This window comes from Pseudomonas sp. 7SR1 (assembly GCF_900156465.1).
Classification (GTDB): Bacteria; Pseudomonadota; Gammaproteobacteria; order Pseudomonadales; family Pseudomonadaceae; genus Aquipseudomonas.
Map to the genome: position 1 here is coordinate 5,372,362 of NZ_LT707064.1, position 461,373 is coordinate 5,833,734.

General features: G+C 61.7%; 404 protein-coding genes, 3 tRNA genes, 1 other RNA gene and 3 pseudogenes (1 of these 411 only partly in view). 190 read left to right on the top strand and 221 right to left on the bottom strand.

Going from position 1 to position 461,373, the window contains the following annotated elements; all coding sequences use genetic code 11:
• Positions 1–887, top strand: partial view of a SphA family protein gene (locus BW992_RS23570; protein ID WP_072394320.1) — the 3' portion only. Its footprint begins 58 nt before the window's first position; the window shows 887 of its 945 coding nt (coding positions 59–945); its start codon lies off the left edge, out of view; it ends in the stop codon at positions 885–887.
• Positions 888–1,003: 116 nt separating this feature from the next.
• Here BW992_RS23570 and BW992_RS23575 read toward each other — a convergent pair whose 3' ends face one another.
• The 5 genes from BW992_RS23575 to BW992_RS23590 all read right to left on the bottom strand — a co-directional run bounded on the left by BW992_RS23575 (position 1,004) and on the right by BW992_RS23590 (position 5,229).
• Positions 1,004–2,260: a DSD1 family PLP-dependent enzyme gene (locus BW992_RS23575; protein WP_231991148.1), complete on the bottom strand. Its 1,257-nt coding sequence runs from the start codon at positions 2,258–2,260 to the stop codon at positions 1,004–1,006.
• A 26-nt stretch (positions 2,261–2,286) separates the two neighbouring features.
• Positions 2,287–3,681: a D-arabinono-1,4-lactone oxidase gene (locus BW992_RS23580; protein WP_072430439.1), complete on the bottom strand. Its 1,395-nt coding sequence runs from the start codon at positions 3,679–3,681 to the stop codon at positions 2,287–2,289.
• A gap of 19 nt (positions 3,682–3,700) precedes the next feature.
• The gene (locus BW992_RS23585; RefSeq protein WP_072430438.1) at positions 3,701–4,072 is read right to left on the bottom strand and encodes a c-type cytochrome; all 372 of its coding nucleotides are present in this window, start codon (positions 4,070–4,072) and stop codon (positions 3,701–3,703) included.
• 156 nt (positions 4,073–4,228) lie between these two features.
• A complete protein-coding gene (locus BW992_RS27655) occupies positions 4,229–4,288 on the bottom strand; it encodes a hypothetical protein (protein WP_442961967.1) in 60 nt (19 codons plus the stop codon).
• 56 nt (positions 4,289–4,344) lie between these two features.
• Complete coding sequence (locus BW992_RS23590) at positions 4,345–5,229, bottom strand: LysR family transcriptional regulator (protein ID WP_072430437.1); 885 nt, start codon at positions 5,227–5,229, stop codon at positions 4,345–4,347.
• A 130-nt stretch (positions 5,230–5,359) separates the two neighbouring features.
• On the opposite strand from BW992_RS23590, the gene BW992_RS23595 reads away from it, so the two are divergent.
• Both BW992_RS23595 and BW992_RS23600 read left to right on the top strand, forming a co-directional pair.
• Complete coding sequence (locus BW992_RS23595; protein ID WP_072394306.1) at positions 5,360–7,003, top strand: GMC family oxidoreductase; 1,644 nt, start codon at positions 5,360–5,362, stop codon at positions 7,001–7,003.
• 120 nt (positions 7,004–7,123) lie between these two features.
• Positions 7,124–8,746 (top strand): MFS transporter, encoded by a 1,623-nt coding sequence (locus BW992_RS23600; RefSeq protein WP_072394304.1) that lies wholly within the window; start codon positions 7,124–7,126, stop codon positions 8,744–8,746.
• A gap of 42 nt (positions 8,747–8,788) precedes the next feature.
• Here BW992_RS23600 and BW992_RS23605 read toward each other — a convergent pair whose 3' ends face one another.
• A complete protein-coding gene (locus tag BW992_RS23605; protein ID WP_072430436.1) occupies positions 8,789–9,196 on the bottom strand; it encodes a response regulator in 408 nt (135 codons plus the stop codon).
• A gap of 237 nt (positions 9,197–9,433) precedes the next feature.
• Here BW992_RS23605 and BW992_RS23610 point away from each other — a divergent pair, with 237 nt between their 5' ends.
• Positions 9,434–11,380, top strand: coding sequence for a DNA topoisomerase III (locus tag BW992_RS23610; RefSeq protein ID WP_072458494.1), 1,947 nt, complete (start codon positions 9,434–9,436; stop codon positions 11,378–11,380).
• Between the two features lie 684 nt (positions 11,381–12,064).
• Positions 12,065–12,394, top strand: a complete 330-nt coding sequence (locus tag BW992_RS23615; RefSeq protein WP_072394295.1) for a hypothetical protein — start codon at positions 12,065–12,067, stop codon at positions 12,392–12,394.
• A 60-nt stretch (positions 12,395–12,454) separates the two neighbouring features.
• Here the strand turns inward: BW992_RS23615 and glsB are convergent, their stop codons facing one another.
• On the bottom strand, positions 12,455–13,363 hold the full coding sequence (gene glsB / locus BW992_RS23620) for a glutaminase B (protein ID WP_072394292.1): 909 nt from the start codon (positions 13,361–13,363) through the stop codon (positions 12,455–12,457).
• Between the two features lie 143 nt (positions 13,364–13,506).
• Here glsB and BW992_RS23625 point away from each other — a divergent pair, with 143 nt between their 5' ends.
• Positions 13,507–13,701 (top strand): hypothetical protein, encoded by a 195-nt coding sequence (locus BW992_RS23625; RefSeq protein ID WP_072430434.1) that lies wholly within the window; start codon positions 13,507–13,509, stop codon positions 13,699–13,701.
• A 9-nt stretch (positions 13,702–13,710) separates the two neighbouring features.
• On the opposite strand, the gene BW992_RS23630 is transcribed toward BW992_RS23625, so the two are convergent.
• Complete coding sequence (locus BW992_RS23630) at positions 13,711–14,730, bottom strand: hypothetical protein (protein WP_076407383.1); 1,020 nt, start codon at positions 14,728–14,730, stop codon at positions 13,711–13,713.
• A gap of 167 nt (positions 14,731–14,897) precedes the next feature.
• On the opposite strand from BW992_RS23630, the gene BW992_RS23635 reads away from it, so the two are divergent.
• Positions 14,898–15,302: a YkvA family protein gene (locus BW992_RS23635; protein WP_076407197.1), complete on the top strand. Its 405-nt coding sequence runs from the start codon at positions 14,898–14,900 to the stop codon at positions 15,300–15,302.
• Here the strand turns inward: BW992_RS23635 and BW992_RS23640 are convergent.
• The 11 genes from BW992_RS23640 to BW992_RS23690 all read right to left on the bottom strand — a co-directional run bounded on the left by BW992_RS23640 (position 15,289) and on the right by BW992_RS23690 (position 24,213).
• Positions 15,289–16,695 (bottom strand): saccharopine dehydrogenase C-terminal domain-containing protein, encoded by a 1,407-nt coding sequence (locus BW992_RS23640; protein ID WP_076407198.1) that lies wholly within the window; start codon positions 16,693–16,695, stop codon positions 15,289–15,291. The two genes, BW992_RS23635 and BW992_RS23640, sit on opposite strands and share 14 nt — an antisense overlap.
• A gap of 125 nt (positions 16,696–16,820) precedes the next feature.
• Positions 16,821–17,609 (bottom strand): DUF3618 domain-containing protein, encoded by a 789-nt coding sequence (locus BW992_RS23645; RefSeq protein WP_072458496.1) that lies wholly within the window; start codon positions 17,607–17,609, stop codon positions 16,821–16,823.
• Positions 17,606–18,037 (bottom strand): phage holin family protein, encoded by a 432-nt coding sequence (locus BW992_RS23650; protein WP_072394275.1) that lies wholly within the window; start codon positions 18,035–18,037, stop codon positions 17,606–17,608. Before BW992_RS23650 ends, BW992_RS23645 begins: the two co-directional genes overlap by 4 nt.
• Complete coding sequence (locus BW992_RS23655; RefSeq protein WP_072458497.1) at positions 18,034–18,606, bottom strand: hypothetical protein; 573 nt, start codon at positions 18,604–18,606, stop codon at positions 18,034–18,036. The genes BW992_RS23650 and BW992_RS23655 overlap by 4 nt, the downstream gene beginning before the upstream one ends.
• A gap of 249 nt (positions 18,607–18,855) precedes the next feature.
• Positions 18,856–19,785, bottom strand: coding sequence for a ZIP family metal transporter (locus BW992_RS23660; protein ID WP_072394272.1), 930 nt, complete (start codon positions 19,783–19,785; stop codon positions 18,856–18,858).
• A 110-nt stretch (positions 19,786–19,895) separates the two neighbouring features.
• Positions 19,896–20,777 carry a manganese catalase family protein gene (locus BW992_RS23665; RefSeq protein ID WP_072394268.1) on the bottom strand — a complete coding sequence of 294 codons (882 nt, stop codon included), beginning with the start codon at positions 20,775–20,777 and terminating at the stop codon, positions 19,896–19,898.
• Between the two features lie 254 nt (positions 20,778–21,031).
• Positions 21,032–21,409, bottom strand: coding sequence for a general stress protein (locus tag BW992_RS23670; RefSeq protein WP_072394265.1), 378 nt, complete (start codon positions 21,407–21,409; stop codon positions 21,032–21,034).
• 610 nt (positions 21,410–22,019) lie between these two features.
• The gene (locus BW992_RS23675) at positions 22,020–22,280 is read right to left on the bottom strand and encodes a metallothionein (protein WP_371128574.1); all 261 of its coding nucleotides are present in this window, start codon (positions 22,278–22,280) and stop codon (positions 22,020–22,022) included.
• A gap of 38 nt (positions 22,281–22,318) precedes the next feature.
• A complete protein-coding gene (locus BW992_RS23680; RefSeq protein ID WP_072394262.1) occupies positions 22,319–22,588 on the bottom strand; it encodes a hypothetical protein in 270 nt (89 codons plus the stop codon).
• A gap of 59 nt (positions 22,589–22,647) precedes the next feature.
• Positions 22,648–23,157, bottom strand: coding sequence for a ferritin-like domain-containing protein (locus tag BW992_RS23685; RefSeq protein ID WP_072394257.1), 510 nt, complete (start codon positions 23,155–23,157; stop codon positions 22,648–22,650).
• 150 nt (positions 23,158–23,307) lie between these two features.
• The gene (locus BW992_RS23690) at positions 23,308–24,213 is read right to left on the bottom strand and encodes a LysR family transcriptional regulator (protein WP_072394254.1); all 906 of its coding nucleotides are present in this window, start codon (positions 24,211–24,213) and stop codon (positions 23,308–23,310) included.
• Positions 24,214–24,370: 157 nt separating this feature from the next.
• Between BW992_RS23690 and BW992_RS23695 the strand changes: the two genes are divergently transcribed.
• From BW992_RS23695 to BW992_RS23705, 3 genes are read left to right on the top strand one after another with little or no spacing between them, the layout of a single operon-like run.
• On the top strand, positions 24,371–25,069 hold the full coding sequence (locus tag BW992_RS23695; protein ID WP_076407199.1) for a CoA transferase subunit A: 699 nt from the start codon (positions 24,371–24,373) through the stop codon (positions 25,067–25,069).
• A gap of 35 nt (positions 25,070–25,104) precedes the next feature.
• On the top strand, positions 25,105–25,770 hold the full coding sequence (locus BW992_RS23700; RefSeq protein ID WP_072394248.1) for a CoA transferase subunit B: 666 nt from the start codon (positions 25,105–25,107) through the stop codon (positions 25,768–25,770).
• Positions 25,771–25,781: 11 nt separating this feature from the next.
• Positions 25,782–26,963, top strand: coding sequence for an acetyl-CoA C-acetyltransferase (locus BW992_RS23705; RefSeq protein WP_072394245.1), 1,182 nt, complete (start codon positions 25,782–25,784; stop codon positions 26,961–26,963).
• 243 nt (positions 26,964–27,206) lie between these two features.
• Here the strand turns inward: BW992_RS23705 and BW992_RS23710 are convergent, their stop codons facing one another.
• On the bottom strand, positions 27,207–27,917 hold the full coding sequence (locus BW992_RS23710) for a FadR/GntR family transcriptional regulator (RefSeq protein ID WP_072458500.1): 711 nt from the start codon (positions 27,915–27,917) through the stop codon (positions 27,207–27,209).
• 326 nt (positions 27,918–28,243) lie between these two features.
• Here BW992_RS23710 and BW992_RS23715 point away from each other — a divergent pair, with 326 nt between their 5' ends.
• The gene (locus BW992_RS23715) at positions 28,244–29,590 is read left to right on the top strand and encodes an MFS transporter (RefSeq protein WP_072394239.1); all 1,347 of its coding nucleotides are present in this window, start codon (positions 28,244–28,246) and stop codon (positions 29,588–29,590) included.
• 28 nt (positions 29,591–29,618) lie between these two features.
• The gene (gudD, locus tag BW992_RS23720; RefSeq protein ID WP_072394236.1) at positions 29,619–30,962 is read left to right on the top strand and encodes a glucarate dehydratase; all 1,344 of its coding nucleotides are present in this window, start codon (positions 29,619–29,621) and stop codon (positions 30,960–30,962) included.
• A 136-nt stretch (positions 30,963–31,098) separates the two neighbouring features.
• Here the strand turns inward: gudD and glgB are convergent, their stop codons facing one another.
• From glgB to BW992_RS23735, 3 genes are all read right to left on the bottom strand, one after another.
• Positions 31,099–33,339 (bottom strand): 1,4-alpha-glucan branching protein GlgB, encoded by a 2,241-nt coding sequence (gene glgB, locus BW992_RS23725; RefSeq protein ID WP_076407200.1) that lies wholly within the window; start codon positions 33,337–33,339, stop codon positions 31,099–31,101.
• An 11-nt stretch (positions 33,340–33,350) separates the two neighbouring features.
• Positions 33,351–36,695 carry a maltose alpha-D-glucosyltransferase gene (gene treS, locus BW992_RS23730; protein WP_076407201.1) on the bottom strand — a complete coding sequence of 1,115 codons (3,345 nt, stop codon included), beginning with the start codon at positions 36,693–36,695 and terminating at the stop codon, positions 33,351–33,353.
• A 113-nt stretch (positions 36,696–36,808) separates the two neighbouring features.
• On the bottom strand, positions 36,809–38,806 hold the full coding sequence (locus tag BW992_RS23735; protein ID WP_076407202.1) for an alpha-1,4-glucan--maltose-1-phosphate maltosyltransferase: 1,998 nt from the start codon (positions 38,804–38,806) through the stop codon (positions 36,809–36,811).
• A 191-nt stretch (positions 38,807–38,997) separates the two neighbouring features.
• Here BW992_RS23735 and BW992_RS27115 point away from each other — a divergent pair, with 191 nt between their 5' ends.
• Complete coding sequence (locus BW992_RS27115) at positions 38,998–39,162, top strand: hypothetical protein (RefSeq protein WP_165887612.1); 165 nt, start codon at positions 38,998–39,000, stop codon at positions 39,160–39,162.
• 110 nt (positions 39,163–39,272) lie between these two features.
• Here the strand turns inward: BW992_RS27115 and BW992_RS23740 are convergent, their stop codons facing one another.
• On the bottom strand, positions 39,273–39,779 hold the full coding sequence (locus BW992_RS23740; RefSeq protein ID WP_053154456.1) for an MgtC/SapB family protein: 507 nt from the start codon (positions 39,777–39,779) through the stop codon (positions 39,273–39,275).
• A gap of 133 nt (positions 39,780–39,912) precedes the next feature.
• Here BW992_RS23740 and BW992_RS23745 point away from each other — a divergent pair, with 133 nt between their 5' ends.
• The 3 genes from BW992_RS23745 to mapR all read left to right on the top strand — a co-directional run bounded on the left by BW992_RS23745 (position 39,913) and on the right by mapR (position 43,269).
• The gene (locus BW992_RS23745; protein WP_053154459.1) at positions 39,913–40,146 is read left to right on the top strand and encodes a DUF3203 family protein; all 234 of its coding nucleotides are present in this window, start codon (positions 39,913–39,915) and stop codon (positions 40,144–40,146) included.
• A gap of 216 nt (positions 40,147–40,362) precedes the next feature.
• Positions 40,363–41,775 (top strand): cytochrome c oxidase accessory protein CcoG, encoded by a 1,413-nt coding sequence (gene ccoG, locus BW992_RS23750; RefSeq protein ID WP_072394225.1) that lies wholly within the window; start codon positions 40,363–40,365, stop codon positions 41,773–41,775.
• Between the two features lie 84 nt (positions 41,776–41,859).
• A complete protein-coding gene (mapR, locus tag BW992_RS23755) occupies positions 41,860–43,269 on the top strand; it encodes a GntR family transcriptional regulator MpaR (protein ID WP_076407203.1) in 1,410 nt (469 codons plus the stop codon).
• Positions 43,270–43,332: 63 nt separating this feature from the next.
• Here the strand turns inward: mapR and BW992_RS23760 are convergent, their stop codons facing one another.
• Entirely contained in the window at positions 43,333–44,079 is a 747-nt protein-coding gene (locus BW992_RS23760; protein WP_072394219.1) for an SDR family oxidoreductase, read from the bottom strand.
• Positions 44,080–44,155: 76 nt separating this feature from the next.
• Positions 44,156–45,034 (bottom strand): Dyp-type peroxidase, encoded by an 879-nt coding sequence (locus BW992_RS23765; RefSeq protein WP_072394216.1) that lies wholly within the window; start codon positions 45,032–45,034, stop codon positions 44,156–44,158.
• Between the two features lie 271 nt (positions 45,035–45,305).
• Here BW992_RS23765 and ampC point away from each other — a divergent pair, with 271 nt between their 5' ends.
• The gene (gene ampC / locus BW992_RS23770) at positions 45,306–46,454 is read left to right on the top strand and encodes a class C beta-lactamase (RefSeq protein ID WP_076407204.1); all 1,149 of its coding nucleotides are present in this window, start codon (positions 45,306–45,308) and stop codon (positions 46,452–46,454) included.
• 176 nt (positions 46,455–46,630) lie between these two features.
• Here the strand turns inward: ampC and BW992_RS23775 are convergent, their stop codons facing one another.
• The 3 genes from BW992_RS23775 to BW992_RS23785 all read right to left on the bottom strand — a co-directional run bounded on the left by BW992_RS23775 (position 46,631) and on the right by BW992_RS23785 (position 49,038).
• Entirely contained in the window at positions 46,631–47,170 is a 540-nt protein-coding gene (locus BW992_RS23775; protein ID WP_072458507.1) for a DUF4174 domain-containing protein, read from the bottom strand.
• 254 nt (positions 47,171–47,424) lie between these two features.
• Positions 47,425–48,210, bottom strand: a complete 786-nt coding sequence (locus BW992_RS23780; protein WP_072430421.1) for a sulfite exporter TauE/SafE family protein — start codon at positions 48,208–48,210, stop codon at positions 47,425–47,427.
• 102 nt (positions 48,211–48,312) lie between these two features.
• Positions 48,313–49,038 carry a hypothetical protein gene (locus BW992_RS23785; protein ID WP_231991149.1) on the bottom strand — a complete coding sequence of 242 codons (726 nt, stop codon included), beginning with the start codon at positions 49,036–49,038 and terminating at the stop codon, positions 48,313–48,315.
• Between the two features lie 315 nt (positions 49,039–49,353).
• On the opposite strand from BW992_RS23785, the gene BW992_RS23790 reads away from it, so the two are divergent.
• The 6 genes from BW992_RS23790 to BW992_RS23815 all read left to right on the top strand — a co-directional run bounded on the left by BW992_RS23790 (position 49,354) and on the right by BW992_RS23815 (position 55,602).
• The gene (locus tag BW992_RS23790) at positions 49,354–50,505 is read left to right on the top strand and encodes an aldose epimerase family protein (RefSeq protein WP_072430419.1); all 1,152 of its coding nucleotides are present in this window, start codon (positions 49,354–49,356) and stop codon (positions 50,503–50,505) included.
• Positions 50,506–50,657: 152 nt separating this feature from the next.
• Positions 50,658–51,479, top strand: a complete 822-nt coding sequence (locus BW992_RS23795) for an aldo/keto reductase (RefSeq protein WP_076407205.1) — start codon at positions 50,658–50,660, stop codon at positions 51,477–51,479.
• 90 nt (positions 51,480–51,569) lie between these two features.
• The gene (locus tag BW992_RS23800; RefSeq protein ID WP_076407206.1) at positions 51,570–52,508 is read left to right on the top strand and encodes an AEC family transporter; all 939 of its coding nucleotides are present in this window, start codon (positions 51,570–51,572) and stop codon (positions 52,506–52,508) included.
• 97 nt (positions 52,509–52,605) lie between these two features.
• Entirely contained in the window at positions 52,606–53,577 is a 972-nt protein-coding gene (locus tag BW992_RS23805; RefSeq protein WP_072394194.1) for a Bug family tripartite tricarboxylate transporter substrate binding protein, read from the top strand.
• A gap of 1 nt (position 53,578) precedes the next feature.
• Positions 53,579–54,070: a tripartite tricarboxylate transporter TctB family protein gene (locus tag BW992_RS23810; RefSeq protein ID WP_072394190.1), complete on the top strand. Its 492-nt coding sequence runs from the start codon at positions 53,579–53,581 to the stop codon at positions 54,068–54,070.
• Positions 54,071–54,093: 23 nt separating this feature from the next.
• Entirely contained in the window at positions 54,094–55,602 is a 1,509-nt protein-coding gene (locus tag BW992_RS23815; RefSeq protein ID WP_076407207.1) for a tripartite tricarboxylate transporter permease, read from the top strand.
• Between the two features lie 44 nt (positions 55,603–55,646).
• On the opposite strand, the gene BW992_RS23820 is transcribed toward BW992_RS23815, so the two are convergent.
• Positions 55,647–58,010 (bottom strand): DNA polymerase II, encoded by a 2,364-nt coding sequence (locus tag BW992_RS23820; RefSeq protein ID WP_072394184.1) that lies wholly within the window; start codon positions 58,008–58,010, stop codon positions 55,647–55,649.
• A 242-nt stretch (positions 58,011–58,252) separates the two neighbouring features.
• Between BW992_RS23820 and BW992_RS23825 the strand changes: the two genes are divergently transcribed.
• The 5 genes from BW992_RS23825 to BW992_RS23845 all read left to right on the top strand — a co-directional run bounded on the left by BW992_RS23825 (position 58,253) and on the right by BW992_RS23845 (position 62,208).
• On the top strand, positions 58,253–58,693 hold the full coding sequence (locus BW992_RS23825; RefSeq protein WP_053154498.1) for a CBS domain-containing protein: 441 nt from the start codon (positions 58,253–58,255) through the stop codon (positions 58,691–58,693).
• Between the two features lie 69 nt (positions 58,694–58,762).
• Positions 58,763–59,359, top strand: a complete 597-nt coding sequence (locus BW992_RS23830) for a paraquat-inducible protein A (protein ID WP_072394182.1) — start codon at positions 58,763–58,765, stop codon at positions 59,357–59,359.
• 26 nt (positions 59,360–59,385) lie between these two features.
• Positions 59,386–60,015, top strand: a complete 630-nt coding sequence (locus tag BW992_RS23835; RefSeq protein ID WP_072394169.1) for a paraquat-inducible protein A — start codon at positions 59,386–59,388, stop codon at positions 60,013–60,015.
• Positions 59,996–61,654, top strand: a complete 1,659-nt coding sequence (locus tag BW992_RS23840) for a PqiB family protein (protein ID WP_072394166.1) — start codon at positions 59,996–59,998, stop codon at positions 61,652–61,654. Before BW992_RS23835 ends, BW992_RS23840 begins: the two co-directional genes overlap by 20 nt.
• Before the next feature lie 17 nt (positions 61,655–61,671).
• The gene (locus BW992_RS23845) at positions 61,672–62,208 is read left to right on the top strand and encodes a PqiC family protein (protein WP_072394163.1); all 537 of its coding nucleotides are present in this window, start codon (positions 61,672–61,674) and stop codon (positions 62,206–62,208) included.
• Between the two features lie 41 nt (positions 62,209–62,249).
• On the opposite strand, the gene BW992_RS23850 is transcribed toward BW992_RS23845, so the two are convergent.
• Entirely contained in the window at positions 62,250–62,876 is a 627-nt protein-coding gene (locus tag BW992_RS23850; RefSeq protein ID WP_072394160.1) for a glutathione S-transferase family protein, read from the bottom strand.
• Positions 62,877–63,074: 198 nt separating this feature from the next.
• On the opposite strand from BW992_RS23850, the gene BW992_RS23855 reads away from it, so the two are divergent.
• Positions 63,075–63,665 (top strand): phage infection protein, encoded by a 591-nt coding sequence (locus tag BW992_RS23855; RefSeq protein ID WP_076407208.1) that lies wholly within the window; start codon positions 63,075–63,077, stop codon positions 63,663–63,665.
• Positions 63,666–63,743: 78 nt separating this feature from the next.
• Here BW992_RS23855 and BW992_RS23860 read toward each other — a convergent pair whose 3' ends face one another.
• The 3 genes from BW992_RS23860 to BW992_RS23870 form a co-directional block, all read right to left on the bottom strand.
• Entirely contained in the window at positions 63,744–64,826 is a 1,083-nt protein-coding gene (locus tag BW992_RS23860; RefSeq protein ID WP_072388768.1) for a DUF1615 domain-containing protein, read from the bottom strand.
• Between the two features lie 160 nt (positions 64,827–64,986).
• Positions 64,987–65,832 (bottom strand): PhzF family phenazine biosynthesis protein, encoded by an 846-nt coding sequence (locus BW992_RS23865; RefSeq protein ID WP_072388770.1) that lies wholly within the window; start codon positions 65,830–65,832, stop codon positions 64,987–64,989.
• Between the two features lie 8 nt (positions 65,833–65,840).
• Positions 65,841–66,539: a glutathione binding-like protein gene (locus BW992_RS23870; protein WP_072430567.1), complete on the bottom strand. Its 699-nt coding sequence runs from the start codon at positions 66,537–66,539 to the stop codon at positions 65,841–65,843.
• Positions 66,540–66,896: 357 nt separating this feature from the next.
• On the opposite strand from BW992_RS23870, the gene BW992_RS23875 reads away from it, so the two are divergent.
• Both BW992_RS23875 and BW992_RS23880 read left to right on the top strand, forming a co-directional pair.
• Positions 66,897–67,571, top strand: a complete 675-nt coding sequence (locus BW992_RS23875) for a histidine phosphatase family protein (protein ID WP_072388773.1) — start codon at positions 66,897–66,899, stop codon at positions 67,569–67,571.
• A 90-nt stretch (positions 67,572–67,661) separates the two neighbouring features.
• On the top strand, positions 67,662–68,714 hold the full coding sequence (locus tag BW992_RS23880) for a permease (protein WP_072388775.1): 1,053 nt from the start codon (positions 67,662–67,664) through the stop codon (positions 68,712–68,714).
• 116 nt (positions 68,715–68,830) lie between these two features.
• On the opposite strand, the gene mnmH is transcribed toward BW992_RS23880, so the two are convergent.
• Together mnmH and selD are read right to left on the bottom strand one after the other, a co-directional pair.
• On the bottom strand, positions 68,831–69,934 hold the full coding sequence (mnmH, locus tag BW992_RS23885) for a tRNA 2-selenouridine(34) synthase MnmH (protein WP_072388777.1): 1,104 nt from the start codon (positions 69,932–69,934) through the stop codon (positions 68,831–68,833).
• Positions 69,934–70,968: a selenide, water dikinase SelD gene (gene selD, locus BW992_RS23890; RefSeq protein WP_072388779.1), complete on the bottom strand. Its 1,035-nt coding sequence runs from the start codon at positions 70,966–70,968 to the stop codon at positions 69,934–69,936. Before selD ends, mnmH begins: the two co-directional genes overlap by 1 nt.
• A 157-nt stretch (positions 70,969–71,125) precedes the next feature.
• Here selD and BW992_RS23895 point away from each other — a divergent pair, with 157 nt between their 5' ends.
• Positions 71,126–71,410 carry a hypothetical protein gene (locus BW992_RS23895; RefSeq protein ID WP_072389594.1) on the top strand — a complete coding sequence of 95 codons (285 nt, stop codon included), beginning with the start codon at positions 71,126–71,128 and terminating at the stop codon, positions 71,408–71,410.
• A gap of 101 nt (positions 71,411–71,511) precedes the next feature.
• Positions 71,512–72,099: a hypothetical protein gene (locus BW992_RS23900; protein WP_072388781.1), complete on the top strand. Its 588-nt coding sequence runs from the start codon at positions 71,512–71,514 to the stop codon at positions 72,097–72,099.
• Positions 72,100–72,206: 107 nt separating this feature from the next.
• Here BW992_RS23900 and BW992_RS23905 read toward each other — a convergent pair whose 3' ends face one another.
• The 4 genes from BW992_RS23905 to BW992_RS23920 form a co-directional block, all read right to left on the bottom strand.
• Positions 72,207–72,920, bottom strand: a complete 714-nt coding sequence (locus BW992_RS23905; RefSeq protein WP_072388783.1) for an alpha/beta hydrolase — start codon at positions 72,918–72,920, stop codon at positions 72,207–72,209.
• Positions 72,921–72,985: 65 nt separating this feature from the next.
• Entirely contained in the window at positions 72,986–74,098 is a 1,113-nt protein-coding gene (locus BW992_RS23910) for a succinylglutamate desuccinylase/aspartoacylase family protein (protein WP_076407209.1), read from the bottom strand.
• A 57-nt stretch (positions 74,099–74,155) separates the two neighbouring features.
• A complete protein-coding gene (locus BW992_RS23915; protein WP_072388787.1) occupies positions 74,156–74,935 on the bottom strand; it encodes an ABC transporter substrate-binding protein in 780 nt (259 codons plus the stop codon).
• Between the two features lie 248 nt (positions 74,936–75,183).
• Entirely contained in the window at positions 75,184–75,618 is a 435-nt protein-coding gene (locus BW992_RS23920; protein ID WP_072430409.1) for a rhodanese-like domain-containing protein, read from the bottom strand.
• A 96-nt stretch (positions 75,619–75,714) separates the two neighbouring features.
• Here BW992_RS23920 and ftrA point away from each other — a divergent pair, with 96 nt between their 5' ends.
• Positions 75,715–76,674 (top strand): transcriptional regulator FtrA, encoded by a 960-nt coding sequence (gene ftrA / locus BW992_RS23925; protein ID WP_072388791.1) that lies wholly within the window; start codon positions 75,715–75,717, stop codon positions 76,672–76,674.
• 131 nt (positions 76,675–76,805) lie between these two features.
• On the opposite strand, the gene BW992_RS27140 is transcribed toward ftrA, so the two are convergent.
• The 3 genes from BW992_RS27140 to BW992_RS23945 all read right to left on the bottom strand — a co-directional run bounded on the left by BW992_RS27140 (position 76,806) and on the right by BW992_RS23945 (position 78,759).
• The gene (locus tag BW992_RS27140; RefSeq protein ID WP_076407210.1) at positions 76,806–77,060 is read right to left on the bottom strand and encodes a hypothetical protein; all 255 of its coding nucleotides are present in this window, start codon (positions 77,058–77,060) and stop codon (positions 76,806–76,808) included.
• Positions 77,061–77,428: 368 nt separating this feature from the next.
• The gene (gene cobF, locus BW992_RS23940) at positions 77,429–78,184 is read right to left on the bottom strand and encodes a precorrin-6A synthase (deacetylating) (protein ID WP_072388795.1); all 756 of its coding nucleotides are present in this window, start codon (positions 78,182–78,184) and stop codon (positions 77,429–77,431) included.
• A 2-nt stretch (positions 78,185–78,186) separates the two neighbouring features.
• Complete coding sequence (locus tag BW992_RS23945) at positions 78,187–78,759, bottom strand: histidine phosphatase family protein (protein WP_072388797.1); 573 nt, start codon at positions 78,757–78,759, stop codon at positions 78,187–78,189.
• Positions 78,760–79,057: 298 nt separating this feature from the next.
• On the opposite strand from BW992_RS23945, the gene BW992_RS23950 reads away from it, so the two are divergent.
• From BW992_RS23950 to BW992_RS23985, 8 genes are all read left to right on the top strand, one after another.
• Positions 79,058–79,915, top strand: coding sequence for a MurR/RpiR family transcriptional regulator (locus BW992_RS23950; RefSeq protein ID WP_072388799.1), 858 nt, complete (start codon positions 79,058–79,060; stop codon positions 79,913–79,915).
• 2 nt (positions 79,916–79,917) lie between these two features.
• Positions 79,918–80,562, top strand: coding sequence for an isochorismatase family cysteine hydrolase (locus BW992_RS23955; RefSeq protein WP_072388801.1), 645 nt, complete (start codon positions 79,918–79,920; stop codon positions 80,560–80,562).
• Entirely contained in the window at positions 80,559–81,911 is a 1,353-nt protein-coding gene (locus BW992_RS23960; protein WP_076407211.1) for a glutamine synthetase family protein, read from the top strand. Before BW992_RS23955 ends, BW992_RS23960 begins: the two co-directional genes overlap by 4 nt.
• On the top strand, positions 81,895–82,647 hold the full coding sequence (locus BW992_RS23965; protein WP_072388805.1) for an N-formylglutamate amidohydrolase: 753 nt from the start codon (positions 81,895–81,897) through the stop codon (positions 82,645–82,647). The genes BW992_RS23960 and BW992_RS23965 overlap by 17 nt, the downstream gene beginning before the upstream one ends.
• A 56-nt stretch (positions 82,648–82,703) precedes the next feature.
• Positions 82,704–84,053, top strand: coding sequence for an APC family permease (locus BW992_RS23970; RefSeq protein WP_072458024.1), 1,350 nt, complete (start codon positions 82,704–82,706; stop codon positions 84,051–84,053).
• A 130-nt stretch (positions 84,054–84,183) separates the two neighbouring features.
• The gene (locus BW992_RS23975) at positions 84,184–85,200 is read left to right on the top strand and encodes an arginine N-succinyltransferase (protein ID WP_072388809.1); all 1,017 of its coding nucleotides are present in this window, start codon (positions 84,184–84,186) and stop codon (positions 85,198–85,200) included.
• A gap of 61 nt (positions 85,201–85,261) precedes the next feature.
• Complete coding sequence (gene astA, locus BW992_RS23980) at positions 85,262–86,296, top strand: arginine N-succinyltransferase (protein WP_072388811.1); 1,035 nt, start codon at positions 85,262–85,264, stop codon at positions 86,294–86,296.
• Between the two features lie 223 nt (positions 86,297–86,519).
• Complete coding sequence (locus BW992_RS23985) at positions 86,520–87,389, top strand: isocitrate lyase/PEP mutase family protein (protein ID WP_072388815.1); 870 nt, start codon at positions 86,520–86,522, stop codon at positions 87,387–87,389.
• Positions 87,390–87,614: 225 nt separating this feature from the next.
• On the opposite strand, the gene BW992_RS23990 is transcribed toward BW992_RS23985, so the two are convergent.
• Positions 87,615–88,844 (bottom strand): acyl-CoA dehydrogenase, encoded by a 1,230-nt coding sequence (locus tag BW992_RS23990; RefSeq protein ID WP_072430405.1) that lies wholly within the window; start codon positions 88,842–88,844, stop codon positions 87,615–87,617.
• 175 nt (positions 88,845–89,019) lie between these two features.
• Between BW992_RS23990 and BW992_RS23995 the strand changes: the two genes are divergently transcribed.
• The 3 genes from BW992_RS23995 (at position 89,020) to BW992_RS24005 (ending at position 91,446) form a co-directional block, all read left to right on the top strand.
• Positions 89,020–89,949 carry a LysR family transcriptional regulator gene (locus BW992_RS23995; RefSeq protein ID WP_072388821.1) on the top strand — a complete coding sequence of 310 codons (930 nt, stop codon included), beginning with the start codon at positions 89,020–89,022 and terminating at the stop codon, positions 89,947–89,949.
• A 132-nt stretch (positions 89,950–90,081) separates the two neighbouring features.
• A complete protein-coding gene (locus BW992_RS24000; protein WP_072388823.1) occupies positions 90,082–90,483 on the top strand; it encodes a MerR family transcriptional regulator in 402 nt (133 codons plus the stop codon).
• Between the two features lie 63 nt (positions 90,484–90,546).
• Complete coding sequence (locus BW992_RS24005) at positions 90,547–91,446, top strand: hydroxymethylglutaryl-CoA lyase (RefSeq protein WP_076407212.1); 900 nt, start codon at positions 90,547–90,549, stop codon at positions 91,444–91,446.
• A 722-nt stretch (positions 91,447–92,168) separates the two neighbouring features.
• Here BW992_RS24005 and BW992_RS24010 read toward each other — a convergent pair.
• Positions 92,169–93,866 carry an AMP-binding protein gene (locus BW992_RS24010; protein ID WP_072388827.1) on the bottom strand — a complete coding sequence of 566 codons (1,698 nt, stop codon included), beginning with the start codon at positions 93,864–93,866 and terminating at the stop codon, positions 92,169–92,171.
• Between the two features lie 186 nt (positions 93,867–94,052).
• Between BW992_RS24010 and BW992_RS24015 the strand changes: the two genes are divergently transcribed.
• The 4 genes from BW992_RS24015 (at position 94,053) to BW992_RS24030 (ending at position 99,705) form a co-directional block, all read left to right on the top strand.
• A complete protein-coding gene (locus BW992_RS24015) occupies positions 94,053–95,216 on the top strand; it encodes an isovaleryl-CoA dehydrogenase (RefSeq protein WP_072388829.1) in 1,164 nt (387 codons plus the stop codon).
• Between the two features lie 90 nt (positions 95,217–95,306).
• Positions 95,307–96,911 (top strand): carboxyl transferase domain-containing protein, encoded by a 1,605-nt coding sequence (locus BW992_RS24020; protein ID WP_072430401.1) that lies wholly within the window; start codon positions 95,307–95,309, stop codon positions 96,909–96,911.
• 14 nt (positions 96,912–96,925) lie between these two features.
• Positions 96,926–97,759 (top strand): gamma-carboxygeranoyl-CoA hydratase, encoded by an 834-nt coding sequence (locus BW992_RS24025; RefSeq protein WP_072458030.1) that lies wholly within the window; start codon positions 96,926–96,928, stop codon positions 97,757–97,759.
• Positions 97,756–99,705, top strand: a complete 1,950-nt coding sequence (locus tag BW992_RS24030; protein WP_076407213.1) for an acetyl/propionyl/methylcrotonyl-CoA carboxylase subunit alpha — start codon at positions 97,756–97,758, stop codon at positions 99,703–99,705. Before BW992_RS24025 ends, BW992_RS24030 begins: the two co-directional genes overlap by 4 nt.
• 28 nt (positions 99,706–99,733) lie before the next feature.
• Here BW992_RS24030 and BW992_RS24035 read toward each other — a convergent pair whose 3' ends face one another.
• Complete coding sequence (locus BW992_RS24035; RefSeq protein WP_072430398.1) at positions 99,734–100,381, bottom strand: LexA family protein; 648 nt, start codon at positions 100,379–100,381, stop codon at positions 99,734–99,736.
• A gap of 128 nt (positions 100,382–100,509) precedes the next feature.
• On the opposite strand from BW992_RS24035, the gene BW992_RS24040 reads away from it, so the two are divergent.
• Positions 100,510–100,857, top strand: coding sequence for a DUF6124 family protein (locus BW992_RS24040; protein WP_072388839.1), 348 nt, complete (start codon positions 100,510–100,512; stop codon positions 100,855–100,857).
• 477 nt (positions 100,858–101,334) lie between these two features.
• Positions 101,335–102,486 carry a M14 family metallopeptidase gene (locus tag BW992_RS24045; protein ID WP_076407214.1) on the top strand — a complete coding sequence of 384 codons (1,152 nt, stop codon included), beginning with the start codon at positions 101,335–101,337 and terminating at the stop codon, positions 102,484–102,486.
• 67 nt (positions 102,487–102,553) lie between these two features.
• Here the strand turns inward: BW992_RS24045 and BW992_RS24050 are convergent, their stop codons facing one another.
• Together BW992_RS24050 and BW992_RS24055 are read right to left on the bottom strand one after the other, a co-directional pair.
• On the bottom strand, positions 102,554–103,096 hold the full coding sequence (locus tag BW992_RS24050) for a cytochrome b (protein ID WP_072388845.1): 543 nt from the start codon (positions 103,094–103,096) through the stop codon (positions 102,554–102,556).
• Positions 103,093–104,181, bottom strand: a complete 1,089-nt coding sequence (locus tag BW992_RS24055) for a catalase family peroxidase (RefSeq protein ID WP_072458033.1) — start codon at positions 104,179–104,181, stop codon at positions 103,093–103,095. The genes BW992_RS24050 and BW992_RS24055 overlap by 4 nt, the downstream gene beginning before the upstream one ends.
• A gap of 166 nt (positions 104,182–104,347) precedes the next feature.
• On the opposite strand from BW992_RS24055, the gene BW992_RS24060 reads away from it, so the two are divergent.
• The gene (locus BW992_RS24060; RefSeq protein WP_072388849.1) at positions 104,348–104,854 is read left to right on the top strand and encodes a sigma-70 family RNA polymerase sigma factor; all 507 of its coding nucleotides are present in this window, start codon (positions 104,348–104,350) and stop codon (positions 104,852–104,854) included.
• A complete protein-coding gene (locus BW992_RS24065) occupies positions 104,851–105,603 on the top strand; it encodes an anti-sigma factor family protein (protein ID WP_072430394.1) in 753 nt (250 codons plus the stop codon). Before BW992_RS24060 ends, BW992_RS24065 begins: the two co-directional genes overlap by 4 nt.
• Positions 105,604–105,654: 51 nt before the next feature.
• On the opposite strand, the gene BW992_RS24070 is transcribed toward BW992_RS24065, so the two are convergent.
• Positions 105,655–106,491 carry an IclR family transcriptional regulator gene (locus tag BW992_RS24070; protein ID WP_072430393.1) on the bottom strand — a complete coding sequence of 279 codons (837 nt, stop codon included), beginning with the start codon at positions 106,489–106,491 and terminating at the stop codon, positions 105,655–105,657.
• A 243-nt stretch (positions 106,492–106,734) separates the two neighbouring features.
• Between BW992_RS24070 and BW992_RS24075 the strand changes: the two genes are divergently transcribed.
• The 8 genes from BW992_RS24075 (at position 106,735) to BW992_RS24110 (ending at position 114,859) form a co-directional block, all read left to right on the top strand.
• Entirely contained in the window at positions 106,735–107,760 is a 1,026-nt protein-coding gene (locus BW992_RS24075; RefSeq protein ID WP_072430392.1) for an ABC transporter ATP-binding protein, read from the top strand.
• Positions 107,757–108,626: an ABC transporter permease gene (locus BW992_RS24080; protein ID WP_072388858.1), complete on the top strand. Its 870-nt coding sequence runs from the start codon at positions 107,757–107,759 to the stop codon at positions 108,624–108,626. Before BW992_RS24075 ends, BW992_RS24080 begins: the two co-directional genes overlap by 4 nt.
• Before the next feature lie 6 nt (positions 108,627–108,632).
• The gene (locus tag BW992_RS24085) at positions 108,633–109,427 is read left to right on the top strand and encodes an ABC transporter permease (protein ID WP_072388860.1); all 795 of its coding nucleotides are present in this window, start codon (positions 108,633–108,635) and stop codon (positions 109,425–109,427) included.
• A 7-nt stretch (positions 109,428–109,434) separates the two neighbouring features.
• Entirely contained in the window at positions 109,435–109,725 is a 291-nt protein-coding gene (locus BW992_RS24090; RefSeq protein ID WP_072388861.1) for a (2Fe-2S)-binding protein, read from the top strand.
• A 43-nt stretch (positions 109,726–109,768) separates the two neighbouring features.
• Positions 109,769–111,124, top strand: a complete 1,356-nt coding sequence (locus BW992_RS24095) for an FAD/NAD(P)-dependent oxidoreductase (RefSeq protein ID WP_072388863.1) — start codon at positions 109,769–109,771, stop codon at positions 111,122–111,124.
• Positions 111,121–112,236 carry an NAD(P)/FAD-dependent oxidoreductase gene (locus tag BW992_RS24100; RefSeq protein ID WP_072430389.1) on the top strand — a complete coding sequence of 372 codons (1,116 nt, stop codon included), beginning with the start codon at positions 111,121–111,123 and terminating at the stop codon, positions 112,234–112,236. Before BW992_RS24095 ends, BW992_RS24100 begins: the two co-directional genes overlap by 4 nt.
• An 18-nt stretch (positions 112,237–112,254) precedes the next feature.
• Positions 112,255–113,301 (top strand): ABC transporter substrate-binding protein, encoded by a 1,047-nt coding sequence (locus tag BW992_RS24105; protein WP_072388867.1) that lies wholly within the window; start codon positions 112,255–112,257, stop codon positions 113,299–113,301.
• A 223-nt stretch (positions 113,302–113,524) separates the two neighbouring features.
• A complete protein-coding gene (locus BW992_RS24110; protein ID WP_076407384.1) occupies positions 113,525–114,859 on the top strand; it encodes a leucine-rich repeat-containing protein kinase family protein in 1,335 nt (444 codons plus the stop codon).
• A gap of 175 nt (positions 114,860–115,034) precedes the next feature.
• Here BW992_RS24110 and BW992_RS24115 read toward each other — a convergent pair whose 3' ends face one another.
• Positions 115,035–115,739, bottom strand: coding sequence for a YebC/PmpR family DNA-binding transcriptional regulator (locus BW992_RS24115; RefSeq protein ID WP_072388869.1), 705 nt, complete (start codon positions 115,737–115,739; stop codon positions 115,035–115,037).
• Between the two features lie 218 nt (positions 115,740–115,957).
• On the opposite strand from BW992_RS24115, the gene BW992_RS24120 reads away from it, so the two are divergent.
• Together BW992_RS24120 and BW992_RS24125 are read left to right on the top strand one after the other, a co-directional pair.
• Positions 115,958–117,361 carry a type VI secretion system Vgr family protein gene (locus tag BW992_RS24120; RefSeq protein WP_076407215.1) on the top strand — a complete coding sequence of 468 codons (1,404 nt, stop codon included), beginning with the start codon at positions 115,958–115,960 and terminating at the stop codon, positions 117,359–117,361.
• Between the two features lie 118 nt (positions 117,362–117,479).
• Positions 117,480–118,028, top strand: coding sequence for a cytochrome b (locus BW992_RS24125; protein WP_072388873.1), 549 nt, complete (start codon positions 117,480–117,482; stop codon positions 118,026–118,028).
• A gap of 7 nt (positions 118,029–118,035) precedes the next feature.
• On the opposite strand, the gene BW992_RS24130 is transcribed toward BW992_RS24125, so the two are convergent.
• Together BW992_RS24130 and BW992_RS24135 are read right to left on the bottom strand one after the other, a co-directional pair.
• Positions 118,036–118,944, bottom strand: a complete 909-nt coding sequence (locus tag BW992_RS24130) for a 1-aminocyclopropane-1-carboxylate deaminase/D-cysteine desulfhydrase (protein WP_072388875.1) — start codon at positions 118,942–118,944, stop codon at positions 118,036–118,038.
• A gap of 181 nt (positions 118,945–119,125) precedes the next feature.
• The gene (locus BW992_RS24135; protein WP_072430384.1) at positions 119,126–121,165 is read right to left on the bottom strand and encodes an oxidoreductase; all 2,040 of its coding nucleotides are present in this window, start codon (positions 121,163–121,165) and stop codon (positions 119,126–119,128) included.
• Positions 121,166–121,556: 391 nt separating this feature from the next.
• Here BW992_RS24135 and BW992_RS24140 point away from each other — a divergent pair, with 391 nt between their 5' ends.
• Positions 121,557–122,687, top strand: a complete 1,131-nt coding sequence (locus BW992_RS24140; RefSeq protein ID WP_072388879.1) for a carbon-nitrogen hydrolase family protein — start codon at positions 121,557–121,559, stop codon at positions 122,685–122,687.
• Position 122,688: 1 nt separating this feature from the next.
• Complete coding sequence (locus BW992_RS24145) at positions 122,689–123,726, top strand: AraC family transcriptional regulator (protein WP_072430383.1); 1,038 nt, start codon at positions 122,689–122,691, stop codon at positions 123,724–123,726.
• 27 nt (positions 123,727–123,753) lie between these two features.
• Here BW992_RS24145 and BW992_RS27000 read toward each other — a convergent pair whose 3' ends face one another.
• The 11 genes from BW992_RS27000 to BW992_RS24195 all read right to left on the bottom strand — a co-directional run bounded on the left by BW992_RS27000 (position 123,754) and on the right by BW992_RS24195 (position 134,428).
• Entirely contained in the window at positions 123,754–123,936 is a 183-nt protein-coding gene (locus BW992_RS27000; protein WP_143007925.1) for a hypothetical protein, read from the bottom strand.
• A gap of 74 nt (positions 123,937–124,010) precedes the next feature.
• Positions 124,011–124,892: a DUF2242 domain-containing protein gene (locus tag BW992_RS24150; RefSeq protein ID WP_072430382.1), complete on the bottom strand. Its 882-nt coding sequence runs from the start codon at positions 124,890–124,892 to the stop codon at positions 124,011–124,013.
• Positions 124,893–125,114: 222 nt separating this feature from the next.
• Positions 125,115–126,986, bottom strand: a complete 1,872-nt coding sequence (locus BW992_RS24155) for a SurA N-terminal domain-containing protein (RefSeq protein WP_072430381.1) — start codon at positions 126,984–126,986, stop codon at positions 125,115–125,117.
• A 226-nt stretch (positions 126,987–127,212) separates the two neighbouring features.
• On the bottom strand, positions 127,213–127,485 hold the full coding sequence (locus tag BW992_RS24160) for an HU family DNA-binding protein (RefSeq protein WP_072388887.1): 273 nt from the start codon (positions 127,483–127,485) through the stop codon (positions 127,213–127,215).
• A gap of 148 nt (positions 127,486–127,633) precedes the next feature.
• Positions 127,634–130,030 carry an endopeptidase La gene (gene lon, locus BW992_RS24165; protein WP_072388888.1) on the bottom strand — a complete coding sequence of 799 codons (2,397 nt, stop codon included), beginning with the start codon at positions 130,028–130,030 and terminating at the stop codon, positions 127,634–127,636.
• Positions 130,031–130,191: 161 nt separating this feature from the next.
• The gene (clpX, locus tag BW992_RS24170) at positions 130,192–131,475 is read right to left on the bottom strand and encodes an ATP-dependent Clp protease ATP-binding subunit ClpX (RefSeq protein WP_030140022.1); all 1,284 of its coding nucleotides are present in this window, start codon (positions 131,473–131,475) and stop codon (positions 130,192–130,194) included.
• Positions 131,476–131,582: 107 nt separating this feature from the next.
• A complete protein-coding gene (gene clpP, locus BW992_RS24175; RefSeq protein ID WP_003183177.1) occupies positions 131,583–132,224 on the bottom strand; it encodes an ATP-dependent Clp endopeptidase proteolytic subunit ClpP in 642 nt (213 codons plus the stop codon).
• Positions 132,225–132,316: 92 nt separating this feature from the next.
• Entirely contained in the window at positions 132,317–133,627 is a 1,311-nt protein-coding gene (gene tig / locus BW992_RS24180) for a trigger factor (protein ID WP_076407216.1), read from the bottom strand.
• A 418-nt stretch (positions 133,628–134,045) separates the two neighbouring features.
• Positions 134,046–134,130, bottom strand: a tRNA-Leu gene (locus tag BW992_RS24185).
• 105 nt (positions 134,131–134,235) lie between these two features.
• Positions 134,236–134,311, bottom strand: a tRNA-His gene (locus BW992_RS24190).
• 40 nt (positions 134,312–134,351) lie between these two features.
• Positions 134,352–134,428: transfer RNA gene (locus tag BW992_RS24195), tRNA-Arg, on the bottom strand.
• Between the two features lie 281 nt (positions 134,429–134,709).
• Between BW992_RS24195 and folD the strand changes: the two genes are divergently transcribed.
• Together folD and pbpG are read left to right on the top strand one after the other, a co-directional pair.
• A complete protein-coding gene (gene folD, locus BW992_RS24200) occupies positions 134,710–135,564 on the top strand; it encodes a bifunctional methylenetetrahydrofolate dehydrogenase/methenyltetrahydrofolate cyclohydrolase FolD (RefSeq protein ID WP_039589132.1) in 855 nt (284 codons plus the stop codon).
• A 276-nt stretch (positions 135,565–135,840) separates the two neighbouring features.
• The gene (gene pbpG / locus BW992_RS24205) at positions 135,841–136,779 is read left to right on the top strand and encodes a D-alanyl-D-alanine endopeptidase (RefSeq protein WP_072388895.1); all 939 of its coding nucleotides are present in this window, start codon (positions 135,841–135,843) and stop codon (positions 136,777–136,779) included.
• Between the two features lie 48 nt (positions 136,780–136,827).
• Here the strand turns inward: pbpG and BW992_RS24210 are convergent, their stop codons facing one another.
• A complete protein-coding gene (locus BW992_RS24210; RefSeq protein ID WP_076407217.1) occupies positions 136,828–137,034 on the bottom strand; it encodes a DUF6021 family protein in 207 nt (68 codons plus the stop codon).
• A 99-nt stretch (positions 137,035–137,133) separates the two neighbouring features.
• On the bottom strand, positions 137,134–137,811 hold the full coding sequence (locus tag BW992_RS24215) for a hypothetical protein (protein ID WP_072388899.1): 678 nt from the start codon (positions 137,809–137,811) through the stop codon (positions 137,134–137,136).
• A gap of 222 nt (positions 137,812–138,033) precedes the next feature.
• On the opposite strand from BW992_RS24215, the gene BW992_RS27120 reads away from it, so the two are divergent.
• Positions 138,034–138,195, top strand: a complete 162-nt coding sequence (locus tag BW992_RS27120; protein ID WP_165887621.1) for a hypothetical protein — start codon at positions 138,034–138,036, stop codon at positions 138,193–138,195.
• Positions 138,196–138,266: 71 nt separating this feature from the next.
• Here the strand turns inward: BW992_RS27120 and BW992_RS24220 are convergent, their stop codons facing one another.
• Together BW992_RS24220 and BW992_RS24225 are read right to left on the bottom strand one after the other, a co-directional pair.
• Positions 138,267–139,022, bottom strand: a complete 756-nt coding sequence (locus tag BW992_RS24220; protein WP_072388901.1) for a TerC family protein — start codon at positions 139,020–139,022, stop codon at positions 138,267–138,269.
• A gap of 27 nt (positions 139,023–139,049) precedes the next feature.
• Positions 139,050–139,325, bottom strand: a complete 276-nt coding sequence (locus BW992_RS24225) for a hypothetical protein (protein WP_072388903.1) — start codon at positions 139,323–139,325, stop codon at positions 139,050–139,052.
• 135 nt (positions 139,326–139,460) lie between these two features.
• Here BW992_RS24225 and nhaR point away from each other — a divergent pair, with 135 nt between their 5' ends.
• Positions 139,461–140,360, top strand: a complete 900-nt coding sequence (nhaR, locus tag BW992_RS24230) for a transcriptional activator NhaR (RefSeq protein WP_072388905.1) — start codon at positions 139,461–139,463, stop codon at positions 140,358–140,360.
• Here nhaR and BW992_RS24235 read toward each other — a convergent pair.
• Entirely contained in the window at positions 140,296–141,489 is a 1,194-nt protein-coding gene (locus BW992_RS24235) for an MFS transporter (RefSeq protein ID WP_231991092.1), read from the bottom strand. The two genes, nhaR and BW992_RS24235, sit on opposite strands and share 65 nt — an antisense overlap.
• 280 nt (positions 141,490–141,769) lie before the next feature.
• Between BW992_RS24235 and sstT the strand changes: the two genes are divergently transcribed.
• Entirely contained in the window at positions 141,770–143,002 is a 1,233-nt protein-coding gene (gene sstT, locus BW992_RS24240) for a serine/threonine transporter SstT (protein ID WP_072388907.1), read from the top strand.
• Between the two features lie 168 nt (positions 143,003–143,170).
• Here sstT and BW992_RS24245 read toward each other — a convergent pair whose 3' ends face one another.
• The gene (locus tag BW992_RS24245; RefSeq protein WP_072388909.1) at positions 143,171–143,680 is read right to left on the bottom strand and encodes a DUF1993 domain-containing protein; all 510 of its coding nucleotides are present in this window, start codon (positions 143,678–143,680) and stop codon (positions 143,171–143,173) included.
• Positions 143,681–143,810: 130 nt separating this feature from the next.
• On the opposite strand from BW992_RS24245, the gene BW992_RS24250 reads away from it, so the two are divergent.
• Positions 143,811–144,458: a YceH family protein gene (locus BW992_RS24250; RefSeq protein ID WP_072388911.1), complete on the top strand. Its 648-nt coding sequence runs from the start codon at positions 143,811–143,813 to the stop codon at positions 144,456–144,458.
• Positions 144,459–144,475: 17 nt separating this feature from the next.
• On the opposite strand, the gene BW992_RS24255 is transcribed toward BW992_RS24250, so the two are convergent.
• A complete protein-coding gene (locus tag BW992_RS24255; protein ID WP_072388913.1) occupies positions 144,476–145,297 on the bottom strand; it encodes a shikimate 5-dehydrogenase in 822 nt (273 codons plus the stop codon).
• Between the two features lie 176 nt (positions 145,298–145,473).
• On the opposite strand from BW992_RS24255, the gene BW992_RS24260 reads away from it, so the two are divergent.
• Positions 145,474–145,824, top strand: a complete 351-nt coding sequence (locus tag BW992_RS24260; RefSeq protein ID WP_072388915.1) for a hypothetical protein — start codon at positions 145,474–145,476, stop codon at positions 145,822–145,824.
• A 76-nt stretch (positions 145,825–145,900) separates the two neighbouring features.
• Here the strand turns inward: BW992_RS24260 and BW992_RS24265 are convergent, their stop codons facing one another.
• From BW992_RS24265 to BW992_RS24290, 6 genes are all read right to left on the bottom strand, one after another.
• Positions 145,901–147,421: a nucleobase:cation symporter-2 family protein gene (locus BW992_RS24265; RefSeq protein ID WP_072388917.1), complete on the bottom strand. Its 1,521-nt coding sequence runs from the start codon at positions 147,419–147,421 to the stop codon at positions 145,901–145,903.
• 306 nt (positions 147,422–147,727) lie between these two features.
• Complete coding sequence (locus BW992_RS24270) at positions 147,728–148,546, bottom strand: arylamine N-acetyltransferase family protein (RefSeq protein WP_072388919.1); 819 nt, start codon at positions 148,544–148,546, stop codon at positions 147,728–147,730.
• A gap of 115 nt (positions 148,547–148,661) precedes the next feature.
• The gene (gene xth, locus BW992_RS24275) at positions 148,662–149,456 is read right to left on the bottom strand and encodes an exodeoxyribonuclease III (RefSeq protein WP_072430375.1); all 795 of its coding nucleotides are present in this window, start codon (positions 149,454–149,456) and stop codon (positions 148,662–148,664) included.
• A 68-nt stretch (positions 149,457–149,524) separates the two neighbouring features.
• A complete protein-coding gene (locus BW992_RS24280; RefSeq protein WP_072430374.1) occupies positions 149,525–152,101 on the bottom strand; it encodes a bifunctional diguanylate cyclase/phosphodiesterase in 2,577 nt (858 codons plus the stop codon).
• 76 nt (positions 152,102–152,177) lie between these two features.
• Positions 152,178–153,749 carry a sensor domain-containing diguanylate cyclase gene (locus BW992_RS24285; protein WP_072388925.1) on the bottom strand — a complete coding sequence of 524 codons (1,572 nt, stop codon included), beginning with the start codon at positions 153,747–153,749 and terminating at the stop codon, positions 152,178–152,180.
• A gap of 276 nt (positions 153,750–154,025) precedes the next feature.
• Positions 154,026–154,685 (bottom strand): ribonuclease T2 family protein, encoded by a 660-nt coding sequence (locus tag BW992_RS24290; protein WP_072458045.1) that lies wholly within the window; start codon positions 154,683–154,685, stop codon positions 154,026–154,028.
• Between the two features lie 183 nt (positions 154,686–154,868).
• Between BW992_RS24290 and chrA the strand changes: the two genes are divergently transcribed.
• From chrA to BW992_RS24305, 3 genes are all read left to right on the top strand, one after another.
• Positions 154,869–156,215, top strand: coding sequence for a chromate efflux transporter (chrA, locus tag BW992_RS24295; protein ID WP_072458046.1), 1,347 nt, complete (start codon positions 154,869–154,871; stop codon positions 156,213–156,215).
• 174 nt (positions 156,216–156,389) lie between these two features.
• Positions 156,390–157,538, top strand: coding sequence for a mechanosensitive ion channel family protein (locus BW992_RS24300; protein ID WP_072458047.1), 1,149 nt, complete (start codon positions 156,390–156,392; stop codon positions 157,536–157,538).
• 86 nt (positions 157,539–157,624) lie between these two features.
• The gene (locus tag BW992_RS24305; RefSeq protein WP_072388933.1) at positions 157,625–158,113 is read left to right on the top strand and encodes a hypothetical protein; all 489 of its coding nucleotides are present in this window, start codon (positions 157,625–157,627) and stop codon (positions 158,111–158,113) included.
• Positions 158,114–158,233: 120 nt separating this feature from the next.
• On the opposite strand, the gene BW992_RS24310 is transcribed toward BW992_RS24305, so the two are convergent.
• Positions 158,234–159,457, bottom strand: coding sequence for an MFS transporter (locus BW992_RS24310; protein WP_072458048.1), 1,224 nt, complete (start codon positions 159,455–159,457; stop codon positions 158,234–158,236).
• Between the two features lie 203 nt (positions 159,458–159,660).
• Between BW992_RS24310 and BW992_RS24315 the strand changes: the two genes are divergently transcribed.
• Positions 159,661–160,578 (top strand): AraC family transcriptional regulator, encoded by a 918-nt coding sequence (locus tag BW992_RS24315; protein WP_072388937.1) that lies wholly within the window; start codon positions 159,661–159,663, stop codon positions 160,576–160,578.
• Positions 160,579–160,599: 21 nt separating this feature from the next.
• Here the strand turns inward: BW992_RS24315 and BW992_RS24320 are convergent, their stop codons facing one another.
• The 4 genes from BW992_RS24320 to BW992_RS24335 all read right to left on the bottom strand — a co-directional run bounded on the left by BW992_RS24320 (position 160,600) and on the right by BW992_RS24335 (position 164,373).
• Positions 160,600–161,487, bottom strand: a complete 888-nt coding sequence (locus BW992_RS24320; protein WP_072388939.1) for a LysR family transcriptional regulator — start codon at positions 161,485–161,487, stop codon at positions 160,600–160,602.
• Between the two features lie 4 nt (positions 161,488–161,491).
• Complete coding sequence (locus BW992_RS24325) at positions 161,492–162,178, bottom strand: cysteine hydrolase family protein (protein ID WP_072388941.1); 687 nt, start codon at positions 162,176–162,178, stop codon at positions 161,492–161,494.
• 123 nt (positions 162,179–162,301) lie between these two features.
• Entirely contained in the window at positions 162,302–163,156 is an 855-nt protein-coding gene (locus tag BW992_RS24330; protein WP_172834643.1) for a TIGR03915 family putative DNA repair protein, read from the bottom strand.
• Positions 163,153–164,373, bottom strand: a complete 1,221-nt coding sequence (locus BW992_RS24335; protein ID WP_072458050.1) for a putative DNA modification/repair radical SAM protein — start codon at positions 164,371–164,373, stop codon at positions 163,153–163,155. The genes BW992_RS24330 and BW992_RS24335 overlap by 4 nt, the downstream gene beginning before the upstream one ends.
• A 151-nt stretch (positions 164,374–164,524) precedes the next feature.
• Here BW992_RS24335 and BW992_RS27005 point away from each other — a divergent pair, with 151 nt between their 5' ends.
• The 4 genes from BW992_RS27005 (at position 164,525) to tal (ending at position 167,495) form a co-directional block, all read left to right on the top strand.
• Positions 164,525–164,695: a YhfG family protein gene (locus tag BW992_RS27005; RefSeq protein ID WP_092179576.1), complete on the top strand. Its 171-nt coding sequence runs from the start codon at positions 164,525–164,527 to the stop codon at positions 164,693–164,695.
• Positions 164,695–165,294 carry a putative adenosine monophosphate-protein transferase Fic gene (locus BW992_RS24340; protein WP_072458051.1) on the top strand — a complete coding sequence of 200 codons (600 nt, stop codon included), beginning with the start codon at positions 164,695–164,697 and terminating at the stop codon, positions 165,292–165,294. Before BW992_RS27005 ends, BW992_RS24340 begins: the two co-directional genes overlap by 1 nt.
• A gap of 109 nt (positions 165,295–165,403) precedes the next feature.
• Entirely contained in the window at positions 165,404–166,390 is a 987-nt protein-coding gene (gene dusA, locus BW992_RS24345; RefSeq protein WP_072430364.1) for a tRNA dihydrouridine(20/20a) synthase DusA, read from the top strand.
• A gap of 178 nt (positions 166,391–166,568) precedes the next feature.
• Entirely contained in the window at positions 166,569–167,495 is a 927-nt protein-coding gene (tal, locus tag BW992_RS24350) for a transaldolase (protein ID WP_072388951.1), read from the top strand.
• A gap of 97 nt (positions 167,496–167,592) precedes the next feature.
• On the opposite strand, the gene rssC is transcribed toward tal, so the two are convergent.
• The 3 genes from rssC to BW992_RS24365 form a co-directional block, all read right to left on the bottom strand.
• The gene (rssC, locus tag BW992_RS24355) at positions 167,593–168,081 is read right to left on the bottom strand and encodes an anti-sigma factor antagonist RssC (RefSeq protein WP_072388953.1); all 489 of its coding nucleotides are present in this window, start codon (positions 168,079–168,081) and stop codon (positions 167,593–167,595) included.
• Positions 168,081–169,262: a two-component system response regulator RssB gene (rssB, locus tag BW992_RS24360; RefSeq protein WP_072388955.1), complete on the bottom strand. Its 1,182-nt coding sequence runs from the start codon at positions 169,260–169,262 to the stop codon at positions 168,081–168,083. Before rssB ends, rssC begins: the two co-directional genes overlap by 1 nt.
• A 344-nt stretch (positions 169,263–169,606) precedes the next feature.
• A complete protein-coding gene (locus tag BW992_RS24365; RefSeq protein ID WP_076407219.1) occupies positions 169,607–170,296 on the bottom strand; it encodes an MlaA family lipoprotein in 690 nt (229 codons plus the stop codon).
• A gap of 201 nt (positions 170,297–170,497) precedes the next feature.
• Between BW992_RS24365 and BW992_RS24370 the strand changes: the two genes are divergently transcribed.
• Both BW992_RS24370 and BW992_RS24375 read left to right on the top strand, forming a co-directional pair.
• Positions 170,498–171,118, top strand: a complete 621-nt coding sequence (locus tag BW992_RS24370; protein ID WP_072388960.1) for a phosphatase — start codon at positions 170,498–170,500, stop codon at positions 171,116–171,118.
• Positions 171,119–171,224: 106 nt separating this feature from the next.
• Positions 171,225–171,491: a DUF4404 family protein gene (locus tag BW992_RS24375; protein ID WP_072388962.1), complete on the top strand. Its 267-nt coding sequence runs from the start codon at positions 171,225–171,227 to the stop codon at positions 171,489–171,491.
• Between the two features lie 166 nt (positions 171,492–171,657).
• Here the strand turns inward: BW992_RS24375 and queF are convergent, their stop codons facing one another.
• Positions 171,658–172,488 carry an NADPH-dependent 7-cyano-7-deazaguanine reductase QueF gene (gene queF, locus BW992_RS24380; protein WP_072388964.1) on the bottom strand — a complete coding sequence of 277 codons (831 nt, stop codon included), beginning with the start codon at positions 172,486–172,488 and terminating at the stop codon, positions 171,658–171,660.
• Between the two features lie 61 nt (positions 172,489–172,549).
• Positions 172,550–173,071 carry a copper-resistant cuproprotein CopI gene (gene copI / locus BW992_RS24385; protein ID WP_072458053.1) on the bottom strand — a complete coding sequence of 174 codons (522 nt, stop codon included), beginning with the start codon at positions 173,069–173,071 and terminating at the stop codon, positions 172,550–172,552.
• Between the two features lie 159 nt (positions 173,072–173,230).
• On the opposite strand from copI, the gene BW992_RS24390 reads away from it, so the two are divergent.
• On the top strand, positions 173,231–173,911 hold the full coding sequence (locus BW992_RS24390) for a heavy metal response regulator transcription factor (protein ID WP_072458054.1): 681 nt from the start codon (positions 173,231–173,233) through the stop codon (positions 173,909–173,911).
• The gene (locus tag BW992_RS24395; RefSeq protein ID WP_076407220.1) at positions 173,908–175,266 is read left to right on the top strand and encodes a heavy metal sensor histidine kinase; all 1,359 of its coding nucleotides are present in this window, start codon (positions 173,908–173,910) and stop codon (positions 175,264–175,266) included. Before BW992_RS24390 ends, BW992_RS24395 begins: the two co-directional genes overlap by 4 nt.
• A gap of 168 nt (positions 175,267–175,434) precedes the next feature.
• Here the strand turns inward: BW992_RS24395 and BW992_RS24400 are convergent, their stop codons facing one another.
• The 3 genes from BW992_RS24400 to BW992_RS24410 all read right to left on the bottom strand — a co-directional run bounded on the left by BW992_RS24400 (position 175,435) and on the right by BW992_RS24410 (position 178,682).
• Positions 175,435–176,679, bottom strand: a complete 1,245-nt coding sequence (locus BW992_RS24400) for a lipoprotein-releasing ABC transporter permease subunit (RefSeq protein WP_072388972.1) — start codon at positions 176,677–176,679, stop codon at positions 175,435–175,437.
• A gap of 61 nt (positions 176,680–176,740) precedes the next feature.
• Positions 176,741–177,424: a lipoprotein-releasing ABC transporter ATP-binding protein LolD gene (gene lolD / locus BW992_RS24405; protein ID WP_165887691.1), complete on the bottom strand. Its 684-nt coding sequence runs from the start codon at positions 177,422–177,424 to the stop codon at positions 176,741–176,743.
• 7 nt (positions 177,425–177,431) lie between these two features.
• Positions 177,432–178,682, bottom strand: a complete 1,251-nt coding sequence (locus BW992_RS24410; RefSeq protein WP_072388976.1) for a lipoprotein-releasing ABC transporter permease subunit — start codon at positions 178,680–178,682, stop codon at positions 177,432–177,434.
• Positions 178,683–178,776: 94 nt separating this feature from the next.
• Between BW992_RS24410 and BW992_RS24415 the strand changes: the two genes are divergently transcribed.
• Positions 178,777–179,373 carry a PilZ domain-containing protein gene (locus BW992_RS24415; RefSeq protein ID WP_072388978.1) on the top strand — a complete coding sequence of 199 codons (597 nt, stop codon included), beginning with the start codon at positions 178,777–178,779 and terminating at the stop codon, positions 179,371–179,373.
• Positions 179,370–180,092, top strand: a complete 723-nt coding sequence (locus BW992_RS24420) for a glycerophosphodiester phosphodiesterase (protein ID WP_072388980.1) — start codon at positions 179,370–179,372, stop codon at positions 180,090–180,092. The genes BW992_RS24415 and BW992_RS24420 overlap by 4 nt, the downstream gene beginning before the upstream one ends.
• Before the next feature lie 42 nt (positions 180,093–180,134).
• On the opposite strand, the gene sthA is transcribed toward BW992_RS24420, so the two are convergent.
• Together sthA and BW992_RS24430 are read right to left on the bottom strand one after the other, a co-directional pair.
• Entirely contained in the window at positions 180,135–181,529 is a 1,395-nt protein-coding gene (gene sthA, locus BW992_RS24425) for a Si-specific NAD(P)(+) transhydrogenase (protein WP_053158653.1), read from the bottom strand.
• A gap of 218 nt (positions 181,530–181,747) precedes the next feature.
• Entirely contained in the window at positions 181,748–182,746 is a 999-nt protein-coding gene (locus BW992_RS24430) for an FAD:protein FMN transferase (protein WP_072388982.1), read from the bottom strand.
• Positions 182,747–182,961: 215 nt separating this feature from the next.
• Here BW992_RS24430 and BW992_RS24435 point away from each other — a divergent pair, with 215 nt between their 5' ends.
• Complete coding sequence (locus BW992_RS24435; RefSeq protein WP_076407221.1) at positions 182,962–184,263, top strand: MFS transporter; 1,302 nt, start codon at positions 182,962–182,964, stop codon at positions 184,261–184,263.
• A gap of 90 nt (positions 184,264–184,353) precedes the next feature.
• Here BW992_RS24435 and BW992_RS24440 read toward each other — a convergent pair whose 3' ends face one another.
• Positions 184,354–185,817 (bottom strand): glyceraldehyde-3-phosphate dehydrogenase, encoded by a 1,464-nt coding sequence (locus tag BW992_RS24440; protein WP_072388986.1) that lies wholly within the window; start codon positions 185,815–185,817, stop codon positions 184,354–184,356.
• A 169-nt stretch (positions 185,818–185,986) separates the two neighbouring features.
• On the opposite strand from BW992_RS24440, the gene mfd reads away from it, so the two are divergent.
• From mfd to BW992_RS24455, 3 genes are read left to right on the top strand one after another with little or no spacing between them, the layout of a single operon-like run.
• Entirely contained in the window at positions 185,987–189,436 is a 3,450-nt protein-coding gene (gene mfd, locus BW992_RS24445) for a transcription-repair coupling factor (RefSeq protein ID WP_076407222.1), read from the top strand.
• Between the two features lie 10 nt (positions 189,437–189,446).
• Entirely contained in the window at positions 189,447–190,013 is a 567-nt protein-coding gene (locus BW992_RS24450; protein ID WP_072388990.1) for a CsiV family protein, read from the top strand.
• A gap of 11 nt (positions 190,014–190,024) precedes the next feature.
• The gene (locus BW992_RS24455; protein ID WP_072430357.1) at positions 190,025–192,718 is read left to right on the top strand and encodes a DEAD/DEAH box helicase; all 2,694 of its coding nucleotides are present in this window, start codon (positions 190,025–190,027) and stop codon (positions 192,716–192,718) included.
• A 62-nt stretch (positions 192,719–192,780) separates the two neighbouring features.
• Here BW992_RS24455 and BW992_RS24460 read toward each other — a convergent pair whose 3' ends face one another.
• The 3 genes from BW992_RS24460 to BW992_RS24470 form a co-directional block, all read right to left on the bottom strand.
• Complete coding sequence (locus BW992_RS24460; protein WP_076407223.1) at positions 192,781–193,521, bottom strand: S-methyl-5'-thioinosine phosphorylase; 741 nt, start codon at positions 193,519–193,521, stop codon at positions 192,781–192,783.
• A gap of 10 nt (positions 193,522–193,531) precedes the next feature.
• On the bottom strand, positions 193,532–194,530 hold the full coding sequence (gene nagZ / locus BW992_RS24465) for a beta-N-acetylhexosaminidase (protein ID WP_172834666.1): 999 nt from the start codon (positions 194,528–194,530) through the stop codon (positions 193,532–193,534).
• Positions 194,531–194,720: 190 nt separating this feature from the next.
• Positions 194,721–195,428, bottom strand: a complete 708-nt coding sequence (locus BW992_RS24470; RefSeq protein WP_072388997.1) for a TetR/AcrR family transcriptional regulator — start codon at positions 195,426–195,428, stop codon at positions 194,721–194,723.
• Positions 195,429–195,668: 240 nt separating this feature from the next.
• Between BW992_RS24470 and lexA the strand changes: the two genes are divergently transcribed.
• Together lexA and sulA are read left to right on the top strand one after the other, a co-directional pair.
• Positions 195,669–196,277 (top strand): transcriptional repressor LexA, encoded by a 609-nt coding sequence (gene lexA, locus BW992_RS24475; RefSeq protein WP_072388999.1) that lies wholly within the window; start codon positions 195,669–195,671, stop codon positions 196,275–196,277.
• A gap of 10 nt (positions 196,278–196,287) precedes the next feature.
• Positions 196,288–196,761, top strand: coding sequence for an SOS-induced cell division inhibitor SulA (gene sulA, locus BW992_RS24480; protein ID WP_072389001.1), 474 nt, complete (start codon positions 196,288–196,290; stop codon positions 196,759–196,761).
• A 72-nt stretch (positions 196,762–196,833) separates the two neighbouring features.
• Here the strand turns inward: sulA and BW992_RS24485 are convergent, their stop codons facing one another.
• The 7 genes from BW992_RS24485 to BW992_RS24515 form a co-directional block, all read right to left on the bottom strand.
• Entirely contained in the window at positions 196,834–197,067 is a 234-nt protein-coding gene (locus BW992_RS24485) for a hypothetical protein (protein ID WP_072389598.1), read from the bottom strand.
• A gap of 106 nt (positions 197,068–197,173) precedes the next feature.
• Positions 197,174–197,698 carry a DUF6586 family protein gene (locus BW992_RS24490; protein ID WP_072389003.1) on the bottom strand — a complete coding sequence of 175 codons (525 nt, stop codon included), beginning with the start codon at positions 197,696–197,698 and terminating at the stop codon, positions 197,174–197,176.
• Positions 197,699–197,888: 190 nt separating this feature from the next.
• Positions 197,889–200,501: a type I DNA topoisomerase gene (gene topA, locus BW992_RS24495; protein ID WP_072389005.1), complete on the bottom strand. Its 2,613-nt coding sequence runs from the start codon at positions 200,499–200,501 to the stop codon at positions 197,889–197,891.
• 115 nt (positions 200,502–200,616) lie between these two features.
• Positions 200,617–200,853, bottom strand: a complete 237-nt coding sequence (locus tag BW992_RS24500; RefSeq protein WP_072389007.1) for a DUF1653 domain-containing protein — start codon at positions 200,851–200,853, stop codon at positions 200,617–200,619.
• 98 nt (positions 200,854–200,951) lie between these two features.
• On the bottom strand, positions 200,952–202,127 hold the full coding sequence (gene fadA, locus BW992_RS24505; protein WP_053158700.1) for an acetyl-CoA C-acyltransferase FadA: 1,176 nt from the start codon (positions 202,125–202,127) through the stop codon (positions 200,952–200,954).
• A 30-nt stretch (positions 202,128–202,157) separates the two neighbouring features.
• Positions 202,158–204,305, bottom strand: a complete 2,148-nt coding sequence (gene fadB / locus BW992_RS24510) for a fatty acid oxidation complex subunit alpha FadB (RefSeq protein WP_072389009.1) — start codon at positions 204,303–204,305, stop codon at positions 202,158–202,160.
• A gap of 526 nt (positions 204,306–204,831) precedes the next feature.
• Positions 204,832–205,269, bottom strand: a complete 438-nt coding sequence (locus tag BW992_RS24515; protein WP_072458062.1) for a hypothetical protein — start codon at positions 205,267–205,269, stop codon at positions 204,832–204,834.
• Positions 205,270–205,371: 102 nt separating this feature from the next.
• Here BW992_RS24515 and BW992_RS24520 point away from each other — a divergent pair, with 102 nt between their 5' ends.
• Positions 205,372–205,812, top strand: a complete 441-nt coding sequence (locus BW992_RS24520) for a universal stress protein (RefSeq protein ID WP_072389013.1) — start codon at positions 205,372–205,374, stop codon at positions 205,810–205,812.
• Between the two features lie 99 nt (positions 205,813–205,911).
• Here the strand turns inward: BW992_RS24520 and BW992_RS24525 are convergent, their stop codons facing one another.
• Positions 205,912–207,831 carry an ATP-binding cassette domain-containing protein gene (locus BW992_RS24525; protein WP_072389015.1) on the bottom strand — a complete coding sequence of 640 codons (1,920 nt, stop codon included), beginning with the start codon at positions 207,829–207,831 and terminating at the stop codon, positions 205,912–205,914.
• Between the two features lie 224 nt (positions 207,832–208,055).
• On the opposite strand from BW992_RS24525, the gene BW992_RS24530 reads away from it, so the two are divergent.
• Entirely contained in the window at positions 208,056–209,984 is a 1,929-nt protein-coding gene (locus BW992_RS24530) for a transglycosylase SLT domain-containing protein (protein ID WP_072389017.1), read from the top strand.
• A gap of 112 nt (positions 209,985–210,096) precedes the next feature.
• Here BW992_RS24530 and BW992_RS24535 read toward each other — a convergent pair whose 3' ends face one another.
• Complete coding sequence (locus BW992_RS24535; protein WP_076407225.1) at positions 210,097–211,869, bottom strand: ABC transporter transmembrane domain-containing protein; 1,773 nt, start codon at positions 211,867–211,869, stop codon at positions 210,097–210,099.
• Between the two features lie 259 nt (positions 211,870–212,128).
• On the opposite strand from BW992_RS24535, the gene BW992_RS24540 reads away from it, so the two are divergent.
• A complete protein-coding gene (locus BW992_RS24540; protein ID WP_003199629.1) occupies positions 212,129–212,308 on the top strand; it encodes a PA1571 family protein in 180 nt (59 codons plus the stop codon).
• Positions 212,309–212,414: 106 nt separating this feature from the next.
• Here the strand turns inward: BW992_RS24540 and pdxB are convergent, their stop codons facing one another.
• On the bottom strand, positions 212,415–213,557 hold the full coding sequence (gene pdxB, locus BW992_RS24545) for a 4-phosphoerythronate dehydrogenase PdxB (RefSeq protein ID WP_072430351.1): 1,143 nt from the start codon (positions 213,555–213,557) through the stop codon (positions 212,415–212,417).
• A 162-nt stretch (positions 213,558–213,719) separates the two neighbouring features.
• On the opposite strand from pdxB, the gene BW992_RS24550 reads away from it, so the two are divergent.
• Positions 213,720–215,123 carry an MATE family efflux transporter gene (locus tag BW992_RS24550; RefSeq protein ID WP_072430350.1) on the top strand — a complete coding sequence of 468 codons (1,404 nt, stop codon included), beginning with the start codon at positions 213,720–213,722 and terminating at the stop codon, positions 215,121–215,123.
• On the opposite strand, the gene tusA is transcribed toward BW992_RS24550, so the two are convergent.
• Both tusA and rlmM read right to left on the bottom strand, forming a co-directional pair.
• Positions 215,120–215,371 (bottom strand): sulfurtransferase TusA, encoded by a 252-nt coding sequence (gene tusA / locus BW992_RS24555; RefSeq protein ID WP_072389025.1) that lies wholly within the window; start codon positions 215,369–215,371, stop codon positions 215,120–215,122. The genes BW992_RS24550 and tusA overlap by 4 nt on opposite strands.
• A 182-nt stretch (positions 215,372–215,553) precedes the next feature.
• Positions 215,554–216,627: a 23S rRNA (cytidine(2498)-2'-O)-methyltransferase RlmM gene (gene rlmM / locus BW992_RS24560; RefSeq protein WP_076407226.1), complete on the bottom strand. Its 1,074-nt coding sequence runs from the start codon at positions 216,625–216,627 to the stop codon at positions 215,554–215,556.
• Between the two features lie 171 nt (positions 216,628–216,798).
• On the opposite strand from rlmM, the gene acnA reads away from it, so the two are divergent.
• From acnA to BW992_RS24575, 3 genes are all read left to right on the top strand, one after another.
• Positions 216,799–219,540, top strand: a complete 2,742-nt coding sequence (acnA, locus tag BW992_RS24565; protein ID WP_072389029.1) for an aconitate hydratase AcnA — start codon at positions 216,799–216,801, stop codon at positions 219,538–219,540.
• A gap of 107 nt (positions 219,541–219,647) precedes the next feature.
• Positions 219,648–220,436 (top strand): CPBP family intramembrane glutamic endopeptidase, encoded by a 789-nt coding sequence (locus tag BW992_RS24570; protein WP_072389031.1) that lies wholly within the window; start codon positions 219,648–219,650, stop codon positions 220,434–220,436.
• Positions 220,437–220,512: 76 nt separating this feature from the next.
• Complete coding sequence (locus tag BW992_RS24575) at positions 220,513–222,078, top strand: methyl-accepting chemotaxis protein (RefSeq protein ID WP_072389033.1); 1,566 nt, start codon at positions 220,513–220,515, stop codon at positions 222,076–222,078.
• 144 nt (positions 222,079–222,222) lie between these two features.
• Here the strand turns inward: BW992_RS24575 and BW992_RS24580 are convergent, their stop codons facing one another.
• Positions 222,223–222,921: an alpha/beta family hydrolase gene (locus BW992_RS24580; protein WP_076407227.1), complete on the bottom strand. Its 699-nt coding sequence runs from the start codon at positions 222,919–222,921 to the stop codon at positions 222,223–222,225.
• A 95-nt stretch (positions 222,922–223,016) separates the two neighbouring features.
• Here BW992_RS24580 and ccoN (BW992_RS24585) point away from each other — a divergent pair, with 95 nt between their 5' ends.
• The 18 genes from ccoN (BW992_RS24585) (at position 223,017) to BW992_RS24670 (ending at position 239,430) form a co-directional block, all read left to right on the top strand.
• On the top strand, positions 223,017–224,441 hold the full coding sequence (ccoN, locus tag BW992_RS24585) for a cytochrome-c oxidase, cbb3-type subunit I (protein ID WP_076407228.1): 1,425 nt from the start codon (positions 223,017–223,019) through the stop codon (positions 224,439–224,441).
• Positions 224,442–224,451: 10 nt separating this feature from the next.
• Entirely contained in the window at positions 224,452–225,060 is a 609-nt protein-coding gene (ccoO, locus tag BW992_RS24590) for a cytochrome-c oxidase, cbb3-type subunit II (RefSeq protein WP_072389040.1), read from the top strand.
• A gap of 5 nt (positions 225,061–225,065) precedes the next feature.
• Positions 225,066–225,269: a cbb3-type cytochrome oxidase subunit 3 gene (locus BW992_RS24595; RefSeq protein ID WP_072389042.1), complete on the top strand. Its 204-nt coding sequence runs from the start codon at positions 225,066–225,068 to the stop codon at positions 225,267–225,269.
• Positions 225,266–226,219: a cytochrome-c oxidase, cbb3-type subunit III gene (gene ccoP / locus BW992_RS24600; protein WP_072389044.1), complete on the top strand. Its 954-nt coding sequence runs from the start codon at positions 225,266–225,268 to the stop codon at positions 226,217–226,219. Before BW992_RS24595 ends, ccoP (BW992_RS24600) begins: the two co-directional genes overlap by 4 nt.
• 479 nt (positions 226,220–226,698) lie before the next feature.
• Positions 226,699–228,141, top strand: a complete 1,443-nt coding sequence (ccoN, locus tag BW992_RS24605; protein WP_053158760.1) for a cytochrome-c oxidase, cbb3-type subunit I — start codon at positions 226,699–226,701, stop codon at positions 228,139–228,141.
• Entirely contained in the window at positions 228,141–228,749 is a 609-nt protein-coding gene (gene ccoO / locus BW992_RS24610) for a cytochrome-c oxidase, cbb3-type subunit II (RefSeq protein ID WP_053158763.1), read from the top strand. Before ccoN (BW992_RS24605) ends, ccoO (BW992_RS24610) begins: the two co-directional genes overlap by 1 nt.
• Positions 228,750–228,754: 5 nt before the next feature.
• On the top strand, positions 228,755–228,940 hold the full coding sequence (locus BW992_RS24615) for a CcoQ/FixQ family Cbb3-type cytochrome c oxidase assembly chaperone (protein WP_003183474.1): 186 nt from the start codon (positions 228,755–228,757) through the stop codon (positions 228,938–228,940).
• On the top strand, positions 228,937–229,920 hold the full coding sequence (gene ccoP / locus BW992_RS24620; protein WP_053158766.1) for a cytochrome-c oxidase, cbb3-type subunit III: 984 nt from the start codon (positions 228,937–228,939) through the stop codon (positions 229,918–229,920). The genes BW992_RS24615 and ccoP (BW992_RS24620) overlap by 4 nt, the downstream gene beginning before the upstream one ends.
• A gap of 149 nt (positions 229,921–230,069) precedes the next feature.
• Entirely contained in the window at positions 230,070–230,324 is a 255-nt protein-coding gene (locus tag BW992_RS24625; RefSeq protein WP_072389046.1) for a type II toxin-antitoxin system Phd/YefM family antitoxin, read from the top strand.
• The gene (locus BW992_RS24630) at positions 230,324–230,746 is read left to right on the top strand and encodes a type II toxin-antitoxin system VapC family toxin (RefSeq protein ID WP_072430348.1); all 423 of its coding nucleotides are present in this window, start codon (positions 230,324–230,326) and stop codon (positions 230,744–230,746) included. Before BW992_RS24625 ends, BW992_RS24630 begins: the two co-directional genes overlap by 1 nt.
• A 205-nt stretch (positions 230,747–230,951) precedes the next feature.
• Entirely contained in the window at positions 230,952–232,367 is a 1,416-nt protein-coding gene (gene ccoG, locus BW992_RS24635; RefSeq protein ID WP_072389050.1) for a cytochrome c oxidase accessory protein CcoG, read from the top strand.
• Between the two features lie 10 nt (positions 232,368–232,377).
• Positions 232,378–232,917, top strand: a complete 540-nt coding sequence (locus BW992_RS24640; protein ID WP_072389052.1) for a FixH family protein — start codon at positions 232,378–232,380, stop codon at positions 232,915–232,917.
• A gap of 161 nt (positions 232,918–233,078) precedes the next feature.
• Positions 233,079–235,529, top strand: a complete 2,451-nt coding sequence (locus BW992_RS24645) for a heavy metal translocating P-type ATPase (RefSeq protein WP_076407229.1) — start codon at positions 233,079–233,081, stop codon at positions 235,527–235,529.
• A 25-nt stretch (positions 235,530–235,554) separates the two neighbouring features.
• Entirely contained in the window at positions 235,555–235,773 is a 219-nt protein-coding gene (gene ccoS / locus BW992_RS24650) for a cbb3-type cytochrome oxidase assembly protein CcoS (RefSeq protein WP_053158784.1), read from the top strand.
• Entirely contained in the window at positions 235,766–236,449 is a 684-nt protein-coding gene (locus BW992_RS24655; RefSeq protein WP_076407230.1) for a sulfite exporter TauE/SafE family protein, read from the top strand. The genes ccoS and BW992_RS24655 overlap by 8 nt, the downstream gene beginning before the upstream one ends.
• A gap of 143 nt (positions 236,450–236,592) precedes the next feature.
• A complete protein-coding gene (gene hemN / locus BW992_RS24660; RefSeq protein ID WP_076407231.1) occupies positions 236,593–237,975 on the top strand; it encodes an oxygen-independent coproporphyrinogen III oxidase in 1,383 nt (460 codons plus the stop codon).
• A 95-nt stretch (positions 237,976–238,070) separates the two neighbouring features.
• The gene (gene fnr, locus BW992_RS24665) at positions 238,071–238,805 is read left to right on the top strand and encodes a fumarate/nitrate reduction transcriptional regulator Fnr (protein ID WP_072389061.1); all 735 of its coding nucleotides are present in this window, start codon (positions 238,071–238,073) and stop codon (positions 238,803–238,805) included.
• A gap of 76 nt (positions 238,806–238,881) precedes the next feature.
• Positions 238,882–239,430, top strand: a complete 549-nt coding sequence (locus tag BW992_RS24670) for an adenine phosphoribosyltransferase (protein ID WP_072389063.1) — start codon at positions 238,882–238,884, stop codon at positions 239,428–239,430.
• Between the two features lie 125 nt (positions 239,431–239,555).
• Here BW992_RS24670 and recR read toward each other — a convergent pair whose 3' ends face one another.
• The 4 genes from recR to dnaX all read right to left on the bottom strand — a co-directional run bounded on the left by recR (position 239,556) and on the right by dnaX (position 243,907).
• Positions 239,556–240,158: a recombination mediator RecR gene (gene recR / locus BW992_RS24675; RefSeq protein ID WP_072389065.1), complete on the bottom strand. Its 603-nt coding sequence runs from the start codon at positions 240,156–240,158 to the stop codon at positions 239,556–239,558.
• A 66-nt stretch (positions 240,159–240,224) separates the two neighbouring features.
• On the bottom strand, positions 240,225–241,259 hold the full coding sequence (locus tag BW992_RS24680; RefSeq protein ID WP_072389067.1) for an NADP-dependent oxidoreductase: 1,035 nt from the start codon (positions 241,257–241,259) through the stop codon (positions 240,225–240,227).
• 175 nt (positions 241,260–241,434) lie between these two features.
• Positions 241,435–241,773 (bottom strand): YbaB/EbfC family nucleoid-associated protein, encoded by a 339-nt coding sequence (locus BW992_RS24685; RefSeq protein WP_053153324.1) that lies wholly within the window; start codon positions 241,771–241,773, stop codon positions 241,435–241,437.
• A gap of 64 nt (positions 241,774–241,837) precedes the next feature.
• Complete coding sequence (dnaX, locus tag BW992_RS24690; RefSeq protein WP_076407232.1) at positions 241,838–243,907, bottom strand: DNA polymerase III subunit gamma/tau; 2,070 nt, start codon at positions 243,905–243,907, stop codon at positions 241,838–241,840.
• Positions 243,908–244,049: 142 nt separating this feature from the next.
• Between dnaX and BW992_RS24695 the strand changes: the two genes are divergently transcribed.
• Positions 244,050–244,814 (top strand): substrate-binding periplasmic protein, encoded by a 765-nt coding sequence (locus BW992_RS24695; protein WP_076407233.1) that lies wholly within the window; start codon positions 244,050–244,052, stop codon positions 244,812–244,814.
• On the opposite strand, the gene BW992_RS24700 is transcribed toward BW992_RS24695, so the two are convergent.
• Positions 244,766–246,508, bottom strand: coding sequence for a putative bifunctional diguanylate cyclase/phosphodiesterase (locus BW992_RS24700; protein ID WP_076407234.1), 1,743 nt, complete (start codon positions 246,506–246,508; stop codon positions 244,766–244,768). The two genes, BW992_RS24695 and BW992_RS24700, sit on opposite strands and share 49 nt — an antisense overlap.
• A gap of 306 nt (positions 246,509–246,814) precedes the next feature.
• Between BW992_RS24700 and BW992_RS24705 the strand changes: the two genes are divergently transcribed.
• Positions 246,815–247,129, top strand: coding sequence for a helix-turn-helix domain-containing protein (locus tag BW992_RS24705; RefSeq protein WP_072389072.1), 315 nt, complete (start codon positions 246,815–246,817; stop codon positions 247,127–247,129).
• 41 nt (positions 247,130–247,170) lie between these two features.
• Here BW992_RS24705 and BW992_RS24710 read toward each other — a convergent pair whose 3' ends face one another.
• The 7 genes from BW992_RS24710 to BW992_RS24740 all read right to left on the bottom strand — a co-directional run bounded on the left by BW992_RS24710 (position 247,171) and on the right by BW992_RS24740 (position 257,440).
• Complete coding sequence (locus BW992_RS24710) at positions 247,171–247,821, bottom strand: Pr6Pr family membrane protein (RefSeq protein ID WP_072389073.1); 651 nt, start codon at positions 247,819–247,821, stop codon at positions 247,171–247,173.
• 255 nt (positions 247,822–248,076) lie between these two features.
• An RNA gene (ffs, locus tag BW992_RS24715) (signal recognition particle sRNA small type) lies at positions 248,077–248,173 on the bottom strand.
• Positions 248,174–248,306: 133 nt separating this feature from the next.
• Positions 248,307–249,467: a zinc-binding metallopeptidase family protein gene (locus BW992_RS24720; protein ID WP_072430341.1), complete on the bottom strand. Its 1,161-nt coding sequence runs from the start codon at positions 249,465–249,467 to the stop codon at positions 248,307–248,309.
• Between the two features lie 184 nt (positions 249,468–249,651).
• Positions 249,652–252,015: an NAD-dependent DNA ligase LigA gene (gene ligA / locus BW992_RS24725; protein ID WP_072430340.1), complete on the bottom strand. Its 2,364-nt coding sequence runs from the start codon at positions 252,013–252,015 to the stop codon at positions 249,652–249,654.
• A gap of 177 nt (positions 252,016–252,192) precedes the next feature.
• Positions 252,193–253,035 carry a cell division protein ZipA gene (zipA, locus tag BW992_RS24730; RefSeq protein ID WP_072389076.1) on the bottom strand — a complete coding sequence of 281 codons (843 nt, stop codon included), beginning with the start codon at positions 253,033–253,035 and terminating at the stop codon, positions 252,193–252,195.
• Between the two features lie 255 nt (positions 253,036–253,290).
• Positions 253,291–256,779, bottom strand: coding sequence for a chromosome segregation protein SMC (smc, locus tag BW992_RS24735; RefSeq protein WP_076407235.1), 3,489 nt, complete (start codon positions 256,777–256,779; stop codon positions 253,291–253,293).
• 1 nt (position 256,780) lies between these two features.
• Positions 256,781–257,440: a GntR family transcriptional regulator gene (locus tag BW992_RS24740; RefSeq protein ID WP_072389078.1), complete on the bottom strand. Its 660-nt coding sequence runs from the start codon at positions 257,438–257,440 to the stop codon at positions 256,781–256,783.
• Between the two features lie 389 nt (positions 257,441–257,829).
• Between BW992_RS24740 and xdhA the strand changes: the two genes are divergently transcribed.
• The 4 genes from xdhA (at position 257,830) to guaD (ending at position 263,951) form a co-directional block, all read left to right on the top strand.
• Complete coding sequence (gene xdhA, locus BW992_RS24745; RefSeq protein WP_072389080.1) at positions 257,830–259,284, top strand: xanthine dehydrogenase small subunit; 1,455 nt, start codon at positions 257,830–257,832, stop codon at positions 259,282–259,284.
• Entirely contained in the window at positions 259,277–261,676 is a 2,400-nt protein-coding gene (xdhB, locus tag BW992_RS24750; RefSeq protein ID WP_076407236.1) for a xanthine dehydrogenase molybdopterin binding subunit, read from the top strand. The genes xdhA and xdhB overlap by 8 nt, the downstream gene beginning before the upstream one ends.
• Positions 261,677–261,797: 121 nt before the next feature.
• On the top strand, positions 261,798–262,628 hold the full coding sequence (xdhC, locus tag BW992_RS24755) for a xanthine dehydrogenase accessory protein XdhC (protein ID WP_072458069.1): 831 nt from the start codon (positions 261,798–261,800) through the stop codon (positions 262,626–262,628).
• A gap of 18 nt (positions 262,629–262,646) precedes the next feature.
• On the top strand, positions 262,647–263,951 hold the full coding sequence (gene guaD, locus BW992_RS24760) for a guanine deaminase (protein ID WP_072389086.1): 1,305 nt from the start codon (positions 262,647–262,649) through the stop codon (positions 263,949–263,951).
• 130 nt (positions 263,952–264,081) lie between these two features.
• Here the strand turns inward: guaD and BW992_RS24765 are convergent, their stop codons facing one another.
• Positions 264,082–264,846, bottom strand: a complete 765-nt coding sequence (locus BW992_RS24765; RefSeq protein WP_003183531.1) for a GntR family transcriptional regulator — start codon at positions 264,844–264,846, stop codon at positions 264,082–264,084.
• 362 nt (positions 264,847–265,208) lie between these two features.
• Here BW992_RS24765 and BW992_RS24770 point away from each other — a divergent pair, with 362 nt between their 5' ends.
• On the top strand, positions 265,209–266,399 hold the full coding sequence (locus tag BW992_RS24770) for a benzoate/H(+) symporter BenE family transporter (RefSeq protein WP_076407237.1): 1,191 nt from the start codon (positions 265,209–265,211) through the stop codon (positions 266,397–266,399).
• 87 nt (positions 266,400–266,486) lie between these two features.
• Here BW992_RS24770 and BW992_RS24775 read toward each other — a convergent pair whose 3' ends face one another.
• On the bottom strand, positions 266,487–266,831 hold the full coding sequence (locus BW992_RS24775; protein ID WP_072389090.1) for a YggL family protein: 345 nt from the start codon (positions 266,829–266,831) through the stop codon (positions 266,487–266,489).
• A gap of 232 nt (positions 266,832–267,063) precedes the next feature.
• On the opposite strand from BW992_RS24775, the gene dacB reads away from it, so the two are divergent.
• A complete protein-coding gene (gene dacB, locus BW992_RS24780; protein WP_072389093.1) occupies positions 267,064–268,530 on the top strand; it encodes a D-alanyl-D-alanine carboxypeptidase/D-alanyl-D-alanine endopeptidase in 1,467 nt (488 codons plus the stop codon).
• A gap of 64 nt (positions 268,531–268,594) precedes the next feature.
• Here the strand turns inward: dacB and BW992_RS24785 are convergent, their stop codons facing one another.
• Together BW992_RS24785 and rlmKL are read right to left on the bottom strand one after the other, a co-directional pair.
• Positions 268,595–270,979: a sensor domain-containing diguanylate cyclase gene (locus tag BW992_RS24785; protein ID WP_076407238.1), complete on the bottom strand. Its 2,385-nt coding sequence runs from the start codon at positions 270,977–270,979 to the stop codon at positions 268,595–268,597.
• Between the two features lie 143 nt (positions 270,980–271,122).
• Positions 271,123–273,393 (bottom strand): bifunctional 23S rRNA (guanine(2069)-N(7))-methyltransferase RlmK/23S rRNA (guanine(2445)-N(2))-methyltransferase RlmL, encoded by a 2,271-nt coding sequence (gene rlmKL, locus BW992_RS24790; protein ID WP_072389097.1) that lies wholly within the window; start codon positions 273,391–273,393, stop codon positions 271,123–271,125.
• Between the two features lie 560 nt (positions 273,394–273,953).
• Between rlmKL and rmf the strand changes: the two genes are divergently transcribed.
• Entirely contained in the window at positions 273,954–274,169 is a 216-nt protein-coding gene (gene rmf / locus BW992_RS24795) for a ribosome modulation factor (protein WP_003223300.1), read from the top strand.
• A 228-nt stretch (positions 274,170–274,397) separates the two neighbouring features.
• Here the strand turns inward: rmf and BW992_RS24800 are convergent, their stop codons facing one another.
• The gene (locus BW992_RS24800) at positions 274,398–275,417 is read right to left on the bottom strand and encodes a quinone-dependent dihydroorotate dehydrogenase (protein WP_072389099.1); all 1,020 of its coding nucleotides are present in this window, start codon (positions 275,415–275,417) and stop codon (positions 274,398–274,400) included.
• A 242-nt stretch (positions 275,418–275,659) separates the two neighbouring features.
• Between BW992_RS24800 and BW992_RS24805 the strand changes: the two genes are divergently transcribed.
• The 8 genes from BW992_RS24805 to cobA all read left to right on the top strand — a co-directional run bounded on the left by BW992_RS24805 (position 275,660) and on the right by cobA (position 287,394).
• Positions 275,660–276,871 carry a CmpA/NrtA family ABC transporter substrate-binding protein gene (locus BW992_RS24805; protein ID WP_072389101.1) on the top strand — a complete coding sequence of 404 codons (1,212 nt, stop codon included), beginning with the start codon at positions 275,660–275,662 and terminating at the stop codon, positions 276,869–276,871.
• A gap of 14 nt (positions 276,872–276,885) precedes the next feature.
• The gene (locus tag BW992_RS24810) at positions 276,886–277,461 is read left to right on the top strand and encodes an ANTAR domain-containing response regulator (protein WP_053153356.1); all 576 of its coding nucleotides are present in this window, start codon (positions 276,886–276,888) and stop codon (positions 277,459–277,461) included.
• A gap of 360 nt (positions 277,462–277,821) precedes the next feature.
• Positions 277,822–279,033 carry a nitrate/nitrite transporter gene (locus BW992_RS24815; protein ID WP_072389103.1) on the top strand — a complete coding sequence of 404 codons (1,212 nt, stop codon included), beginning with the start codon at positions 277,822–277,824 and terminating at the stop codon, positions 279,031–279,033.
• A gap of 9 nt (positions 279,034–279,042) precedes the next feature.
• Complete coding sequence (locus BW992_RS24820) at positions 279,043–280,713, top strand: bifunctional protein-serine/threonine kinase/phosphatase (RefSeq protein ID WP_072389105.1); 1,671 nt, start codon at positions 279,043–279,045, stop codon at positions 280,711–280,713.
• Positions 280,714–281,143: 430 nt separating this feature from the next.
• On the top strand, positions 281,144–283,597 hold the full coding sequence (gene nirB, locus BW992_RS24825) for a nitrite reductase large subunit NirB (RefSeq protein WP_072389107.1): 2,454 nt from the start codon (positions 281,144–281,146) through the stop codon (positions 283,595–283,597).
• Positions 283,594–283,911: a nitrite reductase small subunit NirD gene (gene nirD / locus BW992_RS24830; RefSeq protein WP_072389109.1), complete on the top strand. Its 318-nt coding sequence runs from the start codon at positions 283,594–283,596 to the stop codon at positions 283,909–283,911. Before nirB ends, nirD begins: the two co-directional genes overlap by 4 nt.
• A complete protein-coding gene (locus BW992_RS24835) occupies positions 283,911–286,628 on the top strand; it encodes a nitrate reductase (protein WP_076407239.1) in 2,718 nt (905 codons plus the stop codon). Before nirD ends, BW992_RS24835 begins: the two co-directional genes overlap by 1 nt.
• A 10-nt stretch (positions 286,629–286,638) precedes the next feature.
• Positions 286,639–287,394 (top strand): uroporphyrinogen-III C-methyltransferase, encoded by a 756-nt coding sequence (gene cobA / locus BW992_RS24840; RefSeq protein ID WP_076407240.1) that lies wholly within the window; start codon positions 286,639–286,641, stop codon positions 287,392–287,394.
• A 223-nt stretch (positions 287,395–287,617) separates the two neighbouring features.
• Here cobA and BW992_RS24845 read toward each other — a convergent pair whose 3' ends face one another.
• The 8 genes from BW992_RS24845 to ppsA all read right to left on the bottom strand — a co-directional run bounded on the left by BW992_RS24845 (position 287,618) and on the right by ppsA (position 295,753).
• Entirely contained in the window at positions 287,618–288,652 is a 1,035-nt protein-coding gene (locus BW992_RS24845) for an OmpA family protein (RefSeq protein ID WP_072389115.1), read from the bottom strand.
• Positions 288,653–288,760: 108 nt separating this feature from the next.
• Positions 288,761–289,351 carry an RNA polymerase sigma factor SigX gene (gene sigX / locus BW992_RS24850; RefSeq protein ID WP_053155315.1) on the bottom strand — a complete coding sequence of 197 codons (591 nt, stop codon included), beginning with the start codon at positions 289,349–289,351 and terminating at the stop codon, positions 288,761–288,763.
• A 91-nt stretch (positions 289,352–289,442) separates the two neighbouring features.
• Positions 289,443–290,267 carry a mechanosensitive ion channel family protein gene (locus BW992_RS24855; protein ID WP_072389117.1) on the bottom strand — a complete coding sequence of 275 codons (825 nt, stop codon included), beginning with the start codon at positions 290,265–290,267 and terminating at the stop codon, positions 289,443–289,445.
• Between the two features lie 2 nt (positions 290,268–290,269).
• Positions 290,270–290,521: a CrfX protein gene (locus BW992_RS24860; protein WP_371128572.1), complete on the bottom strand. Its 252-nt coding sequence runs from the start codon at positions 290,519–290,521 to the stop codon at positions 290,270–290,272.
• Positions 290,522–290,577: 56 nt separating this feature from the next.
• On the bottom strand, positions 290,578–291,573 hold the full coding sequence (locus BW992_RS24865; protein WP_072430333.1) for a zinc transporter ZntB: 996 nt from the start codon (positions 291,571–291,573) through the stop codon (positions 290,578–290,580).
• A gap of 25 nt (positions 291,574–291,598) precedes the next feature.
• Positions 291,599–292,090 carry a ribonuclease E activity regulator RraA gene (rraA, locus tag BW992_RS24870; RefSeq protein WP_072389121.1) on the bottom strand — a complete coding sequence of 164 codons (492 nt, stop codon included), beginning with the start codon at positions 292,088–292,090 and terminating at the stop codon, positions 291,599–291,601.
• 137 nt (positions 292,091–292,227) lie between these two features.
• Entirely contained in the window at positions 292,228–293,220 is a 993-nt protein-coding gene (locus tag BW992_RS24875) for an alpha/beta fold hydrolase (protein ID WP_072389123.1), read from the bottom strand.
• 157 nt (positions 293,221–293,377) lie between these two features.
• On the bottom strand, positions 293,378–295,753 hold the full coding sequence (gene ppsA, locus BW992_RS24880; RefSeq protein ID WP_072389125.1) for a phosphoenolpyruvate synthase: 2,376 nt from the start codon (positions 295,751–295,753) through the stop codon (positions 293,378–293,380).
• A 176-nt stretch (positions 295,754–295,929) separates the two neighbouring features.
• On the opposite strand from ppsA, the gene ppsR reads away from it, so the two are divergent.
• The gene (gene ppsR, locus BW992_RS24885; protein ID WP_042732259.1) at positions 295,930–296,748 is read left to right on the top strand and encodes a posphoenolpyruvate synthetase regulatory kinase/phosphorylase PpsR; all 819 of its coding nucleotides are present in this window, start codon (positions 295,930–295,932) and stop codon (positions 296,746–296,748) included.
• A 68-nt stretch (positions 296,749–296,816) separates the two neighbouring features.
• On the opposite strand, the gene BW992_RS24890 is transcribed toward ppsR, so the two are convergent.
• Positions 296,817–297,659, bottom strand: a complete 843-nt coding sequence (locus BW992_RS24890) for a type 1 glutamine amidotransferase domain-containing protein (RefSeq protein ID WP_072389127.1) — start codon at positions 297,657–297,659, stop codon at positions 296,817–296,819.
• Positions 297,660–297,760: 101 nt separating this feature from the next.
• Between BW992_RS24890 and BW992_RS24895 the strand changes: the two genes are divergently transcribed.
• Positions 297,761–298,657, top strand: a complete 897-nt coding sequence (locus BW992_RS24895) for a LysR family transcriptional regulator (protein WP_072389129.1) — start codon at positions 297,761–297,763, stop codon at positions 298,655–298,657.
• 189 nt (positions 298,658–298,846) lie between these two features.
• On the opposite strand, the gene BW992_RS24900 is transcribed toward BW992_RS24895, so the two are convergent.
• The 5 genes from BW992_RS24900 to BW992_RS24920 form a co-directional block, all read right to left on the bottom strand.
• On the bottom strand, positions 298,847–299,074 hold the full coding sequence (locus BW992_RS24900; RefSeq protein ID WP_072430330.1) for an MbtH family protein: 228 nt from the start codon (positions 299,072–299,074) through the stop codon (positions 298,847–298,849).
• A gap of 84 nt (positions 299,075–299,158) precedes the next feature.
• On the bottom strand, positions 299,159–300,571 hold the full coding sequence (locus BW992_RS24905) for an aspartate aminotransferase family protein (protein WP_072389133.1): 1,413 nt from the start codon (positions 300,569–300,571) through the stop codon (positions 299,159–299,161).
• Between the two features lie 119 nt (positions 300,572–300,690).
• The gene (locus BW992_RS24910) at positions 300,691–301,197 is read right to left on the bottom strand and encodes a GNAT family N-acetyltransferase (protein ID WP_072389135.1); all 507 of its coding nucleotides are present in this window, start codon (positions 301,195–301,197) and stop codon (positions 300,691–300,693) included.
• A 127-nt stretch (positions 301,198–301,324) separates the two neighbouring features.
• Positions 301,325–302,656 (bottom strand): sensor histidine kinase, encoded by a 1,332-nt coding sequence (locus tag BW992_RS24915; RefSeq protein WP_076407241.1) that lies wholly within the window; start codon positions 302,654–302,656, stop codon positions 301,325–301,327.
• A complete protein-coding gene (locus BW992_RS24920) occupies positions 302,653–303,333 on the bottom strand; it encodes a response regulator (protein WP_072389140.1) in 681 nt (226 codons plus the stop codon). The genes BW992_RS24915 and BW992_RS24920 overlap by 4 nt, the downstream gene beginning before the upstream one ends.
• Positions 303,334–303,507: 174 nt before the next feature.
• Here BW992_RS24920 and dsbD point away from each other — a divergent pair, with 174 nt between their 5' ends.
• The 3 genes from dsbD to dsbG are packed head-to-tail and all read left to right on the top strand — an operon-like array spanning position 303,508 to position 306,847.
• Positions 303,508–305,235: a protein-disulfide reductase DsbD gene (gene dsbD / locus BW992_RS24925; protein ID WP_076407242.1), complete on the top strand. Its 1,728-nt coding sequence runs from the start codon at positions 303,508–303,510 to the stop codon at positions 305,233–305,235.
• Positions 305,235–306,104, top strand: a complete 870-nt coding sequence (locus BW992_RS24930) for a TlpA family protein disulfide reductase (RefSeq protein ID WP_072389144.1) — start codon at positions 305,235–305,237, stop codon at positions 306,102–306,104. Before dsbD ends, BW992_RS24930 begins: the two co-directional genes overlap by 1 nt.
• Positions 306,080–306,847 carry a thiol:disulfide interchange protein DsbG gene (dsbG, locus tag BW992_RS24935; RefSeq protein WP_072389146.1) on the top strand — a complete coding sequence of 256 codons (768 nt, stop codon included), beginning with the start codon at positions 306,080–306,082 and terminating at the stop codon, positions 306,845–306,847. Before BW992_RS24930 ends, dsbG begins: the two co-directional genes overlap by 25 nt.
• 106 nt (positions 306,848–306,953) lie before the next feature.
• Here the strand turns inward: dsbG and BW992_RS24940 are convergent, their stop codons facing one another.
• Positions 306,954–307,760: an alpha/beta fold hydrolase gene (locus BW992_RS24940; RefSeq protein ID WP_072430328.1), complete on the bottom strand. Its 807-nt coding sequence runs from the start codon at positions 307,758–307,760 to the stop codon at positions 306,954–306,956.
• A 191-nt stretch (positions 307,761–307,951) separates the two neighbouring features.
• Between BW992_RS24940 and BW992_RS24945 the strand changes: the two genes are divergently transcribed.
• Positions 307,952–308,218 carry a hypothetical protein gene (locus BW992_RS24945; RefSeq protein ID WP_072389150.1) on the top strand — a complete coding sequence of 89 codons (267 nt, stop codon included), beginning with the start codon at positions 307,952–307,954 and terminating at the stop codon, positions 308,216–308,218.
• A 90-nt stretch (positions 308,219–308,308) separates the two neighbouring features.
• Here the strand turns inward: BW992_RS24945 and BW992_RS24950 are convergent, their stop codons facing one another.
• Positions 308,309–321,289, bottom strand: a complete 12,981-nt coding sequence (locus BW992_RS24950; protein ID WP_076407243.1) for a non-ribosomal peptide synthetase — start codon at positions 321,287–321,289, stop codon at positions 308,309–308,311.
• A gap of 383 nt (positions 321,290–321,672) precedes the next feature.
• On the opposite strand from BW992_RS24950, the gene BW992_RS24955 reads away from it, so the two are divergent.
• Positions 321,673–322,221: an RNA polymerase factor sigma-70 gene (locus tag BW992_RS24955; RefSeq protein WP_072389154.1), complete on the top strand. Its 549-nt coding sequence runs from the start codon at positions 321,673–321,675 to the stop codon at positions 322,219–322,221.
• 122 nt (positions 322,222–322,343) lie between these two features.
• On the opposite strand, the gene BW992_RS24960 is transcribed toward BW992_RS24955, so the two are convergent.
• From BW992_RS24960 to BW992_RS24970, 3 genes are all read right to left on the bottom strand, one after another.
• On the bottom strand, positions 322,344–323,357 hold the full coding sequence (locus tag BW992_RS24960; RefSeq protein WP_076407244.1) for a GNAT family N-acetyltransferase: 1,014 nt from the start codon (positions 323,355–323,357) through the stop codon (positions 322,344–322,346).
• Positions 323,358–323,426: 69 nt separating this feature from the next.
• A complete protein-coding gene (locus tag BW992_RS24965) occupies positions 323,427–324,203 on the bottom strand; it encodes a substrate-binding periplasmic protein (protein ID WP_072458151.1) in 777 nt (258 codons plus the stop codon).
• A gap of 112 nt (positions 324,204–324,315) precedes the next feature.
• A complete protein-coding gene (locus BW992_RS24970; RefSeq protein ID WP_076407245.1) occupies positions 324,316–324,942 on the bottom strand; it encodes a TetR/AcrR family transcriptional regulator in 627 nt (208 codons plus the stop codon).
• Positions 324,943–325,091: 149 nt separating this feature from the next.
• Between BW992_RS24970 and BW992_RS24975 the strand changes: the two genes are divergently transcribed.
• From BW992_RS24975 to ppnP, 6 genes are all read left to right on the top strand, one after another.
• On the top strand, positions 325,092–326,882 hold the full coding sequence (locus tag BW992_RS24975; RefSeq protein WP_072430325.1) for an acyclic terpene utilization AtuA family protein: 1,791 nt from the start codon (positions 325,092–325,094) through the stop codon (positions 326,880–326,882).
• A 29-nt stretch (positions 326,883–326,911) separates the two neighbouring features.
• The gene (locus BW992_RS24980; RefSeq protein ID WP_076407246.1) at positions 326,912–328,528 is read left to right on the top strand and encodes an acyl-CoA carboxylase subunit beta; all 1,617 of its coding nucleotides are present in this window, start codon (positions 326,912–326,914) and stop codon (positions 328,526–328,528) included.
• Between the two features lie 43 nt (positions 328,529–328,571).
• Positions 328,572–329,729 carry a citronellyl-CoA dehydrogenase gene (gene atuD / locus BW992_RS24985; RefSeq protein ID WP_072389165.1) on the top strand — a complete coding sequence of 386 codons (1,158 nt, stop codon included), beginning with the start codon at positions 328,572–328,574 and terminating at the stop codon, positions 329,727–329,729.
• A 17-nt stretch (positions 329,730–329,746) separates the two neighbouring features.
• Entirely contained in the window at positions 329,747–331,735 is a 1,989-nt protein-coding gene (locus BW992_RS24990; RefSeq protein WP_076407385.1) for an acetyl/propionyl/methylcrotonyl-CoA carboxylase subunit alpha, read from the top strand.
• Between the two features lie 183 nt (positions 331,736–331,918).
• A complete protein-coding gene (locus BW992_RS24995; RefSeq protein ID WP_072389167.1) occupies positions 331,919–332,461 on the top strand; it encodes an exonuclease domain-containing protein in 543 nt (180 codons plus the stop codon).
• A gap of 88 nt (positions 332,462–332,549) precedes the next feature.
• A complete protein-coding gene (ppnP, locus tag BW992_RS25000) occupies positions 332,550–332,834 on the top strand; it encodes a pyrimidine/purine nucleoside phosphorylase (protein ID WP_072389169.1) in 285 nt (94 codons plus the stop codon).
• Positions 332,835–332,900: 66 nt separating this feature from the next.
• Here ppnP and BW992_RS25005 read toward each other — a convergent pair whose 3' ends face one another.
• Positions 332,901–333,710 carry an MOSC domain-containing protein gene (locus BW992_RS25005; RefSeq protein ID WP_076407247.1) on the bottom strand — a complete coding sequence of 270 codons (810 nt, stop codon included), beginning with the start codon at positions 333,708–333,710 and terminating at the stop codon, positions 332,901–332,903.
• Between the two features lie 70 nt (positions 333,711–333,780).
• Positions 333,781–334,704: a chemotaxis protein CheV gene (locus tag BW992_RS25010; protein ID WP_072389173.1), complete on the bottom strand. Its 924-nt coding sequence runs from the start codon at positions 334,702–334,704 to the stop codon at positions 333,781–333,783.
• Positions 334,705–335,187: 483 nt separating this feature from the next.
• Here BW992_RS25010 and BW992_RS25015 point away from each other — a divergent pair, with 483 nt between their 5' ends.
• The 3 genes from BW992_RS25015 to BW992_RS25025 all read left to right on the top strand — a co-directional run bounded on the left by BW992_RS25015 (position 335,188) and on the right by BW992_RS25025 (position 337,429).
• Complete coding sequence (locus tag BW992_RS25015; RefSeq protein WP_072389175.1) at positions 335,188–335,658, top strand: hypothetical protein; 471 nt, start codon at positions 335,188–335,190, stop codon at positions 335,656–335,658.
• Between the two features lie 221 nt (positions 335,659–335,879).
• Complete coding sequence (locus BW992_RS25020) at positions 335,880–336,773, top strand: sensor histidine kinase (RefSeq protein WP_072389177.1); 894 nt, start codon at positions 335,880–335,882, stop codon at positions 336,771–336,773.
• Complete coding sequence (locus BW992_RS25025) at positions 336,770–337,429, top strand: response regulator (protein WP_072389179.1); 660 nt, start codon at positions 336,770–336,772, stop codon at positions 337,427–337,429. Before BW992_RS25020 ends, BW992_RS25025 begins: the two co-directional genes overlap by 4 nt.
• Here the strand turns inward: BW992_RS25025 and yegS are convergent.
• Positions 337,413–338,330 carry a lipid kinase YegS gene (gene yegS, locus BW992_RS25030; RefSeq protein ID WP_072389181.1) on the bottom strand — a complete coding sequence of 306 codons (918 nt, stop codon included), beginning with the start codon at positions 338,328–338,330 and terminating at the stop codon, positions 337,413–337,415. The genes BW992_RS25025 and yegS overlap by 17 nt on opposite strands.
• A 344-nt stretch (positions 338,331–338,674) precedes the next feature.
• Between yegS and BW992_RS27320 the strand changes: the two genes are divergently transcribed.
• Positions 338,675–338,983 carry a hypothetical protein gene (locus BW992_RS27320; protein ID WP_231991093.1) on the top strand — a complete coding sequence of 103 codons (309 nt, stop codon included), beginning with the start codon at positions 338,675–338,677 and terminating at the stop codon, positions 338,981–338,983.
• A 65-nt stretch (positions 338,984–339,048) separates the two neighbouring features.
• Here BW992_RS27320 and BW992_RS25040 read toward each other — a convergent pair whose 3' ends face one another.
• Together BW992_RS25040 and moaB are read right to left on the bottom strand one after the other, a co-directional pair.
• Entirely contained in the window at positions 339,049–340,275 is a 1,227-nt protein-coding gene (locus tag BW992_RS25040) for a molybdopterin molybdotransferase MoeA (protein WP_076407248.1), read from the bottom strand.
• A complete protein-coding gene (gene moaB / locus BW992_RS25045; RefSeq protein WP_072389187.1) occupies positions 340,259–340,798 on the bottom strand; it encodes a molybdenum cofactor biosynthesis protein B in 540 nt (179 codons plus the stop codon). Before moaB ends, BW992_RS25040 begins: the two co-directional genes overlap by 17 nt.
• A gap of 78 nt (positions 340,799–340,876) precedes the next feature.
• On the opposite strand from moaB, the gene mobA reads away from it, so the two are divergent.
• Positions 340,877–341,473: a molybdenum cofactor guanylyltransferase MobA gene (gene mobA, locus BW992_RS25050; protein WP_072389189.1), complete on the top strand. Its 597-nt coding sequence runs from the start codon at positions 340,877–340,879 to the stop codon at positions 341,471–341,473.
• 105 nt (positions 341,474–341,578) lie between these two features.
• Positions 341,579–341,800, top strand: coding sequence for a YgdI/YgdR family lipoprotein (locus BW992_RS25055; protein ID WP_072389191.1), 222 nt, complete (start codon positions 341,579–341,581; stop codon positions 341,798–341,800).
• 76 nt (positions 341,801–341,876) lie between these two features.
• On the opposite strand, the gene BW992_RS25060 is transcribed toward BW992_RS25055, so the two are convergent.
• From BW992_RS25060 to BW992_RS25070, 3 genes are all read right to left on the bottom strand, one after another.
• A complete protein-coding gene (locus tag BW992_RS25060; protein ID WP_076407249.1) occupies positions 341,877–342,767 on the bottom strand; it encodes a pseudouridine synthase in 891 nt (296 codons plus the stop codon).
• 73 nt (positions 342,768–342,840) lie between these two features.
• On the bottom strand, positions 342,841–343,161 hold the full coding sequence (locus tag BW992_RS25065; protein ID WP_072389195.1) for a transcriptional regulator: 321 nt from the start codon (positions 343,159–343,161) through the stop codon (positions 342,841–342,843).
• 95 nt (positions 343,162–343,256) lie between these two features.
• Positions 343,257–343,511, bottom strand: coding sequence for a glutaredoxin family protein (locus BW992_RS25070; protein ID WP_072389197.1), 255 nt, complete (start codon positions 343,509–343,511; stop codon positions 343,257–343,259).
• 179 nt (positions 343,512–343,690) lie between these two features.
• Between BW992_RS25070 and BW992_RS25075 the strand changes: the two genes are divergently transcribed.
• Positions 343,691–345,403 (top strand): cation:proton antiporter, encoded by a 1,713-nt coding sequence (locus BW992_RS25075; protein ID WP_072389199.1) that lies wholly within the window; start codon positions 343,691–343,693, stop codon positions 345,401–345,403.
• An 8-nt stretch (positions 345,404–345,411) separates the two neighbouring features.
• Here the strand turns inward: BW992_RS25075 and BW992_RS25080 are convergent, their stop codons facing one another.
• Positions 345,412–346,620: an ammonium transporter gene (locus tag BW992_RS25080; RefSeq protein ID WP_076407250.1), complete on the bottom strand. Its 1,209-nt coding sequence runs from the start codon at positions 346,618–346,620 to the stop codon at positions 345,412–345,414.
• Positions 346,621–346,956: 336 nt separating this feature from the next.
• On the opposite strand from BW992_RS25080, the gene BW992_RS25085 reads away from it, so the two are divergent.
• The 7 genes from BW992_RS25085 (at position 346,957) to BW992_RS25115 (ending at position 356,959) form a co-directional block, all read left to right on the top strand.
• Positions 346,957–347,271: a DUF883 family protein gene (locus BW992_RS25085; protein WP_072389203.1), complete on the top strand. Its 315-nt coding sequence runs from the start codon at positions 346,957–346,959 to the stop codon at positions 347,269–347,271.
• Positions 347,272–347,273: 2 nt separating this feature from the next.
• Positions 347,274–347,663, top strand: a complete 390-nt coding sequence (locus BW992_RS25090; protein ID WP_072389205.1) for a phage holin family protein — start codon at positions 347,274–347,276, stop codon at positions 347,661–347,663.
• Positions 347,660–347,995: a hypothetical protein gene (locus BW992_RS25095; RefSeq protein ID WP_072389207.1), complete on the top strand. Its 336-nt coding sequence runs from the start codon at positions 347,660–347,662 to the stop codon at positions 347,993–347,995. The genes BW992_RS25090 and BW992_RS25095 overlap by 4 nt, the downstream gene beginning before the upstream one ends.
• 64 nt (positions 347,996–348,059) lie before the next feature.
• Positions 348,060–349,388: a deoxyguanosinetriphosphate triphosphohydrolase gene (locus tag BW992_RS25100; RefSeq protein WP_072389209.1), complete on the top strand. Its 1,329-nt coding sequence runs from the start codon at positions 348,060–348,062 to the stop codon at positions 349,386–349,388.
• Positions 349,389–349,701: 313 nt separating this feature from the next.
• Complete coding sequence (locus tag BW992_RS25105; protein WP_072389211.1) at positions 349,702–350,328, top strand: response regulator transcription factor; 627 nt, start codon at positions 349,702–349,704, stop codon at positions 350,326–350,328.
• A 9-nt stretch (positions 350,329–350,337) separates the two neighbouring features.
• Positions 350,338–353,958, top strand: a complete 3,621-nt coding sequence (locus BW992_RS25110; RefSeq protein WP_076407251.1) for a transporter substrate-binding domain-containing protein — start codon at positions 350,338–350,340, stop codon at positions 353,956–353,958.
• 58 nt (positions 353,959–354,016) lie between these two features.
• Positions 354,017–356,959 (top strand): HD domain-containing phosphohydrolase, encoded by a 2,943-nt coding sequence (locus BW992_RS25115; protein ID WP_076407252.1) that lies wholly within the window; start codon positions 354,017–354,019, stop codon positions 356,957–356,959.
• A gap of 95 nt (positions 356,960–357,054) precedes the next feature.
• On the opposite strand, the gene BW992_RS25120 is transcribed toward BW992_RS25115, so the two are convergent.
• Both BW992_RS25120 and BW992_RS25125 read right to left on the bottom strand, forming a co-directional pair.
• The gene (locus BW992_RS25120; protein WP_076407253.1) at positions 357,055–357,537 is read right to left on the bottom strand and encodes a GAF domain-containing protein; all 483 of its coding nucleotides are present in this window, start codon (positions 357,535–357,537) and stop codon (positions 357,055–357,057) included.
• A complete protein-coding gene (locus tag BW992_RS25125) occupies positions 357,534–358,424 on the bottom strand; it encodes an ATP-binding protein (RefSeq protein WP_072389220.1) in 891 nt (296 codons plus the stop codon). The genes BW992_RS25120 and BW992_RS25125 overlap by 4 nt, the downstream gene beginning before the upstream one ends.
• Before the next feature lie 163 nt (positions 358,425–358,587).
• Here BW992_RS25125 and BW992_RS25130 point away from each other — a divergent pair, with 163 nt between their 5' ends.
• On the top strand, positions 358,588–360,909 hold the full coding sequence (locus tag BW992_RS25130) for a hybrid sensor histidine kinase/response regulator (RefSeq protein ID WP_076407254.1): 2,322 nt from the start codon (positions 358,588–358,590) through the stop codon (positions 360,907–360,909).
• On the opposite strand, the gene BW992_RS25135 is transcribed toward BW992_RS25130, so the two are convergent.
• The 3 genes from BW992_RS25135 to msrB form a co-directional block, all read right to left on the bottom strand.
• The gene (locus tag BW992_RS25135) at positions 360,890–361,354 is read right to left on the bottom strand and encodes a MarR family winged helix-turn-helix transcriptional regulator (RefSeq protein WP_072389225.1); all 465 of its coding nucleotides are present in this window, start codon (positions 361,352–361,354) and stop codon (positions 360,890–360,892) included. The two genes, BW992_RS25130 and BW992_RS25135, sit on opposite strands and share 20 nt — an antisense overlap.
• Positions 361,351–361,836, bottom strand: coding sequence for a glutathione peroxidase (locus BW992_RS25140; RefSeq protein WP_072389227.1), 486 nt, complete (start codon positions 361,834–361,836; stop codon positions 361,351–361,353). Before BW992_RS25140 ends, BW992_RS25135 begins: the two co-directional genes overlap by 4 nt.
• A 115-nt stretch (positions 361,837–361,951) precedes the next feature.
• Complete coding sequence (gene msrB, locus BW992_RS25145; protein ID WP_072389229.1) at positions 361,952–362,347, bottom strand: peptide-methionine (R)-S-oxide reductase MsrB; 396 nt, start codon at positions 362,345–362,347, stop codon at positions 361,952–361,954.
• A gap of 222 nt (positions 362,348–362,569) precedes the next feature.
• Between msrB and BW992_RS25150 the strand changes: the two genes are divergently transcribed.
• Positions 362,570–363,781 (top strand): pyridoxal phosphate-dependent aminotransferase, encoded by a 1,212-nt coding sequence (locus tag BW992_RS25150; protein ID WP_053155200.1) that lies wholly within the window; start codon positions 362,570–362,572, stop codon positions 363,779–363,781.
• A 300-nt stretch (positions 363,782–364,081) separates the two neighbouring features.
• On the top strand, positions 364,082–364,969 hold the full coding sequence (htpX, locus tag BW992_RS25155; RefSeq protein ID WP_072389231.1) for a protease HtpX: 888 nt from the start codon (positions 364,082–364,084) through the stop codon (positions 364,967–364,969).
• A 73-nt stretch (positions 364,970–365,042) separates the two neighbouring features.
• Here htpX and BW992_RS25160 read toward each other — a convergent pair whose 3' ends face one another.
• A complete protein-coding gene (locus BW992_RS25160) occupies positions 365,043–365,696 on the bottom strand; it encodes a thiopurine S-methyltransferase (protein ID WP_076407255.1) in 654 nt (217 codons plus the stop codon).
• Positions 365,697–365,799: 103 nt separating this feature from the next.
• Here BW992_RS25160 and BW992_RS25165 point away from each other — a divergent pair, with 103 nt between their 5' ends.
• Positions 365,800–366,567: a DODA-type extradiol aromatic ring-opening family dioxygenase gene (locus tag BW992_RS25165; protein WP_072389235.1), complete on the top strand. Its 768-nt coding sequence runs from the start codon at positions 365,800–365,802 to the stop codon at positions 366,565–366,567.
• Positions 366,568–366,696: 129 nt separating this feature from the next.
• Here BW992_RS25165 and BW992_RS25170 read toward each other — a convergent pair.
• A pseudogene (locus BW992_RS25170) lies at positions 366,697–368,404 on the bottom strand (DEAD/DEAH box helicase).
• Between the two features lie 401 nt (positions 368,405–368,805).
• The gene (locus tag BW992_RS25180; RefSeq protein ID WP_072389239.1) at positions 368,806–369,561 is read right to left on the bottom strand and encodes a spermidine synthase; all 756 of its coding nucleotides are present in this window, start codon (positions 369,559–369,561) and stop codon (positions 368,806–368,808) included.
• A gap of 147 nt (positions 369,562–369,708) precedes the next feature.
• Here BW992_RS25180 and BW992_RS25185 point away from each other — a divergent pair, with 147 nt between their 5' ends.
• Positions 369,709–371,055, top strand: a complete 1,347-nt coding sequence (locus BW992_RS25185; RefSeq protein ID WP_072389241.1) for a class II 3-deoxy-7-phosphoheptulonate synthase — start codon at positions 369,709–369,711, stop codon at positions 371,053–371,055.
• 132 nt (positions 371,056–371,187) lie between these two features.
• On the opposite strand, the gene BW992_RS25190 is transcribed toward BW992_RS25185, so the two are convergent.
• Together BW992_RS25190 and BW992_RS25195 are read right to left on the bottom strand one after the other, a co-directional pair.
• Entirely contained in the window at positions 371,188–372,417 is a 1,230-nt protein-coding gene (locus BW992_RS25190; RefSeq protein WP_076407256.1) for a winged helix-turn-helix domain-containing protein, read from the bottom strand.
• Positions 372,418–372,481: 64 nt separating this feature from the next.
• A complete protein-coding gene (locus BW992_RS25195) occupies positions 372,482–372,703 on the bottom strand; it encodes a DUF1127 domain-containing protein (RefSeq protein WP_072389245.1) in 222 nt (73 codons plus the stop codon).
• 97 nt (positions 372,704–372,800) lie between these two features.
• On the opposite strand from BW992_RS25195, the gene BW992_RS25200 reads away from it, so the two are divergent.
• Positions 372,801–373,655: a LysR substrate-binding domain-containing protein gene (locus BW992_RS25200; RefSeq protein WP_172834667.1), complete on the top strand. Its 855-nt coding sequence runs from the start codon at positions 372,801–372,803 to the stop codon at positions 373,653–373,655.
• Here the strand turns inward: BW992_RS25200 and BW992_RS25205 are convergent.
• On the bottom strand, positions 373,645–374,412 hold the full coding sequence (locus tag BW992_RS25205) for a sulfite exporter TauE/SafE family protein (protein ID WP_207956594.1): 768 nt from the start codon (positions 374,410–374,412) through the stop codon (positions 373,645–373,647). The two genes, BW992_RS25200 and BW992_RS25205, sit on opposite strands and share 11 nt — an antisense overlap.
• 129 nt (positions 374,413–374,541) lie before the next feature.
• Here BW992_RS25205 and BW992_RS25210 point away from each other — a divergent pair, with 129 nt between their 5' ends.
• The 3 genes from BW992_RS25210 to BW992_RS25220 all read left to right on the top strand — a co-directional run bounded on the left by BW992_RS25210 (position 374,542) and on the right by BW992_RS25220 (position 376,871).
• Positions 374,542–375,003, top strand: coding sequence for a MarR family winged helix-turn-helix transcriptional regulator (locus BW992_RS25210; protein WP_072389251.1), 462 nt, complete (start codon positions 374,542–374,544; stop codon positions 375,001–375,003).
• Positions 375,004–375,405: 402 nt separating this feature from the next.
• Positions 375,406–375,825: an organic hydroperoxide resistance protein gene (locus BW992_RS25215; protein ID WP_072389253.1), complete on the top strand. Its 420-nt coding sequence runs from the start codon at positions 375,406–375,408 to the stop codon at positions 375,823–375,825.
• A gap of 32 nt (positions 375,826–375,857) precedes the next feature.
• Complete coding sequence (locus BW992_RS25220; protein WP_072389255.1) at positions 375,858–376,871, top strand: alpha/beta hydrolase; 1,014 nt, start codon at positions 375,858–375,860, stop codon at positions 376,869–376,871.
• 118 nt (positions 376,872–376,989) lie between these two features.
• On the opposite strand, the gene BW992_RS25225 is transcribed toward BW992_RS25220, so the two are convergent.
• Entirely contained in the window at positions 376,990–377,559 is a 570-nt protein-coding gene (locus BW992_RS25225; protein WP_053155174.1) for an elongation factor P, read from the bottom strand.
• A 48-nt stretch (positions 377,560–377,607) separates the two neighbouring features.
• Entirely contained in the window at positions 377,608–378,741 is a 1,134-nt protein-coding gene (gene earP / locus BW992_RS25230) for an elongation factor P maturation arginine rhamnosyltransferase EarP (protein ID WP_072389257.1), read from the bottom strand.
• Positions 378,742–378,860: 119 nt separating this feature from the next.
• Here earP and BW992_RS25235 point away from each other — a divergent pair, with 119 nt between their 5' ends.
• Positions 378,861–379,247, top strand: a complete 387-nt coding sequence (locus tag BW992_RS25235; RefSeq protein WP_072430308.1) for a hypothetical protein — start codon at positions 378,861–378,863, stop codon at positions 379,245–379,247.
• A gap of 2 nt (positions 379,248–379,249) precedes the next feature.
• Complete coding sequence (locus BW992_RS25240; RefSeq protein WP_072389261.1) at positions 379,250–379,732, top strand: GreA/GreB family elongation factor; 483 nt, start codon at positions 379,250–379,252, stop codon at positions 379,730–379,732.
• Between the two features lie 46 nt (positions 379,733–379,778).
• On the opposite strand, the gene cysB is transcribed toward BW992_RS25240, so the two are convergent.
• The 4 genes from cysB to BW992_RS25260 all read right to left on the bottom strand — a co-directional run bounded on the left by cysB (position 379,779) and on the right by BW992_RS25260 (position 383,339).
• Entirely contained in the window at positions 379,779–380,753 is a 975-nt protein-coding gene (cysB, locus tag BW992_RS25245; protein WP_072389263.1) for an HTH-type transcriptional regulator CysB, read from the bottom strand.
• Between the two features lie 110 nt (positions 380,754–380,863).
• On the bottom strand, positions 380,864–381,364 hold the full coding sequence (locus BW992_RS25250) for a universal stress protein (RefSeq protein WP_014337270.1): 501 nt from the start codon (positions 381,362–381,364) through the stop codon (positions 380,864–380,866).
• Between the two features lie 96 nt (positions 381,365–381,460).
• Positions 381,461–382,366 (bottom strand): 5'-nucleotidase, encoded by a 906-nt coding sequence (locus BW992_RS25255; RefSeq protein ID WP_072389265.1) that lies wholly within the window; start codon positions 382,364–382,366, stop codon positions 381,461–381,463.
• Between the two features lie 19 nt (positions 382,367–382,385).
• Positions 382,386–383,339, bottom strand: coding sequence for a putative 2-dehydropantoate 2-reductase (locus BW992_RS25260; RefSeq protein WP_076407386.1), 954 nt, complete (start codon positions 383,337–383,339; stop codon positions 382,386–382,388).
• A gap of 292 nt (positions 383,340–383,631) precedes the next feature.
• Between BW992_RS25260 and BW992_RS25265 the strand changes: the two genes are divergently transcribed.
• Positions 383,632–384,708, top strand: a complete 1,077-nt coding sequence (locus BW992_RS25265) for a 3-deoxy-7-phosphoheptulonate synthase (RefSeq protein ID WP_072389267.1) — start codon at positions 383,632–383,634, stop codon at positions 384,706–384,708.
• A gap of 72 nt (positions 384,709–384,780) precedes the next feature.
• Here the strand turns inward: BW992_RS25265 and BW992_RS25270 are convergent, their stop codons facing one another.
• Both BW992_RS25270 and BW992_RS27010 read right to left on the bottom strand, forming a co-directional pair.
• Complete coding sequence (locus BW992_RS25270) at positions 384,781–385,062, bottom strand: GNAT family N-acetyltransferase (RefSeq protein ID WP_042728324.1); 282 nt, start codon at positions 385,060–385,062, stop codon at positions 384,781–384,783.
• A 131-nt stretch (positions 385,063–385,193) separates the two neighbouring features.
• Entirely contained in the window at positions 385,194–385,367 is a 174-nt protein-coding gene (locus tag BW992_RS27010; protein WP_156682188.1) for a hypothetical protein, read from the bottom strand.
• 329 nt (positions 385,368–385,696) lie between these two features.
• Between BW992_RS27010 and oprI the strand changes: the two genes are divergently transcribed.
• Positions 385,697–385,948 carry an outer membrane lipoprotei OprI gene (oprI, locus tag BW992_RS25275; RefSeq protein WP_011335311.1) on the top strand — a complete coding sequence of 84 codons (252 nt, stop codon included), beginning with the start codon at positions 385,697–385,699 and terminating at the stop codon, positions 385,946–385,948.
• A gap of 125 nt (positions 385,949–386,073) precedes the next feature.
• Here the strand turns inward: oprI and BW992_RS25280 are convergent, their stop codons facing one another.
• The 3 genes from BW992_RS25280 to BW992_RS25290 all read right to left on the bottom strand — a co-directional run bounded on the left by BW992_RS25280 (position 386,074) and on the right by BW992_RS25290 (position 388,086).
• Positions 386,074–387,045: a L,D-transpeptidase family protein gene (locus BW992_RS25280; protein WP_072389269.1), complete on the bottom strand. Its 972-nt coding sequence runs from the start codon at positions 387,043–387,045 to the stop codon at positions 386,074–386,076.
• Between the two features lie 85 nt (positions 387,046–387,130).
• Positions 387,131–387,424: a hypothetical protein gene (locus tag BW992_RS25285; RefSeq protein WP_003199347.1), complete on the bottom strand. Its 294-nt coding sequence runs from the start codon at positions 387,422–387,424 to the stop codon at positions 387,131–387,133.
• A gap of 56 nt (positions 387,425–387,480) precedes the next feature.
• Positions 387,481–388,086, bottom strand: coding sequence for an arylesterase (locus BW992_RS25290; RefSeq protein WP_072389271.1), 606 nt, complete (start codon positions 388,084–388,086; stop codon positions 387,481–387,483).
• Positions 388,087–388,096: 10 nt separating this feature from the next.
• On the opposite strand from BW992_RS25290, the gene BW992_RS25295 reads away from it, so the two are divergent.
• The 4 genes from BW992_RS25295 (at position 388,097) to BW992_RS25310 (ending at position 392,850) form a co-directional block, all read left to right on the top strand.
• Positions 388,097–388,780, top strand: a complete 684-nt coding sequence (locus BW992_RS25295; protein WP_072389273.1) for an ABC transporter ATP-binding protein — start codon at positions 388,097–388,099, stop codon at positions 388,778–388,780.
• Positions 388,780–391,284 (top strand): ABC transporter permease, encoded by a 2,505-nt coding sequence (locus BW992_RS25300; protein ID WP_076407257.1) that lies wholly within the window; start codon positions 388,780–388,782, stop codon positions 391,282–391,284. The genes BW992_RS25295 and BW992_RS25300 overlap by 1 nt, the downstream gene beginning before the upstream one ends.
• A gap of 33 nt (positions 391,285–391,317) precedes the next feature.
• Complete coding sequence (greB, locus tag BW992_RS25305) at positions 391,318–391,815, top strand: transcription elongation factor GreB (RefSeq protein ID WP_072389278.1); 498 nt, start codon at positions 391,318–391,320, stop codon at positions 391,813–391,815.
• A gap of 147 nt (positions 391,816–391,962) precedes the next feature.
• Positions 391,963–392,850, top strand: coding sequence for a hypothetical protein (locus BW992_RS25310; protein ID WP_072389280.1), 888 nt, complete (start codon positions 391,963–391,965; stop codon positions 392,848–392,850).
• On the opposite strand, the gene BW992_RS25315 is transcribed toward BW992_RS25310, so the two are convergent.
• The 3 genes from BW992_RS25315 to BW992_RS25325 all read right to left on the bottom strand — a co-directional run bounded on the left by BW992_RS25315 (position 392,837) and on the right by BW992_RS25325 (position 395,353).
• Positions 392,837–393,145 carry a hypothetical protein gene (locus BW992_RS25315; RefSeq protein WP_072389282.1) on the bottom strand — a complete coding sequence of 103 codons (309 nt, stop codon included), beginning with the start codon at positions 393,143–393,145 and terminating at the stop codon, positions 392,837–392,839. The two genes, BW992_RS25310 and BW992_RS25315, sit on opposite strands and share 14 nt — an antisense overlap.
• A gap of 250 nt (positions 393,146–393,395) precedes the next feature.
• Positions 393,396–393,830, bottom strand: a complete 435-nt coding sequence (locus tag BW992_RS25320) for a DoxX family protein (RefSeq protein ID WP_072389285.1) — start codon at positions 393,828–393,830, stop codon at positions 393,396–393,398.
• Positions 393,831–393,931: 101 nt separating this feature from the next.
• On the bottom strand, positions 393,932–395,353 hold the full coding sequence (locus tag BW992_RS25325) for a transglycosylase SLT domain-containing protein (protein ID WP_076407258.1): 1,422 nt from the start codon (positions 395,351–395,353) through the stop codon (positions 393,932–393,934).
• Between the two features lie 234 nt (positions 395,354–395,587).
• On the opposite strand from BW992_RS25325, the gene BW992_RS25330 reads away from it, so the two are divergent.
• The 3 genes from BW992_RS25330 to BW992_RS25340 all read left to right on the top strand — a co-directional run bounded on the left by BW992_RS25330 (position 395,588) and on the right by BW992_RS25340 (position 398,595).
• Complete coding sequence (locus BW992_RS25330; RefSeq protein WP_072389289.1) at positions 395,588–396,397, top strand: TatD family hydrolase; 810 nt, start codon at positions 395,588–395,590, stop codon at positions 396,395–396,397.
• A gap of 114 nt (positions 396,398–396,511) precedes the next feature.
• Positions 396,512–397,993 carry a methyl-accepting chemotaxis protein gene (locus BW992_RS25335; protein ID WP_072389291.1) on the top strand — a complete coding sequence of 494 codons (1,482 nt, stop codon included), beginning with the start codon at positions 396,512–396,514 and terminating at the stop codon, positions 397,991–397,993.
• Between the two features lie 239 nt (positions 397,994–398,232).
• Positions 398,233–398,595, top strand: coding sequence for an Mpo1-like protein (locus BW992_RS25340; protein ID WP_072389293.1), 363 nt, complete (start codon positions 398,233–398,235; stop codon positions 398,593–398,595).
• A gap of 14 nt (positions 398,596–398,609) precedes the next feature.
• Here the strand turns inward: BW992_RS25340 and BW992_RS25345 are convergent, their stop codons facing one another.
• The 3 genes from BW992_RS25345 to BW992_RS25355 all read right to left on the bottom strand — a co-directional run bounded on the left by BW992_RS25345 (position 398,610) and on the right by BW992_RS25355 (position 400,765).
• A complete protein-coding gene (locus tag BW992_RS25345; protein ID WP_072389295.1) occupies positions 398,610–399,407 on the bottom strand; it encodes an acyl-CoA thioesterase in 798 nt (265 codons plus the stop codon).
• Between the two features lie 217 nt (positions 399,408–399,624).
• Positions 399,625–400,386 (bottom strand): CHAD domain-containing protein, encoded by a 762-nt coding sequence (locus BW992_RS25350; RefSeq protein WP_076407259.1) that lies wholly within the window; start codon positions 400,384–400,386, stop codon positions 399,625–399,627.
• 88 nt (positions 400,387–400,474) lie between these two features.
• The gene (locus tag BW992_RS25355; RefSeq protein WP_039588883.1) at positions 400,475–400,765 is read right to left on the bottom strand and encodes a hypothetical protein; all 291 of its coding nucleotides are present in this window, start codon (positions 400,763–400,765) and stop codon (positions 400,475–400,477) included.
• A gap of 204 nt (positions 400,766–400,969) precedes the next feature.
• On the opposite strand from BW992_RS25355, the gene BW992_RS25360 reads away from it, so the two are divergent.
• The gene (locus BW992_RS25360; protein ID WP_072389299.1) at positions 400,970–402,007 is read left to right on the top strand and encodes a patatin-like phospholipase family protein; all 1,038 of its coding nucleotides are present in this window, start codon (positions 400,970–400,972) and stop codon (positions 402,005–402,007) included.
• Between the two features lie 39 nt (positions 402,008–402,046).
• On the opposite strand, the gene BW992_RS25365 is transcribed toward BW992_RS25360, so the two are convergent.
• The 6 genes from BW992_RS25365 to kdpF all read right to left on the bottom strand — a co-directional run bounded on the left by BW992_RS25365 (position 402,047) and on the right by kdpF (position 410,046).
• Positions 402,047–402,745, bottom strand: a complete 699-nt coding sequence (locus BW992_RS25365) for a response regulator (protein ID WP_076407260.1) — start codon at positions 402,743–402,745, stop codon at positions 402,047–402,049.
• 48 nt (positions 402,746–402,793) lie between these two features.
• The gene (locus BW992_RS25370; RefSeq protein ID WP_076407261.1) at positions 402,794–405,445 is read right to left on the bottom strand and encodes a sensor histidine kinase; all 2,652 of its coding nucleotides are present in this window, start codon (positions 405,443–405,445) and stop codon (positions 402,794–402,796) included.
• Positions 405,446–405,577: 132 nt separating this feature from the next.
• Positions 405,578–406,123 (bottom strand): potassium-transporting ATPase subunit KdpC, encoded by a 546-nt coding sequence (kdpC, locus tag BW992_RS25375; protein WP_072389305.1) that lies wholly within the window; start codon positions 406,121–406,123, stop codon positions 405,578–405,580.
• A 65-nt stretch (positions 406,124–406,188) separates the two neighbouring features.
• Positions 406,189–408,243 carry a potassium-transporting ATPase subunit KdpB gene (gene kdpB / locus BW992_RS25380; RefSeq protein WP_072389307.1) on the bottom strand — a complete coding sequence of 685 codons (2,055 nt, stop codon included), beginning with the start codon at positions 408,241–408,243 and terminating at the stop codon, positions 406,189–406,191.
• 10 nt (positions 408,244–408,253) lie between these two features.
• Positions 408,254–409,948, bottom strand: a complete 1,695-nt coding sequence (gene kdpA, locus BW992_RS25385) for a potassium-transporting ATPase subunit KdpA (protein ID WP_072430300.1) — start codon at positions 409,946–409,948, stop codon at positions 408,254–408,256.
• Positions 409,949–409,956: 8 nt separating this feature from the next.
• A complete protein-coding gene (gene kdpF / locus BW992_RS25390) occupies positions 409,957–410,046 on the bottom strand; it encodes a K(+)-transporting ATPase subunit F (protein WP_053155116.1) in 90 nt (29 codons plus the stop codon).
• Between the two features lie 359 nt (positions 410,047–410,405).
• On the opposite strand from kdpF, the gene eat reads away from it, so the two are divergent.
• On the top strand, positions 410,406–411,770 hold the full coding sequence (gene eat, locus BW992_RS25395; RefSeq protein WP_072389311.1) for an ethanolamine permease: 1,365 nt from the start codon (positions 410,406–410,408) through the stop codon (positions 411,768–411,770).
• 117 nt (positions 411,771–411,887) lie between these two features.
• Positions 411,888–412,055, top strand: coding sequence for a DUF2897 family protein (locus BW992_RS25400; RefSeq protein WP_072389313.1), 168 nt, complete (start codon positions 411,888–411,890; stop codon positions 412,053–412,055).
• 78 nt (positions 412,056–412,133) lie between these two features.
• Here the strand turns inward: BW992_RS25400 and BW992_RS25405 are convergent, their stop codons facing one another.
• From BW992_RS25405 to mtnA, 32 genes and pseudogenes are all read right to left on the bottom strand, one after another.
• A complete protein-coding gene (locus BW992_RS25405; RefSeq protein ID WP_072430299.1) occupies positions 412,134–412,985 on the bottom strand; it encodes an urea carboxylase-associated family protein in 852 nt (283 codons plus the stop codon).
• 15 nt (positions 412,986–413,000) lie between these two features.
• Positions 413,001–413,583, bottom strand: a pseudogene (locus BW992_RS25410) (GntR family transcriptional regulator).
• Positions 413,584–413,745: 162 nt separating this feature from the next.
• Entirely contained in the window at positions 413,746–414,081 is a 336-nt protein-coding gene (locus BW992_RS25415) for a ComEA family DNA-binding protein (RefSeq protein ID WP_072389319.1), read from the bottom strand.
• 114 nt (positions 414,082–414,195) lie between these two features.
• Positions 414,196–416,190, bottom strand: coding sequence for a polysaccharide biosynthesis protein (locus BW992_RS25420; protein ID WP_072458106.1), 1,995 nt, complete (start codon positions 416,188–416,190; stop codon positions 414,196–414,198).
• Between the two features lie 114 nt (positions 416,191–416,304).
• The gene (locus BW992_RS25425) at positions 416,305–417,324 is read right to left on the bottom strand and encodes an MraY family glycosyltransferase (RefSeq protein ID WP_072458107.1); all 1,020 of its coding nucleotides are present in this window, start codon (positions 417,322–417,324) and stop codon (positions 416,305–416,307) included.
• A 50-nt stretch (positions 417,325–417,374) separates the two neighbouring features.
• Positions 417,375–418,352, bottom strand: a complete 978-nt coding sequence (locus BW992_RS25430) for an NAD-dependent epimerase/dehydratase family protein (protein ID WP_231991094.1) — start codon at positions 418,350–418,352, stop codon at positions 417,375–417,377.
• A complete protein-coding gene (locus BW992_RS25435; protein WP_072458108.1) occupies positions 418,339–419,682 on the bottom strand; it encodes a UDP-glucose dehydrogenase family protein in 1,344 nt (447 codons plus the stop codon). The genes BW992_RS25430 and BW992_RS25435 overlap by 14 nt, the downstream gene beginning before the upstream one ends.
• 16 nt (positions 419,683–419,698) lie before the next feature.
• Complete coding sequence (locus BW992_RS25440) at positions 419,699–420,640, bottom strand: UDP-glucuronic acid decarboxylase family protein (RefSeq protein ID WP_072458109.1); 942 nt, start codon at positions 420,638–420,640, stop codon at positions 419,699–419,701.
• Positions 420,637–421,431: a glycosyltransferase family 2 protein gene (locus BW992_RS25445; RefSeq protein WP_172834644.1), complete on the bottom strand. Its 795-nt coding sequence runs from the start codon at positions 421,429–421,431 to the stop codon at positions 420,637–420,639. Before BW992_RS25445 ends, BW992_RS25440 begins: the two co-directional genes overlap by 4 nt.
• Positions 421,428–422,981 (bottom strand): capsule biosynthesis protein, encoded by a 1,554-nt coding sequence (locus BW992_RS25450; protein ID WP_072458110.1) that lies wholly within the window; start codon positions 422,979–422,981, stop codon positions 421,428–421,430. The genes BW992_RS25445 and BW992_RS25450 overlap by 4 nt, the downstream gene beginning before the upstream one ends.
• Entirely contained in the window at positions 422,981–424,294 is a 1,314-nt protein-coding gene (locus BW992_RS27015) for a hypothetical protein (protein WP_143007924.1), read from the bottom strand. Before BW992_RS27015 ends, BW992_RS25450 begins: the two co-directional genes overlap by 1 nt.
• A 30-nt stretch (positions 424,295–424,324) precedes the next feature.
• Positions 424,325–425,374: a pseudaminic acid synthase gene (gene pseI / locus BW992_RS25455; protein ID WP_072458111.1), complete on the bottom strand. Its 1,050-nt coding sequence runs from the start codon at positions 425,372–425,374 to the stop codon at positions 424,325–424,327.
• A 2-nt stretch (positions 425,375–425,376) separates the two neighbouring features.
• The gene (pseH, locus tag BW992_RS25460; RefSeq protein ID WP_072458112.1) at positions 425,377–425,940 is read right to left on the bottom strand and encodes a UDP-4-amino-4,6-dideoxy-N-acetyl-beta-L-altrosamine N-acetyltransferase; all 564 of its coding nucleotides are present in this window, start codon (positions 425,938–425,940) and stop codon (positions 425,377–425,379) included.
• A complete protein-coding gene (gene pseG, locus BW992_RS25465) occupies positions 425,912–427,048 on the bottom strand; it encodes a UDP-2,4-diacetamido-2,4,6-trideoxy-beta-L-altropyranose hydrolase (protein WP_305955639.1) in 1,137 nt (378 codons plus the stop codon). Before pseG ends, pseH begins: the two co-directional genes overlap by 29 nt.
• On the bottom strand, positions 427,045–427,746 hold the full coding sequence (gene pseF, locus BW992_RS25470; RefSeq protein ID WP_072458113.1) for a pseudaminic acid cytidylyltransferase: 702 nt from the start codon (positions 427,744–427,746) through the stop codon (positions 427,045–427,047). Before pseF ends, pseG begins: the two co-directional genes overlap by 4 nt.
• Complete coding sequence (pseC, locus tag BW992_RS25475; protein ID WP_076407262.1) at positions 427,743–428,903, bottom strand: UDP-4-amino-4,6-dideoxy-N-acetyl-beta-L-altrosamine transaminase; 1,161 nt, start codon at positions 428,901–428,903, stop codon at positions 427,743–427,745. The genes pseF and pseC overlap by 4 nt, the downstream gene beginning before the upstream one ends.
• 3 nt (positions 428,904–428,906) lie before the next feature.
• Positions 428,907–429,905, bottom strand: coding sequence for a UDP-N-acetylglucosamine 4,6-dehydratase (inverting) (gene pseB / locus BW992_RS25480; protein ID WP_072458115.1), 999 nt, complete (start codon positions 429,903–429,905; stop codon positions 428,907–428,909).
• 18 nt (positions 429,906–429,923) lie between these two features.
• Positions 429,924–430,082, bottom strand: a pseudogene (locus tag BW992_RS27660) (DapH/DapD/GlmU-related protein); the annotation flags it as partial.
• A gap of 427 nt (positions 430,083–430,509) precedes the next feature.
• Entirely contained in the window at positions 430,510–431,664 is a 1,155-nt protein-coding gene (locus BW992_RS25490) for a hypothetical protein (RefSeq protein WP_072458117.1), read from the bottom strand.
• 43 nt (positions 431,665–431,707) lie between these two features.
• Positions 431,708–432,604 carry a hypothetical protein gene (locus tag BW992_RS25495; protein WP_072458118.1) on the bottom strand — a complete coding sequence of 299 codons (897 nt, stop codon included), beginning with the start codon at positions 432,602–432,604 and terminating at the stop codon, positions 431,708–431,710.
• Between the two features lie 411 nt (positions 432,605–433,015).
• A complete protein-coding gene (locus BW992_RS25500) occupies positions 433,016–434,071 on the bottom strand; it encodes an LPS O-antigen chain length determinant protein WzzB (RefSeq protein WP_072458119.1) in 1,056 nt (351 codons plus the stop codon).
• A 193-nt stretch (positions 434,072–434,264) separates the two neighbouring features.
• Positions 434,265–434,486 (bottom strand): lipopolysaccharide assembly protein LapA domain-containing protein, encoded by a 222-nt coding sequence (locus BW992_RS25505; protein ID WP_072458120.1) that lies wholly within the window; start codon positions 434,484–434,486, stop codon positions 434,265–434,267.
• Positions 434,487–434,512: 26 nt separating this feature from the next.
• Positions 434,513–434,809 carry an integration host factor subunit beta gene (gene ihfB / locus BW992_RS25510; protein WP_072458121.1) on the bottom strand — a complete coding sequence of 99 codons (297 nt, stop codon included), beginning with the start codon at positions 434,807–434,809 and terminating at the stop codon, positions 434,513–434,515.
• Positions 434,810–434,953: 144 nt separating this feature from the next.
• Positions 434,954–435,232 (bottom strand): hypothetical protein, encoded by a 279-nt coding sequence (locus BW992_RS25515; protein ID WP_072389362.1) that lies wholly within the window; start codon positions 435,230–435,232, stop codon positions 434,954–434,956.
• 221 nt (positions 435,233–435,453) lie between these two features.
• Positions 435,454–437,145 carry a 30S ribosomal protein S1 gene (rpsA, locus tag BW992_RS25520; protein ID WP_072458122.1) on the bottom strand — a complete coding sequence of 564 codons (1,692 nt, stop codon included), beginning with the start codon at positions 437,143–437,145 and terminating at the stop codon, positions 435,454–435,456.
• Positions 437,146–437,264: 119 nt separating this feature from the next.
• Entirely contained in the window at positions 437,265–437,954 is a 690-nt protein-coding gene (gene cmk, locus BW992_RS25525; RefSeq protein ID WP_072389366.1) for a (d)CMP kinase, read from the bottom strand.
• Positions 437,951–440,158: a bifunctional prephenate dehydrogenase/3-phosphoshikimate 1-carboxyvinyltransferase gene (locus BW992_RS25530; RefSeq protein ID WP_072458123.1), complete on the bottom strand. Its 2,208-nt coding sequence runs from the start codon at positions 440,156–440,158 to the stop codon at positions 437,951–437,953. Before BW992_RS25530 ends, cmk begins: the two co-directional genes overlap by 4 nt.
• 28 nt (positions 440,159–440,186) lie before the next feature.
• Positions 440,187–441,299, bottom strand: a complete 1,113-nt coding sequence (gene hisC / locus BW992_RS25535) for a histidinol-phosphate transaminase (RefSeq protein ID WP_072389370.1) — start codon at positions 441,297–441,299, stop codon at positions 440,187–440,189.
• Positions 441,300–441,312: 13 nt separating this feature from the next.
• The gene (gene pheA, locus BW992_RS25540; protein WP_072389372.1) at positions 441,313–442,407 is read right to left on the bottom strand and encodes a prephenate dehydratase; all 1,095 of its coding nucleotides are present in this window, start codon (positions 442,405–442,407) and stop codon (positions 441,313–441,315) included.
• Positions 442,407–443,492, bottom strand: coding sequence for a 3-phosphoserine/phosphohydroxythreonine transaminase (gene serC, locus BW992_RS25545; protein ID WP_072430276.1), 1,086 nt, complete (start codon positions 443,490–443,492; stop codon positions 442,407–442,409). The genes pheA and serC overlap by 1 nt, the downstream gene beginning before the upstream one ends.
• Before the next feature lie 184 nt (positions 443,493–443,676).
• A complete protein-coding gene (gene gyrA / locus BW992_RS25550; protein WP_072389374.1) occupies positions 443,677–446,340 on the bottom strand; it encodes a DNA gyrase subunit A in 2,664 nt (887 codons plus the stop codon).
• A 444-nt stretch (positions 446,341–446,784) separates the two neighbouring features.
• Complete coding sequence (gene mtnA / locus BW992_RS25555; RefSeq protein ID WP_072389376.1) at positions 446,785–447,861, bottom strand: S-methyl-5-thioribose-1-phosphate isomerase; 1,077 nt, start codon at positions 447,859–447,861, stop codon at positions 446,785–446,787.
• Between the two features lie 106 nt (positions 447,862–447,967).
• Between mtnA and BW992_RS25560 the strand changes: the two genes are divergently transcribed.
• The 5 genes from BW992_RS25560 to BW992_RS25580 all read left to right on the top strand — a co-directional run bounded on the left by BW992_RS25560 (position 447,968) and on the right by BW992_RS25580 (position 452,951).
• On the top strand, positions 447,968–449,299 hold the full coding sequence (locus BW992_RS25560; protein ID WP_072458124.1) for a TRZ/ATZ family hydrolase: 1,332 nt from the start codon (positions 447,968–447,970) through the stop codon (positions 449,297–449,299).
• 63 nt (positions 449,300–449,362) lie between these two features.
• Positions 449,363–450,061 (top strand): bifunctional 2-polyprenyl-6-hydroxyphenol methylase/3-demethylubiquinol 3-O-methyltransferase UbiG, encoded by a 699-nt coding sequence (gene ubiG, locus BW992_RS25565; RefSeq protein ID WP_076407263.1) that lies wholly within the window; start codon positions 449,363–449,365, stop codon positions 450,059–450,061.
• 4 nt (positions 450,062–450,065) lie between these two features.
• Positions 450,066–450,737, top strand: a complete 672-nt coding sequence (gene mupP, locus BW992_RS25570) for an N-acetylmuramic acid 6-phosphate phosphatase MupP (RefSeq protein WP_072389382.1) — start codon at positions 450,066–450,068, stop codon at positions 450,735–450,737.
• Between the two features lie 185 nt (positions 450,738–450,922).
• A complete protein-coding gene (locus tag BW992_RS25575; RefSeq protein ID WP_072389384.1) occupies positions 450,923–451,663 on the top strand; it encodes a YciK family oxidoreductase in 741 nt (246 codons plus the stop codon).
• A gap of 361 nt (positions 451,664–452,024) precedes the next feature.
• A complete protein-coding gene (locus tag BW992_RS25580) occupies positions 452,025–452,951 on the top strand; it encodes a GGDEF domain-containing protein (RefSeq protein WP_076407264.1) in 927 nt (308 codons plus the stop codon).
• 79 nt (positions 452,952–453,030) lie between these two features.
• Here the strand turns inward: BW992_RS25580 and BW992_RS25585 are convergent, their stop codons facing one another.
• Together BW992_RS25585 and BW992_RS25590 are read right to left on the bottom strand one after the other, a co-directional pair.
• A complete protein-coding gene (locus BW992_RS25585) occupies positions 453,031–453,789 on the bottom strand; it encodes a TenA family transcriptional regulator (protein ID WP_207956596.1) in 759 nt (252 codons plus the stop codon).
• Positions 453,790–453,868: 79 nt separating this feature from the next.
• Complete coding sequence (locus BW992_RS25590) at positions 453,869–456,328, bottom strand: EAL domain-containing protein (RefSeq protein ID WP_072430273.1); 2,460 nt, start codon at positions 456,326–456,328, stop codon at positions 453,869–453,871.
• Positions 456,329–456,650: 322 nt separating this feature from the next.
• On the opposite strand from BW992_RS25590, the gene BW992_RS25595 reads away from it, so the two are divergent.
• A complete protein-coding gene (locus tag BW992_RS25595) occupies positions 456,651–461,327 on the top strand; it encodes a deaminase domain-containing protein (RefSeq protein ID WP_168199560.1) in 4,677 nt (1,558 codons plus the stop codon).
• The last annotated feature ends 46 nt before the right edge of the window (positions 461,328–461,373 follow it).

Here is a 461,373-nt window from a genome sequence, read left to right on the forward strand (position 1 = left end):
GCGCCCTCCCGGCCCAGGCCACTGAGACCGGCGTCGATAACATCGGCACCGGCACCGATGGTTTTTTCGTGTTGCCGCTGGACGTCGACAACCTTCCCGACCACATGTTCGCGTTCAACCTGTACTACAACCACTACAAGGCCCGGAAATTCAACATCAGCTCATTGGGCGGCGAAGTCCCCGATGTGGAGATCGAATCCACGGCGGTGGTGCCGCGTATCGACTACCTGAGCCCGCTACGGGTGGCAGGCGGACGGTTCGGGATCTACGTCGCCCAGCCCTGGCTCAAGCAGGAAGTCTCGGTGTTCGGCCTGCAGGACACCCGGGAAAGCATGGGCGATACCACCATTTCCCCCATCGTGCTGTGGGACATGGGCAAGAACCTGACCTTGGCCGCCGCGGTGGAAATCACTGTACCGACCGGCGAATACAGCCCGGATCGCCTGGCCAACACCAGCACCAACTTCTACACCTACAAGCCGCTGTTCTCCTTCACCTGGCTGCCCACGGAGAGAACCGAGGTGTCGATGAAGACCACCTACAGCTTCAACCGTGAGAACAAGGACACCGACTACCGCTCGGGGCAGATCTTCCACTTCGATTATTCCGTCAGTTACCTTTTGACCGATAACCTGCGGTTAGGGCTCAACGGCTATTACCTCAAGCAGACCACCGACGACAAACAGTACGGGCGCACCGTGCAGTTCGCCGGCCAGGACGTGGACGATGGGGTGCGCGGTCAGGTATTCGCCATCGGCCCGGCGCTGCACCTGACCTTTCTCAAGTACGCCAGCGCCGAGATCCGCTGGGCCAAGGAGTTCGACGTGCAAAACCGACCCGAAGGCGAGATGCTCTGGGCCAAGATCAGCATTCCGTTCGAGCTTTGATTGTCGTCGGTCACCGCCGCTGGGATTTGCCCGCTCGCCACAGCGAGTCGACCAGTGCGTGAACACAAGAATGTTCCGGGCTGGTCGCCAGCCGGCTCGCTTCACAAGCTGCGCTGTCAGGCATAGACCGGCCAGCTTTCGACGATCCGTCCCCCGCGCACCGCCAGCAGGTCGCCGAATTGCAGCAGCACCGACTCGGTCTGGGTCGGCCTGAGGAACACCTGGTCTTCCAGCCCCAACCCAACCGTTTCGGAACCGTTGACCATTTCCTGGTTGGAGCTGCGGCCATAGAGGCTGTTGCTCTTCAAGCCAGGTGGCGATTCGAGGTCGGCCATCCAGTTACCGCCGTAGATGAAAAACGTGGCGCGCTGGTTCACGTCCCACCAGGCAAGAATCCGCGACTTGTCATCCAGCGCCGGGATGTTCACCGCACCGGTGCGCTTGAGTACCGGCGTGGCGATATAGGCTGCCGGCACGTGATCGGTCAGTGACGGCAAATCGTAATGACTGGGCTTGAGCATGGCCGTGCCCACCGACACTTCGGTGCTGAGGTTCTCCCGTTCATGCAAGCGGTAGCTGGGGCTGCCGGCGGTGTTGAGTGTCAGGCGTGGATGCCAGAGGTCGGGATAGCGCAAACGAACGAAATCCACCCGTGCCTGGTAGATCGCCATGACCCGGGCCAACAGCGTCTGCGGGCTGGCCACCCACTCGGGCACGCCCATGCCCACGAACGGGTCGTAGCCCATGAACCCGGCGAACTCCAGCTGTTGCGGGTGGGCACGGATCAGCTTGAGCATCGCGTCCAGGGAGGCTTCATCCCTCACCCCGCCCCGATGCAGGCCCACGTCCAATTCAATATTGATGCGCATGCGCGTACCAAGCCCCTGGGCCAGGCCCCGGTATTGCTCGAGACGTTCGGGAGTGTCCAGCAACCATTGCAACTGGCGCGAAGGATCGAACGCGCCCTTGTGAAGCTGGTAGAACAACTCGACGGAACGCACCGGCAGGGGTTTGCCCAGAAGAATATCGGCCTCGGGGAACTGCTGCGCGTCGTGGTTGAGAAACGGCTGATGGAACGACATCAATCGTCGGGTTTCGGCGCGCCGACCGATGTATTCCAGCAACCCGGGGGCCGGCAGGGATTTCTCCACCAGTCGCAACTGCTTGCCGGCACGCCGGACCGACGCCTTGACCACATCGATGTTGTGATCGAGTCGATCCAGGTCGATCAGCATGACCGGCCGCATCGGGCCGCGGTCCTTGAGCTCGCGGTTCAACTGGCGGAAATAATCGCTGTAGGCGCCGCCCCGATCCGTCGGCCGTAGCCAGGCCCCGACACCGGCCAGCAACACCCCGGTGCCCAGCGTACCCATGAGGAAACCACGGCGATTGAAGCTCATCAGCTCACCCCCAGAATCGATGAAAGATGCCCGTTGAGAAACTTCCCATCGGGGTCCAGGGCCTGGCGCACCTGAGCGAATTCATTCCAGCGCGGGTATAGCGCCTGGAGCGTCCTGGCGTTGAGAGAATGCAATTTTCCCCAGTGCGGACGCCCCTGGTATTTCCAGAAGATCGGCTCGATGGCGGCGAAGAAATTGTGGTGATCCATCTGGTAATGCTGATGCACCGAGATCGAACAACTGTCGCGGCCTTCGAACATGCTTAAGGCAATGTCGTCGGCCTTCACGTAACGGTATTCGATGGGAAACCAGGTGCGCAGGTCCTTGTCGCGAATCAGCGCGAGGATCTCCCGCAGACACGCCGGGCCGTGTTCGGCCGGCACCGAATATTCCATTTCGTTGAAGCGCACGGTACGGGCATTGGCATAGATGTCATAGGAATCGCCCACCCGGTCGTCGAAGTCGGCCACCAGCCGCAGGCTGTTGAGCAGGGTCCGGCGGGTGGCCGGAAAGTCGCTGCCATACTTGTCGAGCTTCTCGATCAGGGTAACGAACTCATTGCCGCCCTCCTCTTCGGGGCTGACGGGCGGCGTGGCCGGGTCGGTGGTTTCGTTCAGGGCAATCGACAGCGCATAGTCGGAATGAGTCACCACCTGCATTTCCCAGTGCTGGTTGTCGCGGGTATTGGTAGGCACGTCTTCCAGCAACTCTTCGGTCCTGGCCACCCATTGGCGCTCGCGCAGCCGATACGCGGCACGATTCTGCAGGCGCACCCGGGTGACCAGCCCCAGTGCGCCAAGGGATACCCGGGCCGCCTGGAACACGTCGGGATGGCGCCTGGCATCGCAATCGAGCACCTCGCCACGGGCCGTCACCAGTTGCAGGCCCACCACCTGGGACGCATACGAGCCAAAGGCCTTGCCGGTGCCGTGGGTCGAGGTGGCAATCGCCCCTGCCAGGGTCTGGTAGTCCACGTCCGCCATGTTCAACAGCGCCTGGCCGACGGCCTTGAGTGCCGGCCCCATGCGGGACATGGGCGTGCCGCCGCCGAACTCGGCCTGCAGGCTGGCGGCGTCATGATCCAGCAGGCCGCTGAAATGGCTCAGCGACAGCAGGGTCCCATCGGTGGGCACCAGCGCGCTGAAGGAGTGGCCGGAGCCCACCGGACGAATCCGCCCTTCGGCCCGTTTCACCAGCTGCACCAGCTCATCGAGGTCCTTGGGCGCCAGGCGCGCCGCCGGCAGGCAGCTCTGTGCCCCGGACCAGTTGCGCCAGGGGATCAGGCGCGGGGCCCGTATCAGGTCCGCCAGTGCGCCCTGGCTGCCCAGGGCCGTGAAGGCTGCGACGACGCCGGCCTGCTGCAGCAAGCGACGCCGTGAAAAATCCATCGTCATGCCGTGGCACCCGTTCTGGTCATTGGAATTGTTGGCCGGACATGAAGGCGATCAGGGCCAGGAACTGCTCTTCGGAACAGTGCATGCACAGCCCCATCGGCGGCATGCCGTTGTAGCCGTTGATCGCGTGATCCAGCAGGGTATCGGCGCCCTGGGCCACACGAGGGGCCCAGGCCTGGGTGTCACCGGTCAGGGGAGCTCCGGCGCCGGGATTGGCATGGCAGACCTTGCAACTGCTGTCGTAGATCTGCGCCAGCGTCGCGTCGGCGGGCATGGCCGAGAAGGTCGTGGGCGCGGGTGGCCGGGCTTCTTCGCCGCACCCGGCGAGCAGAGCGCCGAACAGCGCGATGGAGGCGACGTTGAGCAGCGATAAAGATGTTCTTGCCGACATAAGGCCCTCTTGCGGCGCAAGGATCGCGCCTTTCTTGTTGTGGGTCTGGCGGCTCCCACACTAAGGCAGGTCGGCGTGTCGGCTTGAGGTCATTGGGGGCCACAAAAGGGACTTGGGCGGCCAGCGCTGGAGACTCGATTACTGTGGCAAGGGGATTCATCTTCGTTGGGGCGCGTAGCGTCCCCGATGTGTCGCCTTGGCGTTGCAGGTAGACATTTTGAACTGCTGCGCAGCCCAGCGGGATCAATCCACTCGCCACAGGTACTGCCTGGTCAGGGCAGCAGCAGCCCTTGCTCGCGCTCGCACAGCTGCACCACGTAATCCCACAGCACCCGCAGGCGCACGGACTTGTGCAGTTCGCGACGGGTGCTGATCCAGTAGCTGCGGCGGATGGTTTCGTCGGGCAGCAAGGGCACCAGCATCGGATCGTCGCTGGCCATGTAGCACGGCAGCACCGCGATACCGAGCCCCGAACGCGCGGCCTGTTGCTGGGCGATGACGCTGGTGCTGTGGAACACCACCCGAGGGTTGCGGCAGAAGCTGTTGAGGAACATCAGCTCCTGGCTGAACAGCAGGTCGTCGACATAACCGATCCAGGCATGACGCCCCAGGTCTTCGCGACTGCGCAGCGGCGGCGAGCGATCCAGGTAGGCCTGACTGGCGTACAGCGCCAGGCTGTAGTCGGTGAGCTTGCGGGTCACCAGCAGATCGGCCGCCGGCCGTTCGAGGTGGATGCTGATTTCCGCTTCGCGGTTGAGAATGCTGACGAACCGCGGCACCGCCACCAGCTCCACCTCCAGCCCCGGGTACCGCTGGAACAGGCTGTCCATGCGACTGGCCAGGAACATGATGCCCAGCCCTTCGGTCACCCCCAGGCGGATCTTGCCCAGGGGCGCGCTGGACTGGGTGATGTCCTCCTGGGCCAGTAATGCCACGTTCTCCATGGCCTCGGCGTGCTTGAGCAACGTCTCGCCGGCCGGGGTCAGTTCATACCCCTGGGCGTGCTGGACGAACAGCGCGGTGCCCAGGCTCTTCTCGATGGCCTCGATATGCCGGGCCACCGTCGCGTGGGTGGTATTCAGGCGTCGCGCCGCCGTCAGCAGGCGGCCGCTGCGTTGCAGCTCCAGGAAATAGCGCAGGTCATTCCAGTCGAACATGAACGCTCCAGGTCTCGATTGTGCGCAGCTGCTGTCTATAAACGCACAGCCACTGCTTAAAAACTAACATTCTTTTAACGAAAACTAACAACTAGGATGGGACCTACAAGAACAAAAAATGAGGTCGCGGATGCAACCTGTCGTCGATGAATACGATTACGTGATCGTGGGCGCCGGCCCCGCCGGATGCCTGCTGGCCAACCGACTCTCGGCCAACCCGCAACACCGTGTGCTGCTGCTCGAAGCCGGCGCGCGCGACAACTACCCCTGGATCCACATCCCCGTGGGTTATCTGTTCTGCATTGGCAACCCGCGCACCGACTGGTGCTTCAAGACCGAAGCCCAACCCGGCCTGCAAGGACGCGCCCTGAGCTATCCAAGAGGCAAGGTGCTGGGGGGCTGCTCCTCCATCAACGGCATGATCTACATGCGTGGCCAGGCGGCGGACTACGATGGCTGGGCCGCCGAAGGCAATAGCGGCTGGGCCTGGAAAGATGTGCTGCCGCTGTTTCGGCAGAGCGAAAACCACTTCGCCGGCGACTCCGAACTGCACGGCGCCGCCGGTGAGTGGCGGGTCGAACGCCAGCGCCTGTCCTGGCCGATCCTCGACGCCTTCCGCACCGCCGCCGAACAGAGCGGCATCCCCAACCTCGACGACTTCAATGGCGGCGACAATGAGGGCTGCGGTTATTTCCAGGTCAACCAGAAGGCCGGGGTCCGCTGGAACGCCGCCAAGGCCTTTCTCAAGCCAGTGCGTCAGCGCTCCAACCTCACGGTACTGACCGAAGTGGAAGTCGACCGCGTACTGCTTCGCGACGGGCGGGCCCATGCCGTCAGCGCCCGCTGGCAGGGCAAGGGCATGAATTACAAGGCGCGCCGGGAAATCGTGCTGTGCGCTGGCGCCGTGGGCTCTCCGGCGATTCTGCAACGCTCGGGGATCGGCCCGCGCAACCTGTTGCAGCGGCTGGGCATCGGCGTGGTCCATGAACTGCCCGGCGTGGGTGGCAACCTGCAGGATCACCTGCAACTGCGGTTGATCTATCAGCTGGAAAACGCCCGCACCCTGAACCAGATCGCCGGCACGTTGTGGGGCAAGATGGGCATGGGCCTGCGCTATCTCTATGACCGCAGCGGCCCCTTGTCCATGGCTCCCAGCCAATTGGGCGCGTTTGCCCGTTCAGGGCCGGAACAGACCTCGGCCAACCTTGAATATCACGTTCAACCGTTGTCCCTGGAGCGTTTCGGGGAGCCGCTGCACACGTTCCCGGCCTTCACCGCTTCGGTCTGCGACCTGCGCCCGCAAAGCCGTGGTCGGGTGGATATCCGTTCGGCCGACCCGCGCGAAGCCCCGGTGATCCAACCCAACTACCTGAGCCACCCGCAAGACCTGCGGGTCGCCGCCGACGCCATTCGCCTGACCCGCCGTATCGTCGCCGCCCCTGCCCTGCAAGGTTTCAAACCCAAGGAATATCTGCCGGGGCCCAACCTGCAGACGGAAGAAGAACTGCACCAGGCCGCCGCCCGTATCGGCACGACGATCTTCCATCCGGTGGGTACCTGCCGCATGGGCCATGACCAGGACGCGGTGGTGGATGCACAGTTGCAGGTTCATGGCATCGCCGGACTGCGCGTCGCCGACGCCTCGATCATGCCGCGCATCACCTCGGGCAATACCTGCTCGCCGACCCTGATGATCGCCGAGAAGGCGGCGCAGATGATGCTCAACCCGGCCACGAGGAACATCAGCACCCAAGAAGAACCTGTCACGGCCTGAAGAACAGGTCACTCTCCAACCAGCGGGGTGAGTCGATCCAAGAAGGTGTGTCAAACCAGGAGACGCCAACCCGGCGTCGACAGTGGAACAACAAAAACAATCACTGTGAGGGATACCGATATGTCTGAGCATGTTCAGCCCCTGGAAGCCACGCGCAGCGTCGGCACCAGCCAGGAAACCCAGAAGGTCATCTTCGCCTCGTCCCTGGGGACGGTGTTCGAGTGGTACGACTTTTTCCTCTACGGCGCCCTCGCGGCGGTGATCAGCAAGCAGTTCTTCGCCGGCGTCAACGACACCACGGCATTCATCTTCGCCCTGATGGCATTCGCCGCCGGTTTCATCGTGCGGCCGTTCGGTGCCTTGGTGTTCGGGCGGCTGGGGGACATGATCGGACGCAAGTACACCTTCCTGGCCACCATCGTCCTCATGGGCGTGGCGACCTTCTGTGTCGGCCTGTTGCCCAACTACGCCAGCATCGGCATCGCCGCGCCGATCATCCTGGTGGTGTTGCGCATGCTGCAGGGCCTGGCCCTGGGCGGTGAATATGGCGGAGCGGCCACGTATGTCGCCGAGCACGCCCCCATAGGCAAGCGCGGCTTCCACACCAGCTGGATCCAGTCCACGGCCACCCTCGGTCTGTTGCTTTCCTTGCTGGTGGTGCTGGGCTGCCGTTATTTCACTGGCGACCAGTTCGAGGTCTGGGGCTGGCGCATTCCGTTCCTGCTGTCGATCGTGCTGCTGGGCATTTCCACCTGGATCCGCCTGAGCCTGCATGAGTCGCCGGCATTCCTGAAAATGAAAGAGGAAGGCAAGTGCTGCAAGGCCCCCATCCGTGAGTCCTTCGGCAAATGGGAAAACCTCAAGGTGGTGCTGATCGCCCTGTTCAGCATCAACGCCGGGCAAGCAGTCACCTTCTACGCGGCGCAGTTCTACGTGCTGTTCTTCCTGACCCAGTTCCTGAAGATGGACCCGGCCCTGGCCAACAGCCTGCTGATCGTCAGCGTGGTGATCGGCGCACCATTCTTCATCTTCTTCGGCTGGCTGTCGGACAAGGTCGGGCGCAAGCCCGTGCTGATGGTCGGCCTGCTCCTGGCCACGGCACTGTATTTCCCGATTTTCAAGACCCTGGCCCACTACGCCAACCCGGCCATCGACCTGGCGAGCCGCCAGGCGCCGATCACGGTGGTGGCCGACCCGGCGACCTGTACCTTTCAATTCGACCCGGTGGGCAAGGCGCGCTTCGACAGCCCCTGCGACAAGGTCAAGACGTTCCTGGTCAAGCAGGGGCTGCCCTACAGCAGCGTGTCGGCGCCGGCCGGCAGCAACGTGCAGGTCAGCGTCGGCGACGTGAAACTCGAAGGCTTCGACGAGTCCGCGCTGCGGGCAGCGGTGACCCTGGCAGGCTACCCACAACAAGCCGATGCCCAGCAGATCAACCGGACCATGATCGTGGTGCTGATCGTGGCGCTGATCATCATTTCAGCGATGTGCTACGGCCCGTTGGCGGCGCTGATGGTCGAACTGTTTCCCACCCGTATCCGCTACACCTCCATGTCGCTGCCCTACCACATCGGCAACGGCTGGTTCGGCGGCTTCCTGCCCACCGTGTCGTTCGCCCTGGTGGTCTATACCGGCGATATCTTCTATGGGCTGTGGTACCCGGTGGTGATCACCGGGGTCAGCCTGGTGGTGGGCATGCTCTGCCTGCGGGAAACCAGAAACGTGGACCTGGATAAAAACTGAAGACAGCGTCCCGTGGCGGGGGGCCAGGCCCCTCGCCGTCCATCAGTGGACCTGGCGATTCTTCACCGTGCTTTCCACCAGGTCCAGCATCTGCCCCAGGGCCCAGGGCTTGGCGATGAAGGAGGCGTGGTGCTTGATCCCGGCACTTTCCGGCGTTTCGTAGCCCGACATGATCAGCAGCGGAATCTGCGGCCAGCGGTCCCCGGTCATGTTGGCCAGGTCCGCGCCGTCGATCGTGCCGGGCATGGTGATATCGGTGAGCAGCAGGTCCACGTAGTCGGCACTCTGCTCAAGAAACGTCAACGCCGAATCGGCGCTTTCCCGAGGCTCCACCACAAACCCTTCGTCCTCCAGTATTTCGCACAGGAACTCCAGGATCGTCGGATCATCTTCAACAACAAGAATCAAACGTGTGGTCGCCTGTCCGTTGCCGTTTGGCATCGAATTCATGTGATTGACTCTCCCTGCCGTCGGTTTTTTTGCGGTTTTGACCGCTCTGCAAGTTATGAACTGCACCTTTCACATAAATTCATTCTGCTTGCGAATGGGCCGCTGAACGTCGTGCCAGACGCTCTTTTGCAACGCAGCGCAACGTTTTATCTGTATATGCATACAGATAAAACTTGCCCCCGGAGCAATCCCTGACCATGCTACAGCTCCCAGCAGAACTGTTCGGAAAAGGGCGACATGCAGCTGTACCTCTGTGAGAAACCATCCCAGGCCAAGGACATCGCCGCCGTGCTCGGCGCCAGGCGACGCGGCGATGGCTGCTGGCTGGGCACGGGCATCACCGTGACCTGGTGCATCGGCCACCTGCTGGAGACCGCCCCGCCCGATGCCTACGATGCCCGCTACAAGCGCTGGGTGCTGGCCGACCTGCCCATCGTGCCGGGGCAATGGAAAATGACCGTCAAGCCGAAGACCGCGAGCCAGTTCAAGGCGGTCAAGCGCTTACTGGGTGAAGCCAGTGAACTGGTGATCGCCACCGACGCCGACCGGGAAGGCGAAATGATCGCCCGGGAACTGGTGGAGCATTGCCGCTATCGCGGGCCGATCAAGCGCCTGTGGCTATCGGCCCTGGACGAAGCCTCGATCCGCAAGGCCCTGGCTGCCCTCAAGCCGGGGGCCGAAACCTTCAACCTGTATCATTCGGCGCTGGGCCGCTCCCGGGCCGACTGGCTGATCGGCATGAACATGAGTCGCCTGTTCACCTTGCTGGGACGCCAGTCCGGCTATCAGGGCGTGTTGCCGGTGGGGCGCGTGCAGACGCCCACCCTGCGACTGGTGGTGGATCGCGACCGCAGCATCGCCGATTTCGTACCGGTGGCCTATTGGGCCATCGACGTTCAACTGCGTCATGCCGGCACCGTGTTCACCGCTCAGTGGCGCGCCGATGCGGCTGCCTGCGACGACCAGGAGCGATGCCTGAACCAGGCCATCGCCCGTGATGCCGCCCAGGCCATGGACAATGCCGACACCGCCCTGGTGACCCAGGTGCGCACCGAACGCCTGCGCGAAGCGGCACCGCTGCCATTCGACCTGGGCACCCTCCAGGAAGTCTGTTCGAAGAAGCTCGGCCTCGGCGCCCAGGAAACCCTGGACATCGCCCAGGCCCTCTACGAAACCTACAAGGTCATCACCTATCCTCGCAGCGATTGCGGCTACCTGCCCTTGAGCCAGCACAGCGAAGCACCGGCCATCCTGGCCGCCCTCGCCCAGGCCGACCCGGGTCTCGCGCCACTGCGCGAGCACCTGCAACCGCAACGCAGGTCCCGGGCCTGGAACGATGCCAAGGTCAGCGCCCACCACGGCATCATTCCCACCGCTGCCGCGAAGAACCTCGACAAGCTCGCTGGCAAGCAGCGAGCCGTCTATACGCTGATTCGCGCGCGCTACCTGGCGCAGTTCCTGCCCAACCATGAATACGACCGCACCCAGGCCGATTTCGATTGCGCCGGCCAGGCATTGCGCGCCGTGGGCAAGCAGATCGTCGAGCCCGGCTGGAAACGTGCCCTGCCCGAGACCCTGGCTCCTGCACGAGGCCGGGAGGCCCCGGCACCGCAAACCCTGCCGGCCTTGATCGAAGGCCATGATTGCGCCGTGGAGCAAGTGACGCTCAAGGACCTGTGGACCCAGCCGCCCAAGCCGTTCACCGAGGGCGACCTGATCAAGGCCATGAAAAACGTCGCCAGGCTGGTGGACGATCCGCTGCTCAAGCAGAAACTCAAGGACACCACCGGCATCGGTACCGAAGCGACCCGGGCCTCGATCATCCAGGGCCTGCTCGACCGTGGCTACCTGGTCAAGAACGGCAAGGCATTGTCCGCCACCCCGGCGGCCTTCAGCCTGATCGACGCCGTGCCCCGCGCCATTGCCGACCCAGGCACCACCGCCATCTGGGAACAGGCACTGGACATGGTGCAGAGCGGGGAAATGAGCCTGGAAGAATTCGTCACCCGCCAGGCCGCCTGGATGAGCAAGCACATCGCTCGCTGCCAGGGCATGAGCCTGGCCATCAGCGGTCCGGCCAGCCCCGCCGGTCGTGGCGCAGCGCCATGGAAAAACAAACGCAAGACGGCCAAGCGCAAGGCCGCCGGCGCGCCGCGCAAAGCGACAAAAGCCAAGGCGACCTGAGCCTGTCGGAGTCAATCGGGTGCCCTGCCAGACACCGAACCTGCCACGAGGGGATCTATTCCCCGCCGGGTTGCAAAGCAACCCCAATCCAGCTGCCTGCGTGTATCAGATAACCTCACCCACCATTCGGGCCGCTTCGCGCCCCAGCGGGATGAATGCCCGCGCCACAGAAAACACAGCCGTGCTGCCAGTCATTTTTCATAGCCAAACCGTTTTGTCCGACAATATGTAGTGACCAAAAATAATCACTACAAAACCGTTGACGACGTCGATTTGCCCTTGCATGATGCAGACGTCTCCCCGATCGGGAGTACAGGTAACCGTTTGAGCAAGCTCGTCTGACCGCCGAGCTGTTTTTTGGATAAGGGACTGCCCACAAGGCAGATTGAAGGTGCTGACCTGGCATGACCGTCCGGAAACAAGGACGAGAAACGCTGGCGAAGATCCTCATGACGCGCGGGTCGACCCTCGAAAGTTGACGATGCCTGACAGGTTCTTCGCTGTTTCTCTTCGTTGTAGCGCATTTGCGTAGCAGCCCTTCGATAGCACTACACAGCCGTTCCGCGCCGCCGCCGAAGTTCGACGCAAGGACGCTGACGGCCTGGTTTCGGTACCTGAGTTACCGAATAGCGAAGTTTTTGCGAACCACCAGACAGATCAACCAAATGGTCAAGGGGCTTACACATGAATCTGAACAATCAACCATCTATTGATGAACTGGCTCGCATGTTCGCTGCACACAAGGACACCCTCGACAGCCATATCCTGTGGATCAGCAAGACTGGCCAGGTGCATATGGATTGCCTGTCGCCGTACACCCAGGAAGACGAGTTCGAAAAGAACACGCAAGACCTGTGTGCCCGGTTGAAGATGTACCGCCGCGGACAAGGCTACGTCGGCAAGAAGGCCGCAGCCGACAAGGACTACATCGGTCGCGTGCTGCAAACGCTGACCCAGGCCTGGCAGGCGGTGCAGAATACTTCGCAGGTCCAGGTCATCGACCGCCTCTACTGATCGCAGCTGAATAAAAAAGGGCCCGTTTCTATCCGAAACGGGCCCTTTTTCGTACAAACCCTAGAACACCGACCAGCCGATCCGCTGGCTGAGCAGCTCCAGCGCCGCCATGCCGGCCAGGGAGTTGCCGGCGACATTGAGTTCGGGGGACCAGACGCACACGGTGAAACGCCCTGGCACCACCGCCACGATCCCACCGCCCACCCCGCTCTTGCCCGGCAGACCGACGCGGTAGGCAAAATTCCCGGCTTCGTCGTACAGCCCGCTGGTGGCCATGATGGAGTTGACCTGCTGGGTCTGGCGGGCGCTGAGGATCTGCTCGCCGCTGTGCTTGCAGAAGCCGTCATTGGCCAGGAAACAGAACGCCCGGGCCAGGTCGATGCAGTTCATCCGCAACGCACAATGACTGAAATAGCTGCGCAGCACTGCCTCCACGTCGTTATGGAAATTGCCGAACGATTGCATCAGGTAGGCCATCGCCGCGTTGCGGGCGCGATGCTGGTATTCCGATTCGGCGACCTTGCCATCCACCATCACATTGGGATTGCCCGACAGGCGCCGTACGAAGTCGCGCATCGACAAGGCCGGGGCGGCAAACCGCGACTGGTTGATGTCGCAGATCACCAGGGCACCGGCGTTGATGAACGGGTTGCGTGGGCGGCCCCGTTCGAACTCCAGCTGCACCAGGGAATTGAACGGCTGGCCGGACGGCTCATGACCCAGGCGTTCCCAGATCGCTTCACCGGAGTGCTGGATGGCCTGCACCAGGCTGAAAACCTTGGAAATACTCTGCACCGAAAACGGCGTTTCGGCGTCGCCTGCGCAATACATCTCGCCATCGTTGCCATACACGGCAATGCCCAATTGATTGGCAGGCACAGTGCCCAGGGCCGGAATGTAGTCGGCCACCTTGCCCTGACCGATCAGGGGGCGAACCGCATCGAGGATCTCGTTCAACAATGCTTGCATGGGTGCGGGGGTCCAGTCATTCCCCGTTCGAGTGCGGGGATACAGACCCTAGACGTCGACAAGCGGGATCAGAGCACACCGGCCTTGAATCGGCCGCTCGATCGGGCGGTCTATAGTGAAGGATCAACCTGCAGGAGTACACGATGCGTCAGATCATGCAGAAAGAACCCTGGTGGGCGTCGCCACCCAAGCCCGGCCAGGACGAAAGCGAGCTGGAATGGGGCTGGCTGGTGATCTATAGCGAAGGCGAACCGCGCTTCGAATTCATCAAGGAGCGGCCCACGGACGAACAGATACGCCACCGCAAGGGTTGCCGCGTCACCCTCGGGACGGACTGACCCCGCCGGTCATGGCTCGAGTTGCGGCAGCACCACCGGCCGGTTCGCCAGCTCCGCCTCCATCAGGCTGCCCCTGATTTCCTCATCCAGGTAATACACCGGCGCCAGCACCCCGCTGAGGGGATGCTTGAGTGATTTGAACCAGGCTTCGTCGAACGCGGCGCTCAGGCTCTTGCGGATATGCGCTTGCATTTCCGGCCGCTCGCCTTCGTGGATGATCGCGCGAATGCCGGCCACCCCTACGGAAATCAATGCCCCCGCCGCCTTTCCGGCCACGGCCGCGGCCGCACCGGTCGCCCCTCGAGTGGCGAACTGCGCTTCGATCTTTTCACTGGTGCGTTGTGCCACCGTAGCGATCACCGCGTCCGAGGGACCGTTTCCCGTGGCGGCGGCCTTATTGACGTAATCGATCAGGGCCGTGTAGGCCGGCAGGGTATTGAGCGGGTTGGTATGGACCATCTGGTACAGCGAAGCATTGCGCGCCGCCGGGGGGCCCAGGTTGACCGCGGGAATACCGTGCAGGCGCCGGTTCATCAGTTCCAGCGGGATCCGATGGCTCTGAGCGATCATCTGGACCTGCTGGTTGAGCAGGCTCACGTAATAACTCGTCGCGTTGGCCCGGATCGCTTCGGGATCGATCTCCACGGCGACGGGTTCCAGCACCCGTTCGCGATACTGCGTCTGCAGATAGACCGCCAGGCGCCTGGACGCGGAATCCTTTTCGCCTTGGGCGCTGGCGGCATACCAGCTGACCTTCACCGCCAACCATTCCTGGGTCCAGTAGCTGCTGAACCAGGGGATGAACTCGGCCTCGGTCCGCTCGTAGACCAGCATCCGCCAATGTTCCATCGATCCACGGGCATAGCGTTCGGCCTGTTCGATCGCGGTCCCGGAGGCGGCGACGATCTGTCGGTCCACCTGGCGCCAGGTGTCCTGGGCCACCGCCACCGAGTCCACCTGTTGACCGCGCTGCGGCGTGGCGCACCCCGCCAGAATGATCAACACGGCCAGCATCAGCGAATGCAGCACGATCGGCACCCCGGATTCAGGTCACCCTGGCATTGAGTATAGGAAAGCCCTGGATGCCTGGGGCAACGCGTCATCAGGGCCAGCTCCCCGATCCCGTCGCGGCTACAGGCACCCTGCCCGGTTTGCGATTACCCTTGTCGGATCGACTCGCACCACGACCGGCCGCCATGACATCGCCTTCAGCACGACTTCGCCAATGGGCCAGGGCCCTGAAGCGCCAGACCCTGACACTGTGGTTCTGCTATCGCCATGGACAGACGCCGTGGCTCCCCAGGACCATCGCAGTCATCGTGGTGGCCTACGCCCTGAGCCCCATCGACCTGATTCCGGACTTCATCCCTATCCTGGGTTATCTGGACGACGTGATCCTGCTGCCGCTGGGTATCTGGCTGGCCCTTCGCCTGATGCCGCCGGCTGTGCTGGCCGAATGTGCAGCCAGGGCCCGCCAATGGGAGAAAAACCAGGGCCAGCGCCCGGTGAACCGGATCGCCGCCGTGGTGATCGTGCTGTGCTGGATCGCCGCACTGGCAGGCGGCTGGTGGCTGGTGCGCGGTTCCCTCACAGGCGAGTGAAATGCTCGAACTGCCAAGCCTCCGCCGCCCCTTCTCCTGAAGCCTGGCAGGGAGTGCCGCTGGGCGTCCAGTCGGTGCGCTTGCCGACCAGGGTGCCCAGGTAGGGCCTGGCCACTTCCAGCACCCGTTCGTAATCCATCTGTTCCGGCTCGACGATGCCCCGCGCCGGATGCTCCACCGCCCAGACGACGCCCGCCAGGACCCCGGCGGCCACCTGCAGGGTGGTGGCGTTGTTGAAGGGCACCAGCGCCCTGGCTTCGTCGACGCTCAGCATCGAGCCGAACCAGTAGGCATTCAGCTCATGCCCCATGAGCAGCACGCCCAACGCATCGACGCCACCGCTCTCGATTTCACCGTTGAGAATGCGCTCCGAACCCTGTGTCTGCCACCCCCGCCCAATGAGCTCATGAATGGACAACAACGCATCGTTGCAGGGGTGGTAGGCGTAATGCAGGGTGGGCCGATAGACGAGGGTCTGGCGCTCTTTCACCGTCAGCAGGTCGGCGGTGGACGCGGTTTCGTGATGGGTGATCATCAGTCCCAGGCACGCTCCGCCCAAGGGGGTCCAGGTCTTGACCGGCACGCTGGCGCTGGGACGTTCAAGGTAAATGGCATTGCGCGCGCCGAAGCGATGACGCCTGGCGGACGCCGGCCAGGTTCGCTCGTGGGTGCCCCACCCCAGCTCCGCCGGTTGGCTGCCCTCACTGATGAACCCTTCCACCGACCAGGTGTTGACGAACTCATCGTCCTGCTTGATCCGGTGCGAACACTGGGTGTCGCGCTCGGCGAAATGGATGACCTTGATGCCCGTTTTCATGCACAACCGTGCCCAATCCACGCCGTCGCGGTTCTGCGGCAGCGGGTGGTTCAATTGCAGCGCCAGTTCCACCAGCCCGGCCTTGAGCAGGTGCGTGATCAAGCCAGGATTGGCCCCATGGGCCACCACCGCCGTCGGACCCCGGCCCAGCTTCTTGCGCAACGTCAGCACCTCGTGCCGCAACGCGTAGTTGGTACGACGCGAAAGATCCAGGCGCGGATCGTTATAGCCGCCTGCCCAAGGTTCGACACAGGTATCGAGGTACATCGCACGCTTGTCGAAGGCATACGCGATCAGCGCCAGGGAGCTGACTTCCACGGACAGGTTGACGATGAAATCACCGGGCCTGACGACACGGTCAAGGACCTGGGCAAAAGTGTGCTCGGTCAGTGCCTTGCGGACAAAGCGAATCCCCCGCTCCTTGAACCAGATGTTGTGGTCGATCACTGGCGCGACCACGGTGAAGCGCTTGATCGCAATGAGCTCCTGCCCCAACAACAATGGCAGGGTGGCCCGGGCTATCGTGCCGAAGCCGATGACAATCAGATGTCCGCTGAACGGGACCTGATGTTCCATGCGCTGCCCCCCGAAGATACGGATACAGAGGCCATGAAATACCGGTCATGGCGTCCTGGCTACTGTCAGTCTCGACAGTGGCCGGCGCAGGCACCGCAGAACCTGCGCCGTCCCGGCGTGCTGGGCTATGAAGTGCCCAACCCGCCGGACAAGTCCGTCGCGGAAGGTGCCTGAGTCCTGGGAGGTGTTTCCTGGTGATGCTCGGTGGTCTTGCTCACCGTATCGCGCACCGTCTCATAGCCCTGCCGCGCGGTCTGCCTGGCCTTGTCGGCGAGGTTGGCGCTGGTCTTGCCCATCACTCGCTGCTCCGTGGAGGTGGCGGGCAACGCGGCACCGAGCATGGCACCCAGGGCGACTCCCGCCGCAGCCATCATCAGGGGCTGTTCCTTGAGCAGCCGGTTGAACTGTTCCCCCAGGTCCTGCGTGCCATGGGCCAGGCGTTCTCCGGTCGCATGGACGCTGCGCCGCGCCTGGCGGGCATTGGCCCCGAGATCGTCGGCCAGGTGCGAGGCCTTGTCCTTGAGATGATGGAATCCCTCGCGCAGGGAATCGGTGGTGTCGTGCAGATGCTCCCGCGCACCGACGAGCCCTTCACTCCGGCCCGCGCAGTCCTGGTCCGGCCCGACCCGGTAACCCACCCGAGGCGGATGGTTCTGGCCAAGCATCAGCCAGCACAATCCGAGCGTGGTCAGTACGGTGGGCACCGGATTGTTACGTACCGTGGTGCCGAGGTTGCCGAAGAACTCCGAGCCATTGCCCTTCACCAGGGTCAAGGCCTGGTCGAGCATTTGCCCCGGAGTGAACTTGCTGCCCAGCGCGTCGACGATCTGGCTGATATGGGCCCGTTGCTCGTCGATCTCGCGCTCGAGGGCTTGCGGACTCTTCTCGGATTCGGTTTTGAATTCATCCTTCATGAGACTTTCCTCCGCAGGGCGTCCTGGTCTTTATTCAATGCCTCGAGGGTACGGTCCGGCTTGAAGTGGGACGGTTCGAATTGCTTCTTGCCCGATTGCACCATCACGAAACCGACGACCATGACCACGACGCCCACGATCAGTGCCGCCAGCCACGGCGCCATGACCGTGCTCAGGCCATAGACCACCGCCATCAGCAGGACGATGAAACCGGCCAGCAGCACAATAGCCCCGCCGGCCACAGCGGCAATGCCGGCCTTGAGGGTATTGAGGCTGGCCTGGAACTCAGCCTTGGCCAAGGCCAGCTCCTTGGTGAACAGCGACGGGACCTCGTGGGTCAGTTGCTTGAGCAACCCCATGACCGACGCATCGGTATCGGTGGCAGGGGCGCCTGCGGAACGTTGAAAATCCGGGTCAGGTCGATTCATTGCAGTTCTCCTCGGGTGCTGGCCGAATCCGAAAGCGGGCCGGTGCCGGCGCCTGGGCCGATGGGATCGACGCCAGGCTCGAAGGGCTCGTGTGCGGTGAAGCCGCCGGATGGTGGGGTGGAATGGCCGGCGGCCGGGTCGTCGATGTCCGCGGCGACCGGTGAGCTGCCAGCCTTGAGGAACCGCGACAGCCCGAAGCCCACCGCCACGCTGCCGGCCAGGAACAGGCCCGGGTTGTCCCGCGCCAGACGGGATCCTTCGTGCAGCAATTGTTCGGCGCTCATGTGGCGCAGTCTGCCGGCCAGGCCGGTCATCGAATCCGCCATGTCCGCCAGGTAGTGAGACAGGCCTAAGGCGTCGTTGGCTTCCAGCTCGGACATCGCCGACTTGGCGCCCCGCGCCAATGCATCGATCTGGTCCGCCGCCGTATCGCGGTAATGGCCGAAATGCGCATCGGCCTGTTCACGGGCGCTGCCAATGGTTTCGTTCAACTCATCCTTGATGGGGTTGGGTCGTGCCTGGCCCGAAGGGCCCTGTTGTCGCTCGGAGTGGTTGTCCGCATTAGTCATGTCTGTCCATCGCCTCCGTGATGAAAACAATTACGGGCAGCCACCGCGGTGATCGCCCGGCCATGGGTCTCTCAGAACAGATGACGAAGTGTCGCGGGGGGTAGTTCCAACGAGTTTCGATGTCGCGCGCCATGCGGTATCCCCCGTGGATCCAGGCAGAGCGCAGGCAAAAAAAAAAGGGCGCTGGCGCATCCGCCAGGCCCGATTCGTTCCCGTCATTTTCCAGCGATCAGGTGTTTTCCGAGCCGTTCAACCCAACGCCGTATCGAGGAACATCATCACCGCGAACCCCATCATCAAGCCCAGGGTCGCCGGGGTTTCATGGCCGTTGCGGTGGGTTTCGGGAATCACTTCGTGGGACACCACGAAAATCATCGCCCCGGCCGCCAGGCCCAGGCTGATGGGATAGGCCACGGCCACGCCCGAGGACATGCCCAGGCCGATCACCGCACCCAATGGCTCCATCAACCCCGAGCCCACCGCGATCAACGCCGCTCGCAGGGTGCTGATGCCGGTGACCCGCAGGGCCATGGCAATGGCAAGTCCCTCGGGGATGTCCTGGATGGCAATGGCAGTGGTGAGCGGCAGGCCTACCTTGAAATCCCCATCGGCAAAGCTGACGCCGATGGCCATGCCCTCCGGCAAGTTGTGCAAGGTAATCGCAAGCACGAACAACCAGACGCGATTGATGCGTTCGGCTTGCGGTCCGCGCCGACCGCTCAATTCATGCTCATGGGGCACGAAACGGTCGAGCCCGATCATCAGGGCAACGCCCAGGCCCAGGCCGAGCACGACGACAAACGCAGCGAGCAGTTGATTACCGCAAATGACCTCTGCGGCCTCGATGCCGGGCAAAATCAGCGAGAACGAACTGGCGGCCAGCATCATGCCTGCCGCGAACCCCAGCATGATGTCCTGGGTGCGCGAGGAGATATCGCGCAGCACCACCGCCATCATCGCACCCAGTGCCGTGGCGACGAATCCGGAGGTCCCCCCCAGCACCGCGTAGCCCAGGTGATGACGGTCGGCCCCCACCAGCGCGTTATAGCCGCTGTACAGCAACAACGCGGCGACCACGATCAAACCGAGCCAGAAGCTCGCGCCCAGCAGCGGGTTGTTTTGCAGCGGGTCCAGCCAGGTGCGCCAGGGCGATCGGATCCGGGAGGTGGACTGGTCCATCGAAAATATCCTTACAGGCTTAGCCAGCCCGATCGTTCGTGCCATAGGCGGCAGGAACGTTGCAATGGAAGGTTCGGGCGGGCAAGCCAGGCTTCCCCGCCCCGTCAGGCCTACAGTTTGTCACCTTGCATCCCTGAACCCAAGTCCGCGCCTGTGGTGGGGTCGCTTTCAGGGTTGGACATCGTCCGTGCCTTCATGTCCATCAACCGCGCCTCGTCTTCTTCGCTCAACTGGACACTGGCCATGCCATCGCCGCCATCCACCGCTGGCGTCGGGCTTTCGACGAACTCCCAGTCATCGCCCTGGTTCCATGGGCCACGTACGGTCGGCTCGCCCTGGGACATATTGAAGTAGACGTTGGCGAACTCCGGCATGCCCGGCAACTTGCCTTGCGGGAAGTTGGGCTGGATGGCGTGCAGTGCCTTCTCGAACGACAACTGATGGGCGATTTCCCGTGTCATCAGGAACCCCAGGGCTTCTTTAACCCCCGGATCGTCAGTGATGTTCATCAGCCGTTCATAGACGATTTTCGCCCGGGCCTCGGCGGCGATATTGGAGCGCATGTCCGCGGTGGGCTCGCCGATGGTGTCGACGTAGGCAGCGGTCCAGGGCACGCCGGCGGAGTTGATCAACGGCGCACCGGCACCGTAGAGCAGGCTGGTGACATGGGAATCGTTGCCAGCGCCGTTGATGTCGCGATAGAGCTGGCCCGCCTCGTCCACGCCTTCGGCCATCTTGCCTTTGGCGCCCTTGTTCAGCATCACGATGATCGAACCGATCACCTCCAGGTGGCTGAGCTCTTCAGTGGCGATATCCATCAGCAGGTCCTTGCGCCCCGGGTCATCCTCGGCCAAGGCCTGAGTGAAGTAACGCGACGCTGCCGCCAGTTCACCCTGGGGTCCCCCAAACTGTTCGAGCAACAGATTGGCGAGACCTGGATTGGGCTCGGCGACACGCACGGTGTACTGCAGTCGTTTGTTATGCATAAACATGATTGAACTCCTCGATCAGAACACAGGGCCGTGAGCACACCGCAATCGCCGGCGCGCCAATGCCAAAAGTAATCAAGAACTGGTGCTGTGCTTTTTATTCAACAAACAAAACGAACGGCAACTTATGGAGAACTGCACAAGTCGCCGCCCCTCAGAACCGATGAAACATTACCCAACCGGTACTATATGGATGTTCTTATATCGAAACCGGCACGGACCCCAACCAGGCGGCTGGGGCCTGAAGTCTGGCGGTCTCAGGAATCACGACCGCCGCCATGGCTGTTTTCGCCACCTTTCCTGCCGGCCTCGGAGGCTTTCTCCCGGTCATTGGCAAAGTTGCCACCCGAAGCCTGGCCACCTTTGCGGCCGGCTTGCGAAGCGCGCTCGGGATCGTTGGCAAAATTGCCACCCGATGCCTGGCCGCCTTTACGGCCGGCCTCTGCGGCGCGCTCGGGGTCATTGGCGAAATTGCCGCCCGATGCCTGGCCACCTTTGCGTCCGGCCTCGGCTGCACGTTCCGGATCGTTGGCGAAGTTGCCACCCGACGCCTGTCCGCCTTTTTTCCCGGCTTGCGATGCCTTCTCACGATCGTTAGCGAAATTGCCAGGGTTGTTATTACCTGTATTAGCCATTTCATTCACCTCGTTAGTTGCTGTTAGCGAACCAGTTGGCTCGTCCTATTCGGAAAATCTGCCGGCGCCAAGGTTTAAATGAAGTTCATCAGACGACGACGAACGGTAAATAGTCATGAGTTCATTTAATTTGGCTCCGCAGCACTTGAAAAAACGCTATCGAACCCTCCTCTAACGATTAATCAAATTAAAACAAGCGTCATACCATTCACGAAGAAGCGCACCCATGCGAAACGTTAGTCACATGTACATATGCAACAGAACAAGTTCGGTACGAGTTCGCCTTGTCTTCGCAGCTAAAAAACAGTGCGTGTCTTTCCACGCTGTCTGCCAAAGGTCGGGCGACGCCGGCACCCTACTGCACCGGTCTCGTCGTCCCGGCCACGCGCCGTTCCAGGAAGCCAAAACTCGCGGGCTGCCGGTGTTATTCTGCACCACCGCACTGACCGGCTTGCGGTGTCCGGGCACCCTGTCGCCGGTGCCCGGATTAGGCTCTTTACCAAAAGCCTTGATACTGATGAGGTACTCCAGTAACTGCACTTGCTCGGCTGTTTCGCCTTGCCTGGGGGTCATCTCAAGACTTTTCGTACAGAGCCTGAAAACTCGGTGCTCAGGGAGAAATCGGGTCGCTGGCCGGAAAGGTTTCCTCCAGGGCGTCGTCCAATTGTCGGTTGGTGATGTCCCGCTCCTCCACCTTGCCGCTACGCTCGCAGTGACAATCGGGGGCCGGACACGGCTCGCCGTTGGGGTGCTGCTCTGCGCAAGCCTGGCTGCAATAGGCCTCGCCGTCGTGGTTGAACATCCGTTGCGGATCCACCTCGCACTGGCAATCAGGACAGCCGCATTTCATCTTCGATTCGCTCATGCTCATTCTCCTGGCTACGTTGCGGGTCGTTGTTCGACGACGTTTCAGGATCCCACCAGCAACTGAACCTCAAGGTTGGCGGCCGCGACACCGTGCTTGACCACGTACACCTCGGCGCTCCAGCCCTTGGTGCGATTGCGGTAGGACTGAGTGCCCAGGGCCTCGCCGCTGTCCCACTCGATAACGTCGCCGATGTCGATGTCATTGGCCGAACGCAGTTCCAGCACGGTGTGACCGTCCTCCTGTGGCACGTAGACACCGGCCATTGCGCTCTGGCGATTGATGGCTCGAACTTCACCCGTGGTCTGCTTCATACGCCTCCTCTTGCCGGCATCCGGAAGCGGCCGGACAGGCCGGCCGCTTTCCTTGACGCTCAGCGCTTGGCTTCGGTATTGGGGTTCGCCGAACGTTCGAGGAACGCCTGGGTGATCTCCGGCAGGTGATCGCGCAGCCAATCGGCCATGGCAATTTCCTGGGGCAGGATCTGTTCGCAGGCGCGCTGGGTTTCGACATCGCCGGCCGCTTTCGCCGCCTCGATCAGCACGGTGTAGGAGGCGATCTCCAGGTTTTCGAAGACATAGCCGCTCATGGCGCCCTTGACCACCTCATCGCTCATCGTCATGCCGCCCACCGCCTGGCCGAAAGCCATGAGCTTGCCGGCCATGTCCTTGAGCATCGACGTGCTGCCGCCCAGGCGCTGGATGCACTGTTCGACCAGTTTCTGCTGGCCGAGGGTTTCCTGCAGGTGTTCTTCGATCCGGGCCTTGAGGACGGGGTAATGCTCCAGGCGCTCGGCCTGGGCCTTGAGCATTTTTTCCGCTTGCTGCTCCATGGCATGAGCGTCGTTGAGCCAATCCAGCAGGTTGTCTTTGGGCGTTGCCATTTTTTTCTCCTTACCCGTGGTCGCTGCTGCATGGCAGCGCGACAGTTCTGAAATACCCTTCATGAAAATGGAGGTTCCAGACACGTCGAAAGTTTGAAGAAACCAGGATCCGGGGCGACGAAAGGCAATGGCAGCGGCAAAGGCCCGCGTTCAGTCTGGGCGCAGGCCTCGTTCCCAGAGGTGCTGATCCTTGAGGGTGTCGAACAGCGCCTGAGCCGCAGCCGACAATTCATGCCCCGGCTTGGTCAACACACCGATGGCCCGCTCCACCACGGGATCGCGAAGCGTGATGCACCGAGCCCCCAGCTCATGCATCTGCCTGACGCACAGCGCCGGCACCGCGCTGACCCCCAGGCCGCTGGCGACCATTCGACCCACCGTCGCCAACTGATGACTTTCGAATTCCACCGGCAACTTCATGCCCCGGGCCTGCAGGTGCTCCTCCAGCATCACCCGCACGGTGGAGGGCCGCTGCAAGGTGATGAACGGTTGCTCCAGCAAGGTTCGCCACTGGATTTCCCGGCAATCGGCCAGGGGCGAATCCAGCGGCACCACCGCGACGAACCGGTCCAGGTACAGCGGCGTGAACGCCAGGGAGGAACCCTGCGCCGGCTCGAAGGCGACGCCCAGCTCCACATGGCGATCACGCACCATTTCCAGCACTTGTTCGTTGATCACATCGTTGACCGTAACGTTGACATTCGGATAGCGGACGCGGAAGGTCTTGAGGATCGGTGGCAACAGGTTCCCGGCGAACGAGGGCATCGCAGCCAACGTCACGCGCCCCCGCTGCAAGGTGAAGCGCTGGCGCATTTCATCTTCGGCGTTATCCCAGTCGGCAACCAGCCTGCGGGCCAGCGGCAAGAGGGATTCGCCCTCGGGGGTCAGCGCCACATTACGGGTGTTGCGGCTGAACAGGCGTCCACCCAGGCCGTCCTCCAGTGCCTTGATGGTCAGGCTCAGGGCCGACTGGGACAGGTGCAGCCGTTCGCAGGCCACGGCAAAGCTCAGGCTCTGGGCGACGGCGAGGAAGGCACGGATCTGCTTGAGGGTCATGGTCGTGATGCTCCCAGCGGCAAGCAACTGGTTTCAAGCCGCAAGACGATTATTGAGTTTTACCAATCAATCTAACTCAAAAATCAACTTAACAAATATATGACTTGGCGCAACACTGCATTCCATTGCGACCCCATCAAGAATAAAAGAGGTGTCTATGGCTGGTTTCGACAAACGCGTGAGCTCCTATGAGGAAGCGCTGGAAGGCTTGAAGGACGGCATGACCGTGATCGCCGGCGGCTTCGGTTTGTGCGGCATTCCGGAAAACCTGATCGCCGAGATCAAGCGCAAGGGCATTCGCGATCTCACCTTGGTGTCCAACAACTGCGGCGTCGACGGTTTCGGCCTCGGCGTGCTGCTGGAAGACCGGCAGATTCGCAAGGTGATCGCGTCCTACGTGGGTGAAAACGCCCTCTTCGAACAGCAGTTGCTCAGTGGTGAAATCGAAGTCCAGCTCACTCCCCAAGGCACCCTCGCCGAAAAGATGCGCGCCGGTGGCGCGGGCATCCCGGCGTTCTTCACCGCCACCGGTGTCGGCACTCCGGTGGCCGAAGGCAAGGAAACCCGTGAATTCCACGGCCGGCAATACTTGATGGAAGAATCCATCACGGGGGACTTCGCCATCGTCAAAGGCTGGAAAGCCGACCATTTCGGCAACGTGGTCTACCGTCACACCGCCCAGAACTTCAATCCGCTGGCCGCCACGGCGGGCAGAATCACCGTGGTGGAAGTCGAGGAAATCGTCGAACCCGGCGAGCTGGACCCGACGCAGATCCATACCCCTGGCATCTACGTCGACCGGCTCATTTGCGGCACGTTCGAAAAGCGCATCGAACAGCGCACCGTACGCAAGTGATCCCCTGCCCCCGGCCCGAATGAAGGAATAACACCATGGCACTTTCCCGCGAACAAATGGCTCAACGCGTCGCCCGCGAAATGCAGGACGGCTACTACGTGAACCTGGGTATCGGCATTCCCACCCTGGTCGCCAACTACATTCCCGAAGGCATGGAAGTCATGCTGCAGTCCGAGAACGGCTTGCTCGGCATGGGGGCCTTCCCCACCGAAGACGAAGTCGATGCCGACATGATCAACGCCGGCAAGCAGACCGTCACCGCGCGCATCGGCGCGTCGATCTTCTCTTCGGCCGAATCGTTCGCCATGATCCGCGGCGGACACATCGACCTGACCGTGCTCGGCGCATTCGAAGTAGACGTCGAGGGCAATATCGCGTCCTGGATGATTCCCGGCAAGCTGGTCAAGGGCATGGGCGGTGCGATGGACCTGGTAGCCGGCGCCGAGAACATCATCGTGACCATGACCCATGCGTCCAAGGACGGCGAATCGAAACTGCTGCCCCGTTGCAGCCTGCCGCTCACCGGTGCCGGTTGCATCAAGCGAGTGCTGACGGACCTGGCCTACCTGGAAATCCAGGACGGTGCCTTCATCCTGAAAGAACGTGCCCCGGGCGTCAGCGTCGAGGAAATCGTCGCCAAGACTGCCGGCAAGCTGATCGTGCCGGACCACGTCCCTGAAATGCAGTTCGCTGCCCCGTGAGGAGAGATTTTATGCAAGAAGTCGTGATCGTCGCCGCCACCCGTACCGCCATCGGCAGTTTCCAGGGTTCGCTGGCCTCCATTCCCGCGCCGGAGCTCGGTGCAGCGGTGATTCGTCGCCTGCTGGAACAGACCGGCTTGTCCGGCGAACAGGTCGATGAAGTGATTCTCGGCCAGGTACTGACCGCAGGCTCCGGGCAGAACCCGGCCCGCCAGGCGTCGATCCTCGCCGGCTTGCCCCATGCGGTGCCGGCGCTGACCCTGAACAAGGTCTGCGGCTCGGGCCTCAAGGCGTTGCACCTGGGCGCCCAGGCGATCCGCTGCGGCGACGCCGAGGTCATCATCGCCGGCGGCATGGAGAACATGAGCCTGGCCCCCTACGTCCTGCCGGCCGCTCGCACCGGCCTGCGCATGGGCCACGCGCAGATGATCGACAGCATGATCACCGATGGCCTGTGGGATGCGTTCAACGACTACCACATGGGCATCACCGCCGAGAACCTGGTGGACAAGTACGGCATCAGCCGCGAGGAACAGGATGCCTTTGCCGCCTCGTCCCAGCAGAAGGCCGTTGCCGCCATCGAAGGCGGTCGCTTCGCCGATGAGATCACGCCAATCCTGATTCCCCAGCGCAAGGGCGATCCCGTGGCGTTCGCCACGGATGAACAACCGCGCGCCGGTACCACCGCCGAGTCTTTGGCCAAGCTCAAGCCGGCCTTCAAGAAGGACGGCAGCGTAACCGCCGGCAATGCGTCGTCCCTCAATGACGGCGCGGCGGCCGTCGTGCTGATGAGCGCGCAAAAGGCCAAGGCGCTGGGCTTGCCAGTGCTGGCGAAAATCAGCGCCTACGCCAACGCCGGCGTCGACCCGGCCATCATGGGCATCGGTCCGGTGTCGGCGACCCGTCGCTGCCTGGAGAAGGCCGGTTGGTCGCTGGACCAACTGGACCTGATCGAAGCCAACGAAGCCTTCGCTGCCCAATCGCTGGCCGTGGCCAGGGAGCTGAAGTGGGACATGGACAAGGTCAATGTCAACGGCGGCGCCATTGCCCTGGGTCACCCCATCGGCGCTTCGGGCTGCCGGGTGCTGGTGTCGCTGCTGCACGAGATGATCAAGCGCGATGCCAGCAAAGGCCTTGCAACCCTGTGCATCGGCGGCGGCCAGGGCGTGGCCCTGGCGCTGGAACGAGGCTGACCGACGACGCGTTCAACAGTGGCTGCGCGGACCCACGAACATCCGCCTGGTCACTGGCTCCACCACCGGCGCGACCTCGGTTGCGCCGTTTTTTTACCTGGCGCTTTTGCCACGACCGCCTGGATCGGACTCTGCTGGCCCTTCATGTCGTAAATATCGCTGTACCTGACAGACCGGTCTGTTGTGGCGAGAGCTCGCCTGACCGGGGGAGATTGCCGAACTGCTTTTGCAGAAAACCCTTTGTCAGGAGCCCGCGCCAAAGCGGTCGCGGCTGTTGGTCAGGTGCAGCCACATGGCGGCGCGGGCGGCATCGGAGTCCTGGCGCTTGATGGCGTTGAAGATCGCTTCATGCTCCAGATTGGCCACTTGCGCCAGTTTTCCCAGGTCGGCCTGGCCCCGTTCGGCCACATTCACCCGGGTCCTGGGGATCATCGCGCTGCCCAGGTGCTGCATGACTTCGACGAAACAGGTGTTTTGCGTGGCTTCGGCAATGAGCAGATGAAAACGCCGGTCGGCTTCCACGCAACTGTCGTTGTTGCTCAGCAGCCGCTGGTAGTCATCCAGGGCCTGGCGCATCTGTTGCAACTGCCGCTCATCACGACGCTGGGCCGCCAGTGCCGCCGCCTGGGTCTCCAGGCCCAGGCGCAGTTCGAGGATTCCCCTCACGCCCGCCGCGGTATCGACATTGAGCCGCAAACCCGGTTCTGCGCTCTGCTCCAGCACGAAGGTACCGATGCCATGACGGGTCTCCACCAGTCCCGAGGCCTGCAGCTTGGAAATCGCTTCGCGCACCACCGTACGACTGACGCCATGCTCCTGCACGATGGCGCCTTCCGATGGCAGCTTCTGGCCCGGTTTCAACTGGCCCAGCAGGATGCTCTGGCTGAGTTTCGCCACCAGGTCATGGGCCAGGTTGTGGGTACGCTTGCGCAGCGGGACTTCGGTGTCTTGCATCGCCAGGGATCCTCGAAAACAGGCTAGGCGATCCTATCATCAGCGGGCCAGAGCGTGAGCACTTTGATTGCTCAACTTGTATGACAACATTCAATTCTTGCCTGAAAACCCTGAGAACCTTTAAACGATATTCCGCTGCTCATCCGCCGACAAAAACCGAAACAGCCTCCTATCAACCAATAAATACGGCATAAGGCAGCCCTTCACCCCGCGCATTCGTGATTAAAAAGCGCTTGTCACTCAAAAAAATCAAGTTGTATGATGTCTATCAACATCGACACGTGCTCGATGCCCCGCATAAAAATAATCAGTGGGAGAAAAAACCAGTGAACACCTCCAGCCCCAAGGCGAATGCCGGCGCGGACCCTGTGCTGCTCTCGGCCATATCCAAGGTCAAGCGTCACATCCTGCCGCTGTTCGTCCTCATGTTTATCGTCAACTACATCGACCGCGTGAACATCGGCTTCGTGCGTGCCCACATGGAACACGACCTGGGCATCGGCGCGGCCGCCTACGGCTTCGGTGCCGGTCTGTTCTTCATCGGCTATGCGCTGTTCGAAGTCCCCTCCAACATCCTGCTGCAACGAATCGGCGCCCGGATCTGGCTGACTCGCATCATGCTCACCTGGGGCCTGGTGGCATCGGCCATGGCGTTCATCCAGAACGAAACCCACTTCTACATCCTGCGCTTTCTGCTGGGCGTGGCCGAAGCCGGCTTCTTTCCCGGGGTGATCTATTACTTCACTCGCTGGTTGCCAGGTGTCGAACGCGGCAAGGCCATCGCCATTTTCCTCAGCGGCTCGGCCATTGCCTCGCTGATCTCCGGCCCGCTGTCGGGGCTGTTGCTGCAGATCAACGGCCTGGGCATGCACGGCTGGCAGTGGATGTACTTCATCGAAGGGATGTTCTCCGTCTGCCTGTGCGTCTTCGTCTGGTTCTGGCTGGACTCCAAGCCCCACGATGCCAAGTGGCTGCAACGCGATGAACAGGACGCGCTGGTAAAAGTCATTGATGACGAACAACGGGCCCGTGAAGCCGCTACGCCGGTCAAGCTGTCCATCGGCCAGTTGCTCAAGGATCGCCAGATCATCCTGTTCTGCCTGATCTATTTCTTCATCCAGTTGACGATCTATGCCGCGACGTTCTGGTTGCCGAGCATCATCAAGAAGATGGGTGAGCTCAGCGACCTGCAGGTCGGCATGTTCAACTCGATCCCATGGCTGCTGTCGATCGTCGGCATGTACGCCTTCGCCTCGCTGTCGGCCAAGTGGAAATTCCAGCAGGCCTGGGTCGCGGCGGCGCTGTTGATCGCGGCGGCCGGGATGTTCATGTCCACCACGGGCGGACCGATCTTCGCCTTCGTCGCCATCTGCTTCGCGGCCCTGGGCTTCAAATCCGCGTCCTCGCTGTTCTGGCCGATTCCCCAGGCCTACCTGGACGCCCGGATCGCCGCCGGGGTCATCGCCCTGATCAACTCGGTGGGCAACCTTGGCGGGTTCGTCGCACCGACCACCTTCGGCCTGCTGGAGCAGCACACCGGCTCCATCCAGGGTGGCCTCTATGGCTTGGCGGCCACGTCCATCATCGCCGCGATCATCGTGTTCGCCGCGCGCAACACGCCCAAGCCGAAATCCGCCACGACGCCGGCCAATCCCGCCGCCAGCCACGTTTGATATCCGATTCGTTCAAGGACAAATGCACATGACTCCACAAGAAGCCAACAAAGCGCCGATCATCACCAGCATGCAGGTCGTGCCCGTCGCCGGCCATGACGGCATGCTGCTGAACCTCAGCGGCGCCCACGGGCCGTTCTTCACGCGCAACATCGTCATCCTCAAGGACAACGCCGGCCACACCGGCGTAGGCGAAGTACCTGGCGGCGAGCGCATCCGTCAGACGCTGGAAGACGCCCGGGCCCTGGTGGTGGGCAATCCCATCGGGACCTACCAGAAGATTCTGAACAATGTCCGCCAGGCATTCGCCGACCGCGATGCCGCAGGCCGGGGTCTGCAGACGTTCGACCTGCGCATCACCATCCATGCGGTCACCGGCCTGGAAGCGGCATTGCTGGACCTGCTGGGCCAGCACCTGGACGTGCCGGTGGCGGCCTTGCTGGGCCAGGGCCAGCAACGCGATGAAGTGAAGATGCTCGGTTATCTGTTCTATGTTGGCGATCGCCAGCAGACCGACCTGCCCTACCGCAGCGAACCGGACGCCGACAACGACTGGTTCCGGGTACGCCATGAAAAAGCCCTGGATGCCGCCGCCGTGGTGCGCCTGGCCGAAGCAGCCCATGCGCGCTACGGCTTCCAGGACTTCAAGCTCAAGGGCGGCGTGCTCCGGGGCGACGAGGAAATCGAAGCAGTGACGGCCTTGGCCGAGCGTTTCCCCCAGGCCCGCATCACCCTGGACCCGAACGGCGCCTGGTCACTCAAGGAAGCCATCCGCCTGTGCCGTGACCAGCATCGGGTGCTGGCCTACGCGGAGGACCCTTGCGGGGCCGAGAATGGCTATTCGGGCCGCGAGGTCATGGCTGAGTTCCGCCGCGCCACGGGCCTGAAAACCGCCACCAACATGATCGCCACCGACTGGCGGGAAATGGGCCACGCCATCAGCCTGCAATCGGTGGACATTCCATTGGCCGACCCGCACTTCTGGACCATGCAGGGCTCCGTGCGAGTGGCACAGATGTGCAATGAGTGGGGGCTGACTTGGGGTTCCCATTCCAACAACCACTTCGACATCTCTCTGGCGATGTTCACCCACGTGGCCGCCGCCGCACCGGGGGACATCACCGCCATCGACACGCACTGGATCTGGCAGGACGGCCAGCGGCTGACCAAGGCGCCGCTGCAGATCAAGGGGGGCTGCGTGCAGGTTCCACAAAAACCGGGGTTGGGGATCGAGCTGGACACCGACCAACTGGCCAAGGCCCATGAGCTGTACAAAGGCATGGGCCTGGGCGCACGTGACGACTCGGTGGCGATGCAGTTCCTGATTCCGGGCTGGTCGTTCAACAACAAGCAGCCGTGCCTGGTGCGCTGAAAAGGCCCCCGTCACCACTGCATCTGTAGGAGCGAGCCTGCTCGCGATGACGCCAGATCAGCCAGCATGAGTGTTGACTGAACTACCGCATCGCGAGCAGGCTCGCTCCCCCATTGAATTGACAGTGGCCGTAGGATTACACCAAACCTTCCGGCCGCAGGATCAACACCGCCAGGGGCGGCAGGTTGAGTTCCAGCGACAAGGCCTGGCCGTGGCTGGGTACTTCCTCGGCGCAGGCTCCGCCCCCGTTGCCATAGTTGGAGCCGGCATAGGTGTCGGCGTCGCTGTTGAGCAGTTCCACCCAGCGCCCGCCGAACGGTACACCGACCCGATAGCTCGCACGCGGCACCGGCGTGAAGTTGGCGACCACCAGCACCGGCCTCCCCTCCTTGCTCCAGCGCAGCCACGCATAGACGCTGTTCAGCGCATCGTCGCCGATCAACCACTGGAACCCTTGGGGCGCGTCATCCTGGTCATGCAGCGCAGGTTCTTCGCGGTAAAGGCGGTTCAGGTCGCTCACCAGCTTCTGCACCCCACGGTGCTCGGCGTATTGCGTCAGGTACCAGTCCAGTTGCTGGTCGTGGTTCCACTCGCGCCACTGGCCGAATTCGCACCCCATGAACAGCAGCTTCTTGCCCGGATGGCCCCACATGAAGCTGAGGTAGGCCCGCAGGTTGGCGAATTTCTGCCAGCGGTCGCCGGGCATCTTGTCGATCAGCGACCGTTTGCCGTGGACCACTTCGTCATGAGAGATCGGCAGCACGAAGCGTTCGGACCAGGCGTACACCAGGCCGAAGCTCAATTCGTTGTGGTGATGGGCGCGGTACACCGGATCCTGCTGGATGTAGTGCAGCGAATCGTGCATCCAGCCCATGTTCCACTTGTAGGCGAAGCCCAGGCCACCCTGTTGCGTGCTCTGGCTGACACCGGGCCACGCGGTGGACTCTTCGGCGATGACCAAGGCGCCGGGCGTTTCCAGCGCCACTACATCGTTGAGGTGCCGCAGGAAATCGATGGCTTCGAGGTTTTCCCGGCCGCCGTGACGGTTGGGCACCCATTCGCCGGCCTTGCGCGAGTAGTCGCGATACAGCATCGAGGCCACCGCATCCACCCGCAGGCCATCGATATGGAAATGCTTGAGCCAGTGCAGGGCCGAGGCCAGCATGAACCCGTGCACCTCGGTACGCCCCAGGTTGTAGATCAGGGTGTCCCAGTCCTGGTGGAAGCCCTCCAGGGGGTTGCCGTATTCGTACAGCGCAGTGCCATCGAACTGGGCCAGCCCATGGGTATCGGTGGGGAAATGCGCCGGTACCCAGTCGAGGATCACCCCGATGCCGGCCTGGTGACAGGCGTTGACGAACGCGGCGAAATCGTCCGGCGACCCATAGCGCGCCGTCGGGGCGAACTGCGACAAGGGTTGATAACCCCAGGAGCCACCGAACGGGTGCTCCATGATCGGCATCAACTCGATGTGGGTGAAGCCCATCTCCTTGACGTAGGGGATCAGCCGCTCGGCCAGTTCATGCCAGTTGTACTGGCGAGACACCTCCCCTGCCTCGTCGATCTCGCATTGCCAGGAGCCGGCGTGCAACTCGTAGATCGACAATGGTGCGGCCGGTAGCTGCCGCTCGCGACGCTGCTGCATCCATTCGTCGTCCTGCCATTGGATCTTCAACGGCGCGGCGACCTTCGAGGCAGTGTCGGGCGGCATCTGGCTGGCCAGGGCCACCGGATCGGCCTTGAGGGGCAGGATGCCGTGGGCGCCGAGAATTTCGTATTTGTAGGCCTCACCGGCCCCCAAGCGGGGTATGAAAAGCTCCCATACGCCCGACGGGTAGCGGATGCGCATCGGATGGCGGCGACCGTCCCAGACGTTGAAATCCCCCACTACCGACACCCGGCGGGCATTGGGCGCCCACACGGCGAAGCGCACGCCATCGACGCCATCGACGGTGGTCAATTGCGCCCCGAGGCAGGAACTGAGGTCGCGATGATTGCCTTCGGCGAACAGGTAGAGGTCCATCTCCCCCAGTAGTGGCCCGAAACTGTAGGGGTCTTCGGCCAGCTGTTCGCCCCCGGCCCAGCGGGTACGCAGCAGGTACGCCTGGGCGCGGTCGAAATGGCCGACGAACAGCCCCGGCGTTTCGGTCTGTTGCAACTCACCCAGTTCTTCGCCGCCATCGCGGGCGACCACCTGGACGCTCAGCGCACCAGGCAGGTAGGCCCGGATGAACTGTCCGCCCGCGCCGTCGCCGTGGGGGCCGAGGATGGAAAACGGGTCGTGGTGTTCGGCGCGCACCAGCGCGTCGATGTCACGGAGGGGCGGCAGCAGCGACTCTTTCGCCTGCCCCTGTGGATCCTTGTTCGAGACACTCATGATTCTCTCCACTAAATCGGTCCGGCTAAGTCGGAAAAGGGTTCCAGCCCCCTCAAGAGCCCGTACAGACCGTGCAACGGCACGGGCAGCCAGGCGGGGCGATTCTCGGCTTCATAGGCCACTTCATAGGCCGCCTTCTCCAGGCCAAACAACGCCAGCGCAGCGTCTTCGCCTTCAGCATCCTTCCACTCATGGGCAAGACTAGCTGCCGCCAGTCGATATGCCTGGACAAATGCCTGGCGGGCCTCACGCAGATAACGATCGGCGACCCGTTGCCGTGCGGCGTCGGCATCGGCCGTGCTGTCGACAGTGTTCAAATGAATCGCCATGGCCGCCGCATAATCGAAGGAACGCAATACACCGCTGACATCCTTGTACGGGCTGTGCTTGCCGCGGCGCTCAGGCAGCGGACGGGCAGGCTCGCCTTCGAAGTCGATCAGGTAGGCATCGCCCTTGATCACCAGCACCTGCCCCAGGTGCAAGTCGCCGTGTACACGGATACGCAGGCCACCGGCAGCCTTGCCGGCCAGGTCCTGCACATGGGCCAGCACGGTTTTGCGGTGTTCCAGCAAACGTGCGACCATGGCCTGGTCCGCCGGGTTCAATTGGTCCTGGTTCTGCTTGAGCAGGCGCAGAGCGTTTTCCACCTGGGCGGCCACGTCCTTGCCGATGGCCTGGGCGTCCTTGGCGCTGGTTTTCACCGCAGCGAAATCGGGGTTGTCGGTGGCCTGGGCGAGCACCTTGTGCATTTCCCCCAGGCGCTGGCCGAGCATGCCGGCGAAATCCTTCAGCTCACCCAGGGCGTTGTAATGCTGCTCCTGCTCGGAAACCGCATCGGCCAACTCGTCGCGCAGGGCACGTTCGAGGTTGTTCTGGGTCCACTCCCAGGCGTCGCCCTGATTGCTCAGGTAACCCTGGGCAATCATCAGCAGCGCATCCTCGCCCTGGGCATCACGACGAATCACCGAACCCAGCAACGGAGAAATGTTGCTGAATCCGGCGGCGGTCAGGTAGCCGCTCATCTCCAGTTCCGGATGGATACCCGAAGCGACCTTGCGGATCAGCTTGAGCACCAGGCTGCCGCCCACCACCACTGAACTGTTGGATTGCTCGGCGGACAGATACCGCACTTGCGGTTCGCTCCCCAGATTCAATGCCGCCAGGCCCTCGGTGGGCTCGAAGCGCAACTCGCCCTCGCCGCACGGCAGCACCGTGCCGACCTGCATGCCGTGCAGCACGGCGCGCACGAAGCTTTCCAGGGTAAACGCATCGGTGATCAACCCCACCTGACGGCCTCGACGAACCCGGGACAGCGCCAGTTGCTGCGGCAAGGCCGCGCCGACCTGATCCTCGGCCAGCAGGCCGAACGGCAGTTGATAGCGCAGGGTCTGCCCGGCGCTGGTGACATCGATTTCACTGAGCAGCACCGGATGCTGGGGATCGCCGAAGCGCACCCCGTAGACGAGGTCGACCTTCTCGATGGCGCTGTCCTTGCCCGCGAACCAGCGGCGGTTCTGCAGCCAGCTCGGCAGGATGGTTTGCTCCAGCGTGGTGCGCGAGGGGGCTTCGAGCAACTCTTCCAGGCGTTTTTTCAGCACCAGGGTGGTGAAATCCGGCAGGCTCTGGGCCGGTTCGACATGCCAGCTCGGCATCTGGTTTTCCGCCGCCAGGGCAAACCAGTAGAAGCCGTACGGCGCCAGGGTCAGCAGGAAATTCAGCTGGCCGATGGGCGGGAAGGCGTTGCCCCCCAGCATCTCCACCGGAACCATGCCGGCATAGGCCGAAAGATCCAGCTCGGCGGCCTGGGCGCTGCGGGACACGTTGGCCACGCACAGGATGATTTCATGCTTGCCGTCCGGGCCAGTGTATTCGCGGGTATAGGCCAGGATCCGGCGATTGCTCGGCGACAGCATCTTCAAGGTGCCACGGCCAAACGCCTTGGACTGCTTGCGCACCGCCAGCATCCGCCGGGTCCAGTTGAGCAGCGAGTGCGGGTCGCCGGCCTGGGTCTCGACGTTGACCGACTGATAGCCGTACAGCGGATCCATGATGGGCGGCAGTACCAGGCTGGCGGGGTCGGCCCGGGAGAAACCGCCATTGCGGTCGATGGACCACTGCATCGGCGTGCGCACGCCATCGCGGTCCCCCAGATAGATGTTATCGCCCATGCCGATCTCGTCGCCGTAGTACAGGGTCGGCGTGCCCGGCATGGACAGCAACAGGCTGTTGAGCAGCTCCACGCGGCGGCGATCGCGCTCCATCAACGGCGCCAGGCGTCGGCGGATCCCCAGGTTGATACGCGCCCGACGGTCGGCCGCGTAGTAATTCCACAGGTAGTCGCGTTCCTTGTCGGTGACCATCTCCAGGGTCAGCTCATCGTGGTTGCGCAGGAAGATCGCCCATTGGCAATTGGTGGGGATTTCCGGGGTCTGGCGCAGGATGTCGGTGATGGGAAAACGGTCTTCCTGGGCCAGCGCCATGTACATGCGCGGCATCAGCGGGAAGTGGAATGCCATGTGGCATTCGTCGCCGTTGAGGCCCTGGGCGTCGACATCGCCGAAATACAGCTGGGTGTCTTCCGGCCACTGGTTGGCTTCGGCAAGCAACATGCGGTCCGGATAGTTGGCGTCGATTTCGGCGCGGATCAACTTGAGGACGTCGTGGGTCTCGGGCAGGTTCTCGTTATTGGTGCCGTCGCGCTCGATCAGATAGGGGATCGCGTCCAGGCGCAGGCCGTCGATGCCCATGTCCAGCCAGTAGCGCATCACCGACAGCACGGCCTTGATGACCTGCGGGTTGTCGAAATTGAGGTCCGGCTGGTGGGAATAGAAGCGGTGCCAGAAGTATTGGCCCGCCACCGGATCCCAGGTCCAGTTGGATTTTTCGGTGTCGAGGAAAATGATCCGCGTGCCGTCATACTTGTGGTCGTCATCGGACCAGACGTAGAAGTCCCGTGCCTTCGAACCTTTCTTGGCCTTGCGGGCGCGCTGGAACCAGGGATGCTGGTCCGAGGTGTGGTTGATGACCAGCTCGGTGATGACCCTCAGGTTGCGCTTGTGGGCTTCGGCAATGAAGCGCCGCGCGTCGCCCATGGTGCCGTAGTCAGGGCTGACGCCCCGGTACTCGGCGATGTCATAGCCGTCGTCGCGCCGGGGCGAGGGATAGAATGGCAGCAACCAGATGGTATTGACGCCCAGGTCGGCAATGTAGTCGAGCTTCTCGATCAACCCGGGGAAGTCGCCGATGCCGTCGTTGTTGGAATCGAAATACGATTTGACGTGGACCTGGTAGATCACCGCATCCTTGTACCAGAGCGGATCCTTGATGAACGTGGCGGACCGCGGTTTTTTCGCCATTTGCAACTCCTGATGAATTCAATAAGGCCGTTGGGGCACAAGGGCTCGTGTGTGGCGAGGGGATAAATCCCCTCCCCACAAAGGCCCCCGCTGGCATCTCTCGTTGCACAGCCTTACGCCGCGCTGATCCGCCAGATCCCGAACGGCTGGTAGGCCGGGTCGATGCGCATGAACTGGTATTTGCCGTACCAAATCCAGCGATGTCCATTCATCAAATCCTCGCCCTGGGTCTGGGCGTCGTCCGGCAACCCCATCTCCCAGAGCGGCAGTTCGAAGCTGGCTTCCTGGGGGTTATGGGGATCCAGGCTCACCGCCACCAGGATGAAATTGCTGCCATCGGGTGTGCGCTTGCCGAAATACAGGATGTTGTCGTTCCAGGCGTTGTAGATCGTCAGGCCCAGGTGCGTATGCAGCGCCGGGTTCTGGCGACGGATACGGTTGAGCTGGGCGATCTCGGCGATGATGTTGCCGGGGGCGGTGAAATCCCGAGGGCGGATTTCGTACTTCTCCGAATCGAGGTATTCCTCCTTGCCCGGTACCGGCGCCGACTCGCACAGCTCAAAGCCGGAGTACATGCCCCACAGGCCCGATCCCATGGTGGCCAGGGCAGCGCGGATCAGGAACCCCGCACGGCCCGACTCATGGAGAAACGCCGGATTGATGTCCGGGGTGTTGACGAAGAAGTTCGGTCGGTAGCACTCGCGCCACGGCGACTGATTGAGCTCCGTGAAATAGGTCGCCAGCTCGGCCTTGGTATTGCGCCAGGTGAAGTACGTATAGCTCTGGGAATAACCGACCTTGCCCAGCCGCGCCATCATCGCCGGCGTGGTGAAGGCTTCGGCGAGGAAAATCACTTCAGGGTACTGCGCCCGCACATCGGCGATCAGCCACTGCCAGAACGGCAACGGCTTGGTGTGGGGGTTGTCGACACGGAACATCTTCACGCCTTCCTTGACCCAGCCCACCACGATGTCCCGCAGCTCCAGCCACAGGCTGGGAATGGCGTCCGCCGCGTAGAAGTCGACGTTGACAATGTCCTGGTATTTTTTCGGCGGGTTTTCCGCGTATTTGATCGTGCCGTCCGGCCGCCAGCTGAACCAGCCCGGATGCTGCTTGAGCCAGGGATGGTCCTGGGAGCACTGGATGGCGAAATCCAGGGCGATTTCCAGGCCATGGTTGGCGGCGGCTTCCACCAGGCGGCGGAAGTCTTCCCGGGTACCCAGTTGTGGATGGATCGCCTCGTGCCCGCCGTCCTCGCTGCCGATGGCATACGGGCTGCCCGGGTCATCGGGGCCGGCAGTCAGGGAGTTGTTGGGGCCTTTGCGGAAACTGCGGCCAATGGGATGGATCGGCGGGAAATACAGCACATCGAAGCCCATGTCCCGGATCATCGGCAGGAGTGAATGCACGTCATTGAAGGTGCCGTGGCGGCTGGGATCGTCTGTTATCGAGCGGGGAAACAGCTCATACCAGCTGGCGAACTCGGCTTCTTTGCGTTCTACGTCCAGCGGGTACTCGGGACTGATGCTCAGGTAGGGTCGATGATCGGCCAAGGACATGAGATCGGCACTGCGTGGTGCGAGAAACAGCGCCACCTGCTCCTCGGGCAACAGGCCCGAAAGCTCATGGTGCAACGCTGCCAACTCCTCGCTCAATTCGCCGTCGCTACGCTCGGCGGCCAGTTGCACCTGGTTGCGCCCTTCCTGCAATTCGAGGCTGATGGGCACACCAGCGCCGTACTTCTTCTCCAGTTCATAACGGAAGCTGGCGAACTGATCGAACCAGGCCTCGATACAGAACACGTAACGGCCCTGTTCGGGTACGTTGAACTGGCCTCGCCAGCTGTTGTTGCCAAGGTCGGTCATGACCTCGCTGTTCCAGACCTCATCCTCCAGCGCCCGCCAGCGGATCCGCACGGCCAGCTTGTCATGACCGTCGGCGAAGACCTTGCTGGTCACGGTCACATCCCGCCCGGCGACGACCTTGGCGGCGAATTGCCCACCGTCGATCACCGGCATGGTGTCCTCAATGGCGATACGTGGCAGCAACAAGGCGTGGGACAGTGGCAAGTGCGGGTTGTACGCCAAGTCAGTCGAGTGTTCAGCAGTCATCGAGCATCGCTCCTTTTACGCCCCATGGACGTGCTTGTGACGATAAAAAACTCACTTAACCTCCGAACCGGGCCGGCGACCAAAAGTTCAGCGAGATTTACCCGGGACACCTGGGGGGATCGAACCTGGTCCCGGATGGTCAACAAGGATAAGCACGACTCAAGCCATGTGCCTCACGGAGACCCGTCCCGATGAATATTCCCATCCCGGCCGAAACACCTGATCCGAACATCGACGACCCCACTTTGCCACCGCCTGGCCCCGACCCGGAGCCCATACCGGAAAAGGACCCGCCCCTCGACCCGCAGCCGCCCGTGGGCGACCCGCCGAACGAGAATTCGCCGGAGCGGGTTTGAGGCGTCATTCATAAGCATCATGGGGCGTTAGCGGCAACGGACTGTCAGCCACCGTCAATGTCGGCTGGCAGGCCACGTCGCCAGCAGTTGTGTGCAAGATGGCGATGAAATCAGGGTTTGTCGTCCCGCTCCTTTTCCAGGGCCCGGACAATCACTGGCATCACGCTGAAGATCGCCAGTGCCAGCACCGTGCTCAATACCGCCGTTCCTTCCTTGCCCAGGCCCGCCGCCACGCCGATGGCCGCAGTCATCCATAAGCCGGCGGCCGTGGTCAGGCCCTTTACCTGGCCTTCGTCGCCTTCATTGTTTTTCAGGATAGTGCCGGCGCCGAGAAAACCGATGCCCGCCACCACGCCCTGTATCACCCGGCTCATCGCATCGGCCTGGGAACCGGACATCTGCGGTACCAGCACGAACAGCGCAGCCCCCAGGGCAACGAGCATATGGGTGCGCACGCCTGCGGCCTTGCCCTTGTGTTCTCGCTCGAACCCCAGGATGCCGCCCAGCAGCGCGGCCATCACCAGGCGCACGGTGACCCGGGTCATCTGTTGTGTGTCGCCGATATCGGCGAATTCCGACTGCATAGTGATCCAGACCTGATGCCACCAGGTTTCCATAGGTGCCTCCTCTTTCAGTCCATGAACGATGGACCGCAAACGACGCCAGAGGTGCGCCCGACCGCTGATCCGACGCAACGAACCCTGCCTTGCCGGCGACGCCTAACGCTTATCAACGTGAAGGAGTGACACCATGACTATGAACATCACTGACGGCATCTGCGAATTCCAGACAGCCGACGGCACGCTGGAGTGTTCCGCCAGCGAGCTGACGATCATTACCGACGCCGATAAAGCCATGTCCGCCGTGGACCTCAACGGCAAACGGATCTACCTCACCGAGGCCGAAGTCGACGCATTGACTGTAGCCGGAGCGAACGATGGGCGCCGCAACCTCAAGGCCACCGACAGCGGTTCGGCCATTTGAGACTCCCTGTGGGGCTGCCCTTCTTCCCTGGCACCCGGGTGGCAGGCGCAAACAGGATGGCAGCCTCGAGCAGATCAATCAGGGTGCATCAAAGTGTCGCAGGGCCTGGGCTACAGGCCATCTGATCCGGTTTTAATCGAAATACCTGAGCCTGTTATGCAAACAGTTTCGTGGTCATAGTGCCCCGGCCAGATAACGGCTGATGAGCGACCGACCATGAGCGACCGAATCCCCGTCCAGTTGATACAGACCTTCGACCCCACTCCAGGCAAGATAAAGGCCCGGAGCACCGATAACCTGATCCACACCCGCAGCTTCACCGGTTTGTTCCGCACCTTGCGCATGAGCGGCGCCGGGTTTCTGTTCCTGCTGTTCTTCGGCACCGTATGGTTGAACTGGGGCGGCCGCCAGGCGGTGCTCTGGGACCTGTCGGAAAGCAAATTCCACATATTCGGCGCGACGTTCTGGCCGCAGGATTTCATCCTGCTGTCGGCGCTGTTGATCATCGCCGCCTTCGGCCTGTTCGCGATCACCGTATTCGCCGGGCGGGTGTGGTGCGGCTACACCTGTCCGCAAAGTTCCTGGACCTGGATCTTCATGTGGTGCGAGAAGATCACCGAAGGTGATCGCAACCAGCGCATCAAACTGCAGGCGGCGCCCTGGAGCCTGAACAAACTGCTGCGTCGCTCGGCCAAGCACACACTGTGGCTGGGCATCAGCCTGCTCACCGGCCTGACCTTCGTCGGCTACTTCACACCGATCCGGCCGCTGGCCGAAGAGTTGCTCACCCTGCAGATAGCCGGCGTCAGCCTGTTCTGGGTGCTCTTCTTCACCGGGGCCACCTACCTCAACGCGGGCTGGTTGCGCGAAGCCGTGTGCATGCACATGTGTCCTTATGCACGGTTCCAGAGCGTGATGTTCGACAAGGACACGCTGACCATTTCCTACGACTCGGCCCGTGGCGAGATCCGCGGCCCGCGCAAGCGCGACGTGAAGCCGGCCAATATCGGCCTGGGGGATTGCATCGATTGCCAGATGTGCGTGCAGGTCTGCCCCACCGGCATCGACATCCGCGATGGCCTGCAAATGGAATGCATCGGTTGCGCGGCGTGCATCGACGCCTGCGACTCGATCATGGACAGGATGGGATACGCCCGCGGCCTGATCAAATACACCTCCGAGCATCAGTTGCAAGGGGGCAAGACGCATCTGCTGCGGCCTCGGCTGGTCGGCTATACCGCCGTGCTGCTGGTGATGATCGCGGCGCTGACGATCGCGCTGGTGCAGCGGCCCATGGTCTCCCTGGATGTGAGCAAGGACCGTGGCCTGTTCCGGGAAAACAGCCAGGGCCTGATCGAAAACATCTATAGCCTGAAGATCATCAACAAGACCCAGCAGCGCCAGGATTACCACCTGTCCCTGGTGGACGGCGACGGCTTCGTCCTGCAGGGCAAGACGCAACTGAGCCTGGCGCCGGGGGAGATCGTCGACGTACCGGTGTCGGTGGCGATGCTCAGCGAAAGGCCCCGCAGCGGCTCCCAGGACATGACCTTCAAGGTGACCGATAGCGACGACCCCGGCATCCACAGCGTGGCCAAGAGCCGTTTTGTCGCGCCGATGAACCGCTGAAGCATTAAGATGCCGCACGCGTGTGGACACGAGACTGAAACGCCGATCATCCATGGCCCCGAATCGTTCATGACTGGACCGAAAATGAAACGCTACGAGAAATTCGCCGACGACATCGCCGAACTGATCCGCTCCGGCATGCTCGGGCCAGGGCAGCGCGTGCCGTCGGTACGGTATGCCAGCCAGACCTATGGGGTCAGTCCGTCCACGGTGTTCCAGGCCTATTACCTGCTGGAGCGACGCGGCATGATCCGGGCCCGGCCGCGCTCCGGCTACTTCGTCAACAACCTTGCGCCGAGCCCGTTTTCAGAGCCCGTGATCAGCAGCCAGGTCCATGAGTCGACCGAAGTCGACGTCAGCGAGCTGGTATTCTCGGTCCTGGATTCGATCAAGGACCCGGCCACCATCGCCTTCGGCTCGGCGTTTCCCAGCCCGACGCTATTCCCGCTGCAACGCCTGTCCCGCTCGCTGTCCAGCGCCACGCGGGACATGGACCCGCGGGTGGTGGTCACGGACATGTCGCCTGGCAATCCGCAACTGCGCCGGCAGATCGCCCTGCGCTACATGGTCGGCGGGCTGATGCTGCCCATGGAGGAATTGCTGGTCACCAACGGCGCCCTGGAAGCCTTGAACCTGTGCCTGCAAGCCGTGACCGAACCCGGCGACCTGGTGGCCATCGAGGCGCCGGCGTTCTACGCCAGCCTGCAGGTGCTGGAGCGACTCAAGCTCAAGGCCGTGGAAATCCCGGTACACCCACGCGACGGTATCGATCTGGAAGTCCTTGAACAGACTCTGGAGCGTCATCCGGTCAAGGCCTGCTGGTGCATGACCAGTTTCCAGAACCCCATGGGCGCGACGATGCCCGAGGAGCGGAAAAAGGCGCTGGTAGCGTTGCTCAGTCGCCATCAGGTGCCCTTGATCGAGGACGACGTCTACGCCGAACTCTATTACGGCCAGCAGGCTCCAAAACCGGCCAAGGCCTTCGACACCGAAGGGTTGGTGATGCATTGCGGTTCGTTTGCCAAGAGCCTGGCGCCAGGCTATCGCATCGGCTGGGTCGCCGCCGGACGCTACGCGCAGAAAATCGAGCGGTTGAAACTCATGACGTCACTGTGCGCCTCGATGCCGGCCCAGGCCGCTATCGCCGACTACCTGCAACACGGCGGCTACGACCGGCACCTGCGCAAACTGCGCTACGCCCTGGAAGAACAGCAACGCGCGATGCTCGCCGCCATCGCCCGCTACTTCCCCCCACAGACCCGCGTCAGCCAGCCAACGGGAGGCTACTTCCTCTGGCTTGAACTGCCGGAGCTGACAGACTCGCTGAAACTGTTCCAGATGGCCCTGGCCCAGGGCATCAGCATCGCACCGGGCCCGATCTTTTCACCGACCCAGCGGTTCAGGAACTGTATTCGGTTGAACTATGGCAGCCCCTGGAACGAGGCGTCGGAGAAGGCCATGGAGACGCTGGGGCGGATCATCCGTTCGTTCTGAGACGGGTGGTCCGTACCAGCCTCACCGCGAGCGTGATTGCGATGGAGTCGGTACTGACGACACTCAGCGCCCGCCTCCCAGCTCCACGAACGTCCCGGTCGCATACGAAGCCTTGTCCGACAGCAACCAGATGATCGCTTCCGCCACTTCGTCCGGACGACCGCCCCGGGCCATGGGAATGGCCGATTCCAGCTTGCTGACCCGGTCCGGGTCGCCGCTCAGGGCGTGGAAATCGGTATAGATATAACCGGGGCGAACCGCATTGACGCGGATCCCCTCGCCGGCCACTTCCTTGGACAGACCGATGGTGAACGTGTCCAGGGCGCCCTTGGAGGCGGCGTAGTCGACATATTCGTTGGGCGAACCCAGGCGGGCCGCCACCGAGGAGACATTCACGATACTCCCGCCCTGCCCGCCGTGCCGGGGCGACATGCGCAGCACCGCGTGCTTGGCGCAGAGAATCGGCCCCAGCACATTGGTCTTCATGATCTTGAGAAGGCGGAACTCGGACATTTCATCGAGCCGGGACTTGTGGGCCACCGTGCCGGCATTGTTCACCAGGGCCGTCACCCGCCCCAGTTCGGCGTCGACCCGGTTGAACAGGCCGACCACCTCGTCCTCGATACTGACATCGGCCCGCACGGCGATCGCCTGGGCGCCCTTGGCGCGGACCTGTTCGAGCACGTCCTGTGCGGCGTTCTCATCGGCCTGGTAGTTGATGCAGATCCGATACCCCTGCTCGGCAGCCAGCAGCGCCGTGGCCGCGCCGATACCGCGGCCACCACCGGTGATGACGATGACTTTATCCACTTTGCTCTCCCGTTCCCCGGATAGACGTCCGGCCCAAGAATAACGTTCAGGCACGCTTTTGCACAAAGCGCTCCGCTTAGCGGGCCAGCGCCCGCAGATCCAGGTGTCCGTCCAGCAGCGGCGGGCACCAGTAGTAGCCGCCGGTGATCGGCCGGCTCATGCGATACAGCCCATCGGTGATGCCGTCTTCCAGGCCGCTCATGCGGCGCAATTGCGCCTCGAAAGCGTCGAGGGAAAAGCCGAAGGCCAGGAACATCAGGCCGGCACGATCGCCTTCGATCCACGGCATGGAGCGACGCACGACGAACGCCTGCGGGGTGAAGCTTTCCTGGGCGGTGCGTTTGACGTGGGCCGACTCCGGCGCGTCATCGAGTTCCTCGTTGTCGCTCAGGCGGCGTCCCATGATGTTGTCACGCTCATGGGGCTGCATCGCGGCAAAACCGTCCAGATCATGCTGCCATTGCTGGATCGCGGCGAAACTGCCGCCGCGCACGCCATCGACGCCCTGGACCAGGGCCGCGGCGACGGCGGCTTCGTCATGGGGGTTCTCGGTGCCGTCTTCGTAGCCGGTCAGGTCATGGCCGCTCATGTGGCGGAAGGTTTCGTTCATCTGCACAAGGCGCAACGCCGGGGCCAGCGCCGCTTCGATGGCGCGACTGCGATGCAGCAATTCGCCGCGGTCTTCGCCGTGCAGCCAGCACCACAGGGCATGCTGGGTCGATGGGTTGTCCACGCCCACGCCGGCCAGGGCAGGAAACGCCCGCAAGCCTTCGACCTGCGCACCCAGCGCCTGGACCAGCGACTCGCCGAAGCCGATGACCGCGCGGCCATCCAGTTGCAGCGACAACCGATCGATCGCAGCCGGCAGCGCCTCGACCGATTCCAGGGCGAAGAACAAATGACGGGCCTGAGGCGGGACAGGGGTGGCGAGAATGCCGGGCTGGTAGTAGCTCATGTGGACTCCTTTAGAAAGACTGCGAGTTTACCCGGCGGCCGTGGGTTTGTGGTGGTTGCGTGGGCTCGCGGACGCGCCCTGGCGACACAGGTTTGCTGTAGGACCACTCTTGCAACTTCGTCGGATGGCTCGGATCTTCGCCTGGCAAGCAAGTCTCCGGTTGCCCGGCAGCCAAAAACTTCCTAGATTGACCGCCCCCCAAGTGCGTCACGCACCGGGCTGCCGTACGCAGAGCGGCTGAACCCTCGCCCCCATGGAGAAACGGTCGAACATGCAAATGGCCAAATCGATACTCGCCGGCACTTTCCTGCTGATCGGCGCAGTCCCCCAGGGCTTTGCCCAGGAACGCCTCGAAGACACGGTCAATGCGGTTATCCAGCCCTTGATGAAACAGCAGGACATCGCCGGCATGGCGGTGGCGATCACCCAGGATGGCAAACGTCATTTCTTCAATTACGGGGTCGCCTCGAAGGACACGAAAGCGACGGTCACCGACCAGACCCTCTTCGAAATCGGCTCGGTCAGCAAGACCTTCACCGCGACCCTTGGCGCCTATGCCCAGGCCCGGGGCAAGCTGTCCCTGGCGGACCCGGCCGGGCGCCATGCCCCGGAGCTGCAAGGCAGCGCCCTGGAACATGCCAGCCTGCTCAACCTCGCGACCTACACACCCGGTGGGTTGCCATTGCAGTTTCCCGACGATGCAGACCGCCCGGACCGGATGTTCGGGTATTTCAAGACCTGGAAACAACTCTACCCGGCCGGTACCCAGCGGCTCTATTCGAACCCGAGCATCGGCCTGTTCGGCTATCTGGCGGCCCGCAGCCTGGGTCAGCCGTTCGATGAGGCGATGGAGAAGGTGCTGATGCCGGCGCTGGGCCTCAAGCATGGTTATCTGCATGTACCCGCGCAACAGTCGGGCCGATACGCCCAGGGATATTCGAAGGATGGCAAGCCTGTCCGGGTCGGGCCCGGCGCGCTGGATTCCGAAGCGTATGGCGTGAAGATCAGTTCGTCGGACCTGATTCGTTTCGTCGAGGCCAACCTGCACCCGGAAAAACTCGGCGCCGATCTGCAGCAGGCCATCGGCACCACCCATACTGGTTTCTACCAGGTTGGTGGAATGACCCAGGGCCTGGGCTGGGAGTTCTACCCTTACCCGGTCAGCCTGGAGCAACTGCTGGCCGGCAACTCTCCCCAGATGGCCCTCACCCCGCAGAAGGCGACGTTGCTCCAACCGCCTCGCCCCGCACCGGACAATGCCTGGATCAACAAGACCGGTTCCACGGGAGGCTTTGGCGCCTACGTGGCGTTCGTACCGGGCAGGGACATGGGCATCGTGCTGCTGGCGAACAAGAATTATCCCATCGAGGAACGGGTGAAAGTCGCCCATAGGATCCTGACGGCACTGGACAGCCAATAACGAGGGCCACGAGTTACCCTGTGGCGAGGGGATTTACCCCGCTGGCGCGCGCAGCGGCCCTGGAATTCTGGCAACCTGATGTATCAAGCAGATCGGGGTGGCCGCTCGGCAGGGCTGCTGTGCAGCCCAGCGGGGATAAATCCCTTCGCCACAAGGGCTGTCGGCCTAGCGGAAAATCAGTCCTCCAGCGGCTTCGGCGCCTTCGTTGCCTTGGCCGGCTTGGTGCCTTTGGCATCCTTGGCCGGGGCGGCTTCGGTGACGGGAGGTGGAGCGGGAGGCGTGGCTTGCTTTTCGGTCGCGGGCAGCTTGTCGACGGTGTCGAAGATGTCTTTCAGCTCGATCGCCCCGGAATGTTCAAGCTTCTTTTCCCCATCCTTGCCCACCAGGATGACCTTGGTCTGGGCGCCGGCCCCCAACTTCAGAGAACGGATCAAGGCCATGGTGCTCTGCGGGTCCAGGTCCTTGCCGTCCCGCTGCCCTATTGTGTTGAGCACGGTGTAAAGCACCATGTTGCGCTCGGAAAAGCCTTGCTTGCCTGCCGGTTCCTCCAGGGCCTTTTTCAAGCTGACCCAGGTCGGGTCGACGGTGCTGGGAGCGATGACGATCAGCGGGCGGGTTTTGCCTGTCTCCGCCACCAGGGGCGAGTCGCCATCGGCGGCGAACAAAGGGCCGGCGAAGGCCAGCAAGGTAGCGAAGGTCAACGACCGAATGAGCATGCGCCTCTCCTTTTGATATTCACGCTGTACTGATTGCACAGGGCGGCGAATGTTCCGCGAGAGAGTCGCCCGATACTGCGCCTGTCTGCCTTGAAGCTTAGGCCAGCGGGTCCATTGCGCAACCGGGATACCAGAGCGATCTTGCCCACTGAAGTCGTGGGCCAGTCGGCGAAGATGCTGGATGTGCAGCGGCTTTCACGGTCGAGGCGCGCCCACCGAAAAGGGTCGAGGGTGCGCCTGGGTCAGGTGGCGGATCAGAACGCCAGTTTGAACCCGATCATTGCCAGCATCACCGCCAGGCACGGGCGCAGCAGCTCGTCGGAAATGCGTCCCGACAGATGACTGCCAAGGTAGATGCCGGGCAACGAGCCAACCAGCAGGAAGCCCAGTATGTGCCAGTCCATGTTGCCCATGCTCGCATGGCCGAGGCCGGCGACGAGGGTCAGTGGCACGGCGTGGGCGATTTCGGTGCCCACCAGGCGCCTGGTCACCAGGAACGGGTAAAGCACGAACAAGGCAACGGTACCCAGGGCGCCGGCACCGATGGAGGTCAACGCGACCATCGTGCCCAGCACCACGCCGGTGACGACTGTCAGCAGGTTGAGTCGCGAGCCGGTGGGATTGTAATGGCCGCCCGCGCGGTCATGGGCGAATTGCAGCAGGCGCTTCTTGAACAGAATCGCCAGGGCCGTGGCGAACAGTACGAACCCAAGGGCCTGCTTGATGATCGCGTTCATCGCATCGGGAGAACTGTGCAGGGTGCTGAGAAACCACAGGGTCAGGCCCACCGCTGGCACGCTGCCCAACGTCAGCCAGCCCGTGATGGCCCAATCGATGTTGCGGTTCCTGGCGTGAACCAGGACGCCGCCAGACTTGGTGATGGCCGCATAAAGCAGATCCGTCCCCACCGCAGTCGCAGGGTTGATACCAAACCACAGCAGGATGGGGGTCATCAGCGAACCGCCACCCACGCCGGTCATTCCGACGATGAAGCCGACCACCAGGCCCGCTACGACTAAACCGACATTACCGAAATCCATCAACCCGTCTCAGCGCAACCGCGTGAAAAATCTGGCCGCGAGCATAGCGATTTTTCTTATAACCCCCTATATCGATGTGATCTATCTTTATGCCTTTTCTACCTATTGAACCGGTAGGAAATTGAGGAACAGCAGGCTCTGGGCATAGTTGAGGCCGATACGCCGGTACCGCTCGTCCAGCATTTGGGTCAGCAAATCCAGGCGCGCGACGATTTTCCCGAACTCCACAGCGAAACTCAGGTTGCTGCCCTCCTCCGAGATCTCGTTGGAAAACAGCAACAATTTGCCATCTTTATCCTGCCGCTGGCTCAACAGCCAGGTGGCTTTTTCGATGTTGCGCGCCGCGTTGCTGACAAAGCGCGGGTCAATGGTGTCGGTCATGTAGAACTCGAGCCGATTGCCATGGGCCGTCACCAGCATGCTGCCGATGGCGTAGATGAAGGCGCCGACCCGGTCGCCGAGAAACTCGGGGCTCATGGCATAGCTCAAGGCCGCCAGGTCCTTCTTTCCACCCAGGGTCGGCAATGGCTGCTGTTGCTCGATGGCCATGCGCACCTGCTTTTCCGCGCTGCGTGCGTCAAGGAAGCCGGACTTGCGCAATTCTTCAGGGTTGCGCAGGTACAGCTTGTTCATCAGCAGATACAGACTTTGCAGGTTGTCATGCATTGCCAGCGTCGCCATGCGATCGACGCTGGTCTGCAGAAACTCCTGGGGCTTGGTGTTGCTGAACTGCGTGACCATGTCCTGCCCCTGCTGATGACTGCAACCGACATTGGACAACGCCAGCGCACCGACCAGAAGCGCCGGGCAGCAACGTCGCAAGACCATCAGTGGGCAAAAAACACCGGCCATCGAATCTCGATCTGGGCATGGGGAGGCGGTGGGGCTCGCCGCTTCCTGGCCATGGATAGAGCGGCAAAAATCATAAAAGTGCGGTGCCCGGCGAAATCAGCTCAGTACGAGGAAAGCTGCGCGCACCTAATTAGTCTTACTTTTTAATTGAAAAATCCTGGTTAATGGCTATAAATCCTCTCGCAACACGCAAATAGAAAGACTACTGAACAGAAAAACCTTCAGCGCTGTCCGACCAGTAACGGACTCGACGCGTTCAAAACAACAACAAAACCACAGGAAGGTCTCACCATGCTTGAATCCAGACATTTGCTCACGGCCCTCGGAGTCGCTCTGATGATCGCCACCCCTGCTTCCCAGGCCGCAGGCCTGACCAATGAACACGGCCCGTTCGGCAAGACCGATGATGGCTCTCCGGTCGAGAAGTATGTGCTGCGCAACAGCCATGGCATGCAAGCCACCGTGATCACCTACGGCGCAATACTCCAGTCGCTGGTCGTGCCGGACAAAAACGGCAAGGCCGCCGACGTAGTACTCGGTTTCGACGACGTCCAGGGCTATCAGAAAAACGGCAGCGTGTATTTCGGCGCCACCATCGGCCGCTTCGGCAACCGCCTGGCCGATGGCGCCTTCGAGCTGGACGGCAAGCGTTACCAGGTACCGCAGAACGACCATGGCAATTCCCTGCACGGCGGGCCGCAAGGCTTCGACAAACGAGTGTGGAAGGCCGTGCCCCATGACGGCAAGGATTCGGTGGGGGTGACCCTCACGTACCTGTCGGCCGATGGCGAGATGGGCTTCCCCGGCGCGCTGAAGACCGACGTCACCTACAGCCTCAACGAACAGAACGAACTGCGTATCGACTACCAGGCCACCACCGACAAGCCCACGGTGCTGAACCTGACCAACCACAGCTACTTCAACCTCGCCGGGGCCGGAAACGGCGACATCCTCAAACAGGTGGCGACACTCCACGCCAGCCATTACACGCCCGTGACCGGCAAGCTCATCCCTACCGGTGAAATGGCCCCCGTGGCAGGCACCCCGATGGACTTCACCAAGCCCATCGCCATCGGCACCCATATCAAGGCTGACCATCCACAGCTCAAGTTCGCCGAACCGAAACAGGGTGGCTTCGACTTCAACTGGGTCTTGGACGCCAAGGGTGACGTGAGCAAACCGGCCGCCGATGTCTACGACCCGCAATCGGGACGGCGCCTGCAGCTCTATACCACCGAGCCTGGCGTACAGTTCTACACCAGCAACTTCCTCGACGGCACGGTCAAGGGCAAGCAAGGCAAGACCTACCCGCATTGGGGCGCGTTTACCCTGGAAACCCAGCACTTCCCCGACTCGCCCAACCAGCCGAATTTCCCTTCGACACGGCTCGATCCGGGCCAGACCTACACCCAGACCATGGTGCTGAAGTTCTCCGCCAAGTAAGCCGCCCCCCGATCGCTCCCACATCCGCCGCCTGGCGTGTGGGGGCGAGTCTCGCTGCGAAAGGGAATGGCGCAGGCCTCCCGTCGATCCACCAGAACACTTGGTCTATCCTGCTGCCACACGTCTGATGTTCAAGCACATAGGAGACAGGCATGAAGACTCTGGAGTTGGCTGGCGTGTCGGTACCCGTCATCGGCCAAGGCACCTGGCGCATGGGAGAGGAGCCGTCCCAGCACAAGAAGGAGGTCGCGGCCCTGCGCCTGGGCATCGAGCTGGGCATGACCCTGATCGACACGGCGGAAATGTATGCCGAGGGTGGCGCCGAGACGGTGGTGGGCGAAGCGATCATCGGCCTGCGGGACCAAGTGTTCCTGGTGAGCAAGGTCTACCCACACAACGCCAGCCGCAAGGGGATCCCCCTCGCCTGCGAACGCAGCCTGCGGCGGCTCGACACCGACTACATCGACCTCTACCTGCTGCACTGGCGCGGCCAGTATCCACTGGAAGAGACCGTCGAGGCCTTCGAACGCCTGCGCGAGGAAGGCAAGATCGGCCGCTGGGGCGTATCGAACTTCGACGTCGCGGACCTTGAGGAACTGGCCTCCCCTGCCTGCGCCACCAATCAAGTGCTGTACAACCTGCAAGAACGCGGCATCGAATACGACCTGCTGCCCTGGTGCCAGCGATCATCCATGCCGATCATGGCGTACTGCCCGGTCGGCCAGGGCGGACGTCTGCTCAAGGACCACACCCTGGCGCAGATCGCCGAGCGTCATGGGGCAACCCCGGCCCAGGTTGCCCTGGCCTGGTTACTGCGCCAGGACAACGTCATCGCCATCCCCAAGGCCGTGCAATCGGAACACGTGCGCCTGAACGCCGAAGCGGCGAACCTGAGGCTCGAACCCCAGGACTTCGCCGCCCTCGACCTGATCTTTGCGCAACCCCGAGGCAAGCAACGGCTGGCGATGGTTTGAAGCCAGGCTCTGGACGCAATTTTCATTGATCCTCTTTCGAAGGAACATCACCGCACCTGTTCCTTTTCCTGACTGACCGGTGGATGCAAGATGACGTTAGCGTTGCTGCTCGCCCTGTTTCCCATCGCACTGTTGATAGCCCTGGGGGCCTGGCTCAGGCAATCGGGCTTCCTGGCCGACAGTTTCTGGCCGCAGGCCGAACGCCTGGGTTACTACGTCTTGTTGCCATCGCTGTTCGTCCATGGCCTTGCCACCGCTCAACTGAGCGAGGTGCCGGTACGCGAGATGTTCGTGGCGCTGGTGGTGTCGACTGTCACGGTAGCGATGCTGCTGGCGGGTTCGAGGCGCCTGTTCCAAGGCACTGACGCGGCCTTTACCTCGGTGTTCCAGGGTGGCGTGCGCTTCAACAACTATGTCGGGGTCTCTGCGGCGGCAGGTTTGTTCGGCACCTCGGGCATTGCCTTGGCGGCGGTGGCGAATGCGGCGATCGTACCGACGGTGAATATCCTCTGCGTACTGATCTTCGCCCGTTTTGGCCCAGGCGGACGGCTACCGCTGAAGCGGGTGGCCAGGCAGTTGGCGACGAACCCGCTGATACTGGCGTGCGCGGCGGGCATCCTTCTGCAAGGCACCGGTACGGGGCTCCCGCCGGGAGCGGACGCCGTGCTCAAGGCGCTCGGCCAGGCCTCGCTGCCGCTGGGCCTGCTGTGTGTCGGGGCCGCCCTGGAACTGAAAACGGCCCGGGCCTGGCTCAAGCCCATCGGCATGTCCTCGTTCACCAAATTCATCATCATGCCGGCCGTGACCCTGATCGCGTGCCGCCTGGTTGGCCTGCAGGGCGACGCAGCGATTGCCGTGTTGCTGTTCCAGTCGCTGCCGACCGCCTCCTCGTCCTACATCATGGCCCGGCAAATGGGCGGTGATGCCCCATTGATGGCCGGCATCATCGCCGGCCAGACACTGATCGCCGCCCTTGCCCTGCCGGTCGCGGTGCTCACCCTTTCGCCCTGGGTGACAGGCAACGGCTGACTTCGCAACAGGTTTCATGACTCCCCTCCGAAATCCGGCGGCGCTGCTAGGCTGGATTTACCGGTACTCACAAAAACAATAGTCTGGGGAGAAATTCATGTTCACGACAGTCCGTCGATTCAGCCGTTGCATCTGCATTGCCGCAGCCCTTGGCGTCACCACGCTCGCCACACCGGCCCTTGCGCTGGACACCGTCAAGTTCATGGCCCCTGGCTCCGTGGGCGGGGGCTACGACCAGACCGCACGGATTCTCGGCAAGGCCCTGGTCGAGGCCAAAAGCGCCAAATCCGTCACCTTCGAAAACAAGGGGGGCGCCGGTGGCACCCTGGGCCTGGCGCAGTTCGCCAACGGCAGCAAGGGTGACCCCAACGCCCTGCTGGTGGTGGGCGCGATCATGGTCACGGCCGTGGAGCAGAACAAGCCCCAGATCACCCTCAAGGATGTGACCCCCATCGCCCGGCTGTTCACGGAGTACAACGTGCTTGCCGTCCGCCAGGACTCGCCCTACAAAAACCTCGCAGACCTGCTCAAGGACTTCAAGGCCAACCCTTCCAGCATCAAGTGGGGCGGCGGCTCCAAGGGCTCCATCGACCACATCGGCATCGCGGAACTGGCCGGCAAGATGGACGTCCCGGTCAACCAGGTGAACTACGTCGCCTACGCCGGTGGCGGCGAAGTGGTTGCCGCCACCCTGGGCGGACATATCACGGTGATCACCGGCGGGTACGCCGAGCTGGCCAAGTACGTGCAGTCCAAGCAGTTCCGCTTGCTGGCCATTGGCGCCCCCAACCGCGTAGAAGGCATCGATGCCCCCACCCTCAAGGAGAACGGCTATGACGTGGTCATCGGTAACTGGCGCGGTGTCTACGGCGCGGCAAACCTGACGCCGGCACAGCGCCAGGAAGTGACCGACGCGGTCATGGCCGCCACCCACAGCAATATCTGGCAGGAGAACATCAAGGCCAACGCCTGGACCCAGAGCATTCTGACCGGCGACGAATTCGGCAAATTCGTCGATGAGGAGCATGCCCGCCTGCGCGCCATGCTGGTCAAGGTCGGGCTGCTCTGACATGGCTCGTCCGAACGGGATTGTGCCTGCTCAACTGGCAATCGGCCTCGGCGTGATTGCCATTGGCTCGGTCCTGGCCATCGGCGCCTTGCGATTTCCCCCCGAAATGGGCTTCGTCATCCTCGGGGCCCACGTCTATCCCTGCGCCGTCGCCGCCTTCCTGGGCGGCGTGGGGGTGCTGCTGAGCTACCAGGCGATCACCGGGGGCTTTCGTGACCTGTCGACAGACAGCAAGGCCAGCGGTGCGCGGGTCGGCGCAAAGCCGGGAGCGGCCTGGGTGACCGCCGGCATCCTGGCCATCGCACTGCTCATCGATGTCATCGGCTTCGTACTGGCCGCCGCCCTGCTGTTCGCCTGCGCCGCCCGTGGGTTCGGCAGCCGGCATCCCTTGCGCGACCTGGCCATCGGCATCGCCCTGACCTTGCCGATCTACTGGCTGTTCAACACCGGGCTGGGGGTCGCGCTGCCTCCCCTCGTCAATGCCTGGATCTGACCTGAGTCGAAGGAGATAACGCCGTGGATATTCTCTTGAGCCTGGCCTCAGGTTTCGCTTCGGCGCTGGACCCGGTCAACCTGGCATGGGGTTTCGTCGGCTGCCTGCTGGGCACGGCCATCGGCGTGCTGCCAGGTATCGGACCGGCGCTGACGGTGGCCCTGCTGTTGCCGATTACCGCCAAGGTCGACCCTACCGGGGCCTTGATCATGTTCGCCGGGATCTACTACGGCGCCCAGTTCGGCGGCTCGACCACCTCCATCCTGCTCAATACCCCGGGGGAGTCGTCCTCCATGATCACCGCCCTGGAGGGCAACCTCATGGCCCGCAACGGGCGCGCGGGGCCCGCCCTGGCCACGGCCGCCATCGGCTCGTTCTTCGCCGGGACCGTCGCCACCGTGTTGCTGACCCTGTTCGCCCCCGTCGTGGCAACCCTGGCGCTGAGATTCGGGCCGGCGGAGTATTTCGCCATCCTGGTGCTGTCGTTCACCACGGTATCGGCGGTCCTGGGTGCGTCGATGCTGCGAGGTTTCGCGTCGCTGGGCATCGGCCTGACCATCGGCCTGATCGGCCTGGACTCGACCTCGGGCATCGCCCGCTACACCCTGGGTGTGCCCGAACTGGTCGATGGCATCGAAGTGGTCCTGGTGGCGGTTGGCCTGTTCGCCGTGGCCGAAGCCTTGTACAGCCTGCTCTATCAACAGGAAGAGTCCGCAGGGCGGCACCGCATGACATCGTTGTGGATGACCCGGGCCGACTGGAAACGCTCCGTCCCCGCCTGGATCAGGGGAACCCTGATCGGCTTTCCCTTTGGTTCCATCCCGGCCGGGGGCGCGGAAATCCCTACCTTCCTGTCCTATTCGGCGGAACGCAAGTTGAGCAAGCATCCGCAGGATTTCGCCGCCAGCAAGGGCCAGGGCGCCATCGAGGGCGTGGCCGGCCCCGAAGCGGCCAACAACGCCAGCGCCACGGGTTCGCTGGTTCCCCTGCTGACGCTGGGCATCCCCACCTCGGCCACCGCGGCGATATTGCTGGCAGCGTTCCAGAACTACAACCTGCAGCCGGGCCCGATGCTGTTCCAGACGTCCGGTGAGCTGGTCTGGACGCTGGTGGCGTCGCTGTACATCGGCAACCTGATCCTGCTGGTGCTCAACCTTCCCCTGGTGGGGCTGTGGGTCAAGCTGTTGCAGATTCCCCGGCCTTATCTCAACGCGGGCATCCTGGTATTCGCCTCCATCGGCGTGTACGGCATGCGTCATTCCTCGTTCGACCTGCTGCTGATGCTGGCGATCGGTTGGGGCGGGGTGCTGATGCGGCGTTTCGATTTTCCCGTGGCGCCGGTCATCGTCGGCATGCTGCTGGGGCCGATGGCCGAGAAACAACTGCGCAACGCGCTGTCCATCAGCCAGGGCGACTGGACGGTGTTCCTGACTCAACCCATTTCGGCCACCTTCCTTGCCCTGACCCTGTTGGTACTGGCGGTACCTCACCTGCTGCACATGCGCGGCATCCGCTTGCATGAGGACGACTGAGATGTCGTGTCGATTCGCGAATCCGCATCGTCCGGGCAGTCTGCTCAGAACAGCCCCATCTGCCCGCCCACCAGGGTCATGAAGTCATCCCCCACGAACGGCAGGATCGCATCCGCCACCGGTTGCAGTTGCTTGGTCACGTAGTGGTCGTAATCGATGGGCGCGCTACGGGTCTCCAGGGGCTCGGGACCGGCAACGGTGATGACATAGCTGATCCAGCCGCCGCTCTGGTATTGCCGCGGACGGCCCTGGCGCTCGTTATACTCGTCGGCGATGCGGGCGGCCCGAACGTGGGGCGGGACATTGCGCTCGTAGTCGTCCAGGGGGCGGCGCAGGCGCTTGCGGTAGACCAGCCGGTCATCGAACGCCCCGGCCAGCGTGCGCTGGACATAATCGCGCACGTAGTCCTGATACGGCTTGCGGTGGAAAATCCGCTCGTACAACTCTTGCTGGAATTGCCGGGCCAGGGGCGACCAGTCGGTGCGCACGGCCTCCAGCCCCTTGTAGACGATCTCGTCGCTGCCGTCGGCGCGGGTCACCAGACCGGCGTAGCGTTTCTTGCTGCCCTCCTCGGCCCCGCGGATCGTGGGCATGAGGAAACGCTTGAAATGGGTTTCGAACTGCAGCTCCAGCGCACTCTCCAGGCCGAACGTCTCACGCACATGCGCTTGCCACCACTGGTTGACGTAGGCCACCAGTTCCCGGCCGATGCTGGTCGCCTCCTCCTGATCGTGGGCACGGCGCAGCCAGACGAAGGTGGAATCGGTATCACCGTAGATCACCACATGCCCTCGGGCTTCGATCAACTGCCGGGTCTGCTGCATGATCTGGTGGCCGCGCAAGGTAATGGACGAGGCCAGCCGCGGATCGAAGAAGCGACAGCCACTGGAACCGAGCACCCCGTAGAAAGCGTTCATGATGATCTTCAAGGCCTGGGACAACGGCGCGTTGTGTTCGCGCTTGGCGGTTTCCCGGCCTTCGGCGACCCGCGCCACGATGGACGGCAGGCAATGGCGGGTGCGCGAGAACCGGGCGCCGCGAAAGCCCGGGACCGACTCGCTATCGTCGGGGTGGCGCAGGCCTTCGATCAAGCCCACCGGGTCGATGAGGAAGGTGCGGATGATCGACGGATACAGGCTCTTGTAGTCCAGCACCAGGACCGACTCATAGAGTCCCGGCTGGGAATCCATCACGAAGCCGCCCGGACTGGCCTCGGGCGGACGCTGGCCAAGATTCGGCGCAACGAACCCCTGGCGGTGCATCAGCGGCATGTACAAGTGCGTGAAGGCCGCCACCGAACCGCCGCTGCGATCCGCCGGCAGGCCGGTGACGCTGGCGCGCTCCAGCAGGAACTTGAGCAGTTCGGTCCTGGCGAAAATCCGCGTCACCAGCTCGCAGTCCTTGAGGTTGTAGCGGGCCAGGGCCGGTTTGTCCTCGGCGAACATGCGATTGATCTCGTCCATGCGCTGATAGGGGTTATCGATGGACTTGCCCTCCCCCAACAGCGTCTGGGCGACATTTTCCAGGCTGAACGAGGGGAAACTCCAGGTCGCCGAACGCAGGGACTCGATGCCGTCGATGATCAGTCGTCCGGCCGCCGAGGCAAAGAAGTGATTGTTGCGCGCACCGTGTTCGCGCCATTGCATCTCTTCCCCGCCTCGCCCCAGGCGCAACGGCACGGCCAGCCGCCGGGCATGCTCATGCAACACACGAAGATCGAACTGCACCAGGTTCCAGCCGATGATCGCGTCGGGGTCGAAGCGAGCGAACCAGTCATTGAGCCTCTTGAGCAGCAGCGTGCGGGACTCGCAGTATTCAAGCTGGAAGTCCACGCCACTGTCATCGCCATTGGGCGGGCCGAGCATGTACACCTGTCGTTCGCCGCAGCCTTGCAGCGCGATGGAATAGAGCTCGCCCTGGGCGGTGGTTTCGATGTCCAGGGACACCAGGCGCAAGGTGGGACGGTATTGCGCGGCCGGCTTCATCTGCGCATCGAGCAGCAGGCCGTCGGCACTCGGCGTGCCGCCGAACCAGACCGGCGCGGTGATGAAGCGCTCCATCAGGTAGCGCTCCGGCGGCCGGATGTCGGCCTCGAACACCTCCACGCCGGCACGACGCAGGGTGGTATCGAGCCGCATCAACTGGGCGTGTTGCCGGCAATACAGGCCCAGCACCGGGCGATGCTCGAAATCCAGCAGATCGAGGGGGCGCAATTCGACGTCCTTCTCTCCCTGCAGCAGCGCTTGCGCCTGCCCCCCCTGGACCTGCGGCACGAACGCCACCGACGGCTGCATCGCCAGGCGCACGCGTCGGGGGCCGGCGTCGGTCGCCAGCCAGAACTCGACTTCGGTGCCGGCCGGGGTATCGCGCCAATGCCGGGTCAGGACGAAGCCCTGCTGTAAATCCACCGCTGCAACCTCGAATCATGCGTGTAGCCGGATTCTACCTGTGGCGAGGGGATTTATCCCCTCGCCACAATGGTGGAAGGACAGGCGAATTCACCGGCCATGACGCTTTTGGACGATTGGCCGCCGCTTTATCGCTTGCTCTGCGTCGTTGGGTCTACGATTCTTTAAGCACTGAACGAAAAGTGCCCGCGCAACTTTTCCGACCCCCACTACCCGCACAAGAACAACACCCGAGGCCCGCCATGAAAACCGTCGCACAGTTGCTCCGGATGAAAGACGAGAAGAACCAGCAAGTACACACCGTCTCCCCGGACGACATGGTGTTGCAGGCCCTGATGCGCATGGCCGAAAAGAATGTCGGCGCCTTGCTGGTGGTGAAGAACGACGAAGTGCTGGGCATCATCAGCGAGCGCGACTATGCGCGCAAAATGGTCCTGCATGGCCGCTCATCGGTGGGCACCCGGGTGAGCGAGATCATGGTGTCGCCCGTGATCACCATCGACCCGCACCAGAACGTCGAGACCTGCCTGAGCATCATGACCGAGAAGCACCTGCGGCACTTGCCGGTGGTGGAGGATGGCAAGCTCGTCGGCCTGCTCTCCATCGGCGACCTGGTCAAGGAAGCCATTGCCGAACAGGCCGATCTGATTCGCCAGCTGGAACAGTACATTCGCGGCGAATGACTTCGGCCTTGCGGGTTGCTCGTGCTCGATGACCATCTATAGTCTAGAGAATTTCTGCCGAGCATCCCGATGGCCGATACCCAGCGATTGATCATCTGCGAACATTGCGATGCGGTATACGAGCCGGTGGTGCTCGTCGCGCACCAGAAAGCCTCGTGCGTGCGATGTGGCGCGGTGATCCAGCGCTACAACAGCCTGACCGTCGAAAAACGCCTGGCCTTGAGCATCACGGCGGCGGTGCTGTGGGCGTTCGCCAACATCTATCCGGTGATGAGCATCCGTCTCCAGGGCCTGAGCAACAGCGCCACCCTGTGGGACTCCATCGTAGCCCTGAGCCAGGGACCGATTGCCTTCATCGCCCTGGTGACGGCGGTGGCGATCATCGTCGCCCCGGCCTTCCAGTTGGCGCTTTTGCTCTGGGTACTGGGCTACGCCCATGCCAATCGACGGGCGCCCGGTTTCAACCTGTGCATGCGCGGCCTGGAAACCTTGCGGCCATGGAGCATGCTCGAGGTCTGCCTGCTGGGTGCGCTGGTGGCGGTGATCAAGCTCGCCGGGATACTGGATGTGTTACCCGGCATCGGCCTGTTCGCCCTGGCGGCCCTGAGCCTGTTGATCATCCGGATCGCCGGTCGCGATGTCCGCGACCTGTGGGACAGCCTGTGAACGGCGCACCACGTCAGACACCGCCCATGGCGGCCGACCTGAACCTGTGCCTGTGCCACGGCTGCGGCCTGGCCTGCGACATGAGCGACGAGCCCGAGCGCTGCCCGCGTTGCGATGCCGTCCTGCATCGACGCAAACCCGACGCCCTCACCCGCACCTGGGCCTATATGCTGGCAGCGATGGTGTTCTATATTCCGGCCAACATGCTGCCGGTGATGAATACCCGGATGCTCGGGGACGGTGCCGACAGCACGATCATCAGCGGTGTCATCGAGTTCTGGCACAGCGGTGCCTGGGACATTGCCCTGATCATCTTCATTGCCAGCATCGCCGTGCCGGGTATCAAGTTCGTGGTGCTCACGCTGCTGCTGGTCACCGTGCAACGACGCAGCGACTGGGCCCAGGTGCAGCGGGCCAAGCTGTACCGCCTGGTGGAAGTCATCGGCTACTGGTCCATGCTCGATGTGCTGGTGGTGGCGTTGGTGGCCGCGCTGGTGAAGTTCCAGGCCTTGAGCGATATCGAACCGCGACCGGGGATCCTGTTCTTCGGCCTCGTGGTGCTGTTTACCATGCTGTCGGCCATGAGTTTCGACCCGCGGCTGATCTGGGATACCCCATCGAACGAGGAGGCCATGGATGAAGTCGCAAGTCACTGACGGACAGACGCCGGCACCGGGCCGCGGCCATGTCACCACCCGACGCTGGTCGGTGTCGCTGGTCTGGATCGTGCCGATCATCGCAGTGCTGGTGGGGGTATCGCTGGTGGTCCATAACTGGCTGCAGGAAGGCCCGACCATCACCATCACCTTCAAGACCGGCGAAGGCCTGACCGCCAACAAGACCCCGGTGAAATACCGCAACGTGGTCATCGGCCAGGTCACCGATGTGCAACTGAGCGAAGACCAGAAAAATGTCACCGCCACGGTCAAGCTCAACAAGACAGCCGAGACCTTCACCCACGAAGACTCGGTGTTCTGGGTCGTACGGCCGCGGATCGGTGCGGGCGGCATTTCCGGGATAGACACCTTGCTGTCCGGGGATTTCATCGGGGCCGACGCGGGTCATTCGAAAGTGCGCGCCAAGTCGTTCATCGGTCTGGAGGCACCGCCACCGATCACCTACGGCGAACCGGGCAAGCGTTTCACCCTGCACTCCCAGGACCTCGGTTCCCTGGACATCGGCTCGCCGGTGTACCTGCGCAAGATCCCGGTGGGCCAGGTGGTGTCCTACGCCCTGGACGCCGAAGGCAAGGGCGTCGACATCGAGGTGTTCATCAATGCGCCGAACGACGCCTACGTCACCGAAAACACCCGGTTCTGGAATGTCAGCGGCGTTGACCTGAACGTGGGCGCCAACGGCTTCGCCGTCAGGACTGAGTCGCTCTCGGCATTGCTGGTAGGAGGCATCGCCTTCAGGGCTCCCGAATACAGCCCCAACGATACGCCGGCCGCCGAAAACAAGAACTTCGAGCTGTTCGCCGACCAGCAAAGCGCCCTGGCGCCGCCCAGTGGCAAGCCACAATACCTGGCCCTGCGCTTCGACCAGGCGCTGCGCGGCCTGCGGGTCAACGCGCCGGTCGAATTCCTTGGCGTGGAGGTTGGCCGGGTGGTCGCCATCAACCTGGATTTCGACGAGAAGCAGCGCAGCTTTCCCATCAATGTCGGCGTGGTGATCTATCCCCAGCGCCTGGGCAAAGCCCACGAGAAGCTGCTCAAGGCACTCAATCACAACCCCGAGGACGAAGCCGCATCAGCCCGCCTGATGGGCAGCTTCGTCGAACGAGGGCTGCGCGCCCAGGCCCGCAGCGGCAATTTGCTGACCGGGCAGTTGTACATCTCGCTGGATTTCTACCCCAAGGCCGAAAAAGTCGCGTTCGACCCTTCCGCCCGTCCGATCCGCATTCCCACCATCCCCGGCAGCCTGCAGCAATTGCAGGAACAACTGCAGTCGGTGGTCGAACGGATCGACAAGTTGCCGCTGGAAAGCATCGCCAGCAACCTGGATGGCAACCTGGTGGAACTGCGCAAAGGCCTGGCCCAGTTCAACAGCAAGACCTTGCCAAGCGTGCAGAACACCTTGCAGGACGTGAGCAAGACCCTGCAATCGGCCAACTCCACCCTGGCCGAGGATTCGCCGCAACGCGAGCAACTGACCCAGACCCTGGACGACCTGGGGCGCATGTCACGTTCGCTGCGTGAACTGTCCGACTACCTGAGCCGCCACCCCGAATCGCTGCTGCGCGGCCGTCCCAAGGATGCCCCGGCGCAGAACCTCAGGTTGCCGGTGAACGAATGACTACAGGAGCCCGCCCCATGCCGTCGATGCTGAAACTCACCGTGGTTGCCGTGGCGCTGCTGCTCGGTGCCTGTCGCAGCGACCCGGTTCATTACCACACGCTGAGCCCGGCCCAGCCGATGAGCCAACGGCACGCCCAGGTGGATATCCGCCTCGAACAGGTCAGCGTTCCGCCCCAGGTGGATCGCACCCAGATGGTCATTCGCCAGGGCAACAGCGGGCTGGCGATCCTGGAAACCGAATGGTGGGGGGCCAGCCTGGCGGACGAGTTGCGCAGCAGCCTGGAGGAACAGTTGAGCAACCCTGGCGCGCCCAAGGGACTGCTGCGGGTGGACGTGCAACGCTTCGATTCGATTCCTGGCCAATACGCCCGAATGGATGTGCAATGGCGCTTGCGCAGCCCAGGCAACGAGAACCCTGCGCTCATCTGCCGCAGCTCCCTGCAGACCCCTGCGGGAAACACCATCGACGATCTGGTGATTGCCCACCAGAACAACGTCCGCCAATTCGTCGACCTGGTCGTGCGGGCGGTGAACCTCCAAGCCTGCCCATGAGCGGATGAAGCGCCTGGTTCCCGGGCCGCAAGCCTGCTTTCTTACGGCCAGTGCAACGACAGTACCGGCGCAATGCGCGGATGCTGGTCGATGCGCTCAAGTACCCCATGGAACTCAGGTCGCATGTCGCGCATGGCCTCCCGCGTTCCGACCCACTTGGTGATGACTGCGGCAAGAATGTCCAGTGCCCCCGGCTCGGCACCGCTGAAGTACGGCTGCGCCGCAAACTGGTCGGCAAACAGCGCCCAGTTGCGATACAGGCGTTGGCGGGTGCCCGTCACCAATTGCTGCCGGGTCGCCTCGTCCGCTTCGGTGAGCCAACGCTGCGGGAAATCGATGATGCCAATGGGCGTGTAGCAATTGGCGGCGATATAGACCAGGCCCCGTATGGCTTGAGCACGCGCCATCGGCTCCTGGGGCAGCAGCTTCGAGTCCGCAAAGGTCAGCCCCAGGTGAATCAGAATCGCCGCAGCCTCGGTCAGCACCGAGCCATCCGGCAATTGCAGGGTGGGCACCTGTTTCTGTGGGTTCAACGCCTCGAGTCGCTTTGTCGCCTCGTTGTCTTCGGTCGAATAGGCATCGATCCGCCGATAAGGCACGCCACACAGGTTCAACGCGACTTCCACGGCCGAGGAACCGGATTGTCTGTGGCCGAATAACTGATACATGAGCCTGCCTCCTGGAAGGGTTCAGTCGATAGAGCATTCCGGGTCACGGGATGTTCCACCTCGCGGACGACCTGCCTATCCACCCGCCAGGTATCACCGCCATCGATGTTCACCATCATGTCAATGAAGTTCTCTTGATGATTGCCCGGCGCAACAATGGCTCCACACCAACCCACTGCACCCCCGGAGCACACCATCATGAAACGCCAAGTCATCCTCAGCCTCGCTTTTTCGGTCCTGGCAGCCAACGCATTCGCCGCCTCTTCCCACCCGATCGTTGCCGAAGGCGGCTCTGATCGACTGATTGAAAACCGCGTCGCCGAAGGTGGTTCCGACCGCCTGATCGAGAACCGCGTCGCCGAAGGTGGCTCCGACCGCCTGATCGAGAACCGCGTCGCCGAAGGTGGCTCCGACCGCCTGATCGAAAACCGCGTCGCCGAAGGTGGCTCCGACCGCCTGATCGAGAACCGCGTCGCCGAAGGTGGCTCCGACCGCCTGATCGAGAACCGCGTCGCCGAAGGTGGCTCCGACCGCCTGATCGAGAACCGCGTCGCCGAAGGTGGCTCCGACCGCCTGATCGAAAACCGCGTCGCCGAAGGTGGCTCCGACCGCCTGATCGAAAACCGCGTCGCCGAAGGTGGCTCCGACCGCCTGATCGAAAACCGCGTCGCCGAAGGTGGCTCCGACCGCCTGATCGAAAACCGCGTCGCCGAAGGTGGCTCCGACCGCCTGATCGAAAACCGCGTCGCCGAAGGTGGCTCCGACCGCCTGATCGAGAACCGCGTATGACTTGTCGGTTCCCCGTAATGCCCGTCAGTGTCTCAATGGAAGCCCGGTCCGATCACCGGGCTTTTTCATGGATTCACACTAGCGCGCCATGCACCGCCGGTAACGCTCATCCACCCGCTTGGCGAACCACGCCGTGGTCAGCTTGCGCGTGATCTTCGGGCTCTTGAGTACGATGCCCGGCAGGACCGCCCGGGGCAGCGGTTTACCCTCGGCCTTCTCGGCCAGCTCGAACACCCTCTTGTAAAGCTGGCTGTCTTCGAACGCCAGACTGTCGCCCAGCTCCAGTTGATCGCGGATCGTCGGATTGCGCATCCCCAACGACTTTGCGAGTGTGCGCACGGCCAGCTCCGTGCTGCCAGGCATGATCGAATCATGCAGGATCAGGTCACCGTCGAGCGCCAGGGGTATGCCCGAAGCACGACTCACCGCGTGCTGGAACGCCGCGTTGCGGCTGGCATACCAACCGGCATTGAAGTCGGCGAACCGATACAGCGGCTCGGTGTAGCTCACCGGGTACCCCAGCAGATGGGCGATACCGAAATACATCCCGCCACGACGGCTGAACACTTCCCGACGAATCGAGCCTTCCACCGCGTAGGGATAATCCCGGGCATTGGCCTGGGCGAAGGCGATACTGACCTGCATCGGCCCACCGGTGTGTACCGGGTTGAATCCATCGAACAGCGTCTTGCCCAGCGGCACCATGCCGATGAAATCATCGAAAATCCCGCTCAGCTCCTTTTCATTGCGCGCCCCATTGAGCCGGTCGCTGTAGCTTTTGCCGTTGGGCGAGCGCACCTGGAGCGCGGCGCTGACCAGCACCCCCGGGATGTGCAGCTTCGCCGCGCGACGGTCGATTTCCTGCCGGGCTATCTTGCCCAACCCTGGCACCGGCGGCTCGGCCTGGAAAGTGGACTCTTGTTCGGTCACCGCCAGCACCGCGCAGATATTCTGCCTGGTGGGAGCGATCCGCTGCGCCGCGAACGCAACGTAGATGTCCGTGGCCCAACCTTCGCGATCCGCGAGCCGGGCCGGCAACAACCGCACGATCTGTGCCTTGACCTCGGCGGGCTGACGTTCAGGTTCCTGCGGCTGGCGACTGCCGCAACCGGCCAGGGCCAACGCTGCGCAAAGACCGATCAACCAACGATTGAATTGCATAAGGCTCCAACGGATTCATGATACCGACGACGGTTCGACATCCTTGGGAGTGAGCTTTTGCGCGAAAGTGCCCTATCGTTCGACACCGGCCCCCCATGGGCCGCCGACCTCACGCAAGAGCCCGCGCCAACCGGCTTGCCGATGTTCATCACTGTACCGCTCACAAGGTCAACGACCCTTCGATGCAGGTCACCACCGCGCCGCCGATCCAGACCTCCTCACCCACCTGTTCCACATGGATCCGGCCGGCCCGGCCCATGGTCAACCCCTGGCTGACCACATAGGACGAAGGTGCCAGCCCCTTTCCCAGCATCCACTGGGCAAGGCCGGCGTTCAGGCTGCCGGTGGCCGGGTCCTCCGGCATGCCGTCGCCGGCGATGAAACCACGCACTTCGAATTGCGCAGCGTCGCCGTCCACGGCCCGGTCCCAAGGCGCGATGACCCCCACGGCCAGGTCCAGCAATTGGTGGTAATCCGGCTTGAGCGCCAAGACCTGTCGTCGGTCCTTGAGCATCAGGGCCAGCCAACCGGCGCCATTGTCGACCCACTGCGCGTCGACAATGGCGTCGGCCGTCAAGCCAAGCCCGTTGCGCACCCGCTCGAGCATATCGGCGTCCAGCGGGCCGGACCTGAGCAAGGGCGGCGCCAGGAACGCCAGGCCGTGTTCACTGCGGCGAATCCTGACCAGGCCGACGCCGCACTCTTGCAGGATCTCCTGCCCTTTCGGTACGCCTCCGGCCTGCAGCCAGGCATGGCAACTGCCCAGGGTCGGATGGCCGGCAAAGGGCAATTCGGTGGAGGTGCTGAAGATACGCAACCGGTAATCCGCCGCCGGATGCCGTGGAGCCAGCACAAAGGTGGTTTCGCTGAGGTTGGTCCAGTTGGCAAAGGCGATCATCTGCTCATCGCTGAGTCCATCGCCCCCCAGCACCACGGCCAGCGGGTTGCCCTTGAGCGGCACTTCGCTGAAGACATCCAGCTGCTTGAAATCGAATCGGCGCGTCATCGAGAGGGTCACTCCGGGATCTTCAGGCCGCGCACCACGGCCGGCCGCGCCAGGAAGCGCTCCAGTACCCGCGTTACATTGGGGAAATTCCGGATCCCCACCAGGTCGCCGGCCTCATAGAACCCGATCAGGTTACGCACCCATGGAAACGTCGCGATGTCGGCGATGGTGTAGCGCTCGCCCATGATCCAGTCCCGCCCTTGCAGGCGACCGTCGAGCACCTTGAGCAGGCGCTTGCTTTCCTCGACATAACGGTCGCGAGGCCGCTTGTCCTCATAGTCCTTGCCGGCGAACTTGTTGAAGAAACCCAACTGGCCGAACATCGGCCCGATCCCGCCCATCTGGAACATCAGCCACTGGATCGTCTCATAGCGTGCGGCCGATTCGTGGGCCAGCAACTGGCCACTTTTGTCCGCCAGGTAAATCAGGATCGCCCCGGACTCGAACAACGCCAAGGGCTGGTCTCCCGGCCCATGGGGGTCGAGGATCGCCGGGATCTTGTTGTTGGGGTTCAGAGAAAGGAACTCCGCGGACAACTGATCGTTGTTGCCAAAGTCCACCTTGTGGGGTTCGTAGGGCAGGCCGATCTCCTCCAGCATGATGGAGACCTTGACGCCGTTGGGGGTGGGCAGGGAATAGAGCTGGATCCACTCCGGGTACTGGGGGGGCCATTTCCGGGTGATGGGGAATGGGGTCAGGTTGGGCATGGGGCGCTCCGCAACGAATGGCAAATGCTGGAGCATAATTCAGGATGGTTCGGCAGGCATCAGCGAATCGTTCCTTGGTCGACTCCCTCAGTCGCGGGCCAGATGGGCGCGTCATGGGAATCACATCGGTTCTTCTTATATCCGCAACATCCTGTCGCTAACGTTTGCCCCAATCTCAAGGAAGATGCCGCGGCGCTATCGAACCAAAGGGTTCGAGGAGACTCTGAGCAATGCCCGGAGGATTCGAAGCGGGTATGTACGACAGGGAAAAACAACGCAGGCCCCAGGCTTCTGCGTTGCCAGGGTTTGTCAGCCCGGTTCGCAACCCGATTCGAGACAGCCCAGGACCATGATCCGATGACCCGTCCCTCGCGTTTCGCCCGGCATTTCAAACGCCGCCCATGGCTGCTGTTGCCGACACTGCTGGTCACCTGCGGCCTGGCGCTGTCGCTGGAGTCCAGCGTCAGCAGCGCCCAGCCGGCCGATGGGGTCCAGACCCTGGTATTCCTGCGCCACGCCGAGAAGCCCGCTGGCGGCCTGGGCCAACTCAACTGCCAGGGTCTCAATCGCGCCATTGACCTGGCGACTCTGTTGCCGGAAAGGTTCGGCGAGGCCGACTACGTGTTCGCCGCCAATCCCACCCGCAACGTCGAAGAAGGTGAGCTGGATCATTCCTATAGCTACATTCGGCCGCTGATGACCATCAGCCCCAGCGCCATCAAGCTCGGGCTACCCGTCAACATCGACTATTCGGCCAACGACACCAGTGACCTGGCGAGCGAGCTGATGGCCGACAAATACCACAACGCAACGATCTACACCGCCTGGTCCCATGGCTATCTGCCGGAACTGATCAACAAGGTGGCCGCCAAGGCCATGGGCAGGAAGCACACCATTACCGACGACTGGGCGTCAGGGGACTTCGATTCGTTGTACGTGCTGACCCTGACCTGGCACAACGGCAAGGCGAGCCTGTCCAGCCGCAGCTACAAGCAGGGCCTGGATAACGGGCAGAAGACCTGTCCCACCTGACCTGCCGGCATTTCCTGCAAACCGGGCCGATCACGAAATGGGCGCGCTGAGGTATGATGCGCCCACTTTCCAACTCACCGGACTCTCTTCATGTCTCCAATCTCTGCCGCCCCCGACCGGAGCTGGTCGTTCTGGTGGAAACCCGCCCTGTTCCTGCTGGTGGCCTGCGTCGGCCTCTACTACGTCAAGTGGTCGCCTTATTACCTGAAGGCGTTCGTCGCCGCCGACAGCCACAACATCGGCAACTCCATCCTCAACGACGCCCAGACCGCGCCACTGATGGCCGCCCTCGCCTACGCCAAGGTGTATTTCCTGGCCATCTGGAAAGCGGCGGTACTGGCGGTGATCCTCGGTTCCCTGCTGCAGGTCTTGATTCCCCGTGACTGGCTGTTGCGCCTGTTCGGCCAGGCCGGCTTCGCCTCGACCTTGCGCGGCGGGCTGTTCGCCCTGCCCGGCATGATGTGCTCATGCTGCGCCGCACCGGTAGCGGCCAGCATGCGCCGGCAGAACGTCTCGGTGGGCGCGGCGCTGGCTTTCTGGATCGGCAACCCGGTGCTCAACCCTGCCACCCTGGTCTTCATGGGCTTCGTGCTGGGCTGGGGCTTCACGGCCCTGCGCCTCGTGGCGGGCATCGTCCTGGTGTTTGGCGTGTCGATGGTGGCCCAGCGCATCGCACGGCCTGAAGTCCTGCCCGAAGCCGCCGTGGAAGCGGTGGCCGAGGCCCGCACGATCGATGCCCAACCCTTCATGCTCCGCTGGGCCCGGACCCTGTGGCAGTTGTTCTGGAGCACCATTCCGATCTATGTGCTGGCGGTGCTGGTATTGGGCGCGGCGCGGGTCTGGCTGTTCCCCCATGTCGACGGCGCCATGGCCGACAGCCTGGTGTGGCTGGTACCGCTGGCCATTGTCGGCACCTTGTTCGTGATCCCGACCGCGGCGGAAATCCCTATCGTCCAGACGATGATGTCCCTGGGCATGGGCACCGGCCCGGCCGTGGCATTGCTGATGACCCTGCCGAGCATCAGCCTGCCGTCGCTGCTGATGCTGCGCAAGGACTTCGACGCCCGCGTGCTGGTGACTGTGGCGCTGCTGACCATACTGGTGGGCATTGTCTTCGGGCTGATCGGGGCGGTGTTGCTCTAACCGGCCCCGCACTGCACTGCGCAATGACTGTGAGGGCCGGTTTGCCTGCCCTCACAGTCGTTCCGGGAGAGGGTTGTCATTCATGCCGGATGGCTTGAACGCATCCTCCGCCGAGCTCAGCCCTGGCGGGACGCCCGCTCACGCAGATACTCCAGCACCGCCGCCTGCTCCCCGGAAAACTCGATCCGCCCGCCCTTCTTCTCCCGCTGGAACACGTACATCGGGTCGTAGTACTCACGCAGCAAGCCTTCGATCCAGCCGCGATGCAGGTCGACGGCACCGCTATCGGCCTGCTCGGCCAGGGCTGCTTCCATGATCGCCATCAAGCGACGATGGCGATCGCCACCCAGGCGCTTGTGGATGTTGTCCAGGCTCGCCAGCAAGCGCTCGGAAAACAACGCAAACCCTTCTTCGCCATGCACGGCGACAAACTCGGCGCTCAAGTCGACGACGTAATCGCGCAGGATCCGCTCGACCCGCCGCTCCACGCTGTCTTCGAGCCAGACCATGGGAACCTGCTGCATGCGCTGGTACAAAGGCAGCGGCAAGGCACAACTGCCCACCATGCGGCTTTCATCTTCCACCACGAACTGGCCAATACCGGCGGCACGTTTTTTCAGCACATCCACCGCCAGGCGGTTCTCGAAATCGATGTTCGAAGGCTGTCCGGTAGCCCGTTTGCCGAAGCTGGAACCCCGGTGATTGGCGTAGCCTTCCAGGTCCAGGCCGTTGCCCAGCTGGTTCAGCACTTCGGTCTTGCCGGTGCCGGTCATGCCCCCCAGCAATACCAGGTCGCATTCGGCAACCGCCTGCTCGACGGTGTCCAGCAGGAAGGTACGCATGGCCTTGTAGCCACCGCCGACCCTGGGATACTCGATACCCGCTTCGTCCTTGAGCCATTGCTGGACGATCTGCGAGCGCAACCCACCACGAAAGCAGTACAGCAGGCCGTCCGGGTGAGCCCGGGCGAACGCCGCCCAGGCCTCGATGCGTTGCGCCTTGATCTCGCCGCTGACCAATTGATGCCCCAGCACAATGGCCGCCTGCTGGCCCTGCTGCTTGTAGCAGGTACCGACACGCTGGCGTTCGTTGTCCGTCATCAGCGGCAGATTGACCACGCCGGGGAACGCGCCCTTGTGGAATTCGATGGGCGCGCGGGTATCCATCATTGGCCGGTCGTTGAGGAAGATATCGCGGTAATCGGTAATGTCACTGGACATCAGGACACCTCGACCGCGTTTGTCTGTCGTTCCACCAGTTCCCCAATCGGCTCCAGTGCCAGGCCCAGCTCTGCGGCCATGGCCAGGAAGGACTCGTTCCCCTCCGGGGTGACGGCGATCAGCAATCCGCCGCTGGTCTGCGGATCGCACAAGACTCGCTTGTGCAACTCCTGGAGTCGACCGATCTTGCTGGCGTAACTGTCATAGTTGCGCAGCGTGCCACCTGGCACGCAGCCCTGGTCCAGGTAGTATTCGACGCCTGGCAGACGCGGTACCGCGTCATAGCGGATGCGCGCCGTCAGCCCGCTGCCGTCAGCCATTTCCACCAGATGTCCGAGCAGGCCGAAACCGGTGACGTCGGTCATCGCCATGACGCCGTCGAGCTTGCCGAAGCGGCTGCCGGGCTTGTTGAGGGTGCACATCCAGTCACGGGCCAGGCCCACGTCGGCGGCCCGCAACTTGCCCTTCTTTTCCGCCGTGGTGAGGATGCCGATGCCCAGGGGCTTGGTCAGGTAGAGCAGGCAGCCAGCGGTGGCGGTGTCGTTGCGCTTCATGTGGCGCTTGCTCACCAGGCCGGTGACGGCAAGGCCGAAGATCGGCTCGGGCGCGTCGATGGAATGACCGCCTGCCAATGGGATTCCCGCCTCGTCACAGACCGAACGACCGCCGCGAATCACTTCCCGGGCGATCTCCGGGGCCAGCACGTTGACTGGCCAGCCGAGAATGGCGATCGCCATCAACGGATCACCGCCCATGGCGTAGATATCGCTGATGGCATTGGTGGCGGCGATGCGGCCGAAATCGAACGGATCGTCGACAATCGGCATGAAAAAGTCGGTGGTCGATACCACCCCGCGCTCCTCGTCGATGGCGTAGACCGCTGCATCGTCCCGGGAGGCATTGCCGACCCACAGCCGGGGGTCGAGGTTCTGCGCGCCGCTGCCGGCCAGGATCACTTCCAGCACCTGGGGCGAAATCTTGCAACCGCAACCGGCGCCGTGGCTGTACTGGGTCAGGCGAATAGGCTCGCTCATGGGCATACCTCTTGTCAGTCAAGATGGGCGATTCTACAGCAACGCCGATGCTTCGGTGCTCACGCCGATGGCGCATCCATCGGGCCTTACCGATGGAATTTTCATCGATGCCCGGAATCACTTGAACATCAGTCGCGCATTCAGCCAGGAGATTGCGATGTCCCTGCCCCCTGCAACCGACCACGGCACACACCTGGACTACGGTCTGGACACCTTGTTTGGCCGCGAGACCAAGAGCGTTCATTGCCGTTTCGACGTCAAACGCCTCGATGACGCCGAGCCGCCATGGTTCGCATTGCGCGTGCAACCGCCCCTGCCCGAGGACCTGGAAAAGGCCCAGATCGTCGTGTTCAGTGCCGAAGGTCGAAAGATCAGCGGTATTGTCCGACGCACCGAACGCCTGGCCGATGACTGCCTGCAGCTGGATGTCGAACCTGACTGAAGCGGGCAGTCTCGCTGTAAAGACCCTGTCCGACGCTGGAGTCCGGAGCGACGCCCGTGGGATGATCGGCGTTCAAACACGCCTCCCTGCGGAGAGTTTCGATGTCGTTGCTGAATAAACACGCAAGCGCCCTGCTGCTGACGGTCCTGGCCAGCCTGATGGCATTGCCGGCCCACTCGGCCTCGCCCAAGGACCCTGGAGACCTGCCCGTGCGGAAGGTCTCGATGCTGGGCGGGAAATTTGCCTTCACCCTGCCCAAGGGATTCGCGGCGACACCGCTGCCCGCCGGGGAGGCCGCCCAGGGCACCGCCGGGGCCACGGGGACGATGTATAGCAATGCCACCAGCAAGACCGTAGTGATCACGGCCGAAAACACTATTCTCGACGGTGCGAACGTGAAGGACGACGATGGGCCATTCCTCGACAGGACCATGGCCGATTTCGCCGCCCAGCGCACCAAGGCCCTGCCCGATGCCAAGGTCCTGGGCGAAAAAAGCCTGACCCGCAAAGGCACCGGCCTCGGCCTGCGCCAGCTCGATACCAGTGCCACCCAGGGCGGCGGACCGACCCTGGATACCACCTTGCTGGCCGCCTCCGGCACACGCATGGCCGTGGTGCAGATCATCTCCCGGGCCAGGGACAAGGCCGGCCATGAGGCACTGGTCAAGCAGATCGTCGCCGGGAAATGAGTTATCGCCCTGGCCTCGACCAGCATCGAGGCCATGGGGACCGGGGCTTTCGTGCGATCGTCTCTGGAGCGAAGCGCCCCATGGCGCCAGGATTCAGCCAGGGGCGCTCAGGGATTGAGGCGCTCCAGCCAGGCCCGCAGGTCCTGCACCTCCAGGGCGCTGATCGTGTGGCCAACGCCTGGGTAGGCGTGGAATTCGGGCTCCAGGGCCAGGGTCTTGAGGAACGTGTCGGCCTCGGTACCGTCATGGTAGGGAATGATCGGGTCGGCCGTGCCATGGCCGATGAACACAGCCAATGCCCGTCGCGACTCATCGGGGGTCAATTCGGCCCGCAATCCGGAAAGCACCCTGCCGCCCATCGCGGCAATGCCGCCGACGGCCTCGGGATGCCGCAGGGCGACTTCGTAGCTCATCATAGCGCCCTGGCTGAAGCCCACCAGGTAGACTTTGCTGGCGTCGGTGCGATACTTGGCCCGAGCCTTGGCGATGAAATCCAGCAGCATCTGGCCGCTGGCCTTCAAGTCCGACGAATCGCCCTCGTAGGCGCCCTCGCCCTTCTTCGCAAACCACTGGTAGTGGCCAGGTTCCATGACTTTCGGAGCGCGGACCGAGAGGTAGTTGTAGTCCCCGGGCAACTCGTCCTTGAGCTCGAACAAGTCCTGTTCGTTGCTGCCGGAACCGTGCAGGAAGATCACCAGAGGCCGATCCCTGGCCTGTTCATCGACATGAGCCAGGTAATTGAGGGGCAGGTCCGTGTGCAACGAGGGTTGCGCCTGGACCATGGCAGGCAGCAGCAACAACAGGGCGAGGGCTTTGAGCATCGATCTTCCTCCATCGTTTCGATAGCCGCGCGGCAACGACCGCGCGGTGAGGTAGACAGCACTTATCAGTCGTTGATCAGTTTGCCGGTGCGAATCGGTTCAAGCCCGGCCACCTTCGCCTGCCAGATACCCGGTTGGGTATAGCGTCCACGGTCCAGGGCGAACAGCACGCCACAGGTACCGGCCCGTACCGTGGAAACCCGATCAGTCAACGGATCGACCACCTCGAACAACGGATCGCCCCGCTCCACCCATTCACCGGCCTCCCGCAGGAAGCTCACCACACCGTGGTGTGGCGCGAACAGGTACTCGGTGCCTTCGAACGGAAACCCTTCGCAGCACTGCTCCGGCGCGGGCGGCCAGTCGCCACCGATGAAGCCTTGCTCAGCCAGGAAACCGAGAATGGCTTCGCAATTGGCCCGCGCCTGCTCCACTCGGGTATCGCCCATGCCGCCCAGTTCCAGCGTGGTTGCCAGGTTGGCCGCCGGAATCGCGGCTTCGGGATACGCCTTGGCCAGGCGCAGCCAGGGGGTCGAACAGGACTCGTCGAACGAGCTGCCACCGGAATCCTCGCACAACAGCGCCACCCCGGCCTTCAACCGGGCCGCCAGCGAGCGCCATTGCGGCCAGTGTTGCGGCAAGGCGTAGAGGTGAATCGCCGCCTCGAAATCGCAATGCAGGTCCAGGGTGATATCGGCGTCGCAGGCATGGCGCAACAACAGGCGATGCAACGCCTCGAGTTGCGAAGGAGGCGTCGGCAGTTCATCCAGGACTTGCAACATGGTCTGGCGGATCAGAGTGATGTTGGCAGCCGGATCGTCGCCCAGGCGATCACCGATGCGTTGTGCCACCGGGGCACTGAGCTCCACGAAGGAGCGATTGAAATTCTTGCCGCTGCCCAACTCGAAACGGCCCATGTGGGCGCTTTGCAGATGCTGGTCCAGGCCTATGGGGTTGGCCGCCGGCACCAGCTCGACCACGCCCTTGAGCAGCCCCTGGGCCTCGAATTCGTTGAGCCGTTGCTTCAGCTCCCAGGCCGTACGCATGCCGGGCAGCTCGTCGGCGTGCAGGCTGGCCTGGATGTAGGCCTTGCGCGGACCATGGCCATAACGAAACACACTGAGCCGGCGCTCGGTGCCCAGGTGGCTCCAAGGCAGGGTATGGTCGATGCGTTGCATGAAATCTCCAGAAAGGTGGCTCACCGGTCGACGGTGGCCACCTTGGTGTCTCTACGATTAATGGCCGTACACATCGAAGGCGAAGTACTTGTCCTGCACCTTCTTGTATGTGCCGTTGGCACGGATCTCGGTGATGGCGGCGTTGAATTTCTCGGCCAGGGCCTTGTCCCCCTTGCGCACCGCAATACCGGCACCGCCACCGAAGTACTTGGGATCCTCGTAGGTCGGGCCCACGAAGGCGAAGCCTTTGCCGGCATCGGTCTTCAGGAAACCTTCGTCGAGGTTGACCGAGTCGGCCAGCATGGCGTCGAGGCGCCCGGCCACCATGTCCAGGTTGGCTTCCTGCTGGGAGGTGTAGCGCACCAGGTTGATGCCCGCGGGCACCAGCACGTCAGTGGCGAAACGATCATGGGTGCTGGCGCGCAGCACACCGACTTTCTTGCCCTTGAGCTCGGTCAGCGGGTCCTTGACCTCGGAGCCTTCCTTCATCACGAAGCGCGCCGGGGTATGGTAGTACTTGATGGTGAAGTCGACATTCTTCTTGCGGTCGTCGGTGATGGTCATCGACGACAGCACCGCGTCGATCTTCTTAACCTTGAGCGCCGGGATCAGGCCGTCGAACTCCTGCTCGACCCAGATGCACTTGACCTTCATCTGCTCGCACAACGCATCGCCGATATCCACATCGAAGCCCGCCAGCTTGCCGTCGGCCGTCTTCATCGAAAAGGGTGGGTAGCCGGCTTCGATCCCGAGTCGGATCGGCTTGGCGTCTTCGGCTACGGCCGACAAGGACAATACGGACAGTGCCAGGGCACCGAACATCGCTAGCTTCTTCATTCTTTCTCCTGCGTGCGCTGATTTTATTTTTTGACGGAATTGGCAGTTTCGACGGCATGGCCGGCCACAGCATCAGGTCGGCAAAAACCGAAGAGGCCGGCAGTCTAGAGGGGCACACAGGCGGGGAATTATGTCGAAGCGACAAATAATTACAGAAAGCCCCGGACCTGTTGGAAGGCCCCGGGGTTTACGAAACAACCTACAGGCGCCCTGGCAAGGAAATGGCTCCCTCACCATGGCTCCCAGCGTCAGCAATCGCAGCCAATCGCCGTTTCCGCCACCCGCTCCACCGAACCGGTCAGGCGGAAACCTTCATCGAGCCAGCCCATGATGCCGCCGATCATTTCCTTGACCGGATAGCCCAGGGTCGCCAGGCGGACCGCTGCCTTGTTGGCGCCGTTGCAATGCGGGCCCGCGCAATACACCACGAACAATGTGTCTTGCGGATACGCCGCCAGCGCCTGGGCAGTGATGGAACGAGTCGGAAGGTTGATCGCCCCGGGTACATGCCCGCGCTCGAAGGCCAGGGGGCCACGTACATCCACCAGCACAAAATCCACCTTGCCGGCCTGCTGGCTGGCATGCACGTCGGAACAATCCGTTTCGAAGGTCAGGCGACGGCTGAAATGCTGCAGGGCAACGTCGGATGGGGCAGCAGGCACTTCACTAACCAGGCTGGTCATCGCAGGTACTCCAGTAGAGGGCTTAGAGAGACTTTATCCGCCTGCAGCTTACCGCTACAGTGGCGTACAAGACACTCTGTGGGAATTTTCCGCCAAATGCATCCCAATCCCGGTCTGGTGGCCATCCTTGCCTACGACGGCCTCTGCACATTTGAATTCGGCATTGCCATCGAGATCTTCGGCCTGGGCAGGCCCGAGTTCGATTTTCCCTGGTACGAACACCGGATCGTTGCCGTCGATGACGGTCCGATGCGGGCCCTGGGCGGCTTCCAGGTCCTGGCCGATGGCGGCATGGAGTTGCTCGAGGCAGCCCGGACCATCGTCGTGCCGGGTTGGCGCAGTCGCAGCGAGCCGCCGTCCGAGGCGTTGCTCGACGCCTTGCGCAAGGCACATGCACGAGGCGCGCGCCTGCTGTCGATCTGCTCCGGGGTGTTCGTACTGGCGGCGGCGGGATTGCTGGACGGATTGGGCGCCACGACCCACTGGCGCTACACCGATGAACTGGCCGAGAGTTTTCCCGCCGTCCTGGTGGACCCGGACGTGCTGTACGTGGATTCGGGCCAGGTCATCACCTCGGCGGGCAGCGCGGCCGGCATCGATGCCTGCCTGCACCTGGTGGCACGGGATTTCGGCGCCCAGATCGCCAATGCGGTGGCGCGCCGCCTGGTCATGTCCCCCCAACGCACCGGCGGCCAGGCACAGTTCATCCCCTCGCCGGTCAGCCGCACGCCGCGCGGCGACCTGTCGGGCATCATGCAGTGGGCCCGCGAGCGCCTCCACGAACCCTTGGGCGTACGCGAACTGGCCAGCCAGGCGGCCATGAGCGAGCGGACCTTCCTGCGCCACTTCACCCAGGCCTGCGGCCAGTCACCCAAGGCGTGGTTGCAACATGAACGCCTGGCACGAGCCCGCGAATTGCTGGAAAGCACCGAAGACACCACCGACAACATCGCACAGCTGTGCGGCTACCGCTCGGTGGAGAGTTTTCGCGTGGCGTTTCGCAGCGTCGTCGGAGTGGCGCCTTCGGTCTACCGGGAGCGGTTCGGGCGCGGATGAACGTCCGGGCCTGGCCATGTAACCGCTGTCCCTGCCCTTCGTGACGAGTGCCGACCCGCTGGGCCCGGCACGTCGGCGACAGGATGATTGCGGCTGTTGGAGGCTGCGGCAGATTGTGCCGTGACTCGCCATCAACACGATCTTTCCTGCGATTGCATGAGGCAAGAACGAGACAGTTGCGCAGCGTAGCGCAGGCCCTGGGGGATGATTTCGAGCCGTGCCTTGCCACTGATAGCCATCGTATAGCTGCCATCGAGGCGACGGGTCAGTGCGAAGTCCGGCATGTAGATCACCTCACCGATATTCGGAGCCGGGCGGGTACGCAGCGCGGGGAAAGCCTTCCTGCCGATGTTCATGAAGCGTCTGGGCGCCATGGATGTCGGCATCGGCAAATCCTTCCACGGTCCGGAAGGACTGGCGGCTGGGGCTCGGATAAACCCACGGCGTTCGAGCACATTCGTGTCCTCGATCCCGAGGCCAGGCCGGACGCCGTCGCCGAGATCCTCAAGCGAGTCAGGATGCGCTTCCCGGCCCTGGCGGACATTGAAGTGGCGGAGACCTGGGGAGGCTACGTGGACGGGTTTTCGGGTTTCTACCTGGCGGCGGGCTGTTCCGGCATTGCCGCGCCGGTGACGACTGTCCCGTCCGACACAAGCCTGCTGGCCAAGATGAGCGCGGCGCGGTGGATGGCTCAGGCGGATCCAGGCCTATCGGTCGGTTTCGCCCTCGGGCAGGGACTTTCCACGAACCCGCCTCAAGGTTTGCGCAGCAGGTAGGTATCCATGATCCAGCCATTGGCCTGCCGCGCAGCCTTGCGGGTGCGCTCGATATCGTCGGCCACCTCCCCCAGCCGACCGGCGATGAGGATTTCGTCCGGTGTGCCCACATAGGCGCCCCAATAGATGTACACGTCCGGATCGTTCACCTGGCGATACGCATCCTCGGCATCGAGCATCACCACCCTGCTGCTCGCCTGTCCCGCCTGCCCCGACGCCAACCGGCGTCCGGTGGTGATCTCCAGCGATCCGCCAATGCTGTTCAAGGGAACCTTGTGTCGCGCAGCCAGGGCCTGGACACTGGTGATCCCGGGAATGACCTCGAATTCGAAATCGCAACGCCCTGTATCGAGAATCGCCTGCAGGATACGAACCGTGCTGTCGTACAACCCCGGGTCGCCCCATACCAGGAACCCGCCACACTGCCCATCGGACAGTTCTTCGTCGATCAGTCTTTCGAAAGTCGCCTGCTTGGCACGGTTGAGTTGTTCGACACTGTCCAGGTAGTCCCGGTCGTCGCGTTGGCGTTCAGGACTGTAGGCTTCGACGAAACGATACGTGCGATCCACGATGTAACGCCTACAGATTTCATGCCGCAGATCCATCAGCTTTTGCTTGTCGGCCCCTTTGTCCATGAGAAAGAACACGTCGACCCGGTTCAGGGCTTTCACCGCCTGCATCGTCAGGTAATCCGGATCGCCGGCCCCGATGCCGATGACTGATAACTTCTTCATGCTCAGGACTCCTGCCCAGGGGTCAGGGTGCGTAATCGCCAGACCCCGTTGAAACGCAACTCCAGGGCGGACAACGGTTCGATGTCGATACGGTTGAACGCCGATGCCGGACAGTGCAGTACATTCACCAGGGCCGCGCGGATCACGAACGGATGGGTGACAGCCAGCAGGTGTCCCGGCTCCTCTTCCAGGCTGGCGAGCCAGTCTGCGACACGGCGACACAACCGAGTGACCGACTCACCGCCATGGGGCGCGGCATCGGGATCGTCCAGCCAGCCCTGCAGGCGTTCCGGCTCTGCCTTGAGCAACGCGTCGACCGACAGCCCGCGCCATCGACCCAGGTCACAGTCGGCCAGGGCCTCGACCACCCGGAACTGCGCCCCATACAGCGCGGCTGTCTGGCGGGCGCGCAGTTCCGGTGCGCAGAGCAGTTGCCGGACATGTTCATACCCGCTGCCCGCCTCCGGACGCCTGTCCAGCCAGGCGGCGTCCAGCGGCTCGTCGGTCGCGAAGCACCCGCGTTTCTGGGCGGCGGTGCGCCCATGGCAGATCAAGGTCAGGCGGGTGGCTTGCATGCAGGTTCTCACGCAATCGGGATAGTCGGGAAAGGCCATGCTGGGCCGTCTGTGTGTTCGGCACCTTATATGAAATCAAATATCCGAACCAAAAAGGCGTTATTTCGGACACGAAAAAAAGCTTTGGCTGACACTCCAGCTGAAACCAGCGCGAGGCCCCGTCCTACGGCGTTTTCGCACCATTTTCGAGCATTTTAAACGGAACGTAAAAACCGCTGGACATGTAGCTCCCGCTACATAAATACTATTTTCAGGACTTATGTAAGAAATCCAACACCCATCCACGCAAGGAGCACGGATGCCTCCCCTCAGAGACCTTATTACCGATCCCGGCCTGGTATTGACGCCGTCGGAACGCAAGGTCGTACGTGCCCTGCTCGATCATTATCCACGCAACGGCCTGGGCCCGATGTCGCGTCTGGCCGACCATGCCGGCGTGAGCGACCCGACCATCGTGCGGCTGGTGAAAAAACTCGGGTTCGGCGGTTATGCCGAATTCCAGGATGCGCTGCTGGTGGACATGGACCATCGCCTGCGCTCCCCCCGCACGCTGCTGCAACCCCGGGCCAAACTGCAACAGGGCGATACCTGGAGCCAGTACCTGGCGGCCAGCCACCAGATTCTGGTTGAAACCCAGGCTCTGACCCAACCCGAAGACGTACGCATCCTGGTGCAGTGGCTGCTGGACAGCCGGCATCAGGTGCATTGCTTCGGCGGACGCTTCAGCAGCTTCCTGGCCCACTACCTGCTCACTCACCTGCGCCTGCTTCGTGCCGGCTGTTTTTCCCTCGAGGATAACGCCCAGTTGCCTGACCGGCTGTTCGATGTGCAACGCCAGGACGTGGTGTTGATCTTCGATTATCGTCGCTACCAGGCCCAGGCCTTGCGCGTGGCCAGCGCGGCCAAGGAACGTCATGCCCGGGTCGTGCTGTTCAGCGATATCTACACTTCGCCCTTGCGCGAACTGGCCGACCTGATCATCAGCGCGCCGGTGGAGTCGTCGGTCTCGGCCTTCGACAGCCTCGTGCCGGCCCTGGCCCAGGTCGAGGCGCTGGTCGCCTGCCTGACCCTGCAGTGCCCGGCGCTGGCCGAACGCCTGGAAGGCATCGATGCCCTGCGCGCAGAGTTCAACACGCACCTGTTGGAGGAAAAATAAGGATGTTCTCGCTCCCCCACCGCTCACCCAGGGACCTGCCGTTCACCCGCGACCACACCGCCTTGCTGCTGGTGGATATGCAACGGGCCTGGCTGGAACCGCAATTCGATGCCCACCTGGACACCCCCGAGGCAGACTATTTCATCCGTCGCGCCCGCGAACGGGTGATTCCCAACCAGCAGCGTCTGCTCCAGGGGCTGCGGGCGGCGGGGCAGAACGTACTGCATACCCACATCGAAAGCCTCACCGCCGACGGTCGCGACCGCTCCCTGGACCACAAGTTATCGGACATGCACTTGCCCAAGGGCAGCCCCGAGGCACAGATCATCGCCGAGCTTGCCCCACTGGAAAACGAGATCGTCTTGCCCAAGACGTCTTCGGGCGTGTTCAACTCCACCAACATCGACTACGTACTGCGCAACCTGCAGACCCGGCACCTGATCGTCGCCGGCATCGTCACCGACCAGTGTGTCGACATGGCCGTACGCGACGCCGCCGACCGTGGCTACCTGGTCACCCTGGTGGAGGATGCCTGCGCCACCTACACCGAACAACGCCACCTGGCCTGCCTGAATGCGATCAAAGGCTACTGCTGGATCGCCGACACCGACACCGTGCTCGGCCGCTTGCAGGAGATGCAGCCGTGAGCCGTCTCGACCGCGCAGCGCCCCTGGCACAGCTTCCCGTCACCACGCTGGTCAGCACCGACCTGATCGGCGTGACCCGAGGCCGCTCGTTCCCCAGCGATGAGCTGCCCCACTACGTCACCGCAGGTTGCGGCTGGGTGCCGGCCAACAGTGCGCTGACCCCCCAGGACATCATCGCATCGGTCAATCCGTGGGGCGCTTATGGCGATCTGCGACTGATTCCGGACCTGCCTAGCCGGGTAACCGTCGACCAGGGGCCCGACGCCCAGGCGCCGGCGCTGGACTACATCCATTGCGACCTGCGGGAAACCGACGGTCGCCCCTGGTCCGCTTGCCCGCGCACGCTGTTGCGCGACGAAGTGGAACGCTACCGGGCCGAGCTCGGCCTGCAGGTACTGGCCGCGTTCGAACATGAATTCAGGCTGGACACCTCCCAGCCCCAACCCGATCGCCTGGCCTTCAGCCTCCAGGCCCAGCGCCAGCAGGCCGGGTTCGCCGGATGGTTGCTCGGCGCATTGCGGGCCGGTGGTGTCGAACCGGAGATGTTCCTGCCCGAATACGGCAAGCATCAGTACGAAATAACCTGCCGCCCCGCCCTTGGCGTCGCCGCGGCCGACCGCGCCGTGAACGTACGGGAGATTACCCGGGAAATCGCCCGGCAGATGGACCTGGCGGTGAGCTTCGCCCCCAAGACGTCGGCCGATGCCGTGTGCAACGGCGTGCACCTGCACCTGAGCCTGCAAGATCTGGACGGCGAGCCGGTGCTCCATGACGCTGCCAGCGCCAACGGTCTTTCCAGCCTCGGTCGACACTGGGCGGCCGGGGTGCTGCATTACCTGCCGGCCCTGTGCGCCTTGACCGCGCCGACCCCGGTGTCCTACGAACGCTTGCAACCGCACCACTGGAGCGCTTCCTACGCGTGCCTGGGACAGCGCAACCGCGAAGCGGCCCTGCGGATCTGCCCGACCGTCAGCCTGGGAGCCAGGCCGGTCGCCAACCAGTACAACCTGGAGTTCCGTGCCATGGACGCCACGGCCTCGCCGCACCTGGCGATGGCGGGGTTATTGATCGCCGGGAGGCTGGGTATCGAACAAGGGTTGGCACTCAATGCCGTCACCGAAGAAATACCCGACGATTTGACTGAGGAACAGCGCCGCAGTCGTGGCATTATCGCCCTGCCGACCGACCTGGCCCAGGCCCTGGATTGCCTGCGTAACAGCGGGGCGCTGCTCGAAGCCCTGCCCGGCCCGCTGGTCGAAACCTACTTCGCCTTGAAGGCCGAGGAGCTGGCCTTGACCCAGGCGCTGTCACCTGCCGAGCGTTGTGAGCACTATGCGCGAATCTATTGAGTGTGCCGAATCGGGCCTGTACACCGAGCCAGCCTACCGGTTGCTTCGGGAGAACGCCGAGCACCCACTGATCCTGGTGTGCGAACACGCCAGTCGGTTCATCCCCGGGGCGTTGAACGACCTGGGCCTGGATGAAACGGCCGCCCAGGAACACATTGCCTGGGACATTGGTGCCCTGGCACTGGCCGAATGCCTGTCCGAGACCCTCGGCGCAACCTTGCTGTCGGCCAACTATTCACGGCTGCTGATCGACCTGAACCGCCCGCTGCACGTGCCGGACAGCATTCCGGCCCAGAGCGAGATCTACCAGATTCCCGGCAACCAGTCCCTGGACGAGGCCACGCGTGCCTACCGCCAGCAGTGCCTGTTCCACCCGTTCCATGACCGGTTGCGCTCGTTGATCGACCAGCGCCTGGCCGACCAGCGACCGGTACGGGTGGTGGGCATCCACAGCTTCACCCCGGTGTTCTACGGTCAGCCCCGCAGTCTTGAAGCCGGCGTGCTGTTTGCAGAAGCGGCGGACTACGCCCAGCGCATCGTCGACGGGCTGAGCCGGCATTCGCTGCGGGTGGCGGGGAACCAGCCCTATCGGGTCAGCCCCTTGAGCGACATGACGGTTCCGGTGCATGGCGATGGACGCGGCCTGGATTCGGTGCTGATCGAGGTCCGCAACGATTTGCTGCGCAGCCCCGAAGAAGTACGGGCCTGGAGCGCCTGCCTGGCGCCGTTGCTGTAGAAAACAGCGGCAAGACATCCTGAAAATCCATGATCGGCTGAAAAGGAGAACGGCTTGTGAGTATCGAGGCATTTGGCTACAAACAGGAATTGAAACGCAGCCTGTCACTGACGGACCTGGTGGTGTACGGGATGATTTTCATGATCCCTATCGCGCCGTTCGGCGTGTACGGCTACGTGAACGCGGAGGCGCCGGGGATGGTGCCGCTGGCGTACATCATCGGCATGGTGGCGATGCTGTTCACCGCGCTGAGCTATGGCAGCATGGCCCGGGCCTTTCCGGTGGCCGGCTCCGTCTATTCCTACGCACAACGGGGTCTCAACCCACATGTAGGCTTTATCGCCGGCTGGCTGATGCTGCTGGACTACCTGCTGATTCCCCCGCTGCTGTATGTCTACGCCGCCATGGCGCTGAATCACCTGTACCCGGAGATTCCCAAGGTCGGCTTCATCCTGGCCTTCCTCGTGAGCGCGACCTTCGTCAACCTGCGAGGCATCACCTTCACCGCCCGGATGAACATCATCTTCCTGCTGGCGCAGCTGGTGGTGCTGGGGATTTTCCTGGCCTATGCCTGGAATGCCCTGCACGGTGGCGCGGGTAACGGCCAACTGACCCTGGCGCCGCTGTACAGTCCGGAGCATTTCAACTTCGCCCTGCTGATGCAGGCCGTGTCGATCGCCGTGCTGTCGTTCCTGGGGTTCGACGCCATTTCCACCCTGGCCGAAGAAATCAAGGGCGATCCGGGTCGCAGTGTCGGCAAGGCCGCGATGCTCACGCTGCTGGTCATGGGGGTGATTTTCGTGGTGCAGACCTGGATCGCCACGGACCTGGCGGCCGGCATGGGCTTCAAGTCCGCCGATACCGCTTTCTATGAAATCGCCGAACTGGCCGCCGGCAGCTGGCTGGCCACCATGACGGCCGTCGCCACCGCGCTGTCCTGGGGCGTGGCCGTGGCCATCACCTCCCAAGCCGCGGTGTCGCGCCTGTTGTTCGGCATGGCCCGGGACGGCAAGTTGCCCAAGGTGCTGGCCAAGGTCCATCCAAAACACAACACCCCGTACCTGAGCATCTACCTGGTGGCGGTGCTGTCGCTGCTGATCTGCTACCTGTTCATCAATGCCGTGGATACCCTGACCTCACTGGTCAACTTCGGCGCACTGAGTGGTTTCATGCTGCTGCATGTCACCGTGATCAACCATTACTGGCGTCGCCAGCGGTCCGGGCAAGTGGTCCGCCACCTGATCTGCCCACTGATCGGCTTCTGCATCGTCGCGGCCATCATGTACAACATGGGCGTGGACGCGCAAAAGCTCGGCCTGGTCTGGATCGCAGCGGGCGTCGTCTATCTGTGCCTGCTCAATAAATTCGGCGCCAGCACCGCCCTGCCCGATCCGGCAGGTCATTGAGGTTCAGCGATGATCGCAAGGGGTTGTCGGTCATCGCGCTGCGACAACACAACGGTTACGACGCGTGGACATCGACAGTGATCGTCAAGCCCGGTGCAGATCACCGGGCTCAGGAACAGGAGTGCAATCCATGCTGGCCTTACGTCCAGTTCAACCAAGCGATTTGCCGCAACTGCAGCAACTGGCCCGTGACAGTCTGGTGGGGGTGACGTCGCTTCCAGACGACATCGAGCGCCTGCGAGAAAAAATCCTCGACTCGTGCGCATCGTTCGAGGCTGATGTGCGAGCACCTGGCGGGGAAAACTATTTTTTCGTGTTGCAGGACCTGGTCTCCGGGCGCCTGGTGGGCTGTTCCGAAATCCTCGCCAGCACCGGTTGCAACGAACCGTTCTACAGCCTGCGCAACCGCCCGTTCTCCAGCGAGTCCCGGGAGTTGAACATCCAGCATGGCGTACCGGCACTGTCGCTGTGCCAGGATCTGCAGGGCCAGACGCTGCTGCGCGGTTTCCACATCGACGCCGACCGGGTGCGCACGGCGGAATCGGAGTTGCTGTCCAGGGCCCGCCTGATGTTCATCGCCGCGCATCCGCAACGCTTCGCCGAATCGGTCATCACCGAAATCGTCGGTTACAGCGACGATGACGGCCAGTCGCCATTCTGGGATGCAATCGGCCAGCACTTCTTCGACCTGCCCTACGTCGAAGCCGAACGGTTGTGCGGCCTGCAAAGCCGATCCTTCCTCGCCGAATTGATGCCCCAGTACCCGCTCTATGTGCCGATGCTGCCGCCCGAGGCCCAGGCCTGCATCGGTCGGGTTCATCCCGATGGCCAGGAAGCCTTCGACATCCTGGCGCGCGAAGGCTTCGAGACCAACAGCTATGTAGACCTGTTCGACGGCGGGCCAACCCTGCACGCCCGTATCGCCAACATCCGCTCCATCGCCCGAAGTCGCATGGTCCAGACCTGGAAGAGCTCGCAGATTGACGCCCGGGGCCGCTACCTGGTGAGCAACGACCGCCTTGCAGACTATCGCGCCATCGTGGCCGAGCTGGATGTCGCCGCCGAGGGGCCCGTGGCCCTGACGCCCGACATGCTCGCCGCGCTGGACATCGACGAAGGCGAACGGATCCGGGTGATCACCCTATGAACGTCACGGGAAGTCCTGTCCTGGTCCTGCGCCCAGGCCGACACGACGAAGGAGCCGCATCATGATTGTCCGCCCGGTCGCCATTACCGACCTGCCGTCCTTGCTGGAACTGGCGCGCTGCGCCGGGCCGGGGTTCACCAGCCTGCCGGCCAACGAGGAACGCCTGGCCCACCGCGTACGCTGGGCCCAGCGCACCTTTGCCGGGCAGGTCGAGCGCGCCGACGCCGACTACCTGTTCGTGCTGGAGGACGACGACCGCCAAGTGGTTGGCATCAGCGCCCTGACCGGTGCCGTCGGGCTGCGGGAGCCGTGGTACAACTATCGGGTCGGGGTCACCGTCAGCTCGGCCCCGGAACTGGGCATCCAGCGGCAGATCCCCACCCTGTTTCTCAACAACGAGATGACCGGGCAATCGGAAATCTGCTCCCTGTTCCTGCACCCCGCCCAGCGTCACGGCCATAACGGGCGCCTGCTGTCCCTGGCGCGCCTGTTGTTCGTCGCCGAATTCTCCCAGCTGTTCGGCGAGAAACTCATCGCCGAGCTGCGAGGCCATGCCGACGAGAACGGTTGCTCGCCATTCTGGGACAGCCTGGGACGACACTTCTTCAAGAAAGACTTCAGCTATGCCGATCAGTTGTCCGGCATGGGCAACAAGTCTTTCATTGCCGAGTTGATGCCGCGCCAGCCGCTGTATACCTGCATGCTCACCGAACAGGCACAGGCCGCCATTGGCCGTGCCCATCCGAACACTGAACCGGCCCTGAAGATTCTCGGCGCCGAGGGCTTCAGCCATAAGGGCTACATCGATATCTTCGACGGGGGCCCGGTGATCGAGGCGCCAGTGTCGAAGATCCGCAGCGTGCGTGACAGCCAGTCACTGGCCCTGGCCATCGGCACGCTGGACGAACAGGCACCGGTCTGGCTGATCCACAACCGGCGCCTGGCGAACTGCCGCGTCACCAGCGCCCGGGCCCATCAGCACGGCCACAGCCTGCTGGTCGATCGCCTTACCGTCAAACGCCTGCAGATGCAGCCGGGCGATACGGTGCGCGCCGTGCCGCTGCTCGGTCAGGGACGCCAGGCTGCGGCGGCTTAGCGCGGGCCTGCAACGCTCGCGGCGCAAAACACAAGACATATCACCGTGCAGCGGGATCGTTGTATCTTTCCATCAGCCATCGCCCGCGAACTCACCGTACTTGCACGCAAGGCATAGCCCATGCGCATTCGTCATCCTCCTTGCGCTTGCCACGTGATAGCCTTTGGCTCCTTCGGCGTTGACACTTTTGCTCAAGCCCTTCCATTCCATTGGTGGAACTCATATGTCCAGGCTTTCCCATCAAGATTTACGCCGTAGCTTTCGTCAACTGCTGGCTTCCCGGACCTGCTATCACACCGCCTCGGTGTTCGACCCGATGTCGGCGCGCATCGCCGCCGACCTGGGTTTCGAAGTAGGGATCCTGGGAGGATCGGTCGCGTCGTTGCAAGTATTGGGGGCGCCGGACTTCGCGCTGATCACCCTGAGCGAATTCGCCGAACAGGCCACCCGCATCGGTCGCGTGGCCCAATTGCCGGTCATCGCCGATGCCGACCATGGCTATGGCAACGCCCTGAACGTGATGCGCACCATCATCGAGCTCGAGCGTGCCGGGGTGGCCGCCCTGACCATCGAGGACACGCTGCTGCCGGCCCAGTTCGGGCGCAAGTCCACGGACCTGATCAGCGTCGCCGAGGGCGTCGGCAAGATCCGCGCGGCGCTGGAGGCCCGCGTCGATCCGGAAATGGCGATCATCGCCCGCACCAACGCCGGCATCCTGCCGGTCCAGGAAGTCATCAGCCGTACCCAGCAATATGAACGTGCCGGGGCGGACGGGATCTGCATGGTGGGTGTCCAGGACTTCGATCACCTGGAAAAGATCAGCGAGAACCTGAATGTGCCGCTGATGCTCGTCACCTACGGCAATCCGCTCCTGCGGGACGACAAGCGCCTGGCCGAGCTGGGCGTGCGGGTTACCATCGATGGCCACGGCGCCTACTTCGCCGCGATCAAGGCCACGTACGACAGCCTTCGCGAGCAGCGGCAGATCTTCACCCAGGCATCGGACCTCAGCGCCACCGAACTGACCCACACCTACACCCAGCCCGAGGAATATATCCGTTGGGCCGAGGAGTACATGAGCGTCAAGGAGTAAGAAAACGCACTGTCCGGGAAGCGGCCATCGCAAGCTCGCTCCCACAGTAGGTTTGCGGTGCGACACCTGTCTCGCCCCCCACACTCCTTGTGGGAACGAGCTTGCTCGCGATGGCGGTGGTTCAGCTTGCATGCGTGCCGGATGTAGCAACGCCATCGCGAGCACGTTCGCACCCACAGGGGATCTGTGATGAGCGCGATGGCGTTGCCAGGGTGAAGCAGGCCTTCAGCGCCCGCTGCGCAACATCTCCTTGGGCACGTATTTGCCGATCTCGAACTTGCCGATGGCCGCGCGGTGGACTTCATCGGGGCCGTCCGCCAGGCGCAGGGTCCGTTGCATGGCGTACATGTAGGCCAGCGGGAAATCGCCGGAAACCCCCGCGCCGCCGTGGATCTGGATCGCACGGTCGATGACCTTCAGGGCGACGTTGGGCGCAACCACCTTGATCTGGGCGATTTCGCTCTTCGCTACTTTGTTGCCGACCGTGTCCATCATGTAGGCCGCCTTCAAGGTCAGCAGGCGAGCCATGTCGATTTCCATCCGCGAGTCGGCGATCTTGTCGATGTTGCCGCCCAGGCGTGCCAACGGCTTGCCGAAGGCGGTACGGCTGACGGCACGCTTGCACATCAATTCCAGTGCCCGCTCGGCCATGCCGATGGACCGCATGCAATGGTGGATGCGCCCGGGGCCGAGGCGCCCCTGGGCAATTTCAAAGCCTCGTCCTTCACCCAACAGGACGTTTTCGTATGGTACCCGCACGTTGTCGAACAGCACTTCGGCATGGCCGTGGGGGGCGTCGTCGTAACCGAACACCGGCAAAGGCCGGACGATCTTGACCCCGGGGGTATCCACCGGCACCAGGATCATCGAATGCTGGGCGTGGCGCGGCGCATCGGGGTTGCTCAGGCCCATGAAGATCAGGATTTTGCAGCGCGGGTCGCAGGCGCCCGAGGTCCACCACTTCTTGCCGTTGATCACCCACTGGTCGCCGTCGCGCTCGGCCCGGGCAGCCATGTTGGTCGCGTCCGAAGAGGCCACATCCGGCTCGGTCATGGCGAAGGCCGACCGGATCTCACCCCGCAGCAGCGGTTCCAGCCAGCGCTGCTTCTGCTCTTCATTGGCGTAACGCACCAGGACTTCCATGTTGCCGGTGTCCGGCGCCGAGCAGTTGAACGGTTCCGGCCCCAGCAGCGAGCGCCCCATGATCTCTGCCAGTGGCGCGTATTCCAGGTTGGTCAGGCCGGCGCCCAGCTCGGACTCGGGCAGGAACAGGTTCCACAGGCCTTCTGCCTTGGCCTTGGCCTTGAGCTCTTCCATGATGGCCGTGGGTTGCCAGCGGTCGCCCTCGGCCACTTGTCGTTCGAACACTGCTTCGGCCGGGTAGACGTAGGCATCCATGAACGCCGTGACGCGTTCACGCAGTTCCTGAACCTTGGGGGAATAGGCAAAATCCATGGGCAGCACCTTCTTGGCAGAGGTTGTTTTAGGTCATGAAATCGATGCTAGTTCAGCTACGAAAATTTACCTAACCTATTCTCGGCGTGTATTAACATTCATCACCGATATATGTTTCACTGATTCGCATCGCCTTCCGGCACCTCACCAAGTCCAAGAACAAGAGTGCAGCGCAATGAATCTGAGCAAGGTCGACCTCAACCTTTTCATCGTCTTCGATGCGATCTACACCGAAGCCAACCTGACCCGCGCCGGGCAGATCGTCGGCATCACCCAGCCGGCAGTGTCCAACGCCCTGGCGCGCCTGCGGGAAACCTTCAACGACCCGCTGTTCGTGCGTACCGCCCAGGGCATGGTGCCCACGCCCATGGCCCAGAACATCATCGGCCCGGTGCGCAATGCCCTGTCGCTGCTGCGGGTGTCGGTACAGGAAAGCCGGATCTTCAACCCGCTCCAGGCGGTCAAGACCTACCGCATCAGCATGACCGACCTGACCGAAGGGGTGATCCTGCCGCCGTTGTTCCAGCGCCTGCGCCGCCTGGCGCCCACGGTGGCCATCGAAAGTTTCCTGTCCAAGCGCCGGGAAACCACCAAGGAACTGGCCGCCGGCCGCCTCGACTTTGCCGTGGACGCGCCGCTCAACACCGACCCTCAAGTGCGTCACGTCAAGCTGATGGAAGACCGTTATGTGTGCGCCATGCGCAAAGGCCACCCCTTGGCGAGCAAGGAAAAACTCAGCCTCGATGACTACCTGGCCCAGACCCACGTGCATATTTCCAGCCGACGCAACGGCCTGGGCTATGTGGACCTGGCCCTCGGCAAGATGGGTATCCAGCGCAAGATTGCCCTGCGCTCCCAGCATTACCTGATGGCCTCGCAGGTGCTGCAACAGACCGACATGGTCATGACCGTCCCCGAACGCTTTGCGCGTCGCCATGACCTGCACGCCTTCCTGCTACCGGTCAACGACGTGCCGCCGGTGGAAACCCACCTCTACTGGCATGAAAGCACCGACCAGGACCCGGCCAACCGCTGGATGCGCGAACAGATGATCGAGCTCTGCCAGCAGGTGACGGCGCACGAGAAGAAGCTCGACAAAGTCTGAAGGATCAAATGGTGGGAGTGCGCAAGCCCGCTCCCACCGATTCATGCTCCAACGTAGCGCAGCCCCCATGCTTGACGTGAACGTCAACCTGCCGTTAGCTTAGCGCCAGCACCTTTCGTTTCGAGCGCGTCCATGAGCAGCCAGACCTACAGCATCTCCGATCTTGCCCGGGAGCTTGATATCACGACCCGGGCAATCCGCTTCTATGAAGAACAGGGCCTGCTGAGCCCTGAGCGACGAGGCCAGGAACGCATCTATTCACCACGGGACAAGGTCAGCCTCAAGCTCATTCTGCGCGGCAAGCGCATCGGGTTTTCCCTGGCCGAATGCCGCGAACTGATCGAACTCTACGACCCTTCCAGCGGTAACCAGAAGCAGTTGAACAGCATGCTGGCGAAAATCGCCGAGCGCCGGGAACAACTCGAACAGCAACTGCTGGACATCGAGCAGATGAAGCTGGAACTCGATACGGCCGAGGAACGCTGCATCCAGGCACTGGAGCAAACGCTCAAGGGACAGGAAGCTGTCCAGTAACGACCCAATAACGACGCCAGCCCCTTTGGGAGCGGGCGCATCCACTACCACAGGTCAATCTCCATGTCCCTTCCCTCCTTTGTACGCTTGATCGAAGTCGGTCCCCGTGACGGCCTGCAGAATGAAGCCCACCCCATCAGTGTCGCCGACAAGGTACGCCTGGTGGATGCCCTCAGTGCCGCTGGCCTGGGTTACATCGAGGTCGGCAGCTTTGTCTCGCCCAAGTGGGTGCCCCAGATGGCCGGCTCCGCCGAAGTGTTCGCGCAAATCCAGCGCAAGCCCGGCGTGACCTATGGCGCCCTGGCACCGAACCTGCGGGGTTTCGAAGACGCTCTGGCGGCCGGCGTGAAGGAAGTGGCGGTGTTCGCGGCTGCGTCCGAGGCGTTCTCGCAGCGCAACATCAACTGCTCCATCAAGCAAAGCCTGGAACGCTTCGCGCCGATCATGGAGGCCGCCGGGCAAAACGGCGTCAGCGTGCGGGGCTACGTGTCCTGTGTGCTGGGCTGCCCGTATGAAGGCGCGGTCAAGCCCGAGCAGGTGGCATGGGTCGCCCGGGAGCTGTATGCGATGGGCTGTTACGAAGTGTCCCTGGGAGACACCATCGGCACCGGTACCGCGGGCGCCACACGCAAGATGTTCGAGGTGGTCGGTGAGCAGGTGCCTCGCGCCAGGCTCGCCGGGCATTTCCACGACACTTACGGTCAGGCCATGGCCAACGTCTACGCCAGCCTGCTGGAAGGCATCGCGGTGTTCGACAGCTCCATTGCCGGCCTCGGTGGCTGCCCCTACGCCAAGGGCGCCAGCGGTAACGTCGCCACCGAGGACGTGCTGTATCTGCTCAATGGCCTGGGCATTGAAACCGGCGTCGACCTGGACGCCTTGATCGCCGCGGGCCGACAGATCTGCAGCGTGCTCGGTCGTTCGACCGGCTCACGGGTCGCCAAGGCCCTCAGTGCACAGTGAAGGTGTTACCGCCCCCCTTTGGGGGACAGCCAAACGAGTAACACGGAAACAATTTGTCAGATCTACACTGCCGCGTTTTTCCCATGAAAATCTTAAACCATTGATCTAAAAGGATTTTCAAAAGTTGGCACGGCACCTGCTTTCTCTCTGGCATAACAAGAATAAAAAAGCGGCAAACCTAATAAAAACAAGACGAAACGACTCTGACATAACAAAAACAACACGGCAGAGACGCAGCTAACAGATTTTTTTGGAGAAGGTGTGCTTTTCAGGGTGCTTCCAGAAGCAACCCGCAACCGGGCAGAGAACAATAAGACTACCCTCAGGTAGGACCCGAATCGGTTGGATCGCTAAGCGAAAAAGCAGATCAGCGCTCAAAAAAATACGTTTGCTCTTGATCCCGGATGGGGATCGCCCAAAACAGCGGTAAAGGGTCACGGTCACCAAAAACAACAACAGGCCGCCCCTCAATAATAAAAAGAGCACGCGACGACAAAATTAAAGGGGAGCTTCGGCTCCCCTTTGTGCTTTGCATCTTCCCTATCTTCCCTATCTTCCCTATCTTCCCTATCTTCCCTATCTTCCCTATCTTCCCTATCTTCCCTATCTTCCCTATCTTCCCTATCTTCCCGCCAGATTGCCCGCGATAGCGGAGTGTCAGACAACCCGGTTGTCGACAGATGCACTGCCATCGCAAGCAAGCTCGCTTCCAACGTGTTGCCCTAGCTCGACTCCCCGCGCAGCTCCTCGATGCTGATCTCGCGCATGCGGAATTTCTGGATCTTGCCGGTCACGGTCATGGGGAATTCCTCGACGAACCTGAAATGACGCGGCACCTTGAAATGGGCGACCCGCTCCTTGCACCAGTCCTGCAACGCCTCGCCGGTGGCACTGTGGCCAGGATGGAACTTGATCCAGGCAACGATTTCTTCACCATAGCGTGGACAAGGGATGCCTATCACCTGCACATCCGCCACGGCCGGGTGGGTGAAGAAGAGCTCTTCCAGCTCGCGGGGGTAAACATTCTCCCCGCCACGGATGATCATGTCCTTGTTACGCCCGACAATGCAGACGTACCCCTGCGCGTCCATGGTGGCCAGGTCGCCGGTGTGTATCCAGCCGTCCCGGTCGATGGCCTCGGCGGTTCCCTGGGGATTGTTCCAGTAGCCGAGCATCACGCTGTAACCACGGGTACACAATTGGCCAATGCTGCCACGGGGCACGATATCGCCGGCGTCGTCGATGATCTTGCTTTCCAGCTGCGGCTGGGTCCGACCCACGGTGGCCACGCGTAGCTCCAGCTCGTCTGAAGGACCGGTCTGCAGCGATACCGGACTGGTTTCCGTCATGCCGTAGGCGATCTGGACTTCGGCCATGTGCATCTCGCCGATGACCCGCCGCATCACTTCGATCGGGCAGGTCGCCCCGGCCATGATGCCGGTGCGCAGGCTGGACAGGTCGAATTCGCCGCGCTGCGGCTGGTCCAGCATGGCGATGAACATGGTCGGTACGCCATACAGCGCGGTGGCCTTTTCCTCGGCCACGGTGCGAAGGGTCAACAGCGGGTCGAAGGCATCGTTGGGGTAGATCATCGTGCTGCCATGGGTCATGCAGCCCAGGTTGCCCATGACCATGCCGAAGCAATGATAGAGCGGCACCGGGATCACCAGCCTGTCGGCGACGCTCAGGCCGAGGCTTTCGCCGACCATGTAGCCATTGTTGAGAATGTTGAAATGACTGAGGGTTGCGCCCTTGGGGAAACCGGTGGTGCCGGAGGTGTATTGGATATTCACCGGTTGATCGAAATGCAGGCTGGCCTGGCGCTCGGCCAATTGACCGGGGGTCACCGCCGCGCCCAGGCCCGACAGTTGCGACCAGGGCAGGAAACCGGAGGGCGGCCGGGCATCGAGGCTGATCACACCTCGCAGATCCGGCAGGCGTTCGCTGCGCAGCTGGCCGATCGATTGCTCTGCCAGCTCAGGCACGAGGGTCTGCAGCATGGCGTGGTAGTCGGAGCGCTTGAACGCCCCGGCGCACACCAGCCACTGGCAGCCGGATTGCTTGAGCACATACTCCAGCTCACCGCTGCGATAGGCAGGATTGATGTTGACCAGGATCACGCCGATTTTCGCGCTGGCGAATTGGCTGATGCACCACTGTGCGCAATTGGGCGCCCAGACACCTAGACGGTCGCCAGCGTTCAGACCCAGCGCCAGCAAGGCCCTGGCATGCAAATCAACCGCGTCGGCCAGTTGCCGCCAGGTGTAGCGCAGCGACTGATGGCGAACCACCAACGCTTCGCCATCGGGATAGCGGGATGCGGTCTCGTCGAAAGCCTGGCCGATGGTCTGCGCCAGCAGGGCCTCGGCCTGGGAACCACGGGTGTAGCTGAGCTGCGAATGTGAACCGGGTTGATCCATGACGCCCCCTCTTGTCTTTATTAGTGGGTGAAGCGATGTCCCTTGCTGCACAAGCCCTCTTACTCTCGCTCAAGTTGACGTTAACGTAAAGGGTGATTGACAGTCGCCCATCCCAGGCTTACGTTAACGTAAAGGTGAGAGCACTCCCCCGCTCTCCGCACCCTATAAAAAAGCCAAAGGTGTCCCATGAGCTACCCTTCCCTGAATTTTGCCCTCGGCGAAACCATCGACATGCTGCGCGACCAGGTGCAGGCCTTCGTCAGGGCCGAGCTGGCACCGCGAGCGGCGCAGATCGATATCGATAACCTGTTTCCCGCCGACATGTGGCGCAAGTTCGGCGACATGGGTCTGTTGGGCATCACCGTGCCGGAAGCCTACGGTGGCGCCGGCCTGGGTTACCTGGCTCATGTCGTGGCGATGGAAGAGATCAGCCGCGGCTCGGCCTCGGTCGCCCTCTCCTACGGCGCCCACTCCAACCTCTGTGTGAACCAGATCAACCGTAACGGCAATCACGAACAGAAAACCCGCTACCTGCCCAAACTGATCAGCGGCGAACACGTCGGCGCCCTGGCCATGAGCGAACCCAATGCCGGCTCCGACGTGGTGTCCATGAAACTGCGGGCCGACAAACGTGGCGACCGCTATGTGCTCAACGGCAGCAAGACCTGGATCACCAACGGTCCCGATGCCAACACATATGTGATCTACGCCAAGACCGACCTGGAAAAGGGTGCCCACGGCATCACCGCGTTCATCGTCGAGCGCGACTGGAAAGGCTTCAGCCGCAGCAACAAGTTCGACAAGCTCGGCATGCGCGGCTCCAACACGTGCGAGCTTTTTTTCGATGACGTCGAAGTGCCGGAAGAAAACATCCTCGGTGCGCTCAACGGCGGGGTGAAGGTCCTGATGAGCGGCCTCGACTATGAACGCGTGGTGTTGTCAGGCGGCCCCACCGGGATCATGCAGGCGTGCATGGACCTGGTCGTCCCCTACATCCACGACCGCAAGCAGTTCGGCCAGAGCATCGGCGAATTCCAGTTGATCCAGGGCAAGGTGGCCGACATGTACACCCAGCTCAACGCCAGCCGTGCCTACCTCTATGCGGTGGCCCAGGCCTGCGAGCGCGGCGAAACCACTCGCAAGGACGCTGCCGGGGTCATCCTCTATACCGCCGAACGCGCCACGCAAATGGCCCTTGAGGCCATCCAAATCCTGGGCGGCAACGGCTATATCAATGAATTCCCCGCCGGACGCCTGTTGCGTGACGCCAAGCTGTACGAGATCGGCGCCGGCACCAGTGAGATTCGTAGGATGCTGATCGGTCGCGAACTGTTCAACGAAACGAAATGAAATTTCACAAGCTGCAAGCGACAAGCCTTGAGCTGCAAGCGTTCGTGCTCTGGCTTGAAGCTTGAAGCTTGAAGCTGCTACGGAGTAGCCATGATCCTGCATACCCAGCTCAATCCGCGCTCGCCGGAATTCATTGCCAATCGCGACGCCATGCTCGGGCAAGTCGAGGCCCTGCGCGCCCTGCTCGCTCAGGTCCAGCAAGGCGGCGGCGCCAAGGCCCAGGAACGCCATACGTCACGGGGTAAACTGCTGCCTCGCGAACGCATCAATCGGTTGCTGGACCCCGGTTCACCGTTCCTGGAGATCAGCCCGCTCGCCGCCCATGGGGTGTACGGGGAAGATGTGCCCGCCGCCGGTGTGATCGCCGGAATCGGTCGGGTGGAAGGCGTCGAATGCATGATTGTCGCCAACGACGCGACCGTCAAAGGCGGCTCTTATTACCCATTGACAGTCAAGAAACACCTGCGGGCGCAGGCCATCGCCCAGCAGAACCGCCTGCCCTGCATCTACCTGGTGGACTCCGGCGGCGCCAACCTGCCGCGTCAGGACGAAGTGTTTCCGGATCGCGAACATTTCGGACGGATTTTCTTCAACCAGGCCAACATGAGCGCCCAGGGTATCCCGCAGATCGCGGTGGTAATGGGCTCCTGCACCGCCGGGGGGGCCTACGTGCCAGCGATGGCTGACGAGGCGATCATGGTCCGCGAACAGGCGACCATCTTCCTGGCCGGCCCACCGTTGGTAAAAGCCGCCACGGGCGAAGTGGTCAGCGCCGAAGACCTGGGCGGTGCCGATGTGCACTGCAAGGTCTCCGGCGTGGCCGACCATTATGCCGATAACGATGAACACGCCCTGGCACTGGCTCGCCGCAGCGTCGCCAACCTGAACTGGCGCAAGCTGGGCGACATGCACACACACACGTCGATCGCCCCGCTGTATGCCAGCGACGAACTGTACGGGGTGGTGCCGGCCGATGCCAAACAGCCTTTCGATGTCCGGGAAGTCATCGCGCGCCTGGTGGACGGCTCGGTGTTCGACGAGTTCAAGGCGTTGTTCGGTACCACCCTGGTGTGCGGCTTTGCCCATCTGCACGGCTACCCGGTGGCGATCCTGGCCAATAACGGCATCCTGTTTGCCGAGGCCGCGCAAAAAGGCGCCCACTTCATCGAGCTGGCCTGCCAGCGCGGCATTCCCTTGCTGTTCCTGCAGAACATCACCGGCTTCATGGTCGGACAAAAGTACGAAGCCGGCGGCATTGCCAAGCACGGCGCGAAACTGGTCACCGCGGTGGCTTGCGCCCGGGTGCCGAAATTCACCGTGATCATCGGCGGCAGCTTCGGCGCCGGTAACTACGGCATGTGCGGGCGTGCCTACGATCCCCGATTCCTGTGGATGTGGCCGAACGCGCGGATCGGCGTGATGGGGGCCGAGCAGGCAGCCGGTGTGCTGGTGCAGGTCAAGCGGGAGCAGGCCGAGCGCAGCGGCCATCCGTTCAGCGCCGCCCAGGAAGCCGAAATCAAGCAACCGATCCTCGACCAGTACGAAGAACAGGGTCACCCCTATTATTCCAGTGCGCGGCTGTGGGACGACGGTGTCATCGACCCGGCCCAGACCCGCGACGTGCTGGGCCTGGCCTTGTCCGCATCATTGAATGCCCCCATCGAACCGAGCCGCTTCGGCGTGTTCCGGATGTAACCGGGAAAATGTCCATGGATAACTTCAACACCCTCGAACTGCTCACCGACTCGCGCGGCGTCGCCACCTTGTGGCTGAGCCGCGAGTCGAAGAACAACGCATTCAACGCCGAAATGATCCGCGAGCTGATCCTGGCCCTCGACCAGGTCGGCAGCGACCCGGGCCTGCGCTTTTTGCTGATCCGTGGCCGAGGCAAGCACTTCAGCGCTGGCGCCGACCTAGCCTGGATGCAACAGTCGGCCGAGCTCGACTACCACACCAACCTCGACGATGCCCGGGAGCTGTCGGAGTTGATGTACAACCTTGCCAAGTTGAAGATTCCTACGCTGGCGGTCGTCCAGGGCGCGGCGTTCGGCGGTGCCCTGGGCTTGATCAGCGCCTGCGACATGGCCATCGGGGCCGATGACGCGCAGTTCTGCCTGTCGGAAGTGCGCATCGGCCTGGCACCGGCCGTGATCAGCCCGTTCGTGGTGCAAGCCGTTGGCGAACGAGCCGCGCGACGCTACGCCCTCACGGCAGAACGCTTCGGCGGACAACGTGCGAAAGAGATAGGCTTGCTATCGGAAAGCTACCCATCCGAGACCCTGGACGAGCAGGTGGACCGCTGGATCGACAACCTGTTGCTCAACAGCCCGGCAGCCATGCGCGCCAGCAAGGAGCTGCTGCGCGAAGTCGGCAACGGGGCCCTCACCCCGGCCTTGCGGCGCTATACCGAAAATGCAATCGCCCGTATCCGCGTCAGCCCCGAAGGCCAGGAAGGTCTGCGGGCCTTTCTGCAAAAGCGCGCGCCAAACTGGCAAGCCGAGCCGAACCCGACCGCCTCGAAACGTAAGGAGCCGCGTCAATGAGCGTCCCAGTCCTCACTACGCTGCTGGTGGCCAATCGCGGGGAAATCGCCTGCCGCGTGATGCGCACCGCCAAGGCCATGGGGCTGACCACCGTGGCCGTCCACAGCGCAACCGATCGCGACGCTCGCCACAGCCGTGAAGCCGACATCCGTGTCGACCTGGGAGGCAGCAAGGCCGCCGACAGCTATCTGCAGATCGACAAATTGATTGCCGCGGCCCAGGCCAGCGGCGCCCAGGCTATTCATCCGGGCTACGGCTTCCTTTCCGAGAACGCAGGGTTCGCCCGGGCCGTGGAAAACGCCGGGCTGATGTTCCTCGGCCCGCCCGCCTCGGCCATCGATGCCATGGGCAGCAAATCCGCGGCCAAGGCCCTGATGGAAACCGCCGGCGTGCCGTTGGTCCCCGGCTACCATGGCGAAGCCCAGGACCTGGAAACCTTTCGCGATGCCGCCGAACGCATCGGCTACCCGGTGCTGCTCAAGGCCACCGCCGGCGGTGGCGGCAAAGGCATGAAAGTCGTCGAGGACGTCAGCCAACTGGCCGAAGCCCTGGCATCGGCGCAGCGGGAAGCGCAATCGTCCTTCGGCGACTCGCGGATGCTGGTGGAGAAATACCTGCTCAAGCCTCGTCATGTGGAAATCCAGGTATTCGCCGACCGGCATGGCAACTGCCTGTACCTCAATGAACGGGATTGCTCGATCCAGCGCCGACACCAGAAGGTGGTGGAAGAAGCCCCCGCTCCCGGCCTGACCCCGCAACTGCGGCGGGCCATGGGCGAAGCCGCCGTGCGTGCGGCCCAGGCGATCGGCTATGTCGGCGCGGGCACCGTGGAGTTCCTGCTGGATTCGCGGGGCGAGTTTTTCTTCATGGAGATGAACACCCGCCTGCAGGTCGAGCACCCGGTCACCGAAGCGATCACTGGGCTGGATCTGGTGGCCTGGCAGATTCGCGTCGCTCAGGGCGAGGCGCTGCCGATCACCCAGGAGCAGGTCCCGTTGCGGGGCCACGCGATCGAAGTACGGCTGTACGCCGAGGATCCGGCCAACGATTTCCTGCCGGCCACCGGGCGCCTGGCCCTTTATCGCGAGTCGAAGGCAGCACCGGGGCGCCGCGTCGACAGTGGCGTAGAGGAAGGCGACGAAATTTCGCCATTCTACGATCCGATGTTGGGCAAGCTGATCGCCTGGGGCGAAGACCGGGAACAGGCGCGGTTGCGGCTCTTGAGCATGCTCGACGAGTTTGCCATCGGTGGCCTGAAGACCAATATCGGTTTCCTGCGGCGCATCCTGGCTCATCCCGCCTTCGCCGCAGCGGAGCTGGATACCGGATTTATCCCACGTTATCAGGCGCAGTTATTGCCGGAACCCGGCGAACTGGATGACGGCTTCTGGCTCGCCGCAGCCCAGGGACTGGCCTTGAGCCTGGTGCCGCGCAGACGATCCGATGACAGCGGCTCGCCCTGGTCCGAGACCACCGGCCTGCGCCTGGGATTGCCAAGGGAAACGACCCTGCATCTGAGCTGCGAAGGCCAGGATCGAGCGATGACGCTGGACGTCCAGGCTGGATCCGTCGAGCTTCGTGGCGAACAACTGATCATCGAGCACGACGGTATGCGCCGCAGTCACCGAGCCATACGCCAAGGTGACAGCCTGTATCTGCAATGGAAAGGCGACCTGCATCGAGTGGACCTGTACGACCCTCTGGCCGCCGCGGAGGCTAGCCACAGCCACCAGGGCGGCCTGACCGCCCCCATGAACGGCAGCATCGTCCGAGTGCTGGTCAGCCCTGGCCAGGCCGTGGAAGCAGGCACGCAACTGGTGGTGCTGGAAGCCATGAAGATGGAACACAGCATTCGTGCGCCAAAGGCCGGTGTGATCAAGGCGTTGTTTTGCCAGGAAGGCGAAATGGTCAGCGAGGGCAACGCGCTGGTGGCGTTCGAGGAATAGGCATCGGCCCATCCAGGGCCGATCCGGTTCAGAATCTGATGGTGGCCTGCACGACCACACCGATGACGCGGCATTGCTCGGTGTACAGGCTTTTCGGGTAGGTTGGGTTGAGGGGTACCAGGTAACGCTGGCCGCTCTCTTCGATCAGCTTGCGGAAGGTCGCATCGCTGCAGCCGGGTAACTGGGCGACCACCAGCTTGCCCGGCACCGCTTCGATGGCCGGGTCCACCAGGATCGACATGCCTTCGGGGATGCTCAGTCCGGTCGGCGCGGTCATCGCATCGCCCACCACCACCAGCCAGAATGCGTCCCCTTGGGCGTGGTAATCCGTCAGCTCATAGCGCGCCTGGCCGTAGTCGCCAGGCTCCCCGTCGCGAACTTCGCCCATCTGGTGCCAGTCACTCACCGGGTAGCGGAAGTACGGGTTGTACTTCTGCGCCAGGGCCATGCCTTCCGCGGTCGAGGTGTCCGGTTCGCGGATCACCATCGCCACTTCGAGGAACTCCATGCCCAATTCCTGCAGGACCCGGTTCATGTCTTCGACACTGGGCTGCCGACGCTTGGTCAGCCAATGGCCGACGCCGCCCTGAGACATTCCCAAACGTTCTGCGAGCACCACTTGCGTGACGCGCAGCTCCTTCATCTTGGCCTTGACCAACTCTATCCATTTATCCATGAGCGGCACGATACGTGGATGGCTCCGACCGTCAAAACACATATTGTAGTATTTAAATTGCCGTCACAATTACGATCGGTACTATTCTGGATCGAGGATTCCATTCCCCCAAGGAGAACCTCGATACCATGGACATACCCAGCAAAGACGAACCCGGCCGTCCCCTCGACAGCGCTTTCCCCTCGCTACAGGATTGCCCAGCCGCCCAACGGGCGTTGGACTATTACTTGAAACCAGGTGTTACGCAGACCCAGGAGCATCGCTTCTTCGACGTCAATCGCAATGTCAGCGCGGAGGAAGCCCTGGTACACGCCAGCGACCTGCTGCGCTGTGCAGCGGCCACCGCCCACGAGTCTGCCAACCGGCTGGAAGGATCGAGCCGTGACCTGGCCTTTTCGGTGGTGCATATGATTGATCTGGTCAAGGTAATGCTCGACCGGTCACTGGATGGTTACCCCAGCCGTCAGGCGTCCTGACCGGGATGGCGCCACGAGCGCGGCGACAGGAAAATTTTTTCCAATGAACGCAATAAAATCATTTGACTTGCAAATGATAATGATTATTATTGCATCAGCTGGTCGCGAGATCAGTCGATAGACCAGAAGACCTTGGTCGGACTTCTGGAATATCTCCTCATCAGGCTAATCACGGTTTTTGACCCGGCTTTTTGCCGGGTCTTTTTTTGCCGATTTTCGGCTTATGGCTTCAGGCTAATGAAGTCTTTTCGGGTGTCGCTGATTCGATGCCGGCGATGATAGCAAATGAATATTGGTTGACAAGCATCACCCGCCACAGCGGTAAGAACTATCGACAGGCAGCACTTGAGAATCAATTGCAGACTCTCTAAGCTGCTTTTGCGTCCAGGGAGGACGCCCCCTCCTCGCGTGCTGTAAATCGTCCCGGTTTTTCCTTTCTTGTGTAAAGTAACGGCCATAAAAATCCTTTCGGGAATCGTGACCGTGGCTAAATCCTCTTTTGATATCACTGCCAATTTCGACAGCGGCAATATCGAGGTCGTGGACATCAGCAACCCGCTGCAGTCGTTGCTGAAAATCAGGCCCGACACCCGCAGCGCTCATTTCCAATGGTTCCACTTCAAGGCCAGCGGTCTGCACGTCGGCCAGGAGTATTCCTTTCGCCTGCTCAACGCCAGTCAATCGTCCTACAACAACGCATGGACGGGTTATCAGGCCGTCGCCTCCTACGATCACGTCAACTGGTTCCGCATCCCGACCCAGTTTGAAGGCGACGCCCTGCGCTTCCACCTGGAAGCCGAGCAATCCCACGCCTGGTTCGCCTATTTCGAGCCCTACAGCCGAGGCCGGCACGACTGGCTGATCGAGCAGGCGCAGCACAAGGCCGGCACCGAACTACTGGCTGTTGGCAAGAGCATCGAAGGCCGTGATATCCAGCTGCTGCGCAAGGGCAGCGGGGCCGAAGGCCGTCGCAAGATCTGGATGATCGCCCAGCAGCACCCTGGCGAGCACATGGCCGAATGGTTCATGGAAGGCGTGATCGAACGCCTCCAGGACAAGGACGATGCACAACTGAACCGGCTGTTGGCCAAGGCTGATCTCTACCTGGTCCCGAACATGAACCCGGACGGTGCGTTCCACGGCCATCTGCGGACCAACGCCATGGGCCAGGACCTCAACCGCGCCTGGCAGAACGCCAGCCCGGAAGTCAGTCCCGAGGTGTTTTTCGTACAGCAGCAGATGGAAAAATACGGTGTCGACCTGTTTCTCGATGCCCATGGCGATGAGGCCATTCCCCATGTCTTCACCGCCGGCTGCGAAGGTAATCCGGGCTACACGCCACGTATTGCAAGACTCGAAGAGCATTTCCGCAGCCACCTCAAGCACCAGACCAAGGACTTCCAGACCACCCACGGCTATACCCGCGACGAGCCCGGCCAGGCCAACATGACCTTGGCCTGCAATGCGGTGGGGCAGAAATACGACTGCCTTTCCCTGACCCTGGAGATGCCCTTCAAGGACCACGACGACCATCCGAACCCGCACACGGGCTGGTCCGGCAAGCGTTCGATGCAGCTGGGCAAGGATGTCCTGAGCACCATTGCGGACATGGTCGACGAGCTGCGCTGAGGGGCCGCTCCAGCACCTTCGCAATCCACAGGCGCCGTCGAAACCGACGGCGCCCCGGGAAACGGCCTCAGCGCCGGCCGGATCCGCGCAACATGCTGTCCAACACCTCATCCCGACGGACCCAACCGTGAAACAATGCCGCCGCCAGGTGCACCAACACGGTCAGGAACAGCAGGTACGCCAAGTAGCCATGGGCCTTGCGTAACAGCGCAAAGGTCTGCGCATCCGCCGGCAGGATGGACGGCAAGCGCAGCGAGTCGCTGAGCATCACCGGATCCCCCGCCGCCGAGATCATGCCCCAGCCCAGCAACGGCAAACCCAGCATCAGCGCATACAGCAGCCCATGCGAAGCTCTGGCCGCCAGTGCCTGCCAGCCCGGCAGGTCGGCCGGAAGCGGCGGCTGCCGGGTAGTAAAGCGCACCACCAGGCGCAGGATCACCAGCAGCAGGATCGCGATGCCCAGCGGCTTGTGCAATTGCAAAAGCCACTCATGACGCTCGGACACCGAAGCCACCATGCCCGCGCCAATGAACAGCATGGCAATGACCATCAAGGCCATCAGCCAGTGAAGCAGCCGGGCCAGTGGTGCGAAGTGACGGGGAGCGTTCATGGGCGGTTCTCCTGGGTGGCGGGCAGTTGGCTCACTTCACTGGTGCGTCGCAGGTAGGAACTGGCGTATGCGGCGGACCGCGCCGCCAGCAACGGGTCTTCGGAACCTTCGATGCCACTGGGCAGGATCAGCGGGTCATAGTTGATGTCGCGGCACTCACCGTTGTCTTGCGCCTGGGTGCGCTCCAGCACCAGCGTACCGGCATTGAGCACCTTGCGGTCCGCGGGCCAGGCCTTGCTGGCGTCGTTGATCGGATCGCCCGGATTGGCCAGGGTGATCTGCAGTTGCCAGCGCAGGGGGCCGTTGGCAAGACGCTTGCTCAGGTCCCGTTCCAGGAAGTCGGCGCCCTGGGGCGGCGTGGCGTCGGCGGCATCCTGGCTCATCGGCACCACGCCCCAGCGCACCGCCTGGCGTTGCCCTGCCGTGTTGACCAGGTAGAACGCATTGATGCCGTTATAGGTTTCGGTAGCGTAGCTGGCCGACGGTCTCGCGGTCTTGATCCATTGCAGGAACGGCACCGCTTCCGGATGCGCGGCGAAAAACGCCGGCACCGCCGCCGGATTGGGTTTTCCCGTAGCCGGATCGGGCGATTGGGCCTGTTGGAACTGGTAGAACGCCTCGGGCGTGCCCACCGGGAATACCGGCATGCTGTTCATGCCGGTGCGCCATTGCTGGCCGTCGGCCTGGGTGAAACGCAACGCCAGGCTGCGGATCGGCACACTGCCGTCCGGTGCGTACGGGTTGCCGCTGGGCAAGGCGAAACGTCCGACGACCGGCGTGCGCGGCTGCGCGAACACCTGGGCACGGGAATAGGCTCGCGCCTCGCCGCTACTTTCGAAATAGCCCGCGACACAAACCCCTTTGGAGTGGTTGCGACGAAAGCCGGGATGCATACCGTTGTTCTTTTCCAGCACATTGACCAGCGCCTTGGGCGTCAGGCGCTGTGGATCGAGAGCGCCATTGACATAGACAAACGCCCCAGCCAGTGCGGCCACGATAACGGCGATGCCACTCAGGCGCAGTGTCAGGCTGGCGGCACTCAACGGCGGCCGGCTCGATGAGCGGGGGGAGGAAGGGTCAACCATGACGAAGCTCCAGGGCCCAGGGCCATTTGCAGAAGGACCTGTCAGACGAAGACCCGAAAGGTTTATTCCCACGCCTCGTATTTATTTTTCCGGCGCTGGAATAATCTGGTTCACGGGGCGTCTTGCCTGTCTCGGCGCACTGGCTGCCCAACTGAAGCCACACTCCATGAATGAACTCGATGAACAGTTGCGCGTGCTCATCCCCCGGCTACGGCGCTTTGCCGTGTCGCTGACGCGCAACCCCAGCAATGCCGACGACCTGGTGCAGATGTGCCTGGAACGGGCGCTGGCCAAGTGGAACGACAAGCGTGCCGAAGGCGATTTGCGGGCCTGGCTGTTTGCGATCCTGTATCGGCAGTTTGTCGATGCCCATCGCCGGTCCCGGCGCTATGCGCGCATGCTGGAGTTCTTTACCGGACGCGACGACGCCCAGCCTTCGGCCGAGCGCAGCGTGATCGCCCAGTCGTCTCTGCAGGCGTTCGACCAACTCACCACCGAACAACGGGCGCTGCTGCTATGGGTGTCGGTCGAAGGCTTGAGCTACCAGCAAGTCGCCGACATCCTCGGCGTACCAACCGGCACCGTGATGTCACGCCTGTCCCGCGCCCGCCAGGCCCTGCGCCAACTCAGCGATGGCGAAATTACCCGCCCCCCCCTGCGGATACTCAAATGATCAGCATGCCCCCCACCGACAACGACCTGCACGCCTATGTCGATCGACAACTGAGCGAGGCCGACCAGCGCCTGATGGAAACGTACCTGGCGCACCACCCCGACGTTGCCGCGCGGGTCCGAGCCTGGCAAAGGGACGCGCAACACCTGCGCACGGCCCTGGGCGTCGCCCTGGGACAACCGCCCAATCCGGACCTTGATCCGGCGATGATCCGACAGCGTCTCAAGCAGCGCTCCCGCCGCTACCTGGCCAGCGCAGCGGCCTTGCTGCTGGCTCTGGGCATGGGCGGCGTCACTGGCTGGCAGGCCCGGGAAATGACGCTGCTCAGCACGGCAGCCCCCATGGCCGACGCCATGCAGGCATACCGGTTATTTGCCCAGCAGGGCATTCTTCCGGCCGACTACCAGGCCGGCGACGAGCGTGGCATGCAAGGCTGGCTCGACCGCTACTTCACCCAAGCCAATCCCTTGCCCGACCTGTCCGGCGCCGGCTTCAAGCCAGTCAGCGGGCGCTTGCTCAGCACCGAGCAAGGCGCGGCGGCCATGGTGGTCTATCAAGACCCGAGCGGCCAGAAGATCAGCTTCTACGTACGGCCACCAGGCCCGAGAAACTTCCTGCTGCCCCGCGGCAGTCGTCGCGACGGCGAGCTGCAGGCCGAGTACTGGTCCGGGCCGGGCTACAACTATGCGATGGTCATCCCCAGCGATCTGCCGGCGGCGCAGAAGCTCAGGCAGACCCTGGACTTCTGACGCCTCGACCGGCTCCGAAAGCGTCCACAAAAGGGGATCGTCCAGGATTGCCTACCCTTGCCCGAACACCTGTGAAGGCCTGCGCAACAAAGGGTCGAACGGATTGATCCGCGGACCGATCAAGGCCGCCTCGCGCTTGAGCATTTCCACCACCGTCGGCAGGCGGTCCGGTCCCAGCCGGTCGCTGATCGTCGCCACGCTCAAGGCCGCCACGGCCCGGCCGTCACGATCGAGGATCGGCACGGCCACCCCCGCCATCCCTTGCAATACGCCGGTGTTACGTCCGGCATACCCCAGGGTGCGCACGTTCTCTACCTCCGAGCGCAGGAAGACTTCGTCGTACAGGTGGAAATCCTTCAGCCGCGGCAGGTTATAGCGAATGACCGTGTCGCGTTCTTCGGCCGGCAGGAACGCCAGGATCGCCAGGCTGCCCTGCCCCACCCCAAGCGCCACCCGCCCGCCGATATCACCGGTGAAGGTGCGGATCGGAAACGGCCCTTCACTGCGGTCCAGGCAGATCGCATCGAAACCGCAGCGCGCCAGCAGGAACAACGAGTCCCCCAGTGAGGCCGAAAGTCGCAACATCGCCGGCCGCGCCAGCTCGCGCAGGTTGCCGGTGTTGCCGGCGCGGGCGGCCAGGGCGAAGAAGTCCAGGCTCAGGCGGTAACGCTTGCTGCGTGCGTCCTGCTCGACCATGCCCTCGTCCATCAGGCTGCGCAGCAGGCGATGGGTCGTGGGCTGGGACAGACCGACGCGCTGGGCCAGTTGCGTGACCCGTTCGCCACCGTCAGCGGTATCGCCCAGGCTGCGTAACACGGCAAACAGCCTGGAAACCATGCCGACCCCGGCCTCGCCTTTCTCATCATTCCGCTCAGTGGAATTTTTCATTCATATTCTCTGCATTTAATTTATTCACCGAATGAAATCGAAAATAGTCATCGTCTCAGTGAAATAGTCCATTGAGCCCATCCTATTCTTCGGCCTACTCTGCGTCCATAAGGGGCGATTCGAACAACAGCGGCAGCCGACCCAGGTCGAGCGCCAACGCACCCCGCGACACCCTTTCGTATCTGCCCATACAAAAAAGCGCGCTGGTTGGCGACGCATAACAAACCCAGGTGGAACGCAGTCATGGCTTTCGTGCAACTTGAAGACTTGAGTAAACGTTACGGCGACATCGACGCCGTGGTCGCCACCAACCTCTCGGTGGAAAAAGGCGAGTTCGTCTCGCTGCTGGGGCCGTCCGGCTGCGGCAAGACCACCACGCTGCAGATGATCGCCGGCTTCGTCGAGGTCAGCAGCGGCCGCATCCTGCTGGACGGTCGCGACATCACCCACGCCAAGCCGGCAAGCCGGGGCCTGGGGGTGGTGTTCCAGAGTTATGCGCTGTTCCCCCACATGACCGTCCGGGACAATGTCGCCTTCGGCCTGCGCATGCGCAAAATCCCCAACGCCGAGCTGCAGCCACGGGTGGATCGGGTGCTCAAACTGGTACGCCTGGACCGGCATGCCGAGCGCTACCCGCGCGAACTCTCGGGCGGCCAGCGCCAACGCGTGGCATTGGCCCGGGCGCTGGTGATCGAGCCGCCGGTGCTGTTGCTCGACGAGCCGCTGTCCAACCTCGACGCCAACCTGCGCGAAGAAATGCAATTCGAGATTCGCCGCATCCAGCGGGAGGTCGGCATCACCACCTTGATGGTGACCCACGACCAATCCGAAGCGCTGTCCATCAGCGACCGGGTCGTGGTGATGCAGGCCGGGCGCATCACTCAGATCGACGCGCCGTATACCCTCTACGAACACCCACGCACCACCTTCATTTCCGGCTTCGTCGGCAAGGCCAACCTGTTGCCCGGCGCACGGGACAGCGCCGGTGTCATCCAGGCCTGCCCTCTTGGCAACGGGGACCTGACCCTGAGCCTGCGCCCGGAAAAGATCGACCTGTGCCCGGCAGGTACGGGGCGCCTGCAAGGCACCATCGTCAATCGCTTCTTCCTGGGCAGCCAGTGGCTCTACGGTGTCTCGACCAGCCTGGGCGAGTTGTGCGTGGTGCGCCGCAACGATGGCGGCGCTCCCATCACCGAAGGCACGGTCGTCGGCCTTGACTGGGACCCGGCATTGCTGCGCGTGCTGAGTGTGGACGAGGTGCGGGCATGAAGCGCCTGGACGCCATACGCCGGGGCCGCCAGGGTTACCTGATGTCCGCACCGGCCCTGGCCCTGTACCTGGGCTTGCTGGTCATTCCCCTGGGCCTGACGCTGGTGCTGTCGTTCAATGTCTTCGACTATGGCTCGGGCATCGACAGCAACGCCTACACCTTCGAGCACTACGTCAGCCTGCTGGGCGATCCGTACTTCTACGAGATCTTTCTGCGCACTTTCTGGATCAGCGCCCTGACCACGCTGCTGTGCGTGGCGATCGGCGTGCCCGAGGCGTACATCCTCAGCCGCATGGGCGCCCCATGGCGTTCGATTTTCCTGATCCTGATTCTCACGCCGCTGCTGATTTCGGTGGTGGTGCGCGCCTTCGGCTGGAGCCTGCTGCTGGGCGCCGATGGCCTGGTCAACCAGACATTGCTGGCCCTCGGCGGCTCGCCGATGAAGCTGCTCTACACACCGTTCGCCGTGGTCATCGCCCTGGTACACGTGATGTTGCCGTTCATGGTCATTCCGGTCTGGACCTCGTTGCAGAAGCTCGATCCGGCGGCGGAACAGGCCGCGCTGTCCCTGGGCGCCAGCCAGTTCACGGTGATACGCAAGGTGGTGCTGCCGCAGATCATGCCCGGCGTGCTTTCCGGCACCCTGATCGTGTTCGGCCTGGCCGCCAGCTCCTTCGCCATCCCCGGCCTGTTGGGCGGACGTCGCCTGAAGATGGTCGCCACGCTGATCTACGACCAGTACCTGTCGGAGCTCAACTGGCCCATGGGCGCCGCCATCGCCATCGCGCTGCTGTTGCTCAACCTGCTGATCATGCTGTCGTGGAATCGCATGATCGAAGGCCGCTACAAGAAGTCATTGGGGTAATTCGTCATGTCCAGGAACGGTCCTTTCGCCCTGTTGTTTCATAGCCTGGTGGTGGTGTTCATGCTGGCGCCGCTGGTGGTGGTCTGCCTGGTTGCCTTCACTCCGGAGAACACCCTGAGCCTGCCGACCACGGAGTTTTCCCTGCGTTGGTTCCGCGCGGTGTTCGAGCGTGCGGATTTCGTCGATGCGTTCTACAACAGCCTGGTGCTGGCGTTCTGCGCAGCCTCGCTGGCGACGTTGATCGCGGTGCCGGCGGCCCTGGCGATCACCCGCCTCGAGTTTCCCGGCCGGGATTTCTTCAACGGTCTGTTCCTGTCGCCCATCATCATCCCCCATCTGGTACTGGGCGTGGCGCTGTTGCGGCTGTTCGCGCTGATGGGCGTGAACGGCAACTTCACCTGGCTGATCTTCGCCCACGTGCTGGTCATCACGCCCTATGTGCTGCGTCTGGTCCTGGCCTCGGCCATCGGCCTGGATCGCAGCGCCGAACAGGCGGCGCAATCGCTGGGAGCCGGGCGGTTCACGCTGTTTCGGCAGATCACCCTGCCGATGATCCTGCCCGGGGTGGCCGGAGGTTGGTTGCTGGCGTTCATCAACAGTTTCGACGAGGTCACGCTGTCGATCTTCGTCACCTCGCCGGCGACACAGACTTTGCCGGTGCGCATGTACGTCTACGCCACCGAGTCCATCGACCCGATGATGGCGGCGGTGTCGGCGCTGGTCATTGCGCTTACCGCGCTGACCATGATTCTGCTCGACCGGGTTTATGGCCTGGACCGGGTCCTGGTAGGCAAACAATGAGGGCGCCATGGCTCTGCTGAAACGACTGGCCGAAGGCGACCGCCCGGCCCTGGACTTTACCCTGGACGGCATGCCGGCGACCGGTCTGCTGGGAGACACCTTGCTGACCGCGGTGCTGACCTGCAGCGACCACTTGCGCGGCAGCGATTTCAGCGCCCAGCCCCGGGCCGGTTTCTGCCTGATGGGCGCATGCCAGGATTGCTGGGTGCGCCTGGGTGACGGCCGCCGCGTGCGGGCCTGCTCCACACTGCTGGAAGCCGGACAGCAGATCACTCGCGAGCCGGGGCGCCAGATATGAATCCATGTACGTGGCATGGCACTGCCAACTCCCCGAGGTGGTCATGAAACCCATCGCCATCGTCGGCGCCGGCCCGGCCGGGATCCGTGCCGCCCAGACCCTGGTCGCCCATGGCGTCTTTCCGGTCCTGCTGGACGAGGCCGCCCGTGGTGGCGGACAGATCTATCGGCGCCAACCGGCCAATTTCAAACGCTCGCCCGCCGCGCTGTATGGCTTCGAGGCAAACAAAGCCAACGCTCTCCACCAGACCCTCGACGAGCTGCGCGAGCAACTCGACTACCGCCCCGACACCCTGGTGTGGAACGCCGAGGCCGGCCTGCTGGACACCCTGCATGAAGGCCGCGCCGCCCGTCTCGAGTACGCCAGTGTGATCGTCGCGACAGGCGCCACCGACCGGATCCTGCCCGTGCCAGGCTGGACCTTGCCAGGAGTCTACAGCCTGGGCGCGGCCCAGATCGCGTTGAAGTTCCAGGGCTGCGCCATTGGCGAGCGGGTGGTGTTCGCCGGCAGCGGCCCCTTGCTCTATCTGGTGGCTTATCAATACGCCAAGGCCGGTGCCAACGTGGTCGCGGTGCTCGACAGCTCGCCCTTCAGTAGCCAGGCTCGGGCCCTGCCCGGCTTGTTGAAGCAGCCCCTCACCCTCGCCAAGGGCCTCTATTACCGCGGCTGGCTGGCCGCCCACGGCATCGCCGTGCACCAGGGCGCGAGCCTGACGCATATCGAGGGCGAACGACGGGTTCGCTCAGTGCGATGGCGCGACACCCAAGGCGAGCAGTCCATCGCTTGCGATGCGCTGGCTTTCGCCCACGGCTTGCGCAGCGAAACCCAACTGGCCGACCTGCTGGGCTGCCAGTTCACCTGGCAACCCCTCAACCGCGCCTGGCTGCCCCAACGAGACCACGCCGGTCGCAGCAGCGTGCCCGGTGTCTACCTGGCCGGTGACGGCGCCGGCATCATGGGTGCCGATGCCGCGGAAATGGCCGGCGAGCGGGCGGCCCTGGCCGCACTGGAAGATCTCGGTTACCGGGTCGATCCGCAGCGATGCGCTCAGCTGGAACAGACCCTGGAACGCATCGGCCATTTCCGACAAGGCCTGGAACGTGCCTTCGCTTTCCCCGAGAACTGGGCCAAGGATGCTGCCGACGAGCTGATGATATGCCGCTGCGAAGAAGTCAGCGCCGGCGACATCCGCAGCGTGGTGGCTGAAGGTCACTGGGAGATCAACCGGGTCAAGGCCCATTGCCGGGTCGGCATGGGCCGTTGCCAGGGCCGCATGTGCGGTGCCGCCGCGGCGGAAATCATCGCCAGCGCAAGCGCCCGCCCCGTCTGTGGGATCGGTCGCCTGCGGGCGCAGGCACCGATCAAGCCGTTGCCCTTTGGCCTGGAGGTCGAGCCGTGATCGACGTAGACGTGATCATCATCGGCGGCGGTATCGTCGGCGCCTCGGCGGCCTTGTTCCTGAGCAAGGCCGGACGCCGGGTGGCGTTGCTGGAGCGCGATTTCTGCGGCGCTCACTCCAGCGGCGTGAATTATGGCGGCGTGCGGCGCCAGGGGCGGCCACTGTCGCAACTGCCGTTGTCGCAACGGGCCCACGAAATCTGGAGCCAGTTGCCGCAGCTGATCGGCATCGACGGTGAATACCAGCGCAGCGGCCACTTGAAACTGGCCCGCAGCGCCGAGGACCTGCGGGCACTGCACGATTATGCCAGCGCCAGCCAGGGCTTCGGCCTCGATCTGCAACTGCTCGATCGCGATGAGCTGCATGCCCGTTTCCCTTGGGTCGGTGCCGTCGCGGTCGGGGCCTCCTTCTGCCCGGAGGATGGTCACGCCAATCCACGGCTGGTGTCCCCCGCCTTCGCCCAGGCCGCTCGCCGGCATGGCGCCCAGGTCCATGAACAATGCGCCGTCGACAGCGTGGAGCACGATGGCCAGCGCTTTACCGTGCGTACCCGGGTGGGCCCGCGGCTCCAGGCTCCCTGGCTGTTGAACTGTGCTGGCGCCTGGGCCAGCCATTTCGCCGCGCAGTTCGGCGAAGCCGTGCCCATGCATGCCGGGCACCCGGCGATGCTGGTCACCGAACCACTGCCCCTGGTGATGGATGCCAGCACTGGGGTGGAAGGCGGCGGGATCTATGCGCGCCAGGTCGCTCGGGGCAATTGCGTGCTGGGCGGCGGCCAGGGTTTCGCCCTGGACGAGGCCCGCGCCCGACCCGGGCAGAACGCGGTGCTCGAAATCCTGCGCCAGGCGGTCGAACTCTACCCGTTCCTGGAGGGTGCCCAGGCCATCCGTACCTGGAGCGGCACCGAAGGTTACCTGCCCGATCGCCAACCGGTGATCGGCCCCAGCAGCACCCAACCCGGCCTGTTGCACGCGTTCGGCTTTGCCGGCGCGGGCTTCCAGATCGGCCCCGCGGTGGGCCAGGCGCTCACCGAAATCATCTGTTGCGGCGCTTCGAACACGTCGCTGGATGCGTTTTCCATCACCCGGTTCCACTCCATCTCCGTTGCTTGATAGAGGAAGGTCGCGCCAATGAATAACGTCAAACGCACTGCACTTCTGGGTATTTCCTGCTTGAGCGCCTTGCTCGGTATCGGCCAGGCACACGCCGAACCGACGCTCTACCTGGGCATGAACGGCGGAACCATGGAGCGGCTCTACGCCGACAAGGTCCTGCCGACGTTCGAGAAGGCCAACAACGTCAAGGTCGTGATCGTGCCCGGCACGTCCGCCGACATCCTGGCGAAGGTACAAGCCAGCAAGGACAATCCACAGATGCATGTCATGTTCCTGGATGACGGCATCATGTACCGCGCCATCGCCATGGGCCTGTGCGACAGACTCGAGGACAACCCGACCCTGGCGCAGATTCCGGCCAAGGGGCGCATCAAGGACCAGGCCGTGGCAGTGAGTCTCGGTGTCACGGGACTTGCCTACAACACGCGGTTGTTCAAGGAAAAAGGCTGGAACGCTCCTACATCCTGGATGGACATGGCCGACCCGCGCTTCAAGGACAAGCTGGTGTTCCAGTCGGTGGCCTCATCGACCTTCGGCCTGCACGGCTTCCTGATGTTCAACCGCATCCAGGGCGGCAATGAAACCGACGTGGAACCGGGCTTCAAGGCCTGGCCGGACACTGTCGGGCGCAACGTGCTGGAATACATCCCCAGCTCGGCGAAGATTTCCGAAATGCTGCAAACCGACGAAGCGGCGCTGTTCCCACTGACGCCTACCCAGGTGACTGCCCTCAAGCTCAAGGGCATGCCGGTCGAATACGCACAACCGAAGGAAGGCGCGGTAGTGCTCAACGTGGCCGAATGCGCCATCGCCCGCAACACCCAGCCTGAACTGGCGCAGAAACTCGCCGCCTTCCTGTTGACGCCCGAAGCCCAGGCCATCGCCCTGGAAGAAGGCGACCAGATCCCGTCCAACCCCAACACCCCGACCACCGACAAGACTCGCGGCCAGGTGGAGGCGATGAAGCAATACCTGGAAACCGCCATTGCCGTGGATTGGGACCAGGTCAACGAACAGCGTCCGGCCTGGAATGCGCGGTGGAACCGCAGCATCGAACGCTAGGGCTTGCCTGAAAAGACGCCAGGCGACGACCGTCACCCAGGCGCTTTTTTTGTACAACGCGAGGGGTAAACCGTGGCGCAGCAAGCGCTGTCCTGAAGCCTGGCATAAGGTGTGTCAGACTGTTCGGGTTGTGGCGTTGGGTTGCCTTGCAGCCCCTCGCCACAAGGTTCTGTGTCAGGCCCGATGGCTGCAGACTCCTTTCCTGATCGACAGCGAATTTTCCATGGACACCCTCGCCCAACTCCGCGCCGGCCAACTGTCGGGGACCACCCGATTGAAACTGGCATGTGGCCTGACGAAATTCCCCCGGGAAATCTTCGAGCTGGCCGACTCCCTAGAGATCCTCGACCTCAGCGGCAATCAGCTCGATACATTGCCCGACGACTTGCATCGGCTGAGCCGATTGCGCGTGCTGTTCTGCTCGGACAACCGCTTCACTGAACTGCCCGAATGCCTGGGCCGCTGCGCCGCCCTGACCATGGTCGGCTTCAAGGCCAACCGCATCGAACGTGTCACGGGGGCAGCCCTGCCGCCGCTGTTGCGCTGGCTGATCCTGACCGACAACCGCATCAGTCGATTGCCGGATGAACTGGGGCGACGCCCCCATCTGCAGAAACTCATGCTGGCCGGCAACCGATTGCAGCAGCTACCGCAAAGCCTGGGGCAATGCCAGCGACTCGAACTGCTGCGCGTCGCCGCCAACCGCCTGGTGGAGTTGCCGCAATGGCTGTCGACATTGCCCAGCCTCAGCTGGCTGGCCTACGCCGGCAATCCGCTGGAGCCCCAGGCCAATGCCGCCCCGTTGAACGCCACGCCCGCCATCGACTGGTCGCAACTGGCTCTGCGACAGCGGCTGGGGGAAGGCGCCTCGGGTGTGATCCACCGGGCCCGATGGCAACCGCCGGGCCAGGCGGCCAGGGAGGTTGCGGTGAAACTCTATAAAGGCGAAATGACCAGCGATGGCTCGCCATTGCACGAAATGCACGCCTGCATCACCGCCGGCAGGCATCCGAACCTGATCGAGGTACTGGGTCAGGTGGCCGGTCATCCCCAGGGGCAGGCCGGGCTGGTGATGGCCCTGGTGGAGCCCAGCTATCGCAACCTGGCCGGACTGCCCAGCCTGGCCTCCTGCACTCGCGATGTATATGCCGATGAACTGCGCTTGAGTCTGCCCGTAACGTTGCGCATCGCCCACGGCATCGCCTCGGTGGGGGCGCATCTCCATTGCCAAGGGCTCACCCATGGTGATCTGTACGGACACAACATTCTATTCAATGACCAAGGCGACTGCCTGTTGGGAGATTTCGGCGCAGCGTCGTTCCACGACACCCCGGACAGCGCGCAGACCCGGGCATTGCAACGTATCGAAGTGCGGGCCTTTGGGATTCTGCTGGGGGAACTGCTGGAGCGGGTCGAACCCGGCGTCGTGGAGCTTGGAACACTGGAAGAATTGAAGGCGCGCTGTTGTCAGCCGCAGGTACTGGCTCGGCCGGGGTTTGATGAGATTGAGGGTTTGCTTAGCGAACTCAAGCGAATTGATCACTCCCATACCCACTGAGCTCACCCATCCTGGTGGCGAGGGGATTTATCCCCGTCGGGGCGCGAAGCGGCCCCGATGCAAACGACCTGACGCACCGCGATGTCGGGTTTTAGGGCTGCTTCGCAGCCCAACGGGGATAAATCCCCTCGCCACGGGAAACCTGTGTTTCACAACACAGAGGCTGACCTTCGTCTCAGCCGGCCAGACCGACGAACATGTCCTGCACGTCGTCATGGTTGTCGAGGCCCTCCAGGAAGGCTTCGACTTCGGCCATCTGTTCGTCGGTCAGGCCGCTGACCGGGTTCTTGGGCTGGTAGCCCAGCTTGGCGGACAGCACGGTGAAGCCTTGCTCCGGCAACGCCTTCTGTACGGCGTCAAGGTCGGTCGGATCGGTGATGAACAGGGTCGCGCCCTCTTCGCCCGGCTCGAAATCCTGGGCACCGGCCTCGATGGCGGCCATTTCCGGATCGGCGTCCGGGGTGTCCGGCGTGGCCTCGATCATGCCTACATGGTTGAAATCCCATGCCACCGAACCTGAAGCGCCCAGTTGGCCCTTGCGGAAGGCGACGCGGATCTCGGCAACGGTGCGGTTGATGTTGTCGGTCACGCACTCGACGATCAGCGGCACCTGATGCGGCGCGAACCCTTCGTAGGTGACGCGGTGGTATTGCACGGTTTCGCCGAGCTGTCCGGAGCCCTTCTTGATGGCTCGCTCCAGGGTCTCGCGGGGCATGGAGGCCTTCTTGGCCTGTTCGACCACCAGTCGCAGGTGGGCATTGGTGGCGACATCGGCGCCGTTTCGCGCGGCAATACTGATTTCCTTCACCAGTTTGCCGAAGATCTTGCCCTTGGCGTTGGCAGCCGCTTCTTTGTGTTTAACCTTCCACTGTGCGCCCATTACTCACTCTCTTGTCTGACGCGCCGAGACATCTGCCGGCCGGCGCTGTGGCGCAAGTTTATACGGCCTAAACCGGCTGATCGACCAAAAAATGCAGCCGGGGAATCGACATTTCCGCAACGTAGCGTAGGGAATTTCTGAAACTGCGCTTCGCCCCCTCCGTTTTGCCCAAGGGTTTCGTACCCTCGTTGCCTCCTCTTCTCCAAGTAAGCACCGCAATGCGCAACGACACGGAAAGCCCCTTCAGCCTGACGCTCACGCAAAGCGACTTGCGCCTGCAAGTGCTGCGGTTCAGTGGTCGGGAAGCCCTCAACCGGCCGTATCGCTTCGACCTCGAACTGATCGGCCTGGCCCCGCCGATCAGCCCCGACACGCTACTGGGGCAACCGGCCTTCCTGCGCCTGGACGGCTCGTCCGGGGTGCATGGGATCGTGCACGATGTCGGCCTCAGCGCCCCTGCCGCGCACCGTATCGGCTATCGCCTGACGCTGGTTCCTTGTCTCCAGAACCTGGAACAAGGTCCGCAACGACGGGTTTTCCATCGCCTCAGCGTCGTGCAGATCCTGCAGCGCTTGCTGGAAGACCACGCATTGCCCGCCCATGGTTACCGCTTCGAGCTGCCCCATGGGCAGTATCCGTGCCGCCCCTTTTGTATCCAGTACGAGGAAAGCGACCTGGCACTGCTGCAACGGCTGTGCGAGGAAGAAGGCATCCACTACCACTTCGAACACACGCCCTACGGTCACGTCGCAGTATTTGCGGAAGATCCAAAAAGCTTTCCTACGCGATCTGTCGAATTATCCCTGCGTGCCGATGCTGGCGGCCAACAGACCATCGAGCACCTGTACCAGCATCACCGTTCCACACCGTCTGCCCCGACCTACCGTTTCAGCGACCGGGCGACGCCCCACGCCGCCACCGATGCGGCCAATCATGCCTTCGACGCTGCTGATCGCGAGGCGCTGCGGGGCAATCCAGCGCTGGCTCACGCCCACCAGGCCGGGCGCCGGAGCCTGGAGCGGCTGCGCTGCCGGCAGCGGGAGATCCACGGCCATAGCGCCCAACCCGCGCTGCGCAGCGGTCATGTCGTGCAAATCGACGGACACCCGGTCTCCACCTTCAACGATCAATGGCTGATCACCGAAATCGAACATCGCGGACGGCAATCCTCGATTCTCGAGGCGAACCCGTCGGCCGCACCGTCGGTCCGGGACTACCGAAACCGCTTCTCGGCCATCCCCTGGTCTACGGTGTACAGGCCGGCACTCGATCACCCCAGGCCCTGCATTCCCGGTTATCACATTGCGTATGTGCTTGGTCCTTCCGGCCAGCCGGCCCCGTTCGACGAGCATGGCCAGGTCCGGGTCAGCCTCTGGAACCCTCAGCAGGAAGGCATCGCCCTGCCGGTATCGCGGCAGATATTGAACGGCCACAGCGTACTCATCGCCGGCAGCGAAGTGCTGGTGAGCTTTCTCGATGGCGATCCCGACCGACCGGTGCTGTGCCCTGGAGCGATGGACAATGGCGGGCGCGTCGTCGCGCCATCATTGCCATCGTCGCACAACCGGGATTCACGGTTGCTGTTCGACTGGCTGCTCAACCCACCCGACACGACACCGTGATACATGCCCTGGGGTGGGCAAAAATTGACCTGGCACAAGCAAACCCGGCGAAACGGGCTTACAGTAAGCGCAACGCCGCCCAAGACGGCGCTCCCCCCTGATTGCCGGAGAGACTGCAATGCCCTGGAAAAGCTCCGAAAGCCGCTACAGTACCGCCACGGTCACCTTGCACTGGCTGATGCTGGTGTTGCTGGCGGTGGTATATGCCTGCATCGAATTGCGCGGGATCTTCCCCAAGGGCAGTGGCGGTCGAACCCTGATCAAGGAAGCGCACTTCATGCTGGGCCTGACGGTTTTCCTGCTGGTCTGGCTGCGCCTGTTCGCCCGCAGCATCGGCAAGGCACCGGCCATCTTTCCGGCTTCGCCTGCCTGGCAGACCGTCCTGGCGCGGCTGATGCATTGGGCGCTGTACCTGTTCATGATCGCCATGCCGCTACTGGGCTGGCTGATCACCAGCGCCGAGGGACATCAGGTGATGTTCTATGGGTTCGATCTGCCGTTGCTCGTCGACCAGGACAAGGATTTCGCCAAACGCCTCGAGGGCTGGCATGTGCTGGGCGGGACCATCGGCTATTGGTTGATCGGCCTGCACGCCCTGGCAGGGCTGTATCACCACTACATCGTGCGCGATAACACACTGCTGCGAATGATGCCCAAGCGCGGCTGACCCACCCTCATTCGAATCCCCGGCGACCCTGCAGGCCGCCGGTATGGACGAAAACCAGGCGAGTGCCCGGTGCGAACTGCCCGGCTTCGACCCTGGTCTTGAGCATCATCAGTGCCTTGCCGGTGTACAACGGCTCCAGTTCGATTGCCCGGGTGTCCGCGACGAAGGCGCTGAGCTCGGCATCGACCCGGGCGAAACCACCCCGGCTGCCGTCATGCAATTCATAAGGCAGATCGGCGAATCCTGCTTCTTTCAAGAGACTGGACACCTGCAACGCCACGCCGTGGTCCGGCGGCACCGCGAGCACACCATGGACCGTATGTTCCCCCGCCTCGGCCAGGACCAACCCCGCCAATGACGTCCCGGTGCCGCATGCCAGCCACCAACCATGATAGTCCGCCCATCCCAGCCTTGGCAGTTGCTCACGGACACTGGCCACCCAGGCCATGCAGCCTTGCGCGCCGGGCAATCCTGAACCGCCCTCGGGGACCGGGTATAGCTGCGGATAACGCGCCCGCCACGGCGTCCAGAAATCCACCGCGTGCCGTTCACGGTATCCACCGTAGCCCAGCCAGTGCAGCTCCATGCCGAACGCCATGAGATCAAGCACCGTGGGCGTTTGTCGGGGATGACCGCGCAACAGGCCGACCGTGGGGAAGTCGAAGCGTTTGCCGGCCGCGGCCAGGGCATGCAGATGGTTGGAGTAGGCGCCCCCCAGGCTCATGATGCCCTCGGCACCCACCTCATGGGCCGAGTGCAGATGATGAAGCAGCTTGAACCACTTGTTACCGCTGATCAGCGGATCGATCCGGTCCAGGCGCAGCACCGCCACCTCGACACCGGCACGGGCGAGCCAATCCAGATGAAGGGGTTCGAGTCGAGGTCGAGGATGCCAGTCGAGAGCGCCAAGCAGCATTGAAGCAAGCCGGATAGGAACGAACCGGCATCTTAACAGCTCGGTCGTCGATGACCGTCCACTTCCTGACGCCCCTTTTGGGGGCGGGCTTGCCCGTGAAGAAGCCGGCACGTTCAACAGGTCGGCAAACCCATCCACCTTTCGCGGGCAAGCCCGTTCGGAGTGAACGGGCGATCTTTTCCTACAGCTGCGCCGCCAGCCGCGAGCCCTGGTTGATTGCCCGTTTGGCATCCAGTTCCGCCGCCACGTCGGCGCCACCGATGAGGTGGACGGTCTGACCCGCCGCTTCCAGGCCTTCCTGCAGTTCGCGCAGCGGGTCCTGGCCGGCACAGATGACAATGTTGTCCACTGCCAGCACCTGGGGCTCGCCAGCGTCACCGATGCGGATGTGCAGACCTTCGTCGTCGATCTTCAGGTACTGGACACTGTTGAGCATCTGCACCTGCTTGTTCTTCAGGCCGGTGCGGTGAATCCAGCCGGTGGTCTTGCCCAGGCCATCGCCGACCTTGGAGGTCTTGCGCTGCAACAGGAATACTTGCCGCGCCGGCGCATGGGGCTCGGCCTTGATCCCGGCGACGCCGCCCCGTGCCTCGAGACGGCTGTCGATGCCCCACTCCTTCCAGAACGCTTCCCGATCCTGGCTGGTGGCAACGCCCTGGTGAACCAGAAACTCCGAAACGTCAAAACCGATGCCACCGGCCCCGATGACCGCCACGCTGCGGCCCACCGGCTTGCGCTCCAGGATCACATCCAGGTAGCTCAGGACCTTGGCGTGCTCCACCCCCGGAATCGCCGGTACTCGCGGCGCGATGCCGGTGGCGAGGATGATCTCGTCATAACCACCCGCCACCAGTTGCGCCACATCCACCCGGGTGTTGAGGCACAGTTCGACGTTGGTGGTCTGCAACTTGCGATTGAAATAACGCAGGGTCTCGTAGAACTCTTCCTTGCCCGGGACGCGTTTGGCAATGTTGAACTGCCCACCGATTTCGCTGGCCGAATCGAACAGCGTCACCTGGTGCCCTCGCTCGGCCGCTACGGTGGCCGCAGACAAGCCGGCCGGACCGGCCCCCACCACCGCGATTTTCTTCACCTGGGTCGCCGGCAGGTAGTTGAGCTCGGTTTCATGGCATGCCCGCGGGTTCACCAGGCAACTGGTGAGCTTGCCGCCAAAGGTATGGTCGAGGCAGGCCTGGTTGCAGCCGATGCAGGTGTTGATTTCATCCGCACGGCCGGCGGCGGCCTTGTTGACGAAAGCCGGATCCGCCAGGAATGGTCGCGCCATGGAGACCATGTCGGCGTCGCCTTCGGCCAGGATCCGCTCGGCCACTTCCGGCGTGTTGATACGGTTGGTGGTGATCAGCGGGATGCTCACCGAACCGCGCAGCTTGGCCGTGACCTTGCTGAACGCGGCCCGCGGTACCTTGGTGGCGATGGTGGGGATCCGCGCTTCGTGCCAGCCGATCCCCGTATTGATGATCGTCGCCCCTGCCTGTTCGATGGCCCTGGCCAACTGGACGATTTCCTCCCAGCTGCTACCGCCTTCCACCAGGTCGAGCATCGACAGGCGGAAAATGATGATGAAATCCGGACCTACCGCCTCGCGTACCCGACGCACGATTTCCACGGGCAAGCGCATGCGGTTTTCATAACTGCCACCCCAGCGATCGGTGCGGTGATTGGTGTGGGCCGCCAGGAACTGGTTAATGAAATAACCTTCGGAGCCCATGATTTCGACACCGTCGTATTCCGCCTGGCGGGCCAATACCGAGCAGGTCACGAAATCGCTGATCTGTTTCTCGATGCCCTCTTCGTCCAGCTCCTTGGGCTTGAATGGATTGATCGGCGCCTGGATCGCACTCGGCGCCACTTGCCGAGGGCTGTAGGCATAGCGGCCGGCATGGAGAATCTGCATGCAGATCTTGCCGCCGGCCTCATGGACGGCCCGGGTGACGATGCGGTGCTTGAGGGCTTCCTCCTCGGTGGTCAGCTTGGCCGCCCCCGAGTAAACGCCGCCCTCGTCGTTCGGCGCGATACCACCGGTGACCATCAGTCCCACCCCTCCAAGGGCACGCTCGGCAAAATAGGCCGCCATGCGCTCGAAACCACCGGGCTTTTCTTCAAGGCCGGTGTGCATCGACCCCATCAGGGTGCGGTTGCGCAGCGTGGTAAAACCCAAGTCCAGCGGGGCGAGCAGGTGCGGGTAATGAGAGGCGGTCATCGGTCACTCCACAACGGGTAAAATCACAGAAAAAAATGCGGAGACTCTGGTGGCCCCCATCTGTCATGCCCGACAGCCTAAGAGCCACGGCGCAACGGCTCAATGACCGTAACTGACAACTTGATGATCCAAATGTGCAGCACCCCATCCCATCACTTACCACCCGCCGACCAGCTGCTGTAGCGCCCCTTCTCCCCCGAACACCTGCGATCCTGCTTGCGCGAACCTGTTCGCGATGGCCAGGGATCCGTGTCGGTCACCTTGCGCCCTCGCATGGCAGACAGGTGCTCCCCGGATTGCACGCATCCTTTTGCTAATCCCTTGTTTTACCGTACCCTGCCCGTGACACTTCAAGCATCACGAACCGCACAAGGCCGTTGACTGTTCCCCCATGCGCAAACTTTTGTACCTGTTGTTTTCACTGGCCTCGATTGCCGCCCTGGTCACCTACGCGCTGTGGACGGCGGATCGTCCGGCGGGCCATTACCTGTCGGACCTGCGCATCAACCTGGCGGTCGACCAGGGCATCCCCGCCGATCAAGGCAATCTGCTGGGTATCCAGCCCGAGCTCTTCCCCACGGATTACCAGAGCCCCGAGCGACTGCATCGCAAACTCGCGGCCTATCTGCAGGCTGCCCGCGACCAGGGCTTCGTCAACGAAAAAACCATCGTGGTCTTGCCCGAGCACATCGGTACGTGGCTGATGATCAGCGGTGAAAAGGACGAGCTGTATCAGGCTGGGACATTGAAGGAAGCGATGAACTGGCTGGCCGTCAGCAACCCGTTGGCCTTTATCCGGGCCTTGCTCGCTGCCGAGGGCGATAAACGACTGGACGATGCGTACTTGCGCATGAAGGCCCAGGGCATGGCCCATGAGTACCAGGCGCTGTTTGGCGGCCTGGCCAAGGAGTTTGGCGTGACCCTGGTGGCCGGCTCCATCGTACTGCCCGAGCCCAGCGTCAGCGAGGGCGAACTGCGGATAGGTCCGGGCGCGCTGTACAACAGCAGCCTGGTGTTCGGTCGCGATGGCCGACCGCTCGGGCAACCTCAGCGCCAGCAGCATCCTGTATTCGATCAACACGAGGTACTGGGTAGCGAACGCTCCGACACACCTCGCGTCATCGACACCCCGGCCGGACGCCTGGGGGTGCTGATCGGCAGCGACAGTTGGTACCCGGTCTATTATCGACAACTCAACGAACAGGGCGCACAACTGATCGCCGTCCCCGCCTTTGTCCTGGGACGAGACACCTGGAACGAACCCTGGAGCGGCTATAAAGGCCTCTCCACCCCCAGCGAGGTCAGCCTCAAGCCCGGAGAAGTGAGCGAAGGCCAGGCCTGGCATCGCCTGACCCTGACCAGCCAGTTGCCCATCAGCCAGGCCAAGGGCGGCGTCAGCGTGTTCCTGCGGGGGCAGTTCTGGGACAACGGAAGCGCCGGCCAAAGCTTTATCAGCCACGGCGGCCAGCATTTCCCTGACGGCGAAGCCCGTGGCGCGCGCTTGCTGAACCTGTGGTTGTAGCATGAAACCGCAGCCGATGCGCCTGGGGGACCTGTCAGTGGGTTTCGTCCATAGCCTGGCCGATGCGGTCGCCAGCCACGGACAGGATCCCCAGCCCTTGCTGGAACAATATGGCCTCGATGCCGCACGCCTGGCGGAGCCTGGGGCACGGTTGTCGATTCCACGCTACATGCGCCTGGGCCATGCCGCGATCCAGCAGACGGCAGACCCGGCCCTGGGCCTGCGCATGGGACGCTTCAGCCGCTTGAGCCAGGCTGGCCTGGCTGGTGTCACCGCGGCCCAGGCCCCGACGGTCCGCGAAGCCGCACGCTGCATGGTTCGCTTCGAGCCGCTCTACGGCTCCAACTACCGTGGTCAATCGAGCTTTCACGAAGATGCCCAGGGCGCCTGGGTACGGTTCTATTCCATCAGTCCGTATAACGCCTATAACCGCTTCGTCGTGGACTCGATCATCGCCGGCTGGCTCCAGCAGCTCTCCAGCGTGAGCGGCAACCCGCTGCGAGCCGAGCGCATAGAGATCGAATTCGAAGCGCCGGCCTACCTGGAAGCCTACCGGGCACTCGGTGATTGCCCGATCGTATTCGGGGCCGAACAGAACCAGTTGCGCCTGGGCCTGGAAAGCCTCGCCCAGCGCAACCCACAGCACTGCCCCAGCACTTGGCGGCACCTGCTGCAACTGTGTGAACGGGAACTGGAACAACTCACCCGCACCCGCAGCCTGCGCGAGCGCATCATCCAACTGCTGGGGCCGTTGCTCAGCGGTGGCCGTGAACCCGGCCTGGAAGAAGTGGCGGCACGCCTGAAGCTACCGACCTGGACGCTACGCCGAAAACTGGCGGAAGAAGGCACACAATTTCGCGCCATTCTCAACGACACTCGGCGCGACCTGGCCATGACTTACATTCGCGACACTGAACTGGCGTTCGGTGAAATCGCCTATTTGCTGGGGTTTGCCTCAGCCGAAGCATTTCAACGCGCGTTCAAGCGCTGGAATGGCCAGACGCCCGGAGAGTTTCGTCGCAGTCATCGGAACAAATGAGCCTCGAGCCCGCCGCCTGCTGCCTTCCTACAGCTCGGTGGCGTCCTCGGCGGGTTCCGGCGGGTCCAGCTCATACGCCTGATATTCCAGCAGCTCTTCCTGATAGTCGTCCATTGCGAATCCTTCCCCTGTTCGTTGAAACCGATGCCTGATGGCGCTGGTATCAGCATAAAGCTGCTTTATGAATAAAACATGAAGCAAAAGCTTCATGAATTAAACGTAGCACAACGGCAGGAAATTAAAGGGTGATCTGTGGCAAGGTATTTCAACCTCGCCACAAGGCTTCACGAGGCAGGCAGCGGCTGGATGGGTTCAGAGGGAGGCGGCAGGTCACTGGGCGGGGGCGGCGTGATGGGCTCCTGGGTCGGCTCCGGCGCTGTAACGGGCACGGCCTCCCCTGATGGCGCTACTTCACTGGGCGCGATTGGCGCAGGTTCCGCAGGAGGCACCACTGGTTCCGAGGCCGCTGGGAGGACCTGAGCCGGGGCTGGCGCAGCTTCCTGCTGCGTCGGCGCTACGGGCGCCGGGGCTGACGGCTCCGGCATCGGCGCAGGCGTCAACGCGGCAGGCTCTACCCTGGTTTCCGGAACGCCCAGCTCAGCTTTCGGTTTATCGGCACTTTCAGCGCCCTTCTTCGCTTCCGCTGGCAGGAATGCCTCCACCAGCGCAAAGAAACGCTCATAGAACTTGGCCGCCGATACCGTTTCACTGGCGACCTTGACCATCGAATCATCCGACGAACCGATGGGCATCGACACCGACCCCAGCACTCCCACGCCCAGGCTGGCGGAGTTGTTGATCTTCTTCAGCGCGTAACGGTCCTGCAGCGCGTTGGCGAACATGGTCGAACGGTGTCCGGTGCCGCTGTCCTGCGCGCAGACCAGGTTGAAGCTGATCTCCATGTGAGTATCACCGGTCTGCTGGAAGCTTTTGTGGCCGCTGACCAGTTTCGGATCGCTGCTGGTAATGATGTAGCCCTGGCTGAGCAGCGCACGGCGCCCGGCCTCGCAGGTCGCTGCATCGCTCACCGGATAGGTCCGGGAATAGGTACCGGAGTCATCGAAGTTCTCATGCTCGTAAATGGCGGCTTTCTTCGACGAGCAACCGGCTGCGACAGCCAGCATCAGTGCCAGCCCGACGGTGCGCATGTGAAATGATCTGAACATTGAACATCCTGAAGAAAACGGTCCGGGGCGCATTGTGCAACACAACGCTTCCGGTGATGTGGGGATTCGTGTCTCAAAGGGGTTACAAGTCTACCGGGGGATGTTTATCGGAAAAAGACACAAACCCGGCGGATCGATGAACATCCTGTTAATCGCAACGCGCAGAAACAAAAAACCCCGACTTTCCAGTCGGGGTCTTTTGTGAAGCGAACTACCGGAGCATCAGTACCGCTTGATGTCCGCTTCGCTCTCCAGCTGCTTGCGATAAGCCGCGAAGTCCTGCTGACCAATTCGGGAGGCCAGGTAGCGACGGTATTCGGCTTTCTCTGCGTCGGTCGGCGCCGCCGCCTCGTTCACCCCGTTCAGGCGCACGATCATCAGGCTTCCATCAGGCAAGGTGACGCTGGTGAACGTCGGCTTGTCCTTGGATTCCGGCTTGGGCATGCGGAACAGTGCCTGCAGAACGGCTGGATCGATGCCTTCCTGGCTGCGAGTCGCCGCCTCGGTGACTTTCCAGCCCTGGCCATCGACAGGCTTGTCCAGTGCGGTCTTGCCTTCGCGCAGGCTAACGATCAATTCGTCCGCCCGGGTCTTGGCTGCCGCGCTGGCATGCTCCTTCGTCAACTGGGCGCGAATGGCCGTTTCGACGCGCTCCAGGGGAAGCTGCTCGGGCTTGCGGTGTTCCTTGGCGCGCAGCACGACGACGGTTTCCGGGTCCAGTTCGATGGCGGTGCTGTTGGCGCCATCATCGAGTACTTCCGGGCTGAACGCGGCGGTGACAACGGCGCGGTTGGCCGCGATCCCTTCCCCACCTTCGCGACCGAACGGCGCGGACGTATGAACGGTCAGTTTCAGGTCCTGGGCCGGCTGGGCCAGATCGGAGGCTTCGAAAGAGGCATCTTCCAGTTGCTTGGTCGCCTCCACGAAACGCTGCTCCACTTGCTGAGTCTTCAGTTCGCGGGTCAGCTTGTCCTTGAGGCTGGCAAAACTCGGCACCTCAGGCGCCTCGACGCCCAACAGCTTGATCAGGTGGAAACCGAAATCGGTACGCACCGGCGCGGACACCTGATCCTTGTTCAAGGCATACAGGGCCTTTTCGAATTCCGGGTCGTAGACACCCGGACCGGCATAGCCGAGATCACCGCCATTGTTCGCCGAACCCGGATCCTGGGAGAACTCCTTCGCCAGGGCTTCGAACGATTCGCCCTTGGCCAGGCGAGCCTGGATGTCCTCGATCCTGGCCTTGGCCTGTGCCTCGGTGACCTTGTCATTGACCTCGATCAGAATATGCGCCGCCCGACGTTGCTCGGACAGGTTGGCGATTTCCTTCTGGTAAGCCGCCTGCAGGTCTTCATCCTTGACGCTGACCTGATCGAAGAACGAGGCCTTCTTCAGTTCAAGGTAATCGATCACCACCTGATCGGGAGTCATGAACTCCTTGGCGTGCTTGTCGTAATAAGCCTTGACCTCGTCATCGGTCAGCTTCACCGCCGACGCGTCGCTCTTGATGGTGAGGGTGGCGAAATCACGGGTCTGTTTTTCCAGGCGGGCGAATGCCAGCACCTGGGCATCGGTGACAAAGCCACTGCCGGCCAGGCCGGCGCGCAACTGGCCGATCAGCATTTCCTGGGCCAGCATCTGGCGGAACTGCATACGGCTGTAGCCCAGTTGGCGAATCACCTGGTCGAAGCGCTCGGCGCTGAATTTGCCGTCGACCTGGAACTCAGGTGTCTGCAGGATTACCTGGTCCAGCGCGGCTTCGGAGAAAGCGAATTTCGCGTCATGGGCGCCTTGCAGCAGCAGCTTGCGGTCGATCAGCCCCTTGAGGGCCGAGTCGCGCAGCATTTTTTCGTCCAGCAAGGAGGCGTCGAAATCCTTGCCCAGCTGTTGCATGAGCTGGCGACGTTGCATATCGACAGCCTGGCTCAGCTCGTTCTGGCTGATTTTCTCGCCGTTGACCTTGGCCGCTTCATTGCTGTTGCTGGTGGCTTGAAAAATGGCATCGAAACCGGTCAACGCCATCAGTGCGACGATGACTCCGATGATGGTCTTGGCAATCCAGCCCTGTGAATTGTCCCTGATATTCTGCAGCATGCGTCCCCCAGAAACGGTTGAACTTCAAAAATTAGGCAACCGTGGAGCGTGGGTAGAATCCGGATAGAAGAAAGGCGCATCCGAGGATGCGCCTTCTCGTTACTGGCGGAGCGGACCGGGCTCGAACCCGCGAGCCCTGGCACGACAGGCCGTTTGAAAACCGACCGTGTTACCGCTCCGCTGCCAAGCCAGGCATGACCCCGACCCGGATAAACTCAATGAAACCTTAGTTGACGGCGTCTTTCAGTGCTTTACCAGCCTTGAAGCTTGGCTTCTTGGCGGCCTTGATTTGCAGAGCCTGGCCAGTCTGAGGGTTGCGACCGGTACGAGCCGGACGATCAGTGACGGAGAAGGTGCCGAAACCAACCAGAACAACGGAGTCGCCAGCCTTGAGAGCGCCAGTGACGGATTCGATTACAGCGTCCAGCGCACGGCCAGCAGCAGCTTTCGGGATATCAGCGGATGCAGCGATAGCATCAATCAGTTCCGACTTGTTCACTCTAAGTCCCCTTATATCTATTTGAGATGATTCTAAGTTTTTTTGGTGAAAGCAAAAACGAGTGCTGAATGGCCTACAGACACTTAAGAGCCGCTTTATAACAAGGGCTCTAAAAAACTGTCAAGGAAGCCCCCCAGGCAAATGCGTGTTAATGCGTGCTAATTCTTTCCTTAGAGTCAGACTCTCGCTTTTCGTCCTTCGCGACTATCTCCGGAGCCACATCCGGCAAGGGCTCCGGCGCGTATTGCAGCGCAATTTGCAGGACTTCGTCAATCCATTTAACCGGTTTAATCTGAAGATCCTGCTTGATGTTGTCGGGAATTTCCTTGAGATCACGAACATTCTCTTCGGGAATGATCACGATCTTGATCCCACCGCGATGCGCCGCCAGCAGTTTTTCCTTGAGCCCACCAATGGCCAGTACCTGGCCACGCAGGGTGATTTCGCCGGTCATCGCCACATCGGCGCGCACCGGAATGCCGGTCAGGGCCGAAACCAGGGCCGTGCACATGCCTACGCCAGCGCTGGGGCCGTCCTTGGGCGTCGCCCCTTCCGGCATGTGGATATGGGTGTCGCGCTTCTCGTGGAAGTCCACGGGGATGCCCAGGCTACGGGCCCGGCTGCGCACGACGGTCTGGGCCGCGGTGATCGATTCGACCATCACATCGCCCAGGGAACCGGTCTTGATCAGTTGCCCCTTGCCCGGTACGACTGCCGCCTCGATGGTCAGCAATTCGCCACCGACCTGGGTCCACGCCAGCCCGGTCACCTGACCGATCTGATCCTGCTGCTCGGCCAGGCCGTAACGGAACTTGCGTACGCCCAGGAAGTGCTCCAGCAGGTCCGAAGTAACCTTGACCGCGAAGCGTTTTTCCAGCGCATGCTCCTTGACCGCCTTGCGGCAGACCTTGGCGATCTGCCGCTCCAGACCGCGCACGCCCGCTTCGCGAGTGTAGTAACGGATGATGTCGCGGATCGCCTCCTCGTCGAACTCCAGCTCGCCTTTTTTCAGGCCATTGGCCTGGATCTGCTTGGGCGAAAGGTATTTGACGGCGATATTGATCTTCTCGTCCTCGGTGTAGCCCGGCAGACGAATCACCTCCATCCGGTCCAGCAGCGCTGGCGGAATGTTCATGGAGTTGGAGGTGCAGAGGAACATCACGTCCGACAGGTCGTAGTCGACCTCAAGGTAGTGATCGTTGAAGTTGTGATTCTGCTCGGGATCGAGGACTTCCAGCAATGCAGAGGCCGGATCGCCCCGCATATCGCTGCCCATCTTGTCGATTTCGTCCAGAAGGAACAGCGGATTGCGCACGCCGACCTTTGTCATCTTTTGAATCAATCTTCCCGGCATCGACCCGATGTAAGTCCGGCGATGCCCGCGGATTTCCGCCTCGTCACGCACGCCACCCAGAGCCATGCGAACGAATTTACGGTTGGTCGCGTGGGCAATCGACTCCGCAAGGGAGGTTTTACCGACCCCGGGAGGACCGACCAGGCAAAGGACCGGGCCACGAATCTTTTTCACGCGTTTCTGTACGGCGAGGTATTCGAGGATGCGCTCCTTGACCTCCTCCAGGCCGTAATGGTCGGCATCGAGGATATCTTCGGCGCGAGCCAGGTCCAGACGCACCTTGCTCTGGGCTTTCCATGGCACCTGGACCAGCCAGTCGATATAGGAGCGCACCACGGTGGCCTCGGCGGACATCGGCGACATCTGCTTGAGCTTGTTCAGCTCGGCCTGGGCCTTGGCAAGGGCGTCCTTCGGCAGGCCGGCAGCATCGATTCGCTTCTTCAGCTCTTCGATCTCGTTATGGCCTTCGTCGCCGTCACCCAGCTCCTTCTGAATGGCCTTCATCTGCTCATTCAGGTAGTACTCGCGCTGACTGCGCTCCATCTGCTTCTTGACCCGACCGCGGATGCGTTTTTCGACCTGCAGCAGGTCGATTTCGCCGTCGAGCAATGCCAATACATGCTCGACACGGGCGGACAGGTCGATGATCTCGAGGATTTCCTGCTTCTGCTCGATCTTGAGGGCCATATGCGCGGCCATGGTATCGACCAGGCGCCCAGGTTCATCGATGCTGTTGAGCGACGACAGGACCTCTGCCGGCACCTTCTTGCCCAACTGCACGTACTGCTCGAATTGAGACAGCAGGCTGCGGACAAACACCTCGGACTCACGCTCAGGCACCTCGGCTTCGTCGATCAGCGACACTTCGGCACGGCAATGGCCGTTTACTTCGCTGAAGCGCTCGACCGCACCCCGTTGCTCGCCTTCGACCAGAACCTTGACCGTGCCGTCAGGCAGCTTGAGCAGTTGCAGAACCGTTGCAATCGTACCTACGCGATAAAGTGCGTCTTCGCCGGGATCATCGTCAGCAGGATTTCTCTGAGCCAGCAGAAGGATCTGCTTGTCACCCGTCATCGCAGCCTCGAGGGCTTCGATGGACTTCTCGCGCCCCACGAACAGCGGGATAACCATGTGCGGATACACCACGACATCGCGCAATGGCAGGAGAGGCAATTCGATGGTTGTCTTCATGATTTCGCCTCTACGGCGGCACTAAGGCCGGAAACAGATGAATGTAAGCTTGAAACCAAGATGGGGGCAGCCTTGAAAAAAAACAAGCGCTAAGACACGTCTAAATCACGCTAAAAGCAAAGGGGCCCGAAGGCCCCTCCTTTATTCCGGCGACCGGACGCTCAGGCGTCCGGGGCAGCCTTGGCAGCCGGCTCACTGTTTTCGTAGATATACAGCGGCTTGGACTTGCCTTCTATGACGCTTTCATCGATCACGACTTTACTCACATCGGACTGCGAGGGAATCTCGTACATCGTGTCGAGCAATACGCCTTCGAGAATCGAGCGCAACCCACGGGCACCGGTCTTGCGTTCCAGGGCACGTTTGGCAACCGATTTCAGCGCGTCGGAACGGAACTCCAGGTCTACACCCTCCATTTCGAACAGCTTGGCATATTGCTTGGTCAGGGCGTTCTTCGGCTCGGTCAGGATCTGCATCAATGCAGCCTCGTCCAGCTCGTCCAACGTCGCCAGGACCGGCAGGCGACCAACGAACTCCGGGATCAGACCGAACTTGACCAGATCGTCAGGCTCGACTTCACGCAGGGACTCGCCAACCTTCTTGCCCTCTTCCTTGCTGCGGACCTCGGCATTGAAACCGATGCCCCCACGGGTGGAACGGTTCTGGATGACCTTTTCCAGGCCGGAGAACGCGCCGCCGCAGATGAACAGGATGTTACGGGTATCGACCTGCAGGAATTCCTGCTGCGGGTGCTTGCGCCCGCCCTGGGGCGGAACGGAAGCGACCGTGCCTTCGATCAACTTGAGCAAGGCCTGCTGCACGCCCTCGCCGGAAACATCCCGGGTGATGGACGGGTTGTCGGACTTGCGGGAAATCTTGTCGATTTCGTCGATGTAGACGATGCCCATCTGGGCTTTTTCCACATCGTAGTCGCACTTTTGCAACAGTTTCTGAATTATGTTCTCGACATCCTCACCCACGTAGCCCGCCTCGGTAAGGGTGGTCGCGTCGGCGATGGTGAAGGGAACATTCAGCAAACGAGCCAGTGTCTCGGCAAGCAGGGTCTTACCCGAGCCTGTCGGGCCGATCAGCAGGATGTTGCTCTTGCCGAGTTCGACCTCGTCATTTTTTTTGTCACGTTGGTTCAGGCGCTTGTAGTGGTTGTACACCGCTACGGCCAGTACCTTTTTCGCGCGCTCCTGACCAATTACATACTGGTCGAGGATGCCGCTGATTTCTTTGGGCGAAGGCAACTTATGCGCGCTGCTTTCGGCCTGGGCTTCCTGCACCTCCTCGCGGATGATGTCATTGCACAGGTCGACGCACTCGTCGCAAATGAAGACCGAGGGACCGGCAATCAATTTGCGTACTTCATGCTGGCTTTTGCCACAGAAGGAGCAATAAAGCAGTTTGCCGTTGTCCTCGCCGTTGCGGGTGTCAGTCATTCGATCGATCCAAATCCGATAGGCTTGCAACACAAGATGAAGGCAATTGCGGGCTTTTTCAAGCCCGCAGGCGGCCGGTCATCCCAACCACCTGCATTTTGAACGACTCAGGCAGGCATCTGACGCTTGTTGATCACGGAGTCGATCAGGCCGTACTCGGCCGCACGCTCGGCGCTCATGAAGTTGTCACGCTCGGTGTCTCGCTCAATGGTTTCAAGGCTTTGGCCGGTATGATGGGCCAGCAGCGAGTTCAGACGCGAACGGATATGGAGGATTTCCTTGGCATGGATGTCGATGTCCGACGCCTGGCCCTGGAAGCCGCCCAACGGCTGGTGGATCATCATGCGCGAGTTAGGCAGGCAGTGACGCTTGCCCGCTGCGCCGCCGGCGAGCAGGAAAGCACCCATGCTGCAGGCCTGGCCGATGCAGATGGTGGAGACGTCCGGTTTGATGAACTGCATGGTGTCGTAGATCGACATGCCAGCCGTCACCGAACCGCCAGGTGAGTTGATATACAGATGGATATCCTTGTCCGGGTTTTCCGCTTCAAGGAACAGCAGTTGTGCCGCCACGAGGTTGGCCATGTAGTCTTCGACGGGCCCGATCAGGAAAATGACGCGTTCCTTGAGCAGGCGCGAATAGATGTCATAGGCACGTTCGCCACGAGCGGACTGCTCGATAACCATCGGGACCAGGCCGCCTGCGGCCTGGATGTCAGAGCTCTGCTGATAAAAAGAATTGCGGGACATGTCTCGCAGTCACTCCCAAATAGTTATGTCTTGAATACGCATAAGCCAGCGCGAAGGCTGGCTTATGGTGTGTATTTCTTACCGCAGAAAAATCAATCGGCTTGTGCAGCTTCCACCGGCTTGACCGCTTCTTCGTAAGAGACCGCTTTATCGGTCACGCTAGCTTTCTGCAGAACAGTATCCACAACTTGTTCTTCCAGCACAACCGAACGGACTTCGTTCAGCTGCTGCTCGTTCTTGTAGTACCAGGACACGACTTGCTCAGGCTCCTGGTAAGCCGAAGCCATTTCCTGGATCAACTCGCGAACGCGGGCGTCATCAGGCTTGAGTTCGTACTGCTTGACCACTTCGGCTACGATCAGACCCAGCACGACGCGGCGCTTGGCCTGCTCTTCGAACAGCTCGGCTGGCAGTTGGTCCGGCTTGATGTTGCCACCGAATTGCTGGACGGCCTGCACGCGCAGACGATTCACTTCGTTGTCCAGCAGCGCCTTCGGCACTTCGATCGGATTGGAGGCCAGCAGACCGTCCATGACCTGGTTCTTGATCTTGGACTTGATGGCCTGACGCAGCTCACGCTCCATGTTCTTGCGAACTTCGGCGCGGAAACCGTCGAGGCCGGCTTCCTTGATACCGAACTGGGCGAAGAACTCTTCGTTCAGTTCAGGCAGCTTCGGCTCGGAGACACTGTTGACGGTCACGGTGAACTCGGCGGCCTTGCCGGCCAGGTCCAGGTTCTGGTAGTCCTCAGGGAAGGTCACGTTCAGAACGCGCTCCTCGCCCGCTTTCGCGCCGACCAGGCCATCTTCGAAGCCTGGGATCATGCGACCGGAGCCCAGCACCAGCTGGGTAGCCTTGGCGGAACCGCCGGCGAACACTTCACCATCGACTTTGCCGACGAAGTCGATGTTCAGCTGGTCTTCGTTCTGCGCAGCACGATCGGTCACTTCGAAACGGGTGTTCTGCTTGCGCAGGATGTCCAGCATCTTGTCCAGGTCGGCGTCCGATACTTCGGCGCTCAGGCGCTCGACAGCGATGGACTCGAAGCCGGCAACGGTGAACTCAGGGAACACTTCGAACGTGGCGACGAACTCCAGGTCCTTGCCTTTTTCCAGCACTTTAGGCTCGACGGATGGAGCACCGGCCGGGTTCAGCTTCTGCTCGACAACCGCTTCGTAGAACGAAGACTGGATCACATCGCCCACTGCTTCCTGGCGCGCATCAGCTTCGTAACGCTGACGGATCACGCTCATCGGCACTTTGCCTGGACGGAAACCTGGGATTTTGGCCTTTTGTGCAGTCTGCTGCAGACGCTTGTTGACCTGAGTCTCGATGCGATCAGCAGGCACGATGATGCTCATGCGACGCTCAAGAGCAGAAGTACTTTCAACAGAAACTTGCATGGATATTCCTCGTTGCACAGACGTTGGCCGGGTGTTTCCGACCCCAGAATCAAGGGCATGCATTCTAGTAGGTCAAACTCAAGAAGTCACCCTACTGAAAACAACCGGAAAACAAGCACCGACATTAAGGGGAGACAAACGGTCATGCCTCGCCCGGATTGCAAATTCAGCCAGTCAAGCCAGGAGCTCTGGACCAACGCTTCTATATATAGAAGCGAGCACTCGTCGCTCTTCGGTACTCAGCCCCGCCGGAAGACCAACGGCATGCCGTGTATCATCACGAAACACAATCACCGCGAACCGCCAGCCGCGCCGAGCGAGACCGGACCGGACATGAACAGCCGATCGCCAGAAACAAAAACGGCGCAGTCCTCTTCAGGTACTGCGCCGTTCTCTGCTAATTGAATAGCGATTTGTATGGTGCGGACGGAGAGACTCGAACTCTCACACCTTGCGGCGCTGGAACCTAAATCCAGTGTGTCTACCAATTCCACCACATCCGCATGTCCAGCGACTTGTATAAACGACCCGGACATCTGGATCAGTTTGAAGCCCCTGGCTTTTAAAGCAAAGGCGCCAGACTGTTAGATCTGGCGCCTTTTAGAATATGGGGTGGACGATGGGGATCGAACCCACGACAACGGGAGTCACAATCCCGTGCTCTACCAACTGAGCTACGCCCACCATATTGCCTTGTTGCGTTACTTGTGCCAAAGCTGCCTAATGGCGCACCCGGCAGGACTCGAACCTGCGACCATCCGCTTAGAAGGCGGATGCTCTATCCAGCTGAGCTACGGGCGCCTTTTTAATCTGTATTCTTTGACGATTACAAACTAAGTGCTTTCAGCTTTGCCGAATTGAAACAACCAACTCCGCTCAACCTACTTAACCAGTGCTAGGCTGTGCCCGACAAGTGCGACGAATGTTATAGACGGCCTGACAGGTCGTCAACTCTTTTCTAAAAAAAATTCATTTAATTAAAGGGGTTAGGGGAATTTGCAGACCAAGCGCCTTTGCCCTCACGCCTCGGCATGCGAGAATGCGCTCTCTTTTTTTCCCCTCTCGATGGTTAACCACGCGCAATGACTGCACAACTTATCGACGGCAAATCGATCGCCGCCAGCCTGCGCCAGCAGATCGCCCAACGCGTTACCGAGCGTCGCCAGCAAGGCCTGCGCACCCCCGGTCTTGCGGTGATCCTGGTCGGCAGCGATCCTGCCTCTCAGGTTTATGTCTCGCACAAGCGTAAAGACTGTGAAGAGGTCGGCTTCCTTTCCCAGGCCTACGACCTGCCTTCCGAAACCACCCAGCAAGCGTTGGCCGATCTGATCGATCGTCTCAACGATGACCCGAACATCGATGGGGTCCTGCTCCAGTTGCCCCTGCCTGAGCACCTCGACGCTTCCAAGCTGCTGGAGCGTATCCGCCCGGACAAGGACGTCGACGGTTTCCACCCTTATAACGTCGGCCGCCTGGCCCAGCGCATCCCGCTGCTGCGGCCCTGCACGCCCAAAGGCATCATGACGCTGCTGGAAAGCACTGGCGTGGATCTCTATGGGCTCGATGCCGTGGTCGTGGGCGCATCCAACATCGTTGGTCGCCCGATGGCCATGGAATTGCTGCTGGCCGGCTGCACGGTCACTGTGACCCACCGCTTCACCAAGGACCTGGCCGGCCACGTCGGACGCGCCGACCTGGTGGTCGTGGCCGCCGGCAAACCCGGCCTGGTGAAGGGCGAGTGGATCAAGGAAGGGGCCATCGTCATCGACGTGGGCATCAATCGCCAGGATGACGGCAAGCTGGTGGGCGACGTGGTCTATGAGACCGCACTGCCGCGCGCCGGCTGGATCACACCGGTGCCTGGCGGAGTGGGCCCGATGACCCGTGCATGCCTGCTGGAAAACACCTTGTACGCGGCGGAAACCCTGCATAGCTGATCGCAGCTTCAGCCGCCTGCCCCCTGCGGAAGCCAGTAGCGCTTTCGCAGGCGTTTCTGCGCCTGATCGAACGACACGCACGCCCTCCCTCATCGCCACTCGATGACATATTTTTCAGGTTCGATCCTGCAGGATCGCACCCGATTAAATTTTATTCATTCACTCGCACCCGCGGCGCAGGCATGTAGCGCGGTTGTCACCCATACTCATAAAATGCAGCGCTTTTTTCAAAGCCGTTGCCGAACGGTACCTTACAACTCCATCGAGTCTACTCGCGTGAAAATCCGTCTTTCGATCCTCAGCCTGTTCTTCGCTTTCTCAGGCGCCCTTGCCACCCAGGATGTCCACGCGCAGGAAACCATCGCGACCCCACGAGACACCTCGAAACTGCAAGTCGCGTCGGGCAGCGCGATGCTGTTGGACCTGCAGACGGATAAAGTCGTCTACTCCAGCAACCCGGACGTGGTGGTTCCGATCGCGTCGGTGACCAAATTGATGACTGGCCTGATCGTGCTGGACGCCAAACAGAACCTGGACGAATACATCTCCATCACGATTGCCAACACACCCGAGATGAAAGGTGTGTTTTCCCGGGTCAAGCTCAACAGTGAACTGTCGCGCCGCGACGTACTGCTGATCGCCTTGATGTCTTCGGAGAACCGCGCCGCCGCCAGCCTCGCCCACCACTACCCGGGCGGTTACGCGGCCTTCATCGCCGCCATGAACGCCAAGGCCAAGGCCCTTGGCATGACCAGCACTCATTATGTCGAGCCCACTGGCCTGTCGATCCATAACGTCTCCACCGCCCGGGACCTGACGAAGCTGTTGATCGCCGCTCGCAAATATCCGCTGCTCAGCGAATTGAGCACCACCAAGGAAAAGACCGTCACCTTCCGCAAGCCGGTCTACAGCCTGGGCTTTCGCAACACCGATCACCTGGTCCACAGGGGCAACTGGGATATTCAGCTGACCAAGACCGGCTTTACCAACCAGGCCGGACATTGCCTGGTGCTGGTGACGAAAATGGGCAATCGCCCGATGGCGCTGGTCATCCTCGATGCCTTCGGCAAATACACACATTTTGCCGACGCAAGCCGGATTCGCAGCTGGGTCGAAACCGGCAAGAGCACCAGCGCTCCGGCCGTGGCCCTGCAATACAAGGCAGCAAAAAACCTGAAAAGCCGCCAGACCGGTGTGGTGGAAGCCTCCCAATAAGCGTGCGGCAATAAATGAACAGCCCCGGATATCCGGGGCTGTTTGCGTTCAGGGCTTGAGATTGCCCAACGGATCATAGGCCTTGGAAGAAGGCGGACCCTGCTCTTTCCTGTCGTCCCGTGGGGCCTTGGCCGGTCCTATCGGGTCGACCTGGGGATCGTCGAGATCCGGCGAATCCGGATCGAATCCCAGGTCGTCTTCGGCGGACGAGTGTTCGGAAGAATGGGGCCCTGTGGGGGTTTTCGACTGTGCCATACGTGCCTCCTCGAATCAGGGCCCGAACGTCGGAACCCTGACGATAAGAGCCCCTGGCAGCTCAGGTCGTGCCCGGCAGGTGACGAACGGGGCAGGCACTCAATGGGCCGCACCCAGGGCCTTGCTGGCCCGAGCCGCCGCTTGCTCCTGCCCTGCCCCGGCCAGCTCGTCGGCAGCCTTCAGCCAGCGCCGCGAGTCAACGTTGGCCGGCAGTTGCGTCGGTCGCTGGAGCAATACAGCCCAGCCACCGGCGTCCTTCAGGGCAGACTCGAACCCACTGAAACTCATCGACAGCCGGCGGTTCATGCCCGAACGCAGCAAGACCGTCTGCTTCTGCCGGTTGTAGCCGGCAAGGATTGCGTACCGAGGCCCGGACCAGAATGCGGAGCCTTCGGTGTAACGCAGCAATACGGGGTTGCCCGCCGCAACCTGCTCCAGCAGTGCGTCCAGGCGACTGTCGAGCGGGTACACCACCAGCCCGTACTCACGCGCCAACGTCTGCATGTTCTGCTGCAGATGGGCTTCGCCGCCCGGCAAATGCAGCGGTTTCTCCAGCAGTCCTGGCGTGATCACCGTGCCTTGCAGGGTCAGCAGGGCCGCCAGGGACTGCGGCGCGCCCAGGTAAAGCTCGCCGCGATAGAACGGCACGCTATTGAGCTCGACCCGTTCGGGCAGGCGCTGGATCTGGGGCGACACCCCACCGGCGCAACCCGCCAGGGCCACCAGACAGGCAACGGCAGATACCAATGATCGGATAGAGGGAATGACCGACGACATGATGACTCTCTTGTTCAGGCACCCGGCATCCGGGCCAGGCTTGGGGCGTCGATCATAAGATGCCCGCGCCTCCCTGGTATAGCCTTTAACCGCAGTCTGGTCGCCGCAATAGAACGATCCGGTCCGACGCCAAGGGATGCGTTCGACTGCTTGCAATACTTGAACAGCTAAACTGTCCATTGAACAGAGTGCGTTGCCCCGATCCGGGGTTGAGGAGGCCCTATGAGCCTGACGACCACCATTGTGATGCTTGTATTCGGCTGGCTGAGCGTAGCGACGGCCATGCTGTGGGGGGTCCTGCGGATCACCCGCCGTCATCATCACGCACCGCCACAAACGGAAAAAACCGCGAAACCCGCCAGGCGCCACGTCGCCGCACACTGACCGATCACTATCCAGCATGAAAAAAACCGCCCGGGCATGGACCCGGGCGGCTTGTTCATGACCTCGTGGAATCAGGCGTTTTCGGCTTCGACCGAAGCCTTTTGCCGGGCACGGCGGGCCATCATGTTCAGCACTTCAATCGCAGCCGAGAACGCCATGGCCGCGTAGATGTAGCCCTTGGGCACGTGGGCCCCGAAGCCTTCGGCGATCAGCGTCATACCAATCATGATCAGGAAGCCCAGGGCCAGCATGACCACCGTCGGGTTGTCATTGATGAACTTGGCCAGCGGCTCCGCAGCCAGCAGCATCACCAGCACCGACACGACCACTGCAATGATCATGATCGGCAAGTGCTCGGTCATGCCCACGGCCGTGATGATGCTGTCGATGGAAAACACCAGGTCCAGCATCAGGATCTGACCGATCGCGGCAGCAAATCCGAGGGTCACGCCAGAGGTGGCCGACTTGGGATCATCCGGCGCAGGGTCCATGCTGTGGTGAATCTCGGTGGTGGCTTTCCACAGCAGGAACAGACCGCCGGCAATCAGGATCATGTCCTTCCAGGAGAAGGCCTGGCCAAGGATCTCGATGACCGGTTCCGTGAGCTGCACGATGAACGCGATGGTACTCAACAGACCCAGACGCAGGAGCAACGCCATGCCGATACCGATCCGCCGAGCCTTGGCGCGATGCTGTTCGGGCAGCTTGTTGGTCAGGATCGAAATGAAGATCAGGTTATCGATGCCCAGCACGATTTCCATGACGACCAGGGTCGCCAGGGCGATCCAGGCTGTAGGGCTGGCGACGAGTTGTAAAAGATAATCCATAGGTCAGTCCTGACTCGATATGACGGGTTAGATGGCTTGGGTGGAAGATTTGGGTTCAGCTGCCGATTCGTCAGCCTCGTCCGCTGGTTCTTTCTTTGGACTGATCAGGCCGCCCGTGGCCTCGTTCAGCGCCTGCTCGGCGGCCTTGTGGGTGTCGTCGATGGCCTTTTTGGCGGTTTCCACTGCCTGTTCCTTCAACTGCTCGGCCAGGTGCTGGGCGCTTTTTTCGGCCTGCTCGCAGCCTGCCAGCGTAAGGGAAGACATCGCAAACAGGGCTACAAGCCCCAAGGATCTGAATGTCATTGGATAAAGTGCCTCTCAGGGTAGAGGGAGCACGAAGATGCCCCACCGATGGAGCAGCATTCTAGAGAGACCGATAGTTCAGGGAAATTCGTATTTTTAGCGGTTATACTTCGGTTTTTCCGAATCGGTGCTTCCATGCTCAATTACCGGCAACTGCATTACTTCTGGGTCGTGGCCAAGACAGGCAGCATCGTACGGGCCTGCGAACAACTGAACCTGACTCCACAGACCATCAGCGGGCAGATCTCCCTGTTCGAGCAGACGTACCACATCAAGCTGTTTCGCCGCGTAGGACGTCAGCTGGAACTGACACAAGCCGGTCGCCAGGCTCTGCCCTATGCCGAACAGATGTTCCAGTTGGGAGGCGAGCTGGAGCTCATGCTGCGGGCCCAGCCCAACGAACAACAGGCGCTGTTCCGGGTCGGGGTGGCGGATGTGGTGCCCAAGTCCATTGTCTATCGGCTGTTGGCACCGACCATGGAGTTGAGCGTGCCCCTGCGCATCACTTGTCGCGAAGACAAACTCGAACGGTTGCTGGCGGACCTGGCGATCCAGCGTCTGGACATGGTGATTTCCGACAGCCCGATGCCGACCCACCTGGACATCAAGGGTTACAGTCAGAAACTGGGGGAATGCGGCATCAGCTTCTTTGCCACCACCGCCCTGGCCGAACAGTACGGGCAGGACTTCCCTCGCGGCCTGCAAGACGCCCCCTTGCTGATTCCCGGTCCGGAAACCGTGGTGCGCAGCCGCCTGCAACGCTGGTTCGCCGAGCAGCAGATCCAGCCACGTATCGTCGGCGAATTCGACGACAGCGCGCTGATGCAAGCCTTCGGTCAGTCAGGCAGCGGGATCTTCATCGGCCCGAGCGTGATCGCCGAAGAGGTGATACGCCAGTACGGCGTGCGGGAGATCGGCCGGACCGATGCCGTGAGTGAATCGTTCTATGCCATTTCCGTGGAACGCAAGGTCAGTCATCCGGGCATTGTCGCAATTGCCGAAGGGGCTCGGCGCGAACTGTTTGGCCCTGACTGAACGTCATCAGCAACAAGGCCAGCAGGATCGAGACCAGTATGAACCCGGCCGCCGCGAACCCGACACTGCCCAGGCCCAAGGTATCGATGACGCGTCCACCCACCATCGCCCCCAGGCCGATCCCCAGGTTGGCACCGGCAATGTTCAGCGACGCGGCAAAGGCCGGCGCCTGGGGGGCGGCCTTCATCAGACGCACATGACTGACCAGGAACAGGGCGGCCTGGGTCACGCCCCAGATGCCCATCGCCGCCGCCAGCCCCAGGGTGGAATGAATGCTCGGCACCAATGCCACCATGCCGCCGATCATGAACAGACAGAAGACCATCGAGGCGATCAGCGGATGCCGGTCCACCGCGCGGCCTCCCAGGGAGTTGCCCAACAGCCCCACGGCCCCGAAGCCCATCAGGCACCAACCCACCAGCGTGCCGTCGAAACCGGCGAGACGTTCGAGAATGTCGGCCAGGTAGGTATAGGCCGTGAACATGCCGCTGAACACCAGGATCGACAGCAGGACATGCCCCTGCATCAACGGGCTGCGCAGGATCTTGAACTGCGAGCGGAAGCTCACCTGATGCAGGTGCAGGCTGGTTTTCGGCAGATAGACGAACAGCAGCAACGCCTTGGCAAAGGCGATGACCGCCAGGATCGCGAAAGCACTGCGCCAGCCGAACATGTCGGAAATCAGTGTGCCCACTGGAATCCCGAATACCGTGGCGCAGACGATGCCGAATCCGATCCGGGCTATGGCGCGCCCGGCATGTTGCGGCCCGACGATATCCACGGCCGTTTCGCTGGCCAGTGCCCAGAACACCGGCAAGCCCAGGGCCGGGACCAGCCGGGCGATCGCCATGACCCAGATATCGGGGGCAACGGCCGCCAGTGTGTTGGCCAGTCCGAACATCAGCAGTACGCTAATGAACAGCTTGCGCCGTTCGAAACGGGCGAACCAGGCAGTCAGGAACGGCCCGAACGCCGCCACCGTAAATGCGAAGAGCGTCACCAGCAGCCCGGCCTGGGGAATGCTGACATGCAGGTCGCGGGCAATGGACGGCAGGAGGCCGACAATGATGAACTCCGTGGTCAGCACGGTGAAACCGGCGGCCGACAACAGGAAAATGGGTAACAGCATGCATAACTCCAGCAAAACGACGACACCAGCGTTGGCCCAGGGGCCCGCTGGCGGAATAGAAAGATGAGAAGCCCAAAGCCTAACAGAATGTCCGCGACAGACAAATTCACTTGAACACCGGGTGACGGATCGTCACAGGTCCGTCAGATTTCTTCCCGGGCTGTGCTAAAGTCCGCGCCCTCAAATACGTAACACTCTTCCGGCTCCGCTCATGTGGCCTGCCCGCCTGTTGCCCTGATCGTCGCCCGTTGCTCACAAAAAAAATATCTGGATGGTCGTCATGACTGCTTTATCCCCTTCCCTGTTGCAACGCTTCAAACGCACCGGCCTGGTGACGCAAATCGTCATCGGCCTGATCCTGGGTATCGCCCTGGCCTGGCTGGCGCCGGACGTGGCGAAGTCCACTGCCTTCATCGGCAAGGTCTTCGTGTCCGCGCTCAAGGCCGTGGCGCCAATCCTGGTGTTCGTGCTGGTCATGGCCTCGATCGCCAACCACAAGCACGGCCAGGAAACCCATATCCGGCCGATCCTGTTCCTGTACCTGCTGGGCACCTTCGCCGCGGCCGTGGTCGCGGTGGTAGCCAGTACGCTGTTTCCGTCCAGCCTGGTACTGTCCACCCAGGACGTCGCCGTTACCGCTCCCGGTGGTATCAGCGAAGTGCTGCAGAGCCTGCTGCTCAGCGTGGTGGACAACCCTGTCCGGGCGCTGATGGACGGCAACTTCATCGGCATCCTGGCCTGGGCCATCGGCATGGGGATCGCCATCCGTCATGCCGGCCAGACCACCCGCACCGTACTGGAGGACCTCTCCAACGGCGTCACGGTGATCGTACGCCTAGTGATCAGCTTCGCGCCGCTGGGGATTTTCGGCCTGGTCGCCTCGACCCTGGCGACCTCCGGCTTCAGCGCCCTGCTCGGCTATCTCCATCTGCTGACGGTCCTCATCGGCTGCATGCTGTTCGTCGCGCTGGTGGTCAACCCGCTCATCGTGTTCTGGAAACTGCGTCGCAACCCCTACCCGCTGGTGTTCACCTGCCTGCGCGAGAGTGGCATCACCGCATTCTTCACCCGCAGCTCGGCGGCAAACATCCCGGTCAACCTGGAACTGAGCAAGCGCCTGGGCCTGCACGAGGACACCTACTCGGTATCGATTCCCCTGGGTGCAACCATCAACATGGCGGGCGCCGCCATCACCATCACCGTGCTGACCCTGGCGGCCGTACACACCCTGGGCATCGTAGTGGACGTGCCGACCGCCGTGCTGCTGAGCGTGGTGGCGGCCATCTGCGCCTGCGGTGCGTCCGGCGTGGCCGGCGGATCGCTGTTGCTGATTCCCCTGGCATGCAGCCTGTTCGGCATTCCCAGCGAAATCGCCATGCAGGTCGTGGCCGTCGGTTTCATCATCGGCGTCCTGCAGGATTCGGCGGAAACCGCATTGAACTCGTCTACGGATGTGCTGTTCACGGCGGCGGCTTGCCTGGGTGAAGAAAAGAAGCTCGCACGCACGGCCTGATGCATTGGAAGAATCCCAGCCTGGGCCGTGGATGAACCCGCCCCTTCGCGGGCATGGTCACGCCCATGAAGCTAGACAGGGCCCCCCAGGCCCGGCCCACACCCATCGAAAGTCATGAAAAAGCCCGGGACGGCCCACACCGTCCCGGGCTTTTTCATGCTGCCAGGCTTAGAACGCGCCCATGTAGTCGCGCTTGCCGATTTCCACACCGTTGTGACGCAGCAGTGCGTAAGTGGTGGTGACGTGGAAGAAGAACTGCGGCAGGCCGTAGGTCAGCAGGTAGTTCTGGCCGGTGAAGCGCTTTTCCTTCGGCGTACCCGGACGGGTGACGATCTCGATATTTTCCTTGCCGTCGATCTGCTCGGGGCGGATGCCGTCGATGAAAGCCAGCACCTTGGCGATCAGGGCCTGCAGTTCGGCGAAGGTGGTTTCGCTGTCGTCATATTTCGGCACTTCGATTTCAGCCAGCCGCGCGGAGACGCCCTTGGCGAAATCCACCGCGATCTGCACCTGACGCACCAGCGGGAACATGTCCGGGTACAGCCGGGCCTGCAGGAATGCGTTCGGCTCGATGTTTTTCGCGCTGGCATGGGCTTCGGCCTTGCTCAGGACGTCACTCATGGCGTTGAGCATCTGCTTGAAAACCGGGATGGAAGCGGCGTACAGGGAAATAGTCATGGGGATCTCATGCAGGTGATGGAAAAAAGAGTCTTATCAAGCGTCGGCGATTATAGACACGCTGTCGCGCAGCTTGTCTTTTATTGCGCAAGGATTAGGCTAGGCGGCTTCACAGCATAGGGGACGCGCGATGAGCATCGAAGAACAGGATCAGGCCGAAGCAGCACGGCTCAACAGCACGGAAATCCGCATCCTCGGGGCCCTGATCGAAAAGCAGGCCACCAATCCCGAAACCTACCCACTGACCCTCAACGCCCTGGTTTTGGCCTGCAACCAGAAAACCAGCCGCGAACCGGTGATGAACCTCACCCCAGGCCAGGTTGGCCAGAGCCTGCGGGCGCTGGAGGGCCAGGGTTTCACCCGGCTCGTGATGGGCAGCCGCGCCGACCGTTGGGAACATCGGGTCGAAAAGGCCCTGGAGCTGGTGCCGGCCCAGGTGGTCCTGATGGGGTTGCTGTTCCTGCGCGGTCCGCAAACCGTCAACGAACTGTTGACCCGCAGCGGCCGGATGCACGATTTCGAAGACGCCGAACAAGTGCTGCATCAGCTGGAGCGCCTCATCGCCCGCGGCCTGGCCCTGCTGGTGCCGCGCCAGGCCGGCCAGCGGGAAGATCGATACGTCCATGCCTTGGGCGATCCGGCGGACATCGAGGCGATTCTCGCCGCCCGCCAGCACCCGGTGGAGCGCGGGACGGGCAGCGGCGTGTCGCTGGAGCGCATCGAAGAGCTCGAAGCCCGCATCGCGGCGCTGGAAGAGCGGCTGGCCCGGCTGGAATAACCAGGCAAGGCCCGCGTCTAGACCGCGCGGGCGAAGGCCACGGCTTTTTCGAACTGTTCCAGGCTCGGCCGTACACCGGTGTACAGCACGAACTGCTCCAGGGCCTGGATCGCAACCACTTCCAGCCCGGTGATGACGCGCTTGCCTTCGGTTCGAGCGCGCACGATCAACGGTGTTTCCGATGGGATCGCCACCACATCGAACACCGTCTCGGCTGCCGCGATGGCGTCGGCCGAAAACGCCAGCTGATCGGCTTCCGGCCCGCCGCTCATGCCTATCGGCGTGACGTTGATCAGCATCTGCGGCCGCTGCTCGCCCAGCTCCGCTTGCCACTCGTAGCCCAGGGACGCGGCCAGCGCCCGGCCAGCGGTTTCATTGCGGGCAACGATCAGCCCCTTGCGGTAACCGCCATCGCGTAACGCGCTGGCCACGGCCTTGGCCATGCCGCCGCTGCCGCGCAGGGCAAAGGTCGATTCCTTGGGCACGGCATGGGTTTGCAGCAACTGGGCGACGGCGATGTAGTCGGTGTTGTAGGCCTTCAGGTGCCCATCGGTATTGACGATGGTATTGATGGACTGGATCGCGGCGGCGGAAGCATCCAGCTCGTCGACCAGAGCGATGCAGGCCTCCTTGAAGGGCATCGACACCCCGCATCCCCGGATGCCCAGGGCGCGGATCCCACGGACAGCACCTGGCAGGTCCTGGCTGCTGAAAGCCTTGTAGTAGAAATTCAGGCCCAACTGCTCATACAAATGATTATGAAAGCGCAGACCGAAGTTACCGGGGCGCCCCGAGAGGGACATGCACAGCTGGGTGTTCTTGTCGTGATGAAATTGCATGCGTGTTCCTTGCGTTCACTTTCGGACAAACGGATGACCGTCTCGTTGGACCTTACACAATATTTACCCAACGGCGTTGCAGATCCTGGGAAAATCGTTGTCAGAGCAAGTATCCCGGCGACCCTCATCGGGTTTGTTCCAGACCACAGCCGCCGGGGTTGAAACGAGGAACCGACATGAATCGAAAACTCCCCATCATCGCCCTGCTCGTGGGGGCACTCGCGGTCACCGGCCAGGCATCCGCCCATGGTCGCGGTGGTTGGGAGGGGCCCGCAGTGTTCGGCGCAATCGTCGGCTCGGCCATCGTCGGCTCGGCGCTCATCAACCGCGACCGTCCGGTGTATGTGCAGCAGCCGGTCTATGTCCAGCCGCAGCCGGTCTACGTACAGCAGCCACCACCGGTCTATTACCAGCCACAGCCGGTGTATATAGAGCGGCCCATCTATTATCGTCCGGCACCGGTGTATTACGGGCCACCACGGGGCTATTACTACGGCCCACCCCGGGGCCACTACGGTCGCTGGTAACCTGGACCCGGCATAAAAAAACAGCCTGTGACTGGCCAATCACAGGCTGTTTTTTCATGAGCGCTACATCACCCCGTCAGACGTGCTCGCGGCTTTCAAGCCGCACCGGGGCATGCTCTGCCGTCGAATGAGCAGGCTCCGCCACCACGGGGATCTCATTGCCGTCGCAGTCATGCAGCTTGCCATCGCTGAAATAATCGCCTTCACGCAACGCCGCGAGATCCTGGTAGCGCAACACCCGCTCGGTCCCGGCGGCGAAGACCGACTGCTGGTCGGAATTGCCCGTGGTGAAGTGGTTGAAGGCCAGGTTCAAGACGATCGCCATGATCGCCGAAGAGCTGATGCCCGAATGGAAAATGGTCGCGAACCAGCTGGGGAAATGATCGTAGAAGTTCGGTGCGGCGATGGGAATCATGCCGAAGCCGATGGAGGTGGCGACGATGATCAGGTTGACGTTGTTGCGGTAATCGACTTTCGACAGGGTGCGAATGCCGCTGGCGGCAACGGTACCGAACAAGACGATGCCAGCACCGCCCAGTACCGAGGTCGGAACCGCCGCGATCACCCGCCCCATGAACGGCAGCAGGCCGAGCACCACCAGGAATACCCCGCCGGTGGCCACGACGAAGCGGCTCTTGATCCCGGTCACCGCCACCAGCCCGACGTTCTGGGCAAAGGCGCTCTGGGTAAAGGACCCGAAGATCGGGGCGATCATGCTCGACAGCATGTCGGCCCGCAGGCCATTGCCCAGGCGCCGGGAGTCTACCTTGGTGTCGATGATCTCCCCCACCGCCAGGATGTCGGCAGAGGTCTCCACCAGGGTCACCATGATCACGATGCACATGGACAGGATCGCCGCGATGTGGAACGTGGGCATGCCAAAATGAAACGGTGCGGGGAAGCCGAACATCGGCCCTTCGCTGACGGAAGAAAAATCCGCCATGCCCAGGAACACCGCGATCACGGTGCCGACCACCATGGCCAGCAGGATCGACAGCCGGGAAATGGTCGCGCTGCCCATCTTGCTGAGTAACAGCACCAGCACCAGCGTGACGGCAGCCAGCCCGATGTTCGCCATGCTGCCAAAATCGGCGGCATGGCTGTTGCCCCCCATGGCCCAACGTGCCGCCACCGGCATCAGCGTCAGGCCGATGGTGGTGATCACGATGCCTGTAACCAACGGTGGAAAGAACCGGGTGATGCGTGAAAACACCGGGGTGATCAGCAAACCGATCAAGGATGCGGCGATGACCGCCCCCAGGATGGCCTGGAAACCACCCTCCCCGCCGGTCCCGACAATCGCCACCATGGTCGCGACGCCGGAGAAGGATACGCCTTGCACCAAGGGTAACTGGCACCCGAAGAACGGCAGGCCCAGGGTCTGCAGCAAGGTAGCCAGCCCCCCTGCGAACAGCGACGCCGCAATCAACAGGCCGATGTCCGCCGACGACAGGCCGGCTGCCTGGCCAATGATCAAAGGCACCGCGACGATACCGCCGTACATGGTCAACACATGTTGCAGGCCGTAAGCCATATTCGCGCCGACACCAAGGTTTTCGTCCTCGGGCCGTGGGAGTGAAACATGGGGCGTTTTCATGGTTCGGGGGTTCCCTGTTTTTTGTTATGGGCACACTGTATTCAAAAATCAGGACAAATGTCCAGATAGTTGTATACAACTTTCAGCCCACATCATGACCAAAGGGTCATCACCTCATCCGTGACCCCATTGCCTCCAGGCTCTGCCTGAAAAGCCTCGATACTCGTTCAGGCGGCGGTGAAAACCGGCTCGTGCGCGAGTCGATCGCAATGCTCATTTACTCCAGTAAAAACGAGCGCGACCCCGGCCGTTCCTCGCCGGTTTTCGCCTTGCATGACCTTTGCCTCAAGTCTTTTCAAACAGAGCCTAGAGCAGCCCCTTCACCGCGGGCCGCAGCACTTCTCGCGGCGGAACGCGCAGGCTGAATTCCTCCTCCAGCAGCTCGATCAGTTCATCGGCGTGCGCGATGATCCGTCGCTCGCTCTCTTGTCCCAGCCGGTGCACGGCATAGCTGTTGCCGTTGAGGGTCTTGCGCAAGCCGTCTCCCGTGCGGGCCACCATCAGCCGGCCCATGAACGGAGACTCAGGGTGGCTGCAGACGTACCAGTTGCCCACGGCGTAGTCGATGTCCTCCTGGCGTTGCAGGTCGAACAGGTACATCGGTCGCCATTCGCCCGCGACGTTGGCTTGCAGCAGGTAGCCGTCCTCATGCACCTCGATGCGGTACGGTTCGTGGGGCGTGGCCTGCACGTCCCGGCTATCGAGCAACAGCGGGGCGGTGGGCACCATGCCGCCGAACCCCACATCAGTGATATAGCGCACGCCATCGATGACCACCAGGGTAATGCGGTGGGTACGCGCTGGCCACGCTCCTTGTGAGGCGTTCATCAGAACCCTGCCGGTGATGCCACGAACGTCGAAGCCCAGCTCCAGCAGGAGCGCCATGAACAAGTGATTGAGCTCATAGCAGTAGCCACCGCGACCTTGCTCGAAGACTTTTCGCTCGATCGATTCAAGGTCGATATGCACCGGTTGACGCAGCAGGGTGGAAAGCGTTTCGAAAGGGAACTCGGCGGTGTGGCGCCATTGCAGCTGACGCAATGTCTCGAGGGTCGGTGCGGGTGGGGCGTCGAAGCCCAGGCGATGCAGATAACGGCCCGTATCGCTCAGTCGTGCGGTGTCCATGAGGGTGTCCTTATCCGGTCCGGCGCAGGGCTTGCAGCAAGCTCACTGCAGTTGGCAGCAGGTATAAGGCATTACTTGTGCACCGACAACACCCCGGCCCGCCGGGTTTCGCCCTTCAGCGTCGTTTTCGTGAGGCGAGCCGGATCCAGGTGGGGGCATGATCGCTGGGATGAGGCTGGTTCCTGACCCAGGCGTCTACCCCTGCCTCGCTCAGATAAGGACTGGCCGCCGGGTTGAGCAACAGGTGGTCGATACGCAGCCCGGAGTTCTTCTGCCAGTGCTGACGGAAATAGTCCCAGAAGGTGTAGATCCTCTCCTGCGGATACAGATGGCGCAACGCATCCGTCCAGCCCTGGTCCAGCAGCCGCTGGTAGCACTCCCGACTTTCAGGCTGCAGCAACGCATCCTTGAGCCAGGAGCGTGGGTTGTAGATGTCCATGTCGGTGGGCACTACGTTGTAGTCCCCCGCCAGCACCACCGGGTGATCGCTGGCCTGCAGGTCCTTGGCGTAGTCGATCAGCCGGTTGAACCACTCCAGCTTGTAATCGAACTTGGGGCCTGGCTGTGGATTGCCGTTGGGCAGGTACAGGCACCCCACCAGGACACCATGCACGGCCGCCTCCAGGTAGCGGCTGTGACTGTCGGCATCACCGCCGGGCAAGCCCCGGCGGCTCTCCAGGGGTTGCGCATCGCGGGCCAGGATCGCGACACCGTTCCACGACGCCTGGCCATGCCAGATCGATCCATACCCCACCGACTCCAGTTCCGCCGCCGGGAAATCCTTGTCGGCCGCCTTGAGCTCCTGCAGACAGACGATATCGGGGCTCTCCCGCTCCAGCCATTGCAGCAGGTTGGGCAACCGGGCCCGGATGCCATTGATGTTGAAGGTCGCGATCCGCAGGTTTTTCATGGGCCAGAACTCGAATGCCAGGACACTCCTGTGTGACCGACAACAAACCGCAGTGGTTGCAACGATGTTCAGGATCCGGTTCTCGACGAGGGCCGAGCACTTTGCAGCAGGTGCGTGAAAGCCGCCTTGTCGATGGGTCGACTGAGGAAATAGCCCTGGACCTCGTGGCATTGGTCCGTTCCCAGCGAACCGAGCTGATCCAGGGTTTCCACCCCTTCGGCCGTGACGGTCAGGCCCATGGCCTTGCCCAGGTTGATGATCGCCTGCACCACCGCGCGGTCGTTGCTGCTGTTGCTCATGGACGCGATGAAACGCTTGTCGATCTTGATGCCATCGAACGGATAGGTGCGCAGGTAGCCGAGTGAAGAATAGCCGGTACCGAAATCGTCCATGTTCAGGCGCACGCCCAGCTCCTTGAGGGCATTCATGACCTGGAGGGCACCGTCCACATCGTTGAGCATCACGTTCTCGGTGATTTCCAGTTCCAGGCGGCTGGCCGGGAAATGGGTTTCGATCAGCACCTGGCGCACATCCTCCACCACATCGCTGCGTTCGAACTGCGCGGGAGAGAGATTGACCGAGACCATCAGGTCCCCCGGCCAGGTCAGCGCGGTTTCGCAAGCCTCGCGCAGCACCCAGCGCGAAAGCGGAACGATGAGATCGGTCTGTTCGGCCATTGGAATGAAGGCATCCGGCCCCAGCAAGCCCTGGCTTGGATGCTGCCAGCGCACCAGGGCCTCGACGGCGACGATCTCGCGACCGTCGACCTTGTAGCGAGGCTGGAAATGCAGGACGAACTCGTTTCTCTTCAAGGCCTGGCGCAGGTCGTTTTCCAGCTGGCGTCGATGCTGGATCTGGTCATTCATGTGCGGGGCAAAGTAGCACCAGGTCTTCTTGCCTTCGGACTTGGCCTGGTACAAGGCGATATCGGCACAACGGATCAACTCACCGGGCACGTAGCCCTGGCGACGGCTCACCGCAATGCCGATGCTGGCGCCGATGTGCAGGGCATGAGTCTCATAGTGGATCGGTTGCTGCAGGCTGTCGATCAGCCGAGCGCAGAACCGATCGATCTCGGTGGTGTTCTCCATGCCGCTGAGAACCACGACGAACTCATCGCCCCCCAACCGCGCCACCAGGTCCTGCTCACGGGTACTGTCGCGCAACCGCTGGGCCACCTCCAGCAGCACCGCGTCGCCGGCCGGATGGCCGAGGGAATCGTTGATCGGCTTGAAGTTGTCCAGATCCACCATCAGCAGGGTCAAGGGTGCGGAATGCTCCTTGGCCAGCAGGGCGTCGTCCAGGTGCCGCGCCAGCTTGTTGCGGTTCGGCAGGCCAGTCAGCGCATCGTGCAATGACAAGTGCTGGACCTGGGCGTGGGCGGCCACCTCGTCGGTGATGTCGCTGGCGGTGCCGCGATACCCCACCACCTCGCCCTTGTCCTGGATCGGCCGCGCCGAAACCCGACAAAAGCGCAATTGCCCGGAGTGATCGCGGTAGGAGCAACGCAGGTTGCTGGCATTGTGTTCCTCCGTCAGGTTGCCCAGCCACAAGGCAATCGGTGTCGTGTCGCAGAACAACAACTGTTCGATGTCCTGCCCCAGCCATTGCCGGTCGGAAAACCCGGTAACGGTACTGAAGCGTCCCGACAGGTAGGTGATGCGACGCTGGCCGTCGATTTCCCAGATCCAGTCGGAAGCCGCCTCGGCCACGGCCCGGAACCGCTCTTCGCTGGCTTCAAGGGCCTGGGCCGATCTCTCCAGGCGATCATGGCTGGCGTCCACATGCCGTGCGGTACGCATGGCGTAGCGGAAAAACCAGGCGGTGAGCAACGCCAGGATCAACAGTGCCGCGCCCAGCGGGGGTACCAGCGACCAGAGCAACTGCCGGCCCGGTCGTTCGAGCCGAGACACCAGGCTGTAGCCGGTACTGTCCAGCGGTACCGCCGGCTGGCCTGGCTCCAGCGTCGTATCCTGCTTGAGATTCAAATCGATCAAGCCGTAGCTCTGGCCCAGCTTGCGCAGCTTGACGGGTGTCAGCTGATCGACAAACAGCAGGATCGACGTGCCCTTGGGATCGATCCGGGGGCGCTCGTCATTGGGCAGGATCACCGCAGCGGTGACGATGGCCGGCCAGCCCTCGAACAAGGTATAGCGGATCCGGGGCGTCGACAGATCGGACTGGTCCTGAAGTTGGTTCATCAGTTCCTGCAACGGCATGTCCATGAAGGCTGACACGTCGGCCTGGACAGGCTGTCCCCGTATCAAGGCGTACTTGGTGCGCTCACGGTCGATGACGAACACGCCTTCGTATTCGTCGTTGGTGAACAGCGTCTTGCCCATGTTCTGTTCGGCGTAGGCCCAGTTCACATCGACCTCGCCATTGAGATGTTCGTATCCCGTGGTCCAGAAGGCGTAGCTGGTGATGTAGTTTTTCGAGGCGGTGATGCGATTTTCCACCGCGCGCTCGGTGTAGAAATGTGTCTTGCGCACATCCTCGGCATCCAGGTCGCTGGCGATGTCGAGCAGCGCCGCGACGGTCAACAGCACGCCGACGACGAACAGCCCCGCAACGGCGGCCACCAGGCGACGGGTAATGGGGGTATGGCGCATGACGTTTGAAGGCGTATCGGCAGAAGTGTCCATTCACCTGCTCCTGTACATCGACCCTGACTTCGATGTGCAGTTGACCGTCTTCAGCGGTCGATGACTCCAACGAACCTCAACGGTCGGATCGCTCCAGCACACCGCGCCCATCTTCCGTCGACCACACCGCCACGCGATTGCGGCCGCTGTGCTTGGCCTGGTAAAGCGCGGCATCGGCCCTCTGGATGAAGACTTCGGTACTGTCCAGGCTGCTGGGCACGAAGGCATAGCAGCCCAGGCTCACCGTCAGGTAGCCGGTCGGGGAGCCGGAATGGGTGATGTGTTTCTCGATCAGGCTGCTGCGGATCTGCTCGGCCAGCGTCACGGCGCCCTGCAGGTTGGTGTCGGGCAGCAACACGGCGAACTCCTCCCCTCCGTAACGCACCGCCAGGTCGGCCTTGCGATGGCAGCAGCTCTTGAGGACCTTCGCCACTTCGGCCAGGCAATGGTCCCCGGCCACGTGCCCGTAGGTATCGTTGTAGCGCTTGAAGAAGTCGATATCGAGCAGGATCAGGCTCAACGAACTGCGCTGGCGTGCGCCCCGGCCAAATTCGATGTCCAGGGCCCGCTCGAACAATCGCCGGTTCGCCAGCCCGGTCAGGCTGTCGTGGGTGGCGATCAATCGCAAGGTTTCCTGGGCCTTGCGCAGGTCGGCCTCGATCCGCTCGTTGTTACGCACCTGGCGTACGAATACCCAGCCGAACAGGCAGATACCGGTAACCACCAGGGCCACGATGAGGCTGGATTGAAAGGCCTTGGCATACCAGCCCGCCAGGATCGACTGCTTGGACATCGCGACCGTGACCATCAGCGGATAAGCCTGCAGGTGTTGGTGGTCATAGAGCCGGACGACGCCGTCGGTGGTGGAGCGGATCATCGCGCTGTGAGGCTGCGTACCAGCCAGGTCATGCCGGAACAGACGCTCCTGGGCCAGGGAGCGCCCGATCATCGTCTCGTCGAAAGGCCGGCGGGCCAGCAGGGTTCCATCGGACAAGGTCAGGACCATCTCGCTCTTGTCGTCGAGACTGAAACTTTTGAAGAACCTGTCGAAGTACGACATCTTGATGCCGGCCATGAGCACGCCCTGGAAGTTGCCGTCCTCATCATTCAGGCGCCGCGAAATGGGGATGATCCAGTCGCCGTTTTGCCGGCTGCGGATCGCCGGTCCGATATGGGCGATCAAGGAGGCGTTCTGCTGATGGAAGACGAAGTACTCCCGGTCCGCCACGCCGCTGCCTTTCTTCAGATTGTCGAAGGAGGTGACGACCCACTGCCCGTCCTTGTCGAACAGGAAAAGGCCATGCAACTGCTCCAGCGATTGCACACGCCGGGCGAGTATTTTCTGCAGGCGCGGTTGCAGCGAAGGTCCGAAACCATCGACCTGGATCCAGTCCGTCAGGCTGTCCAGCACCAGGTCGGCCTGACGGAACGTGTCCTGGGCCTGCTGGGCCATGGCCCAGGTCAGGTTGGCCGAAGCGATTCTCGCCGACTCCAGGTCGTGCCGGCGAGACTGCTCCAGTTGCAGGTACAGCAAACCGCACAGGCACAGGCAGACCGCTGCAATAAAGGCCACCGCCGCCTTGAGCAGCGGCAGGCGCTTCAGTGCACCGCCAGGGGTGTGGAGCGGATCATGGATGGGGATAGGCAAGCGAATTCCTGGGGAGGGCAAAACATGAGCGAATCGCTCAAAGCCCCCAATATCCGTGAGCTTAGCCTACCGCCTGTGGGGCGGCAATTTGCCTTAGCGATGAAGGCGATAGATGGCGGGGTTGGATCCAAAAAGCAGGCTCGCAGCACCGATGCGAGCTTGCTTGCGATAGCATCGGACCTGCCCGAATCGCTACCTTCTGACCTGTCGCCTTCGCGGACAAGCCCGCCTCTACAACGGCTGAGGCGGGCCGGCCTCAGGCCGTTTCCGCTGCAATCAGCGTACTGGCGGCACGCGGATTTCTCCGGCCCGGCATTGCGTCCGTACGCCCTTGCCGCATGCACTGAAGCCCAGGTCCTTGTCCATGCACACTCGCACTTCCGACAATTGCGGCCCGCTGCAAATCACGGCGATCCCCTTGTCCGGCATACCGGGATTGCTCTGCCGGAACAGTCGGGCAATCTCCTCGGCCTCGAAATAGTAGGACGAGCTCAGAGGCTGCAACTGTGGCGGAATCTTCACCGCCCCCAGGGCCTTGTCGGAAGCCTCCAGGTAGCCCATCGCGCCGAGGCCGCTGCACGTGCCGTGCTTGGACCATTCATGCTCCATCAGTTTCGGCGTGGGGAACAAGGTCAGGCCCTTGTCCCGCTCGGCTGCCGTCAATGGCACCCGCGGCGCGCAAGACTGTGGCCAGCCGCCCTTGGCGTATTGCGGCCAGAGCCCATGGAGCACGAAACCGTAGCCCTTGCCGGAGCATTGCGAATCGCTCGGGTGTGTGAGGCAGAAAGTCGGCGACCAGGACAGTGCCAGCACGTAATAATCGAATACGCCCGCGACGGATTCCGCCCGAGCATTGCGCGACTCCCGGGCATTGCCCGTGTGGATGCAGCCCAGTGTAAAGGCGAGCAGCACCGCGATTGCAAAACGTTGTTTCATTGACCCACTCCTTGGGTAGCGATGGAAATAATCATGACGACGACTCGGCCGGCGATTGTGCCAGGGTTGTGTTTCAACCCCATGAAAGGACGAGTTTTTTACAGGTAAACCTTGCCCGGGGCTATTCAAATTGCATGGCGCCCCCTAACGTAGACCGTCCCCGGCCTCAAGCACCCATCGCCCATGAACATCCAGCCCCCAATCGCCGACGCCCCTTCGGCTGTCAGCCTGCGTGAAGCCTTCTGGTTCTGGCTCAAGTTGGGCTTCATCAGTTTCGGCGGACCGGCGGGACAGATTTCGATCATGCATCAGGAACTGGTGGAGCGTCGCCGCTGGATTTCCGAGCGGCGTTTCCTGCATGCCCTGAACTATTGCATGCTGCTGCCGGGCCCCGAGGCGCAACAATTGGCGACCTACCTGGGCTGGCTGATGCACCGGACCTGGGGTGGGGTCATCGCCGGGGCGCTGTTCGTATTGCCTTCGCTGTTCATCCTCATCACGTTGTCCTGGCTGTATGTCGCCTTTGGCGAAGTACCGGTGGTGGCGGGCATTTTCTATGGCATCAAGCCGGCCGTGACGGCGATCGTCGTGCATGCAGCCCACCGTATAGGCTCCCGCGCCCTCAGGAACAACTGGCTGTGGGCAATCGCCGCTGCGTCGTTCACCGCGATATTTGCCTTCAACCTGCCCTTCCCGCTGATTGTGCTGGGGGCGGCTGTGATCGGTTACCTGGGAGGCCGTTGGGCACCGGAAAAATTCAGCCTGGGGGGACACGATACCGGGCATCGCTCCTTCGGCAGCGCCTTGATCGACGACGATACCCCTCCCCCGGAGCATGCCCGGTTCAGCGTCGGCAGGCTCACCCGGCTGGTCATCGTCGGCGCGCTACTCTGGACGTTACCCATGGGCCTGTTGACCCTGGCGTTCGGCTGGGGAGGCACGCTTACGCAAATGGCCTGGTTCTTCACCAAGGCTGCCTTGCTGACCTTCGGTGGCGCCTATGCGGTCTTGCCCTACGTCTACCAGGGCGCAGTCGCACACTTCGGCTGGTTGACACCGGCCCAGATGATCGACGGCCTGGCCCTGGGGGAAACCACGCCCGGCCCCTTGATCATGGTGGTGGCGTTCGTCGGTTTCGTCGGCGGCTACGTCACGCAGGTGTTCGGCCCCGAACAGGCTTTCGTCGCTGGCGCCGTCGCGGCCACGCTGGTGACCTGGTTCACCTTCCTGCCCTCGTTCCTGTTCATCCTGGCCGGCGGCCCATTGGTGGAGTCGACCCACAACACCCTGAAATTCACCGCACCGCTGACGGCCATCACCGCGGCGGTGGTCGGCGTGATCCTCAATCTGGCCTGCTTCTTCGGCTACCACGTTCTGTGGCCCAACGGCTTTGCCGGCGCACTGGACTGGCCGTCGGCAATCATTGCAATCCTTGCCACGATCGCTCTGTTCAGGTACCAACGTGGCGTGATTCAGGTCTTGCTGGCGTGCGGGCTGGCCGGGCTGGCGGTGCATCTGTTGCGTCAGTGACTGCAAGCGACGCCTGGACGCCTGCGGGCAAAAAATTGAACACCCTTTTCCCTTGGTCACCTAATGAAGTTCATGGCCCTGCCACGCCCTCGCGCAACAACGGCAAGGGCTCGAACCAGAACAGCAATGACGCAGTCGCTCGCTGCCTGATTGCCTGGCCCAGGTGACCGATCCATGGAATCAAACGCTCTCGACATCCTCACCACCACCCAATTGCTGGGGATCTCCATCGCCAACTGGCTGCTCGCATCGGGCGTGATGACGGTGAGTTTTATCGTCGCCCGGGCAGGCATCGGCTTCCTGCTGCGCAAGGTAGAGGTCCTGGCACAGAAGCCCAACGCCCACGTCAGTCACATCGCCGTCGAGGTATTGTCCAGCACCAGCAATACGCTGTTGTTGCTGGCCTCGATCCTCATCGGTGTCGGTGTGCTGGACCTGCCCGAGCGTTGGCTGGGCCGCGTCAGCAGCCTCTGGTTCGTGGTGGCCGCCCTGCAGGTCGGCCTGTGGGCCAACCGGGCGATCGCCCTCACGCTCCTGCATTATTTCGCTCGCCACAGCCACGGCGACATTCATCAGAAAAGCGCCTTGGCAACCCTGAGCCTGTGGGGCGCCAAGGTGTTCCTCTGGGCCGTGGTCCTGCTGGCCATGCTCTCCAACCTGGGTGTGAACATCACCGCGTTCGTCGCCAGCCTCGGGGTCGGGGGAATCGCGGTGGCCCTGGCTGTGCAGAACATCCTCGGAGACCTGTTCGCCTCGCTGTCCATCGCCGTGGACAAGCCTTTCGAGGTCGGCGACTTCATCGTCGTGGGCTCCCTGGCCGGTACGGTGGAACATGTCGGCCTGAAAACCACACGGATCCGCAGTCTGAGCGGCGAACAGATCGTGATGGCCAACGCCCAGATGATCAGCATCACCATCCAGAACTACAAGCGTCTGCAGGAACGACGCATCGTCTTCGAGTTCGCCCTGCCCCACGAATGCTCGATCGAACAGATCAAGCAGGTGCCGGCCATTGTCGAGCGCATCATCAGGGCCCAGGAAAAGACCCGCTTCGACCGCTCCCACTTTCGCGGTTTTGGCGAAAGTGCGCTGGAGTTCGAGACGGTCTATATCGTGCTGGACCCCAGCTACAACATCTACATGGATATCCAGCAGGCAATCAACCTCGGCATGATGCAAGCATTCGCCGAAATCGGCGTACGCCTGGCCACACCGGCGCGCACCGTCCACGTGGCCTCGTTGCCGGACATGCCGCAGCGCTCCACAGACACCGGACACGACACCTCGATGCAGAACTCGCCAGCGTATGGCGCGCGGCATTGACCAGACAACGTCGCTTCATGACCCAACGCAATGAGCCCCTTTGCCCTTGAGCTAAGCTTTTTGCATCACAACGACAGGGAATCGACATGAACAAGGCAGACGCGCTCGCGGCGAAATTGCGGCAGACCCGGCAAACCCGCGCCGACACCGACAACTGCGCCGACCTGGCCATCGAACACTGGCCCGCCCAGGTCTACGAGTTGTACCGCCAGATCGAAACCTGGCTGGCGCCGGTCTGCGAGGCCGGCCTGAACATCCGGCGCAACCCCACCCATGTATTTGAAAGCCACTCCGGCGGTTCGACCTACCACTACGCCATCGACCAGTTGGTGATGGAGGGCAACCACCATCGTATCGAGCTCGACCCGATCGCCCGCTTCTCTTCCAGGGGCGAAGGCTGTATCGAGGTTCACATGAAAGGTCAGACCCACTGCATCCTGCGTACTGTCGGCGAGCACGGTGAATCGCTCTGGCATCTCCAGGCTGCGCAGCCGCCAGCGCAGTCGCGCCCCGAGCTGTTGACGCTGGATGAGGACCGCCTGCTCACGCTGGTGGAGCAAGGCTTGGGGCTTTGATGCAAGCCGGGCGCTTGGACGCAGGCGGCAACCGCCCCGAGGTCACGGCTCGCTTCTGCCAGAAAGGCCCAAGGCATTGTCGATAGCGCCTTGGGCCTCACGGTGCCTTCTGGACGTTGCTCAATTCACCACACCGTAATCGGCCGCGTTCGAAGCGCCTGAGGACGCCCGAACCGCCGCTCGTGCGGCCAGCAGGGTGAGGATGGCGGCAACCACCAGCACCGCCGCGCTGGTCTCGAAGGTCGCCTGGTAGCCGTTCAGGTCAAACAGGACACCGCCCACCGTCGCGCCCGCCGCAATGGCGAGCTGAACGATCGCCACCATCAGACCACCACCGGCCTCGGCTTCTTCAGGCAACGCCCTGGATAACCAGGTCCACCATCCAACGGGCGCGGCAGTCGCGATCAGCCCCCAGAGCGCCAGCAGAACAGTCGTGATCAACACCGACTTACCGAACCCTACGAGCGCAATGGCAATGACCGCCATCACCAGGGGGATGATCACCAGGGTGCGAAACACTCCGTTGCGCAGCAATGCGCCAATCAGGAAGGTGCCGAGCAATCCGGCCAGACCGATCACCAGCAACATGAACGAAAGCATGGAGACACTCACCTGGGTCACCGATTCAAGGAAAGGTCGCAGATAGGTGAACAACATGAACTGCCCCATGAAGAATGTGCTGACGGCCAGCATGCCCAACGCAATCGGAGGACGGGCCATCAGCGCGAGGACATTGCCCGAGCCCTGCTTCGTCCGGGTCTGCATGGACGGCAGTCGCAGCACAAGCCAGACCAGCGCCACCAGCGCCACCGGCACGATGCAGAAGAAGGCTGCGCGCCAGCCGATGATCGCACCCAGGAAACTGCCCAACGGCGCTGCCACGACGGTCGCCAAGGCGTTGCCGCCGTTGACGAGGGCCAAGGCTCGCGGGACCTGGTCCTGCGGCACGAGTCGCATGGCCGTGGCCGCCGACAGCGACCAGAAGCCGCCGATTGCCACGCCGATCAGCGCACGGCCTGCCATGAACGTCAGGTAGTTGGGCGCCAGTGCCACCACGGTCCCGGAAACGATCATCAGGAGGGTCAGCGCCAGCAGCAGCCTCTTGCGATCGACCCGGGCGGCGATGGACGCAATGAACAGGCTGGTGATCAAGGCAAAGGCGCCGGACACGGCAATGCCCTGCCCGGCCTGCCCCTCGCTGACCTGAAGGTCCGCCGCGATCGGCGTCAGCAGGCTGACCGGCAGAAACTCGGAAGCAACGAGGGCGAACGCGGCCAGCGACATGGCGAATACCGCGCTCCAGGCGGGTGGGGTTTGGGTTTTCATCCAATAGCGATCAGTCATCGGGGCTACGTTTACTCCGTCGGCAAGGGGCATGTCATCGATTTGCAAGCGATAGTTTCAGCGCCAGGCCCTGATGTCCGGTAATGCATTCCGGTTGAATGCTTGCCTGATCCTGTGAGGCGGTCGGTGCACCATGGGCAGCGCCTGCCGGACGGGTTAATGTTCGCTGCATCACTGTCAACCCGAGATGACTGCAACCCGACATGGCAACCCAGCGCAGTTCCTTGCAAGCAGCACTCGCCGACCTCATCGGCGCCCGGACGCCCCACACCGGCGACTTCCAGACGCCCATCGCCGGCCTGGGCTTGTTTCGACGTGAAGCCCCGGCGCCGCCGGCCATTTGCATGATCGAGCCGAGCATCGTGCTGGTGGCCCAAGGCGTGAAGCAGATCTGGATCGGCGGCCAGGCCTATGGCTACGACAATACGCGCCTGCTCATGACCTCCCTGGACCTGCCCGCCAACTCGGAAGTGCTCCAGGCGAGCCCGGAACAGCCCTGCCTGGGCCTGCTCATGAAGCTCGACTTGCGCCTGGTGGCCGACCTGATTGCCCAGGACGGCATGGCACCGCCCCGTGACAGGCCCTCCGGGATTGGCGCGAGCATTGGCCAGGCGACGCCGGATCTTCTCGCACCGTTCGTACGCCTGCTGGCCCTGCTGGACGAACCCGAAGCGATCCCGGTGCTGGCGCCGCTGATCCAGCGCGAGATCCACTACCGACTGTTGATCAGCGACCAGGCGGCCCGGCTGCGCCAGATTGCGTCCGTCGACAGCCAGGGCTACCGCATCGCCAAGGCCATCGACTGGCTGAAGTTGAACTACACCGACCCTATCCGCGTGGAAGACCTTGCGGCGAGGGTGCAGATGAGCCCACCGACTTTCCACCATCATTTCCGCCAGCTCACCGCGATGAGCCCGCTTCAATACCAGAAATGGCTGCGATTGAACGAAGCCAAGCGCCTGATGCTCGACGAAAACATGGACGTGGCCAGCGCGGCCTCGAAAGTGGGCTATGAAAGCCCCTCTCAGTTCAGCCGCGAATATGGTCGCCTGTTCGGCCTGCCGCCCAAGCGGGACATCGCGGCGTCGCGGGAGGCCGGTCGCGATATCAGCGTGGTCTGACAGCCAGAACCTGCCAGGGCATCAGCTCTTGTCGCGGTAATACTCCGCCATATGCTCGACGAACGCCCGGACCTTGGCCGGCAGGTGACGAGCATGGGGATAGAGCGCATAACAATGCCTCGACCCCAGGGTGTAGTCCGGCAGGATCCGCACCAACCTCCCCGCCAGCAGGTCGTCCTGTACCGTCGCCAGGGTAAACGCTGCGATGCCTGTACCAGCCAGGGCGCCGGCGTGCAGAGCGGTGATGGTGTCCGAATGAAAGAAACTGGCGCAATCCCAACTGAACGACTCCCCTTCTTCGTTCACCAGCGACCAGCGGGTCGCCGACGCGTAGGTCAGGAGCCGATGTGCGTCCAGTTCAACCACGCTCCGAGGCAGGCCATGCTCGAACACGTAAGCCGGCGCCGCGACCAGCACTTGCGGCGACACGCCGAGCAAGCGGGCGACCAGGCTGCTGTCGGCCAGCGGACCGCAGATGCGCAACGCCACATCGAAACCGTCGGCCACCAGGTCGACCAGCGGGTCGGAGCAGGACAGATCAATCCGGATGTCTGGATAGCGCTGTTGGAAAGCCGGCAGCCAGCGGCCCAGTTCCAAGGTACCCAGGGTCAGCGGGACGCTGATCCGAAGCAACCCGGAGGGACGTTCATGTTCCTGCGTCACGGCTTGGGACGCCGCGTCGACGCGATCCAGAATGTCCACGCAAGCGGCGTAATAGCGCTCCCCGGCTGCGGTGAGGCTCATGCGCCGGGTGTTGCGATTGAGCAGACGCACGCCCAGCGCGGATTCCAGCTGCTGCAAATGCCGCGAGACGGAAGAGTGGGTTGTATCGAGCCGCTCGGCCGCCGCCGAAAACCCCTGGGCCTCCACGATGCAGCGGAACACGCGCATGGCGAGCATCTGGTTCATGGCGTCAGCGCACCGGTAGCTTGAGGATCCGGGCAGTGGTCATGACATCGCCGAAAGTGTCCTCGACTTCGGCCAGCGCGGCTTTGTGCAACGCATCCTTGTCGATGGAGTCACCGTTGGTTCGGGTAATGGCACGGGTGGCCGATGCGTCGGACGCGACCAGCACGTTGTAACCCAGTGGCGCGGCGTCACGGGCGGCGCCGGCGACACAGGCGTGGGTCATGAGGCCGGAGATGATCAGGTTTTCGATACCGGCGCGCTTCAAGCGCTTGTCCAGGTCGGTACTGCCAAAGACGCTGACAGTGGTTTTCTGCAATACCCCATCCCTGGCCCTGGGCTGCATCTGCGGATGGAACTTCACGCCTTCACCCCCCTGGGCAAACACTGCCGATCCTGGGGGTGCAATGTGTTGAATGTGATAGACCGGCATTTTGTGCTCGTCGGCGAATGCAATCAGCTCACGGGCCTTGTCCAGCGCCGCTACGCCATCGGGAATCGGCATCTTGCCAGTGAAGTATTCGTTCTGGAAATCGATGATCAGTAACGCGGTCTTACCGGCGGGCAGTTGGCTCACCGCCTGGGCACCCGACATGGCGCGGATGGTTGGATTGCTTTCAGCCAATGCCCCGGCACTGGCGATAATGCCGGAAAATGCACAGGCGGTGAGAAAACGGCGAGTAAAACGTTGCATGGAGAATTCCTTCTGGACAATGGACGAAGGAATGCTAGGGGGACCGGCGGAAATGGAACACAGCGCGGCCAAGACAGGACATGTTTGATTCTTGCACAAATGACGCCGCCCAATGGAATTTCGTCAAGTGGCTGGCCTGAGGACCTGGGCATCCACGACGATCCGCTTGCCGACCTTTTCCCCCACCTCCACCGCCTGTCCATCCCGCTGCTTGCCCTGGCGCGCCTGCCCCACCAACCGGGGGATCAAATCGCCCTCCGGCAGATGCTGCCAGAACCGCCCGGGCATATGCTGGCGCAACGCCTGGGGATTGAGCCTCGCCGGGTTGAAAATGTGCCGGTAATAGGTGCGCCACAGTTCCGCGCCGGGGTCTTGGGCATGCTGCGCCCACTGCCGCCACTGTTCAGGGCAATGACGCTGGTAGTCCAGCTTGTGACCATCGTAGCGGATGCCGTCGCGGGGCGTTGCGATCAACCAGCGTTGGCGTCCCAGTCGCTCGGCAAAATGACCGCTCGCGCTTTCAAGGATGTCATGGGCCGGCTCGTGGAAGGACACCAGGTCCAGTTGCAACTGACCGGCGACTTCCTGTGGCAACGGTATGAAGCGCACGAAGGCGTGCAGATGATGGGCCTCGCGGCTGACCTGCTTGATCCGTCGCTGCAGCTCGCTTCCCAGGCGGTCACCGGCGAGCATCGCGGTGCGGTCGCCATGAGCCACCCGCCAGAGCACTTCATACAGCAGGTTCCAGCGTTGCTCGCCCCGATAACGACTGGCCTGTTCGAGCAATGGCAACAAAGTGGCCGGTACCCGTGTGCGAAACGGCCCCGGGTCTCGTGGCAATGGCGCCGGCACGGCGAGCAGGTCAACCATGGGCCCCTGGGCCCAGGTTACCTCGACCGGGTCGATACCGTGACCCAGCAGCGTTCGCGCCTGTTCCCGCCAGAGGGAGAAACTGTCGTCACAATCCAGCGCAATCATCCCCACAACCCCATCTGCACGGGTCGCTGGGGATCACGCAGACGAGCCCTCAACAAGCCGCTGCGCACCTGCGCATCGGGCGGCCGATAATCACTGGTGACGATGAACGGTCGCGCCTTCTCCAGTACACAACGCAACTGCACCAGGTCGTCATAACGAACGCGACGCTCCCTGCGCAGCGCAACCAGACGCTGCACACTACGCAGGCCAATACCGGGAATTCGCGCCAGCAGGGCCGGCTCGGCACGGTTGAGATCCACCGGGAAGACCTCACGATTGGCCAACGCCCAGGCCAGCTTGGGGTCGATATCCAAGTCCAGGTTGCCGGTCTGCCGCAACAACTCGCCGGCCTTGTAGCCATAGCCGCGCATGAGGAAATCAGCCTGGTAGAGACGATGCTCGCGCAACAGCGGAGGCGCCGCCAGGGGTACGCTGGCAGGGCTGTCAGGAATCGGGCTGAACGCCGAATAGTAGACCCGCCGCAGGCCATACCCCTGATAGAGCGACTCGGCATTGCTGAGGATGGCATGGTCATCGGTGGCATCGGCCCCGACGATCACTTGGGTACTCTGCCCGGCGGGAGCGAACCGGGGCGCCCGCGCTTCGCCAGCCACCGCTTGCTGTCCCTCCTGGATGGTGCCCATGGCCTGGCGGATCGTCGACAACTGCTTCTCTGGCGCCAGGCGCCTGAGACTCACCTCGGTGGACAGTTCGATGTTCACGCTCAGCCGGTCGGCCAGCCGCCCGGCCTCTTCGATCAACAGAGGATCGGCATCGGGAATGGTCTTGAGATGGATATACCCGCGAAACTGATGCTCCTCGCGCAGCAGCCGCGCCACCCGGATCAACTGCTCCATGGTGTAGTCGGCCGAACGAATGATACCGGAGCTCAGGAACAGGCCACTGATGCAGTTGCGACGATAGAAATCCAGCGTCAGGCGCACCACCTCCTCCGGCGTGAAGCGCGCCCGCGGTACATTGCTGGAACGACGGTTGACGCAGTATTGGCAGTCATACAGGCAGAAATTGGTCAGCAGCACCTTGAGCAACGAGACGCAACGCCCATCAGGCGTGTAGCTGTGACAGATCCCCATACCGTCCGTGGCCCCTAGCCCATCGCGGCCTCGCGAACTGCGCTTGGGGGCTCCGCTACTGGCGCAGGAGGCGTCGTACTTGGCGGCATCGGCAAGAATGCCGAGCTTGGCGATCAGTTGCATGGAAGCGATTCTCGATACTGGACATAAATACAGTATTTTGAGTCGCACGGCGATGCAAGCCCCGTCGGTCCATTCATCGCGCCAGAGGCTTTGGGGCCAGGCCGCGAGATGGGCTATAATCGGCTCACCCACGCAATCCGAGGTCCAGCCCATGGGCACTATCAGCCTTGAAGCCAAAAAGGCCTATGCAGCCAGAACCCGTAGATCCAACTATGCGGCCAGCCTGCGCCTGGAAGGCTTCAAAGTGGACTTCGCCGACGGCAACCTCAAGATGCCGACCCGCGAAGAAATCCTCAAGACCTTCACCAAGCCCAGAACCTGATGCTGGACAAATATGGCGTCGGTGAAGACGCCTACTGCTATCCCGGCTCCACTGTCCTTCGAAACAAACTCGACATTCGCGACGACGCCACCCTGAGCGAAGCCGAGCAGCAACTCACGGCCATCGCGGCGGACAGCGTCGAATTCAACCCTCCTCCCTACGACCTCGTTTACCTCCAGAACATCCATCGACGACTGTTCTCGGACTTGTATGAATGGGCCGGAGAATTGCGAACCGTCGGGATGGCCAAGCAAGATACGCGCTTCTGCCAACCACAGTTCATGGAAAAGGAAGCCGGCAAGATCTTCAGCCACATGGCCGCCGCCCACTGGTTCGAAGGCCTGCCCCGGGCAGACCTGATCATTGCCGTGGCCGACGCCTATTCCGATATCAACGTCGTACATCCTTTTCGCGAAGGCAACGGACGAGCCCAGCGCATCCTCTTCGAACACCTCATCATGAACGCCGGATTCGAGATCAGCTGGTGGGGGATCGAGAAGGAAGAATGGATCGTTGCGAACATCTCGGCCTACAACTGCGTGCCGGGCCCGATGCAGCAGGTATTCGAGAAGTGTATCGGGCCGGCCATCCAGGCCTGACGATGGGTTAGTCGGGAGGCGGTGATGGCTTCAAGGGATGAACGCCTACCGGCATCCCCGATACAACCCTGATAAACTGCGCCATTCGCCTCGTTGACTCAGATTGCCAATGTCCCTACAAACCGCTCCGCTCTCCCGTCGTTTTTCTGTTGCCCCCATGATGGACTGGACAGACGCCCACTGCCGCTTCTTCCTGCGCATCCTCTCGAAACACGCCTTGCTCTACACCGAGATGGTCACCACCGGGGCGTTGCTCAACGGCGATCATGAGCGTTTCCTGCGTCACCACGAAGCCGAGCATCCCCTGGCGCTGCAACTGGGTGGCAGTGTCCCGGTTGATCTGGCGGCCTGCGCGCGTATGGCCGAGGCCCATGGTTATGACGAGGTGAACCTCAACGTCGGCTGCCCCAGCGACCGGGTGCAGAACAATATGATCGGTGCGTGCCTGATGGGGCATCCGGGGCTGGTGGCCGATTGTGTGAAGGCGATGCGTGATGGGGTATCGATTCCGGTGACGGTCAAGCATCGCATCGGAATCAATGGGCGCGACAGCTACGAGCAGCTGTGCGAGTTCGTCGGGACGGTGCGCGAGGCGGGTTGCAGGAGTTTCACCGTACATGCGCGTATCGCGATTCTGGAGGGGCTATCCCCCAAGGAGAATCGCGACATTCCGCCCTTGCGCTATGACGTGGCGGCTCGGTTGAAGGCAGACTTTCCGGACCTGGAGATCGTGCTCAACGGCGGCATCAAGACGCTGGAGGCCTGCCATGAGCATCTGCAGACGTTCGACGGGGTGATGCTGGGGCGCGAGGCCTATCACAACCCTTATCTGCTGGCCGAGGTGGACCAACAGCTGTTCGGCAGCATGGAACCAGTCATCACCCGGGCCGAGGCCCTGGCGCGGTTGCGACCTTACATTGCCGATCATCTGGCCGCAGGCGGGGCGATGCATCACATCACTCGCCACGTACTGGGGCTGGGCACCGGGTTTCCGGGCGCGCGGCGGTTTCGGCAGTTGTTGTCGGTGGATATCCACAAGGCCAAGGATCCGCTGGCATTGCTGGATCAGGCCGCTCAGTTGCTGGAAGGGCGTTGATCGTCACTGGGTTTGAACCTGCGTGGTGTTTTGGCATCGTATTTACGGATACTCGCCCCGCCCATTCAAACAGCCGTTTTCAGGTTGTTGCCGCCGGGGCTGTCGATACCTCTTCACGCCCTTGAGTGGCTGTCAGCCCTCGGGTAATGTCAACAGACCCATAGGACAGAGCACGCTCATGACTTCCAAGCTGGAACAACTCAAGCAATTCACTACCGTCGTGGCCGATACCGGCGATTTCGAAGCTATTGCCCGCATCAAACCCGTGGACGCCACCACCAACCCTTCCCTGTTGCTCAAGGCTTCGGCGATGCACGGTTATGCCGAGCTGCTGAACGCCTGCGTGGCGGACTGCAAGGGTGATGTCGGCCTGGCCAGCGACCGTTTTGGCGTGGCGGTCGGCCAGGAGATCCTGAAGGTGATTCCGGGGCGTATTTCCACTGAAGTGGATGCGCGCCTGTCGTTCGACACCGACGCCATGCTCAAGCGTGCCCATCGCCTGGTCGATCTTTATGAGAAGGCCGGCGTCGGCCGTGATCGCGTCCTGATCAAGATCGCATCGACCTGGGAAGGTATCCGCGCCGCCGAGCAGTTGGAGCGCGAAGGTATCCAGTGCAACCTGACCCTGCTGTTCTCCTTCGCCCAGGCCGCGGCCTGTGCCGACGCTGGGGTATTCCTGATTTCGCCGTTCGTAGGCCGTATCTACGATTGGTACAAGAAGGCCAATGGCAACGATTACACCGGCGCCGATGATCCAGGCGTGCAGTCCGTGACACGCATCTACAACTACTACAAGGCCAATGACTACAAGACCGTAGTCATGGGCGCCAGCTTCCGTAACATCAATCAGATCGAACAACTGGCCGGTTGCGACCGCTTGACCGTCAGCCCGGAACTGCTGGAGAAACTGGCCGCCGACGAAGGCAAGCTGGAACGCAAGCTGGCGCCTGGACAGGCCGGTGAAGCACGCCTGAGCCTCAACGAAGCGCAATTCCGCTGGCTATCCAACGAGGACGCCATGGCCACCGAGAAACTGGCCGAAGGTATCCGCCAGTTCGCCCGGGACCAGGAGAAACTCGAGGCGCTGCTGCAAGCCAAGCTCTAAGCGCAGTCGAAACAAGAAGGGGGCGAACCTGGATGGGTTCGCCCCCTTTTTTCATTGCATCAATCCGCAAGCCTTGATGTCGGCCCACGGAGATGAATCAAGAGCCAGGTCGTTCCAGCGCATTCACCAGGTCATGGAACGCCTCACGATTGGACTCGTTGAGCCCCATCAGGATCTTGTGGGCTTCCAGTACCTTGATCCGCACGTCTTCTTCGGATTGGTCCTGATCAGGCAGGTCGTCCAGGCACTCGGGGCACGGCACCGGGTCACCGACGATGTTGAACACCTGGTCGAAGCCCATCGACTGCAAGAGGCGGGTAATGTCGCTGTGGGTGGTGACGACGGTCGGCAGCAGGCCGACCTTTTGCCGCGACAGGATCGACAACTTGGCCAGCAGGCCAAGGGTGGTGCTGTCGATACTGCGGGTTTCAGTCAGGTCGATCACGATGGCATTGAAATTCAATGCAGTGAAGATCCGCTCAATAGTCGCATCCAGCGCCGAACAAAGGGTCAGACGCACTTCACCGACAAACTTCAGGACAAATGTGCCGTCCTGCTCGGCGAACTGGATTCTACCGGTACTCATCAAAGGTTCCTGCTCAACACTAACAGGGCGATATCATCCGGCATCTCCCCTAGCGTAGCTAATCCAAACACTTGCCGCAGACCTTCCAGGCTGCCGCCCGCAGCACTCACCCGTTCAGGCAAGGCCGCTTCTTTCTCTTTGAGTGTAGGCTCCGACAAAAGATCCAGAATGCCATCAGACATCAGCGTCAGGCTGAATACGGGTGGCAATTCCAGTACGTGGTCCTCGTAGGTCGCCTCGTTGAAAAGGCCCACCGGCAGACCACGCCCTTCCAGATACCGAACACTGTCCGGGGTGTACAACACAGGCAACGGCAGATGGCCGCCGATGCTATAGGTCAACAAGCCCGTCTCCTCGTCGATGACTCCACCGACCATGGTGACATGTTTACCCAGCTTACAACTGATCAGGCCCCGGTTGATATGCCCCAGGACCTCCGAAGGCTTGAACTCCGGCAACGTGCCATTGCGCTTGGACTCGAACAGCAGGCGCGTGGTCATGAATTTCAGCAGCACCGTCACGAACGCCGACGAGGCGCCATGACCGGAAACATCTGCCAGGTAAAACGCTACTCGCCGCTCATCGACCCGAAAGTAGTCCACGAAATCACCCGACAGGTATAACGACGGGATGATCTGGTGGGCAAAATGGAAGTCGTCGACCGACCAGGGGCTGACCGGCAGCATGTTCATCTGCACCTGACGCCCGGCGTTCTGGTCTTCCTGCAGCAGGTTCAGGCTGGCTTCCAGCTCGCGGTTGGCGGTTTCCAGTTTTTCGCGGTAGCGCTGGTTTTCCACCATCAGCCGCGAACGGTCCAGGGCCCGGCGCACCGAGTGTTCTAGCACGGCCAGGTCTTCCAGGGGTTTGATCAGGTAATCCGCCGCGCCCAGGCGCAAAGCCTCGACCGCGTCGTTCATCACACCCGCGCCCGAGACCACGATGACGGGTGTCTGCGCGGAGATCTCGGCGACCTGGCGAATGAGTTCGAGTCCGCCCATCTGCGGCATGCGCAGGTCGCAGATGACCAGGTCGGGCTTGTCTTGCTCGAATACCTGAAGACCCTGTTGGCCGTTGCTGGCCTGCAGGACGCTGAAACCACTGTCTTCCAAGTAGGCTGCGAGGCTGGCTCGCACCACTTCGTCATCATCGATTATCAGCAGCGTGGCACTGGTTTTTGGCATGTGGGCAAACGGCGCCAGAATTAGGTTGGCGTAGCGGGCTGGGCTGTCGGGCCGGGCGCGCACTACTGGATTCGCTTTCTAGCCTCTCTGTCGTACAGCTTTCAGGCGTTTGCCCTACACACGTTTACATCAGAGGTGCCCTTCTAAGGCGCAGACGGTACTCCCATCCGCGGGGCGTTTCAAGCTCATGCGGATAGCCGCTTGCCGTCTTTATTTGTCAAAGTACAGAGAGTTATAAGAACCGAGCGAAGCGTAACTCAATGGAAGGATAAATCCCGCCCGATGCACCCCGAAAGCACGAAAGGCGGCCTTTCGGGGCCGCCTTTCGTGCGCAGCAGGGTGGATCAGAAATCGTCCACTACCTGACCGTCCTTGACCTTGAACTCACGGTTCTGCAAGAAGGCATTGCGGATGAATACGTACTTGTCACCGGTCACCATCTTCTCGGCCGACAGCAGGCTGGCGCGGGTGTCGACGATGTTCAGGCCGAAGATCGAGTTACGCACCGAGACGTTGTCGATATAGGGATACGGCGTGGTGTAGCTGTCGACAAACCTGGCCGGGGCATCGCGCAAGGTGCTTGGGCCCAGCAACGGCAGCATGACATAGGGACCACTGTCGAGTCCCCAATAGCCCAGGGTCTGGCCGAAATCCTCGTCGTTGCGCTGCAGGCCCATCCTGGTGCCTACGTCGAAGAAGCCCAGCAGGCCGAAGGTGGTGTTGAAGAGCAGTCGGGCGGTGTCGACCCCGGCGGCGGCCGGCTTGCCTTGCAGCACATCGTTGGCCAGGTTGCCCACGTCGCCGATGTTGCGGAACATGTTGTGGATACCGTCTTCGAGGAATTGTGGCGTTACATATTGATAACCCTGCGCCAGCGGTTTGAGCGCATAGGTGTCGACGGTATCGTTGAATTTGAAGATCGGCCGGTTGATGCTTTCCCAAGGATCTTCTTCCGTGGCGGCCTGGGCGGCGAACGGTACCAGCAGAACACTGGCAGAAAGACACAGCTGAGCTAGACGATGGCTCCAGCGCATAGGGGAAAACTCCTTGGATTGTTCAGGCAAGGGCGCCGAGCCCAGGCGGTGAGGTGGCTAGTATAAAGCGGAACGTGTCGATAGGCAGCAGGGTAAAGGAATATGCCTGTAGGACCTTTCTTTCATCCAGCGCCTTCATTTCCCTGTCACAGAGCTGTCATCGAGGGCCGGTAGGCTCCAGGTTATTTCAAGGACGTTCCCATGCCCCGCGCCGAAGCCCTGCCCCTTCCCGCTCCCAGTCTTACCGCCGTACTGTTTGGCCTGAGCGGGTGCCTGGTGGATTTCGGAGCGCGGGTTCGTCAACCGGGTGCGAAACCGGCCGAGCATGCCCACCCGACGCCCGGTGCGCTGGAAAGCCTCCACCGCCTGCAACTTCAAGAGATACCCTGCGCCTGGCTCGATGAACTGCCTCCCGCCGTCAGCCATGGCCTGGCGGCGTCCTTGCCGGCGTGGATCAAATCGCCGCAACTTCCTGCAACAAATAATCCGTGGCCAGCGCCCCATGCCTGCTGGCAAGCATTGATGGCCCTGAACGTCCAGCAACTGGACGGATGCGTCCTGGTGAGCGGCGAACCCCGGTTGTTGCAGTCCGGACTCAACGCCGGCCTATGGACCATCGGTCTCGCATCCTGCGGCTCGCTGTGCGGCCTGGCGCCGGCGCAATGGCAGGCCCTGGACCAACAGCAACGCGAAATCAGGCGGGCCAAGGCCACCGTGCAATTGTTCGGGCTGGGGGTGCATTCGGTGATCGATCATTTGGGCGAACTCGACGCCTGCCTGGCCGATATCAGCCTGCGTCGGCTCAAAGGCGAGAAGCCCTGACCCGGATCATGCAGGTTGTGCGGGGGTGGATTACTCTTAAAGCAGGCCATGGACCTTTGACGAAGCGTCGCGGTCCATGGCTGTGCCGATCAATAAGGAGTACGCCATGCCTGGCCGCGACGATTTGCAAAAACAGCTCGACCAACTGCGCGATCAATTGGAACAGAACCCGCCGCTGTCCGAACCAGAACGCGAGAACCTGCACCAGTTGATGACTCAGATCGAGGCCGAAATCGAACTGGAAAACACTCTTCAGGACAACAGCCTGGTCGACGGCGTGAACCTGGCCGTGGAACGATTCGAAGTCGAACACCCTACCATCGCCGGGACCCTGCGCAATATCGTGCAAGCCTTGGGCAGCATGGGTATCTGACCCCTGCGCATGTAAAAAGCCCCACTTTCGACAGTGGGGCTTTGCGTTACTCACGAACTCAAATGCGATCCTTCGTGGGGCCTGCTCGCGATTGCGTACCGTTGCTCAACCCCAAGGCTGAATGCGGCGCCCTCATCGCGAACAGGCTCGTTTCCCCGTCGGCGTTTCATTGACGGACCAGACGACGATTCGGCAATTGCATCGCTTCGGTGCTGCGATACGGGTTGATGTCCAGTCCACCACGGCGCACATAACGCGCATACACCGTCAATTTCTCCGGCTTGAGCAAACGCTGCAGGTCGAGGAAGATCCGCTCCACACACTGCTCGTGAAAATCCGAATGCTGGCGGAAACTGACGATGTAGGCCAGCAGGCTGGCGTGATCCAGGGCCGCGCCGCGATATTCCACCGCCACGCTGCCCCAATCCGGCTGGCTGGTGACCGGGCAGTTGGATTTAAGCAAATGACTGTGCAGGCTTTCCTCGACGATGCGCGACGCGTCGCAACGCAGCAACTCCGGGCGCGGATGCGCGTAGGAATCGACGCTGATGTCCAGGTCGTCGATGCAAGTGCCGGGCAGTGCCACGATGCCTTCGCTTTCCACCTCCTGGAGGCTGCGAACCCGCACCGCCACCGGCTTGCCGGCCGCGGCCGAAAGGTCCTGGCGCAAGGTCGCCTCCAGGCTTGCGGTATCGGCGAACGGGGTCTGGTTCAAGGAGTTGAGATACAACTTGAAGGACTTGGACTCGATGATATTCGGCGAATCCGCCGCAATCGCGAACTCACCGATAGCCACCACCGGCTTGCCGGAAGGCAGCAGCCACGACAACTCGAAACAGTTCCAGAAATCCACGCCCTTGTACGGCAGGGTCTCGGCCGTCAGGCCCAGTTCCGCCCATTTCGCGGTGCGCGGGATCGGGAACAGCAGTGACGGCGTGTACGTGGCGATGTATTCGCTGGATTTGCCCAGCGGCGAATGTTCGGCTGCGGGATGCATGACGGAAACCTGACTGAATAATCAGCGGATTCTATCAGCCTTTGCCAGCGCCTTTGAGTGCTTACTGTCTGACGGTCAGGTCACCCTTCATTCCCGCCTGGTAATGGCCGGGAATATTGCAAGCGAACTCCAGGCGAGTGACCTTGCTGAAGGTCCAGGTCAGTTCGGCTGTCTTGCCCGGCTCCACCAGCACGCTGTTGGGATCGTCGTGGCGCATGCCTGCCTGGCCGTGGCCCATGGCGCCGTGGTCCATGCCCTGCTTCATCGCGGTCGGCATCAACTGTCCGTTCTGTTGCATCTTGAGCATCTGCTGCTGGTGTTCGGCATGCATGGCCGCGTCGCCCAGGTTGAATTCGTGGAGTAACTGGCCTTTATTGATCAATACGAAACGCACGGTCTCCCCGGCCTTGATATCGAGGGACGCGGGCGAAAAGGTCATGTCCCCCATCACCACTTCGATACTGCGACTGGCCTTGGCCGCCGGCGCTGGCTGGCCAAAATCGACATGGCCTGGCGAGGCCCATGACGGCGCACTGAGGACGATTGCACAAGCAGCCAGGATCAGGCGTTTACCCATTAACATGTTCAGACTCCCAAGGGATGAGGTTCAGCTTGTGCGAAACTCTATCGCCGTGCGCCTGCCAATCGGCTGACGGCTCGATTACAACTTTGTCAGGTTGCACCATGGCCCTGCGTGCCACGGTATAACGCCCTCGTTCCAATCCTGCCTCGAGCCGCCACCATGAAATTGCTGATCGTCGAAGACCAAACGAAAACCGGCCAATACTTGCGCCAGGGCCTGAGCGAAGCCGGGTTCAATGCCGACCTGGTGGCCGATGGCATCACCGGCCAGCAACTGGCCCTGAGCGGTGAATACGCCCTGTTGATCCTTGACGTGATGCTGCCCGGACGCGATGGCTGGCAGATTCTGCAGGCCGTACGCGGCGCCGGGCTGGATACTCCGGTGCTGTTTCTCACCGCGCGGGACGCTGTCCAGGACCGGGTGCATGGCCTGGAACTGGGCGCCGACGACTATCTGGTCAAGCCCTTCGCGTTTTCCGAATTGCTGGCACGGGTCCGCAGCCTGTTGCGTCGCGGCGGTTCGTCGCCCCAGGAAACCAGCCTGCAACTGGCCGACTTGCGCCTGGATCTGATCCGTCGCCGCGTCGAACGCAGCGGTCGGCGCATCGACCTCACCGCCAAGGAATTCGCCCTGTTGGAGATGCTTTTGCGGCGCCAGGGCGAGGTGCTGCCCAAGTCCCTGATCGCCTCCCAGGTCTGGGACATGAACTTCGACAGTGACACCAACGTCATCGAAGTCGCGATCCGCCGCCTGCGGATCAAGATTGACGACGAATTTCCCAGCAAGCTCATCCACACGGTGCGCGGCATGGGCTATGTGCTCGAAGAGCGAAGCCTGTGAAGGCCCGGTGGTCCTTGAGCAGTCGCCTGGCGCTGCTGTTCGCCGCCTGCACCGCCGTGGTGTCGCTGTTTGCCGGGGTGCTGTTCAGCCGCGGCAGCGAGGCGCACTTCATCGAGCTGGATCAACAGTTGCTGGAAGGCCGGCTGATCGGCTTGCGCCGGGCCTTGCAGGATCTCGACGCCGAGCAGACCCGCAGGCGCCTGGAGGATGAACTCAGCCGCCAGGCCGACCTGGCGTTGCGTATCAAGGACAGCAATGGTGTGCGCTGGTACGACAGCTCGATCCGGATTCCACAGCAACTGCCGGAAAGTCCTGGCCTGTCGACCCTCAGCGATGCAGACACCGACTACCGGGTGCTGAATGCGCCACTGGACCCCAACCGTCCCGGCTCGCCACAACTGACGCTGCTGCTGGACATCACCCACCACCAGCATTTTCTGCAACGCATGCAGCGCCTGATCTGGTTGACCGTGGGCCTCTCCGCCCTCGCTACCGCCCTGCTGGGCGCCTGGGCCGCACGACGCGCCTTGCGGCCGTTGCGGCGCATGGGGGCCATTGCCGGCAGCGTCTCGGCCCGCTCCCTCAACGCCCGCCTGCCCGAAGAGCAGATGCCTGCCGAACTGGCCGAATTGGCCCACAGCATCAACGCCATGCTCGAACGCCTTGACGATGCGTTTCAACGGCTCTCGGCGTTCTCCGCCGATATCGCCCATGAATTGCGCACGCCGCTGTCGAACCTGTTGACCCACACCCAGGTCACCCTCACCCGGGAACGTCCGCTGGAGGACTACCGCGAAGCGCTGCACAGCAATCTCGAAGAACTGCAATGGATGGCGCAAATGGTCAACGACATGCTGTACCTGGCCAAGGCCGACCATGGCCTGCTGGCGCCCAACCGTGAGCCGCTGTTACTGGCGGCGGAAGTGGATGTGCTGCTGGAGTTCTTCGCACCCTTGGCCGAAGACGTCAATGTACGGCTGAACCGGGAAGGCGACGGTCGCGTGGAGGGGGATCGCAGCATGTTGCGCCGGGCCTTCTCCAACCTGCTGGACAATGCCTTGCGCTTCACCCCCGGCGGCGGCGAAGTGCGCCTGCAGATCCTTGACGGCCCGCATGCGCTGAAGATCTATGTGGAGAACAGCGGCGAAGGCATTCCAGCAGACCTGCTGCCGCGCCTGTTCGATCGCTTCTATCGCGCCGACCCGGCCCGCCGGGAAGGCAGCAGTGAACATGCGGGGCTGGGCCTGGCCATTACCCGCTCGATCATCCATGCCCACGGCGGGCATATCCACTGCGAGTCGGCCGATGGCTGGACACGCTTCATGATTGAATTGCCGAAGGCAGGCCAGCCCTGACACAAGACCCTGTGGCGAGGGGATTTATCCCCGCTGGGCCGCGAAGCGCCCCCCCCAAAACTGTCAATTCAACCTGTCTGATGTACCGAGCTTTCAGGTTCAGGGCTGCTTCGCAGCCCAACGGGGTAAATTCCCTGGCAACAAGGGCCCTGCAGCCGGTCCTGGATATCAGGAATACCGCAACGCCTGCGCCGGCTCGGTCTTCGCCGCACGCCAGGCCGGGTAGATCGTGGCGAGGAAGCTCAGGATAAAGCCGGCGGCACAGATCAGGATCACGTCGCCACGCTGAAGCTCCGACGGCAGGTTGCTGATGAAATACACATCGGAACTGAAGATGTGCTGGCCACTGACCCGCTCCAGCCATCCCACCAGCTCGCTGACATTCAACGCCGCGATCACCCCCAGCACTCCGCCGATCACCGTACCGACGACGCCGATTACCGTACCCTGGACCATGAAGATCGCCATGATCTGCCGCGGCGTGGCGCCGATGGTCCGCAGGATCGCGATGTCCGCGCCCTTTTCGTTCACCACCATGATCAGGGTCGCGATGATATTGAACGCCGCCACTGCGACGATCATCAGCAACAGCAGGCCGATCATGGTCTTTTCCATTTTCATGGCACTGAACAGGCTGCCCTGGGTGTGGGTCCAGTCGTCCGCCTTGTAGCCTGCACCCAGGCTGCTGGCGATATCGCCAGACACCTTGGGCGCGGCGTACAGGTCCTTCACCGCCAGACGCACGCTCTGCACCTGGTTCGGCTGCCAATGCTGCATCTGTGCGGCGTCGGCCAGGTGGATCAGCGCCATGGAACCATCCAGCTCGGCGCCCACCTTGAACACACCCACCACGTTCAGTCGCTGCATGCGCGGAGTGATTCCCCCCGGCGCGGTGCTGACTTCCGGCACGATCAAGGTCAGTTTGTCGCCGACGTTCAAACGAAAGCGTCGAGCCGTGATCTCACCGATCACCACACCATATTCGCCCGGTTTCAAGGCATCGAGACGCCCCTGGACAATATGCTGGGCCACGATGGACACCTTGCCTTCCTGGGCCGGATCGATACCGCTGATCTGGATCGGCTGCATCGAGCCCTTATGGCTGAGCATGCCTTCCATTTCGGTGAACGGCACGGCCGCCGTCACCTGGGGATTGTTCAATGCCGCGGCGGCCACCGGTTGCCAGTCATCGATGGGATTGACCCCGACGATGGTGGCGTGGGGCACCATGCCAAGGATGCGCGAGCTCATTTCGCGCTGGAAACCATTCATGACCGAGAGCACCACGATCATCGCCAGCACGCCCAGGGCGAGGCCGATCATCGACGTCATGGAGATGAATGAAACGAAGCGATTGCGACGCTTGGCGCGGGTATAGCGCGTGCCGATAAAGATCGATAACGGTCTGAACATTCGGGGCACCGTAAAAAGATAAATGACCCGGCGCATGGATGCTGCGCCGGGTTCCGGTCGGTCAGATAGGGGTCAGGCAACCTTCCTGCAGATGCAGCACGCGGTCCATCTGCCGGGCCAGATTCATGTCGTGGGTAACCACCAGGAACGCGGTGCGCAACGAGGTGCTGAGCTCCAGCATCAGGTCCTGGATGCCTTGGGCGGTGTGGGAATCGAGGTTACCGGTCGGCTCGTCGAGCATCACCAGGCCCGGCTTGTTGACCAACGCCCGGGCAATCGCCACCCGCTGGCGCTCGCCACCGGACAGTTCGGCCGGCTTGTGTTCAAGGCGGTGCCCCAGCCCGACCCGCTCCAGCAACGCCGTGGCCCGCTGGCGAGCTTCGGGAATCGCGGTACGGCCGATCAGCAACGGCATGCAGACGTTTTCCAGTGCGGTGAATTCCGGCAACAGATGGTGGAACTGGTAGACGAAGCCCAGGGAACGGTTGCGCAGCAGGCCGCGGCCCTTCTCGTTCAGCGCCGAGAGTTCCTCGCCCGCCAGCCAGACACTGCCGGCGGTGGGCGTGTCGAGACCGCCCAGCAGATTGAGCAAGGTACTCTTGCCCGACCCGGACGTGCCGACAATCGCCACGCGCTCACCCGGGAACAGCTCCAGTTGCAGGCCCGACAACACCACTACCGACTCCGGGCCCTCCTCGTAGGATTTACCCAGGTTGCGGCAGCTCAAGATCGCTTTTTCACTCATGCCCGACTCACTCATAACGTAACGCCTCCGCAGGCTGGGTGCGTGCGGCACGCCAGGCTGGATACAGGGTGGCGAGGAAACTCAGGATCAACGCGGCGCCGCAGACCATCACCACGTCATCGGACTGCAATTGCGACGGCAGGTAGTCGATGAAGTACACGTCGGCGTTGAGGAACTTGTGGCCGATCAGGCCTTCGAGGGCGGCAATCGCGGCGCTGACGTTCAGCGCGGCGAACATCCCGACCAGGGCGCCGACAATCGTGCCGATCACACCGATGACCGTGCCCTGGACCATGAAGATGCGCATGATCTGCCCCGGCGTGGCACCCAGGGTGCGCAGGATGGCGATGTCGCCCTTCTTGTCGTTCACCACCATCACCAGCGTGGAAATGATGTTGAACGCGGCCACGGCGACGATCAGCAGCAACAACAGGCCGATCATGGCTTTTTCCATGCGGATCGCCTGGTACAGGTTGCCGTGGGTACGGGTCCAGTCGCGGGCGTAATAACGATCTTCGCCAAGCTGCTGGGCGATGTTCCAGGCGACACGGGGCGCCTGGAACAGATCGTCGAACTTCAACCGCAACCCCTGGACCTGATCCGGTTTCCAACGATGCAGGCGCGCCAGGTCCTGGAGGTTGGTGACCCCCAGGTAGCCGTCCAGCTCGCCGGCACCGACATGGAAAATGCCGACCACGGTAAAACGCTTCATGCGTGGGAACATGCCGCCGGGGGTCACGGTGACCTCCGGTGCGACGAACGTCAGCTTGTCGCCGATGGCGACGCCGAGCTTGGTCGCGGCCTTGTCGCCGATGACGATGCCGAAGCTGCCCGGCGCCAGGTCGTCCAGCCGGCCCTGCCGCATGAAGTTGTCGATAATCGACACCTGCCGTTCGAGCCCGGGGTCGATGCCGTTGAGCAACACCTTGGACACCTTGCCGTCGTTGGTCAGCAGCCCCTGCATCTGGGTGAAAGGCGCCACGGCCAGCACCTGCGGATTGTGCTTGACCTGGGCGGCCAGGCTCGGCCAGTCGCTGATGGCCTCGCCGGATTCGACGGTGGCATGGGGCACCATGCCCAGTACACGGGTGCGCATTTCATGATCGAAGCCGTTCATCACCGACAGCACGACAATCATCACGACCACGCCAAGGGCCAGGCCGATGATGGACGTCAGGGAAATGAACGATACGAAATGGTTGCGGCGTTTTGCACGGGTATAACGCGTGCCGATAAATACGAAGAGAGGTCTGAACATGTCGGGGCTTGTTCGGAGGGAAAAGGAACGTCCTTGTGGCGGGGGTCACAAACCAGCTTTACACTCAGACCACCGCCGCTACCATGGGTTCGCCATGTCGACATTAGATGAAGAAGATCGCCGCGAATACTACCGTATCGAGGACACGATCGCACTGGAAATTCAGCCCCTGTCGATTCCTGAAGCCGCCAGCCAGGAACTGTTGCAGGATGCTTCTCCATTATTCAATCTGCTCAGCGAACTGCACCTGAGCGAATTCGAGTCACAACACCTGCTGCGCCAGATCAGCGAGCGCGAACGCAGCATCGCGGCGTACCTCAAGGTGATGAACAAACGCATCGACCTGCTCAGCCAGGTGATTGCCCTGACGGTGCTGGGGGAGATCGGCGAGCCACAACCGGTGATCATTTCCGAAGGCGGCATCGACTTCCAATACCCCACGCCCATTGCCGTCGGCGCGCACCTGTCCATCAAACTGGTGCTGATGCCCCAGGCCCTGGGCCTGTTGCTGCGGGCGCGTGTCACCCACTGCGATCCCAAGGGCGATGGCTATGATGTCGGTACCGAGTTCGAACACCCGACCGACGGCCAGCGCCAGTTGCTGGCCCGCTACATCCTGCAGAAACAGGCGCAAGAACGTCGCCTGGCGCGAGAACTGAACGAATCAGGTACCCATAAGGAACAACCGTGACCCTCATCTATGGCCACCGCGGCGCCAAGGGCGAAGCGCCGGAAAACACCCTGACCGGTTTTCAGGAATGTCTCAAGCACGGCGTGCGCCGTTGCGAACTGGACCTGCACCTCTCCATGGACGGCGAGTTGATGGTGATCCATGACCCGACCCTCAAGCGCACCACGGATCGCCGGGGCAAGGTGGTGGAACATACCGCCGCCGAGCTGGTGACCTACGATGCGCGCAAAGGTGGCCCGGGCTGGATCACGCCGTGCCCGATCCCGCGCCTCGAAGAGCTGTTCGAGAAGTGTGATTTCGAGCATTGGCAACTGGAAGTCAAAAGCGCGTCACGCACCCGGGCGGCGGCGACGGTGCTGGGCATTCGCGAAATGGCCCAGCGCTTCGGGCTGCTGGACAAGGTCACCATCACGTCCAGTTCCCGGGAGGTGCTCAAGGCTGCCCTGGAGCTGACCCCGGACATTTCCCGTGGCCTGGTGGCGGAATACGCCTGGCTCGACCCGTTGAAGGTCGCGCAGAGCTATGGCTGTGAGATTCTGGCGCTGAACTGGACCCTGTGCACGCCGGAACGCCTGATCAAGGCGCAGCGTCAGGGCCTGCATGTGTCGGTGTGGACCGTCAACGAGCCCGCGCTCATGCGCAGGCTCGCCGACTTTGGCGCTGACAGCCTGATTACAGACTTTCCCGGTTTGGCCACTGCCACGCTCGAGAATTGCTGAAATCGGTCTCCCCGGCCGGCTCAGGCCACCGGCCGGAGCCGCTCAAAAAAGCCGGTTGAGCCCGTCGTAGGCCGCTACCCGATAGGCTTCGGCCATGGTCGGGTAGTTGAACGTGGTGTTGACGAAGTACTTCAGCGTGTTCAGCTCGCCAGGCTGGTTCATGATCGCCTGGCCGATGTGGACGATCTCCGAGGCCTGGTAGCCGAAGCAGTGCACGCCCAGCACTTCCAGCGTCTCGCGGTGGAACAGGATCTTGAGCATGCCTTGCGGCTCGCCGGCGATCTGTGCCCGCGCCATGCTCTTGAAGAAAGCCTTGCCCACTTCGTACGGCACCTTGGCCTGGGTCAGCTCCTGCTCGTTCTTGCCGATGGAGCTGATCTCCGGAATGGTGTAGATACCGGTCGGAACGTCGTTGACGAAGCGCCAGCTGCCATTGTCGACGATGCTGCCGGCGGCCGAACGACCCTGGTCGTGGGCGGCACTGGCCAGGCTCGGCCAACCGATCACGTCACCGGCGCCATAGATGTTCGGCACGCAGGTGCGATAGTTTTCATCGACTTCGATCTGGCCACGGCTGTTGACCTTCACGCCGATGTTTTCCAGGCCCAGGGCGTCGGTGTTGCCGGTACGGCCATTGCACCATAGCAAGGCGTCAGCCTTGATCTTCTTGCCGGACTTGAGGTGCAGGATCACGCCGTTGTCCACACCCTCGACACGGTCGTACTCTTCGTTGTGGCGCACGGTGATGTTGTTGTTGCTGAAGTGATAGCTCAGGGCCTGGGAGATTTCCGAATCCAGGAAACTCAACAGCTGGCCACGGTTGTCCACCAGTTCCACCAGTACCCCAAGGCCGCTGAAGATCGAGGCATATTCACAACCGATCACGCCGGCGCCATAGACGATCAGCTTACGCGGGGTATGGCCCAGGCTCAGGATGGTGTCGCTGTCGTAGATCCGCGCATGGTTGAAGTCGATATCGGCCGGGCGATACGGGCGCGAACCAGTGGCGATGATGATGTGCTTGGCCACCAGCTTTTCCACGACGCCGTTGCCACAGACCACTTCGACGGTCTGCTCGTCGGCGAAGCTGCCGGTGCCGAAGAACACATCCACGCGATTGCGAGCGTAGTAGCCGGTACGCGAGGCCACTTGCTTGGAAATGACTTTCTCGGCGCTCTTGAGCACGTCCGGGAAGGAAAACCAGCGCGGCTCGCCGATCGCCCGGAACATCGGATTGGTGTTGAATTGCATGATCTGCCGGACCGAGTGACGCAAGGCCTTGGACGGGATGGTGCCCAGGTGGGTGCAGTTGCCGCCGACCTGCCGACGGCTGTCGACCATCGCCACCTTGCGCCCTGCCTTGGCGGCGTTCATTGCCGCGCCTTCCCCCGCCGGGCCGGAACCCAGTACCACCACGTCGTAGTTGTAGACAGCCATGCGTACTCCTCAGAACAGGCCGCGGCGCCGGACTTGGCGACCACGGCTAAATCACGCCGTTTGCGGCATGAAGGAACAATTTGGGGCCGGTTCACGAGCCCGGCCACAGTCTATAGAAGCGTCAACGCCGCGCACATTACCCCTTGGTCGCGTCCTAGGCTAGGGGGCACCCCCTTTTGCCTGCGCCATTTCGCCACACCTACCCTTTCACCAGCCTGTCATCGTTGGGCTTTGCCGGTGCTAAACCGTTCAAATGCATCATTGGTGCGGATGACGAAGCGCCCCTGCTCCCGCACCACGAAAAATACCCCGATACCGTGTTTTTCGGCATAGTCCCAGCCCCTTTCCGGGCCGAGAATCAGCAACAGCGTCGATAGTCCATCGGCCATCAACGCCGAAGGATGAATCACAGTCACTGACGCCAGGTTGTGTCGGACCGGCGAACCGGTGCGTGCGTCGAGCGTGTGGGAATAACGCGTTCCGTCCTGTTCGAAATAATGACGGTAGTCACCGGACGTCGAAACCCCATAACCATCGACCTCGATGACACGCTCGGCCACCTGCCGGTCGTCCCGGGGTTCTTCCAGGGCGACTCGCCAGGGCGCGCCATCGGGCTTGTGTCCGGCAGCCTTGAGCTCTCCCGTGGCTTCCACCAGGTAGCTGTCGATGCCCAGGGCCTGGAGCCTGGCGGCGATCCGGTCCACGGCATGGCCCGCGGCGACGCTGTTGAAATCGACTTCCACCGCGGCGTCCTTGCACAACCGCTCACCGTCGATACGCAGGTGCCCGTAGCCGACACGCTGCCGCGCCTGGGCCAGGGCTTGCGCGGTTGGCACCTTTTCTTCCCGGGACTGGGGGCCGAACCCCCACAGGTTCAACAACGGCTCCACCGTCAGGTCGAAAGCCCCCTCGCTGTCCAGGGACAACCGTTCCCCCACTCGTATCAGTTCCAGGACCGGCCCGGGCATGACCTTGCAACTGTTGGCCGGCAACCCGTTGAAAAGCTCGATCTCGGAATCGCTGCGATAGGTCGAGAACTGCCGGTCCACTTCGGCGAGGATGCTTTCCACCTCGCCCTGCAGCGCTTTCGGGCCAGGGGCGGCGGAATGCCTGACGTATTGGACAGAATAACGACTACCCATGGTGGGCCCGTCGAATCGCTCGAGGGTGTCGCCGTTGCCGCAGCCGGACAAGGCAGCAACCAGGACCACAAGCATCTCCCTGCGTCCAATTAACAAATCTTCATCTCCCCTCAAAACCGCGCCCGCCATTATGGGCGTCAGCGCGTGCATGCGCGAATCTGTGGAAGCGAACCTGGTCGTGATAGTGGAGAGTCAGTCGCATGGGTGCTGATTGATCCGTCGCCACCGCCAGCAGGCTCGCTCCCACAGGTACTGCGATTCCTACAAGATTTGCCAGAGTGAGTACCGACATGTCTTCCAACACGAGCAGCGCCAAGGCGATCTTTCGCGTGGTCAGCGGCAATTTTCTCGAGATGTTCGACTTCATGGTCTACGGCTTCTACGCCACGGCCATCGCCAGGACGTTCTTTCCCACCGACAGTGCCTTCGCTTCGCTGATGCTGTCCCTGGCCACGTTCGGCGCCGGGTTTCTGATGCGTCCGCTGGGGGCGATCTTTCTCGGCGCCTATATTGACCGACACGGTCGCCGCAAGGGACTGATCATCACCCTGGCGATGATGGCCGCGGGCACCTTGCTGATCGCCTGTGTGCCAGGTTACGCCACCCTGGGCGTGATGGCCCCGCTGCTGGTGCTGCTGGGGCGGTTGCTGCAGGGCTTTTCCGCCGGTGTGGAATTGGGCGGTGTGTCGGTGTACCTGGCGGAAATCTCCACGCCGGGACGCAAGGGTTTCTTTGTCAGTTGGCAGTCCGCCAGCCAACAGGCCGCCGTGGTGTTTGCCGGGCTGCTGGGGGTGGCCCTCAATCATTGGCTGAGCCCCCAGGAAATGGGCGAATGGGGTTGGCGCGTACCTTTCCTGGTGGGCTGCATGATCGTGCCGGCCATTTTCGTGATCCGTCGCTTTCTGGAGGAAACCCCTGAGTTCCAAGCAAGAAAACACCGCCCCACCCTGTCGGAAATCATCCGCTCCATCGGTCAGAACTTCGGCATCGTCCTGGCCGGCATGGCGATGGTGGTCATGACCACGGTGTCGTTCTACCTGATCACCGCCTATACCCCGACCTTCGGCAAGGCCGAATTGAACCTGTCGGATCTGGATGCCTTGCTGGTCACGGTATGCATCGGTCTGTCGAACTTCTTCTGGTTACCGGTGATGGGTGCGTTTTCCGACAAGATCGGACGCAAGCCCTTGCTGCTGGGAGCGACAATCCTGGCGATCCTAACGGCATATCCAGCGCTGTCATGGCTGGTGACGAACCCTAGCTTCAGCCATCTGCTGATGGTCGAACTGTGGTTCTCGTTCCTGTACGGATCCTACAACGGCGCCATGGTGGTGGCCTTGACGGAAATCATGCCGGTTGAGGTGCGCACCACCGGCTTTTCCCTGGCCTACAGCCTTGCCACCGCCACCTTCGGCGGCTTTACCCCGGCGGCCTGTACTTATCTGATCCATGAGCTGGGGAACAAGGCGGCTCCCGGCATATGGCTCAGTGGCGCGGCGGTGTTGGGGCTGGTGGCGACCCTGGTGCTGTTCAGGGGCAATCGTCATGAATTGCGCACTGCACAGGCTTCGATGGCGGGCGGCGCCAGATAAGTCCTGGCGCGAGCAGGCCTTGCGCAGGACATAAAGCTCAGACAAAAAAACGCCCCGACAAGTCGGGGCGTTTTCATGGGCGGCCTGGGCTTAGCGCGGGAACGCTGGCGGGTTTACACCGGCCATGTCTTCCATTACGCGAACCACCTGGCAGCTGTAACCGAACTCGTTGTCGTACCACACATACAGGACAACGCGGTTGTCGTTGCAGATGGTGGCTTCGGCATCGACTACGCCGGCGTGGCGCGAGCCTACGAAGTCGGTGGAGACCACTTCCTGCGAATTGACGAAATCGATCTGCTTGTGCAGTTCCGAATGCAGCGCCACATAGCGCAGGTACTCGTTCATCTCTTCGCGGCTGGTGGCTTTCTCCAGGTTCAGGTTGAGAATAGCCATCGACACGTTTGGCGTCGGCACACGGATCGCGTTGCCGGTCAGCTTGCCGGCCAGCTCAGGCAGGGCCTTGGCAGCGGCGGTGGCGGCACCGGTTTCGGTGATGACCATGTTCAACGCGGCGCTGCGGCCACGGCGATCGCCCTTGTGGAAGTTGTCGATCAGGTTCTGGTCGTTGGTATACGAGTGCACGGTTTCAACGTGACCGTTGACGATGCCGAACTTGTCGTTGACCGCCTTGAGCACCGGCACAATGGCGTTGGTGGTGCAGGACGCGGCGGAGACGATCTTGTCCTCGGCCGTGATATCGCCATGGTTGATACCGTGAACGATGTTCTTCAGCTTACCCTTGCCAGGCGCGGTCAGCACGACCCGGTCGATGCCCGGGCAGGCCAGATGCTGGCCCAGGCCATCAGCATCACGCCATACGCCGGTGTTGTCCACCAGCAGGGCGTCCTTGATGCCGTACTGGGTGTAGTCCACCTCGGTGGGGTTCTTCGCGTAGATCACCTGGATCAGGTTACCGTTGGCGCAGATGGTGTTGTTTTCTTCATCGATGATGATGGTGCCGTTGAACGAACCGTGGACCGAATCGCGGCGCAGCAGGCTGGCACGCTTGGTCAGGTCGTTCTCGGCGCCCTTGCGCACCACGATGGCCCGCAGGCGCAGGCCGTCGCCGCCACCGGTCTTCTCGATCAGGATGCGCGCCAGCAGACGGCCGATACGACCGAAGCCGTACAGCACCACGTCGGTACCTTTACGGGCCGAAGCGTTCTGTTGACCCACCACATCGGCCAGCTCTTCGCGAACGAACTGCTCGGCGCTGCGGCCATTGCCCTGGGCCTTGAACTTGACGGCCAGCTTGCCCAGGTCCACCGAGGCGGCACCGAGCTTGAGCTCGCTCATGGCCTTGAGCAGAGGGAAAGTTTCGTGGACGGACAATTCGCTGTCGTCAGACTGACGGTGGCGAGCAAAGCGGTGAGCCTTGAGAATCGCGATGACAGACTGGTTGATCAGGCTGCGGCCATAGATCGAGCTCACCACGTTGTTATTGCGGTAGAGCTGACCGATGAGAGGGATCATCGCTTCGGCGAGTGCTTCACGATCGATCCATTCACCAAGACACTGGTCGGGCTTCTGAGTCACGGGAACCTTCCACATGTAGGGGCTGAAAAAAGGGGCTACATTATGCCGCCGAGTCCACGGCTGAGCAATGCGCGCCTGTCGCGCCGTGGTTTTCCCCTTCGCCAGGGTAGTCTACGACTGACAGCCCCCCCTTTACCCCGCTACAATTGTCGACTTTGTCGCAACGCTTGGAGCTCAACCTTCCGTGCCCGTTCTGCGTCTCCCGCATCTCCCTGCCTGTGCAGGTAAACAGCACTGGGGCAACCTGCCCGGTGCCGCCCTGAGCCTGGCCATCGCCGAGGCCGCCAGCGCTGCAAAGCGCTTCACCCTGCTGCTGACCGCCGACAGCCAGAGCGCCGAGCGGTTGGAACAGGAGCTGAGTTTCTTCGCCCCGGATTTGCCAGTGCTGCATTTCCCGGATTGGGAAACCCTGCCCTACGACCTGTTTTCCCCGCACCAAGACATCATTTCCCAGCGAATCGCCAGCCTCTACCGGTTGCCCGAGCTCAGTCATGGCGTTTTGGTAGTGCCGATCACCACGGCCCTACATCGCCTGGCACCGACCCAGTTCCTGCTCGGTAGCAGCCTGGTGCTGGACATCGGCCAGAAACTCGACGTCGAGCAGATGCGCAGCCGCCTGGAAGCCAGCGGCTATCGTTGCGTCGATACCGTCTACGAGCACGGCGAGTTCGCCGTACGCGGGGCATTGATCGATCTGTTCCCGATGGGCAGCAAGCTGCCTTATCGCATCGACCTGTTCGATGACGAAATCGAGACACTGCGCACCTTCGACCCGGAAAACCAGCGATCCATCGACAAGGTCCAGTCGGTCCGCCTGCTGCCCGCCAAGGAGTTCCCGCTGCAGAAGGAAGCCGTGACCCGTTTCAAGGCACGCTTTCGCGAACGCTTCGATGTGGATTTCCGCCGCTGCCCGATCTTCCAGGACCTGAGCAGCGGGATCACCCCGGCCGGGATCGAGTACTACCTGCCATTGTTCTTCGAAGACACGTCCACGCTGTTCGACTATCTGCCACAGGACACCCAGGTGTTTTCCCTGCCCGGCATCGAACAGGCGGCGGAAAACTTCTGGAACGACGTGCGCAATCGTTACGAAGAGCGCCGCGTCGACCCGGCCCGCCCGCTATTGCCGCCGGCCGAGCTGTTCCTGCCGGTGGAAGACTGCTTTGCCCGCCTCAAGAGCTGGCCCCGCGTGGTGGCCAGCCAGCAGGACGTGGAGCCCGGTGTCGGCCGCGAACGTTTCCCCGCCAAGCCCCTGCCCGACCTGGCCATCGAAGCCAAGGCCACCCAACCGTTGTGGGCCCTGGCGGGCTTTCTCGACGAATTTCCCGGCCGCGTCCTGTTCACCGCCGAGTCCGCCGGACGGCGAGAAGTCCTGCTGGAACTGCTCGAGCGCCTGAAGCTGCGACCCAAGACCGTGGACAGCTGGCCGGACTTCGTCGCCGGCACAGATCGACTGGCGATCACCATCGCGCCGCTGGACGAAGGGCTGGTGCTCGACGATCCGGCCCTTGCACTGGTCGCCGAAAGCCCGTTGTTCGGCCAGCGCGTGATGCAGCGCAGGCGCCGCGAGAAACGGGCCGACGCCAGCAACGAAGCCGTCATCAAGAACCTCACCGAGCTGCGCGAGGGCGCCCCGGTGGTGCACATCGACCACGGTGTGGGCCGATACCTGGGCCTGGCCACCCTGGAAGTCGATAACCAGACGGCCGAATTCCTCACCCTGGAATACGCCGAGGGTGCCAAGCTCTACGTGCCGGTGGCGAACCTGCACCTGATCGCACGCTATACCGGCAGCGACGATGCCCTGGCCCCGTTGCACCGCCTGGGCTCGGAAACCTGGCAGAAGGCCAAGCGCAAGGCCGCCGAACAGGTGCGCGACGTCGCCGCCGAGCTGCTGGATATCTACGCCCGCCGGGCCGCGCGGGAAGGTTTCGCGTTCACCGACCCGAAAGTCGATTACGAGACCTTCAGCGCCGGCTTCCCGTTCGAAGAGACCGTCGACCAGCAGACCACCATCGAAGCTGTGCGCGCCGACATGCTCGCGCCCAAGCCGATGGACCGGCTGGTGTGCGGCGATGTCGGCTTCGGCAAGACCGAAGTGGCGATGCGCGCCGCGTTCATTGCCGTGCACAGCGGCAAGCAGGTGGCGATCCTGGTGCCGACCACCCTGCTCGCCCAGCAGCACTACAACAGTTTCCGCGACCGCTTCGCCGACTGGCCGGTGACAGTGGAAGTGATGAGCCGCTTCAAATCCGCCAAGGAAGTGAACGCTGCGGTTAAGGATCTGGCCGAGGGCAAGATCGACATCGTCATCGGCACGCATAAATTGCTGCAGGACGATGTGAAGATCAAAAACCTCGGACTGGTGATCATCGACGAAGAGCACCGCTTCGGTGTGCGCCAGAAAGAACAGCTCAAGGCCCTGCGCAGCGAAGTCGACATCCTGACCCTCACCGCCACGCCGATCCCGCGCACGCTGAACATGGCGGTGTCGGGCATGCGCGACCTGTCGATCATCGCCACGCCGCCGGCCCGTCGCCTGTCGGTGCGCACGTTCGTCATGGAACAGAACAAGAGCACGGTCAAGGAAGCCCTGCTGCGGGAGTTGCTGCGTGGCGGCCAGGTCTATTACCTGCACAACGACGTCAAGACCATCGAGAAATGCGCCGCCGACCTGGCCGAGCTGGTACCGGAAGCCCGGATCGGCATCGGCCATGGGCAGATGCGCGAACGTGAACTCGAGCAGGTGATGAGCGATTTCTACCACAAGCGCTTCAACGTGCTGATCGCCTCGACCATCATCGAAACCGGCATCGACGTGCCCAGCGCCAACACCATCATCATCGAGCGCGCCGACAAGTTCGGCCTGGCCCAGTTGCACCAGTTGCGCGGTCGGGTCGGGCGCAGCCATCACCAGGCCTATGCCTACCTGCTGACACCGCCACGCCAGCAGATCACCCCGGATGCTGAGAAACGCCTGGAGGCCATCGCCAATACCCAGGACCTCGGCGCGGGCTTCGTACTGGCGACCAACGACCTGGAAATCCGCGGCGCCGGTGAGCTGCTGGGCGATGGCCAGAGTGGCCAGATCCAGGCCGTCGGCTTCACCCTGTACATGGAAATGCTCGAACGGGCCGTCAAGTCGATCCGCAAGGGCGAACAGCCGAACCTCGACCAGCCCCTGGGTGGCGGGCCGGAAATCAACCTCCGGGTACCGGCGCTGATTCCCGAGGACTATCTGCCGGACGTGCATGCGCGGCTGATTCTCTACAAACGCATCGCCTCGGCCAGCGATGAAGAAGGCCTCAAGGACCTGCAAGTGGAGATGATCGACCGCTTCGGCCTGCTGCCGGAGCCGACCAAGAACCTGGTACGTACCACGCTGCTCAAGCTCAAGGCCGAGCAATTGGGCATCAAGAAAGTCGACGGCGGGCCCAACGGCGGCCGTATCGAGTTCGAGGCCCAGACCCCGGTCGATCCGCTGGTGCTGATCAAGCTGATCCAGGGCCAGCCCAAACGCTACAAGTTCGAGGGTGCCACGATGTTCAAGTTCATGGTGCCCATGGAACGCCCGGAAGAGCGTTTCAATACCGTAGAAGCGCTGTTCGAGCGCCTCACCCCGACCACTGCTTGAAGGACGCCCCATGCGCCTGTTTCGCTCACTGACCTTGTTGATGACCCTGGTCGCTCCCCTGGCGTTCGCCGACGACCTGTATCAGGTTGAAATGATCCTGGTACGCCAGAATGCCGAGCCAGCAATCATCAGTCGCGCCGCACCGGAGGACTGGGATGCCGGCGCGCAACGCCTGGCCGCGGACAGCCAGCGCGCGCCAGCCATGGGCAACATCGTGGAGAAACTCAACGCAAGCGGCCAGTACACGGTGCTGATGCACAAAGCCTGGCAACAGACCCTGGGCGAACAGGGCAGCAAGGTCGCCATCAGCGACGGCACCGAACAGTTCGGTCAATTCCCTATCGAAGGCACCCTGGAACTGAAACTGGGACGCTTCACCGACGTGGATGCCGACTTCTGGGTCAACCAGATCGATGGCAATGGCCTGGTCACCGCCAGCGAACGCCTGAAACAGAAAAGCCACACCAAGAATGGCCAGCTCAATTACCTGGACAACGGTCATCTTGCCTTGCTGATCAAGATCACCTCCATGACCACGCCCGCCCCACGGCAGGCGCCTGACGTCATTCCCGACTGACCGGCGCGCCTATGCCCTCGCCCCTGAGCAAACCCCTGGCACCTTCCTGGGTCAATCGATTCAAGGAGCAGAGCCTGGAACGCGGGCGCCGCTACGCGCAGGAAAACCGCATCAGGATCGTCGAGGCCGGTGAAAGCACCATTACCGCCAGTTGCGAAGGCTCTGGCGGCAACGTTTACCGTCAGACCATTCGCCTGAAAGAGTCAGCCAAAGGGACACTGCTGTTGCTTGAAGCGGCGTGCTCCTGCCCGGTACGCATCAACTGCAAGCACTGTGCGGCGGTGCTGCTGCAAGTCCAGGAAACCCTGGCCTACCCGGCCGCCGAAAAAGACGCGCAACTGCTGGAAAAACTTCAGGCGGTGCTGGACAACCGCAGCCCCAAGGCCCCGCCGCAAGTGCTTGTGGACAACGTCCAGCCAGTGCCGCGCCTCTGGCTGGCCAGCATCGAGTTCAGTGCCTTCGAGCCGCGCAATGGCAAGATGCAACGCTATATCCAGCATCGTGCCGCCCTGTCGTTCAGCTACCTGGACGAGTACGTCAGCGGCCAGCGCAATACCGACGTACTGATTCGCCAGGAAACCCAAACGCTGCGGATCAAACGCCAGACCGATGTGGAACAGTCCTATCGCGAACAGCTAAGGATCCTCGGCTTCAAGGTGGCGACCCGACAAAGCAAGGCCCTGCCGGAAAGCGCCGGTGAACTGTACGAAATGGTCAACGACAGCGCCTGGCTGACATTCACGCTCAATGACCTGCCGAAACTGCGTAGCCAGGGCTGGGAATTGCAGATCGACGAGGATTTCGGCTTCGACCTCACCGCCGTGGATGACTGGTACGCCACCGTCGAGCAAACGCCGGAGCGGGACTGGTTCGACCTGGAGCTGGGGATCATCGTCAATGGCGAGCGGCTGAGCCTGCTGCCGATCCTGCTGAACCTGATGCGCTCGCACATCGAGCTGTTCAACCCGGAACGCCTGGCGAGACGGCGCGACGACGAACTGATTCTGGTCAACCTGCCGAACCGCCCGAATTCGCAGTTTGGCCCGCAACAAGTGGCCCTGCCCTATGGCCGACTGAAACCGGTACTGGCGACCCTGGGCGAGTTTTACCTGCAGGAACCGGGCACTACCAAGCTACGCCTGAACAACGCGGACGCCTTGCGCCTCAACCCGTTGCAGGACATGCCCTTGCGTTGGGAAGGCGGCGAGCATATCCGCAGCCTTGCCCAGCGCCTTCGAGACATCAAGGACTACACGGCCACCGCGCCAGAGGGACTGAACGCGACATTGCGGCCTTATCAGCTCGAAGGCTTGAGCTGGATGCAATCGCTGCGGCAGCTGGAAGTCGGCGGCATCCTCGCGGACGACATGGGCCTGGGCAAGACCCTACAGACCCTGGCGCATATTCTCAGCGAAAAAAATGCCGGCCGCCTGGACCGGCCCTGCATGGTGGTAATGCCCACCAGCCTGATTCCCAACTGGCTCGACGAAGCAGCCCACTTCACACCGCAACTGAAGGTGCTGGCCCTGTATGGCGCCGGACGCAAGAAGCACTTCGATCGGCTGGCCGATTACGACCTGGTACTGACCACCTACGCGCTGCTACCCAAGGATGTCGAGCGCCTGGCGGCGCAATCGCTGCATGTACTGATCCTCGACGAAGCCCAGTACATCAAGAACCCCACCAGCAAAGCCGCCCAGGCCGCCCGAGAACTCAATGCCCGGCAGCGCCTGTGCCTGTCCGGCACGCCCCTGGAGAATCACTTGGGCGAGCTGTGGTCCCTGTTTCATTTCCTTCTGCCGGGGTGGCTGGGCGACGTCAAGAGCTTCAACCGCGATTACCGCGTGCCGATTGAAAAACGCGGCAGCGACGCGAGGCTCAAGCACCTCAATGGTCGGGTGAAACCCTTCCTGCTGCGCAGGACCAAAGAACAAGTGGCGACGGAACTGCCGCCCAAGACCGAGATCGTCCATTGGGTTGAACTCAGCGATGCCCAGCGGGACGTCTACGAAACCATGCGCCTGGCCATGGACAAGAAAGTCCGCGACGAGATCACCCGAAAAGGCGTGGCTCGCAGCCAGATCATCATCCTCGAGGCGTTGCTCAAGCTGCGCCAGGTGTGTTGCGATTTGCGCCTGATCAACGACGCCAACCTGCCCAGCAAGGGCAGCACCTCGGGCAAACTCGACAGCCTGATGGAAATGCTCGAAGAGTTGTTCGAAGAAGGCCGCCGGGTGCTGCTGTTTTCCCAGTTCACCTCGATGCTGGCGCTGATCGAGAGCGAGCTGAAAAAACGCGGGATCGATTACGCCATCCTGACCGGCCAGACCCGGGATCGGCGCACGCCCGTCAAGGAGTTCCAGAGCGGTAAGCGCCAGATCTTCCTGATCAGCCTGAAGGCTGGAGGCGTGGGCCTGAACCTGACCGAGGCCGATACCGTGATCCACTACGATCCGTGGTGGAACCCCGCCACCGAAAACCAGGCAACTGATCGCGCCTACCGCATCGGCCAGGAAAAACCGGTGTTCGTCTACAAGCTGATTGCCCGAGGCACAGTGGAAGAAAAGATACAGCTGCTGCAAAAAGAAAAATCCGACCTCGCTGCGGGCGTGCTGGACGGCCGCGTGGCAGGAGACTGGCAATTGCAGAGCGACGATATCGAGGCGCTGTTTGCCCCGCTGCCGGATAAGCTGGAAAAGCGCTGACGTCGGCGAAGCCCCTGTCCACGCCCTTCCCCAGTGAGAGCGCACAGGCCCGCAATAGCCGGCTATCCCGCCGCCAGCACCCGGGCCAGCACCGACTTCACTGTTCCCATCCCGTCACGCAACGCCTGCTCGATTTCTGCCATGCTGATGACCGTCGCGGATTTCCCGGCGGCCGGGTTCACCACCAGGGCCAGGCAGGCGTAGTCCAGTTTCAGCTCACGGGCCAGTGCCGCTTCCGGCATGCCGGTCATGCCGACGATGTCGCAACCATCGCGCTCCAGCCGTACGATCTCGGCGGCCGTCTCCAGGCGCGGCCCCTGGGTACAGCCATGGACGCCTCGATCGCTGTAGTCGCAGCCCTCGGCGGCCAGGGCAGCGATCAGCCGCTGGCGCAGCAGCTCGCTGTAGGGATAGCTGAAGTCGATATGGGTGACCGCTTCCAGGTCATCGGCGAAATAGGTGTGCTGACGACCGCTGGTGTAATCGATCAACTGATGGGGCACGCAAAGATGTCCGGTCCCCATGGCCGCATGAATCCCACCCACGGCGTTGACGGCCAGGATCGCCTCTGCACCGGCCTGCTTCAGGGCCCAGAGATTGGCGCGATAGTTCACCTGATGGGGCGGGAAGCGATGAGGATGACCATGACGAGCCAGGAACAGGACTTCACGCCCGGCGAATTCGCCAATGTGCACCTGGGAGGACGGTGCGCCATAGGGTGTCTCCACCGTCAGGGACTGGCGAATGGCCAGGCCCTCCAGTTGGGCCAAGCCGGTACCGCCGATGATTGCGTGAACGGCCATCGATGATGTCCTAGTCGATCAGTTGGGCAGCCTTCAAGGCGCCGATCGCCGTCAGCCAGCGTGGATCCTGGCGATACTCGGTGGTGGCGAACGCCTGGCCACGCATGCGGTCGATCCGTGCCGACGGCTTGACCTTCAACCGCTGTGCAGCACTCAAGGCCAGCTCAGCGGCTGCGCGGTCGTTGCACACCAGGCCCATGTCGCATCCGGCCGATAGCGCGGCCTCGATGCGACTGGCAGCATCGCCAACCACGTGGGCGCCAGCCATCGACAGGTCATCACTGAAGATCACGCCGTCGAACTGCAGCTCGCCTCGCAGGATGTCCTGCAGCCAGCGTCGGGAAAAGCCTGCCGGGTTGGCATCGACCTGGGGATAGATGACATGGGCGGGCATCACTGCGGCCAACTGCTTGCTCAATCTGGCGAAGGGCACCAGGTCATTGGCGCGGATCTGCTCCAGGCTGCGCTCATCATTGGGGATGGCCACGTGAGAGTCGGCCTCGGCCCAGCCATGACCGGGAAAATGCTTGCCGGTGGCCGCCATGCCGGCGGCCTTCATGCCACGAATGAACGCACCTGCCAGCGATGCCACGCGCTCGGGATCACCTTCGAAAGAACGACTACCAACCACGGCGCTGCGCTGGTAATCGAGATCCAGCACCGGCGCGAAGCTCAGGTCGAGACCGACAGCCAGCACCTCGGTGGCCATGATCCAGCCGCACTGCTCGGCCAGGTATTCGGCATTCGGATTGTCGGCAATGGCCCGCATGGCCGGCAAACGGACGAACCCCTGACGCAGGCGCTGAACGCGCCCCCCCTCCTGGTCCACCGCCAGCAGAAGGTCTGGACGAATGGCCCGTATCGACGCGCTCAACTCGCGAACCTGCCGTGGATGCTCGATATTTCGAGCGAAAATGATCAGGCCGCCCACTTCCGGCTGACGCAACAGGCGGCGGTCCTCGGCCGTCAGCCAGGTACCGGCGACATCCACCATCAACGAGCCTTGCAGGCAAGCAGTCATAATAGTTCCTTGATAATGATGAATCCGCACGGCGGCGGCTGCGCGACCGCACCCTCAGGCGCCTGGCCCGGCAGAACGCGGTCACGCAATGGGAGATGGGGCGGATTCGAAACGAGAGTGTGCATGGGCGGCTAGCTTAGCGGATGTAGGCCGCCGCGCCCACCCATGCACCGGGCACTCAGGCCTTGGCGAGCGCCGGTGTCGATTTGCTGCGCGGACGCAATTGCGCGGCCGCCATGGCGTCGTCGGTGACGCCGCTCTCGGCGCGCATGCCGGCCGCCAGGAACGGCACCATCAGGCGCATCACCTGCTCGATGGACGTGTTCACGCCGAAATCGGTTTCGGCGATGGCCCTCAAGGCCTTGATACCGGACATGCTGAACGCAGCGGCACCGAGCATGAAATGCACGCGCCAGAACAGCTCGATGGGCGGGATACGGGGTGCGGCTTCGTTGACCAGAAGCATGTAGCGGCGGAACACCTTGCCGTACATGTCTTCGAGGTAACGCCGCAGGTGCCCCTGGCTCTGGCTGAAGGCCAGGCCCAGGAGGCGCATGAAAATGGACAGGTCGTTGCCACTGCGTGGTTGCACGGCAAGCGCCTGCTCGACCAGCATCTCCAGCAGTTCTTCGAGGGTGGGCTTGACGTCGGGCTTGGCCTGGCGGCGTTCCAGCTCGCGGTCGAGGCTGAGGCAGAAAGGCCCGAGGAAGCGCGAGAAGACCGCCTGGATCAGCGCCTTCTTCGAGCCGAAATGATAGTTCACCGCCGCCAGGTTCACCCCGGCCTTGCTGGTAATCAGACGCAACGAGGTTTCGGCAAAACCTTTTTCCGCGAACAACTGCTCGGCAGCATCGAGAATGCGTTCAACGGTTTCCGACTGGGCCATGGCTACTCCGCCTGACAAACACTTGTTTGAAACATACGTTTCAGCCCCCGCGTTGTCAAGCCTGGCGGGACGTTTTGCGAACGGGCGGTCAGCTATTTAACCATACCTTTGACAGGCTGTAGCCATGGCGCATCCAGCAGCTCCTTCTACCGTCCGGCGGCCCGAGAAAAAAGGAGGATTGCCAAGCGGCCGCCACTGTATATAATCCCAGTCACTGTATAAAAAGACAGAGCGATCAATATGCTAAAGCTGACGCCACGCCAAGCAGAGATTCTGGCCTTCATCAAACGCTGCCTAGAAGACAACGGCTACCCGCCGACCCGCGCGGAAATCGCTCAGGAACTGGGTTTCAAGTCGCCCAACGCGGCGGAAGAACATCTCAAGGCCCTCGCTCGCAAAGGCGCGATCGAAATGACGCCCGGCGCGTCCCGCGGGATCCGCATCCCCGGCTTCGAAGCCAAGGCCGACGAAACCACCCTGCCGATCATTGGCCGCGTGGCGGCAGGCGCTCCGATCCTTGCTGAACAACACGTCGAAGAATCCTGCAACATCAACCCTTCTTTCTTCCATCCCCGGGCCGATTATCTTCTTCGCGTCCACGGCATGAGCATGAAGGACATCGGCATTTTCGATGGCGACCTGCTGGCGGTGCACACCACTCGCGAAGCCCGCAATGGCCAGATCGTCGTGGCGCGTATCGGTGACGAAGTGACCGTCAAGCGCTTCAAGCGCGATGGCAGCAAGGTCTGGCTGATCGCCGAAAACCCCGAATTCGCCCCCATCGAAGTGAACCTGAAAGAACAGGATCTCGTCATCGAAGGCTTGAGCGTCGGCGTCATTCGCCGCTAAAGGAGGCTTTATGCATTTCCCTCACACACCACAGCACACGCAACTGCCGCTGTTCGAGGCATTCATGGCCCAGCCTTTGGCTCCAGTCCTGAAAGATGTGATCGAATCACCCTGGGGCGTCGAGCCCGAGGCCTTCAGTGAATTGTCGTTACGTGGTGCGGCCGGGAACTGCCTGAACCTGCTGGCCCCGATCCTGCGGGAGTTGAGCCAGGACCAGGACGCTCGCTGGTTGACGCTGATCGCGCCTCCGGCGAGCGTTACCCAAGCCTGGCTGCGAGATGCCGGCCTCAATCGCGAGCGTATCCTGCTGCTGCAGCCCCGAGGCACTCAGAGCGCCCTACAGTTGACGTGCGAAGCACTGCGCCTGGGCCGTAGCCATACGGTGGTCAGCTGGCTCAACCCGCTATCCCCTGCCGCGCGGCAACAGTTGATCAGCGCCGCTCGCGTCGGAGACGCACAAAGCCTGAATATTCGTTTGGGCTAGGACAACCACGAGGCTTCTCCAGGACAGAGAAGCCGGTCAGCAAATCATCTTTCAAAAACCGACAAACGGGTATCAATGAAGAACCCGTGGTCCTTCTTCCTTGCTGAACTCACCTTCAACCAGGCGCCCTGCCATTTGGACACCCACGCTCAACATCGCCTTGGCGACTTCGACGTGCTGCCCCTGAAGGAACGCCTTGGCGTCTTCGGAGAAACTCAGGGTAACCAGGGAACCCTCGTCCTCAGCCCTGCGCAGCTCGATGCGGCCGTCAGGAAGTTCGACAATTTCTAGAAAGGACGTAGGCATAAAAGTCTGTTCTCCACGAAAGGCGAGGATTATATCGCCATCGGCCAGGATTCGCTCGGGATCTTGACCAAGCGTTGTCAATGAACGTTACGGTCCGAAAAGACCATCAGCATTCGTTCAACCCTTCACGGAAACGAATCGCCAGGCTTTTGAGATTCTGGCGCCAGCTCTCCAGCTCCTCCCGACTCAATTCGTCCTCAGGCTCCGGTTCGTCCAGGTTGACCGCCACAATCAACGGCTGGGTTACATCGCCCTTGGGCTTGTGCGGTGCCCGCGGCGGCTGGAACAGCGCCCCATGGGCCGCCAGCAATCTGGCCAGCCAGGTTTCAGGGTTCTGAGCCAGTTCGAGCATTTCCGCCAGCTCGGGGATGGCGATGTCCTGGAGGACCTCGCGGGTCAACAGCAGCTCTGCACGCGGAGCATTGGCCTGAGGCAAGCGATAGAAGCCTGCGATTTCATGACACAACCCCAATAACGCACCGTACAGGTGAAACAAGGCGGACTCACGCCCAGCCTGGATCAGTGCAGGGGAGTTCATTGCTCGTCCATCCTCGGCCCTGGCGAGCGCCTCGAGCGACAGGCCGGCGAAATAGATTTTCTGGTTGGTGCGGGTGTAGAGCTCGTGGGCCATGGCGGCATCCTCCCAACGACATGAAAGCTTCACGCAAGAGCGACAGTGTCATGGATCAACCGAGGCGACTGCAAGCCAAAAACAGAAAAGGCCCCATGACGGGGCCTTTTCTGTTCAACAACGGTGCTGTGGGAGCTGCCTGGTCATTCTGCGCACGCAAGCACTTTCATCCCCAAGTCATTGCCGACAATCAGCGTTTGTCTTCAACGGTCCACTTGCCGCCGTCGTAGTACGCCTTCCAGCCGGTGGGCTTGCCGTCGACCTCAGTCTGGACGTACTGCTCCTTGGTCTTGCGACTGTAGCGAATCACCGCCGGGCGACCGTCCGGATCCTTCTGCGGCGCTTCGCAAAGGAAATGGTACTTGGGATCGATCTCGTCCTTGTGCGGCAGCAGCTCTATCACCAGCGGTGCCCGGGTTTCACGGTTTTTCGGGAACTGGCTGGCGGCCAGGAACAGGCCGGACGCACCGTCACGCAGGATGTAGGTGTCGTTGACCTTCTCGCACTTGAGCTCAGGCATCTTCACCGGATCCATCTTCGGCGGTGCGGCGTCACCACTGCGCAGCAGTTTGCGGGTGTTCTTGCAGGTCGGGTTGGTGCAACCGAAAAACTTGCCGAAACGGCCGGTCTTGAGCTGCATCTCGCTACCGCACTTGTCGCACTCCAGGCTCGGGCCTTCATACCCCTTGATGCGATAGCTGCCCTCTTCGATCTCGTAGCCCGCACAATCCGGATTGTTACCGCAGATATGCAGCTTGCGCTTCTCATCCAGCAGGTAGGCATCCATCGCCGTGCTGCAGATCGGGCAGCGATGCTTGCCACGCAACACCAGGGATTCCGATTCCCCCTCGTCGTCCGCTGCGATTTCATCCCCCGGAACCAGGTTGACCGTGGCCTTGCAGCGCTCCTTGGGTGGCAGGCTGTAGCCCGAGCAACCCAGGAAGACGCCGGTCGAAGCCGTGCGGATCTGCATTGGACGACCGCAGGTCTGGCATGGAATATCGGTCATGACCGGCTGGTTGGCCCGCATGCCGTTGTCCGGGCTCTCCGCCACTTCGAGTTTTTTCTTGAAGTCGCCGTAGAACTCATCCAGGACGTTTTTCCAGTCCCGCTCGCCCTGGGCCACATCGTCGAGATTCTCTTCCATATCGGCGGTAAAGCCGTAGTCCATCAGGTTCGAGAAGCTCTCGGACAGGCGCTCGGTCACGATATCGCCCATCTTTTCCGAGTAGAACCGACGATTATGCAGCGCTACATAGCCACGATCCTGGATGGTGGAAATGATCGCTGCATAAGTCGAAGGACGACCGATACCACGCTTTTCCATCTCCTTGACCAGGCTGGCTTCCGAGTAGCGTGCCGGTGGCTTGGTGAAATGCTGCGTCGGATCGAGCTTTATGAGTTTCAGCACGTCGCCCTGGGCCATGTCCGGCAGGACATCGTCATCCCCAGGCTTGGTGATCTGCGGCATGACCCGGGTGTAGCCGTCGAACTTGAGGATGCGGCCCTTGGCGCGCAGCTCGAAGTCCCCGGCACCGACGCTGACGGTGGTGGACAGGTACTGGGCAGGCAGCATCTGGCATGCCAGGAACTGACGCCAGATCAGCTCGTACAGGCGCTCGGCATCACGCTCCATGCCCGACAGCTTGCTCGGCTCGGTATTGGCATCGGAGGGACGAATCGCTTCGTGAGCCTCCTGTGCGCCTTCCTTGCTGCTATAGACATTTGGCGTGTCCGGCAGGTACTTCTTGCCGAATTCGCTTTCGATGTAGGTGCGCGCCATCGCCACGGCATCGGCCGAAAGGTTGGTCGAGTCGGTACGCATGTAAGTGATGTAGCCCGCTTCGTACAGACGCTGGGCCATCATCATGGTTTTCTTCACGCCGAAGCCCAGGCGGTTGCTCGCGGCCTGCTGCAGCGTGGAGGTAATGAACGGCGCCGATGGCTTGCTGCTGGTCGGCTTGTCTTCACGCTTGACGATGCTGTAGCTGGAAGCCTTGAGCTTCTCCAGCGCAGCCATGGCCTGGGCTTCGTTGAGCGGCTTGAAGGCTTCGCCCTTCTCGCGGGCGACTTCGAAGCGCACGGTCGCGCCCTTGGTCGTGCCGAGGTCCGCATGCACTTCCCAATACTCTTCGGGAATGAACGCACGAATTTCCCGCTCGCGCTCCACCACCAGCTTCACTGCTACCGACTGCACTCGACCGGCCGACAGGCCGCGGGCGATCTTGGCCCACAGCAGGGGCGAAACCATGTAGCCCACCACCCGGTCGAGGAAACGACGCGCCTGCTGGGCGTTGACCCGATCGATGTCCAGCTCGCCCGGCTCGGAGAACGCTTCCTGGATGGCCTTCTTGGTGATCTCGTTGAACACCACGCGCTTGTAGCGGCTGTCATCCCCCCCGATGGCTTCGCGCAGGTGCCAGGCGATGGCTTCCCCTTCGCGGTCCAAGTCCGTCGCCAGGTAGATGGTGTCGGCATCCTTGGCGAGCCGACGCAACTCTTCGATGACCTTTTCCTTGCCCGGGAGGATCTCGTACTTGGCCTTCCAGCCATGCTCCGGATCGACTCCCATGCGCGAGACCAGCTGCTTGCGCGCCTTTTCCTTCGGCGACAGCGCCGGCGCTTCGCCCGCAGTGGCCTTGCCGCGCTTGGCGGCTGGCTCCTTGCTGGCGCTAGCCGAACCGCTGGTGGGCAGGTCACGGATATGGCCGATACTCGACTTCACCACGTATTGGTTACCCAGATACTTGTTGATGGTCTTGGCCTTAGCCGGGGATTCCACAATGACCAGCGATTTGCCCATGGATCAGAAAATTCCTGAATTCTAAAAAGTGAAAGGCGGTTGGCGCCTGACGCGGCACCGCTATATATAGTGGCTGTAAGGTGAGGTCAAGCGCAGGGGGTCCCGCACGAAGGCCTCATGGCCTGGAAAAAATGCTCTCTTCGGCCTGCACCAAAGCAAAGCGCGGCACCTGTTCGCCGTCAACCTCGACGGACTCCTGGAACATGCTCAAGGGACGCACCCAAAAGCCGTAATCGCCATACAGGGCCTGGTAGAAGACCACTTCTTCCTCGGTCTCGGAATGCCGCGCGATGCTGAATACGCGGTACTGCGGACCTTTGTAATGTTGGTAGAGCCCTGGTTGTATCGGCATGCTTCGGCCCTCGCTCAAGTCCTTTCAAAATAAAAACAAAATAAATCCGGAAAAACAAAAACCGGGGCACTCGGCCCCGGCTTCCATCGACGCAACGCTTAGACGCGTTCGAAGACAGTGGCGATGCCTTGGCCAAGGCCAATGCACATGGTGGACACCCCGAAAGTGCCGCCGTTCTGTTTCATGACGTTCAGCAACGTACCGGAGATACGCGCACCGGAGCAACCGAACGGGTGTCCCAGGGCGATCGCGCCGCCGTGCAGGTTAACCTTCTCGTCCATCTTGTCGAGCACTTTCAGATCTTTCAGCACCGGCAGGGCCTGTGCAGCGAAAGCTTCGTTGAGCTCGATGAAGTCGATATCGGCCATGCTCAGGCCGGCACGCTTCAGGGCTTTCTGGGTAGCCGGTACTGGACCATAGCCCATGATCGCCGGATCCACACCCGCTACCGCCATCGAACGAATCACGGCCATCGGCTGGATCCCCAGGTCCTGGGCACGCTGGGCGGACATCACGATCATGCACGAAGCACCATCGGTGATCTGCGACGAAGTGCCGGCCGTCACGGTACCACCCTTCGGGTTGAAGGCCGGCTTGAGGGTCGCCAGGCTTTCCAGGGTGGTTTCCGGACGGATGGTTTCGTCGTAGTCGAACAACTTCAGGAAGCCGTTCTCGTCGTAACCCTGCATCGGGATGATCTCGTCCTTGAACTTGCCTTCCACGGTCGCCTTGTGGGCGAGCTGGTGGGAGCGCACGCCAAAGGCGTCCTGCTGTTCGCGGGTGATGCCGTGCATCTTGCCGAGCATTTCCGCGGTCAGGCCCATCATGCCGGAGGCCTTTGCCGCATACAGCGACATATGCGGGTTCGGATCGACGCCGTGCATCATGCTCACGTGGCCCATGTGCTCGACACCACCGACGACGAACACGTCACCGTTGCCAGTCATGATCGCCTGGGCGGCGGTGTGCAGCGCGCTCATGGAGGAACCGCACAGGCGGCTGACGGTCTGGCCGGCCGACGTGTGGGGAATCTGGGTCATAAGCGAAGCCATGCGGGCGATGTTCCAGCCCTGCTCCAGGGTCTGGTTCACACAGCCCCAGATCACGTCTTCGACTTCATTGGGGTCGACCTTGACGTTGCGCTCCAGCAGCTTGCTGATCAGGTGCGCCGACATGTCCTCGGCACGGGTGTTGCGGTGCATGCCGCCCTTGGAGCGGCCCATCGGCGTACGACCGAAGTCGACGATCACGACGTCTCTAGGATTCAAGCTCATAAATGTTCTCTCGCTCTAGTCGTTGGGCGCTTAACCGAAGAAGCTCTGGCCGTTCTTGGCCATTTCACGCAGCTTCGCGGTGGGGTGGTACAGCGCGCCCAGATCAGCGTACTGGTCAGCCAGGGCAACGAACTGTGCAACACCGATCGAATCGATGTAGCGCAGCGCACCGCCACGGAATGGAGGGAAACCGATACCGTAGACCAGACCCATGTCGGCTTCGGCGGCGGTTTCGACAATGCCGTCTTCCAGGCAACGCACGGTCTCCAGGCACAGCGGGATCATCATCCAGTTGATGATGTCCTCGTCGGTGACTTCGCGCTGCTCATAGACGATCGGCTTGAGCACTTCCAGCACCGACGGGTCGGCCACTTTCTTCTGCTTGCCGCGCTTGTCGGTTTCGTAGGCATAGAAGCCCTTGCCGTTCTTCTGGCCCAGGCGCTTGGCTTCATAGAGCACGTCAACGGCGGAACGACGGTCGTCCTTCATGCGGTCCGGGAAACCTTCGGCCATGACGTCGCGGCCATGGTGACCGGTGTCGATGCCGACCACGTCCATCAGGTAGGCCGGGCCCATCGGCCAGCCGAATTTCTCCATGATCTTGTCGATGCGCACGAAGTCCACGCCGGCGCTGACCAGCTTGGCAAAACCGCCGAAGTACGGGAACAGCACGCGGTTGACCAAAAAACCCGGGCAGTCGTTGACGACGATCGGGTTCTTGCCCATTTTCTTGGCGTAGGCCACGGTGGTGGCGATAGCCTGTTCGCTGGACTTCTCGCCCCGGATCACTTCCACCAGCGGCATCATGTGCACCGGGTTGAAGAAGTGCATGCCCACGAAGTTCTCCGGGCGCTTGAGGGCCTTGGCCAGCAGCGAGATGGAAATGGTCGAAGTGTTCGAAGCGAGGATGGTGTCCTCCTTGACCTGGTCTTCGACTTCAGCCAATACCGCCTGCTTGACCTTCGGATTCTCGACAACCGCTTCGACCACCAGGTCGACATGGCCGAAGTCACCATAGGACAAGGTCGGGCGAATACCGTTGAGCACTTCGGCCATCTTCGCGGCGGTCATGCGGCCTTTGTCGACGCGGCCCACCAGCAGTTTGGCGGCTTCGGCCAGGCCTTGCTCGATACCGTGCTCGTTGATGTCTTTCATCAGGATCGGCGTGCCCTTGGACGCCGACTGATAAGCGATACCACCGCCCATGATGCCGGCGCCCAGCACGGCAGCCTGCTTCACGTCACGCGCGATTTCGTCGTAGGCCTTGGCCTTTTTCTTCAGTTCCTGGTCATTGAGGAACAGACCGATCAGGCTTTGTGCAGCGGAGGTCTTGGCCAGTTTGACGAAGCCGGCGGCTTCGGCTTCCAGGGCCTTGTCGCGACCGAAGTTCGCGGCTTTCTGAATGGTCTTGATGGCTTCGACCGGCGCCGGGTAGTTCGGGCCAGCCTGGCCGGCCACGAAACCCTTGGCGGTTTCGAAAGCCATCATCTGTTCGATGGCGTTGAGCTTGAGCTTTTCCAGCTTCGGCTGGCGCTTGGCCTTGTAATCGAACTCACCGCTGATGGCACGCTTGACCAGCTCGAGGGCGGCCTCCTGGAGTTTGCCAGGCTCGACCACGGCATCCACGGCACCGACTTTCAGCGCGTCTTCGGCACGGTTTTCCTTGCCGGCGGCAATCCATTCGATGGCGTTGTCGACGCCGATCAGGCGGGGCAGGCGCACGGTGCCACCAAAGCCCGGATAGATGCCCAGCTTGACTTCCGGCAGGCCGATCTTGGCCGATGTGGACATGACGCGATAATCCGCCGCCAGGCACATTTCCAGGCCGCCACCCAGGGCGATACCGTTGATGGCCGCGACGGTCGGAACATTGAGGTCTTCGAAATCGCTGAAGATACGGTTGGCTTCGAGGTTGCCGGCGATCAGTTCGGCATCGGGCAGCTTGAAGTTGTCGACGAACTCGGTGATGTCGGCGCCGACGATGAAGACGTCCTTGCCACTGCTGACGATCACACCCTTGATCGAAGCATCTGCCTTGATAGTGTCCACGGCCTGACGCAATTCATTCAGGGTTAGACGGTTGAACTTGTTGACGGACTCACCCTTGAGGTCGAACTTGAGTTCGACGATGCCGCTTTCAAGAGCCTTAACCGTGATGGCTTTACCTTCGTAAATCATCAACTGATCTCCACGATATGGACGCTGAACAGTACACGTTGAACGCTGACCACTGGTTCGGCATTGACGTTACCGTCGATGCTACGCCAATCCGCCAGGCACACCCGCCAACGCGATAGTCGGGGTTCTGTAGGAGCATTAGGAAAATACAAACGCTCAATTCATACGCCCGTTTGATTTGGGTACGTCACCTTCACGGAAATTCCGACAATTGTCAATCGCCCTAAACAGGGCGCCGAGCGCGACTTGACAGTCATTTCCGTACCGTACGGATCCGCAACACGGCGCCGCATGCAAGGCCATTCATAAGATCAATAATTAGAAAAGTCGCCCTAATTCCAGGCACGCTGATTTCGACCGGCTATGCTGGCGTAAGTGCGTTTGAAAACGGTCGGCTGATGAGGTCGCGAACGAACGTCCGGACAAGAATTCTGTTTACCGGCCTGCCTGGCCAACCCGCCCGATGAAGCTGTCGGGCTTTTTTATGGGTGCGGACGGCGACGCCCCATGACCTTCCGCCGCCCCGTCAAGCCAATGCCTTGAGCACATCGGAAATGTCCTGCAATACAGTGGCCTCGCCTTTTTCGCCCCAGTACAACGCGATCATTTGCCGATCGGCTTGGATCTTGTAGACGTTGGCGGGCAGCTTCTCCAGATGGGCGAGCAGCGCCTCATCCTGGCAGACTTCCCGCCACTGGTTGACCCAGACACCTGGCGCGCTTTGCCAGTAGCTCCAACTGGCCGGTTGCTTGCCGCGCCGGGGCCGGAGGTACTGGGCGCAAGGATTCGGTGGCTGCGGCTCGAGCCAGTGCGGCCACTCCTGGGGTGCCAGTTGCATGGCCAGGCCGAGGCGCCGCGCCTCCATGCGCAGGGCCATGCGACCGCTCTGTACACGGGACGGCCGCAACCATGCCAGGGGGCTCAACACCACCAGCAGGATTGACACCACTATCCAGACCGTCATATCTGTACTCCCGAATTCTGATGGGCCATTGACCGAGGTCGCCGTCAATGCGCTTGAAACCAGCCATACTTAACCGTATCGCAATTCTCTGGAGTGCTTTCCATGTACTACGAACACATCCTGGTCGCCGTCGACCTTACTGAAGAATGCGATCCCGTCGTCAAGCGTGCCCTCGCGCTTTGCGAAGGCCGAGACACCAAGCTTTCGCTGGTGCATATCGTCGAACCGATGGCCATGGCCTTCGGCGGCGACGTGCCAATGGACCTATCCCAGCTGCAACAACAGCAATTCGACCAGGCCAAGGAACGCCTTGACCGACTGATCGCGAAATATCCGGCCCTGAAGAAGGAATTCAGCCACCTGACCTACGGCCAGCCGCGCCAGGAAATCCACCACCTGGCCAAGGAACAGGGTTGCGACCTGATCGTGGTCGGCAGCCACGGTCGCCATGGCCTGGCACTGCTGCTGGGCTCTACCGCCAATGATGTGCTGCACGGCGCGCCTTGCGATGTGCTGGCGGTGCACCTGATCAAGCGCACATGATCCATGGGGAGCGAGCCTGCTTGCTCCCCATGGAGAGCGTTTTCAAATGAAAATCCCGGTATTCATTGCTGAACGCCGGGATTTACTTGCAACGGTTGATCACGCGTCCAGTTCGGCCCAGCGCTCGACCAAGGCATCCAGCTCGGCCTGCAACTGCTCCAGCTGCGCGATCACCTTGGCGGTTTCGGCGGGAGGGCGCTGATAGAAACCGGCCTCCGCCATTTCAGCTTCCACCGCCGCGATCTGCGCTTCCTTGGCCTCGATATCGCCGGGCAAGGCTTCCAGCTCGCGCTGCAGCTTATAGCTGAGTTTTTTCCTGGCCGGTGCCGGGGCGGCAGCCGAGACAACCGGTGCAGGTTCGGCCTTGACCACGGCCGAGTTCAGGTCGGCCTTGCCGGACTTGCTCTCGGTCACGCCCAGGAGGCGCGGCGAGCCACCCTGGCGCAACCAGTCCTGATACCCGCCGACGTATTCGCGAACCTGTCCCTCGCCTTCGAACACCAGGGTGCTGGTAACCACGTTGTCGAGGAAGGCCCGGTCGTGACTGACCATCAGCACCGTGCCGCTGAAGGTCAGCAACACTTCTTCCAGCAACTCCAGGGTTTCCACGTCCAGGTCGTTGGTCGGTTCGTCGAGCACCAGCAGGTTCGCCGGCTTGCTGAACAGCTTCGCCAGCAAGAGACGGGCACGCTCACCGCCGGACAAGGCCTTGACCGGCGTACGCGCACGCTGGGGGCTGAACAGGAAGTCGCCCAGGTAGCTCAGTACGTGGCGGCTCTGGCCATCGATCTCGATGAAGTCGCGGCCCTCGGCGACGTTGTCGATCACCGTCTTTTCCAGATCCAGCTGATGGCGCAACTGGTCGAAGTAGGCGACATCGATCCTGGTGCCCTCTTCTACCTTGCCGCTGGTAGGCGTCAGGCCACCGAGCATCAGCTTGAGCAAGGTGGTCTTGCCGGTGCCGTTGGCACCCAGCAGGCCGATACGGTCGCCCCGCTGCAGGACCATGGAAAAGTCCTTGACCAGGAGCGGTCCGCCCGGATGGGCAAAGCTGACGTTCTCCAGCACCATCACCTGCTTGCCGGACTTCTCGGCGGTGTCGAGCTGGATATTGGCCTTGCCGGTACGCTCGCGACGCTCGCTGCGTTCGACACGCAGGGCCTTGAGGGCGCGTACGCGGCCTTCGTTGCGAGTACGCCGGGCCTTGATGCCCTGGCGAATCCAGACTTCTTCCTGGGCCAGGCGCTTGTCGAACAAGGCATTGGCGGTTTCTTCGGCCGCCAGCATGGCTTCCTTGTGCACCAGGAAACTGGCGTAGTCGCCGTTCCAGTCAATCAGGCCGCCGCGATCCAGCTCGAGGATGCGGGTCGCCAGGTTCTGCAGGAAAGAACGGTCGTGGGTGATGAACAGCACCGCCCCCTGGAAATCCTTCAAGGCCTCTTCGAGCCAGGCGATGGCGCCGATGTCCAGGTGGTTGGTCGGTTCGTCGAGCAGCAGCAGGTCCGGCTCGGACACCAGGGCCTGGGCCAGCAGGACCCGGCGGCGCCAGCCACCGGACAGATCGGCCAGGGTCTTGTCGGCCGGCAATTGCAGGCGGCTCAGGGTGCTGTCGACCAGTTGCTGCAGGCGCCAGCCATCACGGGCCTCGAGGTCATGCTGCACGTGCATCAGCTTTTCCAGGTCGGCATCGGTGACGATGTTCTGGCTCAGGTGATGATACTCGGCCAGCAGCGCACCGACGCCGTCCAGGCCCTCGGCAACCACATCGAACACCGTCCGCTCGTCGGCCACCGGCAATTCCTGGGGCAATTCGCCGATCTTCAGGCCCGGGGCCCGCCAGACGGAGCCGTCGTCGGGCTTCTGGTCACCCTTGACCAGCTTCATCATGCTGGACTTGCCGGTACCGTTGCGGCCGATGATGCACACCCGCTCGCCACGGGCGATCTGCCAGGACACCTTGTCCAACAACGGCATGGCGCCGAACGCAAGGGACACATCGCTGAATTTGAGCAGGGTCATGAGCTTCTCCAAAAACCGGGCGCGCATTCTACCCGAGATAGGACCTTGCAGGGCCGCCTATTTCGTCACCCGAGGGCTCTTTACAGGTTCGGCGCGACAAAAACCGCGAACTTGCACCGATGGCCCCGCAAAGCTTTCGCCGCTTGCTGGCAAAAGGCTAAGCTACAGACAGTTACCCTGGGTTTTCCCTTGGGCTTGTCATGTTTTTTCTGCCCGGACGTATCATGCGCAGTCGCCTTTTTAGTGTCTTGTCCTGTTTTTTCGTGTGTGCCACTGCCATCCAGACCGCCCAGGCGGTGGATATCTCCACTCAACGCCAGTATTACGATGAGGCCAAGCGTGCCCTGGCCAAGGGCGACTCCGGCCCGTACTTGCGCTACAGCCAGGCCTTGCGCGACTATCCGCTGGAGCCGTACCTGGCCTATGACGAACTGACCGCGCGCCTCAAGAGCGCCAGCAACGCCGAAATCGAGAAGTTCCTCGCTGAACACGGTGACCTGCCCCAGGCCAACTGGATGAAGTTGCGCTGGCTGCGCTGGCTGAGCGAACGCGGCGACTGGCAGACCTTCGTCAAGTATTACGACCCCAAGCTCAACTTCACCGAACTGGACTGCCTCAATGCCCAATACCAGCTCACCCATGGCTTGAAGGCCGAAGGCTACGCCAACACCGAGAAACTCTGGCTCACCGGCAAGTCCCAGCCGCAGGCGTGCGACGCGCTGTTCGGCCTGTGGGCCTCCCAGGGCCAGTTGACGGAACAGAAACGCTGGGAGCGGGCCAAGCTGGCCGCCCAGGCCCGCAACTATCCGCTGGCCAACAGCCTGGTCAGCGGCCTGACCACCCTCGCCCCCCGAGGCAAATTGCTGGTGGACGTGGCGCAGAAACCCGAACTGCTCAACCAGCCGTCGCGCTTCAGCCCGGCGGACGAACCCATGTCCGATATCGTCAGCCTCGGCCTGCGCCGCCTCGCCCGCCAGGATCCTGACAAAGCCATGGCATTGCTGGACGGCTACGCCAGCACCATGCACTTTTCCCGCGACGAGAAGGTCGCCATCGCCCGGGAGATCGGCCTGACCCTGGCCAAGCGTTTCGACAGTCGTGCCCTGGACGTGATGACCAGATACGATCCGGAGCTGCGGGACGACACCGTGTCGGAATGGCGCCTGCGCCTGTTGCTGCGCCTGGGTCGCTGGAATGAGGCCTATGAATTGAGCCGGCGCCTGCCCGAGTCGCTGGCCACCACCAACCGCTGGCGCTACTGGCAGGCCCGTAGCCTGGAACTGGCGCAACCGCAGAACCCCGAGGCACAGGCGCTTTACAAGCACTTGGCGCGTGAGCGGGACTTCTACGGGTTCCTGGCCGCCGACCGCTCCCAGTCGCCCTACTCCCTGGTCAACAAACCGCTGGTGATGAGCCAGGCGCTGGTCAACAAGGTGCGCAATACCCCAGGCGTACGCCGGGCGCTGGAGTTTCATGCCCGCGGGCAGATCGTCGACGGTCGCCGCGAGTGGTACCACGTCAGCCGGCATTTCAGCCGGGAGGAAATGGTCGCCCAGGCGAAACTCGCCTATGACCTGAAATGGTATTTCCCGGCGATCCGCACCATCAGCCAGGCCAAGTACTGGGACGACCTGGACATCCGCTTCCCGATGGCCCACCGCGAGACCCTGGTGCGCGAGGCCAAGGTTCGTGGCCTGCATTCGAGCTGGGTCTTCGCGATCACCCGCCAGGAAAGTGCCTTTATGGATGACGCCCGCTCCAGCGTCGGTGCCGCCGGCCTGATGCAACTGATGCCCGGCACCGCCAAGGAGACCGCGCGCAAGTTCAGCATCCCCCTGGCCTCGCCACAGCAGGTATTGAACCCCGACAAGAACATCCAGCTGGGCGCGGCCTACCTGAGCCAGGTGCACAGCCAGTTCAACGGCAACCGCGTACTGGCTTCGGCCGCCTACAATGCCGGCCCCGGGCGCGTACGCCAGTGGCTGCGTGGCGCCGATCACCTGAGCTTCGACGTCTGGGTCGAAAGCATCCCGTTCGATGAAACCCGCCAATACGTGCAGAACGTGTTGTCCTACTCGGTGATCTACGGCCAGAAACTCAACTCGCCGCAGCCGTTGGTGGATTGGCACGAGCGGTACTTCGATGATCAGTGAGGGTTAGCGTCGAGCTTCAAGTGGCAAGCGGTTCCTCAAAAGCGAAAAAAATGCCCGTATAGAAAGCCACGGGCATTTTTTTGTCGGTTACCGGACCTTACGGCGGCAGTCCTCAGCCAGTTGCCGACTCCCGGCCAGCATCGAACTGCAACGCCGCCAACCGCGCATACAGCGCATTGCTGGCCACCAGCTCCTGATGAGTGCCCACGGCAACCACTTTGCCCTGGTCCATCACCGCGATCCGGTCGGCGTTCTTCACCGTCGCCAGGCGATGGGCGATGACCAGGGTGGTACGGTTCTTCATCAGACTGGGCAGGGCTTGCTGGATCAAGTGTTCGCTTTGCGCATCGAGGGCGCTGGTGGCCTCATCCAGCAGCAGGATCGGTGCATCCACCAGCAGCGCCCGCGCGATGGCCAGGCGTTGACGCTGGCCACCGGACAGCCCCAGGCCACCATCGCCCAGGTGGGTCTGGTAGCCATCGGGCATTTTTTCGATGAAGTCATGGGCGTGGGCGATCTGCGCCGCCTCGCGTACCTGCGCGGAGGTCGCCTGGGGATTGCCGTAGCGGAGGTTTTCTTCCACGGTGCCGAAAAACAGTGCCGGATTCTGCGACACCAGGGCGAAATGACGCCGCAGGTCCAGCGGATCGAGCCGGGTCAACGGTACGTCGTCGATCAGGATCCGGCCCTGCTGTGGGTCGTAGAATCGCAGCAACAAGTCATACACGGTGGATTTGCCCGCCCCGGACGGCCCGACCAGGGCCAGGGTCTCACCAGCCCTGACGCTCAGGTCCAGGCCATCGACCGCGTAGCTTTCCGGCCGGGAGGGATAGGAAAAACGCACGCCCTCGAGACGCAGATCACCCCGCACCCGCGGGGGCAAGGTCACCAGGCCCGAGCTTGGAGGCTGGATGATGTTCTGCGAGCGCAGCAGTTCGGCGATGCGTTCCGCGGCACCGGCTGCCCGCTGCAGCTCGCCGATCACCTCGCTCAAGGTGCCGAAGGCACTGCCGACGATCAGGCTGTAGAACACGAAAGCAGCCAGTTCACCGCCGGAAATCCGTCCGGCGATCACGTCCATGCCGCCCACCCAGAGCATGACCCCTACCGCTCCCAGCACCAGCACGATCACCAGCGTGATCAGCCAGGCCCGCTGGGCGATGCGCTTGCGAGCCGTGTCGAAAGCCTGCTCCACCGTGACGGCGAAACGTGCCTCGTCCTGGACCTGATGATTGTAGGCCTGGACGGTCTTGATCTGGCCCAGGGTTTCGGCGACGTAGCTGCCGACATCGGCGATGCGGTCCTGGCTCTCGCGGGACAGGCTGCGCACCCGGCGCCCGAAAACCAGGATCGGCGCCAGCACCAGCGGCAAGGCAATCACCACGATGCTGGTGAGCTTGGGGTTGGTGACGAACAGCAGCACGATGCCGCCGACCACCATCAAGGCATTGCGCAGGAACAACGACAGCGAAGAACCGATCACCGATTGCAGCAAGGTGGTATCTGCGGTCAGGCGCGACTGGATTTCGGAACTGCGGTTGTTCTCGTAGAACCCCGGGTGCAAGTACACCAGGTGGTTGAACACCTGGCGGCGGATATCGGCCACCACCCGCTCGCCAATCCAGGACACCAGGTAGAAGCGGGCGAAGGTGCCGACCGCCAACCCCGCCACCAGCACCATGAACAACCCGATGGACTGGTTGAGCAGATGAGGGGAACGGGTCATGAAGCCCTGGTCTACCAGTAACCGGATGCCCTGGCCCATGGACAAGGTTATGCCCGCCGTGACGATAAGGGCCAGCAAGGCACCGGCGACCTGCTTGCGGTAGGGGGCGATAAAACCACTGGCCAGGCCAATGGCCCGGCGATGTCGAGAAGAAAGCATTCAGGAACGTCCGATAATGCAACGGGAACGGGATCGGCAACGGTGCCGAAAACACAGCGGAACCAAGTTGAATCAGAATGAGTCAGGTTAAATATGACCACAACGACTAGTGACTAGATGTTATCGGTCTAAAGTCTGGGTGGAAACGCAACGATGTTTCTGTTTGAGTGAAGGTGTCGCCATGAACCTACAAGGAGTGTCATGGCTCGGTCACCTGGCGACACTAAACTAGGCACACAACCTGATGAGGAGACAGGCCATGTCCTTGCAACACAGCAGCGACGACAAGATTCAAGTGATCCGCACGCAACCGGACCAGTCCCTGGGCTGCTCGTTCATCGACGCCCAAGGGCGCGAAGTCCCGATCACCGAAGACATGATCCAGAAAGCCTGCAGCGAGCTGGAGAAACGACTGGTCAAGCCTGCCGAACAAAAGTGATACAGCCCGTCTTCAACTGAACCCGACCTCGACGTCGGGTTTTTTCTGCCTGCCTGGATAGGCAACTTATCTGTCATCCCAGCCCCATCGCGCCACGTAAACGGCCCTATTCCGCGGTGGCCCCCAGCGCGGTCACGATCTGCTGCAATGCCGGGGAGTGCCCTTCGATGTGCACCTTCAGGCTGTCGATCTCCCGGCGTGGCGGGTAATGCTTGCGCAAGGCATCGAAAGCGCGGCGCTGTTCGTCTACCGTGCCGACGAGACTGCGACGAAAATCTGCATCGTCGCGACGTGGGTCGTAGACGCTGCGGCACAGCGCCGCCAAGGCCCAGGCCGGGTCCGTCGCGGCATCCAGGGTGATGCCACCCAGCCATGGCCTGGGCAGCAGGTCGGCAAGGCTGACTTGCGCCGGGCGCTCCAGGAAATCGCACAAGGCCGCGTAGATCTGCGCCGTGCCGCGCTGGCGACCGTCAAGGCTATAACCGGCAATGTGTGGCGTGGCGATCACGCACAGGTCGGCCAGGTCCACATCCACCGTCGGCTCCTGCTCCCAGACGTCCAGCACCGCTTGCAGGTCTTCGCGCTCCAGCAGCACGCTGCGCAGCGCGACGTTGTCGATGACCGGCCCACGCGCGGCGTTGATCAACCAGGTGCCAGGCTTGAGCATGTTCAGGCGTGCTTCGTCGAACAGATGCCAGGTCGGCTGCCCGCCATCGCGGGTCAATGGCGTGTGCAGGCTGATCACGTCGCACTGCTCGATGATCTGCTCCAGGCTGACATAGTCCCCGCCCTCGGCGGCCTGGCGAGGTGGATCGCAGACTTTCACCGTCCAGCCCAGCCCCCTGAGCACTTGGATCAAGCGCCCGCCCACCTGGCCCGCGCCGACCACGCCGAAGGTGCGCTGACGCAAATCCGCGCCTTCGATCTCGGCCAGGGTCATCAGGCTGCCCAGCACATAGTCCACCACGCCACGGGCATTGCAACCCGGCGCGCTGGCCCAGCGGATACCGGCCTCGGCGAAGTAGGCCAGGTCCAGGTGATCGGTACCGATGGTGCAGGTACCGACGAAGCGCACCTTGCTGCCTTCCAGCAGCGCCCGGTTGACCTGGCTGACCGAACGCACCAGCAGAATATCGGCCTGGGCGACCAGCGCCCGGTCGATGCCCCGCCCCGGTACCCGGCGAATCTCGCCGAAACCTTGAAAGAATGCATCGAGCAGGGGGATGTTTTCGTCGGCGACGATCAGCATGGCAGAGCTCCTTTGGCGGGATGGGCAGTGTAGGCGTTCCGCTCAGCCCGTGCATTCACAAGTCGAGCAGGCGATTACAAATCCACAACACAGGTTTTTTCCTGACCGCCGTGTCAAGGCGTAGAATCCGCCGTTTCATGCTATTTCTCGGACGCTTCGCCTGTGAATCCTGTAATCGACACCGCCGTCACCCTCTCCCGCCCGGCCCGGGTCCGCCTGGAGCTCAAGACGCTGCTGGCCCTGGCATTGCCGATCATGGTGGCGCAGCTGGCGACCACCGCCATGGGCTTTGTCGATGCGGTGATGGCCGGCCGTGTCGGTCCACGGGACCTGGCGGCGGTGGCACTGGGCAACTCCATCTGGGTGCCGGTGTTCCTGTTGATGACCGGGACATTGCTGGCCACCACGCCCAAAGTTGCCCAGCGCTTCGGCGCCGGGACCTTCGACGAGATCGGACCGCTGGTGCGCCAGGCGCTGTGGCTGGCATTGGCAGTGGGATTGCTGGCGACACTGGCGCTGTACAGCGCCGAACCGATCCTGCACCTCATGAAGGTGGACCCCGAACTGGTCGGACCGTGCATGGAATACCTGCGGGGCATCGGTTCCGGCCTGCCGGCGGTGGCGCTGTACCACGTACTGCGCTGCTTCAGCGACGGCCTGGGCCGCACTCGACCCGCGATGGTGTTGGGGTTGTGCGGGCTGGCACTGAACATCCCGCTCAATTACATCTTCATCTATGGGCACCTGGGCGTGCCGGCCATGGGGGGCGTCGGTTGTGGCTGGGCCACGGCCATCGTCATGTGGGTCATGGCCCTGGGCATGGCCGGTTGGGCGCGCTGGGCACCGGCCTATCGATCGAGCCGTCTGTTCAGCCGTTTCGACTGGCCGCAGTGGACGGTCATCAAGCGCCTGCTGGGCATCGGCCTGCCCATTGGCATCGCCGTGTTCGCCGAGTCGAGCATCTTTGCGGTGATCGCCCTGCTGATCGGCAGCCTGGGCGCTACGGTGGTGGCCGGGCACCAGATCGCCCTGAACTTCAGCTCCCTGGTGTTCATGATCCCCTATTCCCTGGGCATGGCCGTGACGGTGCGGGTCGGCCAGGCCCTGGGGCGACGCCAGCCTCGGGAAGCACGCTTTGCCGCCGGCGTCGGCATGGGGGCCGCCCTGGCGTACGCCTGCCTGTCGGCCAGCCTGATGTTCGGCTTGCGTGGCCCCATCGCCTCGATCTATACCGCCGACCCCGTGGTGATCGAAGTGGCGTCGATGCTGATCGTCTACGCGGCGCTGTTCCAGTTTTCCGATGGCATCCAGGTGACGGCGGCGGGTGCCTTGCGCGGCTACCAGGATACTCGGGTGACGATGATCCTGACGCTGTTCGCCTATTGGGGCATCGGCCTGCCGGTGGGTTACGCCCTGGGGCTGACCGATTGGCTGGGGGCGGCCAGCGGCCCGAGCGGGCTGTGGCAGGGGTTGATCGTTGGCTTGAGCTGCGCGGCGCTGATGCTGTCGATCCGCCTGGCCCGCAGCGCACGCAAGCAGATCCGCATCAGCCGCTCGGCGGGTTAAGCGAGCTTCTTGCGGATCCAGTAGCGGTAGGTGCCGTTCTCTTCGTCCTGGGCCACCAATTGGTGGTCGAGGAACACGCAGAACTTGGGAATATCACGGCGGGTCGAGGGATCGGTGGCAATCACCATCAACAGCCCGCCCGGCACCAGGTCGCGGATGTGCTGGTGCAGCATCATCACCGGCTCAGGGCAATTGAGACCGCTGGCATCCAGGGTGCCGTCGACCGGCGTATCGTTCATCTGACTCATCTTTCACTCCTGAAACTGGCGGGCATTGTCGCGCAATGTCGGCGCTCGGTCACCCCTGGCTTCACACTGCCTCCTGTGGGAGCGAGCTTGCTCGCGACAGCGGTGGGTCAGCTTGCATCCATGTTGAATGTACCGACGTCATCGAGACTCGCTCCCACAAGGAACTGCATCAATTCCGAGGGCTAGCGGGACTTCGGCTTCTTCGTGTCCAACCGCCGTAAATGGCACGTCACCTCCTCACGGTCGTGATACAGCTGCTTGCAGCCGATCTGCACCTTGACGCCTCGCGCCTTGAAACCATCGGCGATGCGTTCGAGCAGACGTTTGACTTCGGCATAACGCTGCTTCATTGGCAGCTTGAGATTGACCACCGCCTCGCGACAGTGACCCTCGCCGATCCACTCCTCCAGCATCGCCGCGTTGCGCGCCGGCTTCTCGACGATGTCGCAGACCATCCAGTCCACCGGTTGTTTCGGCTTGAAGGTAAAGCCATCCGCCATCAGGTGTTGCACCAGGCCGGTTTCCATCAGGCTCTCGGCCATCGGACCGTTATCGATGGCGGTCACCAGCATGCCGCGATTGACCAGCTGCCAGGTCCAGCCACCCGGCGCGGCGCCCAGGTCGACACCGGTCATGTCGCTGTGCAGCCGCTCGTCCCACTGGTCCCGGGGTATGAAATGGTGCCAGGCCTCTTCAAGCTTGAGCGTGGAGCGGCTCGGCGCCTCCCGCGGAAACTTCAGGCGCGGGATGCCCATGGGCCACATTGCCGAGTTGTCGGCTTCCGCCAGCCCGAGAAACACTTCACGGCCGCTCTTGAAGGTCAACAGCAGACGCGGCCGGGCGTCATCGTCGATCAGTTTGCCGGCCCCGATCAGCGCCTTGCGCAAGGGCCCCTCGAATTTCTTGCAGAAGTTCGAAAGCTCCTTGCCATCGTTGGTGTCCAGCACCTCCAGCCACAGGCTGCCGCAGATGGGGAATGCGCTCATGTGGGACAGGATGACACTGATGCGGTCGGTTTCCGGCAGCTCGATGAAGGTGCCGCGGGCCCATTGGCGAGGGAAGATCAGATCGGCAAAACGCTGGCCGCGCATCAATCGCTCGGCACCCTCGTCTTGCGTACAGACGAATTCTGCGCAAGCACTGGCCGGCTTGGCCTTGGCATAGCCGGCCACGTTCAGGCGCGCGGCGTGTTCGGCGATTTCGGAGCAGACTTCTCCCTCGAAACCCGGCCGGCAATGCATGAAAAGCGTGTTCATTGAAACTCCGTAGCAAAGCCTGTCACGAAACCGGCGCATCATAGCGGAGTTCGGAACCCCAAACCTGCCCGCGGTGTCCTGTGATTAGTCATTACTTGAAATCAGGGCTAGGTTAAAGGCTCTGTCTGTTCCGTCAGTCCGTAGCCGTGCGGACTCAAAGGAGTGATCTCAATGCCCTCCCTCGATAGCCTGAAAACCCTCAAGACGCTGCAAGTCGACGCCAGGACCTACCATTATTTCAGCCTGCCGGATGCTGCCCGAAGCCTGGGCGACCTGGACAGGCTGCCCATGTCTCTCAAGGTCCTGCTGGAGAACCTGCTGCGCTGGGAAGATGAAAAGACCGTCACCGGGGCCGACCTCAAGGCCCTGGCCGGATGGCTTAAAGAACGACGTTCCGACCGCGAGATCCAGTATCGCCCGGCCCGGGTGCTGATGCAGGACTTCACCGGCGTCCCGGCCGTCGTCGACCTGGCCGCCATGCGCGCCGCCGTGGAAAAGGCCGGCGGCGATCCCCAGCGGATCAATCCACTGTCGCCGGTGGACCTGGTGATCGACCACTCGGTGATGGTGGACAAGTTCGCCAGCCAACAGGCGTTCGAGCAGAACGTCGATATCGAAATGCAGCGCAATGGCGAACGCTACGCCTTCCTGCGCTGGGGCCAGAGCGCCTTCGACAACTTCAGCGTGGTCCCGCCGGGCACTGGCATCTGCCACCAGGTCAATCTCGAATATCTGGGACGCACTGTGTGGACCCGTGAAGAAGAAGGACGCACCTACGCCTTTCCCGACACACTGGTGGGCACCGACTCCCACACCACCATGATCAATGGCCTCGGTGTCCTGGGCTGGGGCGTCGGCGGGATCGAGGCCGAGGCCGCCATGCTCGGCCAGCCGGTGTCGATGCTGATTCCCGAGGTCATCGGTTTCAAACTCACCGGCAAGCTGCGCGAGGGCATTACCGCCACCGACCTGGTGCTGACCGTCACGCAGATGCTGCGCAAGAAAGGCGTGGTGGGTAAATTCGTCGAGTTCTATGGCGACGGCCTCGCCGATCTGCCCCTGGCCGACCGCGCCACCATCGCCAACATGGCCCCCGAGTACGGCGCCACCTGCGGATTTTTCCCGGTGGACGACGTGACCCTGGACTACTTGCGCCTGTCCGGGCGACCGGCGGACACCGTGAAACTGGTGGAAGCCTACTGCAAGGCCCAGGGCCTGTGGCGGCTGCCTGGCCAGGAACCGGTGTTCACCGACACCCTGGAGCTGGACATGGGCAGCGTCGACGCCAGCCTGGCAGGGCCCAAACGGCCTCAGGACAGGGTCTCGCTGGCCAACGTCGGCCAGGCGTTCGACGACTTCCTGGGGTTGCAGGTCAAACCCACCAGCAAGGAAGAAGGCCGCCTGGAAAGCGAAGGCGGTGGCGGCGTCGCGGTGGGCAATGCCGATCAGGTGGGAGAAGCCGAGTATGAATTCGAAGGCCAGACCCATCGCCTGAAGAACGGCGCGGTGGTGATCGCCGCCATCACCTCCTGCACCAACACCTCCAACCCCAGCGTGATGATGGCCGCCGGGCTGCTGGCGAAGAAAGCCGTGGAGAAAGGCCTGACCCGCAAACCCTGGGTCAAGAGTTCCCTGGCGCCCGGCTCCAAGGTGGTCACCGATTACTACCGGGCCGCCGGGTTGACCGAGTATCTGGACCAATTGGGTTTCGCCCTGGTGGGCTATGGCTGCACGACCTGCATCGGTAATTCCGGACCATTGCCCGAGCCGATCGAAAAGGCCATCCAGAAGGCCGACCTGACGGTAGCCTCAGTCCTGTCGGGCAACCGCAACTTCGAAGGCCGCGTGCATCCGCTGGTCAAGACCAACTGGCTGGCCTCGCCGCCCCTGGTGGTGGCCTATGCCCTGGCGGGCACGGTGCGCATCGATATCGGCAGCGAACCCCTGGGCAACGACCGGGACGGCAAACCCGTGTACCTGCGGGACATCTGGCCCAGCAGCCAGGAAGTGGCCGAAGCCGTGGCCAAGGTGGATACCAGCATGTTCCACAAGGAATATGCCGCCGTGTTCGCCGGCGACGAGCAATGGCAGGCCATCGAGGTGCCGCAGGCAGCCACCTACGTCTGGCAGTCGGACTCGACCTATATCCAGCATCCGCCGTTCTTCGACGGCATCGGCGGGCCACCGCCGGTCATCCAAAACGTCGAGGGCGCCCGGGTCCTGGCCCTGCTCGGGGACTCGGTCACCACCGACCATATTTCCCCGGCCGGCAATATCAAGGCCGACAGCCCGGCTGGCCGTTATCTGCGCGAACAGGGCGTGGAACCGCGGGACTTCAACTCCTATGGCTCAAGGCGCGGTAATCACGAGGTGATGATGCGCGGTACCTTCGCCAATATCCGGATCCGCAACGAGATGCTGGGCGGTGAGGAAGGCGGCAATACGATCTATATTCCCAACGGCGAGAAAATGCCGATCTACGATGCCGCGATGCTGTACCAGGCCACAGGCACGCCGCTGGTGGTCATCGCCGGCCAGGAATATGGCACCGGATCGAGTCGTGACTGGGCGGCCAAGGGCACCAATCTACTGGGGGTCAAGGCGGTAATCGCCGAAAGCTTCGAGCGCATCCACCGCTCCAACCTGGTGGGCATGGGCGTGCTGCCACTGCAGTTCAAGCTGGACCAGAATCGCAAGAGCCTGAACCTGACCGGCAAGGAAACCCTGGATATCCTTGGGCTGAGCGACGTCGAACTGACACCACGGATGAACCTGCCTCTGGTCATTACCCGCGAGGATGGTCGCCAGGAGCGGATCGAAGTGCTGTGCCGCATCGATACCTTGAATGAAGTGGAATATTTCAAGGCCGGCGGTATCCTGCACTATGTCCTACGGCAACTGATCGCAGCCTAAAAAGACCCCTCCTACAGAAACACCGCCTCTTTCAGGCGGTGTTTTTGTATTGGGGCTGCCTATAATTCCGCCGTCTTGCCGCTCTCGCTTCGATTCAAGGATGTCCTATGCCCGCCCTACCCTGGCCTTACCTGGCCCTCCTGTCCGCCGGCTACTGCCTGGCCGTGGCCTATGGCCAACTGGCCTGGACCGCCCTGATCTCGGTCGCCCTGCTGCTGTTCGCCGGGTACGCGGTCCGCCAGCAGCAGACCCCTGTCGGCCGCTTCCTCGGCCACGCCCTGTTCCTGGTGATGGCCCTGGCCCTGGCGTTGCACTGGATGCCGGGCTTCTTCAACGGACGGGCCATCCCGGCACAACGCCTGACCGCGGATGCCGCGCCATTCGCCATGTATTTCAATCAGGACAAGCCACTGATCGGCTTCTGGCTGTTGCTGGCATGCCCCTGGATCGTCGGTCGGCGCGGGTTTCGCCTGTCGGTCCATGCGACGGCCCTGGGGCTGGCGCTGAGCGCGATCCTGGCCTTGGGTGGGGCCATGTTGCTGGGCATGATCCAATGGGCGCCGAAATGGCCGGACCATGCGTGGCTGTGGGTTCTCAACAATCTTTTATTGGTGACGCTGGTGGAGGAAGCGCTGTTTCGTGGCTACATTCAGGGGGGCCTGAGCCGGCGCTTCAAGCACCTGGCCCATGGCGACAACCTGGCGTTGCTCCTGGCCTCGCTGCTGTTCGGCCTGGTACACGCCGGTGCTGGTTGGGAATGGGTGCTGCTGTCGGGCCTCGCGGGGCTCGGCTACGGCCTGGCGTATCGCTTCGGCGGCCTGGGAGCTGCGATCGCCACGCACTTCGGCCTGAACCTGATTCATTTCACTTTGTTTACATACCCGATGCTGGCGTGAAACCGATGGGGAAAATAACTTCAATAAATACCTGACGTGGCCGACAACCTTTCAAAGCCTTGCGGATCTACACACCATGCGTAACAACCAACCTGTCACCCAACGCGAAAGGACCTTCCCGGCCCAACAACGACTGATTTCCACCACCAATGCCAAGGGAGTGATCACCTACTGCAACGACGCATTCGTCGAGATCAGTGGGTTTTCCAAGGAAGAACTGATCGGTTCGCCTCACAATCTGGTGCGCCACCCCGACGTCCCGTCGGCCGTGTTCGCCCATATGTGGAATACCCTGAAACAAGGCTTGCCATGGATGGGCATCGTCAAGAATCGCTGCAAGAGCGGAGACCATTATTGGGTCAACGCCTACGTCACGCCCATATTCGAGGGTAACCAGGTGATCGGCTACGAGTCGGTGCGCGTCAAGCCCACCGCCGAGCAGGTCTCCCGGGCCGAAGCGCTCTACCGACGCATCAACCAGGGCAAGCCGGCCGTCCCGCGGAGCGACAAGTGGCTCCCGATACTGCAGGATTGGCTGCCGTTCATCCTGGTGAGCCAGTTGAGCTTCATCGTAGGCGCCTTCCTCAACTCCTCCTGGGGCTTCGCCCTGGCCGCCCTGCTGTCGGTGCCCCTGGGCCTGATGGGCCTGCAATGGCAGCAACGGGGCATCAAGCGCCTGCTGCGCCTGGCCGAGCAGACCACCTCCGACCCGCTGATCGCCCAGATGTACACCGACAGCCGTGGGGTCCAGGCACGCCTGGAAATGTCCATCCTCAGCCAGGAAGCGCGCCTGAAGACCTGCCTGACCCGCCTGCAGGATACCGCCGAGCACCTCAACGACCAGGCGCGACAGTCCAACGCGCTGGCCCACAACAGTTCCAGCGGCCTGGAACGCCAGCGAGTGGAGACCGAACAGGTGGCCACGGCGGTCAACCAGATGGCCGCCACCACCCAGGAAGTCGCCAGTCACGTGCAACGCACCGCCGACGCGACCCAGGAAGCCAACCGACTGACCGGTCGTGGCCGCGATATCGCCGGGGAAACCCGCGAAGCCATCGAGCGCCTGTCGGTGGTGGTGGGCGAGACCGGACAGACCGTGACCCAGCTGGCCAAGGACAGCGACGAGATCGGTGGCGTGGTGGATGTGATCAAGGGCATCGCCGACCAGACCAACCTCCTGGCCCTGAACGCCGCCATCGAAGCGGCCCGTGCCGGCGAAATGGGCCGCGGCTTTGCCGTTGTGGCCGATGAAGTGCGGCAACTGGCGCAACGCACCAGCGAATCCACGGGGCAGATCCATGCCCTGATCGCCAAGCTCCAGCAGACGGCCAACAATGCCGTGCAGACCATGGACGCCGGTCACCGCCAGGCCGAGGAAGGCGTGGCACGCGTCATGGAGGCCGACCAGGCGCTGGTGGGGATCAGCGAAGCGGTGGCCAACATCACCGACATGACCACCCAGATCGCGGCCGCCACCGAGGAACAAAGCTCTGTGGCCGAAGAGATCAGTCGCAACATCAGCAACATTTCGGAACTGGCCGACCAGACCTCGGACCAGGCCCACAACTCGGCGCTGCTCAGCGAAGAACTGACCCGTACAGCCAATACGCAGTACTCATTGGTGGAGCGGTTCAACCGCTGACAGATGCCTGCCTCAAAAAAAACCGGACAGCGAAAGCTTCCGGTTTTTTATTGCCTCCCAGTCTCTTCCCACAAGGTCATGGATCGTCCGTCCAGGTGCATCGCAATTGTGGGGGCGAGCCTGCTCGGGATGAGGCCATGGTCGTCAACCAAGCGTTGATTGGAGAAATGCTGCCACCTTGCTCGCCGCCGTCTCCAGATGCTGCTCATGGCTGAATCCAGAAGCCTTCAATGGCTTCAAGTCATGATCCCCCGCCACCAGCCACAGCACTTCGATATCCGGTGACAAGGTATAGCCCTGGACCGTTTCACGGTTGCCCAACGCATCGCGCTCGCCCTGGACGATCAAGGTGGCGGTCTTCAGTCCCGCCAGATGCTCGACCCGTGGCTTCTCCGGCTTGCCCGCCGCATAGAAGGGATACCCCAGGCACACCAACGCGTCAGCGCCCAGCTCATCGGCCAGCAAACTCGCCATCCGCCCGCCCATGGACTTGCCGCCAATGGCCAGCCGCCCAGCGACATAAGGCCGCACCGTGGCGTACACCTCACGCCAACACTCCAGCAGTTTCGGTGCCGGGTTCGGAGGACGCTTGCCACCGTCCTGGCGCCGTTGGGCCATGTAGGGAAACTCGAAGCGCAACACGTTGACCCCATGTGCGGCAAGGCGCGCGGCCATTTCGTCCATGAAACCACTGTCCATCGGCGCACCGGCTCCGTGGGCCAGGATCAGGGTTGGCGCCCCGGCATGCGAGGCCGGTTGCGCGGCGGTCCATAACCAACCGTTTTGCGCCACGCACCGCGCCCATTGATCCCCGTCAATACTGGCCTTGTGCTGTTTGTCCATGCTTGCCTCGCTTTCAGTCTGCCTATAACTCCAGGCGAAGATGCCCCGCTGCCTTGCGCAGGCGCGCTCTTCGGCTGAACCGTGGATGGGGAACCATGAACACTTCTATCAGTACCGCCTACAACTACAAGGTGGTCCGCCAATTCGCCATTATGACGGTGGTGTGGGGCATCGTCGGCATGGGGCTCGGGGTTTTTCTCGCCGCCCAATTGGTCTGGCCACAGCTCAACTTCGATCTACCGTGGACCAGCTTCGGCCGCCTGCGCCCGCTGCACACCAACGCGGTGATCTTCGCCTTCGGTGGCTGCGCCCTGTTCGCCAGCTCGTTCTATTCGGTGCAGCGCACCTGCCAGACCCAGCTGTTTGCGCCAAAGCTCGCCGCATTCTGTTTCTGGGGCTGGCAACTGGTGATCCTGCTGGCGGCCATCAGCCTGCCGCTGGGCTACACCAGCTCCAAGGAATACGCCGAACTGGAATGGCCGATCGACATCCTGATCACCATCGTCTGGGTCGCCTACGCCATCGTGTTCTTCGGGACCGTGGCCAAGCGCAACACCAAGCACATCTACGTGGGCAACTGGTTCTTCGGTGGGTTCATCCTGACCGTGGCGATCCTGCACATCGTCAACAACCTGGAACTGCCGGTGAGCCTCACCAAGTCCTACTCGGTGTATGCCGGGGCCACGGACGCGATGGTGCAATGGTGGTACGGCCACAACGCCGTGGGCTTCTTCCTCACCGCAGGCTTCCTGGGGATGATGTACTACTTCGTGCCGAAACAGGCCGAGCGTCCGGTGTATTCCTATCGCCTGTCCATCGTGCACTTCTGGGCGCTGATCACCCTGTACATCTGGGCCGGTCCGCACCACCTGCACTACACCGCGCTGCCGGACTGGGCCCAGTCCCTGGGCATGGTGATGTCGCTGATCCTGCTGGCACCGAGCTGGGGCGGCATGATCAACGGCATGATGACCCTCTCCGGCGCCTGGCATAAGCTGCGCAGCGACCCGATCCTGCGGTTCCTGGTGGTGTCCCTGGCGTTCTACGGCATGTCGACCTTCGAAGGTCCGATGATGGCGATCAAGACCGTCAACGCCCTCTCCCACTACACCGACTGGACCATCGGCCACGTACACGCCGGCGCCCTCGGCTGGGTGGCAATGATCTCCATCGGCGCGCTGTATCACATGATCCCGAAAGTCTTCGGCCGCGCGCAGATGCACAGCATCGGCCTGATCAACGCGCACTTCTGGCTCGCGACCATCGGCACCGTGCTCTACATCGCCTCGATGTGGGTCAACGGCATCGCCCAGGGCCTGATGTGGCGCGCGGTGAACGAAGACGGGACCCTCACCTACTCCTTCGTCGAAACCCTGGTGGCCAGCCACCCCGGCTTCGTCGTGCGGCTGGCAGGCGGGGCGATCTTCCTCATCGGCATGCTGCTGATGGCCTACAACACCTGGCGCACCGTGCGGGCCTACCAGCCTGCCGAAGCCGCCGCTGCCGCGCAGATGGCCTGAGGAGTCCGCCATGAAACACGAAACAATCGAAAAAAACGTCGGCCTGCTGATGCTGCTGATGGTCCTGGCCGTGAGCATCGGTGGCCTGACCCAGATCGTTCCTCTGTTTTTCCAGGACGTGACCAACAAGCCGGTGGACGGCATGAAGCCCTACACCGCCCTGCAACTGGAAGGCCGCGACATCTATATCCGTGAAGGCTGCGTCGGCTGCCACTCGCAGATGATCCGTCCATTCCGCGCCGAGACCGAACGCTACGGCCACTACTCGGTCGCCGGCGAAAGCGTCTGGGACCATCCGTTCCTGTGGGGTTCCAAGCGCACCGGTCCGGACCTGGCCCGGGTTGGCGCGCGCTACTCCGATGACTGGCACCGCGCCCACCTGTACAACCCGCGCAACGTCGTGCCCGAGTCGAAGATGCCGGCCTACCCGTGGCTGGTGACCAAGGCGGTGGACAGCAGCCATACCGAAGCCAAGCTGCGCACCATGCGCACCCTGGGCGTGCCGTACACCGACGATGACATCAGCGCCAGCGTGGCCTCGCTCCAGGGCAAGACCGAAATGGACGCGCTGGTGGCCTACCTGCAAGTGCTCGGCACTGCCATCAAGAGCAAGAGGTGAGCCCCATGTTTCTTGAAATGAGCACTGGAATGATCCGAGGGCTGGGCACGGTCGTGGTCTTCGTTGCCTTCGTCGGCCTGATCCTGTGGGTCTTCAGCAGCAAACGCGGCCCTGAATTCGCCCAGGCCCGCCTGCTGCCGTTCGCCGACGAGCCACCCGCCGACACCGCCAATCCCCAAGACCCTGCAACAAGGAGTACCCGGCCATGACCACCTTCTGGAGTACGTGGATCTGCGTACTGACCATCGGCAGCCTCATCGGCCTGACCTGGCTGCTGATCGGCACCCGCAAGGGCGAGACCAAGGGCAGCGTCGACCAGACCATGGGCCACAGCTTCGACGGCATCGAGGAGTACGACAACCCGCTGCCGCAGTGGTGGTTCCTGTTGTTCGCCGGCACCCTGGTGTTTTCCGTCGGCTACCTGGTCCTCTACCCGGGCCTGGGCAACTGGAAAGGCATCCTGCCCGGCTACGAGAACGGCTGGACCGGCGCCCATGAGTGGGAAAAGGAAATGGCCAAGGCCGACGCCAGGTTCGGACCGATCTTCGCCAAATTCGCCGCGATGCCGGTGGAAGAAGTCGCCAAGGACCCGCAGGCCCTGAAGATGGGCGGTCGCTTGTTCGCCTCCAACTGCTCGGTCTGCCACGGCTCCGACGCCAAGGGCGCGTTCGGCTTCCCGAACCTGGCCGACAGCAACTGGCGCTGGGGCGGCAATGCCGAAACCATCAAGGCCACGATCATGGGCGGTCGCATGGCGGCAATGCCGGCCTGGGGCGAGGTGCTGGGCGATGCCGGGGTCAAGAACGTAGCCGCCTATGTGCGTCATGACCTGGCCGGCCTGCCGTTGCCAGCGGACAGCGGCGCCGACCTGGAAGCCGGCAAGCAGGCCTTCAATACCACCTGTGTCGCCTGCCATGGCGCCACTGGCCAGGGCACCGAAGCCATGGGCGCGCCGAACCTGACGCAACCGGCTGGCTTCATCTACGGCACCAGCCTGGCACAGCTGCAGCAGACCATTCGCCATGGTCGCCAGGGTCATATGCCGGCCCAGAACGAACTGCTGGGCAATGACAAGGTGCAGTTGCTTGCAGCTTACGTCTACAGCCTGTCCCACCCTGCCGGTGCCGAGCGCCTGCAGGCTGAACACAAAAGCCAATAAATCCTGACCACACCAACAACCGCATTCACTCGAATGCGGTTGTTCGCCTCACTGCGCGACGCATTGTCGCACCCTCCCATGATCTTCCTTTCGGTTCACCGCAATCGGGTCTAAGCTCTCCTCTGCGTGTACTGGCGACTGCCGGTTTCAGGTCGACCCGACCCGATGTGTTCGACAATCGTTCGATAAAAATGCCGCAAAGACAGGCAGATACCGGCTATTTTCGAGATAGCTGCGTATCACCCGAACCCGTTGTGTGAACACACCCCGTTACAACCGACCCGACCCCCTCGCCTCTTTCCTTTGCCGCGGCTGTTTGCCGGGGCCGGATTTTGTCCCTACGCAATACATGGAAAGGCCGCAGAATCAGCGTTGGAAAGCATTGACCCAGGTCATGGCGCGTTGCAATGACCCCCTGCTTTCTCCATACTGCGGCCGATTTTTATCCTAATAAAACACCCAAACCGTGGAACCTTAGAATGAGCACAGCAATCAGTCCGACTGCTTATAACTATAAGGTAGTCCGCCAGTTCGCCATCATGACGGTGGTCTGGGGGATCCTTGGCATGGGGCTCGGTGTCTTCATCGCCTCGCAACTGGTCTGGCCGGAGTTGAACTTCGATCTGCCATGGACGACGTTTGGACGCCTGCGCCCACTGCACACCAACCTGGTGATCTTCGCCTTCGGTGGTTGTGCATTGTTTGCCACTTCCTACTACGTCGTGCAGCGAACCTGCCAAACGCGACTGATTTCCGACAGCCTCGCCGCCTTCACCTTCTGGGGTTGGCAAGCGGTGATCGTCGGCGCGATCGTGACCCTGCCAATGGGTTTCACCACCACCAAGGAATACGCCGAACTGGAATGGCCCCTGGCTATCCTGCTGGCCATCGTCTGGGTGACCTACGGTCTGGTGTTCTTCGGCACCATCGTCAAGCGCAAGACCAAGCACATCTATGTGGGCAACTGGTTCTACGGTGCCTTCATCGTCGTGACGGCCATGCTGCACATCGTCAACCACATGTCGTTGCCGGTCAGCCTGTTCAAGTCGTACTCGGCCTACTCGGGCGCGACCGACGCGATGATCCAGTGGTGGTACGGCCACAACGCCGTGGGCTTCTTCCTGACCACCGGCTTCTTGGGGATGATGTACTACTTCGTGCCGAAGCAGGCCGAGCGTCCGATCTACTCCTATCGCCTGTCCATCGTGCACTTCTGGGCGCTGATCACCCTGTACATCTGGGCCGGTCCGCACCACCTGCACTACACCGCGCTGCCGGACTGGGCCCAGTCCCTGGGCATGGCGATGTCGATCATCCTGCTGGCACCAAGCTGGGGCGGCATGATCAACGGCATGATGACCCTCTCCGGCGCCTGGCATAAGCTGCGTACCGACCCGATCCTGCGGTTCCTGGTGGTGTCCCTGGCGTTCTACGGCATGTCGACCTTCGAAGGCCCGATGATGGCGATCAAGACCGTCAACTCCCTCTCCCACTACACCGACTGGACCATCGGCCACGTACACGCCGGCGCCCTCGGCTGGGTAGCGATGATCTCCATCGGCGCCATCTACCACATGATCCCGAAACTGTTCGGTCGTGCGCAGATGCACAGCACCGGCCTGATCAACGCGCATTTCTGGCTCGCGACCATCGGTACCGTGCTCTACATCGCCTCGATGTGGGTCAACGGCATCACCCAGGGCCTGATGTGGCGTGCAATCAACGATGACGGCACCCTGACCTACTCGTTCGTCGAGGCGCTGCAAGCCAGTCACCCTGGTTTCATCGTGCGTGCCCTGGGCGGCGCGTTCTTCGCCAGCGGCATGCTGCTCATGGCCTACAACGTGTACCGCACCGTTCGTGCTTCTGACCCGGCTGAAGCTGAAGCCGCCGCCAAGATCGCCGTAGTTGGAGCTCACTGATGAAGCACGAAGCAGTAGAGAAGAATATCGGCCTGCTGGCCTTCTTCATGGTCATCGCCGTCAGCGTCGGCGGCCTGACCCAGATCGTTCCGCTGTTTTTCCAGGACGTGACCAACAAGCCGGTCGAAGGCATGAAGCCGCGCACCGCCCTTGAACTGGAAGGCCGCGACGTCTATATCGCCAACGGCTGTGTCGGCTGCCATTCGCAGATGATCCGTCCGTTCCGCGCCGAGACCGAACGCTACGGCCACTACTCGGTCGCCGGCGAAAGCGTCTGGGACCACCCGTTCCTGTGGGGCTCCAAGCGCACCGGTCCGGACCTGGCCCGTGTTGGCGGTCGCTACTCCGACGATTGGCAGCGTGCGCACCTGTACAACCCACGCAACGTGGTGCCGGAGTCGAAAATGCCGGCCTACCCGTTCCTCGTAGAAAACAAGCTCGACGGCAAAGACACCGCGAAAAAAATGGAAGTCCTGCGCAGCCTGGGCGTTCCTTACACCGACGAAGACATCGCCGGTGCCAGGGATGCCGTGAAGGGCAAGACTGAAATGGACGCGCTGGTGGCCTATCTGCAAGGCCTGGGCACCATCATCAAAAGCAAACGGTGATTTAGATGGATATCGGGATGATTCGTGGCCTGGGCACCGTCGTCGTGATGGTGGCCTTTATCGGTCTGGCCCTGTGGGTGTTCAGCCCCAAGCGCAAGTCGGAGTTTGACGACGCGACCTTGCTGCCGTTCGCGGATGATCCCGAAGCCATCAAGCACGTCGAGCAAGCTTCTAGGAGTAACAAAGAATGACTACGTTCTGGAGTCTGTACGTCACAGTCCTCAGTCTGGGAACCATCTTCTCCCTGACCTGGCTGCTGCTGTCGACCCGCAAGGGCCAGCGCGCCGAACAAACGGACGAGACCGTTGGCCACTCGTTCGATGGCATCGAGGAATATGACAACCCTCTGCCAAAGTGGTGGTTCATGCTGTTCGTGGGCACCATCGTGTTCGCCCTCGGTTACCTGGTGCTCTACCCGGGCCTGGGCAACTGGAAAGGCCTGCTGCCGGGCTATAACTACTTGGACACCGAAAAGCAGACCCCTTTCGCCAATGGCCAGACCGGCTGGACCGGCGTGCACGAATGGGAAAAGGAAATGGCTCGTTCGGACGCCAAGTTCGGTCCGATCTTCGCCAAATTCGCATCCATGCCCATCGAAGAAGTCGCCAAGGACCCGCAAGCCCTGAAGATGGGTGGCCGCCTGTTCGCCTCCAACTGCTCGGTCTGCCACGGCTCCGACGCCAAGGGCGCCTATGGCTTCCCCAACCTGACCGACGCCGACTGGCGCTGGGGCGGTGAACCGGAAACCATCAAGACCACCATCATGGGCGGTCGTCACGCGGTCATGCCGGGTTGGGCTGCCGTGGTGGGCGAGCAAGGCGTAGCCGACGTGGCCTCCTACGTAGTGACCAGCCTGCACGGTCGCAAGCTGCCGGAAGGTGCCAAGGCCGATCCGGCCAACGGCCAGAAACTGTTCGCGGCCAACTGCGTGGCCTGTCACGGCCCGGCCGGCAAAGGCACGCCTGCCATGGGCGCGCCTGACCTGACGCATCCAGCCGGTTTCATCTACGGTTCGAGTTTCGCCCAGCTGCAGCAGACCATCCGTTACGGCCGCCAGGGCCAGATGCCGGCCCAGGCCGACCTGCAAGGCAACGACAAGGTCCACTTGCTGGCTGCCTATGTCTACAGCCTGTCTCACGGCGAGAAAGCACCTGCGGCCGACGCCCAGTAAAGCTAACGCCTGATGTACCGAAGGCCCCGTCAACCAGCGTTGACGGGGCCTTTTTGTTTGCCGGTGCGACAGGACGAAATGGTTTTATCTTGCCCGCAATCAGCAGCGGTAGTAACGTGCCTACATTCAGTTCTATTGAGGACGCCGCCATGTCCATCACCACTATTTCCAGCCGCGAATTCAACCACGACACAAGTGGTGCCAAAAAAGCCACCCGCCAGGGGCCGGTCATCATCACCGACCGTGGCAAGCCGGCCCACGTGCTGCTAAGCATTGAGGAGTACCAGAAACTGACCGGCGTTGGCACCAGCATTGTCGAGTTGCTGGTCATGCCCGACACACCGGATATCGATTTCGATATCGAACGTGCCGTCATCTCTCCTCGACCGGTGGACCTGTCCTGATGTATCTGCTCGACACTAACGTCATCTCGGAACTGCGCAAGCCTCAAGCCGATAAGAACGTACAGGCCTGGGCGCGTGGCGTGCCCGCCCCTAGCCTTTACCTCTCGGCGATTACCGTATTGGAATTGGAAACCGGCGTGTTGCGCTTCGAACGCAGGGACCCGGTACAAGGCAGCCGCCTGCGCGAATGGCTGGACAACCATGTCATGCCCGCATTCGCCGGAAGAATCCTGGCGGTCGACCGCGCTGTCGCGCTGCGCTGCGCTCGCCTGCACGTTCCGGATCGCAGCAATGAATGCGATGCACTGATTGCTGCCACTGCATTGGTCCACGGGCTGACCTTAGTCACCCGCAACGTGAGTGATTTTCATAACAGCGGCGTGGCGGTGCTCAACCCATGGTCATCCAGTCCAGCCGCTTGAGACGGCAGCTCCTACAATAGTCAATTGATCTGGGTCATGACTTGTTACATCCGCTACACCATTCTATGCAGACGCCCAACGCGACCAAAGGTCGCACCCGTGGCCTGAAGCGACAGGCGTATCATTGCGCCATTGCAACGCCCTTTCTGACCGTGGTCGGCACGTACTGGCCTCGGCACTTTTCCACTGCCGTGGGATGCATTCGATGAGTAACCAGATTCCGGTACATGACGTCACCCCGCCTGCCAAGGACGCGAACAAAACCGTCGACCTTTATGCCTCTCGGGAAAAGATCTACACGCGTGCCTTCACCGGCCTGTTCCGCAACCTGCGGATGGTCGGCGGCGCATTACTGTTCCTGCTGTATTTCGGTACGGTCTGGCTGAACTGGGGTGGCCACCAGGCCGTCTGGTGGAACCTGCCGGAACGCAAGTTCTTCATCTTCGGCGCGACCTTCTGGCCCCAGGACTTCATCCTGCTGTCGGGACTGCTGATCATCGCGGCCTTCGGCCTGTTCTTCATCACGGTCTATGCAGGGCGGATCTGGTGTGGCTATACCTGTCCGCAGAGCGTGTGGACCTGGATCTTCATGTGGTGTGAAAAAGTCACCGAAGGCGACCGCAACCAGCGCATCAAGCTGGACAAGGCGCCCATGAGCGCCAACAAATTCCTGCGCAAGTTCGCCAAGCACAGCCTGTGGCTGCTGATCGGCTTCGTCACCGGCATGACCTTCGTCGGCTACTTCACCCCCATTCGCGAACTGGTCTTCGAATTCTTCACCGGCCAGGCCGACGGCTGGTCGTATTTCTGGGTCGGCTTCTTCACCCTCGCCACCTATGGCAACGCCGGTTGGCTGCGCGAGCAGGTGTGCATCTACATGTGCCCCTATGCCCGCTTCCAGAGCGTGATGTTCGACAAGGACACCCTGATCGTGTCCTACGATCCGCGTCGCGGCGAAAGCCGTGGCCCGCGCAAGAAAGGCATCGACTACAAGGCCCTTGGACTGGGGGACTGCATCGACTGCACCATGTGCGTCCAGGTCTGCCCCACCGGTATCGATATCCGCGACGGCCTGCAGATCGAGTGCATCGGCTGTGCCGCCTGCATCGACGCCTGCGACAACATCATGGACAAGATGGACTACCCCCGCGGCCTGATCAGCTACACCACCGAACACAACCTGTCGGGGCAGAAAACCCATAAACTGCGTCCGCGCCTGATCGGCTATGCCCTGGTCCTGCTGACCATGATCAGCCTGCTGGTAACCGCGTTCTTCATGCGTTCGCTGGTGGGCTTCGACGTCAGCAAGGACCGCGTGCTGTACCGCGAGAACGCCGAAGGCCGGATCGAAAACGTCTACAGCCTGAAAATCATGAACAAGGACCAGCGCGATCACACCTATGTGCTGGAAGCCACCGGCCTGCCTGACCTCAAGCTTCAGGGCCGGCGGGAAATCAAGGTCGCGGCCGGCGACATCTTCAGCCAGCCGGTTGAACTGTCCAGCGCTCCGGATCAACTGCCGTCCAGCACCAATGAGGTGACTTTCATCCTCAAGGATGCCGATGACGACAGCGTTCATGTTGAAGCCAAGAGCCGGTTCATCGGCCCACAAACTCGTTGAGAGAAATGACATGCCTGCAGCAACTGCCTCCAGCCCTTGGTACAAGCACCTCTGGCCCTGGATCATCATCGGCATCCTGACCTGCTCGGTGGTGCTGAGCCTGTCCATGGTGACCATCGCGGTGAACAACCCGGACAACCTGGTGAACGACAACTACTACGAAGCCGGCAAGGGCATCAACCGCTCCCTGGAGCGCGAGCTGCTGGGCCAGACCCTGCAGTTGCATGCCAATGTGCAGCTCGATGACGTCACCGGCGAAGTGAACCTGCGCCTGAGCGGCAACAGCCGGCCCCAGACCCTGGAACTGAGCCTGATTTCGCCGACCCAGCCGGAGAAGGACCGCAAGGTCGTCCTGACCCGCAACGACAGCGAGCCTGGGCGGTATGTCGGACAGTTGACAGACAAGATCGAAGGCCGGCGCTTCGTGGAACTGCTGGGCATGGAGAACGGCAAGACCTGGCGCCTGTTCGAAGAAGAACAGATCAACCATGACCAGGACGTCTTGCTCGGTGACGAGCCGCTGCAAGGCGCTGAAGACTTGCACAAATAAGCCGCTTTTCCTGCGGCCAAGGAGTTGCTCCCATTGGGCCGCTAAGCGGCCCTGTGTTTGGTCCGGCGCCCCTTTCAGGCATATTGCGTTCTCTGACAACGGCGGCTCGTCGCCGAGCGGGAGCAAGCTCCCTCGCCACAAAAGGCTTTCATGCGACAACCATGACCACTCCACAGCCCTGCTACCACTGCGCCCTGCCCGTGCCTCCCGGCAGTCGCTTTACCACCGTTGTCCTGGGTGAAACCCGCGAGCTGTGCTGCCCGGGCTGCCAGGCGGTGGCCCAGGCCATCGTGGCAGGCGGCCTGGAGAGTTATTATCAGCATCGCAGCGAGGCCTCGGCCAACCCCGAGACCCTGCCCACCCAGTTGACCGACGAACTGGCCCTGTATGACCGTCCCGATGTCCAGCAATCCTTTGTGCGCCACGAGGGCGAACTGGCGCAAGCCACCCTGCTGATGGAGGGCATCAGTTGCGCCGCCTGCGGCTGGCTGATCGAGAAACAGCTGCGCAGCCTCCCGGACGTGGCCGAGGCGCGCTTGAACCTCTCCAACCATCGCCTGCATGTACGCTGGGCCGACGCTCGCTTGCCCCTGAGCACGCTGCTCGCCGAATTGCGCCGCATCGGCTACGCCGCCCACCCGTACCACGCCGACCAGGCCAGCGAACAGCTCGCTGCACAGAACCGCCTGGCCCTGCGTCAGCTCGGCGTGGCCGGATTGCTGTGGTTCCAGGCCATGATGGCGACCATGGCCACCTGGCCGGAATTCAACATCGACCTGAGCCCCGAGATGCACACCATCCTGCGCTGGGTCGCGCTGTTCCTCACCACCCCGATCGTGTTCTACAGCTGCGCGCCTTTCTTCAAGGGCGCGATGCGTGACCTGCGCACCCGCCACCTGACCATGGACGTTTCCGTGTCCCTGGCCATCGGCAGTGCCTATGTCGCCGGAATCTGGACTTCCATCACCGGTACGGGAGAACTGTATTTCGACGCCGTGGGCATGTTCGCCCTGTTCCTGCTGGCCGGCCGATACCTGGAGCGCCGGGCCCGGGAACGTACCGCCGCCGCCACCGCGCAACTGGTCAACCTGTTGCCCGCGTCGTGCCTGCGCCTGGAAGACAACGGCCAGAGTGAACGCATCCTGCTCAGCGAGTTGCGCGTCGGCGACCGGGTACTGGTACAGCCCGGCGCGACCCTGCCGGCCGATGGCCGGATCCTCGACGGCCAGTCCAGTGTCGACGAGTCGCTGCTGACCGGCGAATACCTGCCCCAGCCTCGCCAGGCGGGCGATGCAGTCACTGCCGGCACGCTCAACGTCGAAGGAGCGCTGACGGTCGAAGTACTGGCCCTGGGACAAGACACTCGGTTGTCGGCCATCGTGCGCCTGCTGGAACGAGCCCAGGCCGAAAAACCGCGCCTGGCGGAAATCGCCGACCGCGCCGCCCAGTGGTTCCTGCTGTTTTCCCTGATCGCCGTGGCCGCCATCGGCCTGTTGTGGTGGCAGCTGGATGCGTCCAGGGCATTCTGGATCGTCCTGGCGATGCTGGTCGCCACTTGCCCTTGCGCATTGTCCCTGGCGACCCCCACCGCCCTCACGGCCGCCACCGGCTCCCTGCACAAGCTCGGGCTGCTGTTGACCCGCGGGCATGTGCTGGAGGGATTGAATCAGATCGATACGGTGATTTTCGACAAGACCGGCACCCTCACCGAAGGTCGCCTGGCCTTGCGTGCCATTCGTCCGCTGGCCGCCCTGGACAGCGACCAGTGCCTGGGCTTGGCCGCAGCCCTGGAAAACCGCTCCGAGCATCCCATCGCCCGCGCCTTCGGGCGTGCGCCCCTGGCCGCCGAGCAAGTGCAAAGCACCCCGGGGCTGGGCCTGGAGGGATGGGTGGCCGAACGACGCCTGCGCATCGGCCACCCCGGCTTCGTTTGTGAGTTGAGCGGCGCCACCGTTCCATCGATGCCAGACGAACCCGGTCAATGGCTGCTGCTGGGCGATACCGACGGGCCGCTGGCGTGGTTTGTCCTGGACGATCGGCTACGCGCCGATGCCCCGGCACTGCTGGCGGCCTGCAAGGCGCGCGGCTGGCGTACGCTGCTGCTGTCGGGCGACAGCTCGCCGATGGTGGCCGGCGTGGCGGCCGAACTGGGCATCGACGAGGCCCGGGGTGGCCTGCGCCCGGACGACAAACTGGCGGTGCTGCAGCAGTTGCACCAGCAGGGTCACAAGGTACTGATGCTCGGCGACGGCGTGAACGACGTGCCGGTGCTGGCGGCCGCGGACATCAGCGTCGCCATGGGCTCGGCCACCGACCTGGCCAAGACCAGCGCCGACGCGGTGCTCCTGTCCAACCGCCTCGACGCCCTGGTCCACGCCTTCGCCCTGGCCCGCCGCACCCGCCGGGTGATTATCGAGAACCTGGCGTGGGCCGCGCTGTACAATGGCCTCATGCTGCCGTTCGCCGCCCTCGGCTGGATCACACCGGTTTGGGCGGCGGTCGGTATGTCCATCAGTTCGTTGACCGTGGTGTTGAATGCGCTGAGGCTGACTCGCCAGCCCCGGGCGCCCGTTTGCGCCACCACCCCCGACACCCGCCCGCTGCCGGCCTGAGCCGCGCGGGCATGGAGTTCCGACAATGCCAGCTCTGTATGTGATGATCCCGGCGGCACTGCTGATCGTCGCCATCGCCGTCTACATCTTCTTCTGGGCCGTGGACAGCGGGCAGTACGACGACCTCGACGGCCCGGCCCACAGCATCCTGTTCGACGACCAGGACCCGAACCACAAGGCCGCGGTGGACGAGGCCGACGGTCAACCCCGCGAACCGGACGACAAGGCCCCTCCTCATGCTTGAGCTGGCGCTGCAACTGGTCTCGGCGGTCATTCTCGGCCTGTTGGGCGGTGGGCACTGCCTGGGTATGTGCGGCGGCCTCATGGGCGCCCTGACCCTGGCGATTCCCAAGGAACAGCGCAGCCGGCGCTTGCGGCTGCTGCTGGCGTACAACCTGGGACGGATCCTGAGCTATGCCACCGCCGGACTGCTGATCGGCCTGGCCGGCTGGGCTGTCGCCAACAGCGCAGCGGCGATGATCCTGCGGGTCCTGGCCGGCTTGCTGCTGATCGCCATGGGCCTGTACCTGGCGGGCTGGTGGAGCGGCCTGACCCGTATCGAAAGCGTCGGTCGCGGGCTGTGGCGGCTCATCCAGCCCGTCGCCAATCGCTTGCTCCCTGTTTCGAGCCTGCCTCGGGCCCTGCTGCTGGGCGCGTTATGGGGCTGGCTGCCGTGCGGCCTGGTCTACAGCACCCTGTTGTGGTCGGCGAGCCAGGGCAACGCGCTGGACAGCGCGCTCTTGATGCTTGCCTTCGGCCTCGGCACCTGGCCAGTACTGCTCGCCACGGGCCTGGCGGCAGAGCGCGTCACGGCGCTGTTGCGCAAGCGCAGCGTGCGCGTGGCCGGCGGGCTGCTGGTGATGGTCTTCGGCCTCTGGACCCTGCCGGGGCCGCACCAGCATTGGCTCATGGGGCACTGATCGGCAACCGTCATCCCTCGCAGGCTCGCTCGTACACTCACCACGCCCCTGCCCACAGTCGACGCCCGTTGATGCAAATCAAGACGCTCCCCCGCTGGCATCCCTAGACTCGCCCCATGCCAGTTTATCCGGGGAACGCCCGCATGCTCGACGCCATTCGTTGGGACCCAGACCTGATCCGCCGCTATGACCTGGCGGGGCCTCGCTACACCTCGTACCCGACCGCGGCGCAATTCACCAGCCAGGTGGGGACCTTCGACCTGCTCCACGCCCTGCGCGAGAGCCGCAAGGCATTGCGGCCACTGTCGCTGTACGTGCACGTGCCGTTCTGCGCGAACATCTGCTACTACTGCGCCTGCAACAAAGTCATCACCAAGGACCGGGGCCGTGCCCACGCCTACCTGCAGCGCCTGGAACAGGAAATCCAGCTGATCGGTTGCCATCTGGACCCGACCCAGCGCGTGGAACAGTTGCACCTGGGCGGCGGCACGCCAACGTTCCTCAGCCATGACGAGTTGCGCCAGTTGATGGCCAAGCTGCGCAAGCACCTGAATCTGCAGGATGACGATTCCGGCGACTACGGCATCGAGATCGATCCACGGGAAGCCGACTGGTCCACCATGGGCCTGTTGCGGGAACTGGGATTCAACCGGGTCAGCATCGGCGTGCAGGACCTCGACCCTGCCGTGCAGCGGGCCGTCAATCGCCTGCAAAGCCTGGATGAAACCCGCGCCGTGATCGAGGCGGCCCGCACCTTGCAATTTCGCTCGATCAACATCGACCTGATCTACGGCCTGCCCAAACAGACCCCGGAAAACTTTGCCCGCACCGTACAGGAGATCATCCAGCTGCAGCCCGATCGCCTGTCGGTGTTCAATTATGCCCATCTGCCGGAGCGCTTCATGCCCCAGCGGCGCATCGACAGCCAGGACCTGCCGAGCCCCGTGCAAAAGCTGGCCATGCTGCAAGGCACCATCGAACAGCTGACCGCCGCCGGTTACCGCTACATTGGCATGGACCACTTCGCCCTGCCCGACGACGACCTGGCGATCGCCCAGGAAGAGGCCACCCTGCAACGCAATTTCCAGGGCTACACCACCCATGGCCACTGCGACCTGATCGGCCTCGGCGTGTCGGCCATCAGCCAGATCGGCGACCTGTACTGCCAGAACAACAGCGATTTGAACCAGTACCAGAACACCCTGGCCGACGGCCAACTGGCGACCAGTCGCGGCCTGCTCTGCACCGCCGACGACCGCCTGCGGCGGGCGGTGATCCAGCAGTTGATCTGCCATTTCAACCTGGAATTCGCCGAGATCGAGCGAGCCTTCGACATCGATTTCGTCGAGTACTTCGCCTCGGTGTGGCCATCCCTGCAAGTCATGGCCGACGATGGCCTGATCGAGCTCGACAGCGAACACATCAGGGTCCTGCCCGCCGGGCGCCTGCTGGTGCGCTCGGTGTGCATGGTGTTCGACGCCTATCTGGAGCAGCAAAATCGCCAGCGCTTCTCCCGCGTGATCTGAGCGCGACAATTTGACGACGAAAGCGCACTGGCCGGGTTGCCTGAGCTGGGTTACCCTTACGGCTGATGTGTGTTTTTCCCACAAGGATTAAAGAAATGTCCGAGCCCGTCAAATTGCGCGCACACAACCAGGCCCATTGCAAGGATTGCAGCCTGGCCCCTCTATGCCTGCCACTTTCTCTGAATCTGGAGGACATGGACGCGCTGGACGAAATCGTCAAGCGGGGCCGCCCCTTGAAGAAAGGTGAGTTCCTGTTCCGCCAGGGCGACACGTTCGACTCCGTGTACGCCGTGCGATCGGGCGCCTTGAAGACGTTCAACCTCAGTGACAGCGGCGAGGAGCAGCTCACCGGTTTCCACCTGCCCAGCGAGCTGGTGGGCCTGTCAGGCATGGACACCGAAAGCCATCCGGTCTCGGCCCAGGCGCTGGAAACCACCTCGGTCTGCGAGATTCCGTTCGAACGCCTCGACGAACTGGCGCTGCAACTGCCACAGCTGCGTCGCCAACTGATGCGGGTGATGAGCCGCGAGATCCGCGACGATCAGCAAATGATGCTGCTGCTCTCGAAAAAGACCGCCGACGAGCGCATCGCCACCTTCCTGGTCAACCTCTCCGCGCGCTTCCGTGCCCGGGGCTTCTCCGCCAACCAGTTCCGCCTGAGCATGTCGCGCAACGAAATCGGCAACTACCTGGGCCTGGCCGTGGAAACCGTGTCGCGGGTATTCACCCGCTTCCAGCAGAACGAACTGATCGCCGCCGAAGGCAAGGAAATCCACATCCTCGACCCGATCCAGCTCTGCGCCCTGGCCGGCGGCTCGATCGACGGCTGATGAATGCGAGCGGCTGAGGGTTTCCCTCGGCCGCGCTATACTGCCGCGTTTGCAGCCTTGCCAGGACACCTCGACGATGGTCTTCGACTCCTTCGACATCAAATCCCTGATCCGCCCCGTAATCGATTTCCCCAAGCCCGGCGTGATCTTTCGCGACATCACCCCACTGTTCCAGTCCCCCACCGCCCTGCGGCTGGTCATGGACAGCTTCGCCCACCGCTATGTCGAAGCCGACTTCACCCACATCGGCGCGATGGATGCCCGGGGCTTCCTGATCGGCTCGATCCTGGCCTACCAGTTGAACAAGCCATTGGTGCTGTTTCGCAAGCAAGGCAAGCTGCCAGCCGATGTGCTGGCCGAGGGTTACCAGACCGAATACGGCGAAGCCTTCCTTGAAGTGCACGCCGACAGCCTGTGCGAGGGTGATTCGGTGGTGATGTTCGATGACCTGATCGCCACCGGCGGCACGCTGATCGCCGCCGCCAACCTGATCCGTCGCATGGGCGCCAAGGTCCATGAAGCCGCCGCGATCATCGACCTGCCGGAACTGCTCGGTTCCCAGCGCCTGGAAGACATGGGCATTCCCACCTTCTGCCTGACGCAGTTCTCCCTCAGCGAAAAATAACGGGCAGGCAACCATCGAACCTGTGGGAGCGAGCTTGCTCGCGATGGCGGTCTATCAGTCGCATGGAGGTTGGCTGATCCACCGCTATCGCGAGCAGGCTCGCTCCCACAGGTACTGTGTAGCGGTTACAACGCGATCGGCTTGCGACCGGCAAACGAATGCGCCAGCGTCCCGCCGTCCACCAGCTCCAGCTCCCCACCCAGCGGCACGCCATGGGCGATGCGTGAGGCGACCAGGCCTTTGTTGCTCAGCAGCTGGGCGATGTAGTGCGCGGTGGCTTCGCCCTCCACTGTCGGGTTGGTGGCCAGGATCACTTCCTTGAAGGTGCCGGCCTCTTCGATGCGCGCCATCAGCTCAGGAATGCCGATGGCTTCCGGCCCCAGGCCGTCGAGGGGCGACAGATGTCCCTTGAGCACGAAATAACGCCCACGAAACCCGGTCTGCTCCACCGCGTACACGTCCATCGGCCCTTCCACGACGCACAACAGGCTGTCGTCCCGCCGCGGGTCGGCGCATTGGGGGCACAGGTCGTCCTCGGTGAGGGTCCGGCACTGGCGGCAATGCCCTACCCCTTCCATGGCCTGGCTCAAGGCCTGGGCCAGGCGTGAGCCGCCGCTGCGATCACGCTCGAGCAACTGCAACGCCATGCGCTGGGCCGTTTTCTGACCCACGCCCGGCAAGGTTCGCAGGGCATCGATCAGTTGGCGAATCAAAGGGCTGAAGCTCATTGAGGAAATATCCGACATGACAACGAGACGCGGTTTATACCCGCGCCTCCGATTAGCGTCAAATACTCAATCCTGTGCCACCCGCACTACCAGCTTGCCGAAATTGCGTCCCTCCAACAGGCCGATAAACGCCTGCGGTGCGTTCTCGAGGCCATCGACCACGTCTTCGCGGAACCTCACCTTGCCGTCCCGGACCCAGGGTGCCATGGCACTGAGAAATTCCGGCTGCCGGTCGCCGTAGTCGTCGAACACGATAAACCCTTGCATCCGCACCCGCTTGGTCAGCAAGGTGCGCTGCAGGAGCGGCAGGCGGTCGGGACCGTCCGGGGCCTGTTGATCATTGTAGGAAGCGATCAGCCCGCAGAGTGGAATGCGCGCCTTGGCATTGAGCAGTGGCACCACGGCATCGAAAACCTTGCCGCCGACATTTTCATAATAGATGTCGATCCCCTTGTCACAGGTCCGGGCCAGCTCCTCGGCAAAATCCGCGCGTTTATGATCGACGCAGGCATCGAACCCCAGCTCCTCCACCACGTATCTGCATTTCTCGCTGCCGCCGGCCACGCCTACCACCCGCAGCCCCTTGATCTTCGCCACCTGGCCGACCACCGAGCCGACGGCGCCCGAGGCCGCCGCCACGACCAGGGTTTCCCCGGCCCGGGGCTGGCCGATGTCCATCAACCCCATGTAGGCGGTCATGCCCGGCATGCCCAGCACACCCAGGGCCATCGACGGGCTGGGCAGCCCGGAGGGAATGGGGATGATGTTGCGGCCGTCACTGATGCTGTGGCTCTGCCAGCCCGTTACCCCCACCACCAGGTCGCCTTCCTGGAATTTCGGATGCAGGGAGCGCTCCACGCGACTGACGGCCCCGCCGGTCATCACTTCATCGATCTGCACGGGCGCGGCATAGGACGGTGCGTCGCTCATTCGCCCGCGCATGTAGGGGTCCAGGGACAGGAACAGTGTCTTGAGCAGGACCTGCCCTTCTGCCAGGTCCGGTAATGTCACCTGCTCGATGCGGAAATTCTCCGGGACGGGCGCCCCCTTGGGACGGGAAGCAAGAACGATGCGCTGGTTGGTTATCGATGCCTGTGACATGGAAACGTCTCCTTGATCGTGGATGGGCGTGCATAGGCAGCAGACCACTGCCCAAGGGGCAGCGTTCGATGTTTGTGCGCTCGGCCCGCGACGCCAGGAATTTCTGAAGCGGACACAAAAATGCCAGGCGCGGTGCCTGGCATTGTGTGTAGCCCATCCCCGTCGGGATCGCGAATCAGAACGGCAGCTTCATGCCCGGTGGCAGTTGCATGCCGGCGGTCATGCCGGACATCTTTTCCTGGCTGTTGGCTTCGATCTTGCGCACCGCGTCGTTGACGGCGGCGGCGAACAGGGCCTCAAGCATTTCCTTGTCGTCTTCGCTCAGGCCTTCGACCACGCTTGGATCGATGCTGACGCGCTTGATGTCGTGGCGACCGGTCATGACCACGGTCACCATGTCACCGCCGGATTTGCCGGTGACTTCGGCGTTGGCCAGCTCTTCCTGCATCTTGGCCATTTTTTCCTGCATCTGCTGTGCCTGCTTCATCAGGCCGGCCATGCCACCTTTCATCATGGGAATCACCTCGAAAGTACTTGGATAGATACCGCGCCCGAACCGTCCGGTCCGGCGCTTTCAGTTATGAGCCCTGGCTGACCGGGGCCTCGACAGGTTCGATAGTATCGTGACGGACCACGGCGCCGAACTGTTGCATCATCTGCTGGATGAACGGATCGTTGTGGATCGACTCCTCGGCCTCGCGCTGACGGTCGGCACGGCGTCGTGCCGCCGCCTGGGCCGGGGTTTCCTGCTCGGGCTTGATCAGCTCGATGCTCAGGGTCAGGGTGCGCTGATGATACTGGTTCAGCGCATCGTTGAGGCGACGCTGCTGGGTCGCGTTGAACAGCGCACTGTGGGCCGGATCCAGGTGCAGCAGCCAATGGTCGCCTTCCACGGAAATCAGCGTGCAGTTGGCGGCGATACTGCCGGTCATGCCGGAAATCGGCAGTTTCGCAAACAGCTCCAGCCATTGCAGGGCCAGCCCGGTGGCCGGCATCGCGGCAGGTTCCGGCTCGGGTTCGGGCGTCGGCTCGCGGGCATGCTCGCTGGCCAGGTCGTCCAGATAGCTGTAGGCCGAGTCCAGGTCCGGCTCGATGTAGTCTTCATCCAGCGGAGGCTCGTCGTCCAGGTCAGTGCCAGGGGTGGCGAGATCGACCTCGGCCGCCGTCGGCTCCGGCATGGGGGCCGCGACCCACTCGGGGGCGTCGGGCACCACACTGTCCGGGGTCGGCATGGGGAGCGGCGGCAGCTCGGGCTGCTGGGCTGTGGTATCCAGCACAGGCTGCCGGGCAGGCGGCTGGACGATCTCAGGCTCCACCGGATCGTTCCAGGGCAGGTCGATGACTGCTTCGGCAACCGGTTCGGGAGCTGGCTCTGGTTCGGGCACAGGCTGCGCAGCCGCGACAACAGGTGTCGGGGCCGGTTGCGCAATGGCTGCTACCGTAACCGGGGCAGAAACCACTGCCGGCGCAACAACAGGCGCGGCAGCCACTGGCCTGGTGGAATCAGCTGTGGCCTGGCTGATCCCCACTGGCTTTAGCACCGGCCTCGGCGCGTCCGCCGTATCGGCGGGCCGGAACGCCAGCATCCGCAACAGCACCATTTCGAAGCCGCCTCGCGGATCCGGCGCCAAAGGCAGGTCGCGACGGCCGATGAGGCCCATCTGGTAATAGAACTGCACGTCTTCGGCTGGCAAGGCCTGGGCCAGGGCCAATACCCGATCACGGTCGCCATGGCCATTGTCGACACCTTCAGGCAAGGCCTGGGCGATGGCGACACGGTGCAATACGTTGAGGATTTCCGACAGCACGCCATTCCAGTCCGGGCCTTGCTCGGCCAGGTGACGCACGGCTTCGAGCAACGCCTTCGCGTCGCCTTCGATCAGCGCATGCAACACGTCATAGACCTGGCCATGGTCCAGGGTACCGAGCATGGCCCGCACGTCGGCGGCCATCACCTTGCCTTCGCCAAAGGCAATGGCCTGGTCGGTGAGGCTCATGGCGTCACGCATCGAACCGTCGGCGGCGCGCCCCAGCAGCCACAACGCGTCGTCTTCGAACGGCACGTTCTCGACACCCAGCACATGGGTGAGGTGCTCGACGACCCGCTCCGGCGTCATGTTCTTGAGGGAGAACTGCAGGCAACGGGACAAAATTGTCGCGGGAAGTTTCTGCGGGTCGGTGGTCGCCAGGATGAACTTGACGTAGGGCGGCGGCTCCTCAAGCGTCTTGAGCAGCGCATTGAAGGAATGGCTGGAGAGCATGTGCACTTCGTCGATCAGGTAGACCTTGAAGCGCCCACGGCTCGGGGCGTACTGCACGTTGTCGAGCAGTTCGCGGGTGTCTTCGACCTTGGTGCGACTGGCGGCGTCGATCTCGATGAGGTCGACGAAACGGCCCTCGTCGATCTCGCGACAGACCGAACATTCGCCACAGGGCGTGGAAGTGATGCCGGTTTCGCAGTTCAGGCACTTGGCGATGATCCGCGCAATGGTGGTCTTGCCCACGCCCCGCGTCCCCGTGAACAGGTAGGCGTGGTGCAGCCGCTGGCTGTCCAAGGCATTGATCAGAGCCTTGAGCACATGGGTCTGGCCGACCATTTCGCGGAACGAGCGCGGACGCCATTTACGTGCAAGAACCTGATAACTCATCGAAAACCGTCGCAACGAAGGAACACAAGCGGCTAATGCTAGCGGAGCAGGGGCGAAATTGCATCCGGTGCGCTCGCCTAATCTGACTAAGCTGTGGATCATGACTCGGTTGTCGACAGGATTCGCGGGATCAGGAGAGCGTATGCACGGGGCCATGGGGGCTTTGCTGTTGTTGAGTACGGGTTGTCTGGCCGCCGAAACGCCCTTGCGATTTGCCGTCACCGACGGCTGGGCCATGCCCATGGTACAGATCGAACGGGGCCGTCCGACCCAGGGCATCATGCCCGACATCATGACCAGCCTGGCGACCCAGGCAGGCATGCCGGCCGAGTTCCACGTGCTGTCTCGGGCCAGGCTCGACGCGGCCATGCAGAATGGCGAAGTCGATATGCGCTGTTATGTCAGCCCCGACTGGGTGGATGGCAACGGCAATTATCTATGGAGCGTCCCGCTGTTCTTCCAGCGCGACCTGCTGGTCGGCACCACCAGCGTGTCCACGCAACTGTCGCCGGCGGCACTGGCACCACAACCGATCGGCACGGTGCTGGGCTATACGTACCCGACCTTGCAGCCGCTGTTCGACAGCGGCCACTTGCGGCGCGACGATGCGCGTAGCCAGGAGCAGGTGCTGGCCAAGCTGCTTGCCGGTCGCTATCGCTATGGCGTGAGCAATCAATGGGCACTGGACTGGTTCAATCAACGGCATGGGGCTGACCGTCAACTGCACGAGGTGGCTGTTCTCCAGGAACAACAGCTGGGCTGCTACCTGCGTAACGATCCCGGTCTTGCGACACAACGCATTCTGCGCACCCTGGAAAAAATGAAAGCGTCGGGGGAAATCGACGCCATCATCCGGCTCTATACCGGCCGCAACGCCGCATCGCAGGCAGAGACCGAGTCGCCCTGAATGCCGGGCCGTTGCTTCCACTGCGGCGGTGGAACAAAGCCCCTTACCCACCCCGGTATCTGCTCGGGGGGCATGGGTCGGGCAATGAAATACCCTTGAGCCACTTCACACCCCAGCCGCAGCAACAATTGCCCATGTTCCAGGCTGTCCAACCCCTCGGCCACCACCTGGCGCCCGAATGCCTGAGCCAGACCGATCACGGCGCGGGTCAGGGCCAGGTCGTCCCGGTCCTCCAGGATGTCGCGGACAAAGGTCTTGTCGATCTTGATGGTCTGGGTGCGCAGGTGCTTGAGGTCATTGAGGGAACAGTGGCCCGTTCCGAAGCCTCCCAGGGAAAACACCACGCCCAAGGCCTGGCAGGCCTGGAGACAGTCGCTGACGTGGGCCAGGTTTTCCACCGCGACGGATTCGACGATCTGCAGGTCCAGCATGCGCGGCGACACCGTCGGGTGTCGTTCCAGCACCTGCCGCAGGCGCGCCACGAAATCCGCGCGCTGGAAGTGTCGCGCCGAGATGTTGATGCTCACCGGCCAACACTGCCCCGCCTGCTGCCATTGCTGCAACTGGGTCATGACCTGCTCCATGACCCATTCGCCGATGTCGACGATCAGGTCGGTTTCTTCCACCAGGGGCAGGAACTCCCGGGGCGGCACCAGTCCACGTTGCGGATGTTTCCAGCGCAGCAGCGCCTCGAGACCGACCACGCAGCCATCGCGCATATTGACCTTGGGCTGGAAATGCAGCCGCAACTCGTCGTCCACCAATGCCTGCCGGACTCGCTCGACGGACTGGTACGTGGCCTGTACCTCCCTGTCCCGGGACACATCGAACAGATGGAAACGATTGCGACCGCTCTGCTTGGCCACGTACATGGCCTGGTCGGCGTGGCGCAGCAAGGTTTCGGCATCCTCGTCGTCACACGGGTACAGCGTGACACCGATGCTGGCGAACACCTTGATACTCTTGCCATCGATCACGTAGGGCGCGGAGACGGCGATCAGCACCCGGTTCAAGGCGCCATGCAGCTCATCCATCCCACGCACATGGCGCAGCACCAGTACGAACTCATCCCCGGCCAGCCGCGCCACCACGTCCTCGCCACGCACGATACTGCGCAGCCGCCTGGCCACTTCCACCAGCAGCCGGTCGCCACTGGCGTGGCCATGACCATCATTGACGGCCTTGAAGCCGTCGAGGTCGAGCATGCATATCGCCAGGGGCAGGTTTTCCGCCCGGGAAAAGGCCAGGGACTGATTCAACAAGTCCGACAGGTAGGTGCGATTGGGCAGCCCGGTCAGCACATCGTGTCCGACCCGCCATTGCAGGGAATGCAGTTGCCGACGCTTCTCGCTGACATCGAAACGAATCGCCAGGTAACGCTCGATCCGCCCTGTCGTATCGTCGGCCACCGGTACCAGGGTGGTGTCGACCCAATGCAAGGTTCCGTCCTTGGCCCGGTTGCAGATCTCGCCTTTCCAGATCTGGCCCAGGGCAATGGTGCGCCACATGGCGCTGAAGAACTCGCCAGGGTGCTGTCCGGAGTTGAGCAGGCGATGATTTTCGCCCAGCAGTTCATCGCGCCGGTAGCCAAAGAGAAGACAGAACTGATCGTTGACGTAGGTGATACGCCCGTTCAAATCGGTTTCGGAGAAAATCGCGGCTGCGTCAACGGCTCTGCGGTACTTCTTATCCATCGAAGCAGTCATCCATGAGTCATGGCTGGGCAGACGAAACAGCCAACTCGCTTCGAACACCTCGAAATGAGTTGGAGCGCGGGCCGTGCCGGCGATTGGGGTCAAGCCTCTACCGTTTGTCGCGACAATAAACGCAAGCGCTGTGTTTTTCGCGCATCCCGGTGTCTGATGCAGGTCACCAAATACCCGTGCCAAAGGCCGATTCTACGAAACACATCACATTTTGCAAAGCAAAGTGATGGAAAATGCGGTTGCCTAATGCAAAAATCTATCGTTAAGTTCTTGATTCTAAATGGGAATTGAGCGATGCGAATTTCGAGCTTGGGGGCGGCCATCAGACGCTATCGCAAAGTAGCGGGGCTGACTCAGGCTGAACTGGGCGAAAAGACCGGCTTTGACCCCAAAACCATCAGCCGTTTCGAAACCGGCACCTACACCCCCAGCGTTGAAGCGCTGATCCTGCTTGCCAAGGCGCTGGACGTACAGCTCAAGGCATTTTTTGTCGACATGAACGACGAAGACGAACAACGCGCCTATCTGTTCGGCGTCATCCACAAAGCCACGCCAAAGGACCTGGGGAAGCTGATCGCGGCGGTAGACCAGGCGCTGTCCAAGCCTTAGGGCATGTCCCCTGAAATCCAGGGGAGCAGGTCATCGGCCAGTCAACGCTCCCCCTTCGCCCGATCCACGGCAATCACGACCAGCGATATCACCACGAACCCCACCAGCACCATGGCCGCATTGCCAAGCGCCTGCATATAACCCAGCCGATTCACTTCGATGAACGGATAGGGATAGGTGTCCAGCAGATGGCCGCGCACCAGGGCGTAGATGAAATAGGCCAACGGATAGATCAGCCACGGCCAGGCGTTGCGCCAATGCAGCCCCTTGGGAACGCAGAACCACCAATAGATCACGAACACCACTGGCATCACGTCGTGGAGCAACTCGTCGGCCACCCATTGCCAGCCCTGGGGATCCCACACGTTACGCAGCAAGAAATTGTAGGCCAGACCCACCAGCACGATGGCGGCTGCCACGCCGCCTTGTGTCGACGGTCGGAGAAAGAAGCTGCGCAGCGCCGAGCTCCCTGTCGTCGCGGCATAAGTCAACACCACCGCCACCAGGATATTGGTCAGCACCGTGAAGTAACTGAAGAAGATATCCAGCCCACCCGCCAGGCTCTTGCCGGCCTGCCAGCGCGAAGTCAGGATCAAGTAAAGCTGGAGCACCAAGGCAAACCAGGCCAGCCCAGCGGCAAGCTTCACGGCCACATTGCCCTTGCCTTGCGTTAACACCATGTCGTCGCTCATCACGTTGCCCTCCGGCCACGTGGCAGCTGCGACTGCGAAGTCCCTGAAAGGGATGTTCAACGACAGGCTGCCTGTTGGACGAGACCCTAGAAAAGCACCCGCAAGGATTCCACTGTCATTGCTGACAGTTCCGACCAGTGGTCATGCTGCAGGCGGCACAAGGCTGCGAAAGCATTCGAAGAGCAGAACAGGAAGACAAGGAAGGATGAAGTGAGAAGAACCTTGCGAAGGAAGGTTCGGGCGTTATGGAGGCAACCCCACCAGCCACACCCCGGCACACAATGTTCCCGCTGTGGCTGCTTCCTTCCGGATCTGACCAGGTTCACGGGTAATCGTTGCGGGGGGACCGATGGGGTCACCATAACGACGCCCGCCTGACGGCGAGCCGCGCCATTGTACCTATCTGGCAAGAACTTACAACCGTCCGCGCCGGATTAAAAACCGAAGATGTTCAAGCACTTGCCGCGCAGGCAAGGCCCGCGTGGCTATAGCAGCACTTCATCGGCCCGACCGCCCTCCTCCTGGATCACCATGTGGATGAAATGCAGCTTGGTAATCACCGCGGCCGGCAGGACGAAAGGGTAGAAATCCGGCTGGCCCATGCTGCGGGACAGCTCGTTGAGCATGCCGGCCAGTTCGATCCAGGCGTTGACGAAGGACAGGAAGGCCGAGCCACCGGAATGCCCCGGGTCGAACAGGGTGTCGGGCGGGAACGGCTGGTAGTCGAAATCCATGTCCTGGGCGCTCATGCCAAACCCCAGCGCGGTGTCCACCGCGTCCATCATGTGCAGGTAGTGAGCCCAGGTCTCGGCCCAGTCCTCCCAGGGATGCATGGTGGCGTAGGCGCTGACGTAACGGCTTTGCCAATCCTGGGGCGCGCCTTGCTGGTAGTGACGCTCCAGGGCTTCGGAATAACTGGCGCGCTCGTCGCCGAACAATCCACGAAACGGCTCGAGCCAGTGGCTGTTGGCGACCAGCCGGTCCCAGTAGTAATGGCCCACTTCGTGACGAAAATGCCCGAGCAGGGTGCGATACGGCTCGCGCATCTGCTGGCGCACGTATTCGCGATGGGCATCGTCGGCTTCCTTGATGTCCAGAGTGATCAATCCGCTGGCGTGACCGGTGGTCGGCGGGGTGCCGTCAGGGTCGACGCCGATGAAATCGAAGGCCAGGCCAATGTCTTCATCGACACTTTTCGGGACCACCGGCAAACCCAGGGTGATCAGTTGCGCCACCAGGCGGCGCTTGGCGGTCTCGACCTTGCGCCAGCGCTCCGGGTTTTCCGGGAGCGACAGATCCGGAATGGTGCGGTTCAGGCTGCAAGCAATGCACAGCGTGTCCTGGTCATTGGCCGGCAGCAACCAGTTGCAGGCCGCCGGGGTATCCAGGTTGGCACAGCGACGGAACAATCCCGCCTGCGGATCGGCATCCAGCGTCCAGGTGCCCGGTTGCTCGCCGGGTTGCAGGGAAGACAGACGGCTCTGTTCGGGCTGATACCCCAGCGCCGCCAGGCAGGCCAGGCATTGGCTGTTGCGAAAGAACAGGGACTGGCCGCAGCGACACGGCCAGATCTTGCTGTTACGCGAACGATCGGCCATGAAAGGCGCGGCGATGCGTGAACTCAGCTGTTCGAAGAAGCGGTACATGGCGATCTTTCTCCCGGGAGCCTGAAGATTAGTGGCCTGTGTGGCTAATTCGTGCCCTCGACGTCAAGTTGACCGTACAGACCACTAGATCACCCCGCGCGCAGGATCGTTCCTGCGCGCATCGCTTCAAACGCGGCAAGGAGCGGCTCGCGTCATGGAGCCCCGCTCCACACCACAGGCCTGCTCAGGACTGGACGGCGATGCCATGCTTGCCCAGGAAAGCCACGAACGCCTCTTCGTCCAGCACCTCGATGCCCAACTCGTTCGCCTTGGCCAGTTTCGAACCTGCCCCCGGCCCAGCCACCACGCAATGGGTTTTCGCTGACACGGAACCAGCCACCTTGGCACCCAGGCTCTCGAGCTTGTCCTTGGCGACGTCGCGACTCATCAGTTCCAACGAGCCGGTCAGCACCCAGGTATGCCCCGCTTCGGGCAAGCCTTCGACGACTTTCTTCTCGCTCTGCCAGTGCATGCCGAAGTCCCGCAGCTGTTTTTCGGCGGCCTCGGCCTGCCGGCGATTTTCGGCGATGGCGAAAAATTCCCGAACGGCATTGGCCTGTTTCTCCGGCAGGGTCTGGCGCATGTCCAGCCAGTCCGCCTCCATCACCGCTTCGAGGGATCCGAACCTGTCCGCCAGTTTCTGCGCCCCACCGGGCCCGACCGAAGGGATGTCCAGCTTGTCCAGGAAACCACCCAGGGTGGTGCTGGCCGAGAATTCCGCCCCCAGTTCGCCCTGGTCCTGGATATCCAGACCGTGGCGCAGCAATTCCTTGATCACCTGGCGGTTATGCGGGTCTTCGAAGAAGCTGTGGATCTCGTGGGCGACTTCCAGCCCTACATCCGGCAGGTAAGTGAGTACCTGGGGCAACGCTGCCTGAACGCGCTCCAGCGACCCCAGGGAGCGGGCCAGGACCTTGGCGGTTTCCTCGCCGACATCCGGAATGCCCAGGGCATAGATGAAGCGCGCCAGGCTCGGCTTCTTGCTGTCGGCGATGGCCGCCAGCAGGTTCCTGCTGGACAGCTCGGCGAAGCCTTCCAGGTCCACCACTTGCTCGAAGGTCAGGGCGTACAGATCGGCGGGCGAGCCCACCAGGCCCTCGTCCACCAATTGCTCGACACTCTTCTCCCCCAGCCCTTCGATGTCCATGGCCCGGCGCGACACGAAATGAATGATCGCCTGCTTGAGCTGCGCACCACAGGCCAGGCGCCCGACGCAGCGATACACCGCGCCTTCGCTGACGGTCTCGCGTCCCTTGCTGCGCCTGATCAATTGCGTGCGCTCCACGTGGGAACCGCACACCGGGCATTGCTGGGGGATCGCCACGGGACGTGCGTCATCCGGACGACGTTCGGTGACCACTTGCACCACTTGTGGAATCACATCCCCGGCACGGCGGATGATCACGGTGTCGCCGATCATCAGGCCCAGGCGCGCCACTTCGTCCATGTTGTGCAGCGTGGCATTGGCCACCGTCACGCCGGCCACCTTGACCGGCTTGAGCCGTGCCACGGGCGTCACCGCTCCGGTGCGGCCCACCTGGAACTCGACATCCAGCAGCTCGGTGAGCTCTTCGCTGGCCGGGAATTTATGGGCAATGGCCCAGCGTGGCTCACGGGCGCGGAAGCCAAGCTCGCGCTGGGAAGCGATGCTGTTGACCTTGAACACCACCCCGTCGATTTCATAAGGCAGTGCGTTGCGCCGCTCACCGATGTCGCGGTAGTAGTCCAGGCATTCATCGATGCCATGGGCAAGCTTCAGCTCGCGACTGATGGGCAGGCCCCAGGCCTTGAGCTGCTTGAGGTTGCCGATGTGGGTATCGGCGATGTCCGCTGTCACCTGGCCGATGCCGTAGCAGCAGAACTCCAGGGGTCGGTTGGCGGTGATCCGGGAATCCAGTTGCCGCAGGCTGCCGGCCGCCGCGTTGCGCGGGTTGGCGAAGGTCTTGCCGCCCGCCTCCAGCTGCGTGGCGTTGAGCCGTTCGAAGCCGGCCTTGGACATGTACACCTCGCCCCGTACTTCCAGCACGGGTGGCCAGCCGCTGCCCTGCAGCCTGAGGGGGATGTTGCGCACTGTGCGCACGTTGACACTGATGTCTTCGCCGGTAGTGCCGTCACCGCGGGTGGCACCGCGTACCAGCATGCCGTCCTGGTACAACAGGCTGACCGCCAGGCCATCGAGCTTCGGCTCGCAGCTGTATTGCACCGCCGCGCCGCCGCCCAGCAGATCGCCCATGGGCAGGTCGAGCCCCTCGGTCACCCGGCGATCGAACTCGCGCATGGTGGTTTCATCGAAGGCGTTGCCCAGGCTGAGCATCGGAATCTCGTGGCGGACCTGGCTGAACGCAGACAGGGCGACGCTGCCGACACGCTGGGTCGGGGAGTCGCTGGTCACCAGTTCCGGATGCTGCTCTTCCAGGGCCTTGAGTTCATGGAACAGACGATCGTACTCGGCGTCCGGGATGGTTGGTTCATCGAGGACATGGTAACGGTAGTTGTGCTGATCCAGCTCGGTACGCAGCTCTAGGATGCGGGTTTCGACGGCATTCATGGTGTTCTCTCATAAAGCAAAAGAGCAGCCGAGGCTGCTCATTTCAATCAGTCATGCAACGCTCGGCGGAAAACCTGCGGCAACTTAATATTTTGGGAGCTGCTTCGCAGCCCAGCGGGGCGGCGCGACGTTTCGCCAAATCCCCTCGCCACAAAAGCGCCTCGCCAGTTGGCAGCCTCAGCGCTTCTGGGTCAATGCCCGGCGCTCGAATTCGACGATGCGCTGACGGTAATGTTCGATGGTCTGGGCCGTCAGCACGCTGCGTTGGTCATCCTTCAATTCGCCGTTGAGTTCCTGGGACAGCTTGCGGGCCGCCGCGACCATCACGTCGAATGCCTGTTTGGGGTGGCGCGGTCCTGGCAGGCCAAGGAAGAAACTCACCGCCGGGGTGCTGAAGTGATCGATGTCGTCCAGGTCGAACACGCCTGGCTTGACGGCGTTGGCCATGGAAAACAGGACCTCGCCGTTACCAGCCATGCTTTCGTGGCGGTGGAAGATGTCCATCTCGCCGAAGCGCAGGCCGCTTTCCAGGATGTTCTGCAACAGCGCCGGGCCCTTGAATCCGCCCGGATCGCGGCAGATGACGCTGATCACCAGCACTTCTTCTGCCTGGGCCTGGTCCTTGTCGCTGCCGGAAGTCTTGCTTTCGTCCGGGAAATCGTCGCGGCTGCTGAAGCTCGGACCACCGTCCAGGTCGAGGTTGAGGTTCAGGTCGCCCTGGGACGGCTCACTGTTACGCTTGCCGCGCTTGGAGCCCGACTCCCGTGGTTCGCGTGCGGGTGCGCTGACCGAAGGCAGGTCATGCTCGTCCAGCTGCGGCTCCTTGTGGGTGTCCAGCACCCGGGGCGGCCCCAGCAGCTCGGTGTTGTCATCGTCATCCGGCAGGTTCGACAGGCTGCGATCAAGGCGGAACTTGAGCTTCCCCTTGCCGCCGCGCATCCGGCGCCAGCCGTCGAAAAGAATACCGGCAATGACAATGATGCCGATGACGATCAGCCACTCGCGCAGACCGATTTCCATGTAATCCCGTGCCTCTATAAAAATGCTGAAAAATAAGGGGCTTAGCTATTTGCAAACCGCTTTAAAACGTGGCGCCAACTCTATGTTCTGAATGGCGTTTTGCCCACGCATAGGAAAAATTGACATTAAACTAGCACGACCAAAGATAACTTTACACCGTCTGTCGCATAGGCTTGTGCCAATCTGTGATTTGCACGGCACCGTTCAACGGTTAAAAGCCCCGCGGCCCTCCAGGAAGATGTCCGGCTTGCCACTTCAGCCATCCACCATTGCCATGGCCTCCTCGACATCCACCGCCACCAGACGCGAACAGCCGGGCTCATGCATCGTCACCCCCATCAACTGGTCGGCCATTTCCATGGCGATCTTGTTGTGGGTGATGTAGATGAACTGCACCGTTTCGGACATTTCCTTCACCAGCCGCGCGTAACGACCCACGTTCGCGTCGTCCAGCGGCGCATCGACCTCGTCGAGCATGCAGAACGGCGCCGGATTCAACTTGAAGATGGCAAATACCAGGGCCAGGGCCGTCAGCGCTTTTTCACCGCCGGAGAGCAAATGGATGGTGCTGTTCTTCTTTCCGGGTGGACGCGCCATGATCGTCACCCCAGTATCGAGTAGATCTTCGCCCGTCAGTTCCAAATACGCGCTGCCGCCACCGAAAACTTTCGGGAAAAGTGCCTGCAAACCGCTGTTGATCTGATCAAAGGTATCCTTGAAGCGATTTCGGGTTTCCTTGTCGATCTTGCGAATGACGTTTTCCAGGGTCTCCAGCGCTTCCACCAGGTCGGCATCCTGGGCGTCCAGGTAACGCTTGCGCTCGGACTGCTGCTCGTATTCGTCGATCGCCGCCAGGTTGATCGCGCCCAGGCGCTGGATGCGCGCGGCGATGCGCTCCAGCTCCTCCTCGGCGTCTTTCTCGTTGGCGCCGGGCACCAGCGTGGCGAGCACACCATTGAGGTCGTAACCGTCTTCGAGCAACTGATCCTGCAACGCCTTGCGGCGCACTGTCAGGGCCTGCCACTCCAGGCGTTGCTGCTCCATCTGGCCACGGATCAGTTGCGATTGCTGCTCGGCCTGGCTGCGCCGCTTCTCGGCGTCACGCAGCTCTCGGTCGGCGTCTTCCAGGGCGATCTGCGCAGTCTTGAGTTCTTCGTCGACGCTCATGCGCTTGTCCAGCAGCTCTTCGAGCTTGAGCCGCAGTTCCTCCAGCGGTGCCTCCCCCTCCTCCAGGTTGAGACTCAGCTGTTCGCGCTTTTCAGTCAGGCGCTCGGATTGCATTTCCAGGCGCTCCAAAGCCTGACGGGTGGAATCGTACTGGGCCTGGAGCGAGCCCAGGCGTACCGCCAGTTGATGGGCATGGTCCTTGTGCTGGCGAGCCTCCTGGCGTACCCGATCCAGGCGCTCGCGCAAGCTGTCGCGCTGGGCCAGCAACAGTTCGCGTTGCTCGGTGTCCAGAGCCATGGCATCGAGGGCCTCTTGCAGTTGCAAGCGCGCCTCGCCGATCTGTTCATGTTCCAGTGCCCGTTGCTCGCCCAGCTCGGCGATCTCTTCTTCGAGACGAGTGCGACGCAGGGCCAGTTGTTCGACCTTGGCCTTGCCGGCCGACAGCCCGGCCTTGAGCTCACCCTGATGGCGCGCTTCGTCCTGCAACAGCCGACGCAGGTGTTCACGGCCATTTTCCTGCTGACGTTGCTGCGCCCGCAGGTTCTGCAATTCGCTTTCCAAGGCCTCGACGCTGGCTTCGCGCTCTTCGCGTTCGGCCCCCAGGCGCTGGATCTCCTGGCCTCGGGCAAGCATGCCGCTCTCGGCTTCGCTGGCCCGGCGCACCCGCAGGAAGTGTCGGCCAACCCAATAGCCGTCGCGGCTGATCAGGCTCTCACCCGTCGCCAGTTGTCCGCGCAAAGCCAAGGCCTGTTCGAGGCTATCCACGGGCTTGACCTGGCCCAGCCAGGGCGACAGATCGACCTGGGCCTCGACCTTGTCCAACAGGCTGCCCGGCATCCGCACACCGTCACCGGCCGGACTGAGCAGCCGCAGGTCGCCCTGGGTAAAGCCCGACAGGTCGAAACCGGCGAAATCGTCCACCAGTACCGCCTGCAGGTCGGCACCCAGCACCGTCTCCACCGCCAGTTCCCAACCGGCGTCGACCTTCAGGCCTTCGGCCAAGCGTGGACGCTCGGCCAGATGCTGGTCGCGCAGCCATTCGGCGGTGCCGGTGCCTGGGTCGAGCGCGGCTTGCTGCAAGGCTTCCAGGGAGGCCAGACGCCCATTGAGTCGCTGCAACTCGCCCTGGGCCTGTTGCTGGTTGTGCAAGGCCTGCTGCAAGGCCTGGCGCAACTGTTCAAGGCGTTCGACCTGGGCGTCTTCACTGGCCTGTAAGTCTTCGAGGGTGGCTTCGCTGGCCGCCAGCTGCTCGCTCAGGTCCAGGATCGCCGCGTCTTCCGGGTCGGCCGCCAGCAGGGCGCGCTCTTCGCCCAGGCGCCGCTGGCGCTCGGCCAGGCGCTCCATGCTGGTTTCCAATTGCTGGATGCGCGACTGCTGCACCTCGGCCTGGCGCCGCGGTTCGGCGGAAGTCAGGTTGAAACGGTCCCACTGCTCCTGCCAGCCATGCATGGTCAGCTCGGCTTCCTCCAGGGCAGCGGCAGCCTCTTCGGCCGCGGCGCTGGTAACTTCCTGTTCCGGGGTGAGTCGGTCCAGCTCTTCGCCGAGGGTCAGCAGCAACGTACGGTCGTGCCCCAGGTGAGACTCGGTTTCCAGCCGCGCCCGCTCGGCTTCCTTCAAGTCATCCTGCAACTGACGCAGCCGTTGCTGGCCGTGCTGGATACTCTGCTCGACCCTGGCGATGTCGCCGCCCACCGAATAGAAGCGCCCCTGCACCAGATTGAAGCGCTCGGACAGTTCGTGATGCCCGTCGCGCAGGCGCTCGATGGCCGCGTCGGCGTTGCGCTGCTCGGCCACCAGGGCTTCGAAGCTGACCTCCTGGTTGCCGATGATCGACTCGCGCTGGCCGACCTGCTCATTCAGGGCCTGCCACCGCAGGGCCGAGAGCTGGGCCTTGAGCTGGCGCTCCTCGCCCTTGTATTCCTGGTACTTGCGGGCGGCTTCGGATTGGCGGTGCAACCGTTCGAGCTGGCGATCGAGCTCTTCGCGCAAGTCGGTCAGGCGGGCAAGGTTTTCGTGGGTGCGGCGGATACGGTTTTCAGTCTCGCGCCGCCGCTCCTTGTATTTGGAAATACCCGCGGCTTCCTCGATGAAGTTGCGCAGGTCTTCGGGCTTGGCCTCGATCAGCTTGGAGATCATGCCCTGCTCGATGATCGAATAGCTGCGCGGCCCCAGGCCGGTGCCCAGGAAGATATCGGTGATATCGCGCCGCCGGCACTTGGCACCATTGAGGAAATAACTGTTCTGGCTGTCCCGGGTCACCTTGCGCCGAATGGAGATCTCGGCATAGGCGGCATATTCGCCCACCAGGGTGCTGTCGGAGTTGTCGAACACCAGCTCGATGCTTGCCTGGCTCACCGGCTTGCGACTGGTCGAGCCGTTGAAGATGACGTCGGTCATCGACTCGCCGCGCAGGTTCTTGGCCGAGCTCTCGCCCATCACCCAGCGGACGGCGTCGATGATATTGGACTTGCCGCAACCGTTGGGCCCCACCACCGCCGCCATGTTGCTGGGGAAGTTCACCGTGGTCGGGTCGACGAAGGACTTGAACCCCGCCAGCTTGATGCACTTGAGTCGCACGTCAGGCCGCCGTCAGGGCAGAAACCACCAGATCGCAACTGCGCTGGGCATAGGCCGTCAGCACGATGCGAATCTGCGGCAGGTCACGGGCCAGCACGGCCACGAGCAGGCGCTGGAACAGATCGAGGAACTCGCTCATTTCCGCCTTGCGCTGTTCCAGGGCCAGGAAGTAGGCACGGCTCATGGCCGGCTGCAGGTTCTCGACGGTTTCCTGCAGGTACGGATTGTTGGCGAAAGGATAGGCGGCACGCATCACACTGAAGCTTTCATCGACGAAGGTACGGATGTCCTGTCGGACGAAGGCCTCCTTGAGGCGCTGCTGGATCACCAGGAAGGGCGCCATGTCGGCCTGATCCTTCCAGCCCTGGGCCACGGCGTTGCCCAGCAGGATGTACAGCTCGCTCATCAGCGCGCAGAGGCTGCGTACCTTGTGCTCGGTGAGTTCGGTGACATGGGCGCCACGGCGCGGCAGGATCGCGACCAGATGGCGCCGTTCCAGGATCAGCAAGGCCTCGCGGACCGAGCCGCGGCTGACATTGAGCGCCAGCGTGACCTTCTGCTCCTGGATGCGCTCCCCCGGCCTCATTTCGCCGCGAATGATGCGCTCGGCGAGATGATGGGCGATTTGCTCAGCGAGGCTGTCCGGGGCCTTGAACGTCATGGTTGTCCTTCAAACTCTTCGATTTGCACAAGCGGCGCAGTGTACCGCACTCGATACGTCATGGCGCAGGGCCTGCACCGGGTTTTTGGCACGATATAAGCAAATTTTCAAGGGCCCGGCCTTTGCGCAAGCAGGGCTCGCCCGCGAACGTGGACCGACCGCCGCAGATCCTTGCGCAGGCCGGCATCCGAGCAAGCAAGCCCGTCCCACAAGGATTTGCGCTTAACTGATGGAGAGAGGACATCGCTCGAAGTTCGACCCCGAAACCTGTTGTTCATCGACAAAGCGAATTTTCCTGACCTTAAAGTCAGAAAATCGTTGACCGAAAAGTCAGAACTGATAAATTCGGCCCACGTCGATACAACAATAATGAATCTGCGAGGCCTTCCGTGATCCAGTTTTTACTCAACCAGGAACTCCGTAGCGAGCACAGCCTGGACCCGAACCTGACCGTGCTCAATTACCTGCGCGAGCATGTCGGCCGGTCCGGCACCAAAGAAGGCTGCGCCAGCGGCGACTGTGGTGCGTGCACCGTGGTGGTGGGCGAACTGCACGTAGATGAATCCGGTCATGAGCGCCTGCGCTATCGCAGCCTCAACTCATGCCTGACCTTCGTCTCGTCCCTGCACGGCAAGCAACTGATCAGCGTCGAAGACCTCAAGCACCAGGGCCGGTTGCACAGCGTCCAGCAGGCCATGGTCGATTGTCACGGCTCGCAATGCGGCTTCTGTACCCCCGGCTTCGTCATGTCGCTGTTTGCCCTGCAGAAAAACAGCGAACAGCCCGACGCGCACAAGGCCCACGAGGCCCTGGCCGGCAACCTGTGTCGCTGCACCGGCTACCGGCCGATCCTGGCTGCCGCCGACCAGGCCTGCTGCGGCAAGCAAACGGACCAGTTCGACGCTCGTGAAGCCCAGACCATCGCTCGTCTCAAGGCCATTGCGCCCAAGGAGACCGGCGAACTCAACAGCGGCGACAAGCGCTGCCTGGTGCCGCTGACGGTCGCCGACCTGGCCGAACTCTACGACGCGTATCCCCAGGCGCGCCTGCTGGCCGGCGGCACGGACCTGGCCCTGGAAGTCACCCAGTTCCACCGTACCCTGCCGGTGATGATCTATGTGGGAAACGTGGCCGAACTCAAGCGCATCGAGCGCTTCGACGACCGCCTGGAGATCGGCGCCGCTACCGCGCTCTCCGATTGCTACGAGGCCTTGCAGGCCGAATACCCCGACTTCGGTGAATTGCTGCAGCGCTTCGCCTCGCTGCAGATCCGCAACCAGGGCACCCTGGGCGGCAACATCGGCAACGCCTCGCCCATCGGCGACTCCCCGCCCCTGCTGATCGCCCTCGGCGCGCAGATCGTACTGTGCAAGGGGCAGGTGCGCCGCACACTGGCCCTGGAGGACTATTTCATCGATTACCGGGTCACGGCTCGCCAGGAAAGCGAATTCATCGAGAAGATCATCGTGCCGAGGGCCAGCGCCGAGCAGGCATTTCGCGCCTACAAGGTTTCCAAGCGCCTGGACGATGACATTTCCGCCGTGTGCGCGGCATTCAACCTGCGGATCGACAACGGCGTGGTGCGCGACGCCCGCGTAGCGTTCGGCGGCATGGCCGCGACGCCCAAGCGCGCCAAGCATTGTGAGGCGGCCCTGATCGGCTCTGCATGGAACGACAGCACTGTCGAGCGTGCCTGCGCGGCCCTGGGCGAGGATTTCACGCCGCTGTCGGACTTCCGCGCCAGCAAGGAGTACCGCTTGCTCGGCGCCCGCAACCTGCTGCGCAAATACTTCATCGAACTGCAAACGCCGCACATCGAGACTCGGGTGACCGCTTATGTCTAACCATCACGCCGCAGAAAAGACCCAAGCCGAACTGGCCGAACTGTTCGCCCGCGACCTCACCACTGGCGTGGGCCGCAGCGTCAAGCACGACAGCGCCGCCAAGCATGTGTCTGGTGAAGCCCAGTACATCGATGACCGCCTGGAGTTTCCCAACCAGTTGCACGTCTATGCCCGGCTGTCGGACCGCGCCCACGCCCGGATCCTGCGCATCGACACCACGCCGTGCTATGCCTTCGACGGGGTGCGCATCGCCATTACCCATGCGGATATACCGGGCCTGAAGGACATCGGACCGTTGCTGCCCGGCGATCCACTGCTGGCCATCGATGATGTGCAGTTCGTCGGCCAGCCCGTGCTGGCCGTGGCCGCCCGGGACCTGGAAACCGCGCGCAAGGCGGCGATGGCGGCCATCGTCGAATATGAAGACCTGGACCCGGTGCTCGACGTGGTCGAAGCCCTGCGCAAGCGTCACTTCGTGCTCGACAGCCACACCCATCGGCGCGGTGATTCGGCCGCCGCCCTGGCCGGTGCCGAACACCGTATCCAGGGCACGCTGCACATCGGCGGCCAGGAACATTTCTACCTGGAAACCCAGATTTCCTCGGTGATGCCCACCGAAGATGGCGGCATGCTCGTCTACTGCTCGACCCAGAACCCCACCGAAGTGCAGAAACTGGTGGCCGAAGTGCTGGGGGTTTCGATGAACAAAGTCGTGGTGGACATGCGCCGCATGGGCGGTGGGTTCGGCGGCAAGGAAACCCAGGCCGCCAGCCCGGCCTGCCTGTGCGCGGTCATCGCCCATCTCACTGGCCAGCCGACCAAGATGCGCCTGCCCCGGGTCGAAGACATGCTGATGACCGGCAAGCGCCACCCCTTCTACATCGAATACGACGTCGGCTTCGACAGCACCGGGCGCCTGCACGGCATCGCCCTCGAACTGGCCGGCAATTGCGGCTGTTCGCCGGACCTGTCCGCCTCTATCGTCGACCGTGCGATGTTCCACGCCGATAACGCCTATTACCTGGGCGATGCGACCATCAACGGCCATCGCTGCAAGACCAATATCGCCTCGAACACCGCCTATCGCGGCTTCGGCGGCCCCCAGGGCATGGTCGCCATCGAGGAAGTCATGGACGCCATCGCCCGACACCTGGGCCTGGACCCGCTGGCCGTGCGCAAGGCCAACTACTACGGCAAGACCGAGCGCAACGTCACCCACTACTACCAGACCGTCGAGCACAACATGCTCGAGGAAATGACCGCCGAGCTTGAGCAAAGCAGCCAGTACGCCGAACGCCGCGAGGCGATCCGCCGCTACAACGCCAACAGCCCGATCCTGAAAAAAGGCCTGGCGCTGACCCCGGTGAAATTCGGCATTTCGTTCACCGCCAGTTTCCTCAACCAGGCCGGCGCGCTGATCCACATCTACACCGATGGCAGCATCCACCTTAATCATGGTGGCACCGAAATGGGCCAGGGCCTCAACACCAAGGTCGCCCAGGTGGTGGCCGAAGTGTTCCAGGTGGAAATGGACCGGGTGCAGATCACCGCGACCAATACCGACAAAGTGCCCAACACCTCGCCCACCGCCGCCAGCAGCGGCGCCGACCTGAACGGCAAGGCCGCGCAGAACGCCGCCGAAACCATCAAGCGGCGCCTGGTGGAGTTCGCTGCGCGGCAGTACAAGGTCAGCGAAGAAGACGTGGAATTCAAAAACAGCCATGTTCGGGTGCGCGATCACATCCTAACGTTCGAGGCGTTGGTGCAACAGGCCTATTTCGCCCAGGTCTCGCTGTCCAGCACCGGTTTCTACAAGACTCCGAAGATCTACTACGACCGCAGCCAGGCCCGTGGCCGGCCGTTCTACTACTACGCCTATGGCGCGGCCTGCGCCGAGGTCATCGTCGATACCCTGACTGGCGAATACAAGATGCTGCGCACCGACATCCTCCACGACGTCGGCGCCTCGTTGAACCCGGCGATCGATATCGGCCAGGTCGAGGGTGGCTTCATCCAGGGCATGGGCTGGCTGACCATGGAAGAGCTGGTGTGGAACGACAAGGGCAAGCTGATGACCAATGGCCCGGCCAGCTACAAGATCCCGGCCGTGGCCGACATGCCCCTGGACCTGCGGGTCAGGCTGGTGGAGAACCGCAAGAACCCGGAAGACACGGTGTTCCATTCCAAGGCCGTTGGCGAGCCGCCCTTCATGCTCGGCATCGCCGCATGGTGCGCCATCAAGGACGCCGTGGCGAGCCTGGGGGATTACAGGCACCAACCGAAAATCGATGCGCCGGCGACGCCGGAGCGGGTGTTGTGGGGGTGTGAGCAGATGCGAGGGTTGAAAGCGGTCAGGACTGAGGAAGCTGAAGTCGAAGTGGCTTCGCTCTAGACCGCGGCGCGGCTATCGCGAGCAAGCTCGCTCCCACAAGGGACTGCGGACACCGTCCCAATGTGGGAGCGAGCTTGCTCGCGATGAGGCCGGAACAGACAAAAGAGATGTCGAGGTGAATATGTACAACTGGATCAGCGCCCTCGCCGACCTGCAGACCCGCGGTGAACCCTGCGTGCTGGTGACGATCATCGAAGAACTGGGTTCCACACCGCGCAATGCCGGCTCGAAGATGGTCATCAGCGCCAGCCAGACCTTCGACACCATCGGTGGCGGGCATCTGGAGTACAAGGCCATGGAGATCGCCCGGCAAATGCTCGCCAGCGGCCAGCAGGACACCCATCTGGAGCGTTTCAGCCTCGGCGCCAGCCTGGGCCAGTGCTGCGGTGGCGTCACGGTGCTGCTGTTCGAACCCATGGGCCAGGTGCAGGCACAGATCGCAGTGTTCGGCGCCGGTCATGTCGGTCGCGCGCTGGTGCCGCTGCTGGCGAGCCTGCCTTGCAAGGTGCGCTGGATCGACTCGCGGGAGACGGAATTTCCTGAACAACTGCCCCACGGCGTGCGCAGGATCGTCAGCGAAGATCCGTTGGATGAAGTCGACGCACTGCCGCCCGGCAGCTACTGCATCGTCATGACCCATACCCATCAGCTGGACCTGGAGCTGAGCGCCGCGATCCTCAAGCGCAATGACTTCGCCTATTTCGGCCTGATCGGTTCGAAGACCAAACGGGTCAGGTTCGAACACCGCCTGCGCGACCGCGGCTTCGACAGCGGCGCCTTGCAGCGCATGCGCTGCCCGATGGGCATTGGCGAAGTCAAAGGCAAGCTGCCTGTGGAAATCGCCATCTCCATCGCCGGCGAAATCATCGCCACCTATAACGCGAATTTCGGCCAGCAGACCCGCCGCGCCGAGCCCATTGCCAAACTGCTGCCGGCCTCGCGTCGCAGCTGACCATTTCCGAGAGTTCCCATGCCCCTGACTCGCAAAGCCTACCGTGCCGCCCTGCTCCACAGTCTCGCCGATCCTGCCGAAGCCGGGATCGAAGCGTCCTACGAATACTTCGAAGACGGCCTGCTGGTGGTGGAGAATGGCCAGATCAGCGCCATCGGCCCCGCCTGCGACCTGCTGCCCACACTGGCCGCCGACATCGAGATCGTCCATCACCAGGATGCGCTGATCACTCCTGGCTTCATCGATACCCATATCCATCTGCCCCAGACCGGCATGGTGGGCGCCTATGGCGAACAGTTGCTGGACTGGCTGGACACCTACACCTTTCCCTGCGAGAGCCAGTTCGCCGACAAGGCCCACGCCGACGCGGTGGCGGATATTTTCGTCAAGGAACTGCTGCGCAACGGCACCACCACGGCGCTGGTGTTCGGCAGCGTGCACCCGCAATCGGTGAACGCGTTCTTCGAAGTGGCCCAGAAACTCGACCTGCGGATGATCGCCGGCAAAGTGATGATGGACCGCAATGCCCCGGACTACCTGGTCGATACGGCCGAATCCAGCTACACCCAGAGCAAGGCGCTGATCGAGCGCTGGCATGGCAAGGGTCGCCTGCACTACGCCGTGACACCGCGCTTCGCCCCCACCAGCACACCGGAACAACTGGCCCTGGCCGGTCAATTGCTGAGGGAATATCCCGATCTCTACATGCAGACCCACATCAGTGAAAACCTGCAGGAAGTGCAGTGGGTCAAGTCCCTGTTTCCCGAGCGCAAGGGCTATCTGGACGTCTACGACCACTACCAGTTGCTCGGCCAGCGCTCGGTACTGGCCCATGGCGTGCACCTGTGCGACGACGAATGCGCGCGCCTGGCCGAGACCGGTTCGGCCATAGCCTTCTGCCCGACTTCGAACCTGTTCCTCGGCAGCGGACTGTTCAACCTGCCCATGGCCGAGAAGCATAAGGTGAATGTGGGGCTGGGCACGGACGTCGGTGGCGGTACCAGCTTTTCGCTGCTGCAGACCCTGAACGAAGCCTACAAGGTGATGCAGTTGCAGGGCGCCAGGCTGAGCCCGTTCAAGTCACTCTACCTGGCCACCCTGGGCGGCGCCCGGGCCTTGCGCCTGGAGGATCGGATCGGGACCTTGCAACCGGGTACGGATGCGGACTTCCTGGTGCTGGACTACAACGCCACGCCGCTGCTGAGCTATCGCCTCAAGCAGGCCAAGGACATTGCCGAGCGGTTGTTCGTATTGATGACGCTGGGGGATGACCGGACGGTGGCGCAGACCTATGCGGCCGGTAAATTGGTGCATCAGCGCTAGAATCTCGGCGCCTGTCGGAACGCTATCGCGAGCAGGCTCGCTCCTGCAGGGATTATGTGAACAACACAAATCCACTGTGGAAGCGAGCCTGCTGGCGATGAAGGCGACTGGGAATAACTGGCTCACCCCATCAGAGCTTGGCCGTCGACCGCCCAGGCTTCTTGCTCTGCAGCAGATGCGAGAACACCGCATGCAAATCATCCGACGCGCTTTCTTCGTCGAGGTTGAGCTTGCTGTCGATGTGATCCATGTGGTGCATCATCAGGTCAACCGCCAGCGTGGCGTCCCGGGCCTCGATGGCGTCGATCAGCTGGGTGTGTTCGTCATAGGAACAGTGGGAACGGTTGCCGCTTTCGTATTGGGCGATGATCAGGGACGTCTGGGACACCAGGCTGCGCTGGAAGCTGATCAATGGCGCGTTCTTCGCCGCTTCGGCCAGCTTGAGGTGGAACTCGCCCGACAGGCGAATGCCGGCGCCACGGTCGCCACGGGAAAAACTGTCGCGCTCGTCGCTGACCATCTGCCGCAGTTCGGCCAGTTGCTCGGCGGTGGCGTGCTGCACCGCCAACTCGGTGATGGCCCGTTCCACGAGGCGCCGGGCCATGAACACCTGGCGAGCCTCCTCGACACTCGGGCTGGCCACCACGGCGCCCCGATTGGGTCGCAGCAGCACCACCCCTTCATGGGCCAGGCGAGACAGCGCGCGCCGGATGATCGTGCGGCTGACTCCGAAAATTTCCCCCAGTGCCTCTTCGCTCAACTTGGTACCGGGCGCCAGGCGTTGTTCGAGGATGGCCTCGAAGATATGTGCATAGACAATATCGTCCTGGGTTCCGCTGCGGCCGGCTTTACCTGCTCGCGGTTGTTTCTTGAGGGGTTGCAACTGTTCGTTCATGGGCACTCGGGTCGGGAGAACTGCGGCGAATTGACCGTGACTGTAATACGGCACAGCGGGTCGCTGGCAAGTATCGTGTAAAAAACAGCTCGATTGTACACAACCTCTGATGGCAACACGACTGTACGGCTGTTTGCAGGCATGGCTGTATTGCAATCGACAACTGCGTTGAGTTTAGGCTTAAACCACAAAATCTGTGGCGAGGGGATTGATCCCCGCCGGGTCGCAAAGCGGGCGGTCTCAGCCATACCAGCCTTGTTGCAACGAGACTTTCCAGGACCGCCATGCAGTTCATCGAGGATCAATCCTCTCGCCACACAGTCAGGCTCTAGCTGTTCTACCAATCAGGATCATCCCGCACCATGACCGAAGTCACGACTACGCCACTTCGCCCCTTGGCCGACACCTCCCTCTCGGCCATCGTCGCCGGGTTCATTGCCATGATGACCGGCTACACCAGTTCCCTGGTGCTGATGTTCCAGGCCGGGCAGGCGGCCGGGCTGACCAGCGGGCAGATTTCCTCGTGGATCTGGGCGATTTCCATTGGCATGGCGGTGTGCTCCATCGGGCTGTCGTTGCGCTATCGCACACCGATCACCATCGCCTGGTCGACACCCGGCGCGGCGCTGTTGATCACCAGCCTGGGCGGTGTGAGTTACGGCGAGGCCATCGGCGCCTATATCACCTGTGCAGTGCTGGTGACGATCTGCGGCCTGACCGGCAGCTTCGAACGCCTGGTCAAGCGCATTCCGGCCTCGCTGGCGGCGGCGCTGCTGGCGGGCATCCTGTTCAAGATCGGCAGCGAGATTTTCGTCGCCGCCCAGCATCGCACCGGCCTGGTGCTGGGGATGTTCTTCACCTACCTGGTGGTCAAGCGCGTGTCGCCTCGCTACGCCGTGCTGACAGCGCTGTTGATCGGTACCGCGCTGGCGAGCGTGATGGACCTGCTGGACTTCAGCGGTTTCGCCCTGGAAGTCGCGACTCCGGTCTGGACCACGCCGCACTTTTCCCTGGCAGCCACCATCAGCATCGGCATTCCGCTGTTCGTGGTGGCGATGACTTCGCAGAACATGCCGGGCATCGCCGTGCTGCGAGCCGACGGCTACAACGTGCCGGCCTCGCCGCTGATCACCAGCACGGGCATCGCCTCCCTGCTGCTGGCGCCCTTCGGCTCCCATGGCATCAACCTGGCGGCCATCAGCGCTGCCATCTGCACCGGGCCCCACGCCCATGAGGATCGCAACAAACGCTACACGGCGGCCGTCTGGTGCGGGGTTTTCTACGCAATCGCCGGCGTGTTCGGCGCAACGCTAGCGGCGTTGTTCGCGGCACTGCCCAAGGAACTGGTGCTGTCCATCGCGGCGCTGGCGCTGTTCGGCTCGATCATCAATGGCTTGAGCATCGCCATGAGCGAAGCCAGGGAACGGGAAGCGGCGCTGATCACCTTCATGGTCACGGCGTCGGGGCTGACGCTGTTCTCCATTGGTTCGGCATTCTGGGGGATCGTGGCGGGGGTGTCGACGTTGCTCATCCTGAACTGGAGCAAGGATTGATCGCCCCCACGCTCAGCGTGGGAACGATCGCTCCAACCGACAGGCGCAAAAAAACCGGCACCCATGAGGGTTGCCGGTTTCGGAACATCAAGCGACCGGGTTGATCTGCTTTTCCGGGTACCACACGTCGATCAGCGGGCTGACTTCAACGCTGGTCAGCTCAGGACGGGCCTTGAGCCAGGCTTCTACAGCCGCGCGCTGCTCTTCGCTGACCGAACCGCGCTTCTGCAGGCAGACCAGACCGTAGTCGTCGCCGCCCACATAACCCAGGCCATTGGCTTCCATGGCTTCTTTCAGGAACGCGTCGAGGAAAGCGTCAATAGCCTCATCGGCCAGATCTTCTTTGAAATCCAGGTTCAATTCGAAACCCAGCTCTTGAAATTCATCCACGCAAAGCTTTTTGCGCAGACGCCGGGAACGGTTAGTCGCCATTGAAACAATCCTCATAAGTAATAACGGCCGGCACTTTACCAGTTTGGAGCACCGTTTGCCCGACTGATCGGCGCAACCGCCTACCGTCGGTAAAAAAATAGCGCCTGGAAGGACTCGGGCACGGCAAAGCCGCTACGCCTTGGGGCATAATGCCGACACATTCATTACCGTTGAGGACGTTCAATTTTCATGTCCTCGTTTTTTCCCCCTCGCCCGCAGGGTTTTATTTCAAATGATCAAGTCTTTGCGTCCACTGCTTCTGGCCAGCCTTCTTCTTCCCCTGGCCCTTCCTGCCTACACCAGCGCCGCCACCATCAATACCGCCCTGTCGCCCAACGTGCAAAAGGCCCTCAAGGCCAGCAAGCTGCAGGACAACGCCCTGTCCCTGGTACTGGTGCCGCTCAACGGCCCTGGCACGCCGACCCTTTATAACGCCGACGTTTCGGTCAATCCTGCCTCCACCATGAAGCTGGTGACCACCTACGCGGCGCTGGAAATGCTCGGCCCCAACCACCAGTGGAAAACCGAGTTCTACACCGACGGCACCCTCAACGGCGGCATCCTCAACGGCAACCTGTACCTCAAGGGCGGCGGTGACCCCAAGCTGAACATGGAAAAGCTCTGGTTGCTGATGCGCGACCTGCGGGCCAACGGTGTGCAGCAGGTCACGGGTGACCTGGTGCTGGACCGCGGCTTCTTCATCCAGCCGCAACTGCCCGAGTTCAACGACGACGGCAACGACGAGAACAAGCCTTTCCTGGTCAAGCCCGACTCCTTGCTGGTCAACCTCAAGGCCCTGCGCTTCGTGGCACGCAATGACGGCGGGCGGGTGCTGGTGTCGGTGGAACCGCCCATCGCCAGCATCCGTATCGATAACCAGGTCAAGGCCGTCAACGGCAAGCAGTGCGCCGGCAACGTGCGCTACAACCCGGTGCCGCAAGCGGACGGCAGCGTGAACGTGACCGTCAGCGGCCAACTCGGTGACGGTTGCAGCTCCCAGACCTATCTGTCGCTGCTGGATCACGCCACCTACACCGCCGGCGCGGTGCGGGCGATCTGGAAAGAACTGGGTGGCAGCATCCAGGGCCAGGATCGCCTGGCCTCGACGCCAAACAATGCCAAGGTACTGGCCCGGGCGTTCTCGCCGGACCTGGCGGAAATCATCCGCGACATCAACAAATACAGTAACAACACCATGGCCCAGCAACTGTTCCTGAGCCTGGGCGCGCAGTTTCGCAACGAAGCCGACGGTGACGACGCCAAGGCCGCGCAACGCGTGGTGCGCCAATGGCTGGCCAAGAAAGGCATCACCGCGCCGCACCTGGTGATGGAAAACGGTTCCGGGCTGTCTCGCGCCGAACGGGTGAGCGCCCGGGAAATGGCAGCGATGCTGCAAGCGGCGTGGCGCAGCCCGTATTCGGCGGAGTTCATCAGCTCGATGCCCATCGTCGGCACCGACGGGACCATGCGCAAGCGCCTCAAGACCACCGCCATGGCCGGTGAGGCCCATGTCAAGACAGGCACCCTGAACACCGTTCGAGCCATCGCCGGCTACAGCCGGGACGTCAACGGCAATACCTGGGCGGTAGTAGCGATCCTCAACGATCCGAAGCCGTGGGGTGCGTCCTCGGTGCTGGACCAGGTGCTGCTGGACCTGTACCGCCAGCCGAAACTGCCGCAGACGGCTTCGGTGCTGTAACCCATCGACCCACAGTGGGAGCGGGCCAGCTCGCCCCCACTGGATCGGCGGCTTCCGACAGTCGCTACTCCAGTTGTGCCTCGACCCGGTCCCGCCCGGCCTGCTTGGCCGCATAGACCCCTGAGTCGGCCCGCAACAGCAACGCATCCGCCCCTTCTCCGGCACGCCAACTGGCAATGCCGAAGCTGGCGGTAATCACACCGACATCCTCGATGGGCGCATTTCGCAGCCCTTCCCACAACCCGATGGCCAGCGCATGGGCGCTTTCACCGTCGGTATCCGGACACAGCACCACGAACTCTTCCCCACCCAGGCGACAGAAGACGTCGGTACGCCGCAGGCGCTGGGTAATGCGAAGGCAGACCGCCTGCAACACCCGATCGCCTACGGCATGGCCGTGCTGGTCGTTGATGCGTTTGAAGTGGTCGATGTCCAGCATGATGACCGAGAGGTCGCCGGAGCCGCGTTCGACCCGCGTCATTTCCGAAGTCAGGCGCTCTTGGAAATAACGCCGGTTGCGGATACCGGTCAGGGCATCGGTCACTGACAGGGCCCGCAGTTCCTCCTCCACGCGCTTGAGATCGGAAATATCCGAGATATAGCCATGCCAGAGCACGCCACCGCCCGGCAACTGTTCGGGCGTCGCCTCGCCACGCACCCAACGCAGCCCCCGCTGCGGCAGTTGCACCCGATACTCTTCGCGCCAGGGGCTCAAGGTATCGGCCGAGGTGCGGATCGAAGCCCGGACCCGGGCACTGTCCAACGGATGAATGCGTGAAAATACCGCCTCCGCGTTCTGGACCAGCACATCGGGCGCCAGCTCATAAATGTCGCGGATCCCGTCGCTGGCATAAATCACGCTGAAGCTGCCGTTGAAGTCCATCTTGAACTGGTAGATACCGCCGGGGACGTGGGCGCTGAGCTTTTTGAGCAGCATATCCCTGGCCGCCAGTGCCTCATGGACACGCTTGCGCTCGGTGATATCGATACAGATCGCCAGGTGGCCGACCCACAACCCCTGGTCGTCAAGCATCGGCGTGGCCAGCATGTTCACTGTCAGGTGGCTGCCGTCGCGGCGCACCAGGGTCCACTCACGGGCCTGCTGTCCGCCACGCTCGCCGCTCTCCAGCAGCATCGCATGGCAGGTGGGTATCGGCTTGCCATAGCGCGAGGCGAGTTGGGCCGCCCGTGCCTGGAGCTCACGCGGAACGTGCAGGCTCTCGAGGGTCATGCTCTGCAGGACCTCGCTGCTCTGGTAGCCCAGCATGTGCTCGGCCCCGGCGTTGAACGTGGTGATGACACCTCGCAGGTCCGTGGCGATGATCGCCACCTGGGTCGCGGCATCCAGCACACCGCGCAGCTGGCTGTGGGTCCCGCGCAGTTCCTGCTCTCGGGCACGCAGTTCCCGGGTACGTTGTTCCACCAGCGTCAGCGCCCGCTGCCGCTGGCTCACCAATACATAGAGCAGGGCGCTGAGCAGGAAACTGAGCAGGCCGCCCAACACCACCAGGCTCGATACCGAGGAATGGTTGGCCGACAGGAAGATCCGGCTGGGCCGCAGTTCTACCCGATAGTCTCGATCCCCAAGGCGCAACAGGCGAACCGCCGATAAATCGCTGTCACCGGGCGGCTCCGGGGAATCGAACAGCACTTCTTCCCGGACATCGCCGGACAGGTCCAGGACGCGCATGGAGAGGTTTTCATGGTTGGACGCCGGCAAGCCGACACCCACCAGGCGGCGCATGCTGATGGCAGCCACCACGTAACCGAACGGCTCCCTGGATGCTGCCCTGGTCACCGGGGCAACCAGCAAGACGCCACGGGCGAAGGCCGGATCGCCTCCCAGCAGATCCAGGGGCTGCGAGACCGCCAGGGCATCGCGCTGGCGCGCCTGTTCAAGGACCGCCCGACGCGATGGGTCAGACAATAGATCCAGGCCCAATGGCGAGACGAAGGACGGTTGGCTCTGGATGTACAGGACAGGCACGTACTCGCCCCGTTCGGCAGCGGGTCGCAAGCCGCCGCTACCATCCGCCTCACGAATGGAAAATGCATCCAGCCCCTCCTCCCGCGCCTGAAGCTCGAACGCCTGCCGCTCGGCCCCGGTCACCCGAGGCGCCCAGCCGAAAGCCTGGGTACGGCGCAACAGCGCCTCGGCGTAGCCGTGGAATTCGTCGCTGGAGACGCCCGATGAATTGGCAAAGAAGCGTCTGAGGCTATCGAGACGCTGCTCCTGGTCCTGGAAGCGTTCCTCGATGCGGCTGAACCGTTCCTCGGCCTGCAGCTCGAAGCGTTGGCGCAGTTGCTGGTTGAACAGATTGGTCATCGCCCAGGTCAGCAAACCGGTCATGCAGGTGCCCGCCACGAAGACCAGTGAAGCCACCAGCCAGGCCGAGACATCTTCGCTGATAAAGCCCAGGATCCTGGGACGTACCGGATGCAATGCCATAACGCCAACTCGAAGAAAGGGGGCAGGCATCGTTACAGCCCTGGCCACAGGCTTAGTTATAGCTATTAGCCATCACTTTGACCAGCACTAAAAACGGCTGGAAGCCTTGAATTACAAGGCTTCGTGGATCCAATCCGGAAATTTCAACGTGCCATGATCTTCCAGGCGCGGTGGATTTTTCCGTTGCGGGCGAAATCCGGGTCGATGGTGCTGGCGGTGATTTCCTCCACCGCGTAGCGCTCGCCAAGATTGTCCTCGAGCTGGAACTTGCGGAAATTGTTGGAGAAGTACAGCACGCCGCCCGGTGCCAGGCGGGCCATGGCCAGATCCAGCAACTGGACATGGTCACGCTGCACGTCGAACACGCCTTCCATGCGCTTGGAGTTGGAGAAGGTTGGAGGGTCGATGAAGATCAGGTCGTATTCATCGCGGCAGTCCTGCAGCCAGGTCATGACATCGCCCTGCTCCAGCCGGTTCTTGTCGGAGAAACCGTTGAGGGACAGGTTGCGCCGCGCCCAGTCCAGGTAGGTTTTCGACAGATCGACGCTGGTGGTGCTCCGGGCACCGCCCTTGGCGGCATGGACGCTGGCGGTGGCGGTGTAGCAGAACAGGTTGAGGAAGCGCTTGCCGGCGGCTTCCTTCTGGATCCGCAGGCGCATCGGACGATGATCGAGGAACAGGCCGGTGTCCAGGTAGTCGGTGAGGTTGACCAACAGCTTCACGCCTCCCTCGTTGACCTCGGTGAACTTGCCCTGGGTACTCTGGCGTTCGTACTGCCGGGTGCCGCTCTGGCGTTCGCGGCGCTTGATCACTACATGACTCTTGTCGATGTTCAACGCCTGGGGAATGGCCGCCAGGGCATCGAACAGCCGGGCCGAAGCCTTTTCCGGGTCGATGGACTTGGGCGCGGCGTATTCCTGGACGTGCACCCAGTCGTGATACAGATCGATGGCCATGGAATATTCCGGCATGTCGGCATCGTAGACCCGGTAGCAGTCCACGCCTTCGCGCTTGGCCCATTTGCCCAACTGCTTGAGGTTCTTTTGCAGGCGGTTGGCGAACATCTGCCCGCCTTCGCTCAACCGGGCCAGTTCGACCACCGGGGCCGGGGCCGGTTTGATCGGGTTGCCGTTCTTGTTGTACTGACGCTCTTGCGGCGTAGCCGGGGCCTGATCCTGCTCGGCAAGGGCTTGCTCGCGCTCCGCCTGGCGCTGTTCCGGGGTGCGGCGCTCGCCGGTGACGAACTGGTCGGGCAGCACCTTGATCAGCAGCAATTTGCACGGCAAGGCGCCGTTCCAGAAGGAATACTGCTTGTGGCTGCGGATCCCCATGCGCTTGCCCAGGTCCGGGGCACCGGTGAACACCGCCGCCTCCCAGTTCAGGCAAGCCTGGCGCAGACGCTCGCCAAGGTTCTGGTAGAGATACAGCAAGCTGGCCTCGTCGCCCAGGCGCTCGCCATAGGGCGGGTTGCAGATCACCAGGCCTTTCTGGTTCTGGTCCGGCCGCGGCTCGAACGTGGCGACCTCGCCCTGGTAGATCTTGATCCACTCGCTCAGGCCGGCACGCTCGACGTTGTTGCGGCCCGGCTGGATCAGTCGTGGATCGGCTTCGTAGCCGCGAATCCACAACGGTGGCCTGGCCAGCCCGGCAGCGGCGCGGGCGGTGGCTTCTTCATGGAGTTTTTTCCACAACGCCGGCACATGGCCCAGCCACGCAGTGAAGCCCCACTGCTGACGGCGCAGGTTCGGCGCCATGTCGGTGGCGATCATCCCGGCTTCCACCAGGAACGTGCCCACGCCGCACATGGGGTCGGCCAGCGCCCCGCCTTCGGCGGCGATACGCGGCCACCCGGCCCGGATCAGAATGGCCGCCGCGAGGTTTTCCTTGAGCGGCGCAGCGCCCTGCTGCAAGCGGTAGCCGCGCTGGTGCAGGCTGTGGCCGGACAGGTCCAGGGAGAGGATCGCTTCACCGCGATCCAGGCGCAGGTGGATGCGCAGGTCCGGATTGAGCTTGTCGATGGATGGCCGCTCCCCCGCAGGCGTGCGCAGCTTGTCGACGATGGCATCCTTGACCTTCAGCGCGCCGAAGTGGGTGTTATCGATGCCCGAACCATGACCGCTGAACTCCACCGCCAGGGTGCCATCGGCTAGCATGTGATCCTGCCAGTCTACATCCAGCACGCCGTGGTACAGGTCGTCGGCGCTCTTCATGGCAAAGCGCTTGAGCACCAGCAACACGCGGTTGGCCAGGCGCGACCACAGGCACAGGCGATAGGCGGTTTCCATGTTGGCCATGCCGCGCACGGCCGAGGTGTGCTCGCGCGCCTCTTCAAGGCCAAGCCCGACGGCTTCCTCGAGCAGCAGGCCTTCTAGGCCCTTGGGGCAGGTGAGGAAGAGTTCGAAACGATCGGACATTGGAATTCCAGAGCCTTTGGCTAAGTGGACAGGCAACGCATTGCCTGTCGGGTTCAATCAGGTGCTTTTCACCTGGGCCTGCACAGTGGCTTTTCGTACAGGTCCAGAGCACCCGGTGGCACGAGAATGTGCCGTTCCACCCTCGCCGCTCGGGTTAAAAAAGCTTAGATGCGGGGGCAGATAAAAAATTCTGTGGAACAAATCGGGGAAAACGCGTCCCTTTCGTCGAATAGTACCCGACGGCCGTACGAGGACATTCTCATTCGCAACAGGATAGCCCCTTCCACGCAGGGCCGATCATACAGGGGTCTTGCTCAAAAGCGGTCAACGAACATCATGTTACTTATCTCCCTAACATCTTTATTGTTACGTGCTTATGACAAAACGATCATTCCATCCATGTGACGCTTTGGTTAGAACTCAACACAGGTTGACGTCGCAACGGCGCCAACACCTTGGCTCGTCACGCCGGCAACGAGCCGCCAACGGCAGAATGATTCTGCCCCGGCCTCGATAGAGGTCGACGCTAAGCAACAGTCAACAAGTGAGGGCAACACCCTATGAGAAGACTTAAGCGTGATCCGTTGGAAAGAGCATTTTTACGCGGTTACCAATATGGCGTTGGTGGTAAATCCCGTGAGCTTTGCCCCTTTACTCTACCGTCGGTACGTCAAGCCTGGATCAATGGCTGGCGAGAAGGACGTGGCGACAACTGGGACGGTATGACCGGCACTGCGGGTATCCACAGACTCAACGAACTTCACGCCGTCGGCTGACACAGGGCTTAACACTCAAGAACTCGACAATCTGATACTCACAACGATTTAACCACGCGCGTCCCATCCGGACGGCGGGCTACGGCCCAGGGGCTCCTTCGAGGAGCCCTTTTTAATGCCCGGCTTCCTGTGGCAAACGCCCTTGTGGCGAGGGGATCTATCTCCTCGCCACGGATAGATCGACTCACCACAATAAATCCCTTCGCCGCAGTGGGTTTCAGAGATCAATCAACGCAACGCCGCGATGGCATCCACCGATTCACGAATCAGCGCCGGGCCTTTGTAGATAAAGCCCGAATAGATCTGCACCAGGCTCGCCCCCGCGGTGATTTTTTCGGCGGCGTGGCGGCCTTCCGTGATCCCGCCCGCGGCGATGATCGGCAGCCGTCCGGCCAGTTCGGCGGCCAGTACCTTCACCGTATGGGTGCTCTTGTCGCGCACTGGCGCGCCGGACAGCCCGCCCGCCTCGTCACCGTGCTCCAGCCCCTGGACACCTTCACGCCCCAGCGTCGTGTTGGTGGCGATCACGGCGTCCATTCCGGTCTCCATCAGGGCCTGGGCCACTTGTACGGTCTCCTCGTCGCTCATGTCCGGGGCAATCTTGATCGCCAGGGGAACATGCCGGCCATGAATCGTCGCCAGCTCAGCGCGACGCCGGGCCAGGTCGGCCAACAGCTGCTTGAGCGAGTCACCGAATTGCAGGCTGCGCAGGCCCGGGGTGTTGGGCGAGCTGACGTTGACGGTGACATAGCTGGCGTGGGCGTAGACCTTGTCCAGGCAGATCAGGTAATCGTCGACGGCACGTTCCACCGGGGTGTCGAAGTTCTTGCCGATATTGATGCCCAGCACGCCCTTGTACTTGGCCGCCGCCACGCGGGCCAGCAGATGATCGACGCCGAGGTTGTTGAAACCCATGCGGTTGATGATCGCCTCGGCCTGGGGCAGGCGGAAGAGCCGGGGCTTGGGGTTGCCTGGTTGCGGCCGTGGCGTGACAGTGCCGATTTCCACGAAACCGAATCCCAGTTGCGCGAATCCGTCGATGGCCGCGCCATTCTTGTCCAGCCCTGCCGCCAGGCCGACGGGGTTGGGGAACTGCAGCCCCATCACGGTCACCGGCAACTTCGCCGGCGCCTTGCACAACAGGCCATTGAGGCCCAGGCGCCCGCCCGCGCCGATCAGATCCAGGGACAGGTCGTGGGAGGTTTCCGGGGAAAGTTTGAACAGCAGTTCACGGGCCAGGGTGTACATGGGCGGCTTTGACTCGGGCGACAAAATGAGGCGGCGATTATAGCCGCGCAGCGCCGGTTCAGCGAGGCGCCTGCATAAAACAGCACCGATGGCATATGCCTTGCACCCTTTTCGGTCATCGGCGCTCATACCAACGGCGGAATGAGTGCCACACTGTTTAAAGAGGACAATGGCGTCGTCATCCGGCACTGCTCTGGCAGCAGCCCGGGTACGGCGCTTTTTCATGTGGAAGGTGATGCCCGATGAATGAAGTTCCAGCCACTCCCCTGGCCTGGGTCAATGGCAGCGATGCACCGGAAAAAAGCGTGCTCGATCTCGGCTTCATGGCCCTGAGCGACTGCGCCCCGGTCGTGGTGGCCGCTACCCAGGGGTTCGCCCAACCCTACGGCCTGACCTTGAACCTCAAGCGCCAGGCCTCCTGGGCCAACTTGCGGGACAAGCTGGTCAGCGGTGAAATCGACGCGGCCCACAGCCTGTACGGCCTGGTCTACGCCGTACACCTGGGTATCGGTGGCGTCGCGCCGACCGACATGGCCGTACTGATGGGCCTGAACCAGAACGGCCAGAGCATCAACCTTTCCCATGGCCTGCAGGCCCTGGGCGTGACCAGTCCTGAGGCACTGGAACGCCATGTGCACCAAACTCGCACGAAACTGACCTTCGCCCAGACTTTCCCCACGGGCACCCATGCGATGTGGCTTTATTACTGGCTCGCCGCCCAAGGCATCCACCCCTTGTCGGACGTCGACAGCGTGGTGGTCCCGCCGCCACAGATGGTCGCCCACCTGCAGGCCGGGCGCATCGATGGCCTCTGCGTCGGCGAACCCTGGTGTGCCAGCGCGGTGAAGCAGAACCTGGGCTTCACCCTGGCGACCACCCAGACCATCTGGCCCGATCATCCGGAAAAGGTCCTGGGTTGCACCCGAGCATTCGTGGAGCAGTACCCCAACACCGCGCGGGCCTTGGTAATGGCTGTCCTCGAAGCCAGCCGATTCATCGAACAGAGTACCGAGAACCGTCGCAGCACCGCGCAACTGCTGAGCGCGCCCGAGTACCTCGACGCACCGCTGGACTGCATCGAGCCCCGCCTGCTCGGCATCTATGCCGACGGCCTGGGCAACAGCTGGCAGGATCCCCACGCCATGCGCTTCCACGGCAACGGCGAGGTGAACGTGCCGTACCTGTCCGACGGCATGTGGTTCATGACTCAGTTCCGGCGTTGGGGCCTGCTGCGCGAAGACCCGGATTACCTCGCCGTGGCGCGGGAGGTCCAACAGCTCGAGTTGTACCATGAGGCCTGTGCGGCGCTGGGCATCGCGTCCCCACGCCAGGACATGCGCAGCAGCCAGTTGATCGACGGCATCCGCTGGGACGGTTCCGATCCGGCCGGGTATGCCCGTGGCTTCAAACTGCACGCCTTGAGCGATGCGGCTCCCCTTCTCGCCAGCCGCTGACAGGAGCCCCGACCATGTTGCGTATCCTGCTGATCAACGACACCGCGAAAAAGGTCGGGCGCCTCAAGGCTGCCCTGACGGAGGCCGGATTCGACGTCATCGACGAATCCGGGCTGACCATCGACTTGCCGGAACGCGTCGAAACAGTGCGTCCGGATGTCATCCTGATCGATACCGAGTCACCGGGACGAGACGTCATGGAACAAGTGGTGCTGGTCAGCCGCGACCAGCCACGACCGATCGTCATGTTTACCGACGAGCACGACCCGGATGTGATGCGCCAGGCGATCAAGTCCGGCGTAAGCGCCTATATCGTCGAAGGCATCCACGCCGCGCGCCTGCAGCCGATCCTCGACGTGGCCATGGCCCGCTTCGAAAGCGACCAGGCCCTGCGGGCCCAGCTCCTGGCACGGGACCAGCAACTGGCCGAACGCAAGCGCATCGAACTGGCCAAGGGCATGCTGATGAAGATGAAAGCCTGCAATGAGGAACAGGCCTACACCCTGATGCGCCGCCAGGCCATGAGCCGCCAGCAGAAGCTGATCCAGGTGGCGGAGCAGATCATCGCGATGAATGAGCTGCTGGGCTGAAAACCTTGAAGCACCTGGCCTGGCGCCATCGCAAGCCAGCTCGCTCCCACAGTTGATCCGGGGTATCCACAGATATTGTGTTCACCCCAGCCCCTCTGTGGGAGCGAGCTGGCTCGCGATAGTCCTAAGCCCAATCCCTCCTGTTGGCACAGATCTCGCTTAAGCAATCTCACCGGTAGCCAACGGCGGTTGCCCACCTACGACAAAGACGTCGCACACCCTGCTCGCCCCCAGGCGGCCCGGGTTGCGGCGTTTTTTTTTGCTTTGGCCCCACCGTCCGGGGTCGGTGGGGTCGCCATGACGGCGCACCACCTCGAAGCACTGACTCATTACCCGAGACTTTTACCGCTGAGGTGCGCGATGAATTCAAGCTTCTGGAAATCCGGCCACACCCCGACCCTGTTCGCAGCCTTCCTCTACTTCGACCTGAGCTTCATGGTCTGGTACCTGCTCGGCCCACTGGCGGTGCAAATCGCCACCGACCTGCAACTGACCACCCAGCAACGCGGCCTGATGGTGGCGACGCCGATCCTGGCCGGCGCCGTACTGCGCCTGCTCATGGGCCTGCTGGCCGACCGGATCTCCCCCAAAACCGCCGGCATGGTCGGCCAGGTGATCGTGATCGGTGCGCTGTTCTGCGCCTGGAAACTGGGCATCCACAGTTATGAGCAGGCATTGCTGCTGGGCCTGTTCCTGGGCGTGGCCGGCGCATCGTTCGCCGTCGCCCTGCCGCTGGCCTCCCAATGGTATCCGCCGCAGCACCAGGGCAAGGCCATGGGCATCGCCGGTGCCGGTAACTCGGGCACCGTGCTGGCCGCGCTGATCGCACCGGTCATGGCCGCCACGTTTGGCTGGACCAACGTATTCGGCTTCGCCCTGATCCCTCTGGGCCTGACCCTGGTCCTGTTCGCCTGGCTGGCCAAGAACGCGCCGGAGCGGCCGAAAGCCAAATCCATGGCCGATTACCTCAAGGCCCTGGGTGACCGTGATAGCTGGTGGTTCATGTTCTTCTACAGCGTGACCTTCGGCGGCTTCATCGGCCTGGCCAGCGCCCTGCCTGGCTACTTCAACGACCAGTACGGCCTGAGTCCGGTGACAGCCGGCTACTACACCGCCGCCTGCGTCTTCGGCGGCAGCCTGATGCGCCCGCTGGGCGGCGCCCTGGCGGACCGTTTCGGTGGCATTCGCACCCTGCTGGGCATGTACACCATCGCGGCGGTGTGCATCGCCGCGGTGGGTTTCAACCTGCCAAGCTCCTACGCGGCGCTGGCCCTGTTCGTCTGCACCATGCTGGGGCTGGGGGCGGGTAACGGCGCGGTGTTCCAACTGGTGCCGCAGCGCTTCCGTCGCGAAATCGGGGTCATGACCGGGCTGATCGGCATGGCCGGCGGTATCGGTGGCTTCGCCCTGGCGGCGGGCATGGGGGCGATCAAGCAGAGCACCGGCAGCTATCAACTGGCGCTGTGGCTGTTCGCCAGTCTCGGCGTATTGGCCTGGTTCGGCCTGCACGGCGTCAAGCGCCGCTGGAGGACCACCTGGGGTTCGGCCGCCGTTACTGCGGCCCGGGTATAACCAACCACCATGAGCCTGCAACTGAGTTTCGCCGAAGCCAGTGCCATCGGCCCGCGCGAGGAAAACCAGGACGCCCTGCGCCTGGTCACGCCAGCCCCGGCCCTGGCCGCCAGCAAGGGCTACCTGTTCGCCATCGCCGACGGCGTGAGCCAATGCGCCGATGGCGGCCTGGCCGCCCGTTCGACGTTGCAGGCGCTGGCCCTGGATTACTACGCCACGCCACAGACCTGGGGGGTGGCCCAGGCCCTGGATCGGCTGTTGCTGGCACAGAACCGCTGGTTGCAGGCCAACGGTGGCGGACAGCCCCTGCTTACCACTGTCAGTGCCCTGGTGCTACGGGGCCGACGCTTCACCCTGGCCCATGTGGGCGATTGTCGGGTCTACCGCTGGCACGCCGATCAGTTGCAACGGGTCAGCGAAGACCACGTCTGGGAACAGCAGGGCATGCAGCACGTGCTCAAGCGTGCCCTGGGGCTGGACCAGCACCTGATCCTCGACTTCCTCGACGGCGAACTGCGCACCGACGAAACCTTCGTCCTGCTCAGCGACGGCGTCTGGGCGGTATTGGGGGACACGGCCATCGCCGGCATCCTGCGCGACCAACCGGACCTGGACCTCGCGGCCCAGACGCTGGTCAACGCCGCACACCTGGCCGGCAGCCAGGACAACGCCAGCGCGCTGCTGGTACGGGTCGATGCACTGGGTGAAGCAAGCATCGGCGATGCGCTGATTCAACTGCAGCAATGGCCCCTTCCCCCGGCCCTGAAACCAGGCCAGGTGTTCGAAGGCTGGCGGATCGAAGGGCTGCTCGGCCAGAGCCAGCAATCGTTGCTGTATCGGGTACACGACAGTCAGGGCCAGCCGTGGCTGTTGAAAACCCTGCCTGGGCACCTGCGGGACGACACCCGGGCCGGGCAGGCGCTGCTCTCCGAGGAATGGTTCCTGCGCCGGGTCGCAGGCCGGCAGTTTCCGGAAGTCCATGGGGTTGCCCAACGTCAGCACCTGTACTACGTGATGCGTGAATACCCGGGCATCACCCTGGCCGAACTGTTCGACCGGGGCGGCACCTTGCCGCTGGCCCGATGGCAAGACCTGGCGCAGCGGCTGGTACGGGCCGTGGGGTTGCTGCACCGACGGCAGATCTACCATCGCGACATCAAGCCGGAAAACCTGCACCTGGGGGACGATGGGGAACTGCGCCTGCTGGACTTCGGCCTGGCGTATTGCCCGGGGCTGTCGGAGGACCAGGCCAATGTCTTGCCGGGAACCCCAAGTTATATTGCCCCGGAAGCCTTCGGCGGTATCGCCCCCACCGCACAGCAGGACCTGTATGCGGTCGGTGTGACCTTGTACTTCCTGCTGACGGGGCATTACCCCTACGGCGAAATCGAGGCCTTCCAGCGGCCGCGCTTTGGCGTGCCGGTCAGCGCCAACCGTTACCGGCCGGACCTGCCCGAATGGCTCGGGCAAAGCCTGGAGCGGGCCGTTGCCGCCGATCCTGGCCAACGCTTCGAAACCGCCGAGGAATGGCTGTTATTGCTGGAACAGGGCGAGCGCCGCAGCTTGAGCGTCAGGCCCCGTCCGCTGCTGGAGCGCGAACCGCTGAAAGTCTGGCGGACGTTGGCGCTGGTGTCGTTGGTGGTGAATGTCGTGCTGCTGTTCCTGGTGTTTCACAGCTGAGATCCGGTCGCGCCTGTCGCGCGCAAGCTCGCTCCCGCAGGGTGTGTGTGTCCACCGCAGATCCAATGTGGGAGCGAGCTTGCTCGCGATGGCAGCCCGATCGTCCATACAACTGCTCCTGCAAGACGCTCCATTACCGGGCAACACGCTTTGATTCGGTGCAATAAATCCCTCCCCAATCCGCTCAATCAAGCCGCTGCTCAATGAATCCGCGCCTTCGAGCCAGTTGGCACAACCACTGCATAAATCCCTTTCAACAGACATAAGGCAACGCCTCCAACGATGAAGGCGGTGCTTCCCGAGAGAACGGGACCAGGACAAAGGCGTCCTCGCTAGCTTGCTAGCGGGACGCCTTTTTTTGTTTTCGTGAAAATTGCCGAGCCAGTCCGATCGCCGTGATGAAACGGACATGAGCTTGCGGAGAACCCTGATGAAAAAACTCAAACTGGTGATGATCGGCAATGGCATGGCCGGGGTTCGAACCCTCGAGGAACTGCTCAAGCTGAGCAACGAGCTGTACGACATCACGGTGTTCGGTGCCGAACCCCACACCAATTACAACCGCATCCTGCTCTCCCCCGTACTGGCCGGCGAACAGACGTTCGAAGATATCGTGCTCAACGACCTGGCCTGGTACCAGGACAACAACATCAACCTGCTGCTCAATCGCAAGGTGGTGCAGATCGATCGCGTCAAACGCCGGGTCATCGCCGAGGACGGCAGCGAAGCCGAATATGACCGCCTGTTGATCGCCACCGGCTCCACCCCGTTCATCCTGCCGATTCCCGGCAACACCCTGGACGGTGTGATCGGTTACCGCGACATCGCCGACACCCAGGCGATGATCGACACCGCCAAGACCCACAGGCACGCCGTGGTCATCGGCGGCGGCCTGCTGGGCCTGGAAGCGGCCAACGGCCTGAAGCTGCGCGGCATGGACGTGACCGTAGTGCATCTGGGCGAATGGTTGCTGGAGCGGCAACTGGACAAGACCAGCGGCCAGTTGCTGCAGACCGCCCTGGAGAATCGCGGCCTGAAATTCCGCCTCAGCGAGCAGACCCAGGCCCTGCACGACGCCGGCAATGGCCGGGTCGGCTCGGTGCAGTTCAAGAACGGCGACATCATTCCCGCCGACCTGGTGGTGATGGCCGCCGGTATCCGCCCCAATGTCGAACTGGCGGAAAAGGCCGGCATCCCGTGCAACCGCGGGATCCTGGTCAACGACACGATGCAGACCTACGACCCGCGCATCTACGCCATCGGTGAATGCGCCAACCATCGCGGCACCGCCTACGGTCTGGTCGCACCGTTGTTCGAACAGGCCAAGGTCTGCGCCAACCACCTCGCCCAACTGGGCTTCGCCACTTACAAAGGCTCGGTCACCTCGACCAAGTTGAAAGTGACTGGCATCGACCTGTTTTCCGCCGGCGACTTCATGGGCGGCGAAGGCACCGAAACCATCACCCTTTCCGACCCCATCGGCGGCGTCTACAAGAAGCTGGTGATCAAGGATGACGTGCTGGTCGGTGCCTGCCTGTACGGCGATACGGCAGATGGCGGCTGGTATTTCCGCCAGATCCGTGAAAACCATGCCATCAGCGAGATCCGCGATCACCTGATGTTTGGCGAGAACGCCTTGGGCGACGTTGGCCACCAAGGCCAGGACAAGGCCATGAGCATGGCCGACAGCGCCGAGGTCTGCGGCTGCAACGGCGTGTGCAAGGGCACCATCGTCAAGGCGATCCAGGAACACGGGCTGTTCAGCGTCGATGATGTGAAAAAACACACCAAGGCTGCCAGCTCCTGTGGCTCCTGCGCCGGCCTGGTGGAACAGATCCTGATCAACACCGTCGGTGGCGCAGCGGACGTCAAGCCGAAAAGCGAAAAGGCCATCTGCGGTTGCAGCGACCTCAACCACGGCCAGATTCGCCAGGCGATCCGCGACCAGCACCTGCTGACCATCGCCGGGACCATGAGTTACCTGAACTGGCGCACCCCGAACGGCTGTGCCACCTGCCGTCCGGCATTGAACTACTACCTGATCTCCACCTGGCCCGGCGAAGCCCAGGACGATCCACAATCGCGGCTGATCAACGAACGCGCCCATGCCAACATCCAGAAGGACGGCACCTACTCCGTGGTCCCGCGCATGTGGGGCGGCGTGACCAATCCTTCGGAACTGCGACGCATCGCCGACGTGGCCGACAAATACAACGTGCCCATGGTCAAGGTCACGGGCGGGCAGCGCATCGATTTGCTCGGAATCAAAAAGCAGGACCTGCCGGGGGTCTGGAAAGACCTCGACATGCCGTCCGGCCACGCCTACGGCAAATCCATCCGCACCGTGAAGACCTGCGTAGGCAGTGAGTTCTGCCGCTTCGGCACCCAGAACTCGACCCAATTGGGCATCGAGCTGGAGCATGACCTGTTCAACATGTGGTCGCCGCACAAGGTGAAACTGGCCGTTTCCGGCTGCCCGCGCAATTGCTCGGAAGCCGGTATCAAGGACGTCGGCATCATCGGCGTCGACTCCGGCTGGGAGATGTACATCGGTGGCAACGGCGGGATCAAGACCGAGGTGGCGGAGTTCTTCGTCAAGCTCAAGACCGCCGAAGAAGTGCGCGAATACAACGGCGCTTTCCTGCAGCTGTACCGCGAGGAAGCCTTCTACCTTGAACGCACTGTGCATTACATGCAGCGAGTCGGCATGGAGCACATCAAGAAAGCCGTGCTGGAAGACCCCGAGCGGCGCAAGGCCCTCCACGAACGCCTGAAGTTCTCCCTGTCGCTGGAACAGGACCCTTGGAAGCAACGCCTGGAACAACCTCAGCTCAAGAAAGAGTTCGAGGTCATTCCCGTGAAAAACCTGGAGGTGCCGGCATGAACTGGCTGGATATCTGCGCACTGGAGGAGATCAACATCCTCGGTTCGCGCATCATCAATGGTCCTGAAGGCGATATCGCGATTTTCCGCACCAGCGACGATGAAGTGTTCGCCCTCGATGACCGTTGTCCGCACAAGGGCGGGCCGTTGTCACAAGGCCTGGTCTACGGCAAGCGCGTGGCCTGCCCGCTGCACAACTGGCAGATCGACTTGGAAAGCGGTCAGGCCCAAGCCCCCGACGTGGGCTGCGCCCATCATCATTCGGCCCGGGTCGAAAACGGCCGGGTGCAGTTGGCCCTGCGGGACGCAAGCTGATGAACCGCCAGACCACTGCCTCGACCTGCTGTTACTGCGGGGTCGGTTGCGGCGTCCTGATCGAGCATGACGACGAGCGCATCCTCGGCGTCAGCGGCGATCCGGCCCATCCGGCCAATTTCGGCAAACTGTGCAGCAAGGGTTCCACCCTGCACCTGACCGGCGACCTGGCCGCCCGCGCCCTGTATCCCGAATTGCGCCTGGGCAAGGGCCTGGCCCGGGCCCGTACCGACTGGGACAGCGCCCTGGATCACGCCGCCAGCGTGTTCGCCGATACCATCGCCGAACATGGTCCGGACAGCGTGGCCTTCTACATATCCGGCCAACTGCTGACCGAGGATTACTACGCTTTCAACAAACTCGCCCGGGCGCTGGTGGGTACCAACAACATCGACAGCAATTCCCGGCTGTGCATGTCTTCGGCCGTGGTGGGCTACAAGCGCAGCCTGGGTGCCGATGCCCCCCCTTGCAGCTATGAAGACCTGGAACTGAGCGACTGCGTGATGATCGTCGGCAGCAACATGGCCTACGCGCATCCGATCCTGTTTCGACGCCTGGAAGCTGCAAAATCCCAACGGTCCCAGATGAAAATCATCGTCATCGATCCCCGTCGCACCGACACTTGCGACCTGGCGGACCTGCACCTGGCGATCCTGCCGGGCACCGATGTCGCCCTGTTCCATGGGATCTTGCACTTGCTGCTGTGGGAAGACTGGGTCGACCGCGACTTCATCAAGGCCCATACCGAAGGCCTGGCGGACCTGAAGAACCTGGTGCGCGACTACACTCCCGCCATGGTCGCCCAGTTGTGCGGCATCAGCGTCGAGCAATTGCATCAGTGCGCCGAGTCCATCGGCAACGCGTCGAGCTTCCTGTCGTTGTGGTGCATGGGCCTTAACCAATCCACCGCCGGCAGCGCGAAAAACAGCGCACTGATCAACCTGCACCTGGCCACCGGACAGATCGGCCGGCCGGGCGCCGGTCCTTTCTCGCTGACCGGCCAGCCCAATGCCATGGGCGGTCGCGAAACCGGCAGCCTGTCGAACCTGCTGCCCGGTCATCGCGAAGCCGCCAATCCCGAGCACCGGGCCGAAGTCGCTCGCTACTGGGGCGTCGAGCAGCTACCCGCCACCACGGGCCTGAGCGCCATCGAACTGTTCGAGCAGGTTCGCAACGGCAAGGTCAAGGCACTGTGGATCGCCTGTACCAACCCTGCCCAATCGATGCCGGACCAGACAGCGGTGCGAGAGGCCCTGCAGGCCTGCCCGTTCGTGGTCCTGCAAGAGGCTTTCCGCACCACCGAGACCGCCGGATTCGCCGACCTGCTGCTGCCGGCAGCCAGCTGGGGCGAGAAAGAAGGCTCGGTGACCAACTCCGAGCGGCGCATTTCCCACGTTCGTCGGGCCGTTGCCGCACCGGGCGAAGCCCGAGCGGACTGGGCAATCACCGTGGATTTCGCACAACGCCTGGAAAAACGCCTGCGCCCCGGCGAACCCAGCCTGTTCGATTTCGATGCGCCGGCCCAGCTGTTCGACGAATACAAGCAACTGACCCGAGGTCGCGACCTGGACCTGTCGGGCATCAGCCATTCGCTGATCGACCAGTTGGGTCCTCAGCAATGGCCGTTCCCGGAGGGCGCCACCGAAGGCACTCCGCGCCTGTATGTGGATGGGATTTTCCCTACCGACAGCGGCCGTGCCCGCTTCGTGGCCGACCCCTATCGCGCCGCCAGGGAGCTGCGCGATGCCCGCTTCCCGTTGACCCTCAACACCGGCCGGCTGCGGGACCAGTGGCATGGCATGAGCCGCACCGGAACTGCTGCGCAGTTGTTTGGCCATGTGAACGAGGCCGTGCTGAGCCTGCATCCCGACGAACTGCTTCGCCATCACCTGCAGGCCGGCGACCTGGTCAGCCTCAAGAGCCGTCGCGGCGCCGTGATCGTGGCCGTGGACAGCGATGAAAGCGTGCGCCCCGGACAGGCGTTCCTGCCCATGCACTGGGGCGACCGGTTCCTCAAGGGCGGGGTCAATACCCTGACGCAACCAGCCTTCGATCCCTTGTCGAAACAGCCGGAACTCAAGCACAGCGGCGTGCGCCTGGAACCGGTGAACCTGCCCTGGCAGCTTTACGCCCTGGTCGAAGGCGATGTCCAGCTGCACCTGGAGACCTTGCGACCGCTGTGTGAGGCGTTTGCCTACGTCAGCCTGAGCCTTACCGGCCGTGAGCGTCCGGCGCTGCTGATTCGCGCCGCCAGCGCCCTGGCCCCCGAACCGCAATTGCTGCACGCGATTGACGAACAACTGGGCCTGATCGAGGGGCCGGTGCTGGCCTATGACGATCCGCGTCGCGCCATCGGCAAACGTGTCCGCATCGAAAACGGCCGTATAACGGCCATCCGCCTGGCCGGCGAAACCCTGGCCCGGCACTGGCTGCAGAACCTGTGGCTGGAAGGCCGTGCCGACGAGCAGTTGCGACGCTGGTTGCTGGCGCCCTTGAGTGCACCACCAGGCAATACCGGCGCCGCGCTGGGCGGCGGCAAGACCCTGTGCAACTGCATGAACGTCAGCCAGCGAGCGGTCTGCGCGGGCATCGAACGCGGCCTGGACCTGCAAGGGCTGAAACAGGAACTGGGTTGCGGCACGCAATGCGGTTCCTGTGTACCGGAAATCAAGCGTCTGCTGGTCGCCACTGCGCGGCCGGTGGCGGCAGTCTCGTGAGGAAAACACTATGAACGCAAAAGTCTGGCTGGTGGGTGCAGGTCCTGGCGACCCGGAATTACTGACCCTCAAGGCCGTGCGCGCCCTGCGCGAAGCCGACGTGGTGCTGATCGACGATCTGGTCAATGGCGCCGTGCTTGAGCATTGCCCCACCGCACGCGTCATCGCCGTGGGCAAACGCGGCGGATGCCGATCCACGCCACAAGCTTTCATCCATCGCCTGATGCTGCGCTATGCCCGCCAAGGCAAATGCGTGGTACGCCTCAAGGGCGGCGACCCGTGCATTTTCGGCCGGGGTGGTGAAGAGGCGCAGTGGCTACGTGAACACGGTGTCGACGTTGAGCTGGTCAACGGCATCACCGCCGGCCTGGCGGGCGCCACCCAGTGCGACATCCCGCTGACCCTGCGCGGGATCGCCCGGGGCGTGACGCTGGTCACGGCCCACACCCAGGACGGCAGCAGCCTGAACTGGCAGGCGCTGGCCCAGAGCGGGACGACCCTGGTGGTGTACATGGGGGTGGCGAAACTGAGTGAAATCCGCGAGCAACTGCTCAAAGGTGGCCTGGCGGCGAATACCCCGGTGGCCATGATCGAAAACGCTTCCCTGCCCCACCAGCGGGACTGCCGCAGCGACCTAGCCTCGATGGAAGCCGACGCCAGCACGTTCGAGCTCAAGAGCCCGGCAATCCTGGTCATCGGGGCAGTAGCGGCTGGCGCGCAGTTAACCCAGGCACAACAGACCTGGGTCCAGGCAGCAGCGTTGTAACCGCAAACAACAAACCTGTGGAAGCGAGCCTGCTCGCGATAGCGGTCAGTCAGTCAACCTCTCTGTTGGATGATCCGACGCATCGCGAGCAGGCTCGCTCCCACAATTGATCGTTGGCGCTCACAGAATCACCACTCACCGCAGCTATTGGTTCCTCATTTCATAAATCGCAGGCAAAGAAAAACCCGGCCTGAGCCGGGTTTTTCCACAAGCCTTGGGCTAATTACTTGCCTTGGGCTTCTACTTGAGCTTCTACGCGACGGTTTACAGCGCGGCCAGCTTCAGTGGCGTTGTCAGCGACTGGGCGGGATTCGCCGTAGCCAACAGACTGAACGCGGGACGATTCAACACCGTACTGGTTGGTCAGAACTTCCTTAACGGCTTTTGCACGACGCTCGGACAGCTTCTGGTTGTAAGCGTCAGTACCGACGGAGTCAGTGTGACCTTCAACAGTGGTGCTGGTCGATGGGTACTGCTTCATGAAGTCAGCCAGGTTCTTGATGTCGCCATAGCTGTTTTCTTTGACGACCGACTTGTCGAAGTCGAACTTGACGTCCAGCTCGACACGAACGACTTCAGCAACAGCTGGGCAGCCATCAGCGTCAACGGTTACGTTGGCTGGGGTGTCAGGGCACTTGTCGACGTTGTCGCACACGCCGTCATTGTCGCTGTCGGAGCAGACTTCAGCCGGAGCTGGAACTGGAGCAGCGGCAGGCTTGGAACCGCCACCGAAGTTCACACCGATACCGACGCTAGGAGCCCACTCGGTGTCGCCCTGGTCGATGTTGTACTGAGCTTCAACGCCAGCACGGGCGTAGAAGTTGTCGGTGAAGTACAGCTTGGCACCGCCGCCCACGTTGGCGAAGGTGGAACGGTTACGGCTGTTGCTGCCGTTCTGGTCGATGCTCTGGTCGGAGAAACCGGCCGAGACGTATGGACGCAGCATGTCACCTGGGTTGTTGAAGTGGTACAGGGCATCCAGAGCGGTGTTGGCGCCCTTGACGTTGGTACCGTCTTCAGTGCGTGCGTTGTGCACTTCGTCGTAGGCCAGACGCAGTTCTACGTCGTCGGTCAGGAAGTAACCGATCGAACCGCCGAAAAGGTTGCCGTTGTTTTTGAAGTCACGAGCGCTGTCGAATTGCTCTTTCTTGGCGAAGCCTTCGATTTCAACTGCGCCTTGGCCTTGTGCCAGCGCGCCGAACGAAGTAGCGGCAATAAGAGAACCAATGGCAAAGCCCAAGGTGTTTTTCAGTTTCATCCGTTAAATCCCCATCTGGTGATTGTGAAGCAGTCCCGCAAACCGGGGGACAACTCGGCGGCAAGTCTATCAGAACTTGCCTACACGTAAGAGATATTTGCGCCGAAGTTAAGTTTCAGCAATGCCTGCAAATTTCTCACGCAGCTTATCGAGAGCGCGCTTGTAACGCATTTTTGTCGCGCTCAAACCCATGTGCATTATGTCTGCGATCTCCTGGAACTCCAGTTCTGCGACAAATCGTAGCACCAGAATCTCCCTGTCGATCGGGTTCACATAAACCAGCCAGCGATCGAGTCCACCCTTTTCCTCGGGCTTGGGCGCCTTTTCATCAGACGCTTCCTCGAGAGGGTCCAGGCTCAACGCGTCCATCAAGCGACGCTTTCGCCGTTCCTTGCGATACTGTGTGATGCATTCGTTGTAGGTGATGCTATATAGCCATGTCTTGAACTTCGATTTCCCCTCGAAGTTCTTCAGGCCGTAAAGCACCTTCAACATCACCTCCTGACAGACATCGTCAGCATCGCGATCGTTCCCCAGATAACGTGCACAGACGTTAAATAATGTTCTCTGGTAACGGCGCATCAACTCTTCGTAAGCACGTGTTACGTGGAACAGCTCCGTATGCGCGCGCGCAACCAACTCCTCATCGGAGAGATCACGGGGGTCATAGCGCGTGGATAGCGATTGGGGTTTGTTCAAAACAAGTCGGGCCGACGGTCTAGGTCAATGTGCGCCGCAGCCTGCGATAGCAGGCATTTTGCGGCGGCATACATTAGCAGAGTTTGCCGGGTTAGCGGCTACTCACATGCTGCTCCAGCAGGATCCGATTAGAGAGCGACACCAGTTCGCCCTCATCGGTCAGCAATGTGGTCTTCACCGTGCCGATCTCCTCGATCTGGCCTTCGACCTCGCCAACACGCACTTGTTGTCCAACCTCATACAGCTCACGCACATAGATTCCCGCAAGAATCTGGCCGGCGATTTCCCGGCTTCCCAGTCCCATGGCCAGCGCAATCGCCAGACCAACGGTAATCAATACGATCACGATCACATGGTTGAGCAGGTCGGTCTTGACCTCCAACTGGCTGATCGCGACGGAAATGCTGATGATGATCACCAGGCCCTGGGCGATACGTCCAAGACCCGATGCATAATCCAACCCCACGCCTTCGGCCGCGCCGCGCACCAGGCCGTTGACCAGTTGTGCCAGCAGGACCCCTACCAGCAACACCAGCGCAGCGCCGAAAACCTTCGGCAGATACAGCGCAAGCATATCGAGCGTAGCTGAAACTCGTTGCAGGCCAAGGGATTCGGCTGCGGAAACCAGGAAAATAAGCAATACGAACCAATAGACGATCTTGCCGATCAGCGTCGAGATCGGCACCTGGATACCGCCACGGGACAGCAGCTTGGTCAGGCCGGTGCCCCCCATCAGACGGTCGAGGCCCAGCTTGGCGAGCAGCTTGGACAGCAGCGTGTCGAGCAGCTTGGCCACCACGAACCCCAGCAACACCACCACCAGGGCGCCGAACAGGTTGGGGATGAAGTTAGCCACCTTGGTCCACAACGCAGTCATTGCCGCGACAAGGCTCTGGGTCCAGAGATTCAATTCCATATTCAGTCAGCCTTATGAGCGGTGCGAGTAGCAGGTTTACGACGGGAAACCGGCGAGACATGGGCCGAGCCGTTGTTCAAGGCGATCATCAGCGCGGGCAACCAGCGGCCCAGCAGGCTGAAAAGATCGCCGGCGCCGACCTGGCGGTTGGCGGTTTTCAGTACACGTCCCAGGCAGGCATCGTCGTCGCGGCTGGACGGCGAGGCCTTGAGCATGTCGCGCAAAGACTGTTCAAACGGATCGTGCATATGCACCTCTCGTGATGTCTGTGGAAGACGCGATCAGAATTCTTCGGGTCACATGAAACCCATCACACCCAGCGCAAGCGGCGGAACAGCCACCATTGCCCCAACGCCACGCAGACCATCAGCAGGCAAGCGGCGAGGAAGCCGTACGGGCTTTCGGAGAACGGAATACCGCCCACGTTGATGCCCAGCAGACCGGTGAGAAAACTCATCGGCAGGAAAATCCCGGTGATGATGCCGAAGCGGTACATGGTGCGGTTCATGCGCACGGAAAGACGCCGGTCCTCGGCCTCCAGCACCAGCCCCACGCGCTCGCGGGCCAGTTCCAGCTCCTCGAGGTAGCGGGTCAGGCTGTTGTTCAGTTCATTCCAGTAGTCACCGTCGTCTTCGACGAACCAGGGCAACTTGAGCCGCGACATCTGGCCGAAAATGTCCCGCTGTGGAGACAGGAAGCGCTTCAGTCCGGCCGCCCGCCGACGGATGTGCAAAATGGCGTCGTGCTCGGGGGTGTACCGTTCGTCGGCATCGAGTTTTTCTTCCTCGCCGTCGACGATTTCCGAGAGATGGGACACCAGGTCCTGCACTTTGTCGGTCAGGTATTGCGCCATATAAAGGATGAGTTCCGAAGAGTTTCTCGGCCCCTCGCCCTCGGCCAGGTGCGCCAGCAGTTCATCGGTGGCGCGCAATGGACGAAGGCGCAGGGAAATCACCCGCTGGGCAGACGCGAAGATGCGCACCGAGACCATGTCTTCCGGCTCGGCCCCCGGGTTGAGGTTGATCCCCCTGAGAAACAGCAGCAGCTCGGCGTCGGGCAATGGCAGCAGGCGTGGCCGGGTGTTCTCCTCGAGCAGCAGGTCACAGTTGAACTCGCTGAGGCCGCTGGACTTGCGCAGCCAGGTGTGGGTCTGCGGATGACTGCGATCCCAATGCAACCACAGGCTTTCATGCGCCTGCAGTTGCAGATCGTCCAGTTCGGTCCGGGCTATCGAACGCGCACCACCTTTACCATCCAGCACCAGGGCATGCACCAGCCCCCATTGCGCGTTTTCTTCCTCGAACATCCTCATCCCTTACGGCTTTGACGCTTCATTCAGGCATTTGCAGCGGGCTGGGTGAAACGATCACGCCGTTATTGTCCGCATAGACATATTCGCCCGGACGGAAGGTCACGCCGGCAAACGTCACGGCTACATTGAGATCGCCGATACCGCGTTTATCGGTCTTCATTGGATGGCTGGCCAGGGCCTGGACGCCGAGGTCGGTCTGGGCAATGACATCCACATCGCGGATGCAGCCGTAGATCACAAGGCCCTCCCAACCGTTTTTCGCAGCCTTTTCGGCGAGCATGTCCCCCAGCAAGGCCCGACGCAGGGAACCGCCGCCGTCGACCACCAGCACCTTGCCGTTGCCCTTGAGCTCAACCTGCTCCTTGACCAGCGAATTGTCCTCGAAACACTTGATGGTCACGATTTCGCCACCGAAGGAATCGCGGCCACCGAAATTGCTGAACATCGGCTCCACCACCTGAACCAGGTCCGGGTAGGCGTCGCACAGGTCGGGCGTGAGGTAATGCTTCATCGAATGACTCCCGCAAGGGCCCTGGAAGGGCTGAACGTCAGGCTGAATGAATAACCGTTTATGACCGAAACAGCGTAGCGCGTCATATCTTAGCCGTAAGCCGGGCAGAGCGGAATGCCCCTGTCAGAGCTCCCGCTTCAAACCGCCTCGGCCAGAATGGGCTGGCTCGCCGGCAATGGCGCGCATTGTTCCTCCAGCCAACGCACCACCAACGGCCATACTTCGGCCTGCGCGGCCTTGCTGACCAGCATTTCCACATGGCCGAAATCGTCGCTGAAGCCCTGCTCCCGGCCCAGGCAGACGAACTGCTTATGGGCGGAGCCGACCTGGTCGAAGAGCTTGCGGCAGGCCCAGGTCGGATCCTGGTGGTCGCCACTGGCACTGACCGCCAGTACCGGCACCTGCACATCGGCCAGGCCCGCCCACCAGTTTTTTTCAGCGTCGCCGAAACGCCCGAACAGGCCATACCAGCGCATGCTCTCCAGTGCCAGGCCGATGGGCTCGTCCTCCGGGCCACGCTTGAGCCTGGAACCGGAGAGTTGGGCAAACCGCTTGAGGATAAATCGACCGCCCCACTCCACTGGCGGGATCTTCAACGGCCAGTAGGTTCGACTGACCTGGGTCCCGAAAAACGCCGCCGACGCCACGGCCGGCTCCCCCAGGTAATGACCGCCAAGGGCCGCAGCCAGGGTAATGCCGCCCAGGGAGTGACCGATCCAGTGGGGCACCTGCCCGCTCTGCTCACGGACAAAGGCACCGATGGCCGGCAGATCGTAACGGGCATAATCGGCCACGCGGTTCTTGCGGTAGTCCAGGTTGCGCTGGGACAGGCCGTGACCGCGCATTTCGGGAATCCACACGTCGAACCCCAGTCGCGTCAGGTAGGCACCCAGGCCCAGGCCCTTGGGCGAATACCAGAAGCGCCGGTTGGAAAAACTGCCATGCAACAGGATCACCGGAACGCCACGGACCGCTTCGGTGGCATCGGCCATGCCCAGGCGCGTGACGGCCAGTTCGACGCTGTGGTCCGGACTGTTTCCAGGTTTCAAACGATAGACATCTTCGCTCAGATCGCCACGCCGCTCGGCGCTGATCAGGGCGACAGGAAAAAGGTCGCTGCTGCTTTGCATAATCTTCTTGCACAAAAAAAGACGACTGTGGGAGCGAGCTTGCTCGCGATTGCGGCGGATCAGCAAAATAATCTTGGCTGACACACCGCTATCGCGAGCAAGCTCGCTCCCACAAAGGTTACCCGGCTTACATTACCGGTGAGGCCCCTTCACGCGATCAGACCGCGCCTTGCCCCTCGGCCAGGAAGAACCAGGTTTCCAGCACGGAGTCCGGGTTCAGCGAAACGCTTTCGATGCCCTGCTCCATCAGCCACTTGGCCAGGTCCGGGTGGTCCGAAGGGCCCTGGCCGCAGATGCCGATGTATTTGCCGGCCTTGTTGCAGGCGGCGATGGCGTTGGCCAGCAGCTTCTTGACCGCCGGGTTCCGCTCGTCGAACAGGTGCGCGATGATCCCCGAGTCGCGGTCCAGGCCCAGGGTCAGCTGGGTCAGGTCATTGGAGCCGATGGAGAAGCCGTCGAAGAACTCGAGGAATTCTTCGGCCAGGATGGCGTTGGACGGCAATTCGCACATCATGATCACGCGCAGGCCGTTTTCGCCACGGGCCAGGCCGTTTTCCGCCAGCAGGTCGACGACCTGGCTCGCTTCGCCCAGGGTACGCACGAACGGCACCATGATCTCCACGTTGGTCAGGCCCATGTCGTTGCGCACACGCTTGAGGGCGCGGCACTCGAGCTCGAAGCAATCACGGAACGACTCGCTGATGTAACGCGAGGCGCCGCGGAAGCCCAGCATCGGGTTCTCTTCTTCCGGTTCGTAGAGTTTGCCGCCGATCAGGTTGGCGTATTCGTTGGACTTGAAGTCCGACAGACGCACGATGACCTTTTTCGGCCAGAAGGCCGCTGCCAGGGTGCTGATGCCCTCCACCAGCTTCTCGACATAGAAGCCGACCGGATCGTCGTAGCCGGCGATGCGCTTGTCGACGCTGTCCTTGATCTCGGATGGCAGGCCGTCGTAGTTCAGCAGTGCCTTGGGGTGCACGCCGATCATGCGGTTGATGATGAACTCCAGGCGGGCCAAGCCCACGCCGGCGTTGGGCAACTGCGCGAAGTCGAAGGCGCGGTCCGGGTTGCCGACGTTCATCATGATCTTGAACGGCAGCTCCGGCATGGCGTCCACGGAGTTCTTCTTGATGTCGAAGCCCAGCTCGCCTTCGAAGATGTAGCCGGTATCGCCTTCGGCGCAGGAAACGGTCACACCCTGCCCGTCCTTGAGCAGCTCGGTGGCGTTGCCGCAACCCACCACGGCCGGGATGCCCAGTTCACGGGCGATGATCGCCGCGTGGCAGGTACGGCCGCCGCGGTTGGTGACGATGGCGCTGGCGCGCTTCATCACCGGCTCCCAGTCCGGGTCGGTCATGTCGGAAACCAGCACGTCGCCGGCCTGGACCTTGTCCATCTCCGAGACGTCCTTGATGATCCGTACCTTGCCGGCGCCGATGCGCTGGCCGATGGCGCGACCTTCCACCAGCACGGTGCCGGTTTCCTTGAGCAGGTAGCGCTCCATGACGTTGGCCTGGGTACGGCTCTTCACGGTTTCCGGGCGGGCCTGGACGATGTACAGCTTGCCGTCGTCACCGTCCTTGGCCCATTCGATGTCCATCGGGCACTTGTAGTGTTGCTCGATGATCATCGCCTGCTTGGCCAGTTCGCTGACTTCGGCGTCGGTCAGGCAGAAACGGGCGCGGTCGGCCTTGTCCACATCGACGGTCTTCACCGAGCGACCGGCCTTGGCTTCGTCGCCGTAGATCATCTTGATGGCCTTGCTGCCCAGGTTGCGGCGCAGGATCGCCGGGCGACCGGCCTGCAAGGTGCTCTTGTGGACGTAGAACTCGTCCGGGTTCACCGCGCCCTGGACGACGGTTTCACCCAGGCCATAGGCGCCGGTGATGAATACCACGTCACGGAAGCCCGATTCGGTGTCCAGGGTGAACATCACACCGGCGGTGCCGGTTTCGGAACGGACCATGCGCTGCACACCCGCCGACAGGGCCACCAGCTTGTGATCGAAGCCCTGGTGCACGCGGTAGGAAATGGCACGGTCGTTGAAAAGGGAGGCGAAGACTTCCTTGGCCGCGCGAATGACGTTCTCCACGCCGCGGATGTTCAGGAAGGTCTCCTGTTGGCCGGCGAAGGACGCGTCCGGCAGGTCTTCGGCGGTAGCCGAGGAACGCACGGCGACAGCGATGTCGGGGTTGCCCTCGGACAGCTTGGCGAAGGCGGTGCGGATCTCGGTGTTCAGTTGCTCGGGGAACTCGGCTTCCATGATCCACTGGCGGATCTGGGCACCGGTCTTGGCCAGGGCATTGACGTCATCGACGTCCAGGGCATCGAGCGCGTCGTGGATCTGCTTGTTCAGGCCGCTCAGTTCCAGGAAATCACGATAAGCCTGAGCCGTCGTGGCAAAGCCACCTGGCACCGAAACGCCGGCGCCGGCGAGGTTGCTGATCATCTCGCCCAGGGATGCGTTCTTGCCCCCCACATGCTCCACATCATGGACGCCGAGCTTATCGAGGGAAACTACGTACTCTACCAAGGTGATCTCTCCACTAACTGTGTTGGAAAAGCTCAAGGCACCGGTGGCTCCGGGGGAGCGAGTGCCGGCGATATGGCCTGGACCTGGAAAATAAGTGAGAATGCGGGCCACTGGCGGCCGGCAAATCGCGCCTATCATATCCAAGAATCGTCATCAGCTTAAGGCCCAGGGCACAAATGAAACGATCTGCTTTCTTTATTTCCGATGGCACCGGCATCACGGCCGAGACCCTGGGCCAAAGCCTGTTGGCGCAGTTCGAAAACATTACCTTCACCAAGCTGACACGTCCGTACATCGATAGCGTCGACAAGGCGCGGGCCATGGTACAGCAAATCAATAAAGCCGCCGAAACCGACGGTTTCCGCCCGATCATCTTCGACACCATCGTCAATCAGGACATCCGTGAGATTCTCGCAACGTCCAATGGTTTCATGATCGACATTTTTTCCACCTTCCTGGCGCCTCTGGAACAGGAACTGAGCGAGCATTCCTCCTATTCGGTCGGCAAGTCCCACTCCATTGGCCATAACTCCAACTACATGGAGCGGATCGAGGCGGTCAACTTCGCCCTGGACAACGATGACGGTGCCCGCACGCATTATTACGACAAGGCCGATCTGATCCTAGTGGGTGTGTCGCGGTGTGGTAAGACGCCGACGTGCCTGTACATGGCGATGCAGTTCGGCATCCGCGCGGCCAACTATCCGCTGACCGAGGAAGACATGGAGCGCCTGCAGCTGCCCAGCGCCCTGCGCGCCCACCAGCACAAGCTGTTCGGGTTGACCATCGACCCGGATCGCCTCACCGCGATCCGCAACGAGCGCAAGCCCAACAGCCGCTATTCGAGCTATGCCCAGTGCGAATTCGAGGTGCGCGAGGTGGAAAACCTGTTCCGCCGGGAGAACATTCCCCATATCAACTCCACGCATTTTTCAGTGGAAGAGATTTCGGCGAAGATCCTGGTGGAGAAAGGGGTGGAGCGGCGGTTCAAGTGAACCCGCAACAACACAAAACCCCGTGGGAGCGAGCAAGCTCGCTCCCACGGGGTTTGTAGTACTGCAGGCTACTGCGCCAGACGCTTGACCAACGCCTGCCCCACCGTCAGCGCCGAGGCCGGATTCTGGCCGGTGATCAATTCCCGATCCTCCACCACGTGGGCAGTCCACGGTGTGGTGTTGCTGCTGTACTGCCCGCCAGCCTGCTGCAACGCGGTCTGCGGGTAGAATTTCATGCTCCCACCGTCCAGCAGCCCCTTGGCCAACTCTTCTTCCTGATTGCTGATTACCGTCATCCTGTACCCGGCATAGATCCAGTCGGCCTTGGCCGATACCTGGCCTTTAGTCAACTGGCCAACAAAGCCCTTGGCATCAGGCAGGGTCGACAGCAACGCGATCGGCCCGTGGCAGACCAGCGCAGTGGTCTTGCCCTTGCCATGGAAATGGGTCAACACCCGCCCCAGTGAGGCACTGGTGAGCAGATCCTGCATCGGCGCATGACCGCCGGGGATATACAGCGCATCGAACCGGTCCAGGCCCATCTGCTCGACACGAGCCAGGCTGACCACTGGCGATTGCGCGACCGAGGTGATCTTCAGTTGCGCCAGCAGTGCCTCGTAGTGCTTGAGTTCCGCCGCGTCATTGTTGAAGTACATCTTGTCTACCGAAGAGCGATCCAGGGTGGGGGCCTTGCCTTGCGGCGTGGCGAATGTCACCTGGTGGCCCGCGTCCAGCAACAGCTTGACCGGCTGCAGCAGTTCGTTGAGATAGAACCCGGTGGAGAAGACCTTGCCGTCACGCAGGTCCAGGTGATCGGCATCCGACAGGACCACCAGCACGTTATCCGCCTGGGCGGCGATACTGGTGACCGCCAGTGCGGCGGACAAGGCCAGGGTAGTGAGCTTTTTCATGATGACTCCGCAAGATTGGGTTGGGATGCGCTCACTGTATTGATGCCGCTATCGGCGATAAACTCGCCACACAGAACATCACCTGGCCCCTGGAGGCAACAATGCCCCGTCGATTCGATTATCTGGCTGATGTCGAAGCCTTCGTCACGGTCGTGGAGAAAGGTACGCTCAGTGCCGCAGCGGTGGCGCTGGGCACCACGCCTTCGGTTCTCAGCCGCGCCATCTCGCGGCTCGAAACCCGGCTCGGGGTGCAATTGCTGCGGCGCACTACCCGGCGGTTGAACCTGACCGACGCAGGCCTCCTGTACCTGGAACAGTCACGCTCGGCCTTTGCCATGATCGACGACGCCGAGCGGCGGATCCAGGGCCAGGACGGGCCCCTCACCGGCCGGGTGCGTCTGAGCGTGCCCACCACTTACGGCCATTACCGCCTGCCGCAATTGCTGGCGCGCTTCGCCGAGGCTTGCCCGCAGGTTCGGATCGAGCTGAGCATCACCAATCGCAACGTCGACCTGGTCGCCGAAGGCTACGACCTGGCGATCCGTCTGGGCCAGTTGCCGGACAGCGGACTGGTCGGGCGTAAGCTCGAGGATGCCCGCCTTTGCCTGGTGGCCGCGCCACAGTACCTGGAACGCGCCGGAACGCCCCGCCACATCGACGAGTTGACGGCCCACGCCTGCCTGCCCTTCGTGATGCCCAGCAGCGGGCGTATCGCGCCGTGGCTGTTTCGGGAAAACGGCGAAGATCGGGAATGGGTGCCGACGGGCAAGGTGCAGGTGTCTGACGACGTACTGGGTATCGTGTCCCTGGCCCAGGCAGGGATGGGCATCTGCCAGACCTATGACTTCATCGTCCGTGAGCGAGTAGAGCGGGGGGAGCTGCGGGTACTGCTGGATGACTTTGGCGGACGCAGTCGACCGTTTTCAGTCATCTACCCGCCCCATCGACAATTGCCGGCAGCGGCGCGGGCGTTGATTGATTTTCTGATCGAGCAATAGCTGGCAACGCCGGCCGACCTCCATGGGAGCGAGCTTGCTCGCGATTGAGGAGTGCCAGCCGGCATTAATGTAGCCGATCCACCGCTATCGCGAGCAAGCTCGCTCCCACGGTGGCTGATGTGACTGCAAGGTTTGTATGGTCCCGCAGCCTTCCTGTGGAACCCTTTCTTGCTGCCACAGGCTCTACGTTCAGTGGGCCGCAGCCGCCTGCTCGTCCATTTTCTTGCGCAGGCTCAGCGGGCGCATATCGGTCCAGACTTCTTCGATGTAGGCCAGGCACTCCTTCTTGAAACCGCTTTTGCCAACGGTACGCCAGCCCTCTGGAACGGCCTTGTAGTCCGGCCAGATCGAATATTGCTCTTCGTGGTTGACCACGACCTGAAAGAGGATGTCCTCGCGGTCGAATACTGAAGTCATGTGTGTTTCTCCATCGTTGCTCGAGGTTCGCTGCGGCACATGCGCAGCCGGGGTATGTAAGGAACGTCCGGGATCTGGGGAAAATTAGGTATCCGCCACGGCAGCCTTCAAGGCCCGTCCGAAGATTTCGGCGACCCGGTCGACTTCCGCCGCCGAGATGATCAGTGGCGGCAGGAAACGCACCACCGCACCCTGGCGCCCACCCAGCTCCAGGATCAGCCCGCGCTTGAGGCATTCACGTTGCAGCCCGGGAGCCAGGCGGGCATGGGCCGGCGGATGTCCCAAGGCATCCGGGGCGCCAGCCGGGTCCACCAGTTCGACGCCGAGCATCAGCCCACGGCCGCGTATGTCGCCCATCTGCGGAAAATCCCGTTGCAGGCTGTGCAGGTGATCGCTCAGGCGCCGGCCCATGGCGGCGGCATGAGCCGGCAGGTCGTGTTCCACCAGATAGCGCATCACCGCCGAACCGGCCGCCATGGCCATCTGATTGCCGCGAAACGTCCCGGCATGGGCGCCCGGCAGCCAGGTGTCGAGCCAGTCGCGATAAACCAGCACCGCCAGCGGCAGGCTGCCACCGATGGCCTTGGACAGTACCACCGCGTCCGGAATGATTCCGGCATGCTCGAAGGCGAACATCTTGCCGGTACGACCGAAACCGCTCTGGATTTCATCGACGATCAGGGCCACGCCGGCCTGCTCGGTGATCCGCCGCAGGCCGCGCAACCAGTCGACATCGGCCGGTATCACCCCGCCCTCGCCCTGCACCACCTCGACAATCACCGCCGCCGGCAACTGCACACCGGCCTCCGGATCGTTCAGCAGATTCTCCAGGTAGTGCAGATTGGCCTTCACCCCCTCGGCGCCGCCCAACCCGAACGGGCAGCGGTAGTCGTAGGGGTATGGCATGAACTGCACGCCGTTGGCGAGCAAGGCCCCCAGGGGTTTCTTCGGCCCCAGGCTGCCCATCAGGCTCAGCGCCCCCTGGCTCATGCCGTGATAACCACCCTGGAACGACAGGACCGTGCTGCGTCCGGTGGCGGTGCGCACCAGCTTGAGCGCTGCTTCCACCGCGTCGGTGCCGGTGGGTCCGCAGAACTGGATCTTCGCTTCGGCGGCAAACGCCGTTGGCAACAGGCCGAACAGGTCCTGGACGAAGCGGTCCTTGACCGGGGTGGTCAGGTCCAGGGTATGCAGGGGCAACTCGTCGGCCAGCACTTGCTGGATCGCCGCGATCACCACCGGATGGTTATGCCCCAGTGCCAGGGTGCCGGCACCGGCCAGGCAGTCGATGAAGGTCCGGCCCTCGACGTCCTCGACGTACAGCCCCCTGGCACGCTTGAGGGCCAGGGGTATCCGTCGCGGATAACTGCGGGCGTTGGATTCCTGCCGGCTCTGGCGGGCCAGCAGCGGCGATTCGTTGAACTGATAGAGCATCTCGGCCGGCACGGGGCTGACCCGCGCCGGTTCTGCTTCGATAAGGCTGTTGGCGACTGACATTTCTCGACCCCGCAATACACTCAAGTAGTGACCCAAACGGCATACCGCACAGATGCGCATCCGGTCGGGCGCATAGGCAGGTTTTCCTGTCATGGGAAACGCATCAGCACGGTGCGGATTTACCCTTCAGGCAAAGTTGATTGCACCGCCCCCGTCAGTGGCTTGTGCATGGCAATGGCCGCGATTCCGCCGATGGCAAAGGCCTCGGCACTCTGCTCGAAGCCCAGGTGCCGATAGAATCCCTGACTGGTGCGCGTGCTGTTGAGCCGCACCCGGGCGACACCGAGGTCCCCCAGCCACGCCTCGATGTCCCGCACCAGCGCCCGGCCGGCGCCGCGGCGAAACCATTCCGGTTGCACATAGCAGAATGCGATCCGGCCATTGACCGAAGCCATCGCGGTTCCTACCGGACGCCCCTGCAACCGCGCCAGGGTCAGGCGCAACCGCGGATCGGCCAGCCAGGGCTGTATGCGTGCGAGGGTGCTGTTGCGGGTCCAGGCCGCCACGAGGCGCGGGTCGTTACGGTGTTCGGCGGCACAACCGATGCGGATGCAGCGCTCGGCGATCCGGCTGATGATGCCGGCATCGCTGGGCGTGGCTGTGCTGATTTCGATGGGAGCTTGCATAGGCGCGGTCTTCCTCAGTCCTTGAGTCGAGCTGAAAAAAACATAGCCCCGCATGACCCGGGGGCGCCAATGGCAGGTCGTTACCGCAGATGTACGCTCGATGTTCGTAGGGACACAATCGATCCGCTCAACCGGGCAATGCCTGCACCGGCATCGTCAATTCAACCCGCAGCCCATCCGGACGACTGTCGAAATGCAGGCCGCAGCCACAACGCTGGACAATGGCCTGGACGATCGCGAGGCCCAGTCCGCAGCCGGTGCTCTGGCCGCTGCGCCAGAAGCGCTGGGTCAGGTGCTGGAGATCGTCGGCGGCAATGCCGGGGCCGTGATCGCGGACCTTGAAGCGTACCCGCTGGCCGATCATTTCCAGGCTCAGTTCCACGTCGGTATCGTCCGGGGTGTGGCGCAGGGCGTTATCCAGCAGGTTGCGCAACGCGGCGATGGACAGTACCGCCGGCATCTGCACCGGCGCATCGGACAGGCCCGGGGCTATGTGCAAGCGAATTCGCCGGGAAGCGCCACCGCCCGCGTCCTGGATCGCCAGTCGCGCGACCTGCTCGGCGCTGCACTGCACGCCATCGTCGAACGACAGGCTGCCTTCGACCCGGGCCAGCAGCAGCAATTGTTCGAGCGTGCGGTGCAGGCGGTCGGCGCCCTCCTCGGCCCGGGCCAGGGATTGATCGCGGGCAGCGCCGTCGGTCATGCGCGCCACTTGCAGGTGCGTCTTGATGGCCGTCAACGGGCTGCGCAGTTCATGGGCGGCGTCGCCGGTCAGCCGGCGTTCCCGCTCGATGGTCTTGCCGATGCGCTGGAACAGCTGGTTCTGGGTTTCCAGCAACGGTCGCAGCTCGCTGGGCAGCGGATGAATCTGCAAGGGTTCCAGGGAGTCGGCACTGCGCCGCATCAACGCATCGCGCATGCGATTGAGCGGTGCAAGGCCCTGGCCGATCCCCAGCCACAGCAGACACAGGCACCCCAGCAGCGCCACGCCTACCGGCACCGAGGCGGCCAGCAGCACAGACATGTTCAAGGCTTCGCGCTCGATCTGGCGGTCGGCGGTGGTGATACGCACATCGCCTCGGGCCAGGGTGAAGCTGCGCCACGGCGCACCGTCGATCATCTGGTCGTGGAACCCCATTTTCTCGGCTTCCAGGGCCTGTTCCGGGGTGCTGTGGCTACGGGCCAGGATCTCACCGCGCAGGGAGCTGACCTGGCAGGCCATGCCCCCCGGGATGTTCAACTGTTCCGCGCTGAAATGTGTGCCCTCGCCCTTGCTGGGCATGGGCGGCAGCTGCTCCAGCAGCCCGGCCACCATCCGCGCCGACGCCACCAGGCGCTGGTCAAGGGAAAACATCATCTGGTTGCGCAGGTCGCTGAGCATCCATGCAGCAGCCAGGGCCCAGATCAGGATGAACGCGGCGCCAAGGGTCAGGCTCAGGCGCAATCGCAGGCTCATCATTTGGAAGTCTTCCCGTCGCCGGCCGGCCCCAGCCGATACCCCAGGCCACGTACCGTCTCGACAATCCCGTTGCCCAGCTTGCGCCGCAGGTGATGGATATGCACGTTCAGGGCATTGCTTTCCAGTTCGTCGCTGAAGCCGTAGACGCTGTCCTTGAGCTGTTCGGCGGACAGCACCCGGCCGCGGTTATGCAGCAAGGCCTGCAACAGCGACTGCTCCCGGCGGGACAGGTCTACCGGCTGGCCCGCCAGCATCGTTTCGCGGCTGCTGGGGTCGTAGGTCAGGCTGCCATGCTCGATCAGGTTTACGCTGCGCCCCGCCACCCGCCGCAACAGCGTGTGCAGGCGAGCGGCCAGTTCCCGCAGGTCGAAAGGCTTGAGCAGATAGTCGTCGGCGCCGGCCTGCAGCCCGTCGACCCGATCGGTCACCGAATCGCGCGCCGTGAGGATCAGCACCGGAATCTCCAGGCCTTGCTGGCGCAATTGCCGCAGCAGCTTGAGACCGTCTTCGTCGGGCAACCCCAGGTCCAGCACCATGACGTCGAATTCGGCCACCGCGAGGATCGCCCGCGCCGCCGATGCCGTTGCCACGTGTTCGACGACCAGGCCCTGGGCCGTCAGGCCGGCGACGATGCCACTGGCGATCAACTCATCGTCTTCGCAGACCAGTACGTGCATGGTAAGCCTCGTGGAAAAAGGTACATTAGGCCGCCGGCCGATTAAGCCGACATTATGCGACGAGTACCGCCCCATGGGCGATCATTGCTGTTGACCCGTCGTCGCCGGGTTAATCGACGGTTAATCGCCGGTCGCCATTGTGCCCTCACTCGCTTCGTTCTAAGGCTTCTCTACATGCGTCGATTGTTTTTGCTGTGGCTGCTCCTGATCTCGGGCCTGGCCCAGGCCGCCAATCCCTTCGAGACAAAACCCGACTTCCTGCCGGTGGAAAAGGCCTTCGTGTTTACCGCCGAGCGCCTCGATTCCGGTGAGACCCAGCTGTTCTGGCAGATCGCCGACGGGTATTACCTGTATCAGCAACGGCTCAGGTTCGACGGCCTGGCCGAGGCGCAGAAACCGAAGTTGCCCGAAGGCGAGGCCCACAGCGATGAGTTCTTCGGCGATCAACAGGTCTATCGCCAGGCGCTGGAACTGAAGATCCCGGCGGGCGCCACCGGCAAGATCAAGGTGGGTTTCCAGGGCTGCGCCGACGCAGGCCTGTGCTACCCACCCCAGACCCAGGTAGTCGACCTGGGCGGTGACGTTCCCGCGGCGGCCAATGGCGAAGCGGCGGACCAGGCCCTGGCCAGTGGCCTGCAGCAGCGGGCCCTGGGCTGGAGCCTGCTGGTGTTCTTCGGCCTGGGGCTACTGCTGGCATTCACGCCGTGCTCCCTGCCGATGCTGCCGATCCTTGCCGGGCTGGTGGTGGGCAGCGGCGCGGGTCCCCGGCGGGGCCTGGCCCTGGCCGGCAGTTATGTGATCAGCATGGCCTTGGTGTATGCCGCCATGGGCGTGCTCGCCGCGCTGCTGGGAGCCAATCTGCAGGCGCTGTTGCAGCAACCGTGGCTGCTGGGCGCCTTTGCGACGGTGTTCGTGCTGCTGGCTTTGCCGATGTTCGGTTTCTTCGAACTGCAATTGCCGGCCGCCCTGCGGGACCGACTGGAAAATGCCGGCCGCCAGCGGCGTGGCGGCAGCCTGCTGGGCGCCGGCGTCCTCGGCGCACTGTCCGGCCTGTTGGTAGGTCCTTGCATGACCGCGCCACTGGCCGGCGCACTGCTGTATATCGCCCAGAGCGGCAATGCACTGCACGGCGGGCTGATCCTGTTCGCCATGGGCATCGGCATGGGCCTGCCGCTGTTGCTGCTGGTGACTGTGGGCAATCGCTTCCTGCCCAAGCCCGGGGCCTGGATGAACGTGCTCAAGGGCGTGTTCGGTTTCCTGTTCCTGGGCACTGCGCTGCTGATGATTCGTCCGGTCATCGATGATTCGCTGTGGATCGGATTGTGGGGCGTGCTGTTGCTGATCGCCGCCTACAGCGCCTGGCGCCAGACCGAAGGTTTCGGTCGTACCGCGTACGTGTGCGGTAGCGCGTCGCTGTTGCTGGGGCTCTGGGGCAGCCTGCTGGTCATCGGTGCGGCAGGCGGCAGCGACGACTTCTTCCAGCCCTTGAAAGTCTACAGCGGCGGCCAGGGCGGCGCGGTGGTCGATGCCCGGGATGCCTTCGTCACGGTCAGCGAACCCGCGGCCCTGCAGCGGGAGCTCGACGCCGCCCAGGCCCAGGGCCAGTGGGTGCTGCTCGACTACTACGCGGACTGGTGCGTGTCCTGCAAGATCATGGAAAAACAGGTGTTCGGCCGTCCCGAAGTGCTGGACGCCCTCAAAGGCGTACGCCTGCTGCGCCTGGACGTGACTGCCGATACGCAGGCCAGCCGTGAGCTGCTGGGGCGCTATCAAGTGCCAGGGCCACCGAGCCTGCTGTGGATCGGTAGCGATGGCCAGGAGCGTCGCAACCAGCGGATCACCGGGGAAATCGATGCCAAGGGTTTCCTGGCACGCTGGAACGCCACCCGGGATGCTCGCTGATGCTGACGTTAACCCTGGGGACCTTCGCCATTGCCCTGAATCACCTGCTGTTGATCAGCGCCCTGGCATTGGCGACATTCGTTGGCTGGCGAGTGGCCCGGCGCGGTGGCGAGAACCCCGAATCGGTGCTGTTCGTGCTGTTCCTGCTCGGGCTCCTGGCGGCGCGGGTCGGCTTTGTCGTGGCTTATTGGGGCCATTACCGGGACGACCTGTGGCAGATCGTCGACCTGCGCGATGGCGGTTTCCTGGCCTGGCCCGGCATCGTCGCGCTGCTGATCGGCACAACGCTGTGGGCCCTACGTCGTCCGCCCCTGCGCCGGCCACTGGGCTTTGGCGTCGGCAGCGGCCTGTTGTTCTGGCTGGTGGCCACGATGTCCCTGACCCTCTATGAGCAGGGTACCCGCCTGCCGGACATCAGCCTGCGAAACGCCGAAGGCGAGACGGTAAAGCTCACCGATTACCAGGGCGGCCCCCTGGTCATCAACCTCTGGGCCACCTGGTGCCCGCCCTGCCGGCGTGAGATGCCGGTACTGGAAGAGGCGCAACAGCAGCGTCCCGACCTGACGTTCCTGTTCGTCAATCAGGCCGAAAGCATGCAAAGCGTCAGCACCTTCCTCGAAACCCAGGGCCTGAGCCTGGACAACGTTCTGTTCGATGGCAGTGGCCGACTCGGCCAGGCCGTCGGCTCCATGGCCCTGCCGACAACCTTGTTCTATGGCGCCGACGGCCGCCTGCTGGACAGCCACCTCGGTGAACTCTCGGAAGCGAGCCTGGCCCGCGCCCTGGAAAACTTCGAAACGCCGGGCTCGACCGCGGCGCCCCACCCCGTCACAAGGAAATCGCCATGCCCCGCCTCCGCCCTCTGCTGACACTGGCCTTCGCCACAGCGCTGTCCCAAGCCCCCCTGCTCCAGGCCGAGGAGTTGCCGGCAGCCATCAAGAAGATCGAAGCCAAGGGCGCGAAAATCGTCGGCACGTTCCAGGCACCGGACGGACTTCGCGGTTACGCCGCGCAATACCAGAACCGTGGCATGGCGCTTTACCTGACGCCCGACGGCCAGCATGTACTGCTGGGCAACCTGTACGACGCCGACGGCAAGGACCTGAGCGCCGAGCCGCTGCAGAAGCTGGTCTATGCCCCGATGGCCAAGCAGATCTGGAGCAAGATGCAAGCGAGCCACTGGATCGCCGACGGCAAACCGGATGCACCACGCACCGTCTACCTGTTCAGTGATCCCAACTGCCCGTACTGCAACATGTTCTGGGAACAGGCACGGCCATGGGTCAACGCCGGCAAGGTGCAGCTGCGCCACATCATGGTGGGCATCATCCGTGAGGACAGCCCGGCAAAATCCGCCGCGTTGCTGGCCGCCAAGGATCCTGAAAAAGCCCTGGAGAACCATGAGAAGGCCGGCAAGGGCAGCCCCCTCAAACCGCTCAAGGACATACCGCCGGCCATCCAGGCCAAGCTGGATGCCAACTTGCAGCTCATGGACGAACTGGAACTGTCCGCCACCCCGGCGATTTTCTATCTGGATGAAAAAGGCGACCTGCAGCAACAGCAAGGCGCGCCATCACCGGACAAGCTGGTGAAGATACTCGGGCCGAAGTAACCGGCGGCCACCGAAACCTGTGGGAGCGGCAAGCCCGCTACCACAGGTTTTTATCGTCGTCCACGACATCGGTTTTCGCCCCCCTCCACGGGTCGTGATGGCGGGGTCAGCGGCGTAGAAACTCCAGCAGCGCAGCGGTCACGAACTCCGCGTTCTCCAGGTTGGAGATATGCCCCGCTTGCGGGATCAACCGACAGGGGCAACCGATCAGCCCGGCCATCTCCTGGGCCTCGGACGGCGGCCGTGGCTTGTCCTGGTCGCCACACATCACCAGGGTCCGGCCGGCGTCCAGCTCCGGCAGGCGCGACAGAATGTCGTCCCGACCGAAGATGATCCGCCCCAGCGGCACGATGCTGTCGCGCAGGCGGTCGGCCGGCAAGGCGGCCAGCGTGGCGCGGAACTGCTGGTACAGCGGCGACTGCGGCTCGATGCCCGGCCGGAAGAAAATCGGCACGATGATATCCAGCAAAGGTTCGGCAATGGCCCCGTTCGCCTCGATCTTGTCGAACAACGAGAAATAATACTGGCGGGTCGGCTCCGGCTCGACGCCCACATAAGTGTCCATCAGCACCAGTGCCTGCAGCCGCTGGGGCGCCGCCAGCGCCAACCGGGTGCCCCACATGCCGCCCACCGAAAGCCCCACCAGGCTGAAGTCATCGACGTCCAGTTGGTCCATCAGCCCCAGCACCTGGCGAGCCAGGTCGTCCAGGGAGGTCATGTCCTGCGGCAGACGCCCGGATTGGCCGTGGCCCCACAGGTCCGGGGCGATCACCCGGTAATGCCGGGACAAGGCCTCGATCTGCGGCGCCCACATGCCGTGGTCCCACAAATAACTGCTGCCCAACACCACCACCGGGCCCTGGCCCTGGTCGAGGTAGTGAAGCGATTGTCCATCAAGGGTTGCAAAGGGCATCGAGGACCTCCTTGTGAATATGGAAAGTTTGAATGCGCAAAAACCTCGGCAGCCTGCCGTGGCATGCAGCGATCCGTCAATGCAAGGGATGATCCCGTCCGTAGGGTACCTGTCAGCTATGACAGTAGTTTTGCCCGGCCACCGGCGATAGGGTGAGGACTCGATCAACCATCACCGGATGGAGAACCGCCATGACCAAAGCCGAGCTTCAGGCGTTCGCCCAGGCACAAGTGGATCTTTTGAAGCCCAAAGCCGCCGATACCCAGAAAGCTTCCGGACAGCGGGCCAAAGGAAAACTGATGTTCTACGAGGCACTGCTGGCCGTTTACGGCAACACCCAGACCCCGGAACAATTCGGTTTGCTGGATGCCGTCAACGATACCTTCCAGGAAATCGGCGCATTCGCCTCCGGCGTCACCTTCTTCAGCAAACCGGAAGAATGCTGCCGCACCCCATGACGCGCCCACAGGGATTTAAGATCGCTGGATACCTCGCGACAAGAGGCGCAGGCCCCGCTCACACAGGGGCCTGCACAGAGATCATGCCATTTACAGCCCCTCCAGCTCGGCCATCAAGTCATTCAGCCGGTCCACCTTCTCCTCGGTGATTTCGCTGGCAGCCAATCCTTCGATGTAGTCGGCCAGTTCCTGGACCGTGCTGCATTCGAACATGGCCCGCAGCGGTACGTTGCGTTGCAGGGCCTTCTGTACCCGAGAGGCGATTTGCGTCGCCAGCAACGAATGGCCGCCCAGTTCGAAGAAGTTATCCCGTACGCCCACTCGCTCGACGTTCAGCACCTGCGCCCAGATATCCGCCAGGGTCTGTTCCAGCGCGGTGCCCGGTGCCTGGTAATCCTGGCTTTGCAACTGGCCGATCTCCAGGGCCGGCAAGGCGTTGCGGTCGAGCTTGCCATTGGCGTTCAGGGGCAGCCGGTCCAGCCATAGCCAATGCAGCGGCACCATGTATTCCGGCAGCTCGGCCCGCAGGCGTTGCTTGATGCGCTCCAGGCGTTCGGTCGCCGGCAGCGTCGAATCAGAAGCGACCAGGTAGCCCACCAGATGCTTGCCGTTGATCCCCTCCTGCACGCCCACCGCGGCATCGCGCAACTCCGGCTGCTCATGCAGCCGCGCCTCGATTTCACCCAGCTCGATACGATAGCCACGAATCTTCACCTGATGATCGATGCGGCCGACGTACTCCAGCACGCCATCGCTGCGCCGCCGCGCCAGGTCGCCAGTGCGGTACAACCGCTCCCCCGGCGCGCCGAACGGATTGGGCACGAATACCGGGGCAGTACGCAGCGGATCGCCGACATAACCACGTCCTACCCCGGTGCCCGCCACGCACAGCTCACCCACGGCACCCAGCGGCACCAGCTCCAGCGCGCCGTCGAGCAGGTACAAACGGTTGTTGTCGGTGGGCGTGCCAATGGGCAGGTAAGTGCCACGGGTCGACGCCATGTCGACACGGAAGAACGCCACGTCATCGGAGCATTCCGCCGGGCCGTAGGCGTTGACCAGGCCGATGGCCGGGTATCGCAACAGCCACTGGTGGGCCAGCTCCGGGGGCATCGCTTCGCCAGTGGGCAACATCCAGCGCAGTCCGTCCAGGCTGACACGATCCTGGGCAAGCATCCCCTGGATCAGGGACGGCACGCTTTCCAGCACCGTGATGCCCTGGCGCTGCACATGTTCCAGCAACCCTTGCGGATCATGGGCGATGGTATTCGGCACGATGTCGACCCTGGCCCCGAACAACGGCGCGGCGAGGAACTGCCACACCGAGATGTCGAAACTCTGGGACGCCGTCTGGGCGATCACATCGGCCTCGTCCAGCGCCAGGTACGGCACCTTGCTCAGCTGATTGTTGAGCATGCCCCGCTGCTGCACCATCACGCCCTTGGGCTGCCCGGTGGAACCGGACGTATAGATCACATACGCCAGGTTGTCCGGCCCGCTATGGACTCCGGGGTTTTCCTGCGACGCATCACTGGCCTGGATGTCTTCCCACACCAGCAGCTTCGGCCGCGCCGAACAGGCATGCTCATCCAGCAGCGCCAGCGCCTGGGCATGGCAGGCCTGGGTGCAGACCAGCAGCGGCGTGCGGCTCAGTTCCAGGATACGCCCCAGGCGCTGGCTCGGCAGGCCCGGGTCCAGCGGCAGGTACCCGGCGCCGGCCTTGAAGCTGCCGATGATCATTGCCAGCAGGTCCAGCCCCCGTTCGGCCAGCAGCGCCACCGGCTGATCGAGGCCCACGCCGCAGGCGATCAGTGCATGGCCCAGGCGGTTGCTGTGGGCGTTCAACCCGGCGTAGGTGTATCGGTTGTCCAGGCAGCTGGCCGCGATCCGTTGCGGATGGGCCGCAACCCGGGCCTCGAACAATTCCACATAGCTCTGGGCCAAGGGATAGTCGCGCTCACTCTGGTTGCAGCCATGGACCAGGAAGTCCTGCTCCTGCGCCGCCATCAGCGGCAGCTCGGCCATGTCACCGTGCAAGCCCTCCATCAGGGCCAGCAGCAATCGCTTGAACTCACCCAGCAGCCCCTCGACGGTGGACGCTTCGAAGTAGCGTCGGTCGTAAGACAGATGCAGCCCCAGGTCGTCCCCGGGATAGCAGACCGCCGTCAACGGGAAGTTGGTGTGGGTGCGACCCGAATCCGACGTGGCGTTGAGGCTGCGGGCGCGGTCCAGCACCGAGACTTGCACCGGAGCGTTCTCGAACACGAACAGGCTGTCGAACAGCGGCTGGCCCTTGGGCAGTTCGCTGACTTCCTGGATGCTCACCAGCGGCAGGTACTCGTATTCGCGCAGTTGCATGTTGCTGTCCAGCAACTGGCCCAGCCACTGGCGCACCGTACAGCGCTGCTGGTCCTCGGGCATCCGCACCCGCAACGCGACACTGTTGATGAACAGCCCCACCGTGCGCTGCATCTGCGGCAATTCCACCGGGCGGCCGGCCACAGTGACACCGAACAGCACGTCCCGGTCGCCGCTCACTCGCCGCAGCACCAGCGCCCACGCTGCCTGGGCGAAGGTGTTGACCGTCAGTTGGTGAGCCTGGGCCAGTTCGCGCAGCCGTGCGCCGTCCTTTGCCTCGAGGCGGGTGTAGCAGTCGCCGACGATCATGCCTGCGCTGTCACCGGCGTGTTCACGCAGGAACGGGCGGTCGGCGGGGATTGGCGTGGTCCGTTCGAACCCTTCCAGGTTGTGCTTCCACCACTGGCGGGCCTCGGCCAGGCTCCGATGCTGCAGCCAGCCGATGTAGTCGCGATAGCGGGGTGGAACGGCCAGCCGGGGCTCGCGGTTTTCGCCAAGGGCGGTATAGATCTCGAAGAAATCGTCCATCAGCAACGAGCGGCACCAGGCATCGATCAGGATGTGGTGATTGCTCATCATGAACCAGTAGCGCGCCTCGCCCACGCGGATCAGTCGCAGGTGGAACGGTGCCTGGTTCAACAGATCGAAGCCGGCCTCGCGCTCGCGCTTGAGCAGCGCCTGGAGCCGGTCTTCCTGCTGGTCCCCGGGTACCTCGCGCCAGTCGAGATAATCCACTGGCGTGTTGCCGGGCTTGTGGATGATCTGCAGCATCTCTTCGCCGACGTTCCAGCAGAACGAGGCGCGCAAGGCTTCGTGACGGCTCACCACCGCCTCCCAGGCTTGGGCGAAACGATGCGGGTCCAGTTCGCTGTCGATGCGGTAGCGGTCCTGCATGTAGTACAGACCGGTGCCCGGTTCCAGCAAGGTGTGCAGCAGCATGCCTTCCTGCATCGGCGTCAGTGGATAGACATCCTCGATCTGCGCAGCCGGCACGGGCAAGTGGTCGAGCTGCTCCTGGGACAGTTTCGCCAGCGGGAAATCCGACGGCGTCGGGCCGCCCGCCTCGTCCGTCAGGCAGTGCTCGACCAGGCGCTGCAACTCATCGAGGTACGCCGCGGCCAAGGTGACGATCGTCTGCCTGTCATGGCGTTCGCCACTGTAGGTCCAGCGCAGCACCAGCTCACCACCACTGACCTGGCTGTCGACACTCAGCTCATTGGGCAGTGGCGCATCGGGGTCGTGGATCGCCCCCAGCGCTGCGTCCAGTGGCCGGAACAGGGCGTCATGCCCCAGGGTCTGGTCAAGCTGGCCCAGGTAGTTGAAGGTGATCGACGCCTGCGGCAGGTCAGCCATCGCCTGGCGAGTGGCGTCGTCGGCCAGGTAGCGCAGCACGCCATAGCCCAGCCCCTTGTGCGGTACGGCGCGCAACTGCTCCTTGATGGCCTTGATCGATGCGCCGATATCTTCGGCCGACGGGCTCAGGCGCACAGGGTAGACACTGGTGAACCAACCCACGGTGCGGGTCAGGTCCAGATCGTCGAACAGCATCTCGCGGCCGTGCCCCTCGAGCTGGACCAGGGCCGACTCATGACCGCTCCAGCGGCACAGGACCCGGGCCAGTGCCGTGAGCAACAGGTCGTTGACCTGGGTGCGGTAGGCACTCGGCGCCTGTTGCAACAGCTGCCGGGTGCGCCCGGCATCCAGGCGCACACTGACCGTCTGTCCATGACGCTCCTGGAGAGCACCGTCAGGATGCGCGCAAGGCAACGCCACAGCCGGGCCGCTCAACCGGCGTTGCCAGTCGGCCAGTTCTTCGCGCAGGGACTCGCTGCCGGCATAGGCCTGCAAGCGCGCCGCCCAATCGCGCAATGGGCTGGTCTTGGCCGGCAGCCCGATCGCTTGCCCGGCCGTGATCTGGCGGTAGACGGTTTGCAGATCGTCCATCAGTACCCGCCACGACACCGCGTCCACCACCAGGTGATGGATGACGATCAGCAGGCGCTGCCCACCGTCGGACAACCGGGCCAGCACTGCCCTGAGCAACGGACCGCCAGACAGATCGAGGCTGCGCTGGGTCTGCTCGAACAAGGCCTGGCAATGCTCCACGGAGTCGACGGACAGCGACTGCACCAGCGCGACGTCCGACAGCGGCCGATGCTCGGCGCGCCAGTGTCCGGCGGTCTGTGCAAAGCCCAGGCGCAGGGCGTCGTGCTGCTGCAGGACAGCCTGCAGCGCCTGTTCCAGATGTCCCGGGTCCAGGGTCATGGCCGGCTCCAGCAACAACGCCTGGTTCCAGTGGTGTCGATTGGGGATCGGGCACTCGAAGAACCAGTGCTGGATCGGTGTCAGCCCCGACTCGCCGCTCAGCAAGCCCTGCTCGGCGCTCAGCTGTTCGCTGTGGGTGGCGACAGCGGCCAGGGTCTGCACGGTCTGGTGCTGGAACAGGTCGCGGGGCGTGAAGTGGATGCCCTGCTGCCGGGCCCGACTGACCACCTGGATAGACAGGATCGAATCGCCGCCCAGCTCGAAGAAATTATCGTTGAGGCCGACCTGTTCCACGTTCAGCACCTCGCACCAGATGGCCGCCAGGGTCTGCTCCAGGGCATTGCTCGGCGCCACATAATGTTGCCGGTTGAGCTCAAGATCCGGCATCGGCAAGGCGCGACGGTCGAGCTTGCCGTTGGCGGTCAGCGGCATGCTCGCCAGCAGGATCAGGTGCGTGGGCACCATGTAGTCCGGCAGCTGAGCCTTGAGATGATGCTTCAAGGCTTCGCGCAGGACGCCTTGTCGTTCGGCGTCCTGGGTGGCGACGTCGGTCACCAGGTAGCCTGCCAATTGCTTGCCGCCCGGCATATCGAGGGCCAGTACCACGGCCTCGCGCACCGCGTCGTGTTCCAACAGGCGGGTTTCGATTTCCCCCAGTTCGATACGGAAGCCACGGATCTTGACCTGATGGTCGACCCGACCCAGGTATTCCACCAGGCCATCGGCACGCTGGCGCACCAGGTCGCCGGTGCGATAGAGCCGCCCACCTTCGGTGCAGAACGGATCGGCGACGAACCGCTCGGCCGTCATGCCCGGCCGCTGGTGGTACCCCTGGGCCAGGCCCGCGCCGCCGACGTACAACTCGCCTGTCGCGCCTTGCGGCACCAGGGCCAGGTCGGCATCGAGGATATAAGCCACCCGCTCACCGACCACACTGCCGATGGGCACGCTGGTCACGCCCTCCTCCAATTGCTCGGGTGCCAGGCACGCCAATGGCATGACCACGGTTTCCGTCGGGCCATAGGCGTTGAAAAACCGTGCCGGGCTGAACGCCGCGCGGATGCGCTGCAGATGCTCCCCGGTCAGGGCCTCGCCCCCCGTGATGCACATGCGCACGGGCAGGATCTGCCCCTGGGTCGCCAGCCATTGCGCCAGTTGGCTGCCATAGCTGGGCGTGAAACCGAGGACGTTGACGCCATGCGCGCGGATCAATCCGCAGATTTCCTCGGCGTCCCATTGCCCCTGGGCCCGCAGCACCACATGGGCGCCGCTGAGCAGCGGCACCAGCAGGCGCTCGGTGGCGGCGTCAAAGTTGATGGAATAGAAATGCAGCTCGCAGTCGTCCGGGCGCATGCCGAAACGCTGGATCACCGCCTGGCAGTGCATGGCGATTTCGCCGTGGGACACCACCACCCCCTTGGGCTTGCCGGTGGAGCCCGAGGTGTAGATCAGGTAGGCCTGGTGCTGCGGCAGGTTGATCGACGGCAATGGATGATCAGGATATTGCACCAATGCCGGACCATCCTCCTCCAGGCTCCAGCGTCCGACGCCGTCTGGCAGCGCACCGAGAGACTCGAACATCGCCCGGTCGCTGAGCAACCACGCGATGCCGCTGTCTTCGATCATGTAGTGCAAGCGGTCCAGCGGGTATTCGGGGTCCAGCGGCACGTAGGCACCGCCGGCCTTGAGAATCGCCAGCAGGCCGATGACCATTTCCAGGGAACGCTCCAGGGCCAGGCCCACCCGGACCTGTGGCCCGACGCCGCGCTCGCGCAGCATCCAGGCCAGTCGATTGGCGCGGCGTTCGAGTTCACCGTAGGTCAGGGTCTGTCCGGCAAAGGTCAAGGCCGGGGCATCGGGACGGGCCTGGGCCTGCTCGCTGAACAGCGGGTGCAGGCAGTGGTCCAGGCGATGCTCGCCGGGCTCGACACCCAGGTTGTCGAGCAACTGTTGCCGCTCGCCAGCGTCCAGCAGCGGCAGCTCGCTCAAGCGTCGGCCCGGATCGCTCAGCAGCGCCTCCAGCAGGTTGCGCCAATGCCCGGCCATGCGGGCGATGCGGGGTTCATCGAACAGGTCGGTGCTGTAGGTCAGGCAGCAACCCAGGCGATGATCCAGGTCGGTGACCTCCAGGTTGAGGTCGAACTTGGTGGCCCGGGCATCGTTCACCAGGTACTGCACGGTCATGCCGGCCAATGTGCGGCTCTGCTGGAATTCCCAGCGCTGGACGTTGCACATCACCTGGAACAGCGGATTGTAGGCGGCGCTGCGCGGCGGTTGCAGGGCTTCGACCAGATGATCGAACGGCAGGTCCTGGTGGGACTGGCCTTCGATGACTGTATGGCGCACCTGCTCGAACAGCTCGCCCACCGACATCTGCCCGTCGAGCTGGCAACGCAGCACCTGGGTGTTGAGGAACGCACCGATCAGCCCTTCGCTTTCCGGTCGGATCCGGTTGGCCACCGGCGCGCCGATGCGAAGGTCGGTCTGGCCGCTGTAGCGATAGAGCAGCACGGCCAAGGCGGCGGTCATGGTCATGAACAGGGTCAAGCCGTGTTGCGCGTTGAAGGCACGCACCCTGGCGGCCAGGTCATCGCTGAGGTCGAAGCGGAACAACTCGCCGCGATGGCTTTGCACCGGTGGCCGCGGACGGTCGGACGGTAGCTCCAGCAATGGGTGTTCACGGCCCAGTTGCGCGGTCCAGTAGTCCAGTTGCCGTTGGCGCTCGCCGGACTCCAGCCACTGGCGCTGCCAGACGCTGTAGTCCAGGTATTGCACCGGCAAAGGCTCCAGCGGCGATTGGCGGTCATCGACGAAGGCTTCGTACAACGCGCTCAGCTCCCGGGCGAAGATGTCCATCGCCCAGCCTTCGGTGACGATGTGATGCAGGGTCAGCACCAGGTAATGCTCCTGCTCCGCGGTCTTGACCAGGCAGGCCCGCAGCAACGGCCCGGTTTCCAGGTCGAAAGGCTTGTGGGCCTCGCTGTCGGCCAGCGCCTGCACCCGTTGTTCACGGACATCGGCGGCCAGCGCCGAGAAATCCTTCCAGTCCATCCGCAGGCCCACGTCATCGTGCACCTGCTGCCAGGCCACGCCGTCGGCACTGGGGAACGTGGTGCGCAGGGTTTCGTGTCGCAAGACCAATGCCTGCAAGGCCGCCTCGAAGCGCCCGACATCCAGCACCCCGCGCAAACGCGCCATGCCGCCGACGTTATAGGCCGGGCTGTCCGGCTCCATCTGCCAGAGGAACCACATGCGCTGCTGGGAATAGGACAGCGGCACCGGTTGGCTGCGATCGACCTTTTCGATCGGTGGCTGCCGGTTGGTCTGGCCACTGGCCTGGATCAAGCGTACCTGTTCGGCAAACGCCCCCAGTTCACTGTTCTCGAACAAGGCTCGCAGCGGCAACTCGACGTCGCAGGCCTGGCGGGTGCGGGAAATGATCTGGGTCGCCAGCAGCGAGTGGCCGCCGAGGGCAAAGAAATCATCCCGCAGGCCAATCCGGGACAGCCCCAGCACGTCGCGCCAGATATCGGCGAGCTGGCATTCGAGGGCGCTGACCGGCTCCACGTGGTCACGCCCCTGCCACTGCGGTTCGGGCAAGGCGTGGCGGTCGAGCTTGCCGCTGGGGCTCAGCGGCATGGCATCCAGGCGCAACACCTGCGCGGGCACCATGTAGTCCGGCAATTCGGCGGCCAGGGCGGCGAGGAGCCGCTGGTCCAGGTCGTCCCCGGTAAGATCTGGCGCTGTGTAGTAGCCGATCAATTGCGGACCGGCGGCGGTGTCGCGCACCAGCACGGCCGCCTGGGCGATGCCCTCCTGGGCCAGCAGCCGCGCTTCGATTTCCTGCGGTTCGATACGGAAACCGCGCAGTTTGACCTGCTGATCGAGGCGGCCGAGGTATTCGATCACCCCACCGGCGGTCCAGCGCGCCCGGTCGCCGGTGCGATACAGGCGCGCGCCCGTGGCGGCCAGCGGATCCGGTACAAACCGCTCGGCGCTCAGGCCCGGCCGGCCGAGGTAACCCCGGGCCAGGCCCAGGCCGCCGATGCACAGTTCGCCCGACACTCCGGACGGTACCGGGTTGAGCTCACTGTCGAGCACGCGACACAGCACGTTGCCCAGCGGACGGCCGATCGGCGAGCGCTCGCCATCGGCATCGCTGCAATGCCAGTGCGTGACGTTGATGGCGGTTTCGGTCGGACCGTAGCGATTGTGCAGTTGCGCCGTCGGCAGTTGCGCCAGCACTCGGCTGCGTAATTCGGCCGGCAAGGCTTCACCCCCGGAGAACACCCGGCGCAGGCAGGTGCAACCGGCGCTCAAGGGTTCGTCGACGAACAGGCTGAGCAGCGGTGGCACGAAGTGCAGCGTGGTCACGCCAAACTGTTGGACCAACTGGGCGATGCGGTGCGGGTCGCGATGTTCGCCGGGGCCGGCCAGGACCAGCGGGCAACCTGTGATCAAGGGCCAGAAGCATTCCCACACCGACACGTCGAAGCTGATCGGCGCCTTTTGCATCAGCACATCGGTTTCGTCCAGGCCATAGGTGGCCTGCATCCATTGCAAGCGTTCGGCCAGGGCCGCGTGGGTGTTGCCGACCCCCTTGGGCTGGCCGGTGGAACCGGAGGTGTAGATCACGTAGGCCAAATGATCGCCGTGCAGATGCAGGCCTGGCGGATTGCCCGGCCATTGCTCCAGATGCAAGGCATCCAGGGCAATCACGCTGATGCCTTCGCAGACCGGCAAGCGTTCGAGCAACGCGGTCTGCGTCAGCAGCAGATCGACGCCGCTGTCCTGGAGCATATAGGCCAGGCGTTCGGCCGGGTAATCCGCATCCAGCGGTACATAGGCGCCACCGGCCTTGATGATCGCCAGCACGCCGATGAGCAACTGCGGCGAACGCTCGGCGGCGATTGCCACGCACACATCGGGGCCAACGCCTTTGTCCCGCAGGTAGTGGGCCAGGCGATTGGCCTGGGTGTGCAGTTCGGCGTAGTCCAGGCGACCGCCCTCCCACAGCAGCGCGGCGCGTTGCGGCGTACGCCGGGCCTGCTCGTTCAGCAGCTCCGGCAACCATCGTGCCGCCGGTTCGCAAGGGGCCACACTCCATTGCTGCTGTTGCGCCTGCTCATCGGCGGACAGCAAAGGCACGTCGCCGATGGCCTGCTGCGGATCGGCGCATACTGCCCGCAGCAGGTTGCAGAAATGCCCGGCCAGGCGCGCGATGGTCGCCGCCTCGAACAGCTCGTCGGCGTAGTCGAACGACAGCGTCAACCGCCCGTTGCGGTCTTCCTCGCTGTGCAGTTGCAGATCGAACTTGGCTTCGCGGCTGTGCCATGGCAGCTCATCGGCCAGCAATCCCGGCAAGCGTCGCAAGGCGCCCAGGTCGCGTTGCTGATGGTTGAACATCACCTGGAACAGCCCTTGTTCGCGAGCCTGCGGGAAGGCTTCGAGCAGTTGTTCGTAGGGAAGGTCCTGGTACGCCTGGGCGCCCAGCGTGGCCTCCCGGGCCTGGGCCAGGAGCGCGGCGAAGGACTGGCGCGAATCGACCTGCCCGCGCAGCACCTGGGTATTGATGAAGAAGCCGATCAGGCCTTGGGTTTCCAGGCGTGGACGGTTGGCATTGGGCACGCCGATGCGCAGGTCGGACTGGCCGGTATAGCGTTGCAACAAGGCCTGGAATGCCGCCAGCAGACACATGAACGGTGTCGCGTCGTGGGCCTGGGCGAGCTGGCGCAAGGCATCGCCGAGGCTCTTGTCCAGGCGCAGGCTATGACGCGCGGCGCTGCGAAGACGCTGGGCGCTGCGAGGATGATCGGTGCTCAGCGCCAGGACGGGATGTTCGTCTCCCAGTGTCTGTTTCCAATAGGCCAGTTGCCGCTCGGCTTCTCCCTGGGCGAGCCACTGGCGCTGCCAGCGGGCGTAGTCGGCGTACTGCAACGGCAGCGGCGCCAGCGCGGCGACCTGCCCCTGGGTCGCGGCGGCATACAGCCGCGAGAATTCGTCCACCAGCACATTCATCGACCAGCCGTCGGCAATGATGTGGTGCATCGTCACCAGCAACTGGTGATCGTCCTCATCCAGGCGCACCAGCGTGACCCGCAGCAGCGGCCCCTTTTCCAGGTCGAACGGCGTAGTCGCTTCGGTTTCCCGGATCTGCCGGGCGCGGGCCTGGCGCTGATCGTTGGGCAAGTCCGCCAGATCGATTGAGCGCAGGTCGAATCCCGCAGCCGGATCGATCTGCTGCATGGCCACGCCATCGCGCTCCAGGAAACGCGTGCGCAGGGATTCATGGCGTTCGATCAGTTGCTGAAAACTGGCGCGCAGTGCGTTTTCGTCCAATTCGCCACGCAGGTGCAAGCCGCCGGGAATGTTATAGGCGCAGCTTGCAGGGTCCAGTTGCCAGGTGATCCACAAGCGGTTCTGGGCCAGGGACTGCGGCAATGCCTCATGGCGCGGCAACAGGCTGATCGTGTCCTGTGACGGGTTGCCGTCCTGTTGGCTGGCGGCCACTACGGCCGTGAAAGCGCTGAGGGTCGGGGCTTCGAACAGCAGGCGCAGCTCCAATGTCACGCCCAGGGTTTCGCGCAGCCGCGCAACCACCTGGGTGGCGATGATGGAGTTGCCCCCCAGCAGGAAGAAATGATCGTCTCCCTGCACTTCGTCAACCTGCAACAGCTCGCGCCAGAGCTGGGCAATCTGCGCCTGCAACGGCGAGGTCGACGCCTGCGCACGGACACTTGCGACCTCGGTCGACGGGAACTGCGCATAGCTGTCGAGGCTGCCGTCGGCCAGGCGAGTGCGGCACGCCGAGCGTTGCAACTTGCCGCTGGACGTCTTGGGCAAGGCACCGGGATTGAGTAGCACCACCACGCTCGGCGCTTGCTGGCAGGCGTCGGCCACCACCTGACGAAGGGTCTTGATCAGCGCCTCGGGCGGCAGGATTTTCTGCACGCTGCGGCTGATTTCCGCCGCAATGCCGATGCCTTCCTCGGTGCCATCGTTGACTGCGAAGGCCGCCACCCGGCCTTTGCGCACCACTTCCACCTCACGCTCGATGGTCTGCTCGATGTCCTGGGGATAAAGGTTGTGCCCGCGCACGATCAGCATGTCTTTCAAGCGACCGGTGATGAACAGCTCGCCGCCATGGACGAAGCCCAGGTCGCCGGTGCGCAGCCAGGTACGACCGTCATGCTGGACGAAGGTCTTGGCCGTGGCCTCGGGATTGCGCCAGTAACCATGGGCGATGCTCGGCCCGGTGGCCCAGACTTCGCCCACCTGCTGGTCGGCCAGCGGCTGGAGCGTATTGGGTTCGACGACCAGCACCCCGTGTCCGGGCTGGCCGAAACCGCAGCTCATCACCGCGCTGCCTTGCCCCGGCTCGGCGCGGTTCTGCGCCAGCGCCGCGTCGTCTATGCGCAATGAAGCAATGCCATGGCTGCGGGGCGTGCCGGCGACGAACAGGGTGGCTTCCGCCAGGCCGTAGGACGCCATGAAGTTGTCAGAGGTGAAACCGCACGCCGCGAACTTCTCGGCGAAACGTTCCAGGGTGTCGAGGCGGATCGGCTCGGAGCCCGAATAGGCCACCCGCCAGCCGCTCAGGTCGAGGCGCTGCAAGGCCGAGTCGCTGATCCGCTCGCTGCACAACCGATAGGCGAAATCCGGGCCGCCGCTGATGGTGCCACCGTACTCGCTGATGGCTTCCAGCCAACGCAACGGCCGGGCCAGGAAATACCCCGGCGACATCAGCACGCATGGCACGCCACTGAAGACCGGTTGCAGCAGGCCGCCGATCAAGCCCATGTCGTGATACAGCGGCAGCCAGCTGACGATGACGTCGTCGGGGTTCAGGTCGATGCCGAAGCCATGGCGGATCAACAGCTCGTTGGCCACCAGGTTGCCATGGCTGACCTGCACCCCCTTGGGCAATGCAGTGGAGCCGGAGGTGTATTGCAAAAAGGCAATGTCATCGTCCTGCAAGGTCGGCGCGACCCATTGTCCGGCACGTGCCGGGTCGAGGCTGTCGACGCATAGCAACGATGGTGCGGACTCGATGGCCTGCAAGGCTTCGCGCAGATCGCTGCTGGTGAGCAAAAGGCGCGGCTCGGCGTCGGCGATGATCGACAGCAGACGTTCCTGGTGATGACGACGGGCCGACTCCGGTGGATAGGCCGGCACGGCGATCACACCGGCGTACAGGCAACCGAAAAACGCCGCGACGTAATCGGGGCCGCTGGGAAACAGCAGCACCGCGCGATCGCCGACTGTCGCCTCGGCCTGCAAGGCGGCGGCAATGGTGCGGGCGCGCAGGTCCAGATCGCGATAACTCAGCACCACGCTCTGCTCCGGCGTGTCGGCAAGGAAGCGCAAGGCCACGCGATCCGGCGTCGAGGCGGCGCGGCGCTGGAGGGCATGGGCCAGGGTGCTGGGAAGTTCGAACGCGTCGGTCATGAGGTTTCCTGCCTGAAATTCGGCTTGCAAGTGATATCCAGTCTTCTTCCATCGCACGCCATCGACGGCATGCGGGACGCGGTCATGGCCGACCGCGCGAGGCAATGGAAATGCGTTGCGGCATCCGGGCTGCCGCCCGAAACCGTCACCCATGAGAACGGATCACGCCGGCAAATAATTAGTCAGCGAGCAGGCCCACCGAGCCATTGGCAAGCGATCGCCCTGCGGCAATGGGTCGCGGCGGCCCATCTTGAACAATCGCCATCAATAATTCTTCTTCTCAATTGACAATCATTATCATTCAGCCTAATTTGGCGCTCGATGTGCAGGACGCCGCCAGTTAACCGCTTGTCCTGCTAACTTTTTGCAGCAAGGTGAATTCCATGACGGAACAAGTATCCACAAGCAGGTGCGACTCACCGTTACTTCAGGCGTTCGTCGATAACCGGATGATCCTGGTCAAGATCGCGGCGCGCATCACCGGTTGCCGGTCTCGCGCCGAAGATGTGGTGCAGGATGCGTTTTTCCGGCTGCAATCGGCGCCCCAGATCACCTCTTCCTTCAAGGCTCAGCTCAGTTACCTGTTCCAGATCGTGCGCAACCTGGCGATCGATCACTACCGCAAGCAGGCGCTGGAACAGAAATACTCGGGGCCGGAAGAGGAAGGACTGAACGTGGTGATCCAGGGTGCTTCGCCGGAAACGTCTCACATCAACTTTTCCACGCTGGAGCACATTGCCGATGCGTTGACCGAGTTGCCCAGCCGCACCCGCTACGCCTTCGAAATGTATCGCCTGCATGGCGTTCCACAGAAGGACATCGCCAAGGAACTGGGGGTCTCGCCCACCCTGGTGAACTTCATGATCCGTGACGCCCTGGTGCATTGCCGCAAGGCGTCGGGCGTGCGCGCAGACACCTTCGCCCGGCGGTAACACACGCCATTTTCTCCGGCCTTGCCGCAAACAGGCTCGCTTTCACCAGGTCCACCGACCTGGTGAAAGCGAGCCTGTTCATGATGACGGCCTGATGACCGCCACCTGGTCCATGCCAAACCTCACATCAACGCGCACCGGTCGAAGAACCGCTCGCGCCCCAGGATCATCAGCGCCGCACGCTTGTGAGGGAAATCGAATTCCTTCTCGCAGTGGAAACACTGGTTGTGCAGGTATCCGATCATCCTTGCATTGTCGGCCCGGGGCTCGGCCACCACGCGCTGGGTGCGCGGGTCGTCCAGGAACAGGTAGTGCACCAGCGCCGATAGCCAGCTCGCCACCTTGTGGGGCCCCCGATGCTGCTCCTCGCCCACCAGCATGTGGATGCCACGATCGTAGTTCTCGGCGTCATAGAACGGCGCGATCCGATCCTCCTTGGCCCAATAGGCTTCGAAGTAGGCAAACGGCTGATCGTCGAAACAACCGATCAGGGTCAGGACCCGTGGGTCGCGCTGCAGCGTGTCCAGGTATTGGCGGTGCTGTTCGAGGCTGCCTTGCTCCTGCCAGAAACTCGCCACCCGGGGGCTGTTCTGCCAGCGATTGAAACGCGCCAGGTCGTGCTCGATCTCCAGGGTGCGCAAGGACACCCAGGCCCCCAGCCGCGCATCGAAACGCCGATACACTTCGCCGCGAGGCTTTATCGGCCGACGCGGATGGCGCTTGCCGTCCGTGATGATCATCTGCTGCGGATAACTGCCATTGAACGACTCGCCTAGCCAGGGTTGCGGCAGTTGCCAGAACTGCGTGCGCTCGCAGGCATATTCGTCAGCCTCCCCGGTGGCCGTCAGCAGGCCGCTGAGCAAGGCGTCGCCGGGACGCTCAGCAAGGTGCCAGACCAGGCGCTGGCACTGCGGCTCCCGGGCAAACAGCCAATAGCAGGCGGCCCAGAGGGCCGGCCCAACTGGCCGGTCGTTGATTTCCTGCAGATGCACCCGCAATTCGGGGCCACGCTCCAGGCGCAGCCGGATCAGCGGTGCGCCTTCCAGCATCAGGCTCAGATGACGTTCGGTTTCATCGGCGCCCAGACGGCGCCCTCCGGGCAAGGGCAGAATCGTCGGGTGGTTGAGGTCGGGCATGGCAGAGGCTCGCGTATTCGTCGGTAGTCAACGTGGGACGTGAGCCAGGGCGGGAAATTTAGGGGCCGGTCAATGATTGTGGGTCGGCACCAGGGCAATCTGGTAAGGCGTGAAAATGGCCAGCAATTGACCGTTGTCCCGAAGCGTTTGCAATAACCGGGCGAAGGTTTCGCTGGTGATCGGCGCCTGGGGCCGGATCAACGCATAGTGGTGATAGACCTGGTCGATACGCTCGGACACCAGCAACTGGGGGCCGACCTGAGGATTGCGCAGGACATAGTCATTGAGGTACGAACGCGTCACCAGCGCGATGTCCGCGCGACCGCGCAGCACCATCAACAGGTTGCTGTCATGGGAATACGTCAGCGTGGCGTTGTATTGGCCGATGAGAAACTTGGGATCGGCGTTGAATTCGGCAAAGGCATAGTGGTAACCGCTGAACAGGGCCAGGCGCTTGCCCCTGAGGTCGGCGAAATAGCTCTGCTGGCGATCCGGCTGGCGCTGGGCGACAAAGATCTCCGCATCCTCCAGGCCCATGTCCACCACGGTATGCGGCACGTCCTTCCATCCCCAGTCGGGGTTCTCGAAGATCGCCATATCGACCCGGCCCTGCTTGAAATCATTGAAGCGACGCGGGATCGATGTAGGCACCAGCACGAACTGGTAGTCGGTCTGGGAGCGATTCAGGGCCTCGACCAATTGCGGCAGCAGGCCGGTGTCGGCGCCATTTTCGGGGCGCACCGTATAGGGTGGGAAATGCGCGGCCCCGATACGGACCAGTTGCGCCGCCGAAGCTGGCAAGGCCAGGAAAATGGCCAGCACGGCCAGTAGAACACGCGAAGTCATCCCCATCGGCGAACACTTCAAGGTCACCCACTCCCCCATAAGTCATACATTCAAGCTAGGCGGTTTCAGCCCGATTAGCCAACCACGCGGCAACCGGAGGAAAACGGCCCGATTATTGTTTTTCTTCAAGCACCAGGATCAATGCCTGTTCGGCCAGGTCATCGAGACTCAGGCTGCCTTCGGCGCGAAACCAGGTGGTGGTCCAGGACAATGCGCCTGTGAGGAAACGCCGGGTAATGAACACGTCCCCGCGAATATACCCGGCATCCTTGGCCTGGCCCAGCACCTCCAGCCACAAGTCCTCGTAAATATCGCGCAAGGCCAGCACCTGCTCCTGCCCTTGCTCGGATAACGAGCGCCATTCGTAGACCAGCACCGCCATCGCCTCGCCCGTACCGCCCATGATCGACTGCAGTTCGCAGCGGATCAGCGCCAGTACCCGCTCACGAACATTGCCCGCCTCGGCCAGGGCCGCGCGCATCAGGGCGGTGTTGTAGCGGATGGTTTCTTCCATCACCGCCCGCAGGATCTCGTCCTTGCTCTTGAAGTGATGAAAGATGCTGCCGGACTGAATGCCCACGGCGCTCGCCAGGTCGCGCACCGTGGTGCGCTCGAAGCCTTTGTTGCGAAACAGGTGGGCGGCCGTCTGCAGCAACTTGCCGCGGGCGCTGTCCGGGTCGGTCAGTTGACCGAGCTCCACCAGCTCTTGCATGACCCTCAAGGCTTTTTGCTCGTCCACCCTTTCTCTCCTACAGTCGTTCGACGTGGCGCCGGCAATTTAAGCCCAGCGGGACAACCAAGCAAGCGCTCGGGCAGAAGAACCAGCGGTCGTTTACAAACCAAGCGCTTGCTTGGTAGTCTCGAATCCCGTTTACCGGAGGGCCCTCCATGCCAAGAGCGATCCGTATCGGTTGCGCCAGCGCCTTCTGGGGCGACACCCCTACCGCCGCGGCCCAGTTGGTGGACGGCGGGAACCTGGATTACCTGGTGTTCGATTACCTGGCCGAGATCACCCTCTCGATCATGGCCGCTGCGCGCATGAAGGATCCCCAGGCCGGTTATGCCACCGACTTTGTCGAAGTGCTGGCCCCCCTGCTCCAGCGTCTGCATGAAGGCGCCATCCGCGTCATCAGCAATGCCGGCGGGGTCAATCCCCAAGCCTGTGCCGCCGCCCTTCGAACAGCTTGCGACGAGGCCGGCGTGCCGTTGAAGATCGCCGTACTGCTGGGCGATGACCTGCAAACTCAATGCCAAGGACTTGCCCAGCAGGGCATCCGCGAGATGTCCAGCGGCGAGCCCTTGCCCTCTACGTGCCTCTCCATCAACGCCTACCTGGGCGCACCAGGCATCGTCGAAGCCCTGCGCCTGGGAGCCGATATCGTGATCACCGGTCGCGTGGTGGACAGTGCGGTGGTCAGCGCCGCCCTGGTGCACGAATTCGGCTGGGCCTGGCACGACTACGACAAATTGGCCCAGGCTGCACTGGCCGGACATCTCATCGAGTGCGGGGCCCAATGCACGGGCGGTAATTTCACGGACTGGCAAGACGTGCCGGATTACGAGCACATCGGTTTTCCCATCGTCGAAGCCAGCGCCGACGGCCAGTTCATTGTCACCAAGGTGCAAGGCACTGGCGGGCTGGTCACACCGCTGACCGTCGGCGAACAGTTGTTGTACGAAATCGGCGACCCGCAGGGGTACCTGCTACCGGACGTGATCTGCGATTTCAGCCAGGTCAGGTTGATCCAGCAAGGCAGGCATGCCGTGCGAGTCCAGGGCGCCAGGGGCCTGCCCCCCACCGATCGGTACAAAGTGTGCGCCACCTGGCCGGACGGCTTTCGCTGCACCGCCCTGTGCCTGATCGCCGGCATCGATGCGGTGGCCAAGGCCGAACGGGTCAGTCAGGCGATCATTGCCAGGACCTCGCAGATGTTCAGCGAGCGAGGCTGGGCTCCCTACAGCGAAGTGAACATCGAGCTGTTGGGCAGCGAAGCCACCTACGGTCACCACGGCCAACGCCGGGACAGCCGCGAAGTGTTGATCAAGCTGGCGGTCCGGCACCCGGACCGACAAGCGCTGGCGCTGTTTGCCCGGGAGATCGCCCCGGCCGCCACCGGCATGGCACCTGGACTGACCGGCCTGCTGGGCGGCCGACCGACGGTGCAGCCGCTGATACGTCTCTTCTCGTTCCTGATCGACAAAAGTGCCTGCCGGCTCGACATCCAACTGGACGGCCAGCTCCACGCCTGCGTCCTGCCTGACGTCGAACCGCTGGACACCAGCGACCTGCCCACCGCCCCGGAACTGCCCAGGCCCCAGGGTCGGGCCGATGCCAGCGTCCCCCTGATCAAGCTGGCCGTGGCCCGCTCCGGTGACAAGGGCAATCACAGCAACATCGGTGTGATCGCCCGCGAGCCCGAGTACCTGCCGTGGATCGCCGAAGCGCTGACGCCGCAAGTGATGGTCGACTGGATGAGCCATGTACTCGATCCCGTGCGCGGACGCGTCGAGCGTTGGTACCTGCCCGGTACCCAGAGCCTGAATTTCCTGTTGGAAAACGCCCTCGGCGGCGGTGGCGTCGCCAGCCTGCGCATCGACCCCCAGGGCAAGGCATTCGCCCAGCAACTGCTGGAAATCCAGATCCCGGTGCCCCAGGACATCGCCGACCGGGTCAACTGAAGGACGCTCGTTGGAAAGGAACAGTCGCCATGCCAGTCATCGAATCGCAGCTCGATCCGCACAACGCCGACTTCGCCCGCAATCGCGCGGCGATGCTGGCCAGCGTCGGACAACTTCGGCAGATCGAACAGGCCATGCTGGAGAAGGCCGCCCAGGCCCAGGCGAAATTCGACAAGCGGGGTCAACTGCTGCCACGCCAGCGCCTGAACCTGCTGCTGGACCCCGGCGCGCCGTTCCTCGAACTGGCGAGCCTGGCCGGCTACAAGCTCCATGACGACAAGGACGGCAGCGAGGCCGGCGGTGGCTTGATCGCTGGCATCGGCCATGTCAGTGGCGCGCGGGTGCTGGTGGTGGCCAACAACAGTGCGATCAGGGGCGGAACCATTTCCCCCAGCGGCCTTGACAAGACCCTGCGCCTGCAACAGATCGCCATGGAAAACAGGCTGCCGGTGATCACCCTCGCCGAAAGCGGCGGGGCCAACCTCAATTACGCCGCGCAGATTTTCGTCGAAGGCGCGCGCAGCTTCGCCAACCAGGCCCGGATGTCGGCCATGGGGCTGCCACAGATTACCGTGGTGCACGGTTCGGCCACCGCTGGCGGCGCTTATCAGCCGGGGCTGTCGGACTACGTGGTGGTGGTACGTGACAAGGCCCGGCTGTTCCTTGCCGGCCCGCCACTGCTCAAGGCCGCTACCGGCGAAGTGGCCACCGAGGAGGAACTGGGGGGCGCGCAGATGCACGCGCAAGTAGCGGGCACCGCCGAATACCTGGCCGAGAACGACGCCGACGGTATCCGCCTGGCCCGGGAAATCGTCAGCCTGCTGCCCTGGAACGCACGACGACCGCCACGCCCCGATCACACCTGGCCGGAACCGCTCTACCCCATCGACGAATTGTACGGACTGGTGCCCGACGATCCCAAAAAGCCCTATGACGTGCGGGAAATCATCGCCCGCATCGCCGACGGCTCCAGCTTCCTCGACTTCAAGAACGAATTCGACCCACTGACGGTGTGCGGCCACCTTCGGATTCACGGCCATGCCTGCGGCCTGATCGGCAACAACGGTCCGATCACACCGAAGGGCGCGAGCAAGGCGGCGCAGTTCATCCAGCTTTGCGACCAGAGCCGCACACCGCTGTTGTTCCTGCACAACACCACCGGGTTCATGGTGGGCACCGAAGCCGAACAGCAAGGTGTGATCAAGCACGGCGCCAAGATGATCCAGGCGGTGGCCAACGCCCGGGTGGCGAAGCTGACAATCGTGGTGGGCGGTTCCTACGGTGCCGGCCATTACGCCATGTGCGGTCGCGGACTGGATCCGCGTTTCATCTTCGCCTGGCCCAACAGCCACACTGCGGTGATGGGAGGCGCCCAGGCCGGCAAGGTCCTGCGCCTGGTCACCGAGGCCACGCAGGCCAGGAACGGCGTCACTGCCGATCCACAGATGCTCGACCAGCTGGAACGCAGCACCGCGCAGAAACTCGACAGCCAGTCCACCGCCCTCTACGGCAGCGCCAACCTGTGGGACGACGGCCTCATCGACCCACGGGATACCCGCACCCTGCTGGGCTACCTGCTGGACATCTGCCATGAAGCCGAAGGCCGGTCGCTGCAACCCAACAGTTTCGGAGTGGCCCGCTTCTGATCCGGCGAGTGCCTCGATCGCCGTTCAAAGGAGAACACTGAAAATGATCTTCACCCAGGAACACGAAGCACTGCGGCGCACTGTTCGCCAGTTTGTCGACCACGACATCAACCCTTACGTCGACGAATGGGAAAAGGCCGGGCGGTTTCCCATCCACGAAGTCTTTCGCAAGGCGGGTGAGCTGGGGTTGCTGGGAATCTCCAAGCCAGAACGTTTCGGCGGCATGGGCCTGGACTACAGCTATTCGATCGTCGCGGCCGAGGAATTCGGCACCATCCACTGTGGCGGCGTGCCCATGTCCATCGGCGTCCAGACAGACATGTGCACTCCGGCCCTGGCGCGTTTCGGCTCCGACGCACTGCGCGAAGAATTCCTGCGCCCGGCCATCCGCGGCGAACAGGTGGGCTGCATCGGCGTCTCGGAAACCGCTGCCGGCTCCGACGTGGCCGGCCTCAAGACCACGGCGCGCAAGGACGGCGACGACTACGTCATCAACGGCAGCAAGATGTGGATCACCAATTCACCGAGCGCCGATTTCATCTGCCTTTTGGCCAACACTTCGGACGACAAGCCGCACCTCAACAAATCCCTGATCGTGGTACCGATGCACACGCCCGGCATCAGCCTCGGCGCGCACCTGGACAAGCTCGGCATGCGCAGCTCGGAAACCGCCCAGGTGTTCTTCGATGATGTGCGGGTGCCGCAACGCAATCGCATCGGCCAGGAGGGCGCCGGGTTCATGATGCAGATGCTGCAGTTCCAGGAAGAACGGCTGTTCGGCGCGGCGAACATGATCAAGGGGCTGGAGCGCTGCGTCGACAGCACCATCGAATATTGCCGTGAACGCAAGACCTTTGGTACAGCGCTGATCGACAATCAGGTGATCCACTTTCGCCTGGCGGAACTGGCCAGCGAGATCGAATGCCTGCGAGCGCTGGTCTATCAGGCCACCGAGCAGTACATCAACGGCCAGGATGTCACGCGCCTGGCGTCCATGGCCAAGCTCAAGGCCGGGCGCCTGAGCCGTGAGGTCACCGACAGTTGCCTGCAATACTGGGGCGGCATGGGGTTCATGTGGGACAACCCGGTGTCGCGGGCCTACCGCGATGTACGGCTGGTGTCCATCGGCGCCGGTGCGGACGAGATCATGCTGGGGATCATCTGCAAGCTCATGGGCACGTTGCCGGGAAAGAAAAAATGAGCAGCTACCCGCCCGCCATGTCCGCCTTCAGCAAGATCCTCGTCGCCAACCGCGGTGAAATCGCCTGCCGGATCCAGCGCACCGCGCAGGCCCTGGGCTACCGCACGGTCGCTGTGTTCAGCGAGGCCGATGCCGACGCGTTGCATGTCCGCATGGCCGATGAAGCCGTTTCGATCGGACCGGCGGCGGTGCAACAGTCCTACCTCAACCCATCGGCCATTCTCGAGGCGGCCCGCAGAAGCGGCGCCGATGCGATTCACCCCGGCTACGGTTTCCTCTCCGAGAACGCCGATTTCGCCCGGGCCTGCGAAAAAGCAGGGCTCGTTTTCATCGGACCCAGCCCCGACGCCATCGAACTGATGGGCAGCAAACGGCGTTCGAAGATCGCCATGCTTGCCGCGGGCGTGCCCTGTATTGCCGGCTACCAGGACGCGGCCCAGGACGACGACACTCTTTGCCGCGAAGCCGAACGCATCGGTTTCCCGCTGATGATCAAGTCCAGCGCAGGCGGTGGCGGCCGGGGCATGCGCCTGGTCCAGCGGGCCGACGACCTGCTGGAGCAACTGCACGGTGCACGCTCCGAGGCACTGCATGGCTTTGGCAGTGACGAGTTGATCCTGGAACAGGCGCTGATCGATCCACGGCATGTCGAGGTGCAGATTTTTGGCGATCGCCATGGTCACTTGATCCACCTCGGCGAACGGGACTGCTCGATCCAGCGCCGTCACCAGAAGATCATCGAGGAGGCACCCTGCCCGGTCATGACCGCCGCGCTGCGCCACGCCATGGGCGAGGCAGCGCTCAAGGCCGGTCGCGCGGTGAACTACGTCGGTGCCGGCACGGTGGAGTTCCTGTTGGCCGCCGATGACCGGTTCTACTTCCTGGAAATGAATACCCGGCTGCAGGTGGAGCACCCGGTGACCGAACAGATCACTGGCCAGGACCTGGTGGCCTGGCAGCTGGACATCGCCGCTGGCCTGCCCTTGCCCCTGCGCCAGGATCAGTTGCAGCTCAGCGGCCATGCCATGGAAGTGCGGCTGTATGCCGAAGATCCAGGCGAGCATTTCCTGCCCCAGACCGGACGCCTGACCGGCTGGGAACCGCCGACCCGGGGCGAGGTACGCATCGACCACGGTTTGCTGGAAGGCCAGGCCATCACACCGTTCTATGATCCGATGCTGGGCAAGCTCATCAGCCACGGCGCCACTCGCGAAGAGGCCCGGCGCAAGCTGTTGCGCGCCGTGGAGGATTGCGTGTTGCTGGGGGTTCGGAGCAATCAGCGAATGCTGGCGGGTCTGCTGGCGCATCCGCAATTCATCGCGGGCGATTTCGGCACCGACTTCATCGCCCGGCATTTCGCCGACCACATTGCCCTCCAGCCTCATATCCCCTCGACTGAACAGCTGGCCATCGCCACCGCCCTGTTCTACTGGGCGGCAGGCGCACCCCACTCCGGCCTGGCGGGCTGGCACAACAACACAGGCGCGGCGCTGCACTACCGGATCGGTGCGGCCGAACGCGACTGGACACTGAGCCTGAACGCCGAAGCGGACGGCACGCTGCGGGTTCTAACCGCCGGCCAGGTGTTCGAACTGATGCGGCTCGATACCGACCAGCGCGGCACAAGCCTGGTCATCAATGGCATCCGGCAACGCTACACCTGGCGCCTCCACGGCACCGACCTCTGGCTGTTCGCCCGCCCCGGCAGCCTGCACCTGCAGGATCGGACCCACGCTGCTGTCATACCAGACTGCGTGGTGGGTGATGGCATGCTCAGGGCGCCAATGGATGGGGCTATCGTGCAATTGCGGGTCAGGGAAGGCAGCGTGGTTTGCCAGGGGCAACTGCTGGTAGTGCTCGAGGCGATGAAAATGGAGCACTCGCTCAAGGCCGACAGGGACGGCGTGGTGCGGGCGTTGCAGATCAGGCAAGGCGACCAGGTGAGGAACCGGCAGGTTTTGTTGCAGGTGACCACAGACGACCAGGCTCTGTACGAAAAGTCTTGAGACGAAGGTCAGGCAAGGCGAAAACAGCCGATCAAGCGGAATGTACTTGAGTACACGAGCATTGCGAGGCATTTTTCAACGCAGCATGAACGAGTATCAAGGCTTTTCGTACAGAGCCTAGGCGGATGCGCCGGGTTTGACTACGCTCAACCCCATCTGCATGCCGCTACCCGGGAACCCGCGATGCCTAACTGGCTGGTGATTGATCTGGAGGCCACCACCGATGAAGGAGGCTGGCCGGTAACCGAAATGGAAATTATCGAAATCGGCGCCACGCTGGTGAATCGTGACGGTCACGAGGTGGATCATTTCCAGCGTTTCGTCCGCCCCTTGAGACGCCCCCTGCTCACATCGTTCTGCCGCGAGCTGACGCACATCACCCAGGCCAATATCGACAGCGCGGCCACCTTGTCCGAGGTCTGGCCGGCATTCGAACGCTGGCTGACGCCCTACCAGGCGAACCTGGGCGGCTGGGTCAGCTGGGGCGATTACGACCGCAAGCAGTTGCTTCAGGAGTGGCAGCATCAACGGCTGCAAAGCTTTCTCAGCCAGGTGCCCCACATGAACCTCAAGCAGCGCTTCGCCAAGGCCCGACGGCTGGAGCGGCCACTGGGGCTCAATGGAGCCCTGCAACTGGCCGGCCTGCAGTTCAACGGTCAACAGCACCGGGCCCTGGAGGATGCGCGCAACACCGCGCGATTGCTGCCCCTGGTGCTGGCCGACTGAGCAACCCGCCCCCGTTTCGCAGATGACGTGTGTCGAAGCCTTGTGCATACTGGCCGGCCTTTTTCAGCCCTTTTACGAGGAATCGCCCATGTTCAAAGTCAACGAGTACTTCGACGGCACCGTCAAGTCCATCGCCTTCGGCACTGCCGAAGGTCCTGCGACCATCGGCGTCATGGCACCGGGCGAATACGAGTTCGGAACGGCCCAGCGGGAGATCATGCACGTGGTCTCCGGCGCCCTGACCGTGAAACTGCCCGACAGCGCCGAATGGGAAACCTTCGCTGCCGGCAGCCAGTTCAATGTCCCGGCCAACAGCAAGTTCCAGCTCAAGGTGGCCGTCGACACTGCCTACCTGTGCGAATACCGCGGCTGAACCTGCTGCATCAAAAAAAATGCCCGTGTCCAGCGACACGGGCATTTTTCATTGCGAACGCGGTGTTTATTCGAGCACCTCGACCGGCATGCCGACTTCGAGCCGACCGTTGCCGTCGTTGACCAGGTTCTGGCCGAACATCACCCCGTCCGGCGTCGATCGATACTGCTGCAACGTGGCGAAAGGCTCGCGGTTCGGATCGCGTTCACCGGTTTGCGGGTCGACCGTGGTCATGATGCAGCGCGAGCACGGCTTGACCACCCGAAATTCCACATCGCCGATACGAATACGTTTCCAGCCATCCTCGGCGAACGCGTCGCTGCCCTCGATCACCAGATTGGGCCGGAAACGCAGCATCTCCAGGGAGCGACCGACCCGATTCGACAGATCCTGCAGGGAGGCCTGGCCGATCAGCAGCAATGGAAAACCGTCCGCGAAGGCGACCTTATCGTCGTCCTTGCCGTAACCGGCCGCAGTGGTACGCGCCAGCTCCACCGGTACATGCACCAGCCGGGTGGCATTGCCAATGAACTCGCTGACCCAGTTGCCCGCCTCATCGCCAGCATCCGGTACACGCAGGGTGTCACGCCAGATAGTCACTCCCCGGCGTTGCTCTTCGGCGGTCGAAGGCAGCGGCACCTCGATACTGCCATGGCCCGGCGCACTGAGCGTCAGGCCTCCGGCATCGTTCCACAATGCCGAGAGCTGGCTCATCTTCGCCACGGCCCGCTGAGTCAGGAATCGCCCGCTGGCCTCATCCACCAGCATCCAGCGCCGGTCACCGTCCAACCCCAGTTTGTCCAGGCCAATCCCTGGCAGGGACTGGCCTTTGCCGGACTTCAACGGATAACGGTACAGCGCGCTCAGCCGCAACATGGTCAGCTCCCTGATGGCGAAAAAATGCCACCTTATACGAGCCGGCCATCGATGCAAACCACGATCGGCCTCAGCCAAGCATCAGTCGCTGGCGCACCACATCGACCAGTTTGTCGGGCTGGAATTTGGAGAGGAAATTGTCGCAGCCGACCTTCTTCACCATCGAGTCGTTGAAGCTGCCGGACAGCGAGGTATGCAGGACCACGTAGAGCCCACGCAAGCGCGGGTCGTTACGGATCTCGGTGGTCAGGCGATAGCCGTCCATTTCCGGCATTTCCGCGTCGGTGAAGATCATCAGCAATTTGTCGGTCATCACCTCACCGGTATCGGCCCAGGCCTTGAGCATGTTGAGGGCTTTCAGGCCGTCGCTGGCGATGTGCATCTTCACCCCCAACTGACCCAGGGTGTCGCGCAGTTGCGAGAGCGCGACATTGGAGTCGTCCACCAGCAATACTTCGCGTCCGCGAGCCTTCTCCAGCACCGGGTCTTCGAGCTTGTCCCGGGAGACCTTGGCGTTGTAGGGCACGATTTCGGCGAGGACTTTCTCCACGTCGATGATTTCCACCAACTGGTCGTCCACCTTGCTGATCGCGGTCAGGTAGTGTTCCCGGCCGGCGCTGGTCGGCGGCGGCAGGATCGCTTCCCAGTTCATGTTGACGATGCGGTCCACGCCACCCACCAGGAACGCCTGGACCGACCGGTTGTACTCGGTGACGATGATGGTGCTGTTGGCTCCCGGCACCAGCGGCCGCATGCCGATGGCCTGGGACAGGTCGATCACCGGCAGCGTCTGGCCCCGCAGGTTGACCACGCCGCACACGAATGGGTGGCGTTGCGGCATCAAGGTCAGCTTGGGCAGTTGCAGAACTTCCTGGACCTTGAACACGTTGATGGCGAACAATTGCCGCCCCGCCAGGCGAAACATGAGAATTTCCAGGCGATTCTCACCCACCAGCTGGGTTCGTTGGTCTACTGTGTCGAGAATGCCGGCCATTGATGACTCCTGGGATTGTTCGGATGAATCCAATAAAGCAACTATCGGCCGTGGACGCCGGATCTTGACCCCCTGATGAAATACACTTGCGGGGCATTGATATCACATTAACATCATGCTTTACTGGCTTCACCCTTCAGATCCGACCACTTTCCCCGCTGCGCGACCATGTTTTGCGCACAAGGTTCCCCTACCTAAGGGATTCCCCTAGCAACAATCAGGTCCAACCTGATATTCCCAATATCCAATAGCCATTAATGTGACGCCATTCTCATTGCTGAACGGAGTCAGGCCTTTGTGCGCGACAGCAGGACATCGGACTTCCAGCCTTTCGGCCGATCCCACCCGAGCAACTTTCCGTCTGCCTGTCCCTGGCACGCGGCAAGGGTGTGCCGACGCACTTTCGTTCGTAGCCGGCCGTGAGGCCCAACCGTTTGCCACTCGCGATTTTCTTTCGTCTGACATGATGTTGTGGAGATAAGCATGCCGAACGATCGTAAGAACTGGTCTCAGCGCCTACCCGAATTCCTGACCGAGGCCGAGACACTGCTGGCCAAGTCGGAGGAATGCCTGAGCCATCTGCAGCTGATCAACAATGACAAGGATGCAATCGATTGCATGCTCAGTACCTTGTTGAAGCTGGCAAACAAGGCCGATGCCCTGGCACTGGAAGCCGTATCGGAATTCTCCCTGCATATCCATGGCCTGCTCAGCCATGCGCAGAACAACATGGATCTGCACGACCAGGCCCTTGAGGCCTTGAAGGATTGCTTCACCCTGATGGCCTGGCAGCTGGAACTGGTCGATCCCACCACCGGCCAGCTCAGCCTGGACAACAGCGAACAGACCTCATTGATCGAGGCATTCGCCTTCCAGGTGGGCCAAAGCCCTTGCGACGCACTCCACGCAGCACACCGGCTGGCCCTGGTGCCCTTCTCCCAGAAGCAGGCCTGACACCTCACGGCCGACCTCCGATGCACGGCGCTTCAGGGCACCATGCCAGGCGCGACCAACGCTGGATGAAGTGGTACTATGTCTCGCGTCAGTCGCTTCGAAAGCACGGTGTGGAAAGCCTGCCACCGAAGCCACCCTCGACCTGAAACGTTTACCCGACCCGGCCTGTCAGATGCGCTGACCGGCCAGCCCGCAGCGAACCTTCATTGGCTCCATCCGCTATGTACGCCAGCCTCAAGTCATCCCTCACCTGGCCACCCTCCCGAGAAAACGCCCGCCGGTTCACCCTGTTCCTGTGCATTTGCTCGACCCTCGGCAGCGTGCTGGTGTACCTGTCCGGCCAGGTCGTGCCGGTGAGCCTGCTGGTGTTGGACATCGCAGCCTTGACCTGCGTCTGGATCCACTATCGGCTGTCGCGAAAGTCCATCAAGTTCCAGCCACAGGAACTGGCCGACCGGTTGCTCGAAGTCCAGGAAAACGAACGTCACCGACTCAGCCGTGAGCTGCACGACGATATCGGCCAGTTGCTGACCGCGGCCAAATTGCAAAGCGAATGGCTCAAGCGCCGGCTCCCCGAGGACTTGCAGGGCCAATGTTCGGTCCTCTGCGAAACGCTGGACGAAACCCTGCACAAGGTCCGCGATGTGTCGGCAATCCTCAACCCGCGCCAATTGACCAGCCTTGGACTCGAAGCCAGCCTGCGCGCGCACCTGCTCAAGACACTGGCCAATACCCCGGTGAAATGGAGCCTCGATTGCCAGCAGCGCATGGCGGGGATTCCCGAGGAGATGACTGTCGCTGCCTTCCGGATCACCCAGGAAGCCGTCACCAATATTTTGCGCCACGCCCAGGCCCAGAACCTGCTGGTGCGCCTGCAACGCCTGCCTGAAGGGCTGTTCCTGCTGATCAGCGACGACGGCCAGGGGTTCGTCCCGGCAGACCACCCCGCCCGTGAAGGGCAACGGGGCATGGCCGGCATGGCGGAACGGGTCGAACAACTGGGCGGCACCCTCAAGGTCATCAGTGAAGCCGGCAAGGGCACGCATATCGAAGCACGTTTTCCCTGGGCCCCTCGTACCCTGGCGCGGGCCAGTAAGAATAAGGTTCTCCATTGACTTGTAATTTGCTTCTCGTAGATGACCATTCGCTGATCCGCGCCGGCGTGCGCGCTCTGGTCACGGATCTGCCCGGTTATGCCGTCATCGGCGAAGCCAGTGATGGCACGCAGTTGCTGGAACTCGTGGAACGGCTGGTCCCCGATATCGTGCTGCTGGACATCACCATGAAAAACACCAGCGGCCTGGATGCCTTGCAGCAGCTCAAGCAGGTGCGCCCCCACAGCAAGGTGCTGATCCTGTCGATGCACACCGATCCGGCGCTGATCATGCAGGCCCTTGAGTCCGGCGCACACGGCTACCTGCTCAAGGACACCACGGCCACCGAGCTGGAGCACGCCCTGGACGCGCTGCGCAACAACGAACGCTACCTGAGCCCGGCCATCGCCCACACGGTGATCAACCAGGCGCTGACGCGTGTCCAGAAGCATCAGCCCGATCCCGTCCAGACCCACAACCTGACGGCACGCCAGCTGGAGATTTTGCGGCTGATCGTGCGCGGCAAGTCGACCCGGGAAATCGCCAACGGCCTGAGCCTGAGCATCAAGACCGTGGAGACTCACCGGGCGCAGATCATGAAGCGCCTGCAGATCCATGACGTGGCCGGACTGGTGCTTTTCGCGGTACGCGAGCAGATCATCAGCCTGGACGATTGAGTACCGCAGAAGCCGTCAGCAAAGGCGAGTCGAGCGGCAGGTGTACGCGTATCGCCTTCTCGCGCACCGTGAACCTCAGGTTGTCGACCTGCAGCGGCTCGCCGTCGAGATTGATGTCCAGGCCCTGGGCCACCTTGATCTCCACCCAGGGCAGGCGTGCGCGCACGAACATGTTGTCGATGCCCAGGCCACCGGCCAGCAGATCCCTGAGCGTGCTGACCACTTCCTGGGGGGCCGGCAGGATGCTGATGTCCAGCAATCCATCATCCACCAGCGCCTGCGGACTCAACTGATGGCCTCCCCCGGCCTGACGGCCATTGCCGATGCCCAGCGCCAGCAGATCGCCCTGCCAACTGAAACCGGGCCCCTGCAACTCACCATAGGCCGCGCTCAGCTCACTGAACCGCGTCAGGCCGGTGAATAGATACGCGGCCCCGCCCAGCACCTTTTTCAGATCCTCGGAGGTGTTTGCCGTGACCTGGCTGCCGAAACCGCCGGTGGCCATGTTCAGAAAGATCCGTCCGCCGACTTCGCCCAGGTCGATTGCCCGGGGCTCCACCTCCAACAGTTCCAGGGCCTGGTCCGGTTCCAGCGGGACTCCCGCCGCCCGGGCAAAATCATTGGCGGTGCCCAATGGCAACAGCACGAGGCTGGCATCGCTGGATTGGAGGGCAAGCGCTTCGGCAATGTCCCGCAACGTACCGTCACCGCCACCGGCGATCAGTCGCGTGTAACCAGCCTCCAACGCCTCGTCTACACAACGCTGGGCATCGCCGGCCTCCCAGGTCAGCCGTACCGCCAGGTCCCAGCCCTGCTTGCGCTTGAGCATCACTGCCGCACGAACCTCTTCGTTGAGCGCTTGCTTGCCATGTAGAATCAACAGCGCCTTGCCTTTGCTCATCGTCGTCTCCGTCATTGGAAGGTTCCAGGAAATGGGACCGCTCATTCGGCCGAAAAAGCCCTCCGCCTATCAATTTCGCTCAAAAGCCCGCTGTCCTCCGTGAAAAGGCTGGGGTACCCGGCTCCCGGACAGATACTTCTTCACTCGAAGAGTTTTCTTACAAGAACTGGCGAATCCACTCAATTGACCCTCCAGCTGTATTGAGACACCTTGGCATTCTGTTGTCTGGACCATCAAAAACACTCATTACACAAGGATGTGCAACCCCATGGATGGATATGTCACGGCCCGCAGTCGCCGTATCAGTGGTTCGAACCGTTGTGGCCGAAGGGACGAAACATCCCATGCATAGCCACGAGTACAAGCTGTCACCCCGGCATCTCGCGTCCATTGGAAGCGAGCGAACCGAAAATCAGAACGAATGCAAAAGTTGCAGCAATCCCGTTGGAGGAATCGATTTGGAACCGCGCGTCGTTGAACTGGAAACCCACCTCAAGTACATCCGTAGGGATATGGATGAAATCCGTACCGACGTAAAGGTCATCCGCCACCGGCTCGCCTATTCGGCCGGCGCGGCAGCGGTGATCCTCGGCCTGCTGGGCTGGCTCGCGAACAGTCGCTTCGACCAGTTGGTCATGCTGCTCTCGCGATAACGACGGGGACGCAGGCAGGCCCAGGCACCTGGCTCGGGCCGGAGCACACCCCCGCTGTCACGGCTTCAGTCCAGGACCTCGCTCAAAGGGATGAAGCCCACTTCATCACCCTCGACATGGGTCTGCCCTTCGAGCACTTCGACCAGCCCATCGGCCCAGGCCGCGCTACGCAGGACCCCGGAGCTTTGGTTCCGATAAACGATGGCCCTGCCGCTCTCAAGGCGCCCTCGCAGATATTCCCGCCGGTTGCCGGCCTTCCCCCAGACAAAACCGGCCGGCACCTTGAACTTCAACGGCATCACCGATTGGACACCCTGGCGTCGCAGCAGGTAAGGCCGGGCCAGCAGCGCAAAAGTCACCAGTGTCGAGGCAGGGTTTCCTGGCAACCCTATCACCGGCACGCCACGGAAGTGCCCGACCGTCAGGGGTTTCCCTGGCTTGATGGCGAGTTTCCAGAGCGTCAGTTCGCCCTCCTCGCGCAATGCGGTCCCCAGGAAGTCAGCCTCACCTACCGATACGCCACCAGTGGACAGGATCAGGTCGACATCCGACAACTGGGCCAGGCGCGCACGGGTGGCGGGCAAATCGTCAGGCAGGATGCCCGCATCGACCACATGGCAGCCCAGCCGCCGCAGCCAGCCGCAGAGCACCACACGGTTACTGTTGTAGATCTGGCCAGGGCCCAGTGGCTGGCCAGGTTCGACCAGTTCGTCGCCAGTGGACAGGACGGCAACACTGACCTTGCGCACCACTTCCAGCGTCGCGCATCCCAGCGATGCCGCCAGTCCCAACTCGATCGGTCCCAGGCGAGTCCCCGCCGAAAGAATCTTTTCGCCAACAGTGGTTTCCTGCCCCTGTGGGCGGATGTTCTGGCCGCTCACCAGGGGTTCGGTGAACCGGACCCGCTGATCGTCTTCCACCACGGCGTTTTCCTGCATTTCGACGCAGTCGGCACCGGCAGGCACTGGCGCTCCCGTAAAGATCCGCGCGCAGGTTCCCGCAGCCAACGGTTGCGGGGCCTGCCCGGCAAAGATGCGCTGGCTGACCGTCAGCGGCTCGCCGTGCCAATCGGCCAGCCGCAAGGCATAGCCATCCATCGCACTGTTGGGCCATGGCGGCAAGTCCAGGGTCGACACCAGATCTTCAGCCAGCACCCGCCCTTGCGCCTCGCCCAGGGGCAGCCGTTCACGCTGGGTGATCGGAGCGGCGGCGGCCATTTCGAGCAGGCGCTCCAATGCAACCTCGACGGCCACCAAGGCGCCGGCCTTGCCCGGTTTACCCACGGGATTCACAAGGAGCTGCCTGTTTCAGGTGGGGCACGAAGTTGCAGGGGCGATGGCGCGCATCCAGTTGCTCGGCCAGGATAGCGTCCCAACCGGTACGCACTGCATTGGTGGAACCTGGCAGGCAGCACACCAGCGTGCCATTGGCCAAGCCTGCCAGTGCCCGGGACTGGATGGTGGAGGTGCCGATGTCTGCCACGGAAATCTGGCGGAACAGTTCACCGAAACCATCGACCTGCTTGTCCAGCAGGCAGGCAACCGCTTCCGGCGTGCTGTCGCGACCGGTAAAACCGGTACCGCCGGTGATCAGCACCACCTGCACCACCTCGTCGGCGATCCAGGCCGCCACTTGCGCCCGAATCTTGTACAGATCATCTTTGAGCAGAACCCGCGCAGCCAGGTTATGACCCGCCGCCATGAGCCGGTCGACAAAGACCTGGCCGGAGGTATCGGTCTCCAGGGTACGGGTATCACTGACTGTCAGCACCGCGATATTGAGCGGCACGAAAGGTACATCAGCCTTGGCTTTCATAGGCTCGTCCAGTTGTGGGAGAAACAGCCCGGTGTTATATCACAGCGCTTCATTTTTCCGCCTGTGGGGAGACACACCATGACCTCGAATATTTCCCGGCCACCGTGCTCCATCCTGCTGCTGGCCGGTGGACGCGGACAACGCATGGGCGGGCAGGACAAGGGCCTGGTGGAATGGCGGGGTGAACCGCTGATTGCCCATCTCCACCGCCAGACCCGTGCTCTGAGCGATGACCTGATCATCTCTTGCAACCGTAACCTGGAACGTTATGCGTTGTATGCCGATCAATTGGTGCACGACGATGAAGGGGATTTCCCCGGGCCGCTGGCGGGTATCCGGGCAGGCCTCAGGGCGGCGAGGCATCGGTTCTTGCTGGTGTTGCCGTGCGACGTGCCGAACATCGACTCGAACCTGCTAGAGAGCATGTTGGAAACCGCCAGCCAGCACCCCGACAGGCCGCTGATGGTGCGCCATGGCGAACACTGGGAACCGTTGTTGTGCGTCATTCCCCTGGCGCTGGCCGCCGCCTTCGAACAGGCCTGGGGCGAAGGCGAACGCAGCCCGGGCCGGATCATGCGTACCTTGCACGCGGTTGCCCTGCAATGCCCGGCCGACGATCCACGGCTGGCGAATCTGAATACGCCCGAACTGCTGAACCGACACACAGGACATTGACGCAGGGCATTCAAATTAACCGTACAGGCCCCTAGCCAGGAACTTGCGCACGTTGTATACGTCTGAAGGTCAGTAACTTGAAGAATTCCATTTCGGAGAAACACCATGACTCAACGGACCCTCGCCACTTTCATGCTCGCACTGGGCCTCGCCACTCTTGCCGGGTGCGCATCGCCAACAGTGATCACCTTGAATGACGGTCGCGAAATCCAGGCCGTCGACACACCCAAGTACGACGAAGACACCGGTTTCTATGAGTTCGAACAACTGGACGGCAAGCAGACCCGCGTGAACAAGGACCAGGTCCGCACCGTCAAGGACCTCTAAGCCTCAGCGCCGCACCCGATACACAAAAGCCCGCAAAATTGCGGGCTTTTTCATGCCGGTCCGAAAGCCGAAGCGATTACCACTGGAGCTCGATAGCGCTCTCGAAAATACGTTCCTGAGCTGTGACCGGATCGATGAAGCTCAGCCCCTGGGCCAGCAATTTGAGCGGGTTGGCATAATCGTCCGGCGCATCGCGCAGCACATCGGGATAAAACGGATCATTGCAGATAGCAGCCCCGAGGGCATTCATATGCACCCGCAACTGATGCTTCTTGCCGGTGACCGGATACAGACCGTAGCGCCACAACTCGCCATTTTTTTCCAGTACCTCGATGGCTGTTTCGGTATTGGGTTCGCCCGGCCCTTCCTCCATCCGGAAAAACGGCTCGCCATCGACCATCCGGCTTTTGTGCACCCGAGGAAACGTCAGACCAGGCAACGCTGGGGCAATGGCCTGGTAGCGTTTTTCGATCTGCCGCGCAGGAAACAGCGATTGGTAAGCCGATCGGCTGAGGGGGTTGGCTGAAAACAGCACCAGCCCGGCGGTATGCCGGTCGATACGGTGCAGGGGCACCAGATGAGGATTGTCCAGCCGCCGGATCAGTCGTCGCAACAAGGTCTGCTCGACATATTCACCCGCGGGGGTGACTGGCAGGAAATGCGGTTTGTCGGCCACCACCAGATGCTCGTCGGCATACAGGATCGTCTCGACGACCGGGATCGGTTTCTCGTCGGGCACTTCGCGGAAATAGTGGATGCGTAATCCCTCACGGTACGGCAAGTCGACCTCGATCGCCTTGCCCTCCCCATCCAGCACACGACCTCGGGCAATCCGGTCCAGCCATTGCTCGCGACTGATGGCGCTGAAATGCTCGCACAGGCATTCCAGCACTGTCTGCCATTGGCCGGGCGGCAGATACAAGGTACTGGCCTGGTGGTGCGCGGCGGAAAACGATGAACCAGACATTGAAAACTCTTGGGCAATGTTTACAAGCCGGCATTATCCGACAGTCGCGCAAGCCCGCCCAGCCATGATTGCCTCATACCGTGACCGGGGCGGAACCTGCCGTCGCTTCGGTGAATTCCTTCAGCCAGCGCAGCACCTCCACTGCCTCCCAGCGGCCCGGGTCGTACAAGGCGTACAACAATCCCTGGTAACCCACGACATCCAGCTGCTTGTGATAACCGGCACGCTGGAACAGTGCCTCGATCTCAGCGAAACAGGTGTTGAAATGCAGCTTGTTGAAGGGTGTCTTGCCTTCGGTAACCAACCCGTCCAGGCGCAACTCCAGGACGGCCTCGCGCACGACATCCACGGACATCCTGTTCACGCTGTTCTTCAATTGTTCGACATTGAGCAAGGTGCGGCACTCCAGATAGCTGTATGGACATACAGTAACCGAAGACATCCTTTTTCGCCAACGCCAATGCTCGTACAACGCCGGCCTTAAAGCGCTCAACGCAGGAACGAGGCCACCCGGTCGGGATTATCGAAAGGCCAGTCCAGCTCCTCACCGGTATCGTTCCTGCGCAATACCGGGATGCGCAATCCATAGGTTTCCGACAGTTGCTCGTCTTCGGCGATGTCCACCAGCTCCACCAGCAACCCGTGTTCAACGAAATGCATCAATACCCCTTCGGCCACCTCACACAGGTGACAACCCAGGGTACCGAACAGCTGGCATTCAGGAAGCGCGCTTTCAGGAGGCATGGCAGGTAGACCCACAAAAGATAGACGGTCATTCTAGGCTCGCTCCGGAAAACCGTCGAGCCGGGTGCCGTATCAGGCCATATTGGCAAAACGCTGATGCAAATCACTGACCGGACTCGCTTTCCGATGCTTGCTTGTCTTCTACGCTATGTGCCACAAGCCATGAAACGGAGTTTCCCTTGTTTGCCAACCTGCTGATCATTCTCGCCTCCTCCCTGGTGGTCATTGCCCTGTTCAGGCGACTGCGGCTGCCACCGGTGCTGGGCTACCTGTGTGTCGGGCTGGCGGTCGGGCCCACTGCGCTGGGCTGGGTAAACGACAGCGAGGAACTGCCGGACCTGGCTGAACTCGGGGTGGTCTTCCTGCTGTTTTCCCTGGGACTGGAGTTCTCCTTGTCCAAGATGCTTGAGCTGCGCCGTGTCGTATTCGGCCTCGGCAGCCTGCAGGTAGTGTGCTCGGGGGCGCTCCTGGGTGGCGTACTGGTGGCGTTCGGCGCTCCGGTGCTGGCCGCGATGCTGCTGGGCGCGGGATTGGCCCTGTCATCCACCGCCATCGTCAGCAAGGAACTCACCAGCCTGGGGGAAATCTTCAGCAGCCACGGCCAGAATGCCATCGGTGTGCTGCTGTTCCAGGACATCGTCGCGGTATTGCTGCTGACCCTGGTGCCGGTGTTCGCGGGTAGCAGCACCCAGGCATGGTACTGGGCGCTGCCCCTGACGCTGGGCAAGACGCTGCTGCTGTTCGGCGGGCTGCTGCTGGCCAGTCGCCTGCTGCTGCCACGGTTGTTCCATGAAGTGGCCGCATCCCACTCCGCCGAACTGTTCGTGCTGCTGGCCCTGGTCATCGTCTTGCTGACGGCATGGCTGACCCACCTGATGGGGCTCTCGCCGGCCCTTGGCGCGTTCCTGGCGGGCATGTTGCTCGGAGAGAGCCATTACCGACACCAGATCGAGGCCGATATACGTCCGTTCCGCGACATCCTGCTGGGACTGTTTTTCGTCAGCATCGGCATGCTGATCGACCTGCGGTTGTTCGTGGATGACGGCTGGTTGATCCTTGGCCTGACCCTGGGGCTGATGCTCATCAAGGGCTGCGTGGTCGCCCTGCTGGTGAAATGGCGCGGCAGCGACGGCGAAACCGCCTGGCGCAGCGGCCTGGCCCTGGCCCAGGGTGGAGAATTCTGTTTCGCCCTGATGGCATTGATGCAGCAGAACCGCCTCATGCCGGCCGAACTCGTCAGCCTGCTGCTGGCCGCGACGTTCTGTTCGATGCTACTGACGCCCTTGTTGCTGCGCGCCGCGCCGGGCATCGCCGCCCGCCTGCACCGCAAGCCTAACGAAGCGGCCCAGCTGGACCAGATCAGCGCACTCAATGCCGGCCTGTCGGGCCATGTGATCATTTGCGGATACGGTCGCGTCGGCCAATCCATCGGGCGCTTCCTGCGTCGTGAAAACCAGGCCTTCGTTGCCTTGGACGACGATCCCGTGATCATCCAGGAAGCCACCGTTGGGGAGAAATGCGTGTACTACGGTGATTCACGTCGAGGGGACCTGCTGGCCGCCGTGGGCCTGGGCCGCGCCCGCTTGCTGGTGATCGCCGTCGACAAGACCGACATCGCCATCGACGTGCTCAAGGAGGCCCGGCGGCTCAATCCCCAGGTCCCGATCCTCGTACGCACCCGCGACGACAGCCAGCTGGCGGAGTTGCAGGCCGCCGGGGCCAGCGAGGTGGTCCCGGAACTGTTGGAGTCGAGCCTGATGCTGGCTTCCCACGCCCTGATCATGCTCGGGCTGGCGGAGCAGCAAGTCCGCCAGCATGTGGATCAGGTGCGCCATGACCGCTATCGCCTGCTGCACGGTTTTTATCCTGGCAACCAGGACAAGGAGCCTTGATGCCTCGCTCAATCCTGGCTGACGGCGCCAATCTTGTGGATGGACAAGTCCGCGCCGTAGTACTCCTCTTCCTGGGTCAGCCGAAGCCCCAGCACGGCCTTGATCAGGCCATAGACCGCGAAACCACCGGCCAGGGCAATGGCCACGCCCAACGCGGTACCGATCAGTTGGCTGACCAGGCTGACCCCACCCAGGCCGCCCAAGGCGCCCTGACCGAAAATGCCGCAGGCAATGCCCCCCCAGACGCCGCACAGGCCATGCAATGGCCAGACACCCAGCACATCGTCGATCTTCCATTTGCCCTGGGCCGCGGTGAAACACCAGACAAACAGGACTCCGGCAATGGCACCGGTGGCCAGCGCCCCAACCGGATGCATCAGGTCGGAACCTGCACATACCGCCACCAGCCCGGCCAGTGGGCCGTTATGCAGGAAGCCCGGGTCGTTGCGACCGACAACCAGTGCCGCCACGGTTCCGCCGACCATGGCCATCAACGAATTGACCGCCACCAATCCACTCACCCCAGGCAGCGTCTGGGCGCTCATGACGTTGAAACCGAACCAGCCGACAATCAGGATCCAGGAACCCAGGGCCAGAAACGGAATGCTCGATGGCGCGAACGCCACCAGTCGACCGTCCCGGTAACGGCCGTTACGCGCACCGAGCAGGAGCACGGCGGCCAGCGCCAGCCAGCCGCCCATGGCATGCACCACCACGGAGCCGGCAAAGTCGTGGAAACTGGCACCGAATCGGGCCTGCAACCAGGCTTGCAGGCCAAGATTGCCATTCCATACCAGGCCCTCGAAGAAGGGATATACGAATGCCACGATCAACACCGTGGCGCACAACTGCGGGGCGAATCGGGCGCGTTCGGCAATACCGCCGGAAATGATGGCAGGGATCGCAGCGGCGAATGTCAGCAGAAAAAAGAATTTCACCAGGCTGTAGCCATGATCGGCACTCAGCACCGCTGCAGGCTGCAGGAACGTCACGCCGTAGGAAACCCAGTAGCCCACGAAGAAATACGCCAGGGTCGAGACCGCGAAATCGCTGAGGATCTTCGACAGCGCGTTGACCTGGTTTTTCTGTCGGACGGTGCCTACTTCCAGGAACGCAAAACCGGCATGCATGGCCAGGACCATGACCGCACCGAGCAGAATGAACAGCGTGTTGGAGCTATGGACCAGACTGTCCACAGCGCTTTGCATATTTTCCATGGTATTGGCAGACCTGAAAAAGTTTTAAGAGCATCGACGCGACTGGCGCCGCCCCAGCGCACCAAGTTGAATCAATCCGACTACCGATCGAAGGCAGGCGAACCGCTTTGGTGCACCAGGAGGAGCAAGACGCAGTGATGTTTCGCGAGTTCTGATTATTTGGGTTAAGGTTCCGCCAGCCTGCGCCCGACTTCAGCGCATCGACACGCCCGACGCACCAGTACATGGCAAAACCTTGAGCCAATGCCGAGCAAAAGTTGTACCAGCCACTTTCACTGAACCTTCCGGCAAGGCTTACACTCGAACGCTTCAGACGTCATTTACGGAGATCCATCCATGGCCAGACCCCAGGCAAAGACTGCTCAAGAAATCCTGAAGGAAGACTTTCAGACGCTGGTCAGCGACACCGAACGCCTGCTGGAGCACACCGCGACGCTGGCGGGCGACCAGGCCGATGAACTGCGCAGCCAGATCCATGAGACCCTCCTGCGCGCCCGCGACACCCTCAAGCTGACCGAGGACTCCATGCGCGAACGCGGCCAGGCTGCGGTGACCGCCACGGAGGAATATGTACAAGCCAACCCTTGGCAATCGGTCGGCATCGCCGCAGGGGTGGGCTTCCTGATCGGCCTGCTGGCGACACGACGCTGATGATGGACATGAACGAACCGGGCTCGTCCGAAGCGGGCACAAAATCTTCGGCACGCCGATTGGGAGCTGCGTTTCTCGGGTTGCTGCACAGCCATGTCGAGTTGTTCGGCATGGAGCTCCAGGAACAGAAGGCCCGTACCGTCAGCCTGCTGCTGTTCGCCGGCCTGGCACTGGTGTTTGCGCTGTTGCTGTTGGTAGGCCTGTCGACACTGGTACTGATCCTGGTATGGGATACCTATCGCATGGCGGGGATTATCGGCCTGTGCCTGTTCTATCTGCTGGCGGCGCTGTTCTGCGGTCTTCGGCTCAAGGCGGCGATCTACGATGAGTCCTCCCCCTTCCATGCCACCCTGGAAGAATTGTCCAATGACCGGGAGCGCCTGTTGCCATGAGCCTGCCCGATATCCCTCAAGCCCGTACACGGCAGGAAATGCGCAAGGCGCTGGTTCGCTTGCGCATGGAGATGCATCGCCAGGAAATCCGTCAGGAAACACGCCAACTGCTGCAACCGTTGCAGCGGGTGCGTGGCTTTAGCCAGAACTGGCATGAAGGCTTTGGCATAAAACACGCGCCCCTGTGGGGTATGGCGGCAGTGACCCTGCTGGGCTTCATCACCGGCAAGCGGACCCGCAGTGGACGCAGCGGTGGCCTGGCACGCCTGGTCCGACTGGCTACAACGTTGCTGCCGCTGATCAAACTGGCCAAGAGCGCACGCAAGCCTTGATGGGCTTGCGGGACGCTGCCCGAACAGGGAAGCTAGTGTCGAATACTCAACGGAGCAACCGGCCTTGGACTGGCACACCCTGCTGACTCGCGAACGCCTCGGGAAACCGCTGCACAGCCCGCAAGAGCTGGGCCGAAGCCCTTTCCATAAAGACCATGACCGCATCATCTTTTCCGGTGCCTTCCGACGCCTGGGCCGCAAGACCCAAGTGCATCCGGTGTCCAGCAACGACCACATCCATACGCGACTGACCCATTCCCTGGAAGTCAGTTGCGTCGGACGCTCACTGGGCATGCGGGTGGGAGAAACCATCCGCGGCGCCCTGCCCGACTGGTGCGAGCCAAGCGACCTGGGCATGGTGGTGCAATCGGCCTGCCTGGCCCACGACATCGGCAACCCACCCTTCGGCCATTCCGGCGAGGACGCCATCCGCTACTGGTTCCAACAGGCGGCAGGCCGTGGCTGGCTTGACGCCATGAGCGAGGCCGAACGCAACGACTTTCTCAATTTCGAAGGCAACGCCCAGGGGTTCCGGGTCCTCACGCAACTTGAATATCACCAGTTCGACGGCGGCACCCGCCTGACCTATGCCACCCTCGGCACTTACCTGAAATACCCCTGGACGGCTCGTCACGCCGACTCCCTGGGCTACAAGAAACACAAGTTCGGCTGCTACCAGAGCGAACTGCCCCTGCTTGAACAGATTGCCCACAAGCTGGGCCTGCCGCAGATCGAAGACCAGCGCTGGGCGCGGCATCCGCTGGTGTACCTGATGGAAGCCGCCGATGACATCTGCTACGCCCTGATCGACCTGGAAGATGGCGTGGAGATGGATCTACTGGCGTACTCACAGGTGGAGTCGCTGCTCCTGGACCTGGTGGGTGACGATCTCCCGGAAACCTACCGTCAGCTCGGGCCGCTGGATTCGCGCCGACGCAAACTGGCCATCCTGCGGGGCAAGGCCATCGAGCACCTGACCAATGCCGCTGCCCGGGCATTCGTGGAACAGCAACAGGCGTTGCTGGCCGGCACGCTGTCGGGCGATCTCGTGGAACATATGCATGGTCCGGCCAAACGTTGCGTATTGAATGCCAAGGACATGGCACGCAAGAAGATCTTCCAGGACAAGCGCAAGACACTCAATGAAATCGGTGCCTACACCACCCTGGAAATCCTGCTCAACGGGTTCTGTGGCGCTGCGCTGGAACAGCATGGAGGCCGCACCCCTTCATTCAAGAATCGCCGCATCCTCGACCTGCTGGGAAACAACGCGCCCGACCCCAATGGGTCCCTGCATGCAGCATTCCTGCGGATGATCGATTTCATCGCCGGCATGACCGACAGTTACGCCAGCGAGATGGCCCAGGAGATGACGGGCCGCATCCGTCAATAGATCCTCTTGCGCGCGCCATCATCTTTCAGCCACGGCCTGTAAAGGGGCTTTTGCTGAGTTTTTTCCATAATAAACCTTGGAGCTGTTTGTCATTAAACCCATGACAAACAGCTCTGAATATGACGTCCACAAATAAAACCCACACAACTTCGCGCCTATTACCTACTAAAAACCTAATTACCTCGTAGTATCCAACCTCTTTTTTTGTAGGAAACTTCTGAAACTAAGGATGAATGCCTGTCTCCTCGTACGGCACGGCCTTTAACTGGGCTAAGGTGCGCGCTTTATTTATGCTCGCATGGGACTTTTATTCATGAACTCCGTTTTCATTGTCGACGATCATCCGGTCATCCGCCTCGCTGTTCGCATGCTACTGGAGCATGAGGGCTACAAAGTGGTAGGGGAAACCGACAATGGCGTCGATGCGATGCAAATGGTGCGCGAATGCATGCCGGACCTGGTGATCCTGGACATCAGCATTCCCAAACTTGACGGGCTGGAAATCCTCTCGCGCTTCAATGCCATGACCACGCCGCTCAAGACCCTCGTGCTCACGGCGCAGTCACCCACGCTGTTCGGTATCCGCTGCATGCAATCCGGTGCCTCCGGTTACGTCTGCAAGCAAGAGGACCTCAGTGAACTTGTCAGTGCAATCAAGGCTGTGTTGTCGGGCTACAACTATTTTCCGAGCCAGGCGCTCAACCCGGTGCGCCCCGATGATCCGCGAAGTGTGGAACTGGACCTGTTCAAGAACGTCAACGATCGAGAGTTGATGGTATTGCAACTCTTTGCCCAGGGGCGCACTAACAAGGAAATTGCCAAGGGCATGTTCCTGAGCAACAAGACTGTCAGCACTTACAAGAAACGCTTGATGCAGAAACTCAAGGTCAAGTCCCTTGTGGAACTTATAGAAATGGCGAAGCGCAACGCACTGGTGTGAGAAAACAGGATGTCCACAGGCATGAAAGGATTTCTCCTGCTATTGATCGCAGGGCTATGTGCAGGATTTCTCGCGGCAGCGACTGCCGCTCCCGAGCCATACACACTTCTGGGTCGCTCGGGCGCGCCCCCTGTCGAGGTCGGCCTGGATCAGGCCCAGCGTGCCTGGCTGCGTGAACGGCAGGAACTGAGACTGGGCACTTCCGCACCGGATTATCCGCCCTTCGATCTTTCCACCAGCGGACGCGACTATGAAGGCATGACTGCCGACTACGCCGCGATTATCGCCCAGGCGACCGGGCTGCCCGTGAAAGTCCTGCGCTTCGGCTCCCGCGGCGAGGCCATCGCTGCGCTCAAGCAAGGCCGTATCGATCTGTTGGGAAGCGCCAACGGTTTCGAAGCCCGCGATCCCGAACTCGCCCTTTCGACACCCTATGCCGTGGATCAGCCCGTCCTTGTCACCCGAACCAATGAAAGCCGCTCCCTGAGCGAGGATCTCGAGGGGCTGCGTCTCAGCATGGTCTATCACTACCTGCCCGAGCAGGACGTCGAAAGGCTGTACCCAAAGGCGCGTATCACCACCTACCCCTCCTACCAGAACGCCATAAATGCCGTCGCTTTCGGCCAGGCCGATGTCTTTCTCGGCGATACCATTTCCACCCACTACATGATCAACAAGGGCTACCTGAACAACATCCGCATGGCCAGCTTCGGCAAGCATGAGTCCCATGGATTCGGTTTCGCGGTACGGCGCCATGACACCCGCTTGCTGGAAATCATCAATGCCACGCTCAACCGGATCCCGATCAGCGAACAGGTGGCGATCTCCAAACGCTGGAGCGCGGGCAGCGACCTCTATCTCACCGAGCATCGAATACAACTGACCGACAGGGAGCAACGCTGGCTGGCCAGCCATCCGGTGATCCGGGTGGCCGTGAACGAAACGTTCGCCCCGTTCACCTTCTTCGATTCGGACGGCGATTTTCGCGGAATAGGCGCCGACTTGCTGGAACTGATTCGGCTGCGCACCGGCTTGCGCCTGGATATCCAACGCCATCGGGACGACAGCGAAACGATTGCAGCCATCGCGAACGATCGGGCCGATATGATTGCCGCGCTCCTGCCCAGCAGCGAACGGCAACAGCAGCTTAAATTCAGCCGCCCTTACGTCGACAGTTCCTTCGTGCTGCTGAGTCCCAAGCATTCCGCTGCGCCGACGGTGCTCGACCAGTTCGGCGAAAGAAGCCTGGCGATCGCCAAAGGCAATCCGATCATCGAGTGGCTACACCGCCAGTACCCGCGCATCAGGATCATCGAAACCACCGACTCCGCCCATGCCGTTGAAATGCTTGCCCAAGGCAAGGTCGACGGCAGCGTGCACTCCCTGGTCATGGCCAACTATTTCCTTTCGTCCCACGCGTTCCGGGACACGTTGCAGATCAGCAGCACCGTGGGCACCGAGCAGGCCATGTTCTCCCTGGCCACGGCCAGAAACGCCACCGAACTGAACGCCATCCTCGACAAGGCCCTGACCAGCATCGACCCCGACGAACTGGGGGTCATCAACAACCGGTGGCGGGGCTACGTCCCGGCATCGGAGCACACCTGGCGCACCTATAACCGCCTGTTCTTCCAGATCGTCGCGGGGGTCGGCCTGCTACTGCTGCTGTCCCTGGCCTGGAACGCCTACATGCGGCGGCAGATCCGCCAGCGCCAGCGAGCGGAACTGGCGCTCAACGACCAGCTGGAGTTCATGCGTTCGCTGGTCAACGGCACGCCACATCCCATTTACGTCAGAGACCGCGACGGCGTCCTGCAGAGCTGTAACGACAGCTATCTGGAGGCCTTCGATGCACGGCGCGAAGACGTCATTGGCAAGAACGTGATGCCCGGCTCCATGAGCAATGCCTTCGAGGCCAGGGAGTACCAGGCGGACTACCAGCGGGTCATGGAGGAAGGCACCCCATTGATCGTCGACAGGCCGCTGCACATCGGCGACAGGCGACTGACGATCTATCACTGGATCCTTCCCTACCGCAACGCCGCCGCCCAGGTACAAGGCATCATCGGCGGCTGGATCGACATCAGTGAACGACGGCAGCTTTTCGATGAACTGCGGGCCGCCAAGGAGCGGGCCGATGATGCGAACCGGGCCAAGAGCACCTTCCTGGCGACCATGAGCCACGAAATCCGCACCCCCATGAACGCGGTGATCGGCATGCTTGAACTGGCCCTCAAGCATGCCGACAAGGGCCAGGTGGACCGGGCCGCCATCGCCGTCGCCTACGAATCGGCCTCCGGCATGCTGGAACTGATCGGCGATATCCTGGACATCGCTCGCATCGAGTCGGGCCACCTGAGCCTGGCTCCCGAACGGGTCAATCTCAGGGCCTTGCTGCAATCGGTCATCCGAGTGTTCGAAGGTGTGGCCCGACAGAAGAACCTGGCGCTGACACTGCAGCTCGACCCGGCAGACGACAACCCGGACGTACTGATAGACCCCTTGCGATTCAAGCAGGTGATTTCGAACCTGATCAGCAACGCCCTCAAGTTCACCGAGCAGGGCTGGGTAAGGGTTGATGTCCAGCTGTCTCGAACCGAGCGTGACGATCTCCTGCAAATGCGCCTGGATGTCAGCGACAGCGGCATCGGCATCAGCCCCAGCGACCTGAACCGACTGTTCGAGCCTTTTGCCCAGGCCGACAATACCAGCCGCATGGCCCGCAAGGGCGCCGGGCTGGGACTGGTGATCAGTCGCAACCTGTGTCGCATGATGGGGGGCAGCCTGCATATGAACAGCCAACCGGGAGCCGGTACCCAGGTCCGAGTCTGCCTGCAATTGAGCGTACTGCCTACGGTGACGGCCTGCGCTGTGCCTGAGCCGGTGATCGAAACGGCGGCGGCCGCCCTGAATGTGCTGGTGGTGGACGACCATCCGGCCAATCGCCTGTTGATGTCACAGCAACTGGAATACCTCGGTCATCGCTACCAGGTCGCCGACGATGGCGCACAAGGGCTCACCGCCTGGCAGCATGGGGATTTCGACCTGGTCATCGTCGACTGCAACATGCCGGTCATGAGCGGCTACGAGCTGGCCCGGTCAATCCGCAGGTACGAGTCCGGACAGAACCTGCCGCCCTGTACCCTCCTGGGATTTACCGCCAATGCACAACCCGAAGAAAAACAGCGCTGCCTGGACGCCGGGATGGACGACTGCCTGTTCAAACCCATCAGCCTGAATGTCCTGAGCCAATGGATGAAAGGCGTCAGGTCCGTGAGCCGTCCACAGACCTTCACTGTACACAACCTGCGGGCACTGACCGGCGGCGATCCTTCATCCACCCGGCGGCTGTTGGCGGAGCTGCTGCGCAGCAACCGCTCGGACCGCCAGGAATTGCTCGCTGTCGCCCGGGATGGGAACCGGCAGGCGCTGACCGAAACGGCACACAAGATAAAGGGCGTAGCCCGGATCGTGCAGGCGACCGATTTGATCCAGCGATGCGAGGCATTGGAAAACGCTTGCCTTCAAGCCCAGGCACCCGAGCGGATCCAGGCATGCGCCACGGCCCTCGAACGTGCCATGGCGGAGCTGGAGCAGGTGCTGGAAAACGAGGTCGCCAAGGCAAAATAGCCCGGTATTTACTATGATGTCCGCTCAGCAGTGCGTACCCACACTCGGAGTGATTGCAATGCCCAGCGCACCGCGTCCGGAACAACGCCGGTTCCCCCTCCACGTACACATCAGTGTGATGTTCACCCTGCTCCTGCTGCTCACCGGCGTGGTGCTGGGCCTCTTCAACTACCGACAGACCACGCGGATCATCCTCTCCAGCAGCGAACAACTGTTCAACCGCATTGAACGGGACGTGCGCCTGGACCTGTACGACACCTACGAGCCGATCCGCCATGTGCTGAGCCTGCTGGCCGACTACCCGGCAACGCGGGCCTCCGGCCTGGACCAACGCCTGGCCCTGCTTACCCCTTTCAGCCAGGCACTGCGGGACAACCCCAACCTGGCATCGTTGTACCTGGGCGACCGCCAGGGCAATTTCCTGATGGTCCGGCCACTGCGCACCCAAGCACTGAAAACCGCGGTGAGCGCGCCAGACGAAGCGGCTTATCAGGTCTGGACCCTCGAACGAACAGGCCTTTCGGGCCAGGTGCGCTCCCAGTCACTGTTCTACGATCAGGCGCTGGCATTCATCAGCGCCCGGGACAATGCCGATGGCACCTTCGATCCACGCACGCGTGACTGGTTTCGCAGTGCACTGGACACTGCCGGGCAGATCACGACCGATCCCTATGTCTTCTTTTCCACCCGCAACATCGGCACGACCCTCGCCCGGCGAAGCGGCGAGGAAGCGGTCATCGGTGCCGACCTGACCCTCGCGGCCCTGTCCCAGACGCTCGCCAAGCACAAAGTGACCGCCGGCACTGAAATCGTGCTGGTCGATCCCCAGGGCAACGCGGTGGGCTATCCCGACAGCGACCGGTTGCTCGCTGATACCGGATCGGCCCAACTGATCAAGGCCCGCGACCTCAGCCCGTCCATCGCCGTCGCTCTCGACGCCAGTGGCGACGCAACGCGCCTGGAGGCAGCCGGACGCCAATGGATCGTGTCCCGCAGTCACATGCAGGAAGGCGGGCCCCGGGGCCTGGAGCTGGCGTTGCTGGTGCCCGAGGATGAACTGCTGGCCGATGCCTATCGCATGCGCTGGCAAGGCGCCCTGATTACCCTGGCCACGCTGCTGCTGTGCCTGCCCCTGGGCTGGCTGACTTCCAGGCTGCTGGTCAAGCCCCTGAGCGCGTTGGTCCGGGAAGCGGATGCGATTCGCAGCTTCGACTTCGACTACCCGGTGTCGCGCCACTCCCTCGTACTGGAAGTGGATCAATTGAGCCTCTCGATGGCCCGGATGAAAGAGACGCTGGCCAGCTTCTTTGAAATCACCGCCAGCCTGCGCGCCGAAACCCGCTTCGCCCCACTGTTGGAACGAGTGCTGTTCGAGACCGTGAAAATCGGCCAGGCCCAGGCCGGGCTGATCTACCTGCGCGAAAATGACACCGACCAGGTCAAGCCGTATGGGCTGGTCATCCATGGCACGCCACAGCCACTGGAAGCGTTCGAACTGCAAAGCCATGCCCTGGCCAGTGGCGACAGCCCGCCCTGGCTCCAGCAACTGGCGCTCTCGGACAATCTCGTCACCTCCCTGGGATACGAGCAGGCCGCCGACCTGCAGCGTGTCCTGCAGGCACTGGACGCTCCGCGCGTGCACCTGATCGGTATCCGCCTGCGCAACCGTCATCAGGAAACCGTCGGCATGCTGGTGCTGTTGATCAGCGATACCGGCACCGAAGCCGATCTGGAAAAACTGCAGCCGGACCGCATCGCTTTTTTGCAAGCCGTCTCCGGCACCGCCACCGTGAGCATCGAAAGCCAGCGCCTGCAGGCCCGGCAGAAGCAATTGCTGGACTCGTTCATCCAGCTGCTGGCCGGCGCCATCGACGCCAAGAGCCCGTACACCGGCGGTCACTGCCAGCGGGTACCGGCCCTGACCCTGCTACTCGCCCAGGCCGCCGCCGCGAGCAACGCGCCGGCCTTCGAAGCCTACCGGCCTACCGAAGACGAGTGGGAAGCGCTGCACATCGCCGCCTGGCTGCACGATTGCGGCAAGGTCACCACGCCGGAGTACGTGGTGGACAAGGCCACCAAGCTGGAGACCCTGAACGACCGGATCCACGAAATCCGCACGCGCTTCGAGGTGCTCAAGCGCGACGCCTGGGTCGACTACTGGCAGGCCATGGCAACCGGGGGCGAAGCCGCCGCCCTGGCGCGCAAGCGTGATGAGACGCTGGCCAGCCTCGATGACGACTTCGCCTTTGTCGCGCGTTGCAACCTGGGCACCGAAGCCATGGCCGACGCCGACCTGCTACGTTTGCGGGAAATTGCCCAGCGTCCCTGGACCCGGACGCTGGAGGATCGCCTAGGCGTATCGTGGGAAGAGAACCGGCGCCAGGCACGGACTCCCGAGCCGACGCTCCCCGTGGTCGAAACCCTGTTGGCCGACAAGCCCGAACACCTGGTGGAGCGGCACGAGGCCGAACTGATCCCGGCGGACAACCCATGGGGCTTCCAGCTCGATGTGCCAACCTGGAAATACAACCGTGGCGAACTCTACAACCTCAGCATCCCACGGGGCACGCTGACCCGGGAGGAACGCTATGTCATCAATCACCATATGGTGCAGACGATCCTGATGCTCAGCCAGCTGCCCTTCCCCAGCCACCTGGAGAACGTTGCGGAGATCGCCGGCGGCCATCATGAAAAGATGGATGGCACCGGATACCCCAAGCGGCTCAGGCGCGCGCAGATGAGCCTGCCGGCACGCATGATGGCGATCGCGGATATCTTCGAAGCATTGACGGCGGCCGACCGGCCCTACAAGAAAGCCAAGAAACTGAGCGAGGCCCTGGGCATCATGGCGACGATGTGCCGTAACGCCCATATCGACCCGGAACTGTTCAAGCTTTTCATCGATGAACGGATCTACCTGAGCTACGCCAACCAGTTTCTCGACCCGCACCAGATCGATGACGTCGATGCGGACAGCCTCCTGGACCAGGCGGGCGTCTAGACATGGGCGCCGTCGCTACCGATCCAGGCGTGTGGTCGGGCACCGAGCCTGCCCGCCACAGGTCCGCAGGCTTTGCCAGCGCCCGCGCGAAGGGCTCAGCAGTCGGTCAAGCGCAGGAAAATCTCGCTCAGGCGCTCGATACCAGCCTGGTCATGCTCGCTGAAGCGCGCCAGTTTCGGGCTGTCCAAATCGAGCACTCCGATCAGGCGTCCGTCCTTGAGCAGCGGCACCACCAGTTCGCTGTTCGACGCACTGTCACAGGCGATGTGCCCCGGGAAGGCATGCACGTCCTCGACACGCTGGGTCTGGCCGGTCGCCGCTGCCGTACCGCAGACACCCCGGCCGAAGGGAATCCGCACGCAGGCGATCTGGCCCTGGAACGGGCCCAGCACCAGTTCTTCATTGCGATTGAGATAGAACCCGGCCCAGTTCAGGTCGTCCAGCTGACTGAACAGGAATGCCGAGAACTGCGCGGCGTTGGCGATGAAATCGCGTTCATCGGCCAGCAGGGATTGCAACTGTGCCAATAACAGGTCGTAGCCGTCGAGGCCTTGGCCGGTGTTCTTCAGATCGATCATGCCTTGTGCTCCAGCAGTTTGAGGCCAACCCAATAACGGGCAAATTGATAGGCGCAACGGCCGTTGCGGTTGCCCCGCCCGGTGGCCCAGCGGACCGCTTCTATATCCAGCGCTTCATCACGCTGCCAGGCCAGCCCGGCCTTGGCCGCCAGCTCACCGATCCAGTGCTCCACCACATTGAGAAAATGCTCCTGGGTGAAGGGATAGAACGACAGCCACAGGCCGAAACGGTCCGACAGCGCGATCTTGTCCTCCACGGCTTCGCTGGGATGCAGCTCGCCATCGACCCGCTTCCAGTTCTCGTTGTCGCTTTCCTTTTCCGGCACCAGGTGACGGCGGTTGGACGTGGCATACAGCAACACGTTATCCGGCGCCTGTTCCAGGGAGCCATCCAGCACGCTCTTGAGTACCCGGTAATCACCCTCACCGGATTCGAACGACAGGTCATCGCAGAACAGCACGAAGCGCTGGGGCAGCTTGGCGACCTGCTCCACCACCCGCGGCAGGTCGGCCAGATGATCGCGTTCGATCTCGATCAGCCGCAGGCCCTCCTGGGCATGCTCGGCCAACAGGGCGCGCACCAGGGACGATTTGCCCGTACCACGCGAGCCCCAGAGCAATGCATGGTTGGCCGGCATGCCGTCGATGAACTGACGGGTGTTGCGGCCCAGTTGCCCGACCTGGCGCTCGACGCCGATCAGGTCCGACAGGCGCATGTCGAGGCTGACCTGCAACGGCAACAGATAACCGCTGCGTCCGTCGCGCTGCCAGCGGGCAGCCAGGGTTGCGGTCCAGTCGATGTCGGGCCGGGGCGCGGGCAGCAACGGCTCGATACGGGCCAGCACCGCATCGGCGCGCTCAAGAAAAGCATTCAATCGCGAGTCCACGTCTTCTCCTCGGGCAGGTTCACAGTAATGATGACGCTACGGCGACGAAACGCCGTATTCAATGGCGGGTCTATCCCACACAACATAAACCGGCCAGGCCGGTATCCAGAGATGATCAGCTATGCTTGAGCGGCGAAGGGAAACGTAAGTGGTTCACCATTCCATGGACATCAGATTCACCCAACGGCTGTCTTACAAGCAGGCCCGACTGACCGTTCTGGTGGGTTTCGTGCTGGGCACATTGCTCAGCCTGATGCAGATCGGCATCGATTATGCCAGCGAAGACGCCTCGATCAACCGCGAGATCCTGTCGCTGATGGAAATCAGCCACAACCCGGCCTCGCGCATCGCCTACAACATCGACGCCGAACTGGCCCAGGAGTTGTCCCTGGGCCTGCTGCGTTCACCGGCCATCATCGGCGCCGAACTGATCGACAACAACAATACCGTGTTGGCCAGCGTCAAACGCCCCGAACTCCAGAGCAACTACCGGTTCATCAGCGACTTCCTGTTCGGCGCCCAGCGCCAGTTCGAAGATCGGCTTTACCTGGACCATTTGCCCGGCGAATCCCTCGGAGTGCTGCGCCTGGAGGTCGATACGTACGCTTTTGGCAGCCGCTTCCTGCGCAGGGCCGAGGTCACGCTGCTCAACGGGTTCGCCCGCAGCCTGATCCTGACCGGGCTGTTGCTGGCGCTGTTCTACGTCATGCTGACCAAGCCCTTGGTACGGGTCATCCGCGAGCTGGCCGGCCGCGACCCCAGCAGCAGCGAACAGAGCCGGCTGGAATGCCCTTCCGGCCACCAGTACGACGAGATCGGCGTACTGGTCTCGGTCGCCAACCAGCAGTTCGAAAACATCTCCACCGAAATCCAGCAGCGGCGCACCGCCGAAAATCGCCTCACCGAATACCTGGCGCAACTGGAAAACATCGTCTCGGCACGCACCGCCGAACTCAAGGCCATCAATGCCCGCCTCAGCCAGTCCAACGAAGAGCTGGAAGTGGCCAGGCGTACCGCCCTGGACATGGCCGACGCCCGTTCCGCCTTCCTGGCCAACATGAGCCATGAAATCCGCACGCCCCTCAATGGCCTGCTGGGGATGATCGCCTTGTCTTTGGACGGCCCTCTCACCGCCGAGCAGCAGCAGCAATTGTCGATTGCCCATGACTCGGGCAAGGTGCTGGTCGAACTGCTCAACGATATTCTCGACCTGTCCAAGTTCGATGCCGGCCAGCTGGAGCTCGAACGTATCCCGTTCGACCTGGCTTCCCAGATCGAAGACACCGCCAACCTGCTCTCCCAGAATGCCGCCCCCAGTGTCGAACTGGCCTGCCTGATCGATCCTCGTTTCCCGGCCCAGGTGCTGGGCGATCCGACCCGCGTGCGCCAGATCGTCAGCAACCTGTTGTCCAACGCACTCAAGTTCACCCGCTTCGGCCGTGTCGATGTGCGGCTGAGCGCCTACGAAGGCGGCGTGCGCATCGAAGTTTGCGACACCGGCATCGGCATCCCCCAGGATGCCCAGGCGCGGATCTTCCAGCCGTTCACCCAGGCCGGCGCCGGGATCACCCGTCAGTTTGGCGGCACCGGGCTGGGCCTGGCCTTGACCCACAACCTCTGCGAAGCCATGCAAGGCCGCCTGACGATCAGTTCCGAAGCCGGTTTCGGCAGCCAGTTCTGCGCCGACCTGCCCTTGCCCTGCCATACGCCGGCGGCGGTGGTCGAACCGTTGCGAGGCAATGTCGTAGCCATCACCGCCGCCAGCAGCGGACTGGCCGAATTGCTGCACATGCTGCTGCCCGTCTGGGGCCTGGATTACCAGCGACGCTCCGTCGATGACTCCCTGCTGGGCCTCAAACCGGATGTGCTGATAACCGACTGCCCCGAATGCCTGTTCAACCTGCGACCGACCTTCAGCGCCCCCATCCTGCTGGTGACCGCCTACGGCAGTTTCATGCCCAGCGAAGAAGCCACTACCCTCGCCCCCCTGTTGCAGCAGGCCCGCCCGCTGGCGCGCCATGCGCTGTACCAGATCCTGCGTCGTGCCCTGCAAAGCGAGGCGGCCGCCATCGACGACAAGCAGATCGAGGCACAGCCGCCCTCCAGGCGCGCGCGGGTGTTGCTGGTGGAGGACAACCCGGTCAACCAACTGGTGGCCAAGGGCATGCTGGTGAAACTGGGGTGCGAGGTCATCGTCGCGGCCCATGGTGCCGAAGCACTGGATCAGCTCGAACAGCGGGATTTCGACCTGGTGCTGATGGATTGCAACATGCCAGTGATGGACGGTTACGAAGCCAGTCGGCAGATTCGTCGCAGCGGGCGCTGGCCGAACCTGCCGATCGTGGCATTGACCGCCAATGCCATGCCCGAGGAGCGCGAACGCTGCCGGACCGCCGGCATGACCGACTACCTGTCCAAGCCGTTTCGCCGCGAAGAACTGGCGACGGTTCTGGACCAGTGGGTGCCTACGACGTCAGCGCCCTGATCTGGCCCAGCAACTGGTCGAGCCCGGCGCGCAACGTTCCCAGGCCATCCAGGTCGATGCCACTGTCGCACAACAGGCGGGCCTTGAGCGGCGCCACTTGTTCTCGCAAGACCCGCCCGGTGTCCGTCAGGCTCAGGTGGACCTCCCGCTCGTCCCGGGCCGAACGCTGGCGCTGGACCAGGTCCAGTTGCTCCAGACGCTTGAGCAAGGGTGTCAGCGTTCCCGAGTCCAGCAGCAGCCGCTCCCCCAGTGCCTTGACCGTGGGCTGCTCGGGCGCGGTGTCCTGCCACTCCCAGAGCACCAGCATCGCCAGGTACTGCGGATAGGTCAGGCCGAGCTGATCGAGCATCGGCTTGTAGCCACGGATCACTGCCCGCGACGCAGCATACAGCTTGAAGCACAGCTGGCTGTCGAGCGTGAGCGCTTCGATGGGTTTGTCCTTCATTTGAGCAGGGCTTCGATCTCGGCGGTCAGGTCCTCGGGCTTGGTGGTCGGGGCGAAACGCTTGACCACCTGACCGTCCTTGCCGATCAGGAACTTGGTGAAGTTCCACTTGATGCCCTTGGAACCCAGCACGCCGGGGGCGCGTTGCTTGAGCTGGACGAACAGTGGATGTGCGTTGGCACCGTTGACCTCGACTTTCTTGAACAACGGGAAGCTCACGCCGAAATTCAGCTCGCAGAACTCGGAAATCGCCCCTTCGTTACCCGGCTCCTGCTTGCCGAACTGATTGCAGGGAAAGCCCAGTACCACCAGGCCGCGGTCCTTGTAGGACTGCCAAAGGGTCTCCAGGCCCTTGTACTGTGGTGTGAAACCGCACTGGCTGGCGGTGTTGACCACCAGCACGGCCTTGCCGGCGAAATCGGCGAGGGTCTTTTGCTCACCCTTGATGGTGGTGCAGGGAATGCTCAGCAGGTTGTCGCTCATGGCACGGCTCCAGCGGGAAGGAAGGAGCCGAAGATAGCGAGCAATTAAATTGTGTGCAATTTAATTCGAACCCAGACAACCTTCGGCGAGGGGATTCCCCCTCGCCAGGCTTTCATCACTGGCGATCAACCAGGTCCAGGCACACCGAATTGATACAGTAACGCAACCCCGTGGGCGGAGGGCCGTCAGGAAACACATGACCCAGGTGAGCATCGCATTTGGCGCAGACCACTTCGGTGCGGATCATGCCGTGGCTGACATCGCGCACTTCCACCACGGCACTGCCCTCGATCGGCGCGTAGAAGCTCGGCCAGCCACAGCCGGAATCGAACTTGGTCCGCGAATCGAACAACGGTTCGTTGCAGCAGATGCAGTGGTACACACCGTCGGTCTTGGTGGTGTTGTACTTACCGGAAAACGGGCGCTCGGTGCCCTTCAACCGGCAGACGTTGTACTGCTCCGGGTCGAGCATGGCACGCCATTCTTCAAGGGTTCTTTCCAACTTTTCCATCGTCTTGCCTCGGCAATTGAAAAAGCCCGATCCGACGCTTTTCCGCGGGTCGGGCGGCACGTATGATTGCGCCTCGTCAGACGCCAGTCTGGCAGTCACTCCATGCGTATTCAAACGGATTGTGACGCCTGTGCCATGTCCGGGCACGGGTACAGACGCAGGATCACCAGAACGGTCGTCGAGACGCCCGCCTGGATCGTTCATTTTCGGGAACACATCGCCATGCAGGTTAGCAAATCGAACAAGCTCGCCAACGTCTGCTACGACATTCGCGGCCCAGTGCTCAAGCACGCCAAACGCCTGGAAGAGGAAGGCCATCGCATCCTCAAGCTGAACATCGGCAACCCGGCCCCCTTTGGTTTCGAAGCGCCCGATGAAATCCTCCAGGACGTGATCCGCAACCTGCCCACCGCCCAGGGCTACAGCGACTCCAAGGGCCTGTTCAGCGCCCGCAAGGCGGTGATGCAGTACTACCAGCAGAAGCAGGTCGAAGGCGTCGGCATCGAGGACATCTACCTGGGCAACGGCGTATCCGAGCTGATCGTGATGTCGATGCAGGCGCTGCTCAACAACGGCGACGAAGTGCTGGTGCCGGCCCCCGACTATCCCCTGTGGACAGCCGCAGTCAGCCTGTCCGGAGGCAACCCGGTACATTACCTGTGCGACGAACAGGCCAACTGGTTCCCGGACCTGGCGGACATCAAGGCCAAGATCACGCCCAACACCAAGGCACTGGTGATCATCAACCCGAACAACCCGACCGGCGCGGTGTACTCCAGGGAAGTGTTGCTGGGCATGCTGGAGCTGGCTCGCCAGCACAACCTGGTGGTGTTTTCCGACGAGATCTACGACAAGATCCTGTACGACGACGCCGTCCACATCTGCACCGCCTCCCTGGCTCCGGACCTGTTGTGCCTGACCTTCAACGGCCTGTCCAAATCCTACCGGGTGGCGGGTTTCCGCTCCGGCTGGATTGCCATCTCCGGCCCCAAGCATCATGCCCAGAGCTATATCGAAGGCATCGACATGCTGGCCAACATGCGCCTGTGTGCCAACGTCCCGAGCCAGCATGCCATCCAGACGGCGCTGGGCGGCTACCAGAGCATCAACGACCTGGTCCTGCCCCCGGGCCGGCTGCTGGAACAGCGCAACCGTACCTGGGAACTGCTCAACGACATCCCCGGCGTCAGTTGCGTCAAGCCGATGGGGGCGCTGTATGCCTTCCCACGGATCGACCCCAAGGTCTGCCCGATCCACAACGACGAGAAGTTCGTACTTGACCTGCTGCTGTCCGAAAAGCTGCTGATCGTCCAGGGCACCGCGTTCAACTGGCCATGGCCGGATCATTTCCGCGTCGTCACGCTGCCACGGGTCGACGACCTGGAACAGGCCATTGGGCGGATCGGCAACTTCCTCAAGTCCTATCGCCAATAAGCCGGACAAGCGCGCGAGGTACCTCGCCTCGCGCGCTGTCTGATTCAGCAACATATCCGTTCCACCGATTTTGACGCCCCTTCTACACTGACTGCTCGGCAACTGATGGGCAGCAGGCCTAACATTCAAGGGGCCAGAGAGGCATATTTCATTTCTCTGGTACTTTCAGAAAAGTCCTTCAATCATTTGGGAAGCCTGTAGGACACAGTTTGAAATAGTCGGTGAGTTGAATAGCCTGCGGCAGCACCTTATATACCCCGCATAACGCTACATCTTTAGCATGAGGAGTTTGCTACCACCATGATGCGCATCCTGCTGTTCTTGGCCACTAACCTGGCGGTCGTGCTGATTGCCAGCATCACCCTGAGCCTTTTCGGCTTCAACGGGTTCATGGCGGCCAATGGGGTTGATCTCAACCTCAATCAGCTGCTGATCTTCTGTGCGGTGTTCGGTTTCGCTGGCTCCCTGTTCTCGCTGTTCATCTCAAAGTGGATGGCGAAGATGAGTACCGGCACCCAGATCATCAGCCAGCCGCGCACTCGCCATGAACAATGGCTGCTGCAGACCGTCGAGCAGCTGTCCCGCGAAGCCGGCATCAAGATGCCGGAGGTCGGGATCTTCCCGGCCTACGAGGCCAACGCCTTCGCCACCGGCTGGAACAAGAACGACGCCCTGGTCGCGGTGAGCCAGGGTCTGCTCGAGCGGTTCTCGCCCGATGAAGTCAAGGCCGTGCTGGCCCACGAGATCGGCCACGTCGCCAACGGCGACATGGTGACCCTGGCGCTGATCCAGGGCGTGGTGAACACCTTCGTGATGTTCTTTGCCCGCATCATCGGCAACTTCGTCGACAAGGTGATCTTCAAGAACGAAGAAGGCCAGGGCATCGCCTACTACGTGGCGACCATCTTCGCCGAGCTGGTACTGGGCATCCTCGCCAGCGCCATCGTCATGTGGTTCTCGCGCAAGCGCGAATTCCGCGCCGACGACGCCGGCGCCCGCCTGGCCGGCACCAGTGCGATGATCGGTGCCCTGCAGCGCCTGCGTGCCGAACAGGGCCTGCCGGTGCACATGCCCGACACCCTGACTGCCTTCGGCATCAACGGCGGCATCAAGCAGGGCCTGGCTCGCCTGTTCATGAGCCACCCGCCACTGGAAGAGCGTATCGACGCACTGCGTCGTCGCGGCTAAGGTAGATCTCGATAAAAAGCCCGCGCAATGCGGGCTTTTTATTTACACGTGGGCAACCACGATGTCCCTTGGTTCAGCGTGCGGAAATCCGATAGACCCGCTCATCCAGTCGCTTTACCCCCGCCTGGAGAAACTTCCAACTTTCCCCCAGCACGTCCTGCTCCTGCAGCACGTCCAGCCGCCAGGCCTTGCCCAGCAACCGCTGCACCTCTTCGTCGCCAACCGAAAACGGCGGCCCCGGCATCTCTTCCTGGTTGTAATCCAGGGTAATCAGCAATCCGACCCCCTCCGGCAAGAGCGCCTGCAAATGGCCTGCGTAACGTTCGCGCATGGGCGCCGGCAAGGCGATCAGCGCGGCCCGGTCGTACAGCGCGGCACAATCGGCGACATCACCCGGCTTCAAGGCAAAGAAATCGCCGCAACGGATTTCAATGTCACCGGCGCGAAATACCTTGAAGTCCCCCTCCTCGCTCACGCTCGGCTCCAACTGATGCTCCTGGAAAAAATCGGTGATGGCCTTTTCCGACAACTCCACCCCCAGCACCGGATACCCTTGATGAGCAAGCCACACCAGATCCAGGGTCTTGCCGCACAACGGCACCAGCACCCGACTGCCTCGCTCCAGTCCCAACAGCGGCCAGAATCCTTGCAGATAAGGGTTCACTTGCGGCAAGTGAAAACCGATCTGATCCGTCGACCATCGCTTGTGCCAAAACTCAGGCTCCATGACTCGCTCCAAAAATTCGATCAAAACGGGTTAAAACTTATATTAGATTCCGATCATAGACCTGACGGAAGATGGCGGCATCTTAACGCTCAGGAGCCCGTTCATGCTGCCCAGCCTGTTTATTTCCCATGGCTCTCCGATGCTCGCCCTGGAGCCTGGCGACAGCGGCCCGGCACTGGCGCGCATCGCCGCGCAATTGCCCAGGCCACATGCCATCGTCATTGTTTCCGCTCATTGGGAAAGCGATGAGTTGGTGGTCAGCGCCAATCCGCAGCCTCGCACCTGGCACGATTTCGGAGGCTTTCCGCCCGCCCTGTACAACGTGCAGTATCCCGCCCGGGGCAATCCCGGCCTGGCGGCAGAAGTCGCAGAATTGCTCGACACCGCGCATCTGCCGGCGCGCCTCGACAGCCAACGCCCCTCCGATCACGGCGTCTGGGTACCGTTGTCCCTGATGTACCCCGAAGCGGACATCCCGGTGGTTCAAGTATCCCTGCCCAGCCACCAGGGGCCAGCGTTGCAGACCAGGGTGGGCCGGGCGCTCGCGCCGCTGCGCCAGCGCGACATCCTGCTGATCGGTTCCGGCAGCATTACCCATAACCTGCGGGACCTGGACTGGAGCGCCGGACCTGAAAGCATCGAGTCCTGGGCAAAGGCATTTCGTGACTGGATGGTGGAAAAACTCGAGGCCGACGACGAAGCCACCTTGCATGATTACCGCCACCAGGCACCGAACGCCGTGCGCAGCCATCCCAGCGACGAGCATCTGCTGCCGCTGTATTTTGCCCGGGGTGCCGGCGGGAAGTTCAGTGTTGCCCATCAAGGCTTCGCAATGGGGACGCTGGGGATGGACATCTATCGGTTCGGTTGACAGGCGGACCGAGCCTGCTCGCGATTGCCTTCACAACGACTGTCCTTGAGGAAACACCCAGCCACAGGCAAAAAAATCCCCGAACCAGTCGGGGATTTTTTATGTTCGATCAGTCGACCCTGGGGCCGATCAATCTTCGCGATAGCGACGCAGCTTGAGTTGCTTGCCGGCCACGCGAGTGTCCTTCAGCTTGGTCAGCAACTTCTCCAGGCCATCTTCCGGCAGCTCTACCAGGCTGAAGCTGTCCCGCACCTGGATGCGACCGATGGCTTCACGAGCCAGGCCACCTTCATTGAGGATGGCGCCCAGCAGGTTCTTGGCGGCAATGCCGTCACGAGCACCCAGTGCGGTACGGCAACGGGCACGACCTTCGGCCAGCGGGATCGGAGCACGACGCTCACGGTCGCCACGGTCAGGGCGGTCACCGCTACGCTCAGGACGATCGCCACGAGGCGCGCTGTTCGGCACCAGTGGACGCTCTTTCTCGATCGCAGCCAGGTCCAGTGCCTGTCCATTGGTCGCCTTGCGCAGCAGGGCGGCAGCCAGGGCACGTGGGGAGCAACCGATGTCGGCGGTCAGGCGATCGAGCAGATCACCGTGGGTCGACTCAGCGTCAGCCACCAGCGGCGACAGGCTATTGGTCAGTTTCTTGATGCGGGCATCGAGAACGGCCTGGGCATCCGGCAGACGCACTTCAGCCACTTTCTGGCCGGTCACACGCTCGATCACCTGCAGCATGCGGCGCTCACGAGGCGTCACCAGCAGCAGTGCGCGACCTTCGCGGCCCGCACGACCGGTACGACCGATACGGTGAACGTAGGACTCAGGGTCGTACGGCATGTCCACGTTGAATACGTGGGTGATGCGCGGAACGTCCAGGCCACGGGCAGCAACGTCAGTCGCCACGACGATGTCCAGGCGACCATCCTTGAGGGAGTCGATGACGCGCTCACGCTGGTTCTGGGCAATGTCCCCGTTCAGCGCAGCGGCCTTGTAGCCTTTGGCTTCCAGGGCGCTGGCCAGATCCAGGGTCGCTTGCTTGGTGCGAACGAACATGATCAGGGCGTCGAAATCCTCGACTTCCAGCAGGCTCAGGACGGCAGAGGTCTTCTGGTCGGCGTGGACCAGCAGGTGGGCCTGCTCGATCGCGGTGACGGTCTGGGTCTTGCTCTGGATCTTGACGTGTTTCGGGTCCTTGAGGTGACGCTCGGCGATCGCACGGATCGACTGCGGCAAGGTGGCCGAGAACAGTACGGTCTGGCGGGTTTCCGGCATGGCCTTGAAGATCACTTCCAGGTCATCCATGAAGCCCAGCTTGAGCATTTCGTCCGCCTCGTCGAGAACCAGGTGGTTCACGGTGGCCAGGACTTTTTCGTCGCGACGCAGGTGGTCGCACAGACGGCCCGGGGTGGCGACAACGATCTGTGCGCCATTACGGATTGCTTTCAGTTGTGGGCCCATCGGCGCGCCGCCGTAGACAGCCACAACAGTCACGCCCGGCATCTGCTTGGCGTAGGTTTCGAAAGCGGTTGCAACTTGCAGCGCCAACTCACGGGTTGGGGCCAGGATCAGAGCTTGCGGCTCGCGCTTGGACGGATCAATGCGGTGCAGGATAGGCAGGGCGAACGCGGCGGTCTTGCCCGTACCGGTTTGCGCCTGGCCAATCATGTCGTGACCGGCGAGAATGATCGGGATCGACTGCTGCTGAATGGCCGAAGGCTCTTCATAGCCGGTAGCGACTACTGCAGCGACAATATTGGGATGAAGTTCAAGAGCGGCGAAGCCGCCGATTTCCTGGGTCATGGGTCTGCCTCTAAGTGCATCCGCAAAGACCCATGCTCCAAAGCTGCGCATGCCGTGTTGAGACTCAAGAGTCGCCCTGGCAGCTTTGTCGGCGGGGATTTGCGAAAACGAATGAATGAAAAAAGAACGTCGAGAGAGCATCCGTTGTGCGGACATGCAACCGAAGCTGGCTTCAGAAAATTGCGCTACCTTGACGCGGCCCGGCTAAAGGCCGGCGCGCACTATACCGGAATTTGCCCAAAAAGGGAGCTTTTTTTATCGCTGCGCCGCAGTACGGGCTTGCCATACACCCAATGCGGCGAGGGGATTTATCCCGTTGGGCTGCCAGGCAGCCCCGATGTATCCGACGCATTCCCGACAGGATGAGCACTGGAGGGGCGCGCTGCGCGCACCAGCCAGATGAATCCCCTCGCCACAGGGATTCCTGGCCCTTGATCAGGTCGCGGGCCGGATCGCCTTGATCAATGACTGCAACGAATAGCCCAGTCGTGGCGCCAGCCCTTCGGCCCGGGCAATCAGGCCTTCCATATCCAGTGTCTGCTCCAGGTCCGCCGGCACGATCAGGATCACATTGCCCTCCTTCACTGGCAATTCCCAGTAGTGGCGGTGGTACAAACCGCGCAGCAACGCCGCACCCAACGGCTTGCCGTCATCGGTGGCCCATTGGTTGATCACCAGCCAGCCGCCCGGATTGAGACGCTTCTGGCAGTTTTCCAGGAACCCCCAGGCCAGATGCCCGACGCCCGGACCGACGTCGGTATAGAGGTCGACGAAAATCAGGTCCGCGGGTTCGGCGGTTTCCAGCAGCTGCAGGGCGTCGCCGACCCGGATATACAGGCGGGGATCGTCATCCAGCCCCAGGTATTCGATGGCCAGGCGCGGCACATCGGGGCGCAATTCGATAGCCTCGACATCTTCCAGCGGCAGGAACTTGAGACAGGCCTGGGTCAGCGTTCCGGCGCCCAGCCCCAGGAACAGCGCGCTTTCCGGTTGCTCATGGCACAACGCACCGATCAGCATGGCCCGGGTGTAATCGTATTCGAGCCAGCTGGGATCTGCCGTGAACACACAGCTTTGTTCGATGGCATCGCCGAATTCGAGGAACCGGTAATCGGCCACCTCGAACACGCGGATCATACCGAACTCATCGTGCACTTCGGCGAGCAGATGCTCGACACGCTCCTCTGTCATTTCAACTCCCGATAGCAACCAGGCCGCGCATGACCGGTTGGGCCGGTGCCTGGGCAAAAGCGCGATTGTCGACCAGGCGACGGCAGCAGGTCACGCACTAATTTGCTGGTAACATGGGCGTCCGAGCGTAATCCATTAGAGACCATGATGAGCCAACCCTGGAGCCCTGACAGCTGGCGCGCCTTGCCGATCCAGCAACAACCTCGTTACCCCGACGCGGCGCACCTGCTGCAGGTCGAGCAGACCCTGGCCAGCTATCCGCCGCTGGTGTTTGCCGGAGAGGCCCGGGAACTGCGCCGTCAGTTCGCCGAGGTGACCCAGGGCCGGGCCTTCCTGCTCCAGGGTGGCGATTGCGCCGAAAGCTTTGCGGAGTTCTCGGCGGCGAAGATCCGCGACACCTTCAAGGTGCTGTTGCAGATGGCCATTGTCATGACCTTCGCCGCCGGCTGCCCGGTGGTCAAGGTCGGCCGCATGGCCGGGCAATTCGCCAAGCCGCGTTCGGCCAACGATGAAACCATCGACGGCATGACCTTGCCGGCCTACCGGGGCGACATCGTCAACGGCATCGGCTTCGACCAGCAGAGCCGCGTGCCGGATCCGGATCGACTGTTGCAGGCCTACCATCAGTCCACCGCTACCTTGAACCTGCTGCGGGCGTTCGCCCAGGGCGGTTTTGCCGATCTGCACCAGGTGCATAAGTGGAACCTGGACTTCATCGCCAACTCGGCCCTGGCGGAAAAATACAGCCACCTGGCCGACCGCATCGACGAAACCCTGGCGTTCATGCGCGCCTGCGGCATGGACAGCTCGCCACAATTGCGTGAAACCAGCTTCTTCACCGCACATGAAGCACTGCTGCTGAACTATGAAGAAGCCTTCGTGCGCCGGGACAGCCTGACCAATGACTATTACGACTGCTCGGCACACATGCTCTGGATCGGTGACCGTACCCGTCAACTGGACGGAGCCCATGTCGAATTCCTGCGGGGCGTGAACAACCCGATCGGGGTCAAGGTCGGCCCGAGCATGAAGCCCGATGACCTGATCCGCCTGATCGACGTGCTCAACCCCGACAACGATCCGGGCCGCCTGAACCTGATCGCACGGATGGGCGCGAATCAGGTTGGCGATCATCTTCCACAGCTGTTGCGTGCCGTGCAGCGTGAAGGCAAGCAGGTGCTGTGGAGCTCAGACCCCATGCATGGCAATACCATCAAGGCCAGCAGCGGCTACAAGACGCGGGACTTCGCGCAGATCCTCGGGGAGGTGAAACAGTTCTTCCAGGTCCATGGGGCGGAAGGTACCTATGCGGGCGGAATCCACATCGAGATGACCGGACAGAACGTCACCGAGTGCATCGGCGGCGCCAGGCCGATCACCGAGGATGGCCTGTCGGACCGCTACCACACCCACTGCGACCCGCGGATGAATGCCGATCAGTCGCTGGAGCTGGCGTTCCTGATTGCCGAAACGTTGAAGCAGGTTCGGCGCTGAATCGTTCAGCTTGTCGCGACTGAACGACATCTTCGGGGGCAAGCCCGCCCCCACGGTAGGCCGGCGATGAACATGATTCTTGTGTTCGACCCGGCCCGATGTGGAAGCAGGCTTGCCCGCGAAGGGACCGACTCAGCCAGCACCGATTCCGGCCAACGCCACCGCCAAGCGTACCCCACCCATTCGCCGGCAATTGAGCTGAACCCGTTCCAACCCCAACCAATCGGCCATGCGCCGCAGGCTCATCGCCAACGCCAGCATGCCCTCCTCGTCCAGCCCTGGCTCTTCCTCGTGCACCGCATGCACCGCCAACCGGCCCTGGGCGCGTTCCGCCCGTAGATCGATCCGGGCGGCGATACGTTCGTCATGCAGGAACGGCAGGACGTAATAGCCGTACACGCGCTTGTGGGCCGGGGTGTAGATTTCCAGTCGATAACGGAAATCGAACAACCGCTCGGTACGACTGCGTTCCCATACCAGCGAATCGAACGGCGACAACAGGGCACTGGCCGCTACCTTGCGAACAATCTTCACATCAGGTCGGCACCAGGCGGGCTGCTTCCAGCCTTGCACCTGGCAACGCAGCAACTGCCCGCCCTCTTCCAGCTCCGCCAACCGGGCGCGGCTGTCAGCCGGGTCGAGACGGAAGTAATCTCGCAGATCCTTTTCGGTTCCCACTCCCAGCGCTTCGGCCGCGTGCAGCAATAATGCGCGCTGGGCCTGGGCCTCGTCCGGCAGCGGCTGTTGCAGGACCGAGGCCGGGAGCACCCGCTCCGGCAGGTCGTAGAGCCGCTCGAAACCGCGGCGCCCCGCCACCGTGACCTCCCCGGCCGCGAACAGCCACTCAAGGGCATGCTTCTCGGCGCTCCAGTCCCACCACGGACCGGCCTTCTCCTGGCGAGTGGACAAGCTGCCCGCACCCAGGGCTCCCCGCTCCCGGACCGACGCGAGGACGCGGCGAATGACCTCCTGGCGCTCCCGGCCGAAACGCGCCAACTGTTGATAGATGCCTTCGCCGCGAGACGCGCGGATCATGCGCCAGCGCATCAGCGGGTACATCGACATAGGCAGCAGGGACGCTTCGTGCCCCCAGTACTCGAACAATGTCCGGCGTCGCCCCTGGCTCCAGGCCGCCTGATCGAGCAAATCGAGATTGTAATGGCCGAGACGGGAGAACAGCGGAAGGTAATGCGAGCGCACCAATGCGTTGACGGAATCGATCTGCAGCACGCCGAGGCGTTCGATCAGACGGTTGAGACGCGAGGACTGCACCGAAGCCGGCGCCAGCCGCCCATTGAATCCCTGGGCGGCCAACGCCAGGCGCCGGGCCTGTTTGAGGGTAAAGGATACAGTCGCGGGCATGGAGATCTCCTTGTCTGCTCGCAACCTACCTCACCGGGAATCGATTTGTGTAGGGAGGGATGGTTCATTTGTGCAATGGATCATCCCAGAATGGCCGAACCACTTCCTTTTCGACATCCGCTCGACTGACACCGATGTCCTTGAGCGCCTCGTCGCTCAATCCGGCGAGCAATTCACGCTCATGGTGCAATTCATACCAGCGGCTAAACTTGTGCAACAGATCGCTGAGGGAAAACCGATGGAATGAGTGCTTATCTATCGATACGTATCCTTTCTGACCTTTCATCGTGATGTCCTCCGTTGGGGGTGGCTCAAGTCTCGCGCCACCGCTAAGATCAATCCAACGAATGTTTCTTATGCAATACATCTCGGAGATTGATCCATTGTCGAGTTACCCGAGCATCGATACGGAAGTGCTGCGTACCTTCGTCGCCATCGCCGACCAGGGGGGATTCACCCGCGCCGGTGAACTGGTCAACCGCACCCAGTCCGCCGTCAGCATGCAGATGAAGCGCCTGGAAGAAGATGTGCTGCAGCGGCGCCTGTTCGAGCGTGACGGGCGCCAGGTCAAGCTCACCGCCGAAGGCCAGGTGCTATTGGGGTACGCCCGCAGGATCCTCAAGCTGCACAGCGAGGTGTTCAATACCCTGCGCGAACCGCACATGGTCGGTACCGTGCGCATCGGCACACCGGACGATTACGTGATGCGATTCCTGCCGGGTATCCTGCAGCGCTTCGCCCAGTTCTATCCGCTGATCGAAATCGAAGTGCATTGCGAATCGTCCAAGCAGCTGTTGCTGCGCCAGGACCTGGACCTGTCCATCGTCACCCGTAAACCCGGGGATGAAATCGGCCAGCTATTGCGCAAGGAACGCTTCGTCTGGGCCGAAGCGGCGTGCTTCAACGCCCATGAAAAAACACCACTGCCCCTGGCGATGTTCAACAGTGACTGTTTCTGCCGACAGTGGGCCTGTAATGCGCTGGATGCCATGGGCCGCGAGTATCGCGTGGCCTACAACAGTTCCAGCCTGTCGGCGCTCATGGCCGTAGTGGGCGCGGGCCTGGCGATCACCGCGCAACTGGAAAGCCTGCTCACGCCGGACATGCGGGTACTGGGCGAGGCCGAGAACCTGCCGGAACTGCCCGAGGCCAGCATCATGCTGATCCGCAACCTGCACAATCCGTCGCCGATCACCGAATGCCTGGCCGAGCACATCGTCGAAGGCTTCAAGCTTTAAAGGCGAGCAGGATCGCGCAAACCACCAGGAAGCCGCAGAACAAGGCGCGCAACAGGCGCTCCGGCATGGCATGGGCGACTTTCACGCCCCAGCTGATGCTCAGCAAGCCGCCGGCGGCCAAGGGCACGCCGATGCTCCAGTCCACCTGGTGGTGGAACGCGTAGGTAGCCAGGGTCACGCCGGTGCTGGGCAAGGCCAGCGACAGCGACAACCCCTGGGCCACCACCTGGGTGGTGCCAAACAGGCTGGTCAGGATAGGCGTCGCGACAACAGCCCCGCCGACACCGAACAGACCTCCCATGGCCCCGGATACCGCCCCCAGCACGCCGAGCCACGGCCAGCCATAGCGCATCTGTGCCGAGGCCGGCGCGCTGGTGGCGAACATACGGATCAGGTTATAGGCCGCCAATACGATCAAGAACGCCACGAAACCGATGCGCATGCTCTGGGCATCGATGCCGACGGCCCAGATCGAGCCAAGCCAGGCAAAGCAGAACCCCATGGTCGCCAACGGCAGGACATGGCGCAGCTCGATGCGATTACGCTGGTGGTAACGCCACAGGGCCAGCATCACATTGGGAACCACCATCACCAGCGCCGTCCCCTGGGCGATCTGCTGGTCCAGACCGAACCAGACCCCCAGAACCGGAATCGCGATCAATCCGCCGCCAATCCCGAACAATCCCCCCAGGGTGCCCAACGCAGCCCCGACCACCAGATACAGAAAACTCTCGATCACAGACGATTCTCCCCTCATCAAGGGCGCATATCCTACGCAGTCGACGCCTTCGGCGAAACGTGACATCGGTGCAACACGTCAGAATTGTCTGGCGCACGAAAGATTTGCCCGCTAGATTTATCCCAATCATTGATTGAAGGTTTTGCCATGAGTACTCAGCACGCCACCCCCGACCCTTGCGAAGCCCTGTTGCTCGACAACCAGGTTTGCTTTGCCCTGCACTCTACGTCGCTGATGATGACCAAGGTCTACAAGCCACTGCTGCAAGCCCTGGGCCTGACATACCCCCAATACCTGGCGATGATGGTGCTGTGGGAAACCGACGGTTTGACCGTAGGGGAGATCAGCAGTCGCCTGCTTACCGACCCGGGCTCGTTGACCCCGCTGCTCAAGCGCCTTGAGGCCGAAGGCCTGCTGAGCCGCACCCGCAGCCGAGAAGACGAACGCGTGGTGGTTGTGGAACTCACCGAGAAAGGCCGCGCCTTGCAGAAAAAAGCCCTCGATATTCCCCAATGCATCCTCGCCGCCAGCGGCCAGACCCTGGAGCAGTTGAAAAAACTGCAACAGGACCTGCAGGCACTGCGCAGCCATCTGCAAGACAGCCTCTGATTCCACCTCCTCAAAGCCTGGCGATCCCGCGATGGCGGTATGTCGTCATACCGCCAGGGACTGCCACCGCGCCATCGTGAGCAAGCGCGGCCCACACACGCCCCCCCGCCCTCAGCCTTCGCACCCCGCATATTCCTGCCTGCGCCCCCCATTTCATCCTTACCCGACTTCCTTATGTAGGCCAGGTCTGTCCACAAAGGCCTACTCGAAGCCGGCGTATCAAATTTTTTTCACCGCTTGGAACGCTCTATATCAAGGGTTCAAGACCTTCCGATCTAAAAAAATCCATCCGCCTCGAAAATTTATCTTGCGCGCAAGATATTTGCGCTATACATTCTCTTCACACCTACTTAGCGCACAAATATTTAGCGCAAAACATCAACCAGGAACGAGGCTCCCATCATGAAAACTCTCTACACAGCAATCGCAACTTCCACCGGCGGCCGTGATGGTCGTGCGATCTCCAGCGACAACATCCTCGACGTCAAGCTCGCCACGCCCAAGGAACTCGGCGGCGCTGGTGGCGCGGCAACCAACCCGGAACAACTGTTCGCTGCCGGTTACTCGGCCTGCTTCATCGGCGCCCTGAAATTCGTCGCCAGCCAGAGCAAGCGCAAGATCCCGGATGATGCCTCGATTACCGCCCATGTCGGCATCGGCCAGATCCCCGGTGGTTTCGGCCTCGACATCGACCTGCACATCAGCCTGCCAGGCCTGGATCAGGACGAAGCGCAAAGCCTGGTGGACGCGGCTCACCAAGTCTGCCCCTACTCCAACGCAACTCGCGGCAACGTCGATGTCCGCCTGCACGTAACCATCTGATCACCGACCCTACTGACCTCAAGGAGACGAACATGAACACATTCAGCAAAGCCCTGACCGGCACCCTTCTCGCACTCAGCGTCAGCAGCGCCTTCGCCAACGGCATTGTCGAGCACAACACCCAGACGTTCCTCGATGCACTGAACGCCGGCACTGGCAAGCCGCTGGAACAGCTTTCTCCCAAGGATGCCCGTGCTGTACTGGTTGGCGCCCAGGCGGGGGTTAAACTGACCCTGCCCAAGGCCGATGTCAGCGAGAAAACCATCCAGGTGGATGGCCAGTCGATCAGCCTGACCATCGTTCGTCCGGCCGGGGTCAAGGGGGAATTGCCCGTGTTCATGTTCTTCCATGGCGGCGGCTGGGTGTTGGGGGATTTCCCGACCCACGAACGACTGGTTCGTGACCTGGTGGCGGGATCGGGAGCCGCGGCAGTGTTCGTCAACTACACGCCGTCCCCCGAAGCGCATTACCCGGTGGCGATCAACCAGGCCTACGCCGCCACGAAATGGGTGGCCGAGCATGGCAAGCAGATCAATGTCGACGGCAAGCGCCTGGCAGTGGTGGGCAACAGCGTTGGCGGCAACATGGCAGCCGTCGTGGCATTGATGGCCAAGGACAAGGGTACCCCGGCGATCCGGTTCCAGGCGCTGTTATGGCCGGTGACCGACGCCAGCTTCGAAACTGCGTCCTACAACCAATTCGCCGAGGGACACTTCCTCAGCAAGAACATGATGAAGTGGTTCTGGGACAACTACACCACCGATGCCGGACAGCGCAGCGAGATCTATGCTTCGCCGCTGCGGGCGACCACCGCGCAACTCAAGGGGCTGCCGCCAGCACTGGTGCAGACCGCCGAGGCCGATGTATTGCGCGACGAAGGCGAAGCCTATGCTCGCAAACTGGACGCCGCCGGTGTGCCGGTCACCGCAGTGCGCTACAACGGCATGATCCACGACTATGGCCTGCTCAACGTCGTGAGCCAGGTGCCGGCAGTGCGTTCGGCGATGTTGCAGGTGTCCGAGGAGCTCAAGCAACACCTTAAGTGAATGGGCTGCGCAGCCCTGATGGCGAGGGAGCCTGCTCCCTTCGCCACCAGGAATTGCTGTATGTTGAAATGAAAAAGCCCGACTCAATGGTCGGGCTTTTTCATGCACAAGGCGTCGCTTACTTGGCGCGGCCCTTGTAGGAACCGCCATCGCGGGTATCGATCTCGATCATGTCGCCGATTTCGATGAAGTCAGCAACCGACAGCTCGGTACCGTTCTTCAGTTTGGCAGGCTTCATGACCTTGCCGGAAGTGTCGCCGCGAGCGGAACCTTCGGTGTAGTCAACCTGACGCACGATGGTGGTCGGCAGTTCCACGGAAACCAGACGGCCTTCGAAGAATACGGCTTCGCAGACGTCGGTCATGCCTTCTTCAACGAATGGCAGGACGCTTTCGATGTCTTCGGCGTTCAGCTCGTACATGGTGTAGTCAGTGGTGTCCATGAACGTGTAGGAGTCACCGCTGATGAAGGACAGGGTGGCTTCCTTGCGGTCGAGGATCACGTCGTCCAGCTTGTCGTCGGCGCCGTAGACGGTTTCGGTCTTGTAGCCGGTCAATAGGTTCTTCAGCTTGGTCTTCATGATCGCGCTGTTACGACCCGACTTGGTGAATTCAGCTTTCTGAACCAACCAAGGATCGTTGTCGATACGAATCACGGTACCGGGTTTGAGTTCTTTACCAGTTTTCATTGCGAATATCCGAATTTGGATGGGATTTACAAAAATCTAGGCCGCGTATCATAGCCAATTTCCATAAAACTTCACCAGCGCCGTGGCAAGATCGGGTCGCGAAGCCTGTTCCAGGCACCACGCCTGGGCATGTTCGGCCAGTTCCTGCTGCCGCTCGCAGACGGTTTTCCAGTGTTCGGCCATGTCCTGGCCGGCATTCCACGCCCGCCAGAGACCGCTCATCGCTTTTTGCGCCGGCTCTGCAAGTCCTTGGGTGTAGAGCGTGAGGAAAGCCTCGAGTTTGTCCAGGTGTACGTCCTCTTCCTGCTGATAGATGTGCCAGAGCAGTGGCCGGCCGGCCCACTGGGCACGCACGAAAGAATCCTCGCCGCGCACGGCGTTGAAATCGCAGCACCACAGCAGCAGATCGTATTGATCCTGCCGGACGAATGGCAGCACCTGCACCGTCAGGGCGCCACGCCGATGCACTGCGCCGACCTCCAACGGGCCTACCGCGAACCAACGTTCGACGTCCCCCAGTATCCGCCCTTCCGGCACCAGCACGTGGGACGCCCGGGCGTCGTGCGCCATGGCATCGAACCAACTCGCCAGCCCGGCGTTTTCATAGGCGAACAGGGAGATCAGGCGCGCATCCGGCGCCCGCTCGACCCCCAAGCCCTGGAGGAACATGCGCTGCGCCTCGGCATCCTGCTGGAATTGCCGGCGCCGCTCCAACAGACCCGCTTCACGCAGCAAGCCTCCCGTCCCTTCACGGAAACCAGGGAAGAAGAAATATTTCTGCACGTGGCGGTACTTGACCGACGGTAGCCCGTGGCATCCGATGACCCAGTCCTCGGCGCTCAGGTAGTCGAGATTCATCCATAACGGCGTCTTCTGGCGCTCGGCCATCGCATCCATATAGGCACTGGGCAACTGGCAGGCGAACGCGGCGATTACCACATCGGCCGCTTCGGTGGCGGGCCAGTCCTGGGCCCAGTGACGCACCTCAACCCCTTGCTGCCACTGCTGCGCGAGGGTGGTATCGATGCCTGGGCACAACCGCTCGAAAGCACGCAAGTCGTCGACCCATAGCCGGACGGCACACCGATGCTCGGCCACCAGTTGCCGGGCCAGGCGCCAGGTGACGCCGATGTCGCCAAAATTATCGACAACGGTGCAAAAGATATCCCAACGCCCGGTCATTCCCGACTCCCTGTGACAAAGGTGCGATTGTCCCGAATAAACCGATGATGCAGAAGGGCCGACGGCGATTAATCTTCATGCGACAATCACCGCCCTACGAGCCCTGCCAGGAAGCAGCTATGCCCGATCATCCGCCCGCCCAGCGCCTCGGCGCCCTGCAATTGACCCTCAGCATTGCCCTGGGATTATGGCTTGGGTTTCTCGCCATCGTCCTGACCAGCTGGTTGCTGTCGAAATTCATCTTCGACGAACAACTGGCCCCGGTGGTCGGCGCCGTGCATCAACTGGCGCAACCGCCAGCCGTGCAGCCGCCTCCCGAGCCGCCCACGCCCATGTTCGAGCAGTATCAGCAGAACCTGCAAAGGAACGAGCAGCGCCAGGCCCTGGATCAGGCCCGCAGCGATCCGCGTAACCTGTCCAATCCCAAATGCCAGTTCTGGCTGCAGCAGGACCAGAACGCCCCCAGCGAAAAAAGCCGTGCCAACGTTCTACAGTTCTGCAATTGATCATGGATAAACAGACCGTCCACCGACTGATTCTCGACAAGCTCAAGGTCGATCTCGAGATCGCCGAACGCGCCGCGCAAACCGCCTACGAAGCCGCGACCCATGAAGAGAACATCGCCGAGAACAAGTACGACACCCTGGGCCTCGAAGCGTCCTACCTCGCCGCCGGACAAGCCCGACGCGTCGAGGAAATCCGCCAGGCCCTGGCGCTCTGCCAGAACCTGGCGCTCAGGCCATACGACGAACAACGCGGGATCCAGGTAGGTACACTGATCGGCCTGGAAGATGAGGAAGGTCGCGAGCAGTGGCTGTTTCTCGGGCCGGATGCAGCGGGACTGAAGGTGTCGCTGGTGGGCCAGCCGATCACGGTCATCACCCCTCGCTCCCCCCTGGGCCGAGGCCTGCTGGGCAAGTTCGAAGGCGATGAGGTGGAGATCGTGGTGGCGGGTACCCGGCAACAGTTCGCTGTCACCGAGGTGATCTAGGGCGTACGAAAAGGTACACGACGACCTTTTCGTACGCTCTCTGGTATCAATGTACCGGTAGTTCGACGCCGTCGAACAGTTCCTCGAGTTCCTGCTTGTTATGGCACTGGATGGCCTTGGCCATGACTTCCCGGGTCAGGTGTGGCGCGAATTTCTCGATGAAATCGCACATGAATCCCCGCAGGAAAGTGCCGCGGCGGAATCCGATCTTGGTCACGCTCGATTCGAACAGCTCACTGGCGTCCAGCACGACCAGGTCGCTGTCGAGCTTGGTGTCGACGGCCATTTTCGCCACGATACCCACGCCCAGGCCGAGACGTACATAAGTCTTGATCACGTCGGCATCGGCGGCGGTGAACACCACTTTCGGGGTCAGCCCACGGTGGCTGAAGGCTTCGTCGAGTTTCGACCGGCCGGTGAACCCGAACACATACGTCACGATGGGGTATTCGGCCAGCGCTTCGAGCGTCAGCTTTGGCAGCTTGGTCAACGGATGGCCCTGGGGCACGGCCACACAACGGTTCCAGCGATAGCACGGCATCATCACCAGGTCGCCGAACAACTCCAGGGCCTCGGTGGCGATGGCGAAATCCACCGTGCCGTCGGCGGCCATCTCGGCGATCTGCATGGGCGACCCCTGGTGCATGTGCAGGGCCACGTCCGGGTATTGCTTGATGAAATTGCTGATCACCGGCGGCAGCGCGTAGCGGGCCTGGGTGTGAGTGGTGGCGATCGACAGGGTGCCTTTTTTCTCGTTGGAGAACTCCTGGGCGATCTGCTTGATGCTCTCGACCTTGCGCAGGATCTCGCCGGCCGTGGTGATGATGCGCTCACCGGCCGGGGTCACGCGGGTCAGGTGCTTGCCACTGCGGGCGAAGACTTCCACTCCCAGCTCGTCTTCCAACAGTCGGATCTGCTTGCTGATGCCGGGTTGCGACGTATAGAGGCTTTGTGCGGTAGCGGAAACGTTGAGGTCGTGGTGCGCCACTTCCCAGATGTAGCGCAGTTGTTGAAGCTTCATATGTATCCCTCAAAGCAGTTGGACGCCACGGGCATCAGCGACGGTATATAACTATATGAATGGTCACGACAATAAATCTAGAACTTTTTATGAAAAGCCATCATTTAGCCTCAAGCTTCTCCCTGGCGCCGACGCTGCACCAGCGGCACCAGGTACACCGGCACCCGGGATAACTGCAATACCCGCGCAGCGGTCCTGCCCAAGGGCGTCTCACCACTTGCCCCTTGGCAATGACTGCCTACGATCAGCAAATCGACAGAGAGTTTCGCTGCCTGTTCGAGAATGACCTGGGAAGGATCGCCCTGATACACCCTGACCGATTTGATCAGCTTCAAGTCCTGCTGCCCCTCCCCCAATTCTTCGCGAAAACTGTCGAGCACCCGCTGTTCGATATTGGCCATCACGGTATTCAGACCCTGTCGATGAAATTCGTTCAGCGCCTGCTCGTCGAGATAGCTTTGCAACACCGATTCGGCGAACAGCCCCATCGGCTCTACCGCATGCACCACATACAACTCGGCTTCAAACGTCCGTGCCAACGCCAAGGCATGCTGCATCACATAGGGGGCATACAGCCCCAGGTCTGTGGCATACAGCATCGAACGAATCATGTGACCTCCTCGCGTGCCAGAATGGCGGAGATTGATTCAGCTTAGCAGTGCCTCGGGGACTACGACGTGTGGCTTGACGTCCCGGACGACGGCTCGTCAGGGCTTGACTTCGTTACTGATGCCGTGGGGTACGTGACCTGTGGCGACCACTTCGCGAGCCAGTTCGCAGTGGCCGGTCTGGTCGTCGAAAAACACGTCGGCGGCAAAGGCTTCGAGGAATGCCGACTTGGTCAGGCCGCCGAGAAACAGTGACTCGTCCAGACGGATGTCCCATTCGCGCAAGGTGCGGATGACCCGCTCATGGGCGGGAGCCGAACGGGCGGTGACCAAGGCAGTGCGAATCGGGCAGGCGTCCTCGGGAAACTCGCGCTGCAGCGCATTGAGCGCCGCCAGGAACCCTTTGAACGGCCCGCCTCGCAGCGGCTCGCGGGCGGCCTGTCGCTCGCTGGCCTGGAAAGCCTCCAGCCCGCCGCTCTGGTAGATGCGCTCCGACTCATCGGAAAACAGCACCGCATCGCCATCGAAGGCAATGCGCAACTCTTCGCTGGCGGCACGGCTGGCACCGCCCGACAGGATGGTCGCCGCGGCGAATCCGGCGTCCAGGGCGCTGCGTACGTCTTCGGCATGGGTGGAGAGGAACAGATCGCAGCCGAACGCCTTGAGGTAAGGGTACGGGCTGCGACCACCGACGAAGGCCGCGCGCGAGATCGCCAGGCCGTAATGATGGATCGAGTTGAACACCCGAAGCCCCGTGTCGGCACTGTTGCGCGACACCAGGATTACCTCGACCCGGGCACGCCCCAGATGCTCGTTGAGGCTGAGCAGCTTTTGCACGAGGGCGAACGCATCGCCAGGTTCGAGGACCTCGTCTTCGTGCTCGATCTGGTACTGCCGATAGGCTTCGACGCCACTCGACAGATACACCTTGTGGCTTTCCCTCAGGTCGAACAGCGCCCGTGAAGAGATCGCCAGCACCAGCCTGTCATCGATGGTGTTTGCCATGCCTCCCCCTTCCGCCCGATCAGCGGTTGCGTCCGTCGATGAACGCCAGCGCCTGGTACAAGGCTTCGATTTTCGGTAATTCACAACCTGCCGCTTTCGCCGCCGCCAATGGCCGGCAGTAGATCGCATCCAGTTCCAGCGCACGCTTGTGGGAAAAGTCGTGATACATGCTTGGCCAGTAATCGGGCATCTTGTCGGTCATCGTAAACAGATACTCGGCGTAGCCTGGCGCGACGTGATGACCGCAGGCCTGGGCACCACGCACCACCTCCTCCATCAACGCCCGGATCAGCTCGCGGCTGCGGTCGTCAGCCATCAACGGGGTGGTGCTGGCCCCCAGCAGGACGGACAGGCCGTTGTACGGCACGTTCCACACCAGCTTCTGCCAGCGGGCCTGTCGCAGGTCAGGCATCGCCTGGGAGTCGATGCCGGCGGCACGAAACAGCGTCGCGGCCTCCTCGACGACCGCCATGCGCCCGGCCTGGTCAGCGCATGAACCGCTGTGATAACCGATATTCACCGAGCCAAGGGCCTGATGCGCGACGACGCCCGGGCCGACACGGTTCACACAGATCAGGCACAGGCCGCCCAGCAGATGCAACGATTCGGGCAACAGGGGCCGGAGTTCGTCTTCGACATCGAGACCGTTCTGCAGCAGCAGGACCTTCGCGCCATCGGCCGCCGCCTGGACGATGGCCGGGGCCAGGTCGGCATTGCTGGTGGTCTTGGCGCCGACCAGCAGCCAGTCGCAGGGCGGCATGTCGGCTGCGGATCGATATGCCTGGACCGGGTTGAGTGTCAGTGGTCCGTGGACCGCGCTATCGATCCGCAAGCCGTGTTCAGCGACCGCGCCGAATTCACTGCGCAGCAGGAAGTGCACATCATGGCCGGCACGCGCCAGCATCACGCCGTAGAACCCACCGATCGCCCCGGTGCCGATCACCCCGATCCGCGGTTTGAAGCCTGCCTGCATCATCGTCACTCCTCTGCTTGAAGGCCGAGCACATCATTACACAGGTGCCCTTCCCCGTGGCGAGGAGCCTTGTGTCCATCGGGCCGATCCTCGCCCTGGCGCAGGCGCTTTTCGCCAATGCCACGCCTTCAGGTCGGATCAAGCGCTCCCAGCACCATTAAACCGGCCCTTGCCCATTGTCGAGCAGCCTCGTAACGCGATAAGGTTCGGCTCCCCGACGCGCTTAAATCCGCTGTGCACCGCCGCGCGGGGATCGCTGGCGGCCGGCACCCGTGACCTGACGAGTAACACGATGGCTGATTTACCGATCAATGACCTTAACGTCGCCTCCAACGAGACCCTCATCACGCCTGACCAGCTCAAGCGCGATATTCCCCTGAGCGACGCTGCCCTGCGCACCGTGACCAAGGGGCGGGAAGTCATCCGCAATATCCTCGACGGCACCGACCATCGCCTGTTCGTCGTCATCGGGCCCTGCTCGATCCATGACATCAAGGCCGCCCACGAATATGCCGAGCGCCTGAAGGTCCTGGCAGCGGAAGTCTCCGATACGCTGTACCTGGTCATGCGGGTGTATTTCGAGAAACCCCGGACCACCGTCGGCTGGAAAGGCCTGATCAACGATCCTTATCTGGACGACTCGTTCAAGATCCAGGATGGCCTGCACATCGGTCGTCAGTTGCTGCTGGACCTGGCGGAAATGGGCCTGCCCACCGCCACCGAGGCCCTGGACCCGATCTCCCCGCAATATCTGCAGGACCTGATCAGTTGGTCGGCCATCGGCGCGCGAACCACCGAATCCCAGACCCACCGCGAAATGGCCTCGGGCCTGTCCTCGGCCGTGGGCTTCAAGAACGGCACCGACGGCGGCCTGACCGTGGCGATCAACGCATTGCAGTCGGTCTCCAATCCTCACCGGTTCCTGGGTATCAACCAGGAAGGCGGCGTGTCCATCGTCACCACCAAGGGCAACGCCTACGGTCATGTGGTACTGCGCGGTGGCAACGGCAAGCCGAACTACGATTCGGTCAGCGTCGCGCTGTGCGAGCAAGCGCTGAACAAGGCGAAGATCAAGCCGAACATCATGGTCGACTGCAGCCATGCCAACTCCAACAAGGACCCGGCGCTGCAACCCCTGGTCATGGAGAACGTGGCCAACCAGATCCTGGAAGGCAACCAGTCGATCATCGGCCTGATGGTCGAAAGCCACCTCAACTGGGGCTGCCAGGCGATTCCCAAGGACCTCGCCGACTTGCAGTACGGCGTCTCCATCACCGATGCCTGCATCGACTGGGGTACCACGGAAAAAACCCTGCGCAGCATGCACGCCAAGCTCAAGGATGTGCTGCCCAAGCGTCAGCGCGCTTGATCGCTACTTTCTTCTAGCGCATGAAAAACGCCGGGCTTTGGACCCGGCGTTTTTCATTGGAAATCGTTGGTGTCAGAGCTTCGCCGCGTGTCGCTGGTGACGCTCCATGTAGCGTTCCACATAGGAACAGGACGGGATCACCGTGTAGCCCATCTCTTCCGCGTATTGCAGCGCCTTTTCAGTCAGCGCCGCCGCAATGCCCCGACCGCGCAAGGCATTGGGCACGAACGTGCGATAGATATCCAGGGTCTGCTTGCCCAGATCCATGTAAGTCAGATAGGCACGATGACCGTCCACAGTGGTCTCGAACTGATGACCAGCCTGGTCATGGTGGATGGACAACGCCTCGCTCATCACTACTCCTCGCGGGTCTGAATGCTGACCCCTACCTTACCGATGTTTTTCCGGCGAAGGAACATCTACGCCACCCCGTGCCTGTCCGGTCACCGAGCGCTAAAAAAGCCAACCGCTCAAACCCGAGCACGTCATGAATAGTAGGCACCAATGACGCAAATGCTCAAGGCACGCCTGTCATTGAAGGGAAAACCCGCCAGGTCGAGGGATTTGAACGCCAGCGTCACGCTGAAGTCAGCGAAGGTGCAATAGCTGAACATCGCCAGTTGTTGAGTCTTGAGACGAACGCCCGTAGTTAAAGTCACCGGCAATACCAATAAAGATGCCTGGGGCCTGCACAAAAAATGAACAAAAGTGTAGGCGAATCAATAAGCAGCGACTTTAGCGGTCGCCCCGGAGTTCCTCTCGCAAGCGGAACTTTTCTACCCTTGCACACTCCATTCAAGGGCTTGGCGCTGTGTATTTTTTAAACAACCGCAAGAAAAGTTGCTCGAAAAAGAATCACCGCCTACAATTTTTTTGCTTCTTGCGCTACGTCAGTTTACTTACTACAAGTAATGGGTAGTATGTACGCCGGCTAACTCCTCAGTCTGGGGAGACAGTCACTAATAGAAAGTCCTTGAAGGGGAACACGATGAACAACGTTCTGAAATTCTCTGCTCTGGCCCTGGCCGCAGTTCTGGCTACCGGTTGCAGCAGCGCATCGAAAGAAACCGAAGCACGTCTGACTGCTACCGAAGACGCAGCAGCTCGCGCCCAAGCTCGTGCAGACGAAGCTTACCGTAAAGCTGATGAAGCTCTGGCTGCTGCTCAAAAAGCACAACAGACTGCTGACGAAGCCAACGAGCGCGCTCTGCGCATGCTGGAAAAAGCCAGCCGCAAGTAATAGTCCTTCGGGATTGTTATCGAGCCGACCCATTCTTGGGTCGGCTTTTTTATGCCCGGGTGTTTTTCCAGGCGATAAAAAACCCGCCGACGTCGCGAAACGTCGGCGGGTCCTGAAGAGCGTTCTTACTGTTGCATGTCGATCGGTGCACTCGAGACCATGGGCGCCGACGCGTTCGGCACGGCGACCTCCACCGGCAGGCCATCTTCGGCGGCCACCACATCACGCACCATATCCCAGTTCATGCGCAGGTTGCTGGTGATGTCCTCACGCTTGAGCATCGCATTGATCACCGCGGTGTGCTTGTCCACCACCGACGGGTTGCCCTTGTCGTCCACCGGGGTATGGGCTTCCAGGTAAACCTTGCCACCACTCAGGCCCAGCTTGTAAGGGTCGTTGATGATACGCACCGGCGTTCCCACCGGCACCATGCTGGCCATTTCCAGGACGTTGTTGTTGAACATGCGGAAACAGCCGTGGCTGGTGCGCATGCCGATGCCGAACTTCTTGTTCGAACCATGGATGAGGTACCCCGGGGTACCCAGGGTGAACTTGAACGGCCCCAGCGGGTTGTCGGGACCGGCCGGTACCACGCTCGGCAGGATGTCGCCATCGGCGGCATGTTCGGCCCTGATCGAAGCCGGCGGCGTCCAGGTCGGGTTCGGCGTCTTGGCGATGATGCTGGTCCGGGCGATGGGCGACCCCCAGCCTTCACGACCGATCCCCAACGGGAAGGTGTAAACCACGTTCCGGCCCTTGGGGTAGTAGTAGAGGCGATACTCGGCGAGGTTGATCACGATGCCTTCGCGCGGGCCCGGCGGCAGGATGAAACGGGTCGGCAGCACGATCTCGGTGCCGGCGCCCGGCAGCCAGGGATCGACACCCGGGTTGGCGGCGACCATTTCGGTGTAGCCCAGGTCATAGGTCGTGCCCAGGTCGGCGAAAGTGTCCTCGTACTTGGCCTTGATCACCTGCACCTGGCCGACAATGTCTTCGCCGGGTGGTGGCAGGGGCAATTCCAGGGCAGCAACGGGCCCGGCCATACACAGGGCGGCAAGAGACAGGCAGCGGGCGACGGCAGGCAAGCGCGGCAACATCCGGGAAATCCTTCGCAGATCGAACAGAGGGTATGAAGATCGCGATTGTACACCGTCCCCCGTTATTTCGGGGAGGGCAGGATGATCACAACTCGAACCGCAGTTCCGGCCAGATCGGCGAGGTGCCGCGCTTCTGGGACTCCAGGATCGCCCGGCATAACGAACACAGGCGATGGTCCTGGAAGATCTTGCGATCCACGCTCGACCAGCGAGGCTGGGCCGGCAGCAGGCTGCCGCAGAGCGTCCGGTCGGCCGAGCCGCCGAGCTCCAGCTGCCGGGTCACCAGGTGTACCCGCACTTCCTGGCAGGCGAACAGGTCCAGCTGTTCGTCAGGCTCGATCAGTTGGTAGGCAAACAGGGACCAGGCGGGACGCGGCATCGGGGGCTCCAAATCGGGGGCGCCACATTAGCCGAAAGACCGCCTGTAGAAAAGCGTCAAAGCAACGGTTTCAGGGTCGGCCAGACATTTTCCAGCAACTTGCCCTGGGCCGCGACGGACGGGTGCAATCCGTCGTCCTGCATCATCCCCGGTACCCCACCGACGCCCTGGAGGAAAAACGGCACCAGCGGTACTTTTTTCTCATCGGCCAGGGTGCTGTAGACCCTGGCGAAGGCATCGGTGTAGCGTCGCCCGTAATTGGGCGGCAGTTGCATGCCGAGCAGCAACACCTTGGCACCGCTGTCACGGGCGCTGTCGATCATCGCTGCAAGGTTTTGTTGCAATTGTGTTGGCGGTTGTCCACGCAGGCCGTCATTGCCCCCCAGCTCGAGGATCACGAGGTCCGGTTTATGGGCTGCAAGCAGCGCCGGCAGCCGCGCCTGGCCGCCCGCGCTGGTGTCGCCACTGATGGAAGCATTGACCACTTTATCGTCAAAACCCTCGGCCTTGAGCCGCTGTTCGAGCAATGACACCCAGCCTTGCCGGGTATCCAGGCCGAAAGCCGCGCTGATACTATCGCCAACGATCAGGACTGTACCCGCCGCTGCGTTCTGGACCATGCACATCAAGGCCAGGCCGGCACTCAAAAACCACACACGCATCGGATTCTCCATGGGCTCAAGCATTCTCACCGCGAAGGACCTTAGCAAAGTGGTTCCCAGCGCGGAAGGTGAACTGACCATCCTGCACGAACTCAGCCTGGAACTGAACAAGGGCGACAGCCTGGCCATCGTCGGCGCCTCCGGTTCCGGAAAATCCACGCTCCTGGGCCTCTTGGCCGGCCTCGACCTGCCCAGCAGCGGTGAAGTGACACTGGCCGGCCAGGCCCTCAGTGCGCTGGACGAGGACCAGCGGGCCCGGATTCGCGCCGAGCATGTCGGTTTCGTCTTCCAGTCGTTCCAGTTGCTCGACAGCCTCAACGCCCTGGAAAACGTCATGCTGCCGCTGGAGCTTGACGGTCACAAGGACGCCCGGGAGCGGGCCACGGAATTGCTGCAGCGGGTCGGCCTCGGGCAACGCCTGACGCACTCGCCCCGCCAGCTTTCCGGCGGCGAGCAGCAACGTGTGGCGATTGCCCGTGCCTTCGCCGCCGAACCCGACGTACTGTTTGCCGACGAACCCACCGGTAACCTCGACAGCCACACCGGGGAGCGCATCAGTGATCTTCTGTTCGAATTGAACAAGGAAAGCGGCACCACCCTGGTGCTGGTCACCCACGATGAACGCCTGGCCCATCGCTGCCGGCGCCTGATCCGACTTGAAGCCGGCCAGATGGTCGCCCCCCTGGAGCCTTGATGGCACGCCTGCCGCTGTTGCGCCTGTTCAGTCTCGCCGTTCGCCAACTGCTACGCGACGCCCGCGCCGGCGAGTTGCGCGTGCTGTTCTTCGCCCTGCTGGTGGCGGTGGCGGCGAGCACCGCCATCGGTTATTTCGGTGCCCGCCTCAACGGCGCGATGATGATGCGCGCCACTGAATTTCTCGGTGCCGACCTGCTGCTCGAAGGCAGCTCGCCCGCCCGCCCCGAACAGATCCGCAGCGGCACCGACCTGAGCCTGGAACATGCCCAGGTGGTGGAGTTCTCCAGCGTGGTCGCCACGGACAACGGCATCCAGCTGTCCAGCGTCAAGGCAGTCGACGAGCTGTATCCCTTGCGCGGGCAGTTGAAAAGCGCACCGACTCCGTTCGCCCCGGAAGAAGCCGGCGGGCGGCCGAAACCGGGCGAGGCCTGGGTCGAAGCACGCCTGTTGACGGCACTGGACCTGAAAATCGGCGACAGCATCGATGTCGGCAACAAGACCCTGCGCCTGAGCCGGGTACTGACCTACGAACCGGATCGCGCCGGCAATTTCTACAGCCTCACCCCCCGGGTCATGATCAACCTGGAGGACCTGGAAGCCACTGGCGTGGTCCAGCCCGGCAGCCGTGTCAGTTATCGCGAACTGTGGCGAGGCCCGGCACCGGCCTTGCAGACTTACCGCGACATGGTCAATCCCGGCCTCGAAGCCAACCAGCGCCTGCAGGACGCCCGCGACGGCAACCGGCAGATCGGTGGCGCACTCGGCAAGGCCGAGCGCTACCTGAACATGGCCAGCCTGGTGGCGGTGCTGTTGTCCGGCGTCGCCGTCGCGCTCTGCGCCAATCGTTTTGCCACCCGCCGCTTCGATGCCAGTGCCCTGTTGCGCTGCCTCGGCCTGTCACGCCGGGAAACCATGTTGCTGTTCAGCCTTCAACTGGCGGTACTGGGCCTGCTGGCCAGCATCAGTGGCGCCCTGCTCGGCTGGCTCGCGCAATTGGGACTCTTCGCCCTGCTGCACGACCTGCTGCCTGCCACCGTGCCGCCGGGCGGTCTGCTGCCCGCGATTGCCGGCACCGGCACCGGGCTGGTGGCCCTGGTCGGATTCGCCCTGCCGCCACTGGCGGCGCTGGGGCGAGTGCCGCCGTTGCGGGTGTTGCGCCGGGACATGTTGCCGATTCCCTCCAGCACCTGGGTGGTCTACGGTGCCGCGCTGGGTGCCTTGGGCTTGATCATGTGGCGCCTGAGCCTGGACCTGGTGCTGACCTTCGCCCTGCTCGGTGGCGGCGTCGTCGCCGCCCTGGTACTGGGCGGCCTGCTGTTGCTGCTGCTTCAAAGCCTGCGCCGGATGCTGGCGCGTGCCTCGTTGCCGTGGCGACTGGGGCTCGGCCAGTTGCTGCGTCATCCGTTGGCGGCAGCCGGGCAGTCATTGGCGTTCGGCCTGATCCTGCTGTCCATGGCCTTGATTGCGCTCTTGCGCGGCGAGTTGCTGGACACCTGGCAGAACCAACTGCCGAAAAATGCCCCGAACTACTTCGCCCTGAACATCCTGCCCAATGACAAGCAGGCCTTCACCGACAAGCTGCTGCAGTTGTCGGCACAATCGGCTCCCCTCTACCCTGTCGTACCGGGACGGCTGATCAGCATCAACGGCGAGCCGGCCAAGGAGTTCGTCACCAAGGATTCGGCCGGGGACCGCGCGCTGCAACGTGACCTGAGCCTGACCTGGGCCGCGGACCTGCCGGCGGGCAACGTCGTCACGGCCGGGACCTGGTGGCCACAGCAACCGCCGGATGACATGCCGGGGGTCTCGGTGGAGGGCAAGGTAGCCGAGAACCTCAAGATCAAGCTCGGCGATCGATTGCTGTTCAGTGTGGGCGGCGTCAACCGCGAAGCGAAGGTCACCAGCCTGCGGGAAATCAACTGGGACAACTTCCAGCCGAACTTCTTCATGATCTTCCAGCCCGGCACCTTGAAGGACCTGCCGGCCACCTACCTCACCAGTTTCTATCTGGCCGCCGGTCACGATCAGCAGATCGTCGAGCTGTCCCGGGCGTTCCCGGCGGTCACGATCCTGCAGGTCGAAGCCTTGCTCGAACAATTGCGCAGCATCCTGGCCCAGGTGACCCTGGCCGTGGAATACGTGCTGCTGTTCGTACTCGCGGCGGGCATGGCCGTGCTGTTCTCCGGCCTGCAGGCCACGCTCGATGAACGCATCCGCCAAGGCGCATTGTTGCGCGCCCTGGGCGCCGGACGACCGCTGCTGGTCAAGGCACGACGCATCGAGTTCGGCCTGCTGGGCGCGGTCAGCGGCTTGCTGGCGGCCTTGGGTTCGGAAGTCGTGAGCCTGGTGCTCTACCGCTACGCCTTCGACCTGCCCTGGCATCCACATCCATGGCTGCTGGTATTGCCGCTGGTGGGAGCATTGCTCATTGGTTACGCCGGGGTGTTCGGTACCCGTCGGGCACTCAACGCCAGCCCGCTGACAGTTTTGCGCGAGGGTTGATAGACTTCGGTCTCATCGTCAAAAGAAGCCGCCATGAGTCGTTATCGCCCTCCCCGCACCGCCGGCACCGCCCTGATCACTCCCGAGGGCGAAGCGCGGATGCGTGCCGAATTCCATGAGTTGTGGCATGTGCGTCGCCCTCAGGTCACGCAGGCCGTCAGCGAGGCCGCGGCTCAGGGCGATCGCTCGGAAAATGCAGAGTACACCTACGGCAAGAAAATGCTGCGGGAAATCGACAGCCGTGTGCGTTTCCTCACCAAGCGCCTCGAAGCGCTCAAGGTGGTAACGGAAAAACCCAGCGACCCGAACAAGGTCTACTTCGGCGCCTGGGTCACGGTCGAAGATGAGGACGGCAAAGAGTCGCGCTATCGCATCGTCGGGCCCGACGAACTGGATTTGAAACAGAACCTGATCAGCATCGATTCGCCCTTGGCGCGGGCGTTGATTGGCAAGGCCCTGGACGCCGAAGTCAGGGTCCAGACTCCTACAGGTGAAAAGCTGGTCTACATCGTGGACATCGCCTATCCATGACCCGTGCCTGCCCTAGGGCACGCGGGCGCGGAAACATCCCACCAAACTTGAAACTTTGACACGGCTGCTGTCCTGCGCAGAATGACTGGCGCAGGCTGTGTCACGTCACGCCTTTTGCTCAAAAAAATTATTCAAGGATGAATAATCATGCAGATTACCCACCATGGACTGGATTGCTGGATGTACAACACCCCCGAGTTATACAAACTGCGCATCGACGAACTTATCTTGCCCGGCACGCATGACTCCGGAGCCGATAAAAAAGCCCCCAACCTTACGCTGCCTCAAGAGAAGACCCAGGACGTGCCGATCATCGAACAGATCCTGGCGGGCTTTCGCGTGCTGGACCTGCGCGTGGTGTGTTCTGGCAACGCTCCCCCCGGCAGCGACGGGCGCTTTCAATTGTTCCACCTCACCTCATCCGGGCGCACCGTGGGCGGCGATGTCCTGGATCAATTGAACAATTTCTACGACGACCTCGACCACAAGGCAACGCGGGCGAAGGAAATCATCATTCTAAATTTTCACAAGTTCAAAAACTTCACCCGCGCGACCCATCGGGAACTGCATGAGTTGATCCATACGAAAATCGGGCAACGGCTCATTCCCAGGAACTGGCGCAAGGCAACGGTGGAAGATATCTGGACGCATCGGCCGGGGCGCACGGTGGTCATCTCCTACAACCACCGCGTCAGGGCCAAATACTGGAAAGGCGTGGAACACCAATGGAGCGGCAAGAACCTGAATACCACCAGCGCCTTGAAGACGTTCATGGACGAACAATCCGCCCGGAAGAAACCCGACTTCGTCCTACGCTCGATACAATGCGCCAAGTATGTGCTGCCCCTGCATATTCCGGATGATTTCAGCGACAAGATCGATCTGTGGTTCGAGTCCAGGAACAGCGACAGCTATATACAACGCTTCCACATCATCAATACCGACTGGTCGACCCGCAGCCAGATCGTCTTCAACTGCATGCATGCCAATCGGCTTCGGGCAAAGGCAAAGAGCGCCTCCCTCACCGCCGCGTGATCAACCCTTGCCGCGCCACGCGGGTCAATTGCCGGATCATCTCCGGAGCATCCGCCGCACTGGGCGCCTGGATGACGGCCAGGTCGAAACTGTCGTTGGCAAAACGTGCCAGCGACTCGCCGTCTTCGACGAATTGAATCAGGAATGCCGCGGGGCCGTGGCTGCGTCGAGGCCAGCCATCGAGATAGCGCAACAATGTAGGCTGGTGGGTACCGCCCAGGAGGATTTTCGGATTACGCTGCAGAAGACTTGCCGTAATAGGCGCCAGACGGGCCAGGGAGTTGGGTGCGTTCATCGTGTCGTGTCTCTGCCTCGAAAGTCTGCATGGCAGGTGAGAGGCAACACCGAACCAGCGCTTTAGCGGTATTTCGAAGCCGTGTCTCTGGCTTCTGACGGCAACTCCCTGAGTCACCTGGCGCCCCGCAAGTAGCTGTTTAAATCGGCGCATGCGCAGCATCCTAGAGAAGCCGACCGGCCAGTGTCAAGAATCAGCGCCCACAAAAAAGGCCCGTAGCAGACGGGCCTCTTGCAATCCGCGAAAGCGATCAGCGAGCGACGGCACCGTCGACCGACAACTTGCCCGCACCTTCGATCAGTATCGCGATGCTACCGGCCAGCAAGGCCAAGGCAAACTCATAACCGTTGTTGGCCATGAACAGACCGTTGCCGATGTGCACCGAGAAAATCGCCACCAGCGACAGGAACGCCAGGCCCAATGCCGCCGGGCGGGCCAGCAAGCCAATGACCAGGGCCAGGCCGGCGAAGAACTCCGTACCGCCCGCCAATGTGGCCATCAGGTAACCAGGCGTCAGGCCGATGCTTTCCATCCATTGGGCCGTCCCCGCCAGACCGTAGCCACCGAACAGGCCGAACAGCTTCTGCGCGCCATGGGCGGCGAAAATGATGCCTACAGCGATGCGCAGAACAGTCAGGCCATAACCGGCACGAGTGGACAGGACTTTGTTGATGACAGTGCTCATAGGGTGCATTCCTTGGTGTGTGCGTTGTGTGGTCGCCATATTAATCGATTAAACTCATGATAAAAGCGGAAAAAATCCGCTATACCATTCGAATTATTAGATCATTTCCGCAGAGCGACCTTTTGCTCCCTGGGCTCCAGCGACTCTCGCTCTCGATCAAACGCCAGATAGTACTTGTTCACACTATTAACGTAGCTGACGGCGCCCATTCCCACCTGCTCCATGGCAATGCGCTCGACCTGAAAGAACCACTGGTTGGGGTTCAGGCCCCGTCGCCGGGCCTCGGCACGCATGCCCTGCACCCGTTCCGGTCCCATGTTGTAGGCAGCCAGCACGAAGGCCATGCGTTCACGTTCGTTGAGTTTGGGGCTGGAGAAAAACTTGCGACGGATCAGGGCCAGGTATTTGGCGCTGGCCTGCACATTCGCATCCAGGTTCTGGATATTGCCCACCCCCACCCGCTGGGCCGCCGAAGGCGTGATCTGCATCAGTCCCGTGGGACCGCTGCCGCTGCGGGCACTGGGTTGCAGGGCAGACTCCTTGAACGCCAGGGCCGCGAGGTTCAGCCAGTCCATGTTCTGGGCCTCGGCGTGCTTCTGCAGCACCGGACGCAGCGTCTCCAGACGCTGGCGATTGGCCCGGGCCAAGGGATTGTGGACCTGGTACAAACGACGATAGATACGCAGGAACGCCGCGTCCTGGTTGGACGGAACCTTGTAGGTGGTCAGGAAGCCGTTGATGCTCGCACGCAGCATCGCGGCGTCGCGGCGGACAAACCAGTGCTCGCTCTGCGGCTCGCCAATGGGCACCTGTCGATCGAAACGCAGCTTGGGCAGGATCTTGCCCCAGCGCTCGGCAATGGGTTGTTCGATGATCGTCAGGTGAAAGATCCCGCCCTGGACCATCTCCAGCACATCTTCAACCGCCAGGCTGGGATCGACCCATTCGATCTTCACCGCAGGCAACTTGAGCAGCGCCAGTTTCTGGTTGATCTGGTTCACCGCGTCCCCCGCGGCACTGCCGTTGGGCAGGGCCAGGGTCTTGCCGGAGAGCTGCTCTACGCGGGTGTAACGTTTCTCGCCCTTGATGCCCACCAGCAGCAATGGCACATCGGACCGGATCGGATCGCTGGCGCTGACCGCCTGGCCGGCCTGGGGTTCGAGCAGTTCGCCCGGCGCCACGAGGTCGCCTTCGCCACGGTGCAAGGCGCCGAGCAACTGATCCTTGGCCGTGGGGATGATCTTGAGAGTGATTTGCTGGCCATCGCGGGCATGGCCGTTGAGGTACTGCTCGAAGGCTCGCAGCCGGTGATATTCGACACCGATGGATTGCCCCTGGACTTCACCGGAACTGTTACGACTCTGATTGACCAGCACCTTGAGCACGCGACTGCTGCGGATCTGCGCCAGATCACGCACGGTACCCGGCGCCACAGCTTGTACTGGCCCGGGCAGCCGTGCTTCGGCCGGCATCGGCAAAAGCAGCGAACAACACAGCAGTAACAACACCTGAGGACGTACCATCCACACTCCGGAAGGATACCGACGCTCGCCTTCCTCAGAATCGAGGCTTGAGCCGACGGAAACAGAGCGCCTGGGGCGCTGAAAAGTGCGCAAGACTGGCACAGCGCTGGCATTTATACCAACCCGACCTGTCTCGTGGCCTCAACAGACAGCCTCAACTCGTTGTAGTTCTTGGCTTTTCTTATAAATCTACAGCTCTGGTATGCTTTCGGGCCCTTGGGCCGAGGTAGCACCATGCAACTCATCGATATCGGCGTCAACCTGACCAACCCCAGTTTCGTCGACAAACACCAGGCGGTGCTCGAGCGCGCCTATGAAGCCGGGGTTTGCCAACTGATCCTGACCGGCACCAGCATCGACAGCAGCGAACAGGCGATCGAGCTGTGCCAGCGCCTCGATGAAACCGGCGAGCGGCTGTTTTCCACTGCCGGCATTCACCCACACAGCGCCAGCGAATGGACCGACGACAGCGCCCGGCGTCTCAAGGATCTGCTCAAGCAAGGCCGCGCCCGGGCAGTAGGCGAATGCGGGCTGGATTTCAATCGGGACTTCTCCCCTCGCCCACAACAGGAGAAGGTCCTGGAGGAGCACCTCGCCCTGGCGACGGAACTGCAGCTTCCGGTCTTCCTCCACGAACGCGACGCCGACCAGCGCCTGCTGGAAATTCTCCGGGACTTCCGCGACCGCTTGCCCGCCGCCGTGGTGCATTGTTTCACCGGTGAAAAAAAAGCACTGTACAGCTACCTCGATCTGGACTTGCACATCGGCATCACCGGCTGGATCTGTGACGAGCGCCGCGGCACGCACCTGCACCCGTTGGTGCGCGACATCCCTCGCGGCCGACTGATGCTTGAAAGCGATGCGCCGTACCTGTTGCCGCGCACGCTGCGCCCCAAGCCCAAGAACGGTCGCAACGAACCGGCCTATCTGACAGAGGTCTTGCGCGAAGTCGCCTTGCACCGAGGCGAATCCCGGGAAGAGCTGGCGGTCCACAGTACCGCGTGCGCCAGGGCCTTTTTTGGTTTGCCTGTGATTTGCGGCTAGCCCTATCCAACGGCACACGGCATCCGTTGACCCATATCAAAATGCGCCGCGCTGAATAGCATCAGAATAATGGCACCTTGCCAAAACTGTTTCCGCTATCAGAGAAGACCTTCCATGGGTGCCTGGCTTAGCAATATCTCACTGAAATACAAATTCTGGGCGGTCAATGCGGTGGCCTTCGTGACCACCCTGCTGCTCGTCCTTTACGCGGTGCATCTGGAGCAACAGGCCCGCAACCACGCGGCCCTGGCGAATGCCCAGGCCCAGGCCCGGCTGCTCGATCGCTGGCCTGCCGGACAGGCCCTGCCCAAGACCGATTACCTGCTGAGCTTCCCCCGAGGCCAGGTGCCCGTTTTCGAGGACCAGCCATTACCGGCGTTGGAGGGGGCCGCAGGCCGGGTCGAATTCGACGCCAGTCCCTTGTTCGGTGAGCGGCCGCTGCTGGGCGCCGAAGTGATCCAGCGAAGCGACGGCCAGCAGCTCGCCGTACTGGTCCCTGGCGCAAGCCTGAGCCAGGTATTCAGAGAACGCTTCAGCCAATACGCGGTGGCGGTATTCGTACTGATGCTGGCGATGCTGGGGGCGTCGCAGTTGTTGATCCGCTTCCTGCTCAGCCAACTCAACACCCTGAAGGACGTGATGCTGCACGTCGAACGGACCGGCGACCTGTCCGCTCGTGTGCCTCTGGCCTGCCGGGATGAAGTGGGCCAGATGGCCGCGGCATTCAATGCCATGCAGGCCGGTTATCAACGCGTGGTCGATACCGTGGCCAGCACCGCACGCCAATTGGACAGTGGAGCGGCACGCCTGGCATCGAGCATGAACGATGTGCGCCACGGCATGCTCGGCCAGCAGAGCGAAACCGATCAGGCGGCGACGGCGATCAACGAAATGTCCGCCACGGTGTACCACATCGCTCAACATGCCGGCGCCACCCGCGACCTGTCGAAAACCGCCGATACTCTGGCGGGCAATGGCCGAGAGGTGGTTGGCCGTGTGCAGCAATCGATCACCGGGCTTTCCTCCGGTGTGCAGCAGACCGCCGAAATGATCCAGCGCCTGGCCGAAGACAGCCAGAAGATCAACGGCGTGGTCAGCGTCATCCACAGCATCGCCGAACAGACCAACCTGCTGGCCCTCAACGCGGCGATCGAGGCAGCGCGAGCCGGGGAAATGGGCCGAGGCTTCGCCGTGGTGGCCGATGAGGTGCGCAACCTCGCCAAGCGCGTGCAAACCTCGACGGACGAGATCACCGGCATGATAGCGGCCCTGCAGGCAGGCACCCGGGATGCCGTGGATTTCATGCAGGAAAGCTCCTACAAGGCTGACGATTGCGTACAACAGGCCCGCGAGGCAGGCGAGGCGTTGGAACAGATCACCGGGGCGGTGGCACAGATGCGCGAGAGCAATACCCAGATCGCCGTCGCCGCCGAGCAGCAGAGCCAGGTCGCCGAAGAAATGAACCGGGCGGTGGTCAGCATTCGCGACGTCACCGAAAACACCGTGCGCCAGACAGTGGACTCGGCCACCACCAGCCATGACCTGGCGACCCTGGCCGGCGAACTGAACAAGGCGATCGGGCAACTCAAGCTCTGAGCCCGCGATTCAGCGCCAGCCCTCTCCCGCACTGGGGGTCATGCTGTTCATTTAGCGAATTCGAAGGGCGGACGGCTTTACGCACTGGGGCGGGCTTTCTTGATTTTCAAGCGAGCCCAACAGTCAATCCCGCCATTGCCTTTTGATTCTATCGCCCCGATAACCAACCTCGATTCGCCGGTCCAACGGTCGACGCCTATTCTTCACCCATATGTGTAGACGAATCGAGGAACAGCATCATGGGCAAACGTCACCCCAACCTTGCCGCCTGGCAATGGCGTGCCTACCCTGACAATCACCGTCACCCGACCAACCTGGTGCTGCACCTGATTGCCGTGCCGCTGTTCATCGTTGCATTCCTGCTGATCGTGTCGGGGGTGTTCGGCCTGAACCTGGCGAATATCGCCATCGGTGTGATCGGCGTGATCGCCGCGCTGGGCTTGCAGCGCCACGGCCATGGTCTGGAGGCACAGGCCTCCGAACCGTTCAGCGACCGCAAAGACGCGGTATCGCGGCTGCTGGTGGAACAGTTCCTGACCTTTCCCAGGTTCCTGTTCAGCGGTGGCTGGTGGCGCGCCTGGCGGGACCGCCACCGGCGCTGAGTCGCGAGCTCCCTTCAGCCGAAGATGGTCACTGTCTGCCGGCTCATGGCGATGAGGCGCCCATCGGCGCTCCAGAATTTCGCGGCGACATGACCGTAGCCGTCCTGGGCGTGCTCGATCTCGGCCAGGTACTGGCACCAGTCCAGCGTCGTGAGTTCCAGCACCGGCTGGACGAATTCGATGGTCCAGGTGAGTGTGCTGCCCGGAGCCATTTGCGTCAGGTGGGGCAACAATGCCGGAGGCCAGGCGTCCACCAACGCCAGGATGTGGGCCTCGTTGAGCGGCTCTTCCTTCACATCCCCCCGTAACCGTACCCAGCCGCCCATGCTCCGGGATTTGTTGCCCGTGAACGGCAGGCCGCCGACGCTCCAGCGCATTGCCAGATGCCGCATGAATTCCGGGGTGGCGCCCTTGACGTAGGGCAACTCCTGGCACTGCTCCACATTCGTGAAGGACGGCGCGGGGTCGGCCTGTACCGCCACCACGGAAGCACGAGAGGCGCCGAAACTGCCCTGGACCAGGGTGACCACCTGGCCCTTCTGCACCGCTCGCCCCACCACCTGGCTGACCGCCTTGCCTTCGCGCAACACCTCGACTTCGAAACTGACAGGTACGTCCGGCTCGACCGGACCGACGAAAGTGATCGCCAGCGAACGCACCGGACGATCCGCCGGGACCCGCGCACGCATCGCCTCATACTGCAACGCCGCCACCAACCCACCAAAACTGGCGCGCCCCTGGCCCCATTCGGGCGCGATGGTCACTGCATCTGGCTGGCGACGCACGGCATCGATCAAATCGGAAAAGCGCATGACAACCTCGAAAGTGGGGAAGAACGATGAACGGATCTTAACCAGCCCGTGCGAGCGGCACAGCGCTCATTCCGGCCAAAGAAACGGACAGATAGGCCGCAGCTTTTCAAATCCACCCTTGATCGACCGCGGGAGCGAGTGTGCCCGCGAACCCGTCATCCGTGACAAGAGGAATACGGGAGACAGCGCTCCCGTGGGGAAAATATGCAGCCAGGATTCAGGACTTGTCGAAGCAGTCCGCTATCAGCTTGTCGAGCACCTTGTCGGACTTGGCCTCGGCCTTTTCCATGGTGACCCGCCAGCTCGGCACGCAGGATTGCAGGTCGTGTTCCTGCTCGGCCCTGGCCAGCCATTGCCAGCAATCGTGCCAGTCCCCCAACGCGGCCTGGGCCGACTTGAGCCGAGGCATGGCCGCCTCGGGCAGGCGATCGAGTTCGGGATAGGCTTCGATGGCGTAGCGCACGCGTTTGATCAACAAACGCAAGCGATGACGGTCGTGAGCCGGATCGTCCAAGGCTTCACCGAGTTTCTTCCATTGCTTGTCCAGGCGCTTTTCGATGCGCTTGCGCAATCCCTTGAGCACCCCCTGGCGCTGGGCGGCACGAATGAAGCGTGGGAAGGCATCGAGGATCATCAGCAAGTGCCCCAGCTCGGGGCTCGCGGCGACGGCGGGATAGGCTTGGGCCATCTGCAGCTGACGGTGCTGAGCGGCTTGCGGCTTGCCGTGCGCCTCCAGGTAGGCCGCCAGTACTTCCCGGTCCCGCAATGGCGTGGTCAGGGTGCCGACCGCCGAGGCGGCCGCTTCCAGCTGTTCGACCCCGGGTAACCCGCGCAACGGGCGAAGCAGGCTGCGCAGACGGCGGACCGTGGTGCGCAGGTCATGCAACGCTTCGCTGTCGGTATGGGCATTCAGGCGGGCCTGGCAGGCCAGCAGGCGGACTTCCAGGCCCAGTATCCGGGCCACCAGCCGATCGATCATGGGCTTACTCCGTTAGCAGCGCCAGGCTGCAAGCCTCACAGGCACAACGCCTCTCTTGAGGCTTGCAGCTTACAACGTGTCGCTGCTTTTATCGCCCCGCGCGGGACTCACGAATGTAGAAACGCGCTTTCTCGGCTTTCTTGGTGCAGCCTTCAAAGGCTTCGAATTGTTGCTGGGTCTTGGCGCCTGTCAGCAACGACAGGGCCTTGGAATAGCTGACGGTACCGGCAAAGCCTTCGGCCTTGGCCAGGTCGAGTTCACGCCAGGCACTGTCGAGCTGGCTGCCGCAACTGTCTCGGTACGCGGTCTTGCCGGCGCAACCGGCCAGGGCCAGAACCATCAGGGATGCCACCAGGGGCAGGCAGATCCGGGCTTTCATTGATAACACCTCAAGGTCAACAGTCGTGCTGGTAAGACGGTCCCGCCGGCAAAAAGTGCCAAGGCCCGACCGCGTTAATTCAAGTGTGGGCGAGCATACAAAAATGCCACACCGGTGTGTCAAAAAACGACGCTCGCGCCACAACGATTGAGCCGGGCCGTCGATGAGTGCATTGTTGAAGCCTGTTCGACAAGAGGCCAGGTCATGACAAAACGTGTCGCATTGGTATTGGGCTCGGGTGGTGCACGGGGCTACGCCCATATCGGGGTGATCGAGGAGATCGAACGGCGTGGCTACGACATCGCCTGCATTGCCGGTTGTTCCATGGGGGCCGTCGTAGGCGGGATCTATGCCGCGGGCAAGCTCGACGACTATCGCAACTGGATCGAGAGCCTCGACTACCTGGACGTGTTGCGGCTGGTGGATGTCAGCTTTCGCCTGGGGGCGATTCGCGGGGAAAAAGTCTTCGGGCAGATCCGCAAGATCGTCGGCGAACTCAATATCGAAGACCTGCGCATTCCCTATACCGCGGTGGCCACCGACCTGACCAACCAACAGGAAATCTGGTTCCAGGAAGGTTGCCTGCACCAGGCGATGCGGGCCTCGGCGGCCATCCCCAGCCTGTTCACGCCGGTGATGCAAGGCAATCGCATGCTGGTGGATGGCGGCCTGCTCAATCCGTTGCCGATCGTGCCGGTGGTGTCCAGCCACTGCGACCTGATCATCGCGGTCAACCTCAATGCCACGAACCAGAGGCAATACCGCCTGCCAGTCATCCCGCGACCCGCAGCATTCAGGCGTCGCTTCGACACCCTGGTCAGTTCCCTGGGCTCGCGCCTGCCGTTTCGCCGCAAACAGGCCGAACAACTGCTGTTACTGGAGCAGGAAGCGCTGAGGGCCGAGGCCGCCGACATCAACCCCTGGCTAGAATCGGCCGAACCCGAAGGCCAGCAACCGGCCGCGGCGCCGGAATCCGAAGGCGCCCCGAAATCCGCCACCGGCTCGTTCATCATCGATAACGTCGGCCCGGCCTCGCTGCTGGACCTGATCAACCAGAGCTTCGAGGTCATGCAGACCTCCCTGGCCCAATACAAGATCGCCGGCTATCCGCCGGATGTGCTGATCAACGTGCCCAAGCGCGTGTGCCGTTTTTTCGAATTCTACAAGGCGCCGGAACTGATCGCGCTAGGCAGGGAAATCGCCAGTGACACCCTGGATCGGTATGAAAGTGAACAGAGCTGAAGCAACAATTGTGGCAAGGCTTGGCTGAAGACCGAGGGGTTAAAAACCACCCTCTCCCAACAACCGATACCCCACCCCCGCCTCGGTCACGATGAATCGGGGACGGGTCGGATCATCGACGAGCTTTTGCCGCAGGTGGCCGATCACGATCCGCAGGTAATGGCTGTCCTCGATATGGGTTGGCCCCCAGATGTCCTTGAGCAACTGCTGTTGGGTGATGACTCGCCCCGGATGGCGCGCCAACTGCGCCAGCACTGCATATTCCTTGCGGGTCAGGGCCACTTCGGCGCCGTCCAGCAGCACGCGGCGATAAGCCAGGTCCACGGTCAGCGGTCCGATGGTCAGCGCCGCTTCCCGTGCTTCCCCCGCCGGGACCTGGCGCAGCAGGGCACGGATCCGGGCCAGGAATTCCTGGATCCCGAACGGCTTGGTCACGTAGTCGTTGGCTCCGTTGTCCAGCGCCTCGACCTTCTGCGCTTCGCTGGCGCGCACGGATAGCACCAGCACCGGAACCGTCGACCATTGGCGGAACTCACGCAGTACCTGCTGGCCGTCCATGTCCGGCAGGCCCAGGTCGAGCACCAGCAGGTCCGGCTTGTTCAACGCCGCCTGGGTCAGGCCGTCGCTGCCCGTGGCGGCCTCCAGCACTTTGTAGCCCTGGGAAGCCAGGCTGATGCGCAGGAACTTGCGGATCTGCGGTTCATCGTCGATGACCAAAAGTGTGGCGGTCTGGTTCATGGGGTCCGTTCGGTACAAATAGATGGCAGGAGAATATCCCAGTCCGGCTCAGGCTTCATCGTCCATGCCCGGTTGTGCCTGCAAGGGCAGGTGCAAGGTGATGCAGGTTCCACGCCCGTCGAGCCCGTCATCCACACTGATTCGCCCACCGTGGGCGCCGACCATGCCCTGACAGATCGCCAACCCGAGCCCGGTGCCCTGCCCGCCTCGATCGCCGCGCGCAGCGGTGTAGAACATGTCGAAGATTTTCTCGCGCTCTTCAGCCGGAATGCCCGGCCCCTCATCGGCCACGGCAAAGAACACTTCGCGGTCCGTCGCTCCGGCGCTCAGCAACAGACGCCCCTGGGCCGGCGAAAATCGCGCGGCGTTCTCCAGCACATTCACCAGGGCCTGCTCGATCAGGGCCGCATGGATATGCAGCAGCGGCAGTTCGGCAGGTACCTCGACGCTGACCGCCAGGGGTGCCAGTACCGCCCGAAGTCGATTGAGCGCACTGCCCACGATATCGGCCGGCGCCACCCAGTCCCGCGCCAGCTTCAAGGCGCCATGGCCCAGGCGGGTCATGTCCAGCAGGTTCTGGATATAGCGATCCAGCCGCTCGGCTTCATCCCGGGTGCCCTCGAGCAATTCGCGACGATCCGCCAGCGGGATCGCCTCCCCCAGCGCCAACAGGCTGTCGATGCTGCCGCGCATCGCAGTCAGCGGCGTACGCAGGTCGTGGGACACCGAAGCCAGCAAGGCGCTACGCAATTGCTCGGTCTCGCCATGCAGGCGCGCCGCTTCCAGATCCTGGGCCAGCTGGGCCCGCGCCAATGCCTGGGCCAGCGGCTGGCTGAGGGCAGCCAGCAAACGACGCCGCTGGCCATTCAACGGCTTGCCATCCTTGGGGCATGCCCCTAGCAACGCCAAGGGCCCTCCTTCCACCGACAGTGGCCACCACCACCAGCGTCCGGATGGCAGCGTCCCGGTGCCGGCGCCCGCTGGCTGGTCATGCTGCCAGGCCCAGTCGGCGGCAGCGCGCTCGGCCTCGGTAAAGGTCAGCGGCTCGCCGGTCTCGACTTTCCAGCCAGCCTGGCCATCCCGGTTGAGCAGACACAGTTGCAAATCGTGCCAACCGTCGAAGTGCTGCACGGCGGCACTGATCACCGCCTGCCTGTCTGTGGCGGCGGTGAGTTTGCGGGACAGGTCGAGCAATACCCCGGTTTCCTGCTGGGTGTCGCGCAGGGCCTGCAACTGGCGACGCTGGCGGGCGGCGAGATTGCCGGTCAGGGCCGCCATCAGCAGGAAGAACACCAACGTCAGCACATCTTCTTCGCGCTGGATGGTGAAGGAAAAATTCGGCGGGATGAACAGAAAGTCATAGGCCAGGAACGACAGCGCCGCGCAGGCCAGCGCCGGGCCAAGGCTGCTGCGCACCGCCACCAGCAATACCGCCATCAGAAACACCAGGGAGATGTTGGGCAATGCCAACAACCCGGAGACACCCCAGGCCAGCGCACTGGCCGCCATGGTTGCAATCAGCGCCAGCGCGTAGTCGAATCCGCTGCGCGCGGCGTCCGAGCGCACATGGGCGGGACGCGGCTGTTCATCGCTGTCCAGCACGTTGATCTCCAGCCCCCTGGCGTCTCGCAGCAACCGCGACGCCAGGCCGCCGCCGAACAGTCGCCTGCGCAGACGCGGTCTGGACTGTCCCACCAACACCAGCGTAGCACGACGCTCGGCGGCATGCTGGATCAGGGTCCTGGCCACTTCGCCGGCCCGCAGCAACACCACCTCTCCTCCCAGGCGTTCGGCCAGTTGCTGGGCCGTTTGCAGGCGCTGGCGCGAGGGTTCGTCCCGGGCGCTGCCGTTGTCCACGTGCACTAGGCTCCATGGCAAATGCCGACGTTGGGCGACACGGCTGGCATGGCGCACCAAGCGTTCGGCCTGGACGTCGCCATCCACGCCCACCAGCAGCCGGCCCCGCACCGCCGGAGCGGCCTGGCCCATCTGTCGGTAGCCCTGGGTCAGGTCCTTGTCCACCTGGGCCGCGGCGGTCTGCATCGCCAGTTCGCGCAAGGCGGTAAGGTTGGTCTGGCTGAAGAAGGCATCGATGGCTGCCCTGGCCTGCTCCGGCACGTAGACCTTGCCATCGCGCAGCCGTTCCAGCAGCTCACGAGGAGGCAGGTCGATCAGCAGCAGCTCGTCGGCCTCTTGCAGGACCCAATCGGGCAAGGTCTCGCGAACCTGCACGCCGGTAATGCCACGCACCTGGTCGTTGAGACTTTCCAGGTGCTGGACGTTCACGGTGGTATAGACATCGATGCCGGCGGTGAGCAGCTCCTGGATATCCTGCCAACGCTTGGCATGGCGACTGCCAGGCGCATTGGTGTGGGCCAGTTCGTCTACCAGCACCAGGGTCGGCCGCGCGGCGAGCAGACCGTCGAGGTCCATTTCTTCGAGCATCACACCGCGGTATTCCGAGCGCACCAACGGTTGCTGCGCCAGGCCACCGAGCAACGCCTCGGTTTCAGTCCGACCGTGCGTCTCCACCACACCGGCGATCACCTTCACGCCCTGGCGCAGTTGGGTGTGGGCCGCTTGCAGCATGGCGTAGGTCTTGCCGACTCCGGGGGCCGCGCCAAGAAAGACCTTGAGTCGACCACGATCATGACGGGGCAGATTGGCTAACAGTGCGTCGGCACGATCGGAGTCGCTCATAGCAAAGGGATCTCTTGTCTCTGGATAGTGATGCAGTGAATTCTCCCGGCGCCTTCGCAGGCAGGCCCGCTTCGACAGGTTCAGCACAATCCCCTGTGGGAGCGGGCCTGCCCGCGAAGGCGGCCTGGCCGGCTAGAGCTTTTCCAGCGCCAGGTTCAATGCCAGGACATTGACCACCGGCGGCCCCACCAGGGGCTGCTCGATGTGTGCCTCCAGCAATTGCTGCACTGCGGAAACCGGCAGGCTGCGCGCTGCGGCGACACGCGCCAGTTGATAGGCAATCGCAGCCGGTGGCAAGTGCGGATCGAGGCCACTGCCGGAAGTGGTGAGCAGCGCCAGCGGGACCGGCCCCTGGCCGGTCACCTGGAGCTTGCGAGCCTCGTCGGTCACACGCGCCGCCAAGGCCGGGTTGCTCGGGGAAAGGTTGCTGGCGCCACTGGCGACCGTGGCGAAAGCGCCGGCCGATGGCCGTGGATGGAACCAGGCATCGCCCTGGAAATCCTGGGCGATCAACATCGAACCGCGCACCTTGCCATCGGCATCCCGGACCAGGCTGCCATTGGCCTGGGCGGGAAAGGCCACTTGCGCGACTCCCGTCACCACCAGCGGATAAGCGACACCTGTGATCAGGGTCATCAGCAATAACAGGCTCAAGGCCGGGCGTATCAGTGTGGACATCTCAGAATCCTCGAATTGGGACAACAACCTCTAGCGGCGTGCAGACCGGTTGGCCGGCATCAGGCTCAAACCAGGTTCAACGCCGTCAGCAACATGTCGATTGCCTTGATGCCTACGAAGGGCACCACGATCCCACCCAGGCCGTAGATCAACAGGTTGCGCCGCAGCAGCGCCGCGGCACTGGCCGCCTGCACCCGCACGCCTCGCAGCGCCAGGGGAATCAGCACCACGATGATCAGCGCGTTGAAGACAATGGCCGAGACAATCGCGCTTTGCGGACTGTTCAGGTGCATCACGTTCAGCACACCCAGCTGTGGATAAATCGAAGCGAACAACGCCGGCAGGATCGCGAAATACTTGGCGATGTCATTGGCAATGGAAAAGGTGGTCAACGCTCCGCGGGTCACCAGCAATTCCTTGCCGATCTGCACCACATCCAGCAACTTGGTGGGGTCACTGTCGAGGTCGACCATGTTGGCCGCTTCCCGCGCCGCCTGGGTGCCGTCATTCATCGCCATGCCGACATCGGCCTGGGCCAGGGCCGGCGCATCGTTGGCGCCGTCGCCGCACATGGCGACCAATCGACCGTCGTTCTGCTCGTGACGGATACGCGCCAGCTTCTTCTCCGGGGTGGCTTCGGCCAGCACGTCATCGACACCGGCCTCGGCGGCGATCGCAGCGGCCGTCAGCGGGTTGTCGCCGGTGACCATCACGGTACGGATACCCAGCTTGCGCAGCTCGGCAAAGCGTTCGCGAATGCCAGGCTTGACCACATCCTTGAGGTGGATGGCCCCCAGCAGCCGCCCATCGACACACACCAACAACGGGGTGCCGCCACTCTGGGCGATCTTGTCGATCTCCCGGGCCAGCACCGTGGGCAATTCGCTACGTGGCAGGCCGACGAATTCCAGCAGGGAATCGACGGCACCCTTGCGATACTTGCGCCCTTGATAATCGACACCGGACAAGCGGGTCTCAGCGCTGAAGGGGACGGCTGTCAGCAGTTCGACGGCGGGCTCGGGCTGTGGATGCAGGCCGCGCAGGTACTCGACGATAGACTTGCCCTCGGCGGTTTCGTCGGCCAGCGAGGCAAACAGCGCGCCTTCGGCCAGCTCCTTGGCGCTGACGCCCGGAGTGGCATATACCGCGGCACAACGACGATTGCCGAACGTGATGGTGCCGGTCTTGTCCAGCATCAGCACATGGACGTCCCCTGCCGCTTCCACCGCGCGACCGGACTTGGCGATCACGTTCAGGCGCACCAGCCGGTCCATGCCGGCGATGCCAATGGCCGACAGCAATCCGCCGATGGTGGTGGGAATCAGCGTGACCAACAGCGCCACCAGAAACACCAGCGGCAGGCTGCCGTTGGCGAAATGAGCGAACGGCTGCAACGTCACGACCACCAGCAGGAAGATCAGGGTCAGGCCGATCAGCAAGATATCCAACGCCACTTCGTTGGGCGTCTTCTGGCGTTTGGCGCCCTCCACCAGGGCGATCATGCGGTCCAGGGTGGATTCACCGGGGTTGCTGGTGATTCGCACCAGCAACCAGTCGGAAACCAGGCGAGTGTTGCCCGTGACGGCCGAGCGGTCCCCACCGGATTCACGAATGACCGGTGCCGACTCCCCCGTGATGGCGGCCTCGTTGACCGCGGCGATCCCTTCGATCACCTCGCCATCGCCCGGAATCATCTCGCCCGCCTCGACGCGCACCACATCGCCCTTGCGCAAGCCACTGGCGGGAATCACTTCAAAGCCAGCGGCAACCTGACGACGAGCACTCAGGCCCTCGCTACCGGCCTTGAGGCTGTCGGCCCGGGCCTTGCCACGTCCTTCGGCCAAGGCTTCGGCGAAGTTGGCGAACAGCACGGTGAACCACAGCCAGAGCGCGATCTGCGCCGCCACGAAGACCGGCACGACACTGTCGGGAATGAAGCACAGCACGGTGGTGAAGACCGCGGTCAGCTCCACCACCAGCATGACCGGGGCCCGATACAATTGCCGCGGGTCGAGCTTGACGAAGGCTTGCTTCAGCGCAGGCCGCCACAGTGTAGCGACCGAAGTCTTCGGTGATTGGGTGGCCTTGGTGGCGACCGTTTCGGTTGCAGGCATATTCATCATCGGTTCCTCAGAAGCCCATGCTCAGGTGTTCGGCAATCGGGCCCAGGGCCAGGGTCGGCAGGAAGCTCAGGCCGCCTACCAGCAGGATGGTCACGGTCAACAGGGTCACGAACAGCGGCCCGTGGGTGGGGAAGCTGTTCTGCCCGACCGGCGCGGTCTTCTTGAGCGCCAGGCTGCCAGCCAACGCCAGTACCGGCAGGATGTAGCCGAAACGACCAATCAACATGCCCAGGCCCAGCATCAGGTTGTGAAACGGCGTATTGGCGCCGAAACCGGCGAATGCCGAACCGTTGTTCGCCCCTGCCGAGGTATAGGCGTACAGCAATTGGCTGAAACCGTGGGCGCCAGGGTTGCTCACTGCGGCTGATGGTCCCGGCAGGCTCGCGGCGACAGCACCGAGCACCAGGACACTGACGGGCATGACCAGCAAGGTCACCACCAGCAACTGCACTTCCCTGGCACCGAGTTTCTTGCCCAGGTATTCAGGCGTCCGACCGATCATCAGGCCTGCCAGGAACACCGCGATCAGCACGTTCAACAGCATCCCGTAGAGTCCGGCACCCACGCCGCCGAAGATCACCTCTCCCACCATCATGTTCACCAGCGCGACCATGCCGCTGAGAGGGTTGAGGCTGTCATGCATGGCATTGACCGAGCCGTTGGAGGCCGCCGTGGTGGTCACCGACCACAGCACCGTCGCGGTGGTGCCCAAGCGCGCCTCCTTGCCCTCCTGTGGCGCGACCTGCTCCACGGCGGCGTCAGCCAGTGCCGGGTTGGGCTGGTATTCAGCCCACAGCGAGGTAGCACCGCCCATCAGGAACAGCACGAGCATGCAGGCGATGATCGCCCGGCTCTGACGCAGGTCCTTGACGTAGTGGCCGAAGGTAAACACCAGCGCGGCGGGGATCAGGATGATCGACGCGACTTCGAACAGGTTGCTCCAGGCCGTCGGGTTTTCGAACGGATGCGCCGAGTTGACACCAAAGAACCCGCCACCGTTGGTACCAAGTTGCTTGATCGCGATCTGGCTGGCCGCCGGCCCCAGGGGGATCACCTGGTCCGCGCCCTGCACCGTCACGGCGTGGACGTAATGCGCGAAGGTCTGCGGCACGCCCTGCCATACCAGGAACAAGGCCAGTAACAGACACAACGGCAAGAGCCCGTAGAGAGTGGCACGGGTCATGTCGACCCAGAAATTACCCAGCGTCGAGGCGGACCGGCGCCCGATGCCACGACACAGTGCCACCAGCACCGCCAGGCCGGTGGCGGCGCTGACGAAATTTTGCACGGTCAGGCCGGCCATCTGGCTCAAATAGCTCAGGGATGCCTCGCCGCTGTAGGACTGCCAATTGGTATTGGTCATGAAGCTGACGGCCGTGTTGAAGGCCTGGGTCCACTCCATGCCGGGCAATTGCTCGGGGTTGAGGGGCAGGTAACCCTGTAGCAGCAGGATCGCGAACAGCAACACGAACCCCGCCAGGTTGAAGGCAAGCAAGGCCAGGGTGTATTTCTGCCAGCTCTGCTCGGTGCCGGGGTCGACTCCGGCCAGGCGATAACAGCCGCGCTCTACCGGGCCGAGAACGGGTGACAGCCAGGTCCGCTGCCCCTCCATCACTCGATAGTAGAACCGCCCCAGGAACGGTGCCGGAATCAGCACCAGCGCGAAAAAGGCAAGCATCAATCCGTAGTCATAACCGTGCATGGCTGCTCCTAGCTCCGATCTGCGCGCAACAGCGCAACCAGCAGATAAATGAACAGCGCCACTGCCAGGAGCAGTGACACCCCGTCCAGAACACTCATGGGATTTCTCCGTGTTACGGCGTCGTGCCGTGATGGAGTCATTGTCTGCAGGGTGGCTGTAAAGGAACGAGATCGAGGGTGGGGTTGGGGGATAAAGAATTTGTAAAGATCGGGACTTGTGGAGAGTCATGGAGCGCGTTCGTAACCAGGCTTGCCATACGTGGGGACCCCGAACCTGCCCGCGAAGAGGTCCGCCCAGGCACCGACGCTCCTAACTGGGGCACAAAAACAGGTAATCCGGCGGCTAACATCCCCGATACGACACGATTTCCCTCATTACGACCGGCCGAACCATACTGGCACGCCCACTGCACTGCCCCATCCCAGCGCTTTTGCTACTGATCGAGGGGGAGCCACCGATGAACACACAACTCAAACCCACCCTGGGCACCCTGCATCTATGGGGCATTGCCGTCGGGCTGGTGATTTCGGGCGAGTATTTTGGCTGGAGCTATGGCTGGGGCGTCGCCGGTACACTGGGTTTCCTGGTGACCTCATTCATGGTCGCGGCCATGTACACCTGTTTCATCTTCAGTTTCACCGAACTGACCACCGCCATCCCCCATGCTGGCGGTCCGTTCGCCTACAGCCGCCGGGCCTTCGGCGAGAAAGGCGGCCTGATCGCCGGGCTGGCGACGCTGATCGAGTTCGTCTTCGCGCCACCGGCCATCGCCCTGGCCATCGGCGCCTACCTGAACGTGCAATTCCCGGCCCTGGACCCGAAGCATGCGGCGGTCGGCGCCTATATCGTCTTCATGATTCTGAACATTCTCGGGGTAAAACTGGCGGCCACCTTCGAGCTGATCGTCTGTGTCCTGGCGGTAGCTGAACTGCTGGTCTTCATGGGCGTCGTGGCGCCAGCGTTCAGCTTCAGCAATTTCGCCCTGAACGGCTGGGCCGGTTCGGATGTGTTCGGGGCGCCGGCCATTGCCGGTATATTCGCCGCAATCCCCTTCGCCATCTGGTTCTTCCTGGCGATCGAAGGCGCCGCCATGGCCGCCGAAGAAGCCAAGGATCCAAAACGGACAATTCCCAAGGCCTACATCAGCGGCATCCTGACCCTGGTGTTCCTGGCCATGGGCGTGATGTTCTTCGCCGGTGGCGTGGGGGACTGGCGCACCCTGTCGAACATCAACGACCCACTGCCCCAGGCAATGAAAGCCGTGGTCGGCGATAACTCCGGCTGGTTGCACATGCTCGTGTGGATTGGCCTGTTCGGCCTGGTGGCGAGCTTCCACGGCATCATCCTGGGCTACTCGCGCCAGTTCTTCGCCCTGGCCCGGGCCGGTTACCTGCCCGCCTCCCTTGCCCGGCTGTCCCGCTTCCAGACACCGCACCGAGCCATCATCGTCGGAGGTGTGATCGGCATCGCAGCCATCTACAGCGACGGCCTGATCAATCTCGGCGGCATGAGCCTGACCGCGGCAATGATCACGATGGCCGTGTTCGGCGCCATCGTCATGTACATCATGAGCATGCTCAGCCTGTTCAAGCTACGCAAAACCGAACCCAACCTGGAGCGTACTTTCCGCGCACCGGGCTATCCGATCGTGCCGGGGATCGCCCTGGTGCTGGCGGTGGTATGCCTGGTGGCGATGGCCTGGTTCAACATGCTGATCGGCTTGATCTTCGTCGGCTTCATGGCAGTGGGCTTCGTCTATTTCATCCTCACGGCGCAACTGCGCGCCGATGCGCCGGCCGATGCAATGCTGACCGGGCTATGAAAGCGAAACAGGCATAACGGGCGTAGTATGGAACCACTGCGAACAGCCTTCGCTCATAAGTGGTAGGACATTGGCCGGCGAATACTCGTTTGGCCACTGCCCCTCAAGGAGAATCCTATGCCCTGGTATGCCTGGTTGATCCTGATCGTGGCAATCGGCTCGATCGTTGGCGGCCTGATGCTGCTGCGCGACACTGCCAACAAAGTCGAGTTGACCGATGAGCAACGCAAGCGCGTTGCCGAGCGCAATGCGCAAATGGATGCGAAAGAAGCCAAGGACCGTTGAATCCGAAATGAATAGAGCCTCTGTGGCGGGGATTTATCCCCTCACCACAGAGGGCACTGCATTGCCGCGCCTGTCGTGTTACTTCTCCCAATCCGCCTTGGCAATCTGCAAGCCATGCAACCCTTTGTATGCCGCCCGCTCAGGTTGGCTCCAGCCCTCCAGCAAAGAATCCTCCAACCGATAGATCTCAACCCCCAGTGGACGACAGACGCCAAGGGGATCCTGCGCATCCGGCCCCCACATCGCCACGGACAAATCCCCACCAGGGCACGTCGATAACGCACATAGCAGATCGATCTCGGCGAAGAACTCCAGGTAATCGCCCTGCCGCGCCGGGCAGGCCTTCATGAAATACATGTCGTCATGGTTGAGTCCGGTGCACTGGAAAATATTCAGCACGTCGTGCACGTCGAACTCGGTCAATCCATGGGGCAACACCGCACGGGTCAGGTTCGAGTGGCAATGGTGATGGAAGTCCTCGCCTGTGAGCATTTTGTTCACGTACGGATCACAGCGCGTCCCCAGCAGATCATGCAGCCGTCCACCATGCTCGTCGATGCCATAAGCGGCCAGGCTGTCATCGGTGATGGTCACCAAAGGACGCAGGAATGGCAGGTTCGACCACAGCCGGTCATGGGTACTGACATGAGCGCCCTGCAACTGACGGGTACGTGCCGCCCACAGGCGCTCCCGTGGATCATGAGCGTTCCAGACGTTGAAGTCCCCTACCTGCGGCCCCACCGGCGTAGTGACCCGGAACACGTGCCCCGCCGGGACGTGCCAGGCTCGACCGGTACGGATTGGCACCTCGAACTGTTCGATCAGGGTGCGTTTGTCCTGCTGAGCGCGGATGCGGTCGTAGAAGGGCTTGTCCACTTGCAGGGCTGAGCCTTTGCTGACCTGATAGGCGGCTGGATAGTCTTTGTACATGACAGGAGTCCTTGATCAGTTCTTTGAGGTGGAAGACAGCAGGTGCAAGAGCATCTGCTCGGAGTCGTCCAGGTAGACGCTCATCGCTTCATGTGCCCCATGCTTGTTGCCTTCCGCCAGCCAGTCATGGATCTGCCGGTCGCGGGCCAGCCAAGGTGCCTGGAAGCGCGGCTCATCGGGGGCGCAGAAGAACGCCAGGCGCAATTGCGCAACCACGTTGGTAAAAAAATCATCAAGCAGGGGGCTGCCCAACAACCCAACGATGTGCTGGTGAAATGCCAGGCTGTGCGTACCGATACGTGGCAAGTGGCTGGCTGTTCATGATCGCCTGGAGCTCCAGGGTGCGCCGAACCTTGAAGAGGTCCCGCACATCGTCACTGTCCAACCTGCGAACCATCACACCCTTGTTGCGCACGTAACGGGCCAGCCCTTCCTGCCCCAGGCGATGCAACGCTTCACGAATGGTATTGCGCGACGCGCTGTAGGCGGACACCAGGTCGTTCTCCACCAACGCCATGCCGGGCAACAAGCCACCGCCGATGATATCGGCGCGCAGCTCGAGGGTGATCTGGTCGGCCAGGGAAAGACCAATGTTCATATTCGGAGCCTCAGGATTGTTCAACAATCGGTTGCAAATGAGTAATCACAATCCATGCCAGGCAATCGTGTACCCGCCACAGTGGATGCAGCTACTCATCGTTGCCTCGTCTTCCAGACGCAAAAAGGCCAGTCATATGACTGGCCCCTCTTCTACCTCACTTCAGTTCACGTCCAGCTTTTCGCGATTTCTGTCCAGAATCGCCTTGCCAATCCCCTTGACTTCCAACAACTCTTCAACCGAGGAAAAGGCTCCATTCGTTTCCCTGTATGCAACAATTGCCTTGGCCTTGGCCTCGCCTATACCCGCCAGCTCACGTTGCAGCGTAGCAGCGTCCGCCTCGTTGAGATTCACTTTGGCGCCTTCCGGCCTGGTCGATACCTGTGTGACCTGCGGCGCTGCCGTTGTCTCGGGCTTGACCGCTGGCGCAGCGATTGCGGCAATAGAGGCGCTGGTCAGCAGGGCAAAAACCAGGGAATAGAAATAGCCTGTACGCATAAGTGACGCTCCATGACATCGTTAAGAGAGAAGCAGCTTTTCCGAAGCTGCTTCTCAAACTTAGGCGATGATGGGGTGGTGTCAAAAGCGTGTACGTTACAGCGTGTGTAACAATCAGGGTTCGAGGCGACGCTGCTGATAGATCCAGTCGACAATCTCTCCGTCCGGCGCGTAGCCACTGACGGTATCGCGAAGCAACTGGCGGACCCTGGTGTAATCATCCTGTTCAATCGCTGCCAGCAGTTCGGCCAGCCTGGCCTTGAGCACATCCCAGGGCAGGTAATCCTCGTTGGCGCTCATGATCATCGGATGTTGGGTGGCAACCACGTTGTCACCTATCAACAACTCTTCATACAGCTTCTCACCAGGGCGAAGACCGGTGAATTCGATGGAAATGTCTCCGTGGGGATTTTTTTCCGAACGAATGCTCAAGCCAGACAGATGGATCATTTTCTCCGCCAACTGGACGATTCTTACCGGCTCCCCCATGTCCAGAACAAACACATCGCCCCCCAGCCCCATGGAGCCTGCCTGGATCACCAACTGCGCAGCCTCGGGAATGGTCATGAAATAACGCGTGATCTTCGGGTGAGTAACGGTCAACGGTCCGCCGGACTTGATTTGTTTATGGAACAGAGGAATCACCGAACCGGACGAGCCCAGCACATTGCCGAACCGAACCATGGTGAAACGGGTTTTATTAACCCTCGAGACATTGGCCTTATCGCCGAACAACACTGGCGCCAATTCACGACTGAGGGCCTGCAGAGTCAGCTCAGCAAGCCGCTTGGTACTACCCATCACGTTGGTGGGCCGTACTGCCTTGTCCGTCGAAATCAATACGAAGTTCGATACCCCAGCTTGCAGCGCTGCTTGCGCCGTATTAAGCGTACCCATGACGTTGTTGAGCACACCTTCGGCAATGTTGTGCTCGACCATGGGGACATGTTTATAAGCCGCGGCGTGATAGACCGTATCGACATTCCAGGTCTTCATCACATCCAGTAACTTGCCCTGATCCCGGACCGAACCCAGGATGGGTAACAGGCGAACGGATAGAGACTCACGTGTGATCCGTGGTTCCAACTCAGACAGAATACTGTACAGGTTGAATTCGCTATGTTCATACAACAATAACGTTGTGGGCTTGAGTGCCAGGATCTGCCGGCACAACTCCGAGCCGATCGATCCGCCCGCTCCGGTCACCAATACCGACTGCCCTGTAATACAGTGCTCGAGCAAGTCAGGTTGGGCGGGGACCGCATCTCGCCCCAGAAGGTCAGCGATGTCCACCTCCTGGATGTCGTCGACCTTGACCCGGCCACTGGCCAGGTCCATGAATCCCGGAACACTGCGTACATGCAGCGGGAATCCTTCGAGCAGGGTCAATATCTCTCGACGGCGGCCGCGGGAGGAGGAAGGAATGGCCAGCAGGATTTCCTGGGCACCGGTCGCATCTATCATCTTCTGGATATGCTTGGGTTCATACACCTGGAGCCCGGCGATGATGCGATCCGCGATGCTGCTGTCGTCGTCGATGAAAGCGACAGGTCGCATCACCCGCCCCATCCGCAATGCGGCCACAAGCTGATTACCCGCCGCACCGGCACCATAAATGGCGACCTTGGGCAGGCCGTCATCACGACTGGTAAACGGCACATGCTGGGCTGCGGCGAACCAGTCTCCCAGGAAGTACTGCCGCATCATCAGTCGAAGACCGCCAATCATGATCAGGCTCAACCACCAGTAGTTGAAAATGATCGAGCGCGGCACGACAGTTTTGTGATTGCTGTACCAATACACCACGAGAGCGAGAAGCAGGGCCGAAAGGCTGACCGCCTTGCAGATGGTAATCAGCGCATCGTTACCGAAATAACGCATGACGGCGCGGTACATGCCAAAACGGATGAAGATCGGAATCGCGATCAGCGGAGCGGACGAGAAAAGCCAGAGGTGCGTCTCGATCGGAGTTGCCAACGCGTCGACGCCCAGGCGGACAACAAATGCCAGCCACAAAGCGAGCCAGACCAGAATAACGTCCATAGCCAGCTGTATTGCCCGCTTGTGGCGCCTCGGCAGTCCCAGCAACGCTGTTCTCAATTTGTCCATAAACCCTTCACGCACCTTGGCCCACTCCTAAATCCCATCCGTTCCTGATACACGCGACTCCGTCATCGAGCGTTGGACAACCGATAAACAAAAAACGCGAATCCTGCCTTGAAATCACGCCTTCTCAAGCTCGCCGGCATGAAACCTGATAGCCAGCAATATCAAAGGCACGTAAGCGATCACCAAGGCCAACATTCCATCCACGTTCCACAACACAACGCATGCTGCCAACGGCAACAGCCAGAACAGGTTAATCGCCGCCACCGCCAGCGTCACCGGCAGATGTCGGCCATAGTGGCGGGAAGCGAACTGATAGGCATGGCTACGATGAGCTTCATAGACTTTATCGCCTCGCAGCAAGCGTCGTATCAAAGTAACGGTCGCATCGACAATAAAGACCCCTAGCAAAATCAACCAGACCCACAGCAACTTAGGCGAAACCCAGGCCGCCTGCAGGGACAGCAGCCCCAGGATGATGCCAAGAAACCCGCTTCCTGCATCGCCCATGAAAATACGTGCGGGAGGAAAATTCCAGTACAGGAAACCCGCGACTGCCGTTGCAAGCAACAACGGAGCCACGATCAGGCTTTCAAAACCACCCAACCAATAAAGTAGGCATGCCCCAAGGCAAGCGCAAATCGCTTCGACGCTGGCAATACCGTCAATTCCGTCCATGAAATTGTAGAGGTTAAGCATCCAGACCAGATAAAAGGCCGCCAGGACATGTCCGAACCATGCCAGTTGGAAGTCCGCTCCTAACAATGTAATGACCGGAAAGCCGCCTAACCATATCAATGCCCATGATGCAGCGGCAAAATGCCCTAGCAATCGCCAGCGAGCCGCAATATGACCATGGTCATCCAGGAAGCCGAGCACGGCAATCCCTGCCCCCGCCCCAAGCATCGCCCACATGGTCGACCATGGCAGGAAATCGGCAACTGCCAAGACGGGCAGAACCAAGAGAAAGCTGAGAACAATCGCTACACCACCACCTCGGGGAGTTGGCACCGTGTGCGAACTGCGGGCGTTAGGAATGTCAATGATACTCCGGACAAGCGCATAACGGCGCAGCAGCCAGGTCAACACGCAGGAAAAACAAACAATCAGCAGCAATAACAGAAACATAGCAGTCATATGAACATCCGACCTGAGTCCATTTAAACGAGTCTTGAAATATCAACGTCTCAACCAGAGCGCTTTTCAAGCCAATCGCGACCTGCCTTGATCAGCGCATCCCGCCCGTCTTCCTCTGGATGCCATCCTAATAGACGCCTCGCCTTGTCCGAGCTGATACGCAACGAACAATAGAGTTGAACGTACAAGTTTTGACGGCCTATCAGATTAGCGGCGAACGAAACCAGGCGCTCCGGAACAGGAAACATACGTGGCCGTTTGCTCATGCCCTGCGCTAAAAGCCTTACTATCTCTGCCGTGGATAGATCACATTCATCGGCGACGAGAAAAAGCTCCTGAGCGGCATTTGGGTGCTTCACACATAGCTCCAGGAACCCCACCAGGTTCCCAAGCGATATCATGCTTCTCCTGTTCGTCACCGCTGCAAAAGGAAGTGGCAGCCCGCTACCAACCAGACGTAACAGCCTGGCAAAGTTACCCGGTGCATCCGCGTCATAGACTAACGGTGGACGGACCACAACAAGCTCGACGGAGGATGTGCCCAACAGCGTTTTAAGTTGCAACTCTGCCTCATGTTTCGAAACAGCGTAATCTGCATGCGGATGTGCGTCCGATTGTTCGTCAAAGGCCGCCGCGCCGGTTTCCGAGCCGTTGACACCTATCGAACTGACAAATACGAAACGTCGAATATTCGCTGTGACAGCCAATTGAGCCAAACGTACCGTTGCCTCGCAATTAGCGGCACGATAGCGCTCGATAGCATCCACATGTTGCTCACCCAGAATATGGGCACGGCCAGCCAGGTGAACAACAGCATCGATATCCAGTGCTGCAATATCTAAATCATAGGAATGTTCAAGGTCAGCCAACAGATAATTGACATGATCGATCGGATCAGCCAATTTTCGGACAACGGCATATACTTCATAACCGCTACTCAGGAGTCTGTGGCACAACGCTCTGCCAATAAACCCGTTAGCTCCAGTTATGAGAACCTTTCGCACATCTTTATGATTATTGACAGTCACGGCCGGAAAGTCCTCGTCCGATAGCAAAGTACAGAAGTCCAGCCTGCGCCATATCATCCGGATTGAAGACGTTTCGGCCATCCACGACAATGGGGTAACGCAAGACTTTTTTAAGCCATTCAGGTTCGAGTGCCCGGTACGCTTTCCATTCAGTACAAATCACCAGGGCATCGGCACCGTCAACAGCATCTTCCCGCGAGTGGCACAGTACCAGATCGTCGCGAACGCCATAGATCCGCCTACATTCTTCCATCGCTTCCGGATCATGAGCCCTGACCGATGCCCCAGCGCTCCACAAGGCTTCCATTAATGTCCGACTAGGGGCGTCTCGCATATCATCCGTGTTTGGCTTGAACGCCAAGCCCCACAGCGCAATGCACTTCCCCTTTAGTTGTCCATCGAACGCCTGAGTCAGCTTTTTGAACAATACTTCTTTCTGGCGGTTATTGACCGCCTCGACAGCCAATAACAATTCAGGGTCATAACCGACTTCCTGAGCCGTCCGGGCAAGCGCCTGAACATCCTTGGGAAAACAGGAGCCACCGTAGCCGCACCCAGGATAAATGAAGTGGTAGCCAATTCTTGGGTCAGATCCGATACCCAGACGAACGCTTTCTATATCCGCATCAAGACATTCGGCCAAGTTTGCCAATTCGTTCATGAAACTGATTTTGGTAGCCAACATCGAGTTGGCCGCGTACTTAGTCAACTCCGCAGAACGGATATCCATGAACATGATTTTGTCATGATTGCGATTATACGGCGCGTAACACTGTCGCATCGCATCAGCAACTTTTTCCGAATCAGTGCCCACTATAATTCGAGGTCCTTTTGTAAAATCGTCAATCGCAGCCCCTTCCTTGAGAAATTCAGGATTGGAGCAAACATTGAAATCAATGACCTTATTCCTCGCATCGAGCTGCTCTTGAACGACAGCTTTTACCCGGTCAGCAGTACCCACCGGAACAGTTGACTTATCGATAATCAGCTTATCGCTGTTCATATATTGGCCGATGCTTCTGGCAACCGCCAAAACATACTGAAGATCCGCCTTACCATCCTCATCCGGTGGGGTTCCAACTGCGATAAATTGCAGATAACCGTGCTCAACACCTTCTACGGCATCGGTTGAAAACTTCAATCGTCCAGCCTGAACATTATTAAGGATGAGTTCGTCCAAGCCGGGCTCGTAGATGGGTATAACACCCCTATTCAAGGCATCAATTTTTTCCTTGTTGATATCAATGCAAATCACCGAATGCCCGACATCCGCCAGACAAGCACCGGTGACCAGCCCAACATACCCACTACCAAATACTGTAATTTTCATCGACACCAACTTTTATTTATTTTTCAGACAGCAGACTATCAAAATACCTAATCGTTTTTTCCAAACCTTGATCAAGCATGATAGTTGGTTGCCAATCTAGAATTTCCTTGGCATAGCTAATGTCTGGTTGTCGCTGCTGTGGATCGTCTTGAGGCAATGGTTGAAAAACAAGCTTCGAGTTTGAGCCAACTAATTCAAGGACTCGTTCTGCCAACTGCCTGATCGTGAATTCCCCCGGATTGCCCAGGTTGACCGGTCCGGTAACCTCATCCGAAGTATTCATCAGCCGAAGAAAGCCTTCCACCAGATCATCGACGTAACAGAAGCTACGCGTCTGCTGCCCTTCGCCATAAATAGTAATGTCTTCGCCACGAAGGGCCTGAACGATAAAGTTACTCACGACCCTCCCGTCATTTGGGTGCATGCGCGGACCATAGGTATTGAAAATACGCGCAATTTTAATACGCACGTTGTGCTGTCGGTGGTAATCGGAGAACAGGGTTTCAGCGCAACGCTTACCCTCGTCATAGCACGAACGGATCCCGATAGGGTTTACCTTTCCCCAATAGGATTCAGGTTGGGGATGAACCTCGGGATCGCCGTAGACCTCACTGGTGGAGGCCTGGAATATCTTGGCCTTGGTACGCTTGGCGAGGCCAAGCATATTGATCGCGCCGTGCACACTGGTCTTTAATGTCTGCACCGGGTCGAACTGATAATGTACAGGTGAGGCAGGACACGCCAAGTTATATATCTCGTCAACCTCCACATGCAATGGAAACGTGACGTCATGACGAAGCAATTCAAAATAGGGATTGGATAACAAGTGAGCGATATTGCGCTTCGCCCCGGTATAGAAGTTATCAACACACAGTACTTCGGCCCCCTGCTCCAAGAGCCGCTCGCACAAATGAGACCCCAGGAAACCCGCTCCGCCAGTTACCATTACACGTTTCATAGTCCCTTCCTCAAAATTCGATAGTAAAATCCACCCAACGCGTGGGTGAGGGTATAAAGCGCTGCGTGGGCACTGGAGGTTCCGGGGTACTCCTTGTGCACCATGTACATACGTTCCAGCATGTATTTTTTTGAACCGGATATCTGACCGGCAATTCGCCGATAATTTAAGAGTGGATAGGACAATTTTATACTATCGCCTATTGCTTCATGCACTCTCAGCCAGCAATGATAATCTTCGACGGCCTTGTAACGGATATCTTCGTTGAAAGGGAAACGCAGCATGATTTCTTTCTTTAGAACGACACTCGACGTCGGGATTCGTCCCTTGAGCTGCTGCTTAGCGAAGCTGATCCGCTCACAACCGACGTTTTCGACCTTCGGAAAGGACAGCAGCGTATCGTCGATAAAATCCTTCATTTGCGTGCAGCAAAAATCCACACCGCTCTTTTCAAGTGCTTCCATCTGCAACTTTAGTTTCTGAGGATGCCAAATATCATCCGCATCCAAAAAAGCGATCCAAGGACCAGTTGCATGCCTAACACCTATGTTTCTCGGTGCCGCAGGAGCACCGTTATTACGCTCTAGAGAAATCAGCTTGATCCTTGCGTCTTTTTCTACAAATGACTGGACAACCTGGCGAGTCGAGTCCTTCGAGCAGTCATCTATAACAATCAGCTCCCAATTATCATAGGCCTGATCGATCACAGACTGTATTGATCTCGCTATCAACGCCTCCGCGTTATAGGACGGCATGATGACAGAAACCAGTTCCCCAGCTAACTCACTCAACCTCTATCTCCTCTTGGCATTTTAGCCCTGACATTATCAACCCAACGCAATCCAAATCGGCGCTGAATCGCAAGCGGTTTGAGCTTGACACGTTCGACCGTATGGCTCGCCAGTTTATCCCACTCTTTATTCTTCAAAGCCATGACAACGTCGTCCTCATCCCGCTGGTCGTCGGAAAACGAAGTGTCATCGGCCGTCATCTTGCCCGTTTTCAACATTGAAATAAGACGCTCGGGATCGGCCCCGTCGAAATATTCATAACGCGTGGTTTCCAACGCTCGAACATATTCAACAAACTGAGCAAACCGATGAGACCTCAGGTAGAGAAAGCGTAGCGTCTTGCGAATGACCATATCAGGATCAAGGGGGATGAGCGCATCAGCCGCATATAAGGAGTCCTTATTTCGAAAGACTCTGACGAATCCAGCCTCCTGATAAGTCGACGGCCCCAGGCATATGACTTGTTTACCGCAAACCCCTGCTTCCACCGCCGAGCTACCACCGTTCAGGACAACGATGTCAGCCTGCTGAATGAGGTCATAGGTGCTCGCTTTCTGTTCACTGGAAATACAATAGATATCGTTTCTTTCAGCCCAGTTCTTGTAGAGGGCCAGCGAACGATCACCTACGGCCTTGCCAATATTTTCAGCCCAATTCGGATGGCAGCGGACGACTACCTGCTCAGGTTTGATCGAAAAGGCTTCAAACAAATCGTCCAAGGCTTTTGTATTATCCTCCCAGGCCGTCTGCCACTCATCATGGCCGGCGAACTCATTCTTGCTGCTAGGGATAATCAGAACCCTGGGGCCATTACCACTCAATGGCCAAGGGGCGGGCTCTGGATTCTTATTGTACAGTCGCCATTCAAGCGAGTTCCTTTGTAGAAAACGTTCCCCTGCAAGTCGCCCGGCAAGTTTCGCCTGTTCTCCGGTTAGAGGTCTATCATCGTAGTCCTTAACCATGTCGCCCAACGCTCTAAGAGACAAGCAGTTCGCGTTGGGTATTAACTGAAGCCCATCACCGAACCAAGTCCTTTCATGCGTCACATAAGGTATATTCTTCTGTTCGCAAGCATACGTTACTGCCCGAGTGAGATCCATGCGCCCATTGAAACATATGACCGCATCAAGCTTTTTCTCCTCGATCCAACGCAACGCACTTTGATATACCTTATTGACAGGCTGATGCAGACTTTCACGGACAGCGACAACCTGAGGCTCGTTCCACTCAGCTTCAGACTCGGTTCGGTTTAGTGTACACGAGCTAGATAGAGCCAAGTCATCCAGTACTTTAACGCTTAAGGTTGCAGAACTGCTCCCGATAGAAGTGATATTCTCGACAGGAAAGCTTCTCACCCCACCCAAAATGCACTTGGGGCATTCGACCAGTTTACGCTTACCCTTTATAGCTCGCGAATAACAGTTACTAACGGCGCCATCACAAGTAAGAAAAAATGTCTCATGCCCACCCTTAGCGAGAATCGTGGCCAGATAATACAAATGCTCGACATGAGGTCTAAACGAGAACATATTCACAAGACCAACTCTCATTAGAGCCGTACTCCTTTTTTTATCGAGCAAATAAAAACATATATCAAACTCACAGCACACAGCGAGGCCAGCACAAATATAAACATAATCACATTGAGCGACGACAGAACAGGAGACACCAACAGAGTATCAAGTAAAGCCACATAAAAAACAACTTTAAATACTCCTGTATAACGCAACAGCAGAAAATTCATATAAGAAAGCCCCACTCCAAAAAGAAGAGCGCCTACAGCAACACCAAGCCCGCCATACTCATAGTAAATCGAACCAGGCAGCGAATTAAATAACCCCGCGTATTGATAATCCCCGCCCGCAGAACCAAAAATTTTTGAACACAGCAAAAGCAATCCACCCCACAAAGCAGATCCACCTGCGTCCGAGGGCAGATATTGGATATTTTCAGAAAGCACCCAAAAAGTGTGAGCGACGTAAAGCGCAGTTAACAACAGATAATTCTTCAGATCACATAACACTCCACTACTGCAAGCGTCATAGGATTGAGTTTTAACTCCATGCAAATGATCCACAAAACTATTCAAATATGCTTCTGAGTCGTTTCCTCCGACAGAGGCACGAGCGTAGAAAACATACATAATTACCATCAAGCACAAAAACCCGACAAGCAAAATCCAACTCAAAGATCTGACCTTAAAAAATTCCGAATACACTTCACGACCAGAGCTTCCGCGCGCAATGATTACTGCAACAAAACTCACAGCCAAGACACCTATTAATGAGCGCCCGCCTAAAATATACGAACCCGTCAATAGCGAAAAAACAATAAGCCCACTCAAGACGCGCCTTTGGCTGGTAGAAAAAAATTCGTAATAATAAATCAAAAAAATAAAAGCGAAGTAATACCAAAACTGCAACAGATTGCCCGCCACACTAAAAATAGACGAAACCCCCTGCCCTTCCCCCCTTTCACTGTTTAAACGAGCCCTAATCTCAACAAAGTTATCATTGATAAAATCCACCCCCTGATATAAAGACCTGTCTATGATTAAAAATATCAGCCCCACTATTGATATCCAGCAGGAAAACCGCATCACCAGGTACAGGTGATGCGGTGGCCGCCGCGCTTCTTTTCGGACTACGCAAGGACTGGCCGCATATAAACCTAGCGATAGAACAAGGTAGGACAAGATAAGCGAGATATAAAATAACGCGTATATGCCATAAGCCGGATATACATCCGCAAAAGCAGAGGTAAAGGGAATAGAGAGCTCCAAGACAAGAAAAAAAAGCGCCACCATTGAAATTATTATGACGGGAGACAATATCTGCCACAAATCTCTTTTTGTGATAATCAACCCTACCACCCCCCCCAGTTTAACGCTGCTTTATTTTAGGAGATCATAACTTAATGGCGTATTTCTCTTAATATCCACAGACGCCACTTTGCCTAGAACCCCCTCTAAATGCTTAGGGGCCAATCCATAACCTGGACGAACACTTCTCACATTTCTAAGGGTTATTGCCTCGCCCTTGGCAATATCCTCTACAACGTATAAAGATCGCCGAAATTGCACGTTTCCTTGCTCACTCGATTTACGACCGTAATCAATCTTACCCAGCGCCGCCCATGCTGTCTTACTGTCCCTGCATAGCGCCATGAGCTCAGATGGCTCGAGTGAAAAACTATCATCGGGTCCACCGCCACTCCGGTCCAGAGTAAAGTGTTTCTCAATGATCGACGCTCCGAGCGCAACGCTGGTAATTGCCGTAGTATTGTCCAAAGTATGATCGGACAAGCCTGTTACCAGCCCATGACGTTGAATCATGTCTGGTATGGTACGCAAATTATAATCATGCGCAGGCGCAGGATAGCCACTAACGCAGTGAAGAATGGCCAATTCCTTGCAACCACCATCATGAGCGGCCTCAATGGCTTCCGCAATTTCCTCAGCATCCGCCATACCGGTCGAGATAATCATTGGCTTGCCCGTGCTGGCCACGTATTTAATCAGAGGCAAATCGACTGCTTCGAAAGAAGCAATTTTATAAGCTGGCGCCCCAAGAGTCTCTAGGAGGTCGACCGCAGTATTATCAAAGGGCGAACTGAAGATTGTGATATCCAGTTTCTTGGCATATTCAAATAATGGAGCATGCCACTCCCAAGGCATTTGAGCCTCGAGATATAGTTCGTAAAGAGATTTGCCACCCCACAACCCTCCCTTTATTTGAAACTCTGGAGCACTTGAGTTCAGAGTTATGGTGTCCGCCGTATAAGTTTGCAGTTTTACCGCATCCGCGCCATTTTTTTTTGCAGACTCAATTATATTGCGCGCAGTTTCAAACACCCCATTATGATTAGCAGAAAGCTCAGCAATTACATAAGGAGGATAATCAACACCTATTTTACGTCCAGCGACGGAAATTACTGGCTTCATATTCAGCTCCTAGATAGTTTAACCAGCTTTTCATAGATCACCGGCCTATGAGACTCCCACTCCCGCGAGAGGATACCAAGCCGAAATACATCGACGTATCGCCCATCAATTAAGTGATGCTCACGCAGAACTCCCTCAACCTGGAAGTTAAACTTCTTATGAAGCTTTATAACCGACTCATTGAAAGCAAGAACTTCGCACACCAGCTTATGCAGACGCATATCATTAAATGCATAATCCAAGGCAAGAAATTCCATTTTACTCCCTGTGCCTTTTGGCGCCTCAGGAGCCGCATAGAATGCCCATGACGAAACGGCGTTCGTAATGCTAAGATCATTAAACCCAACGATACCCATGGGCTTACCGTTGATCTCATACATAAAATATAATTGATCATCGCGGAGCTGAACACGTGCCCACCAAGCCAAGTGTTCCTCAAGGCTGATTTCATGCCTTGTATACATATTCGCTCGAATATTTGGCGCATTTCGCCATGCGAGCATCAGCTCCAACTCGCTGGCGGCAATTTCACGAAGCTTACCGAAAGCCTCTGTCTTTATAACCATCGATAGCACCGACGTCAGTTATGGTTCTTATAACAAGCTCACAACCAGCTCCATCAGTGATAGAACTTGAGTGTTCACTTAACGACTTCAAAAACTCCGGTCTCCTGACAGCCTTATCGATGACATTAGCCAACTGGGCTGGAGACTCCGTATCCACCAATTCCACCGCTTTTGCCCGGACCAATAGATTCGCTGCAAACTTCTGATTATCCGCCAGAACCAACATGGCGGTGGGAACTCCCAAACAACAACGCTCCCAAGATGTGGCTCCAGCAGCGCCAACTGAAAAATCGCTATCCGCCATTAACTGCGCCATATCATTGACATTCACCCTTACTTCGGTAAACCAAGGCATTGTACTAGCAAACTGTTGAATATCATTTAGCCAAGGAGCAGTGGCACCCATTACAACGATGATGCGGCAATCATAAGGCAACACCGTCATCTTCAACTGCTCTAAAATTTTACGCGTGACATTATCTTTATCAACCCCCCCCAAGGTGATTAATATTGAATTAAAACTATAATCAGTTCGCCGACTCAAACTATAAGATCGCAATCTCGCAAATTCAGGACGGAGCAGAGCATATTTTGAGCCACACAATGCAATACAACTGGGCGGCAATAGCGAATCATAGTCCTCGATCTTTCGCCCGAAAGTCTGATCCAACAAAATATCGCAGACATGTTTCCGATCAGCCAAGTCATCGATCACAAATAACCTTAGCCCCCCCCTTTTAAGCATAAGCTCCCAAGTGACATCAAGGGCATAATGATCAACAATCAACCAATGAGGTTTTAGATTATCTAGTAAACTTGAGCACTGCTCTGCATCACGCTCTTGTGAAACACCCAACCAGTGCCAATGATGTGTATCACCACATGTTTTCGTTATGTATTCGAGCAAGTTACCAGACGGCAATATATATACCGAGAAGCCTCTTTCACGTATAACGTCTATGAGATTTCCGGGGTGCTCTCGACAAATGAAGTGACACTCGGCACCTTGCTTTCTCAACGCGTCAGCCAGAGTAAGACAGCGCATAACATGCCCACTGCCAATCTGCAGCGAAGCATCTGCCCGAAACACCACTTTCAGGCCGTTCACGACAGCCCCTTCTCCGCTTCCAAAGCCTTGTACATCCACTCCGCACGTATCCAATCTTCCGGGGTATCAATATCCTGAACCCGATAACGTGGCAGTAACACCGCTGTGGATTCGGGTGTAAATATCATTTTTCCAGTCAGCCATGCGTTGGCAAGGCCCCAGTAGAACTGCCCGGCATCGTGATAACTTTCTTCAAGATCTTGAGAGCGGGTGTTGAAATATTCGGCGTTGAACATTTCGACGCGCCCCGACTCAGTCAAGCGAACCGCTCTTTGAATAGGAAACGCGTAGCTGGTAACCGAAAACGCGTACTGACTTCGGGTTTGCTCAAGTATAGCCAAACCTTTCCTTAGATCTTCAGCGGTTACAAAAGGCGCGGTCGCATAGAGGCAACAAACCTGATGGGCGTCGGCCCCCTCAGCCTGAAGCTGTTTAATGGCATGCTGCATGACTGGTATGGTACCGGTGTAATCATCAGAGAGCTCAGCTGGACGCATGAAGGGTGTATCTGCGCCGTACGTGCGAGCGATCCCTGCAATTTCCTCATCGTCAGTTGATACAATGACTTTATCGAAGCAACCACTATCAAGTGCTGCTTTTATTGACCAAGCGATCATGGGCTTGCCGCAAAACATTTTGATGTTTTTTCGCGGGATACGCTTACTGCCACCTCGGGCAGGGATGACAGCCAATCTCATGCGCCCAGGGCCTTTTTGATAGCGGCGACAACCTGATCCTGTTGTTCATCGCTCATTGTCTGAAACATCGGAATGCTAATAGCTTCGCGGTAGTAATCCTGAGCCATAGGAAAGTCCTCGGGCTTGAAACCCATTCGCGCGTAATACGGCTGTGTATGCACTGGAATATAGTGCAAGTTCACTCCAATTCCTTGCTCACGGAGGGAGTCGAAAACCTCGCGGTGACTTTTTCCTATTTTGTCCAGCTCCAGGCGAATCACGTAGAGATGAAGTCCGGAATAACTGTCAGCATGTTGCCAAGGAGTCACCACGGGCAATGCTGCCAGCAAGTCATTGTAGCGAGCGGCCAACTTGTGACGCCGGGCGACGTATTGGTCCAGACGCTCCATCTGGCTGATGCCAAGCGCCGCCTGCAGCTCAGTCATCCGATAATTGAAACCCAGGTCAATTTGCTGGTAATACCATGGGCCATCCGCTTCGTGTGTCATCAGGTCCGAATCGCGGGTGATTCCATGGCTACGCAACAACGCCATTTTGCCTGCGAGTTCAGCATCGTTGGTTAAAGCGATCCCACCTTCGGCAGTGGTAATAATCTTGACCGGATGAAAACTGAATACCGTGATATCGCTGTATCTGCCGTTTCCGATGTACTCGTTCTTATACTTTCCACCAATGGCATGAGAAGCATCTTCAATTATCTTGAAGCCATAATGCTTAGCCAGCTCATGGATGGCTTGCATATCGCATGGCTGTCCAGAAAGATGAACCGGTACAACCACCTTGGGCAAGGTACCTTCTTTTTCAGCCAGTTCCAGCTTACGCTTCAACGCCAAAGGGCAAAGATTGTAGGTGCGTTGGTCGATGTCGACAAAATCTACTATTGCACCGCAATACAATCCACAGTTAGCAGAGGCAACGAAAGTAATAGGACTTGTCCATAGACGGTCACCAGGGCCCAACCCCAAGGCGAGGCATGCGATATGAAGTGCAGATGTAGCACTATTTACCGCCAGCGCATGATTAGCCCCTACATGGGCGGCAACTTGTTGCTCGAAGCGCGGAACCATGGGACCTTGGGTAAGGTAGTCGGACTGTAAAACCCTCACCACCGAATCGATGTCCGCTTGAGTAATATCCTGGCGACCGTATGGAATCATGAATCAGATGCTCCCGATTTTGGCTTCGTTAAGAGCAATCCAGTTACGCAGCTCCTCGTCGCTCATCCATTCGGTGTTGTTATCGCTTGAATAGACAAATCCTTCCGGCACCTTCTTGCCATCCTTGATGCGGTTCGGGCAGGTTGCCCATTCGTTGATCACAGGTAGTATCTTGAAGTGCTCTGGGTACTCGTAGGTGTAATAAGAGTCCTCGGCACTGATCATTTGTTCGTGAAGCTTCTCACCAGGACGAATACCGACGATTTTCTGCTTGGCGTCGGGAGCTACGACACGAGCAAGATCGATGACCTTCATCGATGGGATTTTTTTCACATAAATCTCACCACCTTCCATGTCTTCAAAGGCATGCCAAACCAACTCAACGCCTTCCTCCAGAGAGATCATGAAGCGAGTCATGCGCTCATCAGTGATCGGCAGCTCGCCTTTGTCCTTGATCGACATGAAGAACGGAATCACTGAGCCGCGCGATCCCATGACATTACCGTAACGCACGACAGCCATACGGGTCTCATGACCGCCTGCGTAAGAGTTGCCGGCGACAAACAACTTATCGGACGCCAGCTTGGTAGCTCCGTATAGATTGATTGGGCTGCTAGCTTTGTCTGTGGATAGGGCCACGACACGCTTGATGCCCTTGTCGATACAAGCGTCGATCAGATTCATGGCGCCATTGATGTTAGTCTTGATGCACTCGAATGGATTGTATTCAGCAGTCGGTACGATCTTTGTAGCAGCGGCGTGCACAACATAGTCAACGCCATCAAGGGCACGATAAAGGCGTTCCTTGTCGCGAACGTCGCCGATAAAGAAGCGAACGCGTGAATCGCCTTCGAACTTCTTCGCCATGTCCCACTGTTTCATCTCATCCCTGGAGAAGATAATGATTTTCTTGGGGTTATATTTGGCCAGGGTCATCGGCACAAATGTATTACCGAAAGAACCGGTACCGCCAGTAACCAAAATCGTTTTATTACTCAACATCTAGACGCCCTCAAACCCAAAGCGAAACTTGATTATTTTTGCAGGACCACCTACGACTATCGCCCCTAGCGGAACATCCTTGGTCACCACGGAATTCGCACCGACAATGGCATGCGATTCAATTTTAACACCGGGCATTATAACCGCATTCGCGCCAATCCAGACATCGTCACCGATCTCGATCGGCTTATTGTAGTGCGCCAGAAAATCTTCACGGGCGATCCTGCGCTCCTGCTCGCGGATATTCACCCCCGCATACCGGTCATGCACGTGCGAGGTGGATGAAATGAAAATATTCGGCGCCAGAAGACATTCTTTACCAATTGTAACGTCTCCATTGATAGTGACGTTGCGCTGAATTGTTGTTCCTGCATCGATGGAAATCCCGGTCAATGCCGATAGCTCAACGCCATCATTTAGCCATACTTTATCGTTTAATCGAATGCTACCCGTGCCAGCATTCAATAGCGCCTTTCGAACAGTCGTATGGCGACCTATCGCGATACTCCCTCGCCTGGAGACTCGCGCAAAAGGCGATAGCAAGGATCTTTTTGATAAAGCCAAAAAAAACAGGTGCAGCACACGAAATCGAGTGCATATACCGTCAAATATTCTTTTTAACAATGCTTACTCTCCAAGAGGTGTAAACCAACAGCATCAACATTACAAAAAAACCGCCACTCATCAATGACACATATGCCAATAAGTCGTCAGAAGCAAACCATGCGTTATACACAATCATCAAAACAGCAAAAAAACCAAGTGCAGCCACCTGAATGATCAGCAATTTGTTTCTTTGCGACATTACCAATAAGTAGGAAGAATAGAAGTCTGCCGAACGCAGAACAGCGAAAAACCAAAAAACAGCACTTACGTCAACACCAACATCAAGCCAGGATGCTGCAAACCAAGGAGTTTGCAAAAGCCATAACAGACACAGCAACATTACCGACAAGAGTAGACACACTAAAAAGGAAATTCGGACAACATACCTAAACCCTGCTTTAGGATCGGCCTGACAGATGTGCGGAAGCAACGTGATTACCCGAGTATTGATTAGCTGTTGTATCGAAAGCCCAACCATTACAACCAAAGAAAGATAAGAAAACCTGGAAAACCCGCCCGCATCCATGAAATAAGCAGCAAACACCCTATCCACATACTGCATAAATGCCCCTATGCAAGTAACAGGGACAAACTTCAGGCAATCAACCACAAAATCCATATCAGGAAATTTAGCACCGACAAGCCAAAATAAAAGCGAGCGAAAACAGAGAACAAGCCCAGTACAGACTTCGGCCTGGATTGCAAATATGGCATCTTCAGTGACGTAGCCCACCCACAAGCCTGCGATAGCCACCCACATATTGCGATAGAACAACCGTCTCGCATAGCCGACAAAGTCCTTTCGGCTCTTTATGACCATCAAGTCAACGGTAAAAATAAAGAAGACTAGGACTTGCACAAGCGACAACAGAAATATGGTTAATGGCGCCGCCGACCAAAAGCCATACCCAAGCAACGCGACAAGCCCCACTACCCAAGAGCCGCCACCAAACCACTTCGCATGGGCGGAAAATTCAGAAAGTCTCTCTTCATCCCCCACAAGTAGCGGCATTTCAGCATGACATTTTATTATCACACCCGATCCGACAACAAGCACACCCAGGCCGACCATCAATAGATAGTAATTTACTTGAGCATATTGATCCGCAGAAAGAAGATGAGCATAGGCGAAGCCTTTCAATGCCGCAATCATAGAGGCAGCGCCGGCAAATAGAAGATATGCCCATGCCCGTAGCCTAAACGAATATTTTTTGAGCATCCCTATCGCCGACACAGCTAATTTCCGAATAAGTATTAATTGAGTATTCAAACTGAAGCATAAGTCTGGCGCGAGAGATGGGAGTGACACCTTTATGTACAGTAATCGTATCCTCTATCAAACATGTCCCGGCAGGGCCTAACACTTCAATTATATTCTCCGCCCCGTAGCCTGCAACAATTTCATCATCCGTAAAACGACGCGACTTGAACAGCGGAGTTTTATATCTAATTTCTCGATTCGATGTTTTGACATAAACATGGGGACCGGCTTGTTCATCCACATCGGTCAAATAAAAAAAGAATTTAACAAATTTAAGATCATCTAGATCAAAATGAAATACATGTGCATGACGCGCCCTGTCTTCCGCACTTGCATCAACCGGGAATGTCCACCACATATTGACACTCATCAACTTTGGCGGAACTTTAAGATAACGGGCGGCAATGGAAAGCAAGTACGGATCGTTCGCGATCCTGGCAATCACGGCATCTTGCTCGGCACTGAAATACTGCGCCAACAGAAGTTCTTTGCCTAACAATGCCTCTGCCTTTTCTCTATCCTTCAGGTAGAATCCCTTTGTTTGATCCCTATCAGCAAAGCAAGGGTGGTTCTCAGAATAACTCAGAAGATACTGAACTGTATCGGCGGGTAACTTAGGCCCAACCATTGCACCGCTTGCTTCCAGCTCTGCAACTACAGGACCGATGGAGTTCGAATCAAACTCAACAAACGACTCATGCCGACGCGCCAACTGCTCCTTACAAAACCTCTCCAAACGCTTTTTATTGAATAAAGCAACCACATTCCAGATCAATATCCTGACTGACCTGCGCTTAAACAAACCGCGCATGATCTTATATTTACTCAACATAATCCTAGCCCTTGCCCATAGTCATCTTTACGATATATGCGATGCTGCTCCCGACAGACATCACTAAGGTCCGACTTTTCCGCCTTCCTACCAACAGCTCCAGCGGATGCCATACCTGTCGAGCATACAACGACACATGCCTGCGGGATTATACGCTTGCCAAAAGACACGCTGCATGACCCCGGACAATTACGTAGATAAAACAACCGGACCGAGCTCAGCCCTGTTGCTCGAACGGGATAGGGAATAACCCCACTACAGGGAAACGCCTGAACACAAGTGCACTACCGATACCATGCGAGCCCATACCCCCCCCCCTAAAAAAATAAGCCCGCCGCTTCGGGACGGCAGGCTAATCCTTTCCGGAGGCAGGAGACGCTTGTCGCTACCACCTATCCTCAAAATAGAACTTCATCCTTGGTTTATAGTGCGAGTATCGCGATTGACTACAAAACGAATCAATGCAATAAATCCGGCTAATATGAAGCCAAAAACAGCACCTAAGGCCATTATTAGAGCCTTCCTGGGCTTGATCGGACTTTCCGGCACTTCAACGCTACCATCCTGACGATACACCGAGATACTTTCCGGATCTATATTCAGTTTTTTATAGAAACTGTAGCGCATCTGAAGCGGACGCAAATCAGGTATGAAAGCATCGTCGGAGGCTCGACTCTCCAATGCCTTGACCTCTGCAGCCAATGCCTTGCTTCCACGCTGATAATCCATTTTATTTCCGGTATCAACGGTGATATCTACTGCGGCAGAGGAGTTTATGGTCGGAGTAGTCAAGCCAATCGCCTCTGCAATCTTCAATGCCTCACGCAATTGCTGAATCCTGTCCTCACGCACCCGCTGCGCGGTTTCGCGCAAACTGACAATCCGCTGCTCCAGATTACGCGCCCTCACTGAAGCCTCAGCTGTAACGTTCTTGATCAGCTCCGATTCGGCGGCTTCGCTGGCACGACTTACATAGGTCTTGGCCCATTCCGTCGCCCGTGCGGGGTCTCCGCTTTGGACAGTGACCGAAAAACGATCCGGCGTGTCCTTACCCGGCCCTTTGACTACAAGCTGTCGAGAGAAACGATCATAGATACCATCAAGCGGCCCCTTGCGCTGAGCCTCGTCAAGGGAAGGAAGATATACTTCATTGAAGAATTTTTGACGCAGGGATTCAGCTTGGAGATTCCGGGCAAAGACGTCGTAGACATGCTTAATTGAATATGTTTCCAGCTCGGTACTCTTCCCCCGGCCGTAATTCAATTCAGCAATACCATTCTGAGTAGGCGGCATGATGAAAAGCTTGGCCTCATAGACCGGCTTGCTAAGGAACGCATAGGCAGCGGCGCCGACGGTAACCAAAAGCGTGATACTTATGATCAGCCATTTTTGCGCCCAAAGCCCGCGCGCAAGCTCAAACAGATCAATCTCGTCCGCGCCATTTCCTTGAGTATTTTTATTTTGCATGTATGGCCTCGCCTCGTCTTTTTGTCATTGCACTTGCAGACAAACTGAACGCATCCTGAGGCTGGACAGCAGGCAAGGCCTCGGCGAATACAACGGTAAACTGGATTAAATTAAGCACAAACAGATACACCCGCAGTCAGAAAAAATTGTAGGCAGCGATCCTTACTCCAAGACTACCGGGTTCCCGCATCCTTTATTTCAACCGTCGACGCGCCCCCAACAACGCGAACAACGGGCCGATCACCATCCCCACGAGAAGCGCTAGAAGCACAAAAATTGATACTGGAAGTTGAGGCCCTGACCAACCCAGGAACAGCAGCGCAACAGGCTGATGATTTTCAAGCACGAACAGGACAATAGCAGAGGCCACGAGCAGCGCAAGTACGACAAGCGCCAGACGTTTAAAGTTCCGCATGAATCCCCCTTTGTTTTAGTAAGCGGTTAAAGGGCATCCCCCTCCTCTTCGTTTACCCGATCCCTAAGCTCCTTGCCGGGCTTGAAATGAGGTACGAATTTCCCATCAAGGCTCACTGACTGCCCGGTCTTGGGATTACGCCCCACCCGCGGAGCACGGTAATGCAAGGAAAAACTGCCAAAGCCACGGATCTCGATTCGATCCCCGGTTGCCAGGCACTGGGACATTTGTTCAAGCATGGTCTTGATGGCCAGCTCCACATCCTTGGATGAGAGTAGCCCTTGATGGGTGACAATTCGTTCGATCAACTCCGACTTCGTCATATTTTTCCCTTCTTTATCAAGCAGCTAGATCAGTGCTTCGAAAGGTTTTAGCATGCCCGGAAGGATTTGAACAGCCCAAGTATTGACAAATCTTTTGAGCATCTGACCATCCCTTTTTGGTGCAGACACCCCAAGCTCTTCCAACTATCGACAGATGACCAGCATGGTACGGGTCAAGTACCCGGCGGGATTGAAGCCGAAGGGATACCAGTCCTCATCCTTGGCATCGTCAGATCGAGTTATTACCTTGTAGCCCGCCCCCTTGCACTCCCTGCCCGCGCGCTTGTGGCACTTCTCCCACCCGGAACCCAACCCCGAGCAGTCGACTTCGATGCCGCTTACACCGCGCACCGCATGGGTCTTGGCGCTGGTAGAACAACCCGCCATAACCAGAACAGCCACTATCAGCAAAAGCTTTTTCATCCGAATCCTTGAGCCAGGATCCTGAGCCCAATCATTTGGGCCAGGCTCGAACCAGATCCTATTGATGATTGATCCGCCTGATAAAGAGACAATTTGAAGAGCGGGTTGGTTTCCCAAGTGCCGACCTGACAGCGATCATTCCGAAACGCCAGGAAAACCGAGAATACAACGGGCACAAAAAAGGGCGACCGAAGTCGCCCTTTTTTACAGAAAGCCAGAACTCAGTTCTGCTTTTCCGCTTGTGCAGCACGCAGCAGGTCACCCAGGGTGGTCGCTACTGGAGCATCCGTAGCTGGCTTGTCGCGCAGGCTCTGGATAGCTTCTTTCTCTTCCTCAACGTCCTTCGACTTGATCGAGAGCTGGATTACGCGACTCTTGCGGTCAACGCTGATGATCTTGGCTTCTACTTCTTCACCTTCTTTCAGGACGTTACGCGCATCTTCAATACGGTCACGGCTGATTTCGGAGGCTTTCAGAGTCGCTTCGATATCGTCGGCCAAGGTGATGATGGCGCCTTTGGCGTCAACTTCTTTCACGATGCCCTTAACGATTGCGCCTTTGTCGTTCTCTTGAACGTACTCGGAGAACGGATCGCTTTCCAGTTGCTTGATGCCCAGGGAGATGCGCTCGCGCTCTGGGTCAACCGACAGGATAACGGTGTCCAGCTCGTCGCCCTTCTTGAAACGGCGTACGGCTTCTTCGCCCACTTCGTTCCAGGAGATATCGGACAGGTGAACCAGGCCGTCAATGCCGCCGTCCAGACCAATGAAGATACCGAAATCGGTGATCGACTTGATGGTGCCGGAGATCTTGTCGCCCTTGTTGAACTGGCCAGAGAAGTCTTCCCATGGGTTCGACTTGCACTGCTTGATGCCCAGGGAGATACGACGACGCTCTTCGTCGATGTCCAGAACCATGACTTCCACTTCGTCGCCGACTTGTACGACTTTCGAAGGGTGGATGTTCTTGTTGGTCCAGTCCATTTCGGAAACGTGTACCAGGCCTTCAACGCCTTCTTCCAGCTCAGCGAAGCAGCCGTAGTCGGTCAGGTTGGTAACACGAGCGGTGACGCGAGTGCCTTCTGGGTAACGGGCTTTGATAGCAACCCATGGATCTTCGCCCAGTTGCTTCAGGCCCAGGGAAACACGATTGCGCTCGCGATCGTACTTCAGAACCTTGACATCGATTTCGTCGCCAACGTTGACGATTTCCGAAGGATGCTTGATACGCTTCCAGGCCATGTCGGTGATGTGCAGCAGGCCATCGACGCCACCCAGATCGACGAATGCGCCGTAGTCGGTGAGGTTCTTGACGATACCTTTGACCTGCTGGCCTTCCTGCAGCGATTCCAGCAGAGCTTCGCGCTCGGCGGAGTTTTCGGCTTCCAGGACGCTGCGACGGGAAACGACAACGTTGTTGCGCTTCTGGTCCAGCTTGATGACCTTGAATTCCAGCTCTTTGCCTTCCAGGTGCGTGGTGTCGCGCACTGGACGGACGTCAACCAGGGAACCTGGCAGGAACGCACGGATGCCGTTAACGTCGACAGTGAAGCCGCCTTTAACCTTACCGTTGATAACGCCCTTGACCACTTCCTCAGCTGCGAAAGCCGCTTCCAGAACGATCCAGCATTCAGCGCGCTTGGCTTTCTCACGGGACAGCTTGGTTTCGCCAAAGCCATCTTCAACCGAGTCCAGAGCAACGTGAACTTCGTCACCGACGTTGATGTTCAGCTCGCCAGCGTCGTTGTAGAACTGCTCCAGCGGGATGAGGGCTTCAGACTTCAGGCCAGCGTGAACGGTTACCCAGCGAGCCTGGTAGTCGATATCAACGATAACACCGGTGATGATGGAGCCTGTCTGAAGGTTCAGGGTTTTCAGGCTTTCTTCAAAGAGTTCCGCAAAGCTTTCGCTCATTTTAATTCCTGTTGATTGGGGCGAAGGATACGCCCGGCTCCACACCCCAGACGGTGTGGGTTAGTTTCATATAAAAGAAGACCGCAGGACTATGACTGGTCCCCTGCGGAGCTTCCTGGTCACCCGGCGATATCGCGAATGGCGATCTCGCTCATGATGCGTTGCAACACCTGATCGATGGACAACTCCGTGGAATCCAGCTGTATCGCATCGGCCGCCGGTTTTAGCGGGGCTACTGCGCGCTGGGTGTCACGCTCGTCGCGCGCACGGATCTCATCTAGCAGACTCGACAGACTAACATCCTCGCCCTTGCCCTTCAACTGCAAATATCGGCGGCGAGCCCGCTCCTCCGCACTGGCAGTGAGGAAAATCTTCAATGGCGCGTCCGGAAACACCACCGTTCCCATGTCCCGACCATCGGCCACCAGCCCCGGTGGTTCCTGGAATGCCCGCTGACGCTGCAGCAACGCTTCGCGCACCGCCGGTAGCGCGGCAACCTGCGAAGCGCCTGCACCCACGCTCTCGGTACGGATGACATCGCTGACTTCGTCGCCTTCCAGGATGATGCGCTGCAACTGGCCCTCGGTCGCGGCGATGAACTGCACATCCAGATGCGCCGCCAGGGCCTTGAGCAGTTCTTCGTTGGTCAGGTCCACGCCATGGTTGCTGGCCGCGAACGCCAGCAGTCGATACAACGCCCCCGAGTCGAGCAGGTTCCAGCCCAGTTGACGGGCCAGAATCCCGGCAACGGTGCCCTTGCCCGAGCCGCTAGGGCCATCGATGGTGATGACCGGTGTCTTGATCTTCACGACTGCGCCTCTTGTGCTACTCGAATACCGACCTGCGCACACAGCGCGAGGAAGTTCGGAAACGACGTCGCGACGTTGGCACAGTCGTGGATGCGGATCGGTGCGCTGGCACGCAAGGAAGCCACGCTGAATGCCATGGCAATACGGTGGTCGCCATGCCCATGAACCTCGCCGCCGCCGATCTGGCCGCCGTCGATGATGATGCCATCCGGAGTCGGCTCGCACTTGACCCCCAGCGCCAGCAGGCCATCAGCCATCACCTGGATACGGTCCGATTCCTTGACCCGCAGCTCTTCGGCGCCAGTCAATACGGTACGCCCTTCTGCACAGGCCGCCGCCACGAACAGCACCGGGAACTCGTCGATCGCCAGCGGAACCAGCGCTTCCGGAATCTCGATACCCTTGAGTTTAGCTGCTCTTACGCGCAGGTCCGCTACGGGTTCGCCACCGACTTCACGCTGGTTTTCCAAGGTGATATCAGCGCCCATCAGGCGCAGGATATCGATCACACCGGTACGGGTCGGGTTGATGCCGACGTGTTCGAGCACCAGTTCGGAGCCCTCGGCGATAGACGCTGCCACCAGGAAGAACGCGGACGAAGAGATATCGCCTGGCACTTCGATGTGGGTGGCCGTCAGCTTGCTACCGGACTCAACGGACGCCGTGGCCCCGTCGACCGTGACCGGGTAACCGAAACCGCGCAGCATGCGCTCGGTGTGATCGCGGGTCGGGGCGGGTTCGGTGACGGTGGTCTTGCCTTCGGCATAAAGACCGGCCAGCAGCAGGCAGGATTTCACCTGGGCGCTGGCCATCGGCATGGTATAGGTCAAGCCCTTGAGCTTGTTGCCGCCACGAATGGTCATCGGCGGACGCCCGTCGGCCGCCGTCTCGATGACCGCACCCATTTCCCGCAGTGGATTGGCCACCCGATTCATCGGACGCTTGGACAACGAAGCGTCGCCGGTCAGGACACTGTCGAAGTCCTGGGCGGCCAGCAGGCCGGACAACAGGCGCATCGAGGTACCCGAGTTGCCCAGGTAGATCGGTCCAGGGGCAGGCTTGAGGCCATGCAGGCCGACCCCATGGATGGTCACGCGGCCATGATGCGGGCCTTCGATGACCACACCCATGTCGCGAAATGCCTGCAATGTCGCCAGGGCGTCTTCGCCTTCGAGGAAGCCTTCCACCTCGGTCACGCCTTCAGCCAGGGAGCCGAGCATGATCGAGCGGTGGGAAATCGATTTATCGCCCGGTACACGAATACGCCCACTCAGGGAGCCACCAGGTTGTGCCAGGAAAATCAGATCGTTGGAATTCATAGCGTCCACATAGGCCCGACGGGCCAGGATTTTACTGAAATGCTCGCGGGCCACCCTGGCGCGTGTGAAAACGCCCAGCAATTGGTGCCCGTCCCCTGCATCGACCGCGTCGCGCAAGGCGTCGAGATCGCTGCGAAATGTATCGAGTGTGCGCAGGACAGCTTCGCGATTGGCGAGGAAGATGTCGTGCCACATGACCGGGTCGCTACCAGCGATTCTCGTGAAATCGCGGAAACCGCCGGCAGCGTAACGGAAGATCTCGAGATTTTCATTGCGTTTGGCCAATGAATCCACCAGACCGAACGCCAACAGGTGCGGCAGATGGCTGGTAGCGGCCAGGACTTCATCATGCCGTCCGACCTGCATGTGCTCGACATCGGCCCCCAGCTCACGCCACAAACGGTCCACCACCGCCAGCGCAGCCGGATCGGTTTGCTCCAGCGGCGTCAGAATCACCTTGTGGCGGCGAAACAGTTCGGCGTTGGAAGCTTCAACGCCGCTCTGCTCGGAACCGGCAATCGGGTGACCGGGCACGAACCGTGCCGGCATCCCACCGAAAGCCTCGGTGGCCGCCCGCACGACGTTACCCTTGGCGCTGCCGACATCGGTCAGGATCGCCTCGCCCAGGTCCATGATCGCCAGGCGCGCCAGCAATTTCTCCATGGCCAGGATCGGCACCGCCAGCTGGATGACATCGGCCCCCTGGCAAGCAGCGGCCAGGTCATCCTCGCAACGATCCACCACACCAAGCTCCACCGCCAGCTTGCGCGATTGCGGGTCCAGGTCGACACCGACCACTTCACGACACAGACCGCTCTCGCGCAGCCCCTTGGCGAACGAACCACCGATCAGCCCCAGGCCGATCACCACCAGGCGACCGATCATAGGCACGACAGGTTGCAACGCAGTGACATCAACCACAAGCCAGGACCTTGCTCAACGCCTCTAGGAAACGGCTGTTTTCCGCCGGCAAGCCAATGGTGACGCGCAGATGGTTCGGCAGGCCGTAGTTAGCCACCGGACGCACGATCACTCCTTCACGCAGCAACTCCTGGAACACCGGCGCGGCAACGCGCCCCAGGTCGACACAGATAAAGTTGCCCTTGGAGGGAATCCAGCCCAGGCCCAGTTCACGGAAGCCGGCTTCCAACTGCTGCATGCCGGCCTCGTTCAGGCGGCGACCCTGCTCGAGGTACTCCTCATCCTGGAGCGCGGCGCATGCGGCAGCCAGGGCAAAACTGTTGACGTTGAACGGCTGGCGTACGCGGTTAAGCACATCGGCCACCACGGCAGTGGACAGGCCATAGCCGACCCGCAGCGACGCCAGGCCGTAGGCCTTGGAGAACGTGCGCGAGACCAGCAGGTTTGGGTAGGCCGCGAGGAAATCCAGGCCATCGGGCAGTTCGCTCCCCTCGGCATACTCGATGTATGCCTCGTCCAGCACCACCAGTACATGCTCAGGAACGTCCTGCAGGAAGTCGTCCAATGCCTGGGCGTCGAACCAGGTGCCGGTCGGATTGTTCGGGTTGGCGATGAAGACCACCCGGGTATTGGCATCGATGGCAGCCAGCATCGCCGGCAGATCGTGTCCGAAATCCTTGGCCGGCACCACATGCGCATCGGCACCCACGGCCTGGGTCGCGATCGGGTAGACCGCGAACGCGTGCTCGCTGAACACGGCATTGAGGCCCGGCGCGAGGTAGGCGCGCGCCACCAGCTCAAGAATGTCGTTGGAACCGTTGCCCAGGGTCACCTGGCTCAATTCAACGCCACAGCGCTCGGCCAGCAGGCTCTTGAGGGCATAACCGTTGCCATCGGGATAACGGGTCAGATCGGCCAGTTCATCGCGAATTGCCGCCAGCGCCTTGGGGCTCGCGCCCAGGGGGTTTTCATTGCTCGCCAGCTTGACGATGCGGGTCGGATCCAGATTCAGCTCGCGGGCCAGTTCGTCCACAGGCTTGCCCGGAACGTAAGGCGAAAGTTGTTGCACGCCTGGCTGAGCCAGGGCGAGGAAGTTGCCACTCATTTGCTATCCGCCCTTAAAGAACTGCCTTGGGGTAGGAACCCAGCACCTTGAGTGCCACTGCTTCCTGACTGATTTTCTCCAGCACACCTTTTACCAGCGGATCGCGGTGATGGCCGACGAAATCGATGAAAAACACGTAGGTCCATTTACCGCTGCGCGAAGGACGGGTCTCGATCCGGGTCAGGTCGATACCGTTGTCGTGGAATGGCACCAGCAATTCATGGAGTGCACCGGGCTTGTTGCTCATGGAGACGATGATCGACGTCTTGTCGTCGCCAGTCGGAGGAACCTCCTGATTGCCGATCATCAGGAATCGCGTGGAGTTGTCCGGGCGATCCTCGATTTTCTCCGCCAGACGGGTCAAGCCGTAGAGACCGGCCGCCATGTCTCCGGCGATGGCCGCCGAGTTCCACTCGCCCTTGACCCGCTTGGCCGCTTCGGCGTTGCTCGATACCGCCACGCGCTCGACATTCGGGTAATGGGCATCCAGCCACTTGCGGCACTGGGCCAGGGACTGGGCATGGGAATAGATCCGGCTGATGCTGTCGGTCTTGGTGTTTTCCCCCACCAGCAGATGGTGGTGGATGCGCAACTCCACTTCGCCACAGATCACCATGTCGTGCTCGAGGAAGCTGTCCAGCGTGTGGTTGACCGCGCCTTCGGTGGAGTTTTCCACCGGAACCACGCCAAAATTCACCGCGCCGGCCGCTACTTCACGGAAGACTTCGTCGATGGCCGCCATCGGCTTGCTGATGACGGCATGGCCGAAGTGCTTCATGGCGGCGGCCTGGGTGAAGGTACCTTCCGGCCCCAGGTAGGCGACTTTCAACGGCTGCTCGAGTGCCAGGCACGAGGACATGATTTCACGGAACAACCGCGCCATCTCTTCGTTGCCCAAGGGTCCCTTGTTGCGCTCCATGACCCGCTTGAGCACCTGAGCCTCACGCTCGGGACGATAGAACACCGGCGTTTCGCCCTCGGCCAGGGAGGCCATCTTCACGCGAGCGACTTCCTGGGCGCAGCGTGCTCGCTCGCTGATCAACTCCAGGACTTTTTCGTCCAGGGCATCGATGCGCAGGCGCAGCGCCTTGAGTTCCTGTTCTGACATCAGCCGTGTTCCTTCTCGAACTCTGCCATGTAGGCCACCAGTGCATTGACGGCATGGATGTCCACGGCGTTATAGATGGAGGCACGCATGCCACCCACGGAGCGGTGGCCCTTGAGGTTCAACAGGCCGCGTTCTTCGGCGCCTGCCAGGAACGGTTTGTCGAGACGATCGTCGGCCAGGCGGAACGGAACGTTCATCCACGAGCGATCGGTCTTGTTGATCGGGTTGCTGTACAGGTCACTGGCATCGATGAAGTCGTAGAGCGTGCGTTGCTTCACTTCGTTGAGCTTGCCGATGGCTTCGACCCCGCCCTGCTCCTTCAGCCATTCGAACACCAGGCCGGACAGGTACCAGGCCAGGGTCGGGGGGGTGTTGTACATGGAGCCGTTGTCGGCCGCGACCTTGTAGTCGAGCATGGTCGGGCACAGGGCGCGGGCGCGCCCCAGCAGGTCTTCACGAATGATGCTGACCAGGATGCCGCTCGGACCGATGTTCTTCTGGGCACCGGCGTAGATCATGCCGAACCGGGAGATATCCACAGGACGCGAGAGAATATCCGACGACATGTCGGCGACCAGCGGGACATCGCCGGTTTCCGGGATCCAGTTGAACTCCAGGCCGCCGATGGTCTCATTCGGTGCGTAGTGAACGTAAGCGGCGTCCTTGGACAGGTTCCACTCGTTCTGCCCGGGAATGGCGAAGTAATCGTAGGGCTTGGCGCTGGCCGCAACGTTCACGTGACCATAACGCGAGGCTTCTTCGATGGCTTTCTGCGACCAGATACCGGTATCGATGTAGTCGGCCTTGCCGCTTTCCGGCAGCAGGTTCAGCGGAACCTGGGCGAACTGCTGGCTGGCACCGCCCTGGAGGAACAGCACCTTGTAGTTGGACGGGATGTTCAGCAGATCACGCAGGTCCTGCTCGGCCTTGGTGGCAATGGACACGAACTCATCGCTGCGATGGCTCATTTCCATGACAGACAGGCCCTTGCCATGCCAGTCGAGAAGTTCACCCTGGGCGCGCTTCAGGACCGCTTCAGGAAGCGCCGCCGGGCCGGCACAGAAGTTATAGGCTCTCTTGCTCACATCCAATCTCGCTCTGATCTGGTGGTCACTTAAATCTTTCGGTCTTCACGGAATCGTCCCCGTGCGCTGCATGGGAGTGCATCCAATGACGCTCGGCGCCATGGGACGCTGAGCATGGGAGCGATCCTGTGCAGCATCACAAACAACAAGGGGGCGAATCTTCATCCGCCCCCTGCGTGTCCGCTTAGTCCTGCGGTTCTTCTTCGTCTGCGGCGGCATCGAGCGACTGCTCGTCGGCCATGTCGTCGACATTGGCGCCAAGGGTGCCGTCGAACGCCATGTCTTCCTCGCCTTCCTGCTCCGCGCCTTCGACTTCCGAAGGCTCTTGCACCCGCTCAAGCCCGACCAGCGTCTCGTCGTTGGCCAGCTTGATCAGTGTCACGCCCTGGGTGTTACGACCCAGGCTGGAGACTTCGTCGACCCGCGTACGGACCAGGGTGCCCTGGTCGGAAATCAGCATGATCTCTTCGCCATCAAGCACCTGCACCGCGCCGACCAATCGGCCGTTACGCTCGTTGCTGACCATGGCGATCACGCCCTGGCCGCCACGCTTGTACTCCGGGAACTCGCTGATGGCGGTGCGCTTGCCGTAGCCACGCTCGGAAGCAGTAAGGATCTGACTGCCCTCTTCCGGGATCAGCATGGAGATCAGCTTCTGCCCTTCCGGCAGGCGCATGCCGCGTACACCGCGGGCGGTACGGCCCATGGCACGGACATCGGACTCCTTGAAGCGGGTCACCTTGCCGCCGTCGGAAAACAGCATGACTTCACGCTCGCCGTCGGTGATGGCCGCGGAGATCAGCACATCGCCCTCGTCCAGTTCCAGGGCGATCAGGCCCACGCTGCGCTGGCGACTGAACGATTCCAGCGGGGTCTTCTTCACGGTGCCGTTGGCAGTCGCCATGAAGATATAGTGACCTTCGGTGTACTCCTCCACCGGCAGCATGGTGGTGATGTATTCGCCATCATCCAGCGGCAGCAGGTTGACCAGCGGACGACCGCGCGCGGCACGGGATGCCTCGGGGATTTCATAAGTCTTGAGCCAGTAGACCTTGCCTTTGCTGGAGAACAGCAGCAGCGTGGTATGGCTGTTGGCAACCAGCAGGTGAGCGATGTAGTCCTCGTCCTTGACGCCGGTAGCCGATTTGCCTTTGCCGCCGCGACGCTGGGCCTGGTAGGCGGCCAGGGGCTGGGTCTTGGCGTAGCCGCCATGGGAAATGGTCACCACGCGATCTTCTTCCGGGATCATGTCACCCAGGGTCAGGTCCAGGCGCGCATCGAGGATCTCGGTGCGGCGTACGTCGCCGTACTCGGCGCGGATCACTTCCAGCTCTTCGCGGATCACTTCCATCAGGCGCGTGGCGCTGTTGAGGATGCGGATCAGCTCGCCGATCTGGTTGAGGATCTCCTGGTACTCGGCCAGCAGCTTCTCGTGCTCCAGGCCGGTCAGGCGGTGCAGGCGCAGTTCCAGGATGGCTTGCGCCTGCTCCGGGGACAGGAAGTACTTGCCGTCGCGCAGGCCATACTGCGGATCGAGGTTCTCCGGCCGGCACGAGTCGGCGCCGGCGCGTTCCACCATGGTCATTACCGCGCTCGATTCCCAAGGCGTGCTGACCAGCGCTTCCTTGGCTTCCGACGGTGTCGGCGAAGCCTTGATCAGGGCGATGACCGGGTCGATGTTCGACAGGGCGACAGCCTGGCCTTCGAGGATATGTCCACGCTCGCGGGCCTTGCGAAGCTCGAATACGGTGCGGCGGGTCACCACTTCGCGACGATGGCGCACGAAGGCTTCCAGCAGGTCCTTGAGGTTCAGGATCCGCGGACGACCGTCGATCAGCGCAACGATGTTGATGCCGAACACACTCTGCAACTGGGTCTGGGCGTAGAGGTTGTTGAGGATCACCTCGGGCACTTCGCCACGGCGCAACTCGATCACGACACGCATGCCGTCCTTGTCGGACTCGTCGCGCAGCTCGGTGATACCTTCGAGCTTCTTCTCTTTCACCAGCTCGGCGATCTTCTCGATCAGTCGAGCCTTGTTCAGTTGGTACGGGAGCTCGGTGATGACGATCTGCTGGCGGCCGCCGACCTTGTCGATGTCTTCGACGGTGGAACGGGCGCGCATGTAAATGCGGCCTCGACCGGTGCGATAGGCCTCGATGATACCGGCACGACCGTTGATGATCGCGGCGGTCGGGAAGTCCGGGCCGGGAATGTACTGCATCAGTTCATCGACGGTGAGTTCGGGATTGTCGATGAGAGCCAGGCAACCGTCGATGACTTCACCGAGGTTGTGCGGCGGGATGTTGGTCGCCATGCCCACGGCGATACCGCTGGAGCCGTTGACCAGCAGGTTCGGGATACGGGTCGGCATGACCGCCGGGATCATTTCGGTGCCGTCGTAGTTCGGCACCCAGTCCACGGTTTCCTTGTGCAGGTCGGCCAGCAGCTCGTGGGCCAGCTTGGTCATGCGCACTTCGGTGTATCGCATGGCCGCGGCGTTGTCCCCGTCCACGGAACCGAAGTTGCCCTGGCCGTCTACCAGCAGGTAGCGCAGGGAAAACGGCTGTGCCATCCGCACGATGGTGTCGTACACGGCAGTGTCGCCGTGGGGGTGATACTTACCGATCACGTCACCGACGACACGGGCGGATTTCTTGTACGGCTTGTTGAAGTCGTTGCCCAGCTCGCTCATTGCGTACAGCACGCGCCGATGCACGGGCTTCAAGCCATCGCGCGCATCCGGCAGTGCCCGCCCGACGATTACGCTCATCGCATAGTCGAGGTAGGACTGTTTCAGCTCGTCTTCGATATTGACCGGGAGGATTTCTTTGGCCAGTTCGCCCATGAGAAGCCTGATTCCTTTTTCTGGTGAAACTTCGTCACGCCCGGATGAGGCGAACGAAGCTCGCCGCTGCCGACCAGGTGCCGTGCAGCGACTTACGACAAATCAACGAGTTATGCCATGGATCTGCGCAGTAAAGACTGCCTCGCGAGGCAGCCCTGGAAACCGCCGGATGTTATCACAAGAGCCGCCACGCACCTATCCCCCTGATGCGCATGGTGTGTAGTTAGTTGACCGGTGACAGGCTGATACGGAAGCAGAGGGGCTTAGAAGCGCGGCGACTGAAGAATTTGCACTCGAATGCAAGAAGATTTACCGGTTTCAGGAGCTTCTTCGCGAACAGGCTCGCGCCCACACGAGTGTTTTGCATGCCCAGGGTTCTTGGCACGACAAGATTGCATGCGCAAGCGAGCCAGCTCGAAGACGATGCGCCTGATAGAAACTGTCTCAATGCAGCCGCTTGCGGCACATCAACTGCGCCAGTTTCGCGGTGTCAGGGCGTTCGACGATACCCTTTTCGGTGACGATGGCATCGATCAGGTCCGCCGGTGTCACGTCGAATACCGGGTTGAAGGCGTCCGCATCCGCGCCCACCCGCTTGCCGCCGACTTCCAGCAGCTCGCGCCCGTCACGCTCTTCGAGCGGGATATCGTCGCCACTGGCCAGGCTCATGTCGATGGTCGAACTCGGCGCCACCACCATGAAACGCACGCCGTGGTGCATGGCACAGACCGCCAGCTGATAGGTCCCGATCTTGTTGGCCACGTCGCCGTTGGCGGTGATGCGGTCGGCACCGACGATCACCCAGGTCACGCCCTTGGTCTTCATGATGTGGGCTGCGGCAGAATCGGCGTTGACGGTCACCGGGATGCCTTCGTTGGCCAATTCCCAGGCGGTCAGGCGCGAGCCCTGCAACCATGGACGGGTTTCGTCGGCGTAGACGCGCTCGACCATGCCTTCCAGGAACGCGCCACGGATCACGCCCAGCGCCGTACCGAAGCCTCCGGTGGCCAGGGCACCGGTATTGCAATGGGTCAGGATGGCCTGGGCATTGCCCTGGTGCCTGCGAATCAGGTCGACGCCGAGCTGGGCCATGGTCAGGTTGGCTTCGCGATCACTTTCGTGGATGGCGATGGCTTCGGCCTCGAGGGCCGCCAGCGGCTCGACATGATCCTTCAAGCGCACCAGCCGGTCGCGCATCCGATCCAGGGCCCAGAACAGGTTTACCGCCGTCGGCCGGGATTCGGCCAACAGTGCCAGGTCGGCCTCCAGCGCGGCCCGCCAGTCGCCGCCTTCGGCAAACCTCGCCCGGGCGGCCAGTACGACGCCATAGGCCGCACTGATGCCGATGGCCGGTGCGCCGCGTACCACCATCGAACGAATGGCTTCGGCCACGCCGGCCGCGCTGTCATAGGCGATCCAGTTTTCCTCGAACGGCAAAACACGCTGATCGAGCAGGTACAGGTAACCATTGCGCCAGTCGATGGCCTTCACCTTCTCCGCTGCCAACAGACGATCGCGCATCCCTCACCCCGCACTCATGAACAAAAGCCGTCGATTATAGCGATCCCTCCGCGAAGACGCTCGGGTATACTTCGCCATCCTTTATATCCGATGGAACCGATCCACGATGCCCAGGACTGCCGTTGCGCTCGACTTATTATTGCTGCCGACCTGGTTGGTGCCTGTCGAACCCGCCGGTGTGGTACTCCAGGACCATGGCCTGGGCATTCGCGACGGTTGCATCGTTTTCATCGGTCCACGGGCAGAAGCCCTCAAGTGCGACGCCGCCCAGGTCCGCGAACTGCCGGGCATGCTGCTCAGCCCGGGGCTGATCAACGCCCACGGCCATGCGGCGATGACGCTGTTCCGCGGTCTGGCCGACGATCTGCCGCTGATGACATGGCTCGAGCAGCACATCTGGCCGGCCGAAGGCAAATGGGTCGATGAGGATTTCGTCCGCGATGGCACCGACCTGGCCATTGCCGAACAGGTCAAGGGCGGCATCACCTGCTTCTCTGACATGTATTTCTACCCCAAGGTTGCCAGCGAGCGCGTCCACAACAGCGGCATCCGCGCCCAAATCGCCATTCCTGTCCTCGATTTCCCGATTCCCGGTGCGGCCAGCGCCGACGAAGCCATTCGTCAGGGCATCGAATTGTTTGGCGACCTCAAGCATCATCCGCGAATCAAAGTCGCATTCGGACCCCATGCGCCTTACACCGTAGGCGACGAAAACCTGGAGAAAATCCGTGTGATTGCCGAGGAACTGGATGCGGCGATTCATATGCACGTCCACGAAACCGCATTCGAAGTGCAGCAGGCCGTGGATAAAACCGCCGAACGCCCCATGGCTCGCCTGGGCCGGCTGGGTCTTCTGGGCCCGCGCTTCCAGGCCGTGCACATGACACAGATCAGCGATGAAGACCTCGCCTTACTGGTAGAAAGCAACTGCAGCGTCATCCATTGTCCGGAATCGAACCTTAAGCTGGCCAGCGGCTTCTGCCCGGTGGAGCGCCTGTGGCAGGCCGGCGTCAATGTAGCGATCGGCACCGACGGCGCAGCCAGCAACAACGACCTGGACCTGCTGGGCGAAACCCGCACCGCGGCACTGTTGGCCAAGGCTGTTTCCGGCTCTGCCATGGCCCTGGACGCCCACCGCGCGTTGCGCATGGCCACGCTCAATGGCGCCCGGGCGCTGGGCATAGAGGCCATAGTCGGCTCGCTGGAGCTCGGCAAGGCTGCGGACCTGGTGGCCTTTGACCTGTCAGGCCTGGCTCAGCAACCGGTCTACGACCCGGTTTCACAACTGATCTATGCCACAGGCCGCGATCGCGTGAAACACCTGTGGGTGGCTGGCAAGCCTTTATTGGAGGACGGCCGGTTGACCCGCCTGGATGAAACGCAACTGATCGCCACGGCGCAGGCCTGGGGACGGCGCATCAGCGGCCATGACCAATGACCATGCCCCTTGAGCCATCGCTCGGGGCCCTGATTCTTTCAAAGTTTTTTCGAGGATTTGCACATGAGTAACGTCGACCACGCCGAAATCGCCAAGTTCGAGGCCCTCGCCCATCGCTGGTGGGATCGTGAAAGCGAGTTCAAGCCACTGCACGATATCAACCCGCTGCGGGTCAACTGGATTGACGAACGTGTCGGCCTGGCCGGCAAGAAGGTACTCGATGTCGGCTGCGGCGGCGGCATCCTCAGTGAAGCCATGGCCCTGCGCGGGGCAACCGTGACGGGCATCGACATGGGCGAGGCGCCGCTGGCCGTGGCGCAATTGCATCAACTGGAATCCGGTGTCAACGTGGAGTACCGGCAGACCACCGCCGAAGCCCTGGCCGAGGAAATGCCCGAGCAGTTCGATGTGGTCACCTGCCTGGAAATGCTCGAGCACGTGCCCGACCCGTCCTCGGTCATCCGGGCCTGCATGCGCATGGTCAAACCCGGCGGCCAGGTATTCTTCTCCACCATCAACCGCAACCCAAAGGCGTATCTGTTCGCCATCATCGGCGCCGAATACATCATGAAGCTGCTGCCGCGCGGCACCCACGACTTCAGGAAATTCATCCGCCCCTCCGAACTGGGTGCCTGGAGCCGCATGGCCGGGCTGACCGTCAAGGACATCATCGGCCTGACCTACAACCCGCTCACCAAGCACTACAAGCTGTCTTCGGACGTTGACGTCAACTACATGATCCAGACCCTGCGCGAGGAGTGAGTCGATGCGTCTCAAGGCAGTTCTTTTCGACATGGATGGCACGCTGCTCGACACGGCACCGGACTTCATCGCCATCTGCCAGGCCATGCGCGCCGACCGTGGCTTGCCACCGATGAACACCCAGCACATCCGCGACGAGATTTCCGGAGGGGCACGGGCTATGGTGGCAGTGACGTTTTCCATGGACCCTGAATCGCCGGGGTTCGAGGAGCTGCGCCAGGAATTCCTGGACCGCTACCTCAAGGGCTGCGCGATCCACAGCCATCTGTTCGACGGCATGGCCGAGGTGCTGGCCGACATCGAAGCCGCCAATCTGGTCTGGGGCGTGGTCACCAACAAGCCGGTGCGTTTCGCCGAGCCGATCATGCAGCAGCTGGGGCTGGCCGAGCGCTCGAAGGTGCTGATCTGCCCCGATCATGTGAAGAACAGCAAGCCCGACCCGGAGCCGTTGATCCTGGCGTGCAAGATGCTCGACCTGGACCCGGCCAGCGTCCTGTTCATAGGCGACGACCTGCGGGACATCGAGTCCGGCCGCAATGCCGGCACCAGGACCTGTGCAGTGACCTACGGCTACATCCACCCGGACGACAACCCCAGGCATTGGGGGGCGGACGTGGTGATCGATCACCCTTCGGCACTACGTGAAGTGCTGGATAACGCGTTGTGCAGTTGCTGAGCTGAAGGTCGCAGTCGTGGCGAGGGGATTCATCCCCGCTGGGGCGCGAAGCGCCTCCCATCACGCGCTCAGAAAGCCTGGATGCCGACGGCATGAAAACAGGGCTGCATCGCAGCTCAACGGGGATGAGTCCCCTCGCCACAACAACGCATCACCACGCATCGTTTTGTTTCGTGAGGTTCTTTATGTTTGATTACACCGCCCGCCCCGACCTGCTCGAAGGCCGGGTCATCCTCGTGACCGGGGCCGGTCGTGGTATCGGCGCCGCTGCTGCCAAGGCCTACGCCGCCCACGGTGCCACGGTGCTGCTGCTGGGCAAGACCGAAGCCAACCTGACCCAGGTCTATGATGAAATCGAAGCCGCCGGTCACCCACAAGCGGCCGTGATTCCGTTCAACCTGGAAACCGCCCTGCCCCATCAGTACGACGAACTGGCAGCCATGATCGAAACCGAGTTCGGTCACCTGGACGGCCTGCTGCACAACGCTTCGATCATCGGTCCGCGCACACCGCTGGAGCAGCTGTCGGGCGAAAACTTCATGCGGGTGATGCACGTGAACGTCAACGCCATGTTCATGCTCACCAGCACCTTGCTGCCTCTGCTCAAGCTGTCCAGGGATGCCTCCGTGGTGTTCACCTCCAGCAGCGTCGGACGCAAGGGCCGCGCGTACTGGGGGGCCTACGGTGTGTCCAAGTTCGCCACCGAGGGGCTGATGCAGACCCTGGCCGACGAGGTCGATACTGTCGCGGCAGTGCGAGCCAACAGCATCAACCCGGGGGCCACCCGCACCAGCATGCGCGCCCAGGCCTATCCGGGGGAAAATCCGCTCAATAACCCGACGCCTGAAGAGATCATGCCGGTCTACCTGTACTTGATGGGCCCGGACAGCACGGGTGTCAACGGCCAGGCCTTCAACGCCCAGTAACACCTCCACTTCACGTCGCGGCGGTTTACCGTCGCGGCGCTGCCGCGTGCAATCCCAAGCCAGGCGAATCGCCAGACCTCCGTCGCTCGACGCCTGCATCATGCCCGCATCTACATTTCACCCCGTTGATTTTCCAAGCGTTTTTTCCGTATTGAACGGACTGGCACGAGTTTCGCTCTAAATACCCTCAAACACGCCATGTCCGGCGGGTGACAGGCATTGAGGCGAGACCTGCAGCCATACAGGGAAAGCAGACTAGACTCAACTCAGTGCCTTACGGGATTGATGGACCAGTACGATACGCAGCCTGGCGCTGCCTCGCCCACCCTGTCGGGACAGATTTTGCAGGGGCTTACGCCATATGAAAACGCCCACCCAGACCAATACGATTGACTTCGACAGCGCCAAATTGCAGCGCCTGGGACTCGGCCAGCCGTCACCCTTGGCGACACGGTCCGTCACGCTCCAGCAACTGCGCCAACAACTGGGCCAGCAATTGCAGACGAGCCTGGAGCCGCAGCGGGTCCTGGGCCTGTTCTTCCGTGAAGTCCAGCGGCTGGTGCCATTGGATGCACTGGCCTACCAGCACAAGCCCAGCGACCTGCGCATGGAGTTCGGCCAGCGTGGGCACCACGTGCTCAGCTACAACTTGAGTCATGAAGGCGAAGATCTGGGCGAGCTGATATTCCGGCGCAATCAGCGCTTTACCGACCCCGAGCAACAAGACCTCGAGTCCGTGATGTCGACGCTGCTGTTTCCGTTGCGCAACGCCCTGCTCTACCGCGTAGCGACCCAGAGCGCCCTGCGCGATCCCTTGACCGGCACCGGCAACCGCATCGCCATGGACCAGACCCTGGAGCGGGAAATCGACATGTCCCGGCGCCATATGCAGCCGCTGTCGCTGTTGATGCTCGACATCGATCATTTCAAGCGCATCAACGACACCCACGGCCATGGCGTCGGCGATGAAGTACTCAGGACCGTCGCCGAGTCGATCAAGCAGCAATTGCGCAACGTGGACATGGTGTTCAGGTTCGGTGGCGAGGAATTCCTGATCCTGCTTTCCAATACCAGCCGGGAAGCAGCGGCCATGGTCGGCGAACGGCTGCGGTATGCCGCTCAGGTGCAGGATTATTTCGTGGCGGGAACGAGGATCGAGCTGACGGTCAGCCTCGGCTGTGCAACGCTGCTGCCGGGCGAGTCCGCCGAAAGCCTGTTGCGACGGGTCGACAGTGCACTGTATGTGGCCAAGCGCGAGGGGCGGAACCGGCTGGCGATGGCGGGTTGAAAGGCCGCCGGGGAACGACACTCGCTGCGGGCCCTGGCCGTCAACCTCCCCGTTGACGGCCAGGGCCCCTTACGGGCGATCAGCTCCCGGCCAGCGCCAGGCGCTCACGGGTGGAGGAGACTTTTTCCTGCTCCAGTTGCATGCAACGCTCCAGGAACAGATACATGTAGTCATAGCTCTTGCAAATGGCCTGGCGCAGCTCGGCCTGCAAGGCCCTGCTCGGGTTCATGCCCCCTAGCGTGCAGATGATCTCCAGGGCTTCCCAAGGGTGGGCATCGTCGTACTGCGCATGCATCTTCAGCCATTTCATGGCGCGCTTGCGTTCTTCCTCGGGGAAGGCCGCGGCATAGACGCCGCTGGAACATACCAGCGCCGACCACTCACCGGTGGCCCCTTCGATCGCATAGTTGGTCGCCGCGATGGCCACTATCAGCGAATCGGACGAGCTGGTGTGCCAGCACCAGTGACTCAAGGCATGCAGTTCGGGGGGCACCTGCTGGGCTTGCAGGTCTTCCAGCGTGACGCCATGGGCCGCACTCCAGTTCACCCAGTAGTCGGCATGGTTGAGTTCGACACGAATGTTGCGCATCAGCCAACGACGGGCCATGTCCTCGCCAGGGTGGCGGGCAAAGCGGGTCTTGGTAAGGTTCTGCGCCATGTACAAGGCGAACTGTTCGACGACCGGCCAACCACCGATGAGGTAGTGGCGCATGGTCCTGGCGCTGAGCTTGTTATCACGCATGCGTTGATACAGCTCGTGTTCGACAACCCGGCGCTTGCTCTCGCTGCAATCGATAATGAGCTGTTGTGCCCATTTCGGATAGCTGGTGGCGTCCATGAGCGGGCCTGTTCGGTTGAATGTGTCGATCACTGTCGGGCTCCTTTTGATTGTGATTTTTTACGGATCAACAAGAGGCTCAGCGGAACGTGCCGGGGGCCTTGAATAACAACGGCTGGGGCCGGGCCGGCCTACATTGCAACGTATCACAGGTAAACAATTGCGGGCGCTCGATCACATACCCTTGAGCGTAATCCACGCCAATCTCCAGCAGTGCCTGCTCGATCTGGGCAGTCTCAACGAACTCGGCAATCGTGCGCTTACCCATGACGTGGCCGATGTGATTGATCACTTCGACCATTGCACGGTTAATCGGGTCGTCCAGCATATCCTTTACGAAACTCCCGTCGATCTTCAGGAAGTCTACAGGTAAATGTTTCAAGTAAGCGAACGAAGACATTCCGGCACAAAAGTCATCCAGAGAGAAATAGCAACCCAACCCCTTGAGTTCATTGATAAAGCGGATCGCACTACCCAAATTCGAAATAGCGCTGGTCTCGGTTATTTCAAAACAAATCATTTCTGGCGGGACTGAATAAGCCGCGAATTGTTTACGCAGGAAATCAAGGAATGCCTGATCTCCGATAGTAGTGCCTGACAGATTTATCGCACACATGGCCATGGGGCCTTGGGGCGACTCATTCAGGCACTGGCGAATGATCCTGAAGACGTTTTCCACCACCCAACGGTCCAGGGAAGTCATCAGGCCGTAACGCTCGGCGGCCGGTATGAAGCTGTCCGGCAGGATCATCCGCCCGGCTTCGTCATGCAGGCGCAACAGGATCTCGATATGTCCACCACCGTGTTCCCCCGGCCCCAGCGCGGCGATTTCCTGGGCATAGAGACAGAAACGGTTTTCCTCCAGAGCCATGTGCAGGCGCTGGACCCAGGCCATTTCGCCGAAGCGCAGGGACAGTTCCGAATCGTCGGCGTGATAGACCTGAACCCGGTTGCGGCCCTTCTCCTTGGCCATGTAGCAGGCCATGTCCGCGGCACGCAGGGACGCCTCCAGCGTCGTCGGGTTCTGGGCGATATGCACCAGCCCGATGCTCACGGTGGTCACGAATGGCCGGCCCTTCCAGACGAAGTGCAGGTTCTGCACGGTCTGGCGCAGTCCTTCGGCGATCTTCTCCGCAGCGTCCGGCGCGCAGTTCTCCAGCAGGATCCCGAATTCATCCCCACCCAGACGGGCCAATGTATCGTTTTCCCGCAGCCCCGATTGCAGCAAGGCACAGATATGACGAAGCAGCTCGTCGCCTGCCGCATGGCCACAGGTGTCGTTGACCAGCTTGAACTGATCCAGGTCCAGGAACATCAAGGCATGCCGCCCGGACTGGCGCGTCAGGTTATGCAAGGCCTGTTCGAGGCGATATTCGAACTCCCGGCGGTTCGCCAGGCCAGTCAAGGCGTCGTGGGTGGCCTGCCAGGACAGGTTGGCGATGTACTGACGCTCCTGGGTCATGTCGTGCAGGACCAGCACGGCGCCGCTGACCTTGCCGGCATGGCGGATTGGCGCCCCTACGAGCGTTACCGAAACGGTACTGCCATCCAGCCGCTGGATCAGTTTGGAATGCTCGCTGCCCCCGCCGAGCCGCCCGCTGAGGATGTGCTCGATCAGGGTCAGGCCTTCGGTCTGGGCGTTGTCGTCCAGCAGATTGAACAGCGCGGCCAGGGGCAGCCCGGTGGCGTGCTCGGCTTTCCAATGGGTCATCGCCTCGGCCGCGGGATTCATATAGGCAATGGCGCCCTCGACATCGGTAGTGATGACCCCGTCGCCGATGGATTGCAGGGTGATCTGTGCCCGTTCCTTCTCCACTTGCAGCGCATTGGCGAAAACCTGCCGCTGGGCCAGCAGTTTGTGGGTGCGCAACAACGCCAGGACAATCAGCCCCAGGGCGGTAGCGAAGTTGGTCACCAGCAGCAGACGCAGGATAAAGCGCGACCCCTCGCCCAAGGCGTCGCTGAACGCCTTGGCAGCCGGGGTGACGGAATCGTTGATGGCAAAGATTCGTGCCTTCCAGCCGCGGATATCGATGTCCGTGGCCTTGCCCTGGGAAATGCTCTCGTGCATCTGCCGGGCGACGTTGTTCAGTTCTATCAGGTAACTGTCACCCACCGTCCAGAGGTCGATGGCTTCTTCCAGGTAACTGAAGTGGCGAAAATTCAGGTAGAGCCAGATCAGGCTGGAGACGTCGTCCGGGTGATTGCCTCCCTTGAGAATGCCTGCCCGCGCCGCCTCCAGGTCCGGTGGCTGGCGATCCAGCGCCACCCGCAGTTCATGCCCGCCTTCGGGCACGGCGATGGCCAGCTGGTATTTGCGGAAAATCGCCTCGTCGCGGCTGTCGGCGTAGAGGTTCAGGTAATAGATCGCGTCTTTCTGCCCCTTGGACCAGAGGCTTTCCCCGGCCACATAACCACGAACCGCCGACAATACGTAAAGACTGACGCCCCCCAGCAAGGCCTGAAACAGAACAACGGCGATAAAAGGCCATACGATGCCCAACAACCGGGGAGTTCCGAGAGTCCGCGCTTGATTCATGAGGTCCCTGTATAGGCTCGTCGACCAGCCTAAAGACCGATCATTCCAACAAGACTAGGAGGCGCAGCAGTTCCTCGCAAGAGGCCGGACATCATTTAACGTCCCCGTCTCTCGAATGCGTGAAATCTCGTCGATGCCTGTCACAGGCACTAACCGGAAAAGTTACAAAACACCGGGGCGCCATATATATCTACCACCACTGTTTTTCCCTGATTGATGGGATAGGGGACTGCTCCGGCCGGCACTTTTGAAGTGGGCCTGGAGCCCCTTCGTTTATCACCAGGGACTCTTTATGCACCCGTTGCCCTCGTTCGATCTTTCAATGAATTCTCCACAGCACCAATGGCCCTCCCAGGCCCAGGCGCATCAGGGCCTGCTGGCGGAGTATGACGCGCTGTTGGCACTTGTCCGAAACAATGAAACACCCACGGACAAGTTCATCGACAGACTACTGACACCCCAACCCTGTTCTCCCATGGCCCTGGAAAACGCAATCGGCCAGCAGGCACTGCGAGCGCTGATGGAAAACAAGGATTACCAGTCACTGTGCGCCACCCTGGACGCTTCATTCAATGAATTGACCGTGATATTGAAGGACGGCCAGGCCCATTACTTCGCACGCAAGAAGAACGACACCACCGTCATCCGGCTTGAACTCGACAAACAAACCGCTTGGAAAGAGTTGTTGGCAAACATCGAAAAGTCGGCACTCCGACTGGCTGGAAAGATTCGCTTCGATGGCCAGTTTTCACTCGCCAGAATGACCCGGTTCTATGGCATTGCGGCCTGGGATCCGCAAGATGCCCAACAACGCCAGGCCACCCTCGACACCCTGGAAGAGAAACGCGCTCGCCATTCATTGGGGCTCTGGCACGGCATCAGGCTCGACGAACCGAACCTGGAACCGACACCCGCGCAAGCGATGGACGACCGCCTGGTCATCGAAACAGTGCGTCAATTCCTGCCCACGCCGCAGACATCCCTGCTGGACTATCTCGGTGCCCGGGATATCACCCGCCTGGCAACACAAACGCTCCGCGCAAAACCGTCGGTGTACCTGGAGCAAATCCTGCTGTCGCCAAGGGCCCAGGCGCTGGCCGCCAGGCTGCTGCTGGCCCTGGACTGGTTCGGCGGCAGGGACGGCGAGAACAGCGCTTCGGGAATACGTACCGGCTTGCTGGTCAAGGCCCTTCGCCTGTGGATCACCTCGGTTCCGACCGCAGACCCGGAGGGCATCGCTGGCTACCGCTGGCAAAAGTCAGCCCATTGGGGCAAGAGCTACCAGGAAATCCAGGCCGGCTTCGAAACACACCTGGTCGCATCGGGGCGCGCCACGTCGGTGAATGAATCCATTCTGATCGCCGGCCTTTTCCTGCCGTTGTTCCCCTTGGAGTTCCAGGTTCGCGATATACCGCCGCAACTGCCCTACCGAAGCTCCACTGTCTGGGTGAATTTCGTCCACGGGGTTCACCTGGCCCAGGCGATCGATCCTCTGTTGCTGCAACGCCTGGACTTCCAGCAACTGGTGGACCTGCCCATCAGGCAGGCCATTGCAGCGACAGCCGAAGAACTGAAACTGATCACCCTGACCCGATTGAAACCGATGCTGGAATGGGCCCTGACGAACGGGTTGATTGGCTATAGGGAGGATGCCAACTATCCGGCGCAAGACATACAGGAGGCCGCGAAGAGGCTCGACTCCGAAGTCGAAAGCCTGAACCGCGCTATCCGCTGGCTTGATAGCCCGCCCCCCGAACGACTGAACATTGCCAGGGCGAAGATGGCCAGGGTTTTTGGCGAGAGCCTGTTCGTGTCGGACGGCCGCAAGCTGGTCAAGGAAGCGAACGCCTTCTATACCGCACCGCAACTTCGGCTGATGGCGCCTATCGGCAGGCCCGCGCCTGACGCGTATTCATTCGTGGATGTCTATGCCTCCGGGCAGCTTCAGGGAAAAAGATGGTTCATCACCGGGCCGGATGGGAAATACTCGACGAACGCCTGGTTGAGTATCGACGACGACCGAACCGTGCAGAGCAATCTGCCGTGGCCGGATCTGTCCGCCATTGCCCTCGAGCGCAGAACATTGCCGGATATCGAGGAGACATTTGCCACGCACTTCAAGATCTACCTCAACCTGATCAGAAACGCCTACCGGACATTGATCGCCCATCAACTCGCCTCTCTTCCCCTGGCCGACCGTCATGCGCTGGAGTATGGATCGGTCAAGGTCTACACCTTGAGACAAGCGATCATGGGAACCGAGGCGGCGAACGAGTCGGAAGACAAGAAGCGCCCACTGCGTGCGCGTAACGGCTTCGTCCTGGCGGCGACACGGGACAGCCGCACCTCCTATTACGAAGTCCTGCCCCGCGCCGGCGTGATCCGCCGCCGACCGGATATCACCGAGCAACACCTGGGCGGCGAGCTGAAGACAGAGAAATGGCGAGTCAGCCGCGGCTCTTCCGTAAACGCGAGCGTAGTGCGTACCAAAATCCTTCCTTTCGATTGGGACGCCCATGTAAAGGGCACCATTCCCGCTGCCGATAGGCAATGCCAGGCCATCCTGGATCAGTTGGGCGACACCCTTGAGCCGATGGAACGCGATGATGACAGCGCCTTGCCCCGCACATTGGAATCGAAAGTCACCCAAAGGATCACTCAACACATTGCCCAGCACCTGCTGTTCGTGGATGAAAAGGAACTGCACGACAGTTGTTATGGCGCCACGGAGTTCGACCATGAAAAAGCCAAGCGCAAGAAAGTCATCGACCTGACCAAAATGCTCGTACCTTTCTGGAGCAGTATCGAAGACCTCAGCTCAGGCGATCGCGATCGCCTGGTCAGTGGTGCGTTTGGCCTGTTCATCGACTTCGCCTCGTTTGTCCTTCCCATCGGCAAATTCGCCTCGGGCTCGCTGAAGCTGATCCGGACGGTGGGCAAATGGAGTTTTGGCGAAACGTTGCCCGCCTTCGCGAAACTCACGGGCACCTTGCTCAACGCAACGCTCAATCCCCTCGATGCAATCCCATCCCTGTTTCAAGCAGGTGGCCAGAGTGCATACCGGCTCGGGAAAAAAGGCTATTTCAACCTGAAGGTCCTGAGCGGCAGAGCCGGCCACTACGATTTTGTAAAAGGCATGTCCCAGGCCACGGATCCGGGAAGATGGCGACCGCTGGCCAACCATGACCAGCTCGGTGCGGTGCGCGGGGTCGATGATGTCCTGGTACGCAACGTCGGGGCGTCCGGCAAAACCGACTACCGCTTGATCGACCCGTTTTCCGACAAGCCTTACGGCCCATCCCTGTCCAAGGACGTGCCCGAATTGTCCCTGGGCCGCTCCCACTACAACACCCTGGCCCGCACTGACACCGATGTCATTGTCGAGGTCCCGCAAAGAAGCCACATACGCGAACAGCTCGAAGTCGACGGCAGCCGTACGCTTTATCTGGATGACGTGCCCTATCGCCTGGCGGACGGCACCCTGCGTCGCGCCAGTCAGCTGGATGCCAGTGAAACCCTCAGGAAACAACCATGCCGTGTCCGTCGGGCTCCCGATGAAATTTGCAAGACCCGGTATGTCCTGCAGGACAAGCCTGCCGAGCGTCCACCTTCGGGAGAGTTCAGCGCGGAGCCGAGCTGGGCGCCGTGGTTCGGCGATACGACGCTCTATCCCTCCATACCCAAGTCGGCCAACGACCGGGCGCTGTTGGCGTTCGAGGGGAAAATCTATGAGCTCAAGGGCGGCAAGCTCAATACCTACAAAGGACGGCCGGAATGGATCGGCCTCACCAGCAAGACCCCGATTCCCAGGGAAACCGTCGATGCGACGCTGGAATTCCAGACCGGCCTCTATGGAGGGATCAGAGTATCCGGGACGGCAGAGGGCATCGATGACACACACGTGACCGGCGCGCTCATCATTCGATCCATCGACGAGAAATTCAATTACGTCTTCACCCGCCTGAATTTCGACGATTACTACATGACGAGATTACCGTCCACCGACAGCCTCGAGGGCCCGTTGATCCTGAAAAAGCTGGGCCCCGAAGACCTGATGCCAGGCACGCCCGGCGAGGAGCTCCAAAGGGTCTACATCGGCTCGCTGAACGCGAACAACGCTGCAAGGATCTATGGAAGAGACCAGGTCGAACTGGCGCTGGACAAGATCGATGAAATTTCGATTCCCATCGGTGCCCCTGTCCATCCGCCTTCCAATATGAAGTGGGTGAAGGTCAATACGTATTCGGCCGAGGCCGTGCTTTTCGATCGCCGGACAAGAATGATCGTGGCCGACCTGCCTACCGGAGCGGCCGTGTGGAAGCCTTCCAGGCAGGCACCCGAGGCGTTGCAAAAGTCGACAGCGAATATCTTCGAGGCTTTGTTTACGGACCCGTCCATCGCCGTTGCCCCGCAATCGGCGACCCGTCCTGTCACCATCGACGACGCCATGCGGGAGTTGCAGAAAATCCTCCCGACGCAAAACCCCAAGAACATCGCCTTCGCCAGCGTCACCACCGCCTCGGGGAAAAATGAAGTCTACGTCAGCGTTTCCGGCATCGAGGACTATACCCGGCACCTGCCACTGTTCAAATCCAGCAATGGCTTGAGCGAAATCACCTTGAACGACGTCAGCTATTTCAACGTAGACGCCATCAGGAATCCCATCGATCCCGCAGCCCTTAGCCTCAGCCCCGACGGGAAGCTTTTGGCGATTCCCCACTTGATGGATGCGACGGGCAGTTCCGGTTCGGACAGGCTGGGCCGCATCACGACCGCAGACAGTGAAAGCAAGCTGATCGGCTACATCAGTGAAAAGTATCCGGATCCTGGGGACATCAAGTCCATCACCGTGGCGACCACCTTGCCGCCCTGCGAATCCTGCTCGATTGTCATGAAGGAATTCGGCCACGAGCGCGGCGCCGATGCCCTGAATGTCATCTGGGGGCAACGCCGCAAGCGTCCGGCCACGGAGCTTGGCACGTCAACCGATTCAGACTGAAACCAGGCGCTATTGAAAGTATCTCTAGACGAAGGCCAGGCAGTGC

Excerpts from the sequence above, each read along its gene's own strand:
- BW992_RS24500 (WP_072389007.1), bottom strand. The coding sequence starts at position 200,853 with ATGCCGATACAACCAGGGCTCTACCAACATTACAAAGGTCCGCAGTAC.
- BW992_RS24525 (WP_072389015.1), bottom strand. The coding sequence starts at position 207,831 with ATGACCCTGCTCAAATTCAGCGATGTGTCCCTTGCGTTCGGCGCCATG.
- BW992_RS25090 (WP_072389205.1), top strand. The coding sequence starts at position 347,274 with ATGGACATGAACGAACCGGGCTCGTCCGAAGCGGGCACAAAATCTTCG.
- dusA (WP_072430364.1), top strand. The coding sequence starts at position 165,404 with ATGTCCCTACAAACCGCTCCGCTCTCCCGTCGTTTTTCTGTTGCCCCC.
- BW992_RS23840 (WP_072394166.1), top strand. The coding sequence starts at position 59,996 with ATGAAGTCGCAAGTCACTGACGGACAGACGCCGGCACCGGGCCGCGGC.
- BW992_RS24810 (WP_053153356.1), top strand. The coding sequence starts at position 276,886 with ATGTTGCGTATCCTGCTGATCAACGACACCGCGAAAAAGGTCGGGCGC.
- BW992_RS23870 (WP_072430567.1), bottom strand. The coding sequence starts at position 66,539 with ATGCCCAACCTGACCCCATTCCCCATCACCCGGAAATGGCCCCCCCAG.
- BW992_RS25270 (WP_042728324.1), bottom strand. The coding sequence starts at position 385,062 with ATGAGCGAGGCGTTGTCCATCCACCATGACCAGGCTGGTCATCAGTTC.
- BW992_RS23800 (WP_076407206.1), top strand. The coding sequence starts at position 51,570 with ATGACGTTAGCGTTGCTGCTCGCCCTGTTTCCCATCGCACTGTTGATA.
- greB (WP_072389278.1), top strand. The coding sequence starts at position 391,318 with ATGAGTCGTTATCGCCCTCCCCGCACCGCCGGCACCGCCCTGATCACT.
- pseC (WP_076407262.1), bottom strand. The coding sequence starts at position 428,903 with ATGATTCCATACGGTCGCCAGGATATTACTCAAGCGGACATCGATTCG.
- rssC (WP_072388953.1), bottom strand. The coding sequence starts at position 168,081 with ATGAGTACCGGTAGAATCCAGTTCGCCGAGCAGGACGGCACATTTGTC.
- BW992_RS24670 (WP_072389063.1), top strand. The coding sequence starts at position 238,882 with ATGGTCTTCGACTCCTTCGACATCAAATCCCTGATCCGCCCCGTAATC.
- BW992_RS25055 (WP_072389191.1), top strand. The coding sequence starts at position 341,579 with ATGACTCAACGGACCCTCGCCACTTTCATGCTCGCACTGGGCCTCGCC.
- BW992_RS25320 (WP_072389285.1), bottom strand. The coding sequence starts at position 393,830 with ATGAGCACTGTCATCAACAAAGTCCTGTCCACTCGTGCCGGTTATGGC.
- clpP (WP_003183177.1), bottom strand. The coding sequence starts at position 132,224 with ATGTCCCGCAATTCTTTTTATCAGCAGAGCTCTGACATCCAGGCCGCA.
- BW992_RS25315 (WP_072389282.1), bottom strand. The coding sequence starts at position 393,145 with ATGAACGCACCCAACTCCCTGGCCCGTCTGGCGCCTATTACGGCAAGT.
- BW992_RS27120 (WP_165887621.1), top strand. The coding sequence starts at position 138,034 with ATGAGCCTGACGACCACCATTGTGATGCTTGTATTCGGCTGGCTGAGC.
- BW992_RS24440 (WP_072388986.1), bottom strand. The coding sequence starts at position 185,817 with ATGTGGAAGGTTCCCGTGACTCAGAAGCCCGACCAGTGTCTTGGTGAA.
- BW992_RS24785 (WP_076407238.1), bottom strand. The coding sequence starts at position 270,979 with ATGGCATTGCATCCGGTACGTCCCAGGATCCTGGGCTTTATCAGCGAA.
- ccoS (WP_053158784.1), top strand. The coding sequence starts at position 235,555 with ATGCCAGCTCTGTATGTGATGATCCCGGCGGCACTGCTGATCGTCGCC.
- BW992_RS23735 (WP_076407202.1), bottom strand. The coding sequence starts at position 38,806 with ATGACTGCTGAACACTCGACTGACTTGGCGTACAACCCGCACTTGCCA.
- BW992_RS23950 (WP_072388799.1), top strand. The coding sequence starts at position 79,058 with ATGCCTCCCCTCAGAGACCTTATTACCGATCCCGGCCTGGTATTGACG.
- BW992_RS23835 (WP_072394169.1), top strand. The coding sequence starts at position 59,386 with ATGGCGGCCGACCTGAACCTGTGCCTGTGCCACGGCTGCGGCCTGGCC.
- BW992_RS25180 (WP_072389239.1), bottom strand. The coding sequence starts at position 369,561 with ATGACAGAGGAGCGTGTCGAGCATCTGCTCGCCGAAGTGCACGATGAG.
- lon (WP_072388888.1), bottom strand. The coding sequence starts at position 130,030 with ATGAAGACAACCATCGAATTGCCTCTCCTGCCATTGCGCGATGTCGTG.
- sthA (WP_053158653.1), bottom strand. The coding sequence starts at position 181,529 with ATGGCTGTCTACAACTACGACGTGGTGGTACTGGGTTCCGGCCCGGCG.
- hisC (WP_072389370.1), bottom strand. The coding sequence starts at position 441,299 with ATGAGTGGCAACTTCCTCGCCCTGGCTCAGCCAGGCGTGCAACAACTT.
- BW992_RS25225 (WP_053155174.1), bottom strand. The coding sequence starts at position 377,559 with ATGAAAACTGGTAAAGAACTCAAACCCGGTACCGTGATTCGTATCGAC.
- BW992_RS23990 (WP_072430405.1), bottom strand. The coding sequence starts at position 88,844 with ATGGATTTTGCCTATTCCCCCAAGGTTCAGGAACTGCGTGAACGCGTC.
- msrB (WP_072389229.1), bottom strand. The coding sequence starts at position 362,347 with ATGGAAAAGTTGGAAAGAACCCTTGAAGAATGGCGTGCCATGCTCGAC.
- BW992_RS24245 (WP_072388909.1), bottom strand. The coding sequence starts at position 143,680 with ATGACTATTTCCCTGTACGCCGCTTCCATCCCGGTTTTCAAGCAGATG.
- pseB (WP_072458115.1), bottom strand. The coding sequence starts at position 429,905 with ATGTTGAGTAATAAAACGATTTTGGTTACTGGCGGTACCGGTTCTTTC.
- guaD (WP_072389086.1), top strand. The coding sequence starts at position 262,647 with ATGCCCCTGACTCGCAAAGCCTACCGTGCCGCCCTGCTCCACAGTCTC.
- hemN (WP_076407231.1), top strand. The coding sequence starts at position 236,593 with ATGCTCGACGCCATTCGTTGGGACCCAGACCTGATCCGCCGCTATGAC.
- BW992_RS24910 (WP_072389135.1), bottom strand. The coding sequence starts at position 301,197 with ATGCAAGCTCCCATCGAAATCAGCACAGCCACGCCCAGCGATGCCGGC.
- BW992_RS23900 (WP_072388781.1), top strand. The coding sequence starts at position 71,512 with ATGTCGTTGCTGAATAAACACGCAAGCGCCCTGCTGCTGACGGTCCTG.
- BW992_RS23780 (WP_072430421.1), bottom strand. The coding sequence starts at position 48,210 with ATGGATTTCGGTAATGTCGGTTTAGTCGTAGCGGGCCTGGTGGTCGGC.
- BW992_RS25005 (WP_076407247.1), bottom strand. The coding sequence starts at position 333,710 with ATGTTGCGGCTGAGCGCGCTGTACCGTTATCCGTTGAAGTCCGGCAAA.
- BW992_RS24030 (WP_076407213.1), top strand. The coding sequence starts at position 97,756 with ATGAGCGTCCCAGTCCTCACTACGCTGCTGGTGGCCAATCGCGGGGAA.
- BW992_RS23585 (WP_072430438.1), bottom strand. The coding sequence starts at position 4,072 with ATGTCGGCAAGAACATCTTTATCGCTGCTCAACGTCGCCTCCATCGCG.
- BW992_RS24055 (WP_072458033.1), bottom strand. The coding sequence starts at position 104,181 with ATGGTTGACCCTTCCTCCCCCCGCTCATCGAGCCGGCCGCCGTTGAGT.
- BW992_RS24820 (WP_072389105.1), top strand. The coding sequence starts at position 279,043 with ATGAGCCTGCAACTGAGTTTCGCCGAAGCCAGTGCCATCGGCCCGCGC.
- BW992_RS24255 (WP_072388913.1), bottom strand. The coding sequence starts at position 145,297 with ATGCAATTTCATCACGACAAGAACACCCAGCTGTGCATGTCCCTCTCG.
- BW992_RS23650 (WP_072394275.1), bottom strand. The coding sequence starts at position 18,037 with ATGAATCGACCTGACCCGGATTTTCAACGTTCCGCAGGCGCCCCTGCC.
- BW992_RS23615 (WP_072394295.1), top strand. The coding sequence starts at position 12,065 with ATGAATCTGAACAATCAACCATCTATTGATGAACTGGCTCGCATGTTC.
- BW992_RS24940 (WP_072430328.1), bottom strand. The coding sequence starts at position 307,760 with ATGCCCTTTGCAACCCTTGATGGACAATCGCTTCACTACCTCGACCAG.
- dnaX (WP_076407232.1), bottom strand. The coding sequence starts at position 243,907 with ATGAGTTATCAGGTTCTTGCACGTAAATGGCGTCCGCGCTCGTTCCGC.
- BW992_RS24155 (WP_072430381.1), bottom strand. The coding sequence starts at position 126,986 with ATGCTGCAGAATATCAGGGACAATTCACAGGGCTGGATTGCCAAGACC.
- fnr (WP_072389061.1), top strand. The coding sequence starts at position 238,071 with ATGTCCGAGCCCGTCAAATTGCGCGCACACAACCAGGCCCATTGCAAG.
- topA (WP_072389005.1), bottom strand. The coding sequence starts at position 200,501 with ATGGGCAAATCGCTGGTCATTGTGGAATCCCCGGCTAAGGCCAAGACC.
- BW992_RS25140 (WP_072389227.1), bottom strand. The coding sequence starts at position 361,836 with ATGAGCGACAACCTGCTGAGCATTCCCTGCACCACCATCAAGGGTGAG.
- BW992_RS24075 (WP_072430392.1), top strand. The coding sequence starts at position 106,735 with ATGGCTTTCGTGCAACTTGAAGACTTGAGTAAACGTTACGGCGACATC.
- glgB (WP_076407200.1), bottom strand. The coding sequence starts at position 33,339 with ATGAGTGTCTCGAACAAGGATCCACAGGGGCAGGCGAAAGAGTCGCTG.
- BW992_RS23640 (WP_076407198.1), bottom strand. The coding sequence starts at position 16,695 with ATGGAACATCAGGTCCCGTTCAGCGGACATCTGATTGTCATCGGCTTC.
- ubiG (WP_076407263.1), top strand. The coding sequence starts at position 449,363 with ATGAGTAACGTCGACCACGCCGAAATCGCCAAGTTCGAGGCCCTCGCC.
- treS (WP_076407201.1), bottom strand. The coding sequence starts at position 36,695 with ATGGCGAAAAAACCGCGGTCCGCCACGTTCATCAAGGATCCGCTCTGG.
- rmf (WP_003223300.1), top strand. The coding sequence starts at position 273,954 with ATGAGAAGACTTAAGCGTGATCCGTTGGAAAGAGCATTTTTACGCGGT.
- BW992_RS24305 (WP_072388933.1), top strand. The coding sequence starts at position 157,625 with ATGAACAAGGCAGACGCGCTCGCGGCGAAATTGCGGCAGACCCGGCAA.
- clpX (WP_030140022.1), bottom strand. The coding sequence starts at position 131,475 with ATGACTGACACCCGCAACGGCGAGGACAACGGCAAACTGCTTTATTGC.
- mnmH (WP_072388777.1), bottom strand. The coding sequence starts at position 69,934 with ATGTCCAGTGACATTACCGATTACCGCGATATCTTCCTCAACGACCGG.
- BW992_RS27005 (WP_092179576.1), top strand. The coding sequence starts at position 164,525 with ATGGGCACTATCAGCCTTGAAGCCAAAAAGGCCTATGCAGCCAGAACC.
- ccoO (WP_053158763.1), top strand. The coding sequence starts at position 228,141 with ATGAAGCACGAAGCAGTAGAGAAGAATATCGGCCTGCTGGCCTTCTTC.
- BW992_RS24865 (WP_072430333.1), bottom strand. The coding sequence starts at position 291,573 with ATGTTCGAGGAAGAAAACGCGCAATGGGGGCTGGTGCATGCCCTGGTG.
- BW992_RS25285 (WP_003199347.1), bottom strand. The coding sequence starts at position 387,424 with ATGCCGCGTCCCGCCTGGTCCCTGTTTGCCTACCAACTGATCGAGCCT.
- lexA (WP_072388999.1), top strand. The coding sequence starts at position 195,669 with ATGCTAAAGCTGACGCCACGCCAAGCAGAGATTCTGGCCTTCATCAAA.
- BW992_RS24025 (WP_072458030.1), top strand. The coding sequence starts at position 96,926 with ATGGATAACTTCAACACCCTCGAACTGCTCACCGACTCGCGCGGCGTC.
- BW992_RS24895 (WP_072389129.1), top strand. The coding sequence starts at position 297,761 with ATGCCCCGTCGATTCGATTATCTGGCTGATGTCGAAGCCTTCGTCACG.
- BW992_RS25515 (WP_072389362.1), bottom strand. The coding sequence starts at position 435,232 with ATGAAAAAGCTTTTGCTGATAGTGGCTGTTCTGGTTATGGCGGGTTGT.
- oprI (WP_011335311.1), top strand. The coding sequence starts at position 385,697 with ATGAACAACGTTCTGAAATTCTCTGCTCTGGCCCTGGCCGCAGTTCTG.
- BW992_RS25205 (WP_207956594.1), bottom strand. The coding sequence starts at position 374,412 with ATGAGGGGAGAATCGTCTGTGATCGAGAGTTTTCTGTATCTGGTGGTC.
- BW992_RS25110 (WP_076407251.1), top strand. The coding sequence starts at position 350,338 with ATGTCCACAGGCATGAAAGGATTTCTCCTGCTATTGATCGCAGGGCTA.
- BW992_RS24915 (WP_076407241.1), bottom strand. The coding sequence starts at position 302,656 with ATGATGAGCCTGCGATTGCGCCTGAGCCTGACCCTTGGCGCCGCGTTC.
- BW992_RS23805 (WP_072394194.1), top strand. The coding sequence starts at position 52,606 with ATGTTCACGACAGTCCGTCGATTCAGCCGTTGCATCTGCATTGCCGCA.
- BW992_RS23910 (WP_076407209.1), bottom strand. The coding sequence starts at position 74,098 with ATGCAACGCATCGACCATACCCTGCCTTGGAGCCACCTGGGCACCGAG.
- BW992_RS24710 (WP_072389073.1), bottom strand. The coding sequence starts at position 247,821 with ATGAGCGACGACATGGTGTTAACGCAAGGCAAGGGCAATGTGGCCGTG.
- BW992_RS24835 (WP_076407239.1), top strand. The coding sequence starts at position 283,911 with ATGAACCGCCAGACCACTGCCTCGACCTGCTGTTACTGCGGGGTCGGT.
- BW992_RS24775 (WP_072389090.1), bottom strand. The coding sequence starts at position 266,831 with ATGGCGACTAACCGTTCCCGGCGTCTGCGCAAAAAGCTTTGCGTGGAT.
- BW992_RS24365 (WP_076407219.1), bottom strand. The coding sequence starts at position 170,296 with ATGCGCTGGAGCCATCGTCTAGCTCAGCTGTGTCTTTCTGCCAGTGTT.
- BW992_RS24375 (WP_072388962.1), top strand. The coding sequence starts at position 171,225 with ATGCCTGGCCGCGACGATTTGCAAAAACAGCTCGACCAACTGCGCGAT.
- BW992_RS25190 (WP_076407256.1), bottom strand. The coding sequence starts at position 372,417 with ATGCCCGCGACTGTATCCTTTACCCTCAAACAGGCCCGGCGCCTGGCG.
- BW992_RS24905 (WP_072389133.1), bottom strand. The coding sequence starts at position 300,571 with ATGTCAGTCGCCAACAGCCTTATCGAAGCAGAACCGGCGCGGGTCAGC.
- BW992_RS24990 (WP_076407385.1), top strand. The coding sequence starts at position 329,747 with ATGTCCGCCTTCAGCAAGATCCTCGTCGCCAACCGCGGTGAAATCGCC.
- BW992_RS24015 (WP_072388829.1), top strand. The coding sequence starts at position 94,053 with ATGAGCTACCCTTCCCTGAATTTTGCCCTCGGCGAAACCATCGACATG.
- BW992_RS24770 (WP_076407237.1), top strand. The coding sequence starts at position 265,209 with ATGACCGAAGTCACGACTACGCCACTTCGCCCCTTGGCCGACACCTCC.
- BW992_RS24580 (WP_076407227.1), bottom strand. The coding sequence starts at position 222,921 with ATGGACAAACAGCACAAGGCCAGTATTGACGGGGATCAATGGGCGCGG.
- dsbD (WP_076407242.1), top strand. The coding sequence starts at position 303,508 with ATGCGTCGATTGTTTTTGCTGTGGCTGCTCCTGATCTCGGGCCTGGCC.
- BW992_RS23945 (WP_072388797.1), bottom strand. The coding sequence starts at position 78,759 with ATGCAAGCCACCCGCCTGACCTTGATCTGCCATGGGCGCACCGCCGCC.
- chrA (WP_072458046.1), top strand. The coding sequence starts at position 154,869 with ATGAACATCCAGCCCCCAATCGCCGACGCCCCTTCGGCTGTCAGCCTG.
- BW992_RS24005 (WP_076407212.1), top strand. The coding sequence starts at position 90,547 with ATGTCCCTTCCCTCCTTTGTACGCTTGATCGAAGTCGGTCCCCGTGAC.
- BW992_RS24220 (WP_072388901.1), bottom strand. The coding sequence starts at position 139,022 with ATGGATTATCTTTTACAACTCGTCGCCAGCCCTACAGCCTGGATCGCC.
- BW992_RS25240 (WP_072389261.1), top strand. The coding sequence starts at position 379,250 with ATGGATAAACAGACCGTCCACCGACTGATTCTCGACAAGCTCAAGGTC.
- BW992_RS25280 (WP_072389269.1), bottom strand. The coding sequence starts at position 387,045 with ATGTTGCCGCGCTTGCCTGCCGTCGCCCGCTGCCTGTCTCTTGCCGCC.
- BW992_RS24455 (WP_072430357.1), top strand. The coding sequence starts at position 190,025 with ATGCCCTCGCCCCTGAGCAAACCCCTGGCACCTTCCTGGGTCAATCGA.
- BW992_RS23675 (WP_371128574.1), bottom strand. The coding sequence starts at position 22,280 with ATGAGCATGAGCGAATCGAAGATGAAATGCGGCTGTCCTGATTGCCAG.
- BW992_RS23575 (WP_231991148.1), bottom strand. The coding sequence starts at position 2,260 with ATGGGTACGCTGGGCACCGGGGTGTTGCTGGCCGGTGTCGGGGCCTGG.
- BW992_RS24630 (WP_072430348.1), top strand. The coding sequence starts at position 230,324 with ATGTATCTGCTCGACACTAACGTCATCTCGGAACTGCGCAAGCCTCAA.
- BW992_RS25010 (WP_072389173.1), bottom strand. The coding sequence starts at position 334,704 with ATGGCCGGCATTCTCGACACAGTAGACCAACGAACCCAGCTGGTGGGT.
- BW992_RS25590 (WP_072430273.1), bottom strand. The coding sequence starts at position 456,328 with ATGAATCAAGCGCGGACTCTCGGAACTCCCCGGTTGTTGGGCATCGTA.
- BW992_RS23880 (WP_072388775.1), top strand. The coding sequence starts at position 67,662 with ATGTCTCCAATCTCTGCCGCCCCCGACCGGAGCTGGTCGTTCTGGTGG.
- BW992_RS24225 (WP_072388903.1), bottom strand. The coding sequence starts at position 139,325 with ATGACATTCAGATCCTTGGGGCTTGTAGCCCTGTTTGCGATGTCTTCC.
- cobF (WP_072388795.1), bottom strand. The coding sequence starts at position 78,184 with ATGAAGAAGTTATCAGTCATCGGCATCGGGGCCGGCGATCCGGATTAC.
- BW992_RS24765 (WP_003183531.1), bottom strand. The coding sequence starts at position 264,846 with ATGAACGAACAGTTGCAACCCCTCAAGAAACAACCGCGAGCAGGTAAA.
- BW992_RS24135 (WP_072430384.1), bottom strand. The coding sequence starts at position 121,165 with ATGACCGCCTCTCATTACCCGCACCTGCTCGCCCCGCTGGACTTGGGT.
- BW992_RS23920 (WP_072430409.1), bottom strand. The coding sequence starts at position 75,618 with ATGACCAGCCTGGTTAGTGAAGTGCCTGCTGCCCCATCCGACGTTGCC.
- BW992_RS24050 (WP_072388845.1), bottom strand. The coding sequence starts at position 103,096 with ATGAACGCTCCCCGTCACTTCGCACCACTGGCCCGGCTGCTTCACTGG.
- kdpC (WP_072389305.1), bottom strand. The coding sequence starts at position 406,123 with ATGTCCACACTGATACGCCCGGCCTTGAGCCTGTTATTGCTGATGACC.
- BW992_RS24920 (WP_072389140.1), bottom strand. The coding sequence starts at position 303,333 with ATGCACGTACTGGTCTGCGAAGACGATGAGTTGATCGCCAGTGGCATC.
- BW992_RS24340 (WP_072458051.1), top strand. The coding sequence starts at position 164,695 with ATGCTGGACAAATATGGCGTCGGTGAAGACGCCTACTGCTATCCCGGC.
- BW992_RS23670 (WP_072394265.1), bottom strand. The coding sequence starts at position 21,409 with ATGGCTAATACAGGTAATAACAACCCTGGCAATTTCGCTAACGATCGT.
- ccoO (WP_072389040.1), top strand. The coding sequence starts at position 224,452 with ATGAAACACGAAACAATCGAAAAAAACGTCGGCCTGCTGATGCTGCTG.
- queF (WP_072388964.1), bottom strand. The coding sequence starts at position 172,488 with ATGCATCCCGCAGCCGAACATTCGCCGCTGGGCAAATCCAGCGAATAC.
- tal (WP_072388951.1), top strand. The coding sequence starts at position 166,569 with ATGACTTCCAAGCTGGAACAACTCAAGCAATTCACTACCGTCGTGGCC.
- BW992_RS25195 (WP_072389245.1), bottom strand. The coding sequence starts at position 372,703 with ATGAAAGGTCAGAAAGGATACGTATCGATAGATAAGCACTCATTCCAT.
- pseF (WP_072458113.1), bottom strand. The coding sequence starts at position 427,746 with ATGAGATTGGCTGTCATCCCTGCCCGAGGTGGCAGTAAGCGTATCCCG.
- BW992_RS25300 (WP_076407257.1), top strand. The coding sequence starts at position 388,780 with ATGGCACGCCTGCCGCTGTTGCGCCTGTTCAGTCTCGCCGTTCGCCAA.
- kdpA (WP_072430300.1), bottom strand. The coding sequence starts at position 409,948 with ATGCACGGTTATGACTACGGATTGATGCTTGCCTTTTTCGCGCTGGTG.
- pseH (WP_072458112.1), bottom strand. The coding sequence starts at position 425,940 with ATGGTTATAAAGACAGAGGCTTTCGGTAAGCTTCGTGAAATTGCCGCC.
- BW992_RS23745 (WP_053154459.1), top strand. The coding sequence starts at position 39,913 with ATGACTATGAACATCACTGACGGCATCTGCGAATTCCAGACAGCCGAC.
- BW992_RS23905 (WP_072388783.1), bottom strand. The coding sequence starts at position 72,920 with ATGCTCAAAGCCCTCGCCCTGTTGTTGCTGCTGCCTGCCATGGTCCAG.
- BW992_RS23765 (WP_072394216.1), bottom strand. The coding sequence starts at position 45,034 with ATGAGCTACTACCAGCCCGGCATTCTCGCCACCCCTGTCCCGCCTCAG.
- BW992_RS24090 (WP_072388861.1), top strand. The coding sequence starts at position 109,435 with ATGGCTCTGCTGAAACGACTGGCCGAAGGCGACCGCCCGGCCCTGGAC.
- cysB (WP_072389263.1), bottom strand. The coding sequence starts at position 380,753 with ATGAAGCTTCAACAACTGCGCTACATCTGGGAAGTGGCGCACCACGAC.
- BW992_RS23795 (WP_076407205.1), top strand. The coding sequence starts at position 50,658 with ATGAAGACTCTGGAGTTGGCTGGCGTGTCGGTACCCGTCATCGGCCAA.
- kdpB (WP_072389307.1), bottom strand. The coding sequence starts at position 408,243 with ATGAATATGCCTGCAACCGAAACGGTCGCCACCAAGGCCACCCAATCA.
- BW992_RS24080 (WP_072388858.1), top strand. The coding sequence starts at position 107,757 with ATGAAGCGCCTGGACGCCATACGCCGGGGCCGCCAGGGTTACCTGATG.
- sstT (WP_072388907.1), top strand. The coding sequence starts at position 141,770 with ATGACTGCTTTATCCCCTTCCCTGTTGCAACGCTTCAAACGCACCGGC.
- BW992_RS25340 (WP_072389293.1), top strand. The coding sequence starts at position 398,233 with ATGGGCAAACGTCACCCCAACCTTGCCGCCTGGCAATGGCGTGCCTAC.
- BW992_RS24315 (WP_072388937.1), top strand. The coding sequence starts at position 159,661 with ATGGCAACCCAGCGCAGTTCCTTGCAAGCAGCACTCGCCGACCTCATC.
- BW992_RS23965 (WP_072388805.1), top strand. The coding sequence starts at position 81,895 with ATGCGCGAATCTATTGAGTGTGCCGAATCGGGCCTGTACACCGAGCCA.
- BW992_RS24120 (WP_076407215.1), top strand. The coding sequence starts at position 115,958 with ATGCGCAACGACACGGAAAGCCCCTTCAGCCTGACGCTCACGCAAAGC.
- nirD (WP_072389109.1), top strand. The coding sequence starts at position 283,594 with ATGAACTGGCTGGATATCTGCGCACTGGAGGAGATCAACATCCTCGGT.
- astA (WP_072388811.1), top strand. The coding sequence starts at position 85,262 with ATGATTGTCCGCCCGGTCGCCATTACCGACCTGCCGTCCTTGCTGGAA.
- BW992_RS24515 (WP_072458062.1), bottom strand. The coding sequence starts at position 205,269 with ATGACGGTCTGGATAGTGGTGTCAATCCTGCTGGTGGTGTTGAGCCCC.
- BW992_RS24210 (WP_076407217.1), bottom strand. The coding sequence starts at position 137,034 with ATGGCACAGTCGAAAACCCCCACAGGGCCCCATTCTTCCGAACACTCG.
- BW992_RS24400 (WP_072388972.1), bottom strand. The coding sequence starts at position 176,679 with ATGTTCAGACCGTTATCGATCTTTATCGGCACGCGCTATACCCGCGCC.
- xdhB (WP_076407236.1), top strand. The coding sequence starts at position 259,277 with ATGTCTAACCATCACGCCGCAGAAAAGACCCAAGCCGAACTGGCCGAA.
- BW992_RS23600 (WP_072394304.1), top strand. The coding sequence starts at position 7,124 with ATGTCTGAGCATGTTCAGCCCCTGGAAGCCACGCGCAGCGTCGGCACC.
- pseI (WP_072458111.1), bottom strand. The coding sequence starts at position 425,374 with ATGAAGCCAGTAATTTCCGTCGCTGGACGTAAAATAGGTGTTGATTAT.
- BW992_RS24280 (WP_072430374.1), bottom strand. The coding sequence starts at position 152,101 with ATGGACACTTCTGCCGATACGCCTTCAAACGTCATGCGCCATACCCCC.
- xdhC (WP_072458069.1), top strand. The coding sequence starts at position 261,798 with ATGTACAACTGGATCAGCGCCCTCGCCGACCTGCAGACCCGCGGTGAA.
- BW992_RS24085 (WP_072388860.1), top strand. The coding sequence starts at position 108,633 with ATGTCCAGGAACGGTCCTTTCGCCCTGTTGTTTCATAGCCTGGTGGTG.
- BW992_RS24010 (WP_072388827.1), bottom strand. The coding sequence starts at position 93,866 with ATGGATCAACCCGGTTCACATTCGCAGCTCAGCTACACCCGTGGTTCC.
- BW992_RS23680 (WP_072394262.1), bottom strand. The coding sequence starts at position 22,588 with ATGAAGCAGACCACGGGTGAAGTTCGAGCCATCAATCGCCAGAGCGCA.
- BW992_RS23855 (WP_076407208.1), top strand. The coding sequence starts at position 63,075 with ATGAAACGCCAAGTCATCCTCAGCCTCGCTTTTTCGGTCCTGGCAGCC.
- BW992_RS23690 (WP_072394254.1), bottom strand. The coding sequence starts at position 24,213 with ATGACCCTCAAGCAGATCCGTGCCTTCCTCGCCGTCGCCCAGAGCCTG.
- BW992_RS24450 (WP_072388990.1), top strand. The coding sequence starts at position 189,447 with ATGCGCCTGTTTCGCTCACTGACCTTGTTGATGACCCTGGTCGCTCCC.
- BW992_RS24845 (WP_072389115.1), bottom strand. The coding sequence starts at position 288,652 with ATGAAACTGAAAAACACCTTGGGCTTTGCCATTGGTTCTCTTATTGCC.
- copI (WP_072458053.1), bottom strand. The coding sequence starts at position 173,071 with ATGTTAATGGGTAAACGCCTGATCCTGGCTGCTTGTGCAATCGTCCTC.
- nirB (WP_072389107.1), top strand. The coding sequence starts at position 281,144 with ATGAAAAAACTCAAACTGGTGATGATCGGCAATGGCATGGCCGGGGTT.
- BW992_RS25440 (WP_072458109.1), bottom strand. The coding sequence starts at position 420,640 with ATGAAACGTGTAATGGTAACTGGCGGAGCGGGTTTCCTGGGGTCTCAT.
- rlmKL (WP_072389097.1), bottom strand. The coding sequence starts at position 273,393 with ATGTCCGATCGTTTCGAACTCTTCCTCACCTGCCCCAAGGGCCTAGAA.
- BW992_RS24065 (WP_072430394.1), top strand. The coding sequence starts at position 104,851 with ATGATCAGCATGCCCCCCACCGACAACGACCTGCACGCCTATGTCGAT.
- selD (WP_072388779.1), bottom strand. The coding sequence starts at position 70,968 with ATGAGCGAGCCTATTCGCCTGACCCAGTACAGCCACGGCGCCGGTTGC.
- BW992_RS24520 (WP_072389013.1), top strand. The coding sequence starts at position 205,372 with ATGTACTACGAACACATCCTGGTCGCCGTCGACCTTACTGAAGAATGC.
- ccoG (WP_072394225.1), top strand. The coding sequence starts at position 40,363 with ATGAGCGACCGAATCCCCGTCCAGTTGATACAGACCTTCGACCCCACT.
- BW992_RS24145 (WP_072430383.1), top strand. The coding sequence starts at position 122,689 with ATGAAACCGCAGCCGATGCGCCTGGGGGACCTGTCAGTGGGTTTCGTC.
- BW992_RS25415 (WP_072389319.1), bottom strand. The coding sequence starts at position 414,081 with ATGCGTACAGGCTATTTCTATTCCCTGGTTTTTGCCCTGCTGACCAGC.
- fadA (WP_053158700.1), bottom strand. The coding sequence starts at position 202,127 with ATGAGCTTGAATCCTAGAGACGTCGTGATCGTCGACTTCGGTCGTACG.
- BW992_RS24000 (WP_072388823.1), top strand. The coding sequence starts at position 90,082 with ATGAGCAGCCAGACCTACAGCATCTCCGATCTTGCCCGGGAGCTTGAT.
- BW992_RS24595 (WP_072389042.1), top strand. The coding sequence starts at position 225,066 with ATGTTTCTTGAAATGAGCACTGGAATGATCCGAGGGCTGGGCACGGTC.
- BW992_RS25500 (WP_072458119.1), bottom strand. The coding sequence starts at position 434,071 with ATGCAAAATAAAAATACTCAAGGAAATGGCGCGGACGAGATTGATCTG.
- BW992_RS23685 (WP_072394257.1), bottom strand. The coding sequence starts at position 23,157 with ATGGCAACGCCCAAAGACAACCTGCTGGATTGGCTCAACGACGCTCAT.
- ccoP (WP_072389044.1), top strand. The coding sequence starts at position 225,266 with ATGACCACCTTCTGGAGTACGTGGATCTGCGTACTGACCATCGGCAGC.
- BW992_RS24105 (WP_072388867.1), top strand. The coding sequence starts at position 112,255 with ATGAATAACGTCAAACGCACTGCACTTCTGGGTATTTCCTGCTTGAGC.
- BW992_RS24975 (WP_072430325.1), top strand. The coding sequence starts at position 325,092 with ATGCCAAGAGCGATCCGTATCGGTTGCGCCAGCGCCTTCTGGGGCGAC.
- BW992_RS25160 (WP_076407255.1), bottom strand. The coding sequence starts at position 365,696 with ATGGAGCCTGAGTTTTGGCACAAGCGATGGTCGACGGATCAGATCGGT.
- BW992_RS25450 (WP_072458110.1), bottom strand. The coding sequence starts at position 422,981 with ATGAGAGTTGGTCTTGTGAATATGTTCTCGTTTAGACCTCATGTCGAG.
- BW992_RS25020 (WP_072389177.1), top strand. The coding sequence starts at position 335,880 with ATGTACGCCAGCCTCAAGTCATCCCTCACCTGGCCACCCTCCCGAGAA.
- BW992_RS24265 (WP_072388917.1), bottom strand. The coding sequence starts at position 147,421 with ATGAAAACGCCCCATGTTTCACTCCCACGGCCCGAGGACGAAAACCTT.
- rlmM (WP_076407226.1), bottom strand. The coding sequence starts at position 216,627 with ATGAACACGCTTTTCATGCATTGCCGGCCGGGTTTCGAGGGAGAAGTC.
- BW992_RS24995 (WP_072389167.1), top strand. The coding sequence starts at position 331,919 with ATGCCTAACTGGCTGGTGATTGATCTGGAGGCCACCACCGATGAAGGA.
- BW992_RS24060 (WP_072388849.1), top strand. The coding sequence starts at position 104,348 with ATGAATGAACTCGATGAACAGTTGCGCGTGCTCATCCCCCGGCTACGG.
- BW992_RS25105 (WP_072389211.1), top strand. The coding sequence starts at position 349,702 with ATGAACTCCGTTTTCATTGTCGACGATCATCCGGTCATCCGCCTCGCT.
- BW992_RS24640 (WP_072389052.1), top strand. The coding sequence starts at position 232,378 with ATGCCTGCAGCAACTGCCTCCAGCCCTTGGTACAAGCACCTCTGGCCC.
- BW992_RS23790 (WP_072430419.1), top strand. The coding sequence starts at position 49,354 with ATGCTTGAATCCAGACATTTGCTCACGGCCCTCGGAGTCGCTCTGATG.
- BW992_RS24855 (WP_072389117.1), bottom strand. The coding sequence starts at position 290,267 with ATGGAATTGAATCTCTGGACCCAGAGCCTTGTCGCGGCAATGACTGCG.
- BW992_RS25215 (WP_072389253.1), top strand. The coding sequence starts at position 375,406 with ATGAAAACTCTCTACACAGCAATCGCAACTTCCACCGGCGGCCGTGAT.
- BW992_RS24685 (WP_053153324.1), bottom strand. The coding sequence starts at position 241,773 with ATGATGAAAGGTGGCATGGCCGGCCTGATGAAGCAGGCACAGCAGATG.
- BW992_RS23610 (WP_072458494.1), top strand. The coding sequence starts at position 9,434 with ATGCAGCTGTACCTCTGTGAGAAACCATCCCAGGCCAAGGACATCGCC.
- BW992_RS24535 (WP_076407225.1), bottom strand. The coding sequence starts at position 211,869 with ATGCTTTCTTCTCGACATCGCCGGGCCATTGGCCTGGCCAGTGGTTTT.
- BW992_RS23655 (WP_072458497.1), bottom strand. The coding sequence starts at position 18,606 with ATGACTAATGCGGACAACCACTCCGAGCGACAACAGGGCCCTTCGGGC.
- BW992_RS25135 (WP_072389225.1), bottom strand. The coding sequence starts at position 361,354 with ATGAAGGACAAACCCATCGAAGCGCTCACGCTCGACAGCCAGCTGTGC.
- ftrA (WP_072388791.1), top strand. The coding sequence starts at position 75,715 with ATGCATCCCAATCCCGGTCTGGTGGCCATCCTTGCCTACGACGGCCTC.
- folD (WP_039589132.1), top strand. The coding sequence starts at position 134,710 with ATGACTGCACAACTTATCGACGGCAAATCGATCGCCGCCAGCCTGCGC.
- BW992_RS23825 (WP_053154498.1), top strand. The coding sequence starts at position 58,253 with ATGAAAACCGTCGCACAGTTGCTCCGGATGAAAGACGAGAAGAACCAG.
- BW992_RS27000 (WP_143007925.1), bottom strand. The coding sequence starts at position 123,936 with ATGAAGCTTTTGCTTCATGTTTTATTCATAAAGCAGCTTTATGCTGAT.
- BW992_RS25330 (WP_072389289.1), top strand. The coding sequence starts at position 395,588 with ATGCAACTCATCGATATCGGCGTCAACCTGACCAACCCCAGTTTCGTC.
- htpX (WP_072389231.1), top strand. The coding sequence starts at position 364,082 with ATGATGCGCATCCTGCTGTTCTTGGCCACTAACCTGGCGGTCGTGCTG.
- BW992_RS24115 (WP_072388869.1), bottom strand. The coding sequence starts at position 115,739 with ATGGGCGCACAGTGGAAGGTTAAACACAAAGAAGCGGCTGCCAACGCC.
- BW992_RS23860 (WP_072388768.1), bottom strand. The coding sequence starts at position 64,826 with ATGCAATTCAATCGTTGGTTGATCGGTCTTTGCGCAGCGTTGGCCCTG.
- BW992_RS24040 (WP_072388839.1), top strand. The coding sequence starts at position 100,510 with ATGGACATACCCAGCAAAGACGAACCCGGCCGTCCCCTCGACAGCGCT.
- BW992_RS24570 (WP_072389031.1), top strand. The coding sequence starts at position 219,648 with ATGCCCGCCCTACCCTGGCCTTACCTGGCCCTCCTGTCCGCCGGCTAC.
- BW992_RS25490 (WP_072458117.1), bottom strand. The coding sequence starts at position 431,664 with ATGATTGCGGCATTGAAAGGCTTCGCCTATGCTCATCTTCTTTCTGCG.
- BW992_RS25360 (WP_072389299.1), top strand. The coding sequence starts at position 400,970 with ATGACAAAACGTGTCGCATTGGTATTGGGCTCGGGTGGTGCACGGGGC.
- BW992_RS24020 (WP_072430401.1), top strand. The coding sequence starts at position 95,307 with ATGATCCTGCATACCCAGCTCAATCCGCGCTCGCCGGAATTCATTGCC.
- BW992_RS23580 (WP_072430439.1), bottom strand. The coding sequence starts at position 3,681 with ATGACGATGGATTTTTCACGGCGTCGCTTGCTGCAGCAGGCCGGCGTC.
- moaB (WP_072389187.1), bottom strand. The coding sequence starts at position 340,798 with ATGAAAGCCAAGGCTGATGTACCTTTCGTGCCGCTCAATATCGCGGTG.
- atuD (WP_072389165.1), top strand. The coding sequence starts at position 328,572 with ATGATCTTCACCCAGGAACACGAAGCACTGCGGCGCACTGTTCGCCAG.
- BW992_RS25495 (WP_072458118.1), bottom strand. The coding sequence starts at position 432,604 with ATGTTGAGTAAATATAAGATCATGCGCGGTTTGTTTAAGCGCAGGTCA.
- BW992_RS24430 (WP_072388982.1), bottom strand. The coding sequence starts at position 182,746 with ATGCTTGTGGTCCTGGTTGCTGCCTTGTCCGGCTGCGGCAACGGCGAC.
- BW992_RS24130 (WP_072388875.1), bottom strand. The coding sequence starts at position 118,944 with ATGCTGCTTGGCGCTCTCGACTGGCATCCTCGACCTCGACTCGAACCC.
- BW992_RS23625 (WP_072430434.1), top strand. The coding sequence starts at position 13,507 with ATGCGTCAGATCATGCAGAAAGAACCCTGGTGGGCGTCGCCACCCAAG.
- BW992_RS24325 (WP_072388941.1), bottom strand. The coding sequence starts at position 162,178 with ATGCAACGTTTTACTCGCCGTTTTCTCACCGCCTGTGCATTTTCCGGC.
- BW992_RS23595 (WP_072394306.1), top strand. The coding sequence starts at position 5,360 with ATGCAACCTGTCGTCGATGAATACGATTACGTGATCGTGGGCGCCGGC.
- mupP (WP_072389382.1), top strand. The coding sequence starts at position 450,066 with ATGCGTCTCAAGGCAGTTCTTTTCGACATGGATGGCACGCTGCTCGAC.
- ccoG (WP_072389050.1), top strand. The coding sequence starts at position 230,952 with ATGAGTAACCAGATTCCGGTACATGACGTCACCCCGCCTGCCAAGGAC.
- BW992_RS24960 (WP_076407244.1), bottom strand. The coding sequence starts at position 323,357 with ATGCCCGACCTCAACCACCCGACGATTCTGCCCTTGCCCGGAGGGCGC.
- BW992_RS23850 (WP_072394160.1), bottom strand. The coding sequence starts at position 62,876 with ATGTATCAGTTATTCGGCCACAGACAATCCGGTTCCTCGGCCGTGGAA.
- BW992_RS25290 (WP_072389271.1), bottom strand. The coding sequence starts at position 388,086 with ATGCGTGTGTGGTTTTTGAGTGCCGGCCTGGCCTTGATGTGCATGGTC.
- ccoN (WP_053158760.1), top strand. The coding sequence starts at position 226,699 with ATGAGCACAGCAATCAGTCCGACTGCTTATAACTATAAGGTAGTCCGC.
- BW992_RS24800 (WP_072389099.1), bottom strand. The coding sequence starts at position 275,417 with ATGTACACCCTGGCCCGTGAACTGCTGTTCAAACTTTCCCCGGAAACC.
- BW992_RS23605 (WP_072430436.1), bottom strand. The coding sequence starts at position 9,196 with ATGAATTCGATGCCAAACGGCAACGGACAGGCGACCACACGTTTGATT.
- BW992_RS25080 (WP_076407250.1), bottom strand. The coding sequence starts at position 346,620 with ATGGAAAATATGCAAAGCGCTGTGGACAGTCTGGTCCATAGCTCCAAC.
- BW992_RS25255 (WP_072389265.1), bottom strand. The coding sequence starts at position 382,366 with ATGGCAAACACCATCGATGACAGGCTGGTGCTGGCGATCTCTTCACGG.
- BW992_RS24260 (WP_072388915.1), top strand. The coding sequence starts at position 145,474 with ATGAATCGAAAACTCCCCATCATCGCCCTGCTCGTGGGGGCACTCGCG.
- BW992_RS25260 (WP_076407386.1), bottom strand. The coding sequence starts at position 383,339 with ATGCAGGCAGGCTTCAAACCGCGGATCGGGGTGATCGGCACCGGGGCG.
- BW992_RS23635 (WP_076407197.1), top strand. The coding sequence starts at position 14,898 with ATGACATCGCCTTCAGCACGACTTCGCCAATGGGCCAGGGCCCTGAAG.
- BW992_RS25365 (WP_076407260.1), bottom strand. The coding sequence starts at position 402,745 with ATGAACCAGACCGCCACACTTTTGGTCATCGACGATGAACCGCAGATC.
- BW992_RS25350 (WP_076407259.1), bottom strand. The coding sequence starts at position 400,386 with ATGATCGATCGGCTGGTGGCCCGGATACTGGGCCTGGAAGTCCGCCTG.
- sulA (WP_072389001.1), top strand. The coding sequence starts at position 196,288 with ATGCATTTCCCTCACACACCACAGCACACGCAACTGCCGCTGTTCGAG.
- nhaR (WP_072388905.1), top strand. The coding sequence starts at position 139,461 with ATGCTCAATTACCGGCAACTGCATTACTTCTGGGTCGTGGCCAAGACA.
- BW992_RS23695 (WP_076407199.1), top strand. The coding sequence starts at position 24,371 with ATGGCTGGTTTCGACAAACGCGTGAGCTCCTATGAGGAAGCGCTGGAA.
- BW992_RS23710 (WP_072458500.1), bottom strand. The coding sequence starts at position 27,917 with ATGCAAGACACCGAAGTCCCGCTGCGCAAGCGTACCCACAACCTGGCC.
- BW992_RS23985 (WP_072388815.1), top strand. The coding sequence starts at position 86,520 with ATGTCCAGGCTTTCCCATCAAGATTTACGCCGTAGCTTTCGTCAACTG.
- BW992_RS23915 (WP_072388787.1), bottom strand. The coding sequence starts at position 74,935 with ATGAAGAAGCTAGCGATGTTCGGTGCCCTGGCACTGTCCGTATTGTCC.
- xth (WP_072430375.1), bottom strand. The coding sequence starts at position 149,456 with ATGAAAAACCTGCGGATCGCGACCTTCAACATCAATGGCATCCGGGCC.
- lolD (WP_165887691.1), bottom strand. The coding sequence starts at position 177,424 with ATGAGTGAAAAAGCGATCTTGAGCTGCCGCAACCTGGGTAAATCCTAC.
- BW992_RS25505 (WP_072458120.1), bottom strand. The coding sequence starts at position 434,486 with ATGCGGAACTTTAAACGTCTGGCGCTTGTCGTACTTGCGCTGCTCGTG.
- BW992_RS25325 (WP_076407258.1), bottom strand. The coding sequence starts at position 395,353 with ATGGTACGTCCTCAGGTGTTGTTACTGCTGTGTTGTTCGCTGCTTTTG.
- BW992_RS25220 (WP_072389255.1), top strand. The coding sequence starts at position 375,858 with ATGAACACATTCAGCAAAGCCCTGACCGGCACCCTTCTCGCACTCAGC.
- mtnA (WP_072389376.1), bottom strand. The coding sequence starts at position 447,861 with ATGCGCGATCGTCTGTTGGCAGCGGAGAAGGTGAAGGCCATCGACTGG.
- BW992_RS23955 (WP_072388801.1), top strand. The coding sequence starts at position 79,918 with ATGTTCTCGCTCCCCCACCGCTCACCCAGGGACCTGCCGTTCACCCGC.
- BW992_RS23660 (WP_072394272.1), bottom strand. The coding sequence starts at position 19,785 with ATGGACCAGTCCACCTCCCGGATCCGATCGCCCTGGCGCACCTGGCTG.
- BW992_RS24720 (WP_072430341.1), bottom strand. The coding sequence starts at position 249,467 with ATGTACCGCTTCTTCGAACAGCTGAGTTCACGCATCGCCGCGCCTTTC.
- BW992_RS24980 (WP_076407246.1), top strand. The coding sequence starts at position 326,912 with ATGCCAGTCATCGAATCGCAGCTCGATCCGCACAACGCCGACTTCGCC.
- BW992_RS25435 (WP_072458108.1), bottom strand. The coding sequence starts at position 419,682 with ATGAAAATTACAGTATTTGGTAGTGGGTATGTTGGGCTGGTCACCGGT.
- BW992_RS24215 (WP_072388899.1), bottom strand. The coding sequence starts at position 137,811 with ATGTCGTCGGTCATTCCCTCTATCCGATCATTGGTATCTGCCGTTGCC.
- BW992_RS24270 (WP_072388919.1), bottom strand. The coding sequence starts at position 148,546 with ATGGACACCGCACGACTGAGCGATACGGGCCGTTATCTGCATCGCCTG.
- BW992_RS25165 (WP_072389235.1), top strand. The coding sequence starts at position 365,800 with ATGCTGCCCAGCCTGTTTATTTCCCATGGCTCTCCGATGCTCGCCCTG.
- BW992_RS25595 (WP_168199560.1), top strand. The coding sequence starts at position 456,651 with ATGAATTCTCCACAGCACCAATGGCCCTCCCAGGCCCAGGCGCATCAG.
- BW992_RS25185 (WP_072389241.1), top strand. The coding sequence starts at position 369,709 with ATGAGCCAACCCTGGAGCCCTGACAGCTGGCGCGCCTTGCCGATCCAG.
- BW992_RS24950 (WP_076407243.1), bottom strand. The coding sequence starts at position 321,289 with ATGACCGACGCGTTCGAACTTCCCAGCACCCTGGCCCATGCCCTCCAG.
- BW992_RS24290 (WP_072458045.1), bottom strand. The coding sequence starts at position 154,685 with ATGAAACAACGTTTTGCAATCGCGGTGCTGCTCGCCTTTACACTGGGC.
- zipA (WP_072389076.1), bottom strand. The coding sequence starts at position 253,035 with ATGGAAATCGGTCTGCGCGAGTGGCTGATCGTCATCGGCATCATTGTC.
- BW992_RS24110 (WP_076407384.1), top strand. The coding sequence starts at position 113,525 with ATGGACACCCTCGCCCAACTCCGCGCCGGCCAACTGTCGGGGACCACC.
- BW992_RS24410 (WP_072388976.1), bottom strand. The coding sequence starts at position 178,682 with ATGTTCAGACCTCTCTTCGTATTTATCGGCACGCGTTATACCCGTGCA.
- yegS (WP_072389181.1), bottom strand. The coding sequence starts at position 338,330 with ATGAGCAAAGGCAAGGCGCTGTTGATTCTACATGGCAAGCAAGCGCTC.
- BW992_RS24435 (WP_076407221.1), top strand. The coding sequence starts at position 182,962 with ATGTCTTCCAACACGAGCAGCGCCAAGGCGATCTTTCGCGTGGTCAGC.
- BW992_RS24900 (WP_072430330.1), bottom strand. The coding sequence starts at position 299,074 with ATGACTTCAGTATTCGACCGCGAGGACATCCTCTTTCAGGTCGTGGTC.
- BW992_RS24300 (WP_072458047.1), top strand. The coding sequence starts at position 156,390 with ATGGAATCAAACGCTCTCGACATCCTCACCACCACCCAATTGCTGGGG.
- ppnP (WP_072389169.1), top strand. The coding sequence starts at position 332,550 with ATGTTCAAAGTCAACGAGTACTTCGACGGCACCGTCAAGTCCATCGCC.
- BW992_RS25370 (WP_076407261.1), bottom strand. The coding sequence starts at position 405,445 with ATGAGCGACTCCGATCGTGCCGACGCACTGTTAGCCAATCTGCCCCGT.
- BW992_RS24235 (WP_231991092.1), bottom strand. The coding sequence starts at position 141,489 with ATGCTGTTACCCATTTTCCTGTTGTCGGCCGCCGGTTTCACCGTGCTG.
- BW992_RS25585 (WP_207956596.1), bottom strand. The coding sequence starts at position 453,789 with ATGGACGCCACCAGCTATCCGAAATGGGCACAACAGCTCATTATCGAT.
- BW992_RS25120 (WP_076407253.1), bottom strand. The coding sequence starts at position 357,537 with ATGATCGATCTGAAGAACACCGGCCAAGGCCTCGACGGCTACGACCTG.
- BW992_RS24330 (WP_172834643.1), bottom strand. The coding sequence starts at position 163,156 with ATGATTGCGCTGGATTGTGACGACAGTTTCTCCCTCTGGCGGGAACAG.
- BW992_RS24615 (WP_003183474.1), top strand. The coding sequence starts at position 228,755 with ATGGATATCGGGATGATTCGTGGCCTGGGCACCGTCGTCGTGATGGTG.
- BW992_RS24335 (WP_072458050.1), bottom strand. The coding sequence starts at position 164,373 with ATGCAACTGATCGCCAAGCTCGGCATTCTTGCCGATGCCGCCAAGTAC.
- BW992_RS25265 (WP_072389267.1), top strand. The coding sequence starts at position 383,632 with ATGGCTGATTTACCGATCAATGACCTTAACGTCGCCTCCAACGAGACC.
- BW992_RS25250 (WP_014337270.1), bottom strand. The coding sequence starts at position 381,364 with ATGATTCGTTCGATGCTGTATGCCACAGACCTGGGGCTGTATGCCCCC.
- BW992_RS25530 (WP_072458123.1), bottom strand. The coding sequence starts at position 440,158 with ATGATCGGTCGCCTGGTGGTGATCGGCCTGGGGCTGATCGGTGGTTCG.
- rraA (WP_072389121.1), bottom strand. The coding sequence starts at position 292,090 with ATGAAGCATTACCTCACGCCCGACCTGTGCGACGCCTACCCGGACCTG.
- BW992_RS25235 (WP_072430308.1), top strand. The coding sequence starts at position 378,861 with ATGCCCGATCATCCGCCCGCCCAGCGCCTCGGCGCCCTGCAATTGACC.
- BW992_RS23705 (WP_072394245.1), top strand. The coding sequence starts at position 25,782 with ATGCAAGAAGTCGTGATCGTCGCCGCCACCCGTACCGCCATCGGCAGT.
- BW992_RS24540 (WP_003199629.1), top strand. The coding sequence starts at position 212,129 with ATGTCCTTGCAACACAGCAGCGACGACAAGATTCAAGTGATCCGCACG.
- gyrA (WP_072389374.1), bottom strand. The coding sequence starts at position 446,340 with ATGGGCGAACTGGCCAAAGAAATCCTCCCGGTCAATATCGAAGACGAG.
- BW992_RS24625 (WP_072389046.1), top strand. The coding sequence starts at position 230,070 with ATGTCCATCACCACTATTTCCAGCCGCGAATTCAACCACGACACAAGT.
- ccoN (WP_076407228.1), top strand. The coding sequence starts at position 223,017 with ATGAACACTTCTATCAGTACCGCCTACAACTACAAGGTGGTCCGCCAA.
- BW992_RS24930 (WP_072389144.1), top strand. The coding sequence starts at position 305,235 with ATGCTGACGTTAACCCTGGGGACCTTCGCCATTGCCCTGAATCACCTG.
- BW992_RS24150 (WP_072430382.1), bottom strand. The coding sequence starts at position 124,892 with ATGTTCAGATCATTTCACATGCGCACCGTCGGGCTGGCACTGATGCTG.
- BW992_RS24490 (WP_072389003.1), bottom strand. The coding sequence starts at position 197,698 with ATGGCCCACGAGCTCTACACCCGCACCAACCAGAAAATCTATTTCGCC.
- BW992_RS24695 (WP_076407233.1), top strand. The coding sequence starts at position 244,050 with ATGCACGGGGCCATGGGGGCTTTGCTGTTGTTGAGTACGGGTTGTCTG.
- BW992_RS23700 (WP_072394248.1), top strand. The coding sequence starts at position 25,105 with ATGGCACTTTCCCGCGAACAAATGGCTCAACGCGTCGCCCGCGAAATG.
- BW992_RS25150 (WP_053155200.1), top strand. The coding sequence starts at position 362,570 with ATGCAGGTTAGCAAATCGAACAAGCTCGCCAACGTCTGCTACGACATT.
- BW992_RS25335 (WP_072389291.1), top strand. The coding sequence starts at position 396,512 with ATGGGTGCCTGGCTTAGCAATATCTCACTGAAATACAAATTCTGGGCG.
- BW992_RS25015 (WP_072389175.1), top strand. The coding sequence starts at position 335,188 with ATGCCGAACGATCGTAAGAACTGGTCTCAGCGCCTACCCGAATTCCTG.
- BW992_RS25425 (WP_072458107.1), bottom strand. The coding sequence starts at position 417,324 with ATGACTGCTATGTTTCTGTTATTGCTGCTGATTGTTTGTTTTTCCTGC.
- BW992_RS24250 (WP_072388911.1), top strand. The coding sequence starts at position 143,811 with ATGAGCATCGAAGAACAGGATCAGGCCGAAGCAGCACGGCTCAACAGC.
- eat (WP_072389311.1), top strand. The coding sequence starts at position 410,406 with ATGAACACACAACTCAAACCCACCCTGGGCACCCTGCATCTATGGGGC.
- BW992_RS24875 (WP_072389123.1), bottom strand. The coding sequence starts at position 293,220 with ATGCAAAGCAGCAGCGACCTTTTTCCTGTCGCCCTGATCAGCGCCGAG.
- recR (WP_072389065.1), bottom strand. The coding sequence starts at position 240,158 with ATGAGCTTCAGCCCTTTGATTCGCCAACTGATCGATGCCCTGCGAACC.
- BW992_RS27140 (WP_076407210.1), bottom strand. The coding sequence starts at position 77,060 with ATGCCGACATCCATGGCGCCCAGACGCTTCATGAACATCGGCAGGAAG.
- gudD (WP_072394236.1), top strand. The coding sequence starts at position 29,619 with ATGACTCCACAAGAAGCCAACAAAGCGCCGATCATCACCAGCATGCAG.
- pdxB (WP_072430351.1), bottom strand. The coding sequence starts at position 213,557 with ATGCTGATCGTCGCCGACGAAAACATCCCCCTGCTCGATGCATTCTTT.
- pheA (WP_072389372.1), bottom strand. The coding sequence starts at position 442,407 with ATGTCAGAACAGGAACTCAAGGCGCTGCGCCTGCGCATCGATGCCCTG.
- BW992_RS23875 (WP_072388773.1), top strand. The coding sequence starts at position 66,897 with ATGACCCGTCCCTCGCGTTTCGCCCGGCATTTCAAACGCCGCCCATGG.
- BW992_RS24645 (WP_076407229.1), top strand. The coding sequence starts at position 233,079 with ATGACCACTCCACAGCCCTGCTACCACTGCGCCCTGCCCGTGCCTCCC.
- BW992_RS24415 (WP_072388978.1), top strand. The coding sequence starts at position 178,777 with ATGTCGACATTAGATGAAGAAGATCGCCGCGAATACTACCGTATCGAG.
- BW992_RS23665 (WP_072394268.1), bottom strand. The coding sequence starts at position 20,777 with ATGTTTATGCATAACAAACGACTGCAGTACACCGTGCGTGTCGCCGAG.
- BW992_RS25115 (WP_076407252.1), top strand. The coding sequence starts at position 354,017 with ATGCCCAGCGCACCGCGTCCGGAACAACGCCGGTTCCCCCTCCACGTA.
- BW992_RS25405 (WP_072430299.1), bottom strand. The coding sequence starts at position 412,985 with ATGTACAAAGACTATCCAGCCGCCTATCAGGTCAGCAAAGGCTCAGCC.
- tig (WP_076407216.1), bottom strand. The coding sequence starts at position 133,627 with ATGCAAGTTTCTGTTGAAAGTACTTCTGCTCTTGAGCGTCGCATGAGC.
- BW992_RS23895 (WP_072389594.1), top strand. The coding sequence starts at position 71,126 with ATGTCCCTGCCCCCTGCAACCGACCACGGCACACACCTGGACTACGGT.
- BW992_RS27115 (WP_165887612.1), top strand. The coding sequence starts at position 38,998 with ATGAATATTCCCATCCCGGCCGAAACACCTGATCCGAACATCGACGAC.
- mobA (WP_072389189.1), top strand. The coding sequence starts at position 340,877 with ATGACCTCGAATATTTCCCGGCCACCGTGCTCCATCCTGCTGCTGGCC.
- ligA (WP_072430340.1), bottom strand. The coding sequence starts at position 252,015 with ATGAATGCCGTCGAAACCCGCATCCTAGAGCTGCGTACCGAGCTGGAT.
- BW992_RS25420 (WP_072458106.1), bottom strand. The coding sequence starts at position 416,190 with ATGGACAAATTGAGAACAGCGTTGCTGGGACTGCCGAGGCGCCACAAG.
- BW992_RS24390 (WP_072458054.1), top strand. The coding sequence starts at position 173,231 with ATGAAATTGCTGATCGTCGAAGACCAAACGAAAACCGGCCAATACTTG.
- BW992_RS24470 (WP_072388997.1), bottom strand. The coding sequence starts at position 195,428 with ATGGCCCAGTCGGAAACCGTTGAACGCATTCTCGATGCTGCCGAGCAG.
- dsbG (WP_072389146.1), top strand. The coding sequence starts at position 306,080 with ATGCCCCGCCTCCGCCCTCTGCTGACACTGGCCTTCGCCACAGCGCTG.
- BW992_RS24815 (WP_072389103.1), top strand. The coding sequence starts at position 277,822 with ATGAATTCAAGCTTCTGGAAATCCGGCCACACCCCGACCCTGTTCGCA.
- ppsR (WP_042732259.1), top strand. The coding sequence starts at position 295,930 with ATGAAACGATCTGCTTTCTTTATTTCCGATGGCACCGGCATCACGGCC.
- dacB (WP_072389093.1), top strand. The coding sequence starts at position 267,064 with ATGATCAAGTCTTTGCGTCCACTGCTTCTGGCCAGCCTTCTTCTTCCC.
- BW992_RS25575 (WP_072389384.1), top strand. The coding sequence starts at position 450,923 with ATGTTTGATTACACCGCCCGCCCCGACCTGCTCGAAGGCCGGGTCATC.
- BW992_RS25210 (WP_072389251.1), top strand. The coding sequence starts at position 374,542 with ATGAGTACTCAGCACGCCACCCCCGACCCTTGCGAAGCCCTGTTGCTC.
- BW992_RS23865 (WP_072388770.1), bottom strand. The coding sequence starts at position 65,832 with ATGACGCGCCGATTCGATTTCAAGCAGCTGGATGTCTTCAGCGAAGTG.
- cobA (WP_076407240.1), top strand. The coding sequence starts at position 286,639 with ATGAACGCAAAAGTCTGGCTGGTGGGTGCAGGTCCTGGCGACCCGGAA.
- BW992_RS24655 (WP_076407230.1), top strand. The coding sequence starts at position 235,766 with ATGCTTGAGCTGGCGCTGCAACTGGTCTCGGCGGTCATTCTCGGCCTG.
- BW992_RS24955 (WP_072389154.1), top strand. The coding sequence starts at position 321,673 with ATGACGGAACAAGTATCCACAAGCAGGTGCGACTCACCGTTACTTCAG.
- BW992_RS25310 (WP_072389280.1), top strand. The coding sequence starts at position 391,963 with ATGCAGATTACCCACCATGGACTGGATTGCTGGATGTACAACACCCCC.
- BW992_RS23830 (WP_072394182.1), top strand. The coding sequence starts at position 58,763 with ATGGCCGATACCCAGCGATTGATCATCTGCGAACATTGCGATGCGGTA.
- BW992_RS25580 (WP_076407264.1), top strand. The coding sequence starts at position 452,025 with ATGAAAACGCCCACCCAGACCAATACGATTGACTTCGACAGCGCCAAA.
- tusA (WP_072389025.1), bottom strand. The coding sequence starts at position 215,371 with ATGAGTCAGATGAACGATACGCCGGTCGACGGCACCCTGGATGCCAGC.
- BW992_RS25345 (WP_072389295.1), bottom strand. The coding sequence starts at position 399,407 with ATGCGCTTTTCCGATTTGATCGATGCCGTGCGTCGCCAGCCAGATGCA.
- BW992_RS24945 (WP_072389150.1), top strand. The coding sequence starts at position 307,952 with ATGACCAAAGCCGAGCTTCAGGCGTTCGCCCAGGCACAAGTGGATCTT.
- BW992_RS25355 (WP_039588883.1), bottom strand. The coding sequence starts at position 400,765 with ATGAAAGCCCGGATCTGCCTGCCCCTGGTGGCATCCCTGATGGTTCTG.
- BW992_RS24700 (WP_076407234.1), bottom strand. The coding sequence starts at position 246,508 with ATGGATAAGAAGTACCGCAGAGCCGTTGACGCAGCCGCGATTTTCTCC.
- BW992_RS24070 (WP_072430393.1), bottom strand. The coding sequence starts at position 106,491 with ATGAAAAATTCCACTGAGCGGAATGATGAGAAAGGCGAGGCCGGGGTC.
- BW992_RS23785 (WP_231991149.1), bottom strand. The coding sequence starts at position 49,038 with ATGGTCTTGCGACGTTGCTGCCCGGCGCTTCTGGTCGGTGCGCTGGCG.
- kdpF (WP_053155116.1), bottom strand. The coding sequence starts at position 410,046 with ATGAGTGTTCTGGACGGGGTGTCACTGCTCCTGGCAGTGGCGCTGTTC.
- ccoP (WP_053158766.1), top strand. The coding sequence starts at position 228,937 with ATGACTACGTTCTGGAGTCTGTACGTCACAGTCCTCAGTCTGGGAACC.
- BW992_RS27320 (WP_231991093.1), top strand. The coding sequence starts at position 338,675 with ATGCATAGCCACGAGTACAAGCTGTCACCCCGGCATCTCGCGTCCATT.
- BW992_RS23775 (WP_072458507.1), bottom strand. The coding sequence starts at position 47,170 with ATGCTCATTCGGTCGTTGACCTTCGCTACCTTGCTGGCCTTCGCCGGC.
- BW992_RS24740 (WP_072389078.1), bottom strand. The coding sequence starts at position 257,440 with ATGACGTTCAAGGCCCCGGACAGCCTCGCTGAGCAAATCGCCCATCAT.
- BW992_RS23995 (WP_072388821.1), top strand. The coding sequence starts at position 89,020 with ATGAATCTGAGCAAGGTCGACCTCAACCTTTTCATCGTCTTCGATGCG.
- fadB (WP_072389009.1), bottom strand. The coding sequence starts at position 204,305 with ATGATTTACGAAGGTAAAGCCATCACGGTTAAGGCTCTTGAAAGCGGC.
- acnA (WP_072389029.1), top strand. The coding sequence starts at position 216,799 with ATGCCCTCCCTCGATAGCCTGAAAACCCTCAAGACGCTGCAAGTCGAC.
- BW992_RS24140 (WP_072388879.1), top strand. The coding sequence starts at position 121,557 with ATGCGCAAACTTTTGTACCTGTTGTTTTCACTGGCCTCGATTGCCGCC.
- BW992_RS24320 (WP_072388939.1), bottom strand. The coding sequence starts at position 161,487 with ATGAACCAGATGCTCGCCATGCGCGTGTTCCGCTGCATCGTGGAGGCC.
- mapR (WP_076407203.1), top strand. The coding sequence starts at position 41,860 with ATGAAACGCTACGAGAAATTCGCCGACGACATCGCCGAACTGATCCGC.
- BW992_RS24485 (WP_072389598.1), bottom strand. The coding sequence starts at position 197,067 with ATGCCTACGTCCTTTCTAGAAATTGTCGAACTTCCTGACGGCCGCATC.
- ihfB (WP_072458121.1), bottom strand. The coding sequence starts at position 434,809 with ATGACGAAGTCGGAGTTGATCGAACGAATTGTCACCCATCAAGGGCTA.
- BW992_RS24890 (WP_072389127.1), bottom strand. The coding sequence starts at position 297,659 with ATGAAAAAGCTCACTACCCTGGCCTTGTCCGCCGCACTGGCGGTCACC.
- BW992_RS24125 (WP_072388873.1), top strand. The coding sequence starts at position 117,480 with ATGCCCTGGAAAAGCTCCGAAAGCCGCTACAGTACCGCCACGGTCACC.
- BW992_RS25095 (WP_072389207.1), top strand. The coding sequence starts at position 347,660 with ATGAGCCTGCCCGATATCCCTCAAGCCCGTACACGGCAGGAAATGCGC.
- BW992_RS24965 (WP_072458151.1), bottom strand. The coding sequence starts at position 324,203 with ATGACTTCGCGTGTTCTACTGGCCGTGCTGGCCATTTTCCTGGCCTTG.
- BW992_RS23740 (WP_053154456.1), bottom strand. The coding sequence starts at position 39,779 with ATGGAAACCTGGTGGCATCAGGTCTGGATCACTATGCAGTCGGAATTC.
- BW992_RS25070 (WP_072389197.1), bottom strand. The coding sequence starts at position 343,511 with ATGCCTCCTGAAAGCGCGCTTCCTGAATGCCAGCTGTTCGGTACCCTG.
- BW992_RS23645 (WP_072458496.1), bottom strand. The coding sequence starts at position 17,609 with ATGAAGGATGAATTCAAAACCGAATCCGAGAAGAGTCCGCAAGCCCTC.
- BW992_RS24530 (WP_072389017.1), top strand. The coding sequence starts at position 208,056 with ATGCGCAGTCGCCTTTTTAGTGTCTTGTCCTGTTTTTTCGTGTGTGCC.
- BW992_RS24575 (WP_072389033.1), top strand. The coding sequence starts at position 220,513 with ATGCGTAACAACCAACCTGTCACCCAACGCGAAAGGACCTTCCCGGCC.
- BW992_RS24370 (WP_072388960.1), top strand. The coding sequence starts at position 170,498 with ATGCCCCGCGCCGAAGCCCTGCCCCTTCCCGCTCCCAGTCTTACCGCC.
- rpsA (WP_072458122.1), bottom strand. The coding sequence starts at position 437,145 with ATGAGCGAAAGCTTTGCGGAACTCTTTGAAGAAAGCCTGAAAACCCTG.
- BW992_RS25560 (WP_072458124.1), top strand. The coding sequence starts at position 447,968 with ATGCCCAGGACTGCCGTTGCGCTCGACTTATTATTGCTGCCGACCTGG.
- BW992_RS23845 (WP_072394163.1), top strand. The coding sequence starts at position 61,672 with ATGCCGTCGATGCTGAAACTCACCGTGGTTGCCGTGGCGCTGCTGCTC.
- BW992_RS24310 (WP_072458048.1), bottom strand. The coding sequence starts at position 159,457 with ATGACTGATCGCTATTGGATGAAAACCCAAACCCCACCCGCCTGGAGC.
- BW992_RS24035 (WP_072430398.1), bottom strand. The coding sequence starts at position 100,381 with ATGGATAAATGGATAGAGTTGGTCAAGGCCAAGATGAAGGAGCTGCGC.
- BW992_RS25130 (WP_076407254.1), top strand. The coding sequence starts at position 358,588 with ATGGACATCAGATTCACCCAACGGCTGTCTTACAAGCAGGCCCGACTG.
- BW992_RS23810 (WP_072394190.1), top strand. The coding sequence starts at position 53,579 with ATGGCTCGTCCGAACGGGATTGTGCCTGCTCAACTGGCAATCGGCCTC.
- BW992_RS24680 (WP_072389067.1), bottom strand. The coding sequence starts at position 241,259 with ATGTCACAGGCATCGATAACCAACCAGCGCATCGTTCTTGCTTCCCGT.
- BW992_RS25400 (WP_072389313.1), top strand. The coding sequence starts at position 411,888 with ATGCCCTGGTATGCCTGGTTGATCCTGATCGTGGCAATCGGCTCGATC.
- earP (WP_072389257.1), bottom strand. The coding sequence starts at position 378,741 with ATGACCGGGCGTTGGGATATCTTTTGCACCGTTGTCGATAATTTTGGC.
- BW992_RS23590 (WP_072430437.1), bottom strand. The coding sequence starts at position 5,229 with ATGTTCGACTGGAATGACCTGCGCTATTTCCTGGAGCTGCAACGCAGC.
- BW992_RS24095 (WP_072388863.1), top strand. The coding sequence starts at position 109,769 with ATGAAACCCATCGCCATCGTCGGCGCCGGCCCGGCCGGGATCCGTGCC.
- BW992_RS25085 (WP_072389203.1), top strand. The coding sequence starts at position 346,957 with ATGGCCAGACCCCAGGCAAAGACTGCTCAAGAAATCCTGAAGGAAGAC.
- BW992_RS25060 (WP_076407249.1), bottom strand. The coding sequence starts at position 342,767 with ATGTCTGGTTCATCGTTTTCCGCCGCGCACCACCAGGCCAGTACCTTG.
- rssB (WP_072388955.1), bottom strand. The coding sequence starts at position 169,262 with ATGCCAAAAACCAGTGCCACGCTGCTGATAATCGATGATGACGAAGTG.
- ampC (WP_076407204.1), top strand. The coding sequence starts at position 45,306 with ATGCAAATGGCCAAATCGATACTCGCCGGCACTTTCCTGCTGATCGGC.
- BW992_RS25295 (WP_072389273.1), top strand. The coding sequence starts at position 388,097 with ATGGGCTCAAGCATTCTCACCGCGAAGGACCTTAGCAAAGTGGTTCCC.
- BW992_RS24705 (WP_072389072.1), top strand. The coding sequence starts at position 246,815 with ATGCGAATTTCGAGCTTGGGGGCGGCCATCAGACGCTATCGCAAAGTA.
- BW992_RS24805 (WP_072389101.1), top strand. The coding sequence starts at position 275,660 with ATGAATGAAGTTCCAGCCACTCCCCTGGCCTGGGTCAATGGCAGCGAT.
- BW992_RS23975 (WP_072388809.1), top strand. The coding sequence starts at position 84,184 with ATGCTGGCCTTACGTCCAGTTCAACCAAGCGATTTGCCGCAACTGCAG.
- BW992_RS24460 (WP_076407223.1), bottom strand. The coding sequence starts at position 193,521 with ATGGCCGTTCACGCAATCATCGGCGGTACCGGCTTGGCCCAACTGGAG.
- glsB (WP_072394292.1), bottom strand. The coding sequence starts at position 13,363 with ATGCAAGCATTGTTGAACGAGATCCTCGATGCGGTTCGCCCCCTGATC.